This is a genomic window from Arthrobacter sp. R4-81, assembly GCF_054792365.1.
Genome location: NZ_CP096445.1, coordinates 400,792 through 862,164 on the forward strand (window position 1 = coordinate 400,792; position 461,373 = coordinate 862,164).

408 protein-coding genes, 1 tRNA gene, 6 rRNA genes, 8 pseudogenes and 5 riboswitches (2 of these 428 cut by a window edge) are annotated in these 461,373 nt (G+C 62.3%); of the genes and pseudogenes, 226 read left to right on the plus strand and 197 right to left on the minus strand.

Annotation, left to right across the window (positions count from 1 at the left end):
• From M1E05_RS01925 to M1E05_RS01935, 3 genes are all read left to right on the plus strand, one after another.
• Positions 1–443: the 3' portion of a DUF4118 domain-containing protein gene (locus tag M1E05_RS01925; RefSeq protein WP_458112435.1), read on the plus strand. 2,152 nt of this gene lie to the left of the window's left edge; only the last 443 of its 2,595 coding nucleotides appear in the window; the start codon falls outside the window, past its left edge; its stop codon occupies positions 441–443.
• Positions 443–1,126, plus strand: coding sequence for a response regulator (locus M1E05_RS01930; protein ID WP_458112434.1), 684 nt, complete (start codon positions 443–445; stop codon positions 1,124–1,126). Before M1E05_RS01925 ends, M1E05_RS01930 begins: the two co-directional genes overlap by 1 nt.
• Positions 1,127–1,263: 137 nt before the next feature.
• Complete coding sequence (locus tag M1E05_RS01935; protein ID WP_461164278.1) at positions 1,264–3,240, plus strand: APC family permease; 1,977 nt, start codon at positions 1,264–1,266, stop codon at positions 3,238–3,240.
• A gap of 98 nt (positions 3,241–3,338) precedes the next feature.
• Here M1E05_RS01935 and M1E05_RS01940 read toward each other — a convergent pair whose 3' ends face one another.
• Complete coding sequence (locus tag M1E05_RS01940; protein ID WP_458112432.1) at positions 3,339–4,088, minus strand: SDR family NAD(P)-dependent oxidoreductase; 750 nt, start codon at positions 4,086–4,088, stop codon at positions 3,339–3,341.
• A 20-nt stretch (positions 4,089–4,108) separates the two neighbouring features.
• Entirely contained in the window at positions 4,109–4,987 is an 879-nt protein-coding gene (locus tag M1E05_RS01945; protein ID WP_461164279.1) for a fumarylacetoacetate hydrolase family protein, read from the minus strand.
• A gap of 205 nt (positions 4,988–5,192) precedes the next feature.
• Here M1E05_RS01945 and M1E05_RS01950 point away from each other — a divergent pair, with 205 nt between their 5' ends.
• The 7 genes from M1E05_RS01950 to M1E05_RS01980 all read left to right on the plus strand — a co-directional run bounded on the left by M1E05_RS01950 (position 5,193) and on the right by M1E05_RS01980 (position 12,527).
• Positions 5,193–6,587 (plus strand): L-fuconate dehydratase, encoded by a 1,395-nt coding sequence (locus M1E05_RS01950; RefSeq protein ID WP_461164280.1) that lies wholly within the window; start codon positions 5,193–5,195, stop codon positions 6,585–6,587.
• Positions 6,580–6,894 (plus strand): L-rhamnose mutarotase, encoded by a 315-nt coding sequence (locus M1E05_RS01955; RefSeq protein WP_461164281.1) that lies wholly within the window; start codon positions 6,580–6,582, stop codon positions 6,892–6,894. Before M1E05_RS01950 ends, M1E05_RS01955 begins: the two co-directional genes overlap by 8 nt.
• Positions 6,891–7,901 (plus strand): aldo/keto reductase, encoded by a 1,011-nt coding sequence (locus tag M1E05_RS01960; RefSeq protein WP_458112428.1) that lies wholly within the window; start codon positions 6,891–6,893, stop codon positions 7,899–7,901. Before M1E05_RS01955 ends, M1E05_RS01960 begins: the two co-directional genes overlap by 4 nt.
• Positions 7,898–8,875, plus strand: a complete 978-nt coding sequence (locus M1E05_RS01965; RefSeq protein WP_461164282.1) for an amidohydrolase family protein — start codon at positions 7,898–7,900, stop codon at positions 8,873–8,875. Before M1E05_RS01960 ends, M1E05_RS01965 begins: the two co-directional genes overlap by 4 nt.
• Entirely contained in the window at positions 8,872–10,404 is a 1,533-nt protein-coding gene (locus M1E05_RS01970) for a sugar ABC transporter ATP-binding protein (RefSeq protein WP_458112426.1), read from the plus strand. Before M1E05_RS01965 ends, M1E05_RS01970 begins: the two co-directional genes overlap by 4 nt.
• A complete protein-coding gene (locus M1E05_RS01975; RefSeq protein ID WP_458112425.1) occupies positions 10,401–11,438 on the plus strand; it encodes an ABC transporter permease in 1,038 nt (345 codons plus the stop codon). The genes M1E05_RS01970 and M1E05_RS01975 overlap by 4 nt, the downstream gene beginning before the upstream one ends.
• A gap of 93 nt (positions 11,439–11,531) precedes the next feature.
• Positions 11,532–12,527 carry an ABC transporter substrate-binding protein gene (locus M1E05_RS01980; protein ID WP_458112424.1) on the plus strand — a complete coding sequence of 332 codons (996 nt, stop codon included), beginning with the start codon at positions 11,532–11,534 and terminating at the stop codon, positions 12,525–12,527.
• Positions 12,528–12,718: 191 nt separating this feature from the next.
• Here the strand turns inward: M1E05_RS01980 and M1E05_RS01985 are convergent, their stop codons facing one another.
• Both M1E05_RS01985 and M1E05_RS01990 read right to left on the minus strand, forming a co-directional pair.
• Entirely contained in the window at positions 12,719–16,153 is a 3,435-nt protein-coding gene (locus M1E05_RS01985) for a DUF7507 domain-containing protein (RefSeq protein WP_461164283.1), read from the minus strand.
• Positions 16,154–16,794: 641 nt separating this feature from the next.
• Positions 16,795–17,466 (minus strand): FadR/GntR family transcriptional regulator, encoded by a 672-nt coding sequence (locus M1E05_RS01990; protein WP_458112422.1) that lies wholly within the window; start codon positions 17,464–17,466, stop codon positions 16,795–16,797.
• An 89-nt stretch (positions 17,467–17,555) separates the two neighbouring features.
• On the opposite strand from M1E05_RS01990, the gene M1E05_RS01995 reads away from it, so the two are divergent.
• Both M1E05_RS01995 and M1E05_RS02000 read left to right on the plus strand, forming a co-directional pair.
• Positions 17,556–17,900 (plus strand): ArsR/SmtB family transcription factor, encoded by a 345-nt coding sequence (locus tag M1E05_RS01995; protein WP_309108795.1) that lies wholly within the window; start codon positions 17,556–17,558, stop codon positions 17,898–17,900.
• Positions 17,897–18,910 (plus strand): cation diffusion facilitator family transporter, encoded by a 1,014-nt coding sequence (locus tag M1E05_RS02000; RefSeq protein ID WP_461164284.1) that lies wholly within the window; start codon positions 17,897–17,899, stop codon positions 18,908–18,910. The genes M1E05_RS01995 and M1E05_RS02000 overlap by 4 nt, the downstream gene beginning before the upstream one ends.
• Here M1E05_RS02000 and M1E05_RS02005 read toward each other — a convergent pair.
• The 6 genes and pseudogenes from M1E05_RS02005 to M1E05_RS02030 all read right to left on the minus strand — a co-directional run bounded on the left by M1E05_RS02005 (position 18,855) and on the right by M1E05_RS02030 (position 23,911).
• Entirely contained in the window at positions 18,855–19,364 is a 510-nt protein-coding gene (locus M1E05_RS02005; RefSeq protein ID WP_461164285.1) for a MepB family protein, read from the minus strand. The genes M1E05_RS02000 and M1E05_RS02005 overlap by 56 nt on opposite strands.
• Positions 19,365–19,459: 95 nt before the next feature.
• Positions 19,460–21,001, minus strand: coding sequence for an amino acid permease (locus M1E05_RS02010; protein ID WP_458112419.1), 1,542 nt, complete (start codon positions 20,999–21,001; stop codon positions 19,460–19,462).
• A gap of 49 nt (positions 21,002–21,050) precedes the next feature.
• Positions 21,051–21,275 (minus strand): annotated as a pseudogene (gene aspA / locus M1E05_RS02015) (aspartate ammonia-lyase); the annotation flags it as partial.
• Positions 21,242–22,327, minus strand: a complete 1,086-nt coding sequence (locus tag M1E05_RS02020) for an asparaginase (protein WP_458112418.1) — start codon at positions 22,325–22,327, stop codon at positions 21,242–21,244. The pseudogene aspA and the gene M1E05_RS02020, both read right to left, overlap by 34 nt.
• Positions 22,328–22,347: 20 nt before the next feature.
• Positions 22,348–23,079 carry a FadR/GntR family transcriptional regulator gene (locus M1E05_RS02025; protein ID WP_458112417.1) on the minus strand — a complete coding sequence of 244 codons (732 nt, stop codon included), beginning with the start codon at positions 23,077–23,079 and terminating at the stop codon, positions 22,348–22,350.
• A gap of 76 nt (positions 23,080–23,155) precedes the next feature.
• Positions 23,156–23,911 carry a phosphotransferase gene (locus tag M1E05_RS02030; RefSeq protein WP_461164286.1) on the minus strand — a complete coding sequence of 252 codons (756 nt, stop codon included), beginning with the start codon at positions 23,909–23,911 and terminating at the stop codon, positions 23,156–23,158.
• Between the two features lie 434 nt (positions 23,912–24,345).
• Here M1E05_RS02030 and M1E05_RS02035 point away from each other — a divergent pair, with 434 nt between their 5' ends.
• Entirely contained in the window at positions 24,346–24,567 is a 222-nt protein-coding gene (locus M1E05_RS02035; RefSeq protein WP_461164287.1) for a CYTH domain-containing protein, read from the plus strand.
• 6 nt (positions 24,568–24,573) lie between these two features.
• Here the strand turns inward: M1E05_RS02035 and M1E05_RS02040 are convergent, their stop codons facing one another.
• Both M1E05_RS02040 and M1E05_RS02045 read right to left on the minus strand, forming a co-directional pair.
• Positions 24,574–25,221, minus strand: a complete 648-nt coding sequence (locus M1E05_RS02040) for a class I SAM-dependent DNA methyltransferase (RefSeq protein WP_458112415.1) — start codon at positions 25,219–25,221, stop codon at positions 24,574–24,576.
• Between the two features lie 46 nt (positions 25,222–25,267).
• A complete protein-coding gene (locus M1E05_RS02045; protein WP_458112414.1) occupies positions 25,268–25,885 on the minus strand; it encodes a uracil-DNA glycosylase family protein in 618 nt (205 codons plus the stop codon).
• A 196-nt stretch (positions 25,886–26,081) separates the two neighbouring features.
• On the opposite strand from M1E05_RS02045, the gene M1E05_RS02050 reads away from it, so the two are divergent.
• Positions 26,082–26,582, plus strand: a complete 501-nt coding sequence (locus M1E05_RS02050) for a hypothetical protein (protein WP_458112413.1) — start codon at positions 26,082–26,084, stop codon at positions 26,580–26,582.
• Between the two features lie 7 nt (positions 26,583–26,589).
• On the opposite strand, the gene M1E05_RS02055 is transcribed toward M1E05_RS02050, so the two are convergent.
• From M1E05_RS02055 to M1E05_RS02065, 3 genes are all read right to left on the minus strand, one after another.
• Complete coding sequence (locus tag M1E05_RS02055) at positions 26,590–28,065, minus strand: amidohydrolase (protein WP_461164288.1); 1,476 nt, start codon at positions 28,063–28,065, stop codon at positions 26,590–26,592.
• Between the two features lie 72 nt (positions 28,066–28,137).
• Positions 28,138–29,436, minus strand: a complete 1,299-nt coding sequence (locus M1E05_RS02060; RefSeq protein WP_458112411.1) for a Y-family DNA polymerase — start codon at positions 29,434–29,436, stop codon at positions 28,138–28,140.
• Positions 29,429–29,860, minus strand: a complete 432-nt coding sequence (locus tag M1E05_RS02065; RefSeq protein WP_461164289.1) for a LexA family protein — start codon at positions 29,858–29,860, stop codon at positions 29,429–29,431. The genes M1E05_RS02060 and M1E05_RS02065 overlap by 8 nt, the downstream gene beginning before the upstream one ends.
• 205 nt (positions 29,861–30,065) lie before the next feature.
• A riboswitch (cyclic di-AMP (ydaO/yuaA leader) is annotated at positions 30,066–30,223 on the plus strand.
• 2 nt (positions 30,224–30,225) lie between these two features.
• Between M1E05_RS02065 and M1E05_RS02070 the strand changes: the two genes are divergently transcribed.
• Entirely contained in the window at positions 30,226–31,581 is a 1,356-nt protein-coding gene (locus M1E05_RS02070; RefSeq protein WP_461164290.1) for a hypothetical protein, read from the plus strand.
• A 26-nt stretch (positions 31,582–31,607) separates the two neighbouring features.
• Here M1E05_RS02070 and M1E05_RS02075 read toward each other — a convergent pair whose 3' ends face one another.
• Positions 31,608–33,998 carry an ATP-binding cassette domain-containing protein gene (locus M1E05_RS02075; RefSeq protein WP_461164291.1) on the minus strand — a complete coding sequence of 797 codons (2,391 nt, stop codon included), beginning with the start codon at positions 33,996–33,998 and terminating at the stop codon, positions 31,608–31,610.
• Between the two features lie 645 nt (positions 33,999–34,643).
• On the minus strand, positions 34,644–35,363 hold the full coding sequence (locus M1E05_RS02080) for an alpha/beta fold hydrolase (protein WP_461164292.1): 720 nt from the start codon (positions 35,361–35,363) through the stop codon (positions 34,644–34,646).
• Positions 35,364–35,535: 172 nt separating this feature from the next.
• Between M1E05_RS02080 and M1E05_RS02085 the strand changes: the two genes are divergently transcribed.
• Genes M1E05_RS02085 through M1E05_RS02095 form a run of 3 tightly spaced genes read left to right on the plus strand, consistent with a single transcriptional unit; the run spans position 35,536 to position 37,168 of the window.
• Positions 35,536–35,964, plus strand: a complete 429-nt coding sequence (locus M1E05_RS02085; RefSeq protein WP_458112405.1) for a hypothetical protein — start codon at positions 35,536–35,538, stop codon at positions 35,962–35,964.
• On the plus strand, positions 35,958–36,191 hold the full coding sequence (locus M1E05_RS02090; protein WP_309108321.1) for a helix-turn-helix transcriptional regulator: 234 nt from the start codon (positions 35,958–35,960) through the stop codon (positions 36,189–36,191). The genes M1E05_RS02085 and M1E05_RS02090 overlap by 7 nt, the downstream gene beginning before the upstream one ends.
• Positions 36,188–37,168: an NAD(P)-dependent alcohol dehydrogenase gene (locus tag M1E05_RS02095; protein WP_461164293.1), complete on the plus strand. Its 981-nt coding sequence runs from the start codon at positions 36,188–36,190 to the stop codon at positions 37,166–37,168. Before M1E05_RS02090 ends, M1E05_RS02095 begins: the two co-directional genes overlap by 4 nt.
• A gap of 22 nt (positions 37,169–37,190) precedes the next feature.
• On the opposite strand, the gene M1E05_RS02100 is transcribed toward M1E05_RS02095, so the two are convergent.
• On the minus strand, positions 37,191–38,009 hold the full coding sequence (locus M1E05_RS02100; protein ID WP_461164294.1) for a putative protein N(5)-glutamine methyltransferase: 819 nt from the start codon (positions 38,007–38,009) through the stop codon (positions 37,191–37,193).
• A 352-nt stretch (positions 38,010–38,361) separates the two neighbouring features.
• On the opposite strand from M1E05_RS02100, the gene M1E05_RS02105 reads away from it, so the two are divergent.
• A complete protein-coding gene (locus M1E05_RS02105; protein ID WP_461164295.1) occupies positions 38,362–38,688 on the plus strand; it encodes a hypothetical protein in 327 nt (108 codons plus the stop codon).
• Between the two features lie 29 nt (positions 38,689–38,717).
• Here the strand turns inward: M1E05_RS02105 and M1E05_RS02110 are convergent, their stop codons facing one another.
• Together M1E05_RS02110 and M1E05_RS02115 are read right to left on the minus strand one after the other, a co-directional pair.
• Positions 38,718–40,619: a hypothetical protein gene (locus tag M1E05_RS02110; RefSeq protein WP_461164296.1), complete on the minus strand. Its 1,902-nt coding sequence runs from the start codon at positions 40,617–40,619 to the stop codon at positions 38,718–38,720.
• A 390-nt stretch (positions 40,620–41,009) separates the two neighbouring features.
• Positions 41,010–41,708, minus strand: a complete 699-nt coding sequence (locus M1E05_RS02115) for a hypothetical protein (protein ID WP_461164297.1) — start codon at positions 41,706–41,708, stop codon at positions 41,010–41,012.
• Between the two features lie 197 nt (positions 41,709–41,905).
• Between M1E05_RS02115 and M1E05_RS02120 the strand changes: the two genes are divergently transcribed.
• Positions 41,906–42,295 carry a YchJ family protein gene (locus M1E05_RS02120; RefSeq protein ID WP_461164298.1) on the plus strand — a complete coding sequence of 130 codons (390 nt, stop codon included), beginning with the start codon at positions 41,906–41,908 and terminating at the stop codon, positions 42,293–42,295.
• Positions 42,296–42,358: 63 nt separating this feature from the next.
• Here the strand turns inward: M1E05_RS02120 and M1E05_RS02125 are convergent, their stop codons facing one another.
• The 3 genes from M1E05_RS02125 to M1E05_RS02135 all read right to left on the minus strand — a co-directional run bounded on the left by M1E05_RS02125 (position 42,359) and on the right by M1E05_RS02135 (position 45,701).
• Complete coding sequence (locus M1E05_RS02125) at positions 42,359–43,195, minus strand: YrzE family protein (RefSeq protein ID WP_461164299.1); 837 nt, start codon at positions 43,193–43,195, stop codon at positions 42,359–42,361.
• A 154-nt stretch (positions 43,196–43,349) separates the two neighbouring features.
• Complete coding sequence (locus M1E05_RS02130; RefSeq protein WP_461164300.1) at positions 43,350–45,335, minus strand: acyl-CoA dehydrogenase family protein; 1,986 nt, start codon at positions 45,333–45,335, stop codon at positions 43,350–43,352.
• A gap of 63 nt (positions 45,336–45,398) precedes the next feature.
• Positions 45,399–45,701 carry a hypothetical protein gene (locus tag M1E05_RS02135; RefSeq protein WP_458112395.1) on the minus strand — a complete coding sequence of 101 codons (303 nt, stop codon included), beginning with the start codon at positions 45,699–45,701 and terminating at the stop codon, positions 45,399–45,401.
• A gap of 306 nt (positions 45,702–46,007) precedes the next feature.
• On the opposite strand from M1E05_RS02135, the gene M1E05_RS02140 reads away from it, so the two are divergent.
• From M1E05_RS02140 to M1E05_RS02175, 8 genes and pseudogenes are all read left to right on the plus strand, one after another.
• Positions 46,008–47,483 (plus strand): DUF3375 family protein, encoded by a 1,476-nt coding sequence (locus tag M1E05_RS02140; RefSeq protein ID WP_458112394.1) that lies wholly within the window; start codon positions 46,008–46,010, stop codon positions 47,481–47,483.
• 2 nt (positions 47,484–47,485) lie between these two features.
• Positions 47,486–48,304, plus strand: a pseudogene (locus M1E05_RS02145) (DUF4194 domain-containing protein); the annotation flags it as partial.
• A gap of 230 nt (positions 48,305–48,534) precedes the next feature.
• On the plus strand, positions 48,535–52,050 hold the full coding sequence (locus M1E05_RS02150; RefSeq protein ID WP_461164301.1) for an ATP-binding protein: 3,516 nt from the start codon (positions 48,535–48,537) through the stop codon (positions 52,048–52,050).
• Between the two features lie 313 nt (positions 52,051–52,363).
• Positions 52,364–53,464, plus strand: coding sequence for an iron-siderophore ABC transporter substrate-binding protein (locus M1E05_RS02155; RefSeq protein ID WP_461164302.1), 1,101 nt, complete (start codon positions 52,364–52,366; stop codon positions 53,462–53,464).
• 7 nt (positions 53,465–53,471) lie between these two features.
• Positions 53,472–54,575, plus strand: coding sequence for a FecCD family ABC transporter permease (locus M1E05_RS02160; RefSeq protein WP_461164303.1), 1,104 nt, complete (start codon positions 53,472–53,474; stop codon positions 54,573–54,575).
• Between the two features lie 26 nt (positions 54,576–54,601).
• On the plus strand, positions 54,602–55,684 hold the full coding sequence (locus M1E05_RS02165; RefSeq protein WP_461165176.1) for a FecCD family ABC transporter permease: 1,083 nt from the start codon (positions 54,602–54,604) through the stop codon (positions 55,682–55,684).
• A gap of 1 nt (position 55,685) precedes the next feature.
• The gene (locus tag M1E05_RS02170; RefSeq protein WP_461164304.1) at positions 55,686–56,540 is read left to right on the plus strand and encodes an ABC transporter ATP-binding protein; all 855 of its coding nucleotides are present in this window, start codon (positions 55,686–55,688) and stop codon (positions 56,538–56,540) included.
• On the plus strand, positions 56,537–57,604 hold the full coding sequence (locus M1E05_RS02175; protein ID WP_458112389.1) for a siderophore-interacting protein: 1,068 nt from the start codon (positions 56,537–56,539) through the stop codon (positions 57,602–57,604). Before M1E05_RS02170 ends, M1E05_RS02175 begins: the two co-directional genes overlap by 4 nt.
• A gap of 95 nt (positions 57,605–57,699) precedes the next feature.
• On the opposite strand, the gene M1E05_RS02180 is transcribed toward M1E05_RS02175, so the two are convergent.
• Positions 57,700–58,143, minus strand: coding sequence for a transferase (locus tag M1E05_RS02180; protein WP_461164305.1), 444 nt, complete (start codon positions 58,141–58,143; stop codon positions 57,700–57,702).
• A 199-nt stretch (positions 58,144–58,342) separates the two neighbouring features.
• On the opposite strand from M1E05_RS02180, the gene M1E05_RS02185 reads away from it, so the two are divergent.
• Positions 58,343–59,197 (plus strand): SGNH/GDSL hydrolase family protein, encoded by an 855-nt coding sequence (locus M1E05_RS02185; protein WP_461164306.1) that lies wholly within the window; start codon positions 58,343–58,345, stop codon positions 59,195–59,197.
• A 32-nt stretch (positions 59,198–59,229) separates the two neighbouring features.
• On the opposite strand, the gene M1E05_RS02190 is transcribed toward M1E05_RS02185, so the two are convergent.
• On the minus strand, positions 59,230–59,517 hold the full coding sequence (locus tag M1E05_RS02190) for a YciI family protein (RefSeq protein ID WP_461164307.1): 288 nt from the start codon (positions 59,515–59,517) through the stop codon (positions 59,230–59,232).
• Between the two features lie 70 nt (positions 59,518–59,587).
• Between M1E05_RS02190 and M1E05_RS02195 the strand changes: the two genes are divergently transcribed.
• From M1E05_RS02195 to M1E05_RS02270, 16 genes are all read left to right on the plus strand, one after another.
• A complete protein-coding gene (locus M1E05_RS02195; RefSeq protein ID WP_458112385.1) occupies positions 59,588–60,067 on the plus strand; it encodes a MarR family winged helix-turn-helix transcriptional regulator in 480 nt (159 codons plus the stop codon).
• Positions 60,068–60,126: 59 nt separating this feature from the next.
• Positions 60,127–60,888, plus strand: coding sequence for an SGNH/GDSL hydrolase family protein (locus M1E05_RS02200; RefSeq protein ID WP_461164308.1), 762 nt, complete (start codon positions 60,127–60,129; stop codon positions 60,886–60,888).
• A 255-nt stretch (positions 60,889–61,143) separates the two neighbouring features.
• Positions 61,144–61,380 (plus strand): 50S ribosomal protein L28, encoded by a 237-nt coding sequence (gene rpmB / locus M1E05_RS02205; RefSeq protein ID WP_309108344.1) that lies wholly within the window; start codon positions 61,144–61,146, stop codon positions 61,378–61,380.
• Positions 61,380–61,547 carry a 50S ribosomal protein L33 gene (rpmG, locus tag M1E05_RS02210; RefSeq protein ID WP_013602737.1) on the plus strand — a complete coding sequence of 56 codons (168 nt, stop codon included), beginning with the start codon at positions 61,380–61,382 and terminating at the stop codon, positions 61,545–61,547. The genes rpmB and rpmG overlap by 1 nt, the downstream gene beginning before the upstream one ends.
• Positions 61,548–61,551: 4 nt before the next feature.
• Positions 61,552–61,857, plus strand: coding sequence for a 30S ribosomal protein S14 (gene rpsN / locus M1E05_RS02215; RefSeq protein WP_247048144.1), 306 nt, complete (start codon positions 61,552–61,554; stop codon positions 61,855–61,857).
• A 667-nt stretch (positions 61,858–62,524) separates the two neighbouring features.
• Positions 62,525–64,048 (plus strand): 16S ribosomal RNA (locus M1E05_RS02220).
• A gap of 564 nt (positions 64,049–64,612) precedes the next feature.
• Positions 64,613–67,746: ribosomal RNA gene (locus tag M1E05_RS02225) — 23S ribosomal RNA — on the plus strand.
• 232 nt (positions 67,747–67,978) lie between these two features.
• Positions 67,979–68,095, plus strand: a 5S ribosomal RNA gene (gene rrf, locus M1E05_RS02230).
• The 16S, 23S and 5S rRNA genes sit together here, the layout of an rRNA operon.
• 467 nt (positions 68,096–68,562) lie before the next feature.
• Complete coding sequence (locus M1E05_RS02235) at positions 68,563–69,708, plus strand: LacI family DNA-binding transcriptional regulator (protein ID WP_461164309.1); 1,146 nt, start codon at positions 68,563–68,565, stop codon at positions 69,706–69,708.
• A gap of 128 nt (positions 69,709–69,836) precedes the next feature.
• The gene (locus M1E05_RS02240) at positions 69,837–72,866 is read left to right on the plus strand and encodes a glycoside hydrolase family 2 TIM barrel-domain containing protein (RefSeq protein ID WP_461164310.1); all 3,030 of its coding nucleotides are present in this window, start codon (positions 69,837–69,839) and stop codon (positions 72,864–72,866) included.
• Between the two features lie 576 nt (positions 72,867–73,442).
• A 16S ribosomal RNA gene (locus M1E05_RS02245) occupies positions 73,443–74,966 on the plus strand.
• A gap of 564 nt (positions 74,967–75,530) precedes the next feature.
• Positions 75,531–78,664: ribosomal RNA gene (locus tag M1E05_RS02250) — 23S ribosomal RNA — on the plus strand.
• A gap of 232 nt (positions 78,665–78,896) precedes the next feature.
• A 5S ribosomal RNA gene (rrf, locus tag M1E05_RS02255) occupies positions 78,897–79,013 on the plus strand.
• A 658-nt stretch (positions 79,014–79,671) separates the two neighbouring features.
• Positions 79,672–79,956, plus strand: a complete 285-nt coding sequence (locus tag M1E05_RS02260; RefSeq protein WP_247046834.1) for an HU family DNA-binding protein — start codon at positions 79,672–79,674, stop codon at positions 79,954–79,956.
• 151 nt (positions 79,957–80,107) lie between these two features.
• Entirely contained in the window at positions 80,108–82,252 is a 2,145-nt protein-coding gene (locus M1E05_RS02265; RefSeq protein WP_461164311.1) for a cytochrome c oxidase assembly protein, read from the plus strand.
• Positions 82,252–84,243: an NHL domain-containing thioredoxin family protein gene (locus M1E05_RS02270; protein ID WP_461164312.1), complete on the plus strand. Its 1,992-nt coding sequence runs from the start codon at positions 82,252–82,254 to the stop codon at positions 84,241–84,243. Before M1E05_RS02265 ends, M1E05_RS02270 begins: the two co-directional genes overlap by 1 nt.
• Positions 84,244–84,394: 151 nt before the next feature.
• Here M1E05_RS02270 and M1E05_RS02275 read toward each other — a convergent pair whose 3' ends face one another.
• Both M1E05_RS02275 and M1E05_RS02280 read right to left on the minus strand, forming a co-directional pair.
• Entirely contained in the window at positions 84,395–85,387 is a 993-nt protein-coding gene (locus M1E05_RS02275) for a hypothetical protein (RefSeq protein WP_458112379.1), read from the minus strand.
• Between the two features lie 162 nt (positions 85,388–85,549).
• Positions 85,550–87,283, minus strand: coding sequence for a helicase HerA-like domain-containing protein (locus M1E05_RS02280; RefSeq protein ID WP_461164313.1), 1,734 nt, complete (start codon positions 87,281–87,283; stop codon positions 85,550–85,552).
• Positions 87,284–87,527: 244 nt separating this feature from the next.
• Here M1E05_RS02280 and M1E05_RS02285 point away from each other — a divergent pair, with 244 nt between their 5' ends.
• Positions 87,528–87,860 (plus strand): histone-like nucleoid-structuring protein Lsr2, encoded by a 333-nt coding sequence (locus tag M1E05_RS02285; protein ID WP_458112377.1) that lies wholly within the window; start codon positions 87,528–87,530, stop codon positions 87,858–87,860.
• A gap of 371 nt (positions 87,861–88,231) precedes the next feature.
• Here the strand turns inward: M1E05_RS02285 and M1E05_RS02290 are convergent, their stop codons facing one another.
• Positions 88,232–89,659, minus strand: a complete 1,428-nt coding sequence (locus tag M1E05_RS02290; protein WP_461164314.1) for an RNA polymerase sigma factor — start codon at positions 89,657–89,659, stop codon at positions 88,232–88,234.
• Positions 89,660–90,150: 491 nt separating this feature from the next.
• Here M1E05_RS02290 and M1E05_RS02295 point away from each other — a divergent pair, with 491 nt between their 5' ends.
• A complete protein-coding gene (locus tag M1E05_RS02295) occupies positions 90,151–92,484 on the plus strand; it encodes a coiled-coil domain-containing protein (protein ID WP_461164315.1) in 2,334 nt (777 codons plus the stop codon).
• A 299-nt stretch (positions 92,485–92,783) separates the two neighbouring features.
• Positions 92,784–93,785, plus strand: a complete 1,002-nt coding sequence (locus M1E05_RS02300; RefSeq protein ID WP_461164316.1) for an LLM class flavin-dependent oxidoreductase — start codon at positions 92,784–92,786, stop codon at positions 93,783–93,785.
• A gap of 161 nt (positions 93,786–93,946) precedes the next feature.
• On the opposite strand, the gene M1E05_RS02305 is transcribed toward M1E05_RS02300, so the two are convergent.
• From M1E05_RS02305 to M1E05_RS02315, 3 genes are all read right to left on the minus strand, one after another.
• Positions 93,947–94,873 (minus strand): AEC family transporter, encoded by a 927-nt coding sequence (locus M1E05_RS02305; RefSeq protein ID WP_458112373.1) that lies wholly within the window; start codon positions 94,871–94,873, stop codon positions 93,947–93,949.
• A gap of 186 nt (positions 94,874–95,059) precedes the next feature.
• The gene (panD, locus tag M1E05_RS02310; protein WP_247046708.1) at positions 95,060–95,488 is read right to left on the minus strand and encodes an aspartate 1-decarboxylase; all 429 of its coding nucleotides are present in this window, start codon (positions 95,486–95,488) and stop codon (positions 95,060–95,062) included.
• Positions 95,489–95,577: 89 nt separating this feature from the next.
• On the minus strand, positions 95,578–96,498 hold the full coding sequence (locus tag M1E05_RS02315; RefSeq protein WP_461164317.1) for a LysR substrate-binding domain-containing protein: 921 nt from the start codon (positions 96,496–96,498) through the stop codon (positions 95,578–95,580).
• 169 nt (positions 96,499–96,667) lie between these two features.
• Here M1E05_RS02315 and M1E05_RS02320 point away from each other — a divergent pair, with 169 nt between their 5' ends.
• Complete coding sequence (locus M1E05_RS02320) at positions 96,668–98,128, plus strand: amino acid permease (RefSeq protein ID WP_458112371.1); 1,461 nt, start codon at positions 96,668–96,670, stop codon at positions 98,126–98,128.
• A 326-nt stretch (positions 98,129–98,454) separates the two neighbouring features.
• Positions 98,455–102,003, plus strand: a complete 3,549-nt coding sequence (locus M1E05_RS02325) for a proline dehydrogenase family protein (RefSeq protein ID WP_461164318.1) — start codon at positions 98,455–98,457, stop codon at positions 102,001–102,003.
• A gap of 131 nt (positions 102,004–102,134) precedes the next feature.
• Here the strand turns inward: M1E05_RS02325 and M1E05_RS02330 are convergent, their stop codons facing one another.
• Positions 102,135–102,461 (minus strand): hypothetical protein, encoded by a 327-nt coding sequence (locus tag M1E05_RS02330; RefSeq protein WP_458112369.1) that lies wholly within the window; start codon positions 102,459–102,461, stop codon positions 102,135–102,137.
• Positions 102,462–102,596: 135 nt separating this feature from the next.
• Positions 102,597–103,451, minus strand: coding sequence for a LysR substrate-binding domain-containing protein (locus M1E05_RS02335; protein WP_461165177.1), 855 nt, complete (start codon positions 103,449–103,451; stop codon positions 102,597–102,599).
• A 164-nt stretch (positions 103,452–103,615) separates the two neighbouring features.
• Here M1E05_RS02335 and M1E05_RS02340 point away from each other — a divergent pair, with 164 nt between their 5' ends.
• Entirely contained in the window at positions 103,616–105,025 is a 1,410-nt protein-coding gene (locus tag M1E05_RS02340) for an MFS transporter (protein ID WP_458112368.1), read from the plus strand.
• On the opposite strand, the gene M1E05_RS02345 is transcribed toward M1E05_RS02340, so the two are convergent.
• On the minus strand, positions 105,022–106,986 hold the full coding sequence (locus M1E05_RS02345; RefSeq protein WP_461164319.1) for an alpha-L-fucosidase: 1,965 nt from the start codon (positions 106,984–106,986) through the stop codon (positions 105,022–105,024). The genes M1E05_RS02340 and M1E05_RS02345 overlap by 4 nt on opposite strands.
• A gap of 235 nt (positions 106,987–107,221) precedes the next feature.
• Here M1E05_RS02345 and M1E05_RS02350 point away from each other — a divergent pair, with 235 nt between their 5' ends.
• On the plus strand, positions 107,222–107,392 hold the full coding sequence (locus M1E05_RS02350; RefSeq protein WP_461164320.1) for a hypothetical protein: 171 nt from the start codon (positions 107,222–107,224) through the stop codon (positions 107,390–107,392).
• Positions 107,393–107,490: 98 nt separating this feature from the next.
• Here M1E05_RS02350 and M1E05_RS02355 read toward each other — a convergent pair whose 3' ends face one another.
• Both M1E05_RS02355 and M1E05_RS02360 read right to left on the minus strand, forming a co-directional pair.
• Complete coding sequence (locus M1E05_RS02355; protein ID WP_309106246.1) at positions 107,491–107,637, minus strand: hypothetical protein; 147 nt, start codon at positions 107,635–107,637, stop codon at positions 107,491–107,493.
• Positions 107,638–107,822: 185 nt separating this feature from the next.
• Positions 107,823–107,893 (minus strand) — tRNA-Gly (locus M1E05_RS02360).
• Between the two features lie 158 nt (positions 107,894–108,051).
• On the opposite strand from M1E05_RS02360, the gene M1E05_RS02365 reads away from it, so the two are divergent.
• Both M1E05_RS02365 and M1E05_RS02370 read left to right on the plus strand, forming a co-directional pair.
• On the plus strand, positions 108,052–108,417 hold the full coding sequence (locus M1E05_RS02365) for a VOC family protein (protein ID WP_458112366.1): 366 nt from the start codon (positions 108,052–108,054) through the stop codon (positions 108,415–108,417).
• A 176-nt stretch (positions 108,418–108,593) separates the two neighbouring features.
• Positions 108,594–109,040 (plus strand): SRPBCC family protein, encoded by a 447-nt coding sequence (locus tag M1E05_RS02370; protein ID WP_458112365.1) that lies wholly within the window; start codon positions 108,594–108,596, stop codon positions 109,038–109,040.
• Positions 109,041–109,072: 32 nt separating this feature from the next.
• Here the strand turns inward: M1E05_RS02370 and M1E05_RS02375 are convergent, their stop codons facing one another.
• Positions 109,073–110,839 carry a CAP domain-containing protein gene (locus M1E05_RS02375; protein ID WP_461164321.1) on the minus strand — a complete coding sequence of 589 codons (1,767 nt, stop codon included), beginning with the start codon at positions 110,837–110,839 and terminating at the stop codon, positions 109,073–109,075.
• A 111-nt stretch (positions 110,840–110,950) separates the two neighbouring features.
• On the opposite strand from M1E05_RS02375, the gene dcd reads away from it, so the two are divergent.
• On the plus strand, positions 110,951–111,535 hold the full coding sequence (gene dcd / locus M1E05_RS02380) for a dCTP deaminase (protein WP_247046670.1): 585 nt from the start codon (positions 110,951–110,953) through the stop codon (positions 111,533–111,535).
• A gap of 96 nt (positions 111,536–111,631) precedes the next feature.
• Here the strand turns inward: dcd and M1E05_RS02385 are convergent, their stop codons facing one another.
• Positions 111,632–112,981 (minus strand): permease prefix domain 1-containing protein, encoded by a 1,350-nt coding sequence (locus M1E05_RS02385; RefSeq protein WP_461164322.1) that lies wholly within the window; start codon positions 112,979–112,981, stop codon positions 111,632–111,634.
• Positions 112,978–113,340, minus strand: coding sequence for a PadR family transcriptional regulator (locus tag M1E05_RS02390; protein WP_458112362.1), 363 nt, complete (start codon positions 113,338–113,340; stop codon positions 112,978–112,980). The genes M1E05_RS02385 and M1E05_RS02390 overlap by 4 nt, the downstream gene beginning before the upstream one ends.
• Before the next feature lie 864 nt (positions 113,341–114,204).
• Between M1E05_RS02390 and M1E05_RS02395 the strand changes: the two genes are divergently transcribed.
• Positions 114,205–114,417 carry a YegP family protein gene (locus M1E05_RS02395; RefSeq protein ID WP_458112361.1) on the plus strand — a complete coding sequence of 71 codons (213 nt, stop codon included), beginning with the start codon at positions 114,205–114,207 and terminating at the stop codon, positions 114,415–114,417.
• Positions 114,418–114,456: 39 nt separating this feature from the next.
• On the opposite strand, the gene M1E05_RS02400 is transcribed toward M1E05_RS02395, so the two are convergent.
• The 4 genes from M1E05_RS02400 to M1E05_RS02415 form a co-directional block, all read right to left on the minus strand.
• Positions 114,457–115,644 carry a cation:proton antiporter gene (locus tag M1E05_RS02400; protein ID WP_458112360.1) on the minus strand — a complete coding sequence of 396 codons (1,188 nt, stop codon included), beginning with the start codon at positions 115,642–115,644 and terminating at the stop codon, positions 114,457–114,459.
• A 6-nt stretch (positions 115,645–115,650) separates the two neighbouring features.
• A complete protein-coding gene (locus tag M1E05_RS02405) occupies positions 115,651–116,133 on the minus strand; it encodes a cation:proton antiporter regulatory subunit (RefSeq protein WP_458112359.1) in 483 nt (160 codons plus the stop codon).
• A gap of 72 nt (positions 116,134–116,205) precedes the next feature.
• A complete protein-coding gene (locus tag M1E05_RS02410; protein ID WP_458112358.1) occupies positions 116,206–116,649 on the minus strand; it encodes a Rho termination factor N-terminal domain-containing protein in 444 nt (147 codons plus the stop codon).
• Positions 116,650–116,743: 94 nt separating this feature from the next.
• Positions 116,744–118,147, minus strand: a complete 1,404-nt coding sequence (locus M1E05_RS02415; protein ID WP_461164323.1) for an MFS transporter — start codon at positions 118,145–118,147, stop codon at positions 116,744–116,746.
• A 141-nt stretch (positions 118,148–118,288) separates the two neighbouring features.
• On the opposite strand from M1E05_RS02415, the gene M1E05_RS02420 reads away from it, so the two are divergent.
• Genes M1E05_RS02420 through mnhG form a run of 6 tightly spaced genes read left to right on the plus strand, consistent with a single transcriptional unit; the run spans position 118,289 to position 124,819 of the window.
• Positions 118,289–121,348: a Na+/H+ antiporter subunit A gene (locus M1E05_RS02420; RefSeq protein WP_461164324.1), complete on the plus strand. Its 3,060-nt coding sequence runs from the start codon at positions 118,289–118,291 to the stop codon at positions 121,346–121,348.
• A complete protein-coding gene (locus M1E05_RS02425) occupies positions 121,345–121,947 on the plus strand; it encodes a Na(+)/H(+) antiporter subunit C (protein WP_461164325.1) in 603 nt (200 codons plus the stop codon). Before M1E05_RS02420 ends, M1E05_RS02425 begins: the two co-directional genes overlap by 4 nt.
• Complete coding sequence (locus tag M1E05_RS02430; protein WP_461164326.1) at positions 121,944–123,602, plus strand: Na+/H+ antiporter subunit D; 1,659 nt, start codon at positions 121,944–121,946, stop codon at positions 123,600–123,602. The genes M1E05_RS02425 and M1E05_RS02430 overlap by 4 nt, the downstream gene beginning before the upstream one ends.
• Positions 123,599–124,144 (plus strand): Na+/H+ antiporter subunit E, encoded by a 546-nt coding sequence (locus M1E05_RS02435; protein ID WP_461164327.1) that lies wholly within the window; start codon positions 123,599–123,601, stop codon positions 124,142–124,144. Before M1E05_RS02430 ends, M1E05_RS02435 begins: the two co-directional genes overlap by 4 nt.
• Entirely contained in the window at positions 124,141–124,419 is a 279-nt protein-coding gene (locus M1E05_RS02440; RefSeq protein ID WP_458112352.1) for a monovalent cation/H+ antiporter complex subunit F, read from the plus strand. Before M1E05_RS02435 ends, M1E05_RS02440 begins: the two co-directional genes overlap by 4 nt.
• Complete coding sequence (mnhG, locus tag M1E05_RS02445; RefSeq protein WP_458112351.1) at positions 124,409–124,819, plus strand: monovalent cation/H(+) antiporter subunit G; 411 nt, start codon at positions 124,409–124,411, stop codon at positions 124,817–124,819. The genes M1E05_RS02440 and mnhG overlap by 11 nt, the downstream gene beginning before the upstream one ends.
• 29 nt (positions 124,820–124,848) lie before the next feature.
• Here the strand turns inward: mnhG and M1E05_RS02450 are convergent, their stop codons facing one another.
• Positions 124,849–125,112, minus strand: a complete 264-nt coding sequence (locus M1E05_RS02450; RefSeq protein WP_309106262.1) for a DUF4235 domain-containing protein — start codon at positions 125,110–125,112, stop codon at positions 124,849–124,851.
• Between the two features lie 114 nt (positions 125,113–125,226).
• Between M1E05_RS02450 and M1E05_RS02455 the strand changes: the two genes are divergently transcribed.
• A complete protein-coding gene (locus M1E05_RS02455; protein ID WP_458112350.1) occupies positions 125,227–125,853 on the plus strand; it encodes a DinB family protein in 627 nt (208 codons plus the stop codon).
• Between the two features lie 7 nt (positions 125,854–125,860).
• On the opposite strand, the gene M1E05_RS02460 is transcribed toward M1E05_RS02455, so the two are convergent.
• The 4 genes from M1E05_RS02460 to M1E05_RS02475 all read right to left on the minus strand — a co-directional run bounded on the left by M1E05_RS02460 (position 125,861) and on the right by M1E05_RS02475 (position 129,779).
• Positions 125,861–126,544 carry a DUF4166 domain-containing protein gene (locus tag M1E05_RS02460; protein ID WP_461164328.1) on the minus strand — a complete coding sequence of 228 codons (684 nt, stop codon included), beginning with the start codon at positions 126,542–126,544 and terminating at the stop codon, positions 125,861–125,863.
• Entirely contained in the window at positions 126,541–127,344 is an 804-nt protein-coding gene (locus M1E05_RS02465; protein WP_461164329.1) for an SRPBCC family protein, read from the minus strand. The genes M1E05_RS02460 and M1E05_RS02465 overlap by 4 nt, the downstream gene beginning before the upstream one ends.
• 42 nt (positions 127,345–127,386) lie before the next feature.
• Positions 127,387–128,781 (minus strand): FAD-binding oxidoreductase, encoded by a 1,395-nt coding sequence (locus tag M1E05_RS02470; RefSeq protein WP_461164330.1) that lies wholly within the window; start codon positions 128,779–128,781, stop codon positions 127,387–127,389.
• Positions 128,782–128,864: 83 nt separating this feature from the next.
• Positions 128,865–129,779 carry an SRPBCC family protein gene (locus M1E05_RS02475; protein ID WP_458112346.1) on the minus strand — a complete coding sequence of 305 codons (915 nt, stop codon included), beginning with the start codon at positions 129,777–129,779 and terminating at the stop codon, positions 128,865–128,867.
• A gap of 201 nt (positions 129,780–129,980) precedes the next feature.
• A riboswitch (TPP riboswitch) is annotated at positions 129,981–130,122 on the plus strand.
• Positions 130,123–130,191: 69 nt separating this feature from the next.
• Between M1E05_RS02475 and M1E05_RS02480 the strand changes: the two genes are divergently transcribed.
• From M1E05_RS02480 to M1E05_RS02500, 5 genes are all read left to right on the plus strand, one after another.
• Positions 130,192–130,824: an ECF transporter S component gene (locus tag M1E05_RS02480; protein ID WP_461164331.1), complete on the plus strand. Its 633-nt coding sequence runs from the start codon at positions 130,192–130,194 to the stop codon at positions 130,822–130,824.
• Positions 130,824–132,380 (plus strand): ABC transporter ATP-binding protein, encoded by a 1,557-nt coding sequence (locus M1E05_RS02485; RefSeq protein ID WP_461164332.1) that lies wholly within the window; start codon positions 130,824–130,826, stop codon positions 132,378–132,380. The genes M1E05_RS02480 and M1E05_RS02485 overlap by 1 nt, the downstream gene beginning before the upstream one ends.
• Positions 132,377–133,177, plus strand: coding sequence for an energy-coupling factor transporter transmembrane component T family protein (locus M1E05_RS02490; RefSeq protein WP_461164333.1), 801 nt, complete (start codon positions 132,377–132,379; stop codon positions 133,175–133,177). Before M1E05_RS02485 ends, M1E05_RS02490 begins: the two co-directional genes overlap by 4 nt.
• Before the next feature lie 103 nt (positions 133,178–133,280).
• Positions 133,281–134,804 (plus strand): UDP-N-acetylglucosamine 1-carboxyvinyltransferase, encoded by a 1,524-nt coding sequence (locus M1E05_RS02495; RefSeq protein WP_461164334.1) that lies wholly within the window; start codon positions 133,281–133,283, stop codon positions 134,802–134,804.
• A 33-nt stretch (positions 134,805–134,837) separates the two neighbouring features.
• Positions 134,838–136,031 carry a glutamate--cysteine ligase 2 gene (locus tag M1E05_RS02500; RefSeq protein ID WP_458112341.1) on the plus strand — a complete coding sequence of 398 codons (1,194 nt, stop codon included), beginning with the start codon at positions 134,838–134,840 and terminating at the stop codon, positions 136,029–136,031.
• A gap of 169 nt (positions 136,032–136,200) precedes the next feature.
• On the opposite strand, the gene M1E05_RS02505 is transcribed toward M1E05_RS02500, so the two are convergent.
• The 5 genes from M1E05_RS02505 to M1E05_RS02525 all read right to left on the minus strand — a co-directional run bounded on the left by M1E05_RS02505 (position 136,201) and on the right by M1E05_RS02525 (position 144,359).
• Complete coding sequence (locus M1E05_RS02505; RefSeq protein ID WP_461164335.1) at positions 136,201–140,754, minus strand: DUF7927 domain-containing protein; 4,554 nt, start codon at positions 140,752–140,754, stop codon at positions 136,201–136,203.
• Positions 140,755–141,687: 933 nt separating this feature from the next.
• Entirely contained in the window at positions 141,688–142,257 is a 570-nt protein-coding gene (locus tag M1E05_RS02510) for a hypothetical protein (protein WP_461164336.1), read from the minus strand.
• Positions 142,258–142,419: 162 nt separating this feature from the next.
• Positions 142,420–143,628 (minus strand): O-succinylhomoserine sulfhydrylase, encoded by a 1,209-nt coding sequence (locus M1E05_RS02515; protein ID WP_461164337.1) that lies wholly within the window; start codon positions 143,626–143,628, stop codon positions 142,420–142,422.
• Positions 143,629–144,039 (minus strand): rhodanese-like domain-containing protein, encoded by a 411-nt coding sequence (locus M1E05_RS02520; protein ID WP_461164338.1) that lies wholly within the window; start codon positions 144,037–144,039, stop codon positions 143,629–143,631.
• Positions 144,036–144,359 carry a DUF1737 domain-containing protein gene (locus M1E05_RS02525; protein ID WP_458112336.1) on the minus strand — a complete coding sequence of 108 codons (324 nt, stop codon included), beginning with the start codon at positions 144,357–144,359 and terminating at the stop codon, positions 144,036–144,038. The genes M1E05_RS02520 and M1E05_RS02525 overlap by 4 nt, the downstream gene beginning before the upstream one ends.
• A gap of 12 nt (positions 144,360–144,371) precedes the next feature.
• Positions 144,372–144,485, minus strand: a riboswitch (SAM riboswitch).
• Between the two features lie 265 nt (positions 144,486–144,750).
• Here M1E05_RS02525 and M1E05_RS02530 point away from each other — a divergent pair.
• Positions 144,751–145,308 (plus strand): MarR family winged helix-turn-helix transcriptional regulator, encoded by a 558-nt coding sequence (locus M1E05_RS02530; RefSeq protein WP_461164339.1) that lies wholly within the window; start codon positions 144,751–144,753, stop codon positions 145,306–145,308.
• Between the two features lie 39 nt (positions 145,309–145,347).
• On the opposite strand, the gene M1E05_RS02535 is transcribed toward M1E05_RS02530, so the two are convergent.
• On the minus strand, positions 145,348–146,292 hold the full coding sequence (locus M1E05_RS02535; protein ID WP_458112334.1) for an aminodeoxychorismate lyase: 945 nt from the start codon (positions 146,290–146,292) through the stop codon (positions 145,348–145,350).
• A 93-nt stretch (positions 146,293–146,385) separates the two neighbouring features.
• Between M1E05_RS02535 and cls the strand changes: the two genes are divergently transcribed.
• Positions 146,386–147,861: a cardiolipin synthase gene (cls, locus tag M1E05_RS02540; RefSeq protein ID WP_461165178.1), complete on the plus strand. Its 1,476-nt coding sequence runs from the start codon at positions 146,386–146,388 to the stop codon at positions 147,859–147,861.
• A gap of 28 nt (positions 147,862–147,889) precedes the next feature.
• Here the strand turns inward: cls and M1E05_RS02545 are convergent, their stop codons facing one another.
• Both M1E05_RS02545 and M1E05_RS02550 read right to left on the minus strand, forming a co-directional pair.
• Entirely contained in the window at positions 147,890–150,040 is a 2,151-nt protein-coding gene (locus M1E05_RS02545) for a chorismate-binding protein (RefSeq protein WP_461164340.1), read from the minus strand.
• A complete protein-coding gene (locus tag M1E05_RS02550; RefSeq protein ID WP_458112332.1) occupies positions 150,037–150,594 on the minus strand; it encodes a low molecular weight protein-tyrosine-phosphatase in 558 nt (185 codons plus the stop codon). The genes M1E05_RS02545 and M1E05_RS02550 overlap by 4 nt, the downstream gene beginning before the upstream one ends.
• 80 nt (positions 150,595–150,674) lie before the next feature.
• Between M1E05_RS02550 and M1E05_RS02555 the strand changes: the two are divergent.
• Positions 150,675–151,373 (plus strand): annotated as a pseudogene (locus M1E05_RS02555) (AMP-binding enzyme); the annotation flags it as partial.
• On the opposite strand, the gene M1E05_RS02560 reads toward M1E05_RS02555, so the two are convergent.
• Both M1E05_RS02560 and M1E05_RS02565 read right to left on the minus strand, forming a co-directional pair.
• On the minus strand, positions 151,363–151,986 hold the full coding sequence (locus tag M1E05_RS02560) for a LysE family transporter (protein WP_458112331.1): 624 nt from the start codon (positions 151,984–151,986) through the stop codon (positions 151,363–151,365). The pseudogene M1E05_RS02555 and the gene M1E05_RS02560 sit on opposite strands and share 11 nt — an antisense overlap.
• Positions 151,987–152,056: 70 nt before the next feature.
• Positions 152,057–152,608 carry a dihydrofolate reductase family protein gene (locus M1E05_RS02565; protein WP_461164341.1) on the minus strand — a complete coding sequence of 184 codons (552 nt, stop codon included), beginning with the start codon at positions 152,606–152,608 and terminating at the stop codon, positions 152,057–152,059.
• A 277-nt stretch (positions 152,609–152,885) separates the two neighbouring features.
• Between M1E05_RS02565 and M1E05_RS02570 the strand changes: the two genes are divergently transcribed.
• From M1E05_RS02570 to M1E05_RS02580, 3 genes are all read left to right on the plus strand, one after another.
• Positions 152,886–154,409 carry a SulP family inorganic anion transporter gene (locus M1E05_RS02570; protein ID WP_461164342.1) on the plus strand — a complete coding sequence of 508 codons (1,524 nt, stop codon included), beginning with the start codon at positions 152,886–152,888 and terminating at the stop codon, positions 154,407–154,409.
• 118 nt (positions 154,410–154,527) lie between these two features.
• Positions 154,528–155,778 (plus strand): glycosyltransferase family 87 protein, encoded by a 1,251-nt coding sequence (locus tag M1E05_RS02575; protein WP_461165179.1) that lies wholly within the window; start codon positions 154,528–154,530, stop codon positions 155,776–155,778.
• Positions 155,759–157,081 carry a glycosyltransferase 87 family protein gene (locus tag M1E05_RS02580; protein WP_461164343.1) on the plus strand — a complete coding sequence of 441 codons (1,323 nt, stop codon included), beginning with the start codon at positions 155,759–155,761 and terminating at the stop codon, positions 157,079–157,081. Before M1E05_RS02575 ends, M1E05_RS02580 begins: the two co-directional genes overlap by 20 nt.
• Here M1E05_RS02580 and mptB read toward each other — a convergent pair.
• From mptB to M1E05_RS02605, 5 genes are all read right to left on the minus strand, one after another.
• Complete coding sequence (mptB, locus tag M1E05_RS02585; RefSeq protein ID WP_458112327.1) at positions 157,078–158,676, minus strand: polyprenol phosphomannose-dependent alpha 1,6 mannosyltransferase MptB; 1,599 nt, start codon at positions 158,674–158,676, stop codon at positions 157,078–157,080. The genes M1E05_RS02580 and mptB overlap by 4 nt on opposite strands.
• A 172-nt stretch (positions 158,677–158,848) precedes the next feature.
• Positions 158,849–159,079, minus strand: a complete 231-nt coding sequence (locus M1E05_RS02590) for a hypothetical protein (protein ID WP_461164344.1) — start codon at positions 159,077–159,079, stop codon at positions 158,849–158,851.
• 127 nt (positions 159,080–159,206) lie between these two features.
• Positions 159,207–160,499 carry an RNA polymerase sigma factor gene (locus M1E05_RS02595; protein WP_461164345.1) on the minus strand — a complete coding sequence of 431 codons (1,293 nt, stop codon included), beginning with the start codon at positions 160,497–160,499 and terminating at the stop codon, positions 159,207–159,209.
• Positions 160,500–160,528: 29 nt separating this feature from the next.
• Entirely contained in the window at positions 160,529–160,888 is a 360-nt protein-coding gene (locus M1E05_RS02600) for a YciI family protein (protein ID WP_458112324.1), read from the minus strand.
• 150 nt (positions 160,889–161,038) lie between these two features.
• Positions 161,039–161,854: a methyltransferase domain-containing protein gene (locus M1E05_RS02605; protein WP_461164346.1), complete on the minus strand. Its 816-nt coding sequence runs from the start codon at positions 161,852–161,854 to the stop codon at positions 161,039–161,041.
• A 111-nt stretch (positions 161,855–161,965) separates the two neighbouring features.
• Between M1E05_RS02605 and M1E05_RS02610 the strand changes: the two genes are divergently transcribed.
• Together M1E05_RS02610 and M1E05_RS02615 are read left to right on the plus strand one after the other, a co-directional pair.
• On the plus strand, positions 161,966–162,712 hold the full coding sequence (locus M1E05_RS02610; protein WP_461164347.1) for a response regulator transcription factor: 747 nt from the start codon (positions 161,966–161,968) through the stop codon (positions 162,710–162,712).
• Between the two features lie 77 nt (positions 162,713–162,789).
• Positions 162,790–164,172 carry a sensor histidine kinase gene (locus M1E05_RS02615; protein WP_461164348.1) on the plus strand — a complete coding sequence of 461 codons (1,383 nt, stop codon included), beginning with the start codon at positions 162,790–162,792 and terminating at the stop codon, positions 164,170–164,172.
• A gap of 43 nt (positions 164,173–164,215) precedes the next feature.
• Here M1E05_RS02615 and M1E05_RS02620 read toward each other — a convergent pair whose 3' ends face one another.
• The 3 genes from M1E05_RS02620 to M1E05_RS02630 form a co-directional block, all read right to left on the minus strand.
• A complete protein-coding gene (locus tag M1E05_RS02620; RefSeq protein WP_461164349.1) occupies positions 164,216–164,971 on the minus strand; it encodes an SDR family NAD(P)-dependent oxidoreductase in 756 nt (251 codons plus the stop codon).
• A gap of 87 nt (positions 164,972–165,058) precedes the next feature.
• Positions 165,059–166,384, minus strand: a complete 1,326-nt coding sequence (locus tag M1E05_RS02625) for a DUF4241 domain-containing protein (protein ID WP_461164350.1) — start codon at positions 166,382–166,384, stop codon at positions 165,059–165,061.
• A gap of 99 nt (positions 166,385–166,483) precedes the next feature.
• A complete protein-coding gene (locus M1E05_RS02630; protein WP_461164351.1) occupies positions 166,484–167,404 on the minus strand; it encodes a helix-turn-helix transcriptional regulator in 921 nt (306 codons plus the stop codon).
• Positions 167,405–167,630: 226 nt separating this feature from the next.
• Between M1E05_RS02630 and M1E05_RS02635 the strand changes: the two genes are divergently transcribed.
• Together M1E05_RS02635 and M1E05_RS02640 are read left to right on the plus strand one after the other, a co-directional pair.
• On the plus strand, positions 167,631–169,040 hold the full coding sequence (locus tag M1E05_RS02635) for an MFS transporter (RefSeq protein WP_461165180.1): 1,410 nt from the start codon (positions 167,631–167,633) through the stop codon (positions 169,038–169,040).
• 212 nt (positions 169,041–169,252) lie between these two features.
• On the plus strand, positions 169,253–170,239 hold the full coding sequence (locus tag M1E05_RS02640; protein ID WP_461164352.1) for an SGNH/GDSL hydrolase family protein: 987 nt from the start codon (positions 169,253–169,255) through the stop codon (positions 170,237–170,239).
• A gap of 113 nt (positions 170,240–170,352) precedes the next feature.
• Here M1E05_RS02640 and M1E05_RS02645 read toward each other — a convergent pair whose 3' ends face one another.
• The 3 genes from M1E05_RS02645 to M1E05_RS02655 form a co-directional block, all read right to left on the minus strand.
• Entirely contained in the window at positions 170,353–170,970 is a 618-nt protein-coding gene (locus tag M1E05_RS02645) for a DUF305 domain-containing protein (RefSeq protein ID WP_458112316.1), read from the minus strand.
• Positions 170,971–171,050: 80 nt separating this feature from the next.
• On the minus strand, positions 171,051–171,524 hold the full coding sequence (locus M1E05_RS02650; protein ID WP_461164353.1) for a hypothetical protein: 474 nt from the start codon (positions 171,522–171,524) through the stop codon (positions 171,051–171,053).
• A gap of 94 nt (positions 171,525–171,618) precedes the next feature.
• Positions 171,619–173,577 carry a copper-translocating P-type ATPase gene (locus tag M1E05_RS02655; RefSeq protein ID WP_461164354.1) on the minus strand — a complete coding sequence of 653 codons (1,959 nt, stop codon included), beginning with the start codon at positions 173,575–173,577 and terminating at the stop codon, positions 171,619–171,621.
• A 9-nt stretch (positions 173,578–173,586) separates the two neighbouring features.
• Between M1E05_RS02655 and M1E05_RS02660 the strand changes: the two genes are divergently transcribed.
• The gene (locus M1E05_RS02660) at positions 173,587–173,781 is read left to right on the plus strand and encodes a hypothetical protein (protein WP_461164355.1); all 195 of its coding nucleotides are present in this window, start codon (positions 173,587–173,589) and stop codon (positions 173,779–173,781) included.
• 277 nt (positions 173,782–174,058) lie between these two features.
• Here the strand turns inward: M1E05_RS02660 and M1E05_RS02665 are convergent, their stop codons facing one another.
• The 7 genes from M1E05_RS02665 to M1E05_RS02695 all read right to left on the minus strand — a co-directional run bounded on the left by M1E05_RS02665 (position 174,059) and on the right by M1E05_RS02695 (position 183,460).
• Positions 174,059–176,248: an RICIN domain-containing protein gene (locus M1E05_RS02665; RefSeq protein WP_461165181.1), complete on the minus strand. Its 2,190-nt coding sequence runs from the start codon at positions 176,246–176,248 to the stop codon at positions 174,059–174,061.
• Positions 176,249–176,270: 22 nt separating this feature from the next.
• Positions 176,271–177,800 carry an arabinosylfuranosidase ArfA gene (gene arfA / locus M1E05_RS02670; protein WP_458112311.1) on the minus strand — a complete coding sequence of 510 codons (1,530 nt, stop codon included), beginning with the start codon at positions 177,798–177,800 and terminating at the stop codon, positions 176,271–176,273.
• Entirely contained in the window at positions 177,782–179,107 is a 1,326-nt protein-coding gene (locus tag M1E05_RS02675; RefSeq protein ID WP_461164356.1) for a family 1 glycosylhydrolase, read from the minus strand. Before M1E05_RS02675 ends, arfA begins: the two co-directional genes overlap by 19 nt.
• Entirely contained in the window at positions 179,104–179,988 is an 885-nt protein-coding gene (locus M1E05_RS02680) for a carbohydrate ABC transporter permease (protein WP_458112309.1), read from the minus strand. The genes M1E05_RS02675 and M1E05_RS02680 overlap by 4 nt, the downstream gene beginning before the upstream one ends.
• A complete protein-coding gene (locus M1E05_RS02685) occupies positions 179,988–180,950 on the minus strand; it encodes a carbohydrate ABC transporter permease (RefSeq protein WP_458112308.1) in 963 nt (320 codons plus the stop codon). The genes M1E05_RS02680 and M1E05_RS02685 overlap by 1 nt, the downstream gene beginning before the upstream one ends.
• A 57-nt stretch (positions 180,951–181,007) precedes the next feature.
• Entirely contained in the window at positions 181,008–182,279 is a 1,272-nt protein-coding gene (locus M1E05_RS02690; protein ID WP_461164357.1) for an ABC transporter substrate-binding protein, read from the minus strand.
• A gap of 134 nt (positions 182,280–182,413) precedes the next feature.
• Positions 182,414–183,460, minus strand: a complete 1,047-nt coding sequence (locus M1E05_RS02695; protein ID WP_458112306.1) for a LacI family DNA-binding transcriptional regulator — start codon at positions 183,458–183,460, stop codon at positions 182,414–182,416.
• A gap of 128 nt (positions 183,461–183,588) precedes the next feature.
• Between M1E05_RS02695 and M1E05_RS02700 the strand changes: the two genes are divergently transcribed.
• The 11 genes from M1E05_RS02700 (at position 183,589) to M1E05_RS02750 (ending at position 192,238) form a co-directional block, all read left to right on the plus strand.
• Positions 183,589–184,185: a gamma carbonic anhydrase family protein gene (locus tag M1E05_RS02700; RefSeq protein ID WP_461164358.1), complete on the plus strand. Its 597-nt coding sequence runs from the start codon at positions 183,589–183,591 to the stop codon at positions 184,183–184,185.
• A 210-nt stretch (positions 184,186–184,395) separates the two neighbouring features.
• Entirely contained in the window at positions 184,396–185,196 is an 801-nt protein-coding gene (locus M1E05_RS02705) for a hypothetical protein (protein ID WP_461164359.1), read from the plus strand.
• Positions 185,196–185,354 (plus strand): hypothetical protein, encoded by a 159-nt coding sequence (locus M1E05_RS02710; RefSeq protein WP_461164360.1) that lies wholly within the window; start codon positions 185,196–185,198, stop codon positions 185,352–185,354. The genes M1E05_RS02705 and M1E05_RS02710 overlap by 1 nt, the downstream gene beginning before the upstream one ends.
• A 133-nt stretch (positions 185,355–185,487) precedes the next feature.
• A complete protein-coding gene (locus M1E05_RS02715; RefSeq protein WP_461164361.1) occupies positions 185,488–185,784 on the plus strand; it encodes a hypothetical protein in 297 nt (98 codons plus the stop codon).
• A 238-nt stretch (positions 185,785–186,022) separates the two neighbouring features.
• Complete coding sequence (gene dnaK / locus M1E05_RS02720) at positions 186,023–187,894, plus strand: molecular chaperone DnaK (protein ID WP_458112302.1); 1,872 nt, start codon at positions 186,023–186,025, stop codon at positions 187,892–187,894.
• 2 nt (positions 187,895–187,896) lie between these two features.
• Entirely contained in the window at positions 187,897–188,625 is a 729-nt protein-coding gene (locus tag M1E05_RS02725) for a nucleotide exchange factor GrpE (protein ID WP_458112301.1), read from the plus strand.
• 94 nt (positions 188,626–188,719) lie between these two features.
• Positions 188,720–189,694: a DnaJ C-terminal domain-containing protein gene (locus tag M1E05_RS02730; RefSeq protein WP_458112300.1), complete on the plus strand. Its 975-nt coding sequence runs from the start codon at positions 188,720–188,722 to the stop codon at positions 189,692–189,694.
• An 8-nt stretch (positions 189,695–189,702) separates the two neighbouring features.
• On the plus strand, positions 189,703–190,122 hold the full coding sequence (locus tag M1E05_RS02735; protein ID WP_309106316.1) for a heat shock protein transcriptional repressor HspR: 420 nt from the start codon (positions 189,703–189,705) through the stop codon (positions 190,120–190,122).
• 2 nt (positions 190,123–190,124) lie between these two features.
• On the plus strand, positions 190,125–190,496 hold the full coding sequence (locus M1E05_RS02740) for a YidH family protein (protein WP_458112299.1): 372 nt from the start codon (positions 190,125–190,127) through the stop codon (positions 190,494–190,496).
• Between the two features lie 2 nt (positions 190,497–190,498).
• Positions 190,499–190,846 (plus strand): DUF202 domain-containing protein, encoded by a 348-nt coding sequence (locus M1E05_RS02745; RefSeq protein ID WP_458112298.1) that lies wholly within the window; start codon positions 190,499–190,501, stop codon positions 190,844–190,846.
• 270 nt (positions 190,847–191,116) lie between these two features.
• Positions 191,117–192,238, plus strand: coding sequence for an IS110 family RNA-guided transposase (locus tag M1E05_RS02750; protein WP_461163206.1), 1,122 nt, complete (start codon positions 191,117–191,119; stop codon positions 192,236–192,238).
• Positions 192,239–192,544: 306 nt separating this feature from the next.
• Here M1E05_RS02750 and M1E05_RS02755 read toward each other — a convergent pair whose 3' ends face one another.
• Positions 192,545–193,513 carry an IS481 family transposase gene (locus M1E05_RS02755; RefSeq protein ID WP_461164362.1) on the minus strand — a complete coding sequence of 323 codons (969 nt, stop codon included), beginning with the start codon at positions 193,511–193,513 and terminating at the stop codon, positions 192,545–192,547.
• Between the two features lie 159 nt (positions 193,514–193,672).
• On the minus strand, positions 193,673–197,218 hold the full coding sequence (locus tag M1E05_RS02760; RefSeq protein ID WP_461165182.1) for a DEAD/DEAH box helicase: 3,546 nt from the start codon (positions 197,216–197,218) through the stop codon (positions 193,673–193,675).
• Between the two features lie 174 nt (positions 197,219–197,392).
• On the opposite strand from M1E05_RS02760, the gene M1E05_RS02765 reads away from it, so the two are divergent.
• On the plus strand, positions 197,393–197,638 hold the full coding sequence (locus M1E05_RS02765) for a hypothetical protein (protein ID WP_458112297.1): 246 nt from the start codon (positions 197,393–197,395) through the stop codon (positions 197,636–197,638).
• Between the two features lie 5 nt (positions 197,639–197,643).
• Positions 197,644–198,837, plus strand: coding sequence for a baeRF2 domain-containing protein (locus M1E05_RS02770; RefSeq protein WP_458112296.1), 1,194 nt, complete (start codon positions 197,644–197,646; stop codon positions 198,835–198,837).
• 102 nt (positions 198,838–198,939) lie between these two features.
• Here the strand turns inward: M1E05_RS02770 and M1E05_RS02775 are convergent, their stop codons facing one another.
• Positions 198,940–199,533, minus strand: a complete 594-nt coding sequence (locus M1E05_RS02775) for a DUF5655 domain-containing protein (RefSeq protein WP_461164363.1) — start codon at positions 199,531–199,533, stop codon at positions 198,940–198,942.
• Between the two features lie 227 nt (positions 199,534–199,760).
• On the opposite strand from M1E05_RS02775, the gene M1E05_RS02780 reads away from it, so the two are divergent.
• From M1E05_RS02780 to M1E05_RS02795, 4 genes are all read left to right on the plus strand, one after another.
• Positions 199,761–200,435, plus strand: a complete 675-nt coding sequence (locus M1E05_RS02780; protein WP_458112294.1) for a hypothetical protein — start codon at positions 199,761–199,763, stop codon at positions 200,433–200,435.
• A gap of 138 nt (positions 200,436–200,573) precedes the next feature.
• Positions 200,574–201,212, plus strand: coding sequence for a protein tyrosine phosphatase (locus M1E05_RS02785; protein ID WP_458112293.1), 639 nt, complete (start codon positions 200,574–200,576; stop codon positions 201,210–201,212).
• A gap of 130 nt (positions 201,213–201,342) precedes the next feature.
• Positions 201,343–201,897 (plus strand): RNA polymerase sigma factor, encoded by a 555-nt coding sequence (locus M1E05_RS02790; protein WP_458114577.1) that lies wholly within the window; start codon positions 201,343–201,345, stop codon positions 201,895–201,897.
• The gene (locus M1E05_RS02795; protein ID WP_458112292.1) at positions 201,894–202,655 is read left to right on the plus strand and encodes a hypothetical protein; all 762 of its coding nucleotides are present in this window, start codon (positions 201,894–201,896) and stop codon (positions 202,653–202,655) included. Before M1E05_RS02790 ends, M1E05_RS02795 begins: the two co-directional genes overlap by 4 nt.
• A 75-nt stretch (positions 202,656–202,730) precedes the next feature.
• Here the strand turns inward: M1E05_RS02795 and M1E05_RS02800 are convergent, their stop codons facing one another.
• Together M1E05_RS02800 and M1E05_RS02805 are read right to left on the minus strand one after the other, a co-directional pair.
• The gene (locus M1E05_RS02800) at positions 202,731–203,411 is read right to left on the minus strand and encodes a VOC family protein (protein ID WP_458112291.1); all 681 of its coding nucleotides are present in this window, start codon (positions 203,409–203,411) and stop codon (positions 202,731–202,733) included.
• 52 nt (positions 203,412–203,463) lie between these two features.
• Positions 203,464–203,991: a COG4315 family predicted lipoprotein gene (locus M1E05_RS02805; RefSeq protein ID WP_458112290.1), complete on the minus strand. Its 528-nt coding sequence runs from the start codon at positions 203,989–203,991 to the stop codon at positions 203,464–203,466.
• A gap of 179 nt (positions 203,992–204,170) precedes the next feature.
• On the opposite strand from M1E05_RS02805, the gene M1E05_RS02810 reads away from it, so the two are divergent.
• Positions 204,171–204,671: a sigma-70 family RNA polymerase sigma factor gene (locus M1E05_RS02810; protein ID WP_458112289.1), complete on the plus strand. Its 501-nt coding sequence runs from the start codon at positions 204,171–204,173 to the stop codon at positions 204,669–204,671.
• On the plus strand, positions 204,668–205,345 hold the full coding sequence (locus M1E05_RS02815) for an anti-sigma factor family protein (RefSeq protein WP_461164364.1): 678 nt from the start codon (positions 204,668–204,670) through the stop codon (positions 205,343–205,345). The genes M1E05_RS02810 and M1E05_RS02815 overlap by 4 nt, the downstream gene beginning before the upstream one ends.
• Positions 205,346–205,586: 241 nt before the next feature.
• On the opposite strand, the gene M1E05_RS02820 is transcribed toward M1E05_RS02815, so the two are convergent.
• Positions 205,587–206,663 (minus strand): TerC family protein, encoded by a 1,077-nt coding sequence (locus M1E05_RS02820; protein ID WP_461164365.1) that lies wholly within the window; start codon positions 206,661–206,663, stop codon positions 205,587–205,589.
• Between the two features lie 499 nt (positions 206,664–207,162).
• On the minus strand, positions 207,163–207,900 hold the full coding sequence (locus tag M1E05_RS02825; RefSeq protein ID WP_458112286.1) for an aquaporin: 738 nt from the start codon (positions 207,898–207,900) through the stop codon (positions 207,163–207,165).
• A gap of 45 nt (positions 207,901–207,945) precedes the next feature.
• Between M1E05_RS02825 and M1E05_RS02830 the strand changes: the two genes are divergently transcribed.
• From M1E05_RS02830 to trxB, 3 genes are read left to right on the plus strand one after another with little or no spacing between them, the layout of a single operon-like run.
• Positions 207,946–208,620, plus strand: coding sequence for an arsenate reductase/protein-tyrosine-phosphatase family protein (locus M1E05_RS02830; protein ID WP_458112285.1), 675 nt, complete (start codon positions 207,946–207,948; stop codon positions 208,618–208,620).
• Positions 208,621–208,657: 37 nt separating this feature from the next.
• Positions 208,658–209,080 (plus strand): arsenate reductase ArsC, encoded by a 423-nt coding sequence (locus M1E05_RS02835; RefSeq protein ID WP_461164366.1) that lies wholly within the window; start codon positions 208,658–208,660, stop codon positions 209,078–209,080.
• A gap of 22 nt (positions 209,081–209,102) precedes the next feature.
• The gene (gene trxB / locus M1E05_RS02840; protein ID WP_458112283.1) at positions 209,103–210,092 is read left to right on the plus strand and encodes a thioredoxin-disulfide reductase; all 990 of its coding nucleotides are present in this window, start codon (positions 209,103–209,105) and stop codon (positions 210,090–210,092) included.
• 25 nt (positions 210,093–210,117) lie between these two features.
• On the opposite strand, the gene M1E05_RS02845 is transcribed toward trxB, so the two are convergent.
• The 3 genes and pseudogenes from M1E05_RS02845 to M1E05_RS02855 form a co-directional block, all read right to left on the minus strand.
• Positions 210,118–210,624, minus strand: coding sequence for a DUF1206 domain-containing protein (locus tag M1E05_RS02845; protein ID WP_458114576.1), 507 nt, complete (start codon positions 210,622–210,624; stop codon positions 210,118–210,120).
• Positions 210,625–210,717: 93 nt separating this feature from the next.
• A pseudogene (locus M1E05_RS02850) lies at positions 210,718–210,867 on the minus strand (DUF1206 domain-containing protein); the annotation flags it as partial.
• Between the two features lie 229 nt (positions 210,868–211,096).
• Positions 211,097–211,498 (minus strand): nuclear transport factor 2 family protein, encoded by a 402-nt coding sequence (locus M1E05_RS02855; protein ID WP_458112282.1) that lies wholly within the window; start codon positions 211,496–211,498, stop codon positions 211,097–211,099.
• 83 nt (positions 211,499–211,581) lie between these two features.
• Between M1E05_RS02855 and M1E05_RS02860 the strand changes: the two genes are divergently transcribed.
• Positions 211,582–211,965 carry a winged helix-turn-helix transcriptional regulator gene (locus tag M1E05_RS02860; protein ID WP_458112281.1) on the plus strand — a complete coding sequence of 128 codons (384 nt, stop codon included), beginning with the start codon at positions 211,582–211,584 and terminating at the stop codon, positions 211,963–211,965.
• A gap of 3 nt (positions 211,966–211,968) precedes the next feature.
• On the opposite strand, the gene M1E05_RS02865 is transcribed toward M1E05_RS02860, so the two are convergent.
• Positions 211,969–212,934 carry a GlxA family transcriptional regulator gene (locus M1E05_RS02865; protein ID WP_461164367.1) on the minus strand — a complete coding sequence of 322 codons (966 nt, stop codon included), beginning with the start codon at positions 212,932–212,934 and terminating at the stop codon, positions 211,969–211,971.
• A 132-nt stretch (positions 212,935–213,066) separates the two neighbouring features.
• Between M1E05_RS02865 and M1E05_RS02870 the strand changes: the two genes are divergently transcribed.
• Positions 213,067–213,705, plus strand: coding sequence for an isochorismatase family protein (locus M1E05_RS02870; protein WP_461164368.1), 639 nt, complete (start codon positions 213,067–213,069; stop codon positions 213,703–213,705).
• Between the two features lie 52 nt (positions 213,706–213,757).
• Here the strand turns inward: M1E05_RS02870 and trmB are convergent, their stop codons facing one another.
• Positions 213,758–214,687, minus strand: a complete 930-nt coding sequence (trmB, locus tag M1E05_RS02875; RefSeq protein ID WP_458112278.1) for a tRNA (guanosine(46)-N7)-methyltransferase TrmB — start codon at positions 214,685–214,687, stop codon at positions 213,758–213,760.
• A 38-nt stretch (positions 214,688–214,725) separates the two neighbouring features.
• A complete protein-coding gene (soxR, locus tag M1E05_RS02880) occupies positions 214,726–215,187 on the minus strand; it encodes a redox-sensitive transcriptional activator SoxR (RefSeq protein ID WP_309106343.1) in 462 nt (153 codons plus the stop codon).
• A 115-nt stretch (positions 215,188–215,302) separates the two neighbouring features.
• Here soxR and M1E05_RS02885 point away from each other — a divergent pair, with 115 nt between their 5' ends.
• Complete coding sequence (locus M1E05_RS02885; RefSeq protein ID WP_461164369.1) at positions 215,303–216,787, plus strand: MFS transporter; 1,485 nt, start codon at positions 215,303–215,305, stop codon at positions 216,785–216,787.
• Here the strand turns inward: M1E05_RS02885 and M1E05_RS02890 are convergent.
• Positions 216,765–217,475, minus strand: a complete 711-nt coding sequence (locus M1E05_RS02890; protein ID WP_461164370.1) for an SAM-dependent methyltransferase — start codon at positions 217,473–217,475, stop codon at positions 216,765–216,767. The genes M1E05_RS02885 and M1E05_RS02890 overlap by 23 nt on opposite strands.
• 83 nt (positions 217,476–217,558) lie before the next feature.
• Between M1E05_RS02890 and M1E05_RS02895 the strand changes: the two genes are divergently transcribed.
• Positions 217,559–218,227 (plus strand): hypothetical protein, encoded by a 669-nt coding sequence (locus M1E05_RS02895; protein ID WP_461164371.1) that lies wholly within the window; start codon positions 217,559–217,561, stop codon positions 218,225–218,227.
• Positions 218,228–218,291: 64 nt separating this feature from the next.
• On the opposite strand, the gene M1E05_RS02900 is transcribed toward M1E05_RS02895, so the two are convergent.
• Genes M1E05_RS02900 through M1E05_RS02910 form a run of 3 tightly spaced genes read right to left on the minus strand, consistent with a single transcriptional unit; the run spans position 218,292 to position 221,478 of the window.
• Complete coding sequence (locus M1E05_RS02900; RefSeq protein WP_461164372.1) at positions 218,292–218,621, minus strand: Rieske (2Fe-2S) protein; 330 nt, start codon at positions 218,619–218,621, stop codon at positions 218,292–218,294.
• Positions 218,618–221,131 (minus strand): nitrite reductase large subunit NirB, encoded by a 2,514-nt coding sequence (gene nirB, locus M1E05_RS02905; protein ID WP_461164373.1) that lies wholly within the window; start codon positions 221,129–221,131, stop codon positions 218,618–218,620. The genes M1E05_RS02900 and nirB overlap by 4 nt, the downstream gene beginning before the upstream one ends.
• Complete coding sequence (locus M1E05_RS02910; RefSeq protein ID WP_309107313.1) at positions 221,131–221,478, minus strand: molybdopterin oxidoreductase; 348 nt, start codon at positions 221,476–221,478, stop codon at positions 221,131–221,133. Before M1E05_RS02910 ends, nirB begins: the two co-directional genes overlap by 1 nt.
• Before the next feature lie 453 nt (positions 221,479–221,931).
• Between M1E05_RS02910 and M1E05_RS02915 the strand changes: the two genes are divergently transcribed.
• On the plus strand, positions 221,932–223,803 hold the full coding sequence (locus M1E05_RS02915; RefSeq protein WP_461164374.1) for a DEAD/DEAH box helicase: 1,872 nt from the start codon (positions 221,932–221,934) through the stop codon (positions 223,801–223,803).
• Positions 223,804–223,918: 115 nt separating this feature from the next.
• On the opposite strand, the gene M1E05_RS02920 is transcribed toward M1E05_RS02915, so the two are convergent.
• The 6 genes from M1E05_RS02920 to M1E05_RS02945 form a co-directional block, all read right to left on the minus strand.
• A complete protein-coding gene (locus M1E05_RS02920) occupies positions 223,919–224,569 on the minus strand; it encodes an MBL fold metallo-hydrolase (RefSeq protein ID WP_461164375.1) in 651 nt (216 codons plus the stop codon).
• A gap of 3 nt (positions 224,570–224,572) precedes the next feature.
• Positions 224,573–225,568, minus strand: coding sequence for an aldo/keto reductase (locus M1E05_RS02925; RefSeq protein ID WP_458112264.1), 996 nt, complete (start codon positions 225,566–225,568; stop codon positions 224,573–224,575).
• An 88-nt stretch (positions 225,569–225,656) separates the two neighbouring features.
• On the minus strand, positions 225,657–226,283 hold the full coding sequence (locus M1E05_RS02930) for a nucleoside/nucleotide kinase family protein (protein ID WP_458112263.1): 627 nt from the start codon (positions 226,281–226,283) through the stop codon (positions 225,657–225,659).
• Positions 226,284–226,380: 97 nt separating this feature from the next.
• On the minus strand, positions 226,381–226,752 hold the full coding sequence (locus M1E05_RS02935; RefSeq protein WP_458114574.1) for a DMT family transporter: 372 nt from the start codon (positions 226,750–226,752) through the stop codon (positions 226,381–226,383).
• Positions 226,752–227,075, minus strand: a complete 324-nt coding sequence (locus M1E05_RS02940; RefSeq protein WP_461164376.1) for a DMT family transporter — start codon at positions 227,073–227,075, stop codon at positions 226,752–226,754. Before M1E05_RS02940 ends, M1E05_RS02935 begins: the two co-directional genes overlap by 1 nt.
• 9 nt (positions 227,076–227,084) lie before the next feature.
• A riboswitch (guanidine-III (ykkC-III) riboswitch) is annotated at positions 227,085–227,150 on the minus strand.
• Positions 227,151–227,277: 127 nt separating this feature from the next.
• Complete coding sequence (locus M1E05_RS02945; RefSeq protein ID WP_458112261.1) at positions 227,278–228,318, minus strand: LacI family DNA-binding transcriptional regulator; 1,041 nt, start codon at positions 228,316–228,318, stop codon at positions 227,278–227,280.
• Positions 228,319–228,574: 256 nt separating this feature from the next.
• On the opposite strand from M1E05_RS02945, the gene M1E05_RS02950 reads away from it, so the two are divergent.
• The 5 genes from M1E05_RS02950 (at position 228,575) to M1E05_RS02970 (ending at position 235,482) form a co-directional block, all read left to right on the plus strand.
• A complete protein-coding gene (locus tag M1E05_RS02950; RefSeq protein WP_461164377.1) occupies positions 228,575–229,834 on the plus strand; it encodes a sugar ABC transporter substrate-binding protein in 1,260 nt (419 codons plus the stop codon).
• Positions 229,835–229,866: 32 nt separating this feature from the next.
• Positions 229,867–230,832, plus strand: a complete 966-nt coding sequence (locus M1E05_RS02955) for a carbohydrate ABC transporter permease (RefSeq protein ID WP_458114573.1) — start codon at positions 229,867–229,869, stop codon at positions 230,830–230,832.
• Positions 230,829–231,647 (plus strand): carbohydrate ABC transporter permease, encoded by an 819-nt coding sequence (locus M1E05_RS02960; RefSeq protein ID WP_461164378.1) that lies wholly within the window; start codon positions 230,829–230,831, stop codon positions 231,645–231,647. Before M1E05_RS02955 ends, M1E05_RS02960 begins: the two co-directional genes overlap by 4 nt.
• Before the next feature lie 118 nt (positions 231,648–231,765).
• Positions 231,766–233,709 carry a glycoside hydrolase family 127 protein gene (locus M1E05_RS02965; RefSeq protein ID WP_461164379.1) on the plus strand — a complete coding sequence of 648 codons (1,944 nt, stop codon included), beginning with the start codon at positions 231,766–231,768 and terminating at the stop codon, positions 233,707–233,709.
• A gap of 99 nt (positions 233,710–233,808) precedes the next feature.
• A complete protein-coding gene (locus tag M1E05_RS02970) occupies positions 233,809–235,482 on the plus strand; it encodes a CBM35 domain-containing protein (protein ID WP_461164380.1) in 1,674 nt (557 codons plus the stop codon).
• Positions 235,483–235,565: 83 nt separating this feature from the next.
• Here M1E05_RS02970 and M1E05_RS02975 read toward each other — a convergent pair whose 3' ends face one another.
• The 3 genes from M1E05_RS02975 to M1E05_RS02985 form a co-directional block, all read right to left on the minus strand.
• Positions 235,566–236,096, minus strand: coding sequence for a ferritin (locus M1E05_RS02975; RefSeq protein ID WP_458112256.1), 531 nt, complete (start codon positions 236,094–236,096; stop codon positions 235,566–235,568).
• Positions 236,097–236,142: 46 nt separating this feature from the next.
• Positions 236,143–236,775: a HutD/Ves family protein gene (locus tag M1E05_RS02980; RefSeq protein ID WP_461164381.1), complete on the minus strand. Its 633-nt coding sequence runs from the start codon at positions 236,773–236,775 to the stop codon at positions 236,143–236,145.
• 106 nt (positions 236,776–236,881) lie between these two features.
• On the minus strand, positions 236,882–237,238 hold the full coding sequence (locus M1E05_RS02985; RefSeq protein WP_461164382.1) for a hypothetical protein: 357 nt from the start codon (positions 237,236–237,238) through the stop codon (positions 236,882–236,884).
• 115 nt (positions 237,239–237,353) lie between these two features.
• Here M1E05_RS02985 and M1E05_RS02990 point away from each other — a divergent pair, with 115 nt between their 5' ends.
• A complete protein-coding gene (locus tag M1E05_RS02990; RefSeq protein ID WP_458112252.1) occupies positions 237,354–237,950 on the plus strand; it encodes a phosphoribosylanthranilate isomerase in 597 nt (198 codons plus the stop codon).
• A 53-nt stretch (positions 237,951–238,003) separates the two neighbouring features.
• Positions 238,004–239,041, plus strand: a complete 1,038-nt coding sequence (locus M1E05_RS02995; RefSeq protein WP_458112250.1) for an LLM class flavin-dependent oxidoreductase — start codon at positions 238,004–238,006, stop codon at positions 239,039–239,041.
• A gap of 40 nt (positions 239,042–239,081) precedes the next feature.
• Here M1E05_RS02995 and M1E05_RS03000 read toward each other — a convergent pair whose 3' ends face one another.
• On the minus strand, positions 239,082–240,509 hold the full coding sequence (locus M1E05_RS03000; RefSeq protein ID WP_461164383.1) for an aminotransferase-like domain-containing protein: 1,428 nt from the start codon (positions 240,507–240,509) through the stop codon (positions 239,082–239,084).
• Positions 240,510–241,040: 531 nt separating this feature from the next.
• Between M1E05_RS03000 and M1E05_RS03005 the strand changes: the two genes are divergently transcribed.
• The 10 genes from M1E05_RS03005 (at position 241,041) to M1E05_RS03050 (ending at position 251,812) form a co-directional block, all read left to right on the plus strand.
• Positions 241,041–241,589 (plus strand): YceI family protein, encoded by a 549-nt coding sequence (locus M1E05_RS03005; protein WP_458112248.1) that lies wholly within the window; start codon positions 241,041–241,043, stop codon positions 241,587–241,589.
• Positions 241,586–241,987, plus strand: coding sequence for a YccF domain-containing protein (locus tag M1E05_RS03010; protein ID WP_458112247.1), 402 nt, complete (start codon positions 241,586–241,588; stop codon positions 241,985–241,987). Before M1E05_RS03005 ends, M1E05_RS03010 begins: the two co-directional genes overlap by 4 nt.
• A 165-nt stretch (positions 241,988–242,152) precedes the next feature.
• Positions 242,153–243,241 carry an ArsR/SmtB family transcription factor gene (locus M1E05_RS03015; RefSeq protein WP_461164384.1) on the plus strand — a complete coding sequence of 363 codons (1,089 nt, stop codon included), beginning with the start codon at positions 242,153–242,155 and terminating at the stop codon, positions 243,239–243,241.
• A 572-nt stretch (positions 243,242–243,813) separates the two neighbouring features.
• A complete protein-coding gene (locus M1E05_RS03020) occupies positions 243,814–245,247 on the plus strand; it encodes an ABC transporter substrate-binding protein (RefSeq protein ID WP_461164385.1) in 1,434 nt (477 codons plus the stop codon).
• A gap of 29 nt (positions 245,248–245,276) precedes the next feature.
• Positions 245,277–246,158, plus strand: coding sequence for an ABC transporter permease (locus M1E05_RS03025; protein ID WP_458112244.1), 882 nt, complete (start codon positions 245,277–245,279; stop codon positions 246,156–246,158).
• Between the two features lie 3 nt (positions 246,159–246,161).
• A complete protein-coding gene (locus M1E05_RS03030) occupies positions 246,162–247,115 on the plus strand; it encodes an ABC transporter permease (RefSeq protein ID WP_461164386.1) in 954 nt (317 codons plus the stop codon).
• A gap of 2 nt (positions 247,116–247,117) precedes the next feature.
• On the plus strand, positions 247,118–247,978 hold the full coding sequence (locus M1E05_RS03035) for an ABC transporter ATP-binding protein (RefSeq protein WP_458112242.1): 861 nt from the start codon (positions 247,118–247,120) through the stop codon (positions 247,976–247,978).
• On the plus strand, positions 247,975–248,778 hold the full coding sequence (locus tag M1E05_RS03040) for an ATP-binding cassette domain-containing protein (protein WP_458112241.1): 804 nt from the start codon (positions 247,975–247,977) through the stop codon (positions 248,776–248,778). The genes M1E05_RS03035 and M1E05_RS03040 overlap by 4 nt, the downstream gene beginning before the upstream one ends.
• Before the next feature lie 41 nt (positions 248,779–248,819).
• Positions 248,820–250,184, plus strand: coding sequence for an alpha/beta hydrolase domain-containing protein (locus M1E05_RS03045; protein ID WP_461164387.1), 1,365 nt, complete (start codon positions 248,820–248,822; stop codon positions 250,182–250,184).
• A 164-nt stretch (positions 250,185–250,348) separates the two neighbouring features.
• Positions 250,349–251,812 (plus strand): CapA family protein, encoded by a 1,464-nt coding sequence (locus M1E05_RS03050; protein WP_461164388.1) that lies wholly within the window; start codon positions 250,349–250,351, stop codon positions 251,810–251,812.
• A 67-nt stretch (positions 251,813–251,879) separates the two neighbouring features.
• Here M1E05_RS03050 and M1E05_RS03055 read toward each other — a convergent pair whose 3' ends face one another.
• Positions 251,880–252,404 carry a hypothetical protein gene (locus M1E05_RS03055; protein ID WP_458112238.1) on the minus strand — a complete coding sequence of 175 codons (525 nt, stop codon included), beginning with the start codon at positions 252,402–252,404 and terminating at the stop codon, positions 251,880–251,882.
• Positions 252,405–252,458: 54 nt separating this feature from the next.
• Positions 252,459–253,499 (minus strand): LacI family DNA-binding transcriptional regulator, encoded by a 1,041-nt coding sequence (locus M1E05_RS03060; RefSeq protein WP_458112237.1) that lies wholly within the window; start codon positions 253,497–253,499, stop codon positions 252,459–252,461.
• Between the two features lie 205 nt (positions 253,500–253,704).
• On the opposite strand from M1E05_RS03060, the gene M1E05_RS03065 reads away from it, so the two are divergent.
• From M1E05_RS03065 to M1E05_RS03080, 4 genes are all read left to right on the plus strand, one after another.
• Positions 253,705–255,183, plus strand: a complete 1,479-nt coding sequence (locus tag M1E05_RS03065) for an argininosuccinate lyase (RefSeq protein WP_458112236.1) — start codon at positions 253,705–253,707, stop codon at positions 255,181–255,183.
• Positions 255,184–255,380: 197 nt separating this feature from the next.
• Positions 255,381–256,709 carry an ABC transporter substrate-binding protein gene (locus tag M1E05_RS03070; protein WP_458112235.1) on the plus strand — a complete coding sequence of 443 codons (1,329 nt, stop codon included), beginning with the start codon at positions 255,381–255,383 and terminating at the stop codon, positions 256,707–256,709.
• Entirely contained in the window at positions 256,706–257,626 is a 921-nt protein-coding gene (locus M1E05_RS03075; RefSeq protein ID WP_461164389.1) for a carbohydrate ABC transporter permease, read from the plus strand. Before M1E05_RS03070 ends, M1E05_RS03075 begins: the two co-directional genes overlap by 4 nt.
• The gene (locus M1E05_RS03080) at positions 257,626–258,510 is read left to right on the plus strand and encodes a carbohydrate ABC transporter permease (RefSeq protein ID WP_461164390.1); all 885 of its coding nucleotides are present in this window, start codon (positions 257,626–257,628) and stop codon (positions 258,508–258,510) included. Before M1E05_RS03075 ends, M1E05_RS03080 begins: the two co-directional genes overlap by 1 nt.
• A 295-nt stretch (positions 258,511–258,805) precedes the next feature.
• Here M1E05_RS03080 and M1E05_RS03085 read toward each other — a convergent pair whose 3' ends face one another.
• A complete protein-coding gene (locus M1E05_RS03085; RefSeq protein WP_461164391.1) occupies positions 258,806–260,017 on the minus strand; it encodes an ROK family transcriptional regulator in 1,212 nt (403 codons plus the stop codon).
• Between the two features lie 112 nt (positions 260,018–260,129).
• Here M1E05_RS03085 and xylA point away from each other — a divergent pair, with 112 nt between their 5' ends.
• Entirely contained in the window at positions 260,130–261,317 is a 1,188-nt protein-coding gene (gene xylA, locus M1E05_RS03090) for a xylose isomerase (protein WP_458114572.1), read from the plus strand.
• 60 nt (positions 261,318–261,377) lie between these two features.
• The gene (locus tag M1E05_RS03095) at positions 261,378–262,781 is read left to right on the plus strand and encodes a xylulokinase (RefSeq protein ID WP_461164392.1); all 1,404 of its coding nucleotides are present in this window, start codon (positions 261,378–261,380) and stop codon (positions 262,779–262,781) included.
• Positions 262,782–262,810: 29 nt separating this feature from the next.
• On the opposite strand, the gene M1E05_RS03100 is transcribed toward M1E05_RS03095, so the two are convergent.
• Positions 262,811–263,170: a hypothetical protein gene (locus M1E05_RS03100; protein ID WP_458112230.1), complete on the minus strand. Its 360-nt coding sequence runs from the start codon at positions 263,168–263,170 to the stop codon at positions 262,811–262,813.
• Positions 263,170–264,060, minus strand: a complete 891-nt coding sequence (locus M1E05_RS03105; protein WP_461164393.1) for a DUF4031 domain-containing protein — start codon at positions 264,058–264,060, stop codon at positions 263,170–263,172. The genes M1E05_RS03100 and M1E05_RS03105 overlap by 1 nt, the downstream gene beginning before the upstream one ends.
• A 213-nt stretch (positions 264,061–264,273) precedes the next feature.
• On the opposite strand from M1E05_RS03105, the gene M1E05_RS03110 reads away from it, so the two are divergent.
• From M1E05_RS03110 to M1E05_RS03125, 4 genes are read left to right on the plus strand one after another with little or no spacing between them, the layout of a single operon-like run.
• Positions 264,274–264,678, plus strand: a complete 405-nt coding sequence (locus M1E05_RS03110) for a TOBE domain-containing protein (RefSeq protein WP_458112228.1) — start codon at positions 264,274–264,276, stop codon at positions 264,676–264,678.
• Between the two features lie 2 nt (positions 264,679–264,680).
• Entirely contained in the window at positions 264,681–265,478 is a 798-nt protein-coding gene (gene modA, locus M1E05_RS03115) for a molybdate ABC transporter substrate-binding protein (RefSeq protein ID WP_461164394.1), read from the plus strand.
• Between the two features lie 4 nt (positions 265,479–265,482).
• The gene (locus M1E05_RS03120) at positions 265,483–266,355 is read left to right on the plus strand and encodes an ABC transporter permease (RefSeq protein WP_461164395.1); all 873 of its coding nucleotides are present in this window, start codon (positions 265,483–265,485) and stop codon (positions 266,353–266,355) included.
• The gene (locus M1E05_RS03125) at positions 266,352–267,410 is read left to right on the plus strand and encodes a sulfate/molybdate ABC transporter ATP-binding protein (RefSeq protein ID WP_461164396.1); all 1,059 of its coding nucleotides are present in this window, start codon (positions 266,352–266,354) and stop codon (positions 267,408–267,410) included. Before M1E05_RS03120 ends, M1E05_RS03125 begins: the two co-directional genes overlap by 4 nt.
• A gap of 26 nt (positions 267,411–267,436) precedes the next feature.
• Here M1E05_RS03125 and M1E05_RS03130 read toward each other — a convergent pair whose 3' ends face one another.
• From M1E05_RS03130 to M1E05_RS03140, 3 genes are all read right to left on the minus strand, one after another.
• Positions 267,437–267,922, minus strand: coding sequence for a carboxymuconolactone decarboxylase family protein (locus tag M1E05_RS03130; RefSeq protein WP_461164397.1), 486 nt, complete (start codon positions 267,920–267,922; stop codon positions 267,437–267,439).
• Between the two features lie 248 nt (positions 267,923–268,170).
• Positions 268,171–268,455, minus strand: coding sequence for a hypothetical protein (locus M1E05_RS03135; RefSeq protein ID WP_461164398.1), 285 nt, complete (start codon positions 268,453–268,455; stop codon positions 268,171–268,173).
• A gap of 25 nt (positions 268,456–268,480) precedes the next feature.
• Positions 268,481–269,131, minus strand: coding sequence for a PadR family transcriptional regulator (locus M1E05_RS03140; protein ID WP_461164399.1), 651 nt, complete (start codon positions 269,129–269,131; stop codon positions 268,481–268,483).
• 190 nt (positions 269,132–269,321) lie between these two features.
• Between M1E05_RS03140 and M1E05_RS03145 the strand changes: the two genes are divergently transcribed.
• Both M1E05_RS03145 and clpB read left to right on the plus strand, forming a co-directional pair.
• The gene (locus M1E05_RS03145) at positions 269,322–270,353 is read left to right on the plus strand and encodes a PHP domain-containing protein (protein ID WP_458112221.1); all 1,032 of its coding nucleotides are present in this window, start codon (positions 269,322–269,324) and stop codon (positions 270,351–270,353) included.
• A 105-nt stretch (positions 270,354–270,458) separates the two neighbouring features.
• Positions 270,459–273,116: an ATP-dependent chaperone ClpB gene (gene clpB, locus M1E05_RS03150; RefSeq protein WP_461164400.1), complete on the plus strand. Its 2,658-nt coding sequence runs from the start codon at positions 270,459–270,461 to the stop codon at positions 273,114–273,116.
• A 33-nt stretch (positions 273,117–273,149) separates the two neighbouring features.
• Here clpB and M1E05_RS03155 read toward each other — a convergent pair whose 3' ends face one another.
• Positions 273,150–273,677, minus strand: coding sequence for a septum formation family protein (locus tag M1E05_RS03155; RefSeq protein ID WP_458112219.1), 528 nt, complete (start codon positions 273,675–273,677; stop codon positions 273,150–273,152).
• Between the two features lie 549 nt (positions 273,678–274,226).
• Here M1E05_RS03155 and M1E05_RS03160 point away from each other — a divergent pair.
• Positions 274,227–274,460 (plus strand): DUF3073 domain-containing protein, encoded by a 234-nt coding sequence (locus tag M1E05_RS03160; protein ID WP_458114571.1) that lies wholly within the window; start codon positions 274,227–274,229, stop codon positions 274,458–274,460.
• A 273-nt stretch (positions 274,461–274,733) separates the two neighbouring features.
• Complete coding sequence (locus M1E05_RS03165) at positions 274,734–275,549, plus strand: VOC family protein (RefSeq protein ID WP_461164401.1); 816 nt, start codon at positions 274,734–274,736, stop codon at positions 275,547–275,549.
• 16 nt (positions 275,550–275,565) lie between these two features.
• Here the strand turns inward: M1E05_RS03165 and purM are convergent, their stop codons facing one another.
• From purM to M1E05_RS03180, 3 genes are read right to left on the minus strand one after another with little or no spacing between them, the layout of a single operon-like run.
• The gene (gene purM / locus M1E05_RS03170; RefSeq protein WP_458112217.1) at positions 275,566–276,729 is read right to left on the minus strand and encodes a phosphoribosylformylglycinamidine cyclo-ligase; all 1,164 of its coding nucleotides are present in this window, start codon (positions 276,727–276,729) and stop codon (positions 275,566–275,568) included.
• Positions 276,726–278,375, minus strand: a complete 1,650-nt coding sequence (gene purF, locus M1E05_RS03175; RefSeq protein WP_458112216.1) for an amidophosphoribosyltransferase — start codon at positions 278,373–278,375, stop codon at positions 276,726–276,728. Before purF ends, purM begins: the two co-directional genes overlap by 4 nt.
• Positions 278,376–278,422: 47 nt before the next feature.
• Positions 278,423–278,818, minus strand: a complete 396-nt coding sequence (locus M1E05_RS03180) for a hypothetical protein (protein ID WP_458112215.1) — start codon at positions 278,816–278,818, stop codon at positions 278,423–278,425.
• 97 nt (positions 278,819–278,915) lie between these two features.
• On the opposite strand from M1E05_RS03180, the gene M1E05_RS03185 reads away from it, so the two are divergent.
• The 4 genes from M1E05_RS03185 (at position 278,916) to M1E05_RS03200 (ending at position 280,414) form a co-directional block, all read left to right on the plus strand.
• Complete coding sequence (locus M1E05_RS03185) at positions 278,916–279,140, plus strand: hypothetical protein (protein ID WP_458112214.1); 225 nt, start codon at positions 278,916–278,918, stop codon at positions 279,138–279,140.
• Between the two features lie 156 nt (positions 279,141–279,296).
• Positions 279,297–279,596 (plus strand): DUF4193 domain-containing protein, encoded by a 300-nt coding sequence (locus tag M1E05_RS03190; RefSeq protein WP_461164402.1) that lies wholly within the window; start codon positions 279,297–279,299, stop codon positions 279,594–279,596.
• A gap of 7 nt (positions 279,597–279,603) precedes the next feature.
• Positions 279,604–279,846, plus strand: coding sequence for a hypothetical protein (locus tag M1E05_RS03195; protein WP_461164403.1), 243 nt, complete (start codon positions 279,604–279,606; stop codon positions 279,844–279,846).
• Between the two features lie 106 nt (positions 279,847–279,952).
• The gene (locus tag M1E05_RS03200; protein ID WP_458112211.1) at positions 279,953–280,414 is read left to right on the plus strand and encodes a DUF4383 domain-containing protein; all 462 of its coding nucleotides are present in this window, start codon (positions 279,953–279,955) and stop codon (positions 280,412–280,414) included.
• A 44-nt stretch (positions 280,415–280,458) separates the two neighbouring features.
• Here M1E05_RS03200 and M1E05_RS03205 read toward each other — a convergent pair whose 3' ends face one another.
• The 3 genes from M1E05_RS03205 to uraD are packed head-to-tail and all read right to left on the minus strand — an operon-like array spanning position 280,459 to position 281,617.
• Positions 280,459–280,779 carry an MmcQ/YjbR family DNA-binding protein gene (locus M1E05_RS03205; protein WP_461164404.1) on the minus strand — a complete coding sequence of 107 codons (321 nt, stop codon included), beginning with the start codon at positions 280,777–280,779 and terminating at the stop codon, positions 280,459–280,461.
• 2 nt (positions 280,780–280,781) lie between these two features.
• Positions 280,782–281,123, minus strand: coding sequence for a hydroxyisourate hydrolase (gene uraH / locus M1E05_RS03210; protein ID WP_461164405.1), 342 nt, complete (start codon positions 281,121–281,123; stop codon positions 280,782–280,784).
• Positions 281,120–281,617, minus strand: a complete 498-nt coding sequence (gene uraD, locus M1E05_RS03215) for a 2-oxo-4-hydroxy-4-carboxy-5-ureidoimidazoline decarboxylase (protein ID WP_461164406.1) — start codon at positions 281,615–281,617, stop codon at positions 281,120–281,122. Before uraD ends, uraH begins: the two co-directional genes overlap by 4 nt.
• Before the next feature lie 90 nt (positions 281,618–281,707).
• On the opposite strand from uraD, the gene M1E05_RS03220 reads away from it, so the two are divergent.
• Positions 281,708–282,139, plus strand: coding sequence for a toxin-antitoxin system YwqK family antitoxin (locus M1E05_RS03220; protein WP_461164407.1), 432 nt, complete (start codon positions 281,708–281,710; stop codon positions 282,137–282,139).
• Positions 282,140–282,200: 61 nt separating this feature from the next.
• On the opposite strand, the gene M1E05_RS03225 is transcribed toward M1E05_RS03220, so the two are convergent.
• From M1E05_RS03225 to M1E05_RS03240, 4 genes are all read right to left on the minus strand, one after another.
• The gene (locus M1E05_RS03225; protein ID WP_458112206.1) at positions 282,201–282,593 is read right to left on the minus strand and encodes a CBS domain-containing protein; all 393 of its coding nucleotides are present in this window, start codon (positions 282,591–282,593) and stop codon (positions 282,201–282,203) included.
• A 35-nt stretch (positions 282,594–282,628) separates the two neighbouring features.
• On the minus strand, positions 282,629–282,979 hold the full coding sequence (locus M1E05_RS03230) for a P-II family nitrogen regulator (protein ID WP_461164408.1): 351 nt from the start codon (positions 282,977–282,979) through the stop codon (positions 282,629–282,631).
• Positions 282,976–284,460, minus strand: a complete 1,485-nt coding sequence (locus tag M1E05_RS03235; protein WP_461164409.1) for a DUF1538 domain-containing protein — start codon at positions 284,458–284,460, stop codon at positions 282,976–282,978. Before M1E05_RS03235 ends, M1E05_RS03230 begins: the two co-directional genes overlap by 4 nt.
• Positions 284,461–284,566: 106 nt before the next feature.
• A complete protein-coding gene (locus M1E05_RS03240) occupies positions 284,567–284,827 on the minus strand; it encodes a hypothetical protein (RefSeq protein WP_458112203.1) in 261 nt (86 codons plus the stop codon).
• Positions 284,828–284,996: 169 nt separating this feature from the next.
• Between M1E05_RS03240 and M1E05_RS03245 the strand changes: the two genes are divergently transcribed.
• From M1E05_RS03245 to M1E05_RS03255, 3 genes are all read left to right on the plus strand, one after another.
• The gene (locus tag M1E05_RS03245) at positions 284,997–286,016 is read left to right on the plus strand and encodes a sensor histidine kinase (protein ID WP_458112202.1); all 1,020 of its coding nucleotides are present in this window, start codon (positions 284,997–284,999) and stop codon (positions 286,014–286,016) included.
• Positions 286,017–286,019: 3 nt separating this feature from the next.
• On the plus strand, positions 286,020–286,673 hold the full coding sequence (locus tag M1E05_RS03250; protein WP_458112201.1) for a response regulator: 654 nt from the start codon (positions 286,020–286,022) through the stop codon (positions 286,671–286,673).
• A 95-nt stretch (positions 286,674–286,768) separates the two neighbouring features.
• Positions 286,769–287,341, plus strand: coding sequence for a pyridoxamine 5'-phosphate oxidase family protein (locus tag M1E05_RS03255; protein ID WP_458112200.1), 573 nt, complete (start codon positions 286,769–286,771; stop codon positions 287,339–287,341).
• Positions 287,342–287,401: 60 nt separating this feature from the next.
• Here M1E05_RS03255 and M1E05_RS03260 read toward each other — a convergent pair whose 3' ends face one another.
• From M1E05_RS03260 to M1E05_RS03285, 6 genes are all read right to left on the minus strand, one after another.
• Entirely contained in the window at positions 287,402–287,749 is a 348-nt protein-coding gene (locus M1E05_RS03260) for a VOC family protein (protein WP_458112199.1), read from the minus strand.
• A gap of 279 nt (positions 287,750–288,028) precedes the next feature.
• Positions 288,029–288,277, minus strand: a complete 249-nt coding sequence (locus tag M1E05_RS03265) for a hypothetical protein (protein WP_461164410.1) — start codon at positions 288,275–288,277, stop codon at positions 288,029–288,031.
• A gap of 84 nt (positions 288,278–288,361) precedes the next feature.
• Positions 288,362–289,237, minus strand: a complete 876-nt coding sequence (locus tag M1E05_RS03270; protein ID WP_458112198.1) for an SGNH/GDSL hydrolase family protein — start codon at positions 289,235–289,237, stop codon at positions 288,362–288,364.
• Positions 289,238–289,330: 93 nt separating this feature from the next.
• Positions 289,331–289,543, minus strand: a complete 213-nt coding sequence (locus M1E05_RS03275) for a DUF2905 domain-containing protein (RefSeq protein ID WP_458112197.1) — start codon at positions 289,541–289,543, stop codon at positions 289,331–289,333.
• 115 nt (positions 289,544–289,658) lie between these two features.
• Positions 289,659–291,278 carry an ABC transporter permease gene (locus M1E05_RS03280; protein ID WP_461164411.1) on the minus strand — a complete coding sequence of 540 codons (1,620 nt, stop codon included), beginning with the start codon at positions 291,276–291,278 and terminating at the stop codon, positions 289,659–289,661.
• Positions 291,278–292,210: an ABC transporter ATP-binding protein gene (locus M1E05_RS03285; protein WP_461164412.1), complete on the minus strand. Its 933-nt coding sequence runs from the start codon at positions 292,208–292,210 to the stop codon at positions 291,278–291,280. The genes M1E05_RS03280 and M1E05_RS03285 overlap by 1 nt, the downstream gene beginning before the upstream one ends.
• A gap of 579 nt (positions 292,211–292,789) precedes the next feature.
• Between M1E05_RS03285 and M1E05_RS03290 the strand changes: the two genes are divergently transcribed.
• A complete protein-coding gene (locus M1E05_RS03290) occupies positions 292,790–293,215 on the plus strand; it encodes an Hsp20/alpha crystallin family protein (RefSeq protein WP_458112194.1) in 426 nt (141 codons plus the stop codon).
• Here M1E05_RS03290 and M1E05_RS03295 read toward each other — a convergent pair.
• Positions 293,212–293,340 carry a hypothetical protein gene (locus M1E05_RS03295; protein WP_458112193.1) on the minus strand — a complete coding sequence of 43 codons (129 nt, stop codon included), beginning with the start codon at positions 293,338–293,340 and terminating at the stop codon, positions 293,212–293,214. The genes M1E05_RS03290 and M1E05_RS03295 overlap by 4 nt on opposite strands.
• Here M1E05_RS03295 and M1E05_RS03300 point away from each other — a divergent pair.
• Positions 293,340–293,513: a hypothetical protein gene (locus M1E05_RS03300; protein WP_458112192.1), complete on the plus strand. Its 174-nt coding sequence runs from the start codon at positions 293,340–293,342 to the stop codon at positions 293,511–293,513. The genes M1E05_RS03295 and M1E05_RS03300 overlap by 1 nt on opposite strands.
• Positions 293,514–293,576: 63 nt before the next feature.
• On the opposite strand, the gene M1E05_RS03305 is transcribed toward M1E05_RS03300, so the two are convergent.
• The 5 genes from M1E05_RS03305 to M1E05_RS03325 all read right to left on the minus strand — a co-directional run bounded on the left by M1E05_RS03305 (position 293,577) and on the right by M1E05_RS03325 (position 298,442).
• Positions 293,577–295,289 carry an AbfB domain-containing protein gene (locus tag M1E05_RS03305; protein WP_461164413.1) on the minus strand — a complete coding sequence of 571 codons (1,713 nt, stop codon included), beginning with the start codon at positions 295,287–295,289 and terminating at the stop codon, positions 293,577–293,579.
• A 126-nt stretch (positions 295,290–295,415) separates the two neighbouring features.
• The gene (locus M1E05_RS03310; RefSeq protein WP_461164414.1) at positions 295,416–296,153 is read right to left on the minus strand and encodes a fumarylacetoacetate hydrolase family protein; all 738 of its coding nucleotides are present in this window, start codon (positions 296,151–296,153) and stop codon (positions 295,416–295,418) included.
• A 42-nt stretch (positions 296,154–296,195) separates the two neighbouring features.
• Positions 296,196–296,432 (minus strand): hypothetical protein, encoded by a 237-nt coding sequence (locus tag M1E05_RS03315; RefSeq protein ID WP_458112189.1) that lies wholly within the window; start codon positions 296,430–296,432, stop codon positions 296,196–296,198.
• A gap of 19 nt (positions 296,433–296,451) precedes the next feature.
• Positions 296,452–297,474, minus strand: a complete 1,023-nt coding sequence (locus M1E05_RS03320; protein WP_461164415.1) for an NAD(P)-dependent oxidoreductase — start codon at positions 297,472–297,474, stop codon at positions 296,452–296,454.
• Complete coding sequence (locus M1E05_RS03325; RefSeq protein ID WP_461164416.1) at positions 297,474–298,442, minus strand: cyclase family protein; 969 nt, start codon at positions 298,440–298,442, stop codon at positions 297,474–297,476. Before M1E05_RS03325 ends, M1E05_RS03320 begins: the two co-directional genes overlap by 1 nt.
• A 177-nt stretch (positions 298,443–298,619) precedes the next feature.
• On the opposite strand from M1E05_RS03325, the gene M1E05_RS03330 reads away from it, so the two are divergent.
• The 9 genes from M1E05_RS03330 (at position 298,620) to M1E05_RS03370 (ending at position 307,666) form a co-directional block, all read left to right on the plus strand.
• Positions 298,620–299,408: an IclR family transcriptional regulator gene (locus M1E05_RS03330; protein ID WP_458112186.1), complete on the plus strand. Its 789-nt coding sequence runs from the start codon at positions 298,620–298,622 to the stop codon at positions 299,406–299,408.
• A gap of 236 nt (positions 299,409–299,644) precedes the next feature.
• Positions 299,645–301,150: a sugar ABC transporter ATP-binding protein gene (locus tag M1E05_RS03335; protein ID WP_461164417.1), complete on the plus strand. Its 1,506-nt coding sequence runs from the start codon at positions 299,645–299,647 to the stop codon at positions 301,148–301,150.
• 7 nt (positions 301,151–301,157) lie between these two features.
• On the plus strand, positions 301,158–302,288 hold the full coding sequence (locus M1E05_RS03340) for an ABC transporter permease (protein WP_461164418.1): 1,131 nt from the start codon (positions 301,158–301,160) through the stop codon (positions 302,286–302,288).
• A 56-nt stretch (positions 302,289–302,344) separates the two neighbouring features.
• Complete coding sequence (locus M1E05_RS03345) at positions 302,345–303,493, plus strand: substrate-binding domain-containing protein (RefSeq protein ID WP_461164419.1); 1,149 nt, start codon at positions 302,345–302,347, stop codon at positions 303,491–303,493.
• Between the two features lie 175 nt (positions 303,494–303,668).
• Complete coding sequence (locus M1E05_RS03350) at positions 303,669–304,658, plus strand: NAD(P)-dependent oxidoreductase (protein ID WP_461165183.1); 990 nt, start codon at positions 303,669–303,671, stop codon at positions 304,656–304,658.
• Entirely contained in the window at positions 304,655–305,425 is a 771-nt protein-coding gene (locus M1E05_RS03355; RefSeq protein ID WP_461164420.1) for an SDR family oxidoreductase, read from the plus strand. Before M1E05_RS03350 ends, M1E05_RS03355 begins: the two co-directional genes overlap by 4 nt.
• Positions 305,425–306,546 carry an L-idonate 5-dehydrogenase gene (locus M1E05_RS03360; RefSeq protein WP_461164421.1) on the plus strand — a complete coding sequence of 374 codons (1,122 nt, stop codon included), beginning with the start codon at positions 305,425–305,427 and terminating at the stop codon, positions 306,544–306,546. Before M1E05_RS03355 ends, M1E05_RS03360 begins: the two co-directional genes overlap by 1 nt.
• Positions 306,543–307,070 carry a gluconokinase gene (locus M1E05_RS03365; protein WP_461164422.1) on the plus strand — a complete coding sequence of 176 codons (528 nt, stop codon included), beginning with the start codon at positions 306,543–306,545 and terminating at the stop codon, positions 307,068–307,070. The genes M1E05_RS03360 and M1E05_RS03365 overlap by 4 nt, the downstream gene beginning before the upstream one ends.
• Before the next feature lie 239 nt (positions 307,071–307,309).
• Positions 307,310–307,666: a sugar-binding domain-containing protein gene (locus M1E05_RS03370; RefSeq protein ID WP_458112179.1), complete on the plus strand. Its 357-nt coding sequence runs from the start codon at positions 307,310–307,312 to the stop codon at positions 307,664–307,666.
• Between the two features lie 28 nt (positions 307,667–307,694).
• Here the strand turns inward: M1E05_RS03370 and M1E05_RS03375 are convergent, their stop codons facing one another.
• Positions 307,695–310,448 (minus strand): hypothetical protein, encoded by a 2,754-nt coding sequence (locus M1E05_RS03375; RefSeq protein ID WP_461164423.1) that lies wholly within the window; start codon positions 310,446–310,448, stop codon positions 307,695–307,697.
• Positions 310,449–310,943: 495 nt separating this feature from the next.
• Between M1E05_RS03375 and M1E05_RS03380 the strand changes: the two genes are divergently transcribed.
• Entirely contained in the window at positions 310,944–311,162 is a 219-nt protein-coding gene (locus M1E05_RS03380) for a hypothetical protein (protein ID WP_461164424.1), read from the plus strand.
• A 77-nt stretch (positions 311,163–311,239) separates the two neighbouring features.
• On the opposite strand, the gene bcp is transcribed toward M1E05_RS03380, so the two are convergent.
• Complete coding sequence (bcp, locus tag M1E05_RS03385; RefSeq protein WP_458112177.1) at positions 311,240–311,719, minus strand: thioredoxin-dependent thiol peroxidase; 480 nt, start codon at positions 311,717–311,719, stop codon at positions 311,240–311,242.
• 128 nt (positions 311,720–311,847) lie between these two features.
• The gene (allB, locus tag M1E05_RS03390) at positions 311,848–313,191 is read right to left on the minus strand and encodes an allantoinase AllB (protein WP_461164425.1); all 1,344 of its coding nucleotides are present in this window, start codon (positions 313,189–313,191) and stop codon (positions 311,848–311,850) included.
• 199 nt (positions 313,192–313,390) lie between these two features.
• Here allB and M1E05_RS03395 point away from each other — a divergent pair, with 199 nt between their 5' ends.
• Both M1E05_RS03395 and M1E05_RS03400 read left to right on the plus strand, forming a co-directional pair.
• Positions 313,391–314,827 carry a cation:dicarboxylate symporter family transporter gene (locus M1E05_RS03395; protein WP_461164426.1) on the plus strand — a complete coding sequence of 479 codons (1,437 nt, stop codon included), beginning with the start codon at positions 313,391–313,393 and terminating at the stop codon, positions 314,825–314,827.
• Between the two features lie 129 nt (positions 314,828–314,956).
• Positions 314,957–316,057 carry a winged helix DNA-binding domain-containing protein gene (locus tag M1E05_RS03400; protein WP_461164427.1) on the plus strand — a complete coding sequence of 367 codons (1,101 nt, stop codon included), beginning with the start codon at positions 314,957–314,959 and terminating at the stop codon, positions 316,055–316,057.
• Positions 316,058–316,061: 4 nt separating this feature from the next.
• Here the strand turns inward: M1E05_RS03400 and M1E05_RS03405 are convergent, their stop codons facing one another.
• On the minus strand, positions 316,062–316,925 hold the full coding sequence (locus tag M1E05_RS03405; protein ID WP_458112173.1) for an EamA family transporter: 864 nt from the start codon (positions 316,923–316,925) through the stop codon (positions 316,062–316,064).
• 83 nt (positions 316,926–317,008) lie between these two features.
• On the opposite strand from M1E05_RS03405, the gene M1E05_RS03410 reads away from it, so the two are divergent.
• The gene (locus M1E05_RS03410; RefSeq protein ID WP_461164428.1) at positions 317,009–317,860 is read left to right on the plus strand and encodes a LysR family transcriptional regulator; all 852 of its coding nucleotides are present in this window, start codon (positions 317,009–317,011) and stop codon (positions 317,858–317,860) included.
• Between the two features lie 46 nt (positions 317,861–317,906).
• On the opposite strand, the gene M1E05_RS03415 is transcribed toward M1E05_RS03410, so the two are convergent.
• Positions 317,907–318,257, minus strand: coding sequence for an ArsR/SmtB family transcription factor (locus M1E05_RS03415; RefSeq protein ID WP_458112171.1), 351 nt, complete (start codon positions 318,255–318,257; stop codon positions 317,907–317,909).
• 120 nt (positions 318,258–318,377) lie between these two features.
• Between M1E05_RS03415 and M1E05_RS03420 the strand changes: the two genes are divergently transcribed.
• The 3 genes from M1E05_RS03420 to M1E05_RS03430 all read left to right on the plus strand — a co-directional run bounded on the left by M1E05_RS03420 (position 318,378) and on the right by M1E05_RS03430 (position 320,914).
• On the plus strand, positions 318,378–319,751 hold the full coding sequence (locus M1E05_RS03420; protein WP_458112170.1) for an FAD-dependent oxidoreductase: 1,374 nt from the start codon (positions 318,378–318,380) through the stop codon (positions 319,749–319,751).
• Positions 319,752–319,828: 77 nt separating this feature from the next.
• Complete coding sequence (locus tag M1E05_RS03425; RefSeq protein WP_458112169.1) at positions 319,829–320,287, plus strand: arsenate-mycothiol transferase ArsC; 459 nt, start codon at positions 319,829–319,831, stop codon at positions 320,285–320,287.
• Positions 320,288–320,437: 150 nt separating this feature from the next.
• The gene (locus M1E05_RS03430; protein ID WP_461164429.1) at positions 320,438–320,914 is read left to right on the plus strand and encodes a universal stress protein; all 477 of its coding nucleotides are present in this window, start codon (positions 320,438–320,440) and stop codon (positions 320,912–320,914) included.
• Between the two features lie 30 nt (positions 320,915–320,944).
• Here the strand turns inward: M1E05_RS03430 and M1E05_RS03435 are convergent, their stop codons facing one another.
• Positions 320,945–321,130: a hypothetical protein gene (locus tag M1E05_RS03435; RefSeq protein ID WP_458112167.1), complete on the minus strand. Its 186-nt coding sequence runs from the start codon at positions 321,128–321,130 to the stop codon at positions 320,945–320,947.
• Positions 321,131–321,403: 273 nt separating this feature from the next.
• Here M1E05_RS03435 and M1E05_RS03440 point away from each other — a divergent pair, with 273 nt between their 5' ends.
• The 3 genes and pseudogenes from M1E05_RS03440 to M1E05_RS03450 form a co-directional block, all read left to right on the plus strand.
• Entirely contained in the window at positions 321,404–321,751 is a 348-nt protein-coding gene (locus M1E05_RS03440; protein ID WP_458112166.1) for a heavy-metal-associated domain-containing protein, read from the plus strand.
• A 64-nt stretch (positions 321,752–321,815) separates the two neighbouring features.
• A complete protein-coding gene (locus M1E05_RS03445; RefSeq protein ID WP_458112165.1) occupies positions 321,816–322,700 on the plus strand; it encodes a F510_1955 family glycosylhydrolase in 885 nt (294 codons plus the stop codon).
• A gap of 31 nt (positions 322,701–322,731) precedes the next feature.
• Positions 322,732–322,884, plus strand: a pseudogene (locus tag M1E05_RS03450) (four-helix bundle copper-binding protein); the annotation flags it as partial.
• Between the two features lie 31 nt (positions 322,885–322,915).
• Here the strand turns inward: M1E05_RS03450 and M1E05_RS03455 are convergent.
• On the minus strand, positions 322,916–323,704 hold the full coding sequence (locus tag M1E05_RS03455) for a M23 family metallopeptidase (RefSeq protein WP_461164430.1): 789 nt from the start codon (positions 323,702–323,704) through the stop codon (positions 322,916–322,918).
• Between the two features lie 4 nt (positions 323,705–323,708).
• Positions 323,709–323,880, minus strand: a riboswitch (cyclic di-AMP (ydaO/yuaA leader).
• Between the two features lie 251 nt (positions 323,881–324,131).
• On the opposite strand from M1E05_RS03455, the gene M1E05_RS03460 reads away from it, so the two are divergent.
• Positions 324,132–325,091 carry an arsenic resistance protein gene (locus M1E05_RS03460; RefSeq protein WP_458114569.1) on the plus strand — a complete coding sequence of 320 codons (960 nt, stop codon included), beginning with the start codon at positions 324,132–324,134 and terminating at the stop codon, positions 325,089–325,091.
• Positions 325,092–325,170: 79 nt separating this feature from the next.
• Here the strand turns inward: M1E05_RS03460 and M1E05_RS03465 are convergent, their stop codons facing one another.
• Entirely contained in the window at positions 325,171–326,385 is a 1,215-nt protein-coding gene (locus tag M1E05_RS03465; protein WP_461164431.1) for an aminotransferase class I/II-fold pyridoxal phosphate-dependent enzyme, read from the minus strand.
• A gap of 413 nt (positions 326,386–326,798) precedes the next feature.
• Between M1E05_RS03465 and M1E05_RS03470 the strand changes: the two genes are divergently transcribed.
• Complete coding sequence (locus M1E05_RS03470) at positions 326,799–327,014, plus strand: hypothetical protein (protein ID WP_461164432.1); 216 nt, start codon at positions 326,799–326,801, stop codon at positions 327,012–327,014.
• 90 nt (positions 327,015–327,104) lie between these two features.
• On the opposite strand, the gene M1E05_RS03475 is transcribed toward M1E05_RS03470, so the two are convergent.
• Positions 327,105–327,782: an FMN-dependent NADH-azoreductase gene (locus M1E05_RS03475; protein ID WP_461164433.1), complete on the minus strand. Its 678-nt coding sequence runs from the start codon at positions 327,780–327,782 to the stop codon at positions 327,105–327,107.
• Positions 327,783–327,984: 202 nt separating this feature from the next.
• On the opposite strand from M1E05_RS03475, the gene M1E05_RS03480 reads away from it, so the two are divergent.
• The 5 genes from M1E05_RS03480 (at position 327,985) to M1E05_RS03500 (ending at position 332,250) form a co-directional block, all read left to right on the plus strand.
• Positions 327,985–328,392 (plus strand): winged helix-turn-helix transcriptional regulator, encoded by a 408-nt coding sequence (locus M1E05_RS03480; protein ID WP_458112160.1) that lies wholly within the window; start codon positions 327,985–327,987, stop codon positions 328,390–328,392.
• A 237-nt stretch (positions 328,393–328,629) separates the two neighbouring features.
• Positions 328,630–329,640: an ABC transporter substrate-binding protein gene (locus tag M1E05_RS03485; RefSeq protein ID WP_458112159.1), complete on the plus strand. Its 1,011-nt coding sequence runs from the start codon at positions 328,630–328,632 to the stop codon at positions 329,638–329,640.
• A 5-nt stretch (positions 329,641–329,645) separates the two neighbouring features.
• The gene (locus tag M1E05_RS03490; RefSeq protein WP_458112158.1) at positions 329,646–330,461 is read left to right on the plus strand and encodes an ABC transporter ATP-binding protein; all 816 of its coding nucleotides are present in this window, start codon (positions 329,646–329,648) and stop codon (positions 330,459–330,461) included.
• Positions 330,462–330,487: 26 nt separating this feature from the next.
• Positions 330,488–331,336 carry an ABC transporter permease gene (locus M1E05_RS03495; protein WP_458112157.1) on the plus strand — a complete coding sequence of 283 codons (849 nt, stop codon included), beginning with the start codon at positions 330,488–330,490 and terminating at the stop codon, positions 331,334–331,336.
• Positions 331,333–332,250: an MBL fold metallo-hydrolase gene (locus tag M1E05_RS03500; protein WP_458112156.1), complete on the plus strand. Its 918-nt coding sequence runs from the start codon at positions 331,333–331,335 to the stop codon at positions 332,248–332,250. Before M1E05_RS03495 ends, M1E05_RS03500 begins: the two co-directional genes overlap by 4 nt.
• A 67-nt stretch (positions 332,251–332,317) precedes the next feature.
• On the opposite strand, the gene M1E05_RS03505 is transcribed toward M1E05_RS03500, so the two are convergent.
• Positions 332,318–333,058 carry a GntR family transcriptional regulator gene (locus M1E05_RS03505; protein WP_458114568.1) on the minus strand — a complete coding sequence of 247 codons (741 nt, stop codon included), beginning with the start codon at positions 333,056–333,058 and terminating at the stop codon, positions 332,318–332,320.
• A 70-nt stretch (positions 333,059–333,128) separates the two neighbouring features.
• Here M1E05_RS03505 and M1E05_RS03510 point away from each other — a divergent pair, with 70 nt between their 5' ends.
• The 9 genes from M1E05_RS03510 to M1E05_RS03550 all read left to right on the plus strand — a co-directional run bounded on the left by M1E05_RS03510 (position 333,129) and on the right by M1E05_RS03550 (position 341,310).
• Positions 333,129–334,028: an SMP-30/gluconolactonase/LRE family protein gene (locus tag M1E05_RS03510; protein WP_461164434.1), complete on the plus strand. Its 900-nt coding sequence runs from the start codon at positions 333,129–333,131 to the stop codon at positions 334,026–334,028.
• A complete protein-coding gene (locus M1E05_RS03515; RefSeq protein ID WP_458112154.1) occupies positions 334,025–334,426 on the plus strand; it encodes a hypothetical protein in 402 nt (133 codons plus the stop codon). Before M1E05_RS03510 ends, M1E05_RS03515 begins: the two co-directional genes overlap by 4 nt.
• Positions 334,423–335,514 (plus strand): Gfo/Idh/MocA family protein, encoded by a 1,092-nt coding sequence (locus tag M1E05_RS03520; protein ID WP_458112153.1) that lies wholly within the window; start codon positions 334,423–334,425, stop codon positions 335,512–335,514. Before M1E05_RS03515 ends, M1E05_RS03520 begins: the two co-directional genes overlap by 4 nt.
• Positions 335,498–336,553, plus strand: a complete 1,056-nt coding sequence (locus M1E05_RS03525; protein ID WP_461164435.1) for a Gfo/Idh/MocA family protein — start codon at positions 335,498–335,500, stop codon at positions 336,551–336,553. Before M1E05_RS03520 ends, M1E05_RS03525 begins: the two co-directional genes overlap by 17 nt.
• Positions 336,554–336,584: 31 nt before the next feature.
• On the plus strand, positions 336,585–337,223 hold the full coding sequence (locus M1E05_RS03530; RefSeq protein WP_458112151.1) for a bifunctional 4-hydroxy-2-oxoglutarate aldolase/2-dehydro-3-deoxy-phosphogluconate aldolase: 639 nt from the start codon (positions 336,585–336,587) through the stop codon (positions 337,221–337,223).
• A 2-nt stretch (positions 337,224–337,225) separates the two neighbouring features.
• Entirely contained in the window at positions 337,226–338,161 is a 936-nt protein-coding gene (locus tag M1E05_RS03535) for a sugar kinase (RefSeq protein ID WP_458112150.1), read from the plus strand.
• A 78-nt stretch (positions 338,162–338,239) separates the two neighbouring features.
• The gene (locus tag M1E05_RS03540) at positions 338,240–338,755 is read left to right on the plus strand and encodes an OsmC family protein (protein WP_461164436.1); all 516 of its coding nucleotides are present in this window, start codon (positions 338,240–338,242) and stop codon (positions 338,753–338,755) included.
• Between the two features lie 173 nt (positions 338,756–338,928).
• Positions 338,929–340,803: a PA domain-containing protein gene (locus M1E05_RS03545; protein WP_461164437.1), complete on the plus strand. Its 1,875-nt coding sequence runs from the start codon at positions 338,929–338,931 to the stop codon at positions 340,801–340,803.
• Between the two features lie 129 nt (positions 340,804–340,932).
• Positions 340,933–341,310 (plus strand): GYD domain-containing protein, encoded by a 378-nt coding sequence (locus M1E05_RS03550; protein ID WP_461164438.1) that lies wholly within the window; start codon positions 340,933–340,935, stop codon positions 341,308–341,310.
• A gap of 4 nt (positions 341,311–341,314) precedes the next feature.
• On the opposite strand, the gene M1E05_RS03555 is transcribed toward M1E05_RS03550, so the two are convergent.
• Positions 341,315–342,763, minus strand: coding sequence for an MBL fold metallo-hydrolase (locus tag M1E05_RS03555; protein WP_461164439.1), 1,449 nt, complete (start codon positions 342,761–342,763; stop codon positions 341,315–341,317).
• 255 nt (positions 342,764–343,018) lie between these two features.
• Here M1E05_RS03555 and M1E05_RS03560 point away from each other — a divergent pair, with 255 nt between their 5' ends.
• Positions 343,019–343,753 carry an alpha/beta fold hydrolase gene (locus M1E05_RS03560; protein WP_461164440.1) on the plus strand — a complete coding sequence of 245 codons (735 nt, stop codon included), beginning with the start codon at positions 343,019–343,021 and terminating at the stop codon, positions 343,751–343,753.
• A gap of 82 nt (positions 343,754–343,835) precedes the next feature.
• Positions 343,836–344,756, plus strand: coding sequence for a 2-hydroxyacid dehydrogenase (locus M1E05_RS03565; RefSeq protein WP_458112143.1), 921 nt, complete (start codon positions 343,836–343,838; stop codon positions 344,754–344,756).
• Positions 344,757–344,869: 113 nt separating this feature from the next.
• Here M1E05_RS03565 and M1E05_RS03570 read toward each other — a convergent pair whose 3' ends face one another.
• The 4 genes from M1E05_RS03570 to M1E05_RS03585 all read right to left on the minus strand — a co-directional run bounded on the left by M1E05_RS03570 (position 344,870) and on the right by M1E05_RS03585 (position 351,654).
• The gene (locus M1E05_RS03570; RefSeq protein WP_461164441.1) at positions 344,870–349,015 is read right to left on the minus strand and encodes a beta-L-arabinofuranosidase domain-containing protein; all 4,146 of its coding nucleotides are present in this window, start codon (positions 349,013–349,015) and stop codon (positions 344,870–344,872) included.
• 163 nt (positions 349,016–349,178) lie between these two features.
• Entirely contained in the window at positions 349,179–349,697 is a 519-nt protein-coding gene (locus M1E05_RS03575; protein ID WP_461164442.1) for a hypothetical protein, read from the minus strand.
• A 2-nt stretch (positions 349,698–349,699) separates the two neighbouring features.
• Positions 349,700–350,299: a hypothetical protein gene (locus tag M1E05_RS03580; protein WP_461164443.1), complete on the minus strand. Its 600-nt coding sequence runs from the start codon at positions 350,297–350,299 to the stop codon at positions 349,700–349,702.
• A 296-nt stretch (positions 350,300–350,595) separates the two neighbouring features.
• The gene (locus M1E05_RS03585; protein ID WP_461164444.1) at positions 350,596–351,654 is read right to left on the minus strand and encodes a LacI family DNA-binding transcriptional regulator; all 1,059 of its coding nucleotides are present in this window, start codon (positions 351,652–351,654) and stop codon (positions 350,596–350,598) included.
• Positions 351,655–351,844: 190 nt separating this feature from the next.
• Here M1E05_RS03585 and M1E05_RS03590 point away from each other — a divergent pair, with 190 nt between their 5' ends.
• From M1E05_RS03590 to M1E05_RS03625, 8 genes are all read left to right on the plus strand, one after another.
• Complete coding sequence (locus tag M1E05_RS03590) at positions 351,845–353,206, plus strand: ABC transporter substrate-binding protein (RefSeq protein WP_461164445.1); 1,362 nt, start codon at positions 351,845–351,847, stop codon at positions 353,204–353,206.
• On the plus strand, positions 353,203–354,162 hold the full coding sequence (locus M1E05_RS03595) for a carbohydrate ABC transporter permease (RefSeq protein ID WP_461164446.1): 960 nt from the start codon (positions 353,203–353,205) through the stop codon (positions 354,160–354,162). The genes M1E05_RS03590 and M1E05_RS03595 overlap by 4 nt, the downstream gene beginning before the upstream one ends.
• A 2-nt stretch (positions 354,163–354,164) precedes the next feature.
• A complete protein-coding gene (locus tag M1E05_RS03600; RefSeq protein ID WP_461164447.1) occupies positions 354,165–354,989 on the plus strand; it encodes a carbohydrate ABC transporter permease in 825 nt (274 codons plus the stop codon).
• A gap of 75 nt (positions 354,990–355,064) precedes the next feature.
• On the plus strand, positions 355,065–356,720 hold the full coding sequence (locus M1E05_RS03605; protein WP_461164448.1) for a glycoside hydrolase family 13 protein: 1,656 nt from the start codon (positions 355,065–355,067) through the stop codon (positions 356,718–356,720).
• A gap of 34 nt (positions 356,721–356,754) precedes the next feature.
• Positions 356,755–356,970: a hypothetical protein gene (locus M1E05_RS03610; protein ID WP_461164449.1), complete on the plus strand. Its 216-nt coding sequence runs from the start codon at positions 356,755–356,757 to the stop codon at positions 356,968–356,970.
• Between the two features lie 262 nt (positions 356,971–357,232).
• A complete protein-coding gene (locus tag M1E05_RS03615) occupies positions 357,233–357,844 on the plus strand; it encodes a VOC family protein (RefSeq protein ID WP_461164450.1) in 612 nt (203 codons plus the stop codon).
• A 199-nt stretch (positions 357,845–358,043) separates the two neighbouring features.
• Positions 358,044–359,792, plus strand: a complete 1,749-nt coding sequence (locus tag M1E05_RS03620) for an ABC transporter ATP-binding protein (protein WP_461164451.1) — start codon at positions 358,044–358,046, stop codon at positions 359,790–359,792.
• Positions 359,789–361,777, plus strand: coding sequence for an ABC transporter ATP-binding protein (locus tag M1E05_RS03625; RefSeq protein ID WP_461164452.1), 1,989 nt, complete (start codon positions 359,789–359,791; stop codon positions 361,775–361,777). Before M1E05_RS03620 ends, M1E05_RS03625 begins: the two co-directional genes overlap by 4 nt.
• A gap of 70 nt (positions 361,778–361,847) precedes the next feature.
• Here M1E05_RS03625 and M1E05_RS03630 read toward each other — a convergent pair whose 3' ends face one another.
• Positions 361,848–362,345, minus strand: a complete 498-nt coding sequence (locus tag M1E05_RS03630; RefSeq protein ID WP_461164453.1) for a hypothetical protein — start codon at positions 362,343–362,345, stop codon at positions 361,848–361,850.
• A 61-nt stretch (positions 362,346–362,406) separates the two neighbouring features.
• Positions 362,407–363,498: a type I restriction endonuclease gene (locus M1E05_RS03635; RefSeq protein ID WP_461164454.1), complete on the minus strand. Its 1,092-nt coding sequence runs from the start codon at positions 363,496–363,498 to the stop codon at positions 362,407–362,409.
• Between the two features lie 112 nt (positions 363,499–363,610).
• Between M1E05_RS03635 and M1E05_RS03640 the strand changes: the two are divergent.
• Positions 363,611–363,817: pseudogene (locus M1E05_RS03640) on the plus strand (ATP-binding cassette domain-containing protein); the annotation flags it as partial.
• Between the two features lie 75 nt (positions 363,818–363,892).
• On the opposite strand, the gene katG reads toward M1E05_RS03640, so the two are convergent.
• Positions 363,893–366,187, minus strand: a complete 2,295-nt coding sequence (gene katG, locus M1E05_RS03645) for a catalase/peroxidase HPI (protein WP_461164455.1) — start codon at positions 366,185–366,187, stop codon at positions 363,893–363,895.
• Positions 366,188–366,573: 386 nt separating this feature from the next.
• On the opposite strand from katG, the gene pdxS reads away from it, so the two are divergent.
• The 10 genes and pseudogenes from pdxS (at position 366,574) to M1E05_RS03695 (ending at position 378,449) form a co-directional block, all read left to right on the plus strand.
• Positions 366,574–367,488 (plus strand): pyridoxal 5'-phosphate synthase lyase subunit PdxS, encoded by a 915-nt coding sequence (pdxS, locus tag M1E05_RS03650; protein ID WP_461164456.1) that lies wholly within the window; start codon positions 366,574–366,576, stop codon positions 367,486–367,488.
• Between the two features lie 85 nt (positions 367,489–367,573).
• Entirely contained in the window at positions 367,574–368,773 is a 1,200-nt protein-coding gene (locus M1E05_RS03655; protein WP_461164457.1) for a pyridoxal phosphate-dependent aminotransferase, read from the plus strand.
• Positions 368,770–369,729, plus strand: a complete 960-nt coding sequence (locus M1E05_RS03660) for a 2-hydroxyacid dehydrogenase (RefSeq protein WP_461164458.1) — start codon at positions 368,770–368,772, stop codon at positions 369,727–369,729. The genes M1E05_RS03655 and M1E05_RS03660 overlap by 4 nt, the downstream gene beginning before the upstream one ends.
• A 161-nt stretch (positions 369,730–369,890) precedes the next feature.
• Entirely contained in the window at positions 369,891–371,447 is a 1,557-nt protein-coding gene (locus M1E05_RS03665; protein ID WP_461164459.1) for a Re/Si-specific NAD(P)(+) transhydrogenase subunit alpha, read from the plus strand.
• The gene (gene pntB / locus M1E05_RS03670; protein ID WP_461164460.1) at positions 371,444–372,916 is read left to right on the plus strand and encodes a Re/Si-specific NAD(P)(+) transhydrogenase subunit beta; all 1,473 of its coding nucleotides are present in this window, start codon (positions 371,444–371,446) and stop codon (positions 372,914–372,916) included. The genes M1E05_RS03665 and pntB overlap by 4 nt, the downstream gene beginning before the upstream one ends.
• Positions 372,917–373,293: 377 nt before the next feature.
• A pseudogene (locus M1E05_RS03675) lies at positions 373,294–373,866 on the plus strand (ABC transporter ATP-binding protein); the annotation flags it as partial.
• A gap of 160 nt (positions 373,867–374,026) precedes the next feature.
• Positions 374,027–375,247: a hypothetical protein gene (locus tag M1E05_RS03680; protein ID WP_461164461.1), complete on the plus strand. Its 1,221-nt coding sequence runs from the start codon at positions 374,027–374,029 to the stop codon at positions 375,245–375,247.
• Positions 375,248–375,262: 15 nt separating this feature from the next.
• Positions 375,263–375,607: a hypothetical protein gene (locus tag M1E05_RS03685; protein ID WP_461164462.1), complete on the plus strand. Its 345-nt coding sequence runs from the start codon at positions 375,263–375,265 to the stop codon at positions 375,605–375,607.
• Positions 375,608–376,413: 806 nt separating this feature from the next.
• Positions 376,414–376,560: a hypothetical protein gene (locus M1E05_RS03690; protein WP_461164463.1), complete on the plus strand. Its 147-nt coding sequence runs from the start codon at positions 376,414–376,416 to the stop codon at positions 376,558–376,560.
• 377 nt (positions 376,561–376,937) lie between these two features.
• Entirely contained in the window at positions 376,938–378,449 is a 1,512-nt protein-coding gene (locus M1E05_RS03695; protein WP_461164464.1) for a hypothetical protein, read from the plus strand.
• Here M1E05_RS03695 and M1E05_RS03700 read toward each other — a convergent pair.
• On the minus strand, positions 378,400–379,308 hold the full coding sequence (locus M1E05_RS03700) for a DNA adenine methylase (RefSeq protein ID WP_461164465.1): 909 nt from the start codon (positions 379,306–379,308) through the stop codon (positions 378,400–378,402). The genes M1E05_RS03695 and M1E05_RS03700 overlap by 50 nt on opposite strands.
• A gap of 703 nt (positions 379,309–380,011) precedes the next feature.
• Between M1E05_RS03700 and M1E05_RS03705 the strand changes: the two genes are divergently transcribed.
• Positions 380,012–381,013 (plus strand): hypothetical protein, encoded by a 1,002-nt coding sequence (locus tag M1E05_RS03705; RefSeq protein WP_461164466.1) that lies wholly within the window; start codon positions 380,012–380,014, stop codon positions 381,011–381,013.
• A gap of 1,484 nt (positions 381,014–382,497) precedes the next feature.
• Positions 382,498–382,851: a homocysteine S-methyltransferase family protein gene (locus M1E05_RS03710; protein WP_461164467.1), complete on the plus strand. Its 354-nt coding sequence runs from the start codon at positions 382,498–382,500 to the stop codon at positions 382,849–382,851.
• A 45-nt stretch (positions 382,852–382,896) separates the two neighbouring features.
• Here the strand turns inward: M1E05_RS03710 and M1E05_RS03715 are convergent, their stop codons facing one another.
• On the minus strand, positions 382,897–383,370 hold the full coding sequence (locus M1E05_RS03715; RefSeq protein ID WP_461164468.1) for a GNAT family N-acetyltransferase: 474 nt from the start codon (positions 383,368–383,370) through the stop codon (positions 382,897–382,899).
• A 122-nt stretch (positions 383,371–383,492) separates the two neighbouring features.
• On the opposite strand from M1E05_RS03715, the gene metH reads away from it, so the two are divergent.
• The gene (gene metH, locus M1E05_RS03720) at positions 383,493–387,143 is read left to right on the plus strand and encodes a methionine synthase (protein WP_461164469.1); all 3,651 of its coding nucleotides are present in this window, start codon (positions 383,493–383,495) and stop codon (positions 387,141–387,143) included.
• On the opposite strand, the gene M1E05_RS03725 is transcribed toward metH, so the two are convergent.
• The 5 genes from M1E05_RS03725 to M1E05_RS03745 form a co-directional block, all read right to left on the minus strand.
• Positions 387,133–390,123 (minus strand): ATP-binding cassette domain-containing protein, encoded by a 2,991-nt coding sequence (locus M1E05_RS03725; protein ID WP_461164470.1) that lies wholly within the window; start codon positions 390,121–390,123, stop codon positions 387,133–387,135. The two genes, metH and M1E05_RS03725, sit on opposite strands and share 11 nt — an antisense overlap.
• Positions 390,120–390,674 carry a hypothetical protein gene (locus M1E05_RS03730; protein ID WP_461164471.1) on the minus strand — a complete coding sequence of 185 codons (555 nt, stop codon included), beginning with the start codon at positions 390,672–390,674 and terminating at the stop codon, positions 390,120–390,122. The genes M1E05_RS03725 and M1E05_RS03730 overlap by 4 nt, the downstream gene beginning before the upstream one ends.
• Positions 390,675–390,826: 152 nt before the next feature.
• The gene (locus M1E05_RS03735) at positions 390,827–391,201 is read right to left on the minus strand and encodes a cupin domain-containing protein (RefSeq protein ID WP_458112115.1); all 375 of its coding nucleotides are present in this window, start codon (positions 391,199–391,201) and stop codon (positions 390,827–390,829) included.
• 671 nt (positions 391,202–391,872) lie between these two features.
• Positions 391,873–393,522 (minus strand): LuxR C-terminal-related transcriptional regulator, encoded by a 1,650-nt coding sequence (locus tag M1E05_RS03740; RefSeq protein ID WP_461164472.1) that lies wholly within the window; start codon positions 393,520–393,522, stop codon positions 391,873–391,875.
• Positions 393,523–393,649: 127 nt separating this feature from the next.
• Positions 393,650–395,263 carry a phospholipase D family protein gene (locus M1E05_RS03745; RefSeq protein WP_461164473.1) on the minus strand — a complete coding sequence of 538 codons (1,614 nt, stop codon included), beginning with the start codon at positions 395,261–395,263 and terminating at the stop codon, positions 393,650–393,652.
• A gap of 232 nt (positions 395,264–395,495) precedes the next feature.
• On the opposite strand from M1E05_RS03745, the gene M1E05_RS03750 reads away from it, so the two are divergent.
• Positions 395,496–395,969, plus strand: a complete 474-nt coding sequence (locus M1E05_RS03750; RefSeq protein WP_461164474.1) for an SRPBCC family protein — start codon at positions 395,496–395,498, stop codon at positions 395,967–395,969.
• 173 nt (positions 395,970–396,142) lie between these two features.
• Here M1E05_RS03750 and M1E05_RS03755 read toward each other — a convergent pair.
• A pseudogene (locus M1E05_RS03755) lies at positions 396,143–396,250 on the minus strand (helix-turn-helix domain-containing protein); the annotation flags it as partial.
• 194 nt (positions 396,251–396,444) lie between these two features.
• Here M1E05_RS03755 and M1E05_RS03760 point away from each other — a divergent pair.
• The 5 genes from M1E05_RS03760 (at position 396,445) to M1E05_RS03780 (ending at position 401,212) form a co-directional block, all read left to right on the plus strand.
• Positions 396,445–398,019: a sodium-dependent transporter gene (locus M1E05_RS03760; protein WP_461164475.1), complete on the plus strand. Its 1,575-nt coding sequence runs from the start codon at positions 396,445–396,447 to the stop codon at positions 398,017–398,019.
• Entirely contained in the window at positions 398,016–398,153 is a 138-nt protein-coding gene (locus M1E05_RS03765; RefSeq protein WP_258804356.1) for a methionine/alanine import family NSS transporter small subunit, read from the plus strand. Before M1E05_RS03760 ends, M1E05_RS03765 begins: the two co-directional genes overlap by 4 nt.
• Before the next feature lie 53 nt (positions 398,154–398,206).
• Positions 398,207–399,040, plus strand: coding sequence for a GOLPH3/VPS74 family protein (locus M1E05_RS03770; RefSeq protein WP_461164476.1), 834 nt, complete (start codon positions 398,207–398,209; stop codon positions 399,038–399,040).
• Between the two features lie 243 nt (positions 399,041–399,283).
• Positions 399,284–400,150: a phosphatidylinositol-specific phospholipase C/glycerophosphodiester phosphodiesterase family protein gene (locus tag M1E05_RS03775; RefSeq protein WP_461164477.1), complete on the plus strand. Its 867-nt coding sequence runs from the start codon at positions 399,284–399,286 to the stop codon at positions 400,148–400,150.
• A gap of 30 nt (positions 400,151–400,180) precedes the next feature.
• On the plus strand, positions 400,181–401,212 hold the full coding sequence (locus M1E05_RS03780) for a metallophosphoesterase family protein (RefSeq protein WP_458112108.1): 1,032 nt from the start codon (positions 400,181–400,183) through the stop codon (positions 401,210–401,212).
• A 112-nt stretch (positions 401,213–401,324) separates the two neighbouring features.
• Here the strand turns inward: M1E05_RS03780 and M1E05_RS03785 are convergent, their stop codons facing one another.
• The 3 genes from M1E05_RS03785 to M1E05_RS03795 all read right to left on the minus strand — a co-directional run bounded on the left by M1E05_RS03785 (position 401,325) and on the right by M1E05_RS03795 (position 405,767).
• Positions 401,325–403,205 (minus strand): pectinesterase family protein, encoded by a 1,881-nt coding sequence (locus tag M1E05_RS03785; protein ID WP_461164478.1) that lies wholly within the window; start codon positions 403,203–403,205, stop codon positions 401,325–401,327.
• Positions 403,205–404,548, minus strand: coding sequence for a pectate lyase family protein (locus M1E05_RS03790; RefSeq protein WP_461164479.1), 1,344 nt, complete (start codon positions 404,546–404,548; stop codon positions 403,205–403,207). Before M1E05_RS03790 ends, M1E05_RS03785 begins: the two co-directional genes overlap by 1 nt.
• Before the next feature lie 331 nt (positions 404,549–404,879).
• Positions 404,880–405,767: an NmrA/HSCARG family protein gene (locus tag M1E05_RS03795; RefSeq protein WP_461164480.1), complete on the minus strand. Its 888-nt coding sequence runs from the start codon at positions 405,765–405,767 to the stop codon at positions 404,880–404,882.
• A gap of 163 nt (positions 405,768–405,930) precedes the next feature.
• Here M1E05_RS03795 and M1E05_RS03800 point away from each other — a divergent pair, with 163 nt between their 5' ends.
• Positions 405,931–406,326, plus strand: coding sequence for a VOC family protein (locus tag M1E05_RS03800; RefSeq protein WP_461164481.1), 396 nt, complete (start codon positions 405,931–405,933; stop codon positions 406,324–406,326).
• Between the two features lie 301 nt (positions 406,327–406,627).
• Here the strand turns inward: M1E05_RS03800 and M1E05_RS03805 are convergent, their stop codons facing one another.
• From M1E05_RS03805 to M1E05_RS03815, 3 genes are all read right to left on the minus strand, one after another.
• Entirely contained in the window at positions 406,628–408,415 is a 1,788-nt protein-coding gene (locus tag M1E05_RS03805; protein ID WP_461164482.1) for an HNH endonuclease signature motif containing protein, read from the minus strand.
• Between the two features lie 277 nt (positions 408,416–408,692).
• The gene (locus M1E05_RS03810) at positions 408,693–409,439 is read right to left on the minus strand and encodes a GAF and ANTAR domain-containing protein (RefSeq protein WP_461164483.1); all 747 of its coding nucleotides are present in this window, start codon (positions 409,437–409,439) and stop codon (positions 408,693–408,695) included.
• A 248-nt stretch (positions 409,440–409,687) separates the two neighbouring features.
• Positions 409,688–410,623 (minus strand): AraC-like ligand-binding domain-containing protein, encoded by a 936-nt coding sequence (locus tag M1E05_RS03815; protein WP_461164484.1) that lies wholly within the window; start codon positions 410,621–410,623, stop codon positions 409,688–409,690.
• Positions 410,624–410,808: 185 nt separating this feature from the next.
• On the opposite strand from M1E05_RS03815, the gene M1E05_RS03820 reads away from it, so the two are divergent.
• Positions 410,809–411,927, plus strand: coding sequence for a carbon-nitrogen hydrolase family protein (locus M1E05_RS03820; RefSeq protein ID WP_461164485.1), 1,119 nt, complete (start codon positions 410,809–410,811; stop codon positions 411,925–411,927).
• A gap of 32 nt (positions 411,928–411,959) precedes the next feature.
• Positions 411,960–413,075 carry a phenylacetaldoxime dehydratase family protein gene (locus M1E05_RS03825; protein ID WP_461164486.1) on the plus strand — a complete coding sequence of 372 codons (1,116 nt, stop codon included), beginning with the start codon at positions 411,960–411,962 and terminating at the stop codon, positions 413,073–413,075.
• Between the two features lie 67 nt (positions 413,076–413,142).
• Here M1E05_RS03825 and M1E05_RS03830 read toward each other — a convergent pair whose 3' ends face one another.
• From M1E05_RS03830 to M1E05_RS03840, 3 genes are all read right to left on the minus strand, one after another.
• Positions 413,143–414,210, minus strand: a complete 1,068-nt coding sequence (locus M1E05_RS03830) for a TRAP transporter substrate-binding protein (RefSeq protein ID WP_461164487.1) — start codon at positions 414,208–414,210, stop codon at positions 413,143–413,145.
• Positions 414,211–414,334: 124 nt separating this feature from the next.
• On the minus strand, positions 414,335–414,727 hold the full coding sequence (locus M1E05_RS03835) for a YciI family protein (protein WP_461164488.1): 393 nt from the start codon (positions 414,725–414,727) through the stop codon (positions 414,335–414,337).
• Positions 414,728–414,849: 122 nt separating this feature from the next.
• Positions 414,850–415,752 carry a helix-turn-helix domain-containing protein gene (locus M1E05_RS03840; protein WP_461164489.1) on the minus strand — a complete coding sequence of 301 codons (903 nt, stop codon included), beginning with the start codon at positions 415,750–415,752 and terminating at the stop codon, positions 414,850–414,852.
• Positions 415,753–415,887: 135 nt separating this feature from the next.
• On the opposite strand from M1E05_RS03840, the gene M1E05_RS03845 reads away from it, so the two are divergent.
• Complete coding sequence (locus tag M1E05_RS03845; protein ID WP_461164490.1) at positions 415,888–416,928, plus strand: NAD(P)-dependent alcohol dehydrogenase; 1,041 nt, start codon at positions 415,888–415,890, stop codon at positions 416,926–416,928.
• A gap of 72 nt (positions 416,929–417,000) precedes the next feature.
• Here the strand turns inward: M1E05_RS03845 and M1E05_RS03850 are convergent, their stop codons facing one another.
• From M1E05_RS03850 to M1E05_RS03895, 10 genes are all read right to left on the minus strand, one after another.
• Complete coding sequence (locus tag M1E05_RS03850; protein ID WP_458112094.1) at positions 417,001–417,747, minus strand: ANTAR domain-containing protein; 747 nt, start codon at positions 417,745–417,747, stop codon at positions 417,001–417,003.
• A gap of 140 nt (positions 417,748–417,887) precedes the next feature.
• Positions 417,888–418,562: a DUF6766 family protein gene (locus tag M1E05_RS03855; RefSeq protein WP_458112093.1), complete on the minus strand. Its 675-nt coding sequence runs from the start codon at positions 418,560–418,562 to the stop codon at positions 417,888–417,890.
• A gap of 95 nt (positions 418,563–418,657) precedes the next feature.
• Positions 418,658–419,032: a hypothetical protein gene (locus M1E05_RS03860; RefSeq protein WP_458112092.1), complete on the minus strand. Its 375-nt coding sequence runs from the start codon at positions 419,030–419,032 to the stop codon at positions 418,658–418,660.
• A gap of 157 nt (positions 419,033–419,189) precedes the next feature.
• Positions 419,190–420,530 carry a cytochrome P450 gene (locus tag M1E05_RS03865; protein ID WP_461164491.1) on the minus strand — a complete coding sequence of 447 codons (1,341 nt, stop codon included), beginning with the start codon at positions 420,528–420,530 and terminating at the stop codon, positions 419,190–419,192.
• 342 nt (positions 420,531–420,872) lie between these two features.
• A complete protein-coding gene (locus M1E05_RS03870; RefSeq protein ID WP_458112090.1) occupies positions 420,873–421,085 on the minus strand; it encodes a hypothetical protein in 213 nt (70 codons plus the stop codon).
• Positions 421,086–421,321: 236 nt separating this feature from the next.
• Positions 421,322–421,603 carry an ArsR family transcriptional regulator gene (locus M1E05_RS03875; RefSeq protein WP_458112079.1) on the minus strand — a complete coding sequence of 94 codons (282 nt, stop codon included), beginning with the start codon at positions 421,601–421,603 and terminating at the stop codon, positions 421,322–421,324.
• A 185-nt stretch (positions 421,604–421,788) separates the two neighbouring features.
• Positions 421,789–423,204 (minus strand): aspartate ammonia-lyase, encoded by a 1,416-nt coding sequence (locus M1E05_RS03880; protein ID WP_458112078.1) that lies wholly within the window; start codon positions 423,202–423,204, stop codon positions 421,789–421,791.
• Positions 423,205–423,299: 95 nt separating this feature from the next.
• Positions 423,300–424,031 (minus strand): FadR/GntR family transcriptional regulator, encoded by a 732-nt coding sequence (locus tag M1E05_RS03885; RefSeq protein ID WP_458112077.1) that lies wholly within the window; start codon positions 424,029–424,031, stop codon positions 423,300–423,302.
• A 224-nt stretch (positions 424,032–424,255) separates the two neighbouring features.
• Complete coding sequence (locus M1E05_RS03890) at positions 424,256–426,226, minus strand: glycoside hydrolase family 32 protein (RefSeq protein ID WP_461164492.1); 1,971 nt, start codon at positions 426,224–426,226, stop codon at positions 424,256–424,258.
• A 115-nt stretch (positions 426,227–426,341) separates the two neighbouring features.
• Positions 426,342–427,937, minus strand: a complete 1,596-nt coding sequence (locus M1E05_RS03895) for a glycoside hydrolase family 68 protein (RefSeq protein WP_458112075.1) — start codon at positions 427,935–427,937, stop codon at positions 426,342–426,344.
• A 527-nt stretch (positions 427,938–428,464) separates the two neighbouring features.
• Between M1E05_RS03895 and M1E05_RS03900 the strand changes: the two genes are divergently transcribed.
• From M1E05_RS03900 to M1E05_RS03945, 10 genes are all read left to right on the plus strand, one after another.
• Entirely contained in the window at positions 428,465–429,487 is a 1,023-nt protein-coding gene (locus M1E05_RS03900; RefSeq protein WP_458112074.1) for a LacI family DNA-binding transcriptional regulator, read from the plus strand.
• A 151-nt stretch (positions 429,488–429,638) separates the two neighbouring features.
• The gene (locus tag M1E05_RS03905; RefSeq protein WP_458112073.1) at positions 429,639–430,937 is read left to right on the plus strand and encodes a sugar ABC transporter substrate-binding protein; all 1,299 of its coding nucleotides are present in this window, start codon (positions 429,639–429,641) and stop codon (positions 430,935–430,937) included.
• Positions 430,938–431,034: 97 nt separating this feature from the next.
• Positions 431,035–431,988 carry a carbohydrate ABC transporter permease gene (locus tag M1E05_RS03910; protein WP_458112072.1) on the plus strand — a complete coding sequence of 318 codons (954 nt, stop codon included), beginning with the start codon at positions 431,035–431,037 and terminating at the stop codon, positions 431,986–431,988.
• A gap of 76 nt (positions 431,989–432,064) precedes the next feature.
• A complete protein-coding gene (locus M1E05_RS03915; protein ID WP_461165184.1) occupies positions 432,065–432,907 on the plus strand; it encodes a carbohydrate ABC transporter permease in 843 nt (280 codons plus the stop codon).
• A gap of 6 nt (positions 432,908–432,913) precedes the next feature.
• Positions 432,914–434,428, plus strand: a complete 1,515-nt coding sequence (locus M1E05_RS03920; RefSeq protein WP_461164493.1) for a glycoside hydrolase family 32 protein — start codon at positions 432,914–432,916, stop codon at positions 434,426–434,428.
• A gap of 48 nt (positions 434,429–434,476) precedes the next feature.
• Entirely contained in the window at positions 434,477–436,594 is a 2,118-nt protein-coding gene (locus tag M1E05_RS03925) for a glycoside hydrolase family 32 protein (RefSeq protein ID WP_461164494.1), read from the plus strand.
• A 327-nt stretch (positions 436,595–436,921) separates the two neighbouring features.
• Positions 436,922–437,137, plus strand: a complete 216-nt coding sequence (locus tag M1E05_RS03930) for a hypothetical protein (RefSeq protein ID WP_247040783.1) — start codon at positions 436,922–436,924, stop codon at positions 437,135–437,137.
• Between the two features lie 45 nt (positions 437,138–437,182).
• A complete protein-coding gene (locus M1E05_RS03935; protein WP_458112069.1) occupies positions 437,183–437,515 on the plus strand; it encodes an ArsR/SmtB family transcription factor in 333 nt (110 codons plus the stop codon).
• A 14-nt stretch (positions 437,516–437,529) separates the two neighbouring features.
• Entirely contained in the window at positions 437,530–438,027 is a 498-nt protein-coding gene (locus tag M1E05_RS03940) for an SRPBCC family protein (protein ID WP_458112068.1), read from the plus strand.
• A 130-nt stretch (positions 438,028–438,157) separates the two neighbouring features.
• Positions 438,158–438,847, plus strand: coding sequence for a DNA alkylation repair protein (locus tag M1E05_RS03945; RefSeq protein ID WP_461164495.1), 690 nt, complete (start codon positions 438,158–438,160; stop codon positions 438,845–438,847).
• 133 nt (positions 438,848–438,980) lie between these two features.
• On the opposite strand, the gene M1E05_RS03950 is transcribed toward M1E05_RS03945, so the two are convergent.
• The 18 genes from M1E05_RS03950 to M1E05_RS04035 form a co-directional block, all read right to left on the minus strand.
• Complete coding sequence (locus M1E05_RS03950) at positions 438,981–439,574, minus strand: GNAT family N-acetyltransferase (protein WP_458112066.1); 594 nt, start codon at positions 439,572–439,574, stop codon at positions 438,981–438,983.
• A complete protein-coding gene (locus M1E05_RS03955) occupies positions 439,561–441,660 on the minus strand; it encodes a penicillin acylase family protein (protein ID WP_458112065.1) in 2,100 nt (699 codons plus the stop codon). The genes M1E05_RS03950 and M1E05_RS03955 overlap by 14 nt, the downstream gene beginning before the upstream one ends.
• A 156-nt stretch (positions 441,661–441,816) precedes the next feature.
• On the minus strand, positions 441,817–443,418 hold the full coding sequence (locus M1E05_RS03960; RefSeq protein WP_461164496.1) for an aldehyde dehydrogenase (NADP(+)): 1,602 nt from the start codon (positions 443,416–443,418) through the stop codon (positions 441,817–441,819).
• A gap of 45 nt (positions 443,419–443,463) precedes the next feature.
• The gene (gene kdgD / locus M1E05_RS03965) at positions 443,464–444,378 is read right to left on the minus strand and encodes a 5-dehydro-4-deoxyglucarate dehydratase (protein WP_461164497.1); all 915 of its coding nucleotides are present in this window, start codon (positions 444,376–444,378) and stop codon (positions 443,464–443,466) included.
• 120 nt (positions 444,379–444,498) lie between these two features.
• On the minus strand, positions 444,499–445,374 hold the full coding sequence (locus M1E05_RS03970; protein ID WP_458112062.1) for a LysR family transcriptional regulator: 876 nt from the start codon (positions 445,372–445,374) through the stop codon (positions 444,499–444,501).
• 18 nt (positions 445,375–445,392) lie between these two features.
• Positions 445,393–446,466, minus strand: a complete 1,074-nt coding sequence (locus tag M1E05_RS03975) for a lactonase family protein (protein ID WP_458112061.1) — start codon at positions 446,464–446,466, stop codon at positions 445,393–445,395.
• Positions 446,467–446,472: 6 nt separating this feature from the next.
• Positions 446,473–446,922, minus strand: coding sequence for a universal stress protein (locus M1E05_RS03980; RefSeq protein ID WP_458112060.1), 450 nt, complete (start codon positions 446,920–446,922; stop codon positions 446,473–446,475).
• A 63-nt stretch (positions 446,923–446,985) separates the two neighbouring features.
• Positions 446,986–447,804, minus strand: coding sequence for an NAD-dependent epimerase/dehydratase family protein (locus M1E05_RS03985; RefSeq protein WP_461164498.1), 819 nt, complete (start codon positions 447,802–447,804; stop codon positions 446,986–446,988).
• A 29-nt stretch (positions 447,805–447,833) separates the two neighbouring features.
• On the minus strand, positions 447,834–449,105 hold the full coding sequence (locus M1E05_RS03990) for an enolase C-terminal domain-like protein (protein WP_461164499.1): 1,272 nt from the start codon (positions 449,103–449,105) through the stop codon (positions 447,834–447,836).
• Between the two features lie 36 nt (positions 449,106–449,141).
• Positions 449,142–450,008, minus strand: a complete 867-nt coding sequence (locus tag M1E05_RS03995) for a carbohydrate ABC transporter permease (protein WP_461164500.1) — start codon at positions 450,006–450,008, stop codon at positions 449,142–449,144.
• On the minus strand, positions 450,005–450,946 hold the full coding sequence (locus M1E05_RS04000) for a carbohydrate ABC transporter permease (RefSeq protein WP_461164501.1): 942 nt from the start codon (positions 450,944–450,946) through the stop codon (positions 450,005–450,007). Before M1E05_RS04000 ends, M1E05_RS03995 begins: the two co-directional genes overlap by 4 nt.
• Complete coding sequence (locus M1E05_RS04005) at positions 450,943–452,289, minus strand: sugar ABC transporter substrate-binding protein (RefSeq protein WP_461164502.1); 1,347 nt, start codon at positions 452,287–452,289, stop codon at positions 450,943–450,945. Before M1E05_RS04005 ends, M1E05_RS04000 begins: the two co-directional genes overlap by 4 nt.
• A 253-nt stretch (positions 452,290–452,542) precedes the next feature.
• Complete coding sequence (locus M1E05_RS04010; protein ID WP_461164503.1) at positions 452,543–456,022, minus strand: putative Ig domain-containing protein; 3,480 nt, start codon at positions 456,020–456,022, stop codon at positions 452,543–452,545.
• A gap of 264 nt (positions 456,023–456,286) precedes the next feature.
• Positions 456,287–458,446 (minus strand): amylo-alpha-1,6-glucosidase, encoded by a 2,160-nt coding sequence (locus M1E05_RS04015; RefSeq protein ID WP_461164504.1) that lies wholly within the window; start codon positions 458,444–458,446, stop codon positions 456,287–456,289.
• Positions 458,447–458,535: 89 nt separating this feature from the next.
• Positions 458,536–459,210: a maleylpyruvate isomerase family mycothiol-dependent enzyme gene (locus M1E05_RS04020; RefSeq protein WP_461164505.1), complete on the minus strand. Its 675-nt coding sequence runs from the start codon at positions 459,208–459,210 to the stop codon at positions 458,536–458,538.
• A 10-nt stretch (positions 459,211–459,220) separates the two neighbouring features.
• Positions 459,221–460,087, minus strand: a complete 867-nt coding sequence (locus M1E05_RS04025; protein WP_461164506.1) for a fumarylacetoacetate hydrolase family protein — start codon at positions 460,085–460,087, stop codon at positions 459,221–459,223.
• Complete coding sequence (locus M1E05_RS04030) at positions 460,084–461,181, minus strand: cupin domain-containing protein (RefSeq protein WP_461164507.1); 1,098 nt, start codon at positions 461,179–461,181, stop codon at positions 460,084–460,086. Before M1E05_RS04030 ends, M1E05_RS04025 begins: the two co-directional genes overlap by 4 nt.
• A 19-nt stretch (positions 461,182–461,200) precedes the next feature.
• Positions 461,201–461,373: the 3' portion of a (2,3-dihydroxybenzoyl)adenylate synthase gene (locus M1E05_RS04035; protein ID WP_461164508.1), read on the minus strand. The gene runs 1,504 nt beyond the window's last position; only the last 173 of its 1,677 coding nucleotides appear in the window; the start codon falls outside the window, past its right edge; it ends in the stop codon at positions 461,201–461,203.

Consider the following 461,373-nt stretch of genomic DNA (forward strand, 5'->3'; position numbering starts at 1 on the left):
CGAACATGCCGGCGGTTGACGCCGACCTGGGCATGCTGGAGCGGGTCGTCGCCAACATCGTGGAGAACGCCCTCAAATACGCGCCCGACTCCGACGTCGTCATCCTGGGACCCTCGAGCGCTTCCGTGGTTGGCACGGTCGATGGCCGGCCGTGCGGTGAGCTGCGGATTGTGGACCACGGCCAGGGCGTCCCGGCCACAGACGTCATTGCCATGTTCCAGCCTTTCCAGCGCCTCGACGACGCACCGGAAGGCCTCGGAATCGGACTCGGTTTGGCCGTTGCCAAAGGTTTCACCGAAGCGATGGGCGGAACATTAACGGCAGAACCAACGCCGGGAGGCGGGCTCACCATGATCATCCGCCTCCCCCTCTCTGCCGGGGCCGGAACCTCTGCCGGGCCAGGGACGATGGGACCAACCGCCCACGAATCCGGAGGTGCCTGATGAGAACAGTCCTTGTGGTGGATGACGAACCGCAATTGCTCCGCGCACTCCAGGTCAACCTGCAGGCGGAGGGATATCAGGTGCTGGTTGCCCTGGACGGAATGACAGCCCTCCAGCATGCGGAAAACCACCATCCTGACCTCATCGTCCTTGACCTGGGACTGCCCGATATCAACGGCGTGGACATCATCACCAAGGTCCGCCGCACGTCCGGCACACCCATCATCGTGCTGTCCGCCAGGCATGGATCCGAGGACAAAGTACGAGCCCTCGACGCCGGGGCGGATGACTATGTCACCAAACCCTTCGGCCTCGACGAACTCCTCGCACGGCTGCGCGTCGCGGAACGGCGCCTCACTGCCTCCGACGGCGGTGAACAGGTCAGCGTCGTTGACGCCGGCGGTTTCAGTGTTGACCTGATCAACCAGAAGGTCACCCGCGACGGCGAACTGGTGCGGCTGACTCCGCGGGAGTGGGCAATTCTCCAGCTCCTGGTCCGCAACCCTGGCCGCCTTATCACCCAGCAGCAGATGCTGAAAAAGATCTGGGGTCCCGCGTATGGGAGTGAAACCCAGTACTTGCGCGTCTATATGGGACAACTCCGCCGCAAGCTGGAAGACGATCCCGCCCGGCCCACGCACCTGCTCACCGAGGCCGGCATGGGATACCGCTTCGAGCCCTGACCGGGCTACCGGTGTTCTGATTATGCAGGCGTAAAGGATTCATCAAAAAAATCCCCTTTCCGGAATTTCGGTTCCAAGCCGCTGGTAGTTTCGGCTCCGGTCGCGGTGCCGTTGTGCGCCGCACGGAAAGGAAACCAGTGACCACTTTGAGCAGGCCTCCGGCGGACCCCTCGCCCTCCAGGCAGGCGGGCAAAGCAGCAGTGAAAAGTTGGCTGCTGTTCGGGCTCCAGGACAGTAAAGGCAGCCACCAGGGTCCAGGCGGGGTGACCTCGCGCCAGGAAAAGAAGCATCCCTGGTGGCAGGTGATGTGCCTGACAGGTGTGGACTACTTCTCCACCCTTGGCTATCAGCCGGCCATTGCTGCCCTAGCTGCCGGTGTTATCTCTCCGCTCGCCACACTCGTGCTGGTAGCGGTCACCCTCTTCGGCGCATTACCTGTCTACCGTCGCGTCGCCGGAGAAAGCCCTCGCGGGGAGGGGTCCATCGCGATGCTTGAGCGCCTGCTGCCACGCTGGGGCGGCAAGCTCTTCGTCCTTGTTCTCCTGGGGTTTGCTGCCACCGATTTCATGATCACCATGACGCTCTCGGCCGCTGATGCCAGCGCTCACCTGATTGAGAACCCGATCGTCCCTGACTGGCTTCATGGACAGAACGTCCTCGTCACGCTCTTCCTGCTCGCTCTGCTGGCAGCGGTGTTCCTGCGCGGATTCAAGGAAGCCATCAACGTCGCCGTCGTCCTCGTCATCATCTATCTGGGCCTCAATGCAGTGGTCGTGGCAGTAACGATTGTTGGCGTCATCAACCATCCCGTCGCCGTCGGTGACTGGTGGACAACCCTGTGGACGTCCCATGGCAACCCGCTGATGGCCGTCGCCGTCGCACTGATTGTGTTTCCGAAGCTGGCACTCGGGCTATCCGGCTTCGAAACCGGGGTGGCCGTCATGCCCCAGGTCCGGGGAGATGTGGATGACACCGAGGAGAACCCAACCGGGCGCATCCGGGGAACGCGACGGATGCTGACCACCGCCGCGGTGATCATGAGCACGTTCCTCATCACCACCAGCTTCATCACGGTGGTGCTCATCCCGGAGCAGGAATTCCAGGACGGCGGCCAGGCGAACGGCCGGGCCTTGGCCTACCTCGCGCACCAATATCTCGGCCTCGGATTCGGTACCGTCTACGACATCAGTACGATCGCGATTCTGTGGTTCGCAGGCGCCTCGGCGATGGCCGGGCTGCTGAATCTGGTCCCCAGGTACCTGCCGCGGTATGGCATGGCACCTGAGTGGGCAAAAGCAGTCCGTCCACTGGTGCTGGTGTTCACGTTGGTCGGCTTCCTGATCACCTACCTCTTTGAGGCCGACGTCGACGCCCAAGGCGGCGCCTACGCCACCGGTGTGCTGGTGCTGATGACCTCGGCAGCAGTGGCCGTCACCCTTTCCGCCCGGCGGCGGAAGGAGCGCAAACGAACGATCGGCTTCGGGATCATCGCTGTGGTGTTTACGTACACAACCGTGGCGAACATTATTGAACGGCCTGAAGGCATCAGGATCGCCGGGGTGTTCATCCTGGGCATCATCGTTGTGTCCCTGCTATCGCGTGTCCGTCGTTCCTTCGAGCTGCACGCCACCCGTGTCCACCTTGACCAGGAGGCACTGGAGTTTATGTCCTCCAACCTGGACGGGCCCATAACGATCATCGCCCACGAGCCGCTCCGGACATCCGCCGAGGCGTACAGGGACAAGCTCAGGTCCGCTATCGAGGTCAGCCACCTTCCCCTGGCACACGAGGCCCTCTTCTTGGAAGTGATCGTTGACGATTCCTCCGACTTTGAAACAGAACTCCACGTCCGCGGGATTGTCCGTCACGGCTACCGCATCCTGGAGGTCCACGGCCCGGTGGTCCCCAACACCATCGCCTCCGTACTCTTCCATATCCGCGACGCAACAGGTTTGATGCCGCACGTCTACTTCCGTTGGACTGAAGGAAACCCCGTTGCGAACCTGCTGCGCTTCCTGTTCCTGGGCGAGGGTGAGATTGCCCCCGTCACGCGCGAGGTGTTGCGCGAAGCGGAGCCTGACGTTAGCAAGCGACCTTGGGTGCACGTGGGCTGACGCTGCGGAAAGTGCGTCCGGAGGCTGCTGCTCCCTGTAGCTCGTCGGGATTCTCGTGGTCGCCTACACCTTCGCGGCCACCATCTATCGTCGCAAGATCAGCTGAGCGGCCTGAGCCGCAGTCCCTGCATGCCGCCGTCGACCGCCAGGGCCGTGCCGGAGGTTGACCCCGAGCGGGGGCTTGCCAGGTAAGCCACAGCCTCAGCCACTTCCTCCGCGGCCACGAGCCTGCCATGCGGCTGGCGTGCGTTGAGAGCGGCCCGCTCGGCGTCAGGATCGGCAGCCTGGCTTAGCAGCCGGGAGACCCAAGGTGTGTCCACTGTCCCAGGGTTCACGCAGTTCACGCGGATGCCTTCACGGATGTGATCGGCAGCCATGGCCAGTGTCAAGGACAGGACTGCGCCTTTCGATGCCGAATAGAGGGCCCGCTGGGGGAGCCCTGCGGTGGCGGCGATGGAACAGGTGTTGACGATGGCTGCTGCAGGCGATTGGCGCAGGTGGGGGAGGGCCGCGCGGGTCACCCTGGCGACCCCCACCACGTTGATGTCCAGCACCCGCGCCCATTCGTCGTCGCCGTTCGCGGCAATGTCACCCATGGCTCCGATGCCCGCGTTGTTGACCACGATATCCAGCCTGCCGAAGCGGGCGGTGACGCTTTCGACGGCGGTCCGCACCGAAGCGTCGTCCGCAACATTGCATTCAATTCCGAAATGCGGCGTGGCGTCAGGATTCAGATCCAGGACTGCTACCTGGGCGCCGCCAGCCGCGAGCCTGTCCGCGACTGCCGCCCCGATCCCCGACGCTCCTCCGGTGACGAGGGCCACCAGGCCTTCAAATTCGCTGTTCACTGCACTGTTTCCTAACGTAGTCACTGCCCTGCACCCTGCCGGTAAAACTCCTGGCGCTGCCGGCCCAGTCCTTCTATGTCGAGCTCTACTACATCCCCTGGCTGGAGGAACGGGAAGCGGCCCGACAACGCCACTCCCTCCGGGGTACCGGTGAGGATCACGTCGCCCGGCTCCAGGAGCATGTACTGGCTGAGATGGTGCACCAGGGTAGCCACGTCAAAGATCAGATCCGCGGTTGAAGAATCCTGACGGACGTCACCATTGACCAGGGACCGCAGCCTCAGCCGGCCGGGATCGACCTCATCCGCAGGAACAAGCCAGGGACCCAGTGGTGTGGAGGCTGGCAGGGATTTGCCCTTGGTCCATTGACCGGCCGCGCCGGGCAGCTGGTAATCGCGCTCGGAGAGATCGTTGGCGACGACATATCCTGCGACGTAATCCATGGCATCGGCGGGGTCAGCAAGGTAGCTGGCCGCCCGCCCGATAACCACTCCGAGTTCAACTTCCCAGTCGTATTTTGCGGACGACGGCGGGATGGGGGCAGCGTCGAATGGTCCGCTGATGGTGTTTGACGGTTTGAGGAACACCACTGGAATCTCCGGCGGCGCCGCACCTGATTCGGCAGCGTGGGCAGCGTAGTTCATGCCTATGCAGACGATGGCGCCGGGGCGGGCGACCGGTGCTCCGACCCGAAGGCCCGCTGCGGAAATCTCAGGCAGAGTCCCGGCAGCGAGGGCGTGCCGAGTGCGGGAGATGCCCTCGTTTGCCAGGAAGACGCCGTCGACGTCCTGGGTCAGTGGCGCCAGGCTGAAGTATTTTTCGTCCCCGTTGGCGTCAGTGGTGACCACCGCCGGCTCTTCTTTGCCGCGTTCGCCCAAACGGACCAGCTTGATATTCATAATCTCCTCTGACTTTTGGCGCAAGGTGTGCCGCTAACATCCGAGCTTTTGCTCCGGCCCTTCCCTAATACTACGCAATAGTTACCCATTGACAAGTGAAACATCGGATGTTTAGGTTAATTCCAGATCCCCGACCCGGCAGCTTGGTGATGTGCCCGGTCGGCCACGAAGCGCCCCTTCCGGCCGCTGTACAGTCAGGAGCATTATGAGCGTCATAACGGCGGTAGAAACCTTTGATATCCGCTTCCCCACGTCCCAGGAACTGGACGGCTCCGACGCCATGAACCCGGATCCCGATTACTCAGCGGCCTACCTGATCATCAGCACAGATGCCGGCGATGGCCTGGAGGGACACGGCTTCGTGTTCACCATCGGGCGCGGCAATGAAGTTGAGGCCGCAGCCATCGACGCGTTGCGTCCCCACATTCTGGGCCGGAACGCCGAGGAATTGCTCGCGGACATGGGCGGGACCTGGAACCTCCTGGTCCACGACTCCCAACTGCGGTGGCTGGGCCCGGAAAAAGGCGTGATGCACATGGCGATCGGCGCCGTGGTGAACGCCCTGTGGGACCTTAAGGCCAAGCGTGAGGGGCTTCCGCTCTGGGAGTTGCTGGCATCCTTGAGCCCGGAGGAGATCGTAGCCCTGGTTGACTTCCGTTACCTCAGTGATGCGCTGACGCCGGAGGAAGCGCTGGAGATATTGCGTCGTGCCGAGCCGGGCAGGGCTGAACGGCACGCCAGGCTCCTTGCCGAGGGCTATGCCGGCTACACCACAACACCGGGATGGCTGGGGTACAGCGACGAGAAGCTTTCACGCCTGGCCAAGGAAGCTGTTGCTGACGGCTTCACCCAAATTAAGCTCAAAGTGGGCGCCTCGCTGGAGGATGACATCCGACGTGTGCGTGTAGCCCGCGAGGCCGTGGGTTCTGACATCAAGATTGCCGTCGACGCCAACCAGCGGTGGGACGTTCAGGAAGCCATTGACTGGATGGCACATTTGGCACCCTATGACATCGCGTGGATTGAGGAACCCACCAGCCCGGACGATATTCTGGGACACGCCGCCATAGCCCGGGGTGTGGCACCAATCCCGGTTGCCACCGGTGAACACGTGCAGAATCGGGTCATGTTCAAGCAGCTTCTGCAGGCCGGTGCCATCGAAGTGCTCCAGCTTGACGCTGCACGGGTGGCGGGAGTGAACGAGAACATCGCCATCCTGCTGCTGGCCGCGAAGTTCGGTATCCGGGTCTGTCCGCATGCAGGCGGGGTTGGCCTTTGCGAGGCCGTTCAGCATATTTCAATGTTCGATTTCATTGCTGTCTCCGGAGAAAAGGGCGACCGTATGATTGAATTTGTGGACCACCTCCACGAGCATTTCATCACCCCCGTGGATGTCCGCGGAGGCTGCTACTGGCCGCCCTCAGCACCCGGCGCCGGCGCGGAAATGCACCGGCAAACATTGACTACGTTCAGCTTTCCCGACGGCGCCACCTGGAGCGGCAACGCCGCGGACGGTCACCAGCCTGCCGGTCACCACCCGACCGATCACTCGCCCCCCGAGCGGGAGCTGGCTCTCAAAGAGGCCGCGGCTGATGCCTGAGACTATCGTTCTGCACACCAGGCTGAAGCCGGGAGCAGCACAGGCCTATGCAGACGCGCACGCTGCCATCCCGGCAGAGCTGGTCACTGCCTTGAAGGATGCAGGCGTCGCCAATTGGCGCATCTGGCGCAGCGGCCTGGAACTGATTCATGTGGTGGAAGTAGAGGACTACAAGGCCATGCGCAAAGCCCTTGCCCAGCACCCTGTCAACCTCGCCTGGCAAGCCCGCATGGCTGAGTTGCTGGAGATCGAAGACGATTACACCGGCAACGATTCAGGTGTTCCGCTGGTCTGGGAGCTGCCATGAGCGCGAACCTTTCTTCCGCAGCAGGCAGGCCGCAAGCCGGCCCCCTGCAACTCGGCAGGCTGGGCTATGGGGCCGCCGGGCTTGGCAATCTCTACCGTGCAATGTCCGACAACACTGCCGGGGCGATCACACAGGCAGCCTGGGACGCCGGCATCAGATACTTCGATACGGCCCCGCACTACGGCCTGGGCTTGTCCGAACACCGTCTCGGGGCTTTCCTCCAAGGTAAGCCCAGGCAGGAATTCGTCATCTCCACCAAGGTCGGGCGCCTCCTTGTACCAAAGCAGGGTGTGACCGCCGGTGAGACCGACGCGGCCGTGCCACGCGACCCGGAGGGCTTTGACGTACCCGCAGCGAGCCGGCGTGTCTGGGACTTCACTGAGCGTGGTATCCGCCGGAGCATCGAGGAATCGCTGGAACGCCTGGGCTTGGACTACGTGGACATCGCCTACCTTCACGATGCCGATATCCATGACCTCGCCGGAGGCATCAGCGATGGACTTCCTGCTCTTGAAAAGCTCCGTTCTGAAGGGCTGGTCCGCGCCATCGGTGTGGGGATCAACTCGGCTGAAGCCGCCCTTGAATGCGTGGAGGCTGCCGATCTGGACCTCGTGATGCTGGCCGGCCGATACACCCTTCTGGAGCAGCCCCAGGTGCCCCTCTTGGAGCGATGCGTAGAGAAGAGCACCGGAGTAGTCAACGTCGGAGCCTACAACTCCGGGATACTGGCCCGGCAGGATATTCCCGCTGACGCCCATTACAACTACGGGCAGGCACCGCACGAGCTGCTGGAACGCGCTCGCCAACTGGCAGTCATCTGCGCCAGCTATGGAGTGGAACTGCCGACGGCGGCCCTCCAGTTCGGCCTGCGCCACCCCGCCGTTGTCAATGTGACGGTCGGGGCAACGTCGCCTGAACAGATCCGAGACAGTGCCAATCGGATGGAAGAAGAGGTCCCGGAGGAACTTTGGGCGGAACTTTCACAGCGGAGGTTGATCCCGGCATGATCGATTCGCATCTTCATCTCTGGGAACTGCCACCTGCCGCCGACCAGCCGGTCGAGCCAGGGGCGCCGCGGCGCCCGTACTCATGGCTCGGTCCTCAGCATGGTTCCCTCTTCCGCAGCTACGGCGAAGCGGAGGCACAGGAAACACTGGTTGACGCCGGTGTCAGCGGAGCGGTGCTGGTGCAGGCAGACGACGCCATCTCTGATACAGAATTTATGCTGGCCGCAGCTGACCGCAACGACTGGGTGCTCGCCGTCGTCGGCTGGATCCCTTTGGAACAGCCTGAGCAGGCGGAGGCCGCGCTGGAACGGCTGGGCCAGAACCCGAAGTTCCGTGGAGTCCGCCACCTCGTCCACAACGACCCGCGGGATGACTTCCTGGAGTTGCCTGAGGTGAGGGAATCGCTGAAGCTGCTGTCCGCCAAGGGACTGACCCTGGACGTCCCGGACGCCTATCCCCGGCACCTGCAGCGTGCCGTTGACCTTGCCAGGGACCTTCCTGAACTCACCGTGGTCCTGGATCACCTAGGCAAACCGCCGCTCTCGGGCACCGTCACCTCCGGAGGCAACGGGTCATGCGGTGAGTTGGAGCGCTGGCGCCGCGAGTTCCGGGCTCTGGCTGAGTTGCCCAACACGGTAGCCAAGGTCTCGGGGCTGCACTTGCCAGGACTGGAATACACGGCCAAGGCATTACGTCCCCTTTGGGAAGAGGCGCTCGTAGCTTTTGGACCCGAGAGGCTGATGATCGGCATGGATTGGCCGGTCAGCACGCTCGGAGCGCCCTACCGCCGCACAGTGGAGGTACTGCTCGAACTGGCTGCCGACCTGGGCCCCGCCGAGCGGCACGCTTTCCTCGAAGGCACCGCGGCCCGTACTTATGGACTGGAAAACTCCGGGCTGCCTGCATCGTCAGTGGACGCAACCACCCCGGAAACGGAATCAACATTAACCAGGCAGGACGAGGTGAAAGCATGACGGCGAATCAGACACCACTGTTGTCCGTGCACGGCGTGGAGAAGAGCTTCCCCGGGGTCAGGGCACTGCACAACATGCATTTGGACCTTCGGCGCGGTGAAGTGCTGGCTCTTGTGGGCGAAAACGGTGCAGGCAAATCCACCTTGATGAAGCTGCTTTCCGGCATCTACGTCCCGGATGAGGGAACGTTTGAACTCAACGGTGTGGCCTTTACGCCTACCGGACCTAAGCATGCCCAGGAGCTGGGCATCAGCATCATCCATCAGGAGTTCAACCTGATGGCCGACCTGACCGTCGCCCAGAACATCTACATCGGCCGGGAACCCCGCCGCTTTGGGATGCTCAGTGAGCGGGCACTGAACCGGAAGACCCAGGACCTGTTCGACCGGATGAGCCTCAAGCTGGATCCAAGGGAGCGCTGCGGTGATCTGACGGTGGCCAAACAGCAAATGGTGGAGATCGCCAAGGCCTTGAGTCATGACTCCAAGGTGATCATCATGGACGAGCCCACCGCGGCCCTGAACGATGCCGAAGTGGCCACCCTGCATGAACTGATCCGCGGATTTGTCTCGCCGGAGACGGGAGTCATCTACATTTCGCACCGAATGGATGAACTCAAGCAGATTTCCCAGCGCGTTACCGTTATCCGCGACGGCGAGTACGTGGACACTGTGGACACCGAAAAAACCAGCATGCAGGAGGTCATCTCGCTGATGGTGGGACGTTCGATTTCCGGTGACCAGCGCCCGCCGGCCGACGCTGCAGACCACGCGGACGACGTCGTACTTTCCGTTGAAGGGCTCACTACCTCTTCCCTCCTGAAGAGTGTCAGCTTCGCGCTCCGCAGGGGCGAGATCCTGGGATTTGCCGGACTCATGGGCGCCGGACGAACCGAAGTTGCGAGGGCACTGGTGGGCGCGGACAAGGCCAGCTTCGAACACCTTAAAGTGAACGGGGCCGACGTCCAGATTCCCAACCCGGCCGTAGCGGCGAAGCTGGGCATCGGTTACCTCTCGGAGGACCGAAAGCATCTGGGTCTCATGCTGGAGCGCGATGTGAAGGAAAACATCATGCTCTCCTCGCTTGTGGAGAACTCGGCGGGCGGCTTTATCAAGGACGCTGCTTTGCGCCGCACCGCCGACGAATACGCCCGCAAGCTCCGGATCAAAACGCCGTCCATCAGGCAGCTGGCCCGCAACCTCTCGGGCGGCAACCAGCAGAAGGTAGTCATCGCCAAATGGCTCGTGAAGGACTGTGACATCCTCATCTTCGATGAGCCCACCAGGGGCATCGATGTCGGAGCCAAAGACGAGATCTACAAACTCCTCAACGAACTTGCGGCCGAAGGCAAGGCGATCATCATGATCTCCTCGGAACTGCCCGAAGTCCTCCGCCTGTCCCACCGGATCGCCGTTATGTGCGAAGGGCGGATCACCGGCTTCCTCAATAACGCAGAAGCCACCCAGGAAAACATCATGGAACTTGCCACCCGGCGCGTCTCCATCACCACAGGAGCACCAACCTCATGAGCATTGTAGAAACCCCCACACCGAAAGAATCAAAGGTGTTGACGGCGCCGTCTTCACCGCCACGCGGCCAAGGCCTCTCCCTGCGGCTCCGCTCGTCCCTGCAGCAGCTCCTGGCCTTCGGCTCGCTGATTGTCCTGGTGGTCTTCTTCGGCGTCATGAACGCCCGGTTCCTGCTGCCGGGCAACCTCTCGGACATCCTGCTTTCCACGGTGGTCATCGGGCTCCTTGCCCTCGGTGCGACGTTCGTCATCGTCACTGGCGGCATCGATCTCTCTGTGGGCACCGGCATGAGCCTGTGTTCTGTGATGGTTGGCGTCGTGCTGACGTATCTGGGCCTGCCGATATGGGCCGGTATTGTGGGTGGCATCCTGATGGGAGCAGTGATCGGGGCCGTAAACGGCTTCCTCATTTCCTTCCTGAAAATCCCACCATTCATCGCCACCTTGGCCACCATGCTCGTCTGCCAGGGCATGGCGCTGGTGGTTTCCGGAACCAAGCCCATCTATTTCACAGGTACTGAGGGTTTCGCCAACCTCGCCCTTGGCAAACCCATTGCCGGGCTGGTCATTCCCAACGCTGTCTTCATTTTCTTCGGAGCGGCAGCACTGGCCGGCGTGGTCATGAGCAAGACCCTGTTGGGCCGCTACACCTTCTCCATCGGCTCCAACGAGGAAGCGACGGCGCTCTCGGGCATCAACGTCCGCAGCTGGAAGCTCTGGATCTACACAGCCGCAGGAGCCTTCACCGGGCTGGCCGGCGTGATCATCGCTGCAAGGCTCAACTCAGCCCAGCCAGGACAGGGCATGGGGTATGAACTCCAGGCGATTGCCGCCGTCGTGATCGGTGGGACGTCCTTGGCCGGAGGCAAGGGCTCCATCGTCGGCACGGTCATTGGTGCCCTCATCATGTCCGTCCTCACCAACGGCCTGCGCGTCATCTCGGTGCCGCAGGAGTGGCAGAACGTGGCTATCGGCGTTGTGATCCTGGTGGCTGTCTACCTGGACATGCTTCGCCGGAAGGAGGCCGCCAAGTAGCGTCTTCAACCGGTCCGGACCAGACTGCCCCTCCAGCACCGTCCCCCTTCTGCCCATACCTTTCCAACCAGAAAAACAACGGAGTTTTCATCCATGAACAAGTCAACTTTTGACCGGCGCAGTTTCCTCACCCTGTCGGGTCTGGCCCTCGGCGTCGTAGCCATCGCAGGCTGCGAGGCTCCCGCCGGCACGCCCGGTGCCACCGCCAGCAATGGCGCCAAGCCCTATATCGCCATCGTCTCCAAAGGCTTCCAGCACCAGTTCTGGCAGGCCGTGAAGCAGGGCGCTGACAAGGCAGCAGCAGAGCTCGACGTCGAAATCACCTTTGAAGGTCCCAACACCGAAAAGGACGTGGACCAGCAGATCCAGATGCTGACGACCGCTCTCGGCAAGTCACCCGCCGCCATTGGTTTCGCCGCCCTGGACTCCCAGGCAGCCACCCCGTTGCTGGAGCAGGCCAAGAGCAAGAACATTCCCGTGGTTGCCTTTGACTCCGGCGTTGAATCCGACATCCCGGTGACCACCGCCTCAACGGACAACAAGGCTGCTGCGGCCGAGGCCGCCAAGCACCTCGCGGAGCTCATCGGCGGGAGCGGCGACATTGCGATCATCGGCCACGACCAGACTTCCAAGTCCGGTACGGACCGCCGCGACGGCTTCAAGGAATACATCGAAAAGAACCACCCGAACATCAAGATTGTGGCCATCCAGTACGCCGGTGGCGATCAGCTCCTTTCAGCCGACGCAGCCAAGGCCATTGTCACGGCCAACCCCAATCTCAAGGGCATGTACGGCACCAATGAGGGTTCGGCCATCGGCGTCGTCAAGGCGGTTGAAGAACTGGGCCTCAAGGGCAAGCTGACTATCGTCGGCTTCGATTCAGGCAAGGCCCAGATCGATGCCATCCGGTCCGGCCTCATGGCTGGCGCCGTCACGCAGAACCCGGTGGGAATCGGGTACGAAACAGTGAAGGCTGCCGTAGCCGCCCTCAAGGGCGAAAAACTGGAGAAGATCATCGACACCGGCTTCTACTGGTACGACGCCAAGAACATCGATTCGGACGAGATCAAGCCGAACCTCTACCAGTAGCGGTTCTCTTCCTCTTCCTTCTGCTGCGGCCGCCCATCCTTGGATGGGCGGCCGTTTGCGTTTCTCCCTGCTATCGGTCTGACATGCAGATCAGGTCTGCTTACCGGGAACAGACGAAAGCGGCGCCGGGCGGGTTGTCCCGGGCGCCGCTTTCTGGTCTCAGTTCTCGGTCTCAGAGAGAGCTGTACCTCTTATTGAATTGATCGGCGACGTACCTTGCTGACCGTCATCGCTCCTCCACCAAGAAGAACCAGCAGGAGCGCGCCGAGGGCGAGCGGTCCGGCGTCGAGCCCCGTGTTCGCCAGGTTGCCTGCAACGTTCACTGCCGATACGGGTGCCTGGGCCGCCAGCTTGACCGTGGAGGAAGCCGAGCTGATCGCTGGTCCTCCAGGTGTGGTGCCGGTACCTGTTGCAGTGTTGGTGATGGTGCCGGTGTTGAGGTCTGCCAGGGTGACCGTGTAGGTGGCCGTGCAGGTGACGCTCATTGCCGGTGCCAGCGAGGCGGCTTCTGCCGGGCAGCTAACGGCGGAAAGATCACCTGTTCCGGTGAATTCACCTTCTACTGCAGTGACATTGGTCAGGGTGACGTTGCCGGTGTTGGTGAGGAAGAACGAGTACGTCAGTACCTGGCCGGCTGTTGTTGCCTTGTCCGTGCTTGCTGTCTTGAGCACGGTCATGGCGGGCGCGTTCGGCGTGGGAACGGTTACTCCTGACGGCGGTGAGACCGGCGGGGGAGTGGTTCCCGGCGGAACGCCGGTTGCCGTGGCGGTGTTGGTGATGGAGCCGGCGTCGACATCTTCCTGGACAACCGTGTAGGTGGCGGTGCAGGTGATGGCGGCGGCCGGTGCCAGTGAAGCTGCTTCTGCCGGGCAGGTGACGTCGCTGAGTTCGCCGGCGCCGGAGAAGTTGCCTTCGTTGACGGTGACGTCCTTAAGCGTGACGTTACCGGTGTTGGTGACCAGGAACGAGTACGTGATGTTCTGGCCCACCACGAGGTCCGCCTGGGCGGCCTCATCAGCAGTTTTGACTACTGTGATGGCCGGTGCCGGCGGTGCCGGAACAGTGACTTCCGACGGCGGTGAAACCGGCGGGACCGGGAAACCTTCGGGCGGGGTGCCGGTACCGGTAGCGGTGTTGGAGATCGAACCGGCATCGACGTCGTCCTGCGTGGCCGTGTAGGTGGCGGTGCAGGTGACGGTTGCTGCCGGGGCGACCGGGCCTGTCGGGCAGACCGCGACCGGGGCGTTGCCCGTTCCGGTGAATTCGGTTTCATCGATACGGATATCGGTCAGGGGCACATTGCCGGTGTTGGTGAACGCGAACGAGTACGTGATGATCTGTCCCGGTTCGATGTTCTCCATCGCGGCCGCGTCGGCTGATTTGACCAGGTTGACGCCTACAGCGACCGGCGCGTTGGTGACTGCACAGGTGAACGCTGCCGCGTCCGGAACCGTGAAGGTCCATGGCCCGGTGCCCTCAGCCGGTACGGTGTCGCCGGTTGCGGTGTTCGTGCAGGTTACGGTCGCGCTGTAGGCGTTGATCGCGCTGGCCGAGCCTGCCGCCATGGCATCAGTGATGGTGTAGGTTGCGCCTTGGGACACCGGCTGGTCAGTGGTGCTGACTGTTGTGGCCGTGCCCGTGGTGGTGGCTGAGGTCAGGACAGTACCGCCGCTGTTTTCCAGGGCCACGGTGAACTGGTCCGCAGGAGCCTGACGGCCCTCAACGGTCTTGGACACCGTGAGGGTCGGGATCGGCGCCAGAGCACAGCGTGCACCGTCATTGCCGCCGGAGGCAGGACCTGTGGAAAGCGGTACCAGCTGAGCTGTGGTGACGTTGATGCGGGAGATGTTTCCGGTGGGGTTGTCCGATGCGTAGAGGTATCCGGACGCGTCGACATAAACGGCGCCGACAAGAAGTCCGGTCACTGGTTCCCCTGCAGGGGTAGTCAATACAGAATCGATGGTCTGGGTTCCGGTTGCGGGGTCGAATTTGACCAGGATGCTATTTCCAGCGGCGTCTGTTCCGACGCTGTAGAAGGCGCCGTTGGTGAATCCCCAGTCGGCTCCCGGGAACAGGCCGCCGGTCAGTCCCTTGGTGCCTGAGCTGAGCACGGTGCCATAGGTTGCCGAACCCGGGGCGAGGTCAATCTCAAAGTACTCAGAGGGGCTCGCGCTTGTGGTAATCCAGTAGTGGCCCGCAGCGTCGAAGTCTCCGACGTTGAAACCGGCGCCGCCGGTGCCGGCAGGAATGCCGAGATCGGTCAGTGATCCGTTGGCGCCGATCCTGACAAGGTGGCCGTCGCCGGCAATCCCATAGAAGTAGTCATCCAGGGTGTTGTAACCAACGCCGTTCACCGCCCGGGGAAGGTTGAACGCTGTTGAGTACGCGCCGGAAACCAGGTCGACCTGCTGGACCAGGTGGGGACCGGCTAGGCCGGCCGGGCTCTGGAAGAGGTAGCCGGAAGCGTCGCAGGCCCACGGCTCCTCAAGGAATTCGACCGTGGATTCCCCTGGAGGGTTGATCCCGACGCTTGTGATGTTCGAAGGCCCATTGGTGAAGGATCCCGGTGCGGCAGCGGTCACGTTGACCGTGACTGTGCAGGAAGCCATGCCCGCATCAAGGTTGCCGGTCACAGCCACTGAAGTGGCCCCCGCAGGAGCGGTGACGACACCCGCGGGGCAGGTGGTGGCGGCAGCGCCATCGGCGACGGTCAAACCGGCCGGAAGCGCATCGGTAAAGGACCAGCCATTCTTGGCAGCGAGCTCATCGGTATTGGTCACCGTGAGCGTCAACGCCGACGTACCGCCAACAGGGACGGATGCCGGGCTGAAGGACTTATCCAACTGCGGGGTGACATCGAGAATCTTGAAGTTGTCGAAAGCCTGGTCATTGCCGCTGCCACTGGGCTGCTGATTGGTAACCCGGAAGCCGACCGTCGGGCTGGTCACCAGGGCAGCCTGGTTCCCGGTAAAAGTACCCACACTGACTACGCGCCCGTCGACGGCGAACGTCTGACGGTTAGGATCGGCACAGATGTTGTAATCGGTGGCGTTCAAAGCAATGGGGGTAGTGCCGTCCATCAGGTAGAACCGGTCCAACGCCTGCACACCAGTGGAGCAGAGGTTCCCGACGTCGAGCGAGAAGGTGACGAACCGACCGGTCCCGCCGACGGTGATACCTGATCCCTCCAGCATCACCCCGGTATAATCGTTGAATCCGCCGATAGTCTGCTCAGCCACCGCAAGGTTGGTGTCAGGATCAGCCACACCGGAGTACTGCCCCATTGCGGCGGGAATCGTTCTGGCCGCGGGCCACCAGGAGGACGTACAGAACTGCGCCGCCGCAAAAGCAGCATCGGTGGCCTGACGACCGAAGATCACACCGTTGCACCGCGAGGCGTCCTGGTAGACCGGATCCGCGGTGTATGTGGCGCCGGTAGTGCTGGTGTAGGCGGCGATGTTGGTCGCCCCTGTCAGGGGCGCGTTCTGGAAGTCTTCTGAGTAAAGCAGCGCAGGAGCGCCGGGGGTGCCCGGGGCTCCGGGGACAGCCTGGGCGGCGGGGGCCACAAGGGGAAGTGTTCCAAGGATCAGTGTTCCGAGCAGGGAGAGCGCTGCGGTAGCTGACAAGGCCTTCCTCGCGATGCTGCGATTTGCAGGCTTTAGGGAATCTGGAGGGCTGACAATCCGACGACGAGCGCCGGAGCCTTTCCCACGATGCGAGCTCTTACCTAAATAGTTCAACTGGTTACCACCTGACGGTCAGATCAGGGCACAGACAATGACCCCGATGATTCTTCGGGCCGCTTCATTTACAGCTGGTCTGAAATTTGCGTCCCCCCAGTGCCAATGATATAGGCAGAAAAAGGCATGTCAATTTATTCCTATTAACGCTAACAAGGGGCTCATAATGTAAGTCTGCTTGGTAGTAATCCAGATAGTAGGCCAATTTAAACATTTCCAGTTTGTCTTTACCTAGTTGTCAGGCGCCAATGCTCCGGCCGATTTCGCGGTCCTTGATTGCGCTGACGGCGGTTCTTGGTACTTGGACTGGATTGATCGAGCCGCCCCGGTGAGTCGGATCTGCAGTTATCCGCGATAAAGCGTCTTTCGTTCACTAGGTCAGGGAAATTGAGTCCGGGCGCGAGCGCGTTCCGATTTCTCTAATTTTTGTTCCGGCATTATTTCCTCAGCTAGAAAGCAAAGGCCAGCTGAAAACGAACAAAAGCTGAGGGACGCAACTGTGCTTCAATGACAGGCGACGGAGCCGGCTACAGGGCCTGCCTCAGCCAGCTCTCAACACCGCTGATGTGGACGGTGACCAGGGCCCTTACCAGTTCCGCGTCCCCGCGCGCCAGGGCGTCGGCGATGGCTTTGTGCTCTGCAAGGGTATGCGCAACCGCACGGTCCTGGGTCAGTCCGCGCCAAATGCGTGCCCGCACTGTGCTGCCGGACAAGGCATCCAGGAGGCTTTCCAGGTATGCATTTCCCGCTGACCTGCTGATGATGCGATGAAACTCGAGGTCGTGGGCCACCAGTTCCTCTACGTCCGTATGCTCGTCAATTCCGTCCATCGTGGCACTGAGCTCCAACAGTTCGGCGCCGCTTATTTTGCTTGCCGCGATGAAGGCCGTGGCCGGCTCAAGGATACGTCGGACCTCGAAGAGCTCAAGAATTGATTTGTCCTGATGGAGCTCCACGACGAAAGCCAGGGCCTCGTTCAGGAGTTTCGCGTCCAGGCTGGTGACGTAGGTGCCGTCCCCACGCCGCACGTCCAGAACGCGTATCAGCTCCAGGGCCTTGACGGCTTCCCGCAGGGAACTGCGTGACAGGCCGAGGCGGTCGCTGAGCTCCTTCTCCGGCGGCAGCCGGTCGCCTGCTTTGAGCTCGCCCCGCAGAAGCATTTCTTTGATTTTGTCGATCGCCTCGTCAGTCACAGCCATGGGACCATCTTACCGGGATTCATCGGATGTTTCGGGCCGACGGATCTATTTCCTTTGGCTGGAGTGGCGGTCTGTGGCAGTATCTGCATATGAATGCAGATAAGCAGTCTTGCACCTTCGACGTCGACAGTCCTTATGTTGAGTTGGCAGTGGAAGTGTTCTCCATGTTGGCAGACGCCACGAGGGTTCGGCTTATCCTTGCCCTCAGGGAAGGCGAGATGCCGGTGAACGCCTTGGCAGAAAAAGTTGGCAAACCCGCCGCCGCCGTCTCGCAGCACTTGGCGAAGATGCGTCTGGTGGGCATGGTCACGACGCGTCAAGAGGGCACCAAAGTCTACTACCGCATGCAGAACGGCCATGCGCGGCAACTGGTGGTGGACGCTGTTCATCAGGCGCAGCATTCGCTTGGCACGGCCCCCCACCACGGCGCATGAGCGGCTCGGACCAGGCCCTCGGCGGGCACGAACACGAGCATGGCCATGGCCACGAGCACAGCCACGAGCACAGCCATTCGCACGGCCGTGGCCTGAAGGGCTGGCTGCGGGAAGTGTTCGTCCCTCACTCGCACGATGCCGCGGATTCCATTGATAACGCTTTGGAATCGAGTGCACAGGGGATCCGTGCGGTCAAGATTTCCCTGCTGGGCCTCGGTGCCACCTCACTGTTCCAACTGATTATTGTGTTGGTCAGCGGATCGGTTGCGCTCTTTGCCGACACTGTCCACAATTTTTCCGATGCTCTGACCGCTGTGCCCTTGTGGATCGCTTTCCTGCTTGGCCGCCGCAAACCAACCAAGACGTATACCTACGGCTTCGGTCGGGCTGAGGACCTTGCCGGACTCTTCATTGTTGCCATGATCGCCCTTTCCGCCGTCGTTGCGGCCGTCGAATCCATCCGCCGCTTCTTCGAGCCGCAGCCGGTCCAAAACCTGGGCTGGGTCCTGGCAGCCGGGCTGGTGGGCTTTGCAGGCAACGAGTTGGTGGCGCTGTACAGGATCCGCGTCGGCCGCCGGATCGGTTCCGCGGCCCTGGTGGCGGACGGTGTGCATGCCCGCACAGACGGGTTTACGTCCCTCGCCGTAGTGGCGGGAGCGATTGGCATCTGGCTCGGTTTCCCCCTAGCGGACCCTATCGTAGGGCTGCTGATTTCCGCGGCCATCGTGGTGCTGTTGTGGGGGACCGTCCGCGACGTCGGCCGTCGGCTGATGGACGGAGTGGACCCCTCGCTGACTGACAGGGTAGCTACGGTTGTGCGGCAGCATGCCCCGTCAGGAACTGCCCGGCTGCGCTGGTCAGGCCATCACCTGAACGCCGAGGTCACTGTTCCCGCCGCCGCAGCCACCAGCCTTCGTGAGTTCAGCCTCCATACGGCGCAGCTCGAACGGGATCTCAGGGCTGCCCTGCCTGAGATTCATTCCCTGACGGTGGTTCCCCGGGTGCAGTAGCCGGTGAGTCAAAGAACTCCGACTGCCAGCGCTGGGTGGCCTGTGCTTGCCGACTGGTGGGTGCCGTCCAGGGCGGGTATATACGAAACGCCCGCTTGCCGCCGAGCTTGCCTTGTGAGACGACCCCGCGCTTGATCAGGGCTTCCTGCGGGAAGACGAACTGCCCGGAATTTACCCAATCCCCGACGCTGACAACAAACAGGTCCACCCCGTCGCTTACGTCAAAGGGCCGGATGGGTTGCCCCGGCCCCGGTGATCGCTGCCAAAGCGTCACGAACTGGCCAATCTTTGTCGGGGTGGTCTTGGCGATGCGGAAAACCACGGACTGATCATTGAGGGAAAACGTGTAGGCGCCGTATTCCTGGCTCTCCGGCTCTGCCTCGGGCGTCGAACAGCGGTAACCGCGGGAACGATAATCCGCAATGGTGCTCAGGAGCTCAGGCGGCACAGTCACCCGCCAATACTATCCGCCCGCAAAACGACGACGGCGGCACCTGAGGTTCCGTAGAACAGAATCTAAGGTGCCGCCGTCGGACTTAACCGGAAGGGCTAGATACGGTCTTCCGCGCCGCGAGCCGGGAGGTTGGCCACCACCGGGGACATACCGGTGTAGCCCTCGCGGGCTTCAGCGATCTCATGGATCTGCTTCCGGCACGCGTACCAGCCAACCACCATCAGGGCGCAGGCGACGAGCGTGACCAGGAGGGTCAGCGGTGAGTCGATGAAGACCATGACCAGGACCCCGACGAGGAACAGGAGGGAGAGGTATCCGGTGTAGGGCGCTCCGAACATCCGGAAGGAGGGGCGTTTGAGCCAGCCCTTGTCTGCCCAGCGCTTGAGCTGCATCTGGCACAGCACGATCGTGGCCCAGGTAACGATGATGCCGACGGAGGCGACGTTCAGGACGATTTCGAAGGCATCGGAAGGGACGAGGTAGTTCAGCGGAACGCCCAGGAGCGAAACACCGGCAGTGATGGCGATGCCGCCGTACGGGACGCCAGCCTTGTTCATGCGCTGGGCGAATTTAGGGGCGGAGCCGGCGACGGACATGGAGCGCAGGATCCGGCCCGTGGAGTAGAGCCCGGCGTTCAGGGATGACAGCGCGGCGGTGAGGACCACGAGGTTCATGATGACGTCCACGCCCTGGATGCCAATGGAGCCGAAGAAGGTCACGAAGGGGCTGACGCCCTTTTCGTAGGCAGTGAAGGGCAGCAGCAGCGCGAGCAGGATGACGGAGCCGACGTAGAACACTGCGATGCGGAAGACCACGGAATTAATGGCCTTAGGCATGATCTTCTCAGGGTTTTCGGTCTCGCCTGCCGCAGTACCGACGAGCTCGATCGAGGCGTAGGCGAACAGCACACCCTGCATCAGGATGATCATGGGCAGGATGCCGTTCGGGAAGATTCCGCCGTTGTCGGCGATGAGGCTGAAGCCCACTTGCTGGCCGTCAACGGGGGTGCCGAAGATGACGAAGTAGCTGCCGATGACCAGGAACGCGACCAGGGCGGCGACCTTGATGATGGCGAACCAGAACTCCATTTCGCCGAAGACCTTCACGGAAACGAGGTTCAGACCCAGAACAACAACGAGCGCGATCAGTGCCCAGGCCCATTGTGGGACATCAGCCATCCAGGGCACGTAGTGGCCGAAGAAGTTCATGTAGAGGGCAGCGGCAGTAATGTCAACGATGGTGGTGGTGGCCCAGTTGATCCAGTAGAACCAGCCGGCGACGAACGCGGCTTTTTCCCCGAAGAATTCCCGGGCATAGGAGACGAAGGAGCCCGAGGAAGGCCGGTGCAGGATGAGTTCGCCCAGGGCCCGGAGGATCAGGAAGGCGAAGAAGCCACAGACGGCGTAGGCAATGACCAAGGACGGGCCTGCGGCGTTGAGCCGGCCACCCGCGCCGAGGAACAGGCCGGTGCCGATGGCGCCGCCGATGGCGATCATCTGGATCTGCCGCGGCTTCAGGCTCTTGTGGTAGCCCTTATCCTCGGCATGGAGCAGGCTTTCGCTGGCGTGCGCCTGGGCCGGGATGGTGTGGTCCGTGATGGCCGCTTGTTGCTCGGCGGCCACTGGGGGCTGTGTCATGGTGAGTCCTTTTCTTGAGGGAGGGACTTTTTGAGTGGAGCGATTGGGATTACTCGGGTGTGCCAGGTTGCGGGCTGGGCACTTGGTCGAGCTGCGCTTCAGTGAGCAGCCCGTGTTCAAGGACCAGCCCCACGGCGCCCTTGCTGGTGGCGAGGGCTTCCTGAGCCATTGCTGTGGCCACCGTTGCTTAGCCCGGGTACGGGTTCAGCTCGGCGACCAGCCCGATTGACTGTTCCACGGTCAATCGGAGGTATGGGGTGTTGGCGGTGTTGCCACCTGTGGGAAGAGGAAGTCTGCAGCCTGGAGAAGGCCCACCTGATGGCCGCCTCCCAGAACGGGCGCGGTGGCGATGCCTGCGAGCGGGGAGGTGTCGACGTCGAGCGCGTCCAGGACGCGCACGGTGACAGGCATACGCGCGCGGTCACCGCCGTCGGAAATTTTCACGGCAACTCCACGGCCATCCGGGAGGCCCACCAGCTGAACGCCTTCAAAGCCGTCCTTTGCTACCAGCCCGGGGACCAGCCGCATGAGTTCGGTGACGTCGCGGCCCTCGCCGGCCACCATCTCCGGATGGCGGGCCATGGCACGGGCGACGGCGGCTTCCGGGCTTCCATCCGTTGTTTCGGCCTTCCGGTGCGCTTCGGGATCTACGGCGGTTGCTGCAGCAGCCAGCCGGCCGAAGGCGCGGGCCATTCCGAGCAAGGTCAGGGGGTAAAGGGGAGTCCCGCAGCCGTCGGTGCTGATCCCTGCCGGTGCCTCGCCAGTGAGGTCTCGGATGGTATCGGCCACAAGTTTCTGGAGAGGGTGCTCCGGATCAAGGTAGCCGCGGACCGGCCAGCCATTGATCACGCACGTGGCGGCCATGGCCGCGTGTTTTCCGGAGCAGTTCTGGGCCAGCTGGCTCTTCTCCCCGCCGTTTCGAAGCCATTCCTCACGCTCAGGGGTTCCATACGGGAGGTCTGTGGTGTTTTCCAGAGCGTCCGGAGTGAGCCCGTGGAGTTCGAGGATCCTCAGGGCACCGTCCCGGTGGATAGCGGCACCGGAGTGGCTCGCAGCCGTCAGGGCCAGCAGTTCCGGGGAGATGTTGAGTCCGCCGCGGACCAAGGCAACTGCCTGTAAAGGCTTCAAGGAGGAACGCGGGTAGAAGGGTTTCAGGGGGTCCCCTGCCTCCAGCAAGGTTCCGGCGTCGGGAGCCGTTGCGATGAGGGAACCGTAGTGAACGCCTTCAACCAGACCGTCGCGCGTGAGGACCGCGAGCGGAGTGTGCCGCGGCAGCAGGAACTGCGCCGGGTCTGAGGCGTGCTGGGCTAAGGCGGGGGAGAGCATGGAGTCCTTGAGTCTTAGGGTTACTTGTTCAAGATGGAGTTGAGAGCGACGCCGACGGCGTGGAGATGCGCCTCCATTGCGGCCTGGGCGTCGATGGTGCTGCCTGCTTCGATGGCTTGGAGAATGTGTTCGTGTTCCCGGTCGGAGGCGATCTTGCGGTCGGCCACCATGTTCAGGGTTTCGGACTGGTTGGCGAGGGCTTCACGGATATCCGCGACGACGCTCTCAAAAACCCTGTTGCCGCTGGCGCGTGCGATCGCCGCATGAAAGCTGGAGTCCAGGGTGACCCAGACTTCTGGATCGTCCTCGGATGCCATGGCGGCGACAATGTCGCGAAGGCTTTCGAGTTCTTCCTTGGTGCGGCGCTGAGCGGCAAGCCCTGCTGCAGGAACTTCAATATGCGGGCGGGCTTCTGTGAGATCCCGGGCCGAATACTGGCCGAGAACCAGGTCCGCGGCCACCCTGTTGGCAATCACAAATGTCCCTTTGCCAGTCCGCGTCATGGTGAGCCCCAGGGCAGTGCATGAGCGGAGGGCTTCGCGTACCACGGAACGGCTCACACCGTACTCCTGGGCAAGCGCGGCTTCAGAACTGAGCTTGGCACCGACCTCGAGCTTGCCCGATTCGATTTCCCCGCGGAGAACGTTGAAGACAGCTTCGGCAGCGCCGAGGCGCGCCAAGGGGCGGCTCGGTACTGTAGCGGCTCTTTCGGCGGCAGGCTGTCCTGCTGTCCGGCTGTCTGACAGGTTCACACAAGAAATATGGCACGGGTCACAGCTCGCTGTCAAAGTCGCCAGCCCAGAATCTTCTATGTGTTAAGTTGGCGTGCTAGTTGCACCTCTGAGCGGCTACGAGCTGCAGAATCCGGTCCACCGCATCGTCGTAGGGGTAGTAGTCGTGGGTGCGCCGGCCATTGAGGTGATCGGTGACGATGCGAAACAGGGCAGCACGGATGAGGTGCTGAGGAAAGCCGGGCTTCGGGCTGATCGTTTCCAGGAGCGACAGCGGGGCGTCCTCGAAACACACCGCGTCTACTGCAACGACTGCGACCGAGTACTCGACAGGTCGCCAGTAGAGGGTCAAATCGATAACGGCAGGTGGAAGGACTGAATCGAACAAAACGTTTCCGCTCAGGTCGCCATGGATGAGGGCGGGCGGATCGGAAAGGGGCCTGCGCGCGCTCATGAGATCCGCTACGTAAGGAGCATCGACGGGTGGACCAGCATGGTCTTCGCTCCATGCAAAGCGGTCAGCCCTTGCCCAGGCATGGGTCCACATATCGATGAAGGCCGGGCGCCGCACGTCAGAGAAAAGCGCGGCAAATTCACGGGCAATTTCCGCGATCTCCAGCCACCGGCCGGTCCGGTGCTCACCGGCCAGGTAGGGGAAGGCCGTCCAGCCATCCACAATCAATTTCCCGAACCGGCTTCTGATCGGAAGGCTCAGCCGCAGGCGACTCTCGGCGGCATGCACAGGTGCGACCTCGTCCAGCCAGAGCAATTCCTGCGGAAGCACATCGAGAGGCTTCAGCGTTACTTCGCCGGCCTTCCAAGCAGTTCCTCTGCCGCCCGGAAGCTTTGACACGATTCCGGCAGCCGCGAAATCGCCTGGACTTTATGGGGAGGAGGCGCCTCAACAAGATGCCGTATGGCTTCGGAGTCACCAGTCACTCCAAGAGTCTTGCACACGTGGTCTAGTGGACTCATGCCAACGAACATCGAAATCAAAGCACGGGTAGATGGTCTCGAGAAGCTGCTGCCAGCGGTCGCATCCTTGGCGGACATGGGACCCGAATATGAAGTGCAGGATGACATCTTCTTCTCCTGCCCCCAACGGCCGCCTCAAGCTTCGAGTCCTCGGCGAAGGTCACGGCGTGCCTGATCTTCTACAGGACGGCGGACGATCCCGGTCCGAAGCCTTCGTTCTACGTCCACTCAGAAACTGCGGACCCAGAGGGGCTTCGCACCATCCTGACTGGCGCCAATGGCGAAATTGGGCGAGTCCGAAAGCACCGCACTGTGTTCCGCATCGGTCAGACGCGGGTGTATCTTGACCAAATGGACGGTCTGGGCGAGTTCCTGGAAGTCGAAGTCAGTGTCGATGACACTCTGGAATACGACGCCGCTGTCTTAGAAGCGAACCGTCTCCTTGCTGTTCTCGGAATTGAGGACTCCGCGCACGTTGAAGGTGCGTACGTGGACCTCCTCGCCGCAGGCAGCGCCACACCACTCCGGCCCTGAAGCAGGTTACTGGCCCTTTTGGGCCAGCAGCACGGCCTGTCTCGTCCGCTCGAACTCTCTGGGAGCGCGCACCATCTGAGCGACGACCTCGAACCCGGCTTGGACTAAACGGCTCGTGATGTATTCGGGTGTAAACAGGTATGCGTCCAGAGAAATGTCATGTCCATATGCGCTTGCCATGTGACGCGGCCCCTTACCAACCTGGAATCCGAGAAGCAGAAAGCCCCCAGGAGCCAGGACTCGGAGGAATTCCGCAAACAAGGGCGGGAGTTCGTCGGGGGCTGTATGGATGATGGAGTACCAGGCGAAGACCCCTCCGAAGTGAGCGTCTTCGGCGGGAAGATCCGAGAGATCGGCTACGTCGAACGCGAGATCCGGATGTTCGCGGCGGGCGATGCCGATCATCGCTGGCGACAGGTCGACTCCGGAAACCAGAGCGCCTTGGGCTGCGAGTAACGCTGTCATCCGCCCGGCGCCACAGCCGGCATCCAGGACGGAACTAACTTCCGCTGCATTGACGTATTCGATGAAGGCGTTAATTATCGCCCGATCGAGCGGGGTTTCGAAACTGGCGTCAGGAAGCACCTTCGAGTAGCTCTCGGCGACTGTATCGTAGGCCGATCGAACTGAGGCGAGCTCATCTGAAAGGTTCATGGCCCCACGGTACCGGCCTCCAGGGCGAGTACTTCGGGGCGCCTCGCTAGAGGTGCTGGATACCCGCGCGCTGCATTGCGTCTTTATAGATGTCCACGCTCTTGGTGAGGAGTTCCTCTTGCTTCGTCTCGGAAACCGCGAACGCCCGGCCTCCAAGTGCCGTGGCCTTGTAGATCTTGATGCCATGGTTCTTCAGGGACGAGTGATAGGTCTTCTCGAAGAGCGTCAGGAAGGCGTTAGCGTCAGCTCCGTGGGCGATGATCGCTGATACCCGCTTGTTGATCTTCAGGAACTGGCGGAAGGGCCTGAGGCCATCCGTTTTTTCCTGAACGTTGAGGGCGGAAGGCATGTCCGGGTCGCGGACCCACGGGTAGGCGTGCCAGGGCATGACATACCGGGGATCCAGTTCTGCCAGCTCGTAGATGGACGTGGCCCGGCGGGCAGCTTCGTCGTCATTAAAGTGGGAGACAAAGCCTGACTCGGTTCCCCGTCCGGGGCTGGTCTGAAGGCTGACGATGCGGCACTCGTCTTCGTCGTGGACGGGGTCGATGTACGGGACAACCGATCCTGGCCTCTTCGCCATGAGTTCGTCGCAAAGTTGCGTTACAGCCGCTATGTTCGGTTCCTGCAGCAGGGCCTTTTTTTCGTCCCAGTCAATCGTCACGATCTCTCCCTCAGCACACGGCGTCCAGAATCAGGCGTCTGGGTCCACTCTACGCGCTGGCGTGGGGTTGGTGGGTGGGAAACTTTCTGGCGCAGCAGTGAGGGCAGTAATGTGTCAGCCCTGCTTTCGGCGGGATGCGCGTACCGTTGGCAGTCGATGGAGACGCCTCTTCAGGGGTGGAGGGAGCGGCAGGCAGATGGATAGAAACAAGCTCATCGACGATGGGTTCACCGGATTTCGCGCGTTTTCGAATCTGGAAATAAACAGGATTCCGCAGGGTCCCGGAATCTTTGCTGTGCTGCTCCCGGAAGGATTCCAGCCTGTGTTTCTGGCAAAGAGCACGGCGGGGCGGTTCAAGAAAAAGGACCCTTCACTGAATCCGGCCGAGGTGGCCGCCGAATGGGTCGACGGGGCCGACATACTTTATGTGGGGAAGGCTGGCATCGGCAGTAAGGGCAACCGTGGCCTAAGGAGGCAGATCCAGGAACTCGTGGATTTCGGTCAAGGGAAGCCACCCGGTCACTGGGATGGAAGGTTGCTCTGGCAGCTAGCCGACGCCAAGTCCCTGCTTGTCGCTTGGAAAGAATTGCCCCCGGATCAAGTGAACCGCGCGGAGGCGGAGTGCCACGCAGCCTTTCATGCCGTTCACGGCTCACTTCCGTTCGCCAATCTTGTCCAGGCGCGCGCAAAGAACTAAATATTCCTCAACCGTTATAGGTGAACCTCCCGCCCACAACGGTTGCCGCCACTGGCATACGGGCGAAAACGTCGTCCGGAACAGCCAGCGGGTCGCCGTCGAGGATCGCGATATCCGCCCGGTCTCCAACCTGGATCCGTTTCCGTCCCCGGGCCGACGCCGCCAAGGCCTCTTTCCGTGTGATGGACTGCTCAGGGTGCCAAGGCTCCCGCCCGTCCTGCCTTGACCGGGTGGTCGCCGCTGACATCGCCGCCCATGGATCCAGCGGCGCTACCGGAGCATCAGATCCCAGCGCCAGCATGGCTCCCGCTTCCAGCAGTGAGCGCAAAGGGAAGGCCCGGTCAGTGTGACCGGCCCAGTTTGCCTCTGCCGCATCCCGGTCATCCAGGGCGTGCAGGGGCTGGACACTGGCAGTCACGTTCAGGTCGGCGAACCGGCGGAAGTCCTGCTGCCGGACAAACTGGGCATGTTCGATCCGCCCCGGAATGCCGGCGCGCTCGAAAGCGTCGAGCGCCACCTTGTTTGCGGCGTCGCCGATGGCGTGGACAGCAGGAACAAACCCTGCCTCCCCGGCCCTCTCCAACAGCGCCAGCAACTCGGCTTCGCTCACGGTGAGGACTCCCTTTCCGCCATGGGGGTAGGGGTCCACGCAGAATGCGGTGCGCGTGTTGAGGGAGCCGTCGATGAGAACCTTCATCGGTCCGACGCGCAACAGGCCGCTCCCGGGAAAGGCTTGCCCGGTACGGAGCCCCAAGCCGGCGGCGCGCCCAAGGTGCTCGGCATAGACCCCGACGTCGACCCTCACCGAGTCGAATCCGGCCGCCTCGCGCCTCATCCAGGCATCCCGGTTCCACGCCATTTCGAAGTCCACAATGCCGACTATCCCGCGCGACGCTGCAATTCTTGCGGCATCGGCCACCCAGCCATCCACCAGAGGGTCAGGAAGCTGGTCCAACTGGCGCGTGACGGCGAACGCTGCGTCTTCCCGCAGCAGGCCATCGGCATCGAGGAAAACTCCGTAGCGCTTGGCAGCCGCACTGTTCAGCCACACACAATGGAGGTCGTGGCTGAGGAGTGCCGTCGGCTGGCGCCGCGTCACGGCGTCGAGCATCTCCAGTGTGGGAGCGTCGCTCCACACAGCGTCCCGGAATCCGACGCCGACCAGCGTCGTGTCGGACTCCATGCCGCCCAGGTGGGGGCGGAGGAGCTCGACGGCGTTCGTCGCCGACTCTGCGCGGGAAAGATCCAGCCGCTGGGCAGCAAGTGCCCACTGAGTCATGTGGACATGCTCGTCCCAGAGTCCGGGGATGGCGCAGCCGCCGTCGAAGTCCACAACAGTGGGGCGAGCCGGATGGTCTCCCGCCGGCGAGATACGAGAAACCACCCCGCCAGCGATGTGAATGTCAGAGCATTCCGAATCGCCGGGTTGCCGGATGGAGGCAAGAACTACATCGGACGGGGCGGCCGCGGAGGGGTGAACCATAGCAACAGGCTAGGCGTGCAGGAGCAAGCGGCAAAGCGAACCCCGGTGGCGGCAGGGTGATGCGCGTGGGATCTAGGCAGCCTTGACGAGCGGGAGTTCATCCCAGTGCGTGGTGTAGCGCGGGGACATCATGTCGCGTTTCATGGTCCAGTCCGGGCCTCCCCTGATGCCGGCGTGACCCAGTCCGATGGAGCCCCGGCCATAACGGCGGGCCACGTCCTCCAGAAGAGGGCCGATGCCGCGTTCCTCGTGAGGGTTCTCGAACGGAGACAGGGGCGGTTGGTTCCCCGAGGGGCGCAGATCGGTCACCATGATTCCCGCTTTCGCATATTTGATTCCCTCCTGGATCTGCGGCAACAGAGCATGCGCTGCCCGGGTAAGGAGCACGGGATCGGCGGTGGGCATCGGCAACCTGATGCAGGCCGACGGGTAGGAAGTGTCCTGGGGGTTGTAGTAGGACGTGGCGGCGTATGCCGTGAGGACTCTGGTCTGCAATCCGTGCTTGGCCAGCCTGGCGCTGGCCTGCTGACCGTAAATGCTGAGGACCTGGCGAAGTTCATGGACGGTAGTGATGGGCGTGGAGAAGGACCTGCTGAAAATCAACTGGTCCCTGCCGATCCGCTCCTCCTCCATCGGAATGCATGGTGTGCCCTGAAGCTCCAGGACGGTGCGCATCACCATCACTGAGAAGCGGTCCCGGATCATCACAGGATCTGCCTTTGAAAGGTCAAGGACCGACTGGATTCCCATGGCATTGAGGCGTTTGGTCAGGCGGGAGGCGATGCCCCAGATCTCGATCACCGACAGCCGGGCCATCAGTGTTTCCCGCTGGGCGAGGGGGAGGGAATCCCAGAGGCAAACACCGTTGAAGCCCGGATTGTTCTTGGCCCACTTGTTCGCAAGTTTTGCCAGGGTCTTGGTTCCTGCGATTCCGACGCACACCGGCACGCCTACGTTGCGGCGCACGGCGGCCTTCATCTCCAGTCCAAGCCGAAGGAGCTCATCCGGGGTTCCCTTGACGCCAAGGAAGGCCTCGTCGATGCTGTAGACCTCCAGCCAGGCCGAGAACCTGCTGAGGAGTTCCATCACGCGCGCGCTGATGTCGCCGTACAGCTCATAGTTGCTGGACCTGGCCACCAGGCCCCACTCCTTGACCCGTGGTGCGATCTTGAACCAGGGCTCGCCTACCGGGATGCCCAGTGCCTTGGCCTCGGGTGACCGGGTAACGGCACACCCGTCGTTATTGGAGAGCACAACCAGTGGCCGACCTTCCAGGGATGGGTCAAAGGCACGCTCAGCCGAGGCATAAAAACAGTTCACGTCCACGTGGGCGATCTGCTGCATCCGGTGCATCATTGCCGGCTTAGACATGGTGGAGGCACCTCGTGGCCACGCCCCAAATGATGAGGTCGGACAGTGCTGCAACGCGGATATCCGGGTAGTTCGCACTTTCCGCCTGGAGCAGGACGCCGCTTTGTCTGATGCGGAGGCGTTTGATGGTCAGTTCACCGTCCAGTACGGCGATGACCACGGACCCGTCCTTGGGCTCCAGGGCGCGATCGACGATCAATTCGTCCCCGTCGCTGATGCCCGCCCCCTCCATTGAATTTCCCGAGACCCTCACCACGTACGTGCTGGTGATGTCCTTGATGAGGTGTTCGTTGAGGTCGATCCTGCCGTCAAAGTAGTCCTGCGCTGGCGAGGGGTAGCCTGCAGCCACCGCCACAGGGGAGATGAGAACCGTGAGCAGCGAGCTGCCGGCGGCTATCATACGAGGACCCACAATAATGCCCACAACACACCTTCATTCGAATATATGTTCGATAATTCAGTGTACTGCGAGGTCGGACAAAAAGGCCTATCGCATCCGGATGGTGCAACGTGACTCGCCGCCAACCTTTTCCTGTTACCTAAACGTGACTTTAAGGGAGGGTTTCCTGTACGGTTTGTGCGTGGCCCATCTGGATCGGGCCGCGTCCGGGCTGACGCCGAGCTCTGCCACATCCCGGACTCCCAACACTAAGGCAGAGACGGGGGACCCAGAGTCTTCGGGCCGCTACCCAGCGGCCCGTGGGGTGAAGCCGTCACGTCTAACGTGCCGGCCGGTTGACCTCTTCCGAACCCGACAGCTAACCTCGCAGGCGTTGAGAGGCAACCATCATGTCCCGTTCTTTCGATCAGTCGCGCCCTTTACGCGCCGGACGGCATCGCGCAGAAGCTGCGCCATCCGTCAAAACCCCCAGCCCAACAAACCCCGCCGCGGAAGAGCCGAACCTCGGGACGGCTCCCACGGACCCCGTTTCCACCACCGTGATTCCGGCCGCGCCGATTCCCGCAGAACCTGAGCCCACTGCACCGGTTTCCACCGTCACGCGGCGAAGCAGGGACAGGCGCCCGGCCTTTGAAGTACCCCCTGCCCCCAGGACTGCGCCTGTGACTGAAGCCGCTCCGACGACCGTGCAGGAGAGCTCCGCTCCGGAAACCGCACCCATAGCCGAAGTGCGTCCCGCCCCCGCAGCGACGCGACGGAGCAGGACGGGGCGCGCGGCAGTTGAAAAGCCAACGGTGAGCGCATCGGCCGCCGCTGCAATCGACGCCCAGACGAGCGCACATAGCCCTCAGCTGGCTGCCGTATTCAGTTCCAAGCCCGATGATGTCCTGAAGAAAGCCGTTTCGGTTCGTGTCATGGGTCAAAGGATGGCCGTCGTAGCCGGAGCCTTTGCCGTGCTGCTTGGCGTAGGAGCAGCCAGCCAGGCCACAGAGCTGCCCTTCTTCGGCAAGGAAACTTCCGCCCAGGAGGCCCCCGGCACAACGAACGCGACTCGGGCGACCTCCGGAATACGGCCGACCGCCGGAACCACTACCCCCCGGCCAACCGTCTCGGCCACGTCCCCTGGGACAACCAGCGGCACCCCGGCCCAAGCGGCGGCCGGTGCCGATGTCCCGGCGGCAGCGGATCAACAAGGCACTAGCCTGCCTGGTGTGGGCAGCCTCCCCATGCCGGTGGACGCTCCCACCCTGGCGGCAATAGCGGCTGCCTCCACCGCCGCGGCTCCGCCCGCCTCTGCCACGTCCCCGAACGCCCAGCCTCCGGCCTCTTCCTCGAACCCTCAGCCCGCGCCGGCCTCGCCAACGGCGGCACCGGCTCCTGCGACAACCGCAGCACCAGCACCAGCACCAGCACCAGCACCGACACCGACACCGTCGCAGTCACCGAGTACACTGCTGACGCCAGTTACCGGCTTGCTCGACCCCTTGCTGGGCACGGCCACCGCTACGGCTCCCGCAGCCGTGGACGGCGCTGCGGAAGACGTCGTCGATACCAGCACTTATGCCAGCAGCCGCCTGGCCTCGTACGGATGGGGCACCGAGGAGATGACTGCCCTGAGCACCCTTTGGGACACCTCAGCTGGGTGGCGCGGCAGCCAGGTGGACAGGGGCATGAGCTACATCAAACAACGCTATGGTTCCCCGACCAAAGCCTTGGAATTCCGCGCAGCGAATAACTGGTACTGAGGCCTGCTCCGGGTTTCGTGCCGGCGTCAGGCCCCCACGTACGCTGCCAGATGCTCACCTGTGAGCGTGGAGCGGGCTGCGACAAGGTCAGCGGGAGTGCCTTGGAAGACGATCCGGCCGCCGTCATGGCCGGCACCGGGACCGAGGTCGATGATCCAGTCGGCGTGCGCCATCACCGCCTGGTGGTGCTCGATGACGATGACCGACTTGCCGGACCCGACCAGGCGGTCGAGCAGACCCAGCAGGTTCTCGACGTCGGCCAGGTGGAGGCCCGTGGTCGGTTCGTCGAGGATATAGACCTCACCCTTCTCCGCCATCTGGGTAGCCAGCTTGATGCGCTGGCGCTCGCCGCCTGACAGTGTGGTGAGTGGCTGGCCGAGGGTGAGGTAGCCGAGCCCGACGTCCACGATCCGGTCGAGGATCTTGTGGGCAGCAGGCGTGCGGGCCTCTCCTTCGCTGAAGAAGATGTTCGCTTCTGTCATCGACATTGCCAACACCTCGGCGATGTTCCGCCCGCCCAGCGTGTATTCAAGGACCGACGCTTGGAACCGGCGCCCCTCGCAGTCCTCACACGTGGACTCAACGGTGGCCATAACGCCCAGTTCGGTGAAGATGACACCCGCGCCGTTGCATGTGGGACAGGCGCCCTCAGAGTTGGAGCTGAAAAGCGCCGGCTTCACTGAATTAGCCTTCGCAAACGCCTTGCGGATGGGCTCGAGCAGACCGGTGTACGTGGCAGGGTTGCTGCGGCGTGAGCCTTTGATGGCGCCCTGGTCAACCACCACCACGCCGTCGCGGTCGGCCACTGAACCATGGATCAGGGAACTCTTTCCTGAGCCGGCAACTCCCGTCACCACCACAAGCGCGCCCAGCGGTATGTCGACGTCGACGTTTTGCAGGTTGTGCGTGCGCGCTCCGCGGACCTCAAGCGCGCCCTTCTGTGTGCGCACTGCCTTTTTAAGGGCAGCCCGGTCATCGAGATGCCGCCCGGTGATGGTGTCGCTCTTCCGCAGTCCCTCGAGGGTGCCCTCGAAGACCACCTCACCACCGGCGGCGCCGGCGCCGGGACCGAGGTCGACGACGTGGTCAGCGATGGCGATGGTCTCCGGTTTGTGCTCGACGACGAGCACGGTGTTGCCCTTGTCGCGCAATTGCAGCAGGAGCTGGTTCATCCGTTCGATATCGTGCGGGTGCAGGCCGATGGTGGGCTCGTCGAAAACGTAGGTGACGTCGGTCAGGGAGGACCCGAGGTGCCGGATCATCTTGGTGCGTTGCGCCTCGCCGCCGGACAGTGTTCCGGCCGGCCGGGCCAGCGAGAGGTAGCCCAAGCCGATTTCGGCGAACGAGTCGAGCAGATGCCGGAGTCCTTTGAGGAGCGGTGCAACCGACGGCTCGTTGAGGTCACCGACCCACCCGGCCAGATCGCTGATCTGCATGTCGCACAGTTCTGCGATGTTTTTGCCGCGGATTTTCGCGGACCGGGCCTCCGGGCTGAGCCGCGTGCCGTCACATTCGGGGCAGGACTGAAAGGTAATTGCGCGCTCAACGAAAGCGCGGATGTGAGGCTGCATGGCCTCGACGTCCTTGGAGAGCATCGACTTCTGGATCTTCGGGATCAACCCCTCATAGGTCAGGTTGATGCCCTCCACCTTGATCTTGGTCGGTTCCTTGTAGAGGAGGTCGTGCATTTCCTTCTTGGTGAATTTCGCTATCGGCTTGTCCATGTCGAAGCCTGCTCCGCTGAAAATCCGGCCATACCAGCCGTCCATGCTGTAGCCGGGGACGGTCAAGGCCCCTTCGCTGAGCGATTTGCTGTCATCGTAGAGGGCAGTGAGGTCAAAGTCGGAGACCGAGCCCATGCCTTCGCACCGCGGGCACATTCCGCCCAGGTAGACCGCGTTCTGCACCACGGCCTTCTCCACCCGGCCGCTCTTCTCGGTGCTCATCACACCGCTGGCTTTCCGCGTCGGGACATTGAACGAGAATGCCGTGGGCGGCCCGATGTACGGCTTGCCCAGCCGGCTGAAGAGGATCCGGAGCATGGCGTTGGCATCGGTGGCAGTGCCGACTGTCGAGCGCGGGTTCGCCCCCATCCGCTCCTGGTCAACGATGATCGCCGTCGTGAGCCCCTCGAGTACGTCGACGTCCGGCCGGGCCAGCGCCGGCATGAATCCCTGCACGAAGGCGCTGTAGGTTTCGTTGATCATCCGCTGCGATTCAGCGGCGATCGTGGCGAACACCAGCGAACTCTTGCCTGAACCTGATACGCCTGTGAACACAGTCAGCCGCCGCTTCGGGATCTCGATGCTGACGTCCTTGAGGTTGTTCTCACGTGCACCCTGCACCCGGATCAGGTCGTGGCGATCGGCGGGGTGCAGCTCTGCTGACCGAATGTCCGTGCTCGTGGCCGTGGTCATCGTGTCTCCATCTGTTACGAGGGGTCGCCTACGCGGTTTCCGTCGGCGTCATTTGGCTCGATCTTAACCAGCTTCGTGCAGTCATACTAGGTGCGCTTCGGCGCCCCGCGCTTCTCCATTCCTGATCTGTTGCCGGCCTTCGGACCGTGCCGGTCTGACCCTCTTCGGGGCAGCGAAATCGGCAACACGCCTAAAATCCCGGAGTGTCGCCGTCGTCTGCCATCAAGAGGGTCGAGGCGCAGCACTATCTTGACCGGATCCTTAGTCAGCGTTGCCGGGACCTTAAGCAACGTTCGCAACACTTGAATCCAGGCGCGGAATCAACATGCTGGAGGACGGTGGATCGCATGGGGAGAATTCAGGGCCGGCCGAAACCGTTGGCTGTTACATCGGCAATCCGTGAGTTGCTGGGTCAAATACTCGAGCATCACAGGCGGGCCAAAGGCCATGCGATGCATTTGTGGAAGATTCGCACCCTCTCCAAGGCGCTGGCTCAGGCCTTGGCGGAGTCCCGTGAGGTGTCCAGTTGGCCTGGGGATCGCCTTCCTGTCGGGTTTCAAATGTCCCAAGAGGTCGAATTGATCACGCAGCGCATTCAGCATGAAACGGAAGCGTGGGGTAACCAGGTAAGCCACGCCTGAATGGTCAGCCCCGGCGACTCGCTGACGCACCGTCGACGGCGGCGAGAATTGCCTCGCCGAGTTCGGCGGGCTTGGTGAACTGCGGCCAGTGCCCGGTGGGCAGGTCCATGTACTCGACGTCGTGAATCCGGGCGAGCTCCGCTACGAACGGATGGCCGGAATCCATCCATTCGATGAGCAGGGAGGACGGGAACTCGCAGGCGATAACGGTGGCCGGGACGTTGTAGCGGCGCTCGTCCTGCAGATGCTGCCGGTCGCTGGTGACGCCTCGTGGTTCCGGGATGGCGCGTGCCCGAAAGGCAGCACGCAGTTCTTCATTCAGGTCGGTGAGATCGGCATCCTCAAAACCCTCCCACGGGGGCAGCGGCACGTCGTCCCCTTCGGCAGGGAGTTCGTCGTTGATGACCCCTCCCTCACCCAACGGTCCACTGTCCACATAGACAGCGCGCGTCACGCGGTCGGGCCGGGCATCGACAGCACCGTGGATGATGGCGCCTCCGCCGGAATGGCCCACGAGGGCCACCGGGCCCTCAACTGCGTCCACCGCGGCGACGACGGCGTCAATGTGATCGCGGAGGCCGATTCCGGCTCTGGGCGCATCCTTTGACTCAAGGCCTGGCAGGGTCAACGGATGGACCCGATGACCCGCTGCAACCAGCGGTGGAGTGACCTCTGACCACGATGAAGCGTCCAGCCAAAAACCGGGAACCAGGATGATGTCCATGACCGTACCCTACGCCTGGACGCCCAAAATTTTCGAGTAGCCGCTGAGTGTTGTGGAAGCGATCCAACCGCACTTTGCCACGTTCGCTTTTCTGGAAGTCATCTTTTTCTAACATCGTGTAAGGTTTTCTATACATCCTCTTCCGAGGGGTCCCTTGTTTATAGGAGTGAAGATGGGTTCCGAAGAAAGAAGCGCATGGATCATGCTGGTGGTAAGCCTTGCCGCCTACGCAATCTATGTGGCAATAGTCCTAGGGCAGGCTGGAAACGTTCCGCTTGAGGAGACCCCCTACGTCGCCACCATGTTGTGGACCACGGGGGGAGCGATCGCTGGCTCTATTCTGCTGAACATCATCGGGTCAATGGTCATCCGTGAAGGAGCCGGGAAAAAGGACCAACGGGACCGGGAAATCTACCGGTTCGGCGAATCCATCGGCCAGTCTTTTCTCGTGATCGGCGGTGTCGCCGCGCTCCTGATGTCAATGGCCGAGCTCCCCTACTTCTGGATCGCCAATGCCGTCTATCTGGCATTTTTCCTGTCTGCGGCACTGGCGTCCGTTGCCAAGATTGTCGCTTACAGGCGGGGGCTCCCGGCATGGTGAAGCCAACCAGGGTAACCAATGACATACGGCGTCTGCGGTTCGCCCACAACGAGATGACCCAGGCCGAATTGGCTGACCGCACGGGAGTGACCCGCCAGACCATCATCGCCATTGAACAGGGCCGCTACTCGCCGTCCCTCGAAATGGCCTTCCAGATAGCCCAGGTTTTCGGGGTCACGCTGGATGAAGTATTCCAATACCCGGCACAAGAGAGAGAAACACCATGAAGGCTATCGTTCAGGATGTATACGGCTCACCCGATGTGCTGCGGCTCGAGGACATCGAGACCCCGCTTGTTGGAGACAAGGATGTGTTGGTCCGGGTGCATGCCGCGGGAGTGGATTCCGGCGTGTGGCACCTGATGACCGGCAAGCCCTACCTCCTGCGGCTGTTCGGCTTTGGCGTGCGCAAACCAAAACTGCGGGTCCGGGGGCGGGACCTCGCCGGCACCGTAAGCGCCGTGGGCAAGAGCGTGATGAAGTTCCAGCCAGGGGATGAGGTGTTCGGGACTTCGCTGAGCGGCACTTACGCCGAATATGCGCTCGCCGGGGAGGACAGACTGGAACTGAAGCCAGCAAACCTCACGTTTGAAGAAGCTGCCGCCGTTCCCGTTTCAGCCTCCGCTGCTCTTCACGGCCTCCGGGACGCCGGACGGATCAAGGAAGGGCAAGAGGTTCTTATTATCGGGGCGGGTGGCGGATTCGGTACCTATGCAGTGCAGTTCGCGAAGGCGTATGGGGCGAAGGTCACTGGAGTGTGCAGTACGGGCAAGGTAGAGCTGGTGCGCTCGCTCGGCGCTGACCACGTCATTGATTACACCCGGGAGGACTATGCCGACGGCGGGCGCCGGTACGACCTCATCCTCGAGATTGCAGGAAACAACACACCGCTGTCCCGCCTTAGGCGAACCATGACGCCTCAAGGAACCCTGGTCCTTGCCGGCGGTGAAGGCGGCGGCGAGGTCTTTGGCGGCGTCGGACGCCAGCTCTGGGGTCTCCTGTTGTCCCTCTGCATCGGCCAAAAAATCCGAGCCCTCGTATCCGGCGAGAGTGTGCAGGATCTGCAGGACCTGCGGGAGTTCATCGAGGCAGGGAAGATCACACCGGCGATCGGCAAGACCTTCTCCCTGACGGAGGTTCCCGAAGCGATTCGCCAGCTGCGCGCTGGGGAGGCACATGGCAAGCTGGTCATCAGTCTCTCGTGAACCTCTCCAGGTGGGGCCGCTGTTATGCCCTTGGGTCTGGTTTGGCTCCAATAACCACCGTGCAGCAGAACTCGTCCGAGTAGACGGAGCGGGCAAACAGCCCGGCGGTTGCCAGAATCCTGACGGCCGCCGGGGCTTGGCTCGCATCTGTCTCAATGAAGATGTTGCCGCCCGGAGCCAACCACGGCAACACACTATCCGCGAGCCGCCGCAGGACTTCCAGCCCGTCGTCGCCCCCGTCCAACGTCACTCGTGGCTCATGGTCGCGGGCCTCTGGAGGCATCAGCCCGATCGCGTCCGTTGGTACGTAGGGGACGTTGGCCACGAGGACATCAACCCTGCCCATCAAGCCGCGGGGCAGCGGGTTGAAAAGGTCGCCCTCATAGACGGAACCGTCGAGGCCCTCCAGGTTTTGCCGGGCACATTTCACAGCTGCCGGTTCAATGTCGACGGCGTGAAGTTCAACGCTGCCGGTCCATTGGGCAAGGACCAGTCCGAGGGCTCCGCTGCCGCAGCAGAGATCCAGGATTACGGACCCCGGGAGAGTTACTCTTCCGGCCTGATGTACCAGGAACTCTGTTCGCTGCCTGGGAACGAAGACATCCGGAGCAACCCCTATCCGCAGACTGCAAAACTCCACCCATCCGAGAATGTGCTCGAGCGGAACCCCTGCCTCCCGTCTTGTGAGCATGGTCTCCAGCGTGTCCTCTGTTCCGGCGTTTGACAGCAAGAGTTCCGCCTCGTCCTCGGCGAACACACAACCTGCCGTACGGAGTCGTGAGGTGACGATGGGCAAGGAATACCGGGAGTTCCTGGCGTGCAGGGAAGTGGAAGGTGGCATCGGATGTGATCGTACTGGAAAAGCACTCGGGGTGTACCAGTGCTTCTGGGCAGAACTGCAACCGGGGTCGTTCCGGCGCGAAACCGCCCACCAGGGACTTTAGTCCCTTACGGCAACAGGGGAGTGTCCTGCACTCTTAAGGGCGAGCGGTTCCTGCACGGCAATTGGGGGGAGGAACGGCTCAGCAACACCATGGTCTCGTCACGTAGCCCGGGAGTGCGAATGAACTCCTTGCAGTTTCGTACGCAGCGACATTCAGGAGACCTTGGGGATTATGACCGTTTATCAGCACCGATGCGCCCGCGCTGGGTCCAATGCCGCTGTTCTTCTGACCGGTTGCGTGGTCTAGGGCATGGCCCAGCAGCCAGGCAGTTCACGGCTAAAAGTTACGGTTCGGATCGACGCGAATCTGCAAACCGCACGCATCGAAGTGCGGGGAAGCGTCACACGGGAAAACCTGCGCGCCCTGTACGTCGTCGCCCGTAGAACCAGTGCCATGCTTCCGGGCAGGGACATAATCCTGGACCTCACGCATGCCCGCGCGGCAGTCGAAGCAATCCTGGAATTGCACGATCCTGATCAGCTGCTGCGGGTGATAGCGGCCGACGACAGCAAGGAGCCGTGCCGCCTCAGCGTTCTGGACCCTGTGACTGGGCAAGACACTAGAGAAAGCGCGTAACACCGGCGCGCCGAGCGGGAGGTGAAAGGCTAGCGGGCAGTGACAGGCGGGGATCCTGCGGCCACATATTCGGCGTTCGTGGCGCCAACCAGCCCTGAGGGCGAGTCATAGTACAGGGCAGGGTGGGTACCTATCCGCACGAATCCGCTTCCGGGAATGAGGGTGCTCACTTGTGGTCCGGGCAGGCCATAACGCACCCACTGCTGGTAGGTCAGCTGGGTGCCCTTGTTGTCGCTTCCCACCATGTAGATGGCGCTGGACCATGAGTTCTTGACGAAGCGCGCCGCGCCCTTGTCCGTGAACACCCGGAGGTTCGCAGGAATCTCCGTCCACTCCTGCGGGGTCAGTTCATGAATGGAACCGGAGGGCGCCTTGAGGAAAATTGAGGGGAAGTTATTGAACTTGAAGATCGTTGATCCCCCGATATACGGCGTCCTCTCAGGGGCGGGAAAACCGGCTGCGGACCATTCCTGATAGCTGATGGCAACAACAGTGCTAGCCAGTTCAGCCTTTCCATCAACCATGCCGTCGAGCTTGTAGATGGTGGGGTCCCAGCCGTATTTAACGTATCGGACGGTGACGGCGATCGGAGGCGAGCCGGCTGCTGCCCACTCCGTCAGCGTCGCAGTGGTTTCGCCCGCGGGACTGGCATAGAACAGTGTTGATTGGCCCGGTTTCTTGTAGAAGTAGGTTCCGGCCAGAAGCTTAAAGGATGTGGGTGCCGGCAGTCCGTATGCTTCCCAGGCTGCGTAACTCAGTGCCTTGCCCTTGCCATTGCTTTCCACCGCGTAGATGGTGGGACTCCAGCTGTTTTTCACGAAGCTGACGGCGGGAAGTGTGGTGTAGGCCGGCATGCCCAGCGCAAAGTACTCGCTCCAGCTGAGGGCCTTGAAACTGCCGTCAGCCCTCTTGCCGTAGATGTTCGCCGCGTTTGCGTGCTTGAAATAGGAGACGTAGGGGGTGGCTGCCCGGATGGTGATTCCCGCCGCGCCGCTGTTGATGTAGTCGAGCGTTACCCGTGTGCCGGCAGCAGTGGTGAAGGTGCCGCTCTGCCAGGCGAGGTTGGGGTGGTACCACCCGTCATAGGGAATCGTCCTCGGCGGGATAATCATGGACGCCGTTGGCTCCCCTGGATCAGCTTTGGTGATTTGCACCCCCCGGTTCCCGTTGACGGCGGTAGCGCCGTCATAGCCGACAGGCATTCGGAGTTCGAGGTAGTAAACCTCTTTGCTGACTGGGTCGGTGAACTTCAGGGCCCGTGCATTGCCTGGTCCGGCCCACGGTGTGAGGGTGTAACTTGCAGTGCCCAGCGGTGTTCCGATGTTGCGGATTTCATAACCGTTTCCCAAAGAAGCGATGTCGTACTGGTACGCATCAAGGGTTGGCATGGCGGCCTGGCTGACGCCCATGAGCGACGTCATGTTGCCGTAGTGCCGCGAGTAGCAGTTCCCGTTGTCGAGCTTCCCTTGGCTGTACGTGGAATCGGCACTGCCATCCTTGCACTGGAGGCTGTTGGCATGGTCAAGGCCGAAGACGTGCCCGAATTCGTGCCCCATAACGGCGTTTGTATAGGCGCTGGGATAGGGCATCAGGACACGGCCGCTCGTGGGTCCGCTGGACCAACCGGCGCCGAGGTTGCCGCCCTGGCCGTAGACAACCACATCGTTTCGGGGCATGAACACCACCAGGCTGGTGTTCGGGCTCTCTATCCATCCCAGCTCACGCGTCACCGTCACCAGAATGTCGTCGAAGCTCCAGTCGGACCTGGCGCTCGTTTTGAAACCCGTGACCGTATCAAACAGAGACAGCGACAGCCGGCCCCCGGACATGCCGCTCCAGTACTGGCTGGCGGCTGCGATCGAGTTCTTTGCTGCGCTGAGGTTGATGGCTGACGTGTCCGCGGCCGAGCGGTCAGCCGTTTGAATGGTCACCAGGGAAACCTTGACCGTGGCTGACCTGGGCGTCCACTCAGTGGCGAGACTTCCTGGGGTCAGGGGGGACGGAGCTGTCCGAATAAAGTGGTCAATCGGAGGGGGAGGCGGAGGGAGAGTTTCTGTGCTGGCCTGACCTGCTGCAGCCATGCTGGCTGGCGCCACCAGGCTGATTAACAACAGGGCCATGACCGTAAATGCTGAAACGACCCGCATGATTCCCCCAGATGTAAAGAAACCCGTTGGACACCACTGTCCAAAACGCGGTTTAGTACGAGACCTATCCCCACGGCAATTGTCACGGCAAAGACTTTGCGTTGCAAGCAAGTCCTATAACGAATGCGACACGCCTTCATGCAACTCGGCTGCACGGTAACCGCGGCAAATGCCCTATTTGACGCTTTCGGATTTGGGCCGGGCAGCAAGGGAAACAAGGGAGCCGGTATCCAGCAGATCCTCGGTGCCGGGCGTTGGCGGTTTCTTGAATGACCGGGGCACGGGAACGGGCCCGCTCCCGTCCTTAGGTCGCTGGTCCAACGCGGATTCAACCAACGGGGCCACCCGCGGCACCTCTTCCGGGAGCACTCCGGGCGGCGGAACATCGGGGAGGGTCGCATCGATGGCCGGTTTTTCTGCCCTCGCCCTTGCCACTGCACGGGCATCCGCGAGGGCAACTGCCTCGGCCCAGTCAGCAGCCATCTCGGCCGGCGCTCGATGCGTTTTGCCGATCAAAGGCAGGTGGCCCGTTGCAGTCCGCAGCATCCCGGAAATCCGCTTCAAACTGTGTGGCCCCAGGGGTGTACTGATTGGCGTGACTGACGCCGGTCGGGTGCTGTCCTGGCGTTCTTCGTTCTCCGGCACCCCAGCGGATGGGGCGGCCAGGGAACCCGGCAGACGAACGACGTCCACGGTGTCCTCGCCGGGGAAACGGCCAAACATGGCCATGACCAGGACTGCGGCCAATCGTCCCACACCCGCAATGACAAGCGTGGCAATGAACACCAGGAACAGGCCCAGGAACATTACGAAGGCCAGCCCGAGTGTGCCAAAAAAGGTCAGGTTCAGGGCGATGGTCGTCGGATCTTCCACTTACCTCTCCTATCCAGCCTGCGTGAGGTAGTTGCCTGAATCAGTTGCAGGGCAACTGCCCTCATCCACCATAGATACTATTCTTCTGCCGTGCTCCCGGCTGGCGGCTGGTGGCGGACTTCGTGTCTCAGCCGTTACCGTTTGTTCACTGCTTTCGGCTGATCCAACGGCCGGAACCCACTTTCTAAGGAAAAAACGTGGCATACAGCGGACCTTGCCCGTGCCTAACAGGTGAGCAGTACGCGGAGTGTTGCGGCCGCTTCCACTCGGGAGATGCTCACGCCCCGACAGCCGAGCAGTTGATGCGCTCACGCTACTGCGCCTTTGTTTTGCTGGAGAAGGAATACCTGCTCCAAACCTGGCATCCCAGGACCCGGCCGTCGTCCCTTGAACTGGATCCGGCTCTGGAATGGCGCCGCCTGGACATCCTTTCTTCCCGGCACGGAGGTCCGCTCGACACGGAGGGTACCGTGGAATTCGCGGCACACTTCAGGCACGACGGCGAACGCGGAGTCCATCGCGAAACAAGCCGTTTCGTGCGGGAGGACAAGCGCTGGTACTACGTCCATGGAGAAACGTCCGCCTGAGAGGAAGACTGCCGGGGTGATCCACCGGACGCCGGGCATCATTGCCCGCCGCCCGGCGATTACCTAGCGGTCCTCGTAATCCTCTGCCGGAGTAAACCCGGCCTTGTCTACCTTGCGGTGGAAATGCATTCCGGCCATGCCTCCGAGGACGGCCCCAACCAAGGCCACGGCTGCCACCACGATGGCAGCAATAATGCCCGTAGTGCTCAGCTGGCCTTCATTCACGGGGATGCGGGGGAAACTGTTCAGGTTCGCCAGGATATTGAACCGCTCCCCGGCGATCATGCCCAGCAGTGCCACCAGTACAGCCACGATCACAGCCCAAAACCAGACCATCAGGCCCTGCTTCCCGCCGTTAAACCTCGCCATCCGTCCCGCCACGTAGCCGCCGGAGTAGTAGGAGAGGAAGAGCACCACCAGGAGCACGATGATGCCCACGATCCCAACAGTCTGGTCCGAGGCTGCCTGGTTGACGGCCTCGTTGACATTAGTATTCGTGGCGAGACCCACCGCCGTCCCGGCGGCAGCCACCAAGGCCGTGAGCAGGACTGCCATTCCTGTTGCCGTTAGCCATCCGAAGAAGGCCGAACCGATTTTGATTCCGCCGAAGGCTTCCTTCTCACGGGCCACCACAGTTTCGCGGGTAGCCAGGCCCGGATCGGTGGCGGGAACCGCCTGGTAACTTCTGGTCGCGTCGTATTCGTCGCCAGAAGAGGCGGCTGTCGCACCGCTGTCGCCGTAGGCTCCGCCCGAAGAATAGTTGCGGCGGGTGGTGTCGTGCACGGGTGTGTCGCTGTAGTCGCGTCCGGCGTCGTCCCGCGGATCCACCGCGTTGGGAATCCCGTCTCTGTCGCGGTCATGCCTGGACTGCTTGCCGTCGGGGCCGATTTTGCTGCTCATCGGACATCCTCGCTTTCATTGGTCCAACCTGACCATTTTTTGGGCAGGTCACTGCAATGCAGAGACCATAGGGGTCTCACTTCCACCTAACCACGCTGTGGATAAAGTAGCAAGGATGCTTACTATTTTGGGGTTGGGGCTCGAATCCGTGCGGTCAGCGGTACTTACGGTGCAGATTTTCCCGGCTGGAGGCGCCAGGTGTTGCATCGGCGATCCATGGTCCGGTCCCTTCGGACTGGTCCAGCACTCCTGCTTCAAGCCATTCGTAGTCACCGGCGAGGACGCGGCGCGAAACTTCATGGTCGCCGTCGTCTGTGTTCCTCCATAGCTGATCAAAGTATTCGTCCACCCGGACCCTGGCCTGCTCGCAAAAAGCCTCGGCCAGCTCGTATGCTGAAGCGCCCCGTTCGGGCGTCGTCCTGAGAATCATTTCTGCACGGGAACAGCTTGCCGCCATGGCGAACAACTCGGCTCCGATGTCCACGATCCGGCCGAGGAAGGCCTGCTTGTGCTCCAGCTTGGCCTGCCAGCGTCCCATGCCATAGAACGTCTGCCGAGCGAGCCTGCGGGAAGACCTTTCCACAAATCTCAGCTGCTTGGCCAGCCTGCCAAATTCGCCGTAGGACCTCGGATCCATCCCGGCCCCAGCCACGAGTTTGGGTAGCCATTTTGCGTAGAAACCTGAAGCCCCGACGGCGGCCCGCGCCTTATCCGACAGGCTCGCTTCGGCGGAGGCCAGGTCTCCGGCCGCTGCCAAGTGGGCATCCACTGCCTCACGCGCGATGAGAAGCCTCATGATTTCGGAGGACCCTTCAAAGATCCTGTTAATACGGAGGTCCCGCAGCTGCTGTTCCGCCGCGACAGCACGCTCACCGCGGGCCCGGAGTGAATCGGCTGTTTCAAAGCCGCGCCCGCCCCGGACCTGAACCAGTTCATCCGCGATCCGGCAGCTTATTTCCGTGGACCAGAGCTTTGCGAGGGCGGCCTCAATCCTGACATCTTTCTGCCCGGAGTCAGCCAGCTCGGCGGACAGTTCAAACACGGCATCCAGGGCAAAGGCGGACGCAGCAATGAAAGCGATCTTCTTGCCCACAGCCTCGTGCTTCCCCACGGGGCGGCCCCACTGGGTCCGGGCGTTGGACCATTCCCTGGCGATTTTCAGGCTCCACCGCCCCGACGCCACACACAGCGCAGGGATGGACAGGCGCCCTGTATTCAGTGTGGTCAATGCGATCTTCAGCCCCTGCCCCTCGCGGCCCAGCCGGTTGGCTGCCGGTACGCGGACCTGATGGAACCGGGTGACGCCGTTTTCGATTCCGCGCAGTCCCATAAACGCGTTCCGGTTTTCGACGGTGATGCCGGGGGAGTCCATTTCCACCACGAACGCGCTGATGCCGCCCTTGTGGCTGGTGCCGTCCGCATCCGTGTGGGCGGGAACCACCGCCATCACAACAACGAGCTCGGCAATGACGCCGTTGGTGGTCCAAAGCTTCACGCCGTCCAAAATGTAGGACTCGCCGTCGTCCGAGGGGACAGCCGTGCTGCCCATCCGGGCGGGGTCGCTGCCGACGTCGGGCTCCGTCAGGAGAAAAGCTGTGATGGCCCCCGCTGCGCATCGCGGCAGATACTCGCGTTTTTGCTCTGGGGTGCCGAAGACCTTCACCGGCTCGGGTACGCCGATGGACTGGTGAGCGGAAAGCAACGCCCCGAGGCTGGGATGGACCGAGCCCATCAACCCCAGGGCGCGTCCATAGTAGACAAGGGACAATCCGAGCCCGCCATACTCCCGGGGAATCTTCATACCGAAGACACCGAGTTCGGACAGTCCGGCGATGTACTCGTCGGGTATTTTTGCATCCCGCTCAATTACTCGGCCCGACATCGCCTTGCAGTACTCCGTCAGTCGAACCATGAACGCCTCACCGCGTTCGACGTCGTCAGGCTTTGCTTCAGGCCAGGGATGGACGAGGTTGATATCGAAGCTGCCCAGGTACAGTCCTTTGGCGAAGCTGGGCCTGTCCCATTGGGTCTCGCGGGCGGCCTCAGTGATGGCACGGGCGTCCGCCGCCGTTGCCTCAGAGCCCATCTTCTCGGGTGCTACGGGAACATCTGCGGCTTGGCTGTCAGTGGCGGAGCTCATGGGACATCTCCTCTAACCGGGTGACCGGGTGGAGCCCTGGGTCCGCCGTGGGTGGAGAACCCTTCAGCTGTCCCTCAATGCTACCCGCGGGTAGCTTCCGGTGCTAGGGGAAGGCTGGGCGCTGAGATCCACTGGCAAGTCGGCGGCGGTGGTGTGGTGGAGGACGCGGTCCCAGGCGTGGTTGATTCCGTGGACCATTGCCAGGAGGGTTCCGGCCACTATGAACCAGGCCAACCTGCCCACACCTACCAGGACCAGGGCCACAAACGCGGCCGCTGCGATGAACACCACAATCACCAAGGCAAACAGCAAAGTTCCGACGAACACCATTGTCGCCGTTTCCACCGAACTGATATCAAACTCCATGCTTCCCCCTGCATCATCGCTTTGACTGACGTTGTGGCATGAGCGTAAAGCCAGGCACTGGATGCCTGCCAGAGTCCAGAGACCGCGCCGCGGCTGTTGATATGGGATTGAAACCGTACTGACCCGTAGATCACGAACGGGTTTCGGAAACCCCATCAGTAACACTGGCAACATGACGTGGCGCTCCCTCCGGCAGGTTATCCGGTCCCTTGATTCTGGCCATACCGTCGGGAGCCCTGCGTTAACCTTGTACTGGCAGTTTTCCGGTTTGCGCTGCCATAACCCCGGCAGCTGAAGGAGAAACGCGTGCCCCGTTCCGCATTGTCCTCGGCTGAAGCCATCAGTACCCGGCTGGCGGAACTGGAACTCCTCACCAAGGGGCCGGCCTGGGCATTGACACGTTCCGCTCCCTGGGTGATCGCTGTTCTCCAGGCCTCGTTCACCCGCACCCGGCCCCAGCTTCCGCTGGAAGAGTTCCACGCCGACGTCGACGCCTTCCTTGAGCAGCTCCGGCGCCACGGTTCCGGTGTGGGCGAGCCGCCGCAGGGTGGCGCGGCTACCGGGGCACTTTCAGGAAAGAAGTACGCCGATGAGTGGACGCGGAAGAGTTTCCTGACTCGGAGAAACCAGTCGGGGCAGATCGTGTACGAGGTCACCGAGTCGGCGTCGCGTGTCCTTGCGTTCCTCGACAGCCTCTCCAGCGATCGTTCCACTCTGAACGGCTCACGGCTGGGGACCCTGCTGGGCGACGTCGAAAAACTGGCAAACGAGACCAACCCTGACCAAAGCGCCCGGCTGGAATCCCTCGAAGATGAGATCCAGGAAAGGCAGCAGCTCATCCAGGACATCAGTTCCGGAGAATTCGATGGCCTGCTTGGTGACGATGACGCTGTGGAGGCCGCCGGGAACATCCTGGATCTGGCAGCCTCCCTGCCTGCCGACTATAAGAAGATGCGCGACAGGATCGAAGAGCTGGTGGGCGAGCTCCGGAACCAGATCATCGAGGAATCCCTCAGCAAGGGAGCCACGATGGCCCAGGTGCTCGAAGCTGACAAGCGGCTCCGGCAAAGCCCGGAAGGCCGCACCTTCCGCTCATTCGCGGCCTTCCTTGAGGACCCGCAGCAGCAGTTGCGGTTTCGCTCCGCAATCGGTGAGGTGCTGAGCCGTCAGTTCGCAGACGATCTCAGCCATGAGGACAGGGAGACCCTGAAAAACCTGGTGGCCGAACTCCGCACCCAGCACAGCCAGATCCAGCGAATCTACGGCAAGCTCAGTGAAAGCCTGAACACCTATGTGCAAAGCGACGATTACCGCCAGTCGGTGCGGCTCCGGAAGGTGCTGCGAGAGGCTGAACAGGCCATCCGTTCGCTGCCCTATGAGCGTGACCGCCCCGCTCTGGTCCCGGGCCCTGCATTGTTCAATGCAGGCTTTGAATCGCTGGCCATGGTTAAGCTATTTGACCCCGACGAATTCGCGATTCCGGCAAAGCTCGCGGACCCCATCGCCTTCAGCGACGTTGACAGAGTGCGCTCACCGCGTACGGGCAAGGCGAAACCGGACGTTATCCGGGCCGCCCTGGCCGGCTCTTCCACGTTGTCAGAAGCCTGGAACCAACTCCCGGACGAGGAACGCCACATCAACTCGATCCGGGCGTTGCTCTCCCATGCGCTTCAGGACGGCGCAGGCTTCGACCACGAAGCCTGGGACACCATCGAATTTGACCAGATAGACGGAACCACGCGCACGGCGTACCTGCCGGTGGTCACGCTCAAGAAGGACTGAAGATGACTGAACTTTCCGAAGCCACATCCTCCGTAGACGCATCTTCCCTAGACACAGTTTCCGCAGGGCAGAGCGGGCAGGAAACGCCGGCTGGACCTCACATCCACGCGGATGCCTTTCAGCTGACTCCGCGGGACACCTTCGTCGATGGAGCTGCCTTGTTTCCCGGCGACACCGGTGTCCTCCCGATGAAGGTCCGGCAGGCATTGGTCAAGTTACTCAAAGGGCCGTATATCGACGGCGGACGCGACGAGAAACTCTGGACCACCCTCCTGGACAACCAGCTCATCCTGTGCAGCCGTCTGTCCGAGCTGTTCCTGACCCTGCAGCTTGATCATGAGCGAAAAATCGCTGTCCTCCGTCCAGTTGATCCGGAGGCAATCGGCGGCAATACGAGGTCCAGTATCCTCCGCCAACAGCGTGCCCTGAGCCGGGTGGAAACCATCGTGTTGCTCCGCCTGCGCCTCCTTCTCGACCGCCACGTCACGGCCCAGACCGACCCCACCATCACCCGGGAGGAAATCGGGGAACTGGTAGCCCACTACCAGCCGTCGGGCCAGCAGGATGCGCTGCGGGACTCCGACGTCGTCAACAGGGCCACCAGCAAACTCCTGGCCCGCCAGCTTCTCCTCCCCACCGCCCTGGACGATGTCTACACCATCTCCAACGCCCTGCCGCTGGCCTTGCCCTTCGAAAACATAGGCGACATCCCGGCGCAAATAGAGGCCCTGGTGGCAGTCGCAGCAGACCCCGCAGGCACCGAACCCTTCCTGGAGCTCGACGACGAGAACTCCATCGAGGACGACGACGCCGATGCCGCCCCCGCCCCTCCGCCGGGCGGCTCTGCTGCAAGCAGCGAGCCGCCCGGCTCCGACAGGCCCGATGCCACTCCCTGGGCGGCACCGGCATCGTCTCCCTTCGGCGCTGACAGCAGCGGCGATGCCGGGGACATGCGGCAGCATGCGTCTAAGCGAAGAATGAGCGAGCATGCAGAGCATGCGTCCGGTGGCGCCGCGATAGGCGACCACATGGACGAAGCGGAGGAAGCCAAGTGAGCATCGCAACCATGCTCCCAATGGGCGAGCTGACGAATCCGGGCCAGATGCGCCTGGCCCTCGTGCAGGTGGTCAACTGGGGCACATTCCACGGCGCCCACTCCATCCATGTGGACCGAAACGGCACCCTGCTCACCGGTAATTCGGGCGTGGGCAAGTCCACGCTGTTCGACGCCATCTCCAGAGTTTTCGACGCCCGTCCCCGATCCAACGAGGCCGCGGCCCAACGCGTCGGCGGCGCAGTGGAGGACAAACGGACCACCTTTACATATATGCGCGGCAAGGTTGGGGACAAGGCTGTAGGGGAAGGCTCAGCCAGTGCCTTCCAGCGCCCCGGTGCCATGTGGTCCGCCGTCGCCTTGACGTTTGACAACGCCGCGGGCAGCCGGGTGACCATCTCGGCCCTCTTCGATCTGCCGAAAAACGGAACTGAGTCCAGCGTTGGCCGGTTCTACCTGATCGACAACAAGCCCCTCGACATGGGGGCTGTTGACGGCGTCGCGGAGAAGCGCTTTACGAAGGCTTCCCTCGACGCGCTCTTCCCCGACGCGCAGGTGTTTGATGTCCACAAGGCCTTCGCGGAGCGGTTCCGCCGGCTGCTGGGGATCAACTCGGATCAGGCCCTTCCCCTCCTGCGCGTTATCCAGGCGGGTAAGGGACTGGGCGGAAGCGTTAACAATTTCTTCCGGGACCAGGTGCTGGATGCCCCGGCAACGCTGGCCGCGGCTGACGACGTCGTCGAGGAATTCAGCAACCTCATGTCCATCCGTCAGCGGCTTGAAGATGTGCGCCAGCAGCGCGACCAGTTGGCTCCGGTACCTGCCCTGAACAAGGAATATGCACAGGCCCTGCTGGAGGCGAACCGGCTGAGGGAGTTGGCAGGGGAGGAGTTTGACGCCTATAAGCAGCAGCTGGCAGTCGCAGTGCACCAGCAGACCCTCGCGCGTATCAAGGATCTGGCTCATGTGAAAGCCAAGGAACTCGGCGCTGAACGTGGTGTCAGGGATGGCCTGGCCAAGGAACTGCGGCAGCTCGAGGCCGAATACAACAATCAGGGCGGCAACGCCATCTCCGCCATTGAGCAGTCGCTCGAGAATGCCCGGGTGGGGCTCAAGCTGCGGGAGCAGGTAGAGGAAGCAGCCCGCAAAGCGCTCGCCGACGCCGGCCTGGACCTCGAGTGGACAGAGGCCGGATGGGAGCAGGCGCACGCCCAGGCAGCGGCACGTTCAGAGGACCTTCACGAGGATTCAGAGTCGCTCAAAGAGCTGCGCTTCGAAGCCTTCGACGGTCACGCCACCAAAAAACGCGAATTGGCGGCCGCACAGCAGGAGCTCGTTTCGTTGAAGACGCGGAAGTCCCTGCTGCCGCCGTCGAGCATTGAAAACCGGGCGGCCATCGCCGCGGCTACGGGAGTGCCTGAGGATCAGATGCCCTTCGGCGGGGAGCTAATAGACCTCGCCGAGGGCCAGGAACAGTGGCGTCCCGCCGCTGAGCGCGCACTTCGGAACCTTGCTACCACACTGCTGGTACAGGCGGAGCATTTTCCCGCCGTTACGCGGTACCTCAACGATCACACCATTCGTGGTGCCCTTCGCGCAGTGGATGTCTCGAAGCCTCTCGCCGGCGGTGCGCTGGCACTTGAGGACGTTGCTGACGGCGACCTCCTGACCAAGCTGGAGATCCTCACCGCAGGGGCCGTTGCGTCTTCTGCATCTTCCTCTTCGCCTCCGTCTGCCTTGTCCCAGGCGGCTGAGTGGATCCGTGAGCGCATCGCCTTGGACTTCGCCTTCCCATGCGTCGAAAACCCGGACGAACTGGCGTCACTTGAGAAGGGTCTGAGCCTGGGCGGAGTGGTGAAGCGCAACCGCCACACTGTGGAAAAGGATGACCGTTTTACCAGCAGGCAGGACTACGTCCTGGGTTTCGACAACGCCTCCAAACTGGAACTCGTGGCCACCCAGGTGGCCGACCTGCAGCAGGAACTGGCGAAAGCAGCCGAGCTCGCCCAAAGCCGAGAGGAGTCCCACCAGGGGATGACCCGCCAGCTCGAGGCCCTGCGCCGGGTCGCCGAGGATCACCGCCCCTGGGAGCAGGTCTCCGCGGCCGTCGCGGCCGACGAACTCGCCCGGATCGAACAACGGCTCAAGGATGCCCTCGCAGCGCAGAAGGACCTTGAACCCCTGCGGGCCAACATTGAGGCCGCGCGACAAAAACACCAGAGCAGTACTGAATCCGCGGCGGTTCTCCAGAGCGAGTACAAGGCCCTCGACCAACAGCTGACAGCGGCTGATTCGCTGCTGGAAGCCGCCCGGACGCGCCTGAACCAGGCGCCGCCGTCGGACTCCACTGTTTCGGCGCTGGAGCCGTACTTTGCGGGCTTCGGAGATGTATTGGAGATGCATGAGCTGGACAACCTTGCCAACCAGGTGCGGACCCGGCTGCTGGGTGAGCTGCACGCGGCTGAGTCCAAGGGGCAGGCAACGGCCGAACGCCTGACCCGGATCTTTGAGGGATTCGTCCGCGACTGGGGCACGGCGATTTCCGCGGACTACGGCACCTCGATCGGAGCGGCCGGCGAATTCGAATCCCGCTACCACGCCATTGTCAGTGACGGGTTGCCAGCCCAGGAAGCCGAGTTCCGGGCGTTCTTCAACCAACGCACCCACGAGTCCTTCAGTACCCTGCTGCACCTGCTCGACGAGGAACGGCGCTCCGTCACCAGCCGCATCCTTCCCCTCAACGGAATCCTCTCCGAGGTCAATTTCCATGAGGGGAGCTATTTGCAACTGGACATCAAGCAGACCCTGCCGCCCACAGCGAAGCAGTTCAAGGACGCCATCCACAGCGCCCTGAAAACACGGCACTCGAGGCCGGCCAAAGCACAGGTTACCGGCACTGAAGGCGCCGACGACGCCGAGCTCACCGCCCGCTACAAGTCGCTGGAAACGCTCGTGAAGCGTCTGGGTTCGCAAACCCCTGAGGACCGGAGATGGCGGGCCGAGGTCCTCGATGTCCGCGGGCACCTGTTCATCCAGTGCAAGGAGCACCGGGAAGTAGCTCCCGGTGAATCCGGAAAATCGGGGGCTGCCGGGACTTCCGCGGCTAAAACCGAAGTCTTTATGCACGCTGACACGGGATCAATGTCAGGCGGTGAGCGCCAGCGGTTTACGGCCTTCATCATGGCTGCCGCCTTGAGTTATCAGCTGGGCATCGCAGAGCAGGGCTTCACGACCTACGGCACGGTCATGATGGATGAGGCCTTTGTTCTGGCTTCGGAGGAGTTCGCAGGCGCCGGGATCAAGGCGCTGCACGAATTCGGTTTCCAGTTGCTGCTGGCCGCTCCGGAGAACGTCATTGACCTTTCCCGCCACCTTGGTTCCGTCACGGAAATCCTGAGGGACAAGCGGACCAACCGCTCCGGCGTGCTGACCGAACCCGTGATCAAACCCGGCCCCGACACACTGGGCAAATGGCGCTCGGAGGCCAACCCGGTGGATATCGTCCTCCGCTGATTCCGCCCACCCCACCAGGCGCTCGCTCACCTTTCGTCGCCTTTTCGCTGACGCTCGGTCACCTTTCGTCGTCTTTTCGCTGACGCTCGGTCAGGTCCCGTCGCTTTTCGCCGACGCTCGCTCACAAGATATGAGGGAGGGTTGGTGTTTTGGGGTTGCGATGTGAGGGAGGGTTGGTGTTTTGGGGTTGGGATGTGAGGGAGGGTTGGTGACCTTCCTCACAAGCCGGGAATTAGGTTACGCTAGCCTTTCTTAATAGGCGCGAGGATAGGCTAGCCTTACTTGGGTTCGCATCATTCACCTAAGGAGTTCCGTGGCTTCCCCCGTTTCCCCCATCCCGGCCGCAGTCGCCACCCGCCGTGCCGTCTTCAAGACCGCAGGCAAGGCGACCGCCGTTCTGGCCGCCGCCGCACTGACCCTCACGGCCTGCTCCACAGGCCCGGCCAGTTCCGCAGATGCCGGAGCCGGCACTCAAGCGCCCAGCTCACAGTTTCCGGTAACCATCAAGAATGTTTTTGGTGAGACCACCATTGAGAAGAAGCCCGAGCGCGTAGTCACCATTTCCTGGGTCAATGACGACGTCGCCATCGCCCTGGGCGTAGTTCCGGTCGGCGTTCCGAAGAACGACTGGGGCGGAAACGACAAGGCATCCACCCCGTGGAAGGACGCCGCCCTCGAAGAGCTCGGCGCCGGCTTCGGTACCGACAAGGCACCTGCCCAGTTCTCCGAGACTGACGGCATCAACTTCACCGAGATTGCCAAGCTCAACCCGGACGTCATCCTGGGCGCCTACTCCGGCCTGACGGAAGAGGACTACAAGAAGCTCAGCGAGATCGCGCCCGTCGTGGCCCAGCCGGAGCTGGCCTACGGCACGTCCTGGCAGGATTCCACCACCGTCATCGGCAAGGCCCTGGGCAAGGAAGCCGAGGCAACCAAGCTGGTTTCGGACACGGAAGCCACCATCAAGGAAAAGGTCTCCAAGTACCCGCAGCTCGAAGGCAAGAGTTACATATACGGCAACCTGGAACCGGCCAAGAGCGACGGCGTGAACGTCTACACGGCCAACGACAACCGGCCGCGATTCCTCAGCTCCCTCGGCATGAAGCTCGCCCCGATTGTGGAGGAGAAGTCCAAGGGTTCCAAGGAATTCTTCCTTGCCTGGTCAGCAGAGAAGGCCAACGAGCTGGACTCCGATATCTTTGTGACCTGGGTTCCGGACGCAGCCACCACTGATTCCATCAAGGCTGACCCGCTCCTCGGCCAGATCCCAGCTATCAAGAAGGGCGCCCTGGTCGCCGATCCGGACAACACCCTGACGCTGGCCATTTCGGCGTCGTCCCCGCTGAGCCTGCCGTGGTCACTGGACGCCTTCTTGCCGCAGCTGGGCAAGGCAGCCGACGCCGCAGCTAAGTAACACCGCCATGACGACGACGGCGGCCAACAGCACGCGCCCGGGTTCAGTTTCCGGAGAACCCACCTTAGGCGAACAGGCAGCAAAATCGCCCGCGAAGGGGCATCATCTGCCGGTTCCCGGTGGTGCCAGGGCCGCCTGGCTGTTTGCCGCCGTTGTCGTTCTTGTCCTTGTCAGCGCCGCGTCCCTTGCGATCGGTGCCAGGGACGTTTCCCTGCAGACCGTTTGGCAGGCGCTGACCAGTTTTGATCCCGCCAATGGCGACCACGCCGTTGTGCAGGCACGCCTCCCGCGGACTGTATTGGGCCTCGTGGTGGGCGCCGCGCTAGGGCTTGCAGGGGCCGCCATGCAGGGTGTGGCCCGCAACCCGCTCGCGGATCCGGGCATCATGGGCGTCAATGCCGGCGCAGCCCTCGCCGTTGTCACCGGCATCTATCTGTTCGGCATCTCGTCACTGACCGGCTACATCTGGTTCGCGTTTTTCGGCGCAGCCGCTGCTGCCACCCTCGTGTATCTGGTTGCATCGCTGGGCAGGGACGGCGCGACGCCGGTAAAACTCGCCTTGGCAGGTGCTGCCCTGAGCGCGGGCCTCTTTTCGCTGATGAACGTGATCCTTGTTTCCAGCCAGGACACGCTTGACCGGTTCCGGTTCTGGCAAGTTGGCGGCATCGCCGGGCGTGAATGGTCAGTAGTGCTTCCCGGACTGCCCTTCCTCGTGATCGGGGCCGTCATAGTGCTGGGCACCGGAAGGATTTTGAACAGCCTGGCGCTGGGCGACGACACAGCGCGCGGGCTCGGCCAGAATGTCAGCCTGGTTCGGGCCATAACGGCAGTGGGGATCGTGCTGCTGTGCGGCTCAGCCACTGCTTTGGCCGGACCGATCGGATTCGTCGGCCTTGTCATTCCGCACGCCGTGCGTTTCCTCACCGGTCCTGACTATCGGTGGATCCTCCCATTCTCCCTTGTCCTTGCCCCGGTCCTGCTGCTGGCCGCTGACATTATCGGCCGCGTGGTGCTGCTTCCGGGCGAAGTTCCGGCAGGCATCATGACCGCCCTTGTGGGTGCGCCGGTGTTCGTATGGCTGGTTCAGCGCGGAAAGGGGGCAGGACTGTGACCACCACGGTAAAGACTGAACGCGAGATGGCACTTCGCGGCAGTACAGGGCGCCAACAGTGGGCTTTTCTGCCATTTCGGCGCACAGTCAACCGCACCGCGGTCCTCTCCGCCGCCGTCGTGCTTCTCTTCGCCGCTAGCATTCTGCTGGGAAGCTACACCGTCACTATTCCGGACTTCTTCAAGATCCTCGCGGCTCATTTCACCGACGGACCCAAGATCCCCGGTGCGAGCTTCATCGTCATGGAAAACAAACTGCCCAGGGCGGTAATAGGGACCATGATCGGAGCTGCCTTCGGCCTCGCGGGAGGGCTGTTCCAGACCATGCTGCGCAACCCTCTCGCCAGCCCCGATGTCATCGGCATCAGCTACGGCGCGAGCGCCGGCGCCGTGACGGCCATTGTCATTTTCGGTGCCACGGGAGCAGCAGTGTCCGGCGCGGCTTTTGCCGGGGCCCTCGGCGTCGCTGCTTTAATCTATGCCATTTCCCGCAGCGGCTCACTCGGCTCGGGCGGCGGACGCGGGGGGAATGCCGCAGGTAACCGGCTGATCCTGGCCGGGGTCGGCATCGCTGCCGCCCTCCATGCCGTAGTGAGTTTCCTGATGACCAGAACTGATATCCGCACCGCAGCGGATACCCTCGTGTGGCTCAACGGGTCCCTGAACTCCGCCACGTGGGACCGAGCCGGCGTTCTGGCACTGACCCTTGTTGTCCTGTTGCCGGCCGTTGCGGTGCTGGCCGGACCCCTGCGCATCCTTGAACTCGGTGACGACGCTGCCTCCGGACTCGGCATCAGGGTGGGAATGACCCGTCTGGCGGTCGTCCTCACCGCCGTGGCACTTGCTGCGGTGGCGACGGCGGCTGCCGGCCCCGTCGCGTTCGTCGCCTTTCTCGCCGGTCCCATCGCCCGCCGCTTCACCCGGAAGGCCAGCCTGCCGGCGTCGGCGCTGGTGGGCGTGCTCATCGTTCTCGCAGCAGATTACTTTGCCGCAAACATCGCCCCGCTGATGCTCGATGGCACCGTATTACCGGTCGGCGTGGTCACAGGCGCCCTCGGTGCCCCGTTCCTGCTGTGGCTCCTGGTCACTTCCAACCGAAAGGATGCCTGACATGGCAGTTCTGAACGCCAAGGACCTGACGCTCAGGTATGAGCAGCGCATCGTCATCGAACAGCTGTGCGCGGAGATTCCGGAAGGCAAGGTGACCATGATTGTCGGAGCCAACGCCTGTGGAAAATCCACCCTGTTGCGCGGATTGTCCCGCTTGCTCAAGCCGGCGGCCGGAACTGTGACCTTGGACGGCAAGGACATTCACTCCAGGCCTGCACGGGAGGTGGCCCGGACGCTCGGCCTCCTCCCGCAGCACCCTACAGCGCCGGATGGCATTACCGTGCGCGACCTGGTGGGCCGCGGACGATACCCTCACCAGGGCTTCTTCCGCAGCTGGAGCCCTGAGGATGACCTCGCCGTGCAGAGCGCTCTGGATGCCACCGAAACGATGGAACTCGCCGATCGGAACGTGGACGAACTTTCCGGGGGCCAGCGCCAGCGCGTGTGGATTGCCATGGCCCTGGCCCAGGAGACGGACGTGCTGCTCCTGGACGAGCCCACCACGTACCTGGACCTGACGCACCAGGTTGAAGTCCTGGATCTCGTGACCGACCTGAACCGTAAAAACGGGACGACCGTGGCAATCGTCCTGCACGATCTCAACCTTGCCGCCCGCTATGCGGATCACGTCATTGCCCTGAAGGCCGGAAGCATTGTTGCAGAAGGTCCTGCGATTCAGGTCGTCACCGAACACCTGGTCCGGGAGGTCTTCGGACTCGAATCCCGCGTCGTGCCCGATCCTGTGTCCGGGACCCCGCTGATCATCCCGATCGGGCGGCATCACGCGGGGGACAGCACCGCCCCAAAAGTGCCAAGCCCAAAAGTGCCAAGCGAAAACCTGGAGTTGGTCTCATGAACACAGCTAGTAACGCCCCGGCGGGCACCATCAAGAACCAGTTGGCCACGGAGCCCATGACCCTGGCGTTCGATGTCACGGTCAGTGCCGTCCAGGAGCTTAGCCCTAACTTCCGGCGGGTCACCTTCGGAGGATATTCGCTGCGGGACTTCGGCGTGCATGGAGGGACCCTCGATCTCCGCATCAAGCTGATGATTCCTTCGCTTGCCGCTGACGGCACTTGCCTGCCCCTGCCCGTTTTCGAGATGGAGCAGACCGGTTGGTACCAGGAGTGGCTGGCCATGGATCCGACCACCCGCGGGTCAATGCGGACCTACACCGTGAGGCGCGAACGCCTTGACGGGGTCTACCCCGAGATCGACGTCGACTTCGTGATGCACTTCGACTCAAAGGGCGACGGCGGCCCGGCGGCGAATTGGGCACTGAATGCCAAACCTGGCGATGCCATCACCATCATCGGGCCTAACAACCGGGCAGCGCATTGCGTCACTGCCGAAATCTATTCTGGAATTGAATGGCGACCCGGTCTGGCCCAGCGCGTCCTGCTGGCAGGGGACGAAACTGCCGTTCCTGCGATCAGCGCCATCCTGGAAAGCCTGCCGGCGGATATGACGGGACACGCCTTCCTCGAGGTCCCGGAAGCGGGTGATTTCCTGGATCTTAAGACAGCTGCCGACGTCGAAATCACTTGGCTGGCCAGGGGCGCCTCCATCGGTCGCTCCCGCCCGCACGGGCAACTCCTTACGGAAGCGGTGAAGTCTGCAGTGCCTGTGCCGGGCTGGGTGGGTATCAGGACGCCGGATGGTGCGGCCGGGCCGGAACCTGAGGACGTGGACGTGGACCAGAACATCCTGTGGGAGACTCCAACACGGATGGATACCGCAGCAATCGGGGCAACAAAGAACCCGGGGATGCCCCCGGGTGCCATGCCGTTCTACGCCTGGATCGCCGGGGAGGCGGGCGTAATCAAGGATCTGCGCCGCTACCTGGTGCGCGATGTTGGCATCGACCGGAAGCAGGTCGCGTTTATGGGCTACTGGCGGCAGGGGAAAGCGGAACTCTAACTATGCGGTGCGTCTCGGACACGAGTCGCACAGTAACGTTTCCGCCGAGCCTCCGTGGGCCGGGACCCCGGCCCACCACTTGTGAGGCAGTTCGTTCAGGCTGCCATCTTCGATCGATGATGACGTGCCCGCGACCGGCGGGACCTGTGGGGTTTGGCTGCAACGGCGACAAGGCCGCCGTCGGGAACCCTGCTGTCCCCGTCAAGGGTGGTCCCGTGGCCCACCTGAGCTCCGGCGCCGATGCGTGAGTGGCTGCCGATGCGGACACTGTTGCCCACGATCGTTCCCTCGCCCACGTAGACGCCGTCGCCAATGAGGGCCAGGTCGCCAATCTTCGCCCGGCGATCGATCCAGCTGCCATCCCCGATCCGGCAACCCGAACCAACGCATGCCCCTGCTTCGATATATGTAGTTGAACCGATGAAGGAACTCTCTTCCACTTCGGCGCCTGGCCCGATCAGCCCGCCGCCGTTGGGGTGCCGGCGGTACCTGGTGACCTTGCCGGCCTCGTCCTCAACTGATTCGATTTTCTTGCTCATTCCATTCCTAACTAGTGCGCACACCGCACCCAAGGAAATTAACGTTTTCCGGGCCAAATTGATTCCATAGCCCTAACGATTCCCCGGTCTTCCGTGCTCTGCCGCCCTTGCTCAGATGACGCCCGTGGTTAACGCCGTCGTTGCCTGCCGGCCGCCTGCCCGCAGCCTGTTCGTTGCAAGGGCAGACTAGGTTTCTGGGGTGGCTGTCGATCCATCCCCAGAGCATGCTCTTCCTGGCAGAAATGGACGACGGCGTTTTGTCGCCTTGGGCGATTCCTTCACGGAAGGCGTCGGGGACTGGAACCGGAACCTGCCTAACGGCGTGAGGGGCTGGGCGGACCGGGTGGCGGAAAAGCTGGCGAAGGCAGAGCCGGGGTGGGAATATGCAAACCTGGCAGTACGGAGCAAGCGCCTGAGGCATGTCATTGAGGAGCAATTGGAGCCGGCGCTGGCCCTCAAGCCGACGCTGATCACGCTCTACGCCGGCGGAAACGACATCCTGGACTTCGGAACAGACGTCGACGCCCTTATGGAGGACTACGAGTATCTGGTGGCCAGACTCGCTGGCACTGGAGCAACCCTGCTGCTCTTCACGGGTTTCGACGTCAAGGTCTCGGCGGTTCTGGAGCCGTTGAAGAAACGCAACAGGGCTTACAACCAGCGCGTCAGGGAACTGGCTGAGAAATACGGAGCCATCCTGGTGGACTACTGGTGTTTCGACGCCTTCCACGATCGGCGCATGTGGTCCTCAGACAGGCTCCATATGTCCAAGGCGGGGCATAAGTACCTCGCTGCCCGGGTGCTGGACCATCTGGGCGTTCCGCACAAGATCAGTCCCAAAGACTGGGAACCGCCGGCGAAACTGACCCTGAAGGAGTGGGAACGGCTGCAACGGCGCTGGGTCCACGACTGGGTGCTTCCCCTTGTGGGCCGCAAACTCAGGGGAGTGACCTTGGGGGATCAGCTGGGGCCGCGTTGGCCTGTGCCGGTGAAGGTTCCTGTCAAAGGCGGTTTGAAGCGGCTCGCTGAAACAGCTGACCGCGAGGCGCGGTAAGGCCTGAGTGCGCTAGTTGTCCAGCAGTGCGCTCAATTGTCCAGCAGATTATCGAATCCGGGTGCCACCCTGTTGGCGTGGAACTCCATCACCTCAAACTCGGCCACGCCATTGACGTAGAAGGGATCCTTGGCAAGGGACGCGTCGAGGCTGTCCCGGTCGGCTGTCGACAGGAGCAGTGCGCCGGTGCGCGGAATCTTCCGGCCTGCAGCGATGAAGACACCCTCATCGAAAGCCTCCTGCAACCAGGAAACATGGTCCGCCAGGTGGTAGTCCACGATGTCCGTGGGCACCTTGTAGCTCAGGGAAATAACGTACATGGGGACAGCCTACCGAGGCAGCGCCAGCGGGACTTGAACCGTCAAGCATTTTTCCTCTTAAGATGTATCTATGAGCGAACCACGATGGCTGAATGCAGACGAACGCCGCGCGTGGCTTGCCCTCATGAGCATTAACACCCTGCTTCCGGCAGCTCTGGACTCGCAACTTCACAGTGCCGGCAAATTGTCCTTGTTCGATTACCACGTCCTGGCGATGCTCTCTGAGACGGAATCCCGCTTCCTCCCCATGAGTGAACTGGCAGCGCGGACCAGTGCATCCCTTTCAAGGCTTTCGCACGTTGTTACCAAGCTGCAAAACCGGGGTTGGGTGGAGCGGCGCCCGCACCCCGGGGACGCAAGGGTCACCACCGCACACCTTACCGACGCCGGGATGGACACGATCGTGGGTCTGGCGCCCGGGCATGTGGAATCAGTCCGCGCCCTGTTCCTGGATGCGCTTAGCGAGGAAGACGTGGCCGATCTGGCCCGGATCGGTGAAAAGATCGTGTCCCGCCTGGACGATGACCACTGGATCCTCCGCGAAGGCTGAAGGGATCCGGCGTGGCGGCCCCTTTTGTTGCTCCCAGCAACTGATGGCAGACTGTCGCTATGGATTTTTCTACCCGGTACGTGGCTTTGGGGGACTCCTTCACGGAAGGCGTGGGCGATGACGATCCCACCCGCCCGAATGGTGTCAGGGGCTGGGCAGACCGTGTAGCGGAACAACTCGGCGCTGCGGATCCTTCCTTCGGCTACGCCAACCTCGCAATCCGAGGGAGGAAGCTTCGCCGGATCCTCGCCGAACAGGTGGATGCCGCCGTCGAGCTTAAACCCACTTTGGTGACCATTTACGCCGGGGCCAACGACATCCTCCGCCCGAAGGTTGATATCGACGGGCTTCTTGAGGAGTACGACGCCGGTATCCGCAAGTTGAGTGCCACGGGCGCCACTGTGGTGATGTTCACCGGGTTTGACTCCCGCGGCTCCAAGATCTTCAGCACAACCCGTGGACGCACGGCCATCTATAACGAGCTGGTACGGGGTATTGCCGGTGACCATGGCGCCCTGCTGGTCGACTACTGGCGCTTCAGCGAATACTACGACTGGGGAATGTGGGCGCAGGACCGGATGCACATGTCTGCTGCCGGGCACGCCAACATGGCTAAGCGCGTGCTGACCGTACTGGAACACGACCATTCCATTGAAGTCCCTCCCATGACCCCCGTTCCCGAAATGAGCCGCATCGAGGCGCTGCGTGCAAACGCGCGGTGGATCCGGGAGTTTGCCGGGCCCTGGGTCGTGCGCCGGGTCACCGGAAAATCCTCCGGTGACGGCCTGAATCCGCGGTACCCGGAGCTGACTCGCCTCTAGGCCGGGGCGCCAGCTTATACACCCAGAGAGGGCGGATTGGTCTTTAGTTGCCTTAGCTCGTAGACTTGGTAGGCGCTAAGTGCGCGGAGCGTGCGCAATTGCTCCGGTGGCCCGGTATTTTTCTCCAGGGTAGCCGGTAGTTAGGGGCTCAAGTTGCGTGACTAACCGTTCACCCTGATCAGTTTGGGTCGCACTTACACGCATGGTCCTGCAGCAGATATGCGGATCATTACTTTCAATTCTTGAGGAGAAGTCATGGCAGCACACTGCCAAGTGACCGGAGCCGAGCCGGGCTTTGGGCACAGCATTTCGCACTCGCACCGTCGCAACAAGCGCCGGTTCGATCCGAACATCCAGAAGAAGCGCTACTGGGTTCCGTCCCTGCGCCGTAATGTCACCCTGCAGGTCTCTGCTCGTGGCATCAAGACCATCGACGTTCGCGGCATCGACGTAGTCGTCGCCGGCATCCTGGCACGAGGAGTAAAGCTCTAATGGCAAAGGATAAGGACGTACGTCCCATCATCAAGCTCAAGTCGACCGCTGGCACGGGTTACACCTACGTCACGCGCAAGAACCGTCGTAACGACCCGGACCGCATGGTTCTGAAGAAGTACGACCCCAAAATCCGCCAGCACGTCGAATTCCGAGAGGAGCGCTAAACATATGGCTAAGAAATCCAAGATTGCTCGTAACGAGCAGCGCAAGGTCATCGTTGAGCGCTATGCCGAAAAGCGCCTCGCTCTGAAGAAGACGCTGGTTGACCCCAACGCTACTGACGAAGCACGCGAAGAAGCACGCCTCGGCCTGCAGAAGCTGCCCCGCAACGCGTCCCCGATCCGTCTGCGTAACCGCGACATCATCGACGGCCGTCCCCGCGGTACCTTCCAGAAGTTCGGTATCTCCCGTGTTCGCTTCCGCGACATGGCTCACCGCGGTGAGCTCCCGGGCATCACCAAGTCTTCCTGGTAATGCAGCACCGCTGATTCCAGCTGCTTGAGAAGGGCCGGCAACCATCTGGTTGCCGGCCCTTCTTCGCGTTAACGCCACTTCTGCTGCCCAGTTGGGATGGGGGCCGGGGTGACGCACCACACAGAATTTGAAGTACGACGGCGAGTGGCTCAGTGGGCCCCTTTTGGCCGCTTTTCCCCGGAACGGCGGGGTTTCGGAGAGTGCGCCGAGCGGGTTTGCGGTGGGGCCGTTGTGGGTGTATTGTTTTCTAAGTCGCCGAGAGGGGGGCCAGCGAAGAGCTGGTTACCGGAGAGCGGCCAACCCCCAATTCAAGACCAGATTCTGGTGGAACTTTCGAGTGCTGCCGATCGGGTCGGGGGACGTGTTTTCGACCGGTGCGGTCCTGAAAGATGGATTTGCACAGGAGCTGGAAACCGGGTAAGTTTGAAAAGTTGCTCCGGAGCGATCCACGGCTGGGTTTTGGTTGTGGTGGTGCCGGGTGTGTCTGTTGTTTGAGAACTCAATAGTGTGCCAAGTTTGTTGATACCAATTGTTTTATTGATTGGTTGAATTGGCCAGGTTGTCCACCCCGTGGATGGTCTGGTTTTTTTGGCTGGTTTCAAATTTTGTGCGGCCGGGTTTCCGCGTTTTCCCGTGGTTCCTGGTTGTGTTTCGTTTTTGTTTTACTTCAACGGAGAGTTTGATCCTGGCTCAGGATGAACGCTGGCGGCGTGCTTAACACATGCAAGTCGAACGATGAAGGGAGCTTGCTCCTGGATTAGTGGCGAACGGGTGAGTAACACGTGAGTAACCTGCCCTTAACTCTGGGATAAGCCTGGGAAACTGGGTCTAATACCGGATATGACTCCTCATCGCATGGTGGGGGGTGGAAAGCTTTTTGTGGTTTTGGATGGACTCGCGGCCTATCAGCTTGTTGGTGAGGTAATGGCTCACCAAGGCGACGACGGGTAGCCGGCCTGAGAGGGTGACCGGCCACACTGGGACTGAGACACGGCCCAGACTCCTACGGGAGGCAGCAGTGGGGAATATTGCACAATGGGCGAAAGCCTGATGCAGCGACGCCGCGTGAGGGATGACGGCCTTCGGGTTGTAAACCTCTTTCAGTAGGGAAGAAGCGAAAGTGACGGTACCTGCAGAAGAAGCGCCGGCTAACTACGTGCCAGCAGCCGCGGTAATACGTAGGGCGCAAGCGTTATCCGGAATTATTGGGCGTAAAGAGCTCGTAGGCGGTTTGTCGCGTCTGCTGTGAAAGACCGGGGCTCAACTCCGGTTCTGCAGTGGGTACGGGCAGACTAGAGTGATGTAGGGGAGACTGGAATTCCTGGTGTAGCGGTGAAATGCGCAGATATCAGGAGGAACACCGATGGCGAAGGCAGGTCTCTGGGCATTAACTGACGCTGAGGAGCGAAAGCATGGGGAGCGAACAGGATTAGATACCCTGGTAGTCCATGCCGTAAACGTTGGGCACTAGGTGTGGGGGACATTCCACGTTTTCCGCGCCGTAGCTAACGCATTAAGTGCCCCGCCTGGGGAGTACGGCCGCAAGGCTAAAACTCAAAGGAATTGACGGGGGCCCGCACAAGCGGCGGAGCATGCGGATTAATTCGATGCAACGCGAAGAACCTTACCAAGGCTTGACATGGACCGGACCGGGCTGGAAACAGTCCTTCCCCTTTGGGGCCGGTTCACAGGTGGTGCATGGTTGTCGTCAGCTCGTGTCGTGAGATGTTGGGTTAAGTCCCGCAACGAGCGCAACCCTCGTTCTATGTTGCCAGCACGTGATGGTGGGGACTCATAGGAGACTGCCGGGGTCAACTCGGAGGAAGGTGGGGACGACGTCAAATCATCATGCCCCTTATGTCTTGGGCTTCACGCATGCTACAATGGCCGGTACAAAGGGTTGCGATACTGTGAGGTGGAGCTAATCCCAAAAAGCCGGTCTCAGTTCGGATTGGGGTCTGCAACTCGACCCCATGAAGTCGGAGTCGCTAGTAATCGCAGATCAGCAACGCTGCGGTGAATACGTTCCCGGGCCTTGTACACACCGCCCGTCAAGTCACGAAAGTTGGTAACACCCGAAGCCGGTGGCCTAACCCCTTGTGGGAGGGAGCTGTCGAAGGTGGGACTGGCGATTGGGACTAAGTCGTAACAAGGTAGCCGTACCGGAAGGTGCGGCTGGATCACCTCCTTTCTAAGGAGCACCTACAGTCACCTTGCCTCATGTATGTGAGTGTGGAGGGGTTGTCAGGAGTAAAGGCCCATTGCGCAGGCGATTGTTCTGCGGTGGGTGCTCAAGGGTGGAATATCAACGAATAGGTGCCTGGTGGCACGGGCCGGTTATTAGTACGGATCCTGGTTGCTCTTCTCCTTTGTTGGGGTGGGGTGCGGGGTTCAGGAAGGTTTCCGGTGCGGGTTGTTGGGTGGTGTTTGGCACACTGTTGGGTCCTGAGGCAACAGGGCCGGGGGAAGGGGTGACTCTTTGTCCGGGTTTGTTTGTTTCTGGTTTCCTGGTCGGACCGATCATGCACGTTTTTTGCTCCCTTTGGTGGGGGTGTGTGTGGGGTGTGTGGCATGGGGTTGTTGTTTGAGAACTACATAGTGGACGCGAGCATCTTTTATAAGAAGCAATTTCCAAGAATATGAACCTGGATCTGTGCTGCGGATGTGGTTGTGCTTTTCCCTTCGGGGTTTGGTGTGGCTGTGTTTGTGGTGTGGTTTCCATAGGTTCTCTCGAAATGTTTTTTTGATCTTTTGTGGTCAAGTTTTTAAGAGCACACGGTGGATGCCTTGGCATTAGGAGCCGAAGAAGGACGTAGGAATCTGCGATAAGCCTGGGGGAGTCGATAACCGGACTGTGATCCCAGGGTGTCCGAATGGGGAAACCCCGCCAGACGCGCGAGTGATCTGGTGACCCGCATCTGAACACATAGGGTGCGTGGAGGGAACGCGGGGAAGTGAAACATCTCAGTACCCGCAGGAAGAGAAAACAACAGTGATTCCGTTAGTAGTGGCGAGCGAACGCGGATCAGGCTAAACCGTTCCATGTGTGATAGCCGGCGGGCGTTGCATGGTCGGGGTTGTGGGACTTTCCGTTCTGTCTCTGCCGGGACAGTGAGGTGAGAGTACGGGCATAGGTGAACGGTCTTGAAAGGCCGGCCAGAGAGGGTGTGAGCCCCGTAACCGAAATGTTGTGTACCGCCTGGAGAGTATCCCAAGTAGCACGGGGCCCGAGAAATCCCGTGCGAATCTGTCAGGACCACCTGATAAGCCTAAATACTCCCTAATGACCGATAGCGGACCAGTACCGTGAGGGAAAGGTGAAAAGTACCCCGGGAGGGGAGTGAAACAGTACCTGAAACCGTGTGCTTACAATCCGTCGGAGCAGCCGCAGCTTGCTGTGTAGTTGTGACGGCGTGCCTTTTGAAGAATGAGCCTGCGAGTTAGTGTTACGTCGCGAGGTTAACCCGTGTGGGGAAGCCGTAGCGAAAGCGAGTCTGAACAGGGCGTTGCAGTGGCGTGATCTAGACCCGAAGCGAAGTGATCTACCCATGGCCAGGTTGAAGCGACGGTAAGACGTCGTGGAGGACCGAACCCACTTCAGTTGAAAATGGAGGGGATGAGCTGTGGGTAGGGGTGAAAGGCCAATCAAACTTCGTGATAGCTGGTTCTCCCCGAAATGCATTTAGGTGCAGCGTTGCGTGTTTCTTGCCGGAGGTAGAGCTACTGGATGGCCGATGGGCCCTACAAGGTTACTGACGTCAGCCAAACTCCGAATGCCGGTAAGTGAGAGCGCAGCAGTGAGACTGTGGGGGATAAGCTTCATAGTCGAGAGGGAAACAGCCCAGACCACCAACTAAGGCCCCTAAGCGTGTGCTAAGTGGGAAAGGATGTGGAGTTGCGAAGACAACCAGGAGGTTGGCTTAGAAGCAGCCATCCTTAAAAGAGTGCGTAATAGCTCACTGGTCAAGTGATTCCGCGCCGACAATGTAGCGGGGCTCAAGTACACCGCCGAAGTTGTGGCATTCAGATTTTTGCTAAGCCCTTGTGGTTCAGGCGTCTGGATGGGTAGGGGAGCGTCGTGTGGGCAGTGAAGTCGCGGTGTAAACCAGCGGTGGAGCCTACACGAGTGAGAATGCAGGCATGAGTAGCGAAAGACGGGTGAGAAACCCGTCCGCCGAATGATCAAGGGTTCCAGGGTCAAGCTAATCTGCCCTGGGTAAGTCGGGACCTAAGGCGAGGCCGACAGGCGTAGTCGATGGACAACGGGTTGATATTCCCGTACCGGCGAAAAACCGTCCATGCTGAACAGGGGATACTAACCGCCCGAGACCTGACCGATCACCCTTGTGGTGTGAGGTTTTTGGTGGAGCGCGGGACCTGATCCTGGGAGGTAAGCGTATTAACAGGTGTGACGCAGGAAGGTAGCCGAGCCGGGCGATGGTTGTCCCGGTCTAAGGATGTAGGGCGAACGGTAGGCAAATCCGCCGTTCATGATGCCTGAGATCTGATGGGACTCCCGTAAGGGGGGATTCGGTGATCCTATGCTGCCTAGAAAAGCATCGGCGCGAGGTTTTAGCCGCCCGTACCCCAAACCGACACAGGTGATCAGGTAGAGAATACTAAGGCGATCGAGAGAATTATGGTTAAGGAACTCGGCAAAATGCCCCCGTAACTTCGGGAGAAGGGGGGCCCCCATCGTGATGGACACTTGCTGTCCGGAGCGTGCAGGGGCCGCAGAGACCAGGGGGAAGCGACTGTTTACTAAAAACACAGGTCCGTGCGAAGTCGCAAGACGATGTATACGGACTGACTCCTGCCCGGTGCTGGAAGGTTAAGAGGACCGGTTAGCCGCAAGGCGAAGCTGAGAATTCAAGCCCCAGTAAACGGCGGTGGTAACTATAACCATCCTAAGGTAGCGAAATTCCTTGTCGGGTAAGTTCCGACCTGCACGAATGGAGTAACGACTTCCCCGCTGTCTCAACCATAAACTCGGCGAAATTGCAGTACGAGTAAAGATGCTCGTTACGCGCAGCAGGACGGAAAGACCCCGAGACCTTTACTATAGTTTGGTATTGGTGTTCGGAGTGGCTTGTGTAGGATAGGTGGGAGACGTTGAAGCCCGGACGCCAGTTCGGGTGGAGTCATCGTTGAAATACCACTCTGGTCACTTTGGACATCTAACTTCGGCCCGTAATCCGGGTCAGGGACAGTGCCTGATGGGTAGTTTAACTGGGGCGGTTGCCTCCTAAAAAGTAACGGAGGCGCCCAAAGGTTCCCTCAGCCTGGTTGGCAATCAGGTGTCGAGTGTAAGTGCACAAGGGAGCTTGACTGTGAGAGAGACATCTCGAGCAGGGACGAAAGTCGGGACTAGTGATCCGGCGGTACATTGTGGAATGGCCGTCGCTCAACGGATAAAAGGTACCTCGGGGATAACAGGCTGATCTTGCCCAAGAGTCCATATCGACGGCATGGTTTGGCACCTCGATGTCGGCTCGTCGCATCCTGGGGCTGGAGTAGGTCCCAAGGGTTGGGCTGTTCGCCCATTAAAGCGGTACGCGAGCTGGGTTTAGAACGTCGTGAGACAGTTCGGTCCCTATCCGCTGCGCGCGCAGGAAATTTGAGAAGGGCTGTCCTTAGTACGAGAGGACCGGGACGGACGAACCTCTGGTGTGTCAGTTGTACTGCCAAGTGCACCGCTGATTAGCTACGTTCGGATGGGATAACCGCTGAAAGCATCTAAGCGGGAAGCTCGCTTCGAGATGAGATTTCCATACACCTTGTGTGTGAGAGGCCCCCAGCCAGACCACTGGGTTGATAGGCCGGATGTGGAAGCGAGGACTAACGACTCGTGAAGCTGACCGGTACTAATAGGCCGATAACTTACACCACACACCACCCCCGCAAACGAACTTCAAAAGCGTTTGCACCCAGGGGGCGGTAAAAAGAAAACAAGACTGCTTGCGTCCACTATGTGGTTCCCAACCAACAAACCCGCACCACCGGTTTGCTGACAAGGGAACACAACTGAATAACAACACCACACCTGCCCCCCAAAAGGGCAGAGAGAACATGTTGTAACCACCAGATTTCCCACCCCCCACAGGGGTACGGGACACAGGGTTACGGCGGTCATAGCGTGGGGGAAACGCCCGGTCCCATTCCGAACCCGGAAGCTAAGACCCACAGCGCCGATGGTACTGCACCCGGGAGGGTGTGGGAGAGTAGGTCACCGCCGGACAACCATTAAAAAGGGTCGAGAGCCCCAACCACACACGGTTGGGGCTCTCCCTCATTTAACCCCCCAACCACGAACCGGGCAGCCCTCGCTCACCTCCCGTGGGCAACAGGGCAACCCTCCCTCACATACCGTGGGCAACAGGGCAACCCTCCCTCACCTCCCGTGGGCAACAGGGCAACCCTCCCTCACTTCCCGCGGGCAACAGGGCAACCCTCCCTCACCTCCCGACCCCAAACCGGCGGGATGTGAAGGAGCGTCAGGCCAGAACCTGCGAAACGTGAAGGAGCGTCAGGCCAGAACCTGCGAAACGTGAGAGAGCGTCAGGCCGGAACCTGCGAAAGGTGAGGGAGCGTCAGGCTACGACCTGCGAAACGTGAGAGAGCGTCAGGCTGGAACCTGCGAAACGTGAGGGAGCGTTGAGACAGGCAAAACCCGGACCGCCGTAGCTGGCCCCTAGACTTACGAGCATGACCCAAACCCCTGCTGGCCGCCGCTCCCAGCGAGCCACCATCCTGGACGTCGCTGCCGCTGCAGGTGTTTCACGACAAACCGTCACCCGCGCCATGAACGACATGCCGGGCATCAAAACGGAAACCCGTCAGCGTATCCAGGAGCTGGCCAAGGAACTTGGGTACACCCCGAGCCGGTTCGCCAAGGGCCTGGTGCAAGGGGCACGGACTTCGGTAGGCCTGGCCATCCCGGATCTCACCAACCCCTACTTTCCCGCTTTCGCCTCGAGCGTGGTGGAGCAGGCCACTCAGCGTGGATGGCAGGTGGTTATGGATGACTACGGCCATGGGGGACGTAACGGCCTTGACGCCGTCGAGCATCTCGCCCCGCACGTGGATGCCGTGATTGGGTACCTGGGCGGCTACGCAGGTCAGGCCCAATCGGTCCTGGGCCGGCGGCCGTTGATAGTTTTGGATGAGGAACCCGGCTCAGCCGCCGGTGCCATTACCTTTGACTACCGCCATGCGGCCGAACTGGCGATCAGGCGCTTGTGGAGTGCCGGTCGCCGCCAGATCGCGTACGTAGACTCCATCCGTGGGCCTGAAAAGCCGGGCCCCGAAAAGCCGGGCCCCGAAAAGCCGGGCCCCGAAAAGCCGGACCCGGACACTCACGTCCCGGGTATGGCCGGCAGCGCGGAAATACTCCCTCACGGGCCTGGCAGCGGTGATGGGTTCGTCACATCCAGGGGCAGGGCCTTCGCTGCTGTACTCGCGGAATCCTATGGTGATGCTTTCGATTGCTCGGCTGTGGCGGTTGAGGAGTCGGCATCTGCCGCTCGTACTGCCGTGCGGGATCTCCTTGCGCAGCAACCTGGGATTGCTGGAATTGTTGCCTTCAATGACCTTGTGGCGTCAGGGGTGCTGAAGGCGGTGGCGGATGCCGGGAAGAGGGTCCCCGAAGATTGCCTGGTCATCGGAATGGACGGAATTCCACTCGGAGAACAATTGTCTCCCGAGTTGACCACACTGTCGTTGGACCTTCGGGAGGTGGGCCGCACCGCCGTCGAACTCCTTGACGGATTGTTGGCTGGATCCCTGACTGCCGGGAGTGCGGAGGCGCGCCTTACGCTTCGGCATCGGCTGGTGGTGAGGCAGTCCGCCTGACCAGGAAATCCCGTGCGAACTATGGCCAAAGTTCTTGACCTGCCGTACTGTTGTACCCAGTCCGTGAACGTTCACGTTTCCACAATCCACCAACGAATCCCGCAGAATCAGCGAGACGAGGAACACTTATGTCAGTCGAATCATTGCCCGACGCACGGGATCTTCAGCAGTCCCCGCTCCAGCCCACCACCTCCATGGTGGAACGCCACCTGGAACTCGGCGGGGGACGCATGGCAGCGCTGGCATCGGTTGCCCCGGCTGAAGGGACACTTCCGGCCAGAGCGTTCCTTGACAGTGATGCTGCCCGGCTGTCGCTGAACGGAACATGGCAGTTCCGGCTGTTACCGGGCATCAGGACAGCGCCCGAGGATGGCTGGCAACTGGGCCAGGACCTATCCGACTTCACAGAGTTGCCTGTGCCGTCAAGCTGGTCAATGCACGGCCACGGCAGCCCCGCATACACAAACATCCAGTACCCGTTCCCTGTTGAGCCGCCCCAGATTCCGGAAGCCAACCCCATCGGGCAGCACGTTTTTAAATTCACGGCCGGCCCGGAATTTTTCCCTCGGGCTGTGCTCCGCTTCGACGGCATTGAATCTGCAGGAACGGTGTGGCTGAATGGCCAACGCCTTGGCACCACGCGCGGCAGTCGGCTGGCCCATGAATTCGATGTCGCAGGCGCTCTGGCTGAAGGTGCAAACGTCCTTGCCGTCGAGGTAGCCCAGTTCTCCGGAGCAAGCTACCTTGAGGATCAGGACATGTGGTGGCTTCCCGGCATATTCCGGGACGTCACCCTCCAGGCTCGGCCGGCAGGAGGAATCGACGACGTCTTTGTGCACGCTGAGTTCGACCACCTGCGGGGTGAAGGAATCCTTCGTGTGGAGGCGAGCCGGGACGGTGAGGCGATTGACGCCGTCGTGCGTATTCCGGAGCTGGGACTGGAACTCGGTGCCGGCGCAGAACACGTGATTCCCGGAATAGAACCCTGGTCGGCTGAGGCACCAAAGTTGTACCGGGCCAGCGTCAGCACCGCAGCTGAGTCCATCGAGCTTCAGCTGGGATTCCGCTCGATCAGCATCGAGGACGCCCAGTTCAAGGTGAACGGCAAGCGCATCCTGCTCCGCGGCGTGAACCGCCATGAGCACGACCCCAAGCTGGGCCGTGCGGTGCCCAGGGAGCTGATGATCAGCGAACTGCGGCTCATGAAGCAGCACAACATCAATGCCATCCGGACATCCCACTACCCGCCTCATCCCGAATTTCTGGCCCTTGCTGACCAGCTCGGCTTTTATGTGGTCCTCGAGTGCGACCTCGAAACCCACGGGTTTGAAAGCGGTGGTTGGAAGCAAAACCCCAGCGACGATCCTCAGTGGGAGGCCGCGTTGCTGGACAGGATGCGGCGCACCGTGGAACGGGACAAGAACCACGCTTCGGTGATTATGTGGTCGCTTGGCAACGAGGCTGGTGCAGGTAGGAACCTTGCTGCAATGTCACGCTGGGCGAAGCACCGGGATCCGTCACGCCCCATCCACTATGAAGGCGACTGGAGCTGTGCCTATGTGGATGTCTACTCGCGGATGTACGCCACCCACGCGGAGACCGAGCTGATCGGCCAGGGCGTGGAGGAACCCCTCGAGGATCCTGCCCTTGATACGCGTCGCCGGGCCATGCCCTTCGTCCTGTGTGAGTACGTTCACGCCATGGGCAACGGACCCGGCGGAATGACCGAGTATCAGGAACTGTTTGACCGCTACCCACGTCTCATGGGCGGCTTTGTGTGGGAGTGGCTGGAGCACGGCATTACCGTTACTGGAGCCGACGGTCGGGAGCAGTTTGCATACGGCGGTGACTTTGGTGAGGAAATTCACGACGGCAACTTTGTGACCGACGGCCTCGTGGACGCCAACCGCAAGCCCCGGCCCGGACTGTTGGATTTCAAGAAGGTCATCGAACCCCTCACGCTTTCTGTAGCGGTGGACTGGTCCGGCTTCACTCTGCGCAACGGCTTTGATTTCGCTGACACATCTGCCTTCAGCTTCCGGTACGCAGTGGTGGCCGACGGCGTGACGCTCGACGGGGGGAGCGTCGCCTTGGCGCCTGTGGCGCCGGGCGAAGATGTGTTTGTTGAGCTGCCTGCCGGCTTGCTGCAGCTCCCTGCCGGCGGTCCGGCGGTTCTGACCGTCAGCGCTGTTCTGGGCGAGGACACCGACTGGGCCGATGCCGGTCATGAGATCGCCTGGGGCCAAGCAGCCGCCAACCTCAACGGTCCTGGCACGCTCACAGCGCACGCGTCTGTTCAGGAAGAAGGCAACGAACTTCGGCTCGGCCCGGCCGCTTTTGACCGCATCACCGGAGAGCTGAGGCGGTTGGGCGACCTGTCCGTGGAGGGGATGAAAGTCACCTTGTGGCGCGCCCCCACTGACAACGATCTGGGCAGGGAATGGAGCGACACGGACCCCCGCACAATAGAACGGCGCTGGTTGGACGCGGGACTAAACCGGCTCCATTCCCGGCTTATCAGCATTTCGGCCGTTTCAGCTGAAGACGGCGGGGAGATGCTGTTGGTCCGTACCCGGATGGCTCCAGCGGACAAGCAGTACGGCGTGCTGGTCGACTACGCGTGGACCAGTGACGGCACCAGCGTAAGCCTGAACACGTCCGTTCGCCCCGACGGGGACTGGATAGACCGGGGGAACGCAGTCCGATGGGCCAGGGTTGGAGTTGAGCTGATCCTGGGAGCCGAAACGAAGAACGTCGAGTGGTTCGGCCAGGGTCCGTACCAAAGCTACCCGGATACCGGCCAGGGCACTCGCCTGGGGTGGTATGTACTTCCCCTGGATGAGATGGACGTGGAGTATGTTCGGCCTCAGGAAGCGGGGGCAAGGTCGGGAGTACGTTCGGCTTCCTTGGAGCTCGACGCCGGATCGCTCAGTATCGCCGGTAACGACTTTGCGCTCACCGTCCGTCCGTACAGCCAGCAAGTGCTGGACGTCGCGACGCATCGTGAGGATCTGAGCCGCGACGGCCGGAGCTACATCTACCTGGATGCTGCCCGGGAGGGCGTTGGCACCGCAGCCTGTGGACCGGGAGCACTGGAGCCCTACCAGCTAACTCCCCGGGATGTTGATTTCACGGTGGTGCTCACCGCCGGGATGTAGGCCCCATGTGACTCACGCCATAAAGGCGGCGCCCGGCTGATTTCCGCCGCCGTACGTTCAGGAGGGGTCCCAAATCCTTGGTTTTCCGGGGATTCTGGGACCCCTCTGACGTGTGCGGAGCTGATTTGTGTTGCGGATGGGCTGCGTGTATTGTTTTCTAAGTCGCCGCGAGGGAGACCAGCGAAGAGCTGGTTACCGGAGAGCGGCCAACCCCCTGAAAACAGCCTGAAAAATGGTTCGCTGATTTGCGTGCCGTATACAGGCGGGGCCGGTTATTTGAAGCTCTAATCGCGGAAACGCTGATTTGCAAAGCATTAGGAAACCGGGTAAGTTTGAAAAGTTGCTCCGGAGCGATCCACGGCTGGGTTTTGGTTGTGGTGGTGCCGGGTGTGTCTGTTGTTTGAGAACTCAATAGTGTGCCAAGTTTGTTGATACCAATTGTTTTATTGATTGGTTGAATTGGCCAGGTTGTCCACCCCGTGGATGGTCTGGTTTTTTTGGCTGGTTTCAAATTTTGTGCGGCCGGGTTTCCGCGTTTTCCCGTGGTTCCTGGTTGTGTTTCGTTTTTGTTTTACTTCAACGGAGAGTTTGATCCTGGCTCAGGATGAACGCTGGCGGCGTGCTTAACACATGCAAGTCGAACGATGAAGGGAGCTTGCTCCTGGATTAGTGGCGAACGGGTGAGTAACACGTGAGTAACCTGCCCTTAACTCTGGGATAAGCCTGGGAAACTGGGTCTAATACCGGATATGACTCCTCATCGCATGGTGGGGGGTGGAAAGCTTTTTGTGGTTTTGGATGGACTCGCGGCCTATCAGCTTGTTGGTGAGGTAATGGCTCACCAAGGCGACGACGGGTAGCCGGCCTGAGAGGGTGACCGGCCACACTGGGACTGAGACACGGCCCAGACTCCTACGGGAGGCAGCAGTGGGGAATATTGCACAATGGGCGAAAGCCTGATGCAGCGACGCCGCGTGAGGGATGACGGCCTTCGGGTTGTAAACCTCTTTCAGTAGGGAAGAAGCGAAAGTGACGGTACCTGCAGAAGAAGCGCCGGCTAACTACGTGCCAGCAGCCGCGGTAATACGTAGGGCGCAAGCGTTATCCGGAATTATTGGGCGTAAAGAGCTCGTAGGCGGTTTGTCGCGTCTGCTGTGAAAGACCGGGGCTCAACTCCGGTTCTGCAGTGGGTACGGGCAGACTAGAGTGATGTAGGGGAGACTGGAATTCCTGGTGTAGCGGTGAAATGCGCAGATATCAGGAGGAACACCGATGGCGAAGGCAGGTCTCTGGGCATTAACTGACGCTGAGGAGCGAAAGCATGGGGAGCGAACAGGATTAGATACCCTGGTAGTCCATGCCGTAAACGTTGGGCACTAGGTGTGGGGGACATTCCACGTTTTCCGCGCCGTAGCTAACGCATTAAGTGCCCCGCCTGGGGAGTACGGCCGCAAGGCTAAAACTCAAAGGAATTGACGGGGGCCCGCACAAGCGGCGGAGCATGCGGATTAATTCGATGCAACGCGAAGAACCTTACCAAGGCTTGACATGGACCGGACCGGGCTGGAAACAGTCCTTCCCCTTTGGGGCCGGTTCACAGGTGGTGCATGGTTGTCGTCAGCTCGTGTCGTGAGATGTTGGGTTAAGTCCCGCAACGAGCGCAACCCTCGTTCTATGTTGCCAGCACGTGATGGTGGGGACTCATAGGAGACTGCCGGGGTCAACTCGGAGGAAGGTGGGGACGACGTCAAATCATCATGCCCCTTATGTCTTGGGCTTCACGCATGCTACAATGGCCGGTACAAAGGGTTGCGATACTGTGAGGTGGAGCTAATCCCAAAAAGCCGGTCTCAGTTCGGATTGGGGTCTGCAACTCGACCCCATGAAGTCGGAGTCGCTAGTAATCGCAGATCAGCAACGCTGCGGTGAATACGTTCCCGGGCCTTGTACACACCGCCCGTCAAGTCACGAAAGTTGGTAACACCCGAAGCCGGTGGCCTAACCCCTTGTGGGAGGGAGCTGTCGAAGGTGGGACTGGCGATTGGGACTAAGTCGTAACAAGGTAGCCGTACCGGAAGGTGCGGCTGGATCACCTCCTTTCTAAGGAGCACCTACAGTCACCTTGCCTCATGTATGTGAGTGTGGAGGGGTTGTCAGGAGTAAAGGCCCATTGCGCAGGCGATTGTTCTGCGGTGGGTGCTCAAGGGTGGAATATCAACGAATAGGTGCCTGGTGGCACGGGCCGGTTATTAGTACGGATCCTGGTTGCTCTTCTCCTTTGTTGGGGTGGGGTGCGGGGTTCAGGAAGGTTTCCGGTGCGGGTTGTTGGGTGGTGTTTGGCACACTGTTGGGTCCTGAGGCAACAGGGCCGGGGGAAGGGGTGACTCTTTGTCCGGGTTTGTTTGTTTCTGGTTTCCTGGTCGGACCGATCATGCACGTTTTTTGCTCCCTTTGGTGGGGGTGTGTGTGGGGTGTGTGGCATGGGGTTGTTGTTTGAGAACTACATAGTGGACGCGAGCATCTTTTATAAGAAGCAATTTCCAAGAATATGAACCTGGATCTGTGCTGCGGATGTGGTTGTGCTTTTCCCTTCGGGGTTTGGTGTGGCTGTGTTTGTGGTGTGGTTTCCATAGGTTCTCTCGAAATGTTTTTTTGATCTTTTGTGGTCAAGTTTTTAAGAGCACACGGTGGATGCCTTGGCATTAGGAGCCGAAGAAGGACGTAGGAATCTGCGATAAGCCTGGGGGAGTCGATAACCGGACTGTGATCCCAGGGTGTCCGAATGGGGAAACCCCGCCAGACGCGCGAGTGATCTGGTGACCCGCATCTGAACACATAGGGTGCGTGGAGGGAACGCGGGGAAGTGAAACATCTCAGTACCCGCAGGAAGAGAAAACAACAGTGATTCCGTTAGTAGTGGCGAGCGAACGCGGATCAGGCTAAACCGTTCCATGTGTGATAGCCGGCGGGCGTTGCATGGTCGGGGTTGTGGGACTTTCCGTTCTGTCTCTGCCGGGACAGTGAGGTGAGAGTACGGGCATAGGTGAACGGTCTTGAAAGGCCGGCCAGAGAGGGTGTGAGCCCCGTAACCGAAATGTTGTGTACCGCCTGGAGAGTATCCCAAGTAGCACGGGGCCCGAGAAATCCCGTGCGAATCTGTCAGGACCACCTGATAAGCCTAAATACTCCCTAATGACCGATAGCGGACCAGTACCGTGAGGGAAAGGTGAAAAGTACCCCGGGAGGGGAGTGAAACAGTACCTGAAACCGTGTGCTTACAATCCGTCGGAGCAGCCGCAGCTTGCTGTGTAGTTGTGACGGCGTGCCTTTTGAAGAATGAGCCTGCGAGTTAGTGTTACGTCGCGAGGTTAACCCGTGTGGGGAAGCCGTAGCGAAAGCGAGTCTGAACAGGGCGTTGCAGTGGCGTGATCTAGACCCGAAGCGAAGTGATCTACCCATGGCCAGGTTGAAGCGACGGTAAGACGTCGTGGAGGACCGAACCCACTTCAGTTGAAAATGGAGGGGATGAGCTGTGGGTAGGGGTGAAAGGCCAATCAAACTTCGTGATAGCTGGTTCTCCCCGAAATGCATTTAGGTGCAGCGTTGCGTGTTTCTTGCCGGAGGTAGAGCTACTGGATGGCCGATGGGCCCTACAAGGTTACTGACGTCAGCCAAACTCCGAATGCCGGTAAGTGAGAGCGCAGCAGTGAGACTGTGGGGGATAAGCTTCATAGTCGAGAGGGAAACAGCCCAGACCACCAACTAAGGCCCCTAAGCGTGTGCTAAGTGGGAAAGGATGTGGAGTTGCGAAGACAACCAGGAGGTTGGCTTAGAAGCAGCCATCCTTAAAAGAGTGCGTAATAGCTCACTGGTCAAGTGATTCCGCGCCGACAATGTAGCGGGGCTCAAGTACACCGCCGAAGTTGTGGCATTCAGATTTTTGCTAAGCCCTTGTGGTTCAGGCGTCTGGATGGGTAGGGGAGCGTCGTGTGGGCAGTGAAGTCGCGGTGTAAACCAGCGGTGGAGCCTACACGAGTGAGAATGCAGGCATGAGTAGCGAAAGACGGGTGAGAAACCCGTCCGCCGAATGATCAAGGGTTCCAGGGTCAAGCTAATCTGCCCTGGGTAAGTCGGGACCTAAGGCGAGGCCGACAGGCGTAGTCGATGGACAACGGGTTGATATTCCCGTACCGGCGAAAAACCGTCCATGCTGAACAGGGGATACTAACCGCCCGAGACCTGACCGATCACCCTTGTGGTGTGAGGTTTTTGGTGGAGCGCGGGACCTGATCCTGGGAGGTAAGCGTATTAACAGGTGTGACGCAGGAAGGTAGCCGAGCCGGGCGATGGTTGTCCCGGTCTAAGGATGTAGGGCGAACGGTAGGCAAATCCGCCGTTCATGATGCCTGAGATCTGATGGGACTCCCGTAAGGGGGGATTCGGTGATCCTATGCTGCCTAGAAAAGCATCGGCGCGAGGTTTTAGCCGCCCGTACCCCAAACCGACACAGGTGATCAGGTAGAGAATACTAAGGCGATCGAGAGAATTATGGTTAAGGAACTCGGCAAAATGCCCCCGTAACTTCGGGAGAAGGGGGGCCCCCATCGTGATGGACACTTGCTGTCCGGAGCGTGCAGGGGCCGCAGAGACCAGGGGGAAGCGACTGTTTACTAAAAACACAGGTCCGTGCGAAGTCGCAAGACGATGTATACGGACTGACTCCTGCCCGGTGCTGGAAGGTTAAGAGGACCGGTTAGCCGCAAGGCGAAGCTGAGAATTCAAGCCCCAGTAAACGGCGGTGGTAACTATAACCATCCTAAGGTAGCGAAATTCCTTGTCGGGTAAGTTCCGACCTGCACGAATGGAGTAACGACTTCCCCGCTGTCTCAACCATAAACTCGGCGAAATTGCAGTACGAGTAAAGATGCTCGTTACGCGCAGCAGGACGGAAAGACCCCGAGACCTTTACTATAGTTTGGTATTGGTGTTCGGAGTGGCTTGTGTAGGATAGGTGGGAGACGTTGAAGCCCGGACGCCAGTTCGGGTGGAGTCATCGTTGAAATACCACTCTGGTCACTTTGGACATCTAACTTCGGCCCGTAATCCGGGTCAGGGACAGTGCCTGATGGGTAGTTTAACTGGGGCGGTTGCCTCCTAAAAAGTAACGGAGGCGCCCAAAGGTTCCCTCAGCCTGGTTGGCAATCAGGTGTCGAGTGTAAGTGCACAAGGGAGCTTGACTGTGAGAGAGACATCTCGAGCAGGGACGAAAGTCGGGACTAGTGATCCGGCGGTACATTGTGGAATGGCCGTCGCTCAACGGATAAAAGGTACCTCGGGGATAACAGGCTGATCTTGCCCAAGAGTCCATATCGACGGCATGGTTTGGCACCTCGATGTCGGCTCGTCGCATCCTGGGGCTGGAGTAGGTCCCAAGGGTTGGGCTGTTCGCCCATTAAAGCGGTACGCGAGCTGGGTTTAGAACGTCGTGAGACAGTTCGGTCCCTATCCGCTGCGCGCGCAGGAAATTTGAGAAGGGCTGTCCTTAGTACGAGAGGACCGGGACGGACGAACCTCTGGTGTGTCAGTTGTACTGCCAAGTGCACCGCTGATTAGCTACGTTCGGATGGGATAACCGCTGAAAGCATCTAAGCGGGAAGCTCGCTTCGAGATGAGATTTCCATACACCTTGTGTGTGAGAGGCCCCCAGCCAGACCACTGGGTTGATAGGCCGGATGTGGAAGCGAGGACTAACGACTCGTGAAGCTGACCGGTACTAATAGGCCGATAACTTACACCACACACCACCCCCGCAAACGAACTTCAAAAGCGTTTGCACCCAGGGGGCGGTAAAAAGAAAACAAGACTGCTTGCGTCCACTATGTGGTTCCCAACCAACAAACCCGCACCACCGGTTTGCTGACAAGGGAACACAACTGAATAACAACACCACACCTGCCCCCCAAAAGGGCAGAGAGAACATGTTGTAACCACCAGATTTCCCACCCCCCACAGGGGTACGGGACACAGGGTTACGGCGGTCATAGCGTGGGGGAAACGCCCGGTCCCATTCCGAACCCGGAAGCTAAGACCCACAGCGCCGATGGTACTGCACCCGGGAGGGTGTGGGAGAGTAGGTCACCGCCGGACAACCATTAAAAAGGGTCGAGAGCCCCAACCACACACGGTTGGGGCTCTCCCTCATTTAACCCCCCAACCACGAACCGGGCAGCCCTCCCTCACCTCCCGCGGGCAACAGGGCAACCCTCCCTCACATACCGCGGGCAACAGGGCAACCCTCCCTCACCTCCCGTGGGCAACAGGGCAACCCTCCCTCACATACCGTGGGCAACAGGGCAACCCTCCCTCACCTCCCGTGGGCAACAGGGCAACCCTCCCTCACATACCGTGGGCAACAGGGCAACCCTCCCTCACCTCCCGACCCCAAACCGGCGGGATGTGAAGGAGCGTCAGGCCAGAACCTGCGAAACGTGAAGGAGCGTCAGGCCAGAACCTGCGAAACGTGAGAGAGCGTCAGGCCGGAACCTGCGAAAGGTGAGGGAGCGTCAGGCTACGACCTGCGAAACGTGAGAGAGCGTCAGGCCAGAACCTGCGAAACGTGAGGGAGCGTCCGCTTTGGGCGAAATATGCCCTCGAAAGGGGAGATTTCCCGTGTTTTTCCTCAAAAAGTGGCGGAAACACGCGGAATTTGCAGCCCTCCTCGCGGCAAGCTGGTAAGTTTTCGAACAGTGGCTTGTACGCATGCCGCATGCAGGCTCCAGAATCATGACCGTCCAGGAGGACATAAATGGCTAAGAACCGTAGTGAACTTGTTGCAGAGGTAGCAGGCAAGGCCGGCACCAGCCAGGCAGCCGTCAACTCCGTGCTGGATGCACTGTTCGAGGTTTTCGAGACCTCTGTCGCCTCGGGCGAAAAGATCACCATCCCGGGCTGGCTCGCAGTTGAGCGTACCGACCGCGCTGCCCGCACCGGCCGCAACCCGCAGACCGGCGAGACCATCCAGATCGCCGCTGGCCACAGCGTCAAGCTGACGGCAGGCTCCAAGCTGAAGGCTGCTGTCTCCAAAAAGTAGAGTCTTCTTCCAGGCTTAGAGGGAGCGGCGGCCTACGGGCTGCCGCTCCTTTGCCGTTTAACCCACGCCGCTATTTGCCTCGCCCCCCGCAGACCCCCATCACCAGACCCCCCGATTCGCGGAGTTCACCGGTGTAGCGGACAATGGATAGGTGCCTTCCGCATCAAAATCCCCCTCCACAGCCCCAACGCTGCCACCCTCAGAAGGGCAGCGGGGAGCCGCCGGCGTCCTCGGCGTCTCAAGGCCGTGGCTGTTGGGAGGCCTGCTCGCAGTAATTCTCGGCCTGGCAGCGGCACTGCTTTTCTCGGGGGCTGCAACCGCCCGTGACGTCTCCGATCCGGGAGCTTTTGTCCGGTGGGGGCTGCCAATCAGCAAAGCCATCCACAACGTCTCGCTGGCCACAGTAATCGGCGGGCTCATCTTCGCTGTAGCCATCCTGCCCCGATCCGTCGGCGGATCCCGCTCCAAGGACAACGAATCGCCGGAACACCCTGCCTTTACGAGGGCACTGACGGTGGCCGCAGCGGCAGGTGTGGCGTGGACTCTGTCCGCCATTGCCGTCCTGGTGCTTACTTACTCGGATGTCGCCGGCCAAGCCGTCGCAGGAGACGCAGAATTCACGCGCGCCCTGGCGTACTTCATGACGGATATCGAAACGGGCCGGGCATGGCTGGCCGTCGTCATCATCGCTGCCGTGGTCACCACCTCACTGTTTGGCGTGCGGTCCCTCACAGGCCTGGCGCTGACCCTCATACTGGCGCTGGTCGGCCTGGTGCCGCCAGCCCTCGTCGGCCACTCTTCCAGTTCGAGCGATCACGAGGGCGCCATCAACTCCCTGGGCCTGCACGTGATGGGAGTAACCGCCTGGGTGGGCGGAATCATCATGTTGGCGGCCTTGTCCGGAATCCTTACCGGCTCCAAACCGGCAGGAAAGACCGACATCACCGAAGCCGTACTCCGCCGGTTTTCAGCTCTTGCCGGCTTTGCCTTTGTCCTGGTCTTAGCCTCGGGCGTGATCAACGCCAGCATCCGCCTCACCACTTGGAACGACCTGTTCGGCTCGGATTACGGCCAGCTGGTGGTGGCCAAAGCCATTGCCACGCTGGTGCTGGGCGCCATTGGACTCATGCACCGGCAGTGGATCATCCCGCAGCTGAGCCGGGCAGGAGCCGCGCTTTCAACCCGGCGGGTTCTTTGGCAGCTGGTCATAGCGGAACTGTTGATCATGGGTGCGACGTCGGGGATAGCCGTCGCGCTGGCACGTTCAGCCCCGCCCCAGCCCACAACGTACGCCCCCAACGCCTCACCTGCCTTCATCCTCACCGGCTACGAGCTTCCACCCGAGCTGACCCCGGAACGCTGGTTTACCGAGTGGCGGTTGGACTGGCTGTGGATCACTGTGGCTGTCTTCGGGCTTGCGGCCTACATCCTCGGTGTGCGGAAAGTCCTGCGGCGCGGTGACAAATGGTCCTGGTTCCGCACCATCAACTGGGTCATCGGGCTTCTGGTCCTGACCTACATCACGTCCGGCGCTCCGGCGGTCTACGGACGGGTGCTTTTCTCGGCGCACATGGTGGACCACATGGCGCTGACCATGGTGGCCCCCATCTTCCTGGTGCTCGGCTCGCCGGTGACTCTTGCCCTGCGCGCGCTCCCTGCCCGCTCTGATGGTTCGCGCGGGATCAGGGAATGGCTGCTGCTGTTTGTGCATTCCCGCTTCTCGAAACTGGTCACTCACCCGCTCTTCGCCGCTGCCAACTTTGCCGGTTCGATTGTTCTGTTCTATTTCTCCGATGCCTTCAGCTTTGCCATGCGGGAGCATGTCGGGCATGAGCTCATGAACCTGCACTTCGCACTCACCGGCTACATTTTCGTGCTGACCATGATCGGTACTGATCCGTTGCCTCAGCGAGCCCCTTACCCCATGCGGCTCCTGCTGCTCCTGGCGACTATGGGCTTCCACGCCTTCTTCGGTGTTTCCATCATGGGCGGCACCGGCTTGCTGGCCGCTGATTATTTCGGCAACCTGGGCAGGTCCTGGGGACAGCCAGCCCTCCTTGACCAGCAAACAGGAGGTGCCGTGGCGTGGGGAATCGGCGAGGTACCCACGCTGCTGGTGGCAATCGGCGTCGCAGTGATGTGGTCCCGCTCCGATGAACGGGAGACCCGGCGGACCGATCGGGCGGCGGACAGGAATAACGACGCCGATCTGACTGCTTACAACGATATGTTTGCCAAGCTGGCCGAGCGTGATGCCAAGGTTGCCGAACGAAACCAAAAGCTGGAAGGACGCTGATGAGCGACACCGTACGCACCCACCTCCGGGTCCGCGCCTCTGAACTCGTGGGCAGGGGTTGGCTCAACACGGGTGGAAAATCCCTGGACCTGGAATCGCTGCGCGGCAAGATCGTGTTACTGGATTTCTGGACCTTCTGCTGCATCAACTGCCTCCACGTACTGGATGAGCTGCGGCCTCTCGAGGAGCAGTACTCCGACGTCCTCGTCACTGTCGGGGTGCACTCGCCGAAGTTCGAGCACGAGGCCGATCCTGTGGCCCTTGCGGCCGCAGTGGAGCGTTACGACATCCACCATCCGGTCCTGGACGACCCCGAGCTGGAAACGTGGAAGGCCTACGCTGCCCGCGCCTGGCCGACGCTGGTGGTGGTTGACCCCGAGGGCTACATCGTGGCCCATCTGTCCGGCGAAGGCCATGCTGACGGCCTGTCCGTGCTAATCCCTGAACTCATTGCCGCGCACGAGGACAAGGGCACGCTGCACCGCGGAAACGGTCCGTACGTGGCTCCGGAGCCGACGTCGGGAACCCTGCGTTTCCCGGGCAAGGCGCTGTACCTGCCTGCCGGGCGTGGAACTGCGGCCGGAGACGCCACCGGAACGCCATCCGACGTCGGATCCTGGCTCCTGACTGATACCGGTCACCACCGTCTGGTGGAACTCGATACCGACTTCCAGACCGTCCTGGGTACTTTTGGTGCCGGGATCAAGGGCCACGAAGACGGCCCTGGCGCGGGTCCGGACGCAACGGCCCGCTTCAACGAGCCCCAGGGCCTTGTTCTGCTGCCGGAAGACGTTGCCGCCGAAGCAGGATACGACGTCGTCATTGCCGACTCCGTCAACCATCGCCTGCGCGGACTCTCACTCACGGACGGAACGGTGAGGACGATCGTCGGCAACGGCGTCCAGCGTCTCCTCGAAACCGGCCCCGCCCGAGTGGACGAGGACGGCGCGGGCTTCGGCGGGTCCCTGGGGGATCACCCCCTGGACGTCTCGCTCAGCTCACCTTGGGATGTGGTGTGGTCCAGCAAACTGGATGCTGTCGTGATCGCGATGGCCGGCGTGCACCAGATCTTCGGCTTCAACCCCCGCTCAGGCGCCGTCTCCATCCTCGCCGGAAACGGACTTGAAGGCCTCCTGGACGGCGATGCGCATGAGGCATGGTTCGCCCAGCCCTCAGGCCTGGCTGAAGACGCTGACGGCAACATCTGGGTAGCGGATTCTGAGACTTCTGCCCTGCGCAAACTGGTGATTGACGATTCCGGCTCTGTCACGGTGCAGTCCGCCGTTGGCAAGGGCCTGTTCGATTTCGGCTTTCGTGACGGAGAGGCCTCCGCCGCCCGCCTGCAGCACCCCCTCGGCGTGACGGTACTGCCTGACGGTTCCGTCGCTATCGCCGACACCTACAACGGGGCAGTACGACGTTACGACCCCGTGGCCGGCACGGTCTCCACTCTGGCCCGGGGACTTTCGGAGCCGTCCGACGTCATCGTGGATCACACCCAGGTCGCGGGAAGTGAACCCCTGCTGGTGGTGGTTGAAGCCAACAAACACCAACTGGTCTACGTCCCGATTCCCAAGGAAGCACAGCAGGTGGACGAGGGCGCTGTGCAGACCCACCGGCCCAAGAGCCCCGTGGCGCCTGGGCCCATGGAGCTAACGGTCCGATTCACGGCTCCCACCGGGCAAAAGCTGGATGACCGCTGGGGTGACCCCACCCAGCTGAAGATTTCCTCCACACCCCCTGAGCTCCTGGTATCCGGGGCCGGAACCTCTGTGGGCCTGCTCCGCACGCTGGAGCTTGCCTCCGATATCCCGGAGGGGATTCTGCACATCACGGCGCGCGCTGCGGCCTGTGACGGTCCTGAGACGGCCGACGGCGAGATCCCTGACCACGCTGCCTGCCACCTGTATCAGCAGGACTGGGGTATCCCCGTTCTCCTGCAGCCCGACGGCGACACGGAACTCGTGCTGGATCTGCGCGGCATGGACTAGGAAGACTGGACGGTGGGCCGCCGCCAGAGGCCATCCTGCGGTCTTCGGCGGCCGTTCTGGGGACGGCCCGCCGTCGGCGAGTACCGCCGTCGACCGGTACCCGCGACCGGTCCCCGCCCTGTTTCCGCGCCTTGCACCCAAGGGCGTGCGGTCAATAAGTCAGGATGGGCGTAACGGTGATGCTGTCGGCGCCGATGTCCAGGCGGGTTGTGAAGCTAAAGTCCTGAATGACGTTCAGCTCCGAAATTTGGCCCGTGAACAGATCCTCCTGCTGCGCTGTGACTCTGGCCTTGCCATCCAAAGGTGACACCACCCATTGCCCGCCGAAGGGCTCGACGGACACCTTGGGATACTCGGTAATCTCCCACTTGATGGTGCCAGGGGTAACCCGGTTGTTGGTGGCGTGATAGAACGGGCAGTCCGGTTGGAGTCGTTGCTGCTCCACGGCTCCGGCGGCACACGTATCCAGGAACTCCTTGACCTTGCCGCTCACGGCTTCCTTCAGCCCGTCAGTGGCCTGGGTCAACAGGTTCAACGGCGCGGGAGGTACATCCCGCCCGGATACCGTGGCCTTTGTTGGTGGTGCCGAAAAATATTCGTCGTTGAGGCTGGCCTCGTACTCGCCGGGATAGAAGACGGCGAAGGAGTTGCGCCCGTTCGGCATGTTCACGGGCACACCGTTCAGCGTTGCCTCGCTTGAATTCACTACCGTTGCATCCAGAACGGGAAGAGGCGCGGGCACAAAGGCCCACGTGTCGAAGAAAAGCCAGTGTGTTCCGGTTTTTTCGAGCAGGAAGTCGGTATGGAGCTTGCTGCCGTCAATGGTGTAGTCCATCGGGACCTTCACCTGGCCGTCTGCCTGGACCTCTTCCTTGCCCAGCTTGACGTTGGAGATCCTTGCCGCCGCGGTTTGCAAGGCTGATCCGTCCAACATCGCGGCACTGCTCTCGGGTACGGATGCCCTCAACAATCCCAGGGCCCTTCCGCCGTCGCCCTTGTGTAAAGCGTCCAGATACTCTCTCACAGGCTGCTGTGGACTGGCGACGGAATCGTTCACGAGGTTGACTGCTACAACGGCAGCGGCGACGGCGAGCATAAGACCCAACAGCCATCCGGCCGCGATCTTCACCAACGCTTGACTCATCTGCACTTACCTTACGTTACCTGTAAGGCGCGGATATCCCGGTGAAGAGTGTCGTCGGTATGACGAAAGGCAGGGTCAACAGGGCCCTACTGGCGCTCTTTGCGGCAGGGGGATGAGGGACGAGCTCCTGCTGAATCAACGCCGTCGACTCAGCGTCATGAGTTAGCGGCGGCGCCTCGACGAGGTGCCGAAGACGCCGCGCAACAGTTCTCGCCCCAGCTGGGTCCCGACGGAACGTGCCATACTCTTGAGCCCGCCACCCAGGGCATCGCCAAGAACTCCTGACAGCCCACCATTCGTCCCGCCAGCGCGTGGTCGCGGAGCGGGTGCTGCCTGCGGCTCCGGGGTAGGAACCTCCCCGTCGTTCGGAAGCGCCCTGCTGCTGGGGCGGCCCAGGATCTCCTCCTCAATTCGGCGGGCCTCGGCGTCGATGTCGGAAGTCTCGACGCCGGAGGTCGCAACGCCGTCCGGTTCTCTGAGAACGCCGTCCGGTTCGAAAGGAGTCGGCGGCAGGCCAGGCGCTGCTGGCCCGGTGGGGGCAGCAGATCTGCCGGCTATTTTTTCGTAAGCTGAGACGTTGTCAACGGCCGTTCCGTATTTTGCGAGCAGGGACGAGCTTGCCACGGTGCTGGTCAGGAGCTCCGTCGAGCTCGGACCCATCACGGATTCAGGGGCACGGAGCCTCGTCAGCGCCACAGGAGTCGGGGCGCCTTTCTCGTTCATCACAGTGACCACGGCCTCGCCGATCCCGGCGGAGGTCAGGATTTCCTCGAGGTCGTAATCGCTCAGGGGGAACGTGGAGACAGTGGCCTTGAGTGCCTTTGCGTCCTCCGGCGTGTAGGCACGGAGGGCATGTTGAATCCGGTTGGCAAGTTGCCCCAGAACATCGGCGGGAAGGTCCTTCGGAGCCTGGGTCACAAAGAAGATCCCGACTCCTTTGGACCGAATCAGCCGAACGGTGGTGGTGATCGCCTGCAGAAAAGATTTGGACGCGTCGTTGAAGAGCAAGTGCGCCTCGTCGAGAAAAAAGACAAGCTTGGGCCTGTCCAGGTCGCCGGCCTCCGGCAGTTCTTCAAAAAGGTCAGCCAGAAGCCACATGAGGAACGTTGAAAAGAGCATGGGCTTGGCCTGCAATGTTGGAAGTTCGAGGCAGGAGATGACGCCACGCCCATCCGGCGCCATGCGGAGAAGCTCGGCTGAGTCGAATTCCGGTTCGCCGAAGAACTTCTCCAGGCCTTGCGCTTCCAAGGAGACCAGCTCCCGGAGGATGACCCCTGCGGTGGCCTTGGATAGTCCGCCGAGACTGGCCAGCTCCTGCTTGCCTTCCGGTGACGTGAGGAACTGGATGACGGCCTGAAGATCCTTCAGATCGATCAGTTCCAGGTTGTTCTTGTCGGCGAAATGAAAAACCAACTGCAGGCTGGATTCCTGCGTATCGTTCAGCTCCATGACCCGGGACAGCAGGATAGGCCCAAAAGAGGTGACAGTCGCCCTGACGGGGATGCCGATCCCGTCGCCACCTAGCGCCAGGAATTCAACTGGGAAAGTCTTGCCCGACCATGCCTGGCCGATCCCGTCCGTGCGCAGGCGCAGTTTTTCACTTGCGACGGCGGCGGTGGCCAGTCCTGACAGGTCGCCTTTGAGATCCGCAAGAAATACCGGCACCCCCGCGGTAGACAACTGCTCGGCCATCATGTGCAACGTAACGGTCTTGCCGGTGCCTGTTGCGCCTGCCACCAAGCCATGCCGGTTCATCATGGCGAGGGGCAGTCTGACAGGTGCCTCCTTGTGCAACTCGCCGTCGACGATTGCCGCCCCAAGCTCAATGACCGGCCCTTCCAACTCGTAGCCCTGCTGGATGGTGAGGACTTTGCCAGCAGTTGATTTCTCAGCCATGCGGCTTAGCTTAGCGGGGGGAGTGAACAACGACGACGTTTCACTCCTTTTTACCGGCTGGCCCAACGGAACTAGGATGCACCGCTTTAGCCCGAATTGTATACGCGACGTTCAGCATGCCCATTCGCGGGCAGAGATACAGTCGACTTTCAGAAATGATCCATAAATGGTTGGGCGCGCAATTAATTCCCCTGACGTACAAAATGCTGGAATTTCAGCTAATGGGGGGTGATACCGTTTTCTTATGGCAAAAAAGATGGTAATTCTCCTTGAAGATGACCTTGATGGTTCCGAAGCAAATGAAACAGTGAACTTCGCAATCGACGGGGTCGGGTATGAAATTGATCTGAACGACAGGAACGCCGCTGAGCTTCGTCTCGTCCTTGATCGCTATGTATCTGCAGCGCGCCGCTCTTCGGCGCCTAGCCGCGGCAGAGGACGTCCTCGCGCCACGGTTCAGGTAACTTCGCCGACTTCCTCGGAGGTTCGTGAGTGGGCGAAGGCGCAAGGCCTGTCAGTGAATGAGCGGGGACGGGTTCAGGCTGCCGTCATGGCCGACTACGTGGCAGCGCACTAAGGATTCGGAATCGGGTGCCTACCCTCCCCCGCCCCAACAACTCAGGAGGGAAGGCAGCTATTACGGCCAACAGTCAAGCAATTCAAGGTACACCCTGTTTATATACGTCGCAGTGCCTGAATCGTGACGGCATAAACGCCAAATATTTTAAATACTTTTCCTGACAGCTGCACGGAACTGTTCGGCCCCGAGTGAATCATCGCAACCCGGATAGCGATGGCCGAGTTTAAATGTGAGGATCACCACAAAAGAATTTGCCTAATCGGCGTCACGATAACGCCACCAGCCCGTTGAGCTTTCTTAACTCGCGTTCATTCCGCTCTTGCCTGTGCAAACACCGGAAGCCATGCGAAGTTACGGAAACTTGAGTGTCAAGAATCTAAGCAGATGGACACGACTATGATCACTGCGCAATTTCCGTCGGGGTTGGTCGGGATAGGCGTAACCGTTGGAACCGGCGCCACGGTCGGATCTGGCGCGGGCGCTAACGTGACCAACGGGATGGGAGAGGACGGCAGGACACCGGCCAGGGGATCTGTTACTGCCGGGGGAAGGACTCCTGGAAGCAGGACACCGGCTAAGGGATCTGTTACTGCCGGGGGAAGGACTCCTGGTAGCAGGACTGGCAGCTGAGCAGCCGAGGCTTGAGGAGAAGGGCTGATCATAGCGAAGGCCTCACTGTCCGTCCCCAACTGTCCCTGGTCAGGGTTCCCAGGCGTAGCCGTACGAGGCACGGCTGAAGGGTCTGCCGAACTTCCTGGTGCCAGCACCTTAGCGCCGGGCATCGGATTCGATCCTGCCGGCTGGCCCGTTGAATTTTCTGGTGAGACTGCTACCTGAGCCCCTGCAGTCACTGACACACCGGAGGGCGGTGTCGGCAGCGTAGGGGCTACCACCGCCGTCGCGATGCCACTGACGACGGCAACGCTCGCTGCCGCAAGGGACAACTGGGTAAGTGCGGTTTGCGCCGCGATCCAGGAGGCGGGGTCGGCGGGAAGAGACCCGATCTGCCCGGCGCCCGTGAGCCCCAGAAAGGGGATCAGCGGGCCGACAAACCAAGGGCCCACGGCCCGACGCATAGTGGAACTCACGTCTTCCAGGTCGCCGAGGGCGGCCCTGCATTTGAGGCAGCGGTCAATGTGGATCCTGAGTTTCCGGGCCTCCCGTCCGGTGAGGTTTTCCACCACCGATTTCGCCAGCAAGGGCAACGTCGGTTCGCAGGCTTCATCAAGCGATCCTGCTACGTAGGCTTGCAGATAGGCCTGCCGAAGGCCTCGGCGTGCTCGAGCGGCGATGGCGGACACTGCATTTGGCTCCAGCCCCAGCAGCGGGGCCAGCCTGCGGGGAGGATCGCCCTGAACATCAAGGTGCCACAGTACCGTCTGCCAGCGAACGGGCAGTGTGGCGAACGCTGAGGCCGCAAGGGACCTGTCGGCTTCATCCAGGACTCTGGCATAGCCAGGATCTTCTTCCGGCGCCGCCTCAACATCCCCATCAGCGCTGTGCCTTGCCTGGGCACCCCAGTGATCGGCTGCACAGGAGCGGACGGCGCGGAACATGTAGGGGCGGAATGGGCCCCGGGGCCCAAGACCACGGCGAATGGCTGCGAGGACCTTCAAGAAAGATTCGGAGGCGATGTCCTCTGCGTCGAAGTCGTTTGCCATCAGCCGCTTCGCGAACAGAAGATTCGCATCCCAGTGACGCCGGTAGAGCTCCTCGACGGCCGCGGGATCGTCACCGTCGGCGACGGCCGCGACGAGATCCTCATCGGAAACCAGGACGCCGTTAGGGGCAGTCATGTTTTCAGGCTCTGAGGCGGCACGACGGCGGCTCTGGCTTCGGCATCATGGCCCCATAATCTTGATTTCCGCTCCAGCGTCACGATCGCTCGTCTTCCACCCCATGGACGTGCCCTGGATTTCAGGGCTTCTTCTTACGCACACCATTGCAACTGACGGGGCCCGCAGAACGTCCACTCAGTTTACGGACTTGGAACCGGATCGTGACGCCTAAACTGAAAAAATGTTCGCGCTATCAGGCTATTCTGCAAGGCGACGAGTGCCTCCTTAGCCGCTGACCCAGTTGTACGGAACGAAAAGTTGCTGAAGCAAAACAAGTAGTCCGTACCAACAAAAGCGAGTACTCGGTGTCAGCAAACAAGTACTCCGGTGTCGAAAAGACGGGTACCTGTTACTCGTGGCCGGACATGTGACGCGGCCCTACGATCTGACTACACTTCGCGGCCAAAGTGGCCCGCAACTAAGCGTCTCGTCTCATCTTGGGGGTTTCAATGAACAGCGATCTGTCCGCGCCTGTCTTCGTCCGTCGTCTTGCAGCTGCTGTTGTCCTTCCCGGGATAGTCACCAGCATGCTTGTCCTGGCCCCGCTCGCAACAGCCGCCACCGCATCTGCCTCCGGAATCTGCACCGGGGTGGTCAATCAGCTTGCGCATCGCGGAGCGGTGCAGGAGAACCTGCTGAAGGCGTCCGCCCGCAAGAACGCTGAGCTCATTGCAAAACTGCAGTCCGAGCGTGCAGTGCTCCAGTCCAGCAAAACCGCGCTTGAGTCTGAGATTTCGGCGCTGGATACTTCCATCGGTGCGCTCGACGCCGAGGTTGTGCAGCTCGACACCGATATCCAGACCGCCGAGAGCGCACTGGCCAGTCTCACCGCTCAGCGTACGGCCACATGGGACGCCATCACGGCGGCCGAGAAAGCGCTGGCCGATCTCACGGCCGAAAGGGCTGACGTCCAGAGCCGGCTCATCCCATTGGAGGAGGAGCTGGGTCTGGCTGAAGCCGCTGTTTCCCGGCTGGAGCAGCAGGCTGTAGAGCTCGGCGAACGGATTGAAGACAAGAAGAGCCAGATCGCAACAGCTGAAGGCGAAAAGGTGAATCTTGAGGCGACGGTGAAAGCGGCGGCAGACTCGGTGGCGGCCAAAAACACTGAGATCGGAGATGCACAAAGTGAACTTGCCTTGCTGGTCGAGGTAGCAGAGGCCGCCCAATCTGAAGCGGATGCAGCGTCGCGGGCAGTGCTCGACGCCGAGGCCGTCCTAGCCAGCCTCGAAGCGGATGGGGCGGCGGCACAAGGCGCCTTGGACACTCAGCAGGCAAAAATTGTTGAGGCTAAGTCAGCGCTCACCGTTCTTCAGGGCATGGCTACCGCTGCCGCTGGCGCCGTAGTGATTAAGGGCGAGGAAATCGCAGTCGCCCAAGGTGAGTTGGAGGTTCTGGAGGCCGCTGCAGAAGACGCCTCCAACATGCTTGGTCTGCACGAAGCCGGCATCGTCACCGCGCAGGGCGAACTTGAGGTGCTCGAAGCCGATGCCCTGGCGGCAGCCCAGGCGCTCACCGCCCATACAAAGAAGATCACCGCCGTCAGCGGGGAAATCTCTGCTCTGGAGCAGCAGATCACAGCTAAGAACGCCGAGATCAGCGCCAAACAGGCCGCTATCGGAATTGCCCAGACAGAGCTGGCAACGCTGCTGGCCAACAAAGTGATCCTTGAAGGGCAAATCGCCGCTCTCTCGGCCCAAATCAAGGATCTCAGTGGCAACGACCCGGCCCGGAAGGCGCTGGTGGACCAACGTACTGCAAAGAACACACAGCTGACGGATCTAAATACGCAGATCACGGACAAGAACGCTCAGATTTCTGGCCTGCAGGGTGATCTGGGCACCCTGCAGATCCAGGTCAACTCCCTTAACAGCCAGCTGCTGACGAAGCAGCAGGAGAGCAGCACCCTTCAGCAGGAGGCAGCGCCATTGCAGACAGCAGTATCCGAGGCCAACAGTGCCGTGACCGCCAAGGAAGCTGAAATCAGTGCGTTGGAGGACCAGCTTCCAACGCTGCGGGCAAACGTGAGCAACGCCAATACCGCCGTGACTGACAAACAGGGGGAGCTCAGTGACCTTCAGGATCAGCTGCCCGGGCTCGAGACTGCAGCCGCTGAAGCCGATCAGGCCGTGGTGGCGCAGGAGCAGCTAGTCGCCGATCTGGAGGCCGAACTTCCAGGCCTGGTTGACGGTGTTGCGGAGGCAAAGGCCGTGATAGCGGAGCAGAAGGGAGTGCTCCAGGGACTGCGAGGAGAGCTACTCACCGCGAACGCCGCCCTGACAGCCGCCAACGCTGACGTGGATAGCAAGAAGGAAGACATCAGCAATCTCGAGGCTCAATTACCGGCCCTTGAGGGAGCGGTAGCGGACGCCAACTCGGCTGTCCTGGCGAAGACGGCCGATATCGCCGCGCTCAGCAGCCAGCTGGACGGGCTGGTGGCCGATCTGTCCGTACTGAACGCGAAAATTGCAACGGCGGAGAAGGAGGTACTCTCGCTGCAGGGCAGGGTTGCCCCTCTGCTGACGCAGCTCAACCAACTTAACGACGACATCAGTGCGACAGAAGCGCAGCTGCAGACACTCCAGACGCAGCTGACAAGCCTGGACACGCAAGTAACGGACGCCCAGGTGGTGCTCCGGAACCTGGAAGCACAGAAGAAGGCCAACAAGGATGCCGTTGCCGCCCAGAAGGCCACAGTTAGCGCGCTTCAGACCCAACTTGGATCAGTCCAGAACCAGATAAAGGCGCTCGACGGGCAGATCGACCTCGGGGGATGTGTGGCCTGATGGCAACGGCTTGATGAGTTCAGTGACGTAGGGCAGGGTGCTATAGCAGCGGCATCCGGGAAGAGGGCCGGTCCCCATCAGACCGGCCCTCTTCCTGCGCCACAGTGCCTGGCCTGCGCCCGGTACCTGACGGACGCTGGCTGCTTCCGGATCTGCATTGTGGGACTCTGTGGTCCACGTCGCGTGACGTCCCGAAATAACGGGACTGCCGCCGTCGTTGTCCAAAGAGTGGGTCCGCCCGCAGTCCCCGGGGCCGTGAAGCGGCCGGGACCGACCGTTGCTACGAAAGGCCGCTACCTGTGACTCTCCCTTTTTCCATCCTTGACCTGGCCACCATCGGAAAAGACCAGACCGCGGCGGAAAGTCTTTCGGGCAGTGTGGCCATGGCGCAACTGGCGGAGGAACTGGGGTACCGGCGGGTCTGGTATGCCGAGCACCACAACATGTCTGCCATCGCCTCGTCGGCTACCAGTGTCCTGATTGCCCACATTGCTGCCCATACAAAGAGCATCCGCTTGGGCGCCGGGGGAGTCATGCTGCCCAACCATTCGCCCCTGACCATCGCTGAACAGTTCGGCACGCTGGAAACGCTTCACCCCGGCCGCATCGACCTGGGGCTCGGCCGCGCCCCAGGTAGCGACCAGAACACCATGCGTGCACTCCGGAGGGATCCGCTGGCGGCCGACAGCTTCCCCCAGGATGTTCTGGAACTGCAGGGTTACCTGACAGGCCCTACCCGTATCCAAGGAGTTGAAGCCACTCCCGGCAAGGGCACCGATGTGCCGCTGTACATCCTTGGATCATCACTATTCGGAGCCAGGCTGGCCGCGCAACTCGGCCTTCCCTATGCATTCGCCTCCCATTTTGCTCCGAACGCGCTGCAGGACGCCGTCGCGCTTTATCGACGCGAATTCAAGCCGTCCGCCCAACTCGAGGCGCCCTATGTTATTGCAGGCGTAAACGTGATCGCAGCGGATACCACGGCCGAGGCGCAGGAGATGTTCCAGGCCACGAAGCGCGCGCGGGTAGGTCTGTTTTTCGGGAACGGCCGCGTTTTCACGGACGATGAAGCGGACATGATCCTCGACTCCCCGCAAGGACAGCACGTGTTGACGATGATGAAGTACTCCGCCGTTGGCACCTCCGAGGCAGTTCTGAAGTACCTGGAGGGGTTCGCTTCCCACGCCGACGCGGACGAGCTGATCATCGCCCACCAAAGCACCGGGACCGAAGGCCGGCTCAAGTCTGTGGAGCTCGTGGCTGAGGCAGCCGGTCTTGTAAATAATGTGACGGCAAGGTGACGAGCCGGCAATTACAGAGTCTAATAAGGGAATGCCGTCCCGGGGAGTACCAGCGCGCAGGCTGCCTGTGGTGCAATTCTGGCGCTCACCGCCGGGCGGGAGGTCACCGGCGACGCCACGGTGGTTGTTCTGCGGTGCGCCGCCTAGCCTAGCCTGCTCACTCATTTGAGCAGGAATGCCACGGCGATCAGGACAGGGACGGCGACCACGGTCGTTATGAGCACCGTATCCTTGGCTACTGTGATGCCGGTCCTGTAGCGGCTTGCCGCCACGAAGACGTTCTGCGCGGTGGGCAGGGCTGATGTAACCACCGCGGCAAACAGGGCATGGTCTTCAAGCCCCAGCGCGAAACGGGCGAAGAGATAAGCAAGGAGCGGATGGACCAGGAGCTTGAACCCGCTGGCCAGCAACGTGTCCAAGCGCCGCTCAGCCGAGGCCTGCAGGGGGCGCGAACCGTTCAGGCTCATACCGAACGCTATGAGCATGGCGGGGATCGCGGCGCCGCCGATCAGGTGGATCGGCTGCATCACCAGCGCGGGAACCTGCCAGCCGGTGCCTGCGACCAGGAGTCCAAGGCCGGAACCGACGATCATTGGGTTCCTGACAATCAGCAGCAGAAAGCCCAAGGGCGTTGTCCGGTGTGAACTGGTGGTGGCATCGAGGGCCATCAGCAGAACAGGGGTGAAGAAAGCCAGCTGGAAGATCAGCAGAGGAGCCACGTAGTTGGCATCGCCGAGGACGAACACGGCGATGGGGATGCCCAGGTTCGCTGAGTTGGCGAGGGAGGCGCTCATAGTGCCGATCAGTGCCTCGGGCATTTTGCGTTTGAGGAGCAGCCGGGAAATCAGCAGGTATAGGGTTGCTGTTGCTACCGCGCCAACAGCGGCGACCAGCAGCGGAGCGGCGAAGACGTCCTGCAGCTTTGCCTTGCTCAGTGTTTCAAACAGCAGGGCCGGGCTGGCCACGAAAAACGTCAGAGCGCTCAGTACGGAGCGGGCATTTTCTCCCAGAAGCTTTCGCCTGCCGACGAACATTCCCACCAGGATGATGGACCACACCACAAAGAAGCCCGCAAGAACATCTACCACCGTGACGTCCCCGGGGGGTCAACGGTGCAATGGTGAGCGGTCACGGGTATAGCTAATCAGATTTATTAGGCCGGAGTTGCCGAGGCAGGCTATATCTCGGGATACGGACGCGGCAGGGTAGCAGGAGCGAGCTCATGCAGGACAGGCGCAGCAAGTCCCAAGGCAGTGAAGGTGAAGGAGGCCCAGTCAGCTCAGAGCGGCATTGTTCAAGGCGTAAGGCGGTCGCATCAGGCCTGGCGTGATGCCCTCGGCGGGATCGTTGCCCAGCTGGACGATCTTATTGTCCTTGTCCACGTGGACCACTTTGGGGTCGTAGGCCTTGGCTTCTTCGGTGGTCATCTCTGCGTAGGTGATGAGGATGACGATGTCGTTTTCCTGCACCAGGTGGGCAGCGGGGCCATTGATGCCGATCACGCCGGATCCGCGCTCGCCGGCAATCGTATAGGTCTCCAGGCGTGCGCCATTGGTGACGTCAACGATGGCCACCAGCTCGCCAGGGAGAATATCGGCAGCATCCAACAAGTCGAGGTCAACAGTGACCGAACCGACGTAGTGCAGGTCAGCATGCGTGACCGTGGCCCGGTGGATTTTGGACTTGAACATTGTGCGATTCATAACCCGCCCAGTGTAGCGCCACCCGTGCGATAGCTGCAGTGATCCACGTAACCCAGGGTACTGGCTCGTCCGGGCCGTACGTTCCAGGCTTACCCGTTTTGGGGGACCGCGGGCGCGATCGACTCTGCTGTGAAGGCCAGGTTTTCACGGGCCGCAAGAATGGCGGGGCGCTTAACACTGGAGCGGCGTACTGACGTAAACACGGTCCTGTGGGGATCCCCCGGCAATGCCAGGAGTTGCGCCGTCGTCGTCTTCCCTGTCCAGACCAGGTCCGGCATAAACGCGACGGCGTTCCCCGACTCGATCAAGCGGATCTGGGCCTGCAGATCGGCGGTTTCGAAGCGCACATCCGGTTCGAATCCTGCGCTCCTGCAGGCCTGCTCTGCCCAGTGACGGGAAGCTGCTCCCCGCGGCTCCATAACCCATGCCAAGTCAGCCGCATCAGCAATAGAAGTGATTGCCGGGCGGTCCGGGGAAGGCGGCGGGACAGCGAGCCTGATGGCGTCGCTGGTCAATTTGATGCGGTCAAGTTCGGGGTAGCGGGGGGCTGCATGGCCTGGATATTGCTCGGCAATCACCAAATCAAAGTCCCGGGCCCAGGTCTCGTGCAGAGCCGTCTCGGGCTCGCGTTGCGTCATCTCGATCCGGACTTCCGGATACGTGGCTGCCATTCGCGTCAAGGTGTCCGGCATCAAAGCAAGCGCTGCGGATTGGAAGACCGCGATCCTGACAGTCCCGGTCACTGTAGTGAGGGAAGCGGCGAGGTCGGCCTCTGCCTGCTCCAATGTCTCGAGGAGCTGGGCAGTGTGAGCCACGAGGACCTCTGCCTGAGGGGTCAGCTGAACCCTTCGGCCGGTCTTTCGGAGCAGTTCAACTCCGGCCTCCTTCTCGAGCAGTGCGAGCTGCTGGGAGACAGACGATGGACTGTACTGCAGGGCCTCCGCCACCTCCGCCAGGGTTCCCCTGATTTGCAGTTCACGGAGCAGTCTCAGACGCCTTACGTCGAGCATGGATTCCTCCTCCGCATCGCCGCTCTCTCAATAGGATTACATAATCTAATGATTAATGTTTAGCAAAAGTCACTTTATCTAATGGGACAGCGCTTGCATACTGTTCAGGACGCAGTAACCCCCATCACAGGGCGGAGCGATGGGTCCACACACTAAGCAGGAGTCCCTGATGAGTACTAAAGATTTGACGCAGTCAATCATGCGGCGAAAGCCGATTGACGATATCGAAGAAGAAAACAAACACAGCGGGTTGTTCAAGAGTCTTGGACTCTGGCAGCTGACGGCCATCGGCGTTGGCGGCATCATCGGCGTCGGGATTTTCTCCTTGGCTGGCCTGGTGGCTGCCGGCAGTGAAGGAACGCCAGGCGTCGGTCCGGCCGTGCTGTTCTCCTTCCTGATCGCTGGTCTCGCTTCCGCGGCTGCAGCGCTTTCCTACGCAGAGTTTGCCGGCATGATCCCTCGTGCTGGTTCGGCCTACACCTACGGTTATGTTGCGCTGGGTGAGGTGATCGGCTGGTTCATCGGCTGGGACCTTCTCTTGGAATACATTGCGATTGTTTCCGTGGTGGCCATCGGTATTTCCGGTTACTTCGACGCTTTCCTCTCCGGGATCGGCATCCACATGCCGACATGGATGACGTCGACGGCGGATGAGGGTAAGGGCGGCATCGTCAACATTCCGGCCATCGTCGTCTGCCTGATCGTCACCTGGATCCTCTCCCGCGGCACCAAGGCCTTCGGTCGCTTCGAACTCGTGGCAGTGGCCATCAAGGTGGTCCTGATCCTGTTCATCATCGGGCTGGGTGTCTTCTACATAAATGCGGAGAACTACAACCCGTTCATGCCCAGCGGCTTCGGACCGGTCCTGGCCGGCTCGGCAACAGTGTTCTTCGCGGTGTTCGGATACGACGCCATGAGCACCGCCGCCGAGGAGGCGAAGGACGGCAAGAAGCACATGCCGAAGGCCATCATCCTGTCCCTCATCATCGCGATGCTCCTCTATGTTGCCGCCACGCTGGTTCTCACCGGCATGCAGAATTACAAGGATATTGACCCCAAGGCCGGCTTCGCATCAGCCTTTACAGGTGTTGGACTGCCCGTCATTGCCACCATCATTTCCGTCTTTGCCGTGCTCTCCATCCTTACCGTTATGTTGACCTTCCTCCTCGGAGTCACCCGCGTCTGGTTCTCGATGAGCCGTGACGGGTTGCTGCCCGGTTGGTTTGCCAAGACAGACCGGCACGGCACTCCCCAGCGCGTCACTTGGATTGCCGGCGTCGCCTCGGCCCTGCTGGCTGGTGTGTTCCCGATCAAGGCTGTAGCGGACCTGACCAACATCGGCATTTTGGCTGCGTTCGTCGTCGTCTGCTTCTCTGTGATTGTGTTCCGCTACAAGAAGCCCGACGCCCCGCGTACCTTCCGCCTGCCCCTGATGCCACTGATCCCTGCTTTCGGTGTGTTGGCCTCGGCATTCCTGATGTTCCAGTTGCACTGGGAGACCTGGGCCCGTTTCGGTGTCTGGCTCCTCATCGGCCTGGGCATCTACTTCTTCTACGGCCGTAAGCACTCCTTGATGAACCCCAACAGCCCGCGCCACCAGGCGCGCGCTGAGGTGACGAGCCGCGTCTAGCCCACGCGGCAATACAACGCTCCCTCACTTCTCGCAGGAAATCCTGCCACGCTCCCTCAGGTATCGGGCGTTAATGACGAACCCTCCCTCACATCACGTGAGGGAGGGTTCGTCGTTTTCGGGCGGAAGGTGACGGAGAGTTTCCTGAAAAGCCGCGAAAGGTGAGGGAGGGTTTTTGGGGTTTTCCGAACGTTTGGACGGTTTTCTAAAACAATGGTTTTCCTAACCTGTATTGCTTAGAAAACATCGCTTTATCTTATGTGATTCGAAGCTCATACTGATGAATGAAGACGGTTCCACACTCACGGAAAGAACGAGTACCAGCCATGACCAACATCTCCACGGAGCACGGTGCCCGCACTGGAAAAAGGGCCCAAGAGACGGCTGTCGCCGGAGCCCCCGCAGTCGTTGAGGCCCACGCCCTCGCCAACGAAACCATCGCACTGGTACGCCACTGGCTGACCGAAGCTTCCAAGGTTCCCGTCGACGCCTCAGCAGAGCAGCTGGCCGGCGTCCTGAAGGATCCCAACGGCCTGGAATTCACCGTCGGATTCGTGGACGGCGTCATCCGCCCCGACGACCTCCACGTGGCCGCCCGAAACCTGGCCGAGCTCGCGCCGAAGGTCCCCTCGTTCCTGCCGTGGTACATGCGCAGCGCCGTGCGTGTAGGCGGAACCATGGCCCCGGTTCTCCCGCAGGTGGTTATTCCGATCGCCCGCCGCGTCCTGCGCGAAATGGTCGGCCACCTCATCGTGGATGCAACCGACGCCAAGCTGGGTCCGGCCATCGCCAAGATCCGCAAGAACGATGTCCGCCTCAACGTGAACCTGCTTGGTGAGGCAGTGCTCGGCGAGCGGGAAGGGTCGCGCCGACTTGACGGCACCCACACCCTCCTGGCACGCCCCGACGTCGACTACGTTTCCATCAAGGTCTCCTCGACGGTGGCTCCGCACTCGCCCTGGGCTTTTGACGAGGCCGTCGAGCACGTGGTTGAGAAGCTCACGCCGCTCTTCGCTCGCGCAGCCTCCTATGCAGCCGACGGGCAGAAGGCGAAGTTCATCAACCTGGACATGGAGGAATACAAGGACCTGGACATGACCATCGCGGTCTTCACCAGGATCCTGGACAAGCCCGAATTCAAGAACCTTGAAGCCGGTATCGTCCTTCAGGCCTATCTCCCTGATGCCCTGGCTGCCATGATCCGCCTGCAGGACTGGGCTGCTGCCCGACGGGCAGAAGGCGGAGCGGCCATCAAGGTGCGCGTTGTAAAGGGTGCCAACCTCCCCATGGAGCTGGTCGAGTCCTCCCTGCATGACTGGCCGCTGGCTACCTGTTCCTCCAAACAGGAATCCGACACCAACTACAAGCGGGTCATCAACTACGCCCTGCACCCGGACCGGATCCGCAACATCCGGATCGGGGTGGCCGGCCACAATCTGTTCGACATCGCCTTCGCCTGGCTCCTGGCCAAGCAGCGCGGCATCGCGGATACCGCAGAGCAGAGTATTGAGTTCGAGATGCTGCTCGGTATGGCCCAGGGGCAGGCCGAAGCGGTCAAGAAGGACGTCGGCTCGCTCCTGCTCTACACGCCGGTAGTCCACCCGGCCGAATTCGACGTCGCGATTGCTTACCTCATCCGCCGCCTCGAAGAAGGCGCCAGCCAGGACAACTTCATGTCCGCAGTATTTGAGCTCAGCGAAAACGAGTCTCTGTTCGAGCGTGAGAAGCAACGCTTCCTCAACTCCTTGGACAAGCTCGACGACGAGGTCCCCGGGCCGAACCGTCGCCAGAACCGCAACCTGCCGCCTGAGCCCATGCCCCGGACCGGCTTCCGGAACACCCCGGACACAGATCCCGCACTGCCGGCGAACCGGGATTGGGGCAGGGCGATCCTTGGCCGCGTTCCGTTCTCCACGCTCGGCAACGCCTCGGTGTCCGCAGCCACCATCAGTGACGAGGACACCCTCAACACGGTGATCGCCACGGCTGTGGACAAGGGCAAGGCCTGGGCTGCGATGTCCGGGGCCGAACGTGCCGAAATCCTGCACCGAGCCGGGGACGTCCTTGAAGCCCGCCGCGCTGACCTGCTCGAAGTCATGGCCAGCGAAACCGGAAAGACCCTCGATCAGGGCGATCCGGAGGTGAGTGAAGCTGTCGACTTCGCTCACTATTACGCAGAGTCTGCCCGCAAGCTTGACGAGGTCGACGGCGCCACGTTCGTTCCGGCGAGGCTCACCGTGGTGACCCCGCCGTGGAACTTCCCGGTTGCCATTCCGGCCGGCTCCACCCTGGCAGCGCTCGCTGCCGGCTCCGCCGTCGTGATCAAGCCGGCCAAGCAGGCATGCCGCAGCGGTGCGGTGATGATCGAGGCGCTGTGGGAGGCAGGCGTTCCCCGCGACGTGCTCACCATGGTCCAGCTCGGCGAGCGGGAATTGGGCAAGCAGCTCATCTCCCATCCGTCTGTGGACCGCGTAATCCTGACCGGCGGCTACGAAACGGCCGAACTGTTCCGCAGTTTCCGCCAGGACCTGCCGCTGCTGGCGGAAACCAGTGGCAAGAACGCCATCATCGTTACGCCGAGCGCCGACTTCGATCTCGCCGCCAAGGACGTTGCCTACTCCGCCTTCGGTCACGCCGGCCAGAAGTGCTCCGCTGCTTCACTGGTGATCCTGGTGGGCTCGGCAGCCAAATCGAGGCGTTTCCATAACCAGCTGATCGACGCCGTTACCTCGCTGACGGTCGGTTACCCCGAGGACCCCACAAGCCAGATGGGCCCGATTATCGAACCCGCCAAGGGCAAGCTCCTCAACGCCCTGACCACCCTGGACGCCGGCGAAAGCTGGGCCGTGGAGCCGAAGAAGCTCGACGAAACGGGCAAGCTCTGGAGCCCGGGAGTCCGGTATGGCGTGAAGCGCGGTTCCTACTTCCACTTGACCGAATTCTTCGGCCCGGTGCTGGGCGTGATGACCGCGGACACTCTGGAAGAAGCAATCGCCATCCAGAATGAGATTGAATACGGCCTGACCGCAGGCCTGCATTCCCTCCACAGCGCCGAACTGGCTGTCTGGCTGGAGACCGTCCAGGCTGGAAACCTCTACGTGAACCGCGGCATCACCGGCGCCATCGTGCAGCGGCAGCCGTTCGGCGGCTGGAAGAAGTCAGCCGTTGGGGCCGGCACCAAGGCGGGCGGGCCAAACTACCTCGCCGGGCTCGGCGACTGGGTGAGCAAGGCCAGCACGGCAGATCAGCGTGGCGGCGGCAAGGCTGCGGTCACCAACTCCGGTGTGCGGAGGCTGCTGAACGCGGCGAAGGGCTGGCTGGAGCCCGCGGAACTTGAAACGCTGCAGCGCGCTCTTGCTTCAGACGCCCTGGCTTGGGCAGAGGAATTCGGTACCGCCAAGGATGTGTCCGGGCTGAGCGCCGAACGCAACGTCTTCCGCTACCGCCCGCTCCCGGTGACGGTCCGTCTCTCCGAGGGCCAGACGCTCGGTGATCTCATCCGCACCGTCGCCGCCGGTGTGCTTGCCGGTTCGGCAGTGACGGTGTCCACCGCCGTCGAACTCCCTGCCCAGCTGGCGGCGGTCCTCTCCGGGCTGGCTATCAAAGCCCGCATGGAGAACGACGCCGACTGGCTGGCTGGCGTGGACCGCCTCGCCACAGCGGGCAAGCTTTCGAACGGACGCATCCGCCTGATCGGCGGCAATGCCTCCAAGCTGGCAGAGGCCCTCGGTGGCCGACCCGACGTGGCCGTCTATGCCCACGAGGTCACAGAGGCGGGCCGGGTGGAACTGCTCCCGTTCGTGCACGAGCAGGCTGTCAGCATCACGGCGCACCGGTTCGGCACGCCGAACCACCTCTCCGAGGGCCTGATCTAGGCATTCTCAGCGTCCGCCGTTGAACAAACGGAACCGGGCTGGCACCTCTTGGTGCCAGCCCGGTTGCTCTTAAGTTCAATGCCGCTGCCACGCCGGGGAATTTCTCCGGGTTGAGACCCAGTGGCGGGTTCCTAGCCGAAGTACCAGCCCGGCGGCACCCACGATGCCGGGACCGAGTGCGCAGAAAAGTCATCACAGCCAGTGCAGAAATAGGTCACTTCCCCCAGCTTCTTTACCGAACCGTCAGGCCGATGCTTGGCCGGAACGAAAGCTTCCAGGTAGATGAACTCGTCCGTGCCGCAGCGCTCGCAGTACGGGTTGCCGACGTAATCGGCATCCACCCAGGTGGCGGTTGAGGCGCGGTTGGTGTGATGGGCCCCGGTGCTTGTGGGGCGCGTGGTTTCATGGGGGCGCACTACGGGTGCGGTGTGAGCGTGGGCATTCTGGGCTGTCGTCATTGGCGGCCTATCCCGAACGCATTCCAAGAGTGGCGGACACGCGTTCGTTGTCAGAGCGATGTCTCAGGCCTCTTCTTGACCATAAGCAGAATTCAGCATAAGCGATACGCGTTCGATGTTCAATCGTTATCTTTGCTAGGCAGAGCGCCTGATGGTACGTCCCACGATGGACTGAGTCAGTGCATCAATGACTTCTGAGTTGGCCAGGGGGTTCCGGATCAGGGTGAAATCGACGTCGCCCACCGGCGGTAGATCGAAGCGGCGGGTAATGATTTTCAGGTCCTCCGGAACGAGGGAGGACGGCATGACCGCCACTCCGATCCCTGCCCTGACAGCGGCAAGGACGCCGCTGATCTGTTTGGTAGTGCACGTGATGCGCCAGGTCCGGCCGCCGGCTTCGAGGGCGTCAATGGCGAGTTTCCTGCTGAGGCTCGGGGAGGGGTAGGCGATCAGCGGCACCGGATCGCCCGGCCCAAGGGCCGTCTGCTCCAGTCCCACCCAGGCAAAGGAATCGTGCTGGACTACGGTGCCGTCCTTGGCACCGGCCACCCATTTCACAAACACAAGATCGAGCTGCCCTGCGTTGAGGCGTTTGTACAGCTGGTCGCTCTGTCCAACTGTCAGCTCGAGGTTGATCTGCGGGTAGATCTGGCGGAATTCCCGCAGGATGCGCGGGAGGCCGGTTATGGCCAGGTCGTCAGCAGTGCCGAAACGCAGTCTGCCCCGCATCGCCGAACCGGAGAAGTAGCGGGACGCGGCATCGTGTGCGGCGAGAATGTTTCGGGCGAATCCTGCCATCGCGTCGCCGTTGTCGGTTAGCCGCACGTCCCTCGTATCACGGGCTATCAGAACTCTTTTTGCCGCCGTCTCCAGTTTCCTTACGTGTTGGCTCACCGTTGGCTGCGCCAACCCGAGGCGTTCCGCCGCTTTGGTGAAGCTGAGGGTTTCCGCGACGGCAAGGAATGAGCGGAGCTGGGCTGGTTCGAACATCATTGTCTCCTCTTGCGGCCGGCGTCGGCTGCTCGGTCGGTGGCGGGTGGTGGTCCCCCATTACGATGCGCAATGTTAGTTATAGCCGCCATACGCTTCCATAATTACTCACGGTCATCCTAGCGTTAAGGACGTCCCCGCTCACCGCTTCCTTAGGATTCTCTGTGGCACCCCCACCGCCGTCAACGGCAACTGTCAGCCAACCCGTCATCGATTCCGCTACCTCCGCCACACACCACCAAACCGAACCGGGCAACATCACCCAGCCGATCGCCGTCGTCAGTGAACGGCTGCCCTGGAGCCAGACTTTCATTTCCCTCCGTGTGCCGAACTTCCGCCTGTTCGCCATTGGCCACTTCATCGCCGTCATTGCAGTGTGGATGCAGCGGATCGCCCAGGACTGGATGGTGCTGCAGCTGTCCGGCTCCGTGACAGCGGTTGGGATCACCGTGGCCCTGCAGTTCATGCCGTCGCTGTTCCTGGGACCCTGGGCCGGGATGATGGCGGACCGTTTCGCCAAACGAAAGATCCTGATCCTGTGCCAGTGCATGGCTGCTGTCCTTGCAGCCACACTGGCCGTTCTCGCAATCAGCCAGGTGGTCCAGGTGTGGCACGTCTATGTCATCGCACTGGTACTGGGGCTGGTCACGGTGCTGGATCAGCCGGCACGCCAGGTATTTGTCAACGAACTCGTGGGTCCCAAATACCTGCGCAACGCCATCAGCGTGAACTCCACAACCTTCCAGCTGGGCGGGTTGATAGGGCCGGCGCTCGCGGGGATTCTCTTGACTGCAGTGGGTGCAGGTTGGGCCTTCGCGGCGAACGCCCTTGCCTGCTGCTCGACGGTGGCCATGCTGTTGCTGCTCCGCAAGGACAAACTCTTCATCACGGCGCCCACTCCCAAGCGGAAAGGCATGCTCAGGGAGGGGCTGCACTACGCATTGAGCAAGCCCACCATCTACTGGCCCTGGCTCATGGCTGGTTTTGTGGCCGTTTTCGCCATGAGCCTTCCCGTGATTCTGGCCGCCTTCGCTGACCACGTTTACGACATCGGCGCCGCCGGCTACGGACTGCTGAACGCCTTGGTGGCCCTCGGCGCCCTGGCGGGTGCTGTGGCATCGACGAGACGGCGGCAACTCCGGCTGCGATCGGTGGTGAGCTGCGCAGGAATGTACGGATTGATGCTCTGCCTGGCATCGCTGGCGCCGTCCCTGGTGTGGTTCGGCGCCGCGATGGTCCTCTCAGGCTTCTGGTGCCTCATGTTCCTTACCGGCTCCAACCAGCTGGTGCAGATCAGCTCCAACATGGGCATCAGAGGCCGCGTGATGAGCCTTTACATCATGGTGCTGATCGGCGGCCAGGCGATCGGCGGCCCTATGGTCGGCTGGGTGGCCGAGCATGTTGACCCCCAGACCGCCATCCTGGTTTCGGGCGGGGTCCCCGCGCTGGCAGCGGTGGCCGTCGCCGTCGTGATTGCACGCAAGGGCCACCTGACCCTCAAACTGGACGTGAGGGACAGGCGGCACCTGGTCCGCGTTGTCCGCCGGGCCTCGTCGGGGCTGAGCTCGGTTTAGGTGACGTCGACGAGTGCCCATTGCTGGTGGGCGGAGCCTCGGTAGAGCTGTTGTTCCGTGGTGGTTCCGTCGGTGGTGGCTGCGCCGGTGAGGCCGAGGGCATAGGTGGAGAAGCGGTTGGTAAGGGCCACTTTTCCGTTACTTACGGGCGTGATTGCCCATTGCTGTTGCAGGACGTTGGCGCTGGTATAGATCGCTGCCTTCTCGCCGATGGTCCGTGAGCGGAAACCGATCTCGAGGACCTTTCCGCTGTTGGCGTCCCTTAGCTTGTAGTAGCCGTCGACGTCGGTGGTCAGCGTCCAGCGCTGGTTCGCCGCGTTGGTGTCGGGGGCCAGGACAACGGCGGCCCTGTTGGCGGTGGAGCCGTTGAGTACGGTCAGTGCCTTCCCGCTGGCGGGGTTGATGAGTTTGTACGCGCGGTTGGGGGCGACGGCGAAGGACTGGCGGGCGGGCTTTGCGGTGCGGCCGCCGACCCGGAGGCCGGCGACGTTGGTGTAGCCGCCGGAGCCTGCCTTCGCGGTGAACCGGATGTATCCGGCGGTGACGGGGGCCCACTCGGCGAGCTTCGGGGTGGGGCCGGTGGCCCAGGTGCCCGAGGCGACGGTTGTGAAGGTCACGCCGTTGGCGCTGGTGGAGACCTCGTAGGAGGTCACGTCGCCGTCGGTGCCGTTTTCGCGGGACCACTGCTTGGGAAGGTACTCCAGCGTGGTCACACCGGTGTACACACCGCCCAGATCCAGCGTTATCGATACGGGCATGGCGAGTTCGCCGGTGCCGGGCCAGGTGGACCAGCAGGTCTGGAGTTTGTTGTCGGCGCGTCCGTCGATGGCGTAGTACGGGGGTTCCGGCTCACGGAACGCTGTGGCGTGGGCGGCCACGGGTGTGATCAGGTGTTCGGCGCGCAGGGGCTGGGCGGGGAGCGCGCCGCGCGGGTTGGGGGAGAAGGCCGCGCCGACTTCGGCGAGACGGGCCACCACGTTGGGGTCCAGCTTGCCGTTGCGGTTGGGTGGGCAGTTCAGGATGAAGGAGGTCCACCTCGATTCGAGTTCGGTGAGGTGGGTGATGATGGCGTCCCTGGACATCAGTGCCTCGGTGGGGGTGGAGGGGTGCCAGAACCAGCCGTTGCTGATGGTCTGGCCCTGCATCCCGGCCCAGGTATTCCCGGCTGGCGCGGTGATCCCGAAAGGTTCCTCCCAGAAGATCCCGTCGGCCAGCCAGGGGGTGAGGACCGCGCAGATATCGATGATGAGGCAGTTGGGCTGGAGGGATTTGACCAGGTCGCGGACCCGCTGCATCGGGACCTGTTGGTGGCCCATCTGCCAGGCGTAGCCATCGAGCATCAGGACTTCGATCTCGCCGTAGCCGGTGAGCAGTTCTCTGAGCTGGTTCAGCACATAGGTGATCTGGGGCGAGTCGACACCGGCCGCGGGGTCGCTGACATGGTATCCGCCGGTGGCCTGTACGGGATAGGTACGGTCCCAGATGGAGAAGTAGAAGCCCACCTTCAGGCCCCGGGAGCGGAACGAGTCCACGTACTGCCTGACGACGTCGTGCTTGTAGCCCGAGTTCATGACGTTCTGCGTGCCGTATTTGGTGGGCCACAGCGCGAATCCGTCATGGTGCTTGGTGGTGAGCACCCCGTAGCTCATCCCCGCCGAAAGAGCGGCATCGGCCCACTGATCGGTATCCACCGACGGCGGTGCGAAGATCGCGGGATTCTGGTTGGGCGCGGCCCACTCCTGGTTCGTGTAGGTGCCCAGGTTGAAGTGGTTGAACATCCCGAAACGCATATCGACCAGCTTCTGCAGCAGAGCCTGCGTGTCCCACCCCGTTCCTGTTGCCAGGACCTCAGCTGCTGCGGCTGGTGATACCCCGCCACCGACGGAGGTGGCCAGCAGACCCGCAGCAGAGGCACCAGCCGCACCGAGAAAGTGCCGGCGGCCAAAATTTCGTGACGTCATCGTCTTAGCTCCAAGTTTTGTTAGGGGTCCGCACCAGCACTGTTAGCGCAAACAACATTTGATGATACGTCCGATGTTATGGCCAAATCCGAAGGTGTCAATAGGAGAGGTCATGACATTGGCGGGGATCTTCCCGCTGAGCAGATTCCTAACATATGATGTCTGTGTCGCCGGGGAGCGGAGGCGAGTGCGCGCCAATGGAGGCTGCATAAGAGGTTAAACTGTGGCGCCGTCTTTGCCGCTCATCGAACAGATCGATGAGCGGGTTGGGGCGATTGATATCGCGGTTCTAACTACTGGCGGCGTGCAGCACAAGCCAGTGCTCGATGGCGCGCTCGTGACCATGGATAACGCCGCCCGGGCCCAGTTCCACGAAGGGAGTGAGGAACATCGAGGCTTTCACTAAAGCAGGGGCCGGCAGCCTGCTTACGCCAATGTCACAGCCCTAGCCAGGAGTTCCTCCGACGCGGCGAGCTGGCGGACGGCGGTCATCCGCCGTCCGGGTCACTTCTTCTTGGCGGCCGCCGGCTTTGACGTGGCTTTGTCCAATGAGGAGGGAGGCGCTGCAGCAGCCCTCTTGTCCGCGCGCTTTTCTTTGATGGACTTGCCGGCTTTTTTAGATGCTGCTTGACGGGGGGACTTGTCAGCCATGATCGCTCCTGTAGCGGAACCGAAGGGGTTCCTGACTCATGACGATACACCCAGGGTGCTAAGGCTGGGCCCGACCCGGCGGAGTGACATGAGTACCTGTCTGAGGGCGGCGTTACGTGATTGTGCCACCGGGGTCACCATTGGCGTTGAAACCGAGCCCAAGGGTGTCGGTGGCCTCAGAGGAGAGCGGCTGACGGGAATCGAACCCGCGTGTCGAGCTTGGGAAGCTAGCGCACTACCATTGTGCTACAGCCGCAGTGGGACCGGCCAAAAGACTGGTAAACGGTCCCGGTGAAACATCGAGATTTACATTACCCCAGTCTTGGACTTTCCCGGAACATCTGCAGTGACGGCGTTGCCCCCTGGATTTATGTAAGGCTGGTAATCGTCAGAAGCATCGACGAAGGAGATCCCATGGCAACGCCAAACCTGTTCCTTATCTATGTGACCGATGTCCAGCGCTCCACCGGCTTTTACAGCGACCTCTTCGAGATGGAGCCCGTTATGGTGACCCCTCGCTATGTTCCATTCGAAGTGGCCCCAGGCGTGTTGTTTGCTCTGTGGTCAGGAGCCGGCGACGGTGTCACACCAACAACACCGCGCTCCAGCGAGGTGGGGCTCATGGTGCCGGGTTCCAGTGATGCCGTAGACCAGTACTTTGCCAAATGGAAGGATAAGGGAGTCAACGTCATTGAAGAACCTCGCGACGAGGTCTTCGGGCGTACTTTCGTGATAACTGATCCAGATGGAAACCTCATCCGGGTCTCTCCCACGGACTGACCGCGGGAGCGGGCCAGCAACCGCGGCGTCACATGAAGGGCATCCGGTAACCATTCGGTAAAGGCCCCGCCCGTGCGTAGGAGCCGCGAGAGTGGCTGGCTATCCTGAATCAGTTAGCTGCAGTCGTTGGGGAACGGGCTTACGCCGATCAGCCGTCCATCACGTAGGGGTTCCCCGTGGCATTTGCAGAGTACGAGGTGCTCATTCAGCGTGATGCCATCAGCGTTTATCATTTCCTGGCCGACGGGCTGAACCTGCCACTCTGGTGCAGGGACGTCCGCAGCATCGAATTGTTCTCCGGCGCACCGGGAGCCAAGGGCAGCGTTTACCAACAGACCATCGCCGGACCGGGCGGCCGCCCGGTGGCCTGCGATTTCCAGATCACAGAGGTCCGTCCCGGGGCGGAGATACAGTTCCAGGTCATCGCCGGTCCTGCCCAGCCCCGGGGCGGCTACTATCTCAGCTCCGAAGGCAAGAGCACGCGGGTCCGCTTTGCCCTTGAGTACCAGCCGAAAGGGCTTATGGGGCTGGTCATCGGCGCGGCCCATCAGTCCTTGAAGGCTGAGGTCGCCCAGCTCGAGCGGCTCAAGGTCCTCCTGGAGAAACAAGCTCCCGAGGAGTAGGCCTGCCCTTCGCGGGGTTTACCGGACACGCTCTACTGCGCCAGCCTGAGCCCTGTCCAGGGACCGGCAACAGTGCTGGGCGAATTGAGGCCGCCACCGGTGAGATCCCAGTACTGGACCGAACCGCCCAGACTGCCACCGGAGCGCCGCAGCGCCAGCCCTGTTGAACTGAGGCCCGTGACATCCCGCAGTGCTCGGATGGCTGTCACATCGCTCCACCCTGTGGCCACAACCGGGCGCGATTCGGTTCTCGGCGTTGTGCTGCCGGTTCCTCGATAGAGCACCACGTTTCCGTCACTCCGCCGCGCCAACACATCCTGGAACCCGTCGTCGTCGTAATCCACCATAGCCAGCCGAGTGGCAGCGATGCTCACTGCGATCTGGGTCCGAGCGGTGTGGTCGCCTGTCCCACGGTTTGGGTAAAGCCACAGATTTCCCGAAGGGTCCAGTGCCAGCAACTGGGGCAGGCGGTTGTTGGCACACCATTCCCCGACGGCGAGGGTCATGGTTGCCCAGCCGGACTGACCCAGGGTCACCAATGGCATAAAGCCTCCGCCGGAAATGCCTTGGTGCAGGGTAATACGGCCGTCGCCCCACTGAGTCAGGACGTCAAAAACCCCGTCCTTCTGCCAGTCGATGACAAATAATTCCTTCGCTGAGGCGAAGCCGGAGCCGATCACCTGTTGGGCGCCGTACCCCCGGTTTCCCAACGATGGCCGGTTCAGAAGCTGCCCCGCCGGGTCCACTGAGACGAGGTCTCCTGCACTCTTTATTGCTGCCGCCGAGAGATCCACGGTGGGCGGCATGTGCCTTACCTGGGGATCGCACATAGTGGCCGGCGCGGGCGGGATGGCTGCGCTGCCGCCGGGTTGGTTGATGGTTCCGGCGGGGAGGGAGTTGTAGCCGAAGAAATTGACGACTCCCCACATGGTGTAGCGGTTGGGCGTGGTCTGCCAGTTGCCATCCGTGAATGTGATGCCAATGCCGATCACATTGAATCGCGGGTCTTTCATGATGGCGTCGTGGGGCGCGGAGCCTTTCCACATCTCCACGAGCTGTGCTGCGTTCCTGTCCCACCGGACGGCGATGATCTCACCGGCGCCGTTGGTTGGATTCATGGCCCGCGGATCGGTCCAGAAGTTGGCCCGGTGTTCGATCACCTCGCGGGCGGCGATATTGTCGGACCACTCCTGGGCCATGCCGGCGACAGTGGGGTGGTACTTGACGGACGCGAGCCCCAGGGAGTTCCGGTAGCTGTTGATGGCTGCGAACACCTCCCTGATGTGGGCGGAGTTGTCGTCCCGGATCAGCGCTTCGGGGGTCATGGTGCCGGGCGTGGTGCCTGATGTACCAGGGACATCGGCACTGGGCGTCCGCCCGGAAAGCTCTTTAAGGTCCGACGGCGATGCGGACAACGGCGGAATGAGCGGCGGTTCCGGCGGCGTGGACGCAGTTCCAGGCGCGAGCGCAGGCCTGGGCTCAAGCACAGGCAAACGCTTAGCGGCTGGTGCAATGCCGGGGGCAACCTCAGTGGGGTCAACTGCTTGGGTGAGGCCTGACGGCGGCGAGATGGCCAGCTGCCGTGCGCCGTCGTCGTCGGGGGTCTTCGAACGGACTTCCGAACCATCCGTGGACGATATGGGGCGAGGGGCTGTGCTCAGGCCGGAACTGGAGGACGCTGGGCCGGCAGTTAGCGGGCCGGCGGCCGGACCCGTCAGAACGGGACCCAGAAGAACGGGACCCATCAGGGCCAGGGCAGAGAGCATGGCAACAACAGCGGGCGCAGCAAGTTTCTTCAAGACCAGACCCCAGTTCCCCTCATGCCGCATCCCACCCCTCTGCGGCGTGCATAGGAGGCCAGACTAGCCCCGAGAGAGCGCAGGGAACAGTGCATACGGTATTTTTGAGCTGTGCTGATCTCTGACCGCGATATACGCGCCGAAATAGACTCCCAACGGATTGTGCTGGAACCGTTCGACCCCGTGATGGTCCAGCCATCCTCAGTGGACGTCAGGATTGACCGGTTTTTCCGGTTGTTCGACAACCACAAATACGCGCACATCGATCCCGCGGAGGAACAGCCGGAGCTCACGCGTCTGGTGGAAGTGGACCGCGGCGAGCCGTTCATCCTTCACCCGGGGGAGTTCGTGCTGGGTTCAACCTATGAGACGGTCACCCTTCCGGATGACATTGCGGCGAGGCTGGAAGGAAAATCTTCGCTGGGCAGGCTGGGGCTGCTGACGCACTCCACGGCCGGCTTCATTGATCCCGGATTCTCCGGGCACGTGACGCTGGAACTGTCGAACATGGCCACCCTTCCCATCAAGCTCTGGCCGGGAATGAAGATCGGGCAGCTCTGCTTCTTCCGGCTCACGTCCGCCGCCGAATACCCCTACGGCGCAGGGGAGTACGGCAACCGCTACCAGGGCCAGCGCGGACCTACCGCCAGCCGGAGCCACCAGAACTTCCATCTGACGGACATCCAGGCACCCTGATTTCTGCCGTCGGGGCTCCATGGGGAAGGGTGCTCTACCCGATCAGGGCCTTCGCACTTGCGGCTCTTGTAGCGACGATAGTGCCGTGGGTGCCTGCTAGAGGAAGCCAAAGATCGGCGGGAAGATGACGACGACTGCGGCGGCCCAGGCGCCGTAAACCGGCAGGTACTGTGATTGCCAGCGCTCCAACGCTGCAAACGGACGCCGCCCCCGCAGGAATCCGACGGCGAGCCAAGCCGCCCGCAACAGGTGCACCAGCAGCAGAAGGTTCAGGCCCAGGGCTGCGATCTTGTTGGGGCTGTAGCCGAATTCGGCGATACGGGCGAGCATTGCCGTGAGCATCGCGGCGTCGACTGCCAGGGCCGCGACGACGAGGACCAACTGCAGGGCGTCGAACAGTCCGGGAGGCGTGAGGGAGTCACGGGCGGAAATCGAGTAGAGCAGCAAGCACAGGACCAGCACGAGGATCGCGTCCATGAGGATCAGCAGGTTGCGGTCGATGTCCACGAATCCGCCCGCGGTAGCAATCACGGCCAGAAGGACCAGGAGCATGACGACAGTCAGGGGTGTGAAAATGCGTGTGAGGACCGGGGCGATGTTTTCGACGACTTGCTGCTTGGCCTCGACGAGCCAGGTTGCGACAACGAGGGCGCCGGGCACTGCGAAGGGCAGGATCCAGTCTTCCAGGACCGGTTCGAAGTCCACTCCAACCACCTGAAGCGTTGCGAGTGTAAGCGCAATCAGAACTGCACCGCCGAGCCCAATCAGGGTGTAGTAGATCGCCAGTTCGCCGGTAAAACGGACAAAGTCCATACGCCCCTTGTCCGAGCCCCACCTACCTCCGACGTACGCCACTCCCGCCAGCAGCCACAGAATCATCGGTGCGTGTAATGCGGCAAGCACCTCGGTGGAACCGCCAGCAGCCAAGGGGTAGACGTTAAGCACAACCACGAGGGCGGCGAACGGTATGAGCAGGATGGCCGCCACCTTGCTTGTCAGGCGGCGCTTCCACGCGAAGTACCCTGCGAGGAACGGGAAGACGAGGAGGCCGAGGTTTCGGGTCAGCGCTGTGCCGTCGCCGATCAATCCAATGCCGGCCTTAACCGCGATGCCAGCGCCGACGGCCAATACGAGGACGATCGCCAGTTCCCGCCATGGTGGCGTACCGCCGTCGGAACCCTCCGGCACCAGGACAAGCTGCTTCCACAGCCGCTCGGAGTGTTCGCGGGCAAACTCCCGCGAAACTGCGTCGAGGTTGCCCAGGCGTTTGATGGCGACGAGGAAGGCCTCGTCGTCGTCAAGGCCGGTCGCTTGCCTGTCGGCTATCTGCTCGCGCAGATGGTCCTCCAGTTCGTCGACGTCGGCGGGGGAGATGGCCTGGCTCCGCTGAACGTACCCGCGCCACCGGTCAATTTGTGCCTCCAGCTCAGCGTGCGGCTCCATCATGCCCAGCCTTCCATCGGGGCAGAGGACCCTTGGTCGCTTCGCCACACCTGCCGGAGGGCGTCAGCGACAACGGTCCACTGCTGCTGCCGCTCGGCAAGTGCGTCGCGGCCGGCTGGTGTGATTGCGTAATGCTTGCGTCGGCGCCCCGCCTCGGAGGTACCCCACGACGACGAAACGTACCCGAGCCGCTCGAGCCGGTGCAGCAGCGGATAGAGCATCCCGTCGGTCCATTGCATGCCTCCGCCTGACAACTCACTGACGCGCTTGAGGATCGCATAGCCGTACAGATCGCCGTCGGACAGGATCCCCAGCACAAGCGGGGTGGCCGAAGCAGCGACCAGATCCTTATCAATGCGCACGGCGCCTCCTATACCTAGATGTGAAGGGTATCAAACATAGCAGCTCTAGGTATAGGGAAGTTGGATCCCAGCAAAAGGCCCGGCTGCTAGGGAGCAGCGCGGGCCTTTTGTGAGGATGGCTATGGTGCCGTGCAGGTCATCGATCGGTGGTCGTATCCGCCCGTTTCAATTGCTATGACGTAACTCATGTCGAAGGTGCAGGTCATCCCGTCCGGAGTGGTCAATGTAGTTAACCCGTGCGAGCTAACGACCTTGCGATCGAAGTACATGACTCCATCTGGTCCCTGGATAGACGAGCCCCAGACGGTCACATACCTGCGAGTACCCTCGGAAGAGGTTTCCCCGCCCGGGTAGGTTGTTGTACTCGAAAAGTCGCCTTCGCCCCGTATGACGACGACGCCTGCCGGCGTGTGGACTTCGATGCGTCGTTCTGTCCCCGACATGCAGTAGGTGGTCTGAAACTCCTCCTGGCTGACGCACCGATCAAAGGTTGTTGTGGTGCTGCCTTCCGTGCTGGCCGCGCTCGCAGGCGTTGCTCCCGCTGTCAATAGCGCCGCTACGCCCACCCCATAAATCGCCAAACGCATGATTCTTCCAAGCACGAAGGTGCCTCCCTGTTCATTTTTTTGCGCAGCCCCAGCGACTGCTTGCGCAGCGTAAGTGGACCGCAGACGCCGGGTCAATGGCCATCCATGCTTTGGTGCAACGTCAGACTCTGGGCGCCTTGGATTACCTACTCGCAAGTAAACGGTTTCGCCCTTACATTTTAAGAATGGCATGGCTGGGCAGCCGGGATGCAGCGTCGCGTTTCGTTAGTGAAACAGCCCCGAGGTTAGATCCCTCGGTTGAAATATAGGGGTAATCATGTCCGGAACATTCGAACTTTTTATTGATGGCAACACGTCCTACGGGTTCAGAATCAAAGCTCCGAATGGGGCCATCGTGGCGGTGTCCGGGCAGTTCCCGGACAAGGCCTCCGCGGTCCAGGGAATTCGTGCCGTTCGCGAATATGCCGGAATGGGGCTGATCAAGGATCTTTGCGAAGCATCCCCAGAGGCTGGATCAAAGGCTGCATAACCGCCTGCGTCGTCGTAGCGGCGGTGCCCGGCAGCTTCCTCAGGCCACTCCCGCCGGTTGGGGTTTTGCCGGGCGGCGCAATGCCCGGACCAGCGGTTCGATGTACTTGGCCGCGAGTGGACCCATGATGGCCATGATCAGGACGTAGGCAGTGGCCAACGCCGCCAGCTCAGACTGCACGGCACCTGAAGCCACGGCGAGACCGGCGATGACGATTGAAAATTCGCCACGGGCAATCAGCGTGGCGCCGGCACGGAAACGGCCGGGAACCGCGATTCCCACCCTTTTGGCAGCCCAGATCCCGGTGCCCATTTTTGTGATGGCCGTGAGCAGCGCGAGGGCAAGAGCCCAGCCGATGACCGGCGGAATTGACGCGGGGTCCGTGTTCAAGCCGAAGGCCACAAAAAAGATGGCGGCGAAAAGATCCCGCAATGGCTCCAGGATGCGGGTGGCGTTGTGGGCAGTCACCCCGGAGATCGCGATGCCGAGCATAAAGGCCCCCACCGCGGCGGAGACCTGAAGGGCTGACGCCACACCGGCGACCAACAAGGCGGCACCCAGCAGGTTCAGCAGGAAGACTTCAGAGTTTTCGCTGTGCACCGCCTGGGAAACCCTGTGGCCGTGCCGCAGTGCCACCATCAGCACCACGGTGACCACGGCCAAGGAAATCCCCACGGTCTGAAGCCCGCCCAGGAAGCTGACCCCGGCGAGGATCGCCGTCAGGATGGGAAGGTATAGGGCCATCGCCAGGTCCTCGAACACAAGAATGGACAAGATGGTTGGCGTTTCACGGTTACCCACGCGGCCCAGATCAGTGATGACCTTGGCGGCAATCCCCGAAGACGAAATGTAGGTCACTCCGCCCATCACCATCGCGCCGACGAGGCCCCACCCAAGAAGGATGGCCAGCCCTGCTCCGGGCAGGAAATTCAGGATGAGGTCCAGCACACCTGCCTGCCAGGATCGTCGCAGGCCGGTGACAAGTTCAGTAGCAGTGTATTCCAGCCCGAGCATCAGCAGCAGGAGAATGACACCGATCTCCCCCGAGATATGGGCGAACTCCTGAATCCCTTTGAACTCCATGAAGCCGCCAGCACCGAAAAACAATCCACCCACGAGATAGAGCGGTATGGGTGACATTCCGATCCGTTCAGCCAGCCTGGCCAACAGGCCAAGGCAGAACACAACGGCCCCCAGTTCGATGAGGGTCAGTGCCAGCGGATCCATTGCCGCTTATCCGTTGCGCAGAATGTCGGCCGCTGTATCGAGGCCTTCCTGAGTGCCTACGGCAACGAGGAGATCCCCCCGGTGGAGTACGACGTCGGGCCCGGGGGAGGGGACCACCTCGCCTTCGCGCATGATGGCCACAATGGAAACACCGCTTCGGGTGCGGATGCATGCCTTACCCATAGGCTGGTTCTCGAAGGGCGAACCTGAGGCGATGGAAAACTGCCGTGTAACGATCCCCGGGATTTCACGGTGGGCTTCAGAAAGCTGCATGGCAAGGTGCTGCCCTCCCAGCAGATTACCGAGCGTTGCAGCCTCGTCAGCTGTGAGGGGAATGGACGCCTGGCATGTGTCAGGATCGTCCCAAGTCGAAACGATCAGTTCGCTCTGGCCCTCCCGGTACTCCACGACGCCGACCCGACGCCCAGATGCCGTCATAAAGTCCTTGCGCCTGCCAAGGCCGGGGAGATCTGTCTCATCCACGTTCATGGGTCCAGCCTAGTGCTCCGAAGGGTGCTTCGGGGCTGAAGCGGAAGACGATTCCGGAGAATACGCGACGAGCTAAGCGTCCTCCCGTTGTGGGTTCTCGAGCCTGAAGAAGTTGGACTGGGTGCCGTCGCTTCGCTGTTCCTGGTAGATGAAATTCAGGCCTCGTTCATCGAAGGTCTTGAACCACTCCTCCCAGCTGACATGGCGGAGCTTGTCGTCATCGCCGCCAAAATCGATGCGGAGCACTCCAAGGTGGTCGCCGTGTTCCGTTCCTTCAACGGTGGCCGGAACACCGTCGCGCTCTTCTGCCCACTGCCTGATGACTTCATGATGCGTCGTAACGAGGCTTCTGCCCTCGCGCTCCGGCTCATCCTCCGGTGAGGTGACTTCCTGGGAGTACTTCAGCGAATCGGATGAACCCGGCCCCTTGCGGACCTTGCCGTCGTCCGGTCCGGCGCCCAAGTCCCCCTCGCTTCCTCGTTGGTCTTGCATCTGCTTGTCCGCTTTGTCTGCCACTGTACTGATCCTTTCCGGTCTGAATTCCACTCAAATAGTAAGGTTACTTATTAAGTGGGCATCAAGCGGGGCAGACTGTCAAGAGAACTTTTTGCTATGCCGAAGGAACCACCGCTATCTCTGCCTTGCCTGGCGGTTTGACCGGCAGCAGGACCAGGAGCCCGGCCAGCAGCACCACCATAATGCCCAGGATTCCCCAACGCTGGGCCTCACCCTCGGCGACCAAGGGGGCGGCCAACGCGATGCAGAGAGTGAAGAGCGTGGGCGCTAGGAAGCTAACAGCGCGGCCCGTGGTGGCATATAGGCCAAAAAGCTCACCAGACTCGCCATCCGGTGCAAGCCTGGCTAGGTAAGCGCGGGATGATGACTGGGCCGGGCCAACGAACAAACACAGGAACAGGCCGAAGACCCAGAAGGTGGTGGCACCCGCCCAGGGAATGCCGAAGAAGACGTAGTCGCCGTTTCCCAGGACAAGGATGACGGTACCGGCGATCAAGAGCCCCACCAGCGAGCCAAGGATCACTGCTTTGGGACCCACGCGGTCATCCAGGAACCCTCCGATCATGGCCCCCACAGCCGCCACCACGTTTCCAAAGATGGCGAAAAAGATCACGTCCTTCAGCTCGAACCCGAAGGTGCCCGCAGCGATGATTCCCCCGAACGTAAAGACGGCGGCGAGACCATCGCGGAAGATGGCACTGGCAAGAAGAAAATAGATCGTGTGCGGACTCGTTCGGTAAATGGCCGTAATCCGCCGGATCAGCAGCCCGTAGGAGGCGAGGAAGCCGAGCCTTGCCGCGCTTGCCGGCCGGGGGAGCTCGGGAACGGCAAACAGCACGGGGAGAGCGAAGATAAAGAACCACAAAGCGGAAAAGACTGCCACGAGGCGGATGTTGAAGCCATCCTCGGTCGAGGCCCCGAACCAGTCGAAGCTGGGTTGGACGAACAGTTGCAGCACAACCAGCAGCGCCACGATCCCGCCAAGATAACCCATGCCCCAGCCGAAGCCACTGACCTTGCCGATGTTCCGGGGATTGGAGATCTGGGCCAGCATGGCGTTGTAGTTCACCCCGGCAAATTCAAAGAACACGTTGCCCAGCGCAATCAGGGTGACGCCGAGGAGCAGGAACTCCGGCCGGGGAAACACAAAAAAGCACATAGCGGTCAAAAGCGCTACGACGCCCGTGTTGACGCCCAGCCAAAGCTTCCGCCGGCCGCCGATGTCGGAGCGTTGCCCCGTAACAGGCGCCAACAGTGCAATGGCCAGACCGGCGACCGCCAATGCCCCGCCGAGGACAGCCGAGGCCTGATCTTCTCCGCCAAAGGCATCGGAGGTGAGATAAACAGTGAACACAAAGGTGGTCATGATCGCGTTGAAAGCCGCTGAGCCCCAATCCCAGGAAGCCCAGGCCAGGATCTGGCCCTTACTGGCCGCCTGACTTCCGGTCTCAAGTTCCGACGGCGGCAGTTGGGCCTCAGACGCGGTGGCGGAGTTCATGACCCGATGCTATCGCCCCTTCAGCCGGAATCGGGGTCAGGAACGGGTGCGCCCGCTTGGTAAACTGGACCCGCTGAACCCGACTATTGACCGCCAGCTCCAACCTTTGATAATCGAATTCCTGACGTTGCGGAGATACCAGTGATTACAGTCCTTGCCGTGCATTTTGCGGTGGCTGCACTGGCGCCCTTTTTGTTCGGGAAATTCGGCAGGAATTCGTTCTACGCGTTGGCCCTGGTTCCCGCCGCATCGTTCCTCTGGCTGATCCTCCAGCATGCTTCGGTGTACTCGGCGTCCGCCGGACAAGCGGCGCAACCAGGGGCCGCCGTCGAGGTGATTCCCTGGATCCCTGAGCTCAAGCTTGAACTGGCCTTCCGGCTGGACGCCCTGGCGTGGGTGATGTCGCTGTTGGTCCTTGGAATCGGATCGCTGGTGCTCGTGTACTGCGCCCGCTATTTCAAGGACAAGGACAGCGATCTGGGCGGCTTCGGGGCCCAACTGCTGGCATTCGCCGGCGCAATGTTCGGCCTGGTCACTGCCGATGACCTGCTGCTGATGTTCATTTTCTGGGAGCTCACCACTGTCCTGTCGTATTTGCTGATCGGTTACGCCAGGACCAGGCTGTCCGCCCGCCGCTCCGCCCTCCAGGCCCTCGTGGTCACGACGGCGGGCGGCTTGAGCATGCTGGTTGGCCTGATCATCCTTGGCCACAATGCCGGCACGTACAGGATCTCAGCCATTCTGGAGCAGGCTCCGGCACTGATAACAGGGAACGCCGCCGGGGCGGTCAGTGCCGCCGTCGTACTTATTCTGGTTGGCGCGGTGACAAAGTCCGCTCTGGTCCCTTTCCACTTCTGGCTCCCCGGAGCCATGGCGGCCCCGACGCCGGTGAGTGCTTATCTGCATGCAGCCGCAATGGTCAAGGCCGGCGTTTATCTGGTGGCCCGGCTGGCTCCGGGCTTCGCGGAAACAAGCTTTTGGCTGCCGCTGGTGCTGGGGCTGGGCCTGGCCACGATGCTGGTAGGCGGCTACCGGGCGCTGCGGCAGACCGACATCAAGCTCATCCTGGCCTACGGCACCGTCAGCCAGCTCGGCTTCCTGATCATGGTGGTGGGCCTGGGCAAGCCGGATGCCGCCCTGGCGGGACTCGCTTTGCTGCTGGCCCACGGGCTGTTCAAGGCCACGCTGTTCCTGGTGGTGGGCATTATCGACCACCAATCAGGTACGCGGGACATCAACAAACTCTCCGGTGTTTTCAGCTCATCCCGCGCCCTGGGCATTGTGGCTGCCGTGGCCGCCGCGTCCATGGCGGGAGTGCCGCCACTGGCGGGATTTGTCGCCAAGGAGTCAGTGTTCGTGGCGTTCGTGCACCACGCTGCAACGCCAGGCGCCGGGCAATCGCCGGTCTGGGGTTATGTGGTGCTGATCGGGCTGGTGCTGGGCTCGGTCCTGACGTTCGCCTATAGCGCGCGCTTTATGTGGGGAGCCTTCGCCACCAAGCCGGGCGTTGAACGCACACAGTTCAAGCCCATCAGGCCATCGTTCCTGGCGGCACCTGCAGTGTTGAGCCTGCTGACGATCGCGTACGGCCTCTGGCCTGTGCCCGTTGACGGATGGCTGCAGCCTTACGCGGCCCTTTTCGGTACCGGCAGCGTAGACGGAGGAGGAGCCGACGGCGGCAGTGTGGCCGGCGAGGCAGGCCACCTTGCGCTCTGGCACGGTTTCACGCTGGCGTTGGGCCTCACGGGAGTCACCTTTGTGCTCGGCTGGGCCATGTTCCGCTGGCGCGCCGCCCTCTCCCGTCTTCAGGAGAGGGTCCCGGGCTGGATCGACGGCGACCGCTCCTACCAGCTGACCATCGGCGCACTGGACGACGTTGCAGTCTGGGTCACCGGGCGCACCCAGCGAGGATCACTGTATTTTTACCTCGCCGTCATTCTGTCTGTAGCGTTTGTCCTGCCGCTGGCCGCTCTCGTCGCGGCCAACAAACCACTGCCCGGTGACTTGTATTTCATCGACCCCAACTCACCGCTGCAGATAGTGGTGGGCGCGGGGATCGTGATCGGAGCGCTGGCCGCGGTGAAGGCCAACAAGCGCTTCCTGGCCGTGCTCATGGTGTCCGTCACGGGCTATGGAATCGCACTGATGTTCGCACTCCAGGGCGCTCCGGACCTTGCCCTGACGCAGATGCTGGTGGAAACCATCATCCTGGTTGCCTTCGTCCTTGCCATGCGCAGCCTGCCGGCTGAGCTGCGGGACAGAACGGGAGGCAAGTACAGGATTACCCGCGTGATCATCGGTATCGGTTTTGGAATCACCATGATCTTCGTGGGCATCTATGCCATGGGTGCCCGAATCGCCGAGCCGGTCTCGGTTGCCTTCCCGAGACTGGCGTACGAAGGCGGTGGCGGTTTGAACACGGTCAACGTCACGCTCGTTGACATCCGGGTCTGGGACACCTTCGGCGAAATTTCGGTATTGGCGCTCGCCGCCACCGGCGTAGCGAGCCTGATCTTCATCCGGGGCCGGGGTGACGGCATCAAAGCGTCATCATCGGTCGCGGCAGGAACGGTGGGCCGGCGGACCAGCGTCGTGCGTAACTCCCGTGACAGCGCGGCCCTGGAACTGAGCCGCAAATTCGCGGCATCAACCCGCGACGCCTGGCTTGTTGCCGGCCGGACGCTCGCCCCCGAACGCCGCTCCATCATCTTCGAGGTGGTGACACGACTCCTGTTCCACTCGATGATCATCTTCTCCTTGTACCTGTTGCTGGCAGGCCATAACCTGCCCGGCGGCGGCTTTGCCGGCGGGCTGATGGCGGGCCTCGCCCTGACCATCAGGTACCTGGCCGGCGGCCGTTTCGAACTCAGTGAGGCAACCCCCATCAGCGCCGGCACCCTGCTGGGCACCGGCCTGGCGACGGCGGCCGCTTCCGGAGTTGTCCCGCTGCTGCTCGGCGGGCAGGTTTTCCAGACGGCCATTATCGAGCTGTGGCTGCCCGTCTTTGGCGATATCAAGTTTGTCACCTCCACCATCTTCGACATCGGCGTCTACATCGTGGTGGTAGGGCTCGTCCTGGACGTTCTGCGAAGCCTGGGGGCTGAAATCGACGAACACTTCGAGGAAGAACCAGCGGAGCCAACAGCCGAGCAGGAACCCGACGGAACCACGGCTGAAACCACAGCAAAGGGCAAGGCATGAGTGTAAACCTGACGCTGCTCACAGTCATGGGTGCGCTGTACGCCTGTGGCATTTACCTGATCCTCGAACGCAGCCTTACCCGCGTCCTCTTAGGCCTGATGCTCCTGGCTAACGCCACCAACCTGCTCATCCTCACTACGGGTGGGTACGCCGGGCTGGCGCCGATCTTCAGCAAAGATACGGCGCCGGGTGACTACAACGACCCCTTACCGCAGGCGCTGATCCTGACGTCGATTGTGATTTCGTTTGCCGTCACCGCTTTTATGCTGGGCATCATCTATCGCACCTGGGTGCTGGGCCGGCAGGACGAGATCCAGGACGACCTCGAGGACCTCCGTGTCGCCGAAACCCCCAGCTACGATGCCGAAGACGACGCGGAAGTTCCCGTGGAAACCTCTGAGTTTCCGCTCACTATGCTCGGCACCGACGGACGGGCAGTCTCCAACAGGCCCCCGGGCAACGATAGAGGCAGCGGAGATCCACACCCTCATGACACTGTCCGGGCGGGCAGTGCGGTGCTGACGGTTGAGGACGCGGCGGCAGAGGAAAAACCCGGTTCCACCAACATCGACCCCCGACCGGGAGGAGGCGGAAAGTGAACATTGCCAGCCTTGCGCCGCTCGCCGTCGTACTTCCCATCCTGGGAGCTGCCCTCACCTTCGTGCTGATCCGGCACTCCCGGGCCCAACGGGTGGTGAGCATTACTCTCCTGTCCCTCACGCTGTTGCTGGAGTGCGTCCTGCTGGCCTCCGTCTGGAACGGCGGGACCGCCGCTGTGAACATTGGGGGCTGGCTCCCGCCGTGGGGAATCGTGCTGGTGGTGGACCAGTTCTCATCCCTGATGCTGGTGGTGTCGTCCTCGGTGAGCCTGGCGGTGCTGGTCTATGCAACCGGACAGGGAATGGCCGACGGCGACCAGGACGCCCCGCTCTCCGTTTTCCACCCCACCTACCTGATCCTCGTGGCCGGCGTCTCCAACGCCTTCCTCTCGGGTGACCTCTTCAACCTTTATGTGGGCTTCGAAATCCTGCTCACAGCCAGCTACGTGCTGATGACCCTCGGCGGAACCGGCCCCCGGATCCGGGCAGGCGTCACGTACGTCGTGGTGTCGGTGGTGAGCTCCGTGCTGTTCCTGATCGCCATCGCCATGATCTACGGGGCCACAGGCACCATCAACATGGCCGACCTCGCTATCAAACTTGCCGAACTCGATCCCGGGACGCGTACGCTTCTGCACGTTATGCTCCTGGTGGCCTTCGGCATCAAGGCCGCGGTGTTCCCGCTGTCCTTCTGGCTTCCGGACTCGTATCCGACGGCACCTGCTCCGGTCACCGCCGTCTTTGCCGGCTTGCTGACCAAGGTAGGGGTCTACGCCATCGTCCGGACGGAAACTCTCCTTTTCCCGGGAGACACCCTCAATGCCCCGCTCATGATAGCCGCGCTGCTGACCATGGTGGTGGGCATACTCGGCGCCCTGGCTCAAAGCGACATCAAGCGTCTGCTGTCGTTTACGCTGGTGAGCCACATCGGCTACATGGTGTTTGGGCTTGCCATGTCCTCGGTAGCCGGCTTGGGCGCCGCGGTGTTCTATGTTGCGCACCACATCACCATCCAGACCAGCCTGTTCCTCGTCACTGGCCTGATCGAACGCCGTGGCGGGAGTTCCTCGATGGACCGGGTGGCCGGCCTGGCCAAGCTGTCACCGCTGCTGGGACTCCTGTTCTTCGTTCCGGCCATGAACCTCGCCGGCATTCCACCGTTTTCAGGCTTCCTCGGCAAGCTGGGCCTGATGCAGGCGGGCGTTCAGTTGGGCACGCCCCTCGCCTACGCCCTGGTCATCGGCGGGGTGCTCACAAGCCTTCTCACGCTGCTGGCCGTTGCGAGGGTGTGGAACCGTGCCTTCTGGCGGAAGCCCAGCGACGCGGAACACCCTGATCCCGTGCTCCTCGCGGCTCCCGGGCACGCGGACACTGGAACGCGGCACGGGCGCAAGAACGTCGTGCTGCTGCCGCGCACCATGGTGGGCTCCACCATGGCGCTGGTGCTTTTGGGCATAGGGCTGACAGTCTTTGCCGGCCCGATCTTCAAGGTAGCCGATCAGTCCGCGCAGGACATGCTGGACAGGACGTCCTACATCCAGGCCGTGCTCGGGGACAACGCGCCGGTCCCTGCGATTGCCCTGCCTGATTCAGAACCGCCGGCTTCAGGGGCGGCTGAGTCACCGGAGCCAGCACTCTCAGGAGCAAACAAATGAGCCGCCGACGTGTGTCGCTGCGGCAGGAACTGCCGCTGCTCGTCTGGCTCGTGTTCGTCTGGGGCGCGCTGTGGCAAAACTTCAGCCCTGGAAACCTCTTGTTCGGCGCTGTCCTGGCCGTGCTCGTGGCCCGCATGTTTTACCTTCCTCCGGTGGAGTTGAGCGGCCGGTTCAGCATTCTGCAGGCCATTCCGTTTGCGCTGCAGTTCCTTGCAAAAGTAGCGGCAGCCAGTTTCCAGGTCTTCTACCTCGCCGTCGCCCGCGGCCCCAAGGTGACCAACGCCGTCGTCGCCGTCCCCCTACGCAGCCACTCTGACCTCATGGTGACGGCTACCGGTCACGTCATCTCCCTGATCCCCGGTTCTCTCGTGGTGGAAGTGGACAGGTCCACCTCCACGCTCTACGTCCACGCCCTGAACGTGCGGAACGCCGACGACGTCGTCAAGTTCCGCAGGTCTGTCCGAGAGGCGGAAGCCGGACTGATCCGGATCATGGGTACAGCAGAAGAACTCGCGGCACTCAAACAGGAGGTTGGCGCATGATGCAGCTTATTCTGGTGATAACTGCAGTGACCCTGTCCCTTGCTGCGGCAGGGGCGATCGTCCGGATTGCCGTTGGCCCTTCGCTCCTGGACCGGGTGCTTGCTGCGGACGTCCTGCTGGCCATCCTGGGAGCCGCGCTGTGCATTGACATGGCCGTCAACCGGCACCTGAACAACCTGATGCTTGTTGTGGCCGTCTCTGTCATCGGCTTCATAGGATCAGTCACTGTGGCCCGTTTTGTGGCCGACCGGCGGGAGCAGCCCAGTGACTCCTGATACCACTGTGGACACGGTGATCGACGCCGTCTCGGCCGTCTTTATGGTGGTGGGTGCGGCGATGTCGCTGGGGGCTGCCATCGGGCTGCTGCGCTTCCCGGACCTCATGAGCCGCATGCACGCCGCCACCAAACCCCAGGTGCTGGGGCTCTTCCTGCTGCTGGCCGCTGTGGGGCTGCAGTTGCGGACATGGTGGGTCTGGCCGGTACTGCTCCTTGCCTGGATCTTCCAGCTGCTGACCGTTCCGGTCTCGGCGCACATGGTGGGCCGGGCAGGTTACCGGACCAAGCACCTCCACCGCGAGCTGCTCAGTACCGACGAGCTGGAAGCCGTGGTGCAGAAGGCAGCCGCCAAGGACACAGCGGAGTTCGCCTCAGAGGACGGCGACGACCCCGCATGAGCGGTGAGCGGCAGCCCGCCTGGCAAGCCCTAAACGATGTCCTGGGTCTTGGCGAAACGGGTGATAGCCCGCTGGGTTCCGCGGTTCGCGAGGACCTGGATGATGGCGCTGACCGACGCGGAGACCAGCGCAAACGTCAATGCTGTGCGGAGCGTGGTGGGTACGTCATCCTTGTCGCCCTTGGGAGGCTTCCGGCCGGTGACCTTTTCCCAGGCCGCATCCACTACCTTGGTCCCGGCATAACCGGCCAGCAGGCTGATGCCCGTACCAAGCAACTTGATGAAAAAACTCATTTCCAGGGGCTCCTAACAGTAAAACAGGAGGAAACGGGACTTCCCCTAGACTAACGGCATCGTCGACGGAGTTCGGCCAAGGGCGGCACAGAGGGGCGCTGTATAGTGCCCGCTATGGACGACAAGGGGATTCTGCACCAGTACCTGAGCACCCGCAGGGCCAACCTCCTGGGAAAACTCGACGGCTTATGCGAATACGATGCCCGCAGGCCAATGACGCCTACGGGCACCAACCTGCTGGGCTTGGTCAAGCATGTAGCAAGCGTTGAACTGGACTACTTCGGGCTGGTCTTCGGACGGCCCAGCGGACGCGACCTGCCCTGGCTGAGCGATGACGCAGAACCGGACGCCGATCTGTGGGCGGCCCCTGAGGAAACGCGCGAGGAGATCATCGAGCTGCACCATTTCGCCGCTGCACATACCGATGCCACCATCGCGGCGCTCCCGCTGGATGCCTCAGGTGAGGTTCCGTGGTGGCCGGAAGAACGACGCCGGGTGACTCTCCACCAGATCCTTGTCCATATGTGCGTGGAGACCGCCCATCACCTGGGGCACGCCGATATCCTCCGCGAACTCATTGACGGCTCTGCAGGCCAGCGGACGGGCGATCCGAATCTCTCGGTACGCAGCAGCGACGAGTGGGTGACTCACCGGGTCCGGCTTGAAGCCGCCGCGCGTGAGGCTGCTGTCCGGGAGGCAGCCGCCCTTGAGGCTACTGCCCGTGACGACGCTGCCAGCTAGGAGGCTGCTACTCCCGCCGTTCCTCTCGGACAGGTCTGAGACGGGCAGGCATCCCCTCCGCTGACACAGGCGGAAAGGTACACGTGAACTCGCCGCGGTAACCGAACAGGAAACCGAAGACAGGGTTCCGGACCTGCATCTGGATGGTGAACACGCCGCGCTGATCGTCATAAGCTTCGAACAGATCAGCTGTCCCCGTCAGGAAAGCGGGAAAGGTGAAACCCAGCCTGCCTTCGTAGAAGCGCTGCCCTTCGGACCTCAGGTGGAGGGACCCGTCCGGAAGGACTTCGAGCTTCAGATCTGTGGCCAGATGCTGGTGCGTCCCCAGGTAGTCCACAATGCCGCCCGTTTCTTCGCTGTAGATCATGGTGGCATCGAACCGGCGTTTCTTGCCCGGCTTCACAGTCATGGTCCGCACGAAGGTCACAGTCGGGCGCCCAAAGCCATCAACGTAGGGGTAGTTTTCGATGGTGAAGGGGATGTCCTTCCCCTGGTCTGGAAAGAGGATGTTCCGGAAAGCGCCGAAGCGGAGGAAAGGAACAGTCCACCACGCCCCGCGGCACACTTCCGAGAAGTTGCCGCTTCCGATGCAGGCATAGCCTAAGCCAAGGTCCACGCCGAAGCGCCGTTGCAGCATCGGGTGCAGCCGGTGGAAATCCGGGCCCAGGGCCGTCGCGAAGATGGAGGTCATACCCCTGCCCCCTCAAGTTGTCGCTGGGTCCTGTGGTCCGGTTCCGGCAGTGTCTTCAGTGACGCCGGCGCTTCCGCCGGACCCCTGTCCGGTGGCTGACGAAGGCAGCGTTTTGCCTTGGGCACCGTTGGATGGGAGGGCAGCGTCAGGGCCAAAGCGCCAAGGGTCACGCCAAGTGCCGCCGCGGAAGCCGTGCGTGCCGCAACAGCATGGCGAAGGAGCGCCGCCGCTCCGGCGAGGCCGGCGGTGCGCGCTGCCGCGTCAAGGAACCACGCGTTGCGGCTCCGGGCCGGATCAACGCCCGACTCGGCCCACAGACGAAGCCGGTCAAAGCTTAACGATGTCGCCCAGCCGAGACCGGGGCGGATGAACCGTGCGTCCAGCGTTCGCCCGATGGCGCCCATGCCGGGAGCATAGTTGTAGCCGGTGATGAAGCGGATGCCCTGATCCACGGGTACGTAACGCCAGTAGCCCGAGCCGGGACCGATCGGCGAGAGAGGGTTGCTGGTGGAGAACTTAAGCACCGACGTCGCCTGTCCGCCTGCTGTCGTTTTATTGCCCAGCGATGTGCCGATGCCACTGATGGCGTAAAACGGCAGCCGGAACTCATACCGGAACTGTGAATGCCCGTCGTTGCCAAGGCCCGTCGGGATGATCCTGGAGAACCGGAGATCCCAGCGCGGATGGAGGTCCGGGTCCTGGCTCAGCTCCCAAAGTCTTTCCATCGGGGCGTGGATCAGGATTTCAACGTAAATCTGCTTGCCGCGCGCGGGCACGTCCTTGCTTCGCATTTCCCCCATCTCAGGATCATAAGCGTGTCAGGGAGTCAACTGGTAACGCCGTCAGCCGGGCTTGATGTTCTGGTTGAGCCTGAAGAAGTTCGTCGGGTCGTACTTGCGCTTGAGTGCCTTGAGCCGGTCGTACTTGGCGGCACCGTAGGCCTGCCTGACCCGCTCCTCGCCCTCTTCCATGAGGAAGTTGACGTAGACGCTGGTGTGGTGGGGCTCGAGGGCCGCCCAGTAGTTGCGGGCCCATTCGCGCTCAGCATCGAAGCCGTCGGCGGTCATGCTGTTGCCGTTGATGTTGAAGGTGAACCCGGCTTGGCGGCCATTGAACGCGGTGGCACCGTCTCCGACACGCCCCACCGCTCCGCCCATCTGCCAGAGACCGATGCTGGTGATCGGCGAGGTGATGCGCATGCCATGCTCGACGACGATGTCAATGACGTCGTCGTCCAGCGCTGCGACGTCACAGGACCGGACGTAGTAGGACCAGCCATGGGGGAACGATGGATCGAACATCTTCTGATGCTCCAGATAAGGCTTCGGCCGGCAAAGATCGAGCACGGGGGAACCGAATTCCTTGAGAGGCCGCACGATTCGTTCACCGTCCTCGACCGGTCCCGCATAGCAGGCCGCGATCGCGATGACGTGCTTTCCGACCAGGTCAGTGGGGACGAACGGCAGCGCCGGCGCCCTTCTCTGCACCGCGATGGTCATAAGCCCGTCGGGGCAGTCCCCGATCCAGTCCCGATAAAAGCGCAGCACTTCCGGAGCATCTTCCATCGGCCAGAAGACCGGACCCGCCATTACGTAGGGGCCCACAGGGTTAAGGCGGAACTCGAACTGGTTGACTATGCCGAAGTTCCCGCCACCGCCCCGCACGCCCCAGAAGAGGTCGGCGTTCTGATCCTCGCTGGCCCTGACCAGTCCGCCTTCGGCGGTGACCACATCTACGGACAGAAGCTGATCAATCGTCAGCCCGTACTTGCGCATGACCCACCCGAGGCCGCCGCCCAGCGTGAGGCCCGCCACTCCGGTGTGGGTGACGATTCCCGAAGGAACAGCGAGACCGAACTCCTGCGTCTCGCGATCCAGCTCGCCAAGGAGTACGCCGGCTTGAACACGGGCCGTTCCGGCCTCGGGGTCCACTCGAATCCCTTTCATGGGACCGAGATCAATAAGCATGCCGTCGTCGCACACTGACAGCCCAGGGAAGCTATGACCGCCTCCCCGCACGGCGACCAGCAGGTCTTGCGAGCGGGCGAGCCGGAGGGCAGCGCGTATATCTGGGACACCGGTGCAGCGCGCTATGAGTGCGGGATAGCGATCAATCGATCCGTTCCACACCTTGCGATGGGCGTCGTAACCAACATCATCCGGCCGGAGGAGTTCACCCCGAAAGGATGTCTGTAGTTCATCGACAGCACCGCTGTCGATCTCCGTGCTCTCTGCCATAGCCTCACGGACCTCTCTTCTCTGAGCAGATTCCCACCGTTCGGACTAACTGACAAGAGGGAATCGGGGGACCAATCATCGGCTCAGGCGTGCTCCACCAGGGCCCTAAGGTTGGCTAGCGCCTTTTCGTCGTCTCGCTTGAACATCAGCGTCAGAAGGGGTATGGCGAACCGGGCCAGCCCGGTCACTTGGAAATCCACATTGCTGATGAGCCGACAGGTGTTGGCGCCGGTGGGCTCGACCAGATAGGAGGCGACTCCGGTCATCTTGCCCGAGGGAATCTCGAAGGCGACGAAGCGGCCGGGCTCGTATGCAATGAAGCGGTTACGGGCGACGACCTTCATCCCTGCGAATCGCCGCGTTAATTCATGCTCGGTGCCAACGCCGATAGGACCCAGCGTGATACGCCGTATCTCATCGATGCCGCTTTGCCATTGGGGAGCGTTCGTGTGGTCTGCAACGAAGTCGAAGACCTTTGAAGCCGGAGCCTGAAGCTCAATTCGCGATTCCAGTTGGAGCCTTCTCACGAGGTGTTCTCTCAGCGTCGGAGCCACGCCGTCGCGTGCGAGCTCATGAGGGCCGAAGTCATCGGACCGTTCAGTCCGTGACAGACCTGACAGGGCCATGGCAATGGAGAGGACGGTGCCGAGGACGGTCAGGGGAGTGGTTTTCATATCGGGGTGCCGGAAGGATGCCCGGACGCTGCGCTCACTCAGGTAGCCGTAGATGTACCCGAAGCCTAGCCATCCCAAGGCCCTCCCCACCCAGGGCCGCGGCTTGCCAAAGAGCATCAGGATGCCAATAGCTTGGGCCCCAAGGACCGGCCACGGCGCGGCCATCCCGCTGCCTAGGGCAGGGTTCCACATGTCCCGGGCGACGTTCTCGGGCTTCCCGCGCCCGGACGGAGTGTCATACGGCACCCGGTCACGGATCGCCTTCCGTGCGCCCGCAACGTGGACAAGCAGTTGCGCCATCGAAACCGCTGCGAGGATTTTCATGGTCCATCCCTTACATTGAACCGTGGCTGCAGGGTCAACGTAGCCCTCAGCGGGAAACGGGTCAATACCCCCAATCGGAACGGACAACCGGCACCCAGAGGCCCCGCCAGTCGGCAGGAGTCCTACGCCACCGATTGTGACACCGCCACAGGGATCGCAATCACCGCAGGTGTAAACTGGACAACGCCCACAAGGGCAGATTGATTACGACAGGGGAGCGCCGCCGTCGGGCATCACCGGGATTCCGGGAGTGCGATGGATGGGCGCTGAGAGTGCGGACAGCCGCAGACCCTCGAACCTGATCCGGTTAGTACCGGCGCAAGGGAGTCGAGTTCTCAGAGTGTCCGGCAGAAGCGGCGCAATCCGCGGTAGCCGGGGAGCACTTTCCCCTCCTGTTCCTCAGGAGGAAGACATGACTGGAATTTCTGCAAAGCAGACCCCCACTGCCAGCAAAAAGAGCTGGCGCGTTGTGGACATTGTGGTGGCGGCGCTGATTGCCGTCGCCGGAGGCGTGATCTTCTGGGCATGGTCCCAGGGCGCCAACGTTGTTTCGGCTCCGCTTAATGCGGTTTACCCGCCGCTGACCGGGCTCTACGCAGGTGGCTGGATGATCCCCGCGGTGCTGGGGATGCTCATCATCCGTAAGCCGGGCGCGGCCCTCTTCTGCGAGACAGTGGCGGCAACGGGCGAGCTCCTCATGGGCTCGCAGTACGGCACCACCGTGCTGATTTCCGGCCTGCTGCAGGGCCTTGGCGCCGAACTGGTGTTCGCGGCGTTTGTGTACAAGAAGTTCAACCTTCCGGTCGCTCTGCTTGCCGGCGCCGGGGCGGGACTGTTCTGCGGCCTGAACGATTCGTTCGCGCCCTGGGGCTGGAACATCGCCTACGCAGCCGGCGACAAGGCAGCCTACATCCTGTTCACGGCAATCTCGGGTGCCGTCATTGCCGGGGCCCTGTCCTGGATCGCCACCCGTGGCCTCGCGAAGACCGGAGTTTTGAGCTCCTTCGCCTCCCGTAAGGCTGCGACGGAGCCCGTCTTCTCCTGATGACTCCGATTCGCGACGGCGGCGTCCGCCCCGCCGGGGTAACGGCACAAGGGTGGGCCTGGCGGCACGCCGGCAGGCCCAGCCCTGCCGTCCAAGGGCTTGATCTGGACATCCGCCCGGGGGAGCGGGTGCTCCTGCTCGGCCCCTCGGGTGCCGGTAAGTCCACGCTCCTGCACGCCCTCGCGGGGGTGCTCGGCGACACGAACGACGACGGCGAGGCCGGGGACTCCGACGAGTCCGGTTCGCTGCTCATTGACAGCCAGCCGCCACGTGCCCAGCGCGGGCGTGCCGGGCTAATGCAGCAGGATCCGGAAACGCAGGTGATCCTGTCCCGGCTCGGCGACGACGTCTCGTTCGGTGCCGAAAACCTTGCAGTACCCCGGGCGGAGATCTGGGCACGTGTGCATGAGGCGCTCGACGACGTCGGGCTGGCTCACTTGCCGTTGGACCACCCGACGTCCGCCCTGTCCGGCGGGCAAAAGCAGCGCCTGGCGCTCGCCGGCATCCTGGCCATGCGTCCCGGACTCATTCTGCTGGATGAGCCCACCGCCAACCTCGATCCAGCCGGGGTGCTGGAAGTCCGTGACGCCGTGAGCCGTTGTCTGGAGAAGACCGGCGCAACCCTGGTGGTGGTAGAGCACCGTGTTGCGGTGTGGAAAGACCTTGTGGACCGCATCGTGGTGCTGCAGCCGGGAGCTTCGAATGAGGGCGCGGTGCTCATTGACGGAACGCCTGACCGGGTCCTGGAGCAGGCAAAGGAGATGCTGATCAGGGCGGGCGTCTGGGTTCCCGGCCATATTCCGGCGACCCGCCCGCGGGGTTCAGTTGCTGCGTTGCCCCCCGGCAGCACCGGTAACGGCCAGCTGCTCCTTGCCGCGGAAGAGCTTGCGGTCTCGCGTGAACAGCCCCGGCGTCGCGGCTTCAAGACGCTTCCTCCCACACCCGTGCAAAGCGGGATATCGGCGCAGGTTCGCGCCGGCGAAGCTCTGACCGTCACGGGGCCTAACGGCTCGGGAAAGTCCACCTTTGCCCTCACGCTGGCCGGGCTGCTGAAGCCTGTGGACGGAGCGGTATCTGCCACCCTTGAGCTCAGCGCCGGCGCCGGAATTGATCCATACAAGTGGAAGGCCGAACAGCTGATTTCCAGGATCGGCACGGTGTTCCAGGAACCTGAGCACCAGTTTGTCACCGGCAGAGTCTTGGACGAGCTCCTTTTCGGCCCCAGGCATCTGGGTCATGGCGAGGAACGCGTCGACGAACTCCTGGAGCGGCTCAGGCTCACTTCCCTCGTGGACGCCAACCCCTACACACTGTCCGGAGGCGAAAAGCGACGGCTCTCGGTGGCCACAGTACTGGCCGCCCACCCGCAGGTGCTGGTGCTGGATGAGCCCACTTTTGGCCAGGACGCCAACACCTGGGCCGAACTCGCCTCTTTCCTCTCCGAGCTCCTGGACGCCGGAGCCGCAGTGGTTTCCGTGACCCACGACCAGGAATTCTCCTCGGTCCTCGGCGGCACCGAACTCGCAATGGGGACTCCGGAAATGGCGGCATCATGAGGGAAGCCCTGACCCTCCGGGGTGAATCGCTCCTCAGCCGCGCCAACCCGCTGGCTAAGTTTGTCGCCGTCTTCCTCATCACGCTGGTCCTGGCGTTGTCCATCGACTGGGTCTCGGCGACTGTGGCGCTGGGCTTCGAGCTGCTGCTGTTCCCGTTGGCAGGACTGACTCCATTGCTCCTGTGGCAGCGGGGCTGGCCTCTGATCATCGCCGCAGCCCTGGGCGGCTGGAGTACCGCCATCCTGGCTCCGGACACCGGAAGGATACTGCTCGACGTCGGCATCTGGTCCATCAGCGCAGGTTCCCTTGAACTGGGGCTGGGATTTATGCTCCGGGGGCTGGCAATTGCACTGCCGGCGGTGCTGCTTATGAGCTGCACCGACCCTACAGACCTTGCCGACGCCCTGGCCCAAAAAGCGAAACTGCCGCACCGCTTCGTCCTGGGAACTCTGGCTGCGATGCGCCTTGTAGGGCTTATGGCGGAGGAATGGCAAACCATCGGGATGGCCCGCCGCGCGCGTGGAGTAGGTTCCCGCGGCACTCCCTCGCAGCGGCTCCGGGCCACGCTGGGCCAGAGTTTCGGGCTCCTGGTGCAGGCCATCCGGCGCGCTTCAAGGCTGGCGGTCACTATGGAGGCGCGGGGGTTCGGCGGAGCCCAGCGAACGTGGGCGCGTGAATCCACGTACAGCAGGCTGGACATCTGGGTGCTCGTGGGCGGAACGGTGATCGCTGCTGCCGCCGTGACTGCCGCGATCGGCGCAGGGACGTGGAACCTGGTCTGGGCGGCAACCGGTTAACGGTACCCAGTCTCGTATCGCACCAGACGGGTAAGAATGTGTCGTTACTCCCAAAACCAGCCGTTTCTCAGAGTTTGCAGCTCATAGATGATATATTTTTGATATGACTCAAGAGACTGCGGAATCTGTCGGCGCCATGCTTCGCGATGCCAGGACGGAAAAAGGCTGGACCCAGGGCCAGCTGGCCGCAGAGCTTGGAACAAGCCAGAGCGCCATCGCCCGGATGGAACAGGGCAAGCAGAATCTGAGCCTCAAGATGATCCAGCGGCTGGAAACCATCTTCGGCCACGCGATCGTCAAAGTGGGCCGGCCACAGATGACCCACCTCCGGGTGGAAGGCGGACTCACCCTGTCCGGCTCGGTGGACGTAAACAGCAGCAAGAACGCCGGAGTTGCGCTTCTCTGCGCCAGCCTGATCAACAGGGGGACCACTACTCTCCGCAGGCTGGCCAGGATCGAGGAAGTCAACAGGATCGTGGAGGTGCTCACCAGCATCGGCGTCGAATGCACCTGGCTCAACGCCACGGACCTGCAGATCCGCAGGCCGGCAGTTCTGGACCTGGGCTCGATGGACGCCGAAGCCGCCCGCCGCACACGCAGTGTGATCATGCTGCTGGGCCCCTTGCTGGATGAGTCGGCAGAGTATCGCCTCCCCTATGCCGGAGGGTGCGATCTGGGCACGCGTACCGTGGAACCGCACATGCAGGCACTGCGGCAATTCGGGCTTTCAGTCGAGGCAAGCGCAGGATTTTACGCAGTCCAGGCCCCGCTATCGGATGAGCAAGACCGCTCCTTTGTGCTCAGCGAACGCGGCGACACCGTCACCGAAAACGCCATCATGGCCGCAGCACACCGCCGCGGAACCACTGTCATCCGTAACGCCAGCCCCAACTACATGGTTCAGGACCTTTGCTTCTACCTGCAGATGCTGGGCGTGGAGATTGAGGGGGTGGGCACCACCACATTGAAGATCACCGGCCAGCCCTCTATAGACGCCGACGTCGAATATTTCCCGTCAGAAGACCCGATCGAGGCGATGAGCCTCATTACGGCCGGCATTGTAACCAATTCCGAGGTCACTGTCCGTCGGGTGCCCATCGAGTTCATGGAGATCGAACTGGCAACCCTCGAGCAGATGGGGCAGGAGCTGGAGGTGTCCGGCGAGTACTTTGCCCGCAACGGGCGCACACGGCTGGTTGATGTCACAACCAAGCCATCCGAGCTGCATGCTCCCCAGGACAAAATCCATCCCATGCCGTTCCCCGGCCTGAACATCGACAATCTGCCGTTCTTCGCCGTGATTGCCGGGAACGCCGAGGGGCAGACGATGATCCACGACTGGGTGTATGAGAACCGCGCCATCTACCTGACAGAACTGAACAAGCTCGGCGCTCAGGTACAGCTGCTGGATCCACACCGCATTTACGTTAACGGGCCCACTAAGTGGCGCGCTGCAGAAGTGGGCTGCCCGCCTGCGCTCCGTCCGGCGGCTTGCCTGCTGCTCGCGATGCTGGCTGCCCGGGGCGTTTCCGAGCTCCGCAACATCTACGTTATCGAGCGCGGCTATGAAGATCTCGCAGAACGCCTTAACGCGCTTGGCGCCCGGATCGAGTACTTCCAGGACTAAGCCCTGCACTGAGCACTGACGCACAATGGATCTATGCGGACCTTTGGCGTGGAGGAAGAACTGCTCATTGTGGACCCTGACACGGGGGAGCCGCTGGCGTTGGCCGACGCGCTGCTGGCCGTCCGGCCCCCCACTGCCGACGACGACGCCCCGGATTCTGAGGGCGACAGGGGACTGACTGCCGAGCTCAAGCTGGAGCAGATTGAAACCCAGACCCTGCCCTGCCGGGACCATACGGAGCTCCTCCAGCAGATCCGGGACGGCCGGGCCATGGCGGACCAGGCTGCCCGGCAGCACGGTGCGCGTGTGGCTGCACTCGCCACGTCGCCCATTGCCTCCATAACCCACACCACACCAGACCCGCGGTATGCGGCCATCAAGGAGCGTTTCGGCCTTACTCTGCACGAGCTGCTCACATGCGGTTTCCACGTCCATACCTTCATCGAATCCCCTGAGGAGGGTGTGGCCGTGCTGGACAGGATCCGGGACAAGCTGGCCATCCTTGTTGCCCTGAGTGCCAATTCGCCGTTCTGGAACGGAGTGGAGACCGGGTTTGAAAGCTACCGCACCCAAGCCTGGAACCGCTTGCCGACGTCGGGTCCTTCGGCGATCTTCGGCACCTTGCCCGTATACCGGCGTACCGTTGCCAGGCTCTTGGAAACAGGAGTGCTCCTTGACGAGGGGATGATCTACTTCGATGCCAGGCTGGCCCGGAACCATCCCACTGTAGAGGTGCGGGTGGCGGACGTGTGCCTCCGCGCGGAGGATGCGGCCCTTATCGCAGTGCTGGTCCGCGCCCTGGTCGAAACGGCAAGCCGGGAATGGCGGGACGACGTTGATCCGATCCCGGTTCCCACCGTCCTGCTGAGGACGGCATCCTGGCAGGCCAGCAACCGCGGGCTTCGCAGTGAGCTCCTCCATTTCGGCACCTTCACGCCTGCCCCCGCCGCCGACGTCGTGAACGCCCTGGTGGACTACCTCGAACCGGTTCTGCGGGAGCAGGGTGAGCTGGAACTGGTCCGGGCAGGAGTCATGCGGATCCTGTCTCATGGCACCGGTGCTGAGCAGCAGCGGCGCGCACGGGAAGAAGCGGGGTCGGGTGCGGCGCTCGACGGCGGCGGGCTGAGCGCCGTCGTCGCCCGCGCGGTGGAGGTCACCATGCGCGGAGCCGACGCGGTTCCGACGGGGGCCCAATTGCCCGTCCTCCAGCGCGTGAGGCGTGGCTGATCCGGCAGCGTGCGGTCCCGGGTCGGGGGCGATGCCGTACCGGGTAATAAACAAATGCAGGCTCCTGGGATATCAGGAGCCTGCACTTGTTTTTTACGGCTGGGTTTCACCAGTGCCGCTTTCGGTCACCGCCACCTCAGGGGGAAATGGCGGTGACCGAAGCTTTAGGTTAGGGGAGTGCCCCTTCCGTGGTTTGTGTGGCAATTGTTTGCCCTGCACGGCGCCGGCGGACGCTGACCATAACCAAGCCGGCGATCAGGAGCACCAGGGCTGCTCCGAGTCCGGTGAGGATGTTTGTTCCGGTGTTGGCCAGGGCGGCGGCCTGCGTGGTCACTTTGTGGGTGGTGGTGCAGTCCGGGTTCTGGTCCTGGGCCGGTACACACACGCCTCCGATGCCGGGGGTGACAATGTTGGTGAGTGTGCCGTCCCCGGATCCTACTGCGCCGGTGGTGACGGAGTAGGTGATGGTGACTACGTCCCCAACGGAGAGGTTCCCGTTCCAGGTCAGTTTGTCACTGGACCGGTCCACGTTGACGCTCCCGGCCGAGGCTGTGGCGTCGTTGTTGTAGGCGGCGTCGTCCAGGACCTTGGCCAGGTCATCGGTGGCGACGGCTGCGGTCACTGATCCGGGCCCGGTTTGGCGGACCTGGACGGTGTAGGTGACCTTGTTCCCCTCGACCACGTTGGAACCGTTATCGGGGTCCGAGGTCTTGGAGACGGTGTAGCCGCCCTGGAGGTGGGTGGTGGTGCAGTCCGGGTTCTCATCCTCGGCCGGAACGCATTCTCCTCCGGGTCCGGGGGTAACCACGTTTGTCAGGGTTCCGTCGCCGGCGCCGAAAGTGCCGGTGGTGACGGAGTACGTGATGGTGACTACGTCCCCGACCGCCAGGTCCCCGGTCCAGGTCAGTTTGTTGCTGGCCTGGTCCACCGTGACGTTCCCGGCCGAGGCCGTGGCGTCGTTGTTGTAGGCGGCGTCGTCCAGGACCTTGGACAGGTTATCGGTGGCGAGAGCACCAGGTACGGTTGCCGGCCCGGCCTGACGGACCTGGACGGTGTAGGTGATCTTGTTGCCCTCGGCGACGGAGGAGCCGTTGGCCGGATCCGAAGTCTTGGAGACCGTGAAGCCGCCCTTGAGGTGTGTGGTGGTGCATGCGGTGGTCTGGCCTTCGGCCGGGACACATTCGCCTCCGGTGCCGGGGGTGACAACGTTGAGTAGTTCGCCGTCGCCGCCGTCCAGCGGTCCTGTCACCGTGACTGAGTACGTCAGGGTGATGGTCTGTCCGGGCATGATCTGTCCGGCTGACCAGGAGAGGGTGTCGCCGGTGACAGTGGCGGTACCGCTGTCCGGTTCGACCACGGTGACGTCGCCGTTGTAGTCGGCGTCATCCAGAACCCCGGCCAGGCTGTCTGAAATTGACGGGTTCGGATAGGGTGCGGCGCTGGTTGCCGGTTCGGTGATGGTGACCGTGTAACGGATCACGTCGCCTGGTTTGACGTTCGTACCGGATGAGGGATCAGCGGTCTTCACCACGGTGTAGGGTTCCGGGACGAGGAAACCTGCGGGGTCTGTCGGCTCCAGGGGTGGCCCGTCCGGTGGGGTGACCGAGGCTGTAGCGGTGTTGATGGTGGTACCGACTGCTGCTGTCATAGCGCAGTTCACTGTGGCTGAGGCGCCTACGGCGATGCTGGGAATGGTGGTGCCGCAGTCCGGGATCAGTGAATCGGAGACAAGGACGTTGGTGAGCTCACCGCTGCCCTTGTTGGTGGCAATGATCCGGAACGGAACAGTATCTCCGACCAGGTACTGCGGGTAGTCAGCGGTGGCGTTCGCGTCCCTCCAGTCCGCGTCGTTGGCCGGGTCCCCGCCCTTGACGAGGACGTACTTTTTCAGGTCCATGGCGTAGCAGTCACCGATAACGGCTGTTGCTGAGGAGAGCATCGGCAGCATGGTGTGCCCGGCGATGGAGTTGGCTGTGTTGACCAGGACCTGGCCGGGCTTGTTGTCCCCGGCGGCCGGGGCAACACAATCCGTCCCTGCCGGGGTGGCGAAATTAATCGAGATCCGCTGGGACGCACCGGGTTCCAGGGCCGGGCCGATAATCCTGACCGCGGTGGGGTTCGGAACAGCGGTGGTGGACCAGTTCACGGAGTTGCCCGTGACGGAGCCGGGGGCGTCGCCGTTGGAACCATCCCTGGGGTCATTGCTCAGGTCACCGGAAGGCCACGTCGTGTAGTAGACGGTGGAACCGGCCGGGGCGTCCACTCCGGTGATGGTGTAGGTTCCGTCGATGTTCGTCCCGCCGGCGTCGCCGGCCACGGGCAGGATGTCGATGGTGTCCGTGAACGGGTTCACGACAGGGTCCTGGGAATTGACGATCAGTTCCCACGAGGAGGTATCCCCGTAGAAGGAGAGCACGTTATCGGCCGCGGACTTCCCCAGTGTGGTGGCCGAGGAGTTCGGGACCGTCACCGTCGCCGACGCTGACCGGGCACCGACCGGGCGCTGGTCACCTGGAACGCTGATCACGGCTGTGTTTGTCAGTTTGCTGCCCGGAACCGGGGTTCCGTCCTCCGGGACCTGGGCCTGGTAGCTGATGGTCTGGTCCACGTTGGCAGGGACATTGGTGAAGTCCCAGGTAATGGTCCGCCCGTCAAGGGAAACCGATGACGGCGCAGGGCTTGCCGAGCCTTGGACGTACACCATGCCCTCGGGAAGGGTGTCCACTACCGGGAACGAGACAGGCGGGGGGCTGGTGACGAGGTTATCCGCCCTGGCCGTGATCGTGTACGGGATCGGCACACCAGGCTGGGCCGTTGTCTCCGTGGTCGCCTTCGTGATCACACCCTGCGGGCCCTGGAGCCGGAAAGCATCCCCGGAGCCATTCATGTTCGGCCCGAAAGTGCTGCCCGGCAGATCAATACCACCGGGGGCGCTGCTGACGTTGTGCCAGCCGTTCAGAGACGGATACTCCGGGTAAGCGCCCGGCGTCGGGTGGTTGAACGCTCCGACAGTCCAGCCTTCACCGCTGGTGGGCGCGTCAGGGGAAATGTAACCAAAGGCACGGAGGAATGTGTGCGGTGAACGGTCCACAGCCGGGTCCCAGGTCATCTTCACACCGGTCACGCCCGCTGGAAGAGTCATCAGGCTATCGGTCGTGACCCGAGGGTCAGTCAGTGAGGTGCCCGCAGCCGGGGAAATCTCGGTCCACATGCCACTCGGTGCAGTCTGGCCGCAGGTTTCGGTCTTGGGGTTAATGGCAGCGGTGGTGTAGAAGTACCGCGCCGTCGGGTAGTTGATGTACGAGTTAACACCACCGATAAGACCGTCCCAGCCTCCGCCGTCCACATGGGTCGGAATGAAGGCCGGGTTCTGGTTCATCGTGCAAATGCCGGCCATCTGAGCACCGCCGGGGCCCGTATAGGACTCCCAAACGGTGCTGTTGGCCTGCATATACATCCGCAAGTCGACGTCCTCGCCAGCGTTGGATGCTGCCACCAATTCGTCATACGTGTCCATGCCGGGGATCGGCAGGGGCATGTCCTGGCTGGTGCCGGGGCTGACCCAAAGGTTCGCGTCCCAGGGGGTGCGGGAATAGGTAGGTGTTCCGATCCAGTGGTTGCTGAAGCCGCCCGGTGGCGGGAGGGTGGCGGAGGAGACGTTGTTGGTCTGGGGGTCGGGGGAGGTCACCCCGTCAGTGAACGTAAAGGCAGGGGAACCGGCCGCGCTGAACGTGTAGGTGGTGAGCACAGTGACAGGCGTAGGGATACTGAATTCGATCGTGCCCGAAGCGATGTAAGCGCCGCTTCCCGGCAACGGCGATCCCATGCTGTCATTGACCGGGGTGTTGACCAGGGTGTAGGTCAGGTCTGAGACAGTGACGGAGTAGTTGGCACCCGAACCGGTGACTGCGCAGGTGGGGAAGTTGGTTCTGTCGGTCTGTGCGGGGTCCGAGTAGGGTTGGCCCGTTGACCTTGAGCGAGCACCGACGGGGACGCAGTTTTCAAACTGGAAGCCCGTCATGGCACCGGCAACCGAGCCCGTGACGTTGACGGGGAAAGTGTAGGAGGCGGGGCCGGGACGGCTCCCGGCGTCAAGGATCAGCGAGTAGTTCATCTTGATGAACGTGCGGTTGCCTCCGGAGCGGCTTTCCTGAATGCCTCCCTGGTACCCTTGGCCGGGCGCTGAGACGAGGGAGAGGTCCATCCCGTGGGAGTAGGTGATCGGCAGCGGTGCCGGGCTTGCCGGTCCTGCCGGAGCAATTGCCTCATCCGAAGTCGCGGTGCCGGATGCGGTCAGATTGCCGCCGTTTTCTCCGGAAACCCGGATGGGCGCCTGGATGACGGTGGACGTTCCCTCAACGATGGTCCCTATGTTGCAGACGAGGGTTGTGCCGTCAGCGGAGATCGAGGAAACAGGATCGACATCGGTCTTCTTGCATACGGCGGGCATGCTTGTGAAGACTCCGTTGCCGGCCGTCAGGGTGGCCCGGACGTTGTCTACGGGCTCGTTGAGTTGAGGTGCATCGGCGTCGTTGGTGTTGACATGAAATTCGGCGACGCGGGTGGACGCGAAGGGGGCGTCGGTAGGAGCCGGATCGCCGGCCCAGTTAGCAGTGATCTCGTGAATGGAGCCAGGGGCTGCCCAGGCTGCGGGAAGAGTTCCCATGATAAGTGCTGCCAGCAGTGCGAACGCGACAGTGAAAGACAGAGTCTTTCGCGCCATGCTCCCGTCGATGCTCCTAAGGGGAGTCCGGGAACCAACACCCTCCCAGAGGTTCCTTGGACCTTTCCCGAGACTTGGGCTCTGACGTAAATAGTTCAACTGAGTACCACCTGACGGTTGGATCAGGGCACAGATTCGACCCCAATGTAGCTTTGGGTCGCGTCATTTACAGCTGATGGCTCTGTAATTTGCTTCCCCCCAAGCTAAATATTAGATGCAACTGTCGGCTTGTCAATTACTGGATAAGTACATTACAAGGCCGTCAATAAAGGTCAGCATGCTTGCCAATAGAAACTAATACGGATGACCGGTTTAAACGCTCACATGTCCGGACATGGATCAACGATCCGGCATCAGTACCCCTAGATGACGCGGAAGCTGGCGCATCGCTCATCGGTTTCACGCTTGGTAAACCCTCACGAGGTCGTCAACTAATCGGAGGCCTATCGTCTTCTATCAACCAAAAGTAAAGACACGCCGCCCTTCGTACCTTTAATTTTGAAATGTTTATCAAAGCCCGCAAACAATTCTGCTTGGAATCCATGTTTAGTAAATGAACCGGCTAGCTGTTACTACATTTTGCGCGGCGCAACAAAGTAGCAACATCACGTTCAACGTCGCTGCTTCAGGATTTTTTGCTTCCTACAGCTGTTAACGGGCGGGATGACAGATCGTGACGGCATTCCGGCAAGCCCGGAAAAGGCCAATGCCAGGGAGGTCTCGACGACAACGTCTCAACCCCCATCACCCAGAACGGGTCCCAGAGCCAGAGTCGCTTACGCCACGCTGAGCGCAGCTGTTATACATTCCCAGCTCATTCCCCCACAATCCGATGCGGTTTCATGAAACGAGCGTAGTGGGGCAGAACAGATGCAGGCCCTGAAGTCAGGAGCCTGCATCTGTTGCTGGTTCTCTTTGCAGCGGGCGAAGCTGTCAACGCAGCCAGCGTAGCGACGGGTTCTTGATGAGGGCGGACCACTGCTGGCCCAGGCCCCAGGTGTCCCCGGCGCGCGCTGCGGCCAGGGCTATGATGACCGCGGCGTACACAACGTGTTCGTCAATGAGGGGATTGTTCTGGAGCGGCAGGGATGACAGCCACATCAGGCCAAGAAGAAGGGTCCCGCCGGCCGCCGCGGTGCGGAGTGCTATCCCCAGAACCAGTGCGGTTCCCGGGCCCAGGAGTCCGAGCATAAAGAGCCAATCCACGACAGGCGAACCGGCCAGGGCCTGGAATATTCCGGAGAACGAACCCTTTAAGCTGCCGAGGTAGCCCGCAGTGGGCGAGCCACCGGCGATCCAGGCCTTCCCGGACGAAGTGGCAAAGCCGAGCCCGAAAGCCTTGTCCAGGAATGCCCAAAGAAAAACACTTCCAAGCACGATCCTGACGACTGCGAGGGGGCGGGCAGCTGCGGGCGCCAGTGGTGCGCTGCTGGCTGCTGGCTCCTGTGAGGCTGTGGCCGAGGTGCGTTGCTCTTCGGCTGCAATGTTTTGTCCGGTCTGCATTGGTTCTCCCTTTATCGAACGATCTGAGTATCGCTGAACACCGAATGCCCTTCGTGCTGACGGCCAGGAACTGCAGCACCTGCGTGGGGAGGGCGGCAGGTTTTGAAGCCGGGAAACAAACCAACACAAGCGGCGGCCGGTACCGCCACCATAGCTATGGCCTCAGACCTGCTTGAGTGCCTGCTCCAGGTCGCCGATGAGGTCGTCTGCATCTTCCAGCCCCACAGAAAGCCGCACCACGCCGTCCGTCAATCCGATGGCAGCCCGGCCTTCCGGTCCCATCGCGCGGTGGGTTGTGGTGGCAGGGTGCGTGATGAGGGATTTGGAATCGCCGAGGTTGTTGGAGATGTCGATGATTCCCAGGGCGTCAAGGAGGGCAAACGCCGCGTCCTTGGCGGTGCGCCCCGCCGAGGGGTTCAGCTCCAGGGTCAGCACCGTTCCGCCGGCCTTCATCTGCTTGGCCGCGAGCTCGTACTGTGCGTGCGACTTCAGCAGCGGGTACTTGACCCAGCTGACGCCCGGCTGCTGCTCCAGCCATTCGGCGAGGCGAAGCGCTGAGGCGGAGGAGTGGTTGACGCGCAGCGCCATGGTTTCAAGGCCCTTGGTCAGCACCCAGGCGTTGAAGGAGGACAGCGAAGGGCCGGTGTGCCGCATGAGCTGCTTCACGGGGCCGTCGATGAATTCCTTGGTTCCCATGATGGCGCCGCCCAGTACCCTGCCCTGGCCGTCAATGTGCTTGGTGCCGGAGTAAACTATGACATCCGCGCCGAGGTCTCCACAGCGCTGCAGCAGGGGAGTGGCAAATACGTTGTCGACGACGACGGTTGCGCCCGCGGCGTGCGCCAGTTCGCTGACGGCCGCGATGTCCACAATTTCCTGCATGGGATTGGAGGGTGATTCAAAGAAAACGGCGGTGGTGGGCACGGACAATGCCTCACGCCACTGCTCCAGGTCCGGGCCGTCGACGAAGACAGTCTCTACGCCCCAGCGCGGCAGGATCTCGTTGAGGATCACAAAGCAGGAACCAAACAGCGAGCGGGCCGCCACCACCCTGTCACCTGCAGCCAGGAGCGCGCCGAGCGCTGTGAAGACTGCGGACATGCCGGACGCCGTCGCAAAGCATGCTTCGGTTCCTTCCAACAGCCGCAGGCGTTCCTGGAAGGTTGCCACGGACGGATTGCCGTAGCGCGAGTAGACGAAGCGTTCGTCCTCACCAGTGAAGGCGCGCTCGGCTGCAGCCGCAGACTCGTAGACGAAGCCGGAATTGAGGAAAACCGGCTCAGCAGTCTCCTGGAAGTTGGTACGGTCGAGCCCGCCGCGAACAGCCTGGGTGTCAGGGCTCCAGCCAGCGGCGTCAGGGTTGAAGGTCACTTAGTTCTTTCCAAGGTTGGTGGGAAGGCCGCGGTTCTTCCAGCCGTTGACGGTGCGCTCGCCGTAGCGGTCGGGCTCGCCTTCGAACCCTTCCAGGATGTTGTACGAGGTGTAGCCCGCTTGCGTGGCGGCGATGGCTGCCGAGATGGAGCGCTGGCCGGAGCGACAAAGGAAAACGAGCTCGACGCCGGCATCTTCCGGGGCCTGCTGCTTGAGTTGGTCGATGAAATCCGGGTTCGGCACTCCGCCGGGGAAGGACCAGGAAATGAACAGAGGATCGTTCTCCGTCGCTTTGGTCTCGGGGATGCCGATGTGGGCCCATTCGCCCTCGGTGCGGACGTCCACAAGGATGGCACCGGCTTCGAGTTTGGCCCAGGCGTCTTCAGGTGTGAGGTCTCCTGCGTAGCTCATGCGTGCCCCTCAAATGCGTCTTGGGCGTCGTCGTCAGCGGTTTCGTCGGCTTCAAGACGGTCAACAGCGGTGGCAACTGCGGCATCGGCGCTGGCTATGGCCGTGGGGAGCACGAGTGCTTGCGCCACGATGACGTTGATGCCGTTGTAGGTGGCGGCCGGGCTTCCGTGCAGCACGTAGCCCTCGCCCAGGGCAGTGGAGATCCGCTCGCAGAAGCTGCGGTCATCCGGGCCGGTAATCAGCCGGTAGGTCAGTTTTTCTTCCGAAGCGGCAGCTTGGGCGCTGGGGGCCGGAATGGTTTGGGCAGGTGCGTCAGACACGAGGGTCTCCTTCTCTCACGCTTGCAGCTCGATGGGGTCGAATGCCGAGTATTCACCTGAGGCACCCCGCCGTGGGAGGAGGGTTGCCGACCGGCAAGTCAGGGCTTGGCGCCGGTTCTCATTACTCCTCAAAAAAGTAACACTTACGACGGCGGCCTGCACCGCCGTCGTCGTCATGTTCCGTAACGGGTGGACATGTCCACCACTGCCATTTTGGATCCCAGGAAATTTCGGCGTAGACGCAAGGGGTTGACCGGGGTCGGCTGCAAAGAGTTGATAAGCATACTTGCCATAGGGATAGTAAGCATGCTTATGGTAGAGCGTTGGATGGTATGCGCTGAGGGTTCTGCCCATGGCAGCAAGAATCGCAACCAGGAGGAGGGCTGGACGGATGATTCGGAATCAGGACGCCAATACCTGGAGCACGCATCAGCTGCTGTCTATGGCGGCACGGCTCGTCGAACGACGGCAGGACCGTGCGCTGGCAGCCTTAGGGCTTACCCACGCGGCAGTCATAGCTCTCCAGTGCCTCGACGGCGGCCCACTGAATCAGGAAAGGCTGGCAGCTCAAATCAAAGTGCAGAGCCAAAGCCTGGGCAAAGTGCTGGCGCGGCTTGAAGCGAGCGGCCTGGTGACACGCTCCCGCAGCCCCGTGGACCGCCGCAGCATAGATGTAGCCATTACCGAAGCCGGACGCAGGGCGCTGGACGCCGCGCGGCAGGCCGAACGGGACGCCCTTCCTCCTGGCATTTCGCGCCGCCGGTCCCTTCACGATGAACTGGCCCGTGTCATTGATTTTTTTCCGGACCGGCCGGGCCCGATTCCGGACATACGGACTGGACCCCAGGCCTTAGCGGAAGTACGCCGCGAGCCCCCAGCGAAGACCCATCAAGAGCCGGTCTCCGAGGACTCCAAGGAGCAGGACGAGCCGCCACAAGGTCCTTCCTGACGACACTTCTCCGTCGCCGGACCTTGCCTTGGACAGGCCCTATTCAGTCCCCGCGAAAAGCTCGCTGAGTTCCGCCGTGAGTTGTTTGCGGAGCGCCGGGGTCCCGATTTCCTTGCCGTCAATGTGGTTGACCGGCGCCAGGAGGCGGATGCTGGAAATCAGCCAGACGGCGTCGGCATCCAGCAGGTCCTGCGGTTCCAGCGGGCCATAGCCCAGCTCCCAGCCCGCAGTCTTGGCGGCCGTGAAAAGCGCGCCCTGGGAAGTGCCCGGGAGGATCCCGCTGTCCAGTTGGGGCGTGACAAGCCGCTTGACTGTGCGACTGACGCCGCCGTCGTCGTCGATCGTTTGAATCTGGGCGAGCAGCACGGTGGAGGTGGGACCCTCCAAGACCCGGCCGTCAGCTGATGTAAAGATGACGTCGTCGGCGCCCTGCCTGTGGGCGTACCGCAGGGCCGCCATATTGACGGCGTAGGACAGGGTCTTTGCTCCGAGGAGCAGCCATGGGGCACGCTCACCCGCTTCGCTGTCATAGCCCCGATCCAGCAGGATAACGTCCACGCCGGTTTCACGCTGACGACGGCCGGTGGCGGGCACTGGTGACACCTGGACCCAGCAGGTGGGACCGGACGAGCCTTCGACGCCACGTGTTACCAGGAGCTTCACCACTGCTTCCTCTTCCACCGGTTCAACGGCAGGATGCTTCGCGCGGTACTCCGTCAATGCCGTCGCGATGGCCAACCGCCACGTATCCTGGCCCGGGATGTGAAGGTCCAGGAGCCCGGCGGAGCTCTCCAGCCGGTTCAGGTGCGCCTGCAGCTTCCGGGGATGTCCCGCTACAGCGAGGAGGGACTCGAAGACGCCATCGCCGCGGGTGGCTCCCTGGTCCGTAGCCATCAGTTGCGGCTGTGAGGCGTCCGCAATCCGGCCGCTGGGGAACTCGGGATCAAGGAACACCAGCACCGTGGCGGGAGCAGCAGAAGTCATGCCTCCAGCTTAGTGGGGGCTGCTGCGGGATAGGCTGTGGACATTGCCCGCTCTGGAACAGGTCCGGCGGGCTGTGGACTATGGGGGTTCATTTTGCTGTGGCCGTTTCCGTTGGCTGGCACGTTGCCACCTTGGCTCATCTTGTTCCTGAGCCTGCTTGACCTGGTGATCCGCGTCCTGGCCGTTGGAATCATCCCCGGGAACCGTCGCCCCACGACGGCCATGGCCTGGCTGCTGGGTATCTTCTTTGTGCCTGTGCTGGGCCTCGTGCTTTTCCTGCTTTTTGGCAATTTCAGGCTTTCGCGCCGACGCAGGGCACAGCAGGAAGCGGTGAACAAGCGGATCCAGGCCGGCACATCGCAATTGGCCACCCTCGCGAGCCGGTATTCCGGCCCCGAGTGGGTCGGCTCAGCCGCGGAGCTCAACCGTAAACTTGGCTCGCTGCCCATGGTGGACGGCAACAGTGTGGAGCTGCTGCCAGGCTATCCGGACTCAATCAAGGCAATGACCGCAGCCGTGCGCCAGGCCAAGGTCTTCGTCAACGCCGAGTTCTACATCATGAGCACTGACCATGTGACCGAAGACCTCTTCGAGGCCCTGGTCGAAGCGGCGGAGCGGGGTGTTGAGGTCCGCGTCCTGTTCGACCATCTCGGCACCTTGCGCATCAACGGATACCGGAAGCTCATAAGACGGCTCAACGAGAGCAAGATCCAGTGGCGCCCCATGCTGCCGCTGCGTCCGGTCCACGGACAATGGCGGCGGCCGGATCTCCGCAACCACCGCAAAATCATGGTGATCGACGGCGAAGTGGCTTTCACCGGATCCCAGAACCTGATCGAGCCGTCATACAACAATCCCCGGCACCGCAAAGTCGGCCGCGAATGGGTAGAGCTGATGACGTGCCTGCGCGGCCCGATTGTCACCACACTGAACGTGGTGTTCGCCACGGACTGGCTGAGTGAAACAGACGATTCCCTGGAGGATCAGCTGGCCCACCCGCCGGAACTCTCACCCGGGACCGTGACCGCCCAGGTGGTGCCCAGCGGCCCGGGGTTCAGCACCGAAAACAACCTGCGGCTCTTCAACACCCTCATCTATTCCGCCCAGCACCGGATCTCTATCTGCAGCCCTTACTTCGTCCCCGACGACTCACTGCTGTATGCGGTGACCACAGCGGCGCAGCGGGGGGTCGCCGTCGAACTCTTCGTCTCCGAAAAGGGCGACCAGCTCCTGGTGCACCACGCCCAGAGGTCCTACTACCAGGCGCTGCTGGAAGCCGGCGTGCGCATCTATCTTTATAAAGCCCCGTTTGTGCTGCACGCCAAGCACTTCACCATTGACGACGAAGTGGCCGTCCTTGGCTCCAGCAACATGGACATGCGGTCCTTTTCACTGAACCTCGAAGTGTCTGTGATGCTCCTGGGGCAGGACATCGTCACCCGGATGCGGGCTGTTGAGGACACCTACCGGGACATCTCGCATGAACTCCTGCTCGATGACTGGATGCAGCGGCCCATGCTGGTCAAGTATGTGGACAACGTGGCGCGGCTAACGGCGACCCTGCAGTAGTCCCGGGCCTGCCTGCGTCCGGGGAGGCTTAGCCGGGGAACTGGGCCCCAAGCGTGGAAAGCACACCGTACGCCTTGGTCCGGATCTCCTCGTACTCCTCCTGCGGTGAGGAATCGGCCGTGATGGCACCGCCGACGCCGAGGCTGAGCTCGGCGCGGCCGTCGCCGCCGGTTGTGATCACCAGCGTTCGGATGGCGACGGCGAGATCGGTGGCGCCACTGAGGGAAAAGTACCCGATGGCACCGGAGTACACGCCGCGCGGTGCCTCTTCCAGCCGGTCGAGGATGGCCATGGTGCTGATTTTCGGAGCGCCCGTCATGGAGCCGGCGGGAAAGCACGCCGCAACCGCCTCGGCCCGGGAGGCCCCTGGCAGGAGTTGCGCGTCTATGGTGCTCACCAGTTGGTGGACCGTGGCGTAGCTCTCCACCACGCACAGGCGGCTCACTGTCACGCTGCCGGGCTCGGCAAAATGGCTGAGGTCGTTCCGCAACAGGTCCACAATCATGATGTTCTCGGCCCGGTCCTTTTGGGCCGATTCCAGATCGGCACGAAGGGCAGCGTCCTGATACGCATTTAATGAGCGGCCTCGCGTGCCCTTGATGGGTTCGGCCCGCATGCTGCCGGCGGAAGTGATCCTGAGGAAGCGCTCCGGTGAGGTGCTGGCCACTGAGAGGCTGCCGAAACGCAGGAGACTCCCGAAAGGGGCAGGATTCCTTTGCCGGAGCTGCACGTAACTTCGCCACGGATCCACTGCGGTCCCATGTGCGTGGAGGGCTGTTGTCAGGCAGATTTCGTAGGAGTTGCCTTCAGCAATCTCGTGCTGGGCCACCCCTATCTTATGTTTGTAATCCGCCTCAGTGTCCCGGGCAGTGAATTCCGGGCCGCCTGCGCCTGGTTCTTTGGAAAGTTCGACGGCGTGGACACCTGCGTCAGCACCGTCACCTGCGGCAGCGCTCCCCGCGGCCCCCGAGGCAAGCGCGACGGCGTGCGCCGCATTTGACACCCATTCCGCGGCGTCGGGCGCTTCAAGGGCGAACAGCCAGACGGAACCCTCCCGGTGGTCCAGGACCACAGCACGTCCGGCGAAGATCAAGGCGGAATCCGGTGTGGGGGATGGGACGTCACTTCCGCCGGTCTCGCGCTTCAGTTCATAGCCCAGATAGCCCAGCCAGCCGAGAGTGAATTCACCGCCGAAGCCCTCGGGAGCGGGAACGATGCTGCTTCCCCAGGCCGCATCCAGCCAGCGGAAGAAGGGGCCCTCGATCCTCGCCGTGGCGCAGCCTGTGCCTACCGTTGTGATCCCGCTGTGGTGCATGGCCAACTGGCCGTGGCTGCCGCCGTCGTCGGCCAGAATACTGAACCGCCTGCGCTCCGCCGCCGGGGAGACTGGACGCTCCGCCGCCGGCGAGAGGCCGGCCGCAGGCGAGACCCCGGCGGCGTCTGCGGAAAGACCGGTATCCCGCGCAAGATCCGGGCCGTCCGAAGAGTCCAGCCACACGGCATTGGTCGAGGCTCCGTACAGCGTTTCGTAGAGGGCAGGGGCGTCGGGCTCTGCGTCTATCCGTTGCGCTCGCAGCTTCAGGCCGCGGCGGGCTGAGAGCTCGGGCGACAGCACACCGGAGCAGGACGGCAGGTACTGAAGAGCCCGCAGGACGTCCCCCGGGGCGTTGCCGTCTGCCCGGTTGAGCACGCGCACGTCAACGTTGTCCAGCACCGCATCCGCGGCCAGCCACTCGACTTCCTGCGCCGCCCAGAGATCCCAGTACGGCTCATAAGTGCTTCCATCACGGGACAAGGCGCGTGCGCGGCGTTCGTCATCGGGGGCCTCTGCCCAGACCACTGCGTCCAAAAGGGGCCGGGCCGGGTCAGAGGCCGCTCCCACACCTTCGACGATCACAATTTCAGCGGGAAGCGTGACTCTGACGTCGCCGTCGTAGTGCTTTTCCCAATCCCACGTCACCCATTCGGCGGCCTGTCCGCTTCGCAAGGGGGCGAGCACGGTGGTGATGTAGCGTTCCACTCCGGCCGCGAGCCCGTTCCAGCCCGGATAGATGTCCTCGAGGTGGAAAAGGGAGACCTTGTGATGGGCGCGCAAACGCGCTGCCAGTTCGATGGCGATGGTTGTTTTGCCTGCTCCGGACCGCCCGTCGATGGCGATGATGACAGGTGCGGGGCTCATGGAATAGAGCGTACCTGCTGCTCCGGAGGGTCCTGGTGCTTCTGGAGCTGGAGCTGGGCCCTGACATGCTCAACAATTCCGGGCACAGAGGCCTGGATAAGTCGCCAGGTCTCTTCGAAATCGGATTGGCCTCCGTACCAGGGATCGTCAATGCCGTGGTCCAGATTGTCGCCGTCGGCCACCACCGGATCGAAGGAGCGCAGCATCCGGATCCGGGCGCGGGATTCCTCGTCTGGCGCCGCTTCCAGGAGCCAGCCGTAATGGTCGACGTCCAAGGCCAGGATGAGGTGGCGCTCAGCGAACCATTCCTGTTGCCATTTCCTTGCCCGATGCCCGCTTGAGTCGATCGAACGGGCTGCAAGAATCCGGGCAGCGCGGGGATCAACCGGACGGCCTGATTCATAGGCCGTCGTACCGGCGGAATCCACAACAACGACGTCGCTGAGACCGGCTGCTGCGAAGGCGTCTGCGAGCATCCGTTCAGCCATGGGGGATCGGCAGATGTTGCCGGTGCAAACCGCAATGATCCGGTAGGGGTTCGACGACGGGGACATGCAGCTAAGCATGCTGCAGCGTTTCCGCTTTGGCTAGCCCGCAAGGAAGGTCTGTGCAGATCGGTGCTGGGTTGCCTTTGACTTTGGCAAAGCTCACCTGCGGCGGGTCTGCAGTGCCCATGCGGATGCTAGAGGCTTATGAGGCGCGCGGCCTGCGGTTTTCCAACGGCTACGGCATGACCGAAACAGCACCCGGAACCACCACCCTTCCGGCGGACCGTTCCCGGGAGAAAGCCGGTTCTTCGGGCCTGCCGCATTTCTTCACTGACATCCGGATCGCTGACCTCATGGGAGTCGTGGTCCCCGCAGGTGAGGTGGGGGAGATCCAGATAAAAGGGCCCAACGTCATCCCCGGGTACTGGAACAGGCCGCAGGCAGCTGCCGAATGCTTTACCGACGGCGGCTGGTTCAGATCCGGCGACATGGGCTACAAGGACGAGGACGGATTCCTTTTCATCTCCGACAGGCTCAAGGACATGATCATTTCCGGCGGAGAGAACATCTACCCGGCGGAGGTGGAACAGGCCATCCTCGAGCTTGTCGCAGTTTCCAGCGTGGCAGTGATTGGTATCCCGGATCACAAGTGGGGCGAGGTGCCCAGGGCTGTGGTGGTGCTACGCGAGGACACGCACCTCAGCGAGGACGAGCTCAGGGAGCACCTTGAAGGCAGGCTGGCCCGCTATAAGATCCCGAAATCAGTGATCTTCGTGGACGATCTGCCGAGGACGGCGAGCGGAAAGATCCGCAAGGCCGCACTGCGTTCATCCTTTAGTGGATGAGCGCCAGCATCACGCCAACTGCAACGAACAGCACACCAAAAACCCGGTTCAGGATGGTCTGTCCGCGGGCATTTTGAGTGAAACGATGGAACCAGGCGGCGGCCGCGGCAAAGAAGAACCACATCACCACGACGTCGATCAGCACAATGGTTACGGCCAGCACCAGGTACTGCGGAACCAGGGGCTGTTCAGGTCGGATGAACTGCGGCATAAAAGCCAGGAAGAAGACGATCGCCTTCGGATTGAGCATGTTCACCCACAAGCCGCGCCGGAACATGGAGGCAGCGGGCTCGTTCCGGAGGGACTCGACGACGGTCTGGTCCAGGTCCGGCTTGTGCATAAACTGCCGGATTCCCAGGTAGACGAGGTAGGCGGCGCCTGCATACCGGATGACGTTGAACAGCAGCGGGGACCCGGACACCAGCACGCCCACGCCCAAGGCCACAAGCAGGATTTGAATGATCAGCGCAGCCTGCTGGCCCAAGATTCCCCAGATGGCACGCCGGAAGCCGGAGTTCAGCGAGTTGCTCATCGTGTTGATGGCCCCCGCACCGGGCGTCAGGCTGATGAGGACTCCGGTGCCCGCGAGCGCGAGCCACAGGGAAGGTTGCATCAGTCAAGTTTACTGGCCACCTCGCGGTAGACGGACTGGCCTACTTGGGGCGGTTGTCCTTGCCGTCCAGTCAGCTGGAACGGAGGCCGTAGCTCAGGATCATGTTGCCGTCGCTGGTCCGCTGCGAGTCCTGAAGTTCCAGCCTTGTGACGGGATCGCCTTCCTCGAAGAGGTGCTTGCCCGTTGCCGCGATCACGGGGTGGATCATCAGCGTCAGCGAGTCGAGCAAGCCGGCGAAAAGCAGTTGCCGCACTACGGAAATACTGCCGAACACGTTGATGTCGCCGCCTTCGGTTTCCTTCAGCTGCCGGACGAAGTCCTCCAGCGGCCCTTGGATCAGTTGAGAGTTCTCCCACTCCAGCCGGTCCGGAAGAGTGCTGGACGCCACAAACTTCGGCAGGGAATTGATGAAGCCGGCGAAATCCTGATCCTGGCTGGCGTTAGGCCAATAGCCCGCCCATTCCTCATAGCTCACCCTGCCCAGAATGCCTGCGTCTACGCTCTGCATCATGCTGTTCAGTCCTGCGCCCAGCTCATCATCGAAACTGTCGAACTGCCACAGGTTTGGGGACTGAGCAACGCCGTCGAGGGAGTAAAAAAGGCCGGCTGACAATTTGCGCATTGAGGTTCTCCCTGGAGGACTCGGTAGTGGATTGTTCTTGCACCCTATAGACGCTTCGGTGTAGGGGGAACCATTCGGGGAAGAAAATATCGGTCCATATGGCGGGGGCTGGATTGTAGCCCTCCCCTGGCGCTGGGTTAGCCTTTATAAGGCATGGGCGGATTCCGGAAGGCAGACTGCCCCTCTTCCCGTGCCCCGGTGCTGTGCCGCACCGCTCGATTCTTCAACAATTAGAGGGCGCTCCAGCGCTTCTTCAAGACCACGGATGGAGCCAGTCATGGCCGTTAGTACGGACCACACGGTCCTGGCCCTCACTCCCGAACAGCTTCAGTCCGTCCGGGGGACGCTTCTGTCCGCGCGCAGGCTCAAGACGGAAGTTCTGGGCGGGCTGGTGGTGGCCCTGGCCCTGATTCCGGAAGCAATCGCGTTTTCCATCATTGCAGGCGTTGATCCCCGGCTCGGCCTGTTCGCGTCGTTCACGATGGCCGTTACCATCGCTTTCGTCGGCGGCCGTCCCGCCATGATCTCCGCTGCCACCGGCGCCGTAGCCCTGGTGATTGCGCCCTTGGTCAAGTCCCACGGCGTCGATTACCTGATTGCAGCCGTCATCCTTGCCGGGATCTTCCAGATTGTCCTGGGGCTGTCCGGGGTGGCAAAACTGATGCGCTTCATCCCCCGGTCCGTGATGGTGGGATTCGTCAACTCCCTGGCCATCCTGATCTTTATGTCGCAGGTACCGGATCTGCTGGGCGTCCCGTGGCTGGTGTACCCCCTCGTTGCCCTTGGCCTCGTGATTGTCTTCGGGCTACCGAAACTGACCAGGGCGGTGCCGGCCCCGCTTGTTGCCATAGTGGTTCTGACGCTCATTGCGGTAGTAGCTTCGGTGGAGGTGCCCACTGTCGGGGACAAGGGTGCGTTGCCGGCATCCCTGCCGTCGCTGTTGATCCCGAATGTGCCCTTCAGCCTCGAGACCCTGCAGGTCATCTTCCCCTTCGCCCTCGCCATGGCTTTCGTTGGCCTGCTGGAATCGCTCATGACAGCCAAGCTCGTCGACGACGTCACGGACACCCGCTCACACAAGAGCCGCGAGGCGTGGGGACAGGGAGTCGCCAACATCGTTACCGGTTTCTTCGGGGGCATGGGCGGCTGCGCGATGATCGGCCAGACCATGATCAACGTCAAGGCTTCGGGCGCGCGGACCAGGATCTCGACCTTCCTGGCCGGTGTCTTCCTGCTCATCCTGGTGGTCGCCCTCGGTGACGTCGTAGCCGTGATCCCGATGGCCGCACTCGTAGCCGTGATGATCTTTGTTTCCTGGGCCACCTTCGACTGGCACAGCATCCACCCCCGGACGCTGAAGATGATGCCCCGGAGCGAAACCCTGGTCATGGTTGCCACTGTCATCGTCGTCGTCGCCACCCATAACCTGGCCATCGGCGTCGGCGTCGGAGTCCTGGTGGCCATGGTGCTGTTCGCCCGCCGAGTGGCCCACTTCGTCACCGTCGAGCGGACTGTCACCACCATCAACGGGCAGGAGACGGCGAGCTACGTTGTGGACGGCGAGCTCTTCTTCGCTTCCTCGAACGACCTCTATACCCAGTTCGAATACGCCCTGGATCCGGACCGCGTGATTATCGATATGCACGCCTCACACCTCTGGGATGCCTCTACCATCGCCACCCTGGACGCCATCACCGACAAGTACCACAAGCACGGCAAGGACGTGAAGATCATCGGCCTCAATGACGCCAGTACCCTCATGCGGGAACGACTCAAAGGAAAACTCGGTGCCGGAAACTAATCGAGGGCCGGTGACCTCCCCGGATACGCAGCCCGCAAAGGGTCCACACGGTTCTGCCAGGACCGAACGGTTCTTCGGTGCCCTGACAAGCTGCAGAAAAGCCCTGATCCCGGAAAAGCTGGAGCGGCGCTTGAACACGCCCTCAGGCCTGCTGTGGGGCTATGTTGTTGTCCACCTTTTCTTCCTGGCGTACATGTTGACGTTCGTGCTCCAAGGCCAGGCCTTCAGCGACACCAACATCTACCGCGACTGGGCCGCCGGAGGGTTCCGCGAAGAGAACCTGGCCGGGCTGCCCAGCCCGTGGGTGTACCCGATTCTGGCCCTGCTCCCCATCGCTATTGCCGGCATGGCCGGGCCCGGGCCGTTCCTGCTCATCTGGGTGCTGATGATCATCGCGCTCAACGCGCTCGCGGTTGGGCACCTGACCAAATGGGGCAAGAACACCGCCGCCCTCCCCGCCGCCTGGTGGTGGCTCAGCTTCATCTTCCTCATGGGCTTCCTGGGATTCGCCCGCGTGGATGGTTTAACGGCCCCGCTGGTTCTGAGCGCACTTCTCTTCGGAGTCACCCGCCCCTTCGCGGCCTCTCTGCTCCTCAGCATCGCCACCTGGATCAAGGTGTGGCCTGCTGCCGTTGTCCTGACTCTGCTCACCGTCGCCAAGCGCCGGTTGCACGTGCTGGCTGCCGGAGTTCTGGTGACAGCTGTTGCCGTTGGCGGCGGCGTAGTGTTTGGCGTTGCCCCCAAGCTGCTGAATTTCCTGACCGCGCAAGGGGATCGGGGCATGCAGCTCGAGGCCACCTTCACCACGCCGTGGCTGTGGCTGAGCGTACTGAATACGGGCAGCTCCCGGATGTACATGAACACCGAGATCAACTCCATGCAGGTTGATGGTCCCGGGACCGAGATCATGTCCTTCCTCATGCAGCCCTTGCTTGCCCTTGCTGCCGTCCTGGTCGCAGTGCTGATCTTCCGGGCACTGCACGCTGGAAACCGCATCGGGGTGTCGGACCGCAGCGAACTCCTGCTGGTCGGAACACTCACCATGACCACTGCCTTTGTGGTTTTCAACAAGGTGGGATCACCCCAGTTCATGGTGTGGCTGGCTCCTGCTGTTGCGGTGGGATTGGCCAGTCATTGGATCCAGTGGCGGGTGCCGGCGGCCATTCTGATCGCCATCGCTGTGACCACTTACTTTATCTATCCGCTTTTCTATGATGCCTTGAGTCACAACAACCCTCTGATGGCGCTGGTTCTGACCATCCGTAACGTCCTTTTGGTGGTTCTCTTCTGCTGGTCCGTGCGACGTCTCTACCGTCTGAGCAAGCATGCACCTGAGGGTGAAGTTGCCGATGAAGCCGAGGCCCGCTGACATGCTGCAAAGGGTTGGCCACGGACTGACACGCCTTCGTGACAAGGTCCTCACACCGGCTGCGGTGAAGTGGCTGAGCAGGCCTTCCTCCGTCTGGTGGGGCTTCGCGGTTGTCCATCTCTACTTCCTGGGCTGGATGATGTCCTTCATTCTCAAGGACGAGATGTTCAGCGACACGCTGCAGTACCGGGAATGGGCCGTGAACGGTGCCAACCCCGGAAACGGTGAGGCGTCCATCAGCCCCTGGGTGTACCCCGCGCTGGCGCAGCTGCCCATTTACTTCTCCAACATCGCCGGGCCGGACCAGTACCTGCTGGTGTGGACGCTGATGATCACGGCCCTCAATGCAGTGGCTCTGGCTTACCTGATCCGCGGCGGCAGACGTCCTGAGGGAATTGCTCCAGCCTGGTGGTGGCTGGGCTTTACCGTGTTCATGGGATACCTCAGCTTCGCCCGTGTAGAGGGAATCACTGCGCCCATCGTCCTGATTGCTTTGCTCTTCGCGGCCCGCAGGCCCGCGGTTGCCACCGTTCTGCTCAGCATAGCCACCTGGATCAAGGTCTCTCCGGCGGCAGTCCTGCTGCCGATCCTGATTGCCAGCAGGGATCGCGTGAAAATCATCGCCGCCGGTATTGCCGTGAGCGCAGCCGTAGTGGTGGGTACGTATTGGGCCGGCGGCATCAGCCACCTGTTCGATTTCCTCACCAACCAAGGCGAGCGGGGGATGCAGCTCGAGGCCACATTTTCCACTCCCTGGCTTTGGCTGAGCGTCCTGAACATCGGCGACGCAAAAATTGCGGACAACGTGGCCATCAACTCCTCGGAGGTGTATGGCCCCGGGGTTTCCATCGCAGCCGTTCTGATGCAGCCTCTGTTCCTCGTGGCCGCGGCGGCCGCTGCTGTCCTGTTGATGTGGGCCCTGCACAGGGGAGCAGAGCGCGAAGAGCTGTTCCTCGAAGGTGCGCTCATGATGACGGCGGCGTTCATCGTCTTCAACAAGGTGGGTTCACCGCAGTTCATCATCTGGCTCGCTCCGGTGGTGGTCGCGGGCCTCACCCATGACTGGAACCGCTGGAAGGTGCCCGGCGCCCTGCTGATGTCCATAGCAGCGCTCACCTTCGTGATTTATCCCTTGTTCTACACACCGCTGATCCACGGACACCCGCTTATTGCCCTGGTCCTTACGGCGCGGAACGTGCTCCTGGTGGTTCTCCTGTTCTGGTCCGTACAACGCACGCTGGAGTTGGCGGCCCGCAAGGGCCGGCCAGTCGAAGCCGCCACTGCGGGACGCTCGCAGGACTAGCTTGGAATGTCCTCGGGGCGGCGCTGGCGGGACAGCAGCGCTGCCCTGGCGGCCGGCGTTACCAGGAGCTTCCGCGTTTTCTTGTCTATGAACAGCAGATAAAGGACGAAGGCCAGGGCGACGAAGAAGGCCAGGGTGGAGGCCTGGTAGTCCAACTCAACGAATCCCCACACCGAGAGCTGGTCCTGGGCACCGAACACCACAAAGAACGTGATGATGACGTAGACGGTCCAGATCTGCCAGTCGTCCCGGATGCCCGTTACAGCGAGCAGGGGGATGAACCAGAGGACGTACCAGGGCTGGATGATCGGCGAAAGCACCACGATCGCGGCGAAGCCCAGAGCCATCCTCCGGATGAGCCTGGAGTGGTCTCCCCTGAACATCAGCAGGACAACCAGGCCCACCCCGGCCCATTTGAGCAGTGACCGTAATCCCGAGGCGAGCATTCCGCCGTCGAGCCCCAACGCATTGGCCAGGCCCTCCACCTGCTGGCCGAGGAAGCCTGACGGCGAATAGCCGGTGTAACCTGGCGTCGGATCCGTGATGGCCGAAACCCAGCCCATACCAAGCCCGAACGGCAGGCCGCTCACTGCCAGCACGCCGAAGCTGATGGCGGCTGTCAGGAACCAGTACCAGAACTTCCGCCCCCAGCCCGCGGCCTGGCCCGCCCAAAGCAGGCCAATAAAGGGCAGGAGAACTATGGAAATGGGCTTGATACCAATGGAGGCCGTGACCAGGAGGACACCCCACAGACCGCGGTTGGTGGCCGCGAAGTATGTGCCGGCCACGGCAAGTCCCACCATGAGGGCGTCGTTATGGGCGCTGGCCACAAAACTGATCAGGAAGAGCGGATTAGCCACGGCTATCCACAAGGCCCGGCCGCCGTTGATTCCGTGAAGCTGCGCGAGCTTGGGGATGTAGACCATGCATAAGACCACACCGGCAACGGCGATCAGGCGGAACAGGAAAACCGAGAAGTCGGGCTGCGCTCCCGTGATCTGGACCACCAGGCCCTCAAGCCAGAGAAAGTACGGTCCGTAGGGCGTCCTGGCCTCGGCCCAAGCGGGGTCAGCGCCGAGGGCAAACCAGTTACTGAGGGCCGAGATGCCGGTGTTGTAGGGGTTGAGGTTTTCCTGGACCAGCCGCCCTTGCCCGGTGTAGGCGTACACATCGCGGGAATAGATGGGCACGGCAAAGAGCATGGGAGCTGACCAGACGGCGATAGCCCAGGCGACCGATCTCAGCGATCCCGGCCCCCAATTCCCCAGCCGCTGTCCGAGGCGAAGCCAGGAGCGCATCAGCATCATGGCGCCGAGCGTGAGCAGCAGGGTTGCGGTGGTGACTCCCCAGCCTTCAGTGCGGAGGGCAATCACCAGGGGGTGGCGGATCATCGGGGAACCGTTTGCGATCCATCCTGTGCCGATGGATCCTACGAACATCATGAGGGAGCCCACCAGACCCTGAAGGATGGCCCAGTAGGCGCGGGGAGGAGCCTCGACGGGGATCTCCCCTGTGCCGGAGCGGGAGGGCTGACTCTCCTCTACTTGGTGCTCCACCTGACCTCCGGTGCCCTTGGACGAATTGGCGGACATCATGATGGGGAACTCTCGGATGGGCTAGGCTGAACCGACAGCGAAGGCGGTTCAGACGACCCCCAAGCGCAGCTCCATGTTAGCACCGAGCCTCCGCCTGCCATTGTCATTTGACAGCCCGACGCCGTCCATTACGCTCGGCCGGCCGCGTTCGGTCCCTGAGTCAACGCTGGGCTCAACTCCCCGAAGTGTGGCTGTCCTGGCCGCCTTCCGTCAGTTCACTTTCGGTTTCAGGGCCGCCGTCGTCGTCGCAGCCGGTCTGATTGATGAGCGAGCTGGCCTGTGTGCCGCCGCCAAGGTGGAGGCCTGTGCTGGCGGTGGCGGGAAAGGCGGTTGGCATGGTCAGTCCCGTTCCGATGCTCAGGGCGAGCAGCACGCCGGCTGTTGCCCGGACGATCCTTCCCATCTCAGCCCTCCCATCCTTTGCCTCCTGTAATCAGCATTCAGCAGTGGGTTGTGGACGCACCCTGATGGGGCTGAGCAGGGGCTGTGAAGATTTGCAGCCCTTCGAGTTCCAGGGGCGAAATCAAGTCCTAGCCCAGCCGGGCCGCCCGTGCGGCAAGGTAACGGCGCTCGGGGAGGCTCGCCGTGGAGCTTGCAGCGCGGAGATAAGCCTCACGCGCCCCCGTGGCATCGCCGGTCAGTTCGAGAAGGTGTGCACGTACTGCATGAAGGCGGTGACTGCGCGTGAGCTGAGGATCTGCTTCGACGGTGCCCAGCACCGCCAAGCCTGCGAGCGGTCCCTTCACCATGGCTACCGCTACTGCCCGGTTCAGCGTGACCACCGGGCTTGGCGCGATCCGCTCCAGTACGTCGTAAAGCGCCAGGATCTGGGGCCAGTCGGTATCTTTGGCCGTTGGTGCTTCGTCGTGGATGGCCGCGATGGCCGCCTGCAGCTGGTAGGGACCCACCGGGGCCTTGCCCAACGTGCTGGTCAAGAGCCCAACCCCTTCCCGGATCTGGGCGGTGTCCCAAAGACTGCGGTCTTGTTCAGCGAGCGGCACCAGGCCGCCGTCGGGCAGCGTGCGGGCTGACCTTCGGGCATCCGTCAGCAGCATGAGTGCCAGCAGGCCGGTTGTTTCGCCCCTCGCCGGTGATGTTGCCGGGATGACGTCCAGCAGCAGACGCGCAAGTCGGATGGCCTCGCCTGTCAGGTCCGAGCGCTGCAGGGAACGCCCTGAACTCGCGGCATACCCTTCATTGAAGATCAGGTATAGGACATGCTGGACGACGGCGGTCCTCACCATGACCTCGTCAGGTGCCGGCGGCTCGAACCGGGCACCGGCACCGGTGATGCTTCCCTTGGCCCGGCTGATCCGCTGCGCCATGGTGGCCTCGGGAACCAGGAAGGCGCTGGCGATTTCAGCAGTGGTCAGGCCGCCGACGGCACGAAGGGTCAGGGCAAGCTGGGACGGCGGCGAAAGTGCCGGGTGGCAGCATAAGTACAGCAGCGTCAGTGTGTCATCGGCGTCAGGTGACACCCCGCCGTCGTACTCCTGGTGCTCCCAGACAGGCTCCCCGGGCCTGGACACAGCTCCGGAACCCTGCAACGCAGAAGTTTCCAGGGCAAAGGTTTCTTCCCGACGCCGGCGGGCGCTCTCGCTGCGCCACTGATCCACCAGGCGTCGCCCGGCGACAGTCAGCAGCCACCCGCGTGGATTATCCGGGATGCCGTCCCGGGGCCAGCTGAGGGAGGCTTCCAGCAGCGCCTCCTGTACCGCGTCCTCGCACGCATCAAACTGGCCGTAGCGGCGGGCAAGCGCGCCGAGGACCTGCGGCGCGAGGGTGCGCAGCAGGTCCTCCAGGGAACGGCTTCCCAATTCCACGTGTTTCGGCTTTCCCGCCTTACCGGGGGCTAGACATCCGGGGGTCCGTCCTGGACGGCCCTCAGTTCCACGGTGCCGGCGTATTTGACAATGCTGGAGCAGATCTCGATGGCACGTTTCTCGCTGGCCACATCGACTACCCAGTATCCGATGAGTGATTCCTTGGACTCGGCATAGGGACCGTCCGTGGTGATCACGCCGTCGTCAGTCTGCTTGACGAGTTTCGCGGTACTGCCGTCAGCCAGCCCGGCATTGAACACCAGCTCGCCGGAGTCCGTGAGGTCCTTGTCGATCTGGATCATGAACCCGATCATTTCCTGGATCCATGCCGGATCGGCCGTTTGCATCATGGTTTCGCCCGAACCGAACATCATGATCATGTATTTCATCTCTGGCTCCTTGGTTAGCGGCACCTGTTGGTGGTGCCTTCATGGATAGGTCGGAGCTGCAGCTTGGTTCTCTACATGCTCCGGGACATTTTGTGAAAAAGTTCGACGGCGGTTTCGGGCCGGGCGTTCGCCTCGCCGCCAGGCCCGGGGTCACGCCCGGGCGATGACCTCACCGTTGGGGATCAGGAACCAGCCGTCGTCAGTGGAGCCCCACCGGTGCCACCCGGCGGAGAGCCGGGTTAGGTCGGCTTCCTGGGCGAAGCCGTACTCCAACGCCTGCTCCGCGAAGGCCGAGTGCAGGACCCGCTCACTCCAAACCCGTGCCTGCCATCGCCGCTGCTGACCAGTGGCGTACAGCCAGTTGCTGCTGCTGGGCGCGACGTCGGTGAAGCCTGCGCCCTGGGCCCACGAAACAAGCCTGCGCCCGGCGTCCGGCTCCGCCCCGTTCCGGCGGGCAATCTTTTGATACAGCTCCATCCACTCATCCAGTTCCGGGATGGCGGGGTACCAGCTCATGCCGTGGAAATCTGCGTCGCGCACCGCCACGATCCCGCCGGGTTTGGCCACCCGCCTCATCTCACGCAGCGCTTCCACGGGGTCGGTCAGGTGCTGGAGGACCTGGTGGGCATGGACGACGTCGAACGTTCCGTCTTCGAAGTCAAGGTCGTAGATGTTCCCGGCGACGAACTCGACGTTGTCCACGCCGCGTTCTGCGGCGAGCGACCTGGCCTGGGCGATGATGTCAGGGGACCTGTCCAGCCCGGTCACTTTGCCAGGGGCAACCAGGGCGGCGAAATCGCACGTGATGCTTCCCGGGCCGCAGCCCACGTCCAATACCGATGAGCCCACGGCGAGATGGGGGATGACGAACGCTGCCGAGTTCTCTGCAGTCCGGGACGCATGGGCGCGCACGACGGATTCGTGGTGGCCGTGGGTGTAGACGTCGTCAGGCTGCTCGGCACTCATAGTGAAACGCTACCCCCGGTGCCTTCGAAAGGAGCGCAACCCGGCACATCACATTGTGGGCCCAGCGCTTACAGTGAAGGAGGAAATCCAAGGGATGAAGGAAGAGAACGCATGTCTGAAGGTCCGCGTCATTCCCTCTCCGACCTGCCGCGCCTGGCGCATCCCGATGGAAGCCCCATCCGTGCGCTCGTTGTCGACGACGAAAAGAGCCTCGCCGAACTGGTGGAGATGGGCCTGCGGATGGCCGGCTGGAGCGTTGCCATCGCCAATGACGGGCTGTCCGCTGTAAAGATTGCCCGGGATTTCCGTCCGGACGTGCTGGTCCTTGACGTCATGATGCCAGGAGCCGACGGACTTGAGGCGTTGCGCAAGATCCGGGTCTTCGCTCCCCGTATCCCCGCGCTGTTCCTTACTGCCAAAGACGCGGTTGAGGACAGGATTTCCGGATTGGCTGCCGGCGGGGATGACTACGTCACGAAGCCGTTCAGCATGGAGGAACTGATGCTGCGGCTGCACCGCCTCGTTCAACGGTCCGGGGTGGCCGCCTCCGATTCGGCCGAGCTGGTTGTCGGTGACCTCGTGCTGAACCTGGAGACGCGGGACGTGACCCGCGGCGGCGACGAAATATCCCTGACAGCAACGCAGTGGGAGTTGTTGCGCTTCCTGATGGAGAACCCTCGCCGGGTTGTGAGCAAGAGCCAGATCCTGGACCAGGTGTGGAACTACGATTTCGGCGGGCAGGCGAACATCGTCGAACTCTACATCTCGTATTTACGGAAGAAGATTGACGCCGGGAAACCTCCGATGATCCACACAGTCCGCGGTGCCGGGTACGTCATCAAACCGGCTGCCCAGTGACGCAGCCAAGCAAGCCGGGGCCAAAGCCGGCGGCGGCAGGGGTGCGGAGGGGGTGGCATCTTCGCACCAAGCTGGTTGTGGCAACCCTTGTTTTGCTGACGTTGATCTGCGCGGCGATCGGTGTGGTGAGCCATGTTGCCATGAATGCCTACCTGACAAGTGAACTGGACGGCGGCCTCGTGGCCGCTGCCGAGCGCGTGGTGCGTCCGCCCGGGGGAGGGCCGCGGCGGCCCTCTGTCCCGGATCCTTCAGAAGCCCGCGGGCAGCGCCCAGGCACCTTAAATGCTTTGTTCCACGACGGCGCCGCGAGGGTTTCCGCCGTCGTGCAGGACGACGGCAGCACCAAACCGCTGACTGCGTCCGACCTGGAGGTTGTGTCCAGGCTGACGCCTAATTCGCCGCCCGAGGAGACGGTGCTGTCCAGCGGCCGGTACCGGCTGGTTTCCGCCATCGTCCCGAACACAGGGAACATCCTGGTTACAGGACTCTCGACGGCGGACCGGGACAGTACGCTCGCTTCCCTGGACGGGACTATAGCGGCCGTTTCACTGTTCGGGGTCCTCCTGACAGGCCTGGCGGGCACCCTGATCATCCGGAGATCGCTGCGGCCGCTGGAGGAATTGTCCGCTGTTGCAACCTCCGTGACGGAGCTCCCGCTTGCCTCCGGGGAAGTCGCCGTGAACGTCCGCGTTCCTTCCACCGCGGCGCAACCCGGCACGGAAGTGGGGACGGTGGGAATCGCTCTCAACGAAATGATCGACCACGTCACCTGGGCCCTTAAAGCCCGGCAGGATAGCGAAACCCGGGTGAGGAGTTTTGTGGCCGACGCCAGCCATGAACTGCGAACGCCTTTGACGTCCATCAGGGGGTACACAGAGCTCGTCCTGATGGGGGACCGGCTCCAGGACGCCGACAAGGCAGCCTTGAAGCGCGTGGCCAGTGAATCCGAGCGGATGTCTTCCCTCGTGGAGGATCTCCTGCTCCTTGCCCGCCTTGACGAAGGGCAACGCGGTGATCCAACGGAAGTGGATCTGACGGAGCTGGCAGTCGAGGTGACGAGTGACGTTCAGCTGTCCGCGCCGGACCACGTTTGGACTCTGGACCTGCCGGAAGATCCTGTGCAAATTACCGCAGTCGAGTCTGAGATCCGTCAGGTGCTGATCAACCTCATCGCCAACGCGCACAAACACACTCCGCCGGGGACGACCATCCGGACAACCGTCCGGAAGGAGGGCTCAGTAGCCACAGTGACCGTTTCGGACAACGGGCCAGGGATAGAAGACGCTTTCCTCGGCAGTATCTTCACTCGTTTCAGCCGGGCCGACACAGCCCGATCCGGCACCGGCAGCACAGGGCTGGGACTCGCCATTGTTCAGGCTCTGGTGCACGCGAATGGCGGGACCATCAGTGTCACCAGCGAGCCCGCGAACACTCGCTTTACGGTGACACTTCCGGTTTAGGCCGCGGCCCCGGGTTAGCCTGCGGCCCTGCCTTTAGGCCTCTTCACTGCGCTGGCGGGCGTAGGCGCAAAGCCTGCATGCCGCCGTCGACGGCTACGGACGTTCCGGTGGTGGAACCGGAGCGGGGGCTGACCAGGTAGGCAACCGCGCCTGCCACCTCCTCTGCGGAAATCAGCCGGCCGTGGGGGTGGCGCGCTTCAAGGGCGGCGCGTTCCGCCGCAGGGTCCGGGGCACCCTCCAACAGGCGGGACACCCACGGCGTGTCAGTCGTCCCGGGATTGATGCAGTTCACCCTGATGCCTTCACGGAGGTGGTCCGCCGCCATGGCCCGGGTCAGCGAGAGCACCGCACCTTTGGTGGCGGAGTACAGAGCCCGTTGTGGCATGCCTGCCGTAGCGGCAACGGAGCACATGTTAACGATGACTGCCGACGGCGACTTCCGCAGCGCTGGAAGCGCCGCACGGCTGACCCGCACCATGCCCACGACATTGACGTCCCACACCCGGTGCCATTCGTCGTCGTCGTTATCAGCCACGCTGCCTTGCGCACCGATGCCGGCGTTGTTCACCACTATGTCCAGACGGCCAAACTGCGCCAGGACGGCGTCGACGGCGGCACGGACCGAGCCGTCGTCGCTCACGTCGCAGACGGCGGGGAAGGCGCCCCGTGCTGACCTGGTGGGATGGCGGTCCAAAATGGCGACCTGGGCCCCCAGCGACTGGAGCCTGCCCACGACCGCATCGCCGATGCCGGATGACCCTCCTGTAACTATGGCCACCAGGCCCTGTAGTTCGCTCATGCGCCGATCCTCTCCTGAGCGGGAGTGTCCTGTTTCACTCAATCAATTTAGCGGGGGGCGACGTTATCCATCCCTGCCAACCATGGGCTAGATGTGCCGGTAGCCAAGATACTCAGTGACCTCGAGGACGGAGCCGGGCGGAGGAGGCACGTCCGGGTTCCACGTCTTGCTGGAGGTGCCTCCCGTGATGAAGGTGCCGAGATGGTTTCCGTCCACAAGGAGCTCACCGTCCGGTGCCAGCACTCGGAAGCGGATGTCCTCACCCCTGTTGCTGACTACGAACGAGCCGCCTTTCGCAGTGATCTGCAGTTCGTGACCGGCGAGTTCCGGAGTGCTGACCGGACCGGGTTGGAACGGAACGCTGCTGGTGCGAAGGATGTTCTCTGCGAGCACCTGGAAATCGACAACGAGTGAGGTGAGAGTGCCGTCGGCGGCCAAACCCCAGTAACAAGGGTAGGCCCCGTCGCCATACCCGCTCGTGACCATGACCGCATCCACCACCTCGCCGGCGAGGCCGAACATTGTGCCCGGTGTCTCTATAAGCCGTTCCACATGCTCTTGAAACATCGCATGGACGCGCTGGGCCTGACACATCACCAGCGACCCGACGTCGAGGAGGGCAACGTTACCGGCATCGACTCCCACATTGTATGTGCCGTCGGTGAACTCGGCGCGGTGCCAGCTGACTGCGGGCGCCTCGGACAGCAGCAGCCGTACTGCGACCGTCACGCCCGACACCGTGGCAACTTCGATGGCGTACGTCCCCGGCGTTATCCGTCGGGCCAGGGGGACGAAGTGTGCGTCAACGAAACCGAAGTCCAAGACCGTGAGCACGCCGGAGGCGCAGGTGATCTTGCCAAGGTGGAGGACGTCGAGCCGCGCCGGTTCGCCAAACGGTTCCACCATCCTGCCCGCTGTGAATAGTCCCGGAAAGTCCAGCTCCAGGTGTGCCGGCAGATCGTGCAGGGCAGCGCGGGCTGAGGTCCTCTGCATGAGTGCCTCGGCCACAGCGGGATCGACCAGCGGTTTGCCGGGCGGGTCCAGGAAGGTCGAGATGTGGGAGATCCTCCACCCGTCGTCGCCGCGCAGCAGCTGGTACTCGTGGTAGTAGGTGGTGTTCCCTGCCGTTTGGATGACCGAGCGAACCGTCGCCGTGTCCTCGGCGACCTCGACGTCGGTGATCTGCTCGGCGGCGGGGTCGTGCGCAGGACTGGAAGACAGTGCACCTTCTTGGCCGGTGCGTACTCCTGGGGCGCAATGGGTCGCGACCAGTTCGGCCAACTCGCCGGTCCAGACTTGGAAGGCCCCTGGATCGAACGAGAACATGCCCGGGGACTTGCCGGACCGCTGCCACCTCGTGTGGAAGTCGGCCACGAAGGCATCGATTCTGCTGCGGACCTCATCCTGAGTCATAGCACACACCCTAGCGAGACATGGTTGCGTCTACTAGAAACCTCCAGGCTTTTCCGGGCGCTGGCCAAGCTCGAACAGGTACTGCCGTCCCGGCTTGCGTCACCGTATCAACGCGCTGCAGTCTGTGGTTGTACCGATGGCCACCCCGGAACTGGTAGTTCTGGCTGCTTTGGGCTCATCTGTTTCCGCGCGCAGCAACTGCAGGGCTTCGGCTGCAGGGGTCCCGGGATCAGCGGTGTACATCAGAATCCTGTGCCCTGACTCGTCACTTTGGGCGAGGACTTCAAAGTTCAGTTCAAGGGAACCCACTTCAGGATGGTGCATTGACTTCAGGCCTGACATGCAGTTCTCCACCGGATGGTTAGCCCACAACGTGGCGAACTCCGGGCTCTTTACGGTCAGTTCACCCACCAGGGCTGCCAGTTCAAAATCGTCTGAACTCATCCCGGCCAGGAGGCGAAGGGAAGCGACGGCACGCCTCGCCTCCTTCTGCCAGTGCGGGTAGAGCTCCCGCGTGTGCGGATCCAGGAACAGCATCCGGGTCATGTTCGGACGAGTTGATGGCTTTTCCGGCGCCTCCAGATCCAGATGCCCGGCAACCAGCCGGTGGCCAAGCGGATTCCATGCCAATACTTCGCTGCGGCGGCTCAACACAACCGCAGGAATAGTAAACATAGAGCGCACCAGGCGCACAGTTCCCGGACTGGCCTTGTCGGGTTTGGTCATTGCGCGACGTCTAGTTTTGCCGGGCCGGGCAAGGTTGAACAAGTGTGTACGCTCATCGGTGTTCAAGCCCAGGGCCCGGGCAATGGAACCGATGACCGATTCAGAGGCATTGGTGCTCAGGCCCTGCTCCAGCCGGGTGTAGTAGGTGTTACTGACCCCGGCCAGCATGGCCAGTTCCTCCCTCCGAAGCCCGGGCACCCTGCGGATACCGTAGTTCAAAAGACCGACGTCCTCCGGCTGGAGGGCCGCCCGGCGGACGCGAAGGAACTCCCCAAGTTCGTTCAGATTACTCATGAGCCCAGTCTGCCGGTAACAGGAGTAGTTGTCCTGTCACTGGCAGGGGTACCCACAGCGGGGTGTGGTTGATCTTGCTGGATTCCTCAAAGCTGAGGATGCCGCCCGCAGCCTTGGCGGCTCGGATAAGTAGACAAGGACCACTCTCATGACCACTCAGCCCGAGACCATCGATCCAGACACACTACTGAGGCCGCCTACTCCCAACACCTCATCGATTCAGGGCATGAGCGGCAAGCAGCGGCTAGCCCTGATCGTGCTCCTGACCGCAAGTTTTACGCTCGCCGTCGACTTCTCCATCCTCAACGTCGCCCTGCCCACTATTGGCGCCGACGTCGGCTTCAGCCTGGAGAACCTGCAATGGATCGCCACGGCATTTTCCCTTTGTGCTGCGGGCCTTACCCTCCTGTTCGGCAGGGTCGCCGACCTGGCAGGCAGGCGCAAGATGTTTCTCACAGGCATGGCCCTGCTGGGCGCCGCTTCGCTGATGGGAGGTCTGGCGATTGACCCCGCGATCCTGCTGATCGCCCGTATAGGCCAAGGCGTTGCCACGGCTATGGTCGTCCCTGCGGCCCTGGCACTGTTGCTGGGCTCATTTCCGGAGGGCCCACTACGGGACAAGGCACTGGGCCTCAACGGGGCGCTGATGGCGGCCGGCTTCACCGCGGGCGCCATCCTGGGCGGGCTCCTCACCGATACCTTCAGCTGGCGCTGGGCGTTCTTCATCAACGTCCCGGTTGCAGTTGCCGTACTGGCCATTGCACCGGTCGTATTGGCCGAGAGCAGGCCAACAACCAAAACAAGGCTGGACGTCCCCGGCGCAATCACCGTCACCTTAGGCCTCCTTGCCCTCGTATTCGGCATGACGCATGCAGCAGAGAACTCCTGGACAGACCCGCTAACGCTGGGTTCGTTGGCAGCGGCAGCGGCGATGTTCCTTGCCTTCACCGCCGTGGAGCGACGGGCAGAATTCCCACTCGTGCCACTGGCGATCCTCAGGCGCTCCACCGTCGCCTGGGGCAACACCGCGGGTGTTCTGGCTTTTGTGACCGAAACCTCTCTGGTGTTCCTGCTGACCCTGTACCTCCAGCAGGTGCTGGGTTACACCCCACTGGGCGCAGGGCTAGCGTTCGCCGTGCTGGGACTGGGAACCGTCCTGGGCGGAATCCTCGGCCCGAAGATCATCGGCAAGGTGGGGCACAAACGGGCTATCGTTTACGGCTTCCTCGTCCAGGCCATCGCGACAGCCTCCCTGGTCATGCTGAGCAACGACCCCGCCTCCATCGCGCTGCTTCTGGCCGCCACCTTTGTGGGCGGTGTTGCCAACCTGGTTGTCATCGTCGGCTTCATGGTCACAGCCACCTCCGGGCTGCCGGAGGGGGAGCGGGGACTCGCCACTGGTTTGGCCACCATGAGCCAGCAGATCGGCATCACTATGGGCATCCCCATCATGAGCGCCATTTTTGCCGGACAGTTGGTCGCCCGAGGATCAACCGATGCCCCGGCCGTTCTCAGTGGCGTCACCCTCGCAATCTGGGTCAACGCAGGCATGTGCCTTGCCACAGGGCTGGTGGTCGCAGCGTTCCTCAAAAAGCCCGCGGCCGTTCAGAAAAACGTAGCTGCCCCGCGAACTTGAGCTTTAGTTGTGTGTTCCTTCCTTGATGCTGTGAAGAAACAGATGGGTCCTTGAGTGGTGCACGCAAAAATTCCAGCAAGGGGACCCAGGTTAGGGAAAGCACTAAAGGGGTCCGGGCGCTAGGGGAACTGACCGGGGGGGGCAGGGTGTTCAGAATATTGCTATCAAAGGACTCCAGGAAACAAATCGAGGGATCGTCCGCACTTCGGCTGGTGCCTTTGTTGCTGGTCTGCTGCCTGCTCCTGTCGCTATCGCCATCATTGCCGGTCGAACGGGCATCAGCCACCGTAACCAGCGGAAAGCTCGCCATCATCGGTGATAGTTTCGGGTCCGGGTACATGCTTCCGGATCCGTCCAAGCGGTGGACTACCCTCTACGCCGCCAGCCGGGGCGCAGTGGAGATCAACAAGGCTGTGCCCGGCTCCGGGTACATAAATCGTGGCGCAGGCGCCACGTTCCTTCAACAGGCGCAGGGCATTCCGGCAGATACAGAGACTGTCCTGATCAGCGGTGGAATCAATGACGCAAGCCTGAACCGCCCGAATGCCGAGCTTGAAGCCGCCGTCCGCGCCACCCTGGAAGCTGTGAAGCTGGCGGCCCCAGCCGCTCAGATAACGGTGATTTCCCCGATGTGGATCCACAGCACACCGTCCCCGCAGCTCCTCCAGGTGGACGCTGCAATCCGTCGCACCCTGCCCTCCACCGTCCCATACGTCGAAGGCGGACCTTGGCTGAGGGTGGGACGCCCTGAATGGAACTACTATGACGGCCATCCCAATGAGCGGGGCCACGCTGTAATCGCGGGCTGGGTTCAGGACAACCTGTCGGGCGGCATTCCACTCGGTGCCGCGTTCGCTGATTTCGCCCGCCCAGGCAGTGCTGACACAGCGTTCACTGGGATAGGCGGTGTCAACCTCGCTGAGGGGACCATCCGAGATGCGCGCCGGGGATGGTGGAAGCTCGACGGGGACGCAGTCCTGTATGGATCAACTGCCGGTTTCCTGTTCGTCTCGGCCAATGGGAAACGGGATGCAGTCCGGAGCGACCTGGCATCGTTGCTGAACTATCAGCACGACGCCCGCATCTACCACCCTGGCGGTGACCTCCATGTTACCGTCGGCTATGCGCCCAACGGGCAGGCGCGGGTCTTAGCCAACGGCGGCACCGCGATCAGCGCCCAATGGGATGGGGCGACCTAGTCTCCGGCGAACAACAGCAAGCCGGGCTGCAGCCGCCGCTGCCCGCCGGTGGGTCCTGGAACGAACGACGGCGGGCAGCGACTAACAGCGCAGGCTCGGCCTGCGGCGGCCGGTTAGAGAGTGCCCAGCAGGTTCCGCATTTCGACGATCTCCGCTTCCTGTGCAGTCACGATCACCTTGCTGAGATTCACGGCGTCCGGGTTCGCTCCGTCTGTTGACTCGGCTTTGGCCATTGTCACAGCGCCTTCGTGGTGGGTGATCATCTGGTTCAGGAAAAGCTTCGCAGCTTCCGTTCCCTGAGCGGCTTCCAGCTGTGCTAGGTCCGCTTCGCTCATCATGCCCTCCATGCCGTGACCGGAGTGGGCCGTTGCGGATTCGTTCCAGCTCTTGAGCCACCCGGTCATCGTTTCAATCTCCGGGCCTTGGGCGGCCTTGATCCTGGCGGCCAAGTCCCTCACCGGAGCCGGGATATCCTGCTTTTCCAGCACCATGTCGCTCATTTCCACGGCTTGGGCGTGGTGCGGGATCATCATCTGGGCAAACACCGTGTCGGCCGCGTTATGGAGCACGGCTGTCGCGGTTGCACTGCCGGACGGAGAGGCGGCCGTGGTGCTGTGGTCCATGCCGGGCATGTTGTGCCCGCCGGATCCGGAATCAGCAGCACATCCGGCAAGGGCAAGAGTGGCGGCGAGGGTGGTGGCGGACAGGGTCAAAAACGTCTTCTTGTTCATCAGTCGGATCCTTCAAGTTTGATGTGGCGCTTTGCGCCGTCGGGATGGTCCAGGTCATCGTTGCGATCGAGTGCCTGTTTTTACGTCCGACTGATGGACAGTTCGCCTGGAGAAAGGCTGGATGGATAGAAGTTCCAGTGGACAGCAGCACTGTTCGCAGGTCTGGCATTGGTGTCGGCCCCCACCCAGGTGCGGCCTGGAAACGGTGCGGCCAGGGAGGTTGTGTTCGTTGAGAGGGTACACGACGCCGGGGTCCCCTCCATGCTGGTGCAATCACCTGAGCATGAGCACTGGTCCCAGAACGACGCGGCGGTCACGTCCGGGGCCGTTGCGTGGAGGTGGCCTGCCGCATCATCGTGACCTGCCGCATCGTGGTGCGAGGCCGGGTCATGGTGCGAGGCCGTCAGCTGATGAGTTGTTGCGTGATGCTGAGCAGAGTGCGCCGGGCTTATGACGTGCATACCGAAGATGCCGCCGATGATCCAGAGGACCGCGGCGAGCAGGCCTATCTTGCGCAAGAATGCAGTGGCATCAAGAGTCCGGTCCCGGGTCATGGCGTTCCCTCCTTCCAATGATGCAGGCGGTTTCAAGGCTACCGTTCTGAGCAGCTGCCTTACTGTTAATCAACTAATCAACGTCGGCGGCAGCTCACCGGACGTGGGCGGGGCTCAGTTTCACGCGCCGCAGCAGTTGCGCATTCAACGCAACCACGATCGTCGAGGCTGACATCAGGACAGCACCGGCAGCAGGGGAAAGCGACACGCCAGCGAATGCCAGCACTCCGGCGGCCAGGGGGACGGCGAGGACGTTGTAGCCGGTGGCCCACACGAGGTTCTGCCACATCTTTCCGTAGCTAGCGCGGGAGAGGTCCACCATCGAGAGGACTGCCCGGGGGTCGTTGCCGGCAAGAACGACTCCCGCCGACTCCATCGCGACGTCAGTGCCGGCGCCGATGGCAATGCCCACCTCTGCCCGCGCCAGAGCGGGCGCATCGTTGACGCCGTCGCCCACCATTGCAACTTTCAGCCCGCGGGCCTGCAGCTCTGCCACTTTCTTGTCCTTGTCCGCCGGAAGGACCTCGGCGAAGACCTCGTCAATACCCAGCTCGGATCCAACGGCCTGCGCTACCTGCTTGGCATCTCCGGTGATCATGGCCACCTTGACGCCACGGTCCTGCAGCGCCTTCACGGCCTGCCGTGATTCGGTGCGGACGGCGTCCTCGAGAGTTACGGCGCCAAGGACCTTTCCGCCGTCGACGACGTGCAAAACGGCAGCGCCGCGGTCCATCCAGACTCGGGTAGCCTGCGACAGCTCTTGAGGCTCGGTGATTCCCAGTTCGCGGAGCAATGCGGGGCCGCCCACCTGAACGCTGCGGCCGTCAACCGTGGCTCGAACGCCCCTCCCTGTCAGCGACGTGAAGTCTGTGGCCTGGGGAATGTCCAGTGATTCCCGCTGAGCGGCACGGACCACTGCACGGGCCACCGGGTGTTCGCTGTCGGACTCAACCGCGGCAGCCAGCGCCAGCAATTGATTCCGGCTGACACCGTCTGCACTTGCAGCGTCCTTGAGCTCAGGCTCTCCTTTGGTAAGCGTTCCCGTCTTGTCGAACAGGACGACGTCGACCGTCCGCATGCGTTCCAGGGCCATCCGGTTCTTGATCAGCACACCGGCCCGGGCCGCCTGTTCGGTGGAGATAGCGATGACCAGCGGGATGGCAAGGCCAAGAGCGTGGGGGCAGGCGATCACCAGAACGGTGACGGTGCGGGTGACGGCGTCGGGGACGCTCCCGAGCAGCGTCCAGGCGATGAACGTGATGATGCCCGCGACGGCGGCGAAGTAGAAGAGGAAGGCTGCTGCTCTGTCCGCGAGAGCCTGGGCCCTGGACGACGACGCCTGTGCTTCCGCGACCAGGCGCTGGATACCGGCAAGGGCAGTGTCTTCGCCGACGGCCGTAACCCGGACCCTCACGGCGTTGTCCGTAGCAACCGTTCCGGCGATGACCTGGTCATCCGGGGCGCGCGTAACAGTCTTTGACTCGCCGGTGATCATGGATTCGTCGAACTCGGCTTGGCCATCGATCACAGTGCCGTCCGCAGGCATCCGTGCACCGGAGCGGACGAGGACGACATCACCGGCCCTGAGTTCGGAGACGCTGACCGTTTCAGTACCTGATTCTGTGACCCGCTCGGCCTCGTCAGGAAGCAGTGCCGCCAGGGCATCAAGGGCGCCTTGGGCAGAACCAAGGGCACGCATTTCGATCCAGTGCCCCAGCAGCATGATCGCTACGAGCAGGGCCAGTTCCCACCAGAAGTCGAGGTCGAATCCGCCGATGCCAAGGCTCGTGGCCCAGGACGCTACAAAGGCAACGCTGATGGCCATGCCGATGAGCAGCATCATGCCGGGGCGTCTGGACTTCAGTTCTTTCAGGCCGCCCGTCAGGAATGGTTGGCCGCCGTATAGAAAAATGACTGTTCCCAGTACCGGAGGGATCCAGCTCGATCCGGGAAAGACCGGTGCCATGTAGCCGAGCAGATGCCCGACCATCGGGCTGAAGTACACCACTGGCACTGACAATGCCAGGGTCAGCCAGAACCTGTTCTTGAACATGGCGGTGCTGTGTCCGGCATGCTGGCCGTGGCTGTGCACCACGTGATCATCGTCCCGGCCGTGTGCCTCATGACTGTTGAGGCCATGAGTCGCGGGGCTTTCAGTCGTCTGGTGACCGTGACCATGATCGTGGTGCTGATGCCCACTGTGGTCGTGATGCTGATGGCCGTCCGCAGCGGCCATGGCGGTTCCGGGGGTCGTTGACTCCTGCAGTCCTTTTGCGTCTTCTGTTTCGCGCATGTCAGGTCCATTCCTAGAAGAAGTTATGGCGCTGGGGTTGAACGGCTGTGACGGCCGGACTTCCGGCCTGGACATACCACTTCACTGACAACACGCTCAATATACCCCTAGGGGGTATCGGGCACAAGCCCGGGGTCAACCACAACCATCAAAACGACGAGGAAGGTCCCTGCCCATCGTGGTGGACAGGAGCCTTCCCCGCTTTGTCGACTCTTTCTTCGCAGTGTGCCCTAATGGGTTGCTATTGAATGCCTTCGCGTACAAGTTTCCATTGCTGGCAAGTGAAGCCGTTGGCGGTGTATTGCTGCGCGATGGCTCCGTCGGCAGTGGAAGCGCCCGCTATTTCAAGCAGCTTTCCGCTGTTGGCATTCACGAGTTTCCACCAGCCGCCGCTGACGGTGGGTGACCAGACCTGGGTGGCATTCCCGGTCGGGCTCCATTGTGTTGCCTGCACTCCGCTTGCTGTTGCGGCAGAGCCGATTTCGAGCAGTTTGCCGCTGTTGACGTTTGTCAGTTGGATTCCGCCGGTGGCCTGGCTGACGTTCCACAGTTGGGTGGGGTTGCCGGTGTCGCCCCACTGTCCGGCCCCTGCACCGTCAGCGGTGGAAGCTCCTAGGATTTCCAGTGATTTTCCGCTGTTGCGGTTGACGATGCGAAATTGCGGGTCCAGTCCGGCGGATGCGCGGTAGACGTGGAGAGTGTCCAGCTCAGCGAATGAGCCCGCCTTGCTAAAGGAGACGGTGTTGGTTCCCGCGGCAAGGGTGGCCGTCATCTGCGCCCAGCCGTAGCGTCCCCAGTCGACTGTGGCCGGGTAGTTCAACGTGCTCGCGGCTCCTCCGTTGACTTTGACGAAGTGGGAGCTGGTGGCGCCTGTTCCGTTGGAGTAGCGCATGTTTAGGGTGTAGGCTCCGGCTGCCGGCACCCTGACAGTGAACGTGACGGAGCTGCCGGTGTTGTTGATGTTGCCGACCTTGGCCCCATTGGACGTATCGGGGTCTGTGACCAGGGCCGTATCCTGACGTACTGCGCGTTCGGCTTCGTACTGTTGAGCGTCCAAGGGGATAGAGCCGACTCTGACGTCGTTATAGGTAGTGGTGAGGTTTTCGACGTTGGCAGCCTGGTAGAGGGTTCTCCCGTCGACGCTGGTATCGAATCCTTGCGCGAATCCGGTGAAGGAGCCGCCCTGGGTGTCGGTGGCATCATAAGTGACGGCGAACGGCAGGCGTTCCCACGGGCCGTCGCCGAGGTTGTAGTTGACGTAGAAGTTCTGGCCCCCGTCGATGGTTCCGGAGGCATCCAGGGACCACTTTGAGGCGATGATTACCATGCCCTTTGGACCGCCGGTCGGGACCCATTTGACGTAGGGGGACGATCCTATTCCCCGGCCGTCCTGAAGGGCTACTTTGGTGCCGATGCTGGCCTCGGGGGACCAGTTCAGGCCGTCCGGTGAAATCTTGAAGTAGACGGGAGCTGTGTTCTGACCCTGGCTTGGGCGGTTCACCACTTCGAAAGTGGCCAAGTAGCGGCCATCCTGCATTTTGGTCACGGTGATCATGCCGGGGCGGTCGCTGTTGTTCGGCGGAGCGGATACGTTGGCCAAGGCACCCCAGGTGAGACCGCCATCGGTGGAGCGGCGGTAGGACACTGCCTGCAGCACGCCGTTGGCTTTCTGTCGTTCGTCGGAGAAGTAGGCGACGAGGCCGCCCAGTCCATCGATGGCGAGCGAAGGCTCCCACACGGTGGTGGTGGAGGAGGTGGGGCTCGGGTCGTACACAGCCGGGCCGCCGGAGTCGATGGTGCTCTGGAAGGACCAAGTGACTCCCTTGTCCAGGCTCTTGTAGACAACGAGTCTGCTGCTCGACCTGTCCTCTGGCATGATCATGCCTGCGAGCAGAACGGTCCCGGCCGGCAGGTTGCCCACTTGTTGGGGCAGTTCAAAGAGGTATGGCTGAGCGGTACGGGTCAGCGCGGGGAAGTTGATGCTGGGATTTACATCGGAGATCTTGGTCCACGTGGTTCCGTTATCGGTGCTGCGGTGGATCGGGTAGGTCTGTACTCCGTTGGTCAGGACCAGTTTGTCGAACGTTGCCAGCAGTGTTCCGTTGGCGGTTCCGTTGTTCTTCAGCGTGATGACTTTGGGGTACGTGGTGCCAGCAGCGCGACCGCCCTCGGGGTTGAACGAGGAGCCCGCTGGTGGGGAGTAGACGAGGGCGCCGTTTCCCGTGGTGACTGCCGATGCCGGAGTCGCTGCGGTGAATTGTGCTGTAGAACCACCAAGAGGACCAGCAGTACGCCGGCTATGAGCGGTCTGGCTCCTCCCGGCCCAGCAAAGTAGCGGGGCATGGTTGAACCTGGCGAGACATGTTTCATTCCTTCTCCGATGTGTGTTTTTGGGGGATGCGAGCGGCGGGCGGGGGAACCTGAATCGCAGTGGGCGCCGCGGGTCTAGCTTCCTAGGCCGGCGCGGGAGTGTTGGTCAGGAGGAGTGCGGTCCAGGATACGGGGGGCAGCGTCAGGGTGATGGAGCCTGCCTGCTGTTCGATCCCTTCCAAGGGTTGGAGCTGCACGCGTTGGGGGTTACTCAGTGTGTTGGCTGCTAAGACGTCGGAGTCCGTCAGGGTCTGTGCGTCCATGATCTTTACGTTTCCGAGGTGGCTGGTGTCGATGGTGACTGTCGACGGCCCGTGGGTGCTGCGGTTCACCAGGAAAACCGATGCCTTCCCGTCTGCGGGATCGTAGCTGGCAGCCGCATCAACAATACGGACAGTGCCGTGCATGGCAGTGTCGTAGGTTTCGCTTTCCAGCCCGGTGTCGAGAGCGGATCCGCGGGTGTTGTTGGAGGTCAGAGCGAACGGGAAGAACGTGGTCTGTTTCCAGGCCGGTCCGCCTGGTTCGGTCATGATGGGGGCGATGACGTTGACCAGTTGGGCCAGGGATGCGGAGGTGACCCGGTCGGCGTGGTTGAGGAGCGAGATCAGCAGGTTCCCGACGACGACGGCGTCCGCGACGGTGTAGGTGTCTTCCAGGAGACGCGGGGCTACAGGCCAGTTGTCGATTCCTGTGATTTTGTCGACTTTTTCGAAGCGTTCGTTGTACCAGACATTCCATTCATCAAAAGAGATGTTCAGGGTTTTGTTGCTGCCGCGGACGGCCTTGATGTGATCTGCGGTGGCCGTGACGGAGTTGATGAAGCGGTCCATGTTCGCCGCCGATGCGAGGAAGCTTCCGAGGTCATCGTTCTTGATTTCGTAGTAGGCGTGGCAGGAGATGAAGTCGACGTCTTCGTAGGTGTGGTTGAGGACGACGCGTTCCCATTCGCCGAACGTAGGCATATCGGCGCTGGATGATCCACAGGCAACAAGTTCGATGGAGGGGTCCAGCTGGCGCATGGCCTTGGCGGTTTGGGAGGCGAGCTTGCCGTAGTCTTCTGCACTGCGGTGCCCGATTTGCCAGGGTCCGTCCATTTCGTTGCCGAGGCACCACATCTTTATGTTGAACGGCTTGTCCCGGCCGTTGCCGGAACGCTCGGACGCCAGTGCTGTGCCGTAGGGGAGATTGCAGTACTCCAGCAGCTCCAAGGCTTCCTGGGTTCCTCGGGTTCCGAGGTTGACGGCAAGCATGAGTTCGCTGCCGATTTCTTCTAGCCAGCCCGCGAATTCGTGGAGTCCCACTGCGTTCGTCTCGGTAGAGTGCCAAGCGAGATCGAGTCGCCGCGGGCGTTGCTCGACGGGACCGACGCTGTCTTCCCATTTGAAGCCTGATACAAAGTTGCCGCCGGGGTAGCGGATGGCGGAGATGCCCAGTTCCTTTACGAGTTCCTTGACGTCGTTTCGGAATCCGGCTGTATCGGCGTGTTCGTGCCCGGGTTCGTAGATTCCGTCGTAGACGCTGCGGCCGAGATGCTCAACGAAGGAACCAAACATGCGGCGGTTGATGACACCGATGGTGCGCCGAGGATCAAGGGTCAGGCGTGCAGTGGCCACGGGCTTCTTTCCTGTTCAAGGACGACTACGGAGTTTGGGGTGGTGTCGGCGATGGCCTTGGTTGCGTGGTGCAGGAATCGGTCCGCTACGGGGTTTTTGACGCGGTGGAGGGTACCGATTTCATCCGGCACCAGGTCCCACAGGCCCATGGTCAGCCGGTAGTGTTCCAGGGGTTCGGTTCCGTAGCGGTAGGTCCATTCGTACATGTCCGTGACGGGCCACCAGGTGTAGCCGACGATGTTCTGTCCAGCGGCGCGCAACTGCTGCACGCATTCCACTGACGCGTCTAACCACTCCAGGCGCCGGTCGTAGGAGCCGGTGAGGCATGTTTCAGTAAGGGCTACCGGGGCGCCGTACCGCTGCCCATAGTTGGTGAGGACATCGGCCAGCCCTTCGGTCCAGTCATTGCGGACCGCGCGCGGGTCGGAGATGTCGCCGCGCCGGGGTTTCCCGGCTTCGAGCAGTTCCGTGGAGTGCAGGGGATAGTAGTTCACACCCATGACATCGGGAAGCACGACGTTGTCCTGGTGCCAGCTCAGGTCGTAGTCCGTCATCCCATGGCGGCTGAGCCATGACGCGAGCTCGTGGTTGGCGTTCACCTTGCCGGTGACGAGGTCTTCAACGAGGTAGGAACGCGCAGTGAGGTGCCGGATTTCCTCGTCGTGCGCGCCGTCAGCGGAGTCGCTAACGAACCGGAAACCGGCGTCTACATGGGTGAAGATCGCGCGGTCCCCGAGGACCTCTGCCATGTTTTGCTGGGCCAGGACAAAGCCCTTGGACAGATTGCATACCAGGGCGACCAGCCCATCGTCCCCTGACAGGTACGGTGGCCAGTGTCCGAACTTGCCCGAGAACAGCGTGTGGATCATTGGCTCGTTAACAGGGGTGTAGTCCACTACTGTGTCTGCGTAGCGGGCGGCGACGCGGGCGGAGTAGTCCGCGACGCGTTCGGGGTAGCTGGAGTTCAGGAACTGGTTGTCCAGCCAGGTCGGGGTCCCGTAGTGCATGAGGTCCACCAGCGGCGTGAGTTCAAGTTCGGCGAAACGGTCCATGACTTTGTCCAGCCACTCCCACTTCCACACTCCCGGTTCGGGGTTGATCCGATACCAGGGGATTCCCCAGCGGAGGAATTCGCCGCCGGCTTCCTTGGCCAGGCCAAGATCCTGGTGCCAGAACCTGTAGTGCTGCGTGAGGTCGTATTCGTCAAGGGAGCGTTCCCCGGGGCGCTCCTGGGGGATGAACGTATCTTCGATGCCGAGGCCGAAGTGCAGACGCCCGTCTTGGTACCAGTTCAAATTTCTACTCACTTCAATCCGGTGGTGGCGACGCTTTCGATGAAGCGGCGTTGGACAAACATAAAGATGGCGGCAAGGGGGAGGATGGCCACGAGGGCTCCTGCCATCATCACGCCGTAAGGGACGATTCCGCCTGGGCCGGTCAGGAGGGTCAGTCCCGAGGTGAGGGTGCCCATGTCCTTGTCTGTGGTGAAGATCAGCGGCCAGAGCAGGTCGTTCCAGTTGTTGACGAACACGAAGACGCCCAGGGTCAGGATGGCCGGCATGGCATTGGGCAGGATGATGTTCCAGTAGACCCGCCACTCGGAAGCGCCGTCGATGCGGGCCGCGTTATCTAAATCCCTGGGCAGGGAAAGGAAGAACTGACGCAGGAAGAAGATCCCGAAGGCGTCCGCAGCCCGGGGGATGATCAGGGCGGCGAAGGAATTGACCCACCCGAGGTCGCTGGCGAGCTGGTAGACCGGCACGAGAGTGGCTTGGAACGGGATCATCAGACTGGCGATAATGGCGATGAGCAGGAATTTCTTGCCGGTGAAGTCAATCCTCGCCAAGGCATAGGCAGCCAGGGAGTCAAACAACAGGGCAAACAGCGTGACGCCGCCTGCGAAGATGAAGCTGTTGGCGATCAGCCGCGCAAAGGGCAGTTCCTGGAAGATCCTTGCGAAGTTATCCAGCGTCCACTGACCCGGTACGAGCGTGGGCGGGAAGGCATTGACCTCGGCGGCGGGCTTGAAAGCCGTGAAGACAATGATTGCGATGGGCAGCAGGATCACCGCGGTGGCCAAGGCCAGCAGTGCGACCACCAGAGCGCGGTTGAACGTGGACCGTTTCGGGGCACGCATGCCGGCTCCGGCGAACCGGGAAGCCAGACGTGGGCGGAGTGTTGTGGACATCAGTCACCTTCCCGTTCGCGTTTTCCGAAGAAGACGAACTGGATAACGCTCAGCAGCAATGTGGCGGCGAGCAGTACATAGGACAGCGCGGAGGCGAAACCGACGTCGAGCTTGCGGAAGCCGGACGTGTAGATCTGCATGACGACGGTTTCGGTGTGGCCGTATGGGCCGCCGCCGGTCATGACGTAGATCTGGTCGAAGGCCTGCAATGCGGCGATGAGGGCGAAGATCAGGACGAACGCGGTGGTGTTGGAGAGCATCGGCATAGTCACATGCCGGAAGCGCGTCCAAGGTCCTGCTCCGTCGACGCGGGCGGCCTCGTAGAGGCTTCCGGGGATTTCCTGGAGTCCGGCGAGGAAGATGACCATGTAGAAGCCGAAGCTTTTCCAGACGGCGACGAATGCGACGGCCGGCATGGCAAGGACGGGATCCTGCAGGACGTTTCCAATCCGGATTCCGGCGTTACCAAGCCAGTAGTTCAGCAACCCGACCTGGGGGTCGATCAGGTAGGCCCAGGCGATAGCGGCGACGGCGAGGCTGATGATGAATGGCAGGAACAGGGCGGTGCGGAAGAATCCACGGAATGGCAGCCTAGGATCGTTCAGCAGCAGGGCCAGGGCCAACGCGAGGGCCACCGCCGTCGGTGTAAACAACAGTGCATAAAGAGCGGTATTGACGACGGCGTTGATGATGACGGGGTCGGTGAAGATACGGGCGTAGTTCTCAAAGCCCACCCATTCCTCTTTGCCGAAGCCGCTGGCGTCGGTGAAGGACAGGCGGAGAGCGGAGAACATGGGCCAGGCTGTGAAGGCGCCGAGGACCACGAGGGCCGGGAGAAGGAATGCCAGCGCCTGGAAGTTCTTGCGACGCTGGCCGATGGCAGGGTTGCGGCGGCCGCCGAGGGGCGCGGGAGCCCGGTACCGCCGTGTCTCCAGCGGTTTTTTGTGCACTGTCGTGCTCATGGGGAGCTTCTTTCTAAGGATGCGGCGCCCGGGAGGAGGCGCCGCATCCGGTCTTGATTACTTGGTGTCGAGGATCTTTTGGATCGAGGTCTGTGTCTCGTCCAACAGGTCCTGGACGTTTTCGCCGGCCACGGCTCGCTGGGTCAGCTTGTCCACGGCTGTGAGGACATCGGTGCTGTTCACGACGCCGGGCAGAAGGGGCCGGCCGAACTCAGACTGCTTCGTCAGGGCTTCCACTACCGGGTTCGCGGCAACATCAGCGGCGGGAATGTCCGAGCGCAGTGGGGGCCATCCCGAACCCAGCGACCAGGCGGTCGCCTGGTCCTTTTGCAGGAAATAGCTGAAGAACTTCTGCGCGGCAGCGGCCTTGGAATCGTCCTTCTGCTTGGTGATGGCCATGGAGACGCCGATGGCCGATGCGGCCTGGTCTTCGGGGCCGGCGGGAATGGCGGCGATGCCATAGTCGATGTTGTTTTCCTTGGCAATCGAGGACATCCAGGGCCCGCCGAGATACATGGCGGCCTTCCCGCTGCTGAAGAGTTTGTCGCCGGCAATACCGTCCAGGCCCGCCGGGGAGATCTTGTCGTTGCGGATGGCATCAACCCAGGTCTTCAGGGTTTCAGCATTTTCAGGCGAGTCGACGACGGCTTTGCCGTCCTTGACGATGTCTCCGCCGTTTCCGTAGAAGAGAGAGGGCCAGACACCATTGGCTACGGTGGCGTGGTCCGGGAGGCCGAGCCCGAACTGCTCGGGCGTACCGTCACCGTTCGCGTCCACAGTAAGCTTCTTGGCCGCTGCGATCCATTCATCCCAAGTGGCGGGGGGAGTGGTAATGCCGGCCTTGGCAAAGAGGTCCTTGTTGTAGAACATCGCCAGGGGTACGAAGCCGGATGGCACACCGTACTTGTGTCCGTTGACGCTCTCCATGTCGGCTGCGGCCGGGACCAGCTTGTCCAGATTGCTGTTGGGGTCTTTGTAGAGGTCATCGAGTTCGACGAAGGCGCCCTTGTCGGCGTATACCGGGAGGCGTTCAGCGGGCATGGCGACAATGTCCGGTCCGTTTCCGGAGGACAGTGCCGGCAGCAGCGTGTCGTCGATGACGGACCAGGGGTTGGTTTGGACCTTGATGCTGATCTCGTTTTGGGAGGAGTTGAAGTCCTCCACGATCTTGTTCAAGACCTTGCCGTCGGCTTCAGTGTAGCCGTGCCAGAACGTGAGCTCCGCCTTGGAGCCTTCCTTGTTTTCGGAGCCTGCCCCTGCGCCGGAGCAGGAGGTCAGGACCAGCGACGCGGCAGCAACCGCAGTAAGGAGTGTGAGCGACCTATTCATGTCAGCCCTTTCAATGAGTGGGACTTCCGTGTCCCTGAACCTGATTACAAACCGTAGGGTAAACGTTGTAAGTAAACGTTGTACCAAGCATGCAGCGCTATTGCCGAGGGGTCAAGACCTTCACGCGATTTTCTTCAGGCGGCGTTCGTTGCGGACGGAGCCTTTTCCCTGGAGGTGCCGGAGGACTCTCGGATTTCGAGGGAAAATCCTGTCTCAAGCTCGACTGCTTCCAGCTCCGACCCACCTTCGATCCGGCGAAGCAGGGTCTCCACCGCAGCCGTGGCGATCTCATCCCTTCGCGGGTTCACTGTTGAAAGTGCCGGCAGGGAGTAGCGCGTTTCATCCAGGTCATCGAAGCCCACGATCGCAACATCCTGGGGAATGCGCCGGCCGGATTCCTGCAGCACACGCATCGCTCCAAGAGCCAGGGTGTCGTTGAAGGCGAATACGCCGTCGAACAGTACACCCTCTTCAAGCAATCTGGTCATGGCTGCCGCACCGCCGCGACGATGCCAGGATTCCGCGTAGCAGACCAGTTGGGGATCAAAAGGCAGGCCAGCTGCCTCAATGGCCTCGCGGTAACCAGCCATACGGAGTTCCGCTGAGGCGACGATGTCACCCTCGTGGGCAGCCAGGGCCAGAATACGACGCCGGCCCGTTGACAACAGATGTTCAGTCGCTGCGCACGCACCAGCCGTGTTCGCCATCGTGATTCTGTCCACCTGGCCATCGAATGACGTATCGCCGAGGACCACCAGCGGCGTGTCGACGCGCTTCAGGAGGTCGGCGTCTGCCGCACCCAGCGTGAGGGAACTGTAGATCACCCCATCGACCATGTGGCGGTGCTGGCCTTGGAGCGCCGCGAGTTCGTTTTCGCGGCCGCTGCCGATCGGTTCGATCAGCACCGCAAGCCCCTTGACTGCGGCGGCACGCATAATCGCGTCGGCGAGCTCGGCGAAATACGCGGTGGTGAGATCGGGAATGATCAACCCGATGACCCCAGACCTGCCGGACCGCAGGTTCCGTGCGGAGAGATTAGGTCGGTAACCCAGCTGCTTTATGGCGTCTTCAACCCGCTGTTTGGTTTCGGGACGCAGCTGGGGATGCCCGTTGATCACGTTGGACACCGTCTTGATGGAAAAGCCGCTGACCCGTGCAACATCCCTGATTGTGACCGACACAGCCACTCCTTCCCCCGCGAACGGGCAGGAAGACTGCCCTGCCATCAGGGTACAACGTTGGAAGCAGTGAGGTACAACGTTGGTAGCAGGGGGAGCGGGCCAACGGAAGCCAAGGCTAGGATGACTGGATGTTGCTTGAGCACCGCGATGCCCGCCCGTCCATCCATCCCTCCGCATATGTTGCGCCCACGGCCGTAGTGTCGGGTGCCGTGGTCATCGGCGAGGGAACCCGGATACTCCATGGCGCAGTGGTAACCGCGGAGGATGGCGAGGTCCGCATTGGCCGGAATGTTGTGGTGATGGAGAACGCCTTGGTGCGCGGGCGCTTGGGGCATCCAGCCCTCATCGGAGACTGTGTGATGGTGGGGCCACACGCGCACATAAACGGTGCCACTCTGGAAACAGAGGCCTTTGTTGCAACAGGGGCTTCGCTTTTTCCCGGCTCGTTCATAGGTGCGGGAGCGGAAGTGCGCATCAACGGCGTAGTTCAGGTGAACTCCAGGCTCGAGGCCGGAGCGGTAGTGCCCATTGGTTGGGTGGCGGTAGGTGATCCCGTCAGCATCCTTTCCCCCGAACGCCATGAGGAGATCTGGAAAGTCCAGCGGACCCTTGACTTCCCTGGCACTGTCTATGGAGTGCCGCGAGGGACCTCAATGAGCGAGCTGATGCAAAACCAGTCGTCGTACTACGGGGAACATCTGAACGACACCGTGCTGGAAGGCTGAAGCCAGGCCTGCCGCCGCCGTCGTAGTTCTGGTGGTCACGGCTTCCGTGCTTGTGGCTGGCTTCCGCACAGCTCGCACCGGAATCGGGCCATTGGGGGCAACCTAGTGGTGATCGGCCCGTGGCTGACTCTCTTCGCGAGCCGCCTGGGATTAGCCCGAGCGCGCCATGCCTCTGCAGTCATCGCGGCGAGCCGGATCGGGAGGACCCCCGTGGCCACCTTCCGATCCGTGTCGGGGTTGGTTATTGCGGTGTTCGTCGTCTCGGTCTTCGCCGGGGGATCCAGCATTATCCAGGCCGAAGATGTGGCGCCTGCCCGCCCTGGCCTGTTGCAGCACACTGCCTTGCACGCGACCCTAGCCGAGGGGCGTTCCCCTGCCGAGGTGCTAGAGGTCGCTGGGCGGGCGGAGGAGCTCCCGGGAATCAGAAGTGCTGTCATTGGCTACGCCCAAACACCACTCTTGGGAGCAGCTTCCATACCTGACATCACCATCAGGGCTGCCGATGCTCCCAAGCTGGGATTTGAGCACATCCCGGGAACAGGAGTTGCTTTCGATTTCTCCTTCCTCTACTTCTGGACTGCGCAGCCCGTACCGCTGAGCGCCGCTGCTACCGACAAAGTAGAGGGACTGCATCCGGTGGTGATGATGATCGACACCGACGGCTCGCCCGAAGCGATGGATCGGGCACGGACAGTCCTGAACAGTTCAGGCATCACCGCCATGCCCGCCGCTTCAGTGGCCGACAGCAAACTGCAGACCGGCACACTCATCGTCCAGGGCCTTGCTGTACTCGCTTACTTGGGCATGTTCGTGGCGACCGCAATTGCCGGAATCTCCCTGGCCGTTGCCACAGCCTCCGCCGTGCTGGATAGGGCGAGAGTGCTCGGTCTGATGCGGTTGATGGGGATGCCGGTGTCCGTCATACGCAGGATCATCGCGCGGGAGCTGCCGTCCCCCTCCTGGCCGTGCTGCTGTTGTCGATCGGACTCGGGTTTCTTGTGGCCTGGCTGATGGTCACAAGCATCGACGACACTTATAAGGTCACGTGGCCCACGGCTGACTACTTCATGGCCCTGGGCCTAAGCCTGCTTCTTGCCCTCGGGGCGGTAACGGCGACTTTCGGACTCATCCGGTCCAACACCGCAGTGACTGCAACCCGCTTCGAATAGCCGTTACTGATCCGCAACTAGGCCACCGGGGCTGTCCCGTACCGGATGCGTGGGGCTCTGTCATGCGAACTGCGGCGTCGATAGACTGCCACTGTGCCCGCCTGGGCGCCACTGACTGAGGAGGAATCCATTCATGTCCGAGAATGAAGAGTTCGAAACCTCGCGCGAAGAAAAGCGCCACACCAGCACGCCCAACCCGGCCCTGGAGGGGGAGGGTGGCCAGTACGTCGACGGTGACTATGGGGATGCCGGTGTTGTGGATGAACCCGTTACAGCGCCCGTGGAAGGTGAATATGAGGAGGGTGACTACGGCGATGCCGGAAAGGTGGACCCTTCCGGGCTGACGCAGAGCCAGCGGAACGCAACCGGCGACGACGTCGTGCCCGGCCGTGATGACGACGATACGGAGGGTCGCGTCCAGCGGGACTAGCGGTTCGGCTGACTGTGACTGACTGAAGAGGAGGCCATCCGGACTCGCTCCGGCCAAAAACCAAAGTTGAGTGGAGTGCGCTCAACTTGGATTGACAACGTGCTGCTCCTGAGTAAAGTTGAGTGTAGATCGCTCAACAACCGGGCGTGCCCTGATTTTCGACACCGATTGCGACAAGCGTTTCAACGGGTTCGAGCACCGGGGCCAGCTAGTTTCCAAGGAAAGAAGGAAGCAACACATGTCACGTGCAGTAGGTATCGACCTCGGAACCACCAACTCCGTCGTCTCCGTTCTCGAAGGTGGCGAGCCCACCGTCATTGCCAACGCCGAGGGTGGCCGCACCACGCCGTCGGTCGTTGCGTTCTCCAAGTCCGGCGAAGTCCTGGTTGGTGAAATCGCCAAGCGCCAGGCCGTCAACAACATCGACCGCACCATCTCCTCCGTCAAGCGCCACATGGGCACTGACTGGAACGTCGACATTGATGGCAAGAAGTACACCGCGCAGGAAATTTCCGCGCGTATCCTCATGAAGCTGAAGAACGACGCCGAGTCGTACCTGGGCGAAAAAGTCACGGACGCCGTCGTCACCGTTCCGGCTTACTTCAACGATGCCGAACGCCAGGCCACCAAGGAGGCCGGCGAGATCGCTGGCCTGAACGTCCTGCGCATCGTCAACGAGCCCACCGCGGCCGCCCTGGCTTACGGCCTGGACAAGGGCAAGGAAGACGAGCTCATCCTGGTCTTCGACCTCGGCGGCGGAACGTTCGACGTTTCCCTCCTTGAAGTTGGTAAGGACGAAGACGAATTCTCCACCATCCAGGTGCGCGCCACCGCCGGTGACAACCGCCTCGGCGGCGACGACTGGGACAACCGCGTTGTGGAGTACTTGCTCAAGCAGCTCAAGATTAAGGGCATCGACCTCTCCAAGGACAAGATCGCGCTGCAGCGTCTCCGCGAAGCAGCCGAGCAGGCGAAGAAGGAGCTCTCCTCCTCCAGCAGCACCAACGTCTCCCTGCAGTACCTGTCCGTCACCCCCGACGGCCCGGTCCACCTGGACGAGCAGCTCACCCGTGCCAAGTTCCAGGACCTGACCAAGGACCTCCTGGACCGCACCAAGAAGCCGTTCCACGATGTCATCACGGAAGCCGGTATCAAGCTTTCGGACATCGACCACATCGTGCTGGTGGGCGGTTCCACCCGTATGCCCGCTGTGTACGAGCTCGTGAAGGAACTCGCCGGCGGCAAGGAACCGAACAAGGGTGTAAACCCGGACGAGGTTGTGGCCGTTGGTGCCGCTCTGCAGGCCGGTGTCCTGAAGGGTGAGCGCAAGGACGTTCTGCTGATCGACGTCACCCCGCTGTCCCTCGGCATCGAGACCAAGGGCGGCGTGATGACCCACCTCATCGAGCGCAACACAGCCATCCCCACCAAGCGGTCCGAGACCTTCACCACGGCTGATGACAACCAGCCCTCGGTGGCCATCCAGGTCTTCCAGGGCGAGCGTGAGTTCACCCGCGACAACAAGCCGCTGGGCACGTTCGAGCTGACCGGCATTGCTCCGGCCCCTCGTGGTGTCCCGCAGGTCGAGGTCACTTTCGACATCGACGCCAACGGCATTGTTCACGTCTCCGCGAAGGACAAGGGCACCGGCAAGGAACAGTCCATGACCATCACCGGTGGCACCGCCCTCTCCAAGGAAGACATCGACCGCATGGTCCGTGACGCCGAGGAGCACGCCGCAGAGGACAAGGCACGCCGTGAGGCAACGGATACCCGCAACACTGCCGAGCAGCTCGCATACTCCGTGGACAAGCTGATCGCCGACAACGACGACAAGCTGCCGGAGGACGTCAAGACCTCCGTGAAGGCCGACGTCGACGACCTCAAGAAGGCGCTCGAAGGCACCGACGACGCCGCTGTGAAGACCGCGTTTGAGAAGCTGCAGGCTTCCCAGACTAAGCTCGGCGAGGCCATCTACGCCCAGGCCGGATCACCGAACGGTGAAACGGGCGCAGCGGGTGCTGAGGGTGGTCCCGCAGGTGCAGCTGGTTCCACTTCTGACGAAGACATCGTTGACGCCGAAATCGTCGACGAAGAAGAGAAGAAGTAGCCATGCCCCATCACGGTAACGAAGAAGAGCACGTTTCTTCCGAAGACCGGGCCGAGCGGAAAAGCCAGCAGCGGGGGAGCCAGCAGAGCGAAAACGAGACGCAGAAGCCCGTGATCCGGGATAACCGCAAGGTTGACCCGGAGACCGGACAGACCAGGCGACCGGACAACGAGGCGCAGGCCGGCAGTGCTGGCCCACAGTCCGGTTCCGGCGAACCAGGTTCGGAAGAACTGGACGGAGACGCGTTGTCGCAGGTTGAGGACATCCTCAACAGTGTTGAGGTGCCGGCCGAGGAATCGGTGGCGCAGGGTGTCGCTTCTGCCGAAGCCGAGGAGCTCAGGAACGATCTCCGCAGGCTTCAGGCTGAGTACGTCAACTACCGCAAGAGGGTGGAACGTGACCGCGCCGTGGCAGGGGAGATGGCCGTCATCGGCGTCCTGAACTCCCTTCTCCCGGTGCTGGACGACGTCGATGCTGCCCGCCAGCACGGCGACCTCGCGGACGGACCGTTCGCCGCGATCGCCGCCAAGCTGGAGAATGCGCTGAAGACCTACGGACTGGTACGCATCGATGAGACCGGAGTGGAGTTCGATCCCACGATCCACGAGGCCCTCATCCAGCAGCCAGGCGAGGTGGAACTCGACACCGTGAGCCAGGTTCTGCGCTCGGGCTACAAGTCCGGTGACCGGGTCCTCCGCGCGGCACAGGTTATTGTCGCGGTTCCGGCCTAGCATTACCCCATCGAGATGACAGTTCGCGGCAGTGATTCGAAAGAACATTGCCGTGAACTGTCATCTCGGCACACAGATTTGAAAGGAAACGCCATTGGCTAGCCAGGACTGGGTGGACAAGGACTTTTACGCGATCCTTGGAATCGCCAAGGACGCTTCCGATGCTGACATCAAGAAGGCCTACCGTAAGCTGGCCCGTCAGCACCACCCTGATACAAACTCAGGAAACACCGCCTCGGAGAAGAAGTTCAAGGACATCTCCGAGGCCTATTCCGTGCTCTCGGATCCTGATGAGCGCCAGCAGTATGACGCCATCCGGGCCATGGGCAGCGGTGCCCGCTTCGCCCCGGGCGGCGCCGGCGGCGGAAACGCCGGGTTCGAGGACCTCTTCGGTGGCCTGTTCACGGGCGGTGGCGGCCGGCACTCAGGTGGCTTCAGCACTGCGGGAGGTGTCCCGCCTGAGTTCGCGGACCTGTTCGGTGGCGGTTTCGGCGGCGCACCCGCCGGCTATCAGCGGGCACCCCAGAAAGGCGCCGATCGTACCGCCAACACCACCATTTCTTTCGCCGGCTCCATCCGCGGCACCACCATAGGCCTGCGTGAGCCCGACGGCGAGGTCATCGATGTCCGTGTTCCGGCCGGCATCAAGGACGGCCAGAAGGTCCGTGTCCGCGGGAAGGGGCAGTACGGCCCCGCCGGTAACGGAGACCTCATGGTGACAGTTAATGTGAAGCCGCATGAGTTCTACACCCGCGACGGCGACAACCTGCGGATCCACGTGCCGGTCTCCTTCCCCGAGGCTGCGCTTGGTGCGGACATCGAGGTCCCCACGATCGACGGCGACAAGGTCAAGGTCCGTGTCCCGGCGGGCACGCCCTCCGGACGCACTCTGCGAGTAAAGGGCCGCGGCGTCAAGACCTCCAAGGGGGCCGGGGATCTCTTGGTGACCATCGACGTCGCGGTTCCCAAAAAGCTCACCAAGGAAGCCGAAGAAGCTGTCAAGGCTTTTGCTGCAGCTACGGCGGATGCCGACGTGCGCGCCGGGTTGGCAGCGAAGGCCCGACTTTAGGAGGGTGCATGGACATCGAGTTCGACCAGCCAATCTTCGTTATTTCGGTGGCGGCGGAGCTCGCTGACATGCACCCTCAGACCCTGCGCCAGTATGACCGCCTGGGCATCGTTTCGCCGCGCCGTGCGCCCGGGAAGTCACGGCGATATTCGCAGCGAGACGTGAACATGCTCCGGGAAGTGCAAAGGCTCTCGCAGGAGGGCGTCTCCCTGGAGGGCATCAAGCGGATCCTGCAGCTTGAAAACCAGGTAGCCGCCCTGCAGCGCCGGGTGAGTGAGCTGACCGAGGAACTGAGCCAGCGGCGTCGTCCTTTGGATGCGAGGATTTTCGCCGCTGGTGCAGCCGGCGACGTCGTCACCCTGGCCAGGGGCCAGCGGCCGAGGGCACGCTCCCAAGCGCTGGTTGTCTGGAAGCCCCGGGCGGAGTAACAGTGATCAAAAAACGGGGCCGAATTGCCGAAAGGTTGCTGGCCGGCGGAAACGAACCCGATCCCCGGTTCACGTTGGCCAACGAGCGCACCTTCCTGGCCTGGATCCGGACGTCGCTTGCTTTCCTTGCCGGGGGCGTCGCCGTCGAGGCCTTTACCGGGGATCTTTTCCAGGAGCCTGTCCGCAAGGCGCTCTCCATCATTCTGCTGCTCCTGGGCATGTTCATCAGCGGGGGATCGGCCGTGCGCTGGATCAACGTTGAGCGCAGCCTGCGGCACGGACTGCCCCTGCCGCTGCCGCTCATTGCGCCGATTCTGGGCATCGGCGGCGCAGTAGTGGCCGCCGTCGTCGTGTTTCTGGTACTTCTCTCCTGATCATGGGCAGCAGCGACGGACAGCCTCCGGTCCGGCTCCACAGTGACCCCGGTCTTCAGCCCGAACGGACATCACTCGCCTGGGGCAGGACCATGCTGGCGCTGGCAACCGTCAGTACAATCTTCCTGCGGTGGATCGAACAGCACGGTCTCTTTGTCCTGACCCTGTGGGGGATATCCTGCCTCACGGCCGCCGCCATTTTTGTTACCCAACGCACCCGCTACACCCTGCACGGGGAGGGGATCAGCCGGGGGCTGATGGGCCCCAACGTCCGGTCAGTGCTGTGGACGGCTTCGGCGGTGCTCGTGCTGGGTGTGTTGGGGATCTACGTTGTGGCCATCACGCGCTAGACGATATGAGGCAGGAGGGGCTCGCTGCCGAGGGGCGGTCCTTCTGAATGCCATTGTCGCCGGGGCGGATCCGGATCGCCAGGTTCGTGGGGGCGCTTGTAAAAGTGTAGTGGCGTTCCGGATCCTGGTCCCGGCGCTGATGGCCTCTGCCAGAAGGACCAGGAAGTGTGGCCCGAAGGGGCTGGAACCTCCTTTTCAAAGCAAGGCGTGGGTTGCCTGCCACACTTGGCGGACAGGTAGAGCCACATTTGAAAATTGGAGGTTCCAGCTATGTTCGAGCGTACAAGCGTTGGCTTGGATGTCCATGCCCGTACCGTTGTCGCATGCGCGTTGGACGGGCAGACCGGTGAAGTCATTCCGCACCGGATGACTCCGGACCATGGCGAGATTCTTGCCTGGATCGTATCCCTGCCTACCCCGGTGAGGGTGGTCTACGAGGCCGGCCCGACGGGTTTCGGTCTGGCCCGGTTCCTGCTCGCGGCGGGGATCGACACGGTGGTCGCGGCTCCGTCCAAACTCCAGCGCCCGTCCGGGGACCGAGTGAAGACCGATGCCAAGGACGCACTCCATCTGGCCCGGCTGCTGAAACTCGGCGAGATTACGTCGGTCAGGATCCCGTCAGCGGACCAGGAAGCGGCGCGGGACCTCGTGCGCGCCCGGGAAGATGTCCGCGGGGATCTGATGCGGTCCCGGCACCGGATCTCCAAGCTCCTGCTTCGCCAGGGCATGGTGTATTCGGGCGGGCAGGCCTGGACCGGAACCCATCAGCTCTGGTTGGCCCGGCAGCATTTCGATGCCCCTGCCCGGCAACTGACCTACGAGTCTTCTCTTGAGGCGATGCACGAGATCTCGGACCGCCGCGACCGCCTCGATGAGGCGATCACTGCGATGGCGTACGGGAGCGAATACACATCCGTTGTCCGGGCGCTGCAGTGCCTGCGGGGAATCTCGACCCTGACTGCCTTCGGATTGGCTGTGGAGATCGGTGACTGGCATCGCTTTACCGGCGCCACGATCGGGGCTTACCTCGGGCTGGTCCCGGCAGAGCATTCATCGGGAGCGTCCCGGTCTCTGGGCTCCATCACCAAAACCGGCAACACACACGCCCGCCGGCTGCTCGTCGAGGCAGCCTGGCACCACCGCAGACCATACGACAACCCGTCACGGCTGATGCGGTCCCGGTGGGAAGAAGCCAGTTCCGAAGCACGGATCCGCGGCCATGCCGGGAACCGGCGCCTGCACAACCGCTGGATCGGCTACCTCGAACGCCGTAAGCGTCCGGTCATCGCCAACGTCGCCGTCGCCCGCGAGCTCGCCGGCTGGTGCTGGTCCCTGGCCACCGGCGCACATCAGGCCGAAGTCGGCCCCCGCTCGACAGCTTCCGGCCCCTGATCCAGGGGGCAAGGAAAAACCCGGGAAGTGAAAGTCGTGAGTGGTCCTTGCAGCGCGTGGAGTAAACCCGCGATACACCTATGGGCAACCGGAATGGCCACGCCCGTCATTGCTAGACCAGCGGTAACCTCCAGCCGAACACTTCGTCCTGCGGTAACCAACCCGCGCATATCAGTCTGACCGCGCCGTCGCCAACGACACGCTGACCACACACCAACGCCCATCCCGGCCACAAAGGGAAGCGGTCCCAGGCAACTCAACCCCGGGACCGCTTCCCCATGCCTATTGACAACGCAGGACTACATATCAGGTGTATTGACCGGAGAGGTTAGTGACGCGGCTGGCCGGTGTCTGACCTTTGAGGGCAGTGTGGGCTCGGTGGTGATTGTAGGCATGGAGCCAGTCCGGGAATCCGGCAACACGCTCAGTTTCTGATCGGTAGGGGCGGGCGTAGGCCCATTCCTCGAGCATGGTGCGGTTGAACCGTTCGGCTTTACCGTTGGTTTGGGGCCGGTAGGGGCGCGTGCGTTTGTGCTTGACATCCGGGCCCAAGGCCTCGGCGAAGAGGCGGGACCGGTAGCAGTTTCCGTTATCGGTCAGAACCCGTTGGACCGTGATGCCACGGGACTGGAACCACGCGTTGGCTCGCTGCCAGAACGCTGCTGCGGTTTCCTTTGTCTCGTCGGTGAGGATTTCGGTGTAGGCCAGGCGAGAATGGTCATCGACGGCGTTGTGGAGGTAGTGGTAGCCGGGCCTTCGGTTGGACGGGGTCCTGGTCCTGTTCTGTATTCCGGTGGCCCTGCCGAGGGCCCTGTGCCCGCCGCCGTCGGGGATCCTGCCGAGTTTCTTGATGTCAACGTGGACCAGGTCTCCGGGGTGGGCGTGTTCGTAGCGGCGGATCACTCGTCCTGTGCCTCGGTCCAGCCAGGTCAGCTTCGCCAGCCGGTAGCGGGAGAGGACGCGGTGCACGGTGGAGGGGTGGATGCCCAGCAGATACCCGATTCTTGCCGGACCCCACCGGCGGTTCACGCGCACGGCAATGATCCGCCGCTCCGTACGCCTTGCGGTCCGTTGCGGCGAGGAGTGCGGCCGGCTGGAACGGTCGGTCATCGCGGCCGGACCGTGCTCGCGGTAACGCTGTGCCCAGCGCGCAACCGTGGGTACCGAGACCTGAAACCGCTCAGCTGCGCGGCGCAGGCTCCAGCCCTGCTCAACAACACATTGAGCGAGGTGCAGCCTGCCACGTGGGGTCAGGAAAGCGTTAGGGTGGGACATGAAGACCTCCGTGCGTGGAATTGGACTCTAGGCAAGCCCCACTCCACCCGGAGGTCTTCTTCATGTCACCAAACCACGCCGAGCGTCACTAATGTCCGTGGTCAATACAGCTAGATGGCGCTCCAGGCTGGCCGCTAAGCGGTCGCTGCCACCTCAGCGTCAGTCGTTGAACAGCCCGGCCAGGTCTTCGGCTGTCAGTGATCCGCCAGCGAGGGTATCGCCTTCCATTACATCCGAGAACAGTTGGGATTTCCTGGCTTTCAGAGCCATGACCTTTTCCTCGATGGTGTCCTTGGCCACCAGCCGGTAGACCATAACGTTCCGCGCCTGGCCGATCCTGTGTGTCCGGTCCACGGCCTGGGCTTCCGAGGCGGGGTTCCACCAGGGATCCAGGAGGAAGACGTAGTCGGCCTCCGTGAGGTTCAGGCCAAAGCCGCCGGCCTTAAGGCTGATGAGGAACACAGGTGCGGTTCCGTTTTTGAATTCGTTGACCACGTCGGACCGGTTACGGGTGCTGCCGTCGAGGTAGCAGAATTCAATCTTTTCCTCGATGAGCCGCTCACGGACCTTGCCCAAAAAGCCGGTGAACTGGCTGAAGATGAGCGCCCGATGGCCCTCGGCCACAAGGTCGTCCAGTTGCTCAAACAATACGTCGAGCTTGCTGGACCGCACCGCGGTCAGGGCAGGATCAACCAGCGAGGCGTCCAAGGCCAGCTGACGCAGCAAGGTAAGGGACTGGAAGATCGTGAAGCGGTTCTTTTTGACGTCGTCGATCAGGCCAAGAATCTTTTGGCGCTCACGCTGCAGATGGGTCTGGTAGACCTTCTGATGGCGCGGGTTCAGGACCACTTCCAGGATCTGCTCCTGCTTGGGCGGCAGATCCCGGATGACCTGCTCCTTGGTCCGGCGCATCATCAGCGGACGGATGCGCCGCCGGAGCTTGTCCAGCTGCCCCTTGTCCCCGTTCTTTTCCACCGGCTTTTGGTAGTTCTCCGCGAAGCGGCCCGGGCTGGCGAAGAGCCCGGGAGCCACGATGGACGTCAAAGCCCAGAACTCCATCAGGTTGTTCTCCAACGGCGTGCCGGTGATCACCAGCTTGAAACCCGCCTGCAGTTTCCGCGCGCACTGGTACGCCTTGGACTGGTGGTTCTTCACGAACTGGGCTTCGTCCAGCATCAGGCCTGCCCAGGCGCGGGATGCGTAGGCCTCGTAGTCAATTCTGAAGAGGGCGTACGAGGTGATCACGACGTCGGCTTCGGCCATTGCTTCAACAGGATCGGCGCCGCTTTTGGCAAAGGTCTCGCCGACGGCCCGGACTGTCAGCCCGGGCGCAAAGCGTGCAGCTTCCGCTTCCCAGTTGCCCACCACGCTGGTGGGCGCGACCACCAGGAACGGTGCCCGCCCGGACACGGCTGCGCCGCTGACATCAACTACGGCTCCATCCTTGCCAGCTCCGGCAACTCCAGCATCAACCCCAGCGGAATCAACCCCGGATGCCTCTTTGGCAGCGCAAATCAGTGCCAGCGCCTGGACTGTCTTGCCGAGTCCCATGTCATCCGCCAGCACTCCGCCCAGGCCGTGCTTGTACAGGAAGGTTAGCCAGTTGAATCCTTCGAGCTGGTAGGGGCGCAGCTCAGCGTTCAGGGAGGCCGGCAGCGGAAGCCCGTTGGTGCCGCCGTCGAGCAGCCCGCCAACCGCCTCCCGCCACGCGGCCGCCTGCTCATCCACAATTCCCAAGTGCGCCAATTCGTCCCACAGACCGGCCTGGAACCGGCTGATCTGCAGGGGAGCGTCCTTGTTGTCCTGCAGCGACCGGGCTTCATCTATCAACGCCCTGAGCTGGTGCAGCTCCGGAAGATCCAGGGAGAAGTAGGCGCCGCTTGGCAGCAGCATGCGAGTTTGCCCTGCTGCCAGCGCGGAAAACAGTGCAGCGAAGGAGACGGGCTGGCCTTCGAGGGTGATGACGATTCCGAGGTCGAACCAGTCCCGCTGCTCGGTGGCCTTGGTGGAAATAGCGACGACGGGGGCTTCGTCAGCCTCGCGGTAATCGGCGATGACGCCTGCGGTGTCCACCTCGACGCCGGCTGTTTCGCGGAGCCGCGGCAGCACCTCCTCGGTGAACGCCAGCGTGTCCAGGCCTTTGAGCTCAACAGAAGCCGCGAGCCGGGGCGTGCCCCAACCTCCGGCTGCGGATTCGCCGAGGGCAGGCACAACGTCCCACGGCTGACCCACGGCCTCCAGAATGCGTGCTTCGCTGGGATCATCGCGGTAGCCATGATCGTCCGAATGGCGCCACAGAGGCTGGGCGGTCACCAGGTTTCCGGACTTGTAATGCCATTCCCAGTGCAGCCGGACCCGGTGGTCTGCGCCATAATTTGCCAGCAGGGAGAGCGTGGGAACGGCCAGGGTGGGCAGTTTCACCGACTCATCAGAGGCGGTCACGCGGGCAGCCTGCTTGAGCTTCGGATAGAAGCCAGTGAGGAACCGGCTCTCATCCTTGGCCGGGATATGAAGGGTGCTCGCAGCGGTCACGAAGTTCAGGAGCTCTTCGCTGAGCCCGCTCTCGAGCGGCGCGAGCGTGATCACAGGTTCAGCGGAAGGGGTTCCGGGACCCGACGCGGGCCCGTCCACTCCGGGAAGTGTGGCGTGGTCCGAGGTCAGGAAGATCCCGTGCGCCGGCCGGCCGATGGTGCCCACGGAAGCCGGGTCCACCACCTCGCCCTCAACGGTGACGGTGGGCGATAGCACCAGCCCGCCGCCGTCGGCCGCATCAAGTGAAGCGGCGGCCCCGCCGGTTGAGTCCGCCCCGCCGGCCGAGTCCTCGGTGACGGCTGGCCCGGAACGGGTGAGGTTAAGCCCGACGACGGCGGGAGAGTCCGCGAAGCGGACAGGTTCCTGTCCGCGGCCGTGGACCAGGGCGACGCCGATCTTCCGTGCTTCAGCGAGCAGGGTCCACAGGTTTTTGCCGGCGTAGGTGTTCAGGCCGAGCCACGGGGCCGACGCGACGTGCTGCCGGTTGGCCTGGACGGTATGCGATGCCAGGAACTCCTGCATCCACTCGACATGCTCCTGGTTGCACTCGCGTTTGAAGTTCAGATAGCTGAGGGTGTTCCAGGAGACGTCACCCCGGATCCATTTTCCCTTCGCGCCCATGATGACTGGCCGGGCCTTCAGCTGCCGGACGCTTCGAAGCGGATCGCGGCGCCCGGTGTAGGAGAAGTGTGGTGCAGGTTCTTCGATCTCAAACTGCAGAGCCAGGGGGATGCCATTGGTGGACTGGGTGATGCCCGGCTTGGCGATGAGGGGGCTCAATGCCTGCTCCCAGTCGGCCAGCTCCAGGCTGTGCTGATCGCGGGAAAGCCGGGAGATCTCCGCAGGGGCCAGCAGTTGGACGCGCGTTGCCGGATTGTCCTCGGCTGCGAACAACAGGGCAGCGACATGCTTACAGTCCTTGCGGACAGGACAACTGCACACACCCACAGTGCAACTCCAGCCACCGGCCTTCCGGACAAGCTTGGCGGTGGTCGAATACGGGACCTCGGCGCCGCCCCTGACCTTGCCAAGCATGAGCCCTGTTGCGGCATCGAACGTGATGCCCGAGACCCGACTGCCCATGGCATAGGCCAGGCCGGCCGCAAGGGAGCGGTCGTTGATAGCGGGGGTCTGAATTGCCAGCGCCGAACTCTGGTCCGGTTGGGATGGAATGGTATGCACTACTTTCGGCAGGTCAAAATGCTGCAGGTTATCTGATCCATCTTAGTCAGCGAAACCTGCGCCCGAACGTAGCCGCTGACAGTTCTCCTTGAAACAGCCCGATGCTAACGTTGAAAGTGATCTGCAGCACGTTTGACCTTAGGTTCAAAAGGAAAGGAGATCGAGATGGTTGAGCGGGGAAATACCACCCATGGGCCAGCCTTGGATGACAAGATGAAGCAGGAAACCCAAGCGCTTCACCAAGGAAACAGGTCAGGACACGTAGAGGAATGGCGGGAAACCGAGCCCCTTCCGGACGACACTGACAGCCAGGAAATCAGGGAATCCGTCCGGGAAAATCTGCCCGCCGGTGAGCCTGAACCCACCGAGGCCGGCAGCCGGAAGAACACCGAAACACCGGGAAACGGGTGAACGGGATGAATTCGACCCTTGAAAGATTCTCGAAGCTCCTTGAGAAGGACGGCACCTGGTGCACAGTGCTGGCTGACGCCGGAACGGGAACAGTCGATTCCCTGGAGGCGGCAGACGTCCGGCCCGGGCAGATCCGTGATGCACTTCTTGCAGCGGGAGCTGCCAAAGCGGATGCCCAGGCTGTCGAACAAGCTATCCAGCCGCTGGAGGGAGTGCAAAATCCAGTGGCCCGCTTCCTGCTGGTCCACGACGGCCGGGTTGAAGTGGACGAGGTGCTCGCCGGCGAGCGCGTCGACAGTCCCTATGTAAAAGTCGGGGTAGCGCCGGACCTCCTGCCGCTTCTGCGTCATGCCGATTCCGACATACCAGTGGTGACCGCCAGTGTTGACCGCTCAGGTGCTGACATCAAGCTCGCCTACGCGCGTCGCGCCATCACGGGCGGATCTGAATCCAGCCACTCAGTGCAGGGCAGCACAGAGAACCTCAAAAAGGTACCCGGTGGCGGTTGGTCCCAAGGGCAGTTCCAGCACCGGACCGAGGAGATCTGGCGGAAAAACGCTGAAGATGTGGCGGCCGAAATAAACCGTCTGGTGCAGGCCGAACGCCCGGCAATTGTCGCTATCGGTGGGGATATCCGGGCACGCGACCTCGTCCTGCACCAGTTGTCGGAGAATGCCCGTGCGATTGCCACCACCGTGGACTCGCATACCAGGGCCGGCGGCGCCCATCCGGAAGTGATGGATGCTGCCGTTGAAAAGCTGCTGGCTGAAAACCAGGCGTATTCACAGCGGCGGCTGCTCGAACAGCTCGAGGAGGAGAAGGGGCACAGCAACGGAAAGGCTGCGACCGGGATCGGGGCCGTTGTTCACGCCCTCCAGCAGGCGCAAGTGCAAACGCTGGTCCTGAGCACGGAACTGACATCAGATCCAGGCGGAGGGAACACGGCTACTGATCCTGACAGCAATCCGGCGAGGGAAATGCTGGTCCTGGGCTCCAGCCCCTGGGTTGCCACCGTGGAAGAGGAAACTCTCGGAGCTCAGATCCTGGGCAAGGCGTCCGCTGCCGCTGCGCTGATCCGGGCAGCAGTGTTGACAGACGCCGACGTCGAAATCCTGCCCAAGGCAGCGATTCCAGGCGGCGCCGTCGTGGCGGCGCTCCTCCGCTGGCCGGTTGGTCCGCCGGTCCCGGGAGAAGGCTAGCAACTACCGGCAGCCGGCATTCGACGGCGGGACGCTCCAGAGCATCGGAGCGTCCCGCCGTCGCGCCCGGCCTTAGCCGTAGACTCCCCTGCTGGTTCCTGCCTACAGGTTCTGCTCTAAGGCACTGTGCAGGATAGACAGAGCCTCCGCATCCACGTCTGATGCGGCCTTGAGCCGAAGCCTGCGGGTGAAGGGATCTTCGGCACGGGACTTCACAGCTTCGACTCTTCCCTCTATGGGCGCATTCAGACGAAGGGTTACATCAACACTCGTGTTCGTGGTGCGTGCCACCTGCGCGAATTTCCGTCGGGGGCTGTGCAGGGAAATGTAGCCCTTGCGCAGCTGGATCTCCACACCTTCAGTCTCAGCTGCCCACGCCAGCAAGGCATCGGCTATCGGCCGCAGCTCCGGATGACTGGCGTACTGGGCATCCAGAAGCTCGTCAGCGTCGCGCAGCATGAATTCCGGGTAGCCGAACATCTCCCAGGACACGGCGTACTGGGCGTAACCGGTGATGCCGTGCTCCTCCCTCATCCAAACCCGGAGCTCGGCGTCGTTTTGCAAACCTGCTGCCCGGGCGCGCTCAGCCCACCAACTGACGTCATGCCCGGTTTTACGCTGCAGAAGGGCCTGGTTGCTGTCCACCATGGTCTGCCAGGACTTCGCAGTATCTTTCAGATTGCTTGGCTTCGCCATGGTCTAAATGCTACCGGCTGGCAGCCTGCCTGCAGCTTGAAGAGCAGGGACGCTCCCAAAATGCCCATGCTGAACTGCTGAGCTGCATCGTCGAAATCGGATGGCAATGGCCTCTGCAGTACCCGGCGAAAGCGCGTGGGATGCTGCTGTTGCAAGGAAGCGATGGCGCAGTCCCGGGTTTCCTTCGCAGTGACCATTGATTAGTGTGAGTCACTATGGTCACTCCAATGTTCACCGTTTTTCAGACGATGACTGGTTTCCATGGGGGGCTTCGACGCGGTGCTGCAGCCGGCGCGCTCGGGGCGATGCTGGTTCTTTCCGCAGGGATTCCTGTAGCCAACGCTGCGGGTCGGGCGCCGCAGGACACGTGCTTCCTGTTGATCTGCTCCCCCTCCCCGCCAGAGACTGCGGAACCCACACCCACTCAACCTGCACCGGCTCCAACACGCCCCTCTGAGGCTCCGGGATCGCCCTCAAACCCGCCTCCCGACCCTGCCCCGGCCGTTCCTTCCGGTCCGGGGCCGGCGGAGGAGACCGTCGCTCCTTCCTACGCGCCCAGTCCAAACCCTTCGGCTCCCGCTGACAGCTCGCTGGACGGTGATGACCCCGGAGCTTCGTCCACAGACTCGAATTCGGTAACTGATGGTTCTGGCTCCAACGCGCAACAGGTCCAGGTAACCGGCGGGGCGGGACCCGCTGGCCAAGGTATTGCTCCTGCCTCAGGCGCAAAGGACAACAGCGCCACATCCTCCCGGCATCTTGAGCAGGCCTCCCTAGTCCACCAGGGCAAGGGGAGCGCGTTGGTGTGGTGGGGGATCGTTGCGCTTGCTGTGGCGGGTATAGCGCTGGCGATCTTTTTCAGACTGCGGCGGACGGAAAAGCTGCTCACAAAGTCTCCGTGAAAAAACTTTTGGATATCGCGTAACCGATCCATGGTGCAAGGCGATGTATAGGGAGTGCGGGCGTTGCTCCGCACCACCTGACCTGCCGGCAGTACGAGAGCCGGTTTTGCACAAGTCCCAAATTCTTCGGAGGGTTCCATGTCCTTGTTCACTGTTATTGCCACCAGTAAAGTCGCCGCGAGCGCATTGGCCGCAGGCGCCCTGGCGGTTGGTGGCACCGGTGCCGCAGCATACGCCGGCGCACTTCCCACCGAGGTTCAGCAGAGCGCCCACGAGCTGTTGGGAGCCCCTGCCCCCCACGTTGACGGAGTTTCAGGCACCGCCAAGGCTGCCGCTGACGCTGCTGCCAACGCCGATGCAGACACCAATGTTGAGGCCGGCACCGGAACCGAAGCAGGAACCGAAGCCGGAGCCAGCGCTGCCGCCAACGCCGGTGTAGCCGCTGCCGTTGATGCAGCCGGTCCCGCCGCTTACGGTCTCTGCACAGCATTCACCCAGGGCGGCCTCGAAGCTTCCTCTGAAGGATTCGTCTCACTGAGCATTGCTGCCGGTGGCGAAACCGGCATTGAAAGCTACTGCGCCGGTGTCATCGAGGCAGGCAAGGCTGCAGGCCACGTTGAAGGCCAGGCTGAGGTCTCCGGATCGGCCACTGCTAAGGTAGAAGCTCCGGCAGTTCCCGAGCTGCCGACCCAGGCTGCCGTACCGGCAGCTCCGGAACTGCCGGTCGAGGTTCCCACGGAGGCCGCTGACGTTGCCTCATCGGCTGTACGCCCGTAGCGCTTAATCTCTAGCGGCCGCGGGGCTCTGTGCCTTTCCGCAGGAGCTCCGCGGCCCACAAAAGCGCGTGACGTCAGAGCTGTTCCAGGATCAGGAACGCTGACTTCGCCGCATGGATGGAGGAGCCCGGTTGCTGGACTCTGTGACTGATGAATATGTGCACACTGACGGCGCAGACCCGTCCGTGCTATTCACGGTCGCTTACCGCAGATATTCCGGTGCAGTTCTGGGCTACCTCCGGGCCAAGGGAGTCGACGACGCTGAGGCCGTCACCCAAGACGTCTTCCTGGCCTTCTTTCCCAAACTGGAAAGCCTGACGGGCGGGCTGCAGGGGGCAAAATCGTTGATCTTCTCTATTGCACATGCCCGGATGGTGGACCACTACCGCCGCAGCGAACGCGCGCCGGCACTGAGCCCGTACGAGGCACAGCTGGACGGCCGGAGTTCGACATCGGCTGAAGACCAGGCGTTGTCGCAGGCCAACGGGCTGGGCACAGCGGCGTTGCTGGAGGATCTCAGCGAGGATTACCGCGAGGTTCTGGCTCTGCGGGTCGTAGCCGACTTGTCAGTAGAACAAGTGGCAGACATTATGGGCAAGACTCCGGGAGCTGTAAAGCAGTTGCAGCGCCGGGCACTTAGCGCACTCAGGGACCGTGCGTCAATTACGAAACAAGGCACATCATGAGCTACACACCCGTATCCGGAAGCGACCGCCTCATTGACCAAGTCCTGGCCGAGGCCGGTCTTGAAGAGGCAGACGACCTTCGCCCCGTCCTGCATGAGCTGCGTTCCCTGGGAACGGAGCAGCCGGAACCAAGCGCGGAGATCCTCGCCCTCATGGAGGGAACCACGCCCGCTGGCTCCGGCCTGCACGCCGGAACTCCCGACTTCGGATCGCCCGACGGCGGCGGCGCGGACGTCGTCGACCTCGCCGCCCGGCGTCGCAACCAGCGCAGGCTTCCGCTGACCGTCTTGGGAGTAGCTGCTGCGCTGGCCGTCGGTGGTGGCGCAGCGGCCGCAGCTGACCAGGGCGTACGCGACACACTTCATTCGGCGTTCACTTCTATTGCCTCCACTTTCGGGAGCGGGAACCCCAAACAGGGCCCCAAGAACCCAACGGTACCGGGACCAACGGAAACCGGCGGGGAGTTCCAGCGGACATCGCCGTCGCCCGGCGGATCTTCCCCGACCCCCTCCGGGACGAACGGGCGTCCGGCTGACGGCACCCACCCCCGTCAGGACGGGGGCCAAGCTCCGGGTGATCCAGGCACAGCACCTGGCAGGTCTTCCGAAATACCCTGGCCGAACGGAACCACTCCTGCCATTCCGAACGTTCCGGCCGCGCCGAGTATCCCGGCCCCGGCGCTGACGCCGCCGGGCCTGCCGTCCTTGCCTGCACTTCCCTCTTCTGAGCGGACTGACGGCGCCACTCCACAGCCCTGAGGATTCCGCAACCGCTCTGCATGACGCCCTGCCACAGCAGGGACTTGAGCATGATGCTCTCCGATCTGGGGCTGTTCAGCCTTTGAAGTGCCAGGCGTCGAGCACAACACGGCCAAGCGGCGATTCCAGTGTCACGGTGATTGGTGGGTTCTGCGCATCCTCGATCGGGCTCGCCTGAACGGCCGGAAGCTTCAGCACGTCGACCACCTGCGTCGGAACGCCGCGGAGCATCAGATCCTGCAGCGCCAACTCCGTCGGCGCCATATGGGCACACGGATGTTGCCCTTCCCATTGGATCAAGCTGGGCAGCGCGCCTGCGCATTCAGTACCACCGTCGTCGCGGACTGTTATTCGCCACCTCAACAGTCCGTGAGGAGTATCGCGCTGCATTGACAGCACCTCGCCAGGATTGAGGGCGGAGCTGGCAAGGTTCCGGCGCAGCATCTCAATCTCCCGGGTGCGGGCCACTGCGTGCACCAGTCGAGGGCGTTCGCGGACAGCCTCGCGCACCTCGGGGTGGTCGAGTCCGAACCAGCGCGGCCTCCCCGGCGGCGGCGCGTCAGGATCGATCGCGATGACCTCGAGGTAGCAGTCCGGGAAGCTCTCGCTGCTGATGGCAATCACTCGGTTATGTGTACCCATCAACACATGCTTGCCACCACCGGAGGGTTGAACCCCGAACGTGGCCGCGCACCAATTCTCGCCCTGTTCCAGCGAATCGGCGGCGATGACCAGGTGATCGATAGTGGCGTTCACAACTCAACCGTACCGCCCGTGGCATTCGACAGACCGCGCCAATGTTCCTGCTCTAGTAGCCGCTTGCCTCCGCCGACTTGATCATGTCTCCTGCCGGGCTGACCAGATACCAGACGTCCATGACCCCCTGGCCCAAAATATCGCCAGGCGCCTTGTCCTGGGCGAAGTAGTAGATCGGCAGGCCGTTGATGGTGATCTGCTTGGCGCCGTCCGCCGTATTGATGGTGCCGATCTCCCCGGTGACGCCTTCAACTTTCGGTGTGTCAGAGGTGGTGGTAACGGCAGGCCACGCCGCGACACATGCATCCTTGCAGGCACTGGTGTCGGAATCCTTGACGTCCTTCGTGAAGAAGTAGACACTCTTCCCTTCGCCGTCCACCACTATCTGCCCGGCAGTTGAGGAAGCGGTCTTAAGTTCGACGTCGGCTGCCGCAGTAGTGGTGGCACCGGGCGCCGGAGCCGAGGAAACCGTAGGAGGCGCTCCGGTAGTGGGGGCCGTGGTTCCCGGGCTCCCGCCGCAGCCGGCAAGCGCTGCCGCCAGCGCCAGAGCGGAGAAGCCGATGCCCCATTGCTTGTTCATATCTACTCCTTGAGGTGAGTACGGGGTTTGCGTGCGGGGATATTTCTGGTTGGGATACCACGAACCATGGCACTCAGCCGGGGATAACAGGTATGACGCCAAGGGGCGGAGAATGGTTCAAATGAACCAATCACGGCGCTGAAGCGTCGTACGGGGCGGGATAGAAAAGAGGAAGGCACGTGCCGCTTGACGAAGAGGTAGTGGCTGCCATCTATCGGGAACACGGGCAAGCGCTGCGCCGTTTTGTCCTGAACGCGTCTCCTGACCCGCACGGTGTTGATGACATCGTGCAGGAGACAGTGCTCAGGGTGTGGCAGCATGCTCCGCAGATCACAGGCAGCCTTCGCAGCTACCTCTTCCGTACGGCCAGGAACATCATGATTGACAACTACCGCAAGGCCCAAAGGCGCCCCATCGAAGCGACGGAACGCGACGTGGCTGATCCCGCCGAGGCGGTCGAACGCGTCGACGAACTGCTGAACAGGGTTCTCATGGAGGAAGCCCTGCTGCGGTTGAGCGCAGAGCACCGCGATGTCCTGGTGGCTCTGCACTACCGGCGTTTCACGGTCAGCGAAGCCGCCGTTCAGCTCAACGTTCCGCTCGGCACGGTCAAGTCCCGCGCCTACTATGCGGTCAAGGCGCTGAGAACCGTCCTGGATGAAATGGGGGTCGAGAGGTGAGCAGGGATCAGCTCCATCACTTGCTGGGCGCCTACCTCCTGGGCGGCCTTGATGCGGCGGATACCGGCCGTTTCCAGGAACATCTGAACTTTTGTGCAGAGTGCCGCAACGAGCTTGAGGATCTCAAAAGCCTCCCCTCACTGCTGGAGGCGCTTCCGGTCCCGGATGCTGTGGCCCTGACCTGGCACCGCTCCGCAGAGAGTGAAACCCAGGATGTCCGTGCCGTTCCGCCAGCCTTGCTGGATGGACTTGCTATACGTCAGCGGAAAATGCGACGGCGCTGGTCGGCTGTTGTGGGTGCAGTTGCTGCCGCTTGCCTGGCTGTCGGCTTCGTCGCCGCGCCGCTGCTGAATCAGCCGCCCAAGCCAGATGCCAGCTATTCGGTGGAGGCAAGCAGCGGCCTCCAGGTGACCGTTGGGCTTGTCAAGAAAAACTGGGGGACCGAGCTCGCCCTGGAAGGCCGGAGCATGCCCTTGAATGGAACGTTGTCCTTGTGGGTAAAGGACCGTGCCGGCGCTGAGGACCGGGCCTGCGCGTGGACAGCGACGCCCAGCGGCCGAGTCCGTGTCACCGGCGCTACGCCGGTACAGCTGACCAGCATTTCCGAAGTGGAATTACGCAATGATCGCCAGCAGCCTGTAGCCGTTATTTCGGTACCTGACGGTCCACCCTGATTGGTGTTTCTGCAGGCGACAAAGTAGTGCAGGAAGTAGATCAGCGGCATTGCAAATTATCTTGATTACCGTGCTTGGGTTTCTCGGGATGGCGCTTTATTGGGTTGGTGCAGAGCGGTGGTTTCGGAGAGAGCCGTAGCCCGTTGTCATCATGCTCGGGAGGGGGTCGGGTATCCCATATAGAGGCATATGGGATACCCGATCGTCAGGCCCGTTTCAGGTGTGAGGCGCCGGTGGGGAGCTACTTGGACATGGTAGTCGTCATCGTCTTCTTGTCGGCCTCGGATTCCTCGTTCCGTGGGCCGGCGGTGATCACCATTGGTTCACCGGGGATCAGTCCGCGGTCGTCCTTCTGGGCGTCGCCGCCGGTCTTGAGCAAACTCGCGATGGTGGCTACGACGATGGTGCCGGCGATGAAGAGCAGCGAGAGCCAGATGGGAATCTCCGGCACCCAGAGGAGCGGTTCCCCGCCGTTGATAAAGGGGAGCTCGTTGACGTGCAGGGCGTGGAAGACGAGCTTCACGCCGATGAAGGCGAGGATGACGGCCAGCCCTTGGGCAAGGTAGACCAAGCGCTCGAGCAGTCCACCGATGAGGAAGAACAACTGACGCAGACCCATCAGCGCGAACGCGTTGGCGGTGAAGACGATGTACGCCTCGTTGGTCAGGCCGTAGATTGCAGGGATTGAGTCGACGGCGAAGATGAGGTCTACGAAACCGATCGCAATGATTGTGAGCAGCATCGGCGTGACGAAACGCTTCCCGTCCTGCATCACGGTGAGCTTGTCCTGGTGATACTCATCAGTGACAGGCAGGACCCGGCGCACAAGTGTCATGAACTTACCGTCAGCCGGGTTGGACGCATGACTGCTGAATGCTTGCCGGTAGGCCAAAACGAGGAGCAGGGCACCGAAGATGTAGAAGACCCAGGAGAAGTTTTCGATCAGGGTCGCTCCGATCGCGATAAATCCGCCGCGCAGGATCAGGGCGATGATGATCCCGATCATCAGCACCTTCTGCTGGTACTTCTTCGGTACTGCGAATCCGGCCATCACGATGAGGAAAACGAACAGGTTATCGATCGACAGTGCCTTCTCGGTGAGGTAGCCGGCGAAGTACTCGCCGCCGAACGTCCATCCCGAGACCGCGCCGATTCCCACGCCGAACAGTAGTGCGAGTCCGATGTAGAACGCCGACCAGCGCGCCGATTCTGCAATGGACGGTTCGTGGGGTTTGCGGACGTGGGCGAAGAACTCGTAGACGAAGAACAGGATCGTCACGGCGATCGTGATGAACCAGATCAGGGGTGTGACCTGCATGAGGATGCTCCAAAGGGGTAGGCGTTGGACAGAGACGCCAAGGTCTCCTCCGCCCGGATGACACCGGAACCGTCGGCCCGAGATGCGTAAGTGCATCCGTATTGACGGGCCGATCACAGACGGGAGTACTCCCCTTGATGAGAAGATCATAGCCGACCCAAAGCCGTCGTTCTAATCGACAAATGGGGCGCATCACCGCAATCTCTTCACACTGGGCAAAGCTGATCGGCCCTTCAAATCCCGGCCGCGGCTGGCCTGACGCCCCCGCCTCGGACAGGACCCGGCGCCCGTCCGCGTACTCGTATTGATCGGCACAACGGCGTCCGTGATGAAATCACCAGCCTTCAAAGGGAATTCCCCGGTGGTCTTGGAGAACGCAAAGGCCGTTTCCGGATCGAGGCTGATGAACCGCTCTGCGCGTTCTTGTGGCATCCCAGCCGGTGTAATAGTGGTGGGGTGCCGGACCTCGGGAGGAGATCCCGTATGAGGAGCTCGCCCGTCAGGAGTCCACTGCAGCGCGGTGGGGGATGACAACATCATCGGCGGAGCGGCCCGCCGTGGGGAAGAGGATCAGGAGAAGGCCCATCCCGGCTGCCGCTCCCACGAGTTGCGCCAGGACGAAGCCGGGGACCGAGCCCGGCAGAATCCCGGCGAAAGTGTCACTGAACATGCGGCCCACTGTGACTGCCGGGTTCGCGAACGACGTTGAAGAGGTGAACCAGTAGGCGGCCCCGATGTAGGCGCCCACGGCCGGAGCGGCGAGTACGCCGCGGGAGGTTCTGGCCAAGGCGAAAATCAGAAGGATCAGCCCGGCGGTGGCGACGATCTCACCAAGGAGGTGCCCCGGGGTGAGCCGGTCCTTCGTGGAAATAGAGGTCCCGACGTCGAACATCGCGTTAGCCAGGACGCTTCCACTGATTGCGCCGGCAGTCTGGGCCACCACGTAAATGCCCACCTCGGGCAGGCTTAGCCCCGAGCCGCTCCGCCGTCCAAGAACCCAGTCCGCGAGAGAGACCACAGGGTTGAAATGGGCGCCACTGACGGGACCGAATATCAGGATCAGCACGGTCAGGCCGAAAACTGTGGCGGTGCTGTTCTCGAGCAGCTGCAAGCCGATATTGCCCGGCGAGAGTTGTTCGGCAGCGATCCCGGAGCCGACCACAACTGTCACAAGCAGGCTGGTACCGAGGAGTTCCGCGATGGCACGTCGCCATAGAGGGGGCTGGGGAGAATTCATTGGACCAGCTTGACCGAAAGAATTATCTCAGTCAAACTTGAGGCAATGACTATTGACGAAATGGACAAGTTTCGTGAGCGAGTGGCCAAGCATGCCGCACTCGCTGATGCAGCACGGCTGCGCATCGTTGACCTGCTGACTCTTGGGGATCTTTCTCCCACAGAACTGCAGGCCGAGTTGGGGATGCCATCGAACCTGCTGTCCCATCATCTGCGCACTCTTGAGGAGGCGGCCCTTGTGACCCGGCGCCGCTCAGAGGCCGACAGGAGGCGCAGCTACATCCGGCTCACTCCCGGCGCTCTCGAAGGCCTGGTCCCGGGGATTGAGCACGGAGCCCAGCGCGTGGTCTTCGTCTGCACACGAAACAGCGCCAGATCGCAACTGGCCACAGCGCTCTGGCAGCAGATCAGCGAAATCCCATCTACATCTGCCGGAACCCATCCCGCCGGCCGCATTGCACCCGGTGCCATTGAGGTTGCGCGGCGCCACGGTCTCAGCCTTCCGGATACGGCACCGCAGCGGCTTGACCCGCTGGCGGGCGAGGGTGACTTTGTCGTCACTGTCTGCGACAACGCCCATGAAGAGCTGAGTGGACTCGGGGGCGTCCACTGGTCAGTCCCCGATCCTGTGCGGCAAGGAACCCCTGAAGCATTTGAGCATGCCTTCCAGGAGATCGCCCACCGGATAGGCGATCTCGCTCCGCGGGTTCATGCGGCCTGACTTCCGTCCGAAATTCACTTCAATCAGGAGATACACGATGACCACCGAAACAACCAAGAAGCCGTCCGTCCTCTTCGTCTGCGTCCACAACGCCGGCCGCTCGCAGATGGCCGCCGCCTTCCTCACCACCTTGGGCATGGGCGAGATCGAAGTCCGCTCCGCAGGTTCCCAGCCCGCCGACAAGATCAATCCTGCCGCCGTTGAGGCCATGGCCGAGCTCGGCATCGACATGTCTAAGGAGACCCCTAAGGTCCTCACCACCGAGGCCGTCAAGGAATCCGACGTCGTGATCACCATGGGGTGCGGCGATGAATGCCCGTACTTCCCGGGAAAGCGTTACGAGGACTGGGTCCTGGAGGACCCTGCCGGCAAGGGCGTCGAGTCCGTCCGGCCCATCCGCGACGAGATCAAAGGCCGCATTGAGAACCTGATCGAGTCCCTTACGCCCGCAGTCAAGTAACAGTTTCGAGCAGGAGCCTTTCATGAGCGACGCCAAGAACACCGAACAGCTGATCATCATCGGCTCCGGCCCTGCCGGCTACACCGCCGCCATCTACGCGGCGCGGGCCGGGCTGAAGCCGCTCGTTCTGGCGGGATCCGTCACCGCCGGCGGTGCCCTGATGAACACCACCGACGTCGAAAACTTCCCGGGTTTTCCCGATGGGATCCAGGGGCCGGAGCTTATGGACGGGCTGCAGCAGCAGGCCGAACGATTCGGCGCGCAGGTGGTGTTCGACGACGTCACCGAAGTTACGCTGACGGGCCACCTTAAGCGTGTGGTCACAGGCGCCGGCGAGACCCACGAGGCGCCGGCGCTGATCCTCGCCACCGGCTCCGCCTACAAGGAGTTGGGCCTGCCGGAGGAGAAGAAGTTCAGCGGCCACGGCGTCTCCTGGTGCGCCACCTGCGACGGATTCTTCTTCCGCGACCAGGACATCATTGTCGTCGGCGGCGGTGACTCCGCAATGGAGGAAGCCACCTTCCTGACCCGCTTCGGAAAGTCCGTGACCGTCGTCGTCCGCAGGGGCGAGCTGCGTGCATCCCGGATCATGGCCCAGCGGGCAAAGGACAATCCGAAGATCAGATTCGCGTGGAACTCGGCCGTCACAGCCATTCACGGCGACGGAAAAGTCAGCGGCGTGACGCTGAAGGACACCCGCACCGGCGAAACCCGGGAGCAGGCCGCCACCGGCATCTTCGTGGCGATCGGGCACGTACCGCGCACGGAGCTCGTGGCCGGGCAGGTGGAGCTGGACGCCGAGGGCTACATCAAGGTTGATTCGCCCACCACCGTCACCAACCTCTCAGGGGTGTTCGCCTGCGGCGACGCCGTGGACCACCGCTACCGCCAGGCCATCACCGCCGCCGGAACCGGTTGTGCCGCAGCCCTCGACGCCGAACGCTACCTGGCCGCCCTGGACGACGCGGACAGCATCGCCACCGCTCTGGTGGAAGAGCCCACCCACGCCTGAACCGCTGGACAACGGAGTAACCCCGCTACATCTTTCCGAACCTGGCCCGCACCGCCTGGAACACCCCATAACAGGCGAGCCCTATTCCTACAGAAGCCAAAGCGTACACGCCCAGAGGCTGCTCGCGGAGAGCCCGGAGTCCGCCGTCCAAGCCGGTGGACTCCTCCGGCTGCGCCTGCACCGTAGCAATGATGATCAGCAGGCCCACCAGCAGAAGGGCAGCTCCCTTGGCCGCATAACCGGCGATTCCCACGATCTTCACGGCGCGGCGGGCAGGGGCTGATGTGGGCCAACGGAGAAGTTTGGCGAAAGATTGAAGGAACCCCCGGATGGCGTAAACCACACCAGTGACGGCCACGGCTGTTCCCACGAGGATCAGCAGCACCATCCCACCGGGAACCTTCATCACAGCGACAGTCAGATCGCTCGCAGACTCGCCGTTGTCCTGTCGTGCTCCCAGGGCGAAGGAGCCAAGAGTGACGGCGAAGGCAACGAAAACCACAGCCAGGCCGGCCGCCTTCAGTTTCTTCATCAGCTTCTGCCTGCCGGAGAGATGATTAAAGTGGAAGACGGCATCGCCCGTTTGCCAGAGGGCAAGTGCGACGCAAGCTACAAAGCAGCTCCACAGCAGCAGGGGGCCGGCTGGTTGGCTGGACAGCTCTCCGACGGCGCCACTCACGTCTGCCTGGCCCTCTCCGCCGGTTGCCAGACGGATGGCGATGGCGCCTACGAGAAAATGGAGGACACCGCTGACGGCGAACCCGGCACGCGCCACCAGCTCAAGCGCCCGTGAATCACTTGCTTCTTCGGCGGTTGCTGCCGCCTCTCTGAGTTCCTTTTTGATGATCGGCCCCTTGTACTTGACTCAGTTATGTTGATTCCGCGAGAGGCCTGTCACGGGGCTGGTTGCATGTCTGCCTACAACATAGACCGTTCGACGACGTGATGGAACAAGACGCCGGCAGCACTCTCCAGTGCCGCCGGCCCGTCGTCTATTGGATGGCTTAGGGGTGTCCCCAGAATGCGTCCTCTGCCGCGCCGTCCTCTGAGAACAGGCGCACCTCGGCGATTTTTCCGTTTCGGACGGTGAGGAGATCGACACCGGACATGTCCATGGAAACATCCGAGCGCTTGCCGGAGAACTGAACAGGAACGGCAACGTACTCGCCATTGACCATTGCGGGCCCGGTGACGGCGAGCTGGAACGTGCCCTGGCTCGTTTCCATCATCCCGCCGAGCAACGAACCCACGCCATCGAGGCCTGTGTGGTCACCGGAGAAACGGTTCGCACCCGGCTGATGCCACACCACGTCAGGGCTCAGGAGTGCCATGGCCGCGGGTACGTCACCGCGGCCGAGGGCGTCAAAATATGAGGCGGTCACGGCCGCCGGAGTCTGTTCAGTCATCTGGTTCTCCTTCGCTTGGGCTTACCCGCCTATAGTTACAGTCGGTAACCTGTTACATCAACGTAACTAAGGAGCTTGATTCAGTGACTGTCCCGGCTTGGAACGTAATGGTGGCCACGTGCCCCTCCCGGACTTCCCTGGCGAAGATCGCAAACAAGTGGACGGCCATGATCGTCATTGCTCTCAGTGGGGGTCCGTTGAGGTTCGGTGAGCTGCGTCAAGCCGTGGATGGCATCAGCGGTAAGGTACTGGCCGATACGCTGCGGGACCTGGAACGGGACGGGATCGTGGACCGGACATCGTATGACGAGATGCCGCCCCGCGTTGAGTATGAGTTGACCGCTCTCGGCCAAACCCTGCGAGAGCCTCTGACGGCGCTGGGCCTCTGGGCTGAGGAATATATCGAAGATGTGATGTCAGCGCGGGAGTCCTATGACAAGCGCGTCACCCCGGCGGCGTTCAGCTAAGAGTCAGCGCGACGCCGGATCCGGGACGCGGGCGTCGAAGTGGCGCCTGTATTCGGTCGGTGTGGTGGAAAAGGCCGTGGCGAAGTTTTGCCTTAGCGTCACAGCGCTGCCGAAGCCGCAGTCAGCTGCAACCTGATCAACGGATAAGTCTGTGGTTTCAAGCAGGCGCCGGGCCGCATCGAGCCGTCGTGTGCGTATCCAGGCGGATGGCGTTGTCCCTGTTGTCGACCGGAAGGCCCGGACGAAGGTTCGGCGACTCATGTGCGCTTGGGTGGCGAGGCGGTCGATGCTGAGGGGCTCACCCAGACGGCCCAGCGCCCATTCGAGCAAGCGTGCGATCGGGTCATCCGTGGACCGCGGCGGAACTGCGTGTTCGATGTACTGCGCCTGTCCGCCCTCCCTGTGCGGGGCGATGACCAGACTGCGGGCTACCTTGTTTGCCGCATCCGCTCCGAGACGCCCCCGGACGAGATGCAGGCAGGCATCCAGTGCGGAAGCCGTGCCGGCCGACGTCAAAACGTCACCATGATCGATATACAGGACGCTCTGGTCAAGGACCACATCAGCGTGGCGGACAGCAAGCGATTCAAAGGCTCCCCAGTGCGTGACTGCCCGACGCCCGGATAGCAAACCGGCATCTGCGACGGGGATGGCACCAAGACAAAGCCCCACGATTGTCACACCCCGCTGGTGCGCGTTTTGAAGGACCCGCCGCAGTGATTCGCTCGGAGCGCGATCGTTGTCGAACCATGACGGCACGACGACGATGTCCGCGTCTTCCGCTGCTTTGAGGCCCTGGACCTCTCCGAGTTGATAACCCTCTGTTGTTCGAACGTGGCCAGCCTGGTCGGAGAAGAGGACGGTCTTCCATTCAGCCAGTCCCTGACGCGTGACCTCGTCGAAAACCATCTGAGGAACAGCGAGGTGAAACATCGTCACTCCGTCGAAGGCGTACACAGCAATGCGCATCCGTTTTCTCCTTAGGTTGGCCCAAATCCATCGTACATGGGCCTTCGTGCCACTGGTGGTCCTTGCCTCCAGGGCGAAGGATGGAATGGTTGCCATCCGGCGGCCAGCGAATCACTACCGGGAGAACAGACAATGAGCACCCCTCGTCGCGCCCTTATCCTCATCGACGTCCAGCAGCAGTACTTCAGCGGACTCCTCGAGATCCAGTACCCGCCGCACCAGGAGTCCCTGCCGATGATCGCGCGGGCTGTCGACGCGGCCACCGCCGCCGGTATCCCCATTGTGGCCGTACAACACAGTGCGGGTGAGGGCGCTCCGGTCTTCGCACCCGGCACTCCCGAATTCGAACTCCATCCCGAGATTGAAAGCCGCAGAACCGATGCGTGGAAGGACGTCGTGAAGCAGTATGGCTCCGTTTACGCAGGCACTGACCTGGCTGGGTGGCTGCGCCAGGAGGACATCGACACCGTCACGCTCGTTGGGTACATGACCAACAACTGCGTCCTGGCTTCTGCCGTTGAGGCGGAGTCTCTGGGCTTCAACACGGAGGTCCTCTCAGACGCTACCGGGGCTATTAACCTTGCCAATGAAGCAGGTTTCGCCGACGCAAAGACGGTGCACTCGACCCTGCTGACGCTGTTGCATTCAAACTGGGCAGCTGTTGGCACCACCGATGCGTGGATCGCCGCCCTCAACGCCCGGCAGCCTCTGGACAAGAGCGACCTTGGCAGCTCCGCGATAGCCGGGACGGCAACCCTGGCGCGGGCATAACCCCGGCTGGACAATCGAGGCGGGCGGCAGGAACCGTGGAACCCCGGTTCAGTTACGGCTCGAGCCGCCGGTAGCACAGATCGAAAATCAGCCGGCCGGCTTCGTGCGCTTTGTTCTCGAAGCTCGTCCGGATCCTGCCCTCGAACCGCGGTGCCCAGCCGCCGGTTTCGTCGATCCCTTCGTTGGGGCCAGTGTGTTCCGTACTCACCGGGGCCCGGCCTTCTTTGACCGGCGCGCCCCCCACGAGGGATTCGACGCCGGACTGCCACACCTGGGTGAGCGGACTCTGCGGACCGCGGCGCTCGCCGTCGTGCAGGTTCTCGAAATGAGGGGAGCCGGCCATGACGTCACGGACGTGCACCGCGTAGTTTGACCAGTCAGTGGCAATCCTCAACAGCCCACCCGGTTTGAGGGACTTTGCCGCGAGCTCGGCGAATTCGGGCTGGATGAGGCGGCGCTTATGGTGGCGGGACTTGTGCCAAGGGTCGGGGAAGAACACCCAGATCTCGGTGACCGATCCGGGCGGCAACATGGTGGACAACACTTCCGGAGCATTCGCTTCCACAACCCGGACGTTGCTGAGCTTGCGGCTGTTGATCTTGATGATGGTGTTGGCCAGCCCCGGGGTGTAAACCTCTACTGCGAGGAAATCGGTGCCCGGGTTTTCCTCGGCGGCGTGGCACACGGCGTCGCCCAGGCCGGACCCGATCTCCACGATCAGCGGTGCCTTGCGCCCGAACTCCTCCTCGGCGTCGAACACATAGTCAGGGTGCACCGAGGTGTTGGCTACATGCCGGGGGACGTCCAGTGCCCAACGGTCCGCATGCTCTTCCCAGGCCTGCTGACGGCGGCCCTGGAGCCGGGTCCCGCGGCGCACAAAGCTGACCGGCCGGCCGCCGTAGGTGCCGAAGGACGCCTGGGTGCCTGGTGTGACCGGCCGCGGAGTCTGCGGCTGCTGGGGATTTTCTGGGGATTCACTCATCACTTCCAGAATAGTTGAGTCCCGGACCTCTGCTTCCCTCAGGGCTCCCAGCGGCGGGGGCCGCTTCCACTGCCCGTCCCGCCGAGTTCGTCCTGGGGATTCTGCAGCCGGCACGCTTTCAGGCTCAGGCAGCCGCAGCCGATGCACCCGTCCAGGTCGCGACGCAGATGTTCCAGTGCCTCGATCCGCCCGTCGAGTTCGGAGCGCCACAGCTTCGAGAGCCGGGCCCAGTCGCGTTTGGTGGGGGTTCGCGCCTCGGGCAGGGAGTCCAGCGCAGCTCCAATGTCCTTCAGCGGTATCCCCACGCGCTGGGAAACCCGGATGAATGCCACGCGACGGAGGGCATCCCGGCGGTACCGGCGCTGGTTGCCAGACGTCCGGACAGACGAGATAAGGCCGTTGCGTTCGTAGAAATGGAGGGCCGACGGCGCCACTCCGCTCCGCTCGGCCAACTCGCCTATCGATAGAACATGGTGCGTTCCGCCCGGTACCTGTGGCATGCTTCCCCTTTAGCCTTCCGTTGTCCCGGACCGACAAAAACAAATACGCACCACGAAAACCGACGCCGGACCGAACCTTGACCTCAACCTTAGTTGAGGTCCTACGGTAACGTTCATGACTACCGATCAGGCCGTACCCGTGCAAAGTTCCGCCCCTCCCACCTTGGCCGCCGGCGCCGGAATCTTCCATCGCCCCTACCTGCTGGTAACGGTGGGTGCTTGCGCCCTCGTCTTCCTCGGCGCCTTCGAGTCGCTCGCAGTGACCACCATCATGCCGCTGGTGAGCCGCGAACTTGATGGGGCCTCGCTGTACGCGCTGGCCTTCGCGGGTCCGCTGGCCACCGGGGTCATCGGCATGGTGGCTGCAGGAAACTGGTCCGACCGCCGCGGCCCTGTGGGTCCCTTGTACACCTCGGTAGTGATGTTTGTCTTTGGGCTCCTGATAGCAGGGACTGCCGGGACCATGGGCATCCTGGTTGTGGGCAGACTTGTTCAAGGACTGGGCGGCGGCGCCATGACGGTGGCCCTGTACGTGGTGGTGGCACGGGTATACCCGCCTGTGCTGCACCCCAAAATTTTCGCCGGTTTCGCTGCAGCCTGGGTGATCCCGTCCCTCATCGGACCGTTTGCCGCCGGGATCGTGGCCCAGGCCACCAGCTGGCACTGGGTGTTCCTGGGCGTGGTTGGACTGGTCGTCCCGGCACTCCTCATGATTGTTCCGGCCCTCCGCGGCCTGCACGGACCATCCGCGGCCGCGCAGGAAGGGTCGGAAAAGCCATGGGCGTACGGACGGCTCGCCTGGGCCGGTCTTGCTGCCGTCGCCGTCCTGGGCATGAACCTTGGATCCGGAGTTCCCGCGGTAGGCGGAGGCCTGGCAGTGGCCGCCGTCGTGATTGCGTTGCTCGCCGTACGCCCGCTGGTTCCACGTGGAACGCTCACCGCACGGCCAGGCCTGCCGAGTGTCATCCTCAGCCGCGGCCTGGTCTCCGCGGCGTTCTTCGGCGCCGAGGTTTACCTGCCGTATCTACTGGTGGAGCAGTACGAGTTTTCTCCCACATTCGCCGGGCTCACCCTGACGGGCGGTGCCCTCGCGTGGGCTGGCGCTTCGGCTGTGCAGGGACGGCTCGGCGGCCGGCTCGAGAACCAGATGGCCGTGCGGATCGGATCCCTGCTGGTGTTGGGAGCAGTTGCAATGGCGCTGGTGACAACCGTCTTCAGCTGGCCTGCCGCCGTCGCGATCATCGGTTGGGTTTTCGCCGGGGCCGGCATGGGCCTGATGTACCCGCGGCTGAGCGTTATGACGCTGGCGCTGTCAACACCGGATAACGAAGGCTTCAACAGCTCGGCCATGTCCATCTCGGATTCCCTCGGCGGGGCCCTCGCTCTCGCCACTACCGGGATTATCTTCACCGCCCTGACGACGGCGGGAGCTTCCTTCGCCGGCGTCTTTGCCCTGACTGTGGTCATCGCCGTCGCCGCGGTGTTCATTGCCCCACGCGTGCAGGCACGAGCTGTTCAGGCAGGTCAGGAACCCACAGTGCAGGCTCCTGGAGTGCAGGCTCCTAAAGCTGAGGCCGCTAGCCGCGATCAAGCCTCATAGCGCGGAGCACGGCGTCGGCTACTATTATTTGCTGGCCGTCTGGTCCTTTGGCATGGCGCACGCGAGAATCCATCGCTTCCACTTTCCAGCCGGGGGATCCGATTCCCAGTTCATAAGAGGCCTGTTCAGCGGTGAAAAACTTGTCGGGGGAGTGGTGGCTTCCCCCGGGCGGCAGCCGGTCCGGATGGTGGCCCACGATCAGCAGCGTCCCGCCAGGGCGTACCGCTGAGACCGCCGGGTGGAGGGCGTCCTGCCAGGCCATAACGTCCGAATGCAGGAACTGGGCGCTGACCAGGTCGTAGTCTTGCTCCGGGATCCAGTCGGCGAGGTCCTGCCTGATCCACTCAATCCGGCAGCCGGCGTCGGCCGCGTGGGCAGCCGCCCGTTCAAGGGCGACGGCGGAAACGTCCACACCGGTAACACTCCAGCCGTGCTGGGCGAGCCAAATGGCATCGGCTCCTTCGCCGCAGCCCAGGTCAAGGGCACTGCCGGGAGCAAGCCCGGAAGCCTCAGCAATCAGCTGCGCGTTGGGCTGGCCACTCCACACCTTGGGCCGGCTGCTGTACAAGGCGTCCCATACTTCGGCGTTGTCGGCCGTGTTGCTGCCACCGCCGGCGTCGTCCGCTGACTGCCCGTGCTGCTCGGAGTGTCCGGGGTGGTTGTGATGCGGATCCGTGGCGTCCTTCATGGCACCACCCTGCCACAGAACCTTGATCAAATCATGAGCCGGCCAGGGAGCCATTCCCGTGGCCCGGATTGGTAAAATCTGCCATGGGTTGGTTTGTGCTCATCATCCTGTTAGCGCCTCTGATCTTCGGCGCCCTTGCCCTCTTCTTCGCCGGCCTGGCCGCGCTTGCTGTCCTCTGGGGCGCCTGCAATCTGATGGTCTGGATCCTCGGAATGTGGGAGGCGAGACACCCGACGCTAACGGCATCCAAGCCCAGGCACATGGGATCCGAGATCCCCGCCCGGCCCCCGTATCAGTACAGCGCCCGGACCGAAGCTCTGCACCCACCTGAGGCCAGAGCATGTGCCGAGGCCGAGGCCGAGGCCGAAGCCCAAGCCAGAGTTCTCTCCAGAGCCGAAGCCCAAGCCAGAGTTCTCTCCAGAGCCGAAGCCCACTACAGCGCCCGGGCCGGTGCTAAGCGGGCAGCCCGGTTACGGGCTCAGGCCCCGGGTCAGGTGCCGGCCCCGCACCGGGTTGCAGCTCCCACCCCAACCTGGGTTGCAGCCCCGGCGCAGCTTCGCGCTCATGTTCCGGCTCCGGCCCCAACGCAGGCCACGTCCGAAATATGGCCAAAGTGGAGCTCCTCACACCGGCGGTATATGGACGGTGAGTTGGCGCACTGGCAGGAGCAATTCGATGCCTTGAACTCCAGCGTCCGTCCTAACGCTAAATCCAGTTCCAATCCCAAATCCAAGGCTTCAGGCGCCAAGTGACAGCATCCCCGTGAGTGTTCGCAGCGCCAAGCTCACAGCGCCAATTGCCCCCGGGCGGGGATCCTCACTCCAGTTGCAGCATGATGTTCTTGTCGGCGTCTACAAAAACCGGGTAGGTCTGCAGCGGCGGGGCTCCGGTGGTGGAACATCCAGTATCCAGAGCGAACGCGTGCTGGTGGAGGGGGCACAAGACCTCCCGCTGGTCGATGGTGCCGTCAGCGATGGGGCCGCCCCGATGCGGGCAGACGGCAGAGACAGCCCGTAGGGAACCGTCCCGTAGACGGAACACAGCAATTTGCTGGCTGTTGACGCCGAAGGACCGGCCTTCCCCGACCGGCACCTGCTCAAGTGGTCCCAGCCTGTGCAGCTCCCCGCTTGACGTATCGGCACTCATCGGACCGGCACCTGGGGGAGGACCTCAAGCGGAAGCGAGGTACGGAACTGCCCGGGAGTGAAGGGGTCGCCGCGTTCAGTCCAAGGGTCAACGTAGTTGTCGATGGACGCCTGCATGGCCGCATCCAGCTGGGCTCCCAGCCCCTCAGCGTCATCAACAATCACGGAGCGGAGGTGCTCGATGCCCACACGGGGAACAAATGAATACGTCCGCTCAAGCCAGTTGGCCCGCTCCCGGTAGTACTGCATAAAGCGGCCCGTCAAGAGCTTCACAGCCTCAGGACTGTCCACTGTGGCCAGCAGATCTCCCCTACGGATGTGAGCGCCCGCAGCGCCGCCGATATAGATTTCCCAGCGGCCGCCGTCGACCGCCACCACGCCGACGTCCTTGACCAAGGACTCTGCGCAGTTCCGCGGGCAGCCGGAGACTGCCAGTTTCAGCTTCGCGGGGGACTCGATCCCCTGGAACCTGGATTCGATCTCGATGCCAAGCTTGGTTGAGTCGCCGGTTCCGTAGCGGCAGAAATCCTTCCCCACGCACGTCTTCACGGTGCGGAAGCTCTTGCCGTACGCGTAACCGGAGGGCATGTCCAGGTCAGCCCAGACTTTCGGGAGGTCCTCTTTCCGGATCCCCAGGAGGTCGATCCGCTGCCCACCGGTCAGCTTCACCATCGGAACGCTGTACTTGTCCGCGACGTCGGCAATCCGGCGGAGCTGGTCCGGCGTCGTAACCCCGCCTTTCATTTGGGGCACCACCGAGAAGGTGCCGTCGCGCTGAATGTTGGCGTGGACGCGGTCGTTGATGAACCGGGCATCACGCTCGTCGATGTACTGGTCTGCCCACATCATTTTCAGCAGCGACGCCAGGCCCATCTTCGACTTCGCGTCCTCCGCACCGCCCGGGGCCAGCGCAGCAAAGACCGCGGAGACGGAGCGGAGCCCCTGCTGCCGGATGGCCTTCATCAGCGCGGCCTTCTCCAGGGGCACCCCCGGCACGTAATAGCCGGAAGCGGGATCCTCCGCCACGGCGCCGTCAGCGGCCCATTCCACCACCTGCCGCACCAGCAGCTTGCACGAGCCGCAGCCCTTTCCGGCCCGCGTGGCATCCATAACGCCTGCTACGGTGTTGCAGCCTCCCTTGACGGTTTCCACGATCGCTTTCTTGCTGACGCCGTTGCAGTTGCAGACCTGGGCGTCCGGATCTAGCTCAGCCACACCCGCTTCCTCACCGGGGCCGCCAATATCGAAGAGCAGGGACACCCGTTCCTCCGGCAGCGGCAGCCCACGGTCGAACGCCTGTGTCAGGTAGGCCACCTTGCGGCTGTCTCCCAGGAGCGTCGCGCCCACAATCTTGCTGTCCCGGATCACTATGGACTTGAAAACACCGCGGCTGGGCTCCGAGAAAACAACGTGCTCGTCAGTGTCACGTTCCGGGGCCTGCAGCCCCATGGAGGCGACGTCGACGCCGGCCACCTTGAGTTTGGTGGCGGTCCTGGAACCGAGATAAGCCGACGACGGATCAGCTCCCGTTACGTGGTCGGCCAGCACGGCGGCCTGCTCCCACACTGGTGCCACCAGCCCGTACACTTCGCCGCGGTGCTGGACACACTCGCCCACGGCATAGATCTCGTCCTCGTCCGGTACCCGCATCTGGTCATCAACAACAATCGCGCGCTCCACCGGCAGCCCGCTGGTGACGGCGACGTCGACGTTGGGCCGGATCCCAGCAGCAACTACCACCATGTCGCACGCGATGTCCGGCTTATCCCGGAGCTGGACGCCCTGCACCTTGTCCGTTCCCAGGATTGCTGTTGTCCGGCTGCTGGTGTGGACTTTGATTCCGAGGGCCTCGACGCTGCGCCGCAGGACGGCGCCTCCGTCCGGACCCATCTGCGTATTCAGCAGGTGCCCGCCCGAGTGAACCACTTCGACGTCGATACCGTGGCTTTGAAGACCGCGTGCGGCTTCCAGGCCCAGCAGGCCGCCGCCGATCACAACGGCACGGTGATGATGGTCCTGTTGGGCGTACGCCACCATGTTCTGGGTGTCGTCGATGGTGCGGAAAGCGAAGATCCCTGGGCGCAGGAGTCCGCCCGCGGTGTACAGCCCGTCCACTGCGGGCATGAACGAACGGCTGCCCGTGGCAATGATCAGGACGTCGTAGGGGGTTGCCCTCCCGTCGTCGGAAAATACCAGCTTGGCGAAGCGGTCGATCCTCTCCACCCGGATTCCTGCGTGAAGGGTGATGTTGTTTTCCTGGTACCAGGCCAGGGAGTTGAGAAAGATGTCACCGGCATCCTCGTCGCCGGACAGAACGTGGCTGAGCATGATGCGGTTGTAGTTGCCGTAGGGTTCGTCGCCGAACATGGTGATCCTGTGCTGGGCGCCCCCGCCGCGGGCCAGGATCTCCTCCACGGCGCGGGCTCCGGCCATGCCGTTGCCGATCACCACAAGCCGGCGGCGGGAGTCCTTGGTTACAGACCGGGCGGTCCTGCTGGCCATGGCAGTCATCAGTGCTCCACCATGCCCAGGTCCACCACCACTGAGCCAGTGACACCTGTATCCGCCAGCAGCCTCAACTCGATCAGCGAACCGCCGTCGATGTCCTCTACTACGCGCAGGGGTACATGCACGTCGCCTTTTGCTCCGATCGGGAAGTACCGCAAGGGGATGCCGTCCCTCATAAGTGCCACGGTGATCAGCTCGGGAGAGGAGTTGCCACCGCGGAAGTAGAGAATCTGGTTGATGACCCCGTCGGGAACGAAGTGGGAGAGCTGGCTGTGAATGGGGACGGGTTTATCCAACCCGGCTCCCACAAAGGGGAAAATGCCTTGGAGGAAGAGGTTCTTCAGATTCATGGGCAGACCCTTTCGGCAAGTGGTGCACTTATCCCGGCATAGGGCCATCCTGCGCTCGCCGTGTTACAGCCTTCTGCGGGCTGTGTAATTTCCGCTTAACACCTTTCTCACCACAGCATCTACTGCTACCCAGTTGGAGGAGCGGAAGCGGTGGCGATGCAGGGTAAGGTCCAGCCAGATGCTAAGCTGGTGGAACTTGATGTGCAGTGATGCCCACTTTTGAACCGGTTCATCAACCGGTTCCCCGAAGGATTTATCCGGAAGGGAGTGGGTTTTTTCATGTGAGAGGCACATCCTGCGTCGATGAACGCGTTCTATTTGGTCCCGACTTCCGCCCTTGCAATATGGCAGCAGCCTGGTTGATCACCTGACTTTTCTTCGGCGAACCCCTGAGCCAACCGGCGTTGGGGGCCGATATCCGCATGGATACCGCCTGAAAGACCTTTGAAACACATGACTACTTTCGCTGCCCTCGGCACGCCCAAGGCACTCGCCGACACCCTGACAGCCCAGGGGATCGTGGAACCGTTCCCCATCCAGGTCAAGACCCTTCCGGACACCCTGGCCGGACGCGACGTCCTTGGCCGCGGCCGCACCGGATCCGGCAAGACCATTGCCTTCGCTATCCCGCTTGTAGCAAGACTCGCTGAGCGGGAAGCCAAGCACTTCCGCAAGCCCGGCCGCCCCATGGGCCTGGTTCTTGCACCCACCCGTGAGCTGGCCACCCAGATCAACGCAACCATCGAGCCGCTTGCCAAGGCTGCCGGGCTGAACACCACCGTGATCTATGGCGGCATCTCCCAGGCGCGCCAGGAGAAGGCACTCCGCGCCGGCGTCGACATCGTCATCGCCTGCCCCGGACGCCTCGAGGACCTGATCCGCCAGCGCATCCTGACCCTTGAAGCCGTCGAGATCACCGTGCTGGACGAGGCCGACCATATGGCTGACCTCGGCTTCCTGCCCGTCGTGAAGAAGCTCATGGACATGACCCCGAGCCAGGGCCAGCGCCTGCTGTTCTCGGCCACGCTGGACAACGGTGTGGACAAGATCGTCCAGCGTTACCTGTCCAACCCGCTGACGCACTCCGTTGACGATCCGCAGGCCGCCGTGACCACCATGGAGCACCACGTGCTGGTGGTCAACGACCAGACCGTCAAGAAGCAGCTGATCGTTGAGCTCGCCTCGGGATCCGGCCGCCGCGTCCTCTTCATGCGCACCAAGCACCACGCCCGCAAGCTTGCCAAGACCCTGACCGACGCCGGGATCCCCGCCGTCGATCTTCACGGCAACCTTTCGCAGAACGCCCGTGACCGCAACCTCGCCGAGTTCTCCAACGGCGACGTCCGCGTCCTGGTGGCCACCGACGTCGCCGCCCGCGGTGTCCACGTGGACGACGTCGAACTGGTCATCCACGTTGACCCGCCCACCGAGCACAAGGCGTACCTGCACCGTTCAGGCCGTACGGCCCGCGCGGGTTCGGACGGAACTGTGGTCACGCTGACCCTGCCCGAGCAGCAGTCGGACGTCAAGAAGCTGATGAAGGCTGCCGGCGTCGAGGTTAACTTCGAGCGCGTCACCGCCAACTCACCCCTGGTTGCTGAACTGGTGGGCGAAATGGCCGACAAGATCGATCCCCGCACCCGCGCAGCTCTCCTTGCTGCCAAGGCGCAGCAGCAGGGCGGCGGCACCTCCACCGGTGCCAACGCCGAGCGCAAGCGCGCCCGCCGATCCGCCCAGGGTTCTCCCACCGCCGGTGGCCGTGGTGGACGTGGCGGACGCGGACGCGTTTCAGCTGAGGCGCCCCGCACCGACCTGCCCCGCGCCGAGCGTCGTGCTGTGGCCTACGAAGGCCAGGCCGCTGCCCGCAATGCTGCAGAGCGCGTCACCGAGCGCAACGAGGACCGCCTGGATGCCGAGCGCGCTGCCCGTCGCAGCGCCCGCACCCGGACGTCTGCGTACAACTCTCACCGCAATGACGTTCCCGCGGCAGGTGGCCGTGCAGCGGCTGGCCGCGGATCGGACGGACGCGCTGCTGATACCCGTGGCGGCGCAGCCCGCTCCGGCGCAACAGGTGGCCAGCGTGGCGGACGTCCGGCAACCGGCCAGCGTGCCGCAGGAACGGGTCAGCGTGCCGCTGCCGGCGCCAAGTCGGGCGGAAACGCTGCCGTCTGGTCCTCGAACACCGGTGGCACCTCCGGCGGATCCTACTCGGGTGGCGGCAACGGCGGCTCCAAGTCCGGCGGCAACGGCGGCTCAGGCCGTCCGGCGCGCAGCGGCCCCCGTCGCGCCTCCGCTCCGGCATCGAACGAACGCCGCGGCCGCTAAGGCCCTTGGCTTTACGGATATCCGCGGACAGAATCGGACGGCCGCACCCTGGATCCAGGGTGCGGCCGTCCTTTTTCATAGCGCGTCTCAACGTGTCCGGGCGCCAGCCGGGCCGTTACCAGCCGCGGGCGCGCCACTCCTCCAGGTGCGGACGTTCGGCGCCCAGGGTAGTCGGCTTGCCGTGGCCCGGGTGCACCACAGTGTCATCCGGGTAGACGTCAAACAGCCGCTCGGTGACATCGGTGATCAGCTGCTTGAACCGCTCGGGATCCTTCTGGGTGTTGCCCACTCCGCCCGGAAACAGGGAATCCCCCGAGAAGATGTGGGCCGGTCCCTTCGGGTCCTCATAGACCAGTGCCACCGACCCCGGCGTGTGCCCGCGCAGGTGCACGGCCGTCACATCGAAGCCGTCAAAGTTGCCCACGTCCCCATGGTCCAGCAGCACATCGACGGGCACGGGCAGCTCCGGAGCATCATCCGTTCCGGCCGCTGTTTTTGCACCGGTGGTTTTCACGAGCTCCGGAAGCGCCCGGACGTGATCCCAGTGCTGGTGGGTGGTGGCGATCAGTGCCAGCTTGGGTGCGGCAGCAGTATCGGCGGCCGCGTCAGAGAGCAGGTTCAGGATCGCAGGCAGGTCATCCGCGGCATCGATCAACAGCTGCGCGCCGGACTTCTTGGCGGTGAGCAGATACACATTGTTGTCCATCTGGCTGACGGAAATGCTGCGGATGGTGATGTCCCGGAGTGAGTGAATGAGCGTGTCCATGCGCTATTCACGCCCCTGCGATACCCACTTCGGGTCAGCGGACCGGGAGCCGACGACGGCGTCCGCAGCGGCGTCGAGCGTCTCCAGTTGTGATGGGGTGAAGTCCAGTGAAAGCGCCCCCAGGTTCTCGTCGATCCGGTGCGCCTTCCGGGTACCGGGGATCGGCACGACCGGCAGGCCGAGACGCCGGCCGTGGGCGAGCAGCCAGGCGAGGGCAACCTGTGCCGCAGTTGCTCCAAGATCCTCAGCAACAGACTGCACGGCGGCCACCACCCCTTGGTTCGCATCAGCAGCGTCTTCGGCAAAACGGGGGATCCGGCGTCGGAAGTCAGTGTCGGAAAGCTGGGTAGCGTCCACGGTTCCGGTCAGGAATCCGCGTCCGAGGGGTGAGTAGGGGACAAAGCCCACTCCAAGCTCGCCAGCCGCGGGAACCACGTTCTTTTCCACGTCGCGGCTCCAGATGGACCATTCACTCTGGACTGCCGCGATGGGGTGAATGTTGTTGGCTTCCCGCAGCTCAGCGGCGGTCACCTCGGACAGACCAAGGTGCCGGACCTTGCCCTCGCGAACCAGCTCTGCCATGGCCTCAACGGTTTCCGCTAGCGGAACGCGGAGGTCCCGGCGGTGCATGTAGTAAAGGTCGATGGTGTCCGTGCCCAGACGGCGGAGACTGTTTTCCACTGCTTGCTTGATGTAGGCGGCATCCCCTCGAATGCCGGTGTAGCCATCGTGCGGGTTCCCGACGATGCCGAACTTGGTGGCGAGCTGGACTTCACCCCGCCGCTCGGCCAGCAGTTGCGCGATCAGTTCCTCATTGCTGCCTCCGCCGTAGATATCAGCGGTGTCGATGAAGCTGATTCCCGCATCCACAGCGTGATGAAGGGTACGCAGGGCATCGACTTGATCCACTTCTCCGTAAACCGGCGTCAACGCCATCCCGCCAAATCCCAGTGGGCTGACCTTGAGGCCGTCGCCGAGCTCTACTGATGCTGCAGTCATAATGCGCTCCGTTCGCTGCTCTGAAGTGTTGTCCCAGCCAAGAACCCCACGGCCGGTCAAGGTATTCCGTCATCGTAGAAGGCGTCCCTTAGGACCAGCTGATGACCCGGTCTGCAAAGGCCTTCGTTTTTTCGATCAGCTCTGCGTTGGCCTGGTCAGAACCGCCAGCCCACGCTTCCGCCGCGCTCCGTTCCTTGCCGAACAGCACGTGACGTTCCACAAGCCGTGACATCCGGATGCTGGCCGGGACCTCGATAAACCAGACCTCGTCCAGTTGGGCTCTGACTTCGCGCCATTGCGGGTGGTCCGCGAGCAGATAGTTTCCCTCGGTGATCACCAGGGGAACCGCCGCAGGAATGGCGATGGATGCAGCCACCGGTTCGTCAATGGAGCGCCGGAAGTCCGGGGCGTACACCACGTCCTCATCCCGCCGCCTGAGCCTCTGCAGCAGCGAAAGGTAACCGCCGACGTCGAACGTATCAATGGCGCCTTTGCGCTGCTTCAGGGGCGTGCCGTCGATAATCGCGTTGCCCAGGTGGAAGCCGTCCATGGGGACCACCACGGAGGTTTCGGGACCGAAGGCGTCCCGGAGGTAGGCAGCAAACGTGGACTTACCCACTCCCGGGGAGCCCGTGATGCCCAGCAGGGTCCTGTTCCCCGCCTCGATCCGGTGGCGCAGCGTATCCATTGCCAGCGCAATTTCGGGAGAATCCATGCCAAAATCCTAGTGCTCCGGACGCTCCAGCCCAGTTACTGTCCGGCGCCTGCCCCTGACGCGGCGTGCCTCCCGCAACACGCCGACAGGGGCTCGACTAACTGGGCGGGAGCGCATCCGGGTCCGCCGGACCATGGCCCGGCAGCATCTTCAGCCCCGCCGCACAGGCAACGATTCCAGCGATGAACAGCAGCTTCAGCGGACTGGCCGGTTCGACGCCGGTGGCCATCGCCCACCCAACGGTCAGGGCCGCACCGATTCCCACCCAAACCGCGTAGGCAGTCCCCAGCGGAATCTGCTTCACGGCCAGGCCGAGGCCGAGCATGCTCAGGGTTGCCGTGACTGCGAAAACCATGGTGGGCAGGGGCCTGGTGAAGCCGTCGGATAAGCCAAGGGCGGTGGCCCACACGGCTTCGAGAACGGCCGAAGCCAGTAGGACACCCCAGGCAATTGCGGCTTTCGAGAGCATCACGCCACCACTTTCAGGCCGACGACACAGGCTGCAATCCCGCCGAGCAGCAGGAGCCGCGCCGCCGTCGCCTGTTCCACTTTGGTGATGATCGCGTAGGCGCTGGTCAGCACAACTCCAACGCCCACCCAGACCGCATAAGCAGTGCCGGTGGGGATGGATTGCATGGCAATTGCCAGTCCGCCGGTGCTCGCGATGACGGAGACCAGGAACAGCAGGGCGGGAAGAGCCCGACGGCGGCCTGTGGCTTGGAAGGTCCGGTGCAGGGCAGCGGCCCAAACGGCCTCAAGCGCACCGGAGAGGATAAGAATTATCCACGACATGACAGATCCTTTGGCCAGTCTTGTCGCGTGCCGGGTACTGAACCGTCGTCCGGAGGGTCCGGTGCGGACCCTTCATTCCAGCCTAGCAACGCCCGACGCCGGCGGGCCAGTTTTCGTGGCCAACCTCACCACCCGCTCCCTTAGCCTCCTCGGCGTCCAGATCCCTGTTTCCTGCTGGGACCTTGGCCCTTGGATCGCGCTGCTATGCGCCGGGATTTCCCGCGCCGCGAGCGAGGCTGGCGGTGGATTCGCGCGGAATGAGTTGGACGGGTAACCGGTGATTTCCTGTACGCGGCTTTCCCGAGATGGCGGCCTGGAGTTCCTCCGCCACTGCCCGGCCCATCTCTTCGAGGTTCATGTCCACTGTGGTCAGGGGCGGCTGGGATGTGGTGCTGAACAGCTCCCAGTTATCGAAGCCCACCACCGCGACGTCGTGTGGTACGGATATTCCGCCATTTCGCAGTTCGTCCACGACGCCGCGGGCGATTTGGTCGCTGCCGCAGAAGATCCCGTCCACGGGCAGCCCGGAATTGAGGAGCGCCTGCACGCCTTGACGGCCCCACCGTTCACTCCAGTCCCCGTACAGCACTTCGCCGGTGACCAGCCCCAGCCCGTGGTTCTTGAGGGTTTCCACCGCCGCGTCCCCACGTTCGGTCGCTGCGTCATAGCGGGGTTCGCCGTTGAGCATCGCAATGTTTCTCCGGCCGCGGGCCACCAGATGGTCGATGGCCAGCCGGGCACCCATGGCGTTATCCGGCGTGTAGGAACAATCGGTTTCCACAACGGAGGGTGTGTAGGCGTACACCACGGGGACGGGGACGTCAGCAGAGATTGATTGGCGGGGATTGGCGTCTGCACCCAGGACGATGATGCCATCCACGCGCTTGGCAACCAGCGTCTGCAGGAGGAACTGTTCCCGGACCCTGTCGTTGCGTGCGTCGCTGATGATCACGGAGGTGGAGCCGGCGCCGAACGCCTCCTCCACGCCCATCAGGATGGGCAGGACGAACCTGCTCGACAGGTCTGCAGTGAGCACTCCGATGGTGCCTGTGACCGGAAAGTTGAGCGCCTGGGCAAACGGATTGGGCGTGAATCTCAGCTGTTCGGCGGCGTCGAGCACCCGCTTGCGTGTGGCCTCGTTGACGTGGTGCCTGCCGTTGAGCGCCTTCGACGCGGTTGCCACCGAAACGCCGGCTGCCGCCGCCACATCGTTGAGTACCGCCCGTTTGCTGGTCTTCGCCATCACGTCCCCTTCGCATTCGTCATCTCCATCCTTGCACAAACGGAAAAGTTTCGGGAAATGATCAAGCGTCCTTTCGCAGCCATTTCCGAAAGCGCTGGACTGACCGTTGACCAGCGCCATTTTCACTGGTACGTTTTCCGGCAGAAACTAGTTTCGGAATTTTCGGAAAACGAAGGCTACGGTCTTGTGGAAATTGGCGGAACAGTCGGTCTTGCAGTCAGCAGTCATCTTTCAACGGAGAAAAGGACAATCAGCCGTGTCGAAAAAATTTACCCAGATAGCCTTTGCCACTGTCGGGGCGTTGTCGCTGGCTTTAGCTGTCACTGGTTGCTCAGGAACAACCGGGCAGGCAACAGCCTCCCAGGAGGGCGGCGGAAGCTTCACTGTCTGGGATCCCTATCCCCAGCATGACGCGTCATCGGCTTGGGCCAAGCGGATCGACAAGTGCGGACAGGAAGCCGGCGTAACCATTGCCCGCACGGCCTACGACACCCAGGCTCTTACCAACCAGGCACTCCTCGCCGCGCAGGAGGGCAAGTCCGCCGATGTAATCCTGCTGGACAACCCTGCAGTTTCCACCCTGGCTGAAACCGGGGCGCTGGTGGACATGAAGACCGCGGGCCTGGATACCTCAGCCATCGAACCGAACCTGCTCGCGGCCGGTGAGCTGGACGGCGAGACATTCGGCATCCCGGTAGGGGCCAACACCTTGGCCCTTTATTACAACAAGGACATTCTGGCCCAAGCCGGCGTTGACCCCGCTTCCATCACCAGCTGGGATTCACTAACCGCAGCCCTGCAAAGCATCAAGGGTTCCGGGCACAAGGGCATTACCTTCGCCGGTATTGGCACCGAGGAAGGCTCCTTCCAATTCCTGCCGTTCTTCTGGGGCTCCGGGGCGAAGCTGAGCGCTCTTGATTCAACCGAAGCGGTCAGCGCGCTTGACCTGTGGAGCTCGTGGGTCAAGGACGGGTTGGCGCCCAACTCGGTGATCAATAACTCTCAGAACACGACGTGGGAGGAGTTCCTCACCGGTGACTTCGGTTTCGTGGTCAACGGCACGTGGCAGGTCAACAGCGCCGCAAAGGCCGGCTTCGCCACCGGCTACATCCCCATTCCGTCCAAGGCCGGTGGCGTGGCGCCAGCCCCTACCGGCGGCGAATTCTTGCTCATGCCCGTCCAGAAGGATGAAAGCCGCTACGCAACGTCGACACAGATCGTGGAGTGCATGAGCACCACTGAGGGTCAGGTGGAAACTGCCAACACGTTCGCCTACTACATCCCTGCGACAGTCCCGGGCCAGGAGCTGCTGCTGAAGGAACACCCGGAGCTGAAGGTATGGGTGGAGGCGGTAAACGAGGCCAAGGGCCGTACCAGCGACAACCTGGGCACGGACTACCCCGTGATCTCGGAACAACTCTGGACCGCCGTCCAGAATTCCCTCAGTGGCGCCCAGTCATCCCAGGATGCGCTCAAGGCCGCCCAGCAGAAAGCCGCGGCCGCCACCGGCAAATAGCCCGGGGCCAGGAACATGGAACGGACAAGATGATGACTGTGACCCACACGGCTGAGAGCCGGCCGGACGTGGGGAAGAAGGCGGACGCTGCAGTGCCGGGAAACCGGCGGCAGCGTTCGCTTGGCCCCCGTATCGCGGCAGCGCTTTTCGCCGCACCACTGCTGGTGTACCTGCTCGTGTTCTACGCGTTCCCGCTGTACCGGAACATTGAACTGAGCCTTCACGATTACACCCTCCGGGCTTTTGTGCAGGGCAAGGCTGAGTTTGTGGGCCTCGACAACTATCTTGCCGTTTTCAGCAGCAGCACCTTCGTAACAGCCCTCACCAACACGGCGGTCTTCACGGCAGTTTCCCTGGTGTTCCAGTACGCCCTGGGCCTTGCCCTTGCAGTGTTTTTCAGGAGCAGCTTCCGGCTGTCCTCCGTGTTGCGGGGCCTGTTCCTTATCCCGTGGCTGCTGCCGCTGATCGTTTCTGCATCAGCCTGGTCCTGGATGCTCAACAGCGACAACGGGATAGTCAACGCTGCGCTGGTGGGCCTGGGGTTCGAACCGCTCAACTGGTTGACCAGCCCAGGGTTGGCCCTGACATCGGTTATTATCGCCAACATCTGGCTAGGCATCCCCTTCAACCTGGTGATCCTCTACTCCGGACTGCAGAACATACCCAAGGACTACTATGAGGCGGCCGCACTGGATGGCGCTTCCTCTTGGAAGCAGTTCTGGAACATCACCTTCCCGCTCCTTCGGCCGGTTACGGCCATTACTCTCCTCCTGGGCCTGGTCTACACGCTGAAAGTGGTGGACATCATTTGGATCATGACCTCCGGTGGCCCGGGTGACACGTCCACCACGTTCGCCACCTGGTCGTACCGTGAAGCCTTCGGCACGGGGACGCCGGACTTCAGCCCCGCAGCCACAGTAGGAAACCTGTTGATCCTGATAGCTCTCGCCTTTGGCCTGCTCTACCTTCGGGTGCAGAAAAACCAGGAGGAATCATGACCGCCACACGAACCTGGTGGAAAACGGGCCTCGGCCTCATCTTCACCGCTCTGATGCTGTTCCCGGTCTACTGGATTGTGAACGTGTCCTTTACCCGGACTTCGGACCTGCGAAAGTCCCCACCCAGCCTGCTGCCCCTGAACCCGACGCTGGAAGGCTACACCGCAGCCCTGGACCAGCAGCTGCCGCACCTGACCACCAGCCTGATCCTCGGCGCCGCCACCGTAGCTCTTACCCTGGTTATCGCTGCCCCCGCTGGCTATGCCATGTCCCTCCTGGTCTTGCCGGGGCGCAATGCCTTGGGCTTTGTCCTCCTTGTGGCGCAAATGATCCCGGCGGTGGTGATGGCCATGGGGTTCTATGCCATATACCTCCGACTGGACCTGCTCAATACGCTGCCGGGCCTGATATTGGCGAATTCCACGGTGGCGGTGCCGTTCGCGGTGCTGCTCTTCAGAGCGTTCATGTCCGGGATTCCGCGCGAACTGATCCAGGCGGCCCGGTTGGACGGCGCGGGTGTGTGGCGAACGTTCACCATGATCGTGCTGCCCATCAGCAGGAACTCGATCCTCACGGTGTCGCTGTTCGCTTTCCTCTGGGCCTGGTCCGACTTCATTTTCGCGTCAACGCTCAACCGCAGCGGTGACCTGATTCCCATCACCCTGGGCATCTACCAGTACATCGGCAACAACACCACCCAATGGAACGCCATCATGGCCACCGCCGTCATTGCATCCGTTCCTGCCGCCATCCTCCTGGTGATCGCCCAGCGCTACGTCGCGGCCGGAGTCACAGCCGGCGCCGTCAAGGACTAGCGCACCCCCGAACATTCCGCAGTGCCACCGCAGCATCGCGCACCGGCCCTTCCGAACCTGCGGCATGCCCCGGCCTTTGCCTGTCTACACCAACCCCATTTACCCCTGGAGATTCCTCGTGACCATCACCAACCTGTCCCTGATCGGCGGTCCAGTCCAGCCCAGCACCGCCACTCTCCGTCCCCTCGGCGCCCATGAGGTCAGGGTGGCAGGCGGCTTCTGGGGTGCACTGGTTGATCTCAATTCGCAGGTCATCCTGGCACACTGCGAAAACTGGATGGAACGCATTGGCTGGATCGCCAACTTTGACCGGGCGGCAGAAGGCACCGTGGCCACGAACCACTCGGGCATCGAGTTCGTGGATTCCGAGGTCTACAAGCTCCTTGAGGCCATGGCCTGGGAACTGGGACGTGGGCACCAGCAGGACCTGGCGGACCGGTATGCCGCCCTCGTGGCCCGGGTGGCCGCCGCCCAGGACCAGGACGGATACCTCCACACCAGCTTCGGCCGCCCCGGCCAGCGCGACCGGTATTCCGATCTGGAATGGGGCCACGAACTGTATTGCTTTGGGCACCTGATCCAGGCGGCAGTCGCGCGCCTGCGCACCGGGCACGACGACAAACTGGTCACTGTGGCCCGCCGGCTGGTTGACCATGTGTACCGGGAGTTCGGCCCTGACGGGCGGCCGGCAGTCTGCGGACACCCGGAGATCGAGCCCGCCCTTGTGGAGTTCGGCCGCGCTACCGGAAGCGCGCAGGCGGTGGAACTGGCGCGGCTGTTCGTGGAACGCCGTGGGACCGGGACACTGGCCACCATCGAATGGGGCCAGGAATACTTCCAGGACGACATGCCCGTCCGTGACGCCACCGTCCTGCGGGGCCACGCAGTTCGAGCCCTGTACCTCGCTTCCGGGGCGCTTGACGTAGGCACCGAGGCCAATGAACTTGGTCTCATCCATGCCGTTGAACAGCAGTGGGCCAACACGGTGGCCAAGCGGACCTACATTACGGGCGGTATGGGGTCCCACCACCAGGACGAAGCCTTCGGCGCGGACTACGAGCTGCCCTCAGATCGCGCCTACTCTGAAACCTGCGCGGGCATCGCCTCTGTGATGCTCAGCTGGCGCCTGCTGCTGCAGACGGGTGATTCCAAATACGCGGACCTGATGGAACGGACGCTGCTCAACAACATCCTGGCTTCCCCGCGCGAGGACGGTCGCGGCTTCTTTTACACCAACACGCTGCACCAGCGGACAGCCAGCACGGTCCCGGACGACGACAGCATCAACGTCCGCGCGCTGTCCACCCTTCGGGCGCCCTGGTTCGAGGTTTCCTGCTGCCCCACCAACGTGGCCCGCACTCTCGCCAGCGTGGAGCTCTACTTCGTCACGGCTACCGGGGACGCAGTCCAGATCCACCAGTTCGGTGACATAGACATCCGCACCACTTTGAACGGCGCCGGCGACGTTGCCCTTTCCGTGCGCACCGGATATCCCCACGACGGCAGCATCCGGGTTGAGATCCTCGAGGCCCCGGACCGCGAGTTCGGAATAGACCTCCGGATCCCGTCATGGGCCACCGACGCCCGGATGAGCCTCAATGGCCAGGACGTGCCCGCGCGAGGGGTTCTCCGGCGTCATTTCCTAACCGGCGACGTGGTGGTCCTGGTACTGCCGATGGAGCCGCGCATCACGCACCCTCACCCGCAGATCGACGCAGTACGCGGCACCGTCGCCGTGGAACGCGGACCTCTCGTCCTGTGCGCCGAGGATGTGGACCTCCCCGCCGGCTACACGGTCAACGACATCGCGTTGGACGCGGCGCACGGCCTGCGCACCACATCCGACGGTTGCACTGTGGCGCGCGCACACCTGCGTCATCCGTCAGCCGCCGACTGGCCCTATGCAGACCACGACGAAACCGCCTCAACCGGAACCGTGGACCTGAACCTGATGCCCTACTACACGTGGGGAAACCGCGGTCCGGCCACCATGCGCGTCTGGATTCCCGCCGCAGAGCCCGGTTCCGCCATCCCTGCAGCACCGGACCGAAAGGAGAACTGAAACAGGGCAGCACCCGGCCGGGCAGCACCCGGCCGCCAATCTCACCTACGCAATGGAGCAATACGTGAAGAAAACCGCTTTGTCCTCGGGGCAGCCGCCATGGCTGTCCTTGCTTCCTCTTTGGCCGTCCCAGCGCCGCCGGCAGAAGCCGCCGGCAATACCCTCGTGGTGGACGCCGCCTCGCCCATCCGCCCGGTTACCCGCGTGGGTGCCGGCGGCTTGTACGCCCTGGCAACCGCAACGGATCCGGCTCCTGGTCTCCTGACGCCGTTGCGTCTGAAGCAGCACACGCAGCCGGCTCCTGGAGTCCTGCAGTTGGGCAATGGTGCCACCTCACCTACCGGGGACATCCTTAAGACCGCCCCGCAGTTCACGTCCGACGGCGCGCAGTCCTACGCGCGGATGCCTGACGTATACCCCGACTTCCCGTACCGCTGGATCAGCTGGGCGGACTGGGAATCCAAGGTCAACACCATGGTCAAAGCAAGGATGGACGCCACGGGCACCACCAACATCAACGGCTGGGAGCTGTGGAACGAACCTGACTGGACCTGGGATACTACCAAGGCGGGTCCCTTCCTCGACGGCTGGACCCGCACGTTCCGCCAGGTCAAGCTCCAGGACACGGTGACGCCCATTGTCGGGCCAAGCTACAGCCGCTATGAGAGTCAGTGGCTGCGGGACTTTCTCACGCGGGCGAAGGCAGACAACACGCTGCCTGACGTCATCTCCTGGCACGAACTCGAAGACGGAACCTGGAATGCGGTGGATGAGCACGTAGCCGATTACCGGGCGATTGAACGCTCTTTGGGTATTTCCCCACGTCCTATTTCCATCAATGAGTACGGTTCGCCCAACCAAGTGGATTCGCCCAGCGTGGCTGCTCACTACATTGCCCAGTTCGAACGCACCGGCATCAAAGACGCCGAGCGGGCCTACTGGTACGAGTCCGGGACTGTGGGCGGCCTGGTCTGGAACAACCGCCCCACCGGTTCCTACTGGCTCTACAAGTGGTACGGCGAAATGGCAGGCAACATGCTCGCCGTCACGCCTTCCGGTGACCTGGATGGCTTCGCGTCCTACGATTCCAGCCGCAAGATTGTTAACGTGGCCTTTGGTGGGACTTTTGGCGATAACGCAGTGCAAGTCAAGGGTCTCTCCGGATTCGGTACCTCGGCCAAGGTCACCCTGAATTACACTCCGCGCTCGGGTCGGCAGACCAACGTCGATGCACCCACCACGGTCTCCACCACAACAATTCCAATCACCAACGGCAGTATCACTGTTCCCGTGACTAACCAGGACTACCTGGGCGCGTACCAGATCGTGGTAACTCCTGCGGCCGGACCCACCACCAGCTACCAGCAGGTCTATGAGGCGGAGAATGCCACCGTAGTGAACGCCAGCATCCTCAGCGCCGCCTCCGCCTCGAACGGTTCCTACGTGGGCCGCATCGACGGTGCAGCAAACGCGCGGAACAGCAGCTTCGTGGACTTCGTGGTTGAAGTCCCCGCTGCGGATACGTACTCCATGGCCATCCGCTACGCCAATGGCGGAACGGGAACTGCGACGCAGGGTCTGGCCGCCAACGGCAGCCCGTTCACGCAGGTGTCCTACCCGAGTACCGGCAGTTGGGGCAACTTCTCCCAGAGTGTCACGGCCCCGCTGAGTCTCAAAGCCGGATTCAACACTATCCGGCTCGCCAAGGGTGCCCCGAACTATGGGGGCGGCACCGGGTTTGCCGAGATCGATTCCATCACCCTCACCCGCTAGACGGGCGAGTTGGGGCCCGGTTCTTTCCGTACGGAAGGGACCGGACCCCTTGGTGCCCAGTGTGCCTGGATGCTCCGGCGGACCTAGAGCGTGCCGCCTGCCGCTTCCGGTGCCGAGGAGTCGTGGCCGCCGTCGCCGACGGTTTCGCGGGCGATGAAGTTCTCGATGTCGAAGAGGTTGTCCGCCCGCTGGGCAATGTTCAAAAGCGTGGTCATGGATGCCACCTCCTCCACCTGCTCCTTCAGGAACCAGAGCATAAACTGCTCGCCGAGGGCGTCGTCCTCGGAGCGGGCAGCACGGAACATGTCTTCGATGTTCTTGGTGACTTCCTTCTCCTGCTTCAGAGCGAGCGCCAACGGCTCGGTCACGGAAGTGAAGTCATTGCGGACGGCGGGAATGCCGGGGATGTTCACGGGAAGGTCCCGGTCCAGCATGTACTGCACCATCATCATGGCGTGATTCCGTTCCTCAACGGATTGCCGGTAGAAGTACTTGGCAAGTTGGGGCAGGTCCTGGTTCGCAAACCATGTGGCCACCGCAATGTATTGCTGGGAGGCCGAGAATTCGTTGCCAACTTGAGTGCTCAGCAGATCGTTGAAGGATGCTTTTCTCATGGACCGAGTCTAGGGTTTGTCCGGCGGAACTTGCCAGAGCGACTCTTCAGCCTGCGGATGGGGCCGGATCCACGCTGTCGATGGACACCACGGCCAGGAAACCCCGGCCAAGGATTTCCGGCGTCTCGCTATCAGAACCGACGACGGCGTCATAGCGGCCCAGCGGCTCCGCCCCGCCGCCGGGACCCGTGCTGGATGAAGCCGTGCCCGTTAAAGCTGTACCACCCGGAGTGACGGTCGCCTGGCCATGCAGCAGGACGCCGAGTTGGCCACCGAAAACGGGGTGGGCGCGTTTCTTGGACAGCTCGATGATGGAGGTGTATCCCTTGAACAATCCCTTGCGGGTAACCACGTTGAGGGCCTGGACGTTGCCCGTCGGGAGGGTGGCCGAGGAAGGGGCGTCACCGGAAAACCGGAAAGGCCGGTGCTTCTCCAGGGGCTGCTCCGCACCGTCCACATTGAGCAGCAGCAGTTCGCCGTCGATCACAGTCAGCACGCGGTCTGTGCCCGCAAACGCGGAAAATGGTCCCGCTTTGGAGATCTCGGCGATACTCACGCGCCAGTCCCAGGCACCATCCTGGGCGGAGGCAGCCTGCGGGTGGCTGGCGAGCTCCCTGGTCACCCCGCCGCCGTTGCGCCATGGTTGGGGTTTCAGCTCGGAATAGCGGATGATCTCCATCCGCCCAGCCTAGCGGGACAGGGCCAGCCTAACGGGACAGGGCCAGCCCAACGGGACAGGCAGGACGCAGGGTCACTCCCTGGTTCGGGCCCACCTTCAGTCGACGCTATCGAACGACGCTATCGAACCACTGGACCACGCTGTTGCCGCCGTAGGCGCGGGCCAGGGTTTCCTGCAGCCCTTCGGCCTGCTGCGCGGCGAGGTCAAGCTCGGCAACGGAGGTCATGATCCCGAGGGCGCTTTCCTCGTGCCCCTCGGCGTAGTGGACACCGGGAGAAGTGGAACGGTGCCATTCGGCGAGCTGCCGGAGGGTCTGTTCAATGGCTCTTTGGGTTTCAAGGAGCTCACCCAAAACCACGTAACTGTCGGAGGGCCGGCTCAGGCTCCTCGTGGAGTGCGCAAGCTGGAAGGCGGCTTCCGCCATCCGCTCCGCAGACCGGCGCGGATCATCTGTTTCGGTCACGGTGACTTCCTCTCCACGGGATGGGTGCCGCTTAGGGTTCATTGTGCACCATGGGCAACCCGCTGCCGCCGATTGCTTGCTAACGTCAGATGAGCAAGAAAATGGAAGGAGCCCGATGTTCGTCAAAGTGTGTGGTCTCAGTACCCCGGAATCGGTCCAGGCTGCCGTCCAGGCCGGTGCGGACGCCGTCGGCTTTGTCCTTACCAGCAGTCCCCGCGAAGTGACTCCGGCGCAGGCACTGGAGCTGCTGGCGCACGTTCCCGTTGGCGTACGGGCCGTAGGCGTCTTCAGGCATGAACCGGTAGACCAGGCGATTGGGCTGGCCCGGCAGGCAGGCCTGGAGTGGATCCAGCTTCACGGCGAGCGGACTCCATTGGACGTCAAAACAGCGCACGACGCCGGAATGAAGGTTATCCGGGCGGTCACCATGAGTGCCACTCCTGACGCCTTCACGAACTGGGGTGAGGAACTGCTCCTGATCGACGCGGCCGTACCTGGCTCGGGCGAGGCCTGGGACTACGCATCGGTCCTGGCCAAAGGACTCGAAGACCGCGTGTGGCTGCTCGCAGGCGGACTGGACCCCTTCAACGTGGCCAATGCGGCGAGAGAGGCAGGGGCGCGGGGAGTGGATGTCTCCTCCGGCGTCGAAAGTTCCCGCGGTGTTAAGGACCTGGCTAAAGTCACTGCTTTTGTCAGGGCCGCAAAAGGCTAGACTGCGCCTCCGCTAGCGGGAATGAGACTGCCGCCCGCTTTGTTGCCGTTCCCATGAAGCGCATTGGATTTCTCTCCTTCGGCCACTGGGGAAATGTTGAGGGTTCACGCACCCGGACCGCGCGCGATGCCCTGCTCCAAGGCATAGAACTTGCTGTAGCCGCCGAGGAACTGGGAGTGAATGGCGCCTTTTTCCGGGTCCACCACTTCGCCCGCCAGCTGGCCTCACCATTCCCGCTTCTTGCCGCCGTCGCTGCCCGGACCACCCGGATCGAGATGGGCACGGCCGTCATTGACATGCGCTACGAAAACTCGCTGTATATGGCCGAGGAGGCAGCCGCCACTGATCTGATCAGCGGAGGACGCCTGCAGCTCGGCATCAGCCGTGGTTCACCGGAACCGGCCCGGGACGGCGCCGCTGTTTTTGGCCATGTCCCGATCGAGGGCGAAACTGCCGCTGACATGGCGCGCCGCCATGCAGCAGTCTTCCGGCGGGCCGTCACAGGCGCCGGAGTTGCCGAAGCTGACCCGCGCTACGCCGGAGGGGCGACCGGACTCTTACCCGTCCAGCCCAATTCTCCCGGCCTCGGCGAGCGGATCTGGTGGGGCGCCGGAACAAGGGCAACGGCTGTCTGGACTGCGGAGCAGGGGATGAACCTCATGAGCTCCACCCTGCTGACCGAGGACACCGGTGTGCCGTTCGACGAACTCCAGGCCGAGCAAATCAGCATGTTCAGGAAGGCCTGGGCTGATGCCGGTCACGGGCACGAGCCGAGGGTCTCCGTGAGCCGGAGCGTGCTGCCCTTGGTGGATGACGAGGACCGGCGGTATTTCGGGCTCAGCGCCCTGCGGGAAACGCGGGACCAGGTGGGAATCATTGACGGGTTCACGGCACGGTTCGGCAAGAGCTACGTGGGGGAGCCTGATGTGCTGGCCGAGCAGCTCGCGGCCGATTCCGCAGTCCAGGCCGCTGACACACTGCTGCTCACGGTCCCCAACCAGTTGGGGGTCGACTACAACGCCAAGCTTTTGGGGAACATCGCGAGGCACATAGCCCCGGCCATCGGCTGGAAGCCCAACACTTCAGGTTAGGGGCAGGTGGGTGCGGGCGCTTCGCTAGTGGCTGGCCCTGTCAGACCGTGGAGTCCGAGAGGCTTTTCACTGCGGACGCCAGGATCTGGATCGCTTCCTCGTATCTCTCAGGCTGCGGGCCAGAGTAGTTCAGGCGGATGAACTGCCCGGAGGGTTCCTCAGGAAACCATTCCGGCCCCGGCGAGATCAACAGACCATTGGCCTCACAGCGTTGGGCCAGTTGCAGGGTATCCACGGAGTCGGGAAGCTGGAGCCAAAGGTTCATCCCGCCCTTGGGTATGCGGGTGATTGTTTCCTTCCCGAGGTATTTGGTGACCAGGGCTGCGAGGTCGTCACGGCGCTGACGCAACTCCCTGATCCGTTGCTTGTTGTGGGAGTGCCATCCAGGCTGGGTCACAACGTCTAGCGCTGCTGACTGAAGGAACCCGCTGACGTAAAGGTGGTCAACCGTCCTGTCGGTCTGGATCCGCTGCATGGCTGGACCCTTTGCGATGATGGCCGCGACGCGGATTGACGGGGACACGCTCTTGCTCAGGGACCGCACGTACACCACATGACCATCTGCGTCGTCGGCGGCTAGCGGTTTGGGGGTCGAATCGATGGCGAAGTCATGGGCCCAGTCATCCTCGACGAGAAACGCGCCAGTGTCCCGCATGACATCCATAACTGCCTCGGACTCAGCTTCGGTCCACTGGTACCCGGTGGGGTTGTGGAAATGGGGTTGGGCGTAAAACACTCTCGCGCCGCTCGAGCTGAGGGCGGTCCTAAGGATTTCGGGGTCGGGGGCGGCGGAACCGCTGGAAGCGATGGGGATGATGCGCAGCCCGGCCTGCCGGGCAGCGGCAATCGCTCCCCAATAGGTAGGCGACTCCATGACAATCGCACCGTCACGGGCCGTAAGGGCACGGAAGATGGACGAGAGTGCACTTTGCCCGCCGGGGGTGATGACGACGTCGTTCTTGTCCGGCGCCGGTCCGCCCCTCCGGGAACTGGCAGCCAACTCGCTGGCGAACCATCTCCGTAGTTCGGGAAGGCCTGCTGCAGGAGGCCGAACCTCAATGGCATCGGAACGGCTTGACCTGATGAGCGCCGCGCGAAGAAGGCGCAACGGCACAAGCTCCGAGGTCGGATAACCGGTGTGCAGGGCAATAGCGCCATCGGGGAGCGAGGACATAATGGAACCGAACTGAGAGGTTCTGTGGGCAGGTCCCAGGGCAGTGGTCTGCCAGCTGAAATCTGACTTCCCTTTCGGCCGCTGGGCGGCGACGAAGTTACCTGATCCCGGCCGGGTTTCGATCAACCCCTCACTCACCAGGTTCTGAACTGCGCTTTGTACCGTTACCGGGCTCACGGAGAGCTCGGCAACGAGACTCCTGGTCGAGGGCAGTTTCGTTCCGGGCCGCAGGCCGCCAGATAGCTGCCGCAGATACTCTGTTGTCCGCTTGCTGCTACTGCTATCGTGGTTCATGAAAGACAACAATAGCGCTACTGTCCATCGGAAGAAAGCGCTACTCTCCCGCCAGGCCTCTTTAGCGCCGATTTTCCGCGAACCCTCCCCGGTCGTAAATCACGGCACCGCCGCGCATCACTGTGCCCAAAAGGCGCCAGGACAATCAGTTGCGCCCGAAAACAGCCACCCCTTCTCACCCTCAAGCGGAGCCGGCACACGGGGCCCGTACTCACCCTTCAAGAAAGCGAGTTTGAAATGTTGCTGATAGTCGCCGTTGTCGTCCTGTTGGTTTTCGTTCCCGCAGCCGTTCTTGTTTCCCTTGTGCGGAGGGACGGACACGGCACGCTGCCTCCGGAGCCCACCCATCGCCCGTGGACTGCGGGCGGACTCCCCAGCGAGCCCTACTCCTCAACACACTTCCCGTGACTGCGGGCGGGGTAGCGGCTGGGATTGTGTCGCGATTAGCATGCACAGTGGGAGCACCCCGTTGACGGCGCATCGTTGGTTGGGGCCGCCGCTCCCGGCCCACCCGGCACGAAGGAGACAGCAATGACACTTCCACAAGGACTGACTCCAGGCATCTGGACTCTGGATCCCTCCCACAGCGAGGTCGGCTTCACCGTCCGCCATGCCGGCATCAGCAAGGTACGCGGGCGCTTCACGGATGTCACAGCAGAAGCCCACGTGGGCGATTCGCTGGCGCACTCCAGTCTGAATGCCACCGTTAAAACTGCCAGCTTCGATTCCGGCGACGCCAACCGAGATGCCCATGTGCGCGGTCCCGAGTTCTTCGACGTCGAGAAATATCCGGAGATGACTTTTCATGCCACAGGCATAGAGGGCGACGGCGAGGACTACACCCTCACGGGCGACCTCACCATCCGCGGGGTCACCAAGCCCGTACAGCTGGAGGTCGAGTTCACGGGCGTAGCTGTTGACCCGTTCGGTGCCACCCGTGCAGGTTTCAGTGCCGAGGCCGAAATCAGCCGCAAGGAATTCGGGCTGACCTGGAATGCGGTGCTTGAGACGGGCGGGCTGCTGGTCAGTGACAAAGTCAGGATCACCGTGGACGCCGCAATGGTGAAGCAGGCCGCGTGAAAACACTCCTGAACATCATTTGGTTGCTGTTTGGCGGCCTGTGGCTCGCGCTTGGCTATTTCCTCGCGGGAGTCATCTGCTGTGTGCTGATCATTACCATTCCGTGGGGCATCGCGTCTTTCAGGATCGCCGCCTACACGCTCTGGCCTTTTGGCCGGATGGTGGTGGACAAACCCGGCGGCAACGGGGTGTTTGCGCTGCTCGGCAACGTGATTTGGCTGGTGGTGGCGGGCGTCTGGATCGCGATCGGCCACGTAGTGACGGCGGTGGCAATGGCCGTCACCATCATCGGTATTCCGCTGGCCATCGCCAACCTTAAGCTCATTCCGGTCTCGCTCATGCCGCTGGGAAAGCAGATCGTTCCGACGGACCGGCCGTTTGTGCAAAGCTACCGGTAGCTGGGGCCCTTGGAGACCGAAACGGCGAACGTGAGAATTGCCACTTATTAGAGGAGATCGGCTGAACAGTGGGTCCGCAGCCCCAATGGTTGGGGCGTCAGGAGCGCGGGATGATAAACGCGCTAAGCCGTCAGTACCCATTTTCTCTATGAATAGACTTCCCGTATGAGCGTTCTAATCCTGCTTGCTGGAACAAGCGACAGGGCCATTTCGATAGTCGTGTCACCTCTGGCAGAGCTTTCCGCATGCTTACACGCACTGACAGAGTCTGACCATCATCGAGGTCAGGAGAGCTGGGGTTCCAACGTTATTGAGTCCGCCTCCAGCGACTTCATTGAGAACATGATGCGCCTTTCGCCTCTGTGGATGGCCTATAGGGCCAGATACTTCTACATCGGCTGCCAAAGTGGGGGCGACAGTGTGGAAAGCCTTGACTCTGAAATTGGGCGTCTGGGAGAGCTGTCGTTGTCGAGCTTCATGCAGGAGACCGCTTGGGCGTGTGCGGGGGGCAACAGTCGAGGCCTTTTCGACGACCTTCAATCTGACCCTGCGCAGTCTGCAAACCTACTCGCTGCCGCGGGGGCTCATTCCGGGCGAAGGCTGGAACTGTCTGAAAGACTTCTCACCAACCCTGAAAGGTTTCGCTCGGAACTGATCTCGTTTCTGCAGGAATGCCGTGCAGTCTTTTTTGACGCCACGTGGGAGTCCATACTGCCCGCGCTGAGACAGGAGCAGTCCCACTTACGCGAAGTTCTCGACAAGGAAGGCCCGGCCTTCGGCCTGGCGCGCATCGGCGGCAACGCCAGTGTTCTGACCGCCCCGTTGCGGGTGCACATTGAGAAGAACAAGAACGCAATTCTTAAGCCGCTGAAAACAGGTCTTGTGGTCGTCCCGAGCAGGCACGGACGCCCCCACCTTCTCGTTAAGAATGAACCTGGGTTCGTGCCGTTGCTCCACTACCCGCTCTATCACGAACTGCGGCAGACCGGCGAAGTAACCTTGGCGCGAATGAGGATGCTTGCCGACCCCCGGAGGGCAATGATGTGCCGGCTGTTGTCAAGGGAACCGATGTCAACCTCGGCCTTAGCTGAAAGTTGTTCCATGACGGTTCCCCAGACGTCCCGGCATCTACAACAGCTGGCTCGTTTGGGGCTGGTTACGTCTTCCCGTGAGGGCCGCTACGTTTATTACAACCTTGAGCTGGAAGTGATACAGCGGCTTGGCGTCGATTTCATCAGTTCAATGCTCGCTTGACTGCAAGTCCTGGGCAGCCACGAGATAGGTGGCGGTAAGCGTCCGGCTCGGCGTCCGGCTTAGTGCCCTTCCGCACCTTTACCGAGGTAGTGGTAATTCATGCCGTCCAGGTTTGAGGAGTGCATAGTCTCTATGCATCCGATTGTTCCTTGAGGAACAAAGCAAACTCTTGACACGCTGCCCCTTGTGGCTGGCAACCCTCGCAGCTTTACCGACGCCCGTCGCGCACCCAAGATTCAGACCACCTACAGGGGACTGAATGGTTTTTCGATATTCCCAAAAGGATCGGGGTGTTTGCTGTAGTGCGGTGGCAGACGTTTGCCGAAGACAAACCTTGGTTTACCGCCCAAGCGGTAATTTATGGCGCAGGTCACACTCGGCGGACATACGCTTCTTTTACCAAGCCCCGGGACGCCCCGGAACATTTCTTGAAAGGCTTTGTTGTGATATCCAAAACGAACGCCGGTGTTGTTGGCACCGTGATAAGTGCTTCGCTCCTGCTCTCCGCGTGCAGCAGCTCCCCGGCTCAGGGGACCGAAGCAAGTTCCGATCCTGTCAAGGGGGGAGAGTTGGTGGTCGCATCACTCCCAACTGTGATCGACCCGCATCTCACCAGCTCGCGTTCCAATTGGATGGTTGCAGCTTCGGTTTGTGAGGGACTCTTCGCAAATGCAGCAAACACTTCAATCGGCAACGGCCTGGCCGACAATTACGACTACGACCCCAATTCAGGAACCTATACGATTCACCTTCGCAAAGGTGTGAAGCTGCACAGCGGGGCGGAACTTACTGCGGAGGATGTTGTTGAGTCCTTACAGCGGTATCGCAATGGTGACGCAGGAAAGACATTCAAGAACCTGGTCAAAGACATCAGCGAAGCTGACCCTGCGACGGTTGTGATAACAACAAAAACCCCTACTGGTGCCCTTCCCGCCTTGCTTGCTACTGCCGACACGGGGGCATACATCATGTCCGCCGCCTCGCTGAGGAGCGCAGGCGACAAGGACCTGACCACCTTGGACTGCACCGGCCCGTACAAGCTGGACTCTTTCACAGTCGACCAGCAGGCAGTGGTGTCACGGTTCGATGGCTATGTGTCGCGTGACGAGAAAGCAGACGGAGCGACCGGCGCGAAGACCGCTTATGCCGACTCCATCAAGTTCATCCCCTTTAGCGCGTCCAACTCCCTCAACCAGCTCCGCACCTCCGAAGTGCATGTGGTCCCCCAGTGGCTGACCATGGACCAGCTCTCGGTTTACGAGTCTGACCCGACACTGAAGCCCGTCGTGAGCGAGGGATCGGAGTTCTCCCTTGTGCAGTTCAACCGAAAGGCAGGGCTTATGAACGATCTGAAGTTGCGGCAAGCCGTGCTCAACGCGATCGATCCGGAAGCACTTGCTACTCAAAATCTCGGGAGCACCGAATACTTTCAAAACATCTCAAGCCTATTTCCCAAGAGCTCTCCCTGGTACTCAGACGCAGGCAAAGATATTTACGAAAACCGCAGTCCCGAAAAGGCAAAACAGCTACTCAAGGAGGCCGGGTACAACGGTGCCCCGGTCCGCATACTGTACCGCCAGGAGACCGGAGCCTTCGGACCTCTCCTGAAGCAGGAGTTGGAGTCCGTCGGCTTCACTGTCGATCTGCAGCTTATGGACGCCGCAACCTTTGGATCCACGAGAACGGACGCTTCCAAGTGGGACCTCTTCCTTGCATCTGGAACTGCGTACTCAGATCCCATGACGGTTGTGTTCCTCAGTGATGACTTTCCCGGATGGTGGGTGACAGAGGAGAAGACGGAGCTCATGTCAGAAGTCGCTGCTGGCAAGGACCAGGCGGAGCGGAAACCAGCTTGGGAGAAAGTGCAGCAGCTTATCTGGGAAGACTTGCCGTTCGTCAAACTTGGCCATGACCCACGGTTGACGGTTACGGCAGCGAAGGTGGGCGGCTTTGAAGCCACCCAAGGGACAGTTCGTGGCTTCTACAACGTCTGGCTTAACAAATAGGGCATGAGCACTAGCACGAAGAGCGACCAATGAAATCGAATCTTAGGGTTTTGGTGAAAAACCCCTCAGCCATGACCGGCGTCTGTATTCTCGCCGTTTTAGTTACCTTGGCTCTCCTCGCGCCGATTCTGGGCGGTGACCCGAACTTTATCAATCCGGCGAACCGGTTGAAGCCACCACAGAGCTCTTTTCCCCTGGGCACTGATGAACTTGGCCGGGATATGTGGACAGTCCTGCTCTACGGAGCGCAAACGGCCCTTGGAATTGCCGCATTATGCACCGTCTTGGCCACCATCACAGGCTTCCTCCTGGGCATCGCTTGTGGCTACTTCCCCAAGGTTGATGCTGTGGTCATGCGGGTCGTCGACGGGATGATGTCGTTTCCCAACATCATCCTGGTCATGAGCCTGGTTGGCGTCATGGGCCGTGGCGTGGGCCCCGTGATCTTCGGGTTGACAATTGTGCTGATCCCGCCGATCGCCCGCGTTGTCCGCTCTGCAGCTGTAAGTATCAAATCCACTGCAATGGTTGAGTCTGCCCGTGCCATCGGCGCGAAGGACAGCTGGATACTCTCCCGCTACGTGGCACCAGAGGCGGTTTCGGTACTGATTGTTCAGGCGACGCTCGGCTTCGCCACGACAGTACTGTCCATCGCGGCGCTCAGTTTTCTCGGGATTGGGCTTCCCCCCGAGGTGCCAAGTTGGGGTGCCAGTCTCTCTGTGGCCCAGAGATACATTGCTGTGGCTTGGTGGATCGGAGTGTTCCCAGGCGTGGCGATTCTCCTTACCGTTCTCGGGTTGATCCTCGTCGGTGACGGACTCAGGGATGCACTAGATCCTCGGGCACGGCGGATCGCCAGATTGGCCAAGCTCAATGGGCTTGCCAGAGTTGCGACAAAGGCAGGGAACTAACCCATGCTTCGTTACATCTTCAAGCGTCTTATCGCGCTCATCCCGACAGTGGCCGTCCCCATGGTCATATTGTTCGTCTTGCTTAGGCTCACTCCCGGGGACCCGGCAGCCGTGATCCTTGGGGAAGAAGCAAACGCGGCTGACATTGCAGACCTTCGCCAGGAAATGGGTCTAAACGATCCCCTTTGGATCCAGTTCATTGCTTGGCTCGGCCGAATGGTTCGCTTTGACTTTGGCGAATCCATTTTCCTTCACACCCCTGTGAGTGACTCAGTCCTCGCCTCGGCGGGAGTGACAGCCCAACTCGCTGTCCTTGCACTTCTCGTTGCAGTGCTTATCGGACCTGTCCTGGGGGCCATCTCTGCTACTACAAAGTCCCGATCTCTGGACAAGTCCATGGTCGTCGGGTCAGCAGTGGGAATCGCAACGCCAACCTTCTGGCTTGCCATCCTGATGGTTTTGGTCTTCGGCGTCATGCTCAGATGGTTTCCTGTAGCCGGCTACGCCTCGCCAACTGCAGACTTTGGTGCGTTCTTGCGATTTATGACCCTCCCTGCCGTCGCGTTGGGCGTTTTGGAGGCAGCGACGCTGTACCGCTACTCGCGCAACGGCGTTTTGGACGCAAAATATCAGCCTTTTGTTACCACGGCCCGTTCACAAGGCTTATCCGAGCGCACCATCACAGGTCAATATGTCTTCCGGTCCGCAGTTGTCCCGGTCGTCACTGTGGTCGGTCTGAGCATGGGATCGCTCTTGGGCGGGGCCGTGGTCACTGAAAATGTGTTCTCGCTGCCGGGGTTGGGCAAACTGCTCCTCACAGCCGTGGAGCGGCGGGACTACCCGCTCATTGAGGGGTGCGTTTTCTTCATTGCAATCATTTTCGTGCTCGTCAACCTCCTGGTGGACGTCGTCTGCGCGTTCCTGGATCCTCGGATCCGTCTGGATATCGAGGTCTAGTTATGAACAACAACATGGAAAACGTCCTGCTGGATGTCCGAGGGCTCAACGTTGACATCGTCAACGACACCGGCCCCCAGCGAGTCGTACACGACCTCAATTTCCGGCTTGAACGCGGCCGTACCCTGGGCATCGTTGGAGAATCAGGCTCTGGAAAGTCCATGACGGCGACGGCGATCATGGGCATCCTTCCCGACGTTGCGATCGCTGAAGGCGTGATTCTCTACAAGGGCAAAGACCTGCTGCAGGCCACTCCCGGAGACCGCCGGAAACTCAGCGGACCAGAGTTGGGGTTCATCTTCCAGGAACCAATGAGCGCTCTGCATCCGACCATGACCATTGGCGAACAGATGATCCGCCCGATGCGCCTGCACCTGGGTCTGTCCAAGAAGCAGGCGCGGGCCAGGGCTCAAGAGCTTTTGAATCTAGTAGGCATACCGGCTCAGAGGGGCGTCCAGAGCTCCTACGTCCACCAGCTTTCCGGCGGAATGCGGCAGCGCGTCATGATTGCCATGAGCATTTCATGCGAGCCGGCTTTGTTGTTGGCCGACGAGCCAACAACGGCTCTGGATGCCACCATTCAGAAGCAGATCCTGGACCTGTTGATGGAGCTTCGCCAAGAACTGGGACTGTCCTTGGTTCTCATTAGCCATGACTTGGGACTAGTCGCCAAGTACACGGATGATGTGGTCGTCCTCTTGGACGGGCACGAAATGGAAGCCGGGAAAACCGCAGAGGTTATTTCCTACCCGCGTTCTGGCTACACCAGGGGGCTGCTCGAGGCGGCACCGCGCCTGGGTCAGCGGCTTGACCGCCTGCCGGTCGTCGATAAAAGCGAGTTCACGAAAGCAGTGATGAAATGATCCAGAACTCAGACCAAACCGACTCAGAGGACGTTCTGCGACTGTCCGGTGTTACCAAAGAATTCCAGCTTGGCGGGACCCTTCGTAAAACGAAGCACACAGCGGTAAAGAACGCATCATTGACGGTAGGACGCAACCAGATCCTTGGTCTCGTAGGCGAGTCGGGGTCAGGTAAATCCACGCTGGGTAGGATCGCCATTGGACTGATTAAGCCCACATCCGGCTCAGTCAGCGTTCTAGGCCAGGACATCTTTGCGATGAAGCCTCAAGCGCTCAGGCTCTACCGGCGCAAAATGCAGATGATTTTTCAGGATTCGTCCAATTCTCTGAACCCCAGAATGACGCTCCAGGAACTTCTGGAGGAACCATACAGGGTCCAGAACCTGTACAGCCCAGCGGACCGTCACCAGCACGCCCGGGCCTTGGCAGATGAGGTTCAGCTCGCAGAAAGCTGGCTCGGGCGTCTGCCACACGAGTTCTCCGGAGGCCAGCGGCAGCGGATTTCGATTGCACGCGGGCTTGCCCTGGAGCCGGAACTCATCGTCGCGGACGAGCCCGTCTCCGCGCTGGACGTATCAGTCCAAGCCCGCGTGCTGAACCTGCTCAAGGACATTCAGGAAGCCCGCAACCTGTCGATGATTTTCGTCAGCCATGACATGGCTGTGGTCGAGTTCATGAGCGATCAAGTAGCGGTGCTGTATCAGGGCGAAATTGTCGAATCCGGCCCTGCGGTGAAGGTCTTTGGCCAGCCCTCGAAGCCCTACACGCAGGTGCTGCTGGAATCCACACCAAGCCTTTGAGCCACACAACTTACAACAGAGACCCACAGGAGATGCAGCATATGCGCACACCTTCCATTGCACTGGAAGCTAAAGTTAAGGGCCCAATTTCGGAATCCCCAAGCGATCACGCCGTCGTCCTTGAGACGTATGGCCTGGACAGGCTACCCGGCTACGACTACATCCAAGAGGAATATTTCGTCTCAGGAGTAGCCGCAGAGCATGACTACTCCACACGGATTCTCGTCCGCCGGCCCGCGGACATGAGTAAGTTCAACGGCCGTGCACTTACCGAAGTCAGCCACATTTGGGGCGGCACCTCCGTCTGGCGCGCCTACAACCGGCAAATCATGCGTGCTGGTTACATTTGGGTGGAAATTGATTCCCAGTCCCCATCAGCTGTGGACCTCATCAAAGGCGCGAACCCGGAGCGCTACGCCGAGATGACATTCATCCAGGGGGAGCTGGCGCGCAACTTCTTGGCGACCATCCCGTTCACGGAGAATCCCACACCTGAACTGCTAGCCCGGCAGTACGACGACTTCAAGAGACGCTGGTGGACTGCAACTCCCCAGTCTTTTGAAATCATCGCCCAGGTGGCCAATTCCCTGAGGCATGGTTTGCCTGGCCTTCCGGAGTCGGCCGTCAGAACTCTTCTCTTTGCTGGTATTTCCCAGACAGGCGGAGTGGTGCGGCGTTTCATCGAGAGGCACCACAACCTACGCCGGCGCCCTGATGGAGGTCCCGTGTTCGACGGCTACCTTCCCGGGGCATCGGGAGGAGATGCCCTGCCTGATATTGATGTACCTGTCATCGAAGTACTAGGGGAAGCAGAATTCCAGTCTGTTCGCTGGGCTTGCGGAGTGTCCGGCCAAGTCCGGGGCCTCAGTCACCGGCGAAAGGACTCCCCGACCTTCCGGCTTTTTGAAGTTGCCGGAATGGCCCACAGGGAAACCCGCCACATGAGCGAGAAAGACAAGGAGAGGCTGCGCAATTGCCCGTTGCCCGAGGGTGCCAAATGGTCAACGTTCCCCAACTCTCACATCTACAACGCCCTGCTGGAGTTGCTCGCCGACTGGGCGGAGGGATTGCGCACGCCGCAGTCATCGAGACTCCTCGCCACGGTAGGGGACACCGACACCATCGTCAGGGACGACTGGGGGAACGCGGTGGGAGGCCTTCGCACTACGTACACCGATGCGGCACTGTCGACCTTGGTCGCAGCCACGCCCATGGGTCGACCGGCTTGGTATCAGGGACACGAAATTCCTCTGCACCTTCATCAGTTGCTGGAAACTTATTCCAGCCCTGTTGAATACCGCCGCGTACACGCCCAAGTGGTGGACAGAATGCTTGCCGAAGGCTTTCTGCTGCCCGAGGACGCCGAGGAACTGCGGCGGGAGGCCGAGAGCGTCACCTTCTCCTGATACAGAAGTTGCGACCCTGCCGCGAAGCAAAAAAGTCGCACACGGCGACCTGCAACGTCTAGACGCGAAGACCGACGCCCAGGTTCCGCATTTTCGTAGCAGCTTCGGCAGGCTAGTACGGCACCGAGCGACTTGACCTAGAAATATGGAGACAGTTCAGAAAAATGACAGCTGAAGAAATCGAAGCAGCGACAGGTAACGCCAGGGACAACAGCGCAGACGTTATCCATCCGAACCTGCACCTTCAGGACAAAGACAACTACCTTCAGTCGAATTGGATGGCTGCCAACGTTCCGGACGGGTTCACTCTCGCGGCAGTGGGAGACGTCATCATGACGGAGGCCGTCCTCGCCCGGATGGAACGCACCAGTCCGGACCTGCTGAAGGTCTTGCGAGACGCAGAGGTTACATTTGGAAATTTCGAAAGTACTGCGCTTGATCTGCAAAAGTTTGGCGGCTATCCGGAAGCATTGTCCGGCGGAGCGTGGCTTCTAAGTTCAGCGGGTGTGCCTGGTGACCTTCGTGCCATGGGATTCAATCTCATGGGCCGCGCTAATAACCACACTGCCGATTGGGGAGTGGCTGGAATGCGGTATACCGATCAGCTACTTAATGAAGCAGGAATTGTTCACGCTGGCACGGGCGAATCTTTGGAGCAGGCACGGGCCGCAGGAATATTATCGACGTCAGCAGGGCGTGTAGCACTTGTCTCCATCGCGTCGCGCTACGAAGAGAACGCAAGGGCCATCGACCCCCTAGGCCAGATCCCAGGGCGTCCAGGGCTGAACTCACTTCGCACAACTCGTTACGCCCTAGTGACACCTGAGCAGTTCTCCCAGTTAGCTGCCATAAGGGACTCCCAACCTGCCGGATCAGTTCGGAAATCAGTGCTGGCGTCAGACGCAAAAACGAGCACTGTTACCCTATTCGGCGCCAAATACAGAGCTTGCGATCAGATCGAAAGTGAACTTGCGTTCGCCTTCGAGATGGATGACCGGGATCGTAAAGAGATCATTCGGGCCATCCGCCAAGCCAAGCAATCCACTGACTTTGCCATCGTGACCATGCATACCCATGAACCGGGAAACTACAGTGACAGCCCGCCCGACTTCCTGGAAACTTTGGCGCGAGAAGCGATCGACAACGGCGCTGACGCATTTATCGGCCACGGTCCGCATCAGCTGCGAGGAATAGAAATCTATAAAGGCAAGCCAATTTTCTACTCCTTGGGAAACTTCTTCTTCACCGACAACACCTGGCAGCCTCTCGCCCGGGATGAGTGGGAAAAGGACAAAATTGATCCGACTTCCATGACCGAGGCCGAGTTCACCGAGATGCGCAGGGTGGAAGGGGTTTTCGGTGAACGGGTCTGGTTTGAAAGCATTGTGGCCACAAGTGTCTTCGGTGAAACAGGTCAGCTCCGCCAAATACGCCTGCAGCCCATTGAACTGCACTGGGACGGTGCCCGGGATGCCGATCGAGGCATTCCCAGGGTGGCCCCTCCGCAGATAGCGGACGCGATCCTTGAGCGTCTTACCTGGCTTTCGCGGGCGTTTGGAACCGTTGTGAAAATTCAGGATGGTGTGGGAATCATTGACATCGAAGCCTCCAGAGACAGCACAGACTAACGCTTAGGTGTGTAAGCGGCTGAGCCGGTGGACATGGATTCTTTCCACCTAGGCATTAGCTCGCGCCCTAAGGAAGCGAGGACCGGGCTGGGTAACACGTTGGGTTTTGCTGGACGACAGCCTCGGGGTGGTCGAAATGATCGGTGAAGGTGGCTACCTTGTGTTCCTCCCAGCGCCAGACTTGAGGTCCTGCCTTGAGTCGTCCGGTGAACCTGCCTATGGCCATGCATTGAGGTGGAGATGCTGTATTCCAGTCCTGATAGGTGGCGCTATAGAGCACGTTGTTTTCATCGAATCGAAGGCTGATGTTAGTGATGGTCTGAGTAGTGGCAGGATCGGTTCCGTCGAACCAGTCCATGATTTTGGCAGCTTTGGATGTGCCGCATGGGATGTGCCCGTCGAGGCTGACGGCTACGTCGCGGATCAGTTCTTCCAAAGCGCTGGCGTCACGGACGCAGACCGCGTGGCTGAATGCGCTTAGCAGATTTTCGATGTGGTGCCGGGCGGACGTCAGGCTGGTTACAAATTCCATGTCGGCCCGGGCGGCTGCGTAGATGTGCTCTGCCAAAACGACTGCCATCTCGTCCGGCACTAGGGGCTCCTGGTCTTGGCGCTGGTCTGGTCACGTCGGGACGGGGGCCGACTGCTACCTCGCCGAAGCTGTGGGCACAGCGGACTCTCTTGGAGAGATTTCGCCTGATCCGCGGTTGATGAGGTGACTCGAAAGGGTAACGGTGCGCGGGGGCAGTCCAGGATCAGCCATCCTGGCGATAGCGAGGAGGGCTGCCTGCCGGCCGACTTCCTCCGGGTCACGGACCACCGCTGAAATATGCAGTCCTGCGGACAGCTCGGTTTCATCGAGCGAGATGTAAGCCAGCTGACGCTGGTTGTCGATTCGGTCCAGCAACACTCCAGTGCTGATGCCGAGGTTCAGCGCAAGTACCGCAGTTGGGGGAGAAGGCAGTTTCATCAGGTCGGACATCGCAGCACGAGCCTGCTCTGACGTGATGAGGCCGTCCACGACCAGATCCCGGTCCGGTGTGACCCCGCTCTTTGTCAGGGCAGCACTGTAGCCACTGAGTCGTTGTCTGGCACGGAAGGAGTCATTTCTACCGGCCAAGGCAGCAATTCGACGGTGTCCAAGGTCAAGGAGTTGCTTTGTTGCCTCCTCGACGCCCCGGTCGTCGTCCGTCATGACCACATCCGCGTCGATTCCGTCAGCGGGCCGACCCACCAGAATTACGGGTGTGCCGAAAAGGTGATCTGGTGTGAGATAGCTGCGTTCGTTTCCATCAGGCATCATCATCAGTGCGCTGACTCTGCGATCGATCATGGCTTTTGCTAGCTCCGGCTCGCGTGAAGAATCATCATCCGTTGATCCGAGGAGCAGCTGCAGGCCCGCCCGCCGCAACTCCCTCTCTGCGCCGGCTGCCACTCCGGCCTGGAACACGTTGGTGAACGTCGCCATGACGAGTCCCACCGCCCCCGTGCGGTTTCCATGTCGGAGGTCTCGGGCCATCGGGTTTGGGCGGTAACCAAGGCGTTCCACTGCTTCGAGGACACGCCGCTTGGTGTCAGGCATAACCTTTTCAGAGTCTTGGAGGACCCGCGTGACAGTGGCAGTACTTACCCCTGAGAGACGCGCGACGTCCTTGACCGTCACGCGCTGCTGTTCGAGATCTGCCATTCCTGCTCCTTTGATGGGTCTGGTCCTCCTAGTGTAATCGTCGACATGGATTTAATGTAATCGTTGACATTGGCGGATGTTCGCCCTAATACTGGGCTATGTTGACGATTACATGAAACGAGGAGACAAAGATGTCCGCATGGACAACAGCCGGTGAGCAGGCCGAAGTAAAAGCTTGCGCCGCCGCTTCGAACCAGGCACTGCGATGAGGACTACTTTGACCGATGGGCGCCTCGGTGCCCGACCTTCCAGAGGGCTCATTGAGCATGTCAACGGCCTCGAACTCACCGACGAACTCGTCGGGGCCGAAGAGTTCGTCCTGATAGACATCGCCCATTCAGTGATGTTGACGCGGCAGAGTATCTTCGAGGAGGGGCACGGGCGGTCCCTGGTAGCAGCCCTGCTCGCACTGCTCGATAATGACCCGCGGTCAGTACTGGCCGGCGACCCCGAAATTGGCAGCATCGGGCTCCAGATTGAGCGTTACTTGGAGGAGCAGTGTGGCCCTGGTGGGCTGGACATCCAGCGGGGCCGTAGCCGGATCGATCAAAAGGCTACCGGTTGGCGCATGATCAACCGCAAGGCAGTCCTGTCTGTGATGACCGAATTGCTCGCCTTGGGCGAGGTCTTGTTGACTACTGCTGACCGGTATGACGGTGCGCTGATGCCGGGGTACAGCCATCTACAGCATGCCCAGCCGACCACATTGGGACACTACTTCAACGCCCATTACTGGTCAGTCTCCCGCAATTTGACCCGCCTTGCAGAGGCTTACGCGCGGCTGAACGAAAGCCCTCTGGGGGGAGCGGCGTACAGCGGAACATCCTGGCCGATCGACCGCGAAGAGACCGCCGCATATCTTGGTTTTGTCCGTCCCATATCAAACGCCAGGGACGCTGGCATGGCCTCCACGGACGTCGGTGCTGAACTGGCTGCCACCCTCGGGCTCGCACTTGCCGGAATCAGCCGGTTGGCATCGGATCTGTACTACTGGTCGTCCACGGAAGTTGGGCTGGTACGGCTCCACCCGTCGCTGTGCGGTACCTCCAGCATGATGCCGCAGAAAAGGAACCCCATGGTCTTTGAACGGATCCGCGGTTTGGCCGGAAACGCCGCTGGGTGGGGTGCGAGCCAACTCGGAGTACTACACACCGCGACGTCCACGGACGCGGACCAGTCCTATGTGCACAACCTGATTCCCGGCTACTGCCGCGAGACCTCCGGAGCCATCTCCCTGCTTAAGGAATCAATTGCCACCCTGGAAGTTGATATCGAGAAGATGCAGAAGTCAGCGGGCCGGCACTGGACAACCGCAAGCGCCTTGGCTGATGACTTGGCCCGAACGCAAGGGATGAGCTTCCGCCCCGCCCATGAGGCAGTCGCACGCTTCGTCACCGCCCATGAGGCAGCCGACGAGCCCGAAGGAAGCCTCCGGCCGGAGTTGGGTGAGGCGCCCCTCAGCGAGTACACCAAGCAGCAACTCACGGCCATCCTGGACCCGGCAGCCTTCGTGGAAAGCCGCGCCAGCGCGGGCGGGACCTCGAGCATCCGACGTCGCGAACTGGCGGCCGAGGCAGCGGCGGATATCGAGGCGCACCACCGCACTCTTGTCTCACTGACTGACAGCATCACACGGGCCCGAGAACGCCTGATTCAAGACGCCAAAACCCTGGTCGGAGGCTAGTGACAAAAGATCTCTCTGAACACCGCCTGCCTCTCCGGGGCACAGGGCCCGGTCATCTGACGAATGACCGATCTGTTGCGCCAACTTAATAAAGAGACTCCACCGAACCCAACCTGAATCGCCCTCCAGACGCACCACGGCCCGCAACACTCCCACGGACCGGACGGGAAACCCTCAAAGAAGAAGGAAAAATCCTCATGCTTTCACCGCTTTCCACAACACAAACCCGCAGGCGTTTTGCAGCCGTCGCGATGGCCGCAGCAATTGGTGCCACGATCGCCGGCTGCGGCAGCGGCGGACCGACCCAAGCCACCGGAGCAAACGCCACCATGTGGTCACTGACCACCGGGGACCAGCCGGTCATTGAAGCCGCTGTTGAAAAATGGAACAAGGAGAACCCCGACCGGAACATCACCGTCGAATTCTTCGCTTCCGACGCCATAAAGGCCAAGATGCGCACCGCCGTCGGCGCCGGCCAGCCCCCAACGCTGATCTTCAACTGGACCGGCGGCGTTTTGAAATCCTATGTGGACGCCAACGCCGTCGAAGATCTGAGCAGCCTGGCCAAGGACAAGCCCGAAGTCACAGACCGCTACCTTCCCAGCGTGCTCCAGAACGGCGTCGTCGACGGCAAGACCTATGCGCTGCCCATGAGTAAGGTCAACCCCGCGACCATGTACTACAACAAGGAGCTCATGGAGCGCGCCGGGGTGCAGCCGCCCAAAACATGGGACGAACTGATGGCCGCCGTCCCCAAGCTCAAAGCTATCGGCGTTGCCCCGTTTGCCTTGGGTGGCCAGTCCAAGTGGCCCGAACTTATCTGGCTGGAATACCTTGTTGACCGCCAGGGCGGGACCGCTGTGTGGGACCGGATTCAGAAGGGTGAACGCGGGGCCTGGTCTGACCCGGCTGTCATCGATGCGCTGACCAAGATCCAGCAGCTCGTGGACGCGGGAGGATTCCAGGAAGGCTTCGCCTCCACCGCTTCTACCTCCGGATCCGAGCTTGCCCTCCTCTACACGGGCAAAGCTGCCATGTCCCTGCAGCTCGCGTCCCAATTCCAGGCCATGAAGAAAGGCGCACCGACCTTCATCTCCGAGGACAAGCTGGGCTACGTCCCGTTCCCGACCATCAATGGCGGAAAGGGCGACCCCTCCTACATCGTCGGAACCCCCGCCACGTTCTTCTCCGTGGCAACAGCGGCTTCGGAGCCCGCCAAACAAACAGCGAAGGACTTCCTCGCCAGCGGGCTCTACAGCAGTGATTACACAGAAGGCATCATCAAAACCGGTGCCGTTCCCCCGCTGAAGGGCATTGAGGACAAGCTCTCCGGGGCCCCGGACAGCGACTTCCTGAACTACACCTACAACCTTTCCCAGAAAGCCACCACGTTCCAGCTCTCCTGGGACCAGGCGCTGGCTCCATCCCTTGCCGATACTCTGCTGACCCACCTGGGCCAGGTCTTCCTCAAGCAGGAAACCCCTCAGCAGTTCGTTGACGCCATGAACGCAGCGAGTGATAAATGACCACCACCACATTGCACCGAACCGGAAAAGCAGCGCCCAGCATTGACGGTTCCCGCGCTTCCCTGGCCTGGCTGACAGTTCCCGCGCTGGTCTTCTTCCTTGCCTTCGCCATTGTTCCTCTGGGCGGAGTCTTCGTCCTGAGCTTCATGCAGTGGGACGGCATCGGGGCGATCAGCTGGGCGGGCTTCGCCAACTGGGCCTCAATCCTCACCGACCCGGTGACGGGGGAGTCTTTGTGGATCACGGTGAAGGTCATCCTCCTCAGTTGCGCCTTCCAGATTCCCATCAGCCTGCTGCTGGGTGTTTTCACGGCAGGGTTCCAGCGCTACCGGGCAGTCCTGTCGGTCCTGTTCTTCGTTCCGATCCTTCTGTCCTCAGCAGCAGTGGCCCTGGCATTCACGGCCCTCCTGGATCCCAACTTCGGGTTGAGCGGGGCGCTTCCGATTGACGCATTGAAGCAGGATTGGCTCGGAAACCCTGACCTGGCCGTCATGGTCGTCGTGTTCGTGTTCTCCTGGCAGAACATCCCGTTCCACACGCTGGTCTACCAGGGCGGAGTCCGGCAGATTCCCAAGTCACTCTATGAGGCAGCCAGCATCGACGGAGCCAACGTGGTCCAGCAGTTCTTCACCATCACCTTGCCCCAGCTCAAGTACACGTTCATCACGTCCACCACGCTCATGGTCGTTGGAACCCTGACCTTCTTCGACCTCATCTTCGTCCTGACCGGTGGAGGACCCGGCAACGCGACCAACGTGCTGCCCTTGTTCATGTACCTCGAAGGGTTCCGTGCCAACGACATGGGTGGCGCCAGCGTCCTCGGCGTCATCCTGGCCGTATTCGGTCTGGGACTGGCCCTGATCATTCAACGACTCGGCGGCAAGAACCGCCAGGCAAGCCAATTGGAAGGTGCCTGATGAGTGCAACACCCGTCCTCGACCGCATCGTGGCGGCAGCCTCAAACAAGACGAGCGTCCGCAAGACGAAAAAAACCTTCAACATCCCCGCAGGGATTGCGGGATGGCTGTGGCTAGCCGTAGTGATCCTTCCCATGTACTACGTGGTCATCACCAGCTTCAAGGACCAAGAAGGCTTTTTCGCCTCCAACCCCTTGCTGCCACCAACAAACCCCACACTCGCGAACTACGTGCTCGTTCTGGAAAACGACTTCCTTCAGTACTTCCTTAACAGCATCATCGTGACGGCGGGAGCTGTGCTGCCCTCAGTGCTGATCTCCTTCATGGCCGCCTACGCGATCGTCCGCGGAAGCGGGCGATTGCTCACCGGGGTCAACCGGATGTTCCTTCTGGGACTGGCCATTCCGTTGCAGGCAATCATCATCCCCATCTATTGGGGCATCACCCGCCTCTACCTGTACGACACGCTCCTGGCCTTGATTCTTCCTTCCATCGCCTTCGCGGTCCCGGTGTCAGTGCTCATCCTGGCCAACTTCCTGCGTGACGTTCCGAATGAGTTGTTTGAATCCATGCGCCTGGATGGCTGCTCGGACTGGTCAATGATGTGGCGGCTTGCGTTTCCGCTGATCCGCCCGGCCATCGCCACCATTGCCGTGTATAACGCCCTCAATGTCTGGAACAGTTTCCTCTTCCCACTGATCCTTACCCAGAGCGCGTCAAACCGCGTACTCCCTCTTTCCCTTTGGGCGTTCCAAGGAGAGTTCACCATCAACACTCCGGCGATTCTCGCCGCGGTCGTCCTCTCCGCCCTGCCGCTCGTGTTTGTCTACATCGTTGGACGCCGGCAGCTTGTGGCTGGCTTGACGGCAGGCTTCAGCAAATAAACCACGGACCGGCTCTCACTGCCGCTCAGATGGTGCCAGGCTCAGTCTCCACCGACCTTGTCAGCGCGACTGTTGGTGAAGCAACGCCGTGCTCGAATGGCAGTCAACCGCGACAAGAGCTTCGGGCAGTATTTACAAGAATTCCTACAGCGCCAACCTCATCTTCACTGGGGACAGAATCGTTGAGGTGCGTGAATATTTTGACACCCAGCAAGGTGAAGTACTGTTTGAATCGTGAGTTGATTCCCCACCTAGGGGCCCGGGTCCGCCATGACTGACTTGACGGGAAGCCGGCCTACGGGAAAAGCTCCTGCGGGTTTGCCAGAACCCTGCGGAGGCAGCTTCCCGCTGCGCCCATCAGCGCGGCAGTCTGCCGCAGCGAGGAAAACGCGACGGCGTCCGCCGCCACCACGCCGGGGGCAAAGTCGTCCAGGCTTCGCTGCAGGGCCGGCCGGATCCACTCCTCGAGCACGGCAAAATGGCCACCCAGCACTACAGCGGCCACGTTCATGAGCCTGGCGGTGGTCGCAGTCGCCACTCCCAGATAGTAGCCGGCCTCCTCGACCGCCGCTAAGGCTCGCGATTCACCGTCAGCCAGGGCTGCCAGCAACTGTGCCATTCGGTGTCCTGTGGGCCCATCTCCGATGCCCGAAGCCGAGAATATGGCTTCCTGGCCCGCGAATGTTTCCAGGCAGCCTTGGCCCCCACAGGTGCACTTTGGTCCTTTTGGCTGAACCACGGTGTGCCCGATTTCGCCTGCATGGCCGGCAGGTCCGGTGAAAAGCCGCGAATCAATGATGAGGCCACCACCGACGCCCACTTCACCCGAGATATACAGATACGCGCGGAAGGACGCTCCCTGCCCGTACCAAAGCTCCGCCAGGGCTGCACTGTTGGCCTCGTTGGAAAGTGTGACTCCGAACGGGCTGTGGGGAAGCAAGGCTTCAAGCTCGCCGGAAAGTTCGACGCCGGTCCACCCGAGGTTCGGGGCGGTCGCCACGTAATTCCTGTCCGCGTCAACAAGGCCCGGAACGGCAAGCCCTCCACCAAGGAGGAGAATGCCTGCATCCGAGGCGGCATCAGCCGCGCGTGTGGTCAGCAGCCGCAGTGCCCTCAGGACGTCCTCGGGGCTGCTCCCGCTGTTGTGTCGCTCAACAGTTTCCTGAAAATGGAGATTGCCGTTGAGGTCGACAACTCCCACTCCCAGGTAGTCGACGTTCACCTCAGCTCCAAGGGCGCCCCGTAGAGGATTGAGTGCCAGCGCAACGCCGGGTCTTCCCCTCTCGCCGTCGCGGGTGATTCCCACCTCCGTCAACAGTCCTGCGCCCAGGAGGTCGGCCACGAGGCTGGAAACAGAAGCCTTGGTCAGACCCGTTTCGGCCGCCAGTTGAGCCCTGGTTGTCTGGACGTCTGGCTGGACGTTCCGCAGCACCAGTGCAAGGTTCTGCTTACGCACGTCGCCCACGCGGCCGGGGGTGGGTCTGTCTTCCAGGCGTGCCGTTGACATTTCACTCCTTGTAATTGTCAGCAGGTCATTGACCTCAGTTGATCATGCCACTTATAGTTCAGAACGAAAACTAATTGCGTTTTTCTCCTACAAGCCCAACGAGGTGCCTGAATTGTCAACACATCCCACACCTGAGGACCGCTTCACCTTCGGCCTTTGGACGGTCGGCTGGACCGGCGCAGACCCTTTCGGCCAGCCCACCCGTGCCGCTTTGGACCCGGTGGAGGCAGTCCACCGCCTCAGCGAGGCAGGCGCCTACGGCATCACGTTCCATGACAATGACCTGATTCCCTTTGGCGCCAGTGCCTCAGAGCGCGAGCTGATTCTGAAGAACTTCCGGGCAGCCCTGGCCGAGACAGGCCTGAAGGTCCCCATGATGACCACTAACCTGTTCAGCCACCCCGTGTTCAAAGACGGCGGGTTCACTTCGAACGACCGCTCGGTGCGCAGGTTTGCGCTCAGCAAGGTGCTCGCCAACATCGATCTTGCGGCTGAAATGGGCGCCGAGACGTTCGTGATGTGGGGCGGCCGTGAAGGCAGTGAATATGACGGCTCCAAGGACCTCTCAGCAGCCCTTGACCGGATGAAGGAAGGCGTGGATACGGCCGCCGGCTACATCAAGGAGAAGGGTTACGGGCTGCGGATCGCGCTTGAACCCAAGCCCAATGAGCCCCGCGGCGACATCTTCCTCCCCACGGTTGGGCACGGGCTCGCCTTCATCGCGCAGCTCGAGCATGGCGACATCGTGGGCCTGAACCCGGAGACCGGCCACGAGCAGATGGCAGGCCTGAACTTCACCCACGGCATCGCCCAGGCTCTGTGGGCCGGGAAGCTGTTCCACATCGACCTCAACGGCCAGCGCGGTATCAAGTACGACCAGGACCTCGTCTTCGGCCATGGCGACCTCACCAGCGCGTTCTTCACGGTGGACCTGCTGGAGAACGGCTTCCCCAACGGCGGCCCAAAGTACGACGGCCCCCGCCACTTCGACTACAAGCCTTCCCGCACCGACGGCTACGACGGAGTCTGGGAATCGGCCAAGGCAAACATGGCCATGTACCTACTGCTCAAGGAACGGGCCCTCGCCTTCCGCGCGGACGCCGAGGTCCAGGATGCCCTCAAGACCTCTGGCGTGTTCGAGCTCGGAGAGCCCACGCTGGCAGCCGGCGAGTCCGCAGCTGATCTGCTGGCCGATCCGTCAGCCTTCGCGGAGTTCGACGCCGACAAGGCCGCCGAGCGCTCCTTCGCATTTGTCCGGCTCAACCAGCTGGCCATCGAGCACCTCCTCGGCGCCCGCTGACAATCCGGGTCGCCCGCTGAACCGTCCACCTCACTAGCCCTCCTCTGAAAGAGCCCAGCAATGCCCTTGGTAGCCGGAATTGATAGCTCCACCCAGTCCTGCAAGATCGTCATCCGCGATGCTGAAACGGGAGTTCTGGTGCGCCAAGGGCAGGCTCGGCATCCGGAAGGAACGGAAGTGGAGCCGGAAGCCTGGTGGAGCGCACTCCAGGACGCGATCGAGGCCGGCGGCGGGCTGGACGATATCTCAGCTGTTTCGGTCGCAGGGCAACAGCACGGAATGGTGTGCCTTGATGCCGACGGTGGCGTTGTCCGGCCCGCACTGCTGTGGAACGACACACGATCGGCAGCTGCGGCCGAGCTCCTGATCAGTGAGGCGCCTGGCGGCCCCGGATACTGGGCGGACGCCACCGGGACTGTCCCGGTGGCGTCGCTCACGGCCACGAAGCTGTTGTGGCTTTCGCAAAACGAGCCGGAGAACGCTGCCCGCACTGCTGCCGTCTGCCTGCCTCACGACTGGCTGAGTTGGCGCCTGGCTGGGTTCGGGCCGGGAAGCGGTGCGGTGGGGCTCGCTGCCCTGCGGACAGACCGGTCGGATGCCTCCGGCACCGGCTACTGGTCGCCGGCTACCGGGACGTACCTGCCCGAGGTTCTGGAACGGACTTTGGGACACGTCCCTTTGGTTCCGGAAGTCCTCGGTCCGCTGGAAGCGGAGTTGAAAACGCCGTCGGGCGTTCTGATTGGCGCGGGAGCCGGCGACAACGCAGGAGCGGCACTCGGAGTGAACGCCAAACTGGGCGATGTTGTGGTGTCGGTCGGGACATCGGGGACCGTTTTTGCCATCGCCGGGCAGCCCTCCGCTGACCCCACAGGGCTGGTTGCGGGCTTCGCTGACGCAACGGGCGCTTTCCTTCCCCTGGTTTGCACCCTCAACGCCTCGCGGGTTTTCGATGCCACGGCTGCCGTGCTCTCCGTGGACCTGGCAGAGCTCTCCCGGCTTGCCCTGACTGCCCCCGCCGGGGCCGGGGGCCTGACATTGGTTCCCTACTTCGAGGGGGAGCGGACGCCCAACCTGCCCGATGCCACCGGCTCGCTCCATGGCCTGACGCTCGCCAACTTCATACCCGCAAACGTGGCCCGGGCGGCCATTGAGGGTGTTGCCTGCTCCTTGGCTGACGGACTGAAGGCCCTCACCGACCTCGGAATCGGGGCGGAGCGGGTCATCCTCGTCGGCGGCGGCGGCCGGTCACTCGCGTTGCAGCACATCCTGGCGGGGGTCTTCGGTCTGCCGGTCACCGTCCCCGAACCGGGGGAGTACGTGGCCGACGGCGCTGCTCGTCAGGCCGCGGGCATCCTGCTTGGAGAACTCCCTGTTTGGGAAGCCGAAGGAGCCATCACGGTCAGCGCTGAGCCGACGCCGGAGATCCTTGAACGTTACCGGGCCGCCGTCAAAGGGGCGCAGTAGGGCGGCCGGGACGATCACAGCAGGCCCGCTCACCTCCCTGCGAGGCGACCGGCCAGGGCTGCCTCAGAAGGACTGAGCGTGGCTGCTGCGCCCTCCAGGAAGTCCCAGTGGGCAGCTGTACCGTCGGGTCTGGTGACGGATCCGGCCCGCAACGCCTTCTCTATACGTTTGCGCACCTGCTCTTCGTTTTCGGGATGCGTCGCGAAGACCACTCGCACAGTCAGGGTTCCGTCGATCCGTTCCGCCCTGGTGTTATGCGGCGCCAGAGGGCATGGCGGCGGATGCTCCAGGCTGCCGCACAACTCCAGCGTCACCGCGGCGCCGGGGGCGTCGTCGTCGGAGTTCCCGCTCACCGCAAGAACCGCCTCGTGAACATAAGGTGCCAGCATTACTGCCCCGATTCTTTCCGGCCGGATAACTCGCCGGCAAGGTTCCGACGCGCTGCTTCCAGCCACAGATCCCGAGCTCGCCGTGTGTGGAAAAGCGGATCAAGCTCCAGCAAGTGACGGACGACGGCGGCCCTCCCGGCAGCGAAGTCGGCGTCACCGATGTGTCCGTATTCTTGGCGGACGGCGCTGACGTACCGGGCATATTCATCGGGTTCTCCGCCCAGAACGGAAAGGTCCGCATCCGACAGAAGTGCGCCGTCGCGGTCTCCCTGCTCCGGGTGGTGGTCAGCTGTCATGCGCACCAGCCGGGCGACTTCCGCTACCTCCGCAGCGGGAAGTCCGGCCTCGTGAAGGCGCTCCTCTGCCAGGACGGCCGAATCCTCCTCGTCCTGGCCCGCTATCCCGTGGTAGACGGCGTCGTGAAACCAGGCAGCCAGGATCACAGTCCGGGGTGGTTCCTCCGGTTCGGTGAGCACATCAAGCGCCTCGAGGGTCGACAGGAGATGGGTGCGACCGTGGTACTTCCGGTGCTCTTCACCCCAGCGGTCCAGCAGATCCAGGAACAGAGCATCATGGCCTGGAAGGACGGTGTTCCAGCGGTTCAGGAGCGGGACTTTGAGGGATTTGTTCCGAAACCGTGCCGGGATGCGGAGGCCGCTGGCAATCAGCTTGCGGACCAGGATACGGGCCTCAACGGGAATGGCGCCCGCGTCTATCAGGGCGTCGTAGCGGGTCTCGGAAACGTCATAGTGGTCGCCGTCGAATGCCCGCGGCGGGATGCCGGCCTTGGCAGTGAAGGCGTGAAGCTCATCAAGGGAGGTGTCCGAAATCAGGTGCGAGAAGAGCGTTCCGTGGGCCGGCCACAGCGGCGGATCCAGGTAGATGGCCATGGAGGAAGTCTAGTGCCGGGGGTTGGCGCGCCTTCCCGCCCAGTTACTGGGCCCGGCTGCGGCGTGTTGCCCGCGACATCCCGGTCCAGGCGCCAACGGGAATCAGGTAACCGGGCGGGAAGGAGCGGACCCAGCTGGACCCGGTTCGGAAGGAAAGAACATTTGCGGAGGAAACGGGGGCAATACTCCGCATTTGAGGATTATGCTGGAGCCATGCCTATGATCCGCATTGCTGAAGCTGCCAGATTCCTAGGCGTCAGCGACGATACCGTCCGGCGCTGGACCGAGAACGGAACGCTAGCCCCGGTGAAGGACCAGTCCGGACGCCTGGCCGTGGATGGACTGGACCTGGCAAGACTCGCCAAGGACCAGTCCCAGCTTCCCGATGACCCCACCAAAGTTGGCAGCTCGGCCCGGAACCGCTTTGTCGGGCTGGTCACCGGCATCACAATGGACAAGGTTATGGCGCAGGTCGAGCTCCAGTGCGGCCCTTTCCGGGTGGTCTCCCTCATGAGCAGCGAAGCCGTCCGGGAACTTGGGCTGGAACTGGGTTCGGTAGCCACGGCGGTGGTCAAAGCCACCACGGTTATTATCGAGACGCCCCAGGGCAAGTCGTGAGGATGAGCGGGCCCACCAAGCGGTTAGTACGGCTTGCGGCGCGACTGACGGTGGCTGGCCTGGCTGCGGCTCTCGTCGCCGGGCTTTCCGGTTGCGGAAACACCAGCGCGTCCGGATCTGAGACCGTCACGGTCTTTGCTGCCGCCTCCCTGAAGGGGAGTTTCACCGAGCTGGCCCGCAGCTTCGAAAGCCGGCATCCCGGCGTCAAGGTGGTCCTCAGTTTCGCGGGCTCCTCTGACCTGGCAACGCAGATCATTCAGGGTGCGCCCGCGGACGTCTTTGCTTCCGCGGACACCCGGAACATGGCCAAAGTAGCAGACGCAGGCCTGGTCAACGGCAGCACCAAGGCCTTCGCGAGCAACACCCTGGCCATCGCCGTGCCGCCTTCCAATCCGGCGTCCATCCGTTCCTTCACAGACCTCGGCAGGCCGGAGGTGAAGGTTGTTGTCTGCGCCCCTCAGGTTCCCTGCGGCGCTGCAGCGTCAGCTGTTGCACAGTCCGCAGGAGTGGAGCTGAAGCCTGTGAGCGAAGAATCGTCGGTCACGGATGTGCTCGGAAAAGTGGCCTCCGGAGAAGCTGACGCCGGCCTTGTCTACGTAACCGACGTCCGGTCCGCGGGAAACAGAGTTCAAAGCATTCCGTTCCCTGAATCATCAGCAGCCGGAATTACCTACCCGATCGCGGCCTTGAAGACTGCGGGAGAGCCGGAACTCGCCGACGATTTCATTGCCATGGTCAACGGCAGCGAAGGCCAGCGGATACTGTCCGCCGCCGGCTTCGGTCCGGCTCAGGGGGACTAGCGCTATGCCGTCCAGAAAGCCGGCCAGCCATCCCGCAGCGTACAGCGGCATACCGTCGTGGATCTATGCAGTGGCCATTGCGGGGGCGCTGCTGGTGATACTGCCGCTCGTGGCGATGCTGGCCAGGGTCAACTGGCCTCAGTTCATCCCCCTGATCACCTCCGAATCCTCTCTCGCTGCGCTTGGCCTCAGTCTCCGGACCTCCGCGGCGAGCACAGTGCTGTGTCTCTTCCTGGGCGTTCCGCTTGCCCTGGTTCTGGCGAGGGGACGCTTTCGGGGCCAGCAGATCCTTCGCGCGTTTGTCCTGTTGCCGCTGGTCCTTCCTCCGGTGGTTGGTGGCATCGCCCTGCTCTACACGTTCGGCCGGCAGGGCCTGCTCGGCGGAACGCTTGAGGTGCTGGGCCTGCAGATTGCCTTCTCGACGACGGCGGTGGTGCTCGCGCAGACCTTTGTGGCCTTGCCGTTCCTGGTGGTGAGCCTTGAGGGGGCCCTCCGTTCCGCGGGCGGCCGGTTCGAAGCGGTGGCCGCCACGCTCGGGGCCCGCCCCACCACCGTGCTTCGCCGCGTGACGCTGCCCCTGGTCCTGCCCGGCCTGGTCTCGGGCGCAGTCCTGTCCTTCGCCCGGAGCCTGGGAGAGTTCGGCGCCACCCTGACCTTCGCCGGGAGCCTGGAGGGGGTGACCAGGACTTTGCCGCTTGAAATCTACCTGCAGCGGGAATCGGATGCCGATTCCGCCGTCGCACTTTCACTGGTCCTTGTTGCAGTTGCCGTCACCGTGGTGGGACTCTCGTACCGCCGTCAGGGTTTCCTTGGCGGGACCGGCAGCACGTCCAAGGAATCCCCGACGGCGGTTGTCACCGGCGGGAGCATCCGGTGACGTTCACCTTCAGCGCCGCAGTCCGCGAGCGGAATTTCGACGTCTCCTTCACCGTAGGACCGGGGGAGACGGTGGCGGTCATGGGACCGAACGGAGCGGGCAAGTCCACGCTGTTGGATCTCATCGCGGGCTTGCTCCATCCCGATTCGGGAAAATCGGTGCTTGGCGACAGGGTCCTTTTTGAGGCCCGCGACGGCGGCCGTAACTGGCTGGCGCCACACCGTCGGGGGACCGCGCTCCTGGCACAGGACCCGCTGCTCTTTCCGCACTTAAGCGCCTTGGAAAATGTCGCCTTCGGTCCACGCAGCAGTGGAGCCAGCCGGACCTCCGCCCGGAACACTGCGCACGAGTGGCTGGACGCCGTCGAAGCAGGAGGCCTGGCTCAAAGGCGGCCGGGTGAACTGTCCGGCGGTCAGGCGCAGCGGGTTGCTGTAGCAAGGGCACTGGCGGCCAGTCCCGAACTGCTGCTGCTGGACGAGCCGCTCGCCGCGCTGGATATCCACGCCGCTCCCTTGCTCCGGCGCCTGTTTAAACATGTACTCGCCGGCCGGAGCGCCATCATCATCACGCACGATGTCCTCGACGCGCTGATGCTGGCTGACCGTGTCATTGTCCTGGAGAACGGCAGGATCACCGAAGAAGGCCCCACGCGCCAGGTGCTCCAACGGCCGCGGAGCAGGTTTGCGGCCGGGCTCGCCGGGCTGAACCTCCTGGCCGGAACCGCCACGGAGGAAGGCATCACCACCGCGGACGGTGTGCACTTTTCAGGCCAGCACGACGACGGCCTGGAGCCCGGGCAGGACGGCGTGGCTGCCTTCCCGCCGTCGGCCGTTTCAGTATTCCTTGGCGAGGCCCACGGCAGCCCGCGGAACTCCATGGCGGTGACCGTAACGGACCTTGAACCCCACGGTGACCAGATCCGCGTGCGTGCCGGGGCCCAGGGTGAGCTGGCGGCCGATGTCACGCCGGCAGCAGTGGCGGACCTCGGGCTGGCGCCGGGGATGAGGGTGTACTTCGTGACCAAGGCAGCAGCAGTTTCTGTCTATCCCGCCTGAGGTGTATCCATTCCCGGGGCCAGGTGTCAGGCGTCGTCCTGGATCGGGTGATGGCTGATCATGGATACCCTGTTGAAGGCGTTCATGGTGATGGCCAGCCACGTCACAACCGAGAACTCCTCATCGCTCAGGTGTTGGCGTGCGGACTCTTCCTCCCGCTCGCGGGCGGCCGCATCAGGGAGTTCCGTAACGGATTCTGCCAGGGCGAGCGCTGCGCTTTCCTGTTCCGTGAAGAGGTCGGTTTCCCGCCAAGCCGAAAGGACTGCGAGCCGCTGGGTGGTCTCGCCTTGCTTCAACGCACTACTCACATGCATGTCGAGGCAAAAGGCGCAGCCGTTCAGCTGGGAGATGCGGACGTACAGCAGTTCGACCAGCATGCGGCTGATTCCAGCCTCCTCGGCGGCCTCCCGTACTTTCAGGCCAACTCCGTTCAGCGCCCGCCAGAGCGGAGGATGCTGCTTGTCGATGAAGACATGTTTTGTAGGGGTATCGTCAGGCGGGCTCTGGTTCATGACTCCCACAATAGGTCAGGCGGGCGGAGGGATAGCGGGCATTTCCATGACGACCCGCGGCCACCTGTTCAGCCCATGCGCAGTCTCTGCTGCCACGACCCCGCGGATGCCTTCAGACCAGCGGTTCTCCGGGACTTCCGTGAAGCCTAGGCGCCTGTAGTAGGGAGCGTTCCACTCAAGGTCCCTGAACGTTGTCAGAGTCAGCCCCTGGAGAACACACTTGGCAGCCCTGCCCGCAGCTTCGATAATCAGGCTTCGGCCAAGGCCTTGACGGGAATGGTCCGGGGGACGGTCACCTGGTCTATGTGCGCCCACCCGTCAAGTTCCTCCAGGATCAGGTACCCAACGGGCAGATCCGACGTGTCTGTGGCCACCAGGATCCGGCCTGCCCGCTGATGGGCAGCCAAGTGGCTGAGTTCCGGGGGAGGATCCTCGGCTATCGCGTCCATCCCGGCCAGCCGGAACATCGCCCCCGCGGCCACTTCGATGTCCTGAAGCCTGGAGAGTTCGTCAGGTCGTGCCGGCCTGATCATATCGCCGCCCTGATCATTGCCCGCCTCAGTCCGCAAGGATGTGATAGAGCGCCCGGCGGGTTTCGTCGATTTTCTCGATGGCCGCATTGCGCTGTTCCTCGGTGGCCGAGAAGCGGAACTGGTGGATAACCCCCATCAGCTTGCCCACGCTCTGATGAAACGCAGGACCGGTTCCCTTGGGGTCGGAGTTCCAGGCGTTTTCCAGTTCCTCGGCGTTCTCTTCCACATACGCCCTGCCCTCGTCAGTGAGCGTGAACTCCGTGCGCCGGCCCTCCCCAACAGGAGTGATGAGTTCCTCATCAACGAGCTGCTGCAGAGTGGGGTACACGGAGCCCGGGCTGGGGCGCCAGGTACCTGAGGTCTTCTCGGCGATCGTCTTGATCAGCCCGTACCCGTTGGATGGTGCTTCGGCGAGGAGGGAGAGGATTGCCGAACGAACGTCCCCCCTGTTGGCCCGCCGTGATCCGCCGGGACCAAAACCGGGGCCGAAGCGAGGCCCAAAGCCGGGACCGAAACCACGGCCCCCCGGGCCGAATCCGCCTGGTCCGAAACCGCCATGTCCATGGGGTCCGCGTCGGCTCCTGTCCCGCCCGAAGCGTCCTAGTACTTGGCCGACTTGTCCTGCTGGCCCGCCCTGTTCAGGGGTTACAAATTTGTTGTCGTGAATGCCTTTCATAACGGCATCGTCCTTCCATCTGGTTTTCTCTTGTCAGAGTATCGCCGATGCTTCGGCGATACTTAACGATATATCGGTAACTATCGCCGGTCAAGAAAAATGTTTTGAGCAGATGATGAAACGCCAACTCGTTGGCAATCAGAGCTGCGGGACCCTGCGCGAAGAGCCGAAGTTCGTGCAAGATGGAGAAATGGACGCCGCTGACGCACTCAATGAGATTGCTTTCTGGCTCGAGCGTGACCTTGCTCCCACGTTCAAAGTGAAGGCATTCAGGAATGCGGCGGAGACCATCCAGGGAATGGGGGAGGACCAGTTGGCTGAGGGGGTCCGGACTGGCCGGCTGCGGAAAATGGGAGGAATCGGGGACAGGACATTCGAGGTCATCAGGCAGGCGCTGGAAGGCCAGGTGCCCGATTACCTGGAGAAGCTTCGCAGCGCGGCCAAGCCCCTTGTCCAGGGCGGCCAAGGGTTGCGGAAAGCCCTTCGTGGCGACCTTCACAGCCATAGTGACTGGTCCGACGGCGGTTCCCCCATTGAGGTTATGGCGGACACGGCGCGGATACTGGGTCACGAATACCTGGCCCTCACGGACCATTCGCCGAATCTCAAAGTTGCCAACGGGCTCACAGCTGAACGCCTCGCGAAACAGCTGGACGTTGTAGCCGTTATTAATGAACAGAGCGGGGGTGAACAGTCCGACGGGTTCCGGCTCCTGACCGGCATCGAAGTGGACATTCTGGAGGATGGCAGCCTGGACCAGGAGGCCGTCATGCTGGACACCCTCGACGTCGTGGTGGCAAGTGTGCACTCGAAGCTCCGCTCGGAGAAAGGCACCATGACCCGGAGAATGCTGGGAGGGATCAGGGATCCCCACACCAATGTCCTTGGCCATTGCACCGGCCGGCTCGTCACCGGCTCCAGGGGCACGCGCCCCGAATCAGAGTTCGACGCCGAAAGGGTGTTTGCAGCGTGCGTGGAGAACGACGTCGCGGTCGAAATCAACTCCCGTCCAGAGCGCCAGGACCCGCCGGACAACCTGATCCAAATTGCCCTCGACGCCGGATGCCTCTTCAGTATCGACAGCGATGCGCATGCCCCCGGTCAGCTCGACTTCCTCCAGTACGGGGCGGAGCGTGCTGTGCTGAATGAGGTGCCGGCCGACAGGATCGTCACCACCTGGCCTCTGGAAAAACTCCTGGAGTGGACGCGGCGGAAACGCTGAAAACGACTGTTCGCCCACGGCAAAAAATGCACCTCGTGAGGTACTAACCGAAAGTTGAGCGTAGTACACTCAACTTAGACCACAACTTCCCGAAAGGAGCCCTCTTTGGACGTCAAATTCACCACCAAGAGCCAGGAGGCTCTTTCGGCAGCAGCCATGAATGCCTCCACGGCAGGAAACCCGCAGGTGGAGCCGGCCCACCTGCTCAAGGCGCTCATGGATCAGCGCGAGGGCGTCGCCGTCGCGCTTTTGCGTGCCACCGGTGCGGACGTCGATGCGGTCAGCGTCCAAGCAAGTTCAGCCATCAAAGCTCTCCCAGCGACTTCCGGATCATCCACGCAGCAGGCACAGCTGTCCCGGCCTGCCCTACAGGCAATCCAGAATGCCAAGAATGAAGCGGACAAGCTTGGAGACACGTACGTTTCCACTGAGATCCTCCTGCTGGGAATATCCGCCGGCAACGACGCTGCAGCGAGACTGCTGCGCGACGCGGGTGCATCCCATGAAGCGCTCCTTGCCGCCTTGCCGGGCCTGCGGGGGGACCGGAAGGTCACCACTGAGAACCCGGAAAACACCTTCCAGTCACTCGAAAAGTACGGCACGGACCTGACAGCCATGGCGCGGGCAGGCAAGCTGGATCCCGTCATCGGGCGCGATTCCGAGATCCGCCGCATCATCCAGGTCCTGAGCCGTCGCACCAAGAACAACCCCGTCATCATCGGTGAGCCTGGCGTTGGCAAGACCGCCGTCGTCGAAGGTCTGGCCCAGCGCATCGTCGCCGGAGACGTCCCGGAAAGCCTCCGCGGCAAAAGCCTGATCGCCTTGGACCTTGCCTCCATGGTGGCCGGGGCCAAGTACCGCGGCGAATTCGAGGAGCGTCTCAAGGCTGTCCTGGAAGAGATCAAGAACTCTGAGGGAGAGATTGTCACCTTCATCGACGAGATCCACACCGTGGTGGGTGCAGGTGCAACTGGCGACAGCTCCATGGACGCCGGCAACATGCTCAAACCCATGCTTGCGCGCGGCGAACTGCGCCTGATCGGTGCCACCACCCTTGACGAGTACCGCGAGAACATCGAGAAGGACCCGGCGCTCGAACGTCGCTTCCAACAGGTCTACGTGGGTGAACCGAGCGTAGATGACACCATCGGAATCCTTCGCGGGCTCAAGGAGCGCTACGAGGCGCACCACAAGGTCGCCATTGCCGACTCCGCCCTTGTCGCTGCTGCCACGTTGTCCCACCGCTACATTTCCGGGCGGCAGCTGCCTGACAAAGCGATCGACCTCGTAGACGAAGCCGCTTCCCGCTTGCGTATGGAAATCGACTCCGCCCCGGAAGAAATCGACCAGCTGCGCCGCCAAGTGGACCGGCTCACCATGGAGGAGTTGGCCCTCACTGGCGAAACGGACGCCGCTTCTGTGGAACGCCTTGCTGCTCTCAGGGCGGACATGGCTGACAAGAAGGAACAGCTCGACGCCCTGAACGCCCGGTGGGAAGCAGAAAAGGCCGGCCTCAACCGCGTGGGCGACCTCAAGGCGAAGCTGGACGAGCTGCGCTCTGCCGCGGACAAGGCCCAGCGTGAAGGTGACCTGGAGACTGCGTCACGCGTGCTTTACGGCGAAATTCCTGCCCTCGAGCGGGAGCTGAACGCCGCCGCCGAGGCCGAGGCTGCCGTAACGGACAAGTCCAATCAGATGGTGGCCGAGGAGGTCACGGCGGATGACATCGCTGAAGTCATCTCCGCTTGGACCGGGATCCCGGCGGGGCGGATGCTCCAGGGTGAAAGTCAGAAGCTGCTGAACATGGAGCAGGTGCTGGGAGCCCGGCTTATCGGTCAAACCAAGGCAGTCGCTGCCGTCTCCGATGCTGTTCGCCGTGCCCGAGCAGGGATCAGCGACCCCAACCGGCCCACAGGTTCGTTCCTGTTCCTGGGACCCACCGGCGTGGGTAAGACGGAACTGGCCAAGGCGCTGGCGGATTTCCTGTTCGACGACGAACGGGCCATGGTCCGGATCGACATGTCCGAGTACTCGGAGAAGCACTCTGTGGCGCGGCTGGTGGGTGCCCCTCCCGGTTACGTGGGCTATGAGGAAGGCGGCCAGCTGACTGAAGCCGTCCGCCGTCGTCCGTATTCCGTGATCCTCCTTGACGAGGTGGAGAAGGCTCACCCTGAGGTCTTCGACATCCTCCTGCAGGTGCTCGACGACGGCCGGCTCACCGACGGCCAGGGGCGCACGGTGGACTTCCGGAATGTGATCCTCGTGCTGACGTCCAACCTGGGCAGCCAGTTCCTGGTGGATCAGACCCTGGATGCCAACGCGAAGCGCAATGCCGTGATGGCTGCGGTGAACGCATCGTTCAAGCCCGAGTTTCTCAACCGGCTTGACGAAGTGGTGCTTTTCGATGCGCTGACCGTGGAGGAGCTTGCGAAAATCGTGGAGCTTCAGGTGAACGAGCTGGCCGCGCGGTTGCACGGGCGGAGGCTGACCCTGGAAGTGACCGACGGTGCTCGTGCCTGGCTGGCGATGTCCGGGTTTGACCCTGCCTACGGCGCCCGGCCATTGCGCCGCCTGGTGCAGCGCGAGATCGGCGACCGGTTGGCCAAGGCGATACTCGCCGGGGAAATCGCCGACGGCGACACGGTCCTGGTGGATACGGCAGCCGACGTCGACGAACTCACGGTTGAGGGCCTGATGTCAGCAGGCGGGAATGACGGCAGGGAACTCGTAGGGAGCGGTCTCTCGGTCCGCCGGAAGGGCTAGGCGCGGCCGGAAGGGCTAGTTGGGTGACGCCGCTCAGGGGAGCAGGTTTTCCTTGATGACATTGCCAGCATCGGCCGTGACGTAGCAGTCCACGCGGCGGTCGCCCGTTTCCCAGCTCGTAGTGCTCGGGAACGCAGTGCGCTGCAGGAGCACGTAGTTTGCCTCGGCGCCATTGAGTTTGGCGCCCTGGCAGACTTCGCGGCCCTTGTTCCTGAGCGCATCTTGTCCGGGGTAGTCATCACCTTCCGGATAGTGATGGACAGCGACGAGTTGCGCCGAGTGCTCCGTATCGCATGCCACCACGGTGGAGGCTGTCGCGTTGGGGTCGAAGTCCTTGAAGCAGTCACCGAGGCGGAAGTCCAACGGGCTCACCCCTTCCCGGGGCAGCGGAAGGGGACTGGCGTCAGCAGTGGCCGTGGGGGTGCCGCCGTCGGAAGCCTGTCCGTTCTGGGAGCCTGTGTTCAAGAACGTCAGCAGGCCCCAGGCCATCAGCCCCAGCAGCAACAGGCCGGTTCCGATGATGCTGCCATTGATGAGGAGTTGCTTGGAACGATCTGACATGGGCTGTCTCGGTTTGCGTTCGGCTGCGATTGGTATGTATTCAACGGATTCACGGGAGCTTGGTCCCGGCGTGAGTACGTCCGCGGCGCTTGGCTCTTTGGCGGGCGGCGGGACGGCCGCCGGTTTCCGTGGCGGAGCGGGAGGGATCACCGCGATGGGAACGGTCGGAGGTTTTGCAGGTTGCGGCGGCACACGTGGAGCGCTTTTGCCCGCGCCGGAGCCGCCCTGATGCGAGTCATCTTTGTTCTGCCCAGCATCTTTTTTATCCACTCCGGAGCTCACCTCTTCCCTGCTATTCCTGATGCGGGATACCGGCGGTGGCCAGCAAATCCGTGCATCCCCCACCCCGACTCTACCCAAGAAACAATCAAGGAAGTGGTCTGCGAAGAGTGTGCTGCGCGAGACACTTGCCACAGGGGCGGTTATCTGGCGCGCAGTTGCTCCAGAAAGCATGTAACCTAGGTGTACGACAAATTGACCAAACATTCCGGGGCCTCACCGATCGCCAAGGTGACCACCTCCGGTCCAAGTACAAAAGGGGGTCACGCCATGGGGCGCGGCCGTCAAAAGGCAAAAGCTACAAAGCAGGCTCGGGACATCAAGTACTACTCCCCGAACACTGACTACACGGCACTTCAGCGCGAGCTGACGGGCCCGGGAAGTCGTGCCACGAGCCATTTCGCGGATGAGCCGGTAGAACCGGACTATTCAGCTTATGTGGATAAGTACGCGGACGATTTGGAAGAAGACGACGACGAGGTAGACACCCGTCGCATCGGCTAGTTGTCACCACTGAACTTGCCGTAAGGCACTCTCAGTAGCGTGCCGCCGTCGTGCCCAGAGTGCGATGCTTCTTTGCGGTACCCCGAATCCATGTACGTATGGACGAGGAGTTCCGACCCTAGTTATCAGGCCCGTTGGCCACGCCGTATGTTGGCGTACCAACGGGCCCTGCTGTTTAACCAATCCGCCTTGCTGGCCTGCGATCCGACTGTTGGTAGGGACCCTTCCCGGCACTAGATTGATTGGGTTACAGAAAGCTGCGAAGGGATGATCATGTCGCGAGTCGAACGCTACCAAGAAGGCGAACCCTGCTGGGCTGACATCCAAACCCCTGACGTGGAGGCAGCCAAGACCTTTTATGCCGCTGTGTTCGGTTGGACCTTTCAGGACCTTCCCACTCCGGATGGCCGAAGCTACGCAAAGGCCTTCATCGGTGAGGACCTGGTCAGTGTGATCGCGCCCCAGAACCCCAGTCAGGAGGCGGCGGGCCAGCCGGCTCAATGGAACGTCTACTTTGCTGCGGATGACGCCCGGAGCCTCGCACACGACGTCATGCATGCCGGCGGCACAGTCCAGTTCGGCCCGGAGGATGTGGACGATACAGGGGTGATGCTGTTTATGGAGGTACCCGGCGGGGGAACAACCGGGGTATGGCAGGCAGGCACGCATACCGGTTCCGCGCTGTACAACGAGCACGGGGCATTCGCTTGGGCCGAGCTGCTGACGCCTGAGCCGCAGGCCGCCGTCGCGTTCTTCCAGCACCTCTTTGGCCATGACGTCACCGAATATGCCCAGGACGACGGCGGCACGTATATTACGTTGACGGTGGACGGCGCCGAGGTGGCTGGGATAGCACCTGCGCGAAGTGTTGAAGGCGAGGAAACGGCCAAGGCTTCACCGGCCGGCCTCGGTTGGCAGGTGTACTTCGGTGTATCGAGTGCTTCTGAGGCCGTCCTGGCAGCTGCGGCCGCGGGAGCGGAAGTTCTGGTGGAGCCGGAGTTCACTGAAGATGCGGGAACCCTCGTGGCAACACTGAAGGATCCGCAGGGCGGCGTCTTCAGTGTCGTGGAGACTGAGACCTCTCCTTAAACACCATTGAGAACTATCAGGCGTAGGCGTTGACCAGGCGGACCGCGCCGCCGTCAACACCCTTGGCACCCTGGACGTAGTCCGGTCCGGTCTTGAGGATGGAGTCCGAGTCCTGTTCCACGGTGCCCATGATCCACGAGGGCAGGCCGCGGTCATTGAGGCGGTTCACCGCGGCGTCGGCGGCTTCCGGAGACACGATGGCCACCATGCCCACGCCCAGGTTCAGCGTGCGCTCAAGGTCGGCGAGAGGCACGTTGCCGAGCTCGGAGACCAGCTTGAAGATGGCGGGCAGCTCCCAGGTGGCCCGGTCCACTGTTGCCACGAGACCCTGGGGGAGGACGCGGGCGAGGTTTGCCGCGAGGCCCCCGCCGGTGACGTGGCTGAAGCCGTGCACAGCGCCGCTGGCGGCAGACGGAGTACCTACCGGGAATGTGCGGGCGAGGTCCAGGCAATCTGCGGCGTAGACGCGTGTGGGTTCCAGGAGTTCTTCGCCAAGGGTGCGTCCCAGCTCGGAAACCTGCCGGTCAAGGGCCCAGCCGGCGTGGTTGATGACCCGGCGGACCAGGGAGTAGCCGTTGGAGTGCAGCCCGGAAGAGGCCATGCCGATCACAACGTCTCCCGCACGGACGCGGTCCGGGCCGAGGAGGGAATCGGCTTCGACAACACCGGTGGCCGCACCGGCAACGTCGTACTCGTGCTCGCCCAAGAGCCCCGGGTGCTCGGCCGTTTCGCCGCCCACCAACGCGGTACCGGCTACGGAGCAGGCTGCGGCGATCCCGCGGACGATGTCGGCGATGCGTTCGGGCACAACCTTGCCGCACGCAATGTAGTCAGTCATGAACAACGGCTCGGCGCCCACCACCACGATGTCGTCCACCACCATGCCCACGAGGTCGTAGCCGATGGTGTCGTGGATGTCCATCGCCTGGGCAATGGCAACCTTGGTGCCGACGCCGTCCGTGGAAGTCGCCAGCAACGGACGCTTGTAGGTCAGCAATCGGGAGACATCGTAAAGGCCGGCAAAGCCGCCCACTCCACCAAGCACTGAGGAATTGTGGGTCGCCTTGACGGCGCCCTTCATCAGCTCGACGGCGCGGTCGCCCGCCTCGACGTCGACGCCGGCAGAGGCGTAGGTGATTCCGGCGCTGTTGGCTCCGGCGGCTGGGGAAGCGGAAGTCATACTGGCTCTTTCTTGTCAGAGTCGATCAGGCGATCAGCGTCAGTCAGCAGGTTTTCAAATTCGGAGTCCGGTCCGGGATCGCAGCCGGTAGCGCCCGCCTTCTCCGCGGGGTCCTCGTCAGCGGGGACCTCATCAGAGGGACTGCCAGAGGCTGAGGCTCCGCTGGCCGGGATGCCGCCGAGGTCGGTGCGCTCCAGAAGGTTCTTGCCGAGCTTGTCCGCTCCGGGGAGCTCGATGGGGTATTTGCCCGTAAAGCAGGCCGTGCACAGACGTTCGCGTGGCTGCTGCGTGGCGCCGATCATGCCGTCTTCGGAGATGTAGGCCAGGGAGTCGGCGCCGATGGCCTGGGTGATCTCATCCACGGTGGCACCGTTGGCAATGAGCTCGGCCCGGGAGGCGAAGTCGATGCCGTAGAAGCAGGGCCATTTGACCGGCGGCGAGGAAATCTTGACGTGGACGCTGGCGGCGCCGGCTTCGCGAAGCATCCGGACGATGGCCCGTTGGGTGTTGCCGCGAACGATGGAGTCGTCCACTACAACAACACGCTTGCCGCGGATGACGGATTCCAGGGCATTGAGTTTGAGCCTGATGCCCAGTTGGCGCAGCGTCTGGGACGGCTGGATGAATGTACGGCCAACATAGGAGTTCTTGACGAACCCATGCGCGAAGGGGATGCCGGATTCTTCGGCGTACCCTACAGCCGCCGGCGTTCCTGATTCCGGGACCGGGATGACGAGGTCGGCTTCCTGGGTGTTTTCCCGGGCGAGCTGGCGCCCCATTTCCACACGGGATTCGTACACGGAACGCCCTGCGATGGAGGCGTCAGGGCGGGCAAGGTAGACGTACTCGAAAACGCAACCGGCCGGCGTCGCCTCGGCAAAGCGCTGGGACCGGACACCCTCTTCGTCGATGGCGATGAATTCGCCGGGTTCAATTTCGCGGATGAAGCTCGCGCCCACGGTGGCAAGCGCGGATTGCTCGGAGGCGACAACCCAGCCGCGTTCCAGCCTGCCGAGGCAAAGGGGGCGGATACCGTAGGTGTCGCGTGCCGCGTACAGGGTTCCTTCGTCCATAAAGACGAAGCAGAATCCACCCTTGATCTTTGGCAGGAGCTCGATGGCGGTCTGTTCGAGGGACTTGCCAGGCTCACCTTCGAGGAGCGCCGTGACAAGGGCGGTGTCAGAGGTGTTTCCCTGCTTCATTTCGCCGCTGAGCTGGCCGCCGTTGCGTCCCATGATCATGGCTTTGAGTTCGGCGGTGTTGGTGAGGTTGCCGTTGTGTGCCAGAGCAACGGTGCCTGTTGAGGTTGCGCCGAGGGTGGGCTGGGCGTTGGCCCAGTGGCTTGCGCCGGTGGTGGAGTAGCGGCAGTGGCCTACAGCAAGGTGCCCGGTCAGGGTGTTCAGCGTCGTCTCGTCAAAGACCTGGGATACCAGGCCCATGTCCTTGTAGACATTGATCCGCTTGCCGTCGGACGTGGCTATGCCAGCCGACTCCTGACCGCGGTGCTGCAATGCATACAGCCCGTAGTAGGTGAGTTTTGCTACTTCTTCACCTGGTGCCCAGACCCCGAAGACGCCACATGCGTCCTGAGGGCCTTTTTCGCCAGGGAGAAGATCATGAGAAAGTTTTCCGTCGCCGCGTGCCACTGGTCGATTATCTCACGCCATACGCTATGACTTTTCCGGCAGGGCGTTTATGACTGCGGAGAAGGACGGCCGTTTGCGCCCGGCTCGGTGTTGGTGCCTGTGGCAGGGCCCGCGTCCGCTTCCGTTTCGGGAACGGATTCGACGACGGCGTGCTCGGCGCGTCGGACACTCAAACGGTCCAGCACAAGGGCCGCAGCGGCGCCCAGGAGGGCTCCACCCGCGGCGAACAGGATCATGAAGAAACCAAAGACCGAGCCGGGGTCGTAGCTGGCGCTCCCTGGCACGGCGAAGGCGACGACGGCTGCCACCGCAATACCCACGAGGCCTCCCAATATGAGGAAAGGCACATACCTCGGAGCCCTGCGAACAGTGATGTCCCGGCGTTCTGTCTCAGCCGGCTGTGGGTTGTTGCCTGCAGCGGCGGGGTTTTCTTCGAAAGCCATGCCATCAAGCCTACTGTGCGGGTTGTCCTGTAGTGAATGCGGGTAGCAATCGACAGGCTTACCGGGGCTGCTTACGATTAATTCCGGGAGGAGGCCGATGAAAGCATATGAATCACTCCCGCCTAAAGCGCGAAGGCTCGCGAAGTGGGGGTCCATTGGATTGGTGTTGGCCGTAGGGCTCGGCTTGGTGCTGATGACGTTCCTGGAATTCTGGACAGCGTTCTTCATCGCCCTCGGACTGTATCTGGCGCTTTTTGGCCCGCTCAATGCGGCCGCCAGAAAGGAACACCTTCAGATGCTGCGGGATCGAAACCGGGCCTGAGAGGTCATCTCAAGCTCAACCCCGGGTCAGGTTGCCGGAACTGTACATAGAAAATAAGTACGCTTACTATTGCATACCAAAGGATGACACCTGCTTGTCCTAGCAGCCACTCCGGGGCTCATTGGTCCCGGCCAGATCGTTGAAGGGAGACCTGGCATGGCTACCGATTATGACGCACCCCGGAAGTCTGAAGCAGACGTGGTTCCGGAATCGCTCGACGAGCTTCAAGCCGTTCCGGGTGCAGTACGGACACGGGATGCCGACATCGATGAAGCTGAGACTGCAGAAGGCGTCGAGCTGCCCGGCGCGGATCTCTCGGGACTAGAACTCACAGTCGAGATCATCCCGCCCCAAAAGGATGAGTTTGTCTGCTCGTCGTGTTTCCTGGTCCGCCACAGATCCCAAGCAGCCCGCCAGTCCAACGGCATGACCTTTTGCAGCGAGTGTGAAGGGTAGAACAGCTATGGGTGAAGACCGGGAACAGCATCGCGACGACGATTTCTACCGGACCGGAGTCAACGACCATGCCTGGGAACGGGAGCATCGCACCCCGACCACCGGGCAGCTGCGGGCGATCGGTCACCGGCGTCGTGACGCGGAAGCAAAACTGGAGCAACACCTCCAGGAAGCACGCCACAAAAATGAGGAAGAGCCTGACGTAAAAGGCGAGGACGATAGCGGGCAGCCGCCGTCGGACAAGCACTAAGAAAAAATTCAAGGATGGCCCATCCGTTGTGCCGTCGCTCCCGAATACCAGCTAGAACCAGCAGGTTCTGTTACCCATCCCATATAGGAATTGATCAGGAGCGATCATGACAACAGTCAGCAACTCACGCGCCGGGGTGCGCACTAACGTGCAAAAGGCAGCTTTGGCTATCGGTGCCGTTTTCCTCCTCGTCGGAGTCCTGGGCTTCATCCCGGGGATCACCAGCAACGTGGACCAGTTGAGCTTCGCGGGGCACCATTCAGGGGCCATGCTTCTGGGTCTGTTCCAGGTTTCCGTGCTGCATAATGCCGTGCACCTTTTGTTCGGTGTGGCGGGACTGGTCCTTGCCCGGAGCGCGTCAGGCGCCCGCTCCTACTTGCTCTTCGGCGGCATCATCTACCTCGTCCTGTGGATCTACGGTCTGGTGGTTGATCAGGAATCGGCCGGCAATTTTGTCCCGCTGAACGCTGCTGACAACTGGCTTCACCTGCTGCTGGGCGTGGCCATGATTGCGCTCGCACTGCTTCTGACCCGGGGCCGGAACCACCAGGCACCGGCGCGAGCATAAGGACGGCCCACAAGGGACGCTTAGCTGGTGCGACCCGGTGGATGTCAGGGGTGACCTGTCCTCCCCGGGCCTCCGGCCAGCAGATAGGAATCTTCGAGGAGCTCACCGAGCTCCTCTTTGGTCACATTGTCCAACCGGACCAGGACCAGCTGAGGCGAGCGCTGGTGATGGGGAGTCCAGAAGTAGGTATTGGGGTCCGTTCCGGCCAACGCCTCGCGCTCCTCGGTTTTGACTGTGAGAACCCCTGGCTCCCAGATCCTGGCCATGAGGGTCCGTGCAAACCACGCGGGCTGGTTCCAACTGAGCCGCTCGGTCACCCCGGGCATGGCCAGACAGATGCTCCGGACGTCCTCTTGGCTGGGCATCGTCAGCTGCCGCGGTACGTGGAGTAACCGAAGGGGCTCAGCAGCAGGGGCACATGGTAGTGCTCGCCGGTGCCGTTTACTGTGAACACCAGGTCCACTTCGGGAAAGAATGTCTCTGTGCCCAGGCCTTCGTAATAGCTACCGGTGCCGAAATTGAGGCGATAGGTCCCGGCAGGCAATGCTGCGGGTCCCAGGTCCTTGATCCGGCCGTCGGCGTCAGTGGTGCCGTTGGCCAGCAGGTGCCACGCGCCGTCGTCGTGCGTATAAAGCCCGACGGCGACTCCCGCCGCGGGGCGTCCCGACGCGGTGTCCAGGACATGTGTGGTTATCTGTGAAACACTCATTCACTGATCACTCCTTGCAGGCGAAGCAGGGCAATTTCCCGCAACTGTTGGGCAATGATGGCCTCTTCCAAGTCCGGGGTATTAGTGAGGCGTTCCTTGAGGGCGGCCAGGATCTCAGGCGCCGTTCGTCCGGCGGCGCGAATCAAGAACACGTGTCCGAACTTTTCCTCGTAGGCGCGGTTTCCCTCAGCCAGTTCCTGAACCACCTTCGCGTCCGCAGGATCCACTCCGGCCTGCTCGGAACGGGACATGGAGGCTTCGGCGGTTTCCGCCGTCGGGCGTTCCCCGATCCGGGGGTGATGGCTTAGCGACTGCTGGATCTCAGCGCTTGTCAGCGGGCTTGCGGCAGTCCGGGCGAAACCCATGAGGGCCGGCAGCGAGGGAAAGGGGCGGGCGTCCACAATCTGCCCCAGCCAACGCTCCACATCGAGGCAGGGGCGGAGCGCCGCGACGGCATCCGCTCCTTTGAGGGCATTAAATACTGCAAGCTGCATGCTGGATCTTCCTGTACACAACGTGAAGTGACTGGAGCAACGGTGTCACGAGACTACAGCACCGCCCACCGGGACTATGATCCTCGTTGGATGGAAAATGAAAGTGCACCGCTGCCGCGGGTCGACGGCGACGACCTCGAGTGGGAGGGCCAGCTTCAGATCTGGAACGGCCGGCCCTTCACCGGTATCGAAGTGTGGCGCTTTCCGAATGGCCCCATCGAGAGCGAATCGACCTACAAGGATGGCCTCAAGGACGGACTTTCGCGCACCTGGGACGAGCATGGCCACCTGCGCTCGCAGTTCAGATGCCGCCTTGGTGCCGCCTATGGCAACCGCAAGGAGTGGCATGCCAACGGCCAGCTCGCTCAGGAGAGCAACTACGAGTGGGGAGTACGCCTGGATGAGAAGGAGTACGACGAGCAGGGGAGGCTCATCAACGAGATCACCATGGATCCCTCGGACCCCGACTCCCAGTACAGCCTCCTGCTCAAGTTCAGGGACGTCTACGACAAGCATCTCTAGGGCCCCAATGCTTCTTCATGTGCCTCTGCTCATCAAGTGAAGCAGCGCAGCCAGGTGAAAGTCAGGTCAGTTCCTCCATCCGGCGGGCGAGGATGTCGTTCATCGCGAGCAGGCCGACGAGCTGGTTGCCTTCGACCACAACGAGCCGGCTGAGGTGGTAGCGGCTCATCAGGGCTGCTGCCTGGCGCACCGACAGGTCCTCGTTGACTGTGATGGCAGGAATCGTGGCGGCGTCGTAGACGTTCAGGAGATCCACATCGCCCTCCTGGGCGACGACGGTGTCCAGGAGCTCTCTGTAGCTCAGCATGCCGTAGGCGTCGTGGGCGTGCTGTCGCTCCACCACCAGGCTCTTGACCTGGCGCTCCTTCATCGTGGACAGTGCCTCGCGCAGGCTGCTGTAGGGGGAGATCGTGACCACTTGGGGGACCATGACATCTTTGACCGTTAGCATCATCTTCTCTTCCTCTCGCAAACGAGTTTGGGCCGTGTTCAGAGGCTCTCGCGGCGCAGGTGCTCCTCGAATCTGACTACCTGCCGCCTGTCTATGCCCGTCAGGTGCTCGATGGGGACGGCAAACGCCAGGCCCCGGGATTCAACGCCCTTGACCAGGACCCGGTGAAGTTCCTTCAGGATCGGGGCGGTCAGGTGTGCCCCGACAACCATCAGCAACACAGACTGGGTCCCCTCGAAGGTCAGGCCGAAAAACGTCTTTCTGGCTTCGCCGCCGATTCCCTTCCCCGCCAGAATTGTCACCCCCGTCGCGCCGACCCGCTGGGCGTGCTCAATTACCTGCTCTTCCAGGTCGTCGGGGGCGATGACTACTATGGCGGTGAATCTCATGCCGGTTCCCTCCTCAGCCGAGGAAATCTTTCCATCACCATGGCATACACCATGACGGATATGACAGGGAAGATGGAGGCGAAAGCTATCAGACCGAAGCCGTCGATCAATAGGTCTCTTCCCTCCACCGCGTCGGCCAGCCCGATGCCGAGGGCAGTTACCAGCGGCACGGTGACTTCCGACGTCGTCACCCCGCCAAGATCGAAGGCCAGCGCTGTGATGTACTTCGGGGCGAAGAACACCAGGACGATGGCAACTGCGTAGGCGCTCATGATGAAGTAGTGGAAGGGCCCTCCCACCAAGATGCGGTAGACGCCGAAAGCGATGCCGAACGCGACTCCGACGGCGACAATGACGCGCACGGCGAACGCGCTGATCCGACCGGGGGCCGTGTCCTCTGCCTGCTCACCGATCGCCACCAGCGCAGGTTCTGCCATGGTGACAGCGAAGCCGATAAGCAGCCCGAACAGCACAATCAAGACAGGGGCACCCTGTTCGATGAGCTGCTCGGCCATCAACGTCCCGATCGGGAAGAGACCGAGCTTGAGTCCCACCACGAAGGCATGGAGTCCGACCAGGACCATGACGAACCCGACGACGACAAGCATGGCATGGGGCAGTCTTCGCCGGAGCGCAACGAACTGAAAGAACAGAACAACACCCACAATTGGCAGGACCTCCCGGACCATCCCCACCAGGCCAAAGATCATCCCTACCACCCAGTCCGTTGGGCCCTCCCCGGAATCGGTAACTGGCGGCACGCCCCCGGAGTCGCCAAAAGTGTAAACCCAGATGCCGTAGAGCTGGACCCCGATCATGGGCACCATCACACACAACGCCACCAGACCAAAGCCGTCCCCGAGCAGGCTGCGTCCCCTGATCGAGTTGGCCAGACCGAGCCCTATTGCTGCGATCAACGGAACACTGACGATGTTGGTGGTGACCCCGCCCGAATCGTAGGCGAGCGCGATGATCTCCGGCGGGGCAATATAGGTGAGTCCCAGCGCCATCGCATAGCCCGCGATCAGGATTTTGTACACTGCCCAGCCACGCAGGACACGCAGGATCCCCAGGATCAGGACAAGCCCCACCGATACAGCTATGACGAAGCGCAGCACCAGCGCATTGACCCGACCATCGCTGACCAATTGGGCCTGGTCCGCGACAGCGATCACCGCAGGCTCCGCGATAGAGGCAGCGAAGCCAATGGCAAATCCAAAAGGCAGCAACAACCGCAGTGCACCGCGACGGACGAACTGATTGGCCAGGTTCTTGCCGACCGGGAAGATACTCAGGTCCAGGCCATACAAGAACAGGGCAATGCCCACAGCTACGATCACGAGCCCCGCCACCAGCCCCAGAGGCTCATCGGGCATGGAGCGGAAGACCAGCAGTTGAAACAGAACAACGACGACAACGATGGGCAGGAGGTTTTTGAGCGCCTTAAGGAATTCGCTGGCGAATCGGCTGAGGTGCTCCATCCGGTCCTCTCCCGGGAATGATCCTGTGAGTACCAGGGGGCTCAGTTTGCCGGTCCAGCCCAGTCATGTCGACAACCCGAGGCGATGCCCGTCGGGTCCACGCTCGTCATCGCCAGCTCTCTGCGAGCTGGGCGACCCGGCGTTCGAGTTCGGTGATGGGCTGGCTGTGCAGGATCTCGGCGACCTGATCGGCTTCGTCTTCCTCGAGCACGATCCTTGCCACGATCCGATCGGGCTCCACCGGGTCGTAAACGAAGATCTCGCGTGTGCCAGGACGCGCCACGAGGATGCGGAATTGCTGGCCGCCGCGGGTCTGGCAGTCGTGCAGCACCCCGGAGCCGGGCACGGTTGAGTGGGTAGCCTCCATTTTGGCCCTCCTTCCGCCGGTTCCAGATGTGGATTCAGTATTACTTGTGGTGGCACAGAGCTGCCATCGGGGCTGACACCCATTTCCGAAGGGTCAAATGCGCGGGCTCTATTGCTCGTGGGTGCGAGCCCTCATGGACAAAGGACGTGGGCCGCGCAAGGCTAGTCGCATGCGGACCCTGCCCGAAACCATGGCGGCCGGCACGACACATGGCTTGCCTCTCAAAGGACCGGCACAGTTGCTGTTCTGGCGGCTGTTCATCATCAACGGATTGCTTTTCGCGGTGGGCACGCTCGTATTGGCAGTTTCTCCGGCGACGGTGTCGTCACCCGTCCTGCTCACGGAGGTGCCGGTCCTCCTCATTGGACTGGCTCTCATCCTCGCCGCGAACGCCGCCCTGGTTCGGGCCAGCCTCGCACCGCTTGACGCCCTGACGGCTGTGATGCGCCGAGTGAGCCTGTTGCGGCGCGGCGGCGATCGGGCGGCGGAAGCCGGCAACGGCGACCTCGCGCATCTGATGTACACCTTCAATAAGATGCTCGATCGGTTGGAGACGGAGAGCAGCGCGAGCAGTGCCCTCGCGCTGGCTGCGCAGGAAGGGGAACGTCAGCGGATCTCGCGGGAACTCCACGACCAGATCGGCCAGAGCCTGACCGTTGCTCTCCTCAGTCTCAAGCGAGTCGTCGACCGATCTCCCGACGATCTCCGCCAGGAGAGCCTCGTCGCCCAAGAGGCCGTCCGCGCGAGCCTGGAGGAGGTACGCCAGGTGGCGCAGCGTCTGCGCCCAGGCGTACTCGCGGACCTAGGCTTGCGGAGCGCGCTGAGTTCGCTGGGCTCGGAGTTCTCCCGCTCGAGCGGGATCCCGTTGATCTGGGAGCTGGACGACGAGCTCCCGGAGCTCAGCGGCGAGATCGAGCTGGTGCTTTACCGCATCGCGCAGGAGGCACTCACCAACGTCGCCCGGCACGCGCACGCGACACGAGTCGATTTCGCACTCACCTCGACCGCGACCGGGCTGACCCTGACGATTGCCGACGACGGGCAGGGCGGAGACTTCCGCGAAGGCGCAGGCATTCGCGGGATGCGCGAACGCGCCCTGCTCATAGGCGCCGAGCTGACGATCACCTCACCGCGGAACGGGGGGACCGATGTTCGCCTCATCGTTCCCGGCGTCGAGGCGAGGAGCTAACCGATGGGCGAACCCACGCGCATCCTGCTTGCCGACGACCATGCCCTGGTCCGCCGCGGCCTTCGCTTGATCCTTGATGCGGAACCGGACCTTACCATCGTGGCCGAAGCGGCCGATGGAACAGAGGCAGTCGCAGCCGCGGCTGCGGGCGGGGTTGACCTCGCGATTCTCGACATCGCAATGCCCCAGATGACCGGCCTTCAGGCGGCGCGGCAGATATCGCGGAGCGCACCCGACGTGCGGATCCTCATCCTCTCGATGTACGACAACGAACAGTACTTCTTCGAGGCGCTTCGGGCAGGAGCCTCAGGTTATGTGCTCAAGTCGGTCGCCGACCGCGACCTTATCGAGGCGTGCCGTTCAGCGATGCGAGGGGAGTCCTTCCTTTATCCTGGCGCTGTCACCGCGCTCATCCGCGACTATCTCGAGCGCGACCGCCGTGGTGACCGAATGCCGGACAGCATTCTCACTCCCCGCGAGGAGCAGATTACTAAGCTGATCGCAGAAGGCAACTCCGCCAAGGAGATCTCGGAAATCCTCACCATAAGCGTGAAGACCGTTGATCGCCACAGGGCGAACATCCTGCAGAAGTTGGGGTTGCGCGACAGGCTGGACCTGACAAGGTTTGCCATCCGCACCGGGCTCATCGAGCCGTAAGCGGTCTGGACCATATCCAGGTAAGCGGTCCTTTCTTCGGTCCCGCGTTCTGAGACGGGTTTGAACAGCCCTCCCGCCCGTGGGAGCGTGTTGTCATGGGCAAGGTCTACGGTGCGATTGATGAGCGGTTGACGAAATTCATTGCACGGCAGCCGGTCTTTTTCGTGGCCACCGCGCCGCTGTCGGCCGACAGTCACGTGAATGTGTCGCCCCGCGGACTGCCAGGCACTTTTGCAGTCCTCGACGAGCGTACCTTTGCCTGGCTTGACGTCACCGGCAGCGGGAGCGAAACGATCGCCCACCTTCGGGAGAACGGTCGCGTCACAGTGATGTTCTGCGCCTTCGACGGCCCACCGAACATCGTCCGCCTCCACGGCACGGGGCGCGTCATCAGCCGGTACGACGACGAATTCGAGTCACTCGCCCGGCATTTCGACGACCAACCCGGCACGAGGGCCATCATTGTGGCTGACGTTACCCGTGTTTCCGATTCTTGCGGGTGGGGCGTCCCTCTCATGAGCTTTGAGGGCCATCGCGATGTGCTCGGGCCGTACTTCGAACGTAAAGGGACTGACGGCAGCGCCGACTACCGGATCGGCAAAAACCGCACAAGCATCGACGGGCTTCCCGCTTACGACTTTGACCCCTTGAAATCAGCAGAGATCTGACCTCGTTCTCGATCCCACAGCGTGGTAGCGTTCACGGACACCGCTGGCAGTTGCAGGCTTCTACCTCTGGCAGATCATCAGCGAATTTCCGTCGGGGTCTTTGAAGTTGAACCACTTATCAAACTGGATTTCCTCCACCTCGGCACTCTTTTCCTTCATGTGCCGGTGCGCTGTCCGGATATCGCCTGTGTTGAGAACGACGGCGGGAATTTGAAAGACAGCGTCCGGGGAGTAGATCTTGCTGTCGAGGATGAGCCCGGTGCCGTCCATGGGGAGGACGTAAAGGTGGTTGTGCAGGATCTCCCCGTTGGCAGGAACTCCCAGCACGTCGCAGTACCAGTCCCGTGCCTTGTGAAGGTCGCTGACCGGAATGAAAACCATGCCTATCTGAGCTGCTATCGGATTCATGCCAGTCCTTTGTGTCGTGTTTTGGTGAATCGCCCCGGTCCCCGATGGCAGGTTCTGCTTACTATTGCACGGCGACGAGCTTAAGGGACAGCAGACTCGGTCGTCAGGATCGGGCCGCCTGGAGAAGCGTGCAGGTATTTGTGGCGCCATATAGAAAGAGATCCGCCAGTGATTATCTCTAGAGGGATGCCTCGAAGAGAACGAGCTCTGAGCATCCGTCGTCAGCCTGTCACTCCATGAATCTCGACGGAACGGGCGACGAAGCGGAAGCCAAGCGTTTCATCGTCGCCGGAAACGCGGGGCGACCACGACGCCAGCCAAATAGTGCCCTGCAGGGGCCATTCCATCGGGGTCCGAGTGGTAATGCGTCTTAACTGCCCCAACGACCTCACCTTTCATGACAGCCACCAACACGAGGCGGATGTGTCCGGGCGCGATCATCTCGTTGGTCCAGTGGGGGCGTCCGCTGGCATCGCGAGCTGCATTTACATGTTCCAAGTCATCCGCCGCCGCTTCACGAATCTGCACTAGCTCAGCGTATTAGGCGAGTTGATCGGATCCTTCATTCGTGCTCATAAGGCAGCTCCCGAGTGATAACTCGGCCAAGGCCCATCAACTCTTTCTCGGACGGGTCCCCACGAATGACCCCGGCGGCATTCCCGGCCCAAAGACGGGAGCGGCGTTCGGCCGTTTGGCGTGCCGTTCTTCTTCCGCGATGCGTTGTTTCAACCGCTGCAGAACCCAGGGGAACAGGTGTTCGCGTGCCCAGAGAATGTCATCCGCCCTGGCCTCCCGCCATCTCCGCTCTGGCAGCTCCTTGGGCATCATCGGTTCCAGGGTGTGGGGGATGTTGAGGGTATCCAGCACCATGGCGGCGATGGTGTGCTGACCCAGGGGAGAGAAGTGCAGCCGGTCAGGATCCCACATCAGCGGATGGGTGAGTTCTCGCAGTGCCCACAGGTCAGCAATCACGGCGTCGTGGCGGGCCGCGATGATCCGCAGGTTTTCGTTGAAGATGGCCACCTTGCCACGGGTGCTTCCCAGGACCGGGGTCGCACCCCAGTCCGGGCCCGCGAACAGCACCACCGTTGCGCCGGTGGAGGCCAGCAACTCCACTGCTGCGTCCAGCCTGGCGGATAGTTTGTCCGGATCGCTTCTCCTGAAAATCAGGTCATTGCCTCCCCCATTGAGGGTGATCAGATCAGGCTTCAGGGCAAGAGCCGGTCCTACCTGCTGATCCAGGATCTGCCGCAGCAACAGTCCCCGCACCGCCAGGTTCGCGTAGGCGAAATCCTCGTGACCGATACTCAGCTCCTCGGCAACACGGTCCGCCCAGCCCCTTAGGCCTCCGGGGCTCCGCGGTTCGGGATCCCCCACCCCTTCAGTAAACGAATCGCCCAAAGCCACGTATCGGCTCCAAGGGTGCAGGCCATTTCTGTCATCAAGAGTGCCACCCGCGATTCCGCCACCGTCGCTGGGAACGTTCATCTCCCCATATTGCTCTCACTGAACCACGGGCGCCATGCCCGTCGGTTCCGGTCCCGACATAAGTGCCACTGGACCCCCCTTATGCCCCGAATGTCACCTGCGGAAGAGGGACATAACGATGCTCACCACAACAGAAACTATGAGCATGGAGACCCACGGAATGTAGACGCGCATGTTGTCGCGTTCAATTCGGATGTCTCCTGGAAGGCGCCCGAACCAAGACAGCCAGCCACTCCACGCCAGCACACCGACCAGGACAACGAGCACGCCGACGGTCACCAGCAACGGACCAAAGTCGCGTCCCATTTAGAACCCCGCTCACACCGTTGGACCGGCAGCTTCAGTGCTCACTGACCCGAGCACATGCGACTGTTTAAGACGATCGTATAACCCGGTGGCGGTCACAGGGCTACCAGCGCCTTTACACCGTCAGGTCTCTTTCCCTGATCAGGCGGCTTGCGGCGGCCGCCGCAGCGATGGCCACGGCCACCATCAGCATGGCGCCTCCGGGGTTGAAAGCTTCAACGGGCATGGCTGATGAGTGCCGGAACGGGCTCAGGTCCTGAAGCCACACAGGCAGGCCGAGCAGCTCCCCGAACTGCCCCAGGACCAGTGCGGCGGCCAAGGCACTCCAGCCGGCTGGGCTGCTCCAGCGTGGTGCCAGCGCGAACACCATCACGGTCACGGCAGGAAAGACGAGCGCCGCCGGGACGTGGGCCAGCGCGGCGGCAAAAACCGTGCCGGGGCTGCTGCCCCCTGCTTGCCCCAGGGCGAGCACGACGGCGGCCGAGGCTCCGGCGGCAACGGCAACCGCCGTCGTCGTAAATGCCGCAACGGCGAGGGTGCTGCCCAGCCAGCGGAACCGCGACGCCGGCACGGCCAGCAGCAGCTCGGCCCGCCCTTCCGCCTCTTCCACCCGAAGCCGCAGCACAGCCTCGATGCCCGCTGCAGCGGCCAGAATCCCGGCGATGCCCAGCATGGCGGTGGTAAACAGGTCCACCGGGCCGGCGTCGCCCGGAATCAGCCGGCTCATCAGATCCGCCAAGGACGGGTTTCCTTCCAATGCGTCGCGGACCACCGGGCCCAGGCCACCCGCCACGGCCCCCAGCGCTGCGGTAATGAAGCACCAGCTGGCCAGGCTTCCACGCTGCAGCCGCCACGCCAAGCCCAGCATCGACGCCAGGCCGCCGCCCGCCCTTTCCGCGCCCGAATCATCCGCAGCGATGTAGCTGGCGCCCAGGTCCCTGCCGCTGCGGAGCGCCACGGCAACCACCGCCAGGACTACTGTTCCGGCTCCGATAACCAGCAAAGGCAGCGAGTCCGTCTCAGTGAAGGGCCGGATGCGCTGGGCCCAGCCGATGGGTGAGAACAGCGAGGGCCAGGCGGCGGTGACGTGCAGCAGCGATGAGTCGGCGGTGCCGAGGGCGTCGCCGGCGCCGCGGACCAGGTAGGCGCCACCCACCAGCGCCGCGGCTGTGCCGTTGGCGCTCCTTGCGGAGGGCATCACCTGTGCCACCAGGGCGGCGGCCGCCATGAAGAACAGGCCCACCATGCCAACAGCCGTCCCCGCCAGGAATGATCCTGGTACCGGGAGGCCTGCAGCGATGAATCCGGCGGCAACCGCCACTGCGAGGACCACATTTGCGCAGGTGCCGACGAGCAGGGTTGCGTAAAGAGAAGTCACCCGGGCGATATGGGTTGAACCGACCAGCTCAAACCGGCCCTGGTCCTCATCCGCGCGGGTATGCCGGACCACCAGGAACGCACTCATCAACCCCGCCAGCACTGCTGTGAACGAATAGCCCTGGAAGAAGGTGACCGCCCCGGAACTGATACCGTCGGGAAGCCCCCGGAGGAACAGGAAGGCCGGACTGGCCGCGGCCACAGAAATGAGGGCGGCCCGCTCATTGTCCTCGGCAAACTGTGTGGTGACGGCGGTGCCGGCCGCGTAGCCCAGACCCGCGATGCCCAGGATCCAGGCAGCCAGGATCCCGCGGTCCCTCCGGCTCTGGAGCAGGGCCAGCCGGAGAACGGCGGACATCACAGCACCTGGCTCTTGTGGCTGCCCTGCCCGGCATCCTGCACGCCGTAGTGGCGCATGAACAGCTCCTCCAGGGAAGGGGGCGCGGCCGTGATGCCCGTTATGCCTGCAGTAGCCAAAGCATCCAGGACATAGCCAAGGTCCGCTGCATCGGCGTCGAATTCCATGGCTGTTCCGTCGATCCGGAGATCGTGGATGCCCCGACAGGTGGACAGCACCTCAGGTTTCGCTGCCGACGTGACCCGGAAGCGTGTGCGGGTGAGGTGCCGGAGTTCGGCCAGGGTCCCGGATTCCACGGCCACCCCGGACCGTATGATGGTCACCCTGTCACAGAGCTGCTCCACCTCGGTCAGGATGTGGCTGGACAGCAGCACGGTTGCCCCGTCCGAAGTGACCCGGCGGACATGACGGCGGAACACTGCGTCCATGACAGGGTCCAGGCCCGAGCTCGGCTCGTCGAGGAGGTAGAGCCTGGCAGGGCGGGAAAAGGCCGCGATCAGGGCTGCCTTCTGCCGGTTGCCTTTCGAGTAAGTCCGCGCCTTCTTCCGTGGATCGAAATCGAACTCGTCAATGAGTTCCCGACGCAGGTTTTCATTCGCGCCGCCGCGCAGCCCGGCGAGCAGGTCGATGACCTCGCCGCCGCTCAGATTCGGCCAGAGCGTGACGTCCCCGGGGACGTAGGCCACATCCCGGTGGGCCCGCACCGGCTCAGCCCACGGATCGATGCCGAACACCCGGGCCATTCCCGATGTTGGCCGGATCAGGCCCAAAAGAATCCGAAGCGTTGTGGATTTTCCTGCCCCGTTGGGTCCGAGGAAACCATGGACCTCGCCCGGCAGAACGGACAGGTCCAGGCCTGCCAATGCGGACGTGCGCCCAAAATTCTTAACGAGGCGCGTGGTGGTGATGACGGGATTCGAGTCGGTGTGCATGGCCGTTCCTTGGTCGCAGCAATCACGCCCAAGGCGGTTGCCAGGGCATGCCGCAGGCGTTTCCGCATGCGGGCCGACCAGGCTTCCCGGCTCTCCGGTCCTCATCATACAAGCGGTACATGGCCTCTGGAAGGGGACCTGGAGACGCGGATGATCGGAGAGAAGGACGCCGACGGCGAAGCCCCCGTTCTGCCGAATCCTGATAACCAGTGGGACTGGGGCTACGGTGTCCGAGGAGTTCTTGAATGCCTGCCGTGGGAACGCCGGCCACGTAAAGAACACGTAGGAGACGGCCAGAAACGGGTACGGCTTACTCGTGCCCAGCAGGTCTTGGCAGCCCAGAATATAAGTCTGGGGCCGGCGGCGATAGAGCCTTCTGAGACCAAGGTTCGACCCCCAGTCTCCGCCGGCCCCGGCCCACAAGCCCTCTCTGCCGGGCGGGCCAACGGCTCTTCCAGGAGGACCACGCGACGGATTTGAGGGCCCGAAACCTCTTGCAACGCTGAATTCCAGGTGCTATAAAATCTGTATCAGCGGATATACATCCGGTCTATCAAATTGGATCACAGGAGGTATGAGATGTTGATGCTCAATGACCCGTTCCGCCAGTTCGACAGGCTGGCCCAGCAGGTCCTGGGCACGGCGGCCCGCCCGGCAGTCATGCCGATGGACGCCTGGCGTGAAGGGAACGAATTTGTGGTCGCGCTGGATCTGCCCGGCGTAGATATTGACTCGGTTGACCTGGACGTCGAACGCAATGTCCTGACGATCAAGGCCGAACGCAAGGACGCGGTCAGCGAAGACACCGAGATGTTCGCTTCCGAACGTCCCCGCGGTGTGTTCAGCCGTCAGCTGGTCCTGGGCGAGACTCTGGACACCGAGAACGTCAAGGCCAGTTACGACGGCGGCGTCCTGACTGTGCGGATCCCTGTTGCGGAACAGGCGAAGCCCCGCAAGATCGAAATTGAGACCAAGGGCAAGCAGCCACAGATAAGCGCCACCTAGTAGACCGGAACGGAAACAAAGTGGTCCCCGGCCAACAAGGCCGGGGACCACTTCACCCGAAGCTGCAAGGGAGCCAGCAGCATCACCCACTTGCCGGTAATACGGCTGTTGATCGGGGAGTCCAATGGGCGAAGCAACGATCGCCGGCTACTTGGCCGGATACCTCGCGACTCTTATAGCGGTGTTCCTTTACTTCCTCCCGGGGCTGCTGCTCTTCATTGCGCTGGTCCTGATCGTTGGCCTCTTGCGCCTGCTGGCTCAGCCATTCCTTTCCCTGATTCACAGACTGCACAGGTGAGTTCTGGGCAACGGAGCGACGCTGGCTACCGTGCCGGCCCTCCACTCGCCCGGGCAGGAAAGCTCAGTCCACCATCCGGTACGTCGCATCGGAACGGTCGAGGTCGCTCGCGATCGTCGTCAGGCTGAGGCCGTAGTTGCTGTGCCTGATGTAGCGGTCCGGATAGTTGTGCGAGCGGAACGATGTCAGATAGTTGTGCGCCAGCCCTGCCACCGGGAGGAAGGTCGAGTCTGCCTTGAAGAGAGCGGAACCGTCATTCTGGACCAGGCTGAATTGGTAGTTCCAGTGGCGCAGGAAGTGGCCTGGCATATCGACTGACTCAAACGAGATGCGACCATCCGCCTGACTGGCCAGCCCGGGGACTATCCGGAACTGTGAGTCCTTGACAGGGGATGTCGTGGGATCGAGGCGGACTGTTGAACCGGAGTGCCGAACATAACGGTCGGGCACGTTGAAGCTTTGCAGCCGGGAGACACGCCTGCCGGTCTGGGCCGGGTACTGCATTAGGGTGCCGAATCCGAGGGCGTCGTATCCTCCGGAGGTTGTGCCATAGTCGCCGCCTCCACTATCCGGCCGAAGGGTGGCAGCGATTTGGCTGACCCAGGGCGTGCTGAGGCCCTTGCGGCCGGAGTAGTGTCCCAGCACCTGATCCCAAACCGGCCGGGCCTGTCCCCGCGCGCCCTCTCCGGGGACTGTCTGGGTCTGCCAGCCGACGTGGGACGCGGTGGTCGAGGGCCCGGACTGCCACGTGTACGGGGTGAACGGAACGTCGTTGCCGAGGTTGTATTTTGCAACATACTCGGCCGCCTTGAGGAAACGGTTGTCGTCGTGCCCGTAGCAGTCGATGCCCTGGTTCCAGGCCATTTCGCAGAAGGCACCCATGAGCCCGATGCCCATGATGGTATGCGCCTGGTCACGGCCGCTCTCCTGCCACTGGGCCAGGCCCTCGTCCTCGTAGACGTAAGGCACGGCCTTCGGCAGGGAGCCATTTCCCGCGCCGCTCTGGAAGTACGTGACGGCGCGGTCAACCAGATCGTCGCGGTCCGCGAAGATCCCGATCGCCATGATCGATGCCATGTTGCATAGGTCCCAGTTGGCCCAGTAGTTGGTGATGACAGCACCGTTGTGATTGGTGAGGAAGTCCTCATTCATCGGGTGGAAAATGTTGAGGAGCATGCCGCGGAACCGCTCAAACTCGAAGTCCGGGTGGTCCCGAACCAGCTCTGCCGCGTTCGCGAATTGGTAGCCGTAGATGCCTGCGGCCAGGAAGCGGTCCGCGTTGCCGGTGACCGTGGTCAGCATCCCGGACCAGGCGTTGAGAATCCTCACCGCAGCTGCGCCATGGGCGGCCTCGCCGGAGACCCGCCATCGCAGGGCGTTCTGATAGGCGGCATGTACGTCAGGAAAGAGCTGCGCATAGTTTGAGCCGTCGCCACCGCGGATGACTGTCTCCAACGGACGCGGCTGCCACCCGGAACTGGACCGGCCGTTTGCCACCAGGCGGTTCCAGCCCCCCAGCCAGGGCTGGACACCGTCGGCCACGCGCAACGACGTGGCCTCGATGTCAGCCAGAGTGTGGACCATGCCTGGATGCGCATACTTGGAGGGTCCAAGAGAGACTGTCGCGAGCGGAGTGGGGCTGGGCTTGGGCTTCGCCCAAGAGGCGCCGGCGGCACCGGCCGCTACAAGGGGTACAGCAAGGGAGGCACCAGTGATGAAGGACCTGCGTGAAACCGTACTGCGGGATGACCGAAGGTGGCGATAATTCGTCGTCATTGACTTCCGTTCGCTAGGAATTCCTGAGACCCGAGGGAGCGGGAAATCGTTATCCCACTCGGGCAATACTCACACGTGCAGGGCGGAGGTTCAAGAGGTCAGGGTGGCTTTTCTTCAGTGGGCCCCCTATGCCACCGTGTTGCCCAGGATTCCCAATCCTCCGAGGCTGATCTCCACACTGTCACCCGGCCGCACGGCCACTGCCGTGCCCGGAGCACCTGTCATCACCACGTCTCCCGGTTCCAGTGTCAGCCACGAGGTGACGTAAACGAGGCAGTCCACCACCGACGAGGGCAGATTGAAAGTGCCGGACTTCGCACGGATTTCCCCATTAACGGCGACGTCGATGCCCACCAGGTCCGGATCAGGCAGCTCGGTCTCGATCCAGGGGCCCAGGGGTGTGTAGTTGACGCCGGCCTTCCCTTGGAAGTTCCGCTCATCCACTGCCCCCTGGTCCACATTGGTGACGTCATTGACGCAGGTAAACCCCAGAACATGCTCGAGCGCGTTCCCGGCAGTAAGTGAGGTTGCGCTTTTCCCGATGACGACGGCGAGTTCACCTTCGATGTTGACCGTGCCCCGGCCCCGGGCAGCCACAATCACATCCTGCGGGCTGGCCACGGTGTGCACGGACTTATGCCATGCCTGGATGGGCAAAGGGTGATCGTTGATGGTCAGGTTATGGGCAATGCCCACGACGACGGCGGGCCGCACCGGAGCCAGGAACACCGCCTCCGCCTCGGGTGTGGAGCCGCCAGTGAAGCTAAAGGTGTCCGCGAACAGATCGTTCACGTGATCCCAGTTTCCATCCCGGTTTACAGCAAACTGCGGCCCGGTGGGTGTCTTAATTCTTGCGAGGCGCAAGGGGTCTCCTTGGTGATATTGGCGGCAACCCGCCGTCGTCGGCTATTGCAGGTACTTGAAAACACTCCACGGAGCCCGCACCACAAAAGTGCAGGTGCTGCGGTGTCGCGCCCCGAAGGTGGGGCGCCGGTCACCGGACTCCGAGCGAAAGAACGCTGGTTCCCCGCAGGCAAGGCATGTCAGGTGCTCACGCCGGGATCTCCGCCAGGATTCTTCCCTGGCCCCGAACTCCGCGGCATCCCAGTCCTTGCCGTCCACTGAACTCATGGCACGTTTCACTTGGCTTCCCTTCAGGGTCCTAGGTGGCGCGCAGGCTCAGCCGCTTCTTGAACGCGGCCGCTTCCAGGACTTCCCGGTTGATCACAAACTCCGGGGTTCGGCCGTTGGCCACATCGACAATGGCGCGCACGCAGCTGCCTCCGTTTCCCAGCGACATCTCGTCCGTCCAAGACAGGCAGTGAGGGGACAGCGTCACGTTCGGCAGGCCGATGAGCTCGTTGGCTACCGGCTCCTCTTCGAAGACGTCCAGCCCGGCGCCGGCAATTGTGCCGCTGACCAGCGCCGCAATAAGGTCCTGCTCGTTGATGATGGGACCGCGCGCCATATTAATGACGACGGCGGTGGGTTTCATCCGTTCCAGGAGTGCGGCATTAACGATGTGCCGGGTCTGGTCGGTCAGGACTGCCATCACAATCAGTGCGTCGCAACACTCGGCCAGGTCCGCCAGCTCCATGAGTTCGACGCCGAGCGCGGCGGCACGCTCCGGGGGGCAAAAGGGATCGTATCCGAGGCACCGGACGCCAAACGACTGGAGCAGGCGGATCAGTTCCCCGCCGGTGTTCCCGACGCCCAGGAGGCCGATGGTCTTCCCTGACAAGCCCGTCCCCATGAACCCCTCCCGCAGATCCCAGCGCTGTTCCTGGACCAGGCGGTCCTTGGTCACGGTGTGGTGCATCACGGAGTGCAGCATGGACAATGTGGCGGTGGCAACCGGTCCGCGGGCGCCGTCGGGAGTAATGGTTGCCACGGTTCCCGCGGCCGTGCAGGCCTTGAGGTCGACGGCGTCGAATCCGACGCCGAACCGTGCCAGGATCAGTGGGGGATTGGCAACCCCGGCGAAGGAATCCGCCGTCACGGCCGGGGCGGCGTAAAGGATTGCGTCGTACTGCTCCATCTGGGCCGGCGTCAGTGCTGCCGCCGTGTCCTGCATGTACTCCCAGTCCAGGCCTGCGTCGTCAAGTCCGGTGAGGCCGATATCGCCCCAGACGTTCTGTCCGGAGGGGTCAAGGAAATCAGGGGAAATGCCTACGGTGAACTTCATTAGAAGACCGCCAAAGGGTTAACGGGCGAACCGGTGCCGCGGGGGATGTTGAGTGGAGCCACCACGAACATGAACCGGTAGCGGTCCTCCTCGGCGCAGGCCGCGCCGAGAGCTTCGAGATCGAGGTTGTCCAGGAGAGGCAGCCCCATGGCGGTGATCGCCAGGATGTGGATGGGGGAGTGAATGCCAGGGGTGGGGGAGGGCCGCACGTCCGAATCGCCGTCGCCGCCGAGTACGCTGATTCCGCGCTCCGCCAGCAGTGGCATGCAGTCAACGTGAAGGCCCGCGCTCAGGTCCGAGGAGTCCCAGATTCCCAGTTCGCTTGCACGCCGGAAGTGCCCGGTGCGGATCAGGACGGCGTCGCCGGCTGTGATTTTCACTCCAAGCTTTGCTTCCGCCTCCAGAATGTCGGTTGCCCGGATTGCGGTACCGGGCTCAAGCCACGGCACGTCAAACAGGACAGTGAAATCCAACAGCACGGCGGGAGTAACGAGCGAGCCGAGTGCACTGACGGAGCCGAAATCAGCTCCGGCGGCGGTAACCACGTCCTTGGAGGTCTGCCCTTCATAGAGCAGGCCTTTGTAGGCGATGTGACTCAGTGCGTCCAGGTGGCTGACGGCCTTGCCGTGATAGTCAACGCCGATGAAGTCCTTATTGCAGGATGGTTCCGGAGCCTCACGGATACCGAGATCCGTCATGTAGTGGAGCGCGGGGTTGGCGTTGGAGGGCCCGCTAACGGTATTCCAGGGCAATGCAGTCGGAACCACCCGCCCGCTCCGGACCAGGGAGGCTGCTTCCACGACGGAGGCAGGAGCCACCGTTTGCCAGGCTCCCGCGGACGGATCGCTGTAGGTGCCCCAGGTCTTTACCTCTTCGAAGACCTCCTCGAAGCGGGCTTGATCCACTGCTGGCCCGTTATTGGCTGGCTCTCGATAGAGTGAGGTTGCCCTGATGTCGTCCGCGCACACGGTGTACTCCTTGAAATTTAGGGACCGTCCTGGAATCCGGTCTGTTGCCTCCAACAGGAAGGCCAGACGGCCATGAGATGCCACCGGTCCTGCGAAGGAGATGGGAGGGGGTGACTCGGCAATGATAAGCCAATATACTGGCCGAAAGTCAATATCTTGGATTAGGGGAAGCGAAACATGGCGACAGAAACTACTGCAGGCACACAAAGCTCCGTGCCGGCCATTACCCGGGCCATGGCCATCCTTGACCTCATCGCCGAGGCAGGACAGGCGGGCGTCAGCGTGCCGGAGATTGCCAAGTCGATGGATCTGGCCAAGTCCTCCACCGCCAACATCGTTGCGGCTTTAGAGGGTGAAGGCATGCTGCGGCGCACGGATGGCAGGTTCACACTGGGCCGGCGAATCCTGTCCCTGGCAGGGGACTACCTCCGCTCAGCGGACCAACTCTCGGAGTTTTATGCGCTCTGCCGCCGCTCCAAGCTCATCTCACGGGAGGCGGCGCGCCTCGCATTGCTGGACGGAACCGACGTCCTGTACCTGGCCCGCTACGAAGGAACCAACCCCATCAGGCTGACGGCAAACATCGGCGACCGCTATCCGGCCCACGTCACGGCGACCGGAAAAGCCGTACTTTCCACGCTTCCTGACGCCGTGGTGGAGGACCGCTACCGTGGCAAGTCCTTTGTCGCCTTCACCCCCAAGTCGTTGACAAGTGTCCCGGAACTGCTGGCCGAACTGCAGGCATCGCGGCGCCGCGGCTACTTCATGGACGACGAAGAAACCACTGTCGGCGTGGTCTGCTTCTCGGTCCCCGTGGTGGATATCCCAGGGGAACCTGCCCAATTCGCCATCAGCGCGACGCTCCTCAAGGCGCGCGCCGACGAGCTGAAACACGAGGACATTGTGGGCGAGCTGCAGCAGATTGCCCGGGCCCTGGCCAACCCGCTCAGTTCACACTCCCTCTAGCCCGCCAAGATCCCTCCGGCACATACCCAACTGCGACAGTTCACTGCTGCGGTTAGCGCACGCGTGCCCTGATTTCCCGGCCTTCCCTTCGCCCAAGCCCCCATGCGGAAGACATGTAGCGACCAACTCTCAATCCACCCTTGACCAATATGTTGACTTTAGTACAGGATATTGGTCAGCAGGTCATTGATGACCACCCAGAAATTTACGCAGCACTGGGGCTGCAAGGAGCGAACATGGGACTCAACCCTCCCGCGATGCCGCTGATTCACATTGAAGAATTGTCCAAGCGGTTCGGAGTGAACGCAGCTCTAAAGGACGTCAACCTCACCCTGGAAGCAGGCAGCATTCATGCACTGCTCGGCCAGAACGGGGCCGGCAAGTCCACCATCATCAAGATTCTTTCCGGGCTCTACACACCCACCAGCGGCCGCGTAACGGTGGCAGGGCACGCCCTCGGAACCCCCGAGGCCACCGCCACCATGGCCTTCATCCATCAGGACCTCGGCTTGGTGGACTCCATGACCATTGCAGAGAACATCGCATTGAGCACCGGGTTTGGCCGTTCCGGCGGTTTCATCTCCTGGCGCCAGGTACGTGACGACGCCGCTGAGGCCCTTCAGACAGTGGCGTCCCATCTGGAACCTAACCGCTACGTCTCGGAATTGAGCCGGGCGGACAAGTCGCTGGTGGCGATCGCCCGGGCTCTGGCCTCCAACGCCTCGGTGATCGTCCTGGATGAACCCACCGCAAGTCTTCCCGCGGCAGATTCGCGTCGGCTCTTCGATGTGCTGGAAAAGCTGCGGAGCCAGGGCCACGGGCTGCTGTACGTCAGCCACCGGCTCGATGAAGTGTTCGCCATTTCAGATACCGTCACAGTCCTGCGTGACGGCCGCCTGATCCACAGCGGACTCATTGCTCAGAAGTCTCCGCGCGAGCTCGTCGTGGATATTGTGGGCCGCAAGCCAGTCAGCTACACCTCGGGAAGCGGTGTTCAGCAGGACGTTGAACGGCTGGAAGTACATGAGCTGACCACCTCGCAGACACAAGCTCTCTCCTTTACAGTTCACGCCGGCGAAGTCGTCGGAATGGTGGGACTGACCGGTGCAGGGCACATGGAACTCGGGAGGGCATTGGCCGGGGCGTGCAGGATCACCTCGGGCAGCGTGAAGCTCGATTCCAAGGACTATCAGCCGCGGACGCCGTCGGAAGCTGTTGACTCCGGCGTCGGCTTCGTCACCAGCAACAGGATGGAAGAGGGCTGCGCCCCGGAGCTGACGCTCCGCGAAAACTTCCTGCCCAACCCCGCCATCCGCTCCAAGAACCCTTTTACCTGGACCAGCCCAAAGACTGAACGGAAGCTGGCCGGAGAACTCGTGGAACGGTACGGAGTCAGGCCGGCACTCACCGAGGTGGCCATCGCCACGCTTTCGGGCGGCAACCAGCAGAAAATCATGATCGGCCGCTGGCTAAGCACCCGGCGAAAGCTCATCATCCTCGAGGAACCCACCGCTGGGGTGGACGTCGGCGCCAAGGCTGACATCTACACCCTGCTGGAGGAATCGCTGGCGGGCGGGCTCGCCGTCCTGATGATCTCCACAGACTTCGAAGAAGTCGCCAACGTCTGCCATCGGGCACTCGTTTTTGTCCAGGGAACAGTCACAGCCGAGTTGTCTGGCGCCGACCTGTCCATTGCAAACCTCACCGCGGCGGCCTCCGGTGCTGCTCTGACTTCGGAGTAATCCTCACATGAACCAGCTAAAGACCAACAGCCAGCGCGGCGGTGCCGCCCACCTTCTGGGGCCCTACGGACTTGTAGTCATCCTGGTGGTCCTGTTCGCGGTGTTTGCCCTGATCCTGCCGCAAACGTTCCTGTCGGGCCGGAACTTCAACGCCATCCTCAGCAACCAGGCCATCCCGGCCCTGCTGGCACTCGGCGCCATGATCCCCATCGCCACCGGTAAGTTCGATCTGTCCATCGGCTACGGCCTGGGCCTCTCCCACGTGATCGTCCTCAAGCTCATTGTCGACGGCAACATGCCGTGGGGTCTGGCAGCACTCGTAGCCATCGGCGTGATGGCGTTGGTGGGTGTCGTCAACGGGCTGCTGGTCGAATTCGGCCAGATCGACTCCTTCGTGGCGACCCTCGGAACGGGAACGGTGCTGTATGCCATCACCGGAGCCATCACTAACGGTGCACGTGTTGTGCCAGGCGATGGCGGACTGCCGGTTTCCTTCAAGGACCTCTACGATTCCAAGATCGCCGGGGTCCCCATCGTCGCTGTGTACCTGCTGGTGGTCGCCGTGATCCTGTGGATCCTGTTTGAACGCCTGCCGCTGGGACGCTACTTCTACGTGCTTGGATCCAATCCCCGAGCCGCTGCGCTGATCGGCATCCCCACCAAGCGGTACTCCATCTACGCATTCGCCTTCTCCGCCGTGGTTACTGGAGTGGCCGGTGTGCTCCTTGCTTCACAGCAGCAGATCGGTAACCCCAGTGTCGGCATGGACTATCTGCTGCCGGCCTTTGTGGGAGCGCTGCTGGGCGCCACCGCCATCAAACCCGGGCGGGCCAACGTGATCGGGACCCTGGTTGCGGTCATCACCCTGGCCATCGGCCTGGCCGGCATTTCCCAGTTGGGCGCACAGTTCTGGGTCACTCCGCTCTTCAACGGCGTCACCCTGCTGATCGCCGTCGGCCTTGCCGGTTACTCCGCCCGCCGCAAACTCCGTGCCGGTGCCGTGGCCGCCCCGCCGCCCACCCTTCCCGGAGCGGGCGACGACGGATCCCCGGCTCCCGCCGGCCCGCTCGCTGCCGCCGCACCGGAGCCCAAACCAGCTCCTTCCGCAGCACCCGCCCCCGCGACTACCTCTCTCTGACACACCTCTCAACAAGAACCATCTCAGGCACTTCCCACTGACTGAAAGGCTTCACCATGTCCAACTCTGCTCCCCGACTGCTGCTTGCGGCCGGTGCCATTATGGCCCTGGGGCTCACCGCTTGCACCAGCGGCTCCTCTGAATCCGCTGCAGCCGGTGCAACCGCAGCTTCGGCGGAAAGCGGCTGCACCGACGTCGTCGCATCCGCTAAGAAAGCCGTAGACACCGCCAGCAAGTCAGATGCCGCTTGGGACGGTCCCACCACCGGCCCCAAGGCCGTCGAGGGGAAGACACTGGTCTACGTTGCCCAGTCCATGACCAACCCCGGCGTCGCCGGAGTTGCCAAGGGCCTGCAGGAAGCCGCGGCCGCCATCGGCTGGAACGTCAAGGTCATCGACGGACTCGGAACCCCCGCCGGGATCCAGAGCGCATTCAGCCAGGCCCTCACCACAAAGCCCGACGGCATCGTCATCGGCGGTTTCGATCCCAAGACCACTGCCGCCCAGGTTGCCGAGGCCAACGCCGCCAAGATCCCGCTGGCCGCCTGGCAGGCTCTTTCCACTCCGGGTCCCAGCACTGAACCGCTGCTCTTTACCAACATCACCACCAAGGTTGAGGACGTTGCAAAGATCAGTGCCGACTTTGTTATCGCCAAATCGAACGGCAATGCCGGCGTCGTGATTTTCACTGACTCCTCCATCCCCTTTGCTGAGGGGAAATCGCAGATGATCAAGAAGGAACTGGAAACGTGCTCCGGGATCAAGGTCCTGGAATACGACAATGTTCCGCTCTCCGATGTAAGCGCACGGATGCCGCAGGAAGTGTCCTCCCTTCTGAGCAAGCACAACGAAGCCTGGACCTACTCCGTCGCCATCAATGACGTCTACTACGAGAACGCGGCAGCCGCCCTGCGTGCCGGCGGCGTGAAGGCAGACGGCGCTCCCTTCAACGTTGGGGCGGGCGACGGCGACTCCTCCGCACTGCAGCGCATCAAGGCGGGCGAGTACCAGACAGCCACTGTGCCGTCCCCGCTGAAGTCAGAGGGATGGCAGATTGTGGATGAGCTGAACAGGGCATTCAACAACCAGCCTGCCAGCGGCTACGTCCCGCAGATCCACGTCTCCACCAAGGAGAACACCACGGCAACCGATGCGTGGGATCCGGTAGGTTACCAGGATGCCTACCTCAAGATCTGGGGCAAGTAGTCCCGGGCAAGCCCCCGGAACGTAAGCGTTACACAGCAAATACGGGCCTCGGCCCGGGAACCAAGGTTGGAAATTGAACTACGATAACAACCCGCAGGCCTCTGGCTCGGCGAAGAGCAAGGTCACTCCGGTGACCTATACGGCACGCTGTGCCGGCTTCGTCGGGCTGGGCTTGATGGGTGCCCCCATGGCCGCGAACCTCCTCAAGGCCGGCTGGACCGTCACCGCCTGGAACCGTTCCACAGCCGCCGTCGATGACTTCTTGCAGCTGGGTGGAGCCAGTGCCGCCAGTGTCGCGGACCTCCGGGACCAGCCGGTGATCATCTTCATGCTTCCGGACCTGTCCTTCATCGAGGAGGCGGCGTCCGGACTCCTGGATGAATGGAGGTTGGCGCCGCCTGAACCCGGAACGCTGGTGGTGGTCATGAGTAGCGTGTCGCCCGTGGGCGTGCAGGCCTTCGGCCTTGCTGTGGCCGAAGCGAGCGCCGGGAACGCCACCGTGCTCGATGCACCGGTGAGCGGCGGAACAGAAGGGGCGCAACGCGGGAACCTGGCCATTATGGCAGGCGGTTCCGAGGAAAACTTTGCTCGGCTACTGCCCGTTTTCGAGGCAATGGGAACCACTGTGAGGCGGCTCGGCGAACTCGGGGCCGGTTCCCTCGCAAAGGCATGCAACCAGTTGATCGTGGGAACCACGTCGGCGGCGCTCGCCGAGGCTGCCGAACTCGCGGAACGCTCGGGCATGGACGTCGGAGCGCTCTTCGAGGTGCTGTCGGGAGGGCTGGCCGCGAGCCGCGTCCTGGATTTCGTCGGCCCCCGGCTTGCAGCCCAGGACTACGCACCCACGGGACCGGCCAAGTTCATGCACAAGGACCTGTCGTTTGTTCTGGAGAGTGCCGCCGCCGTGAACGCCGCCGTACCGATGGCGTCCGCCGGCGTCGAACTCTACGCAAAGCTCAAGGCGCAAGGCCTGGGCGACCTCGATCTGGCCGTAGTACGGCAGACTATTGCAAACCTCAGCGCTGCCTCTGGCACCAGCACAGCCGGAACCAACAGTGCCGGAACCAGCACAGCCGGAACCAACAGTGCCGGAACCAGCACAGCCGGAACTACCACTGCCAGCACTGCCGGCGTTATCGATACTGTTCAGGAGACAACACCATGAGTTCACTTTTTGACTTGACCGGGCGCACTGCCCTGGTGACGGGATCGAGCCGGGGGATCGGCAACGCACTTGCCCGTGCACTGGCCGACGCCGGCGCCACCGTTGTGCTGAACGGTATCAACGAGGAGCGGCTCAAGGCAGCCGAAGCCGCCATGGCTGCCGATTTTGCCCCGGGCCGGATCCACAGCTGCGCTTTCGACGTGACGAAGGATAGCGAAGCGGCACGCGGGGTGGCCTGGGTGGAAGAGAACGTGGGCCCGCTCGAAATCCTGGTCAACAACGCCGGGATCCAGCACCGCGTGGCCATGCTCGACCTCAACGTCAAGGACTGGGAGCGGGTTCTCACCACGGACCTCACCAGCGCCTTCCTCGTGGGCCGTGAAGCTGCGCGCTTTATGATCCCGCGGGGCCACGGCAAGATCATCAACATCTGTTCAGTTCAGACCGATCTGGCGCGCCCCACCATCGCGCCGTACATCGCGGCCAAGGGCGGGCTGCGGAACCTCACCCGCGCCATGACGGCGGAGTGGGCGGCGTCAGGGCTTCAGATCAACGGCATCGCTCCGGGCTACATCCACACCGAGATGACCCAGAACCTGGTGGACGATGAACAGTTCAACGCCTGGATCCTGGGCAGGACTCCGGCCCGCCGCTGGGGCACCGTGCAGGACCTCGCCGGCCCGGCGGTGTGGCTGGCATCGGATGGGTCCAACTTCGTCAACGGCCAGACCATTTTCATCGATGGCGGAATGACGGTGGTGGTCTGATGAATACTTCCACCGGACTTACCCCGACCCTTCCCTTGGCCGGACTTCCCGAAACGGGTCCCGCCGTCGTCGCACACGCCGCCGGTGATCTCCGGATCGAAAATATCCCCCTCGCGTCACCACAACCCGATCAGGCTGTCGTCGAAATAGCTTATGGCGGCATCTGCGGCTCGGACCTGCATTACTGGCTGCATGGTGCAGCCGGAGAGTCGGTGCTCAAAGCGCCGATGGTGCTGGGGCATGAAATCGTGGGTGTGGTGGTCCGCGCGGCGGCAGACGGAACAGGTCCAGCAGAGGGCTCCGCTGTTGCTGTGCATCCGGCGACGCCGGGACCGGGCACAGGTCCCGGCGTCGTCAGGTACCCGGAGGACCGGCCCAACCTCTCACCGGGCTGCACCTACCTTGGCAGCGCCGCGCGGTTCCCGCACACGGACGGTGCATTCAGCCGCTACGCGAACCTGCCATCCCGGATGCTGCGGGTCCTTCCCTCCGGACTGGATCTCAAAACGGCGTCCCTGGTGGAACCAGCCAGCGTGGCGTGGCATGCCGTGTCCCGGGCCGGCGATGTCCGAGGCAAGACTGCCCTGGTAACCGGCAGCGGCCCCATCGGAGCGCTGGTAGTGGCCGTGCTCAAGCGTGCTGGAGCAGCCCGGATCGTGGCGGTGGACATGCACCGCAAACCCCTCGAGATCGCACAGGCAGTCGGGGCTGATGCAGTGCTTGAGGCAGGAGATGCCGAGGCGATCGCGGCCGTGGAGGCCGACGTCGTTATTGAATCCTCCGGCAGCCACCACGGCCTGGCCTCGGCCATCAAGGGCGCGGTCCGTGGCGGGAAAGTGGTGATGGTTGGCCTGCTGCCGTCCGGGCCCCAGCCGGTGCTGATTTCCCTGGCCATCACACGGGAGCTTGAACTGCTGGGATCGTTCAGGTTCAATGACGAGATCGACGACGTCATTGCCGCGCTGGCCGACGGGTCCCTGTTCGTGGACCCCGTCATCACCCACGTCTTCCCGCTGGAGCAAGGCCTTGCAGCGTTCGAAACGGCGAAGAATTCCGCCGAGTCGGGCAAGGTGCTGCTGAGTTTCGCGCCGGAATCCTCAGCCGGCGAGGCGGCCTCGTGACTGCCAACCGTCCTATGGTGGTTATGGGCGTTTCCGGCAGCGGCAAAAGCGTACTGGGACAAGCCCTTGGACAAAGCCTGGGGATCCCCTTTATCGATGCGGACGACCTCCATCCCGCATCCAACAAGGCACTGATGGCCGCAGGCACCCCGCTCACCGATGAGGACAGGATTCCCTGGCTGAACGTGGTGGCGGCGACCATTGCTGCGGGAGTCAGCGAGGGGAATCCGAGTGTTGTCGCCTGCTCGGCGCTCAAACGCTCCTACCGCGACCTGCTGCGGAGCCAGGTGCCGGATCTGCTCCTGATCTACATCGACGGCGCAGCGGAAATCATCGCCCGCAGGCTTGAAACGCGGGAGCACGAGTTTATGCCCGCAACGCTTCTGGCTTCCCAGCTCGCCACGCTGGAACCGCCCCAGGCCGACGAAGCCCACCTCAGGGTTCCGGCCGAACTGACGGTGGAGGAGGCCGTGGAGCTGATCCGGAACACCCTGGATTTATCCTCGGCCGCTCCGCCGCGCTGACACCGGCGGGCTGAGCTTGGCGGTGGGCCGTCTGGCGGAGGCGCGCGCACGGGGCGTTGTCCAGTTCCGGTTGGCCCTCCAGTGGACCGGGTCAGGGAACTGGAAACGGAATTACGACGGCGGACCGGGCTGCGCCGGTGCGTGGTGGCCACAAACAAACCCCGCGCGCTGTACGGGACTTCGAGCAGGCTTGGCTACGTTGCGGCACGGCCGGAGCGAGATCCGGGGACGCAGCCCGAGTGGGGGAGGGCAGCGGACCGAACACGGCGCAGCTGATCGCTGGTCGTCTGGGTGCTGTTATCCGGCCGCTTCCGGCAGCTTTTGTCTACAAGTCCGGCACCGCCAGGGACGCGGCACTGCATTCGGAGCTGGTCCAGGATTCCTTGCACCTGGGTCCGCAATGTGATGTCGAGGATACCCCTGCGATGCTCGGAATCGGGTTTGCTGAACTGCGTCAGATCCCCCAACGGATCGCCGTCGCCGTCGGCCGGCACAAGATAGCTCCCATTGCCGCTGCCAGCAGCGGTGGCATGATCTCCGAACTGGTCACAGATCATGCCACCGCTGCTGACTTGGTGACCTGGCCCCAGGCCTAGCAGGCAGAGACTCAGGCGGCCCGATTCCTCAACCGCCAGCGGGTGCGTTGCGGACCGTTGGAGTGGGTGATCCGGCGGCCTGCCATTCGGCGAAGCTCACGGCACGGTTCATGCCAGGGCCCGCGTAGTAGACGGTGGGGGACCCGTAGTCCTTGTAGAACTGGTCTCCCTGGATCCTCTGCACAGCTGCGGGTGTCGGGAAGGCTTCGGCTTGCCACTCAGCATACCCAAGAGGGCGGCCGGCTCCGTTGGTGACGTTGGACATCCGGGCGATTTCCGGTGCCCAGGTCAGCTTCAGGAACCCTTCAGCGGACCGGTGTTCGAAGGGACGCAGCCCGGAAGCTTGCCATTCGGGATAGGTGAGTTTGTGGGTCACCCCGTCTTCGCCCTTGACGAAGATTTCAGACGAGGTGCGCCACTGGTAGTAGTAGCTTCCCTTGATCCACCCTGCGATGCGCGGGGAGGGCTGGCCGGCGCTCAGCCATTGCTGGTATGACAGTCGCTTCCAGAGCCATGCGTTTTCCCCGCCCGGGAAGAACATCACCATGTAGATGGAAGGGGACCACGGGTACTTTACGAAGTCCGTCGGGACCAGCGTGGGCGGCTGCTGCTTGTAGGCGCTCGTCCACTTTTCGTAGCTCAGCGGGACAGGGGTCACGTTCACGAGTTCATAGATGGTGGGGTCATAGGCAGACTTGAACAGCGGCCAGAGCTCTGGCGTGGGGGTGGGGGTGGGGGTGGGGGTGGGGGGTGCCACCGGCGGCTGGTCAAGTTCGCCCCCCGAGTAAAGGAACGCCTGGGTGGCAGCCCAGCTCTTCCCATCTACTGTCGGGCCGGAGATTGTGGCAGGTGTACCGCCGGCGACTGCTGTTTTGGCGTTCCATGCCCAGCGCTTGAGCACGCCCGTGGAATCTGCAACATAGAGATTCGCGCCGTCCAGCATCAGCGACCTGGTGGCCGACCAGGCAGGACTGCTTGCATTGCTCGGCGCCACGAATTGCTCTGCGCCGATGACGTTGATCTCCGTGCTGAAGTGCCGGTAGTAGAGTCGGGAATCGCCGCTGAGGGTGTAGTACATCCGTGAGGTCGCGGTGTCGTAGAACATTCCGGTGATCTTGGTGACGTTGGCCGGGAAATCCGTCAGGCCGCGTTGATCGATGACGGACGCCGTGCCGAAGGTGGTTCCGTCGAATGTCTGGACGCGGAACGTTCCGTCAGTCCGGCCGCTGTACAGCTTGTTGTCAATCATGAACGTGCCGCGCATTGAGCCGAGGGGCTGGCTGGTCGCCATCACTGAGGAAGCCGTCACGGCTGTGCCGCTGAAGCTCCTCTGGATGAGGGAGGTCGGGGGCAATGCGGTGCCGTTGTCGTCGGTTGCCGCGCCGGCCAGGAAGACCGTTCCGGGGAGTTCGCCCGGGTAATCAGGGAGCAGCGGCGTACCGCCTTGGACCGGCATAAATGCCAAGCGGCCGTGATACTGGAAATTCGAGATGCGGTCGGTGTCACTGCCGATCCAAAGGCCGGTGTCGGTGGCCACAAAGCTGTAGACGCCATAGCCGCGGGTGCGGCCGGGGTTCCACGCGAGGGGCAGGCCGTTCCGGACGTCGACGGCGGCAAGCCCCATCCGCTCCACTGCCCCGGGGCCCGCGCTACCCCCGGCGAAAGGATTGTTGAGCCAGCGCTGATGCCCGCCGAGGTAAACGGTGGTTTGGGTGACGGCAACGCGCGTCAGGGTATCGCCGCCGGTGTAGTCAACCCACGTGGGTTTTACGTCCGAACCGCCGGCCCCTATCTCAAACCTGGCCGCGGTGTCACAGAGGGTGTTGGCGTAGTACCCGCCGGTGGTGACGATGACGAAATACTTCCCGTCAGGTGAGATATCGACATCCCTCATATAGCTGTCAAATGCCAGGCTGCATGCGGGGGCATATCCCTCGGTGGACCAGTTGGCGAGTGATGTGGGAGAGGTAGTGAGGTCTGCCATCAGGATCTGTTTGCGGGACTGGCCATTGGCCATGGTGAAGTTGCCGATGCCCACCATGCGTCTCCCGTCAGGGGTGATGTCCATGCGGGACATCTGCAGCGCACCTTGCCTAGGAACACTAATGTCCAGGCTGACGTTCGGCGCCAGGGCACCGGTGCTCGGGTTCACTGCAGCGAAAAGTGACCGGGCAGTTGGCCCTGCATTCATGAAGCGGCCGGCGAGGTACAGCAGCCCGTTCCGCAGGCGCATCTGGTTCACGCGGCCGTCAAAGGCAGGAGGCGCAAATGACGTGTCCTGCTGGCCTGTGAAGACATTGATCTTGGCGAGGCCGCGGGCCGTCACACCGTTGACTGAATTGAAGGAACCTGCGATCCAGACATGCACGCCGTCACCCACAGCCAGTACATCCATAATCTCGCCAGTGAGCGCCACATTCAGATCGGTGATGCTGTTGGCGCTGTTGAACGCGAAAATGTTTGTGCGCGCTATTTCGGTGGTACTGGAATCGTTTCGGACCCTGGTGAAGTTTCCGGTGGCCACCGTCAGATCGCCTACCTGCGCGAAGCCGGCCACGTAGCCATCCAGTACGTGCGGGGTTCCGCGCTTGGCGTTCGCGCTGACCACCACATTCTGGGTCCCGGGCTGAACAGCGGCAGCCTGTGATAGCGGAATCAGCGCCAAGAATCCGGCACATAAGGCCGCGGCAACGACTGATCCCCAAACAACCATCCAGGGCGGAGCCGTGCCTGTGCGCTCGTAGGGAAAGTCTGCCTGCGCCGTGGTCCGCTGTCGCTGCACGTTTCCTGCTCTCGTAGCCCCTATTGCTGGACATCCTTCTCCAGGTCCGCCTGGCGTAGCCGGAGCCAGCATTGAGTATGAGAAGTATTCACTCCGCGACCAACCGAGGAGAACACGTAGTAATTCCGTCCTCGTGGGAGCTGGGGCAGGTAGTTTTTAGGAGGATTAAGTGGTGGCATGGCGGCAAGGACGTGCGAGTCCCGGCGAACGTGAGGTGCAGCGGGAGCGTGTCCGGATCAAAGAACATGGTCGCTGGTTTGTCCACTGCAAAATCAGCGGAACGTGAGTGAGTTCAATGTTGGGCCAGTGAGCAAGGGGACTCGAATGGAGTTCCCCTCGCCGGGCGCACCGAATCATCGCTGGAAGCCCGCTTTTTTCATCGACCTTAACGGATTCTTCGATCTCCCTTGGAAAGTTCCTAACTGTCGTCCTGCAAAAGTGGATACACCCGGGACCCAAACCAGCCAATAAACAGACGATCTATGAGGAGAAGTTATGTCCCGTTCTTCAGTCAACACACGCACTAAGGTCCTTGCCGGTGGCGTCACCGCCATAGCAGTGGTCGGCGGCCTTTTCGCCGCAGGCAGCGCCGAGCACTTCGCTGCCGCCCGCTGGCTAAGGAGACCCATTAAAAGCAGCCGGCACCACACAATGTATGCGGTGCCGGCCTTGCGAGATGTGATGGAGGGTCCGGGTTTTTCCTGCAGGATGTGATGGAGGGTCCGGGTTTTTCCTGCAGGATGTGATGGAGGGTCCGGGTTTTTCCTGCAGGATGTGATGGAGGGTCCGGGTCAGATGCCCAGCTCGGCCCTCAGCTTCTCAACGTGGCCCTGGGCCTTGACCTGGTACTCGGCCAGCTTCACTTTGCCCTCGGGGTCCAGCACAACTGTGGAGCGGACGATGCCCTCGCGGACCTCGCCGTCGATCAGCTTCTCTCCCCACGCGCCGTAGGCCAAGGCCACGGAGTGGTCCTCGTCAGCCAGCAGGGGGAACGTCAGGGAGAAATCGCCCGTGAAGCGGGAGAGCTTTTCGGGGGCGTCCGGAGACACCCCCAGCACCTCGTAACCGGAGCCCTTGAAGGACGCAAGATTGTCGCGGAAATCGCAGGCCTCGGTAGTGCAGCCAGGGGTCGCAGCTTCGGGGTAGAAGTAAACGATCACGTTTTTGCCGTGGTAATCCGACAGCGAGATCTTGTTGCCGTCAGCGTCGAGCAGGCTGAAATCAGGGGCCTGCGATCCGGGCTGCAGCTTGTTGATCAGGTTCGGGCTCATAGTGGTCCTTAAGGAGATTACTTGGAATCAATCATAATAAGTGAAACCGGTGGTCGTCTCTGAGATCAACTCCGCCGTCACATGCAGTATTCCTCAGGCCCGTTACAGCCATTCCAAAACCGCTCTTGTCAGACGCCGCCCCGGCGGATCAACCGGCCCCGAGGACTCCTGAAGTCCACAAGGTTGCCGCGCAGGTAGGTCCGGCGGATTACACCGGAAAGCTCCCGCCCGTCGTAGGGGGTGATGGGGTTCTTGTGCTTCAGTCTGGAGGCGTCCACGACGAACCGTTCGTCCGGGGCGAAGACGGCGAAATCGGCGTCGCGACCCGCTGCGATCTGCCCCTTATCCCGCAGCATGACAAGTTCCGCAGGCTTTGCAGCCATCCAGGAAATCACCTGTTCCAACGGGATGGCTCGCCGCCGCGCTTCGGTCCAGATGAGGGACAGGCCCAGCTGAAGCGAGGACACCCCGCCCCAGGCCACCGCGAAGTCTCCGTGTTCCAGGTCCTTCAGGTCAAGGGTGCTGGGGGAGTGGTCCGAGGCGATGAAGTCGATGGTTCCGTCCAGCAGGCCGTCCCAGAGGCGTTCACGGTTGGAGGCCTCCCGGATGGGCGGGCAGCACTTGAAGGCGGTGGCGCCGTCGGGAATTTCCTCGGCAGTGAGCGTGAGGTAGTGGGGGCATGTCTCGGCGGTGAGGCGGACGCCGTCGCGCTTTGCGGCGGCAATCAGGGGCAGCGCGTCCGACGACGACAGGTGAAGTATGTGCGCGCGGGCGCCGGTCCGGCGGGCCCGTTCGATCACCTCGGTGATGGCCCGGTTCTCGGCAGCGCGGGGGCGGGAGGCCAGGAAGCCGGAGTAGCTGGTGCCCTCGGCGCCGGGTGCCTCGTCGATGGTGTGGGGGTCTTCAGCGTGGACGATCATGACCGAATCGAAGGACTTGAGCTCGGCCATGTCCTCTTCCATCTCGTCCGCACCCAGCTGAGGGAATTCGTCCACCCCGGAGTACAGCAGGAAACACTTGAAGCCGAAGACACCCTCGGCATGCAGCGGCCGCAGGTCAGCCTTGTTGCCGGGGATGGCTCCTCCCCAGAACCCCACGTCCACAAAGGCCTGGTCTGCGGCGGCTTCGCGTTTGAGTTTCAGAGCCTCAACCGTGGTGGTGGGAGGAATGCTGTTGAGCGGCATGTCGATGATGGTGGTCACGCCGCCTGCCGCTGCGGCGCGGGTGGCAGAGGCGAAACCCTCCCACTCCGTACGGCCCGGCTCATTGACATGGACGTGGGTGTCCACAAGGCCTGGGATAAGGGTTTCATCTTCGGACAGCTCCACCATTTCAGCGCCGGCCAAGCCATACCCCAGCGGCTCGACAGCCATGATCTTTCCAGCGCGGACGCCTACTTCCCGCGGCGCTGTTCCGTCGGGGGTCAGTACGAGTTGGCCACGGATCACCAGGTCAAAGGTCTCATCAGTCACGCAGGTCTCCTTCAGGCTGGCCTTCTACCCACGTGTCTACCCTGCTTTGGGGCCAGGTCAAAGCGGGCCACTGCAGTTAAACAGCAGTTAAACAGTTCCGTCCCGCCGCCGTAGCGTCGTGGAAACACCCGGAGCCTAGCGTGACTTATGACCACAGCGGCGTTCCCGAATGCCGCCCCCACAACGATTGGCGGCCTCGATGAAAATCCCACTCACTGCGGAGACCCTGACTAGGGACACCACGGTTCCGGCGAAGAAACCGCTCTATAAGTCCCTGTTCCTCCAGCTCCTCATCGCAGTACTCCTGGGCATCGTGATCGGGCACTTCTGGCCAAACCTCGGTTCCACTCTGCGCCCGTTGGGTGACGGGTTTATCCAGCTCATCAAGATGATCATTGCCCCGCTGATTTTCCTCGTGATCGTCACAGGCATCTCGGCGGTGGGCGACGTCAAGGCAGTGGGCCGGGTTGGTGTGAAGGCCCTGGTGTATTTCACCGGTGCCACGCTGTTCGCGCTGGTGTTCGGCCTGATCGTGGCCAACATAGTCCAGCCTGGGGCCGGGCTGAACATTGATCCGGCCACGTTGTCCCAGGACGCACTGAACGCCAAAACATCCGCTGCCCCGCCCAGCGACGCCGGGCAGTTCATCCTGGGCATCATTCCCACCAGCGTTGTGGGCGCCTTCGCCTCCAACAGCCTCCTCCAGGTGCTGTGCTTCTCTGTGTTCTTCGGCGCAGCGATCGTGGTGGTTGGCAGGGAGCGGTGCATGCCCGTGGTCAGCCTCCTGGAAACAGTGCTGGAGCTTTTCTTCAAAATCATGGGCTGGGTCATGCGGGTTGCGCCGATCGGGGCGTTCGGAGCCATGGCATTCATCATCGGGCAGTACGGCCTGGGCTCCCTGAGCACCTACGCGCTGCTCATCGCTGCCTGCTACGGGGCCGCCATCATCTTCATCGGACTACTTTTCGTCGTCGCGTGGGTCTACCCGCGGGTGCCGCTGTGGCAATTCATTAAGTACTCCCGCGAGGAGTTCCTGCTGGCCCTCGGCACTGCGTCCACTGAATCAGTGCTGCCGCGCATCATGACCAAGCTGACCAACGCCGGCTGTTCACGCGCCACCACAGGACTGGTGGTTCCCACCGGTTACTCGTTCAACCTCGACGGCGCCGCGCTCTACCTTTCAATTTCCCTGCTGTTCCTGGCCCAGGCATTCGGCCACAACCTGGATCTCGGCCAGCAGCTTGCGGCCCTGGGAATCCTTATGCTCACGTCCAAGGGCATGGCCGGCGTCCCCGGATCGGCGTTCCTGGCGCTCTCGGCAACGGCCGGCGCGCTTGGCATCTTCCCGGTGGCAGGTGTCGCACTCCTGCTTGGGGCTGACCGCCTGATGGATTCGATGCGCGTGGTGGTCAACCTTTTGGGGAACTGCGTTGCGACGTTTGTGGTGGCTAAGTGGGAGGGGCAGTTCGACCGCGAAGCCATGCTGGCGGCGTTCCAAACCAATCCCTCTGCGGAAGATCGTGAGGTTGAAGAGGCGGCTGAGGACGCGGTTCAAGCAGGCAAGAAATCCTCTTCTGCCGCCGGAGTAAATGGATCGGCGGACGGTGCTGTGCCGGAGGTGGCCCTATTGAAATAGGGATCCTGACTTAGCTTCTCTGCTACTCTGGCGCCAATATTCCGGCTGCCTGAGGATCCTCAAGATGAAGCTTGACTTTAGTGCCCTGGCTCAATGGCCTGGAAACCTCTCCGCAAGTAGGGCAGTCTGATGGATCCCCTCAGCACTGTGCGCCAGCGACTGGTGAATCAGCGTTTGGCGGGGGAGCCCTTCTCCGATGCGGCGGAGGCGGTCCGCTGGCTCGGGGCCGTGCAGGCGCAGGAGTTCGCCGAGGCCAAGTGGTCTTTGGCCGAACGTACGAACGGTTGCACGGATGCCGACGTAGAGGCCGCCTTCGCCCGGGGTGACATCATCAGGACACACCTGCTGCGGCCCACCTGGCATTTCGTTGCCCGCGAGGATCTGCGCTGGATGCTGAGGTTGAGCCGTCCGCGTGTTCACGCGCTCAACCGCCACTGGTACGGCAAATTTGGCGCCAGCCCTGAGCTGCTCATTCGGTCCCACGAAGTCTTCGCCCGGACTCTCGCCGGCGATGGTCCCCTGACCCGGCGGGAACTGGTGGAACGCCTGGCGCAGGACGGCATCGAGACAAGCGGTCCTCAGCTTGCCTACTTCCTTATGTACGCGGAGCTCGAAGAGCTCATCTGCAGCGGCCCGCGTCGCGGCAAACAGCACACTTATGCCCTGGTCGATGATCGTGTGCCGGTGACCGCGCTGGATGACCGGTCGCGTGAGTCAGCGCTCGACGAGCTCGCACTGCGCTACTTCCGGAGCCACGGTCCAGCCACGGTCAGGGACTTCACCACCTGGTCGAGCTTCACTGTTGCCGATACCAAGGCAGCTCTCCAACGCCTCAACGGACAGCTCGAGTGCATCAACGATGAGGATGGGAGCAGCTGGTATTCAGTGCCTGCTGCTGGTGTGGTTTCGCCGAGGCTTACAGGGGCATTCCTCATCCCGATGTTCGATGAAACCGTGGTCGCCTACCAGGACCTGCGCGTCGTGCTCGCTCACGAGCCGTCGCGGCCCGGGCTGTTCCTGGACCGGGCCATTGTGATCGACGGCCGCACTGTGGGCAGCTGGAAAAGAACCATAAATGGACGTTCGGCGGTCGTGGAAGCGACGCTCTTCCTAGCCCTTACCAGGCGGGAGGAAGAAGCGCTTGACCAGGCGGTCCACCGCTTCGGACGCTTCCTGGAAATGGAGGCCACGGTCAAACTGCAATTGGCCCCCTCAGTCACCCCAGAGTAAGTCGTTAGGGCCGGTCGCTGCCACGCCCCAACAGTGCGGATGCGTTTGCGGCAACGATGAGGATTATGCCTGCCCACTCGATGACTCCGAGCGCTTCATGGAGTGCAACCGCTCCTATGAATGCCGCAAAGACCGGGTTGATGCTCATGAGGATTCCGAACAGGTTTGCGCGGACCCGCCGTAAAGTGATGAGGTCCGCAACATACGGCACCACCGACGCCAGCACCCCGGCACCAACCGCGCAAAGGATAGTAAAGGCATCCGGGCGGTGGGTCAGGAAGATCGTGATGCCGACCGGGAGGAACAACACGGCGGAGACCCCTGTTGCGGTTGCGGTGCCGTGGATCCCTGGTATGCGTGCGCCGACTGTTTGGTTGAGCACTATATAAGCGGCCCAGCTGCAAGCGGCCGTGAGAGCCAGCCCTACCCCCAGATAGTCAGTGGAGGCCTCGGGCTGCGTGATGGCCACGACTCCGGCTCCCGCGATGGCTGCGCACGCTGCGCCGCCTTTGGTCCTGCAGGAAAGCAGGGCGATGGCCAGGGGCCCAAGGAATTCTAGGGTCACGGCCAGACCAAGGCCGATTCGTTCTACCGCCGCGTACAGGGAGAGATTCATCGTCGAGAAGACGGCCGCGAGCAGAAGAACGGGCCACCACTGGTGCCGCGTCAGAGTCCAGACCCGTGGCCTCACGATTGGCAAGAGTACCGCGGCAGCGATGAGCTGCCGTACGGCGACCACACCCATCGAACCAATGACCGGAAATGCGAGCGAACCGCTGGCCGCACCCAATTGCGTTGACAAGGCGCTGGCCACAAGTATCGCGGCCCCGGCTGCACGCCCCTGGCTTGCGGTCTCGTTTTTACTCATGAAGGGAGTTTGGGACAGAAATCAATATTCACATAATGCATAAAATGGGGAGTTATGCGTCCAGCGCATGAATATACTGGACCATGAACCTGGAACTGCGACACCTGCGTTCCCTGATAGCAGTAGCCCAAGCAGGGAGTTTCACCGATGCCGCCATCGAGCTGGGAATTTCCCAAGCGGCGGTGTCCCGGAATGTCGCTGCCCTGGAGGCTTGCCTGGGTGTTCGGCTGCTTCACCGGACCACCCGCAGTGTCGAACTGACCCCCGCAGGGGAGCGGGCCATGCGTCCGGCGCGCCGGGCCCTCTCCATTCTGGCGGACCTCCAGCAGGAGGCGCTATCCGGTGGAAGTACAGTCCGGATCGGGTATGCGTGGGCTGCTTTGGGAAGGCACACTCCTGAATTTCAGCGCAGATGGGCCGCTGCCTTCCCGCACACCGAACTCCGCCTCACCAGGATAAACGCTCCAACCGCGGGATTGGCAGAAGGAACAAGCGATTTTGCAATCCTGCGGCGTGTGCCTGATACAGCCGCCTTCGATCTCGTTCTCATCGGTGTCGAGAAACGCTATTGTGCCATGGCGGCGGAGGATCCTCTGGCCGGAAAGCGGAGCGTTACCTTGGCACAGGTCAGCAGGGCGCCGCTGGCTATCGACGTGCGTACCGGAAGCACGAGGCTGGATCTATGGCCCGAAGGGGAACAGCCCGCCCGGACGGTGGTCACGGAGGATGTAGACGATTGGCTTACGGTGATCGGAAGCGGCAAAGCCCGGGGTGTGACCCCGGAATCGACTGCCCATCAATACCGGCGCCGTGGTCTTGTCTACCGTCCGGTTCGTGACGCAGCTCCGGTTCCCGTCTATGCTGCCTGGTCCAAAGCTGACCCGCCCGCCGCGCGTAAGGAAGTCATCGAAATCCTCGCGGGCCTCTATTCCTGAGTGCGCCGTTGAGGTGCAGCTGCTTCATTAGGGGTCCAGCGTCGGGTCAAAGGGTTGCCAGGAGGCCCGCCGTTTGCTCAAGCGCGCCCGGCACCAGCGAGTAGTACGCCCATGTGCCGCGCTTTTCCCGGTGCAGCAATCCGGCGTCGACCAGGATCTTCAGGTGATGGGAGACGGTGGGCTGTCCCAGGTCCAAAGGCTCCGTAAGGTCGCAGACGCATGTTCCGCCCTCACTGCCGGCCTTGACGATCGAAAGCAGGCGCAGCCGGTTCGGATCAGCAAGCGCCTTGAAGGCCAATGCCCTCTGCTGGGCGTCCTCCGCGTTCAGAATCATTTCGCCTGAAGGCTCGCAGCAGGTGTCCGACGCCGTCACCTCGAGAGTTCGCAGAGAGTTCATAGACCAATTATGCACGTAGATTGACATCCGTCGATATGTCCGGTGATACTTCCATATCGACATCTGTCAATTTAGCTCCCTTATCCTTCGGCCAGCCGCCGAGATCAGAAAGAGGACATCATGGAGTCATCGAAGACCCTTCCCGTTGCCGTCATCGGCGCCGGTCCGGTTGGCCTTGCCGCCGCAGCGCACCTGCTGGAGCGTGGTCTGGAACCGATGATCCTCGAAGCGGGAGCCTCCGCTGGTGCTGCCATCGCACAGTGGCGCCACATACGGCTGTTCTCACCCTGGCGGTTTAATCTCGACGCCGCAGCCGTCCGTCTCCTTGAAGCCTCCGGCTGGGAATCCCCTCGCCCCACAGCCCTCCCCTATGGCGGGGACCTCGTCGACGGATATCTGGCACCGCTGGCGGCCCTTCCCGAGATCGCTTCACGCCTGAAGACCGGTGCGCGTGTCACAGCGGTCACCCGGCAGGGCATGGACAAGACCCACACCCGGAACCGGGACACCACACCTTTCATCGTCCGGGTGGAGCACCACGGCGGCGGGACCACTGACTACCAGGTCGCCAGCGTGATCGACGCGTCCGGTACCTGGTCCACCCGCAACCCGCTGGGAACGTCAGGGCTGTCCGGCATCGGCGAAGAAGCGGTTGCGTCCCGGATTTCTTCTCCTCTTCCGGACGTTCTGGGCCGGGACCGATCAACCTTTGCCGGGCGCCGCGTGCTGGTGGTCGGGGCCGGCCACTCGGCGGCGAACACCCTGATCAACCTCGCCGACCTTGCGAAAGAAGAACCGCGCACCCGGATCCTGTGGGCTGTGCGCGGCGCCTCCGCAGAGAAGGTCTACGGCGGCGGTGACGCAGACGGACTTCCGGCACGCGGCCAGCTCGGTTCCCGGCTCCGCCGCCTCGTGGAGGCCGGAACCATCGAACTGAGCACCGGATTCGGAATCGCGGCTCTGAAGGATTCCGACGACGGCGTGACGGTCACCGCTCTGGATGGCCACGCCATCGAAGCTGACGTCGTCGTTCCTTGCACCGGTTTCCGCCCTGACCTGAAGATCCTCCGGGAACTCCGGCTAAACCTGGACCCTGCCGTCGAGGCACCCCTGGAACTCGGGCCGCTCATCGACCCCGAGTTCCACTCCTGCGGCACCGTTCCCCCGCACGGCGCCCGGCTCCTGGCTCATCCGGAGAAGGACTTCTACATTGTGGGCATGAAGTCCTACGGGCGTGCGCCCACGTTCCTGCTGGCCACCGGGTACGAACAGGTCCGCTCAGTCGTCGCTGCCCTTGCCGGGGACTGGAAAGCCGCAGACACAGTGCAGTTGGAACTTCCGGAAACCGGCGTCTGCTCCAGTGGTGCCGGGACCAGTTGCGACGCGCCGGACATGACACTCGAGGAGACCGAGCCGGTCTGCTGCGGCACTTCCGAGCCTGTGCTCGTAGGCTTCCCCACAGGCCTCTCCCATGGCCGCGTCGGGGACCAGTAACCCGAGTATCCATCCGCGGGCCGATCCACCTGAAACAGCCTCCGTTGGAACACATCAAGGCAAGGAAGAATCAAGGCATGACCGATAACACCAATACATTCAGTGAGCCGTTCAGCGGGCCACACAGCAAGACCCCGAGTGTCCTGTTCGTCTGCAGCAAGAACGGCGGCAAATCGCAGCTTGCCGCCGGGCTCATGAATCAGCTTGCCCAAGGGACCGTCACAGTCCATTCTGCCGGCACCAAGCCAGGCCAATCCCTGAATCCGCAGTCCGTGGAGTCCCTGGCCGAGCTCGGCATTGACATCGCAGGCGAGCATCCCAAGCCGGTCACCGATGAGGTCCTGGACGCTGCCGACGTCGTCGTCATTCTTGGCAGCGAGGCAAAGCTGGAGCCCCGTGAGGGGAAGCGATTCGAAGTGTGGGAAACGGACGAACCCTCCACACGGGGTATCGAAGGAATGGAACGCATGCGGCTGGTCAGGGACGATATCAAGGCCCGCGTCCAAAAGCTGTATGTGGAGCTGGCCAAGGACTAGCAGATGCCTGCCCTGGCAGTAAGGCGGACACTGGCAGCGGAAGGTGCCCCGCGGGCGGACTCGCCGCGCTGTGCATCACCCAGACCACCAGTTGGGGCATCCTTTACTACGCGCTGCCCGCGCCGCTGACAACCGTCACCGCCTTGGCTCATGGCGGCTGAGGAATGGCCGGAAGGCCCGATCGTCCTCGGCGTCCACTGGAAGTTCTCCGAACAACTGGTCCGCACCGCGGCTGGCCTTGCCGACGACCTGGGGCAGCACCTGGTCTGTGCCTTGGTGGATCCTGCCAGCTACCTCACCGAGTGGGAGGGGGACGGCCAACGCACAGCATTGTCACTCGATCCCGTGATCAATGAAGAGTCAGATTTCCCGTCGGGGCAAATGTTGCGGAGGCTTGAATTAGTTCTTGGTAATCCGGGGGAGAGATGGTCCTTCCGGGTACTGAACGGGGACGTTGCCAAAGCACTCGGACGTCTAGCAGAAAGCACTGACGCCTCGTTGCTCATCCTCGGGGCAGCCAAACCTGGAATCCGCGCGCTGATGGAAAGGATTCTGGAGGGATCGGTTTCAGCTGCGCTGACCCGCAGCCAGAACAGACCCGTCCTCATTGTCCCGGTTATGGAATAGCAAAGGTTCGAGAGTGCTGAACCGGTGCACTCAGTTTGTGTCTGCCCCGCGCCGTGTGGGCTTTATCGCGTCTATCGGATTCTCCTGGATGACCGGGTTCTCCTGCTTGGCCGAGTGTTCGTCGAGAATTGCAAGGTGTGAGTTGAGGTCCACCAGACCGCTCGACGCGTCAACGTCCCAGCGGTCCCGCCAGCGGTGATGCCCCTTATGCTCCACAAGCGCCCCCATCGTCAGGAATAGGCGACACCTTACTTGCCCCACCTCAAGGTGATAAGGGGAACCAACTGCTGGTCCGGCCAGCATCTAAGCGGAGTCCATCCCATCATCATGGGCCCCGATGCGACGCCGGCTCCCCTTGATCAATATACCCCGCGGGGGTATATTGATGGTGTTGTCAGTGAAGTGGTTTGTCCCGGCGGGGAGCGTTGACTCTGCCTTTACAGCCGTTCAACCCCAACACCCAAATACCTCTTGGCGTTAGGAACTGGCATGTCCGGAATTGAGTCTCAAAACCGTCACCACCACGAGCATGGAGATCACCAGCTCGACGGCGGCGAGCACCACGAGCACGACCATCACCAAGAAAAGGGTCACCACCACCACGAGCATGCCAACCACCAGCACTCTGGGTCGGGGCAGACCTACAACGTGGAAGGCCTGGACTGCGGACACTGCGTCGAAACTGTCGAGAAAGCTGTCGCAGCCGTGCCCGGCGTCGATTCTGCGACAGTTGATCTGGTGCCGGATGGTGTGTCTCATCTGACGGTATCGGGAACTGCCGATGAAGCCGCGCTCCGCGATGCCGTTACGGCAGCCGGATACAGCTTTAGCAGGTAAATGCTCCCTCCGGAGCCGGGGCAGAATCTGCTCCGCTCGCCGCCTCAGACTTCACTGGAGTTCCATGCCTGTCACGCCCACAAAGCTTTCCCGCTCCGCAGCCCTGAAGGCTGGCGCCGTCGCAATGGTGCTGGCATTGGCTGCCTGCACACCGGCCGCTGAACAGTCCCCGGGGGTGTCATCAGCCCGTGATGCGGACAGCGCCCTGCCCAGTGCACACATCCATGGGTTGAGCGTCAGCGGTGCCAGTGGCCAGGTTCTTCTCGCGACCCACGACGGGCTGTTCGATGTGACAAAGGAACCGGCCACGAAAATCGGTGCCACCAATGACCTGATGGGCTTCACAGCCGGCCAGGGCGAGGGCGTCTTCTACGCCTCTGGCCACCCGGGTCCAGGCTCTGCCATGCCCAACCCCCTCGGGCTGATCAAATCCAGCGACGGAGGCAGAAGCTGGGAACAGCTGTCCCGCCAAGGGGAATCGGACTTCCATGCGCTTACCACCACCAAATCCGGAATCGTTGCCTTTGATGGGGAACTGCGCACCAGCCCCGACGGCAAGACCTGGACAACACTGGCCCAGGGCTTCGTCCCGGCCGCCTTGGCTGGGCACCCCGAAAGTGACATTGTTCTGGCCACCACGACTTCGGGCATACAGCGCTCCATCGACGGCGGCACAACCTGGATGCTGAACGAGTCTTCCCCGCTGATCCAGTACGCCGCCTTTGCCCACTCAACGGAGGCCGTCGGCGTCGAACCTGACGGGACGGTTCACTACTCAGCTGATGCTGGCGCGACCTGGACGAGAAAAGGCCGGATTGACGGCCAAGTCCTGGCGATAGCCGCCGTCAAAGGTTCAGACGGAAATCCCGGGATCTGGGCAGCCATTGATGGGGGGATCCTGGTGTCCACGGACGGCGGGAGCACATTCAGGCCTGCCGTCTCTCCCTGAAGGGCACGAAAAGTAGGAGGTGATCGCAGCTACTCGGGCGCTGCTCGAATCCTGCCGGATAGCAAGCGGTGTTAGTGACGAGGAGTGCGAAAAGCACGCCGGGATGCACGAGCACTGCAGAATCTGTGCTGAGGCTTGCCGATGTGAAGCGGCCTGCACAGACCTTTTGACGTCCCTGGCCTGACGCTACGAGGCCGATCCGATTGGTATCTCCGCTACATGTAGGTGGCGGGATCGACTGTCTGGTCGTTGAGCATGACCTCGAAGTGCAGATGGCAGCCAGTGGAGTTGCCGGTTGTTCCGACGCCAGCAATCTGTCCGCCCTGCGTCAGGGTCTGCCCAACGGAAACGCCGATTCTGTCCAGGTGGTTGTACGTGGTCTTCAGTCCGTTGCCGTGCTCGACGACGATCCGGTTTCCGCCGCCGTACGGACTCCACCCGGCCTCCGTCACTGTTCCCGCAGCTGCCGCCAGAACAGGGGTTGAACACTGTCCGGACAGGTCCATGCCTGTATGCATTTCGTCGAGCGCCCCGGTCAGGGGATTGACACGGAAGCCGAACGGAGAAGTCACGCTCATCGAGGCCAGGGGAGCCCGCAGGGTTGGTGAAGGGGCAGCAGCCGCTGCCTGAACAGGAGCGGGTGCAGGTGCCGGTGCTGGTTCAGGTGCCGGTGCTGGTTCAGCTTGCGGTGCAGGGACGGAGCTCACCTGGGGGCGGTCAAAAGCCAGTGCTGATCCGGCATCTGCAGCCACCGCCGGCTGGGTAGCGGGGGAGAGCACTGTCCCGGCCGCGAGGTCCTGTGCCGCCGATAGCAGGCTGGGCTGGGCGTGGGCATTGGAAAGGGCGGTTAATGCGAACATCCCCGTTACCACCGCCGCAATTCCCAACTTTCGGCCGCGATCCCGCAGGGTCGGAGCGGAGGATGAGGCCGCCCGGTGGCTGCCCTTGGCGGACGTGGAGGCAAAAAGGGCATGGCGTTGGCCGTGTTTATCTTGGGAAGGCAAAAGTAAGTCCTCTCTGCGCCGGCGAAATTAGCTGTCGGATTCGGACGAGTGGACTGTCCGGCCTGCCCTGCCGGACGCCTCGAGGCGTGCAGCTACTGGGCCAGGCTTCACCCCAAGACGCGCAAAGGCATCATCAGTGGGTTTTCCGCCCCCGCCAAGGGAAGTAAAAGTTTCATGGACCGCCGGCGGGGTTTGGCGAGGCGGTCACACGCATACCCAACGAAGGTATGTGGTCCCTCTATGTAAGCAAGAAAAACGATGCGTTACAAATCCGTTATCAGAATAAGGTCACGTTTCGTCTTGCTGCAGGGTAGGATGCAGCGGCTCCGGGTGCCGACGTCGCTCCACCCACCATGAATACCGAGATGCCTTAATGGTTGCTTGGCCTACGATTGGCTGCGTGAAGATCGGAACTCTTGTCGCAGCGATGGAAAGGCGCCAGGTCGGGTTGTATCTGGCCGCGATCATCGTCGGCGGAGGAGCTGGATCATTGGCTCCTGACTCGGCCGGGGTGCTGGAGCATGCAATCAATCCCGTCCTTGGCCTGCTGCTCTTCGCCACATTTCTCGGGATCCCGCTTGCCTCGATTGGTACGGCCACACGCGATCTGCGGTTCATGTCAGCGGTGCTGATACTGAATTTCGCTGTTGTGCCCGTGGTGGTGTTTGCCCTCACCCGTTTCATCGCGGGAGAGCAGGCGCTGTTGGTCGGTGTCCTCCTGGTCCTGCTGACACCCTGCGTCGACTACGTCATTGTGTTCACCGGTCTGGCAGGCGGGGCCAGCGATCGTCTCCTGGCCGCGGCGCCGGTGCTGATGCTGGTGCAGATGCTCCTGTTGCCGCTGTACCTGATGGTTTTCGTTGGCCCGGGGATAGCGTCAGCAATAGATCCTGCACCCTTCGTTCAGGCGCTGGTGGGGCTCATCCTGTTTCCCTTGGCCCTGGCCGCACTGACGCAGGCCCTGGCCCGGCGGGCGTCACTGGGCCGGGCGATCATGGCAGTGATGCAGGCCCTGATGGTCCCTCTGATGATGGCAACCCTGGCGGTCGTTGTCGGCTCCCAGGTTGTGGGAGTGCGGCAGGAGCTGGGCGCCCTGCTGGCCGTTGTCCCGCTGTATGCCGCTTTCCTGATCGCTATGGTGCCCCTGGGCCTCCTTGTGGCCAAGCAGGCGCACCTCGACGTTCCGGCCACGCGTGCCGTGCTTTTTAGCGGGGCCACCCGGAATTCCCTGGTGATTCTTCCGCTGGCACTGGCTTTGCCTGGCCCGTTGGCCCTGGCAGCGCTCGTCGTGGTGACCCAGACTCTTGTCGAACTCATCGGAATGGTCCTCTACGTCCGGCTACTGCCGCTCATCGTCCCTGAAATTAAACGCCAACAGCTCACTTGAGCCTTCTACACCTGGCAGCAAGATCAGGAGCCGGTGCCTCAAGCGCAACCACCGGTAGCGGAACCACCGCTAAGCGGACTCACTGGCGGACTTCTTTCATCGCCGCTTCGAACGCCGGCAGGCTGCGCTCGATCATGTCCTCGTTGGCAGTGAGGGAGATCCGGAAGAAGCCCGGCGTCTCGAACAGCACGCCCGGCAAAACGAAGACGTCCCTGCGGGCAAGTGATGCGGTGAAGGCCTCGTCGTCAGGAATAGGGGAGGGGACATAGAGGTAGAACGTGCCTTCCGGACGCCAGATGCGGTAACCCATCCCACCAAGTTCATCAACCAGTCGGTCCCGGCGGCGCTGCAGTTGATCAATAGAAATGGAGAACTTCTCCAGCTCAGGAAGCGCGTGCTGCAGCAGGGCATTGGGGTACACCCAGCCCATCGCCACCTGCAGGCTGGTGATGGCCGGGGCCATCTCTTCCCGGTGCGGCATGGTGGGCGGAAGAGCCAGATAACCCACCCGTTGACCCGGGGAGAGGTGGGTCTTGCCATAGGAGTAGGCCAGCAGCGTGTGCGCATAGAATTCCACGGGGCTGTGGAAGCGCAAACCGTCGAACACAATCCGGTTGTAGGGCTCGTCTGAGATGAGGTAGATCCGCCTTCCGATCCTCACCGAGGCGGCTTCCAGTAGTTCCGCCAACCGGAGCAGCAGTTCGGGCGGGTACACCCGCCCGGTCGGATTGTTGGGCGAATTGACGATCACAACCCGCGTCCGTTCCGTAATGGCTGCCTCGATGGCGTCGAGGTCAAGGTCGAACGTGGTGGTGTTGATCTTGACTTTCACCGGTACCAGCCCGGCTTCAAGGACCAGAGGCTCATACAGGAACCAGGGCGGCAGGCTGTAGATGACTTCGTCGCCCGGATCGGCCACCGTCTTGAGCGCCAACGCGATCGCGGCGAAGCCACCCGTCGTGAGGTAGATGTCGTCCGGCCGGAAAGGCACATCCAGCAGCCGCTGCAGTGACTCCGCCGCTGCTTCCCGGGCGGCCTCGCCATTGGTTTGGTACGCGAACCACTGATCATTCTGAGGCGTCAGAGCGTCCCGGAGGGTATTGACGTAGCGGTCGGCTGGCATCTGGTGCGGATTCCCGAAAGTGAAGTCGCAGCCCGGCGCCTGCCCGTGCCCGCGCGAGCCATATTCCTTGATATAGGCCTCAACCCGGCGGAAGGAGGGGATCGATGCCAATTGAGCAGCGCGGGCAGATACCGCGGCAATGTCCTGGGCTGTTGACGTGGGATCGTTCATGTCTGCACTCCTGTGTATGGCAGCCTGATGTGGCGGCAGTCGGGTGGACAGCGCGCTGCTGAGCCAGTGGAGGCCGTGCTGGGACCCATTCTCGACTTCAGCAAAGTTGATGTAAAGGCCCTTGGCAAAGGCAAAAGCCAGGTGTCCCCAAAGGAGATTACGACGGCGGCGGTTCCGCGCCGCTGACCGCCAGATGGCGGTTCGCGGGAACCCCTTTGAGCTCTGCTGGCGGTTAGAATCGCTGAACGAAATGCCTAGGCTGAATCACGTCACAACGCGGCTCGGTCAAGCACCAGCCCGGTGGCCGCTTCCCGCCGGGCAGTAGTGCTCCGCTTCTCCACAACAGAGACGGACGCCCAGAATACACAGCCCGGGTCGACGGCGGGTGTTGGCCTGGCTATGACCCCGGAGTCGTGACATCCCAGCCGAAGGCCCTCGCGCTGCTGGACTCCATCGCGGAAAACACCAGCCTGCGAACTGTCGCCGAAGAGATCGGCCTCCACCACTCCAGTGTCCTGACACGGGCAGCTGAATACTCGACCGCGTTGGGTTTCGACATCGGCACGGCCGCCGGACGTGTCCGCTTGTCCCTGGTGCTGACGCTGTGGAGACTTGCGGACCACGGGTAAGAGCACTCGTCGACCAAATGCAGCGCATCGCAAGTACGGAAAGCAATAATCAGCAGTTAGTGTGCCGTCCGGACATAGCCGCAACCCGGCTTAGTCGTTGACCAGCTGCAGGAGCCCGACTGAGGTGAGACGGGCAGCAAACCCGCTGGCGACATCGGCAATTTCAGCTTCTGCGGTCCGCCGGCTGCCGTCCACATCCATGTTGAGGACCGTGGGTGCAAAGCGCACGTGGGTGGCGTCGTCGATGCCGATGAAGTTCAGCCAGTCGGCAAAGAAGGTGCTGCTGAAGTCCTGGCCGAATGCCGGCGCCACCCCCGGCCGGTACACGCCGCTGGTGTGGATGGCGAGGGCCTGCTTGCCCTCCATGAGGCCTTTGTAGCCACTTTCGGGATCAAAACCGAAGCTCCAGCCCGGCTGGGTAACGATGTCGATCCACTGTTTCAACGCGTACGGAACACCGGCGTTCCACATCGGGATGTTGAAAACGTAAGCGTCGGCGTCGGCGAACTGGTCGAAGACAGCACGTGCAGCTTCCCATGCGCTGATTTGCTCAGCGGTCTGATCCTGGCCCGAGAAGACAGCCATCTTTGCTGCCGCAGCAGTGCGCCCGAAGTCCGGCAGGGCGCCGTCGTCGAACACGTTCAGTGTCTCAACCTCAAAGCGCTCCTCAGCGGCTGCCTGGATGGCATCGAGGGCATGGCGGGCAAGGCGGAGGGAGTCACTGTGGGTCTCGCGGGGTGAGGCGTTGATGTGCAGGATCGTAGGCACGGTTTACCTTTCGGTGGTGGAAAGAATGGGCCGAATCGGCCCCTCAACCATCCTTGCTGCGGTGCGGACCGCGGGTAAGAACGCACTTTGATGTGCCTACGGAACTTTCATGTTCCCTCCTCTGGCCTTTGGGGTGCCCTCCCATGGAAGTAGTAGGCTGGCGGCGCGGTACCGAAGAACCAGCAGAGGAAAGTTTGGGGCAATGACTCTCACGGCGGAACAAAAGCGGCAGGAAGCACAAGCCGAATTCAACAGCGGCCTGGGACAGTGCCCTGCGCGCCAACTGCTTGAGGCGATCAGCAGTAAGTGGGTCACCCTGGTGATGCTGGCACTTGCAGACGGACAATTGCGCCACAGCCAGCTCCGCAGGCTCATCCCCGGTGCTAGTCAGAAGATGCTCACCTCAACGCTCCGCTCGCTGGAGCGTGACGGACTCGTATCCCGCCTCGTCACGGCCTCGGTTCCGGTGCGGACCGACTATGAACTGACCCCTCTGGGCCACTCCCTGCTCAGCGTCGTTCACCGGATGAAGGACTGGGCCGAAGCGAACATGGATGATGTTTCGCATGCCCGCATGGAACACGACCGCCGCCACCTCAACCTGGAGTAGCGGCACCTCTAGTTCGGACTCAGCCAGACCCCGCGCCACCCCGCTGCGAGACTAAAACCGCGCCCTGGCGGGGTCGATTCGGCTGTGGATAAATAGTGCTCGAAAGAGTACGTCAGACCTAGGAATCCCTTGACAGTACTAGGCCCTGTCCTTCCTTGGTCTCTTGACTTAGAACTTAGTAAGACTTTACCGTTAAATTGGTTCGCAATACAGCGACCCGTGAACGAGGAGGTTCAAATGCATACCGTTGCACGCAAAGCAAAAGTCATCTTTGCTCTCCTGGTGGGAGCGCTACTGGCTTTTGTTACCGGTTGCTCAAACGGTGGCCCAACGGCCGGACAGCAGATGACCCCGGTGGTCCTGCCGGTTGCGGCCAATGCCGGCTACGCCCCTTGGGACGTGGCGCTCGAGCGGGGATTCTTCGAGGATCATGGTCTGGCGGCCACACTCAAAACATTCGATAACGGCGTTGTAGGCACCCAGGCCATGCTTGCAGGGCAAGTCCACGCAGGCGGCACAGTCGAGATGCCCCTTGTATCCAATCTGTCCAAGGGCGCAGACATCGTAGTACCGGCCCTGTGGTTCACAGGCGAAGAACTGCGGTTGGTTGTCAAGAACGATATCAACCGTCCGGAAGACCTCTCCGGCCGCAAGATCGGCGTTCAAAAAGGCGGAATCAACGATTACGCGTTGCAGCGGTACCTCGAAAAGCACCAGGTTGATCCCAAGAGCGTGACCCTGGTGGACGTTCCGGGTGCAGAGCAAATCGCCACGCTCGCCCGCGGCAACATTGACGGCTTCGTCAATGAAGAACCCATCGTCTCGAGGGCATTCACTGAAATGGGCGACCAGGTTCATTTCCTGGAGCCGACCATCGGTGACGTCACCATTGTGCGGAATTACCTGCAGTTCGACCGTAAGTGGGCTGAGGCTAACCGAGAGACGGTCCAAAAGGTCATCGCTGCTCTGAAGGATGCGAATGCCTTCATCGAGGCTGACCCGAAGGCCGCTGCCGAGATTGCCAGCAAGCGAATCGGCGTGGAGGCCGGCACGCTTCAGAAGTGGTGGAGTGAGGGCGAGATCCGTTGGGATGTCTACCTGGACGAGGAGAGCAAGACGGCCCTCCGCGAAGTCGCAACCTGGATGGCCGAGAACGGTTACGTGGACAAGGCCCCTGAGACCGATGCGATCTTCGATCCCAGCTACCTCGAAGCAGTGGATTCAAGCGCCGTCACACTAAGGAAATAACAGCCATGAGCTCATCGATTGAGTGCCGGAATGTCACAAAGTCATTCCCCCGGCGGTCCAGGTCGGGTTCAGACTACACAGCGGTGAAGGACATATCGATCACCATTGCGGCAGGGGAGTTTGTTTGCCTCCTTGGCCCCAGCGGTTGCGGTAAATCGACCCTCCTTCACATGATTGCCGGATTTTCCAAGCCCACCGCAGGGCAGATCCTGATAGACGGAAAAGCGGCTGGCGGTCCTGATGCCAACCGCGGTGTCGTTTTTCAATCCGACATCGCACTGTTTCCCTGGCTGACTGTCCGCCAGAACATCGAATACGGTCCCAAGGTCCAGGGCCTGGACCGGAAGCGGCGTGATGGACTCGTGGATCAGTACATGGAACTGGTGGGGTTACAGGCACACCAAAAGAAGTACCCCAGGGAAATCTCCGGTGGTATGAAACAGCGCGTGCAAATAGCCAGGGTGCTGGTGAACCAGCCGAACGTGCTCCTGATGGATGAGCCATTCGGAGCCCTGGACGCCCACACCCGCTCACTGCTGCAGCATGAGTTGATCAACATCTGGCAATCCACAGGACAGACGGCGCTTTTCGTCACCCATGACGTGAGCGAGGCCATCTGGCTGAGTGACCGGATTATTACCATGACCCATGGTCCCGCAGCAGGCATAGCGAGCACCCGCAACAACCCGTTCAGCAGGCCGCGTGACCGCATGAATGAAAGCTTCATCGGCCTCTACAACGAGTTGACGAGTGAACTCGACAACCCCAACAACGACGATGTCGCCGACGCCACCGTTAGCGACAGGACCGCGGCCGTCTAGGGCCCGGGACATTATGGGAGGAAATCATGACCCTGCCACAGTCTCAATCGACTGATTCCACAGTGAAATCAACCGCTCCCGCGGGCCTTAGCCCCGCAGAGGGTATCCCTGGTCGTGTACGGAGACCCCTTCCTAAGCCGGTAACAACGGTGCTGGTTCTGTTGGGCGCAGTGCTTGTCTGGTATCTGGTGTCGCTCCAAATGTCACCTTTGTTCCTGCCCGGCCCGCAAGTGGTGTTCGAAGCTGCCATCCGGCTCCTGGCTGCAGGGACTTTGCTCGGTGATATTGGCATCTCCTTCATGCGCGTGATCAGCGGGTGGGTCCTGGGAGCACTTGTAGCCGTGCCCCTTGGAATCATGGCGGGCAGGATACGCATCGTGCGCACCATGGTGGAACCCTTTGTGGACTTCTTCCGCTTCATTCCCCCTATCGCCTTCCTGACCCTGGCGCTCATCTGGCTGGGGCTTGGGGAAGCATCAAAGATCGGCCTGATTTTCTATGCCGCCTTGTTCATCGTCTTCCTCAGCACCATGACGGGGTCCATGTCGGTTGACAAGGAAAAACTGGAAGCAGCAGCAATGCTGGGGGCGTCCCCCCGGCAGCTACTGACGAGTGTCGTGGTACCGGCAACGATCCCCAGCGTCATCACGGGCCTCCGGGTAGCGCTGGGAACCTGCTTCATGACGGTGGTGGCGGCAGAATTTGTTGCCGCAGAGAGCGGTGTGGGGTACCTGATCTGGAACTCACGGCTCTTTGCCCGGACTGACGAGGTGTTTGTCGGCATCGTGGCCCTCGGGCTGATGGGGTTGGTTGCTGATATGGTCTTCCGTCTTTTGCTGAGGAAGGTCGTCTACCGTTACCAGGTGCAGCTATGAACAGCACGGTGACAAATGACGAATCGCTTCTGGGGGCCTACCTGCTCAATGAGCCGCTGATTACGGTCCAGCTCGTTGACGGACCCCGTCTCCAGGAGTCCGGGTTCAGGCAGGCGGAAGGCATTACGACGACGCCGCGTGGCTGGCTTATCGGCACAGGCACACCGAAGATCCTGCCCACGCGGGCCGGACCCTCGACCTACGTGGACATGGGCTCCGAGAAGATCCTGGTGGACTGCGGTGCGGGCGCCACCGAAAGGCTCGTCAGGCTTGGTGTTGATCCCTCAGACCTGACCCACATCCTGATTACACATCATCATTTGGATCACAACGCTGAGCTTGCCTGGCTGGTTCTTGCACCGTGGGTGGACCGCACTCGAAGGAGCTGCCCGCTCATCGTGGGTCCACCCGGGACCGCTGCCTTTGTCAATCGCCTGCTGGCCGCCTACGACTACGACATCAGAACACGCCGCACCTTCGGTATCGCACCGGAGACTTTGGATCCGCGCGTTCTGGAAGTCGACGACGGGACGATGCTGACGGGTGAGGGATGGAGTGCTGTCAGTTTCCGGGTGGAACACGATCCAGTTGACCAGGCGTTCGGCTACCGCTTCGACTGGGAAAACGGCTCGGCTGCAATTTCAGGTGACACAGCACCCTCGCCGAACCTGATCCGGTATTGCGAGGATGTGGACGTCCTTGTCCATGAAGCGCTCTACCCGGGGTTCGGCTTCCCTGCCTATCACACCACCGTGCATCAGCTTGGCGAGGTGGCTTCCGCTGCAAGGGCGAAGCATCTGGTCCTCACCCATCTCATACCCGGTCATCTGCCCGACGAGATGTGGCGGACCCCCATAGCCAGGACATACAAGGGGCCGATCACCGTTGGAAGCGACCTGATGCGGATCTTCTGAGGACAGCGTCACGGGCGAAGCGCAGCGTTAGGGGCGCACTAAACCGGCGCCCCAACGGCCCCTGATCCTAACGGGCCTTGATGTTGATCCGTGACGAGGCCCTGACGGACAGCGTGAGGATATCGGGACGGAACACCAGGCGGCCAGTGCCAAGGAGGGCAGAATCCATGCCAAAGAGCCGGGCATTCATAACCACTAGCGCTGAACGGGGTTCCACATCGAGGAGGCCGCTGAGGCGTTCGTCGGCAAGTTCGGCGCCGATGGAATTGTCAATGCTCTCCAGTTGCACGTCAGTCAGTGCGTCGAAGAGCGCAGTAACGCCTTGCAGGAGCAACGAAGGCTGCACCGGCTGGTTCCCGAAAGCGACCGGCACGACGTGTTCGAGGTAGGCGGCGGGATGGTTGCGCACCCGGAAGACGCGCCAGGTCCGGTAGACCTCCTGGCCGGCGAAGTCGGTCTGAGTCCCGTTGTTCTCCGGAAGGGTTTCACGCCCGAACGAGAAGTTTTCGATGGTGAAGGGAATGCTGTGAGCGGTCAGGTAGTCGGCGAACGACAGGATGAGGTCCACGGGGTAGCTGAGGACTTCCTTCTCATACTGCAGGGCGCTGGGCCGGATGAAGGTTCCTCGCGACCGGGCGCGGTGCACTACGCCTTCTGCTTCGAGAAGGGCAAGGGCTTCACGGAGGGTGGACCGGCCTACGCCCAGTTCGCCGGCCAGTTCAACCTCCGGAGGCAGGCGAAGATCGCTGCGGGCCGCGGCATCATGGATCCGGGACCGCAGGACCTCGAGGGTCTGCTCGATTCGCATCTTTGCCACAACATCTCCTCAGTTCTATACGTCCAATCTTAGTCAGACTATGGCCCGAAAGGATCGAACCATGAATCTAAGTTACACATTGGATTGGAAGGGCGCAGCGTCCATCGAGACTGCTGGCCCTGCACTGGTGGTAGGGGATAGCTTCGGTTTCACGGAAGGGCCGGTCTGGCTGGGCAAGAAGGAAACCTGGCTCTTTAGCGACATCACAAAGTCAACCATGTGGTCTTGGCAACCTCAAGACCTCCCGTCACCATGGCGGCAACCGAGCAACAAGGCGAACGGCAACACTCTTGATCCCGAAGGCCGGGTGGTGACCTGTGAACATGCGACGTCCCGGGTGGTGCGGCAGGAGAGTGACGGCACCATTTCGGTGCTTGCGGAATCGTTCAACGGCCGGCGTCTGAACAGTCCCAACGACGCGGTGTGTGCTTCGGACGGGACCATCCTGTTTTCTGATCCCCGTTACGGGCTGGGGGCGGACTTCGGCGTGGAGCGGGAGCAGGAACTCGATTTTCAAGGCGTCTATCTTCTTCGGGATGGGAACCTCCGGCTAATTGACCGGGACTTTTCCGAACCGAACGGGCTCTGTCTCTCACCCGATGAGCGGACGCTGTACGTCAACGACTCCGAGAGAGGCCTGATCAAGCGGTACCGGATAGGGGATGACTGGTCCATCGGCGACGCTGAGCAGTTCGCAACTCCGCCCTCGGACGAAAAGGGAGTCCCAGACGGCATGAAATGTGACAGGCACGGCAACGTCTGGTGCACCGGATCGGGCGGGATCTGGATCTTTGACCCCGACGGCGGCGCTATCGGCCAGCTTCGCACGCCGGAAATTCCGGTGAACTTCGCATTCGGCGGCAACAAGGGAAACGAGCTGCTGATTGCCGCCGGTTCAACGGTTCTTTGGCAGAACATGGCCGATTCCCTGGCGATTCCCTTGGAAGGACAGATCCAATGAGCATCAGGCTGGACATTTCATTCGAACCGCTACCCGGCCAGATGGAGAAGATCCGCGAGTGGTTCCTGGCCGCGTATGTCCCAGCACTGGAGCGGCAGCCGGGTTTCGAAGATGCGGTACTGCTGGAAACGTACTCCGACTCCGCCCGGGAGGAAATCGGCGCCGCTGCCGCTGAGACCCGTCTGGAAATAGTCATCCAGTTTGCGGACGAAAACCTGCGTTCACGTTGGGAAGTGAGCGAGGACCATAAGCGGGTCTGGGCGGACCTCGAAGTCCTTGTGGATTACAAATTCCACCGCGGTTGGAATGTCCTTGCCAGCAGCAGCTCAGTCCGAAGCAGCAGTTCAAGCCCAAGCACCGATTCAATCCCAAGCAGCGGCTCAAGGGGCGCGCCGTGAACGGCCCAACCCTCGACGGCCCGCTGCGGGTAGGGGTGCTCGGCGTCGGGCACGCCCACGGTCCCATGTGGGCTTCCGCGTTCGCAGCCAACCCAGACTGTGAGCTGGTGGCGATTTACGACCAGGAGCCGGGGCGCGGCGGACCCGTTGCGCAAGACAACGGCTGCCGATACGTACCCGATCTGCTGCAGTTCCTGACGGGCTATGAACTCGATGCTGTGGCGATCACGTCCGAACACGCTTTTCACCGCGAACACATCGAACTGGCGGCCGGGGAAGGCCTGGACATCCTGTGCGAAAAGCCAATCGCCACGTCCTTGAAGGAGGCCGATGCTGCGGCTGAGGCGGTGGCCACGGCCGGTGTGCGGTTTATGCAGGGCTTCCAAATGCGCCTGGACCCGGCAAACCAAGAAGTCAGGGGCATCGTTGCACGCGGCGAACTTGGCCGAATCTCCTCCATCTCCAAACGGCACAGCCATTACTTCGGCACCACGGGTTGGCCCGACGACTCCGGCGGATGGTTTTATGATCCCGTGATTTCGGGTGGCGGAGCCGGACTGGACGAACTGATCCACTCCTGCGACTGGCTGCGCTGGATTTTTGGTGAACCTGCGTCCGTCACGGCGGTGATGTCATCCCACATCCTGGAGTCTCCGGTCGAGGACGTTATCGCCGCCATTTTCCGTCTGCAGAGCGGAGCGATCGCCACACTTCAAAGCAGCTGGACGGATCTGGCCGGGGGAGTGACAACCCAAATCTTCGGTGACCGCGGAACCATTTTTGAGTACTACACGGATCTCGCGTCAACCAGGTGCGAAAAACTCGTTGAGGCTTCGGTCACCGTCCAGCGCGAACCGCTGAAGCGCTGGGAACACCTGACAACACGTCACAGCTTTCCGGCCGTCCACGAGGCCGTAGCCAACGAATTCATCCGCTGCCTGCTCACGAAAGAGGATTTCCCCAGCGTGCTCGACGACGGCCGTTCGAGCCTTGCGATGGTCCTTGCCGCTTATGAATCCGCACGCACAGGAACGTCCATTCAATTCGGCTGGGACGAAAAGGGGATCAACTATGAAAAGCGACCTTAGGGTGGCGCTCATCGGAAGCGGACTGATTGCGCGTTCCTCCCACCTGCCCGCCTGGGAGGCCTGCAAAGGCGGCGAAATTACCTGGGTGGTTGACCGGGATCCGGAACTCGCGGAGAGTGTGGCACGCCAGTGGGGCATCTCCCACTGGGCTACTGACATGTCCGAAGCCCTTCCCAACGTGGACGCAGTGGACATCTGCCTTCCACCGCGGCTTCATGAGCCGGCAGTGCTGCGGGCTCTTGAACAGGGGGTTCACGTTCTGGTGGAGAAACCGTTGGCCGTTGGGCTGGCTGCCTCCGAAAACATCCTTCAGGCTGAGAGACGGGCGGACAGGACCGTCATGGTGGCCGAGAACTGGCCGTTCTCGAGTGTGGCGCGGGCGGCGAAGCAGATTCTGGAGGAAGGAAAATTCGGCGAACCGTTCCTCCTGCAGGCCAACCACCACAGTGCCCTGTTTTGCGAGGACATTCACCCGGAGCAACCCGACTGGTTGAGGGACCCGGAAGGATCCGGAGGCGGGTACCTCCTGAACGCGGGCATCCACTCGGTTGCCCTGGCACGGCATCTGCTGGGCGAGATCAGCGCCGTTTCGGTGATAGCCCAAGGCAGTGCCGGCCAGATGCGCTTCGACCTGGACATGGTTGCCGCCGTCGAGTTCGTCTCGGGCCAGACCGGGAGTTTCACGTTTACCGGGCGCTCGCGCCACTTCGGACCCCGGCGGCTGTCCATGGAGATCTTCACCAGCGAGGGCGCCATGACCTTTGACGTGCTGAAAGGGTCCTTGGAGCTTTCGGATCCAGGAAAGGTTGTTTCGATGGAACCCTCGCCTAAAAGCATGGGGTTCGTGGAAGAAATCCAGCATTTTGTGGACTGTGTAGTCAACAAGGAAACGCCGCTCACATCATGCGAGGACCAGCTGCGGACCCTGACATGCGTCGAGGCCATGTACGCTTCGGCGGCAGCCGGCGGCACCCGCATGCTCGTTGGCCTGAACTCAAATCACGGCAGCCACCGGCCTATGGGCGCCGAACGTCAGTAAGAAGCAAGTCCGTGAAGAACAGGTGAGAACAATGAGCGACACTTCAGCGTACGGCGGCCGTTTGGAACAGTTCCGGTTCCTCCTCGACGCCTGGGCCCTTGCTCCGCTCCTTCCCGTACTGCGCACCGAGAGCAGTGACCAGGCCATCAGCCATGCCATGACCCTGGTTGAGGCCGGGGTCAGCACCATTGAATGCACCGCCACTACCCCCGGCTGGCCGGCCGCCGTCGGGCATCTGGCCGGCATTCGGGGAGTCATCGTCGGCCTCGGAACTGTACGGACAGCGGAAGAGGCACAACAGGCGGCCGACGTCGGGGCCTCCTTCCTGGTGACGCCCATCCAGGCCCCGGAGGTCCGCGCGGCAGCGGATCAACTCCGGATCCCGCTCATTGAGGGCGGCCTTTCTCCGACGGAGATCGCACAGTCTGCGTCCAAGGGAATCGCCAAGCTCTTTCCGGCACATGCCGTGGACCCGAAGTATCTTGCCTCCCTGCTCACAGTTTTGAAGGGAGCGGTGGTTGTTCCCACGGGCGGCATCAGCCTCGGAACAGCTGACGACTGGCTGGCGGCCGGAGCCACCGCCGTCGGCATTGGGAGCGAGCTGGTCCGCACGCTCGAAAAGGATCCCGGCGCGGTTGCTGCCTGGCTCGAGTCCAGAATGAAGGTGTAGAAATGACAGATGTCCTTGTGATCGGCGAGCCGCTGATCGAGTTCCTCGCCCTGAAATCCCTGCGGGAAGCAACGGAGTTCAACCTGTCCTTTTCGGGGGATGCGCTGAACTCAGCAGCGGCTGCTGCCGCGGCCGGGGCGAACACATCCCTCGTGACCCGCCTGGGGAGTGATGAGCTCAGCGATCGGCTGCTTGAACGGCTCGAGCTCCTGGGCATTAACACCGCTTTCGTGAGGCGGGACGACGCCCATACAGGCGCGTACGTCCTCGGTGCCGCTCCCGAGGGAGACCGCGAGTTCGTTTACCTCCGGACAGGGTCTGCGGCTTCCCACATGCAGCCCACTGATCTCGACGGCGTCGGCCTGGAGCGCGCCCATGTAGTTCTGCTCAGCGGCATCACCATGGCGCTGTCCGAATCGTGCAGCCGGACGGTCCTGGTCGCCGCCGAGTGGGCCGGCAGGGAAGGGGCGCGTGTGGTTTATGACCCGAACTTCAGGAGCCGGCTGACCAGTGCTGAGGATGCTCGGGAGAAGCTGGCCCGGATCGCGCCGCACGTCGACGTGATGATTCCTTCCGCGCCGGCCGAAAGCGAGGTGCTTTTCGGTACCGGGGATCCGCACCTTGTTGCGGAACGGTGCATTGAACTGGGGGCGAAAGCAGCCGTTGTCACAAAGGGCGCCAAGGGTGCTCTGCTGTACGACGGAGCCGCCTTCAGCGAGATCGAACCCGTTCCGCCAGCCGGCATTGTGGATGCCACGGGGGCAGGCGACGTGTTCGCCGGTACCTTGGCCGCCGGCCTAAGCCGCGAAGCACTATCGCCTTCCCTCGTTCGCCTGGCCTGCGCCGCGGCCTCACTGTCGCTCTCAACACCCGGAGGCGCCGGAAAACTTCCCAGCCTCGAGGAAAGCAAGGCTCATCTTGCGGCCAGCACCCGCTGAACTAACTCACCCTCGTGACCCGCTACCAAAAGGTCCAGCATTGGATCACCAGCGGGTACGGGCAAAGAGGCGGTAGAGATGGGTCAGTCACGAATTTCCGAAGCGATCAGCTCAGCGAAGGACTATCTTGCCTCGCACCCGGACGAGGCACGCTACCGCGACTCCATGGCCATCGCCGTCGTGGAAGACGGCCTTCGCGTCCGGGTGGAGGGCCCTAACGGCGCTTCCGTTTCCACCGACATGGTGACCGGCGTCGGCGGAACCGCCTCGGCGCCGTCGCCCGGCTGGCTCTTCCGCGCCGCGAACGCATCGTGCACAGCCACCCTGATAGCGATGCGGGCGGCGGCCCGCGGTGCGAATCTCTCGCGGCTGGAAGTCAGCGTGGACAGCGAATCCGATGATCGCGGCCTTTTGGGAATGGACGACGGCGTCCCTCCAGGCCCGCTTGGAGTCCGGGTCTCCATCAGGGTTGCCTCTGATGAGGCAGACGACGACACTGTCCGGGAGATCGTGATGTGGAGTCTGGAGCATTCGCCGATGGAAGACGCAGTTGTGCGTTCTATCCCGGTTGAACACGACATTCAAATAGGCTGATCGCCGCGTTTTTCGATTGCCGTCACGGCTGTGACGCTGAGCTTTGGAATGCCCGGAACCGACAAGAAACCGAATTGCCCTTCGATTGAATATTCCCTTCGGGCTGCATCCGGTAGTACAGTCCCGGTACCCGTTGCATCACTTCCCAATGAGCTCAAAACCCTAGGAGTGTCATGGCCAAGTCCCCCTCTATCCGTGCGGCCGTAACCCTGATTTCAGCGGCCGCGCTGATTCTCGCACCAACAACCATTGCCTCAGCGCATCCGGAAGCCGACGATGGGGCAATAGCCGTCGACGACGGCGCGCGCGACGTCCACCAGCATGGCGGCGATGAAGGGCACCTTCCCGCAACACAATCGAACGTAGAACTGGTCTCCAAACTCAAACTTAAAAATGTGGTCCCTGAGAAGATTGCAGACGTAGGCGTATTCAACGGATACGCCTACCTTGCTGCTTGGGGCTCTGTCGAATGCAAGTACAACGGCGTACATGTAGTGGATATCAAGGATCCTGCCAACACGAAGGAAGTGGCCTTCATCCAGGCCAAGGAGGGCAGCTACCCGGGTGAGGGTATCCAGACTGTCCACATCGACACGCCCGCCTTTACCGGCGACGTGCTGGTCAGTAACAACGAGAAATGCAAGGACAAAGCCGGCTTCGGCGGGATGAATCTCTACGACGTGACCAATCCCGAACACCCCACACCGCTCGCTGAGGGTGTGGGCGATTCAGTGGCCAGCGGTCAGGGAAAGAAGGCCGCCAATGAGATCCACAGCGTCTTCGCCTGGGATGCAGGGGACAAGGCGTACGCCGCCATCGTGGACAACGAGGAGGGCACCGACGTCGACATCATGGACATCACCAACCCGAAGAAACCGTTCCTCACAGCAGAATATGATCTGGATGAGACTTTCCCGCAGATCCTGCAGAACGGGCCGGCGAACCTGACTGAGATCTTCCTGCACGACATCATCGTGAAGGAGATCGGCGGGAAGCAGGTCATGCTGCTGTCCTACTGGGACGCCGGCTACGTAACGGTTGACATGTCCGACGTACACAACCCTGCCTACATCGGCGACACCGACTTCACCAATCCGGACCCTGAGCTCCTTGAATCCGCGGGACTTGCCGAGAAGCCGGAAGGCAACGGACACCAAGGCGAGTTCACCCTCGACAACAAGTTCATGATCGGCGCGGACGAGGACTTCTCGCCCCACGGCAGCGAGGGCACCACCGATGATTCGGCCGCGGCGTTCCAGGTTTCCCAGGGCGACTCCACGCCCCATCTGCACGAAGGTGAGTCCCTGAGCGGTGACGCCGTGTACGTGGGTCAGGCCTGCCCGGGCGATCCCGCTGTTCCGGCCGCCGGAACCACGCCGAGCGGTCAGCAGATCGCTGTGGTCTCCCGTGGTGTTTGCACCTTCACCGAGAAGGTGGCGAGCATTGAGGCTGCCGGTGGTTATGAGGGCATTGTGATCGTCAACAGGGAAGGATTTGATGGCTGCGGCCAGATCGGCATCAGCGTCGAAGGCAGCACCCCCACGTTCTCCGTAGACCGCCAGACCGGCCTCGGATTCTTCGACAAAGAGGCCGGCTTCGACAATGCAGCGTGCCTCGCAGGTACGGCTACCCTGCTTCCGGGCGTCAGCCTGGGCGAGGTTGGCGACCTCATCAACATCCGGGCGTTCTTCGACGGCTGGGGCTACGTGCACCTCTTCGACAACTCGGCCGGCAAGATGACCGAGCTGGACACCTACGCCATTCCGGAAGCCCACGATCCGGCCTACGCGGAAGGCTTCGGTGACCTCTCGGTTCATGAGGTGGCCACCTCCCACCAGCGGAACGACCTCGCCTACTTCTCGTACTATTCCGGCGGGTTCCGCGTGACCAAGATTGTGGATAACAAGCTAGTCGAGACGGGCAGCTTCATCGATGAAGGAGGCAGCAACTTCTGGGGCGTTGAAGTGTTCGAAAGCAACGGGGTCGAATATGTAGCAGCAAGCGACCGTGACTCCGGGCTCTACATCTTCCGCTACACGGGAGAGTAGGCGAGCCGGAAGCATCCAGACAGAGTCCCGCCCGGAGATTTCCGGGCGGGACTCTTTTGTGTGCGAAGTAGCGGGCCTATGATGTGCGCACAACCCTGAAACAGGGACCATCTCCAGGACCTTCCCTCAGTGAGTGTCCGCCACACCGTCGCAGCAGCGTCCTGGGTATCAAGGACAGGAAAGACCATGGGCAAGTATCTTTTCGAAGGCAACTATGTGGGCGACGGCCTCAAGGGCCTCATGCGGGAAGGTGGATCGAAGCGCCGTGATGCGCTGGTCGAAGCCCTCAGTTCGCTTGGTGGCTCGCTCGAATGCATGTACTTCGCTTTCGGGGAGATCGACGTCGTAGGTGTTCTTGAGGTACCGGACAACGCCGACGCCGCTGCCCTGTCGCTCGTGGTCAATTCGTCCGGCGCCGTAAAAGTGCGACTGAAGCCGCTTATGACACCTGAGGATATTGACGAAGCGGCCAAGAAGACGCCGACATACCGGCCGCCGGGGCAATAGGACGCTAGGTGTCTGCCTGGCGGGCGCTGGCCGCAGCCTGCAGGGCTGCCCACGCCTGATAGCTGCCTTCAAGCTCGACGACGTCGTAACCCTCGCGGCGCAGCATGCTGGCTGCCACAGAACTCCGGGCACCGCTCCGGCAGTAGGCCACGAGGGTCCCATCCCGGGGCAGCTGATCCAGGTTCCACAGCACGCGGCCGCCGTGCAGGTGTTTGGATCCGGGAATGTGCCCGTCCGCATGTTCGCCTTTCGTCCTGACGTCCAGCAGCATGGCGGGCTTCAGTGCTGGCAGGTTTTCGGGCCGGATCAGCCGGGGGGTGCTTAGGGGCAGGCCTTCAAGCGCGGTGACGTAGCCGGCGATCGAGTCGATGCCAACGCGTACCAGGTGATCCCGTATTTCCTCTGCCTGTTCCGGGCCGCTGGCGAGGAGCACGAGGGGACGTGGATCCCGTTCAGGGTCGATGGCCCAAGCCGCATAGGTGGCCAGGTTCTTTCCGGCCGGGATGTTGAGGGCGCCTGCAACTGTGCCGTTGTGAACCTTGGCATGGTGACGGGTATCCACGAAGGTCACAGCATCGGCGGCGAGTTGTTTGGCGACTGTTGCTGTCTCGAACTCCTCCAAGGGAGTGCGCTCGCCCAGGATCGCCGCGCCCTGCAGGTTCTGCCGTTTCATCCGGCCGAAGTAGGTGGGGGCATCGGGCTGGCCCTCAAGGAGCTCCTTAATGAAGCCTTCCTCGTCGTTGTTGGCCAAGTACCGGCCCCACCAGGCATAGAGCCGTTCATAGCCCACTGTGGAGGAAGGGACAGATCCGATGGCCTTGCCGCAGGCGCTGCCGGCCCCGTGGCCTGGATGGACCTGGATGTAGTCCGGCAGGGTCAGGAACCTGTCCCGGAGGCTGTAGAACATCTGCCTCGCCCCAACAACATCGGTTCCAGCCGCTTGGGTACCGGCGGGCTCAAGCCCGCCGGTACCCGGACCTGAAGTTTCCTCCAGCAGGTCGGGCCGTCCAATATCGCCTGAGAAGACGAAGTCGCCGGAGAGCAGGTAGCCGGGCTGGTCACTGAAAGCGCCGTCGGTCACCAGGAAGGACAGATGCTCTGGAGTGTGGCCTGGAGTATGGAGGGCCTGGAGGGTGACGCTACCGATGGTGACCTTGCCACCGTCGTACAGCCGTTCGCCGTCGAACTGGTACTGCCAGTCTGGTCCGCCCTCCCCGGAGAGGTAGATGCCGGCGCCCGTAGCGGCGGCGAGCTCACGGGTTCCGGAGAGGAAATCGGCGTGGATGTGGGTTTCGGTGACGGCCACGATCTTCATGCCATGGGCCGAGGCGACCGACTGGTAAACGGGAATGTCCCGGCGTGGGTCGACGACGATCGCTTCCTTGCTGCGCTCGCAGCCGATGAGATAGCTGGCTTGCGCGAGGTCGTCGTCGTAGATGCGCTCGATCAACATGGTGTGCTCCTTTGACACCATTATTCCCCGTGGAGGGAATGTCCAAGCCGGCGACGTCTGGGGGCGAGTCCTGGTCTCATCAGACTCGATCGTCGCCGGCTTGGAATCCCATTGAACCCTGCCCGGACCCCCGAAGGCACGAGTAATTCGTACGCCTTTTTCAGCCGTATGTTACTTGCCGCCACTTGGAAACTGGTACCCATGTATTGGTTGTCTGACAACGATCTGAACCACGTCGGTGTCAGACTGTAAACCATGACTTCCTCCGGTGCTGCCGTCTTCGTTCATGGCCTTATCGGCCCCTTTTCCGAGCCTGCCGCTCTTCGTGCACTTCAGCCGCGCCCGACGTCGGCCCCTCACCTGAACGGGTACGGAACCGGTGGAGCGTTTGAGATTTCGACTGAATCCCAAGTGGTGGCGCTGTACGAGCATGTTGAAGCGGTCGGCGGCCAAGAACCAGTCCACCTGATCGCCCACTCTGTCGGCGCTGTGTATGCCTTCACGCTGGCGGCCCGCTATCCGGAGAGAGTCGCCTCCATCGTTACAGTGGAGGGGAACTTCTCCCTGGCAGACGCCTTCTGGTCCGGTGCCCTGGCGGCCATGCCGGCTGACCAAGCTGAGACGGCAATCCAGGCTTCCCTCTCCAGCGCTGATGCCTGGCTGGCCGGCTGCGGAATCGAACCCACTCCAATGCTGGTGGAGCGCGCTGACGAAGCCTTGGCCTACCAGCCGTGGAGCACCGTCTGGTCCTCCGCCCGAGCCATCGTTGAGACCACCGGGAAACCGGACTACGACAAGATGCTGCAATATGTGTTCGGGCGCATCCCCGTCCATCTGCTCGCGGGGGAGCACTCGGCCTCGGAATGGGCAGTCCCGGAGTGGGCAGTTGCCGCCGCGGCCTCCAGCACCGTGCTCCCCGGGGTGGGCCACATGATGATGCTGGAACAACCTGAAGCGTTCGGGGCAGCGGTGGCCCGGATCCTCAGCTGACGGCTGCTCATGTGTCAGCTGCTCCACTAGGCTGGCATGGAGAAAGCCAAACCCTGTGAGAGAGACAAGTCAGAGGAGTCCCATGACCCGGAAGATCAGCGTGAGCCTGCCCGATTCGGCACTTCGTCAGTACCTCAAGCCGCATCCGGACGTCACGGTGCTGGAATGGGACATGGTGGCCGAACCCCCGCAGCCGAAAATTGACATCGTGGTGCCGCCGTACATGCGCGGCCCCGGCGTCCTGCGCAATCTTGACGGCGTGGAAACCGGGCTGGTCCAGAGCCAGTCGATCGGGTACGACGGCGTCGCGGATACCCTGCCGCCCGGACGGGTTTTCGCGAACGCCGCCGGAGTGCATGAAACATCCACCGCCGAACTGGTTTTGGCCTTGATCCTGGCCAGCCAGCGGGAGCTTCCCCGTCACTTTCTGAACCAGCAGCAGGGCAGATGGGAAACGAAGCCTACCGCCAGCCTCGCCGACCGCCGCGTCCTTATCGTGGGCTACGGAGGCGTGGGCAAGGCCATTGAACAGCGGCTTCTGCCCTTCGAAACCACCGTCACCAGGGTGGCCAGCAAAGAGCGGATTGACGGGACCGGCGTCGTCCACGGCATCGAGGAGCTGCCCGCCCTGCTGCCGGATCACGACATCGTGGTGGTGGGGGTTCCCCTCAGCGATGCCACCCGGCACCTCATCAACGACGATTTCCTTGCCGCAATGCCCGACGGCGCGCTGGTGGTCAACGTCGCACGCGGCCCCGTTGCGGACACGGAGGCACTTGTCCGCCACACCGGGAGCGGACGGATCCGCGCAGCGCTGGACGTTACGGACCCGGAGCCGCTGCCCGCAGACCATCCGCTCTGGAGCACTCCTGGAGTGATCATCACTCCCCATGTTGGCGGGGCCAGTTCCGCGATGCGTCCACGCATGGGCCGGCTGCTGCAGCGTCAGATCGACCTCATGCTCGCAGGGGAGCCGCCGGTCAACGTGGTGCTGGGCGGCTGACCTCACCGCGAGCCGACGGCCCGCCGCGTGAATTAACGCCAGGGGCCGGTCCGCACTCAATGTGAGCACGGCCCGGCCCAGGACTGCCTATGGGTTCCCGAACTGCCTGCGAGCTATCCGCAAGCCCGCTCGGTGTAAGCAACGTCGGCGGTGTAGGTGACCGGCTGTCCACCCACAGTTGCCTTCGCTTCCACCTTCACTGAGCCCGCAGGGATAGACGCTGCTCGGGTCGGGAAGGTCTGCACGATCGTCTTACCGGGCTTGAGCGCCTTCACGGACTTCCCGCCATAAGCCGAGGTCAGGGTCACTGCCATCGGCACAGCCTCGTCATTCCGCACCTCGACCGTGAGGACCACTTTGCCCTTCACGCATTGGGTAGTCGCTGCCGCGGTCAGGGCCAGGGCGGGTTTCGGCTCTGCACGGACGATGGCAATCTGGTAGCTCACCTTCGTCACGTGATCCTGCGCGTACGACGTCAGCACGATGTTCGTCGGTTCCGTACCGGCGTTCACCGGGACGGTGCGCGGTTTCGTGTCGTCGATCAGGATATCGCCGATAGTTACCAGCCCGCTTGGGACTGCAGGATCGGCGTCGAGCGCCACACTCGTGGCGTCCCTCGGCACCGTCAGGGTGTACGAGTGAACGCCGGCCGCCAGCGCCGGGCTCAGCACGCCAGTATCGGAGGTGAGTGCCTTGAGCTCGGCGTTGGTGTTGAAGGTGTTGGTCGTCGTCGTGTAAACGCCGTAGACACCGCCCACGAAACTGATCCCGTTGCCCTGGAACCGGACGGTGACCACGGGGATCTTCGCGCCGTTGGCATCCAGCACGTAGTTGCCGTTCTGGTCTCGCTTGTAGCTGTCCTTGGCCGCGATGCCGTCCAGGACAGCCTGCGGGATCTGGTCGTACTGGAGGTACCAGCTGCTGGCCCCGTTGGCATTGGTGATCGTCTCGTGCTTGAGCAGGACATCGTTGAGGTAAACGTCGAAGGTCCTGCCGTTATCGCCCCCGAAGTAGCGGACGCCGAGGTAGTTCTTCTCCAGTGTGGGGTCAACGATCATGTCGTACTGGAAGTAGGCGTCGGTGGCCCGCTGCCCGTCCCGGTAGGGCTGCCCCAGATGGGTTCCTACACCGGACTTGTTGTACTTGTAGTTCTTGTCCGCCTCACTGTTGTTGTTGTCGAACGACGTCAGCGAATCGATGGTTGTCTCGTCGATCCGCAGCTGCTCCTTCTCCCGCCGGATCAGTTCCTGCGCTTCAGCGGAGTCCGGCTGGACGAGGGTCATGTAGATGGCGTAGCGCGCGTTGTACAGGCTGTAATACGGCTCGAAAGTCAGGGCGGCCGACGCCGTATCGACGTTCTTCAGTGAGAACCGCATGGTTTCCACACCGTTTGCGTTCACGCCGTTCTCGTTGCGCACGAGGTTGTTCTCGATGCCGGCCTTCCAGGCCACAGCATCCGTGACGACGACGTTCGAGTTGACGGTCTTGTCTGCGGTGCTCATCCGGACGAGGACGCCTGCGGTGTAAGCCGCGTTCACATTGTTCCGGTTCAGTTCGGTTGCAAGAAGCACCGGACCATACTTGAAGGCGACCCAGTTGGCGTTCTCGGTTTCGTCGTCGACGGTGACCTTGGCTGGGAGGGTGTAGGAAATCGCGTCTCCTGCGGCAACCGGGACCACGACGTAGCCCGCGGAGGTGAGCGGTGCGATGTCGGTGACCACTCCGTTGATGCTGAGGATCGGTGTTCCATTGACCCAGGACGGGATCCGCAGGCGGATGCTTGTTCCGTCGACGACGGCGCCGCCGTCGAGTCCGGCAACCTGCAGGGTGACGGTCTCCTTGTTGGGCACATCGGCCGTCTGCGTCAGCTTCAGGTTGCGGCCAGCCGAGCGGAAGGCGGAGCTTCGGAACTGGTTGACGTACACCGAGTTGGTGTCTTCGAAGTAGATCGAGTCACCGAGTTTGGTGAAGCTCTCGATGCCGGTTCCGTGATCGCACCAGAACTCGTCCTGTTCGTGGCCGAAGATCTTGGCGTAGCCGGCAGCCATCGGCTGGAAGTAGGTGACCATGCCCGTCTCGGGGTTCTGTACCGGCAGGACGGAGTTGATGAACGCGTGTTCGTAGTAGTCCGCGTACTTCACGTCCTTCGTCACCTGAAACAGCGCGCGGGAGAGCTTGAGCATGTTGTACTCGTTGCAGCCCTCTGAGGTTGAGTTTTCGCCATAGCCCGTGGTCTGGCCGCTGGTTGCGTACTGGTGAAGGGTATCGGGGGCGTGGAAATGCTCGGACTGGCTGTTCCCGCCGTTGGCGTAGGTGTGGTGGTCATGCACGATGGGCCAGAAGTTCTCGGCGGCCGTGCGGTACATGGCCAGGTTGGATTTCTCGGCGTCCCTCAGTGTGGCGTAGAGGCGCGGATTGTCCGTAAACACGGTGTAGCGCTTGAGCGCCCCGATGAGCTTGGGGATGGTGGTGTTCGCGTGGAGGCCGTTGAGGACGTCCTGGCCGGCGGCGAGCTTCTGGAACAGCGTGACTTCATCGAAGTACTCGGCGGCCCGCTTGTGCGCCGGCTTTTCAGTGATGCTGTACAGCTCGTAGAGGGCTTCGTTCATGCCGCCGTATTCGGTGCCGAGCAGTGCTGCCGGGTTGGCCTGCCGTCCAGCCCAGTTGGTGATCCAGGTACCGAACCCGTCAGCAACGGACAGGGCGGTGGCTGAGACGTTGGCCGGGGCGTTGTCGTGGGCTTCGAGCAGACCGGCCACAACTTTGTGCAGGTTGTAGAAGGGAACCAGCAAGCCGTCTGCCCCTGAGGGCAGATACGTCACGGGGAAGGGCGAGACAAAACCGGCATTGGCAGGGTCCTTGGCCGCGTAGGCGTCCTGGCACCGCTTCAAACCGTCGACGGCGGCAGTCAGCTTCGCGAGCAAAGCGGACTTCGTGGTCGGGTCGGTGGTGGTGGCGTACGCCTGGGACAGCGCTGAGATGTAGTGGCCGAAGAAGTGGCCCTGGAACCGGGTGCCGGTCTCGCGCTCCCAGCCGCCGTAACCGGCCGCCGTCGTCGGTGTCAGTCCTGCCTGCTTGTAGAAGGAGAAGAGGAACTTCTCCGGGTCCAGGCTGAGCAGGTAGTTGATGGTTTTTTGGTTGCCGTTGACCAGGTAGGGATCCTCGACGGTGACGTCGGTGAGGCCCGCCTCGAGCAGGTAGACCGAGGATTCGAGGCCCTCCGGGAGTACCTCCACGTTGAATGTTTTAGTCACGGGGTTACTTCCTCCATAGGTGCCTGTTGCCGTGAGAGTCACTGTGACGGGTGAGCTGCTTGGCGGGGTGACGGTTGCTGCGCCACCGCTGATCGCGATAACGGCAGAGTTGGATGACGCCCAGCTGATGGTGGTTCCCTTGGAACCCTCAAGTGGGACGGTGAAATTGGTGCTCGCGCTGGGCGGGACCGTGACGGCATCGAGGTCTGACTGTGCAACCGAGCCGGCGTCGAACGTCGGGTTGTGCGCCTTGGTGAGAGCGACGACGTCGGTGGTGGAGGCGACGCCGTCGTAGACGGTGTAATCATCCATCAACCCGTTAAGGTGCGCGCCGTTGTAGAGCGGGCCGTTGTAGCCGAGGGTCTTGGTGGTGGTGCTTTCGGAGCCAAGGACACCAGTGGCGGTGCCCGCTACCGGGAATTTTACGATGGCAGACTGGCGGACGCCGTTGCGGTAGATAGCAACGTTCTTGGTGGCTTTGTCGTAGGTAGCCACGATGTGGGTCCACTGGTCGGTGGGGAAGAAGGTGGCGCGCGGTGCGTCGATTGCGACCTTGTAGGGCTGGCCGGTGGAGGGGCCGATGGAGAGGGCCAGCGGCGTGGTGTTGCTCTCCGAGGTCAGGTACCACCCGTCGGAGTTGTAGGCCTGCTTGTTCCAGGTGAAAACCTGCTCGCCGGCCATCGCCACGTTGGGCTTGAACCAGAACGAAACGCTCAGGTCGGCAGGCTGCAGGTGGGCGGCTGTGCCGAGGTTCACGGCGTTGGAGCCATTGAAGTTGAAGGCCTGGCCGGAAAGGCCGGTGCCGTAGCCTGCAGTGCCCTTCTGCATCGTTGGTGTGTTGGCCTTCGGGCTGACATCGGCCAGGTTTCCGTCGAACGGCAGTTCCAGCACCTTCCTGTCATCCAGCGACGTTGTTGCCGAGAAGGCAGGCGTAGCCATTGAAACGAGTCCTGCCGCGAGCATGATCACGCTTGTGGCCGCGATCGAACGTTGTATTAGAGCCACTCTTGGTCTCTCTCCCTTGAGAAGAACCACCTGCTGAACGATGGGGAGCGTCGCAAGGGGATGCGAAAGCCAGCGGTGGATAGCTCATGTTAGCGTTCACAGTTGTGCCGCACAAGAGGCTTCTACAACGTGGGTAACGCGGGGAAAGGTGGGAGTTATGTCTCTATTTTGCGGCTGCGATGGCCGCCGAAAGCAGGCGGTCAAAGCTGTCGGTCCCGTTCTCCGGAGGGATGACTGTGAAGACTGCGCGCCATCTCCCGGGTCCGCTCAGCTCCAGGAGTGAAGCCCGTTCCACATGCAGATTCAAGCCCGGTACCCCGTTGACCAGGAGCGGGACGTGCTCGCCGCTCTTGACCAGTTGCTGGAATTGCCTGACTGAGAGCTGATCACCGGGAGTGCCCGTCACCTCGACGATGGTGTCGTTGACCCTCTTGGTGAGTCCTGTCATGAAATTCCTCCGGTCCGAAACCGTGGGAGCCGTGAAAATGGCCGCGAACAGCAGGGTAAACAAGGCAATTGCCCCGAAACTCTGAAGGAAGGGCATGAACATCATCAGAAGCAGCCCCAGGATCAAACCCAAGATACTGAGCAGGATGAACCTGATAACGGGATCTGGTTTCTTCTGCCAACGCACCAGCGTGACAGTGCCCTTGCCCGGCTGATTGAGCGCTAGGTTCTTCATGTTTAGTACCCCTTCACTTCCATTAGCGCTTCAGCCAGGATGACTGCCTGGCGTGCTTCCTTGAGATCGCTGTGGAGCCCCAGATCGGAGACGACGACGGCGGTGCGGGTTGGGCCCGCGAGTTCGGAAAAGGCCCTGCTGAGGTTGTCGCGGTCTTGCGACAGCATTCGGGACGAGTGCAGCTTGGCCCTGCTGACCTCAAGCTCCAGGAGCGACTTATCGATTTCCTCGCGGCGTCCTTGCATGACCGCCAACTTTTCGGTCAGGTGCAGGATGCGGGCACGGAGCATTGACTCCATCTTCTGCGCGGTGTCGTGGAGCTCGCTCAGGGCAGCGTACGTCTGTGGCGAAGCGTACGTCTGTGGCGAACCGGAAGGGGTGGCTGACTGCGAGCCAAAATGCAAGGCCAGCTGCTCGCCTACGTGTCTCCGGCGTCGTTCCCATTTACGGAGTGCCTCTGTGTACGGTCCCACAAGCAACGAGACTGCCTTGAGCGCATTGTCCAAGGAGGCGGCCCTGGTGGTCAGGTTCGCGGTGGCAGCGTCCAACCTTGCCAGGAAGGCGGCGTAGCTGTCCGGAGCCGGATCGTTTTTAGTATTCATGAGTCACCGCCCGCAAGCCATGGCGACGCCGGTGGGAATCCCTGCCGGTCTGTCCGATCCCGCTCACGCTGGCGTGATTCCGCTCGCCAGAACGTGACCCCAACGCTCATGTCAAGAGGATAGATGTTCCGGGGCTGATTGTCATAGGGGCTCATGGCCCGCGGCCTTGGATGTGTGGACGAATCCCGTAAGACCGAGTAAGACACAGTAACTGGTCTCAGCTAGCCTGGATCCGGCCCCTGCCGAAAACCTATGTCCGCAATACTCGCTCAAGTTAGAGTCCGTTGCCGAAGGGGCTAGCTGTTTGTGGCTATTCGTGTCGGCAAGCCGTTGGTCTCTTCACCGCGGGGAGCGGCGGTGGTACTGCGCACGACAACGTGGGTGGGCAGCTTGAGTGCCAGGTCAGGCTTTTCGCCGCGTAGAAGGGCTAGCAGTAAGTCTGCGGCCTTGAGTCCCTGCTCTCGCACAGGTTGCCTCACTGTTGTGAGGTCGACGAGTTCTGCCAGCGGGTTGTCGTCGATGCCGATGACGGAGATATCTTCGGGCACACGAAGTCCGGCGCGCCGGATGGTGCGAATGGCACCAAGGGCCATCTCATCGGAATGGGTCAGCACGGCGGTGGGTGGCTGGTGCAGGCTGAGGAGCTTCTCCATGGCTTCGGCGGCCGGGACGCCACCCCAGGCAGTCGTGAGGACGAGGTCCTCGCTGACGGGTACGCCGGCGTGGTCCATGGCGTCGTAAAATCCGGCGGTGCGTCCATAGCGGGCAGGCAGGTCCGTGCGGTCGGGGTCGACGGCGTTGATCATGGCAATCCGCTGGTGACCCAGGCGAAGCAGATGCTGTGTTGCCTGGCGGACGGCTGCCGCATCGTCGATGGAGACGTACGGATAGGCCGCGTCCTGGCCTCCGGCAGCGACGATGGTCACGCCCATCAATTCCAGGCGTTGCCTTTCATGGTCGGTGATGGGGACTGCGACCACAACGACGGCATCGACTTTGCGGCGGGCAGGGAGGATCTCGAAGAACTTGTGGCGGCCTTCGGGGTCGCCAATGTGGTAGAGCAGAACGTCGTGTCCGGCCTGTCTGAGAACCTCTTCAAGACCGGTGACGATTTCCCCGAAATACCACCGGTCGATGTGGGGGACCACCAAGGCGACTCGTCGTGTGTTGCCGGTTGCCAGCCCTGTCGCCTCAGGGGAGGCGACGTACTCCAGTCGGCGCGCGACGTCCATAACGTGCTGCCTGGTAGATGAGGACACGCCGTAGGCGCTGTTTAGTGCCCGTGACGCCGTGGAACGTGAAACTCCGGCCTCCCGGGCAACGTCGTCGAGACCTGAGGCTTTGTTGGAGTGCATGTAGTAAGTGTAGAGCCTTCGGAAGCGCTTCCTAAATTAGCAGGAAAACTAAAATCCTTGTGATTGCAGGAAATGCGATGTTTCCAGCCAGACCGAAATTCTAGGGGGTTGACACAGTGGTCATGTGCCGCGCATCATGTTCGGAAGCGCTTCCGAAGATGGCGGTGCGTACAACTGGAAGGAAAGCTCAATGACTGAGCAACTTGCACAAGGTCCACTCCGCACCGCTGGGATGAAGTGGCTCGGGGTCGGTGTCTCCGCCATTTTGGCTGTGGCGGCGCTGGCGGCATGCGCACCGCCGGGCTCCGGTTCGCCGGCACCCTCTGAGGCGGCCCCGACCAATGTTTCAACTGACCTTGGCAGCGAGCCGATCGAATTGACGCTGTACGACGGGGCGGGTCTGAAGGCGATCGACGAAGCGCTGATCAGCGCGTTCACTAAAAAACACCCGAACGTGACTATCAAGGGCCGGTACGATCCGGACGACGTTCAGGCGCAGAACGCCCCGCGCGTCCTGTCCTCCAACGAACCGCCGGACATCGCACGGGTGATTGCCCTGTCGGACGTCGTCCAGGACAAGCTGCTTACCAACCTCGACGCGTATGTCGACGCCTACGGCTGGGATCAGTTGCCAGCGGGCCAGCTCGCCCAGTACCGGGTGAACAAGGATGGAGTGCGGGGCGAAGGCTCCCAGTACACAGTCGCCAGCGGCTTCACGGTCACGGGCCTTTACTACAACAAAGACTTAGCGAACAGGGTCGGCATGGCCACGCCCCCAAAGACCTTGGAAGAGTTCGAAGCGCTGCTTGCCAAAGCCAAGGACGCAGGACTTGTCCCGATAATGGCCGGTAACCAGACAGGTGGCGTGGTCTTCCCTCTGCAGATGCTGCTCAACCAGACCCTAGGTGCCGAGAAGATTAACGATTGGATCTTCCACGCACCCAACGCGACGATTAACACGCCCGAGGCCACCGAGGCGGTCACAAAGATCAGCGACTGGGCCAAGGCAGGTTACTTCCCGGCGGATACCAACGGCACGGATGCCACCCAGGCAGTGGGCCGCTTCGCCAAGGGGGAGGGCCTGTTCCTCGCCAGCGGCAACTGGGACGCCGCTGCCCTGGAAAAGCAGATGGGCGATAACGTCGGGTTCTTCCTTCCCCCGGCCAGCGATGGCGGCAAGCCGGCCACAATGTCCGATCCCGTATCGAACTTCGGCATTCCCGCCCGGGCGGATAAAAAGGATGCTGCGGCAGCGTTCCTGGACTTCATGCGCAGCGGCGAAGCCCGGCAGGTCTTGGTTGACGCCGGATTCGCGCCTTCGGGTACCGGTGAGACGCCGGCCACCAGTCAGGGTTCGGTCAAGGCGCAGGTCCTGGAAGCCTTCACGCAGCTGGTCGAAGCTGATGGTCAGGTCCAGTTCGTCCAGAACGCCACGAACGGGATCAACTCGGCCTGGAATCCGGAGGTCCAGCGACTTGTTGCCGGCTCCACCACCGCTGAGGCCCTGCTGGCGGCCGTCCAGAAGAAGTACGAGGAAGAACTCGGCCGATGAGTTCCCTCGATGGTTCTTCAGGACCCCTGCAGGGTCTCACGCTCCCGGCCCCAGTCACACGGATGGGGGCGGTGGAGGTCAGCCCCCGGAGGTCACGGCGCAGAAATTGGGGCGGCTGGCTGTTCGCCCTCCCGGCGGCCATCTTCTATGCGGTATTCGTGCTGCGGCCGCTAACAGCATCAATCCAGTACTCCTTCTATGACTGGGATGGGATTACCCCGGCGACCTTCGTTGGCCTGGAGAATTACGCCCGGGTCTTCACTGACCCGCAGCTCTTGTCCTCGATCGGTAATGCCTTCTTCCTGGTCATCTTCTTCACCCTCGTCCCTGTCTCGGTCGCCCTCCTGGTCGCGGGGCTGATCCGGGAACTGCGCAGCCGCGCACTGGGCAGGCTCGCCCAGACCCTGCTGTTCATCCCCTACGTCATCCCGGCAGCTGCAGCCGCTATCGCCTGGAGCTGGATGTACGCCACCAACGGAGCTGTTAACCAGCTTCTAGGTGCCATAGGCCTGGAATCAATGGCCCGCGCCTGGTTCGGCGATCCGACCTGGGCACTACCGGCGGTAGGGCTGATCGGCACATGGATCAACCTTGGCTTCTGCACGATCTTGTTGATGGCAGGGATCGGCAAAATCGATGAGTCCTACTACGAAGCGGCCAAGCTCGACGGGGCCGGGTTCCTCCAGACCTTCCGCGCGATCACCCTGCCCGGGCTGAGGCAGGAGATCGGGGTATGCGTGACCATCACAGTCATCGCCGCTCTGGCCAGCTTCGACATCGTCTTCATGTCCACTCAAGGCGGGCCCGGCTACGCCACCATGGTTCCCGGCGTGCAGGTGTACGAGCTCGGCTTCACCGAATCCCGCATCGGCCTCGCCTCCGCCCTTGCGCTTGTCCTCAGCGCACTCGTGCTGGCCGTGATCCTGCCCCTCCAACGTCTCTTCAGGGAGAAGTAACCGTGCAAACGTCCAAGAGCACTCAGATCCCCGGCGTGGCCCTGCTGCTGCTGGCCATGCTGTTCTCCATCTTCCCCCTGCTGAGCATGTTCACCGCGGCCCTTCACCCCCAAGGGACCGCACCGGCGGGGATCAGCTGGCCCCCTGATCCCCAATGGCACAACTTCATCGACGCCTGGAACGTTGCCAACATCACCACACTGGCCGGTTCCAGCCTCCTGCTTGTTCTCGGCGTCGTGCCCATCGCGGTCCTCATCGCCACGATGGCCGGATTCGCCCTGGGCCAACTGCGCATCCCCGGCGGGACAATCCTGTTCGTCCTCTTGCTGCTGGGCCTGACCCTTCCCTTCGAGGTCACCATCGTGCCGCTCTACTACCAGATTCGGGACATGGGCCTGCTCAACACCCGCCTCGGCCTGATCCTGCCCCTGATCGGTCTCAGCATGCCTTTTGCTGTCTTCTGGATGCGGGCACACTTCCTCAACACCCCACAGGAGCTCACCGAGGCGTCCAGCCTTGACGGAGCCAACCAATGGCAATCCTTCCGGACAATCCACCTGCCTCTGGCCCTGCCCTCGATCGCCTCGCTGGCGCTGTTGCTGTTCATCTCCACCTGGAATCAGTTCCTGCTGGCAATTGTGCTGTTGGACGACCCGGAGAAACGGACGATGGCAGGAGCCCTTCAGAACTTCGTCGGTCAATACTCCACGGATATCGTGCTCCTCAACGCCGGCGCGCTGCTGATCATGACACCCATGATCCTCGTGTTCCTGTTCTTCCAGCGGCACATCGTTAAGGCCATGCTCGCAGGCTCAGTCAAAGGCTGACCCGGCAGAAGAGCCAACCCGCCTGCCAGCAATTAACCATCTGTCATTCGCACCTTTACACCCTTCGGAGTCTTCATGCCCTCTTCACCGGCCGTTCCCCACGCCACCATCGACCCCGACTGGTGGCGCAACGCGGTGGTCTACCAGATCTATCCGCGCAGCTTTGCTGATTCAAACGCCGACGGGATCGGGGATTTGGGAGGGGTGCTGGACCGATTGCCGTATCTGAGCAGTCTCGGCATCGACGCGATCTGGCTCAGCCCGTTCTACCCCTCGCCCCTGGCCGATGGCGGCTACGACGTCAGCGACTACCAAAACGTCGACCCCAGGCTCGGCACGCTGACGGATTTCGACAAGGTAGTCGCCGCCGCCCACGGCCTCGGCATCAAAATCATCGTCGACGTCGTCCCCAACCACACCTCCGACCAGCACCCCTGGTTCCAGGAAGCTCTCGCCGCCTCGCCGGGCTCACCGGCCCGCGACCGCTACATCTTCCGTTCCGGCACCGGTCCGGACGGGACAAATCCGCCGTCGAACTGGGTCTCCCACTTCGGCGGCCCGGCGTGGGAGCGGCTTGCCGACGGGCAGTGGTACTGCCACCTCTTCGCCAAGGAGCAGCCGGACCTGAACTGGGGCAACGACGAGGTCCGCGAGTACTTCAAGGACACCTTGCGCTTCTGGGCTGACAGAGGCGTGGATGGGTTCCGCATCGACGTCGCCCATTCCCTGGCCAAAGACCTCTCCCACCCATTGAGGGACCAGCCCAACCTGGACCGGCTGCTTCCGCTGGACGGAACCGACCCGCTATATGACCGGGAAGAGGTCCACACCATCTACGAAGAGTGGCGGCAGGTCTTCAATGAGTACGATCCGCCGCGGATGGCTGTTGCCGAAACCTGGTCCCCGGCGAACGAACGGACCTACCTCTACGCCCGGCCCACAGAGCTGGGGCAGGTCTTCGATTTCTCCCTGCTTAAGTCCGCTTGGAACAGGGACCGGTTCATGACAGCGATCAGCCAGGCCGTCGCCGGTCACAATGGAGCGGGCGGAGGACTGACCTGGGTGCTGTCCTCCCACGACGTGCCGCGCCACGCTTCCCGCCTGGCCCTGCCAGAGGACACTGATCCGGACGAGTGGCTGATCAGCGACGGCCGCCACCCGATGCTGGACTCCCAACTGGGACTGGACCGGGCGCGGGCGGCAACCCTGATGATGCTGGCGCTGCCAGGATCGCCCTATCTCTACCAAGGTGAAGAGCTGGGCCTTCCGGAAGTCCCCGATATCCCGCACGAGGCACTGCAGGACCCGGTGTGGCACCGCACTAATCACACCCTTAAGGGCCGTGATGGAGCCCGGGTTCCCCTGCCCTGGAAACGCAACGGGTCCTCCTATGGATTCGGCGACGGCGGAGCGTGGCTGCCCCAGCCGCAACACTTCGCTGAGCTGTCCGTTGAAGCCCAAGACGGAGAGAGCGGATCCACCCTGGAGATGTACCGGCGGGCGCTGCGTCTTCGCCGCCAGCACGCCGGTTTGAGCGGAACCAAGATGAACTGGGCGGACGTTCCCGACGGCATCCTGGCGTTCGACCGCGGTGCAGGACTGCGTTGCGTCGTCAACTTCTCCCACGAGCCCTACCCGCTCCCGGAACAGGCAAAAATCCTGATCGCCAGCGGCTCCATCAACGACCGGAAGCTGGCCCCCAACCAGGCAGTATGGATATCCAACTCATGACCCACCCACCCCCGAAGATGAAAAGGCGCGACCCGTGACAATCGACAGCGACTTGGCAATCTCAATCACCGCCACCGATCCAACCAGCATGGAACGCCAGCTCGAAGAAGCAGTGGCCGAAGCCAGGACACGGGCAAGGCAGGAGGGGCGGCAGGGAATTCTGGTCACACGCCGCAGCTACAACTCCTTCACCGTCTCTCTCAGCGATACGGTGCCCTTCGGCCTTACCCGCGAACATCAAGAATGGTGAACTGACCACGCCTGCTCGACGGCCCTGCCATGCCCCAAGGATAGGCTTATTCGATTTGCGCCGGCCAGGCTTGACGAAGTCCAGTGAATGAACCCATCCCACTTGGGTTCAAAGAACAGGTGGACCGGTAAGGGCTTGAGCAGGTTCCGATTGAACGGTTGCGGCCGACGAGCTTCGGAGCGAGCAGTTTTGGAGAAGCAGCCAGGGGAGGCCGCTGCCTAGAGTCAAAAGCATCACCCGCTCACTCCATAAAGGACCTGATATGACCTCCATCGAATCCGTGACCCTCGAAGTATCTGACCCCTCTGCCGCCACCGGTTTCTACGATGCGGCCTTCGGATTGGGGGAGAGATTGCGCGTCCGGGCCTCAGATGCCAGCTCCACCGGCTTCCGCGGGTACACGCTGTCGCTCATCGTGTCGCAGCCGTCCACGGTCAGCAGCCTGATTGACTCTGCAGTTGAGGCCGGCGCCACCACACTGAAGCCTGTCAGCAAGTCGCTGTGGGGCTACGGCGGCGTCGTCCAGGCTCCCGACGGCGCTATCTGGAAGGTCGCGACGTCGGCCAAGAAAGACACCGGGCCGGCCACGCGGGAGGTCGACAAGATCGTCCTCCTTATGGCCGCCACTGACGTTGGCGCGACCAAGCGGTTCTACCTCGACCGGGGCCTTGCCGTCGGGAAGAGCTTTGGCAAGTACGTCGAGTTCGCGATGCCGTCGAGTCCCGTCCAACTGGGGCTCTATGGGCGCCGCGCCCTCGCGAAGGATGCCGGCGTCTCTCCTGACGGCGGCGGATCGCACCGCATTGCCATCAGCAGCAACGCCGGCCCGTTCACAGACCCGGACGGTTTCGCCTGGGAGCCCGTGTCTATGTAAGGCTGATCGGGGCAGGGCGGCACCAGCTCCTTGTTTTCCGCGGCGTATTCGGACATTCGCTACCGTGGTCAGGGGTGCGATCGTCCGAAATCGCCGCGCAGCCCACCAGCACCTCTGCTCGCCGCGAAATCCCAGCTCTCCCTCAGGAATCCGGTCGTAAACTGAACTCCGAATCTCTTCGCGTGAGTTGGTGCCGTGCATGCTCTGGAAGTTGCTCGTTGAATACCTGAAGCCTCATCGGCGGCTGCTGTTCGCCGTCGTCGTCTTCCAGCTGGCGCAGTCCATCGCGTCCCTGTACCTGCCCACCCTGAACGCCGACATCATCGACCGGGGCGTGGCGAAGGGGGACATCAACTACATCCTGTCGATGGGCACCGTGATGCTGCTGATTACGCTGCTGCAGATCGTCTGTGCGGTGACGGCCGTGTACTTCGGGGCGAAGGCAGCCATGGGCGTTGGGCGGGATCTCCGCGGGGTGATCTTCACCAGGGTGGGGGAGTTCTCCGAGCAGGAGGTCACGCGTTTCGGGGCACCGAGCCTCATTACCCGCTCCACCAACGACGTCCAGCAGGTCCAGCAGCTGGTGCTGATGTCGGCAACCCTGATGGTTACTGCGCCCATGCTCAGCATCGGCGGCGTGATCATGGCGGTCCGGCAGGACGTGCAGCTGTCCTGGCTGATCGCCGTGAGCGTCCCCGTGCTGCTGATCGGCGTGGGGCTCATTGTCACCCGGATGATCCCGCTGTTCCGCAAAATGCAGGTCAGGATCGACGCCGTTAACCGGGTGCTGCGCGAACAGCTCACCGGCATCCGCGTGGTCCGCGCCTTCGTGCGGGAGGACATCGAGAACGCACGCTTCGCCAGGGCCAACGACGACGTCACCGATACCGCCCTGCACGCCGGACGCCTCATGGCACTCATGTTCCCCGTGGTGATGCTGGTCCTGAACGTCTCCAGCGTGGCCGTGATCTGGTTCGGCGCGTTCCGGATCGACGACGGCTCCATGCAGGTGGGCACGCTGATTGCCTTCCTCAGCTACCTCATGCAGATCCTGATGTCCGTCATGATGGCCACGTTCATGGCCGCGATGATCCCGCGCGCGGCCGTGTCCGCAGACCGGATCGGCGAGGTGCTGACGACGGAATCGAGCGTGCGGCCGCCGCTGAACGCGGTCGGCTTTGCTGTTTCTCTGGATGGGCGGGGACACGGTGAGTTGGAAATGCGCGACGTCGGATTCGCCTACCCGGGTGCCGAGCAGCCGGTCCTCAGCGGCATCAGTTTCACTGCCAGGAGCGGGCAGACGACGGCGATCATCGGCAGTACCGGCGCCGGCAAGACCACCCTGGTGAACCTCATGCCCCGGCTCTTCGACGCGACGAGTGGGTCTGTGAGGATCGACGACGTCGACGTCCGCGAGCTGCACCCTGACCTGCTGTGGGGCCACATCGGCCTGGTCCCACAAAAGCCCTACCTGTTCTCCGGAACCGTGCGGAGCAACCTGCTGTATGGAAAGCCCGACGCCACCGAGGACGAACTCTGGCAGGCACTCACTACCGCCCAGGCGCAGGACTTCGTCCAGGGGATGGAAGGCGGCCTGGACGCGGACATCTCGCAGGGCGGCACCAACGTATCGGGCGGCCAGCGGCAGCGGCTCGCCATCGCCCGGGCACTGGTGAAGCGGCCGGAGCTCTACATTTTTGACGACTCGTTCTCCTCGCTGGACACCGCCACCGACGCCCGGCTCCGGCAGGCGCTCAAGCACAACACGTCCGGGGCCACCCTGGTGATCATCGCCCAGCGGGTCTCCAGCATCGTCGACGCGGACCAGATCCTGGTGCTCGACGGCGGCAGGATCGTCGGGCAGGGAACGCACGACGAGCTGCTGGAGACGTCGGAGACGTACCAGGAAATTGTGAACTCGCAGCTGGTAGTGGAGGATGCGGCATGAGCGGCGCCGGAACGCCGACGGCGGCTGCCTCCAGCCCGACCCGCGTGCCGCGCCCTGCGGGAGGACCAGGCCGCGGCGGACCCTTCGCTGGAATGAATATCCCTGCAGAGAAGCCGATGAACTTCCTGCCGTCAGCCAAGCGCCTGCTGGGGACGCTGCGCCCGGAGCGGCTGTGGCTGGTGCTGGTTCTGGTGCTGTCCGTCGTCGGCGTCGCGTTCTCAGTGATTGGGCCGAGGCTGCTGGGCGAGGGCACCAACCTGATCTTCGCCGGCGTCGTCTCCAAGGACCTTCCCGCAGGCGCCAGCAAGGCGGACGTCATCGCCGGATTGCGTGCGTCCGGCCAGAACCAGCAGGCCGACATGCTCAGCGCGATGCCGCTGACTCCCGGCGTCGGGATTGATTTCCAGGCGCTGGCCACCGTGCTGCTGTGGGCAATGGCGCTGTATGTGCTGGCCTCGGCGTTCGGCTGGGCGCAGGCGTACATCCTCAACGGCGTCGTGCAGCGGACGGTGTACCGGCTGCGGGAGCAGATCGAGGCGAAGATCCACCGCCTCCCGCTGCGGTACTTCGATTCCATCCAGCGTGGTGAGCTGCTGAGCCGGGTGACCAACGACGTCGACAATATCTCCCAAAGCCTGCAGCAGTCGATCAGCCAGGTGGTCACGTCCCTGCTGACGGTGGTGGGCGTGCTGGTGATGATGGTGCTGCTTTCGCCGACGCTCGCGGTGATTGCGCTGGTGACGGTGCCGCTGACGCTGGGGATCACGGCGCTCATTGCCAAGCGCTCGCAGAAGCTGTTCGTGGCGCAGTGGAAGAACACGGGCGAGCTGAACGGCCAGATCGAGGAGACATATACCGGGCATGCGCTGGTGAAGGTCTTCGGGCGGCAGCGCGAGGTGGACGAGCGGTTCCGGCAGAAGAACGTGGAGCTGTACCAGGCGAGCTTCGGGGCGCAGTTCATCAGCGGGCTCATCATGCCGGCCATGACGTTCATCGGGAACCTTGTGTATGTGGGGATTGCCGTGGTGGGCGGGCTGCAGGTGGCGTCCGGTGCGATGCAGCTGGGCGACGTGCAGGCGTTCATCCAGTACTCGCGGCAGTTCACTATGCCGCTCGCGCAGCTGGGGTCGATGGCGAACCTGCTGCAGTCGGGGGTTGCCTCGGCGGAGCGGGTGTTCTCGTTGTTGGATGAGGACGAGCAGTCGCCTGATCCTGCTGACGCAGCGGCACCGGATGGCAAGCGGGGGCGGCTCGTGTTTGAGGATGTGTCCTTCTCCTATTCGCCGGAGAAGCCGCTGATCTCTTCGCTTTCGTTGGTGGCTGAGCCGGGGCAGACGGTGGCGATTGTGGGCCCGACCGGGGCGGGCAAGACGACGCTGGTGAACCTGATGATGCGGTTCTATGAGATTGATGCGGGGCGGATAACGCTCGACGGCGTGGATGTCACCTCGATGACGCGGCACGAGCTGCGCTCGTGGATGGGGATGGTGCTGCAGGATACGTGGCTGTTCGGCGGGACGATCCGGGACAACATTGCGTACGGCAGGCCGGAGGCTTCGGAGGCGGAGATCCTGGAGGCGGCGCAAGCGACGTATGTGGACAGGTTCGTCCGGTCCTTGCCCGAGGGTTACGACACCGTTTTGGACGACGAAGGCTCGAATGTTTCGGCGGGGGAGAAGCAGTTGCTGACGATTGCCCGGGCGTTCCTGTCCCGGCCGTCGGTGCTGATCCTGGATGAGGCGACGTCTTCCGTGGACACACGCACCGAAGTGCTGGTGCAGAAGGCGATGAGTGCTTTGAGGTCAGACCGTACTTCGTTTGTCATCGCGCACCGCCTGTCCACAATCCGCGACGCAGACCTCATCCTGGTGATGGAGGCCGGGCAGATTGTGGAGCAGGGGACCCACGCAGAGTTGCTAGCTGCAGGTGGGGCTTACGCGCGGCTGTATGAGGCGCAGTTCGCGGCTCCCGTGGCAGAGGTTTGAGCGCTGGCATCCCTCAGATGAGCGTATGCCTCAAGCTCAATGCTGCTTCCCTTTGAGTTCAGCTATTGCACTACTGTCCATCTAGCGAAACAGTGATCGTGCCTTCCATGATCGCTTTCACCCTCTCGACGTATTGCCAGCAGAACTCCCGGTAATGCAATTCATATTCTTTGAGCTGTCCTTGAGCTTGCAACGGGAGAGTGAAGTACTGGCCATGTTCCAGAATTGTGGCACCTTCGGAGGTCTCCCGTAGAAAATCACGTCCTCGTGCAGACGGATCTTCGGTAGCTCCGATAGAGCGTGTGACGGCTAGCTCGAACGGAATCTCTTCAACAACCTCAATAGCCGAGACTTGTTCCAGACCGTCACGCATCGAGATGAAAACCTGAATCTCGCGGACGTCGTCGCGGCTTGGCGAACTGAATCCTCTGACAATGTCAGGATCAACGAGAATTGCGTTTTCGGCAGGTTTGATGAGTTGCCAGACTTGCCTCCTCGAGGCGGCGATTGAAGTTGATGCTGATACATAGTGAACGACGTTATCGATAGGGACGGCAGGAAGTGGCACTTGGCGCCTTTGAAACCACCCACTCATGAATAGCTCACCCCACGGCTGTCACGGAGTTCACTCACAGGTAGCTTTTCACGCTCGCGCGGAGTGCTTCGGTGTGTTCGTAGATCTCCTCAAGCGACCCGATGGGGACGCGGGTTTCTTCTTTGTCAGCGTCGAATATCCCAATGTACTTCTGGGTGCGGTTGAAGTGCAGTCGAGCGATCGGCTTGCGATTGTTGTCATCGAGGAGCACTGCGAAGTAGGACTTGGCATCGCGCTGCACTACCCGTGCGGGCTTGACTTCACTGCAAACGATGGCGCGAACGATCTGGTAACCCTCGATTTCCTCCAGAGTCGTCTCCAGACCATCCGCCTCGGCCAAGTCTGCATCCGCGACAGGAGCGCTTGTAACGCTTGCGGCTGCCGCGGAGTCTTCAGCCTGTGGGAAGCCTGGAGCTCCGAGGGCTTTCTTGAGTCGCTCGTTAACCTGGTCGTTGAGGAACTGCTTGGAAGCTTTGGTCACCAGTGCCGTGAACTGTTCTCGAACCTTCTGTGTGTACGGGCCAGGATAAACGCGGCCGGTTAGGAATTTCACCCATTCGTCCTCTGGTTCCTTGAACTGAGCGGCGAGGGTTCGCTTCAGTTCGCCGATGTACTTCAGTTCGCCAGCGGCACTGATGATCGAGTCAAGGTCAAAGACATCCTTGGACAGCTTCTGGAGTTCAGGAATGAGCGACTCGTCGATGTCGTTCAAATCCAGGACCAGGAAGGGCTTGGCGTCCATGCGATTCGGGGCGTCGAGGTCTGTGAAGAATTGGTAGACCTCGCCGTTTGTAAGGATGGCGATTCGAGCGTTCGTCACAGCGAAGTACCGGAAGAGCTGGGAGGCGTGCTCGATTTTCACCGGCTCTGTCGACTTCTTACACTCAATCAGGATCTGGACCACGCCGTCCTTGACGATGGCGTAGTCAATCTTTTCGCCCTTCTTCAACCCCACATCCGCGATGAATTCCGGCACGACCTCCATAGGGTTGAACACGTCATAGCCCAGGATTGTTGAGATGAAGGGCATGACAAAGGCGTTTTTTGTTGCCTCTTCCGTTTGTATCACTCCTCTCTGCTGGCGCACCTTTGCTGCCAAAGCCGAGAGTTTTTCTGCAAATTCCATTCGTCCCCCTTGAAAAATGTTGTGTTGCCAACCGTAACGCAGCACAAGGACAAATTTGAGGGAATCACTCGACCTAAATTTGTAACTCCATCGGAGTGCAACTCGGGCTGGAGAGCCCGGGCAGACGGTAGCCTTTGTGGGACCGACCGGGGCTGGCAAGACCACCCTGGTGAACCTGATGATGCGGTTCTATGAGATTGATGCGGGGCGGATAACGCTCGAAGGCGTGGACGTCACCGCGATGACGCGGCACGAGCTGCGCTCGCGGATTGGGATGGTGCTGCAGGGTACGTGGCTGTTCGGCGGGACATTTCGGGACCTTGAGATCCGCCAGCGATAAGTGATTGTTCGTGCCCCGGGCCGACTGCAAGAACAGCCGGCCCGGACGCATCCGTCAGCGCAGGTCGAAGCGGTCCAGCTCCATGACCTTCACCCAGGCGGCCACGAAGTCGTTGACGAACTTCTCCCGGCCGTCCTCGCTCGCGTAGACCTCGGCCAGTGCCCTGAGCTGGGAGTTTGAACCGAAGATCAGGTCTACGGGCGTGGCGGTCCATTTCAGCTCCCCGGTGGCGGCGTCGCTGATCTCGAAGACGTTCTCCTCGCCCTCCGACGCCTTCCACTTGGTACCCGGGGAGAGCAGGTTGACGAAGAAGTCGTTCGTCAGCACCTGGGGCCGGTCGGTGAGGACACCGTGGGTTGAACCGCCGACGTTGGTTTCCAGGGCGCGCATGCCGCCGACGAGCACCGTCATCTCCGGAGCGGAGAGGTCCAGCAGGTACGCCTTGTCCAGCAGGAGGGTCTCCGGCTGGAGTTTCTCGCCGGGGCGCACATAGTTGCGGAACCCGTCCGCCCGCGGCTTCAGGTACTGGAAGGACTCGACGTCGGTCTGGTCCTGCGCGGCATCAGTCCGGCCGGGCCGGAACGGCACGGTGACGGCGAAACCGGCGTCGCTCGCGGCTTTCTCCACCGCCGCGCAGCCGCCGAGGACGATCAGGTCTGCCAGCGAGACCTTCTTGCCGTTGGTCTGGGCGGAGTTGAACTGCTGCTGCACCGTCTCAAGCGCCTGCACCGCCGTCGGAAGCTGCTCGGTTTCGTTGATCTCCCAGCTCCGCTGGGGCTCGAGCCGGATCCGCGCACCGTTGGCGCCGCCGCGCCGGTCCGTCTTGCGGTAGGTGGATGCGGCTGCCCAGGCAGTACCGGCGAGCTGCGAGACTGAGAGGCCGGAGTCCAGCAACTGCGCCTTGAGCGAGGCGATGTCCTCCTGGTCGATCAGCTGGTGGTCTACCTCCGGGACAGGGTCCTGCCAGAGCTGGGCCTCCGGGACCCACGGCCCCAGCATGTGCGGGCCCACAGGTCCCATGTCGCGGTGCAACAGCTTGTACCAGGCCTTGGCGAAGGCGAGCTGGAACTCATCAGGGTTCTCCAGGAAGCGCCGCCCGATCTCCTCATAGACCGGATCGAAGCGCAGCGACAGGTCTGTTGTCAGCATGGTGGGCCGGTGCTTCTTCTCCGGGTCATGCGCATCCGGGATGATCTCCGGGGCATCCTTGGCAACCCACTGGTGCGCGCCCGCCGGGCTCTTGACAAGCTCCCACTCGTTTTCGAACAGGATCTCCAGGAAGCGGCTGCTCCACTGGGTGGGCCGGTCCGTCCAGGTGACTTCGAGGCCGGAGGTGATGGTGTCGGGCCCCTTGCCGCTGCCATACGTGCTGATCCAGCCAAGGCCCTGCTCCTCCAGGTTCGCGGCCTCCGGCTCGGGGCCGACGTGCGCATCGGCCTCGCCGGCGCCGTGGGTCTTGCCGAAGGTGTGCCCGCCGGCAATCAGCGCGAACGTTTCTTCGTCGTTCATCGCCATGCGCTTGAACGTCTCGCGAATGAATGCTGCCGCAAGTTTGGGATCCGGATTGCCCATCGGCCCCTCCGGGTTGACGTAGATCAGGCCCATTTCCGTGGCACCCACGTCCTCTGACATCTGGCCTTCACCGATGTAGCGCTCATCGCCGAGCCATGCGTCCTCCGGCCCCCAGAAAATCTCTTCGGGCTCCCACACGTCCTCGCGGCCGAAAGCGAAGCCGAAGGTTTTGAAGCCCATGGACTCCAGTGCCACGTTTCCGGCGAGGACCAGCAGGTCGGCCCAGGAAAGCCTCTGGCCGTACTTCTGCTTCACCGGCCACAGCAGCCGCCGGGCCTTGTCCAGGTTCGCATTGTCCGGCCAGCTGTTGAGCGGCGCGAACCGCTGGCTGCCGTCCCCGGCCCCGCCGCGGCCGTCATGGACACGGTAGGTGCCGGCTGCATGCCAGCTCAGACGGATCATGAGGCCGCCGTAGTGGCCGAAGTCCGCAGGCCACCAGTCCTGGGAGGTGGTCAGGACCTGGGTGATGTCCTGCTTGAGCGCCTCGACGTCGAGCTTCTGGAACTCCTCGCGGTAGCTGTACGTGGAGCCGAGCGGGTTGCCCTTGGGGTGGTGGGTGTGAAGCACGGAGAGGTCCAGCTGGTTCGGCCACCAGTCCGCGGTGGTCCGGGGCCGGTGCCCCTTGGGCTGCGGCGAGTCGATCGCCGGGTTTTCACTCTCGCTGCCATGCGAGGTCACGCTGCCATGGTCCACGGGGCATCCACCCCCAACCTTGCTGTCAAGGCCTTGGGCGCTTCCGGGAGTGGGGACCGGGGGATGTTCCTGGTGATCGGTCATGTGCTTCCTTCCATTCGACCGAGGCCGTGGTCGGACTCGGGCAGCCGGTTCAACCTTCCCATTTGACCATAGACAGCTCTAGCCGAAAACCTGTTGACACCCTCGAGTGTCGGTAGCATACTTGAATCGCAGCAACTAATATATCAACAGGATATTAGCCAACAGCTAGGGGGAAACGATGATCGACGTTCTGACCCGCTCGCTCGCAGAGACCGGTCCTGCGATCCGTGCCGCGGATTACCTCTGGCGCAACCTGGACCCGAAGAAGTCATAAGGACGGTGTGGTCCGTCAAAGCCATCAACGCCGCCCGCCTTGCCCTGCACGGCGACGGAAGCCACAAGGGATCCCTCGACAAAGAGACCAGCCTGTCCAATCGGAGAAAGAAATGACCCTGAAACGACTCCCGTACGAGCACATCGCCGTTACGGGCAGCAGCCGTGTCAAGCGCGGCATGGCTGAGATGCTCAAAGGCGGTGTCATCATGGACGTCGTCAACGTCGAACAGGCCCGCATCGCCGAAGACGCCGGTGCAGTGGCCGTGATGGCGCTGGAACGCGTTCCGGCCGATATCCGGGCCCAAGGCGGCGTATCCCGCATGTCCGATCCGGACATGATCGACCAGATCATCGAAGCTGTGTCCGTGCCGGTCATGGCCAAGGCCCGCATCGGCCACTTCGTCGAGGCGCAGATCCTGCAGTCCCTTGGCGTGGACTACGTCGATGAGTCCGAGGTCCTGACCCCGGCCGATTACACCAACCACATCGACAAGTGGAACTTCACGGTTCCGTTCGTGTGCGGTGCCACCAACCTGGGTGAGGCACTGCGCCGCATCAATGAGGGTGCTGCGATGATCCGGTCCAAGGGCGAGGCCGGCACCGGCGACGTCTCCAACGCCACCGGCCACATGCGCAAGATCCGGGCCGAGATCGCTAAGCTCGCGGCCCTGCCCGAGGATGAGCTCTACGTCGCGGCCAAGGAACTGCAGGCCCCGTATGAGCTGGTCAAGGAAATCGCGACCACCGGAAAGCTTCCCGTGGTGCTGTTCACCGCCGGCGGCATCGCCACTCCGGCGGATGCCGCGATGATGATGCAGCTCGGCGCCGACGGCGTGTTCGTCGGTTCCGGTATCTTCAAGTCCGGCAACCCGGCCCAGCGTGCCGCCGCCGTCGTCAGAGCCACTGCCTATTACGACGACCCCGACGTCATCGCCAAGGCCTCCCGCGGCCTGGGCGAAGCCATGGTCGGCATCAACGTGGACGAAATCCCGCAGCCGCACCGCCTCGCCGAGCGCGGCTGGTAAAGCAACTAAAACCGCCGCCACGACGCAGAAGTAGCAACTATTACCGCAGAAGATCGATCACCATCTCAATGAGGAGAAGAACACCATGCAGGAGCTCGCGAACCGGCTCGAACGTCTGGGCACTGAAACTGCCTTCAGCGTCGCCCAAGCAGCCGCCGCCTGGAAGGCGAAAGGGAACCTCGTGTACCCCTTCCATCTCGGCGACATCAACATCCCGACGGCCCCCCATATTGTCGAAGCAATGAACCGGGCCATCGGCGACGGCTACACGGGCTATTGCCCCGGCCCAGGCATCCCGCAGTTGCGCGAGGCCCTGGCCGAAGATATCGGGGGCCGCCGTGGCATCGAGTTCTCCCCTGACAACGTCGTGGTGATGACGGGCGGCAAACCCGTTATCACGAAGTTCCTGCAGGCGGTCATGAACCCCGGCCAGGAAGTGCTCTACCCGAACCCCGGCTTCCCGATCTACGAATCGCAGATCGAGTACCTCGGCGGCACGGCCGTGCCTTACCGCTACCTGCCCACGAGCCAGGGCTTCGCGATCGACCTCGAGCAGATCCGATCTTCGATCACGCCCAACACGGTCGCAATCATCTACAACGACCTCCAGAACCCCATCTCAGCCGAGTCGACGGTGGCCGAGCGTGAGGCCGTCGCACAGCTCGCAATAGAGCACGACCTCTGGGTGCTCTCCGACGAGGCCTACTTCGAGACGCGCTACGAGGGCGTTTCGAGCTCGATCGCATCGATTCCGGGAATGGCAGAGCGTACCGTCATCCTCTACACATTCAGCAAGAAGTTCGCCATGACCGGATCCCGCCTGGGCTGCGCCGTCGCCCCGCTCGAGATCGCCAAGGTTCTCAGTACGCTCAACACCAACGATGAGTCGTGCACCACGCACTACGTGCAGTGGGCCGGCATCGAAGCGCTCCGTGGCACCCAGGAACCCGTTCAGCAGATGCTGGACGTCCTTCAGAAGCGTCGGGATGCTGCCTGCGAAATCGTGAACGACATCCCCGGCATGCACGTCGCCGTGCCGAAGTCGACGTTCTACCTTTTCCCTGACGTCACCGAGGTGATGAAACGCATGGGCTACACGGCAGTGGGCGACTTCGCCACAGACGCCCTGTACAAGACCGGCGTCTCCTTCTGCACACGCGAGCACTTCGGCCGGCGCCTGCCCGGCGAGGATCGGCAGTACATCCGGCTCGCCTATTCGGGCATCGAAGTGCCAGACATCCGCGACGGCCTCGGACGCCTGCGCGAGTGGATCGAGACGGCATGAGCCGGGTCGTCGTCACGGGACGTATCCCCGAAACCGCACTCGAGAAGCTGCGCGCCGAACACGAGGTCGATGCCTGGCAGGGTCCGGAGTCGATCGGCCGCGATGAGCTCCTGCGCCGGGTAGCCGGCGCCGATGCAGTGGTGAGCCTTCTCACCGAACGCATCGACGCGGAGCTGCTCGACGCCGCGGGACCGCAGCTCAAAGTGGTCGCGAACGTCGCCGTCGGTTATGACAACATCGACGTGCCGGCCTGCACCGAACGGGGCATCGTAGCCGCCAATACCCCCGGCGTGCTCACAGAGGCCACAGCCGACATCGCGCTTGGCCTCATCCTCATGGCAACCCGCCGGCTCGGAGAGGGGGAACGGCTCATCCGCTCCGGCCAGGCCTGGAAATGGGGCATGTTCTTCCTGCTCGGCAGCAGCCTGCAAGGCAAGACCCTCGGCATTGTTGGCATGGGCGGCATCGGGCAGGCGACCGCACGCCGGGCCAAGGCCTTCGGCATGGAAATCGTCTACCAGTCACGCAGCGAGATCGACCCCGGGATTGCAGCCGAGCTGGGCGCCAGGCGCGTCGAGCTCGACGAGTTGCTTGCCATCTCCAACGTCGTCTCCCTGCACTGCCCCTACGGGCCCGCCACGCATCACCTGATCGGCGCTGAACAACTCGCTGCGATGAAGGATTCGGCGTACCTCGTCAACACCGCGCGCGGACCGATCGTCGACGAAGCAGCCCTCGCCTCTGCCCTTCGCGACGGGCAGATCGCAGGCGCTGGGCTCGATGTTTTTGAGAATGAGCCCAGCGTGCACCCAGGGTTGCTCGAGCTCGACAATGTGGTGCTCGTGCCGCACCTCGGTTCCGCCACTGTGGAGACCCGAACCGCCATGGCAATGCTCGCCGCCGACAACGCCCTCGCCGTGCTCAGCGACGAACGACCGCCCGCGCCGATCAACTAGAGGCGATTGGCGCCACGAACGGGGACGACAACCCGGCAGAGTACGAGCCCGGGTCCCAAGGGGATGGGACTCGGACTACTCAGCCTCCGACGTCGTCCGTCTCCGCGGCGTGTCCCGCCGACAGCGTTGACCGGGCATCACATCTTAGAGAGAAGAAAATAGTGACACGTATTGGCATTGTGGCCGAGTTGGGCACTGAGACGAGGGTGGCGGCGACGCCTGTCACCGTGAAGCAGTTGCTGGGGTTGGGCTACGAGGTTGTGGTCGAGAAGGGTGCGGGGGAGTCCGCGTCCTTCCGTGATGAGGCTTATGCCGAAGCGGGTGCCCTGATTGTGGGCGCCGATGAGGCGTGGGGCAGCGAGGTGGTGTTGCGGATCAATCCGCCCACTGAGGACGAGATTGCCCGCCTTGCCGAGGGTGCCACGTTGATCGGGTCGTTGAGCCCTGGTTTGCGGCCTGAGCTGGTGGAGGCGCTGGTTTCACGTCCGATCACGGCGTTGGCGCTGGATGCAGTGCCGCGGATCTCTCGGGCGCAGTCGATGGATGTGCTCAGTTCGATGGCGAACATCGCCGGGTACCGGGCCGTCATTGAGGCCGCTCACGAGTTCGGCCGGTTCTTTACCGGTCAGGTGACTGCAGCGGGCAAGGTTCCGCCAGCGAAGGTCCTGGTCGCCGGCGCGGGCGTCGCGGGGTTGGCGGCGATCGGCGCTGCGAGTAGCCTGGGCGCGATTGTCCGGGCGACGGACCCGCGGCCGGAGGTCGCCGACCAGGTGAAATCCATCGGCGGGACGTACCTCAAAGTCGAGGTCGCCGAAGAGATGAAGTCTTCCGACGGGTACGCGAAGGCGACGTCCGAGGCGTATAACGCGCGGGCCGCGGAAATTTACTCCGAGCAGGCAGCGGATGTGGACATCATCATCACCACTGCCCTGATCCCGGGGCGTCCGGCGCCGAAGCTACTCACCGCCGAAGACGTGGCCAGCATGAAGCCGGGCAGCGTGATCGTGGACATGGCTGCCGGGCAGGGCGGGAACGTTGTAGGCTCCGTCGCCGGCGAACGCATCGTGACGGACAACGGGGTGGTGATCCTGGGCTACACGGATCTCCCGGCCCGGCTCCCGGCCCAGGCATCCCAGCTGTACGGGACGAACATGGTGAACCTGCTCAAGCTCCTGACCCCGGACAAAGATGGTCAGCTTCGGATCGATTTCGACGACGTCGTGCAGCGCTCCGTGACGGTGGTACGCGACGGCGAGAAGACCTGGCCCCCGCCACCGGTCCAGGTCTCAGCCGCCCCGGTGCAGACCGAAACCAAACACGCCGAGGAGCGGGCTGCCGATAAGGCGAAAAAGACCGGCTTGGGCCCTGCCGGTAAGGCCGGGCTCTTTGCCGCAGGGATCGCGGTGCTGTTCGGGATCAACGCGGTCGCCCCGGCGCCGCTGCCCCAGCACTTTACGGTCCTGATGCTCTCCATCGTGGTCGGCTTCTACGTCATCGGGAAAGTCCACCACGCCCTGCACACCCCGCTGATGTCCGTCACCAACGCGATCTCGGGGATCATCGTCGTCGGTGCCCTCCTGCAGGTCACCTCGGACAACATCGTCATGCAGGTCCTCGCCGCCGTCGCAGTCCTGCTGGCCAGCATTAACATTTTCGGCGGCTTCGCCGTCACCCGGCGCATGCTCGCCATGTTCTCGGCCGGGAAGGCACGTTCATGAGCGCGCCCACCGAAGCAGCAGGAATTCTATCGAGGAGCCTTACCGTGTCTGACACCGTCTCCGGTCCGTTGACCGCCGACTCCATCGCGGGGGCGGCCTACGTCGTCGCGGCCCTGCTGTTCATCCTCAGCCTCGCCGGGCTGAGCAAGCACGAGAAAGCCCGTGCCGGGGTCATCTACGGCATCACCGGGATGATCATCGCCCTGGCCGCGACCATCTGGCTGACCCTGCAGGACGCCTGGAGCACCGGCGCCGGCCTCACCGGCATGGGCCTGCTCGTCGCCGCGGTGATAGTCGGCGGGGCGATCGGGCTCTGGCGCGCCCGCGTAGTCGAAATGACCGGCATGCCCGAACTGATCGCCCTGCTGCACAGCTTCGTTGGTCTCGCCGCGGTCCTGGTCGGCTGGAACGGGCACCTCGAAGCCCCAGACCTCTCCCCGGACCTGACAGCGATCCACCACGCCGAGGTGTTTATCGGCGTGTTCATCGGCGCAGTGACCTTCACTGGCTCGATCGTGGCGTTCCTGAAACTCTCCGCCCGGATGAGATCCTCACCCCTGATGCTGCCGGGCAAGAACGCGATCAACCTCGGCGCCCTTGCCGCCTTCATCGCCCTGACCATCTGGTACGTCAACGACTCCCAGCTCTGGCTCCTGATCGTCGTCACCCTCCTCGCCCTCGGGCTCGGCTGGCACCTGGTGGCCTCCATCGGAGGCGGCGACATGCCCGTGGTGGTGTCCATGCTCAACAGCTACTCCGGCTGGGCCGCCGCTGCGGCAGGCTTCCTGCTGAACAATGACCTGCTCATCATCACCGGTGCCCTGGTGGGCTCCTCGGGCGCCTACCTGTCCTACATCATGTGCAAGGCCATGAACCGATCCTTCATCTCCGTGATCGCCGGCGGCTTCGGCATCGCAGCCCCCGCCGCGGCGGACGCAGAGTACGGCGAGCACCGCGAAATCACCGCCCAGGCCACCGCTGAAATGCTGACCAACGCCTCGTCCGTCGTCATCACCCCCGGCTATGGCATGGCCGTGGCACAGGCCCAATACCCCGTCGCCGAACTCGCCCACCAGCTCCGGGAGAAGGGTGTGAATGTCAGGTTCGGCATCCACCCTGTCGCGGGGCGCCTGCCGGGGCACATGAACGTGCTCCTCGCCGAAGCCAAAGTCCCCTACGACATCGTCATGGAAATGGACGAAATCAACGAAGACCTCGGCGATACCTCCGTGGTCCTCGTCATCGGCGCTAACGACACCGTCAACCCCTCCGCCGCCGAAGACCCGGGCAGCCCCATTGCCGGGATGCCTGTCCTGCGGGTCTGGGAAGCAGAAAACGTCATTGTGTTCAAACGCTCCATGGCCGCAGGATACGCCGGCGTCCAAAACCCACTGTTCTTCCGCGACAACTCCCAAATGCTCTTCGGCGACGCCAAAACCCGCGTCGAAGACATCCTCAAAGCGTTCTAACAGAAAGCACGTCATGGGCTTCCTGCGGTTCATCCTTCCGCGCTTGAGGCGTACGTACGATCAATCAGCCCCCAAGGGAGATGAGGACAAAACCATGCCCCAGGATCGAGCGCCGCACAACCGCATTCGCCAAGGCGCGGTTCGATCCTTTCCGCCCGCCCCGCCAGAAACAAGCGGGAATTCTGCCGCGTGGGAAATTCCTAGTATTGACGCCTTCGACGCTTCACCCTGGATTGGCCTTCACTACCGGCACGAGTACCTGCTCGACCATCGGCACGAACTGCCGGCGTATCCGGGGATGCATAACGCGGCAAGCCACTTGGCGAAAACACCAGCGCTGCCGGAGGGTGTCAGCGTGGTCGGTCGCTGATCACTGCGAGATTGACGCCGGGCGGATAACGCCCGACGGCGTGGATGTCACCTCGATGACGCGGCACGAGCTGCGCTCGCGGATGGGGATGGTGCTGCAGGATACGTGGCTGTTCGGCGGGACGATCCGGGACAACATTGGGTACGGCCGGCCGGAGGCTTCGGAGGCGGAGATCCTGGAGGCTGCGCAGGCGACGTATGTGGACAGGTTTGTTCGGTCCCTGCCCGGAGGGTACGACACAGTTTTGGACGATGAGGGTTCCACTGTGTCGGCGGGGGAGAAGCAGTTGCTGACGATTGCGCGGGCGTTCCTGTCCCGGCCGTCGGTGCTGATCCTGGATGAGGCGACATCTTCCGTGGACACGCGAACCGGTGCGGAAGGCGATGAGTGCGCTGCGGTCCGACCGGGCTTCGTTTTGATTGCGCACCGCCTGTCCACGATCCGCGACGCCGACCTCATCCTGGTGATGGAGGCAGGTGAGATCGTGGAGCAGGGAACGCACGCGGAGTTGCTGGCTGCAGGCGGGGCTTCTGCACGGTTGTACGAGGCCCAGTTCGCGGCTCCCGTGACGGAGGTTTAGGCATACTTCGCGACCCACTCGTGAAAAGACCGCTGGATGCCCCCTAAAGCGGATTTAAGACTGTTGTGATTGGTCCGCCAACTCATGCGAAGTCTTATGTTCACTATTTGCGCTTTGCGCTTTGCGCCGATTCGAGCGGGCGTGTGTATAGGCTAATGCGATGAATGGGGAAACAAACGGTTCCGAGGATCCGAAACGAGAGGTCATCATTGACATGGATGGCTTCTTTCGGCATGCTGCCGAATCGGAGGGATCGACAGTCAGCGATGTCCTGAATGCCATGCCTTCGTCGACTATATCCGTTCGGGAAGTACTAGTTTTGCATTCTCTTATCCGATCATCGCTAGTCTTTCCCGGGCCAGTAACTGGACCCCAAGAACGGGAGGTGCTTGATAGTTGGAGTGAAAGTGCTCTGCTTCAAGCCATTGTTGACGTGGATCGCGGAAACGTTACGAAGAAGCCAAAGTGGCTAACATTTTATGCCGAAGACCTTAGAGAAGAATTTTCGAAAGCCTTTGAAAATGCTCTGGACGCAACCGTTCAGCTTACGTTGGATAATCGACTCTTTGCATGGACAAATCCAAAATCCAAGGAAATTAGACTTTCTGCGATAACCCGAGAATATCTATTGCGGCTCAACGTCTTCCTCATTAATTCTGGAGCCTGGGAGCTGTACAAGGAAGGACTGATAGATGCCGACTTGAGTGAGACCCTCTTGTCGGATTTGTCAGACAGCTTCCTATCCTATGCTATGAACTACATTGCCCGCTTGCACCGACGATCGAACCCGACGGCAATCCCAGTTGTCAGGCCCAACTCGATCGAAGACTTTAGGCTGGCTCAAGTTGTAACTCAGATTCAAATTGAGTTTCTTCTGGCGCATGAGTTTGGCCACCTTGTCCTGTCCTTCCCTGAAGGTACACCTGTATCAGAACAAGAATTTGCATGTGATTCTTTTGCCTTCGAGCGAGTCGCGAAGACCGAAAGTAGTGTATGGAAATGGTTCATGGCCATTCGATGGCTTTTCGACATCTTGGCTCTTGACCGAGTGGTGGGTGAGATTCTTATCTTTGAAGAAGGGGACTGGAGTCACGATATAGATTGGATGCAGAGCGAGCTGCGAGAGCGGCAACGTCGGGTGGAGATCGTCGTGAAGCATCACGGGTCTGACAATCCGGCCTTGTCTCGGGAGGAAGGTGCGGGCACTCTATTGTTGCTCGATGCCAAATGGCGACTACGGCGACTAGGGCGGGACGGTGCTCAGTCGCTGATCAATACAATTCTAGAAGCAGCCCCGGATATATCTGTCGAGGACTTTAGGAACCGAGCTCATAATGCTATCAACCGCTATATTAATAGACGTAACAAAAATGCCATTTGATGAAAGCGATTTATCATGAATACTCAAATTGTCGTGCAGGTCGAAGCGGATATCGACCTGAAAGCCGTGGACGTGGTCAGGGAAGGGTTTTGCTGGCAAGGAACAGGAGAACTCGCGGACATCATGGTTGATGTCCGCCCGACTGATGAGGGTCACGGCTTTGGACTGACCGAATTGCTCGAAGTTGCGATCACTGTGGGCGCAACAGTTTCTGCAGATCTGATTGCCGACGCGATCCGTGCTGCTGTAAAGGGAACGATTCGTCGAGTTAGCCGGGGGGACCAGGAGGAAGATGGCACTAAGTCAGGCATCAAAAGGATTGTCCTAGATGCGCGAGATGAGTCCGATACTGCGTCATGAGCTATGAGGCGCCGCATCGCCATTGACCTGCTGGCCCGGGAATCTGGGCGCACGTTCTGCTAGCGGTCTTTCCTCTAAACATGAATTCTTCGTGCTGGGTGTTGACTTGGTCTTGCGGGCACTCGTCGGCGATGGAATTCGGTTAACGATTCATGCCATTCCCGGAGGACCTGGGCACGCAGTTCCGTCAGCGACTCTCCTGTCTCGGTTTTGCCCCTGGGCGTGCGGCTGCCGATGCGATTACAGGAGGGTTATGCGGGTCTGCGCTCTTGACTCAGGCGTTTACGGTCGGTGTCATTCGCTTCGGAGGTGGCGCAAAACCAGTCGGGCACCGGCGAAGACCCGTTGCAGATTCGGCCAGAGAATGCGCCAACGCTTCCGAAACCAGATCCGTTACTGGTGATTCCTCGGAGCCATCGAGAAGGCGATCAACTATGTGCTGGATCTTCTTTGCGGAACTTCAACGAACCGCCGGCCCTGGTCAAGCTGACTAGAATCCAGAATGGGAATGACCCTGATCCACTGACGGATCGGGGAACTGCGAAGTAATTGGAGACGGGTCTAACCGTGGCAAGTGATGGGGGAGTGGACTGGCTGTCTCGAAATTCCTGGATGGGACTGTTGGCTGACTGGCCGCGGCCCAGCGGGGACGGGCTGGTTGTGGCCGCTTTCCAGATCGCTAGTTCTGGGTGTAGGCCATTTCTTGGTCTGGCAGAGGACGGAAAGCAGTACTGGATTAAGCACGTAGGCAATGACCATGGCATCCAGTCCTTGGTTATTGAGCGTGTAGTCGCAGCCGTCGGGAAATGATTCTCGCTCCGGTCAGACCTGTCGCGCTGCTGGAAATCGTGGACGGGATTGCCTCCGATCAAGTGCTCCGTCAGGCTGCCGTCAAGCCTGGCCTGGCCCATGCGTCGCTGCACTTTGTCGTTCCGATTCCCCAATTGGGTTGATGTTGGAATGTCTCCATAGTTTGCACGTAAGGCTCATGTTATGGCGTCCCGACAAGGGCAGGCACCTGTATGCCTGCCGCCAATCCTTCTGCAGCACGAAAACCTACGCATCACCGGTGGAGGTTGGTCCTTCGCCACCAGAGCCGACATGAGCATCGATGCTGAACCACCGAGCCGATACGGGCTACGGGAGTGCTGCGCGCCTGTACCGATAACCGGGCCCACAACACTTCCAATTTCACGTAGAAACTAGCGGCTACTATGTGTCATGGCGTCCCCCCGAGGAGGTAGGGGGACTACGGTAGGAAAATAGCGACTTCCGTGTCCCCATGATTGAGTAGCACGCGCGAAGATTTCGAATCATTGAAAGGCATGGCATGGCGTACGAGCAGTTACCAATCGTAGAGGTAGACGTTGACGACCTAGGCCTCGATCTCGAAAACTATCGGATCCCCACTAAGCGCGGTGATGAAGCAAGTGCGCTGAAATACCTTTTCGCTTCAGAAAACGTTATGGGAGCTGCACTTCTAATCCTCCGGGACGGTTACTTCGACAACGAGGTGCCGATTGTAATCGCCGAGGAGGGCGGGTCGGGCAAGACATCGTACATCGTTCTTGAGGGCAACCGTCGGGTCAGTGCACTGAAAGCGCTCAACGACCCGACGCTAATCCCCGGTCATGAGCAAGATGTCCGGACGCTTCTGAAGCGATACGCCGTCGAGGCGCAGAACCTGCCCAAGCGAATTCGCGTGCTGGTGGCAACGGATCGAGTCATGGCGGCACCACACATCGCGCGACTCCATACTGGACTGTCGAAAAAGCCTTGGAGCCTCGACCAGCAAGCCACTTTTTACTATTCACTTCTTGACGACGAGACCACTGTCGAAGGGATCAAAGCCCAGTACCCCGGCGTCAACGTCGTTCGGTTCATCAAAATGGCCGTTATGCGGCGCTTCTTGGCTGCCGCCCCATTTTCGGATCATAGTTTGCGCCAATATGCGGCCAGTGACGACCTTCGCATGTCTGCATTCGAATATGCATATCGGAACAAGGACATTGCCTCTTCTATCGGAGTAGCATTCAACAAAGATGGGAGCCTTGTCCCGGCCTCCCTGCCAGCAGAAAAAGTCGCTGCGACGTTGATGACGCGGAATCTAGGCGCACTTGAGTTTTTGCTTAGTGAGTTCCGAGCAGGCCGATTGAATACGCGTTCACTCGAATTCAAGAAGGCGAGCGAGGAACACGAGAAATTCCTAGCAAGAATTTCTGATAGCAGAATTTCACCTGCAGCGCCGGTGGAAAACTTGCCCTCAATGACGTCAGCGGAGCCAGTCTATCCCCAGCCCTCGGCTGTCCGTGGTGAATATCGCGGCGCAGCCAATCCTGTGAATTCGCCCAAACCCACCCCCTCGCCGGTCGACGCCGCAAACCGCGGACCGAATCATCCAGATACGCGGGATGTGCTCGATCTGAGCGGTCTAGCCTACGAGAGTGCTCCCTTGAACCTCAAGTTGCGATACTTCGAGTTGAGAAAGATCAGCCTGTCAAACCTGCCGACAGCCACAGCAATTTTACTGCGGTCGGTTTTGGAGTCCACGATCAAAGTTCACTTCGAATCTTCGTCGACCCCCGTAACTGGCGAGCTCAACGCAGTCTTTGCACAAGTCTCTAGGTCCTACGGCAGTGTTAAAGCATTGCGGAACACTATCAACTCCATACAGTCGGGCAATGCCCAGAAACCTGGGTCCATCCAGTGGTTCAATCTTGTAGCACACAGCTCAGATGCCGCCGTGTCTGCCGACGATGTACGCGAAGGTTGGAAGCTCGTCGGCCCAATAATCAGGCACCTCTTGCGGCCTCCAGTCCAGCAGGCCTCATTAGGGAACTGACGGCTTCACCAACCAGTGGGGATGCAACTAAGAGTTCCTCTGCCTTGCCGGGGTTATGTGCTGAGTACGTGATTTCAAGCCTGCACTGAAAATTTCCCCGGTAAAGGCTTTCAATCAAAGGTGCGGTGTCATACGTCATTAGCCAATGCGCGGCTTCGATCGTATTGACAACAGATGCTAGTGCTTGGTGATCGCGGCCGTCGAAAGCATTCAAGTATAGCCGGGAGCCTGCCTCCACGTACGGGGGGTCAATGTACATGAAGGTTGCTTTATCGTTCCCGTAGTGCTGGATGACAGTGCGTCCATCCAAATCCGTGACGGTTATGCGCTCAGCCAAAGCGCCGATCGTTTCAATGCGTTCGACTAGGGTCTCTCGATTGAATCGGGCATCTATTTTGTAGTTGCCGTCCTGCTTTTGCCCACCGATGACACCTGCGTTCAATATTCCGGAGCGGTTTGTACGATTGAGGAAGAAGAATGCGAACCCTAGGCTGAGCTTGTCACCTTGGTCCCCAGTCCGATATATCTTGCGCTGCCGCTGCCACTCCGCAATGGTCAACGGCGTTGACTTCACCAGTTCAATAAATAGGGAATTGTTGTTTACGACCGAATGCCAGAAGGCGTGGACAGCGGGGTCGATGTCGTTGATGACGAGGTCGTTTACGATGCCTTCCCGGAGGAGGGCAATACCAGCACCGGCGCCACCGGCGTACGGCTCAACGTATCTGGCTTGTCTTAGTCCAAGTTTTCCTATGAGATCAGCAAAAAGCCCAGCCAGGGAAGCTTTGCCTCCCGGATAGCGGAGGGGTGAGAGTGCGCCGTACCGTCGCGAGGCCAGAACGGTTAGGGAATTGCTCAATGAGTTCCCTGGTTCATAGAGCGGTGGGCAGCTACGCGGCACCGGGTTGAACAAAAGCGGGCGTCTCCGCGCCCCAAGAATGAGTCCTGGCAGCCCTCGCAATGCTTCCAAGCTCCTTGTCGACGTAGCCGCTCATTGCGTAGAGCACGATCAAGGTCGGTCAGGTCCGCGTCGCTCAAGGCGAGGAGATCTCTCATGTAACGGATACTACCCGTAAGGGGTAGTTGTCTTGGTCGACATGCCGGACTTGTTCACAGTTGCTTTGAACGCGGCAGGTCGAACGGGGCTGCGGCGCTGGCGGCTCGGTTCGATCCAGGTCGTGAAGGTCAACGGAGCCCGTGCCGGGTCACAGCGTTTCTGCATGGGGTCGGTTATTAACCGTCGCGTCCATGCAATCTTCACCAACAGCTTCAAAGCAAGGCACTCGACTTGAATGGCAAAGAAACGGCCTGACGCGGAGTACATCCAGTGGAAGGGTGCGCCCCCTATATTGCTTGTGGGGGCTGGTTATGTTCGTAGCGTTTAGTTATTTGCTGAAGTCGAAAAGCTTGCAGTTTCTCTTCTGTGCAGATGGTACTTCCGATCGTGTGGCGAGGAAGTAATCGGAACTTTTTAGTAAGCCCCGGGTGTGCACATCGTTGCTTGCAGTGATAACTTTTTAGTTACTTACAAGCAAGGCGCTTGTTCGCGCTAATCTCAGTGTATGGAAAATGACACTCGATTCGGCAGCGCCTCGCTCGCCCAAGTCGCTGAGCTGCTGGGGCAGACGGAAGACGAGGTCGCGACAGAAGCGACGAAGCTGGTCGGCGAGGGAGCCGCCCGCCGAGGCTGGCTCGTGCCGAAAGCTGTATCTACGCTCGTCGACGGTGTCGAAGCCTTGCGCCCGTCCAGCGAAGTTGAAGAACTGATCTTGAAGGCCTTCCAGCGGGCGCAAGAAAGCTCCAAGAAGGAGTGGACATCGATGGCCGTGCCCGTGTTAAAGAACCGACTGCTTGAGCTCTCGTCAAAGAAGTTTCGTGAAGCGGACTACGGTTCCCCCAACATCTGGCATCTCGTTACTCAGTTCCCGAACCTCTTGGCAACGGAAGGTGTGCGCCCGCGAGAGGTCGTACGCATCTTGCAGCCTCATCTCGTTGAGATGGATCCGCGGACGGCACCGGGTATGTTGGACCCAGCGGGCACGAGTCGGATACGTCAAGATCTCTGGCAAGCCATGTTCGACTACGCCTCGCAGAAGACGTACGTTTGGGATGAGATCACCGGGCGGGCGCGCGTTCTCTCCGAAAGGGACCGCGCAGATATCCTCGTCATGCCGACACTTTCGGCTGAAGACATGAACGATCTTCGACAGGAGTTCGTCCACGTTCAGGAGACAGTCTCTGATCACGATAAGGAACGGCTTGAAGAGTGGGTCCGGACGAGCGGCCCCACGGTAGCCCTTCCTCGGCTGTATCGCAGCCTATGGAACGCTCACCTTAAGAGCCACGCCGCGAACAAGCTTCGATCCGTCTTCCTGGCGGCCAACCTCGATGTTCCAAAGGACTTGGTAGGACGAGCGGACAACCCGGTCGAGCCCGAACGGGAGGTGGAGCGCGAGAGACGTTTGGCACATCGTTACATCGATGCGATGACGGCGGATGAGTTGAGCCGACTTTCTATTGAGATGGCCGTGATCCTTCGCGTGCCCACGCACTCGGAGAGGTAAAAAGCCATGGAGGTCACGGGTATTTGCATTGTCGCGCCTCCGAAGGTTTCGGAGACGCAGGCCCAATCAAGGTGGATCCAGGAGCTGCGCGCGGGGGCAACAAATCGTGGGCAGGACATAAAGATCTTTCGAACGGTTGAGCGATTCAGTGAGCGGCGGGACGAGCCCGGTAGGAAGCTGCCAATCTTAGAGCCCTGGGAAGCTAATCGCCTCTACGGACTCATCCACCGCGGGCACTATGCTGTCTTCCAAGCTGGCAAGGCCCGGATTCGACTCCACCCTATCGGCGAGCTCTCGTCCAGAACGTCTGCAGCTCTAGCGAGGGTAGTGCGTTACAAAGTTTACTTCGCTCAGTTCGACGGCAGCACAGCAACAGAAGCTCTCTTTCAAGAGTTCGACGAGTGGCTCGGCACGGCGCATATCGAGACGTATCGCGATTGTCGGGTCCTGCCGCTACACATGTTCGCGCCGCACCGAGACTGGTCCGGGCTTACGCCGCTGGAGGGTCGGGAGGAGTTTGAACAAGTCCATGGAAAACCGACCAAGCTTATTGATGAAGGCACGCGGACGTGGAAGCAGCCAAATGCGATGCATGGTCAGGAAGCCCTCATTGTGGCCAATTGTGAACTTCCGAAGGGCTTCCACTGGGACGTGAGCGCAGCAGCCAATCCGTCACGGCTTTCCTCGCTAGTCGAATGCTGGAGCTTCCGTCCGGGTGCATACGCCAATGTGAGCCCGGACGGTCATATTCGAGGAGGACAGAGCAGCGGAGTCTCCGCTCGGCGCGAGGATACCGCCCCGCGGCCCCCAGCGCCGGAGCCCGCGCGTGGCGGAGGCAAAAAGCCACAGCGGAGACGCCGGCGTCCCGATGGCAAGCGAAATTAGTTGCAATCGTGCAGGGCCGCAGCGTATTCTATTAGGGATCCGGCTCACCTTGTGAGTTGGAAGGACGGTGTAGAGTCGCACTCCACACCTGAAGACACCAAGAATAGAAGTTGGCGAGCAAGCTTCGGTCGTTTCGAGCCGTGAATGCTATTCACTAGTGGCCGTGGGGACCTCGCCTTAGCGCTAAGCGCCTCTGTTGGTTGTCCGGAATAGGCTCGAACTATACTTCAAGTGCCCCGGTTTTTCCGGGGCACTTTCTATTTCAGCCAACATCCACTGCGCCATCCGACTGCGAAGTCATAAGGGCAACCGGCTTGTTGTGCAGTGGCATCCCAAAGGTTGTGATGACCATATGCCTCGCTAGACCAGATTTACCTAGGGCAATTATGATCGGTTGAAGCGAACCGCCCAACAGGGGAAGACCCACTGCCCATGCGGCTAACGTCGTGGTACACAGGAACAAAGCGCAATCTTTCATGCCCCCGCCGAGCTTTGGCTAGTTGCCTCGTTCTGCGCATGACATATACTCCGTCCCCCTTCCCGTCCGCTCCCAGCGCTTCTGGATGCGCTGAACCACCGGGCCGTAATTGCAGACGGGCATGAGCACGATGCTGCAGGGGCTGGAGCTGTCCCTTGAGGCAGATTTTCTGGGGCGGGAAGGCTGTAATGAGATCCTCAATGCCACGCATGCAGATGTTTTCGAGGACATCCATGACGCCTGCTGTCGCGGTGGGCATCGACCCGGTAGAAACCAACACCCTTGGCGCGAACTGGTCCAACCTCTCGACTACGGCATCGACGACCGAATCGAAGCTCGTCGAAAGGGCGCGGAGATCGCCCGCGACGCGCCGAAGCGGCAGAAAAAAACCGAAGGACGCATGCGCTGCGTCCTCGGCTCGATGGGGCCGGACCAAGCTCCTAGCCTCGGATACACCAGCTACGACTACACCTAGCCAGGTTTACCGACGTCACGTTAGTTCGCCCGCGGAATGCTTTCCCTACAGGCGAAGCTCCATGAACACGCTGTTCGGATCCAGGACGTAGTCCGCGAAGGGCGGGCACTCCGTGAAGCCGTGGCGGGCATATAGGCGCCGGGCGGGAGCGAAGTAGTCCTCGCTTCCGGTCTCCAGATAGATGCGTTCGAGGTTTCGGGTCCGGGCGTCGTCGAGGATGTGCCGGAGCATGAGGGTGGCAACGCCCCGTCCCCGTGCGTTTGTCGTGGTCCGCATGGACTTGATTTCGCCATGTCCCGGGGAGCCGGCCACAGAGTCCATAAGCTTGAGAGCGCCACACCCCAGCAGATTCCCATCCTCGCGCGCTGTCCAGAACGAGATCCCTGGCCCGGACAGCTCGGAGTGGTCCAGGGCGTGAACGCTTTCGGCAGGCGAGGTGGCGAACATGTCGGCCAGGTGCTCGCTCAGGAGCTGGTGGACATCGGCTCGTGCGGGGTCGTCCCGGTCAATCTGAATCATCACCTCAAATTTACCGCGCCCCCGCGCCGCGTACCGCGCGCCCCGCCCCGACCGCCCCTCCCGCCGTCGTAGTACACAGAAACACAGCGCAACATTTCGGGCCGCCCCCGTAATCTGTTTAGATGCCTCGTTTTGCGCTTGATATAGACTCCGTCCCCCGTCCCGTCCGTTCACAGGAGCTCCTGGATGCCGTGAACCACCGGGTCGTCATTGCCGACGGCGCGATGGGCACCATGCTGCAGGGCCGGGAACTCTCGCTCGAGGAAGACTTCCTGGGGCTCGAAGGCTGCAACGAGATCCTCAACCACACCCGGCCGGATGTCCTCGCGGACATCCACGACGCCTACTTCGCCACAGGTATCGACGCAGTGGAAACCAATACCTTCGGCGCCAACTGGTCCAACCTCTCCGACTACGGCATCGACGACCGCATCGAAGAGCTGGCACGTAAAGGCGCGGAAATCGCCCGCGACCGCGCCGAAGCGGCAGAGAAAACAGACGGGCGCATGCGCTGGGTCCTGGGCTCGATGGGACCGGGCACCAAGCTCCCCAGCCTCGGGCACACCAGCTACGACTACCTCAAGCAGACCTTCGCCCTGCAGGCCGAGGGCCTCATCGACGGCGGAGCGGACGCCTTCCTCATCGAGACCAGCCAGGACCTCCTGCAGACCAAAGCCGCGGTCAACGGCTGCAAGCAGGCCATCGTCACCCGCGGCATCCGGCTCCCGATCTTCGTCGAGGTGACCGTCGAGACCACCGGAACCATGCTGATGGGGTCCGAGATCGGTGCGGCGCTTACTGCGCTCGAGCCGCTCGGCGTCGACGCCATCGGCCTGAACTGTGCCACCGGGCCGGACGAGATGAGCGAGCACCTTCGCCACCTCTCCAAGCAGTCCTCCGTCGCCATCGCCTGCATGCCCAACGCCGGCCTGCCAGTGCTTGGTCCGAACGGCGCGCACTACCCCCTGTCGCCAAGCGAACTCGCCACCGCGCACGAGCAGTTCGTACGGGAATTCGGCCTAGGCCTCATCGGCGGATGTTGCGGTACGACGCCGGAGCACATGGCCGCCGTCGTCGAACGTCTTGCTCCCTTCCGGAACGGCGCCTCGGTCGCCAGCGGCGGGCGGGCCGCCGACGGCGCCCGCGTTCCCACCGAGAGGGAAGCGGGCATCGCGTCCCTCTACCACCACGTGAACTTTGACCAGGAGCTGTCCTACCTCGCCATCGGTGAGCGCACCAACGCCAACGGTTCGAAGGCGTTCCGCCAGGCGATGCTCGAAGAGCGCTGGGACGATTGCGTCGATATCGCCCGCGAGCAGGTCCGTGTTGGCGCGCACCTGCTGGACGTGTGCATCGACTATGTGGGACGCGACGGCGTGGCCGACATGAAGGAGATCGTCTCCCGTTTCGCGTCGGCCTCAACGCTCCCGCTGGTCATGGACTCCACCGAACCGGCCGTACTTCAGGCCGGGCTCGAACACATCGGCGGCCGTCCTGTGGTCAACTCCGTCAACTATGAGGACGGCGACGGCCCCACCAGCCGCTTCGCGCGCATCATGCCGCTCGTCAAGGAACACGGAACCGCCGTGATCGCCCTGACCATCGACGAGCAGGGCCAGGCACGCACCACCGAGGGCAAGGTGGCCATCGCCTCCCGCCTCGTCGATGCCCTGGTGGGCGAATGGGGGATGCGCGTCGAGGACATCATCGTCGACGCCCTGACCTTCCCTGTCGCCACCGGCCAGGAAGAGACGCGCCGGGATGGCATCGAAACGATCGAGGCCATCCGCCAGATCACCACGAAGTACCCGGGCATCAACACCACGCTGGGCGTCTCCAACGTGTCCTTCGGCCTGAACCCGGCAGCGCGCATGGTCCTGAACTCGGTGTTCCTGCACGAGGCCGTGCAGGCGGGCCTGTCCAGTGGCATCATCGACGCCGCCAAGATTGTGCCGCTCGCGTCGCTGCCGGAGGAGCAGCGCAAGGTGGCCCTGGACCTCGTCTATGACCGCCGCGAATACGACGCCGACGGCAACGTCACGTACGACCCCCTGGCCATCATGCTGGACCTGTTCGCCGGCGTCGACACTGCAGCGCTCAAGGACCAGCGCGCCGCGGAACTTGCTGCGCTACCCACCGGTGCGCGCCTGGAGCGGCGCATCATCGACGGCGAAGGCAAGGGCCTGGAAGCGGACCTCGACCTGGCGCGCTCCGAGGGAATGACCCCGCTCGGCATCATCAACGACAACCTGCTCGAGGGTATGAAAGTGGTGGGCGAGCGCTTCGGCGCCGGCGAGATGCAGCTGCCGTTCGTGCTGCAGTCCGCCGAGGTGATGAAGAACGCCGTCGCCCTGCTTGAGCCGCACATGGAGAAGTCGGACGCATCGGGCAAGGGCACCATGGTGATCGCCACCGTGCGCGGCGACGTGCACGACATCGGCAAGAATCTGGTGGACATCATCCTCACCAACAACGGCTACAAGGTCATCAACATCGGCATCAAGCAGGGGATCGCCGAGATCATGGCCGCAGCAGAGGAGCACAACGCTGACGTGATCGGCATGTCCGGCCTGCTGGTGAAGTCCACCGTGGTGATGAAGGAGAACCTCGCGGAGCTGCAGTCCCGTGGCCTGGCGAAGAAGTGGCCCATCATCCTCGGCGGTGCAGCCCTGACCCGCGCCTACGTGGAGCAGGACCTGGCCGAGCAGTTTGATGGCGTGGTGCGCTACGCCAAGGACGCCTTCGAGGGCCTCTCACTGATGGAGCCGCTGGTCCGCGTCGCCCGCGGCGAGTCGCCGGACGACGTCGGCCTTCCGCCGCTGAAGAAGCGGATCCATAAGGGAGGCGCGAAGTTCACGGTGACGGAGCCTGAGGCGATGCCCGGGCGTTCCGACGTCGTCTCCGACAACCTCGTTCCGACGCCGCCGTTCTGGGGCACGCGCATCGTGCGCGGCGTTGCGCTCCACGACTACGCTGCCTTCCTCGACGAGCGCGCCACCTTCATGGGGCAATGGGGGCTCAAGCCCGGCCGCGGCGACGACGGCGCCTCCTACGAGGAACTGGTGGAACTCGAGGGCCGGCCGCGACTGCGGTACTGGCTGGACCGCATCCTCGGCGAGGGAATGCTTGATGCGTCCGTCGCCTATGGCTATTTCCCGGTGGTCTCCGAAGGGGAACAGGTGGTGGTGCTGCACCACGGCGAGGATCGCGACGGCGTCCTCGGCACCGCGGGACTTCTCGCCCCCGACGGCGGTTCAGGCGGTCCGATCGGCACCGAACGGCTGCGTTTCGACTTCCCTCGCCAGCGCCGGGACCGGCACCTGTGCCTGGCCGACTTCGTGCGCTCGCGTGAATCGGGCCAGATCGACGTGCTTCCGGTGCAGCTGGTCACCGCCGGCTCGAAGATCGAAGAGGTGACTTCCAAGCTGTTCGCCGGCAACCACTACCGCGACTACTACGAGCTCAACGGCCTGGTAATGCAGCTCACCGAGGCGCTGGCGGAGTTCTGGCACGCCCGGATCCGCACCGAGCTGGGTTTTGCAGCCGAGGAGCCCAAGGACAAGGCAGGGTACTTCAAGCTGGATTACCGCGGTGCCCGCTTCTCGCTCGGATACCCCGCGTGCCCGGACATGGAGGACCGCCGCAAGGTGACGGAGTTGCTGAAACCCGAGCGGATGGGCGTGATCCTCAGTGACGAGCTGATGCTGCACCCTGAACAGTCCACGGACGCGTTCGTGTTCCACCACCCGGAGGCGAAGTACTTCAAGGTGTGAGTTGAAGCCCGTCCCTGGCGTGGGTGGATGAAGCCTTCGCGGCCTGACTGGCCACGTTGGAGACCGGCTTCACCCGCCGGAACGCGGCGAGAATGGCGCGCCCCACTACAGCGATTCCCACGACGGTGGTGATGGCACGCAGGGTGTCCCAGCCCGCCGTCGACGTCACCAGCGAGTAGAGCAGGAAGCTGCTGAGGTTGGTGCTCAGCGGAGCGCCGGGCACGTAGGAGATGCCGGTTCCCGCGCCTACCGCGAACGGCCAGAACCACAGGTTGGTCAGCAGGCCGAACAAGTACGACGCGACGATGCCGTAGCCGCACAGCATCCACAGTTCGGCTTTGCCACGAACCCGGCGGGGGAGCAGGCCGGCCCCGGCGCCCACCCACGCACACGCGAAGATCTGGAACGGCGTCCAAGGCCCGATCCCACTCCACAACGCACTGGATACGGCGATGGTGGCCGCACCAAGGAGCAGCCCGAAACGGGGGCCGAAGGCCCGGCCAGCCAGGATCAGCAGGATAAAGACCGCCTCCACGCCCCCGACGCCGGTACTCGCGACACGTATTGCCGAGCCGACGGCGGCCAGGACGCCGAGCAACGCCACCGTGTGGGCCGAGCGGACGGAACCGTCCAGGGACACGACGATTGCAACGACGGCGATCGGCGCAATGGCCAGTGCCGCGTAGGGGAGTGCCGCTGCCGCATCCTCCGGCAGGGCCGCGGCCAGCAACGGCCAGCAGAATGCTGAGAGGGCCAGAATGTTGGCAGCTGCAAGAACTGCGAGCTCGATACCCCGCGGCATCCGGATGTGGTGACGTCTTTGCGCGCCCTGGGAGTCTGTTGGTTCGTCACTGAACCGTGGTGCTGAGATGCGCTGGACCGCGGCCGCATTGGCCGGGGCCGCTTCTTGCACTGAAGAGGGCACAACCACAGAAGACGGCGCTGCCATGGGTGCGGGCGCGACGCCGTCACTCATCGGAAGGATCCGGGCGCCGAGGTCGTAGGCAAAGTCGTGGTCGTGAGTGGCGATCAGGACTGCTGCACCGGCGTCCGCTGCGGCTCGGAGCGCCCCCGAGACTGCTGCGCGCGCTGCAGGATCGAGTCCGCGGGTGGGCTCATCGATCAGGAGTACTTGGGGGTCGTCCATGGTCTGGAGTGCGATGGCAAGAATCCTGCGCTCGCCTGCAGAAAGGTCCCGGGGATGCTCGTGGCCGATGGGAATGCTGACGTCTCCACGCAAAAGGGCAAGGCGTGACGCCGCAGGCATTGGGGCAAGCCGGTCACCGTCCGGGTGATGCCGGTCTGAGTGACCCCGGCCCCATTGCCACCCTTCTTGACGCCCGGCCTTACGTCCGGACCTACGCCCGGACCTACGCGCAGCGCGTGCCTGACGCCGGTCGGCCGCGCGGAGCTCTCCTGCGACGGTATCTCTCGTGAAGAGGTCGTCCGAAGCATCCGGGACGAGGGCGACCCGGCCGCCGTCGAGCGTCCCGCCGTCGACCCTTCCTTCACCCCCCTTGCCTTTACCGCCGGTGCCTTCACTACCGGTGCCTTCACCAAGGGCGAGCGCCACCAGGAGGGACGACTTCCCGGCACCGTTCGGCCCCACCAAAGCAACCACTTCGCCGCGGTTCAGCGTCAGGGATGCGCTGCGCACGAGCGGGTTGCCCTTGCGGTGCACCGCGAGCTTCGTTGCAGTCAGCACAGGGACGAGCTCGGCTGGCTGTGCCGGCGTCGGGCGCACATCAAGAGAGTGCGAAGGTGCGGCTGGCGCGGCACCCGGAAACAGGGCGCCGTCGTCGATGGTCCACCACGAGTCGGCAACGGGTACCAGCGGCTCCGCCCGGTGCTCTGCCACTATGACGCAGACACCGGCATCGTGGGCGAGGGCGTCGAGTACTGCGATGACGTGGCGCCGTGCTGAGGTATCAAGATCGGCCAGGGGCTCGTCAACCAGAAGCAGGGCCGGCTGGTCCACCACCGCTGCGGCGATGGCTACGAGCGTTGCCTCACCGGCCGAGAGGGTGCTGACCTTCCGGTCCAGTAGCGCCGCCACCCCGATACTCTCGGCGACCTCGAGCACCCGGGCCTTGACCCTGCCGGATGCCATGCCGCGCAGCTCGAGCGCGAGGGCGATTTCGTCCCGGACGCGAGTGCTGGCGAAGGCGGCACGTGGATTCTGCAAGACGACGCCAATGAAGCGGGCGGTATCGCGCGGCGGTGTGGTGGCGCGGTCCGCTCCGGCGACGCTCACGGTGCCGGAGATTTCTCCGCCGTCAACGTGGGAGAGGAGGCCGGCTATACCTCGCAGAATGGTGGACTTGCCGGAGCCGGTCGGCCCGGTAATGACCGTAATTGACCCGCTCGACGGCGTGAATTCAGTGACGTGTACCTGGGCGTCACCTATGCGGAATTGAGCGTCCCGGACGAGAACCGGGGCTTCGATACCTCGCGTGGGTTGGTGGTTTGCCCGGCTCCCGAAGCCGCGTAGCTCCAGGGCCGCTGCAACCCGGCTGGCGTGCTCAAGGGTGCGCTCGAGCACGGGAATGAGGGCGCGTGCCCCGAAGCGTTCGCCCCGCAGCCGAAAGGCCAGGCGCACGGAGGTGACGGCGTCGGAAAGCGCTGGGAGCGCCGCCCAAGCCACCACAAGCATTCGGGCAATGCCCTGCATGGGGCCGCCGCGGGCCAGGCGCACGAAGCCGCGGGCTATGTCGACCCAGGCGTTGAGGATGCCGAAAGCGAGGATTATCCCGGCAATCGGCAGGGCGGACAGGACCGCGGCCCACAGCCCAGGCGCCGTGACTGGACCCAGAAGGACCACATGGGCGTAGGGGGCAGGCAGCGGCACCGGCGCCAGGTTGAGCAGAACCGGCTCGCCGGTGTCCGCTCCGTTGAAGAGGATGCGGTAGATGACCCGCGCCGCGATGAAGACGACGGCGAGAACCGCCGCTGCCCGTAACGGCGCGGGTCGAAAGATCATGCCGAGGGGGTGGCCGGTGCGCCGTCGACCGTGAACAGCAGTTCCAGGCTCTCGCCCGGGCTCACCTTCAGGGTGGTGAGGCCTTCCTGGGCGTAGGCCCAGTCACCGGTGGCCGGCTTAACCCAGAGAGCCCAGTAGGCAAACGCGGCGGGCATCTTGCCGCATTCTTCCTTGTACGTTCCGCCCTTGTGGACGATGTCGAAGTCAGCGGCGGGCACACCGTTTACGCGGCACACCAGTTCCTTCGGATATTCGGTGGTGCCCTCGGTTTTCACCTTTGCCTCGTCGAGCACCTCGGAAGCGAGGGTCGGTGCGTCCACGGGGACACAGACGGACGTATCAGCGGCGGCTTGTTTCAGGGAGCCGGAGTCGACGATGACCTTCACGCCGGTGCAGGGCCCGGCGGCGGCGCTGGTTGTGGCTGCCGGGGAAGCTGGTGCGGAGGTAGTTGACTGGGAGGCGGCCGGTGCTGAACAGGCGGCGAGAGCAAGCAGGAGACCTGCGGCGGCGAGGGAGCTCGCGGCGGCGGTACGAATGTTAGTGAAAGACACGTGTTAAGGGTAGGGCTTTGCCTGTCAGGATCCGGATGCGGTCCCGTTGTGTGACGTCAGTGCACCGCGTGGTTATGCCATGCGGTGCAGATTACCGAACTCCCGGCCAGAGCGTATAGTCAATGCTGGCCGGGAGCGCTGCCGCTGACGGTTTAGCCCGCTTCCTCAAGGTTCTGCGACACTACTGCCAAAGTCCGTGCCAGTTCCTCCGTCGGGCTGAACTCCACCAGAACCGTCCCGGGATCAAGCTCATCGGTATGTCCCGGAGGCGTGTAATACGCCTCTCCTGCTTCTATGATCTCGTCTCCGGCAGGCATGTGCATGATGAGCCGGCCCTTCACAACGTATCCCCAGTGGTGGCTTTGGCACCGGTCATCCGGCAGGCCCTTATAAAACGGAGTGAAGTCGCCTCCGTCTTCGAACTTTTCGAAGGCGATCGTGTATCCGTCTTCCTCCCGGTAACGGCCCTCGTAGCCTGTCATGCGCTCGACGCGGGCGGTCTGATCGTCAATCGTAAGCTTTGCCATCGTCTTGTTCCTTCCTTTTTTGTTGGCGCAGGATCATCCTGCACTGCGCTTTCCGCTGCCGCCATGAGGCGCCGCAGTCCGGCTCGACTTGCCCGCGCCCATTCAACCGAGGCGATTGATCGCAGGACAGGGATGCCGAACATTGCCAATAGGCCAGGCAGCCCAGTCACTCGGACCAGCCGGCACGTGTAGGTGACGTTGCTCTGGCTTCCGTCCGTCTCGATTTCGTTGCGGTGCACCAGGACCCAGTCCGCCGTCGTCCCGTCCTTCTTTGACACCAAGGCGGACTCGGCGACCTGCTCAAACCTCAATGGCCGAACGGCTTCCGTTACCACAGACGCGTTTCGGATTCGGCAGATTCGGTCCTCAGCCGTGGAGATGAACTCGGTTCCGGCGGATGCTTGTCCCTCCGGAGCAGCCATAGACAGAAGCGTGGATGCCTCGGCTCCTCCCCTCTGGAGATGTCCAGGCAAATTGGTGAGGACATCGAAGACTACGTATGCAGGGGCCGTGCTGTGCTCACTGACAGTGACCGCCACTTCCTGTGTGAGGACGTTGCCGGCTGTTCGTTGATGCTTCATTCCGCGCCTCCTGCCGTGGTGACTCTCTGACACTCCAAGAATGCGTCGACGGCGGGAGGAAAGGATGGGGGGTACCCCCTATTTATCGCCCTATTCAGGGCGGGAGCCGCGCAGGGCGAACCCTGCGGCTTCGACGCGGCTGCGCAAATGCAGCTTGGCGAGGATGTTGCTCACATGGTGTTCGACGGTCTTGGCGCTGATGAACAGGCGGTCCCCGATTTCGGCGTTCGTCTTGGCTTCGGCGAGCAGCTCGAGCACCTCGCGTTCGCGCCGTGAGAGTAAGCCAAAAGCCTTGGGGCCCGTCCGAGCGGGGCCACCCAGTACGCGTAGAAGCGCTGCAGCCTTGTCAGCCATGCCTGCGGCACCCGCCTCGTCGAACACTGCCAGGGCCACACCTGCCTCGTGTACGGCGACCTCGCGGTCCAATTCACGCAGGGCTTCCGCCAGTGACAGCCGCGCACGGGCGGCCTCGAGCGGCATGTTGAGTTCACCGAAGACGGCGATGGCTGAGTCGAGCCGCTCCTGGGCCGCGGCAATGTTCCCAACATAGGCTGCGACGCGGCCGGCCGTAAGGTGCGACGCCCCGATTGCCCTCGGCCAATGAGTTTCGCCAGCAACCTCGTCAAGACGCTTGGCCGTTTCCAATGCTTGGCCAGCGTCGCCTTGTGCCATCTGGACCTCGGCAAGCAGCGCGAGGAACGGGACGGCCAGAAGGCCGCCCACGATGTGATGGATGCGGCGATGCAACAATGCGGCCGCCGCGGCTGTGTCACCGGCAGCTAAGCGGATTGCCGCCGTCGCGAGCAATGCATCGGGGCGATCTTCGAAGCCCGCGAGCAGCCGGCTTGCATCCTCCACGCGGCCCTGAAGCAGGCGCAATTCAGCCAATTTGGCTGCCGGGTGTACGCAACGTGCGCGGTGGCCGGCCTGATCCAGTTCGTGCAGTGTCTTGGTGAGCCAGCCCTCGGCGCTTGCGATGTCACCGGCGGCCAAGAAAATCTCAGCGCAGCAGGTACCGCAAAATTGGAGCAGCGTAAGGTGGCCCGTGCGTTGCATGAAGCGCAGGACGATCTTGTTCCATTGGCTCAACCGGGAGGCATCACAGGCCTCTTCGCTGGCCCGCGTGACCATGCAGCACACATCGCCGAAAACCATCTTGTCGTGAAGTTCCCCCGCGGTAACGACCACCATCGCCTCGTCAACGAGCGTCATCCCGTCCGAGACGTCACCGGCCGCGATGGTCCCAAGTCCGAGGAGCGCCAGGGCCGTCGCCTCAAGATCCGGATCCCCCAAGCTGCGCGCAACTCTCAGCGCCGCCCCGGCGTCCTCCCGCGCCATTGCCGGGTCGGCCAGCAATAGGCCCCGAGTGACGGCCAACCAACCGACCTCGGCACCGTCGGGCAGCCGGGATGCAAGACTCTCGGCACGGGCAAACCAACCGCGGCTGACCGGCTCCCTGCCCATTACCTCCGCATACTCACGCGCCAACCACACTGCCGCCCGGAAGGCACGCGCATCCTGTCCGAGGCTGCGAAAACCGGCGTAAGCCGCCGTGCGCTCAGCAATGGCCCGGTCAACATCGCGAAGCCACCACAATGCACGTCCCAAGCCATCATGCGCCGCCGGTTCGTCATCGATGGCCAGCACGGATTCAAACGCCGAAGCCGCAGCCGCCCACTCGGTAGACGAGAGAAGGCGCTCACCCTCCTCAAGACCCTCAGACACTGCGGCATCCACCATGAATTCATTCTGCGCTCAGCGGCGTTGCACTCATAGCCCCCTCAGTCGCGGAATTCGGTGCCTCACCCCGTGCCAGCTGTACGCTCGCCGTGAGATCTTTGTCCCTGCCTAGAACTGGGTTGCTTGCCTAGAACTTAGTTGTGCCCCGCATCTTCCGGGAGCGGCCGTCCGGGTCCACAAGAAACCGGTTTGCAGGACCAGCCCAGAGGCGCTGAAGGCGCGAAACCGGTTCTGTACTGTGGTGGCGCACGTGTCCCTTGGGCCGGGGCGAGCGGCGGCCGGTTTTGTGCCAATCGTCCAGAGCGTCGGCGGCGGCTTTCCAAAGGCCGAGGCCGTCCTCCGGAGCGTGGAGCCGGGGGTCACTCTGGTCGAGGCCCAGGTGTTCGGCCCAGAGCCGGAGCCGGAGTCCCTGGGCCAAAGTACGGGAAGCCCCGGGACCAGTGTCTGCGCCGGATGCTTCCTGCTCACCGGCAGTGGTGTCGATAACCGCGCAGGTAAGCTCGCTGTCCGTGGTCCAGGACCGGCGGTTGAAGTTGTCCGATCCGCACGTGAACCAGGTGTCGTCGATGATGCAGATCTTGGCATGGACATAGATGGGTGTCCCGGCTGTGTTCTCCAGATTGAACACGCCGAACCTGCCGGGTGCAACGCGGCTTATCGTTTCGATGGCGCGCAGTTGCCCGAGCCGGTTGGGTGGCCCTGCGAGCGGACCATCGGAGTCCGGGTAGCGGGGTACCACTGCGATCACGTTCAACCCGGGGTTCTGTTCGAGGGCCGCGGCGATTCCGGCTGCCACCTCAGCCGACCACAGGTACTGGTCCTCGATGTAAATCAAAGAGCGGGCCAGGGCGAAAGCTTTCGTGTAGGCCCGGGCAACGCTCCGCTCACCCTCGGGTGCGAATGGGAACGGCGGACGCTTCACGCCGTAGGTGCGCAGCAGCTGCACAGCGTGAGGACCAGCCGGTGGTGGCGGCGGCGCTGTCTCCGGGAGGGGTTCGGGGTGCCGGGGCATATCCGCCAACCGTTGCAGCAGCATCCGGTACGGTGTGCGATGGTCCAGGGGATGGGGGTCATTCCACCTTTCCGCGAACAACTCCAGCACATCTGCCACAACAGGGCCGCGCAGTTCGAGGGCGGCATCGTGCCACGGAGGTTGTTTCCCGTACCGCGGATCCATGTCTACCGCCTGCGGGTCTCCCGCGTGATCGGCGTCGTCCCGGCGGCTGTGGGAAAGGTCGATTCCCCCAACGAACGCAACGTCCCTCGAGGGGTCACTGTCACTGCGGATGACGAACAGCTTCTGGTGATGGCAGCCGAAGAGGCGCACCCGCTGATCCAACAGCACCTCTCCGCCGGCGTCGTTGATCTGGCGGCTGAGGAGCTCGTTGGACCGGTTGCTCATGGGGGCAGACACACGCTCTCCGTGGGATCTCCAGACCAGGCCGCGCACTTCCACCCCCGCTCGGGCTAACCGCGCCAGCAATTCGCCGATCGTCGGCCCAGCCGCCGTAAGCCGCTCGTCGGCGTCGCCACGCCAGTCAGTGAACCACACCCGGTCTCCCGCCTGAAGAGCCGACAGCTCCTCATGCAGTCGGGCGAAGTAGGTCACCCCGTGAATCAGGGGCCGCACGAGATTGCCCTCCGACCAGGACGGCGATCCCGCACCGCCCGTGTGCACGTCGGTGGCTGCATTGCCCCACTCATCGCCACTCAAGAACCAGTAACCAGCATCACTGTTCACCCGTCGTTCCCTTCGTGACCCGAGCCGGTCATTAGGCGCTCCAGCCTACTCAATAGCCTACGACTGTAGTGAGCAATGTCATCGGGTAACGGTCGACGTCTTGTGGATTCCGAAGGTCTGGACACGGTCAGCCGCCGGGCTTATCGTGCAGAGGTGGCGGCTGCCTGACTTGCAGAAGGGCACGTGCTGCCGGTCCGTCGTTGCGGCCGCCCGTCATGACAGGAGGAATCAGATGGAACACGTTGAAGAGACTGTTGATGTCGCAGTACCGGTGCGGACCGCGTACAACCAGTGGACCCAGTTCGAATCCTTTCCGCAGTTCATGTCCGGTGTGGAGTCTGTAACCCAACTGACCGACACCACCAACCACTGGGTTACCAAGGTGGGTGGTGTCCAGCGGGAATTCGATACTGAAATAGTTGACCAAGAGCCTGACGACCGGATCGCCTGGCGCAGCACCGACGGCAAGTCCCATGCCGGCATCATCAGGTTTACGCCCCTGGATGCCAACCACACGAGGGTCAAAGTCCATTTCGAATGGGCGCCGGAATCCGTCACTGAAAAGGCTGGCGCGGCACTGAAGATCGACGAGATGCAGGTAAAAGCCGACATGCGGAAGTTCAAGGACTTCATTGAATCGCGCGGCGCCGAAACCGGCGGCTGGCGCGGTGAAGTCAAAGACAGCGGCCCCACCGGGCAGTTCTAGAAGTGCCAGCGATAAGGGTTCCCTAGTCAGGCGGGTCGCCGAGGCAGAATATCCCTAAATCATTAGGTGGCGTTGAGCCTGGGTTTCGACAGGCTCAACTGCCGTTCAGGATGCCGAGCGCGTCCGAACCGCCCCCAGCCGATTTCCCGTAGAAGGCGTGCGACGTGACTGACGGAGCCGGCCGAGGCCGTAATTCCGAGCTCGTCAGCCGCGGCAAGAACCCCGCCCGTACGGGCAACCGCAAGAAGAACGCGCAGCCTGCGCGAATCGACATCCTTCATTGTGGTGGGCCCTCGGGCTAGCGGTTTGGATGAGGGCTTCCGCGAGGCGAAGAATACGCAGTAAAGTCCCCAGATAGCCAGTGAAACGGACGTCCACCTTCACCTGAGAGCGAGTCCCCCATGAACCGGCCAGAAACCTGCCGTGCCTACCGCAGCACGGCACAAACGCACCCGACAATCTGGGGCGTGACGGAATGAGCAGCATATCCTCACACAACGCATCGGCACCTGTAAGACGCGAGACCTTCTCCTCGCGCAGGCTCTTCATCCTTTCCGCCATCGGCTCGGCCGTGGGCCTGGGCAACATCTGGCGCTTCCCGTACATCGCCTATGACAACGGCGGCGGGGCGTTCCTGATCCCGTACCTTGTGGCGTTGCTGACGGCGGGCATCCCGCTGCTGTTCCTGGACTACGCCGTGGGCCACAAGTTCCGTGCGTCACCGCCGCTGGCCTACCGGCGGCTCCATCTGGCCGCGGAACCACTGGGGTGGTGGCAGGTACTTGTCTGTTTCGTCATCGCAGCCTATTACGCGGTGATCATTGCATGGTCCCTGATGTACACCATCTTCTCCTTCACGGAGGCGTGGGGTGACGACGCCGAGGGCTACTTCTTCGGGAATTTCCTCCAAGTTGCCGAAGCGCCGGGTATCGGATTCAGTTATGTCCCGTCCGTGTTCTTCCCGCTGCTGCTGATCTGGGTGGCGGTCATCATCATCATGGTCGCGGGAATCCGCAAAGGCATCTCACGTGCGAACTCCATCCTGCTCCCGCTGCTGGTGGTGATGTTCCTCCTGCTGGTGCTCCAGTCGCTGTTCCTTCCCGGCGCGGCAGAAGGCCTCAACGCCTTCTTTACCCCCGACTGGGCGGCGCTGGCTGACCCGGGCGTTTGGGCTGCAGCCTATGGGCACATCTTCTTTTCGCTATCGGTGGGCTACGGCATCATGGTGACTTACTCCTCCTACCTGAAGCGCAGGACCGATCTCACGGGTTCCGGCATGGTGGTTGCCTTTGCCAATTCCGGGTTCGAGATCCTGGCCGGGATCGGTGTTTTCGCCGCTCTTGGGTTTATGGCGCAGGCCGCGGGTGCGGGCGTGAATGATGTGGTGACGCAGGGGATCGGTTTGGCTTTCGTGGCCTTCCCCACCATCGTCTCTCAAGCTCCGTTCGGGGCATTCATGGGCGTACTGTTCTTCGGATCCCTGGTGTTCGCAGGAGTAACATCGCTGATCTCTGTACTGGAAGTCATCGTTGCCGCAGTGCAGGACAAACTCGGATGGGGCCGGATCAAGGCCTCCATCGTAGTCAGCGGCCTGGTGGCTATTGTCTCGCTGGCACTCTTCCCGACGGCTACAGGCCTGTACCTGCTGGATACCTCCGATGCGTTCGTTAACAGCTTCGGTATTACGCTTGGGGCGCTGGTAACCGTAGTGGTCATCGCGTGGTTCTTGCGAAAGCTTCCACTGCTGTCCGCCCATCTGAACCGGATCTCGACCATCAAGATGCGCCGGTCCTGGATGGTGCTGGTGGCTGGCGTTGTGCCGCTGGCCCTGATCTACATGGTGTCCAGCGAATTCATCAGCAAGATCTCCACCACCTACGAGGGCTATCCCGCCTGGTTCGTGGGCCTGTTTGGCTGGGGCATGGCCGGGGGCCTGCTGGTCCTTGCGCTGGCATTGACATTCATCCCCTGGAGCAGCAGGTCCAAGGCTCATCACGATCCGGAATACGACTCCGTGGTGGAGGAAGAAGCAAAGGAGACGGCACTGTGACACCCATCGCGATCACCATGATGATCATCGCCATACTTACGGTGTGGGGAGGCCTGGCGCTGGCGTTGCTTAACCTTAAGCGGCACCCGGAGGATGAGGGGGCGCTACCCGAAGAACCGGCCAGGGAGCTCTGACGCGATTGTAAATCCTCATTGTGTGGGCCAGCAGTCGAGCGCACCATGGTCGTATGGACGCTGAAACACCTAAAGCAGTGGAACTGAACCTCCCCCAGGCCTTCCTCCTTCTGGCCACAAATGACAAAGACGGAAAACCTGAAGTGCCTGTGTTCGCGCTCAGGACTACCTTGGCAGGGGCAATTCTGGCCGAGCTGGAACAGATTGGTGCCATCGAACTGCAGGGGAAGCACGTCAGGTCTACCGGCACCACCCCCACAACCGACTTACAACGGGAGCTGGATCTCATCCGCCACAAATCGCGGCCCCATACGCCCAAGCGGTGGGTTTCAATGCTGGAGAACCGCGCTGAAGTGCAGCGTGTCTATGAGGGAATGGCGTCACTGGGCATCGTGGAACAAGCCGGCGAAAAGCACCTGGGCCTGTTTCGGACCGTGCGGTACCCGGAAAAGGACCACTCCCCGGAAGCGGCAATCCTGAAAAAGATCAAAGCGGCACTCAGCGCGCCCACCGAGGCCCGGGGGTCTGATTCCAAGGCCACTGATAAAACCGCCACGGATACAGCGGCCACTGATGAGGGAACGGCTGACGCGGGGGCTTCCGACGCCACGACGCCTGATCCGGCCAAGCCCGACGCCACGACGCCTGATCCGGCCAAGCCCGACGCAACGGCGCCTGATCCGGCCAAGCCTGCTGCAACGGCGCCGGATGACAGGACTATCGCACTCATCGCTCTGCTTCAGGCGGCCGGACTGCTCCACAAGCTTTTCCCGGAAGCAGACAGAATCTGGGCAGATGAGCTGGCGAAGGACTATTGGCCGGCCCGTGCGGTGGAGGATGAACTTCGTATGATCAGGCTGGCGGAGCAAGAAGCCCCAGCCTTGTGACTCCTGCGTTGCTGCCCTCCGAGTAGCCCACCGAAATGACGACCGGACGACGGCGGGGCTCCCGCCGTCGTCCGCTGCTCGCGGTCAGGCATCCTGCCGTCTGCAAACGACGCCTCCCGTTCACCGTCCCGAAACCGTTGGAGCCATGGCTGTTCTTCCACAGCAGGAAGTCTTTTCAAGCACCCCCGCAGCGCCCCCATCGCGTGGGAACTGAATCGACCCAGCTGTTCCGAGGAGAACCCCGTGTTCCTGAAAAGCGCCGTCACAACCTTTGTAGCCCTCACCTCCTTGACCGGAATCGCCGCCCCATCGGCGCTGATTCCTTCCGCTGCCCACGCGCCAGCAAGCGTCGTCGTCGGCCAGCCACTGGCCCAGGCGCATGCGCACAACGACTATGAGCATGACCGCCCGCTGTTCGACGCGCTGGAACACGGCTTCACCAGTGTGGAGGCGGACGTGTGGCTGGTGGACGGCGAGCTGCTTGTGGCCCACGACCTGGAGGACGTCCAGCCCGGCGTCACGCTCGAAAGCCTCTACCTCGACCCGCTCCAGGACCTGGTCCGGAGCAACCAGGGCCACAGCGTCTACCCGAAGTGGGACGGCAGCCTGCAGCTACTGATCGACATCAAGAGCGAAGACGAGGCTACGTACGCCGCCATCGAGCAGGAACTCGCGGAGCACCGCGACATCATGAGCCGCTACACCAACGGCACCACCAAGACCGGACCGGTCACCGCGGTCATCAGCGGAAACCGCCCGCTGGCCACAATGCAGGCACAGGAAAAGCGGTTCAGCTTCTATGACGGCCGCTCCGCTGACCTCACCTCAGGCAAGCCCGCCGCCCTGATGCCGCTGGTCAGCGACAACTGGACCAGGCTCTTCACCTGGCAGGGCGTCGGACCCATGCCGGAAGCGGAGCGCACCAAGCTGCACGCCTACGTGGCGGAGGCTCACGCCAACGGCTACCGCGTCCGGTTCTGGGCCACCCCGGATATGCCCGGCGCCGCCCGCGAAGCCGTCTGGAATGAACTCTTCGACGCCGGAGTGGACCACATCAACACCGATGACCTCAAGGCGCTGCAGCAGTTCCTCACCGCCCGTACGGCCTAAGCGCATCCCAGCAGAGACAGGTACATCCCCATGCCCTCAAAGACCATCAAAACGACGACGGCGGCAGCCGTCCTTGCGTTCGGCCTCCTTGCGTCCCAGCCCGCCGCCGCCGACGACACCAGCGACGCCTTCACCTTCGGCGTCATCGGCGACATGCCCTACGGTGACGCCGAGATCGCAAAGTTCCCGTCCCGCATAAAGGACATCAACGCCGACAGCGCGCTGAAGTTCGTCACCCACGTGGGCGACATCAAGAACGGCTCCTCGGTTTGCTCAGACGAGTACTTCGCCAACATCCGCTCACAGTTCGACACCTTTGAGCACCCGCTGGTTTTCACCCCGGGCGACAACGAGTGGGTGGACTGCCACCGCCCCAACAACGGAGCCTACAACCCGCTGGAACGGCTGGACAAGCTGCGGGAAGTCTTCTTCGACGAGCCTGGCAAGACCTTGGGCGCGACCATGCCGGTTAAGGCCCAGGACAATCTCGGGCTTCCGGAAAATGTCAGCTTCACCCAGAACCGCGTGGCATTCTCCGTGGTGAACATCCAGGGCAGCAACAATTCCCTCCTGCCGTGGAGCGGACTGGGTGAAACATCACCCACGCCCGAGCAGTTGGCTGAAGTTGAGCACCGGACGGATGCTGTGCTGGACCAGATCCGCGGCACGTTTACTGACGCCGAGCGCCGCAACGACCGAGCCGTTGTCCTCATGACTCAGGCCGATATGTTCGATCCTTTCCTCCTTAACGCGGCCTCCGCCAACCCGGAATTAGTCTCCGGTTTCCGCGAGATCGTTGCGGCCATTATTGAGGAGACCAACCGCTTCGACCGCCCGGTCTATCTCATCAACGGCGACAGCCACGTCTTTGCCGAGAACCAGCCGCTGGCGGAGGGGTCCCCGTGGCTGGATGTCTACGGCCAGCCCGCCGCGGACGACCTGCACCGCATCACTGTGGACGGCTCCGCGAACGCCACCAACTACGTCAGGTTCAGCGTGTCCGGCAACAGCAGCGCCGGCGGAGATGTCCTGAGCTGGGAGAAGGTCCCCTTCAGCCAGTAGGTACCAAACGGAAGCGGACGACGGCGGGAGCTTCCCGCCGTCGTCCGTTCCCCACCGCAGCAGCTCACCGCAGCGGTTCACCACGGCAGCCGCTGACCTCGCGCCTCAGAACCTAAGCCCCGACCCCCGCCGGCACCACGCTGCAGTCCGCGGTCGAGCCGGCGAGCTGGGGTGCCCAGCCGTCGGTGCCCTGCAGGTAGGTCCTGACCGTGAAGTCGCCTGCCTCAGCCGCGGGCAACTGTGGCCGGTCGGCGGTCACCTGCGCTCCGGGGCCGCGGTTGTTGTGCTCGTGGAACCGTGCCTCCCGCCACGAGAAGCCGCTCATGTCCGTCCAGGGCGTGCCGGAAATATGGACGCCGAGCCAGGAATCCCGGACCAGTACCTGGGCCACGGCCCTCGGATCACCGCCCGCGTGCCACGGCCTGCCCAGATGGACGCTGTTCGCGGCAGCATCTGAGACAAGCCTGCACTGGTCAAAGAGGTAGCCGTACTTGATGGACAGATCCAGGCTCCCGGCCGTCACGTAGCCGTTGTTCGTCGTCGAGCCGCGGTCCAGGGACTTGATCTCGCAACCGCTGAAGACAGCGGTTCCACGGCCGAAGATGAAGTCCACGTCCCCCTCCACATAGCAGCTGTCGAAGTAGAAGCGGGATTGCACGCCCGCTCTCGGCGAGTTGACCAGCAGGGTGTCCTGGTTGCCCAGGCATCTAACGTTGGACAGCACCGAACGGTCACCTGTGATGTGCAGCGCGACGGCCTGCCGGTCCTTGATCCCCATGTTGGCGGCCTCGTCGAAATCGTTGCTGAACGTTAGGTTCCGGGCCACGAAGTCCGGCCCGTCAATCCGAACTGATGCGCTGCCCGAGGTGCCGAAGTTCCCGCTGCCGTCCGGCTTGGGCGTGCCAGAGGCGTTGTTGTAGACGAGCACCACGTCCTCCGGCCTGCTGCCCTGCCCGATGAAGGAAATCCGGGGCTTGTTGCTCGGCACCCGGACAGCTTCGCGATAAATTCCGGGCTGGATCCTGATCACGGTCCGCTTGAGGCTGTTGGACGGAACAGAGTCGACGGCGGACTGTACGGTCGCGAACGTCCTGCCCGGTCCGACGTCGAGCGTTACCGGGACATCGATGGGGCGCTCAGCGGGCCAGTACATCCCCAACAGAGGGTCCGTGCCGGCGTCGATATTCAGGAAGTAGCCCGGCGGGACGATCTCCTTGGACTGCAGCTCGCGCGCCACCAATCGGGCCACCGCGAGGGCCCCGGCGGCCTGGAAATGCGTGTTGTCCTCGGAACCCTGCGGATACTGCGGGTGCTCGCCGGGTGCCAGGAACAGGAAGTGCTGCTTGGTTCCTTCCGGCCCCAGCTGTTGCCACAACTCCTTCGAGGAAGCCGTCAGGTCCACTAGCGGAGTTCCGGACGCAGCAGCGAGTTCCCGTACAGCCTGGGGATACGCGCCGTGGGAGTCCTTGGCAGTTCCGAAGGAATCAAAGCGTCGGCGTTCCACCGGCGTGACGAGGACAGGCTTGCCTCCGCGCGCTCTGGCGCCGTCGACGTACCGGCTCAGGTACTCCTTGAACGTTGAGTCAGGGAGCGTTCCCCGGGCGGGATCGGCCACTTTCGCGTCGTTGTGACCGAAGGAGATCAGCAGATAGTCGCCCGGCAGCATCAGGGCCAGCACCCGGTCCAGCAGTCCGGCATCGGCAAAACTCTTGGAGGAGGCGCCGGACCATGCGTAGTCGAACACCGTTGCCTGCGGCCCTAGCAGGAGCGGCAGCGCCTGTCCCCAGCCGGCGCGGGGGCGCTCGGACTGCTGGTACGCCGACGACGTCGAGTCCCCGACGACGAAGATCACCGGTTTGGTGCGGGGTTTCGTGGGATCCGCGGCCCTCTGGGTGAATGCGTTCGCGATGGCCGTTCCCGAGAGGGCCACTGTTCCTGCGGTTAGTGCCAGGGACGCCAGGACGCTGCGACGGTTCGGCAGAAAGGCGCCCATCAGCCGTTCCCTCCCGCCGTGAAGATGGGGCCGGTGGAGTTCTGGAGGAGTGCCGGTACGGCTTGGGCGGGATGGACGTGGGTGCGGAGAGTGGGCGTCCAGGAATCGTCTGCGGCCAACTGGTCCAAGGGCGCGGCGGCAGCGTTGTACTCGGCGCGAAGGTCCGTGATCTCGCCGTTGACTGCGTTCGCGATGGTAGTGATGGCCGTTCCCTTGAATCGCCCGATGATGTTCGCGGCGTCGATTTCGGCAGGAAGCGTGAAGGCATTCGCCTCGGCGTAGAGGTGGGAATCGAATCCGGCGCCCAGGGTGTAGCCGTAGGGGATGGTGCTGTCCTCGGTGACCCTGAAGTGGTTGTTGTACACGTCCACCTGGCCGAAACGGACGCGCGGGGCGCGCTGGCCGACGTTTTCGAAGACGTTGTGGTGAATGGTGACGCGCAGCTTGCCGGGGTCCCCGCGGGTGAGGGAATCCGTGGAGCCGATCAGGAGCAGCTTGTCGTGGTCCGAGAAGCGGTTGAAGGACATGGTCACCAGGTCCGAGCCGTTGGTGACGTCGACGGCGCCATCGTGCACTTGGTAGTGGCGGCCGAAGTGGAGGGGCTGGGAGCTGTCCAGGTTGGGGGCGTCGGTAAATTCGGAGTGGTCGATCCAGACGTGCGTGGCTTTGTTGATGACCTGAAGCAGGTCGTACTCACTGTTCCAGTTGCCCTCGACGCCGTCGGTCGGGTCCCAGGAGGGAAAGCAGTCGGCGGCATCTCGCACGGTCAGGTTGCGCACGATCACGTTGGTCGCCCCGTTGATCCGCAGTGCCGCACCGGTAATGCTGCTCTCCGGCGTGGCGCCGACGATGGTGGTGTTGCTTGGAATGTCCCAACGGATGGACTTCGCCTGCTTTGCGGCAGCCATGCGGCGCGCGTCCTCCTGCGGGCCCGCGGGCTTCTGGCTGCGGCCGTAGCTTGCCGGGTCGAAGTCGTGAAGGTACTGCTCCAGGCTGTAGCCGGTGCCTTCGGCATAGTTTTCGCAGGTCAGCAGTGAACCGTCCGGTGCTGTATTCGCGTCGATGGTTCCGTGGACCCGGACAATCTTCGCTTGGGTCCCGGCTGCTGCGAAAGCGGCCAGCAGTTCTGCCTTGGTGGAGACGTCGTAGATATTGCTGTCCTCTGCCGCTGCGCCTCCGGTGGTTCCCGTTCCTTCCGATGCCCAGCCGTTTCCCTGGGGGAGAACCTGGCGCTCCAACGGGGTTCGGGCGGTCTGGGCTGCGGGATCGGCCAGCGGGTTGGGGGATGCTCCTGCGGGCGCCGAAATGATCAGCGCGCCCGCCACGGCTATGGCTGCGGACATGGGTAAGTACCTACTGCGTTTTCGCATGTTCTCTCTTCCGTCATTGGAATGAACTGCGCTCCGGTCCGGCGGCAACTATGACGACGGTCACTGCGGAGCGCTGAGAAGGACACTACTCAGAAAACGATTTCTCGGCAATAGCGACTTTGGCTGGGAACCGGCGCCGGCTTAGCGGCTACCAGCCAGCAGGCCTGCCTTCCCGCCATTTCGACGGTTCCCAGCGCACTGGATGTTCGCGAACGTCGTGTGCGCTGGGAACCGTCGAAACGGCCGGCAAAGGAGCCCCAGCAAAAAAAGAGCCGACGACGGCGGGGGGCGCCGCCGTCGTCCACTATTGCTTCCGCGGAGCTGCTGCCCTGTCCATCCACTGACGGACGGTGAGTGCATCCGGAAGGATCTCCCGGATTGGCTGCGTGGACATGTCGAACTCGTTTGTGCGCAGCCAACGCCACATGGTGGTGAGATCAGTTCCCACGAAACGCTCAAAAAGCCGGACTGGCATGGGGAAGCCCCGCGGCCCGCGCCCGGTCCCTTCCGCCCAGAGGGCTCGGCACTCGTCTATCGTCTGCACGTCGGATGCCAGGCTGAGCACCCTGCCGGCCCATTTCCCGGGCTCTGCGAACACACGCGTCGCTATCGCACCCAGATCGTCCAGACACAACCATCCAACAGGCCGCGACGGGCCCATCAATTTCGGCATCAGATGCCAGGTGGAGAGCTGCGGGTAATAGCCCTTGTCTGTCATCAGCTCCATGAAAGCCATCGGCCGGAATACGGTAAGCGGCAGGCCCAGTTCGCGGAAGCGCTCAGCCACAACAAGCTTCGAGTCCCACGAGCCCACCCCCGTTTTGTAGTCGCCAACACCGGCCGCACCATAGACGACATGTTTCACGCCGGCCTCCGCCGCGGCCGACGCCACATTGCGTCCCTGCCGCACCTCGGCCTCGGCGCTGCTTGTCATCGGGTTATGCACGTTGAACACGCCGTAGGTCCCGCGGAACGCGGGCGCCAAAGAGGCAGCATTCTCGGTGTCCACGCGATGAACCTCCGCGCCCATTTGAGCGAGAGCCAGCGAAGCCTTGCTGGATGGATTCCTCGTAAGGGCGCGCACTTGCCAGCCATCCTGAAGCAAGTGCCGAACAACGGCCGAGCCCTGCCGCCCAATCGCGCCCACCACTGACACCACGCCGGGAGTTCCCCCGCCAGAGGAAGAGTTCATGGCTAAGTATTGCACCGGGGTCAGCAGTTTGATCAGGGGGACGGCGGCGTATCCCACGACTTCTCGCTCCCGATCTCCCGGTGCCTCTTTTCTCCCAGTGCCTCTGTTCACCACTGCACCACGCCAACTGGCGCAATCCGCCCGTATGCGGAAGATTTGCCTCATGTTTGCCGCCATCGCCACGATCACGTTGAAAACCCACCGGCCCAACGAGGTTGCTCGGTTCTGGCTCGAGCTCCTTTGCTATGGGGTTGCTCCGAATCACAGCAACTCAGTGAAACTCGTCGGGGACGACGGGCCAACACTTCTTATCCAGCCGTCTGAGTACGCCATGGAGCAGGGCGCAATCCACCTCGACCTCCGCCCGGAGGATCAGTCAGCGTGTGTTGAGCGCGCGCTTGTGCTCGGAGCTACGCTTGCAGATATCGGGCAGGGGGGCGACGAGGGGTGGGTGGTCATGGCCGACCCGGGCGGGAACCTGTTCTGCATTCTTCAGTCTGAGGTGGACTACCAAGCCTCCCTCGCCGATGACCACGGAACCCCAACACCCATCGATTGAATCGGCTCTGTTGCGGGGCAGCTCTATCGCCCACCCCAGGAAGTCGTAAGGCTGTTTGAGGTCCTCAACTGCGCGAATCCAGCTTGAGCCTGAACAGGAACCGTCAGTTGCACCATAGACGGTGGTTGTTTTCCTGCCTTGCGCTGGCCGAGTACAGGCCGATCCTCTTAGCATTTAAAGTGCAAGGTGCTGGCCGGAAACGGCGGAGAACAACCTGGATTAGTGCGCTGGCCGTGTTGGGCGCATGGCTCCTCCGAGTCATACCGGTGATTCAGGTGGCCCGCACTTTTGCACGGCGGAACTATGCCGGTTGCAGCAGGAACCACTCAGCGAAAGGGTCCACGGGCATGGCCAGATCCTGATCTAGGCCTTGGTCCATATACATTTCCAGATCTTGCTCCACGGGCATACCAAGATCCTGATCTATATCAAGGTCCGGATCGGGGTTGGGGGCGGGTAGGCCGGTGTGTTCGGGCCAAGTGGGTGGTTGCCAGTCTTGTTGTTCGCTGGGGTACTGCCTGCCTGAGGGCGCGGTCCAGCCGGGTGTTTGGTTTGCGGTGGCTTGGGATGGGGTCCAGGAGGTGCTGTGTTTGAGGTGGTGGTGTTTCCGGCAGGGTTGGCCAAGGTTGGTGATGCCGGTGGTGCCGCCGTCGGCCCAGGCCAGGAGGTGATCGGCTTCGTTGTCGAGGGAGTGGTTGTGGCAGCCGGGGAAGGGGCACTTGGCATCGCGCAGACGCAGCCATTGGCGCATGGATTTGGGGATCCGGTAACTGGTGCGGCCGATTTCCAGCGGTGCCCCGTCGCGGGGATCGATCAGGACGCGGTGGAAGGAATCGGCCCCGTCGGCGACAAGTTCCCGAGCCATTGACGCCGGTATAGGTCCGTATCCGTCCAGCATTGCCGGTTCGTCGGTGGCGCCAAGGAGTGAGAGGACGGGGACGGTGACCAGCACCTGGGCCCGGGGAGAGGGAACGCCCACCGGACCGCCTCCCGCACCCATGCCTAAACCAGCGCCGCCCACACTCATGCCTAAACCGGTGCCGACCATGCCGCCGACATCCATGCGGTCACCCCCGCCGGTGCCGCTGCCGTCGGTCATCGTATCCGTGATGCCGTCAACCGCGGCATGAACCATGCGGGCACCATGATGTTCCATCAGGTCTGTGTCGCCCGGGCGGCAGGTATCGCCGTTGGCCCCTGTGTTGCTCAGGAGCCAGGTGGCGGCAATGTCGGCGCGGAGTTGGGTGAGGGTCCGGCACTCGGTGGGACCTTGGATTGCTCTGGCGGCGGTGGTGGTCCGGTCCCAGATCCCGGCGGCGGCCGCGGCGGGCAGGTAGGCCGAGAGCCATGCCATGCCGTCGTGGTCCGGGGTGTATTCCAGCCGCCGGTCCAGGACGCTCTTGCGGTGACGGGTCTCGATGCTGTCGGGGTGCTGGCGTTCGCGCCAGGTCCGGGCCTTGGCGCGGAACCGGGACGGGACCAGCTCACCGATGTGGCATCCGCGCGCAGCGTCGGGCGAGTCAGGATCAAGGAAGTGTGTTTCCAATGCGGCAGTCCCGGCCCGGTCCAGGTTGCCGGTTTCATCACACATGATGCGGGCGTGCTGCCACGAAATCGACCCGCGCTGGAGTGCCGTGAGGGTGAGCGGCAGCCCGGTGGTCAGGTGCCGGGCATGGTCCAGGAGCGCCGCGGCGGTACGCTCGCTCACGGTGAGGACGCAGGCGAGCTCAGCGATGGTGGACATTTCCTGCACGGTCGCGTCCCGGGCGGTAACAGAAGGGGAGGCGAGGGCCTCCGCAGCCTCGACGTACTTGCCCACCAGGTGTACCTTCAGCGCCGCGGCCTTGGCTTCGAACCGGGCAACCTCGGCCAAGGCGTCCAGGCAACCATCGAGCTGGTGCCGCAAGGGATCGGAGTCCTGGCCGTAATCACCATCAGGGCCATCAGCTCCGCCACGGAAATCCGGTCCAATGATGCGGCTGAGAATGGCAACGGACGCAGCAACAGCAGCCAGAGCCCCGGCAGCCTCGAGCCCGCCGGGGGACTCTAAAGCCTCCCCGGTCCTAGTCCAAGCCCCCGTGCCTTCCATAGAAAAAGCATCTCAGTCGGGTCTGACATTTTTACCCTCAAAACCTGCGACCCAAATCGGCTGCCCAAAAACTCGTGCCGCCTCCAAAACCTGTCAGATATCACCAGAACCTGCAACTGCCAGCGGACGACGGCGGGAGGTCCCGCCGTCGTCGGGTCCTCTATCAGTCGAGGCGAATCAGTCGAGCAGAAGCAACCGAGGGGGCACTCACCGGTGCCAAATCACCGGGTGCGGCAGAAATCAGCGGGCAGAGCCCGCAATGCAAGCGAAGTGCCGTTCAGTTTTCGAAGTGGGTGAAGATGTTGGGATCCTTGGACACGGACGCGACGATGGACGTTGCGACATCACGGAGTTTGACGTTGCGGGTGCTGGAGGCGATTTTGAGGATCCTGAAGGCCGATTCCTGGCTGCAGCGGTTCTGAGCCATGATGGCTCCGATGGCCATGTCAATGGCGGTCCTGGACTCCATCGCCGCCGTCAGGTTCTTCTTGGCATCGGTAAGCTGCGCTACCCGGACCGCCAGGCGCAGGGCCTTGGATGCCTGGCCAGCATAGGTCTCGGCGGCTTCAATGTCTGCGCCGCTGAAGGCATGGGTCCGCGTCGAGTAGATGTTCAACGCCGCATTCGCTTCCCCTTCAAGGGGAAGGGGCACGGACAGGATGGAGCCAATTCCCTGTGCCCACGCGGCGGCGGTGTAACCGGGCCAGCGGCTGTCGTCATGGAGGTTGGGAACGTGGATGGTGGCCGATTCACGGATCGCTGTCATGCAGGGCCCGTCGCCGAAGCCGTACTGCATTTCGTCCAAGGGAAGAACACGAACGTCACTAATGGCGACCGTAGTTGCCTTCCTATGACGCAGCAGCGTGACACCACACAAAACCTCGGAACGGGTTGAAAGGCGGGCGGCAGAGAACGCGGCCAGTTCGTTGAGGAGTTCCTCCACGTCACCGCATTGAAGCACAAGATCCTGGAGGTGTTCGGCGACAATGGTATTTGTGTGCAGAGGTTTGGATTGCTGAGCCATGGCGGCCTCGTTCCTGCATGCCACAAGTACCTTGAGTGGCACGGTATAGGATTTTGCGCCGTTTGCTCGACGGACACTAAGTCTACGCCCGCCCAGTCCAACGCGCCTCTTCTACGTGCTCGGATGAATGGTCAGGCAGCGGCGGTAGAAAGGCATAGATCTGCTGGGTCAGGCGTGAACCCCTGCAATCCTCACCGGCATCGCTGTCACCGCCGCGACAACTCGGTCACCGCCGCGGAGCGGCGGGCTCAGCGCCGGAGCAACTCCGAGGGCGCATGGCCGTACCGCTGGCGGAATGCCCTGCTGAAGTGCGCTGAGTCTGAGAATCCCCAGGCCACGGACAAATCCGTCAAGGTGCCTTCATGTTTTCCGCTCAGCAAGGCCTCGCGTATCCGGTCCAGGCGTTGCTGCCATACCCAGCCCATCACTGTCTCGCCGTCCGCGGCGAAGGCGCGGTGGATGCTGCTCGGAGATAAGTGGAGCTGGTCTGCGATGGATCTGATGCTCAAGGACTCGTAGCGCAGGTTCTCCAGGATATGGTTTTGCACAAGCTTGCGTCGGGAGAACCGGTCCGCATCAGGGATACTTCCGGCAAGGCCACCCAAACCGGCGACAATCAGATGCTCCACGCCCTGAGACACGGACAAGGCAACGTCGGGCGCCAACACATCGATTTCGCTCGCCAAGAACTTCACCGTAGTCACCAGCAGGCGGGCAGCACCTGGATCCGGGTTGACTCCGAGGGCCGTGAGTCTCTCGGCTTCTGGCAGGTGCCGTTCCAGGGCAGTTCTCGGAAGCCGGATCACGAGTTGCTCGAAGTTGTCGGTCAGAAGGAGCGAATACGGCCGGGTGGTGTCGTAGAGCGCAAACGCGCCGTTCTCGATCGCAGCCGAACGCCCGCCCTGAGTCACCAGGCATGAGCCCTTGGTCTGGACGCCCACCAGATAATAGTTGTCCGAGGAAGCCGCGATCCCTGCCGGTGTGCGGTGCACGGATTGTGCGGAGGCACGGACGCGGGCTAGATCCAGCGACGCCAGAGACTGGACCGCCAGTTCTCCTTCGATTGATTCGTGGCCGCCACTGGACCTGCATTCGAGGTCGACGAAAGTATCAGAAACGGTTTCAGTCCAAAACGAAACACGATTCCGGGCAGACACCCCCGCTGTGCTAACAACCTTGGCCATGCCTAATGATACCGGCGCAGTTCCGCCGGCTGGAGGGGGTGATTCCAAGGAAAACGCCAGCGCTGGAAAGGTGACACTCACAGTCAATCGTCCTGCGATTTCTGATCAAGACTCCCGGGAAGTACGGCCCTAGTGTGGAGCACACATCCACATGTGATCCCGATCACGCACGATAGGAATAGGCCATGAATCACCCCCAGTTCAAAGCAGCAGCCGTCCAGGCAGCACCGGTATTCCTGGATCTGGACAAGACCATCGACAAATCGATCGCCCTGATAGCGGAGGCGGCAAGGAACGGCGCGGAGCTGATCGCCTTCCCCGAAACCTGGCTTCCGGGCTATCCGTGGTACGCCTGGCTCGACGCCCCTGCCATGTGGCTGCCGCAGTTCACGCAGCGCTATTTCGATAATTCCCTCGAGTACGGCACTCCTGAAGCCGAGCGGATCTCGAAGGCGGCCAAGGAAAACAACATCATGGTCAGCATGGGCCTCAGCGAACGAAGCGGCGGCAGCCTGTACATCGCCCAATGGTTCATTGACCGTGACGGGCAGACGATCTCCCAGCGCCGGAAACTCAAGCCGACCCACGTCGAACGCACCATTTTCGGGGAAGGCGACGGCAGCGATCTTGGGGTCTGGGACACAAGCCTGGGGCGCGTCGGCGGACTCTGCTGCTGGGAGCACCTTCAGCCGCTATCCAAGTACTCCCTGTACGCCCAGAACGAGCAGGTCCACGTTGCCGCCTGGCCGAGCTTTTCCCTCTATGAAGGCGGGGCGTACGCCCTCGGCCCTGAGGTCAACACCTCGGCCTCCCGGATTTACGCCGTGGAAGGTTCTTGTTTCGTCGTTGCTCCGTGCGCCACCGTGTCCCAGGAGATGGTGGACGAAATGTGCACCACGGACCTGCAGAAGGCGCTCCTCAAGACCGGTGGCGGGTACGCCCGCATCTTCGGGCCCGATGGCCAGCAGCTCCACGAGTCCCTCCCGACAGGCGAGGAAGGTCTTGTCTACGGCGAGATCGATCTGGGCCTGATATCAGTGGCAAAGGCTGTTGCCGACCCCGCGGGCCACTACTCACGTCCCGATGCCACGCAACTGGTTCTCAACAGGTCACCTCGGCGCGCCGTCGTCGACACGGCTCCGCAAGCCGAGAGCGCAAAACCGGAGACCGCGAAACCCGAGAACGCAAAACCGGAGACCGCGAAACGGGAGTTCGCCCAGCCGGAGACCAGGCAGGATACCGCGCCCGTTCCAGAGCACCGGGACGTCGTGGAGCCGACCCTGCCGGCAATGGCGGAACTCTAATGCCCCTCGACAGGGATGGGGAGGAGCCGGCCATGGAGTCTTCGATCCCGTTACACCTCACCGTCGAACGGACGCGGAGCAAAGGAGTGGGTGATGAGTACACACCGCCTTACCCGTCCTACTCCGTGCGCTTTGCGGAAGGCGTCAGCAGTCTTGTCTGCGCCTTTTTTGGAGTACAAAGCAAGCAACCGCTGTCTATGGAGGCAAGGGACGCTTCCGCGGGAATGTGGGAGCTGTGCGGGCAGGAAGACGGGCCGATATCCCGTGAGTACGCCGTTCATACGGACGAACAAGGTTTCGACAACAAAGTCATCATCGCCTATTGGGACGACGTCAATACCTATGGGCGATGGTTCGGTAAGCACCGCGATGAACTAATCGGCGCCGGGTTGGAGATGGAACACCACGGCCGCTGGATCGAAACAGTCACTCCGGAAGCCAGCGGGTTTGAGACCCTGTACTCGTCCAACACATTCCCGGAAGGGGCAGCCCGGGTCGCCGCCGGAGGATACAGCGGGGAAATCCAGGAACACGGGTACTGGGGAAGCATGCGTGACCGGCTCCCCATATCGCAGATTGAGGACCTCGATCCAATCGGCACCCCGTTCGTCGGCTCCCCGTTCGTCGCGGCTCAGTCAGTCCCAGCGAACACAGTCCCAGGGAACACAGTCCCTGAGAACCCCAGAATCGTCCGGATTGAACCCCACGAAAACCTTGCCATCATCCGCTCCGGCCAAGATTGGAGCCTCTGCGAGGCGGCAGAGCGGGCGTCCTATTTCGGTGACGTGGAACCCCAGCTGAAAGCAGGAATGGACTTCCTGACGTCCGACGGCGCTTCGATCGGCTGCTACGCGAATAGGTACATGACCAGCAGCGACGGCGAGGGTAAACTCCTCGAGCAGAGCTTCGGCTTGAGCTTCTGGCACAGCCTGGCGGACATGGAGAGGTGGGCGGAATCGCACCCTACTCACGTGGCCATCTTCAGGGCGGCCATGAAATTCCTCCAGACGAACGCTGGCGCCAAACTCCGCCTCAGCCATGAAGTGGCGGTAGTCCCACGGAACCGGCAGTACTACGAATACAACAACTGTCACTCGGCGACAGGCATGCTCGGCGCCGGCAGGACGGTAGCAGTCAACACGGCGTAAACCCCGGACAGACATATCCACTCGGGAGGGGAGATCGACGACGGCGGGGACCTCCCGCCGTCGTCCGCTACCCGCACGGTTCCATTGCAGGCTCCGCCGGAGCCCTGGCGGCGAGATCGCGAAGCCTTGCAATGAGGTCCCTGGTCTGAGGGTCTTGTTCCAGCTCGGCGTAGACAGGAGCCACGGCACGGCGGAAGGCATCCACCTGCTCGTCCGAAGCCGTCACGACTGTGCCGCCGTTCTGGCAGTAGGTTCGCGCTTCCTCCGAGAGGGCTGGCAGCAGGTCCGAGGCCCGATTCCGGGCTGCGGCGGCAGCCATAGACAGTAGCTGCCGATGCTCCTCACTCAGCTGATCCTGGGCCTTCATGTTGATGACAAGGGTGTTGGCTCTCGCTGAAAGGACGACGTTCCCTGTTGCGATGGGGAGTCCTGTCTTGGTCCGGGCAGGCCGTAGCTGAGCCGCGTATGCGAAGGACGACTCCGCCGCACCCACCTGCCCCGGGTCATCCTGATCGGCGAACTGAAGTTCCTGCACTTCTTCCGGTACCGCCCCGAGTGCCGCCAGCGCTTTATAGGCAGTTGTGGACCGGGTGGCCCTGATGACCATTCCTTCAGCGTCTGAAGGCGTCAGGATGGGAGTCCTGAATGAAAAAAGCACCTGATGGCCCTCCGGGATGAGTGCCAGACCCCTGAGCCCCACTTCGTCGAGCCCTGCGAGCATTCCATCCGCGAGTTCCGGCTTCACAGCTTCCTTGAGAACACCGGAAGACATCACCAGGAACGGCGCCGACAACGCGCGGAGACTCAATACTCCCTCCGAATCCCAGGTCCGGGACGGGACCAGAGCCATGGCGAGCTCTCCCGACACGACACTTCGCGCCACCGCCTGGTCACGGTCCCAGAGTTCCTGCCCTCCGGCGCGCCACACGGGCTCGATAAGGAGTTTCCCGCCGGAACGGGTCTCCACCTGGCGCGCAAATTCCTCGATCTGCTCGCCGGCGGGGCCCTGCCCAGCGTCCGAAGTACCCAGGCGGAGCACGGTGGGGTCTTCCTCTATCTCGTACGCGCAGCCCGTGGCAGAAAGGAGCATTCCCAACGCCAGGAATCCCGCCCAACGCTTTGCCCGCTGCTTCATTGCTGATCACTCACCGTCACTTCACTCTGGCACCGTCATCCGGCAGCATCCATAGTTAGCCCCCGACGACGGCGGGAGGTCCCGCCGTCGTCGTCAACGTCGATACCCTACTACGTCCCAGCCATCACCGATCGTCGCCCCCGGGCCACATCGCCGGACGCAGCTCGATGGTCTCCCCTGGCCCGGAGAAGCGGGCGGCGAGCTCCTCGGCCCGCTCGCGGGTGGCGACGTCGATCATGAAGAACCCGGCGAACTGCTCCTTGGATTCCGCGTACGGCCCATCGGTAGCGACTGCCTTGCCCGACTGCCACCGGTACAGCCTCGACGTTGCCGGGTCGGCCAGCGCCTCGCCGCCAAGCAGTTCCCCCTTGGCTTCCATCTCCGCAAGCAGCGCGTCGAAGTCGTTGTTCATCTGCTCGCGCTGTTCCTTCGGGAGAGCCAGATTTTCGGCGACATAGTCACCGGTGGGATGTCCCCAGGGCTGGGGATTGGAGTGGATGAGAATGACGAACTTCATGAGTCTGACCCTTTCTGCGACGTGGCCGTATGGCCCTGACACATGGAGGTCGAGGCCGCGGTGGTGAGATCGACATTCCTGAGCCTACTTTCTGGCCAGAGCCTGCTTTGTGAATAAAGCAGTCAGCTGCCGGACTCTGCTGCTTCCGCCACCACCCCCGAGGCCGCCCAGCTCGCAAGGAGTTTGATCCGCTCTTCGTGAGTTGTTCCGGGTTCGGCGGTGTAGACGCTGAGGGTGTGGACCGACCGTGGATATGTCGGCAGGGTCAGGGACTGGTAGGTCAGTTCAAGTTCCCCAACGACGGGGTGTCGCAGCCGCTTGATTCCCTCATGGCGGAACCGGATGTCGTGGGAGGCCCACAGCGTACGGAACTCCGGGCTCAGCGTGGACAATTCGCCCACGAGTGCTCGCAGACCCCGGTCGTTTGGGGCTCGCACGGCTTCAGCGCGTAGCAGTGCGGCTGTGGCGGCCGCGCCCGCCTCCCAGTCAACATAGAACTCCCGGGAAGCTGCTTCCAGGAAGTGGAAGCGTGCGAAGTTGGCGTGGCCGTGCTCGCTGGTGGTCTCGCCGGCGAACATCGGGGCGTGAAGCGCACGGGCCAAGGGGTTGCTGGCCACGACGTCGAGGCAGCCGTTGACGACGAACGCGGCCGACATGGTGATGGAATCGAGCAGCCACTGGACGGGAGCCGCCACTCCAGCCTCCTTGCGGCGGGAGGGTGCGGGGCGCACGGGCCGGGCGGCCCGTGCCAGCTCAAAAAGGTACTGGCACTCCTCATCGCTCAGTTGCAGGGCCCGGGAAACAGCCAGGAGGACGTCGTCGGACACGCCGCTGATGTTGCCCTTCTCCAGCCGTGAATACCATTCGGGGCTCACGCCGGCGAGAACCGCTACCTCTTCACGGCGCAGCCCGGGCACGCGCCGCCTGTTGCCGGCCGGCAGGCCTACCTGCTCCGGCTGGAGCTTGGCCCGCCGGCTTGCCAGGAAGTCCCGGATATCGGCGCGGTTGCCCGTTAGGTTGTCCATGAATCCAACGATAGCCCCGGTTCAAGTCCCTTATAGGGGGAGAGCTTGTACCCCCTATGAACACAGCCTTCTTCCTCCGTCCGCTTCGGGGTGAGATTGATGAAGAAATCAAGCAAGCCGTCCAGAAGGAGAACTATGCCTACCGCCAACGCTTACGCCGCACCGTCTGCCACCGGAGACCTGGCCGCCACCTCTATCGAACGCCGCGACGTCGGGCCTCACGACGTGCTGATCGAAATCAAGTACGCGGGGATCTGTCATTCCGACATTCACACGGTCCGGGGCGACTGGGGCCCGCAGCAGTACCCGCTGGTCCCCGGCCACGAGATTGCCGGAGTCGTCACCAAGGTGGGTCCCGAAGTCACCAAGCACGCCGTTGGCGACCGCGTCGGAGTCGGCTGCATGGTCAACTCCTGCCGGGAATGCGTTAACTGCGTAAAAGGCGAGGAGCAGTACTGCCTCAACGGGATGATCGGCACCTATGGCGCCGTTGACCGTGATGGCACCGTCACGCAGGGCGGCTACTCCAGCCACGTCGTGGTGACCGAAGACTTCGTCGTCAGCATTCCCGAGGGCCTGGAGCTCGACGTTGCGGCTCCTTTGCTGTGCGCGGGCATCACCACCTACTCGCCGCTGCGTCACTGGGGCGCCGGTCCCGGCAAGAAGGTGGCCGTCGTCGGCCTCGGCGGACTCGGGCACATGGCCGTCAAGCTCGCCCACGCCATGGGTGCCGAGGTCACCGTGCTCTCCCAGTCCATGAAAAAGCAGGAAGACGGCCTCCGCCTGGGTGCCGACCAGTACTTCGCCACCAGCGATGAAAACACCTTCAAGGATCTGGCCGGCACCTTCGACCTGATCATCAACACCGTCAGCGCCTCGATCGACATCAGCGCCTACCTGCAGTTGCTGACCCTCGACGGCGCTCTGGTGAACGTGGGCGCCCCGGCCGAACCGCTGCCAGTAAATGTCTTTTCACTGATCATGGGACGCCGGTCCTTCGCCGGATCCATGATCGGCGGCATCCCTGAAACCCAGGAAATGCTCAACTTCTGCGCTGAGCACGGACTGGGCTCAGAGGTCGAAGTCATTCCGGCAAGCAAAATCAATGACGCCTATGAGCGCGTCCTGGCTTCCGATGTGCGGTACCGGTTTGTCATCGACACAGCGACCCTCTAGGCACAGGGCACAGGAAATCCCTGTGCCCTAATAGATTCATTGATGAGGGAAAGCGACTGAGCCGGGGACCGGTCATTCGTCAAAGTGGGTTCTCACCTGAGTGTTGTCGGTGATAGAGGCAATAACACTGGCTGCAACATCTCGGAGTTTGACGTTGCGGGAGTTGGACGCCCTCATGAGGATCTGCAGGGCGGCATCCTGGCTGCAGCGGTTCTGCGCCATGATGGCCCCGATGGCCATGTCGATTGTTGTCCTTGATTTCATTGCCTCGGCCATGTCGTTCTTCGCATCACTCATCTGGGCTAGCCGGAGCTCCAGGCGCAGGGTTTTCGCTGTCTGCTCGGCGAAGGATTCAGCTCCCGCAATGTCTTCGCCTGTGAACCCGTGCTGTAAGGGCGAATAGAGGTTCAATGCCGCAGTGGCTCCTCTCTCGAGGGGCAGCGGGAGCCCAAGGATGGAGCCAATACCGTGCGCGGAAACAGCCGAGATGTATTCAGGCCAGCGGTGTTCCCCCAGCACATCGGGAACGTGCATCGTGGTGGTGGTACGCATGGCTGAAAGGCAAGGGCCATCGCCAAAGCCGTACTGCAGCTCGTCCATCGCCAGAGCCTTTGGATCGTTGCTTACAACGGTCACAGGTTTCTTGCGGCGGGCCACAGTGATACCGCACAGGATTTGCTTTCCCCGGGCCGAGAGCATTGATGCGGAGAAAGTGACGAGTTCCTGAAGGAAGTCGTGAACGTCTGCAGCGTCAAGGACAAGGTCCTGCAGGTGGGAGGCGACCGCGTTTTGCGGGTCCTGGCCAAGTTCAGCGACCATGGGCGGTCCTCGATCTCCAGAGTAGGTTTTTCCTGTTCCAGCCGAAGTTTGGACGGCGGCAGGAAAAGAGGGCCGCTCACTGCGAACGTGACTCCAGCGTACACCGCCAAGATTCGTTCCTTCCGGTACACGGTCCGTCCTCAGCCGGTTGAGGCGGTATCGTCGTGGGCCGCTCCGACGGGTTTGGATTCGGGTGAGCCGCGTTGGCGAAGATATATCGAGAGCACCACCATGGACCCCACGGCAAGGAATTCGGACTGCCAGTTCTGCAGGGTTCTGTTCCAGAATTCCGGAGAGGCAATGTATTCGCTCCAGGGAACGGGGTCCTGGAAGTTGGCCAGCTGTTCTTCGTTGTAGGCGCTGTTCCCGGTAAGGGACTGGACCAGCCAGGACAGGACGAAAATCACGCCCATGGTCAGGCCGAGTGAGTTCGCGAAGAGTACTTGGCGCCAGCCATTGATCCTGGCCCAGGCCGGTGACTTTTCGTTGCTGTGCTCGCCAATGAGCTGTTCCTCATCTGATTCAGGGCCGGTCTGGTCCAGTTCTTTTGATTCGGGCGATCCTTTTTGGACCAGCCAGATGGTGGCCATGATGTACAGCAGGAACTGCAGGTACTCGGATTGCCAGTTCTCCGAGACATCCACCGCAAAGCTCGATGAGGTCAGGTATTGGGCGAGGCTGATTTCCTCGAGCCCGTGGGTGATCTGTTCCTCGTTGAACAGTGCATGACCGGAAAGACCTTGTCCGAGCAGGGCCAGCAGGAAGATCACTCCGAAGAAGAGGCTCAAGCCGTTGTTTCTGATAGCTGTTTTCACGTTCTTCCCCTATCCGTGCACAAGTCCGACGACGGCCAGGTAAGCCAGCCCACCAAGGATCAGGATCAGGTACAGCGCAAAACTCCAACGCATACTCACTTGCCTCCTACTTCGCACTTGTACGGGGATTCTCCTTGCGATGTACAACCCGCCCCGGAAATCCTCCAGCCGGTCCCTGAGGCAACCAGGAAGACAACGTCATCCTCGAACTCCACCATCGCCTCACGCCCGAAGACCTCAGTCCGCAGGGGCGCCCCTGAATCCTGCAATTGCAGGGATTCCAGTTGTTCCTCACACTCGGATTCACCGCCAGCCTTCTCCAGGGCCTCCTGCCCCAACATCGAGCAGGCAGCAGAGACATCCCCTGAGCTGAATTCCTCGTGGAATGTCTGTGCTGCCTCCGCGGCCCCGTTTGCCGTGGGAGCGCAGCCCAGCAGAGACAACAAGGCCAGAACCAGGACTGCGCCCATCGTTCGCCTGCATCGTGACATTCTCTGTGATGGCTCAACCCATAACAGCTCTCTCACACATCCTCCTGACCTAGCGGCAGCACCTGTTCTTATCGGAGAAGTACCCAGAAAAAGACTTTTTCCTCACGACGGCGATACTCGCCGTCGTCGGCAGTGGTCAGAGGGCTGTTGGTTTGGTGGTGAACCGGAGGGAGAAATGGTTCAGCGTGCCGGGCAGGGGTTCGCTGGGGGACAGGTGCTGGGACGATGCCAGCCTGAACTGCGTTTTCTCTAGCAGATACGAAAGCATAGCGCTGGTAAGCAGGAGCACCAGTTGCCTTCCGGGGCAGAAGGCCGGCCCGTCGCTGAAGGGGACCAAGGGCCAGTCTGCATCATCGGGATTCCTGGTGAGCCAGACGTCGGGAAGAAACGAGTGGGCCTGGGGGAGGTGGCGGTCATCCCGGTGGAAAAAGGGAGCGAAGATCAGGACACCGGTTTCCTCAGGCATGATCCCGTCGTCCCACACGACCTCCCTGGTGGTCTGGCGCAGGATCATCGGGGTGGTGGGCCATAGCCGCAACGACTCAAGGACGCACGCGCGAAGGTAGGGCAGGTGCTGCCTGCCCGAAGAATCCTCCTGGATTTCCTGCTGGGCACGAGCACACTTCTCACCGTGTGTGACGAGGAGCGCCAGCGCCCTGAACGTGGCCATCCCCGCCGGTTCGAAAGCAAACAGCCACTGCGGGATCTGATCGACCGGAGCAGCATCGGAATGTGCCTCCATGCCCCGCATTATGTAGGCGAGACTGCCGGGTTCAGACGTTTCCAGCCTGTGCTGGACCCTTTTCAGGAATTGGTCCCGGACTTTCCTGCGCTTTGGTTTCAGGAATGCCCAGTTGGCATCCTTGCGGAGGCGGGCAATCATATCCGTGAGCTCGTGGTCGTCGCGGGCCGGATCTCCGAAAATTATGCGGCGGACCATGCTGTACCAGGATTCGATGAAAACATCCCAGTTCAGTTCACCCTTCTCCCGAACACTGTCGAGGAGTTTATCCGCTTCCTGCCTGACGATGGGAAGTAAGGAGTCAGCCAGCCGGTGGACGTGGCTGTGGGAGTCCAGGGCCTGTTCCTGGAGAGCACGTCTGGCGGTTCGCTCTGTTCCTCTGGATATAAGCACATTGCGTGGTTCGAAGTGAGCGAGGGCTGCCCGTTTTTCACTGCTGGCCGGAGAGAAGGGTTCCGGCGAGTGGTTCAGTACGTACCTCAGGTCAGCAGGCCGCAATATCAAGGCCTGGTTTCTGATAGGCAGCCGCAGGAGCAGCGGCCCGGTACGGTGCTTGTCGTCGAGTTTTTGCATCCTGCGAACTGCGCGGGAATCGAGCTGCAGGAGTTCGGCCATGGCCACCGCTCGGGGGCGCCGGATGATGGGGCCCTTGGCTACGGTCGGCACAAATACCTCAGCCAGGAAAGCCACTGTTTCAAGGACCGTAGCCCGGGGAAGTCCATTGTCAGTTGTCATTTCCGTACCTGCCGTCCTCACCGATGCCGCGCTTATCTGCTATCCACTGCCCCCGGCCGGCTGCCCGAAACGGGTGCTGACTTCAGCATAGCTATGGTGCGCAACCAGTTATGCGGAGTTCATCCACAGGCTCGCGGAGGCCTGGGTGAAGGTCCCATAGATTGGCACGATGGATACGCCGGAAGAGATGGACGATCTCGAGCGTCTGCAGGATCTGATCGCTGAGATGGGTGCCAGTGCTGGGACAACGCACTTCGAGCCCTGACGAGGGGCAAGTGCTGGGCGCTTAAACGAAAGCGGACGACGGCGGGAGGTCCCGCCGTCGTCCGCTTACGTCTGTTTCTAGCGGGTGACTCCCTCGAAGGTGGCGCCGTGCGGAACCTTACGGCTCAGGCTCACGGTGAAAGTGTTGGGTCCGCTGCGGGTCACGGCGATGCCGCATTTTGCAGCGGTGGCGCGCGGTGAAAGGTCTCTTACGACCGATTCGAGAGTGTGGTCAATGGCTGACCGGTCCCAGATCTTCAGCGTCACGGAGTCGGTGGTATCGAACGTCATTATTCAGTACTTCCATTCATACAGCTGACGGCCCCAAGTCGTCATTGCAGAGGCCGCATCCTCGTCGGTGAGGAATGCTGGTTTGGGTGTTTCGGGAACGGATCCCTCATTTATGGTTCACGGTGGCCAGCGGCGGTTGCAAATTATTCGTCACGAATGTGAGCAACTCCACGTCCGAAGGCGCCAGTGTGTCGTTGCCGGCCGAGTCTCCCAGACGCTCGATCTGGACTGTTCGGCTAGCCCCGCTGAGGGGCCAGCGCGTAGAACGGCGTGAACCTGCCCCTCGTTTCCGGGGAGATGTTAGAGCGGACAATCGAAGCGGTCTCGAGCGCTGCCAGGTGGTACCGGACGCAGTCGCGCGAGCAGGCAATGGCGTTGCTGATATCGGATACTTTGCTGGCGCCATGCGTTGCCAGGTAGTCGATGATCTGCGATTTGATTGGCCTGCTTCGTTCGGTTTTTGTACGGCTTTCGTGTGAAGCGACGATCGGGCGGCGAAGTTGAACATCAACAGTCATTTCCATGGCCTTTCATAGGTGCTGGAACGGTCCTCGTCGTTGAGGGCCGCTTTCTGTCTTCGGACGGAATTGGGCGCGTCCGTGTAACCCCTTCCCCAAAGGCGGGCAGAGGTGGTGGATGTTAGGTGGATCAAACTAACTAACGACGGCCGGGGTTCCTGACTTGGAACCCTCGCCGGTGGGGACTACTTGCTGAGGTTTGCCAGGCGTTGCGGGCTGAGCAGTTCTTCGAGCTGCGCTTCAGTGAGCAACCCGTGTTCAAGGACAAGCTCCGCTACACCCTTGCCGGTGGCGAGGGCTTCCCGGGCGATTGCAGTGGCCGTGGCGTAACCCAGGTGGGGGTTGAGCGCTGTGACCAGGCCGATTGACTGTTCCACGGTCAACCGGAGGTGTTCGATGTTGGCGGTGATGCCGCGCACGCAGCGGGCGGTGAGGGTGCGGCAGGCTGCTTCGAGGTGGGAGATGCTCTTGTGGAGGCTGTGAACAATGATGGGTTCAAAGGCGTTGAGTTGGAGCTGGCCGGCCTCGGCGGCCATTGTGATGGTGACGTCGTTGCCAATCACTTCGTAGGCGACCTGGCTGACGACTTCCGGGATCACCGGGTTGATCTTGCCGGGCATGATGGAGGACCCGGACTGCACGGCCGGGAGGTTGATTTCGCCAAGGCCAGCACGGGGGCCGGAGGAAAGCAGGCGCAGATCGTTGCACGTTTTGGAGAGTTTCACGGCGACGCGCTTGAGGACGCCGGAAAGGTGCACGAACGCGCCGACATCCTGGGTGGCTTCGATCAGGTCCGGGGCGGTAATCAGCGGCAGCCCGGTGATTTCGGCCAGGTGCCGGCAGGCGGCTGCGGCGTAGCCGGGAGGTGCGTTCAAGCCGGTGCCGATGGCGGTGGCACCGAGGTTGATTTCATGGATGAGCAGGTCGGCTTCGGCCAGGCGGAGCCGGTCCTCGCCGATGGTCACGGCGTAGGTGCCGAATTCCTGGCCCAGGGTCATGGGCACGGCATCCTGGAGCTGGGTGCGGCCCATTTTGACCACGGTGCGGAATTCCAGGGCCTTTTCGGCGAACGCCCCTTCGAGTTCTTCGAGGGCGGCGAGGAGTTCCTTCACGGCCAGGATGGTGCCCAGTTTCACGGCGGTGGGGTAGACGTCGTTGGTGGACTGGGAGAGGTTCACATGATCGTTGGGGTGCAGGTGCCGGTACTCGCCCTTGGGGTGGCCGAGGATTTCAAGCGCCCTGTTGGCGATGACCTCGTTGGCGTTCATGTTCGAGGAGGTACCGGCGCCGCCCTGGATAACGTCCACCACGAACTCTTCGCTGAGCATCCCGTTCATGACGTCGGTGCAGGCCTGTTCGATCGCGGCGGCGCGTTCGGGGTCCAGGAGTCCAAGTTCAAGGTTGGTGCGGGCCGCGGCGAGCTTGACGGCGGCCAGGCCCCGAACCAGGTACATGTTCGAGGAGAGCGGCTGGCCCGTGATGGGGAAGTTCTCCACTGCCCGCAGCGTGTGGACACCCCAGTACGCTTTCGCGGGAACATCCCGGTCCCCGAGCAGGTCATGCTCGGAACGGACGTCAGGGTTGTTTTCGAGAATGGTCACGGGGGTTCCTCACAGGGCTTCATTGACGGGTTTGGACAAAAGTGCAGGTAAGACAAAAGTTCAGGTATGAGCTGGGGCCGGCCCGGAACGCAAAGTCAGGCCATTTGGTTGGCCCGGGAGTTTTCGCTCCCTGGGATGATGGTGCCGAGGGCGCATTCGACACCGTGCAAGTGCATTCTCATGGCCTGCGAGGCTTCCTCTGCCGACCCGCGCTCGATCGCATCGAAAATGCGCGCGTGCTCGTCACCTGACTCCTTGCGGCGGTCAGCCACGAGGTTGAGCGTGTTTGACTGGTTAGCCATCGCGTCACAGATGTCCGAGAGGAATGATTCGAAGACGCCGTTGCCGCTGCAGCGGGCGATGGTCACGTGGAACTCGGTGTTCAGGAGGACCCACTGATGGAGATCATCAGCTTCCGACATTTCCCGAAGGATTTCCCGAAGGGCTTCAAGATCTTCATTGCTGCGGCGCTGGGCGGCGAGTCCTGCGGCAGGCACTTCCACGTGTGGCCGGGCCTCCACCAGGGCACTGGCCGAGTACTTACCGAGCTTAAGGTCCGTGGCAACCTTGTCGGCGATGACAAAGGTTCCCTTGCCCGTATGCGTGGCAGTCAATCCCAGGGCGGTGCAGGAGCGGAGGGCTTCCCTGACCATAGTGCGGCTCACGCCGTATTGCTTGGCGAGCGAAGCTTCTGAGTCCAAGCGGGTCCCGACAGGGATCTTCCCGCCTTCGATGGCACCCCGAAGCGACGCAAAAACCGCTTCAGCCGCACCAACGCGGACCACACGGTCTTGTCCAGCTGTCCAGCTGTCCAACAGGTTCTCCATGCCTCGACTATGGCACCCCCACAGCCTCCTGTCAAAGGGGTACCTAAATATGGGGAAGTGGCTTACGTCACAAACCTCATGGTGGACTTTGGCTAGCATGGCGGCAATACGCGAGGCGGGGTTCGACGTCGTGCCCTGCCTGCTCCCAGCGCACGTGGACGAGGCCCGTCCCAGCTCCGGAAAACGGAGCGCCTGATCCCGCTTCTTTCGTGACCGTGCTTTGCTCAGCGCGTAGACGACAACGGGGTATGGGTAAGCCCTTTCAGCGTGAGGTTTCCTCCGCCGGTCACCAGCTTGATGTCCTGCTCCTCTGACCTGGGGAAGACCAGTGACGTGAGGGTCTGTTCCCCGCCGTGGACGAACACTTCAATCGAGGAGTGGTCTACGAATACGGTCAGGTCCACGCTGCCGTTCCTGGCTGGAGCGGAGGCGGTGCGTCTTTGTGTAAACAGCGGGCCAAGGTCACCATCAGCGGGCTGCTCGCGCGTGACGAACGCGGCCCCGTCGTGGAAGTTGTAGCCCACCGTGGCGAATATTGCTTCATCGCTCGCAAACTGCAGGAGGGCCTCCGATCCGTCGCTGCCGCCGTCGCCCGCTTTAGTTGCGCGTTCAATGGTCAGATCCAGCCGGTAGGCGCCGCCCTGCGGGGAGGGAAGTCCGGCAGTTCCTTCCGGGGTGATGGTCTCCGGGCCCGACGACGACGATTGCCCTTCGAGGCGGGCCAGGGTTTTGGAGGGCGTTGAGACCAGAGCCGGCTTGCCGTCCACGGTCTTCAGCCTGATGTCCCGCATGATGGAGTCCATGCCTCCTTGCCAGTCCTCAGTGGGAAGTTTCCGGGCGTAGTCCCAGTTGTTCACCCAGCCCAAAGCCTGCCTGGACTGCATCCGCTGGCCGTCGGTAATCCTGGGATCATCCCAAGTAACCGCGGCGTAAAAGTCGGAGCCGGCGTCCAGCCACTGATGCTTCTCATCCGCAGGGGTGAACTTTGTTCCGTCCCAGCTCCCGGTCCAGTAGGCGACGCCCGTGGTTCTTCCTTCTTCGGATCCGTTGGCGCTCGCTGCCAAGACCCACGTTCGCTTGGCGGGGTCGCCGTCGACGTCCAGTTGGAAAAGATCAGGGCATTCAAGGATGCCCAGTCCGGACCGCTCGAAACCGGAGGCGTAACGCCAGCTCTTGAGATCCTTCGAGGTGTACATGCCCAGCTTGTGGCCCTCGGCCAGGATCATCAGCCACTGTCCGTTTGCTTCATCACGGACAATCTTGGGGTCGCGCCAGTGTTCAGCTCCGGGGTTTTCCATCACCGGGTTTCCTTCGTACGAGGAAAACGTGAACCCGCCGTCGGTCGAATAGAAAAGCGACTGCCGCTGGACGCCCTTGTCCTGCTGTGTCAGCACTGAGATGACGGCGTCTTTTCCGAAGCCGGCGGTGTTCTCGTAGTCCACCACGGCGCTGCCTGTTTCGATGTCGCCCAGTCCGTTTTTGTACTTATGGATGGCAACGCCCTCGTCCTTCCACGTCACCAGGTCTTTGCTGGTGAGGTGGTACCACTCCGTTCCGTTGCCCTGGGGATGGTCGGCGTTGTAGAGGTAGTAGTAGTGCCAGAGCCCATTGAGGAAAAAGGGGCGCTGGGGATCATTCATCCAGTTCCGCTCCGGAGTGATGTGGTAGCTCGGGCGGTACTGCGAGGATCCGGCAGGCCGCTCGGGTTTCGTTCCCGGGGCCGGCGACCGGTCGATTCTGCCAAGGTCAGTGAGCATGGCATCCACGGCAACAGAGGTAATACAGTCCGGGCGCCGCACCTCCCCGACTCCTGCAGTTTCCATTGACTTGTCAAGGCTGGATCGAAGGAAGACGTCGCTGCCGATCCGGGCAGCTGCCACCCAGCCGTCTGCGCAATTGATGCTGCGGAGATCCTCCACTCCGGCGGCCTGGAGGGGTTGTCCTGACTCGAGGGTGCGGTCACCGCCCGACAACCAGTACGAGCCATAGGTTCCCCGGGAGCTCTTGAAATCCGCCTGCGCGGTGGCAACGGAATCGAGGGCGGTCTCTGCCCGGCTCTCGGCGTCGTCTGGTGTCTGAACGCTCACGATGAAGGCCACCACTGCGACCACCAGGGCAGTGGCAGCCGCTGCAACTGCAATCCAGAGGTTCCGTTTGCCTGAGAGCGGCGTGAGTTTGAATTTTTCGGACATCATGGCCGTTCAGCTAGGACCGGATACCGGCAAAAGGAGCGGGGACCCCGTTTCCGGCGCCCCCGCTCATTACTTGTTAGCGGTTTGCGTCAATGGACGGCAACCCGGCTGTTGTGCCTTACTTGTACAGGCCTTCTCCGCCAACCTTGACGTTGGTAGGAAGGTAACCGTACGGGCCGAGGCCATTCTGGCCAAAGGAACGGTCAACTTCCGAGATTCCGTTGCGGAAGTTGATCTTTACGGTCGGAGACAGCGAGCCGCCCCTGACACCGTTCACGTTATCGATGAACGACTGCACCAGGCCACCGGGCTGCACATAGTGCGAATAGGCCTGGAACTGGCGGCCGTTCTGCTGGGGAGTCGGATTTTCCGGTGATTCTGACGGCAGGTTCAGGTCAGTCGGTGAGCCCAGTGCCAGGCCGCTGTTGTTCAGCGGCTGGTAGTCGGACCGGATGCCGTCGCCCACAAAGCCGTAGACGCCGTCGGGACCGCGCATGCCTGCTGCGTAGGTGAACTGGTGGCTGATGGTGAAGAGGTAGTACTTGTTCTTGCCACCTTCATTCTGGATGAAGATCTGCGGACGCTCAGTCTGGTCATTGACGCAGTTGGCAGACAGGATGGGAGGCAGGAACGACCACTTGGTGAGGTCCTTGTTGTCAGCTACAGCCAAACCAACATTCGCCGTCTGGTAGTAGGCGCCGGAGCTGTTGACCTCATTCACGTTCTCAGCGTGGGGATCGCCAGGCTTGTAGCCCAGGTCCTCTTCCTTGCACTCGTATTCGCCTCGGGTACCGCCGGTGTTGCCTTCGAACACCATGTAGGTCTTGCCGGGGTGAGCCGGGTCCTCGAAGGTGTAGGGATCACGGAAAGCAAAGCCCGGGTTCTGGGCCTTGTTCTGGTACATCTTGCCGTCCGGCTCCAGCAGCTTGGTGTGCTTGAAACCGTCAAAGGTGACGCCGTTCTTGTCGGCGTGGATGTTGCCCAGCGCCTTCGCGATGGCTGCATCGGGAGCGATTCCGCCGCCTCCGGCGTTGCGCTCGGCCACGTCGTAGAACGTGGTGGCCGTGTAGAAGACGTTGACGTGGTTGCCCTGCATCAGGCGGGTTGAGCCGGACCACTCGGTGTTGCCGATGGACGCACCGTCAGCAAAAATGTGTCCGCCGTAGTTCCACTTGTCCTTGGCCGGATCAGCGTTGGTCTTGCGGAAGAAGTACCCGATGCGGGCGTTCCAGTGGCGCTGGTCGAAGCCGTAGCCGGCGTGCCGGTCCGCCACGAGCGAGAAGATGACATCCCAGCCCTTGTAGCTGATCTGGTTAGCGTTTTCGTCCGTCAGGGACCACGTGTCCCACACCCAGACGTCCTCGTTCATGGTGGGGAAATCTTCAGGGATCTCCGGCATGGTGACGGCAGGGCTCATCGAGTTCTCGCCCGGAGCCACATTGGGGTCGCTCTGCGCCATGATCTGCTTGGCATCCGCGCGGGTCCACTTCGAGGTGAAGTCCGACGCCGGATCATGCGCCTCTTGCGTGTGCTCGGTGGGGAGCGGGAAACCGGGAGTAGGAGCCGGCATCTGCTCTGCGACGGGCGGATCTGCCGGTTCATTGGCCTGTGCCGACGGCACTGCCAAGAACGTGGAGGCAGCTACGGCTGCGGCCAGCGCCAGTGCGGCGGGGCGCCAAAGCTGCATTCGCGGCGGTTGGGGATGCTTATTCATGAATTCTCTTCTCGCGGAGTTTGAGACAGTTTTCGTGGAAGATGGGCGGATGCCCGGTTTCAAAACTCCAGTGCCCCAGGACTAAAGAGCTGCCGCAGGGACGCCTTTGTTTTGGGAGAGAAGGGTCTTTCGGCCCTTGCCATAGGCCGCTTGGGGTTACCTGTGCTGCGCCTGTCAACACCCTAAGCACGCTTCTCAATCGCTTTCAAACCTCTTTACATCGGGTTTCTGGGCGATTCCGACGAGAAGTGTAAGCGCTTGCGCCTTTCTTCTTTACGCGCGTTGCACAAAATGGGTGGAAAGGTCAAATATGTCGAAATATTCACAAGATTAAAAGCGCTAGCCTATGGATCCAAGGCCAGTTGTCGGCTTGGTCACAGGGACCCCCTGCATGATGTTTTCGCGGCTTCACGACGGGCCTGCTGCCGAGTGCTTGTGAGGACACCGAAAAGTATTCGTTGACAAATGCAAAACGTTTTGTGTAGCGTGGCTCACACGAAATACAAAACGTTTTGCAAAGGAAGTCAATGACGACGAAGGTGGGAATCCGTGAGGTGGCGAAAGCTGCCGGGGTCTCAGTGACCACTGTGTCCCATGCCCTTAATGACGCCACCAGCTTCCGGGTCAAGGCGGCAACACAGCAACATATCCGGGAAGTGGCCAAAGACCTTGGCTACGCCCCGAACAGGCTGGCCAGCGGATTGCGGAATCAACGCTCCCAGATCCTTGGCCTGGTAAGTGATGAAATCACCACAACACCGTTTGCCGGTGCCATGATCCGCGGGGCTCAGGATGCCGCCTACGAACGTGGCTATGTGGTGATGGTGGTCAACTCGGGCTTTGACAGCGAGCTGGAATCACGTGAAATCAGCATGCTTCAGCAACACCAGGTGGATGGCGTACTGTACGCCAGGATGTACCACCAAAGTGCACAGGTCCCCACTCAACTGGCCGGGCTTCCCATCGTTCTCCTGGATGCAGTCACTGAGGATACATCCATTTCCTCTGTTGTTCCGGATGAGGTGGGCGCAGCCGAGACAGCTGTTGAAGCACTTATCCACGCCGGCCACACCCGGATCGGGATGATCAACAACAGGGACGACATTCCCGCCACGCACGGCCGGCGGGAGGGCTTCCTTAACGCTTTGCGGCGGCACGGGCTGGAGCATGATCCCAGCACCTATGTCATTGGAACGGCACACACCCAGGGAGGCCGTGACGCTGCTTTTGAGCTTCTCGGCCAGAAAGATCGTCCTACTGCACTGTTCTGCTTCAACGACAGGGTTGCCATGGGCGCTTACCAAGCGGCTTTGGCTTTGGGGCTTCGCATACCCGAGGACGTTTCCATTATTGGGATCGACAACCTCGAAATCATTGCGGACGCACTGTGGCCGGGGCTCACTACAGTCGCCCTTCCCCACTACGAAATGGGCCGTTGGGCGGTCAACCGGATCTTGGACGATATTGAGAACCCCGGTAACCCCGCGGTCCAGACGCAACTGGACTGCCCCCTGATTGAGCGGGGGTCGCTCGGCCCGCCGCCAGGTTAGCCGTTAGCCGCTCAAACACGCACAACACAAACAGCACAGCAAAAACAGCTTCACCCCCGGGGAGGCAGAAAGGGACGCAGCCGTTGCACCGGCCGCGTCCCCCACAGACCCGGGGCAATCCTCCACGCACAAATCAGCAGAAAGATTCACCATGATGAACAAGCGATTCACCCGGATCCTGGCCACCAGTGTAGCTGCGGCGGCCCTCGTCGGTACCCTTGGCGCCTGCGGCAAAGGCAGCGCGTCATCCTCCTCCGAGGGCTCCAACGAGATCACGATGTGGACTCATAACGCAGGCAACCCGGAAGAGCTCGCAGCCGTCGAGGGCGTTGTGGATTCCTATAACAAGAGCCCTAATGCCAAGGCGAAGATCAAGGTCCAGGCGTTCCCGCAGGACTCCTACAACGACTCCGTAGTCTCGGCTGCAGCATCCGGGAATCTTCCCTGCATTGTGGACATCGACGGCCCGAACGTACCCAACTGGGCCTGGGCCAAGTACCTTTCACCGTTGAAGCTTGATGCGGACCTTTCCAAAAACCTGCCTAGCACGGTTGCCAAGTGGGAGGGCGAAACCTACGCGGTGGGAACCTACGATGTCTCCCTGGCGATGCTCGCCCGCAAGTCCGACCTCGCCGCGGCAGGTGTCCGCGTCGCCACAGTCGAGAAACCGTGGACCAAGGACGAATTCCAGGAAGCGCTGACCAAGCTCAAGGCCCTCGGCAAGTGGGAGCACCCGCTGGACATGGGCACTGCCGGTACCGGGGAATGGCTGCCCTACGCCTACTCGCCGTTCCTGCAGTCCTTCGGCGGGGACCTGGTCAACCGCGAAGGGTTCGAGACCGCAGATGGTGCCCTCAACGGTGACGAGGCCATCGAATGGGCCAAGTGGTTCCGCGGGTTGGCTGACCAGGGCTTCATGGCCACCAAGAGCGGCAAGGACTCCGTTCAGGACTTCCTGAACAACAAGAGCGCAATTGTCTACACCGGCTCCTGGGCTGCAGATACGGCCATGACAGCGGTAAAAGATGACCTCGTAGTCATGCCGACGGTTGACCTGGGGAAGGGGCCAAAGGTTGGCGGCGGCTCCTGGCAGTGGGGCGTAACCAGCGGCTGCGCCAACTCTGAGGCAGCCATGGACTACCTCTCCTACTCCCTCAAGGCCGAAAACATCGCTGCCGTAGCCAAGGCCACCGGCACCATCCCCGCCACCGAGGAAGCCGCAGCGATGCTCCCCGAGTATGCCGAGGGCGGCGCCAGCCGGATCTTCATGGACTTCTCCCGCGAGTACGCGGTGATGCGTCCTGAAACCCCGGCTTACCCGTTCATTGCCACCGAATACGGCAAGGCTGTCCAGGACATCCTGGCTGGTGCCGACGCAAAGACGGCGCTGGACAAGGCCGTCAAGGCGATCGACGCCAACATCAAATCCAACGGCGGCTACAAGAACTAGTCAGCTGCCAAACGGTACGACGACGACGGTACGCAACTGCCGCCGTCGTCGTACCCCAAGGCCCTGCGCCCCAACATCACTGTCAACGGAGAATCCCATGACAACCACCCAGCTTCCCGCAGCCCCTTCCAGCCCGGAAGTGCCAACCACCGCTGCCCCCGGCAAACCCCGCCGTCGCCGCCACCTCCGTGAACAGTTCAGCGGCTGGGCAATGATCGCCCCGGCAGCGACTCTCCTGCTCGCCTTCGTGTTCCTCCCGGCGATCATGGGATTCGGTCTGGCGTTCACCAATGCCCGGCTCGTTTCACCACGGCCTGTTGAGTTCGTGGGCACGGACAACTTCGCCCGCCTGTTCACGGACCCCACGTTCTGGCGCTCACTGTTGAATGTCAGCTACTTCGCCGTTGTAGTGGTGCCTGTCCAGTCCGGACTGGCCCTGGCGATGGCTCTGCTGATCAACAAGAAGTTCCGTGGCGTGAACTTTTTCCGCACGCTCTACTTCCTTCCCGTGGTCACGTCCATGGTGGTGGTGTCCCTGCTGTGGCTGTTTATGTACCGCAAGGACGGCCTGATAAACGAGCTGCTGTCCAATTTCAGCTTCGGCCTCATCCAAGGCCCGGACTGGCTCAATGATCCTGCAACCTCCATGCCGGCCATTATTATCCTGTCCATCTGGCAGGCGGCCGGGTTCCACATGATCATCTGGCTCGCAGGCCTGCAAAGCATCTCCGGCGAACTCTATGAGGCGGCCCAGCTGGACGGCGCGAGCCGCTGGCACCAGTTCCGCTACGTAACCTGGCCGGGCCTCAAGCACACCCGCACCCTGATCCTGGTGACCATCACCATCCAGGCCCTCGGGCTCTTCGACCAAGTCAGCGTCATGACCCAGGGCGGGCCCCTCGATTCCACCACCACCATCATTTACGAGGCGGTACGCTCCGGCTTCAAGCAGCAGGAAACCTCCTACGCGTCAGCCATCTCGCTCGTATTCTTCGTCCTGGTGCTGCTGATCTCCGCTGTCCAGCGCTACCTGACCCGAGAGAAGGACTGACGTGAAAGCGACTCTCACCTCCAAGAGCCTCAGCACCAAGGCTCTCGCTTCCAAAACCCTCAGCAGCGCCGGCACCATGGCTGTGCGAATCCTGTTCGCCGTCGTTGCAGCCTTTCCAATCGTGTTCATGCTGGTGTCCTCGCTCAAACCGGACCAGCAGATCTTCGGCGACATGTCCTCCGTCGCCGCATTCCTGCCCATCGGCAACATCTCCTTCGACAACTACGGAGCCGTGTTTGACCGGGTCCCGGCAGCCCGCTTCCTGATGAACTCCATCGGCATCTCTGCCATCACCGTTGTGCTGGGCATTTTCATCAACAGCCTCTGTGCCTTCGCCCTGTCCCGCATGGAAGTCCGCGGCAAGCGCATCGTGTTCACCGCGATCCTCGCCACCCTGATCGTGCCTTTCCAGACCCTGGCGCTGCCGCTGGTGTGGTGGGTCAACCAGTTGCCTTACTTCGAGCTCAACGGCTTCAGCCTCGAGTTCTCCAAGGGTTGGCTGGACACGTATCAGGTCCAGATCATTCCGTTCATCGCTAACGCGTTCTCCATCTACCTCTACCACCAGTACTTCGAGTCCATCCCGAAGGAACTGGATGAGGCAGCAAGGATCGACGGCGCCGGCCGGTTCAAGATCTACCGCCAGGTGGTGATGCCCCTGGCCGGGCCCGCCACCGCCACGGTGGCCATCCTGACCTTCCTGCCCGCCTGGAACTCCTACCTGTGGCCGCTCATGGTGGTCCAGTCTGAGGAGCTCCGCCCGGTCATGATCGGCATCCAGTACTTCTTCCAGCTGAACGTCTCCTGGGGCGAAGTCATGGCGTACGCCTCACTCATCACGGTTCCCGTGGTCATCCTGTTCATCGCGTTCCAGCGCTCCTTCATCAACAGCATCGCCTCCAGCGGCGTCAAGGGCTAAACCTTCATGAAAACAACCACCGGACTCGACTACCAGTACCGGCCCAAATGGCACTATTCAGCAGAGCGCAACTGGCTCAATGACCCCAACGGACTCATCTACTCAAACGGCACCTACCACCTCTTCTACCAGCACAACCCGTTCGGCGATGACTGGGGCAATATGTCCTGGGGCCATGCCACCTCCGCGGACCTGAACCAGTGGACAGAGCACGCTGTGGCCATCCCTTGTGATGACCAGGAGGGCATCTTCTCCGGTTCGGCGGTGCTGGATGTTCACAACACCAGCGGCTTCGGCGCCGGGGGAGTTCCTCCGCTGGTGGCGATCTATACCAGCGCCTATGTGGGGACCTCACCGCTTGCGGGCCGTCAGGCCCAGTCCCTCGCTTACAGCACTGACGACGGCGCCACCTGGGCCAAGTACGCCGGGAATCCGGTGCTTGACCGGGCGTCCGCGGACTTCCGTGACCCTAAGGTGTTTTGGTACGACGGCGACGCCGGCGGCTACTGGGTGATGGTCGCCGTAGAGGCCCTCCACCGCGAAGTGCTGCTCTACAAGTCAGCGGACCTGAAATCGTGGGAGCACCTGAGCACCTTCGGCCCGGCCAATGCCACCGAAGGAATCTGGGAGTGCCCGGACCTGTTTGAACTGCCGGTTGACGGTGACGTCTCAGATACCCGGTGGGTTCTCGTGGTCAACCTCAGCCCCGGCGGCATCGCCGGGGGCTCCGGCGGGCAGTACTTCATTGGAACGTTCGACGGCGTGACGTTCAGTTCCGAGACAACTGTCACCGAAGGCCTGCAGCCTGACAAGAGCAGGATGGCTGAGTACGGCTGGCTCGACTGGGGCCGGGACTACTACGCGTCCGTGTCCTTCAGCAATGTGCCGGACGGGCGCCGGCTCATGATCGGCTGGATGAACAACTGGCAGTACGCCGCGTCAACCCCCACGGACGGCTGGCGGAGCGCGATGTCGCTGGCCCGTGAGGTCAGGCTTGTCTCCCGCGGCGGACGCCCGGTCCTGGTACAGGAGGCGGTGGATCCATTCCTGTTGGAGCCCGGCGTGGAACTGTTCGCCCTGGACCGGCAGCCGTTGGCGGAAGGGGTGACCTGGCTTCCCGCTGAGGCTCACGGCGATGTGCTGCGGATTGATGCCGAGTTCGAGCCCGGCCCAGCCGGCAAAGTGGGTTTTGTGCTCCGGGCCGATACGGGATTGAACCCTGCTGAACGCACTGTCGTGGCCTACAACGCCGCAACCGGGGAGCTCAGCCTGGACCGGACCGAATCGGGCAACGTGGACTTCGACGCTACGTTCCCTTCTGTGGAGCGGGTCAGTGTGCCCTTGGAGAACGGCCGGTTAAGGCTCCGGATCTTCGTGGACCGCTGCTCGGTGGAGGTCTTCGCCCAGGACGGTTTGGCCACCATCACCGATCTGGTGTTTCCAGCCAACTCAAGCACCGTCGTCGGCCTGTTCGCAGAAGGCGACGGCGGAACCCTGGTGAGTCTCGCCGTCGTGCGTTGACCGCCTAAGCAGTCCCGCTTCGGGACAACAAAACAACAGTAGGAGTCAATGGTGACTGGAGTACGGCGACGTTATTGGGGGGCCGCTGGCGGGGTAACCGGCTGGAGGCGGGCGGGCCGCAGCTTTTCGGGGAGGTTGGCCGCGCTGGGGGTGACGGTTGGGCTGGTGGCGGCGGGGGTGTGGGTCCTTGGATCTTCCGTCCCTTCTGCAACAGCTGCCCCCGTTGCGGCTTCGTTGGCTCCTACTGTTGAGGCTCCTGCTATGGAGGGGGCGGGCGAACCAAGCTACCGGGACACCTATCACTTCACTGTTCCCGATCACTGGAAGAACGATCCACAGCGCCCGGTCTTTATAGACGGCAAGTTCCACTACTACTACCTGTACAACGCGGACTATGACACCGAGATCGGTACAGCATGGCGGCTGGCTACGACGGCGGACAACGTGGCCTTCCAGGACCAGGGCGTCGCGGCGCAGAAGAAAACGAACGCCAACCACGATCTTTGGTCCGGCTCGGTAGTGGTCGACACAGCGAACACGGCCGGTTTCGGGGCCGGCGCCGTCATCATGCTGGCCACCCAGATGGACCACCCCACGCCTCAGCAGATCGCGAACTCCACCGGCCCGCAGGCACAGTTCCTCTGGTACTCCCAGGACGGCGGGCGCAACTTCCATGCTTACGGAGAGACCCCGGTGATCCCCAACGGCGGGCGCACCGACTTCCGGGACCCGAAGGTCATCTGGGATCCTGAGGCCTCCCGCTGGGTTGCGCTCATCGCGGAGGGGAACAAGATCAGCTTCTACACCTCACCAAACCTGAAGGACTGGACGCGTGTCTCGGAGTTCGTCGAACCGAACCTGGGGATGCTCGAATGTCCGGATCTGTTCAAGATCCGCGCTGATGACGGTACTGAAAAGTGGGTGATGGGCCTGAGCGCAAACGGCTACCTGACCGGGGCCCCGAACACCTTTGCCTACTGGACGGGAAGCTTCAACGGCACGTCCTTCACCCCTGATGCCTCAACCCCGCAGTGGCTGGACCACGGCTTCGACTGGTACGGCGCTGTCACGTGGGAGGATCCCGCGAATCCCTCGGAGCAGCGCTTCGCCCTGGGATGGATGAACAACTGGCATTACGCTCACACCACGCCGACCTGGACGGCCGACGGCTTCAACGGTACTGATTCCATCGTGCGCCAGATCAAGCTCAAGAAATTTGGGACGGGCTACAGCCTGGTGTCCCAGCCCACCCCTGCACTGGCTGATCATGCCACCACGGTGACGAACCTCGGAGACTTCACGGTTAACGGGAACCTGGCCCTTCCTTACCGCGGTCAGTCGTACCAGCTTGAAGCGGACGTGTCGTGGAATGAGGCTCAGAACATCGGCCTGCAGCTGCGGGCCTCTGTGGACGGAACGAGACATGCCGACGTCGGAATATTCGATAACTTCAGCTATCTCAACCGTGGCCACACCGGGAACCCGGACAGCTCCGGGACCAAGCTGGAAAGCAGGGCGCCATTTGATCCAACCGTCAACAAGGTGCACCTGAGGATCCTGGTGGACCGCACCACCATAGAGGTCTTTGTGGATGACGGCCGCTACGTTCATTCAAGCCAGGTCTTTGCAAACCCGGGCGACGACCGTATCAACCTCTACTCCAGCGGTGGGGCCGCCAGCTTCACGAACGTCGCGGTCACTGAGTTCGAGAACCTGGTGCAGCGGCCGGCCCGGCTGATTGCTGACTTCGAGGGATCATCCTGGGGAGACGGGTGGACCACCAGCGGCGATTTTGCAACAGCGGGTCCGTCCTCGACGTCGGCATCAGGACGGGTGGGGGCGAAGATCGCGGACACGTTCGTGGGCCCCGGCGATCCCGCCACCGGCAGCATCACCTCGCCTGAGTTCCTGATTGACCGGAACTTCCTGCACTTCCAGCTCGGGGGCGGCAACCATCCCCTGGGCCTGGAGCCCGCGACCTCGGTGCAGCTGCTGGTGAACGGGCGGCCTGTGCGGACGGCAACGGGGGAGAATTCCGGTTCACTGCGCCATGTCTCGTGGGACGTTCAAGACCTTGCCGGCCAAACGGCCCGGTTCCAGATTCTCGACGACGCCACCGGTGAGTGGGGCCATGTGATGGTGGACCAGGTCATGCTCAGCGACTGAGAAACCCTCACTGGTACCGGTGTTAGAGAGACGTCGGTACCAGGCGTTTACACACTCTTAACCTCACTGTTGCAGGTTGCGTATTGCTCCTTGGCTGCTCATCATCCACACTGACTACAGATCCGCAGGAAGAAAAGCTTCCGCCGATCCAGCCCGCCTGATAATTCGGCCGGCCGCCCCATTCGGAGAAATGCCTTCTGCAAACGCATTCGGAGAATGCCGGGCAATCCTTCTGGAACCACCGCTTCCGCCTCCCCGGCTATGCCCGGACCCGGAAGCCTGTGGCCATCGAGCGCCCGACTCTCCGTGTTGAGAAAGAGAACCCCCATGATCAAGCGCCATTCGGACATCGTCCTGGAGATTACTGCCCACGATCCCCACACCGTCGAAAACGACCTGAACACCGCCGTCGAGATCGCCCGCGAACACGCCATGAAGGAAAGCCGCCATGGCATCCTGGTCACCAGGCACAGCCACACCAGCTACACGGTGGCCGTCAGCCGTGACGTTCCCTATGGACTGACCCAGGAACGGCGCGAGTAAAAGGCCCATTGACACCCCGCAGCCACCGGCATATCCTACAACCAAATGGTTGTAGATCAGATGAGTGAAGACGAAGTCGATCGCTTGTTCCAGGCGCTCGCAGATGGCACCCGGCGGGACATCGTCCGCCGGGTGACGCTGGGGGAGTACTCGGTCTCCGGTCTTGCTGCCCTCTACGCCATGAGTTTTGCCGCCGTCCAGAAGCACGTGGCGGTTTTGGAGCGGGCTTCCCTGGTCACCAAGGAGAAGCGCGGAAGGGAGCAGATCGTGCGCGGCAATCGTGAAGGCTTGCAGAAAGCCCGTCGGCTGCTCGATGAATATGAGGCGATTTGGCGGCAGCGTGCCGACCGGATCGCAGACATTCTCGCTGAAGGATAGGAAAGGATTCCGCAATGACCGTTATCAGTTCCACGAAGAACCTCGAGGGGTTGAACTTCACCCTGATCGCAGAGTTCGACGCCGGCGTCGATCGCGTCTGGCAGATCTGGGAAGACCCGCGGCAGCTTGAGCGCTGGTGGGGTCCACCCACCTGGCCTGCCACGTTCGAACAGTTCGACTTCCAGCCCGGCGGAAAGGCCGCCTACTTCATGACCGGTCCAGACGGGGAGAAAGCCCGTGGCTGGTGGCAGTTCACCTCCATCCAGGCCCCCAAGCGTCTTGCGTTTGACGACGGATTCGCCGACGACGACGGCGCCCCGGTCGACGCGATGGGAACTACCCACGCCACCGTCAATCTGGAGGACATCGGTGGCCGCACCCGGATGACCGTCTCTTCCGCGTTCGAGTCCGAAGAGCAGATGGAGAAGATGGTCGAGATGGGCATGGAGGAAGGAATGAAGGAGGCAGTCAGCCAGATCGACGCCATCCTCTCCGAACACGCCCGCACCTGACCAGGCATTTACCTACCCTCACAACAGCAGAAGGAAGCGGACGACGGCGGGACTTCCCGCCGTCGTCCGCTTCCCTTCGTCTCGGTTGCAAGGCGGTCTGGCGTACACAGCTGCTGGCTAGAGTGGCTGCATGGTGAATCCAGCCCTTAACACTGAGCTCCTTGCCGCAATCCGTCTGGGGCTGGCGGAGCGTTGCGACCCGGCACGCGCCGCCGGGGCGCAGGCCTACATGAAATCGTCCATCCCGTCCCTCGGCGTCAGGGTTCCCGAGGTGCGGCGGCTAACGACTGCCGCGGCAGCCGCTCATCCGTTCGAATCTCTGGAGCAGTTGAGGGAGACTGTGTTGGAACTCTGGCGCACCGCAATCTTCCGGGAAGAGCATTATGCCGCGATCGATCTCACCGGTCTAAGGCTGGCTCGGCACCAACCGCTGATGCTCCCGGTGTACGAGGAAATCATCAGGACCGGAGCGTCGTGGGACTTCGTTGACGGTGTGTCTGAGCGGATCGGCGGGCTGCTCCAGGCCCACCGTCCCACGATGACAGCGCTGCTCCGCAACTGGAGCCGGGACACGGATTTCTGGATCAGGCGTGCCTCCATCACCGCCCAGCTGAAGGCAAAAGCCCAAACAGACACCGGGCTGCTGCGCGAGGTCATTAAAGCGAACCTGGCGGACACGGAGTTCTTTATCCGGAAGGCCATCGGCTGGGCACTGCGTGAATACGCCAAGACGGATCCGGAGTGGGTGCGGGCTTTCGTTGCAGAGCATGGCGAAGACCTCAGCCCGTTGTCCCGCCGGGAAGCGCTGAAGAACATATGACCCGCAGCCCTGAACGCTGGTCGTGGCTGGTCGTGGCTGGTCCTCGCACCGAAGTCGCCGGAAAACTGCGGGGTCGCCGGAAGCTTACGGCGACCAGGCAAGTTTCCGGCGATCCCGGCGTCGGCGCCTCGTGTTAGGCGGTCCGGGACTCGAATCTGTCCCTGGTCAGGAATACGAGCTGGGCTTCCTTTTCGGCGAGCTGCACCTTGGGGCCGGGCTCGAAACCACATCCCTGCAGCCTTTGGATGATCTTGGCGTTCCGGGCATCGGGTTCCGCCACCACCCTGTCCTTGGTGGGATCGGAGAGCAGGAAACGGATCAGGCCCCCGATGAGGGTGGGCGTGAAGTTGGGGACCGGTCGCTCGGCAGGAGCCAGCAGGAGGTGCAGGCCGGTATCGGCGGATCGGGCCTCATAAACCTCGCCGACCGGATCCTCAAGCGGCTCATAGGTCTGGAACAGCCCCACAGCTTGCTCCTCCACGGATATGAGGTAGGCATGATGGGTTTTCAGGCTGTCCAGAAACAGATAGATGTCGCGCAGCTCATCCCTGCTCAGGTTCCGCATGCCCCAGAAACGGGCACGTTCTTCCCTCACCCAGCTGTGGACCAGATCGGCGTCTGTTTCCGGGATGAGGGGAAGGAGCCGCAGACGGCCCAGCCCAGGGAGGCTCTCTTCGTAGACTGAACCCCTGGCAGAAAGCGGGAGGCCTGTGTCAGCGCGGGTCATGGGTCTCCTTGGTCAGCTGCTCCCAGTCAGTGACGACGGGGATGAGTTCCCCAGCAGCCCACAGAGGCAGCTGGCTGGCGAAATGCGGGTCTTCGGGACGGCCTGAGGCACCAAACGGCACGATCCAACGGCTGTTGGAGCGATTCTGAAGGTCCCAGACATAACGGGCCACCGGCCCGCGGAACGACCTGTCGGTAACTCCCGGGAGGCTTTCAGTGGAGAGGACGCAGCCGGTGTCGCCGGACAACCGGGTGACGGGGACCGTGGGCGCCGCTGCAGCGGCCGAGCCGTGGTCCGCCAGTGCATGGAGAGGAAGGACTGTGTGGCTGGCTCCCCAGGTTTCAGACGGAGCGGCTGCGGCAACTTCTTCGAGAGCCTGCCGCGCAGCAAGTTCGACGTCGACGCCGAATCCGGGCCCCTTTGCAAGGAGCGTTTCGAGGGCGAAACCGATGCGGGCCTCCGGATCCAGCCATGGCGCGAACAGCGGAGAGTGGCTGTTGGCAGCCGTGAGCGGAAGCAACTCCGGGGCGCTCCCCAGCGCGCGGACCAGGGCCGACCGCCATGCCGCAAAGGCCCCGGCCTCCGTACTGTCCCCGTCCATGAGCCCGTCCCAATCGACAAGGCGCTCGCGGAATTCGCGGCCGGTGTCTGACAGCGGAGTGAGGCTCAGCAGCAGCCCGCGAAAGGCAGGCCAGGAACCGAGTTGAGAGTCCATGTGGATCCGCTGCATAGTAGCCGTGGTTAAACCGCCCCCGCCCGGTTTTGTTCGGTGATCCACCAGAAGTTGCCGGATCCGCTGCGCACGGTGGGCCGGGGCGAATTCCAGCCCCAGCCTGTCACCACCCCCGGCGTCCCGGTCATTGGCATGCACAGCCAACGCGGCCACCGAGGAGCGGGGGAGCTTCTCCCACGCTCCGGCCCACTGGTGTTCGGACGACGACGCCGGAACCGGACGGACGCGGTTGTCCCGGCTCCGTGCCGGGACTTTCCCTGCAACGAGCTGGAGCACAGCCCCGCTGGAATCAGCGGCCAGGACACAGTTGACGGGTTCGACCCAGCTTTCCAGGGCTGCCTCCACATCGTCCACGGAACGGCTCAGCAGGAGGGGGAGGAGGGCCTCGAAGCCCAGCGTTTCGGCTGCCCGGGAGGGCGTACGGAGGCTCAGCGCCCCGCCGTCGGGCCCGCCGGAGATGACCGGTCCACGGTCGGTTTCAATCACTTCCACTGTTTCCCGCTCAGAATCGCGGACTCTGATCACTTCCTCATGATGAGCGCGGACCGGGCTCCAGCCTTCCGGCCCGAGGGCCAGGAGTTGGCTGCCCTCGTGCTTCAGCTGCTCGCTGTACAGGTCCTGATAATCAGCCATGGCATTCGTGACCGCCCAGGCCACGCTTCCGGTGTGCCCGAAGTGGGGCATGCCGGGAACGCCCGGAAAGGCAAGTCCGACGACGTCGAACTCCGGGCACGCCAAGCGCACCTGCTGGTACACGCCGGGCAGTTCCATCAGGCGGTGCGGGTCCCCGGCAATGAGCGGAGATCCAGATTCGGTCAGGTTGCCGGTTGTAGCCCAGGCGTTGCTGCCGGCCCACACCGGGGCTTCGATGCTGAAAATGTCCACGGCCTCGGCACCGATCGTTTCGGCGACGTGAGCGCGCCACAGCTTGTTCGGGAAGGTGCCGAAAAGGATGTGATGAACCAGGAAGACCCCCAGCGGTGTCCACGGTTCCCAGAAAGCAGGTGCTGTGCCCGTGGCGGCAAACTCTGCCGCATGACGACGGCCGGATTTCAAGGCATCGTTGACCCCGTCCACATAGGCTGTGCACCAGCGCTGCGTGTCAGCATCCAGGTTTTCAAAGCAGCGCCGGGCAGTGTCATCGAGCCGTACTCGCCGCGCAAACCGGTCCCAGTGAAGGCCGTCCACTCCAAGGTGCTCAGCAGTCCTGCCCTCCGAGCGCCAACGCTCCATCTCGATCTGCCACGAGCGGTCCGCGGCCGCATTGGACCCCTGGAGAAAGGCCAGTTTGTTCGGACTGCCGGCGCGAAGATGGGGGATTCCCCACGGGTCCCGGTACGTCTCAGACGTCATCGGCAAGGCAACAGGGCAGGTGGCGGCCAGGGGCAGCAGGCACGTGATTCTCCGGACAGTCGTTAGGTAAGGCTTGGCTAACCACAGAATAGGGTGCTGATTCAGCGTTCCCAAAATTTGCCGGTAACAAAGGCCCCAAGGCACCGGCTGATCCGCCTAGGCGAAGACCTGCCCGGATTCCACTCTGCCGTCGATCCGGCGGTTCAGCTGCCAGGGATTCGAGTCCTGCAGCGGCGCCGGCAGCAGCTCCTGGGGCAGGTTCTGGTATGCGACCGGGCGGAGGAAGCGGTTGATGGCCAGGGTCCCCACGGAGGTTGTCCTTGGATCGGAGGTCGCGGGGAACGGGCCGCCATGGACCATGGCGTGGCCGACTTCCACGCCGGTTGGCCAGCCGTTGACGATGATCCTGCCCACCTTCTGTTCAAGGGCCGGTAGCAGGCGGGAGGCTGCCGGGTAGTCCTCTTCGGTGAGCTGCAAGGAGGCGGTGAGCTGCCCTTCCATCCTGTTGGTGGCCTCGATCAGTTCCTGGGCGGTCTTGTAGCGAATCACCAGGCTGGCGGCACCAAATATCTCCGCGTGCAACATGTGGTTGGACACGAAGCTGGAGATATCCGTGCCAAAGATGGTCGGCGCCGGGGCATTTTTCGTGCCGCCCTCGGTGCCGTGTCCCACGACGGCCACATGGTCCGCAGACCCGAGCGCCGCGGCGCCTGAGTTCCACGAAGCGGCGATCCCTTCAGTGAGCATCGTCTGGCCCGCCTGGGCAGACACGGCACGTCCCACGGCGGCAGCAAGGTTATCGCCTGCCTCACCAGAGGGGGCGAACAGCAGGCCGGGGGAGGTGCAGAGTTGTCCTGAACTTCCTGTGACGGCTGTGACGTACTGCTGTGCCAGTGCGTCGATGTGTGCCGCGGAGCCGTTGAGGGCGCCCGGAAATACGAAGACCGGGTTGAGCGAGGACATCTCGGCATAGACCGGGATGGGCTCTGGACGCGCAGCGGCAGTCTGCATCAGGGAGATGCCGGCCTGCTGCGACCCCGTGAAGCCGACGGCCTTGATGGCGGGGTCCGCTACGAGGGCCTGGCCGATGCTGCTGCCGGGGCCGTAAATGAGGGAGAACACTCCTGGGTGCAGCCCATGGTCCCTGACGGCTTTTGCTATGGCCTGGCCGACGAGCTCGCTGGTACCTGGGTGGGCGTTGTGCGCTTTGAACACGACAGGGCAGCCGGCGGCGAGGGCAGAAGCGGTATCGCCTCCCGCCGTCGAAAAGGCCAGCGGGAAGTTGCTGGCGCCGAAAACAGCCACCGGTCCCAGCGGGATTTGGCGCTGGCGGATGTCGGCCCGGGGGAGCGGAGAACGGTCAGGCAGGACGGGATCGATCCGGACCCCGCGGAAGTCGCCCTGCCGGACAACATCGGCGAAGAGCCGCAACTGCCCGGTGGTGCGGGAACGCTCACCTTGCAGCCGGGCTGCCGGCAGACCCGTCTCTTGGCCGGCGCGGATGATCAGCTCATCCCCGATGGCCTCGATATTGCCCGCGATGGCCTCAAGAAAGCCGGCATGGGTCTCAGGGTCGAGGATGCTGAACGATGGGTAGGCCTCCGCGGCTGCGTTGGTGGCAGCCTTAAGCTGCTCCTCCGTGAGCAGTGAGTAGGCGGGTTCGAGCTGCGCATTAGTGGCGGGATTGTAGCCAAAGGCTGTTGTGCCCTTGCCGGCAACGTGCTGCCCGGCGATAAGTGAATGTCCAGTGAGCGTCATGGGGCTTCCTCCTCGGAAACAGTGAAGGTCAGGAGACGGCGATGATCAGGAGAGAGTGGCGATGAGTGCAGTGAGGTCGGCCAGGTCCTGCTCGGCAAGGTTCTGCAGCGGCGGGCGGACTCCGCCGGCCGAACGGCCAATGGCCTCGAGGCCGCCTTTGACGATCGAGACTGAGTACCCTTTGACCCGGTCACGGATATCCAGGTACGGGATGACGAATTCATTCAGCTTCTGATTCACGGCCGTGCGGTCCTGGTTGCGGACGTCCTGGTAGAAGTCCAGGGCGAACTGCGGGACGAAGTTGTACATGGCGCTGGAGTAGGTGCTCATGCCGAGCTGGAGCAGCGGAAGGGCGAAAGTCTCAGCGGTGGGGAGTCCCCCCAGATAGAAGAGGCGGTCGCCGAGCTTCGCATAGACCCTGGCGTCATGCTCGAGGTCGCCGACACCGTCTTTGAAGCCAATCAGATTTTCGTGCTTGTCGGCGAGGGTGGCAACGGTGGTGTCTTTGTAGATGGCGTTGGCCCGGTTGTAGATGATGACGCCGAGGGACGTGGCGCTGCAAATGGCGCTGACGTGGTGAAGCAGCCCTTCCTGGTCTGCCTCCGTCAGGTACGGCGGCAGGAGCAGGATGCCGTCAGCCCCGGCTGCCTCGGCGGCCTTGGCATTCTCAATAGCTTGTGCCGTGGAACCTCCGGCCGATGCCAGGACGGGAACCAGGTTGCCGACTTCCTCCACGGCGGTGCGGACCACGCGTTCCGACTCAGCAGGTGTGAGGGAGAAGCCTTCTCCGGTTCCGCCTGCGGCAAACAGTCCGGCCACCGGAAAGCTGGCCTGCCATGCGAGATGCTTGCGGTAATTCTCCTCATCGAACTGCAAGCCCGCGTCGAAAGATGTCACCGGAAATGAAAGCAGCCCCTCCTTGAGTGTGTTTGCAAGTTCCTGGTGCGAGTAGTTGGCCACAATAAGTCCTCCGGGTCCGCCCGCTGATGCGGCGCTTGGTTTCCCTCAGCCTATTGAGGCCAGCAATGCCTGTCTAAGTCATTTTTTGTATCTCATGATGCATTATGGGTATCGCTGCTCTTACATGGACAGAGATGCCAGCAGCCGGGTAAGCGCGGGATTGGTGCTGCTGCGCGACCAGATGGCGTGGAGTTCAACAGGGTCTGCCTGCTGACTTTCCAGAGGTAGGAACTGTACTCCAGCCACCCCCAGGAGCGCCGTGGACTGTGGGACAAAGGCCACGCCCCTCTTGGCAGCGACGAGACAGACCATGGTCAGGATCTGGCTGACCGTGTGAACCACGTTGCCGTGGTGCAGGGGGAGCATCTTGACCACGAGGTCGTAGAAGTACCTCGCCTCAGTGGGCGAATGCATAATGATGGGTTCATCTTTGAAGTCTGTCGGGCTGATGTCTGTGTGCAGCTGGGCCAGTCGATGGCCGTCAGGAACCGCCAGGACCAGGCCTTCCCGGTAAAGCAGCCGCGAATCAAACAGATCTTTGTCGAAGGGTGGCCGTCCGATTCCCAGGTCGAGCTCGCCACTTTCCAGCCCCGCCAGCTGTTCCCCGGTGACCATTTCGCGCAAATCGATGTCCACCTCAGGGATCGTTTCCGCTATCTCCTCAAGCAACGGCCCAAGAATGCTGAAACTGCTGGCAGCCGTAAAGCCGATCCGCAGGAGCCCGGTGTGACCGGCAGCGACTCGCTGGGCAGCCAGTGGGGCCCGTTGGACGAGGGTCAGCAGGCGGCGCGCATCTTCGAGAAAGCCTGCGCCGGCCGAAGTCAGTTCGACCTTCCGGTTGTTTCGGGTGAGAAGTTCCACGCCTACCGTCTTCTCCAGCTTTTGGATCTGACGGCTTAAAGGAGGCTGGGTCATGTTGAGCCGCTCTGCAGCCCTGCCGAAGTGGAGCTCCTCGGCAACAGCCACGAAGCCGGCCAATTGCTCGATGGTAAACATGGGACCTTTCCGCACTCTTCATTCCGGGTTGTCTGGGGCTTCCCGGTACGGAAAGAACTCTATCCACCTAGGGCCAGCTGAACATTTCAGGCCGGATTCCCACGTCAGAAATCCGGTATCCCGGTTAATACGGTAAACGGAGAGCCTGTTTGAGAGTTCTCCGCAGACAAGTAAGAAGTTTCCGGTCGGGTCGATGGCCATCCCGCGCGGTTGCTCCTCTGTTTTCACAGTTGCCAGGAGTGTTAAGGACCGCTTGCGGGCGTGATGGGCCAACACTGAGATGGTACTGCTGGTTCGTTCGGTGGCATATAAAAATCGTCCATCCGGGGTTATTTGAAGTTCAGCGCTCCAAATGGCGTTTGCTTTCGGGGCAGGTCCGGTGCCGTTCCGGATGGCCCCCGGTACCAGGTCCAACTCTGGGCCAACGGTTGAAACCTGGTCCGTTTCCGTGAGCGCCCCGGTGAGCGTGTCCCGTGAGTAGCTTGTTACGGTGCCCGAGAATTCATGGAGCACATAAAGCACTGCTCCGTCGGGCGAAAAGCGGATATGGCGGGGGCCGCTCCCGGGTGGGCAGCTAACAGACCTTTGCCGGGAGAGACGTCCTTCATCATCCAGAGCCCACCACACAACCCGGTCATCCCCCAGCGAGGTCGCGTAGACGAATCGTCCGTCGGGGCTCGTAAGCGCCGTATGCGCGTTGCGGCCCGGGCTGCTGATGCTGCTCGGCGCATCCAAGGCCCTGCCGCTGGAGTCAAAGCGTGCGGCTGACACAAAACTTCCCTCGTAGGAAGCGCCAAGAAGGTATCGGCTTCTTTGATCCAGGCTGAGATAAGCCAGGCGGGCAACAGAACCGGCCGTTGCTGAGTGCTCGAGGGAACCGCCGGAAGTGATGGTCAGTGATTCCACCGACGGCGGAGTGGTTGCAAGCGCGGCGTAGAGAATTCCCTTCGCCGGATTCAGGGCAAGGCAATGAACCGGTGCGGCGGTCGAGAACCCTGACAAAGGGGCCAGGCTGCCTGATGTCGAATCAAGCAGCAGGACGTCGATTTTTTGGCCTTGCCAGCAGGCAACGTAGACGGCGAAATGAGCCACGGCGGGCTACCGGGCCCGGATCTGCTTCAGATCCTGTAAAGCCTCATCACCGGATCGCATCGGGGGTAGGGCAGACTTAACTGCGAGCACAGGACGGTCTGCCTGCAGCATGATCCGTAAGGCATTATTGCTGAGGATAAAGCGCCCAACCTCGAAGCGTTGCCGCATCGCGATGACAATCAGTGATGCATCCACGTCCGCAGCCAGCCTAAGAAACTCGTCCACCGGGTCTTTCCCAGCAGTGGTCGCGAGGACTGAAGCGTCTACGCCAGCGGCAGACGCTTGCAGCTTCGACTCTTCGAGCAGCTCCGCGGCTGAAGCAGGATCCAGGATCGTCCCCTCGCGGGCAACGGGGACGATGAACAGCTTCTTCTTCATCGGTTTGGTCGCCTCGATGGCGGCGGCCAGGGATGCCTGGCCGGCAGGCGTACGGTCGATGCCGACGATAATGCTCAAGGTCTGTCCTTAACTGGAATCGCGGAAGTGTGAGAATAAGATCCGGGATGGCTGGTCATGCCCTTAGCCCTCCATCTTTTGTCCCAGTGGTGCGGTACAAAACGGACCTCCAAGGTTGTCGTATTGGGCTTCCGAGAAGGCAGCCGATCCAAATTTTTCTGTGAGCTGCGCAAGGAAGTCTTCCGAGTTGTCCTTTGGGCTGTATCCCAGGTCCAGTAGGGGTTTCGTCGACAGGAACCCCCTGGAGTTGTTGGAAACCCCCCAGGCCACCCGGAAAGTGGATCCGGACAATGAGAGCCAGGCAAGGACGATGCCGGTCATGTCCCGCGGCGACAACCAAATGGGCATGGACCTCGGAGCATGAGGCTCTGGAAAACACGAGCCGATCCTCAGGGCCAGCACGTCCATTCCGTATCTGTGGTGGTACAGGGAGCCCATAGCCTCGACTGTCGCCTTGGCTACTCCGTAATAGGTGTCAGGCCGGGGCAGTACGTCCGCAGGGAGCGTCTCCGCCTTGCCATAAAACCCGGCTACATGATGGCTGGAGGCGAGCAGGATCTTGCCGACACCAGCCGAGGCGCAGCTCCGAAGCAACAATTCAGTGTTGTTGACCGTCTGGGACACCGTCTCTGCCCACGTGTCTTCATTGGGCAAGGCTGCCAGGTGAATCACAGCATCCACTCCGTCAACAGCGGCCTCAATCCGGCCGGGTTCCTCCAAGCTGCCCAGATATTCAACGGCGCCTTTCGGTGGATCCGGGTGCGGCCGCAGATCAAGGAGTCGAAGATTGAAGCCCTTCGAGGCCAGGTCTGCACTCAATGCTGTCCCCATTCGACCCGAGGATCCGGTGATGAGCACCGTAGAACCCGTCGTGACGTTCAAGACTTCACTTCCATCATGTGTTTGTCGCCTTACCAGCGGGGAGCCACGTACTCGTAGTCGGGTTCAATCGACTGCATGTAGCCGGTATCGTTTCTCGTTCGGATGCTCGAAGACAGATATTTCTCGTGCAGCCTGCCCAAGGCTTCGCGGTCAAGCTCCACCCCAAGGCCAGGCTTATCCGGTACACGAATCGCGCCGTCAGCGAACTGGAAATCCGCTGTGCTGACGATATCTTCGGACGGGTCCTTCCATGGCCAGTGAGTGTCAAGGGCGTAGGTCAGATTCTCGGTGGCGGCACCAAGATGAACCATTCCCGCGAGGCTGATTCCAAGATGGCTGTTCGAGTGCATCGACACACCAATACCGAAAACCTTGCAGAGTGCCGCGAGGTTCAGGGATGGCCGGAACCCTCCCCAGTAGTGCTGATCGATCAGGATCACCTGGACGGAGTTGAGCCGGACTGCTTCCGGAATATGGCCGGTTTCCACCACGCACATATTGGTGGCCATCGGAATACCTGTCCGGCGGGCCACCTCTGCCATTCCTTCAAGCCCCATGGTCGGGTCCTCGTAGTACTCAAGGGCTTCGCCGAGCCGCTTGCCGATGCGCACCGACGTCTCGACCGACCAGGCGCCGTTCGGATCCACTCTCAAGGGCAACGATGGAAATGCACTCCGCAGCGCCTCGATAGCTTCGGCTTCCTGCTCCGGTGCGAAAACACCACCTTTAAGCTTCAGGGACTTGAAACCGTACTCATCGACCATCTTTTGCGCCTGGCGCACAATGCCCGCCGGGTCCAGGGCCTGACCCCAACCATCCTCTTCGGCGCCGGGATGCGTTGCCCACTTGTAGAAGAGATAGGCGCTGAAGTCGACCTTGTCGCGATGTTTCCCGCCGAGTACCTGCCACACAGGTTCACCAAGGATTTGGCCCTGAAGGTCATAAAAGGCCGAGTCGAAGGGCGCCACTACGCTGCCGATGGTCTTCCCGGACGTTTCGGGGCCCATCAAACCTGTCCGGGAGCCCCCGGTGGTCCCGTTAAGAACGCCACTAATGACGCTCCAAAGCCGCCCGACATCGAATGGCGAGGCACCCTTGACGGCTTCTGCTGCCTTTGTCAACAGTTCCAGATGGCCGGCGTCGCCGTACGTTTCCCCCAAGCCGATGAGCCCGGAAGCAGTGTGGATTTCAACGATGGCCCGCAAAGCCAGTGGCTCGTGCACTCCGACGGCATTGAGCAAGGGGGGATCGGTGAAAGCGACGGGAGTAATGGCAACATGATTGATCTCGTGTCGGCTCATGTGGATGTTGGTCCAATCGTAGTTATGGGTTGCGTTCTAGCCTTTGACCGCGCCGGAGGCCAGCCCGCGCATAAAGGACTTCTGGAAGCACAGGAAAGCTATGACGGAGGGCAGAAGAGCCAGGGTGGCTCCTACAAGGACAACCCCGAGCCCTACCTCCGGATCCGCCCTGAGGCTCCGCAGCGCGAGGGGAAGGGTGAACATGTTCGAATCGGAGGCGACGATCAGGGGCAGAAGGTACTGGTCCCAGATCATGGTGAAGCCGAAGACACCGATCACGCCGAGAGCGGGTGTGCAGGTGGGAAGGATGACCGAGAAGAAAGTGCGCAATTCGCCTGCTCCGTCAATCCTGGCCGCCTCCTCGAGTTCCATCGGCACTTCCTTCATGAACTCCGTCATCACCAATATGGAGAATCCCCAGGCGATGACAGGGACGATCACCCCGGCGAGGGTGTTGATGAGGTTGACGCCAATGAATGGAACATCGGAGAGGACCCGTGAGAGGGGGATCGCGAGAATCTCCTCGGGCAGCATCAATGTTGCCAGAACCAGCAGCATGGCAATTCCGCGTCCCCTGAATTTCTTGCGGGCCAGGGCATACGCAGCAAAAACCGAGACCAGCATTTGGAACAGGAGGCCGATGCCCACCACGATGAGCGAATTCCCGAGATAGAGCATGACGCTGCGGTCCAGGGCCGTGGAGAAATTCTCCAAGCTCGGTTGCTGAGGTATCAGGCTCAATTGTGAAGGGTCGCGGTTCGTGGAAAAGGCGCCCACGATAATGGCAATCAAAGGCCCGGCGAAGACGACGATGATCAGCGCCCAGAGGAAGTAGTTGGTTGCCTTGATCCAGGGTTTGTTGTTGGTTCCCAGGCCCAAGGCTGAATCGAAACTGGTGCTCATGCTTTCCTCCTGCGGGAGAGCTGGATCAGTAGGGTCAACGCGACGGTGGCCGCAAAGAGAAGAACCGAGCCTGCTGCGGCGATTCCGAGTTGGTTGCGTTCGAAGCCAAGTTTGTAGATCAGGGTCATGACCACCTCAGAGGAGCCGTTTGGTCCGCCGTTTGTCAGCAGGAACACCTCGGTGAACACTCGCATGCCGCGGATGGCTGCCAGGGTCAAAAGGATGGCTATGACAGGCCTGAGCGCCGGCAGCGTCACGTAGAGTATCCGGCGTAGCGGGCCGGCACCATCGAGTGCACTCGCTTCATAGAGGGATCTATCCACGCTGACCAAACCGGCGACGATAATGATCATGTCGTAGGGCGCGCCCCGCCAAATCCCAACAAGCATCACGGAAACAAGGGATGAGTCCGGGGAGTTGATCCACTGCGAGGGTTCCAGAGCAATCCAGGAAAGAACCTGGTTGGCTATGCCATCACCTGTGGGGTGGTAGATGATGCGCCAGACTTCGGCGATGACGGCCATCGGTGCGACCACTGGGAGGAACGCCGCCGAACGAACGAACCACAGCCGCTTTGCCTGTCCTTCCAGGAGAAGGGCCAGTACGAAGCCCAGCAGCAAGGAACCAGCGGTTTGTCCCACACCGAGCAGCAGCGTATGCCAGACGGCCCCCTGGAAATCATCGCTGGATACCAACGCGTTGTAGTTCTGCAGTCCGATCCACTGGTTTCCGAGGAAGGGGCGGACGTTCTGGAAGCTCGTCATCACGGCTTCCCCCATGGGGATGAACTTGAACATCAGGAACAGAACAAGCGCGGGGGCGAGGAATGCCCACGGGACCCAGAAAGCCCCATTCCGACGGCGGGAACGCCGCTTGGCTGGTGCGCTGGGTGATCGCTCAGATTTTCGAGACTTCTCGATGAGCGCTGAATTGCTCATTCCGCCAGCGCCCCCTGAGCTTCAAGCTCAGCAGTGAACTTCTCGTCCAGTTTGTTCATTTGCTCAGCAACGTCCAGGCTGCAGTCGCTGATGAGCGTATTGAGGGTTTCCGCTGAGGCGTTAAGGAACGGAGCCCAGTTGGGAACGGCGGGAACGTAGCGTCCATTCTCCTCGTACAGCTTTTCAAACATCTGCCAGCGGGAGTCCGCTCGAACCTTCGACATATCCACATCGGAGTTGACGGGTACGCGGACCAGGTTGCCTTCCCTGTCGCCAGCCATTGCAACCGTCTGACCTTCGGCAGAGACTGCCCATTCGGCAAACTTTTCCTGCGCCGACTCATTTGCGCTGCCGGCCATCAGATAAACGTTGTTACCTTCTGCCAGAGTGGTTAGACCAGCCGGGCCTGCCGGCGGGGCGAAGACCTCCACTACGTCCTTGCCCGGTTTCAGATCGAAACTGGCCAGTTCGTAGGGCGCCACGAGGTAGGACCCGACGGCGCCCGTCTGGAACAGCTCTTTGACGTTGGTGGTGTCCTGGCTGCCCACTCCGGGCTGGAGAACGTCGTGTTCGCACACCAGTCCGCGGATCCACTTTGCGGCCGCTACAGATCCGTCGCTTGCGACTTCCGAGGTGAACTTTCCGCTGCCATTCTCTTTGAAGTACTCTCCGCCGCCGGACCAAAAGAAGGAGGAAGTGTTCCATGAGATGTAGCCACGCTTCGTGGATCCCGGGACGCCCAGGCCTGCAACGTCTTTTCCGGTACCTGTGGGGTCCCCTGTGGAGTAGGACTCCCACAGCTTGACCAGTTCATCCCAGTTCGTCGGGACTTCAGCGCCAACGTTCTTGCGCCAGTCCGCTCGATTGAACAAAGCAACTGTTTGGGCCGTATGCGGTACGCCGTAGAACTTACCGTCTGCCGCCTTTGCACCCTCCCAGGCCCTCGGCTTGATCTTGTCCGAGCCCTCTATGCTGGCGGGATCGATCTCGCGGAGCAGGCCCTGGGTTTTCATGTTTCCAAGTTGTGCTGTGTCGTTGATGACAACGTCGGGCAGATCTCCCTGTGAAGCGCGCTGTTGAAGTTTGATTTCGAAGTCCTCCAGGATCGAGGTGAATTCAACCTGAACGCCGGTAGCATCGCTGAACGCCTTGGCTACCTCCTGGCCGACCTTATCTGAAGGACTTCCGGGTGCCTTCCGCTGCCAGATCTCCAGGGTCTGCGACTTTTCGTCGTTCTGCTGGACGGAACTGCCTTGAGCGGCACCTCCCTGCGAACAACCCGCGAGTGCTGCCACTGCGAGCATCCCAACGCTGAGCGCGACGGAGATTTTCGATTTCATCATGAGCTTCCTTGTCCATAGATGTTTGGCGAATAGAGGGGGACCATCACCAGGTGATGTGAGGACCGGCACAGTTCTTACCTGCCTCCGACAGTAGACATCCCGGCAATGTCTGTCTAAGCCCGATATTGCATCGACTGATACCTTTACGGCATCAATACATCGGGCCTCCAGCCCTGAGCGCAACGACAAGGGGCCGCATTCTGATCACCAGAATGCGGCCCCGAGTATGGCCAAATGGGGTTTGCGGGAGGGCTTAGCCCGCCTTGTTCAGCAACTCCACTTCCGCAAGGTTCACGTTGCCACCGTGCTCGTCGAGCACCCTGAACTGAGCGTAGTCTGCGCGCTGGGGGAGCGGGAACGTGTACCAGTTGGCGGCGGTCATGCCGTTAATGGTGAGGAACGTCGTCCACGTTGCACCGCCGTCGTTGGATCCCTGGATGACGGTGCCGTTGCCCCGGCTGATGTGGCTCGCGCGGGGGTAGACCCGGACGATGTTGGTGACGATGCGTGTGGCGGCGTCGGTGGGCCGCACCGTGACCCAGCCGTTCGCCGTCGTCGTGTCCGTGTAGGTGTTCGTGTTCCTGTCGAACATCTTCCACGCATTCTCCTGCGTGGTGCCCGTTCCTGGCCATGCGCGGGTTGAAGCGTCCACCCAGGCCTGAGCCACCGGAACCCGCTGGATCGCGGTATTCCACAAGGCAAGACGGCTGCCGTCGGTTGTGGCTGTGAGCGTGGTGCCGACCTTACCGGAGACCGTCCGGTACTCCAGGCTGAACTGCACATCCCGGCCGTATTCGACGTCGGCAGGCAACACTGCGGTGGCCTTCCAGTTGATCCCGTCAGCGGACGTGGCAGTGGCGGCTGCTCCCTCGACGACGACGTTCAGCTCGGACAGTGGCTCGGTGGCAACGGCGGCCAGTGTTACCGTGTCACCGTTCGTGGCCAGACCCTTGTCCGCGTTGGACGTTGCCATGGACAGCGAGGAAATTGCGGTGGCCATCTCATGACGTTCGCCGTGGATGCGGAACTCGCCGAAGGATGAGATTCCCGGGTAGGCGGGGTCAGTTGGCACACCCGGGTGGTCCACCTGGACCTTCAGGTAGCGGAACGTCTGCCCTGCCACCTCGGCGCGCGCCGGGATCGTCTCAATAGCGAAGTCGATCGCCGTTGTGTTGGTGGTCTCCCGCTCCGTCAGCAGCGTCCACGTCCGTCCGTCACGGGAGCCGTACACGTTGGCGCCCTGGGAACGGTTGGCGAAGTTGTACCTGGCCTGGAGGCCAAATGCATCGGCGGAAACCTGGAAGCCCTGGCCGAAGTCCAGCGTGAAAGGTGCCCGCAGGTCTCCGGTGGTGGAGTGGAAGCTTCCGTCCACGAGGTTCCTCGGCTGGACGCCCGTCGGGTTTGTGGTGACGAGCCCGCGGTAGTCGATTGATTTGTCGTCTGCCAGCCTGGGAGTCAGCAGCCTGAGCTCCTTCACAGCTTTCTGCAGACGGACAAGCTGCTCAAGGTAACCGGCGTCGTCGGCTGTTTCCATTGCCGTCCGGACTTCATTCCTCACTGTCTCGAACGATGCGAAGGATGGCGTCTCGTAAACCGCGTTCGGATCGAACCCTGTCAGGGCGGCATCGAAGGCGGCCTGCCGGGTGGGGGCGATGACCACTGTGGCGGAACGCGTCGCGACGGAAGTGCCGTCGTCGGCCGTTACCTTGAAGGTGTGTTCGCCGACTGCGTCAGCGGCCGGAGTCCAGAGAAGCTGACCGGTTGTGGCGTCGATCCGGGCGCCGGCGGGCAGACCCATGGTCGAGTATTGCAGCGACTCTCCTCCGGCATCCGTTGCCGCTAGCGAGCGGGAAAGCGCGGCGCCCGACACTCCGATAATGGGCGTTGCAGTGTCTGCCGGGAACTGCGGCACGGTCAGTTGCGTCTTGGCTTCGAGGTTGACGTAATCGAAGTCCACCTCTGTGCCATCCGCTCCGATGACCGTGAAGTAGGCCAGGTTTTCGCCGCCCAGACTTACGCCGTTCAGCTTCTCCACGTCCACGTCATAGGTCACATTGCGCCACTGGCCCTGAGTATCGGGAAGAGGTACTTCCAGCCGCTTAGCGGGGTCGTTCCCGATGGCGAGGGTTGCGGGCCCGTTGCTCCTGAACTGGACACCGACCGGGCTGTAGCCGGTGCGGCTGACGTACATGAGCGTACGGGCGGCAATTGTGCGGCCTTTATCTGCTGCACCGACGTGCACGAACGTGCGGCCGTCCTCGGTCCTGACCTTGAGCTTCTTCCCGTCCGTGGCGGAGCTGCGGGTCTCGAACTGGATCTTGGCATCAGTAGCGACGGGGCGGGTCTGGCCAGCGATCTCAGCCGGAAGGGAGAGCCAGTACTCGGGGCTGTAATCAGGGTTGCTTTCCCAGGAGTTATACGCACCTGTGCCCCAGTAGAACTTGGGCCCGTCCGCTTTGGCGTGGAGTTCGGCGACGTACGGAGCTTCCTTTTCGACGTCCACGCCCAGGTCGTATTTGTAAACGTGGTAGAGCTCGTCGATCGGGTTGAACATACGGCCGCGGTAGGCCTCAGAGAGACTGCCCGGCCCGCCGGTGGTGTCGATCCACGGCGTTTCATACCCGAGCATGTACCCGGTGAAGGCATTCGCGGCCTTGAGGAGGCGGTCGCCGAGGAACTTGTACGGCGAGACAGCATTGGAGGCAGTGGAAACCGTGCCAGCCGCGGGGTCGATCTTGGTGCCCTGGACGGTGAGGAAACGGGCCAGTGCACCTTGGATGTTGATGCCGTCCCAGGCGTGGGCCTGGTCGCGGCCCATTTCCTGGTGCTGGACAAAGGAGTAGCCGTAGGGGTTGAGGGGATCATCCTTGGAGATGAGCGGGAAGAGGGCTGCGAGCGATCCGTTCTGCTCGGGACGGGAGGTGTTCGCGTTGACGGTGTACCACTCCACTGCCTCGGTATACCGCTCACGGTTCTCAGTGAAGATGTACCCGGCTATGGCCCCGGTGAGCGGGTATCCGTGCTGGTTCAGGTAACGCCAGTTTGTGTGCAGGAACGTTTCCGTCATGGGCCCGATGAGGTTGGCGCTCAGCTTGGCTGTGTCCTGCTCGTTCCAGTTCAGGTCATAGGCCGTGTATCCCTCGGGGACACTGGTGGAACGGAAGATCTCGGCCGCCGCAACCATCCGGTAGAGCGGCACGCCGGAGTGGATGTGGGCGTCGGGGTAGTACGCGTACTTGGCCGGGTCCATGTTGCTCCAGATGCGGATGAGCCGCATTCCGTTTTCCCGGTACACGGGGTCGCCGGTGATGACGTAGAGAGTGGCCTGGGTGTAGGCGCCGAAGGCGTCACGGATAAGTCTGCTCTGGATACCTTGGGAGTTGAAGGCGGTGCTGGCTGGCTGATCGATGACAGTGCTGCCGTTGGAGGAACGGAAATTCTTCGCCGCGAAGGGCGTCTCGGCCATGGCGTCGTAGTAGGTCTTCCACGGTTCGGTGCCTGCCTTGACCATGCTCCTGGCGTTGCGCAGGCTGTCAGCACTCACGCCGATGCCCGGATGGACGAAGCCATTCGCGCCCACTGTTTCAGTGATGGTCACGTCCTGGCCGGTGTCCGCCGTCGCAGGAGCAGTACCGCCCGGTGCGGGAAAGCCGGCTGCCGGGGCTACGAGGGAAAGTGCCGCGGCAAGCCCGAGCGTGCGGGCCCATCGCCTCATCGTTGAAGGATGTTTCATCGGTCCTCCTGGATCGATTGGTGATTCCTGTTTAGTTGGGGTGGTGATGTGCGCCATCGGGAAGGACAGGGATGGCAAGCGCTATCCGGAAGCTTAGCTGTGATGCACGGCTCAGGCAATCGTTATCCTGAAAACACTAGTGTTTCGCGGAAAAGGAACCTTCGTTATGACTTTTAACGCCAGTCGACGACGGCAGGAGGTCCCGCCGTCGTCGGCATCTGCTTTGTTGGAGGAAGGGCAAGGGAAGGAGCTGCCCTTCCGCTGTCAGGTCCTGCGCAGCCCGCTGAGGTCCACCAAGTCGGTCAGCGGTGGGCGGGTTCCCCTTCGATGCACCATGCCCTCGGGTAGTCCCGAAACGGCCACGCGCGAGCCGGAAACATCGAGCGTAACCCTCGACTCTCCAATCGGCAGATTGGTTGTGTGCAGGCTTCCCCAACCTTCCGGGAGGGCCGGGTCCAACCACAGCTCACCCCGGGAGACGTGTGGTTCGTATCGCAGGAGGCTCCGGACGAGCATCACCGGCGTCGCCGATGCCCAGGCCTGGGGGGAGCATGCCGTCGGGTACGGCAAAGGCTCCGGGTAATCGGCCCGGCTGAACCCGCAAAACAGCTCGGGAAGCCGGTTCTCGGTGAATTCTGCGGCCTCCATCAGCGCCGAGGAGAGCCGCTGCGCTTCCTTCACCAGGCCGTACCTCATCATGCCGGCAACAATAAGGGCGTTGTCATGAGGCCACACTGAGCCGTTGTGGTAGCTGACCGGGTTGTAGGATCCCATGTCCGTGGCGAGGGTTCGTACGCCCCAGCCGCTGAACATTTCCGGGGACATGAGACGCCGGGCGACAAGAGGTGCCTTGTCCTCATCCACAATTCCCGACCACAGGCAGTGGCCCATGTTGGAGGCGCAGGCATCGACGGGTCGTTTGTCACGGTCCAGTGCGATGGCGTAGTACCCGCGGTCCGGGAGCCAGAACTGATCATTGAACTGTGCCTTCAGCCGCTCGGCACGTTCCCGGAGATCGATGGCAAGCGCATCGTCGCCTGCCTCGTAGGCCATCCACGCCCTGGCGACGTAAGCGCTGTAGACATAGCCCTGCACCTCGCACAAGGCTATAGGGGCCTCCGCGATCCGGCCGTCGGCAAAATTGATTCCGTCCCACGAGTCCTTCCAGCCCTGGTTGATGAGGCCTTGGTCGCTGAGCCGTTCGTACTCAACGAAGCCGTCGCCGTCGAGGTCGCCGTAGTCCCGGATCCAGTCCAGCGCACGGTCGGCGTTGGGCAGCAGCGCGGCGATGTCTTCAGCGGGAAGTCCCCACCGGCTGGCTTCCCCGAGGAGCGTGACAAACAGGGGAGTTGCGTCAGCCGTGCCGTAGTAGACCGACCTGCCGCCCAGGGCAAGGCCCGTTCCGACGTCGAGCCTCACCTCGTGCAGGATCCGTCCCGGTTGCTCTTCGGTCAGCAGATCCACTTTCGACCCCTGCCGGTCGGCCAGGGTTTGCAGCGTGCCCAGGGCGAGCGTTGCATCGACGGGCAGGACCATGCAGGAGGCCAGCAGTGCGTCCCGTCCAAACAGCGCCATGAACCACGGTGCCCCTGCGGCCACCACCATACGGTCCGGATGAAGGGGGTCCACGATGCGCAGGGCGCCGATGTCGTCGTGACTGCGCACGAGGCTTCGTTCGATAGATGGATTTCCCGTGCGGGGAAGCGGAACGCGCTCTTCCCAGGCCTTCTGGCGCCGCTCCTGCGCGGAGATGAGATCCGCCGACAGGGAGACGGTGGGAACGCCGGCGTCCACATCCGTTTCCGCTGACAGGGGCAGTACGGTGGCTCGGACCGTCCACTTTCCGTGTGCCGGGACCACCATGTTTACGACGAGACCGTCGGCAGTGACCTCGGAGTCCCGCACGCGTACGACGATTCCGTTCCGTGATCCCTGCCAGGTTGCTTCGATGGTCACAGAGCCCGCCCTGGCCCGACGCGTCTGTTCCCAGCGGCGAAGGAACCGGCCGTCTTTGACCTCGAATAGATCAGAGAAATCCGCTTCCACGGACAGAGCAACCTCACAGGGTGCCGGCTCAACGGAATAGTTGTGAACAGTGATGTCCTCCACAAAACCGGCGCCAAGCTCACGTTTCCGTTCTACGGTCAGGGGGCTGTCTGCACGGCCGTCGGAGCGCGTTGCCCTCCCGACATACACGCCCTGGAACGGAGAAGACGTCCACGCCCCGAGCGGCTCAAGCGGTTGTCCGTTCACAGTGAGGGCCCATCGCGACAGGATCCTGGTGTCCTGGTAGAAAACGCCGTGGGGATGGTGGGGGAAGATATCCCCGTTCGGGAGCGATATGCAGAAGGAAGATCCTGCAACCAGCGTGACGGCTCCCTGCCCGGTGCTCCCGGCTGCGTTGTCGGCATTCCATCCGGCCATCTCAGGCTCCTTATGAAAAAGACCACACCATAAACTGAGCCGAATCTACGCCGATCGCAGGGCGCTTGCTAGACGGGGCAGAGCCTGCTCTACATCCAGCGGGGCGCCGGCTGCTTGGGTTGTTTCCGGGAGGCGACTCCCCGTGCGCCGCGCCCTGTTGCCCACGCCGCGATTTCGGCCAGGGTTCCGTCGGGGACTGGGGTTTCCTCGCCCCGTTTTTGCCAGCTTCCGGTGATGTCTTGGATGAGCCGTTCGAGGACGTCGTCGGGGATCTGGTCAAAGGTTGCGCCGTTGTCCAGGTCCACCGCGTGGACCCAGACCTCACGGGTGCGCATCCACACTGTTTCGGATGCCGGTACCGTCCGCCCCTGGGCCGTCCGAACCTCGTAGTTCCACGCTTCGGAAGCGGTGTCCCGCCACTCAACATTGAGGTGAATGGCCGAGTGGTCAAAGAGGTTTCGAAGGGCCGTGGGGCTGAGGGTGGCACCGAAATCTATCTCCTTGTTGCGTTCCTCCGGGGAGGAATACATGGGCGTCTCAATGCCGGTGTTGGCCCATTCGACCAGCCGGGAAAGTGCCCGGGCGTTGTAGCTGACGTGCGAGACGACGTGGCGCCGCGTCCAGCCAGGCAGCAGGGACGGCGCATCGAGGTCGGCGTCGCGGAGCTCATTTAGCTTGCGGGCAAAAAATGCCGTTCCCCGCCGCGCCGTCAGCAGCTGTGCCTGCAGCAAGGGGTCCTGGGTCAGGTCATGCCCTGCTACCAAGGTTTTCCCCTTAGGCCGTGGCAGAACCGGAGACTGCCACTGCCCTGTTGCGCAGCGTTCCGATCCCTTCGATGCTGGTTTCAAGGACCTGGCCGTGGCTGAGGTACCGCTGCGGCTGGCGTGCATGGCCCACACCGCCCGGGGTGCCCGTGATGATGACGTCCCCTGGGTTCAGCGTTATCATCGTGGAGATGTAGGAGACCAGGAACTCCGGGCCGTGCACAAGATCGCCGGTGGAAGCCTCCTGCATAAGTTCGTTGTCCACCCGCGTGCTGATGGTTCCGCCAGGCGTCCACTCGTCGGTGGTTACCAGGACGGGGCCCAGTGGAGTGCTGTTTTCCCAGTTTTTGCCCTGCAGCCATTCCTTGGTCCTGAACTGCCACGTGCGCATGGAAACGTCGTTGCAAATGGAGTAACCGGCGATGTGGTCTGCGGCGTCCGATTCAGCGATGTGCCGGCCGCTTTTCCCGATAATGACGGCGAGTTCGGCTTCCCAGTCGATCGCGTCGTCCTGCTCCGGAAGCTCGATATCGTCGTTCGGGCCGATCAGCGTTTCAGCGAATTTGGAGAACAGCGTGGGGTACTCGGGCAGGTCGCGGCCCATCTCCTGAATGTGGGTACGGTAGTTCAGGCCAACGCAGATGATCTTGCCCGGCTTCGTAATCACGGAGGCGAGGCTGGCGCCGTCGAGCCTTGACCCGCCGTCGAGCGCTTCTGTGCCGGTGGCCGCTTCAGCGATTGTTCGCCACTCAGGGTTGGCGAGCAGTTCGCCGACGTCGGCGTATCCGGGGATGACAGTGAACTTGCCGTCGTCCTGGCGGGCAGCCACCGTGCTGTTGTTAGTGCTGGTGCTGGTGCGGAGCGTGGCAAGTCTCACTGGTCGGTTCCTTCGATGTAAGTGCGGTTGAGGTTCAGGCGCTCAATGATGGGCTGGTCGCCGAATTTGAAGAGGTCGAACTGGGTTTCCGCTTGCAGCGAGCAGGCAACCCATGAAGGCACGACGGCGAGGTCCCCCTTTTGGAGGTGGGTGGTCTCTCCGTTCAGCACGATCGAGCCGCGGCCTTCGAAGACCTGATAGATGCTGGAACCGACTTCGCGGGTTGCGGGCGTCGTTGCACCGGCACGGAGCCTGTGGAATTCAGCGCGGATGGTGGGCATAACGTCCCCGCCGGTGGTGGGGTTGGTGTAGCGGACGGCGGCATGTCCTTGGGACACTGTGGCCGGTTGACCTTCGTCTTCGAGCAAAAGCTGTTCCGTGAGGGCCCGGTCGGTGTATTCCCAGCGGTAGGCACTGATGGGGGAGTTCACGGTGTTCTGCAGACCGGAGAGCGGGCGGAGGCCCGGATTGGCCCAAAGGCGCTCGGAGCGTGAGACGCTGGGCGTGGACTCATCAGTGACGCGCTCGCTGCCAAACTCGAAGAACGCACTGTCCGTGTAGTGGACGAACGGGATATCCAGCCCGTCAATCCACGCCATAGGCTTGTCAGTCTCGTTGTGGTGGCCGTGGAAGTTCCAGCCCGGTGTCAGCAGGAAATCTCCGCGGGACATCCGGACGGGGTCGCCGTTGACCACCGTCCATACTCCTTCGCCTTCCACCACAAAGCGGAACGCATTCTGGGAATGCCGGTGCTCAGGAGCAGTCTCGCGGCCGCCCAGATACTGGATAGCGGCCCAGAGGGTGGGCGTGGCGTAGGGACGTCCGCCCAGGCCTGGGTTGGCCAGCGCGATGGCCCGCCGCTCGCCGCCTCGTCCGACCGGCACGAGATCTCCCGAGCGTTCCGCCAGCGGCAGGAGGGAATTCCATCTCCAGACATGCGGCACGGCCTGCGGCTTGGGGGTCATCGGCATGAGGTCGCCGATCTCGGTCCACAGCGGGATGAGGTTCTCCCGGTTGAAATCCTTGTACAGCTGATCCAGTTGCTCCTGCTCCTCAGCGGTGGGTGCCGGCGCAATCATCTGGTTCTCGCTCATAGCGGCCTCTCCTTATTAATCAGGGATGCGTTGTGGAAGTGGATGCCTGCAGCAGGTGGGCAACGTCCTCGCGCAGCTGCTTTTTGTTGATTTTGCCGACCTTGGTGGTGGGGATTTCGTCCACCACCACCAGCTTCTCGGGAATCTTGAAGGCGGCAACGCCCGTGCGCCGCAGGCTGTCCTGGACGTCGG

Bases quoted from the DNA above. Each gene is read 5' to 3' on its own strand.
- M1E05_RS02755 (WP_461164362.1), bottom strand. From the start codon at position 193,513: ATGTCCCACCCTAACGCTTTCCTGACCCCACGTGGCAGGCTGCACCTC.
- katG (WP_461164455.1), bottom strand. From the start codon at position 366,187: ATGACCGATCACCAGGAACATCCCCCGGTCCCCACTCCCGGAAGCGCC.
- M1E05_RS03845 (WP_461164490.1), top strand. From the start codon at position 415,888: ATGCCTACCGCCAACGCTTACGCCGCACCGTCTGCCACCGGAGACCTG.
- M1E05_RS02490 (WP_461164333.1), top strand. From the start codon at position 132,377: ATGAGGGAAGCCCTGACCCTCCGGGGTGAATCGCTCCTCAGCCGCGCC.
- M1E05_RS01975 (WP_458112425.1), top strand. From the start codon at position 10,401: ATGAGCATTGTAGAAACCCCCACACCGAAAGAATCAAAGGTGTTGACG.
- M1E05_RS02565 (WP_461164341.1), bottom strand. From the start codon at position 152,608: ATGCGCAAATTGTCAGCCGGCCTTTTTTACTCCCTCGACGGCGTTGCT.
- M1E05_RS03760 (WP_461164475.1), top strand. From the start codon at position 396,445: ATGAGCAGCATATCCTCACACAACGCATCGGCACCTGTAAGACGCGAG.
- M1E05_RS03770 (WP_461164476.1), top strand. From the start codon at position 398,207: ATGGACGCTGAAACACCTAAAGCAGTGGAACTGAACCTCCCCCAGGCC.
- M1E05_RS03230 (WP_461164408.1), bottom strand. From the start codon at position 282,979: ATGAGATTCACCGCCATAGTAGTCATCGCCCCCGACGACCTGGAAGAG.
- M1E05_RS02890 (WP_461164370.1), bottom strand. From the start codon at position 217,475: ATGAAGGACGCCACGGATCCGCATCACAACCACCCCGGACACTCCGAG.
- M1E05_RS02680 (WP_458112309.1), bottom strand. From the start codon at position 179,988: ATGTCCACAACACTCCGCCCACGTCTGGCTTCCCGGTTCGCCGGAGCC.
- M1E05_RS02630 (WP_461164351.1), bottom strand. From the start codon at position 167,404: ATGAGTAATCTGAACGAACTTGGGGAGTTCCTTCGCGTCCGCCGGGCG.
- M1E05_RS03045 (WP_461164387.1), top strand. From the start codon at position 248,820: ATGCGCACACCTTCCATTGCACTGGAAGCTAAAGTTAAGGGCCCAATT.
- metH (WP_461164469.1), top strand. From the start codon at position 383,493: ATGCCTCGTTTTGCGCTTGATATAGACTCCGTCCCCCGTCCCGTCCGT.
- M1E05_RS02325 (WP_461164318.1), top strand. From the start codon at position 98,455: ATGACCAACATCTCCACGGAGCACGGTGCCCGCACTGGAAAAAGGGCC.
- M1E05_RS03350 (WP_461165183.1), top strand. From the start codon at position 303,669: ATGGGTGCCCCCATGGCCGCGAACCTCCTCAAGGCCGGCTGGACCGTC.
- M1E05_RS03235 (WP_461164409.1), bottom strand. From the start codon at position 284,460: ATGGAGCACCTCAGCCGATTCGCCAGCGAATTCCTTAAGGCGCTCAAA.
- M1E05_RS02955 (WP_458114573.1), top strand. From the start codon at position 229,867: ATGACTGTGACCCACACGGCTGAGAGCCGGCCGGACGTGGGGAAGAAG.
- M1E05_RS03335 (WP_461164417.1), top strand. From the start codon at position 299,645: ATGGGACTCAACCCTCCCGCGATGCCGCTGATTCACATTGAAGAATTG.
- M1E05_RS03510 (WP_461164434.1), top strand. From the start codon at position 333,129: ATGAATCTAAGTTACACATTGGATTGGAAGGGCGCAGCGTCCATCGAG.
- M1E05_RS02440 (WP_458112352.1), top strand. From the start codon at position 124,141: ATGATGCAGCTTATTCTGGTGATAACTGCAGTGACCCTGTCCCTTGCT.
- M1E05_RS03110 (WP_458112228.1), top strand. From the start codon at position 264,274: ATGCCTATGATCCGCATTGCTGAAGCTGCCAGATTCCTAGGCGTCAGC.
- M1E05_RS02805 (WP_458112290.1), bottom strand. From the start codon at position 203,991: ATGAACAAGCAATGGGGCATCGGCTTCTCCGCTCTGGCGCTGGCGGCA.
- M1E05_RS01990 (WP_458112422.1), bottom strand. From the start codon at position 17,466: ATGGCTGTGACTGACGAGGCGATCGACAAAATCAAAGAAATGCTTCTG.
- M1E05_RS03805 (WP_461164482.1), bottom strand. From the start codon at position 408,415: ATGGAAGGCACGGGGGCTTGGACTAGGACCGGGGAGGCTTTAGAGTCC.
- M1E05_RS03895 (WP_458112075.1), bottom strand. From the start codon at position 427,937: ATGAATAAGCATCCCCAACCGCCGCGAATGCAGCTTTGGCGCCCCGCC.
- M1E05_RS02620 (WP_461164349.1), bottom strand. From the start codon at position 164,971: ATGAGCGAACTACAGGGCCTGGTGGCCATAGTTACAGGAGGGTCATCC.
- M1E05_RS03065 (WP_458112236.1), top strand. From the start codon at position 253,705: ATGAGGACTACTTTGACCGATGGGCGCCTCGGTGCCCGACCTTCCAGA.
- rpsN (WP_247048144.1), top strand. From the start codon at position 61,552: ATGGCTAAGAAATCCAAGATTGCTCGTAACGAGCAGCGCAAGGTCATC.
- M1E05_RS02190 (WP_461164307.1), bottom strand. From the start codon at position 59,517: ATGTACGTTATTTCCCTGAGCTACAAGGTGCCCACGGACATCGTGGAC.
- M1E05_RS03395 (WP_461164426.1), top strand. From the start codon at position 313,391: ATGAAAATCCCACTCACTGCGGAGACCCTGACTAGGGACACCACGGTT.
- M1E05_RS03910 (WP_458112072.1), top strand. From the start codon at position 431,035: ATGACAACCACCCAGCTTCCCGCAGCCCCTTCCAGCCCGGAAGTGCCA.
- M1E05_RS02820 (WP_461164365.1), bottom strand. From the start codon at position 206,663: ATGCAGGTCACACCCCTGATCTGGTTCATCACGATCGCCGTGACGATC.
- M1E05_RS03605 (WP_461164448.1), top strand. From the start codon at position 355,065: ATGCCCTCTTCACCGGCCGTTCCCCACGCCACCATCGACCCCGACTGG.
- M1E05_RS03750 (WP_461164474.1), top strand. From the start codon at position 395,496: ATGGAACACGTTGAAGAGACTGTTGATGTCGCAGTACCGGTGCGGACC.
- M1E05_RS03890 (WP_461164492.1), bottom strand. From the start codon at position 426,226: ATGATGTCCGAAAAATTCAAACTCACGCCGCTCTCAGGCAAACGGAAC.
- M1E05_RS04010 (WP_461164503.1), bottom strand. From the start codon at position 456,022: ATGAAACATCCTTCAACGATGAGGCGATGGGCCCGCACGCTCGGGCTT.
- M1E05_RS02980 (WP_461164381.1), bottom strand. From the start codon at position 236,775: ATGGAGATCATCCGCTATTCCGAGCTGAAACCCCAACCATGGCGCAAC.
- M1E05_RS02520 (WP_461164338.1), bottom strand. From the start codon at position 144,039: ATGAGCTACGCAGGAGACCTCACACCTGAAGACGCCTGGGCCAAACTC.
- M1E05_RS03785 (WP_461164478.1), bottom strand. From the start codon at position 403,205: ATGGGCGCCTTTCTGCCGAACCGTCGCAGCGTCCTGGCGTCCCTGGCA.
- M1E05_RS02775 (WP_461164363.1), bottom strand. From the start codon at position 199,533: ATGGCGAAGCCAAGCAATCTGAAAGATACTGCGAAGTCCTGGCAGACC.
- M1E05_RS02920 (WP_461164375.1), bottom strand. From the start codon at position 224,569: ATGGACACGCTCATTCACTCACTCCGGGACATCACCATCCGCAGCATT.
- M1E05_RS02275 (WP_458112379.1), bottom strand. From the start codon at position 85,387: ATGAGTCAAGCGTTGGTGAAGATCGCGGCCGGATGGCTGTTGGGTCTT.
- M1E05_RS03460 (WP_458114569.1), top strand. From the start codon at position 324,132: ATGGAAAGGCGCCAGGTCGGGTTGTATCTGGCCGCGATCATCGTCGGC.
- M1E05_RS03505 (WP_458114568.1), bottom strand. From the start codon at position 333,058: ATGCGAATCGAGCAGACCCTCGAGGTCCTGCGGTCCCGGATCCATGAT.
- M1E05_RS03260 (WP_458112199.1), bottom strand. From the start codon at position 287,749: ATGAATCCGATAGCAGCTCAGATAGGCATGGTTTTCATTCCGGTCAGC.
- M1E05_RS03715 (WP_461164468.1), bottom strand. From the start codon at position 383,370: ATGATTCAGATTGACCGGGACGACCCCGCACGAGCCGATGTCCACCAG.
- M1E05_RS03485 (WP_458112159.1), top strand. From the start codon at position 328,630: ATGCATACCGTTGCACGCAAAGCAAAAGTCATCTTTGCTCTCCTGGTG.
- M1E05_RS03900 (WP_458112074.1), top strand. From the start codon at position 428,465: ATGACGACGAAGGTGGGAATCCGTGAGGTGGCGAAAGCTGCCGGGGTC.
- M1E05_RS03250 (WP_458112201.1), top strand. From the start codon at position 286,020: ATGGGCGAACCCACGCGCATCCTGCTTGCCGACGACCATGCCCTGGTC.
- M1E05_RS01930 (WP_458112434.1), top strand. From the start codon at position 443: ATGAGAACAGTCCTTGTGGTGGATGACGAACCGCAATTGCTCCGCGCA.
- M1E05_RS03735 (WP_458112115.1), bottom strand. From the start codon at position 391,201: ATGGCAAAGCTTACGATTGACGATCAGACCGCCCGCGTCGAGCGCATG.
- M1E05_RS03270 (WP_458112198.1), bottom strand. From the start codon at position 289,237: ATGAACGTTCCCAGCGACGGTGGCGGAATCGCGGGTGGCACTCTTGAT.
- M1E05_RS02425 (WP_461164325.1), top strand. From the start codon at position 121,345: ATGAGTGTAAACCTGACGCTGCTCACAGTCATGGGTGCGCTGTACGCC.
- M1E05_RS03915 (WP_461165184.1), top strand. From the start codon at position 432,065: ATGGCTGTGCGAATCCTGTTCGCCGTCGTTGCAGCCTTTCCAATCGTG.
- M1E05_RS02505 (WP_461164335.1), bottom strand. From the start codon at position 140,754: ATGGCGCGAAAGACTCTGTCTTTCACTGTCGCGTTCGCACTGCTGGCA.
- M1E05_RS02570 (WP_461164342.1), top strand. From the start codon at position 152,886: ATGGCCGTTAGTACGGACCACACGGTCCTGGCCCTCACTCCCGAACAG.
- M1E05_RS03135 (WP_461164398.1), bottom strand. From the start codon at position 268,455: ATGATCAGGCCGGCACGACCTGACGAACTCTCCAGGCTTCAGGACATC.
- M1E05_RS03680 (WP_461164461.1), top strand. From the start codon at position 374,027: ATGAATGGGGAAACAAACGGTTCCGAGGATCCGAAACGAGAGGTCATC.
- M1E05_RS01945 (WP_461164279.1), bottom strand. From the start codon at position 4,987: ATGAATATCAAGCTGGTCCGTTTGGGCGAACGCGGCAAAGAAGAGCCG.
- M1E05_RS03380 (WP_461164424.1), top strand. From the start codon at position 310,944: ATGTCCCGTTCTTCAGTCAACACACGCACTAAGGTCCTTGCCGGTGGC.
- M1E05_RS02180 (WP_461164305.1), bottom strand. From the start codon at position 58,143: ATGAGCAAGAAAATCGAATCAGTTGAGGACGAGGCCGGCAAGGTCACC.
- M1E05_RS03405 (WP_458112173.1), bottom strand. From the start codon at position 316,925: ATGAGTAAAAACGAGACCGCAAGCCAGGGGCGTGCAGCCGGGGCCGCG.
- M1E05_RS02315 (WP_461164317.1), bottom strand. From the start codon at position 96,498: ATGCTCGACGTAAGGCGTCTGAGACTGCTCCGTGAACTGCAAATCAGG.
- trmB (WP_458112278.1), bottom strand. From the start codon at position 214,687: ATGAGTGAATCCCCAGAAAATCCCCAGCAGCCGCAGACTCCGCGGCCG.
- M1E05_RS04000 (WP_461164501.1), bottom strand. From the start codon at position 450,946: ATGAGCAATTCAGCGCTCATCGAGAAGTCTCGAAAATCTGAGCGATCA.
- M1E05_RS02345 (WP_461164319.1), bottom strand. From the start codon at position 106,986: ATGACGTCACGAAATTTTGGCCGCCGGCACTTTCTCGGTGCGGCTGGT.
- M1E05_RS03540 (WP_461164436.1), top strand. From the start codon at position 338,240: ATGGGTCAGTCACGAATTTCCGAAGCGATCAGCTCAGCGAAGGACTAT.
- M1E05_RS03795 (WP_461164480.1), bottom strand. From the start codon at position 405,767: ATGAACTCTTCCTCTGGCGGGGGAACTCCCGGCGTGGTGTCAGTGGTG.
- M1E05_RS03415 (WP_458112171.1), bottom strand. From the start codon at position 318,257: ATGAACTCTCTGCGAACTCTCGAGGTGACGGCGTCGGACACCTGCTGC.
- M1E05_RS03285 (WP_461164412.1), bottom strand. From the start codon at position 292,210: ATGCACACCGACTCGAATCCCGTCATCACCACCACGCGCCTCGTTAAG.
- M1E05_RS02605 (WP_461164346.1), bottom strand. From the start codon at position 161,854: ATGAGTGCCGAGCAGCCTGACGACGTCTACACCCACGGCCACCACGAA.
- M1E05_RS03155 (WP_458112219.1), bottom strand. From the start codon at position 273,677: ATGTCAGATCGTTCCAAGCAACTCCTCATCAATGGCAGCATCATCGGA.
- M1E05_RS02825 (WP_458112286.1), bottom strand. From the start codon at position 207,900: ATGAATTCTCCCCAGCCCCCTCTATGGCGACGTGCCATCGCGGAACTC.
- M1E05_RS03145 (WP_458112221.1), top strand. From the start codon at position 269,322: ATGGACGCCGCTGACGCACTCAATGAGATTGCTTTCTGGCTCGAGCGT.
- M1E05_RS02455 (WP_458112350.1), top strand. From the start codon at position 125,227: ATGGACGACAAGGGGATTCTGCACCAGTACCTGAGCACCCGCAGGGCC.
- M1E05_RS02355 (WP_309106246.1), bottom strand. From the start codon at position 107,637: ATGGCTGACAAGTCCCCCCGTCAAGCAGCATCTAAAAAAGCCGGCAAG.
- M1E05_RS03495 (WP_458112157.1), top strand. From the start codon at position 330,488: ATGACCCTGCCACAGTCTCAATCGACTGATTCCACAGTGAAATCAACC.
- M1E05_RS02770 (WP_458112296.1), top strand. From the start codon at position 197,644: ATGAATTCGACCCTTGAAAGATTCTCGAAGCTCCTTGAGAAGGACGGC.
- M1E05_RS03685 (WP_461164462.1), top strand. From the start codon at position 375,263: ATGAATACTCAAATTGTCGTGCAGGTCGAAGCGGATATCGACCTGAAA.
- M1E05_RS02700 (WP_461164358.1), top strand. From the start codon at position 183,589: ATGTTGCTTGAGCACCGCGATGCCCGCCCGTCCATCCATCCCTCCGCA.
- M1E05_RS03930 (WP_247040783.1), top strand. From the start codon at position 436,922: ATGATCAAGCGCCATTCGGACATCGTCCTGGAGATTACTGCCCACGAT.
- purM (WP_458112217.1), bottom strand. From the start codon at position 276,729: ATGACTTCCGCTTCCCCAGCCGCCGGAGCCAACAGCGCCGGAATCACC.
- M1E05_RS02290 (WP_461164314.1), bottom strand. From the start codon at position 89,659: ATGACTGCCCCTAACGGCGTCCTGGTTTCCGATGAGGATCTCGTCGCG.
- M1E05_RS03490 (WP_458112158.1), top strand. From the start codon at position 329,646: ATGAGCTCATCGATTGAGTGCCGGAATGTCACAAAGTCATTCCCCCGG.
- M1E05_RS02400 (WP_458112360.1), bottom strand. From the start codon at position 115,644: ATGGATCCGCTGGCACTGACCCTCATCGAACTGGGGGCCGTTGTGTTC.
- M1E05_RS03695 (WP_461164464.1), top strand. From the start codon at position 376,938: ATGGCGTACGAGCAGTTACCAATCGTAGAGGTAGACGTTGACGACCTA.
- M1E05_RS03925 (WP_461164494.1), top strand. From the start codon at position 434,477: ATGGTGACTGGAGTACGGCGACGTTATTGGGGGGCCGCTGGCGGGGTA.
- M1E05_RS03970 (WP_458112062.1), bottom strand. From the start codon at position 445,374: ATGTTTACCATCGAGCAATTGGCCGGCTTCGTGGCTGTTGCCGAGGAG.
- M1E05_RS02975 (WP_458112256.1), bottom strand. From the start codon at position 236,096: ATGAGAAAAGCATCCTTCAACGATCTGCTGAGCACTCAAGTTGGCAAC.
- M1E05_RS02745 (WP_458112298.1), top strand. From the start codon at position 190,499: ATGGGCAGCAGCGACGGACAGCCTCCGGTCCGGCTCCACAGTGACCCC.
- M1E05_RS02280 (WP_461164313.1), bottom strand. From the start codon at position 87,283: ATGGCTGAGAAATCAACTGCTGGCAAAGTCCTCACCATCCAGCAGGGC.
- M1E05_RS03945 (WP_461164495.1), top strand. From the start codon at position 438,158: ATGGTGAATCCAGCCCTTAACACTGAGCTCCTTGCCGCAATCCGTCTG.
- M1E05_RS02475 (WP_458112346.1), bottom strand. From the start codon at position 129,779: ATGAAAATCCTCGCAGCGGTTTCGATGGCGCAACTGCTTGTCCACGTT.
- M1E05_RS03815 (WP_461164484.1), bottom strand. From the start codon at position 410,623: ATGGCCAAGGTTGTTAGCACAGCGGGGGTGTCTGCCCGGAATCGTGTT.
- M1E05_RS02535 (WP_458112334.1), bottom strand. From the start codon at position 146,292: ATGACTTCTGCTGCTCCCGCCACGGTGCTGGTGTTCCTTGATCCCGAG.
- M1E05_RS02970 (WP_461164380.1), top strand. From the start codon at position 233,809: ATGGCTGTCCTTGCTTCCTCTTTGGCCGTCCCAGCGCCGCCGGCAGAA.
- M1E05_RS03635 (WP_461164454.1), bottom strand. From the start codon at position 363,498: ATGGAATTTGCAGAAAAACTCTCGGCTTTGGCAGCAAAGGTGCGCCAG.
- M1E05_RS01970 (WP_458112426.1), top strand. From the start codon at position 8,872: ATGACGGCGAATCAGACACCACTGTTGTCCGTGCACGGCGTGGAGAAG.
- M1E05_RS03690 (WP_461164463.1), top strand. From the start codon at position 376,414: ATGATTCTCGCTCCGGTCAGACCTGTCGCGCTGCTGGAAATCGTGGAC.
- M1E05_RS03300 (WP_458112192.1), top strand. From the start codon at position 293,340: ATGGGCGAAGCAACGATCGCCGGCTACTTGGCCGGATACCTCGCGACT.
- M1E05_RS02715 (WP_461164361.1), top strand. From the start codon at position 185,488: ATGTCCGAGAATGAAGAGTTCGAAACCTCGCGCGAAGAAAAGCGCCAC.
- M1E05_RS03160 (WP_458114571.1), top strand. From the start codon at position 274,227: ATGGGGCGCGGCCGTCAAAAGGCAAAAGCTACAAAGCAGGCTCGGGAC.
- M1E05_RS02655 (WP_461164354.1), bottom strand. From the start codon at position 173,577: ATGTTCAAGAACAGGTTCTGGCTGACCCTGGCATTGTCAGTGCCAGTG.
- M1E05_RS03705 (WP_461164466.1), top strand. From the start codon at position 380,012: ATGGAAAATGACACTCGATTCGGCAGCGCCTCGCTCGCCCAAGTCGCT.
- M1E05_RS03790 (WP_461164479.1), bottom strand. From the start codon at position 404,548: ATGTCCGCAGCCATAGCCGTGGCGGGCGCGCTGATCATTTCGGCGCCC.
- M1E05_RS02460 (WP_461164328.1), bottom strand. From the start codon at position 126,544: ATGACCTCCATCTTCGCGACGGCCCTGGGCCCGGATTTCCACCGGCTG.
- M1E05_RS03515 (WP_458112154.1), top strand. From the start codon at position 334,025: ATGAGCATCAGGCTGGACATTTCATTCGAACCGCTACCCGGCCAGATG.
- M1E05_RS02495 (WP_461164334.1), top strand. From the start codon at position 133,281: ATGACTCAAGAGACTGCGGAATCTGTCGGCGCCATGCTTCGCGATGCC.
- M1E05_RS03870 (WP_458112090.1), bottom strand. From the start codon at position 421,085: ATGACGTTCGATACCACCGACTCCGTGACGCTGAAGATCTGGGACCGG.
- M1E05_RS02870 (WP_461164368.1), top strand. From the start codon at position 213,067: ATGAGCACCCCTCGTCGCGCCCTTATCCTCATCGACGTCCAGCAGCAG.
- M1E05_RS03225 (WP_458112206.1), bottom strand. From the start codon at position 282,593: ATGATGCTAACGGTCAAAGATGTCATGGTCCCCCAAGTGGTCACGATC.
- M1E05_RS03950 (WP_458112066.1), bottom strand. From the start codon at position 439,574: ATGACCCGCGCTGACACAGGCCTCCCGCTTTCTGCCAGGGGTTCAGTC.
- M1E05_RS03850 (WP_458112094.1), bottom strand. From the start codon at position 417,747: ATGGTCGCTGAACTTGGCCAGGACCCGCAAAACGCGGTCGCCTCCCAC.
- M1E05_RS02450 (WP_309106262.1), bottom strand. From the start codon at position 125,112: ATGAGTTTTTTCATCAAGTTGCTTGGTACGGGCATCAGCCTGCTGGCC.
- M1E05_RS03835 (WP_461164488.1), bottom strand. From the start codon at position 414,727: ATGAAGTTCGTCATTCTCATCCACTCCAATCCCCAGCCCTGGGGACAT.
- M1E05_RS03810 (WP_461164483.1), bottom strand. From the start codon at position 409,439: ATGGCTCAGCAATCCAAACCTCTGCACACAAATACCATTGTCGCCGAA.
- uraD (WP_461164406.1), bottom strand. From the start codon at position 281,617: ATGCAGCTTGCAGTATTTAATGCCCTCAAAGGAGCGGATGCCGTCGCG.
- M1E05_RS03620 (WP_461164451.1), top strand. From the start codon at position 358,044: ATGCTCTGGAAGTTGCTCGTTGAATACCTGAAGCCTCATCGGCGGCTG.
- M1E05_RS03420 (WP_458112170.1), top strand. From the start codon at position 318,378: ATGGAGTCATCGAAGACCCTTCCCGTTGCCGTCATCGGCGCCGGTCCG.
- M1E05_RS01995 (WP_309108795.1), top strand. From the start codon at position 17,556: ATGAATGCAGATAAGCAGTCTTGCACCTTCGACGTCGACAGTCCTTAT.
- M1E05_RS02075 (WP_461164291.1), bottom strand. From the start codon at position 33,998: ATGACCACGGCCACGAGCACGGACATTCGGTCAGCAGAGCTGCACCCC.
- M1E05_RS02530 (WP_461164339.1), top strand. From the start codon at position 144,751: ATGATTCGGAATCAGGACGCCAATACCTGGAGCACGCATCAGCTGCTG.
- M1E05_RS03120 (WP_461164395.1), top strand. From the start codon at position 265,483: ATGCCGTCCAGAAAGCCGGCCAGCCATCCCGCAGCGTACAGCGGCATA.
- M1E05_RS03905 (WP_458112073.1), top strand. From the start codon at position 429,639: ATGATGAACAAGCGATTCACCCGGATCCTGGCCACCAGTGTAGCTGCG.
- mptB (WP_458112327.1), bottom strand. From the start codon at position 158,676: ATGATGTCCGCCAATTCGTCCAAGGGCACCGGAGGTCAGGTGGAGCAC.
- M1E05_RS02600 (WP_458112324.1), bottom strand. From the start codon at position 160,888: ATGAAATACATGATCATGATGTTCGGTTCGGGCGAAACCATGATGCAA.
- M1E05_RS03400 (WP_461164427.1), top strand. From the start codon at position 314,957: ATGGATCCCCTCAGCACTGTGCGCCAGCGACTGGTGAATCAGCGTTTG.
- M1E05_RS03035 (WP_458112242.1), top strand. From the start codon at position 247,118: ATGAACAACAACATGGAAAACGTCCTGCTGGATGTCCGAGGGCTCAAC.
- M1E05_RS03075 (WP_461164389.1), top strand. From the start codon at position 256,706: ATGACCACCACCACATTGCACCGAACCGGAAAAGCAGCGCCCAGCATT.
- M1E05_RS02395 (WP_458112361.1), top strand. From the start codon at position 114,205: ATGTCCGGAACATTCGAACTTTTTATTGATGGCAACACGTCCTACGGG.
- M1E05_RS02685 (WP_458112308.1), bottom strand. From the start codon at position 180,950: ATGAGCACGACAGTGCACAAAAAACCGCTGGAGACACGGCGGTACCGG.
- M1E05_RS03025 (WP_458112244.1), top strand. From the start codon at position 245,277: ATGAAATCGAATCTTAGGGTTTTGGTGAAAAACCCCTCAGCCATGACC.
- M1E05_RS03575 (WP_461164442.1), bottom strand. From the start codon at position 349,697: ATGAAGAACCTAGCGCTCAATCAGCCGGGCAAGGGCACTGTCACGCTG.
- M1E05_RS03245 (WP_458112202.1), top strand. From the start codon at position 284,997: ATGCGGACCCTGCCCGAAACCATGGCGGCCGGCACGACACATGGCTTG.
- M1E05_RS03535 (WP_458112150.1), top strand. From the start codon at position 337,226: ATGACAGATGTCCTTGTGATCGGCGAGCCGCTGATCGAGTTCCTCGCC.
- M1E05_RS03660 (WP_461164458.1), top strand. From the start codon at position 368,770: ATGAGCCGGGTCGTCGTCACGGGACGTATCCCCGAAACCGCACTCGAG.
- M1E05_RS03595 (WP_461164446.1), top strand. From the start codon at position 353,203: ATGAGTTCCCTCGATGGTTCTTCAGGACCCCTGCAGGGTCTCACGCTC.
- M1E05_RS03625 (WP_461164452.1), top strand. From the start codon at position 359,789: ATGAGCGGCGCCGGAACGCCGACGGCGGCTGCCTCCAGCCCGACCCGC.
- trxB (WP_458112283.1), top strand. From the start codon at position 209,103: ATGAGCGACGCCAAGAACACCGAACAGCTGATCATCATCGGCTCCGGC.
- M1E05_RS02175 (WP_458112389.1), top strand. From the start codon at position 56,537: ATGAACACAGCTAGTAACGCCCCGGCGGGCACCATCAAGAACCAGTTG.
- M1E05_RS03430 (WP_461164429.1), top strand. From the start codon at position 320,438: ATGGCGGCTGAGGAATGGCCGGAAGGCCCGATCGTCCTCGGCGTCCAC.
- M1E05_RS02765 (WP_458112297.1), top strand. From the start codon at position 197,393: ATGGTTGAGCGGGGAAATACCACCCATGGGCCAGCCTTGGATGACAAG.
- M1E05_RS02085 (WP_458112405.1), top strand. From the start codon at position 35,536: ATGGGTTCCGAAGAAAGAAGCGCATGGATCATGCTGGTGGTAAGCCTT.
- M1E05_RS02070 (WP_461164290.1), top strand. From the start codon at position 30,226: ATGTCCCGTTCTTTCGATCAGTCGCGCCCTTTACGCGCCGGACGGCAT.
- M1E05_RS03015 (WP_461164384.1), top strand. From the start codon at position 242,153: ATGAGCGTTCTAATCCTGCTTGCTGGAACAAGCGACAGGGCCATTTCG.
- M1E05_RS04005 (WP_461164502.1), bottom strand. From the start codon at position 452,289: ATGATGAAATCGAAAATCTCCGTCGCGCTCAGCGTTGGGATGCTCGCA.
- M1E05_RS04030 (WP_461164507.1), bottom strand. From the start codon at position 461,181: ATGAGCGAGAACCAGATGATTGCGCCGGCACCCACCGCTGAGGAGCAG.
- M1E05_RS03000 (WP_461164383.1), bottom strand. From the start codon at position 240,509: ATGAACCACGATAGCAGTAGCAGCAAGCGGACAACAGAGTATCTGCGG.
- M1E05_RS02785 (WP_458112293.1), top strand. From the start codon at position 200,574: ATGTCCTTGTTCACTGTTATTGCCACCAGTAAAGTCGCCGCGAGCGCA.
- M1E05_RS03940 (WP_458112068.1), top strand. From the start codon at position 437,530: ATGACCGTTATCAGTTCCACGAAGAACCTCGAGGGGTTGAACTTCACC.
- M1E05_RS02915 (WP_461164374.1), top strand. From the start codon at position 221,932: ATGACTACTTTCGCTGCCCTCGGCACGCCCAAGGCACTCGCCGACACC.
- M1E05_RS03130 (WP_461164397.1), bottom strand. From the start codon at position 267,922: ATGAACCAGAGCCCGCCTGACGATACCCCTACAAAACATGTCTTCATC.
- panD (WP_247046708.1), bottom strand. From the start codon at position 95,488: ATGAATCGCACAATGTTCAAGTCCAAAATCCACCGGGCCACGGTCACG.
- M1E05_RS02365 (WP_458112366.1), top strand. From the start codon at position 108,052: ATGGCAACGCCAAACCTGTTCCTTATCTATGTGACCGATGTCCAGCGC.
- M1E05_RS02335 (WP_461165177.1), bottom strand. From the start codon at position 103,451: ATGTTCGAACCAGCCCAGCTCCGCTCATTCCTTGCCGTCGCGGAAACC.
- M1E05_RS03180 (WP_458112215.1), bottom strand. From the start codon at position 278,818: ATGGCTTTCGAAGAAAACCCCGCCGCTGCAGGCAACAACCCACAGCCG.
- M1E05_RS02170 (WP_461164304.1), top strand. From the start codon at position 55,686: ATGGCAGTTCTGAACGCCAAGGACCTGACGCTCAGGTATGAGCAGCGC.
- M1E05_RS03825 (WP_461164486.1), top strand. From the start codon at position 411,960: ATGGAGTCTTCGATCCCGTTACACCTCACCGTCGAACGGACGCGGAGC.
- M1E05_RS03830 (WP_461164487.1), bottom strand. From the start codon at position 414,210: ATGAAGCAGCGGGCAAAGCGTTGGGCGGGATTCCTGGCGTTGGGAATG.
- M1E05_RS03565 (WP_458112143.1), top strand. From the start codon at position 343,836: ATGACCCGGAAGATCAGCGTGAGCCTGCCCGATTCGGCACTTCGTCAG.
- M1E05_RS03105 (WP_461164393.1), bottom strand. From the start codon at position 264,060: ATGGCCATCTACCTGGATCCGCCGCTGTGGCCGGCCCACGGAACGCTC.
- M1E05_RS02260 (WP_247046834.1), top strand. From the start codon at position 79,672: ATGGCTAAGAACCGTAGTGAACTTGTTGCAGAGGTAGCAGGCAAGGCC.
- M1E05_RS02545 (WP_461164340.1), bottom strand. From the start codon at position 150,040: ATGAGCCCCGCACCTGTCATCATCGCCATCGACGGGCGGTCCGGAGCA.
- M1E05_RS03530 (WP_458112151.1), top strand. From the start codon at position 336,585: ATGAGCGACACTTCAGCGTACGGCGGCCGTTTGGAACAGTTCCGGTTC.
- M1E05_RS02610 (WP_461164347.1), top strand. From the start codon at position 161,966: ATGTCTGAAGGTCCGCGTCATTCCCTCTCCGACCTGCCGCGCCTGGCG.
- M1E05_RS03585 (WP_461164444.1), bottom strand. From the start codon at position 351,654: ATGCACTCCAACAAAGCCTCAGGTCTCGACGACGTTGCCCGGGAGGCC.
- M1E05_RS03955 (WP_458112065.1), bottom strand. From the start codon at position 441,660: ATGACGTCTGAGACGTACCGGGACCCGTGGGGAATCCCCCATCTTCGC.
- M1E05_RS02010 (WP_458112419.1), bottom strand. From the start codon at position 21,001: ATGACACAGCCCCCAGTGGCCGCCGAGCAACAAGCGGCCATCACGGAC.
- M1E05_RS02885 (WP_461164369.1), top strand. From the start codon at position 215,303: ATGACTACCGATCAGGCCGTACCCGTGCAAAGTTCCGCCCCTCCCACC.
- M1E05_RS02050 (WP_458112413.1), top strand. From the start codon at position 26,082: ATGGATAGAAACAAGCTCATCGACGATGGGTTCACCGGATTTCGCGCG.
- M1E05_RS03205 (WP_461164404.1), bottom strand. From the start codon at position 280,779: ATGCCCAGCCAAGAGGACGTCCGGAGCATCTGTCTGGCCATGCCCGGG.
- M1E05_RS03290 (WP_458112194.1), top strand. From the start codon at position 292,790: ATGTTGATGCTCAATGACCCGTTCCGCCAGTTCGACAGGCTGGCCCAG.
- M1E05_RS02160 (WP_461164303.1), top strand. From the start codon at position 53,472: ATGACGACGACGGCGGCCAACAGCACGCGCCCGGGTTCAGTTTCCGGA.
- M1E05_RS03100 (WP_458112230.1), bottom strand. From the start codon at position 263,170: ATGCTGGCACCTTATGTTCACGAGGCGGTTCTTGCGGTGAGCGGGAAC.
- M1E05_RS03340 (WP_461164418.1), top strand. From the start codon at position 301,158: ATGAACCAGCTAAAGACCAACAGCCAGCGCGGCGGTGCCGCCCACCTT.
- M1E05_RS02625 (WP_461164350.1), bottom strand. From the start codon at position 166,384: ATGACTCAGGATGAGGTCCGCAGCAGAATCGATGCCTTCGTGGCCGAC.
- M1E05_RS02910 (WP_309107313.1), bottom strand. From the start codon at position 221,478: ATGAATCTGAAGAACCTCTTCCTCCAAGGCATTTTCCCCTTTGTGGGA.
- M1E05_RS01960 (WP_458112428.1), top strand. From the start codon at position 6,891: ATGAGCGCGAACCTTTCTTCCGCAGCAGGCAGGCCGCAAGCCGGCCCC.
- M1E05_RS02200 (WP_461164308.1), top strand. From the start codon at position 60,127: ATGGATTTTTCTACCCGGTACGTGGCTTTGGGGGACTCCTTCACGGAA.
- M1E05_RS02580 (WP_461164343.1), top strand. From the start codon at position 155,759: ATGAAGCCGAGGCCCGCTGACATGCTGCAAAGGGTTGGCCACGGACTG.
- M1E05_RS03440 (WP_458112166.1), top strand. From the start codon at position 321,404: ATGTCCGGAATTGAGTCTCAAAACCGTCACCACCACGAGCATGGAGAT.
- M1E05_RS03480 (WP_458112160.1), top strand. From the start codon at position 327,985: ATGACTCTCACGGCGGAACAAAAGCGGCAGGAAGCACAAGCCGAATTC.
- M1E05_RS02650 (WP_461164353.1), bottom strand. From the start codon at position 171,524: ATGACCCGGGACCGGACTCTTGATGCCACTGCATTCTTGCGCAAGATA.
- bcp (WP_458112177.1), bottom strand. From the start codon at position 311,719: ATGAGCCCGAACCTGATCAACAAGCTGCAGCCCGGATCGCAGGCCCCT.
- M1E05_RS03060 (WP_458112237.1), bottom strand. From the start codon at position 253,499: ATGGCAGATCTCGAACAGCAGCGCGTGACGGTCAAGGACGTCGCGCGT.
- M1E05_RS02135 (WP_458112395.1), bottom strand. From the start codon at position 45,701: ATGGAGTTTGATATCAGTTCGGTGGAAACGGCGACAATGGTGTTCGTC.
- M1E05_RS02960 (WP_461164378.1), top strand. From the start codon at position 230,829: ATGACCGCCACACGAACCTGGTGGAAAACGGGCCTCGGCCTCATCTTC.
- M1E05_RS02945 (WP_458112261.1), bottom strand. From the start codon at position 228,318: ATGGCGAAGACCAGCAAACGGGCGGTACTCAACGATGTGGCGGCGGCA.
- M1E05_RS02385 (WP_461164322.1), bottom strand. From the start codon at position 112,981: ATGATGGAGCCGCACGCTGAGCTGGAGGCACAAATTGACCGGTGGCGC.
- M1E05_RS03355 (WP_461164420.1), top strand. From the start codon at position 304,655: ATGAGTTCACTTTTTGACTTGACCGGGCGCACTGCCCTGGTGACGGGA.
- M1E05_RS03555 (WP_461164439.1), bottom strand. From the start codon at position 342,763: ATGTTGATCGAGCGCATCTACGACGACGACCTCGCGCAAGCCAGCTAT.
- M1E05_RS03050 (WP_461164388.1), top strand. From the start codon at position 250,349: ATGACAGCTGAAGAAATCGAAGCAGCGACAGGTAACGCCAGGGACAAC.
- M1E05_RS03195 (WP_461164403.1), top strand. From the start codon at position 279,604: ATGGGTGAAGACCGGGAACAGCATCGCGACGACGATTTCTACCGGACC.
- nirB (WP_461164373.1), bottom strand. From the start codon at position 221,131: ATGACTGCCATGGCCAGCAGGACCGCCCGGTCTGTAACCAAGGACTCC.
- M1E05_RS03995 (WP_461164500.1), bottom strand. From the start codon at position 450,008: ATGAGCACCAGTTTCGATTCAGCCTTGGGCCTGGGAACCAACAACAAA.
- M1E05_RS03800 (WP_461164481.1), top strand. From the start codon at position 405,931: ATGTTTGCCGCCATCGCCACGATCACGTTGAAAACCCACCGGCCCAAC.
- M1E05_RS03710 (WP_461164467.1), top strand. From the start codon at position 382,498: ATGAGCACGATGCTGCAGGGGCTGGAGCTGTCCCTTGAGGCAGATTTT.
- M1E05_RS02935 (WP_458114574.1), bottom strand. From the start codon at position 226,752: ATGCTCTCGAAAGCCGCAATTGCCTGGGGTGTCCTACTGGCTTCGGCC.
- pdxS (WP_461164456.1), top strand. From the start codon at position 366,574: ATGACCCTGAAACGACTCCCGTACGAGCACATCGCCGTTACGGGCAGC.
- M1E05_RS02480 (WP_461164331.1), top strand. From the start codon at position 130,192: ATGACTGGAATTTCTGCAAAGCAGACCCCCACTGCCAGCAAAAAGAGC.
- M1E05_RS03820 (WP_461164485.1), top strand. From the start codon at position 410,809: ATGAATCACCCCCAGTTCAAAGCAGCAGCCGTCCAGGCAGCACCGGTA.
- M1E05_RS02235 (WP_461164309.1), top strand. From the start codon at position 68,563: ATGACCCAAACCCCTGCTGGCCGCCGCTCCCAGCGAGCCACCATCCTG.
- M1E05_RS02060 (WP_458112411.1), bottom strand. From the start codon at position 29,436: ATGTCTAAGCCGGCAATGATGCACCGGATGCAGCAGATCGCCCACGTG.
- dnaK (WP_458112302.1), top strand. From the start codon at position 186,023: ATGTCACGTGCAGTAGGTATCGACCTCGGAACCACCAACTCCGTCGTC.
- M1E05_RS02000 (WP_461164284.1), top strand. From the start codon at position 17,897: ATGAGCGGCTCGGACCAGGCCCTCGGCGGGCACGAACACGAGCATGGC.
- M1E05_RS03220 (WP_461164407.1), top strand. From the start codon at position 281,708: ATGGAAAATGAAAGTGCACCGCTGCCGCGGGTCGACGGCGACGACCTC.
- M1E05_RS03840 (WP_461164489.1), bottom strand. From the start codon at position 415,752: ATGGACAACCTAACGGGCAACCGCGCCGATATCCGGGACTTCCTGGCA.
- M1E05_RS02405 (WP_458112359.1), bottom strand. From the start codon at position 116,133: ATGAACGTGGATGAGACAGATCTCCCCGGCCTTGGCAGGCGCAAGGAC.
- M1E05_RS02835 (WP_461164366.1), top strand. From the start codon at position 208,658: ATGACCACCGAAACAACCAAGAAGCCGTCCGTCCTCTTCGTCTGCGTC.
- M1E05_RS02465 (WP_461164329.1), bottom strand. From the start codon at position 127,344: ATGGGGGAAATGCGAAGCAAGGACGTGCCCGCGCGCGGCAAGCAGATT.
- M1E05_RS02100 (WP_461164294.1), bottom strand. From the start codon at position 38,009: ATGCCACCTTCCACTTCCCTGCACGCCAGGAACTCCCGGTATTCCTTG.
- M1E05_RS02470 (WP_461164330.1), bottom strand. From the start codon at position 128,781: ATGGCAGAGAGCACGGAGATCGACAGCGGTGCTGTCGATGAACTACAG.
- M1E05_RS02830 (WP_458112285.1), top strand. From the start codon at position 207,946: ATGACTATTGACGAAATGGACAAGTTTCGTGAGCGAGTGGCCAAGCAT.
- M1E05_RS02995 (WP_458112250.1), top strand. From the start codon at position 238,004: ATGAAGCGCATTGGATTTCTCTCCTTCGGCCACTGGGGAAATGTTGAG.
- M1E05_RS02780 (WP_458112294.1), top strand. From the start codon at position 199,761: ATGTTCACCGTTTTTCAGACGATGACTGGTTTCCATGGGGGGCTTCGA.
- M1E05_RS01950 (WP_461164280.1), top strand. From the start codon at position 5,193: ATGAGCGTCATAACGGCGGTAGAAACCTTTGATATCCGCTTCCCCACG.
- M1E05_RS02165 (WP_461165176.1), top strand. From the start codon at position 54,602: ATGGCACTTCGCGGCAGTACAGGGCGCCAACAGTGGGCTTTTCTGCCA.
- M1E05_RS03560 (WP_461164440.1), top strand. From the start codon at position 343,019: ATGACTTCCTCCGGTGCTGCCGTCTTCGTTCATGGCCTTATCGGCCCC.
- M1E05_RS02105 (WP_461164295.1), top strand. From the start codon at position 38,362: ATGGCCCAGCAGCCAGGCAGTTCACGGCTAAAAGTTACGGTTCGGATC.
- M1E05_RS04015 (WP_461164504.1), bottom strand. From the start codon at position 458,446: ATGGCCGGATGGAATGCCGACAACGCAGCCGGGAGCACCGGGCAGGGA.
- M1E05_RS03275 (WP_458112197.1), bottom strand. From the start codon at position 289,543: ATGGGACGCGACTTTGGTCCGTTGCTGGTGACCGTCGGCGTGCTCGTT.
- M1E05_RS02560 (WP_458112331.1), bottom strand. From the start codon at position 151,986: ATGCAACCTTCCCTGTGGCTCGCGCTCGCGGGCACCGGAGTCCTCATC.
- M1E05_RS03085 (WP_461164391.1), bottom strand. From the start codon at position 260,017: ATGTCAACGGCACGCCTGGAAGACAGACCCACCCCCGGCCGCGTGGGC.
- M1E05_RS02040 (WP_458112415.1), bottom strand. From the start codon at position 25,221: ATGAACCTTTCAGATGAGCTCGCCTCAGTTCGATCGGCCTACGATACA.
- M1E05_RS03165 (WP_461164401.1), top strand. From the start codon at position 274,734: ATGTCGCGAGTCGAACGCTACCAAGAAGGCGAACCCTGCTGGGCTGAC.
- M1E05_RS01965 (WP_461164282.1), top strand. From the start codon at position 7,898: ATGATCGATTCGCATCTTCATCTCTGGGAACTGCCACCTGCCGCCGAC.
- M1E05_RS03920 (WP_461164493.1), top strand. From the start codon at position 432,914: ATGAAAACAACCACCGGACTCGACTACCAGTACCGGCCCAAATGGCAC.
- M1E05_RS03425 (WP_458112169.1), top strand. From the start codon at position 319,829: ATGACCGATAACACCAATACATTCAGTGAGCCGTTCAGCGGGCCACAC.
- modA (WP_461164394.1), top strand. From the start codon at position 264,681: ATGAGCGGGCCCACCAAGCGGTTAGTACGGCTTGCGGCGCGACTGACG.
- M1E05_RS02330 (WP_458112369.1), bottom strand. From the start codon at position 102,461: ATGACGACAGCCCAGAATGCCCACGCTCACACCGCACCCGTAGTGCGC.
- M1E05_RS03030 (WP_461164386.1), top strand. From the start codon at position 246,162: ATGCTTCGTTACATCTTCAAGCGTCTTATCGCGCTCATCCCGACAGTG.
- M1E05_RS02710 (WP_461164360.1), top strand. From the start codon at position 185,196: ATGGTCACAAGCATCGACGACACTTATAAGGTCACGTGGCCCACGGCT.
- M1E05_RS02690 (WP_461164357.1), bottom strand. From the start codon at position 182,279: ATGAATAGGTCGCTCACACTCCTTACTGCGGTTGCTGCCGCGTCGCTG.
- M1E05_RS03545 (WP_461164437.1), top strand. From the start codon at position 338,929: ATGGCCAAGTCCCCCTCTATCCGTGCGGCCGTAACCCTGATTTCAGCG.
- M1E05_RS02940 (WP_461164376.1), bottom strand. From the start codon at position 227,075: ATGTCGTGGATAATTCTTATCCTCTCCGGTGCGCTTGAGGCCGTTTGG.
- M1E05_RS03255 (WP_458112200.1), top strand. From the start codon at position 286,769: ATGGGCAAGGTCTACGGTGCGATTGATGAGCGGTTGACGAAATTCATT.
- M1E05_RS02900 (WP_461164372.1), bottom strand. From the start codon at position 218,621: ATGAGTGCCGATACGTCAAGCGGGGAGCTGCACAGGCTGGGACCACTT.
- M1E05_RS02510 (WP_461164336.1), bottom strand. From the start codon at position 142,257: ATGCAGACCGGACAAAACATTGCAGCCGAAGAGCAACGCACCTCGGCC.
- M1E05_RS02930 (WP_458112263.1), bottom strand. From the start codon at position 226,283: ATGGATTCTCCCGAAATTGCGCTGGCAATGGATACGCTGCGCCACCGG.
- M1E05_RS02195 (WP_458112385.1), top strand. From the start codon at position 59,588: ATGAGCGAACCACGATGGCTGAATGCAGACGAACGCCGCGCGTGGCTT.
- M1E05_RS02095 (WP_461164293.1), top strand. From the start codon at position 36,188: ATGAAGGCTATCGTTCAGGATGTATACGGCTCACCCGATGTGCTGCGG.
- M1E05_RS03200 (WP_458112211.1), top strand. From the start codon at position 279,953: ATGACAACAGTCAGCAACTCACGCGCCGGGGTGCGCACTAACGTGCAA.
- M1E05_RS02295 (WP_461164315.1), top strand. From the start codon at position 90,151: ATGAACAGCGATCTGTCCGCGCCTGTCTTCGTCCGTCGTCTTGCAGCT.
- M1E05_RS03070 (WP_458112235.1), top strand. From the start codon at position 255,381: ATGCTTTCACCGCTTTCCACAACACAAACCCGCAGGCGTTTTGCAGCC.
- M1E05_RS02285 (WP_458112377.1), top strand. From the start codon at position 87,528: ATGGCAAAAAAGATGGTAATTCTCCTTGAAGATGACCTTGATGGTTCC.
- M1E05_RS03095 (WP_461164392.1), top strand. From the start codon at position 261,378: ATGCCCTTGGTAGCCGGAATTGATAGCTCCACCCAGTCCTGCAAGATC.
- M1E05_RS02725 (WP_458112301.1), top strand. From the start codon at position 187,897: ATGCCCCATCACGGTAACGAAGAAGAGCACGTTTCTTCCGAAGACCGG.
- M1E05_RS01955 (WP_461164281.1), top strand. From the start codon at position 6,580: ATGCCTGAGACTATCGTTCTGCACACCAGGCTGAAGCCGGGAGCAGCA.
- soxR (WP_309106343.1), bottom strand. From the start codon at position 215,187: ATGCCACAGGTACCGGGCGGAACGCACCATGTTCTATCGATAGGCGAG.
- M1E05_RS03080 (WP_461164390.1), top strand. From the start codon at position 257,626: ATGAGTGCAACACCCGTCCTCGACCGCATCGTGGCGGCAGCCTCAAAC.
- M1E05_RS03935 (WP_458112069.1), top strand. From the start codon at position 437,183: ATGGTTGTAGATCAGATGAGTGAAGACGAAGTCGATCGCTTGTTCCAG.
- uraH (WP_461164405.1), bottom strand. From the start codon at position 281,123: ATGAGTGTTTCACAGATAACCACACATGTCCTGGACACCGCGTCGGGA.
- M1E05_RS03865 (WP_461164491.1), bottom strand. From the start codon at position 420,530: ATGACAACTGACAATGGACTTCCCCGGGCTACGGTCCTTGAAACAGTG.
- M1E05_RS02125 (WP_461164299.1), bottom strand. From the start codon at position 43,195: ATGAGCAGCAAAATCGGCCCCGACGGCAAGCAGTCCAGGCATGACCGC.
- M1E05_RS03590 (WP_461164445.1), top strand. From the start codon at position 351,845: ATGACTGAGCAACTTGCACAAGGTCCACTCCGCACCGCTGGGATGAAG.
- M1E05_RS03525 (WP_461164435.1), top strand. From the start codon at position 335,498: ATGAAAAGCGACCTTAGGGTGGCGCTCATCGGAAGCGGACTGATTGCG.
- M1E05_RS03580 (WP_461164443.1), bottom strand. From the start codon at position 350,299: ATGAATACTAAAAACGATCCGGCTCCGGACAGCTACGCCGCCTTCCTG.
- M1E05_RS03190 (WP_461164402.1), top strand. From the start codon at position 279,297: ATGGCTACCGATTATGACGCACCCCGGAAGTCTGAAGCAGACGTGGTT.
- M1E05_RS03885 (WP_458112077.1), bottom strand. From the start codon at position 424,031: ATGGAGAACCTGTTGGACAGCTGGACAGCTGGACAAGACCGTGTGGTC.
- M1E05_RS03990 (WP_461164499.1), bottom strand. From the start codon at position 449,105: ATGAGCCGACACGAGATCAATCATGTTGCCATTACTCCCGTCGCTTTC.
- M1E05_RS03320 (WP_461164415.1), bottom strand. From the start codon at position 297,474: ATGAAGTTCACCGTAGGCATTTCCCCTGATTTCCTTGACCCCTCCGGA.
- rpmG (WP_013602737.1), top strand. From the start codon at position 61,380: ATGGCAAAGGATAAGGACGTACGTCCCATCATCAAGCTCAAGTCGACC.
- M1E05_RS02845 (WP_458114576.1), bottom strand. From the start codon at position 210,624: ATGAAGAAACTGAAGGCGGCCGGCCTGGCTGTGGTTTTCGTTGCCTTC.
- M1E05_RS03005 (WP_458112248.1), top strand. From the start codon at position 241,041: ATGACACTTCCACAAGGACTGACTCCAGGCATCTGGACTCTGGATCCC.
- M1E05_RS02320 (WP_458112371.1), top strand. From the start codon at position 96,668: ATGAGTACTAAAGATTTGACGCAGTCAATCATGCGGCGAAAGCCGATT.
- M1E05_RS03860 (WP_458112092.1), bottom strand. From the start codon at position 419,032: ATGGGCGCAGTCCTGGTTCTGGCCTTGTTGTCTCTGCTGGGCTGCGCT.
- M1E05_RS03875 (WP_458112079.1), bottom strand. From the start codon at position 421,603: ATGACTGTTGATGTTCAACTTCGCCGCCCGATCGTCGCTTCACACGAA.
- M1E05_RS03040 (WP_458112241.1), top strand. From the start codon at position 247,975: ATGATCCAGAACTCAGACCAAACCGACTCAGAGGACGTTCTGCGACTG.
- M1E05_RS02485 (WP_461164332.1), top strand. From the start codon at position 130,824: ATGACTCCGATTCGCGACGGCGGCGTCCGCCCCGCCGGGGTAACGGCA.
- M1E05_RS03360 (WP_461164421.1), top strand. From the start codon at position 305,425: ATGAATACTTCCACCGGACTTACCCCGACCCTTCCCTTGGCCGGACTT.
- M1E05_RS03185 (WP_458112214.1), top strand. From the start codon at position 278,916: ATGAAAGCATATGAATCACTCCCGCCTAAAGCGCGAAGGCTCGCGAAG.
- M1E05_RS03280 (WP_461164411.1), bottom strand. From the start codon at position 291,278: ATGTCCGCCGTTCTCCGGCTGGCCCTGCTCCAGAGCCGGAGGGACCGC.
- M1E05_RS02590 (WP_461164344.1), bottom strand. From the start codon at position 159,079: ATGGGAAGGATCGTCCGGGCAACAGCCGGCGTGCTGCTCGCCCTGAGC.
- M1E05_RS03780 (WP_458112108.1), top strand. From the start codon at position 400,181: ATGCCCTCAAAGACCATCAAAACGACGACGGCGGCAGCCGTCCTTGCG.
- M1E05_RS02090 (WP_309108321.1), top strand. From the start codon at position 35,958: ATGGTGAAGCCAACCAGGGTAACCAATGACATACGGCGTCTGCGGTTC.
- M1E05_RS03725 (WP_461164470.1), bottom strand. From the start codon at position 390,123: ATGATCTTTCGACCCGCGCCGTTACGGGCAGCGGCGGTTCTCGCCGTC.
- M1E05_RS03655 (WP_461164457.1), top strand. From the start codon at position 367,574: ATGCAGGAGCTCGCGAACCGGCTCGAACGTCTGGGCACTGAAACTGCC.
- M1E05_RS02855 (WP_458112282.1), bottom strand. From the start codon at position 211,498: ATGACTGAACAGACTCCGGCGGCCGTGACCGCCTCATATTTTGACGCC.
- M1E05_RS03330 (WP_458112186.1), top strand. From the start codon at position 298,620: ATGGCGACAGAAACTACTGCAGGCACACAAAGCTCCGTGCCGGCCATT.
- M1E05_RS02500 (WP_458112341.1), top strand. From the start codon at position 134,838: ATGCGGACCTTTGGCGTGGAGGAAGAACTGCTCATTGTGGACCCTGAC.
- M1E05_RS02415 (WP_461164323.1), bottom strand. From the start codon at position 118,147: ATGAACTCCGCCACCGCGTCTGAGGCCCAACTGCCGCCGTCGGAACTT.
- M1E05_RS02270 (WP_461164312.1), top strand. From the start codon at position 82,252: ATGAGCGACACCGTACGCACCCACCTCCGGGTCCGCGCCTCTGAACTC.
- M1E05_RS02635 (WP_461165180.1), top strand. From the start codon at position 167,631: ATGAGCGGCAAGCAGCGGCTAGCCCTGATCGTGCTCCTGACCGCAAGT.
- M1E05_RS02435 (WP_461164327.1), top strand. From the start codon at position 123,599: ATGAGCCGCCGACGTGTGTCGCTGCGGCAGGAACTGCCGCTGCTCGTC.
- M1E05_RS01980 (WP_458112424.1), top strand. From the start codon at position 11,532: ATGAACAAGTCAACTTTTGACCGGCGCAGTTTCCTCACCCTGTCGGGT.
- M1E05_RS03740 (WP_461164472.1), bottom strand. From the start codon at position 393,522: ATGGTGGATGCCGCAGTGTCTGAGGGTCTTGAGGAGGGTGAGCGCCTT.
- M1E05_RS02735 (WP_309106316.1), top strand. From the start codon at position 189,703: ATGGACATCGAGTTCGACCAGCCAATCTTCGTTATTTCGGTGGCGGCG.
- M1E05_RS02925 (WP_458112264.1), bottom strand. From the start codon at position 225,568: ATGACTGCAGCATCAGTAGAGCTCGGCGACGGCCTCAAGGTCAGCCCA.
- M1E05_RS03240 (WP_458112203.1), bottom strand. From the start codon at position 284,827: ATGGAGGCTACCCACTCAACCGTGCCCGGCTCCGGGGTGCTGCACGAC.
- M1E05_RS02550 (WP_458112332.1), bottom strand. From the start codon at position 150,594: ATGTCCCCGTCGTCGAACCCCTACCGGATCATTGCGGTTTGCACCGGC.
- M1E05_RS02240 (WP_461164310.1), top strand. From the start codon at position 69,837: ATGTCAGTCGAATCATTGCCCGACGCACGGGATCTTCAGCAGTCCCCG.
- M1E05_RS02080 (WP_461164292.1), bottom strand. From the start codon at position 35,363: ATGGACATCATCCTGGTTCCCGGTTTTTGGCTGGACGCTTCATCGTGG.
- M1E05_RS02020 (WP_458112418.1), bottom strand. From the start codon at position 22,327: ATGCTCTCCCCCGCCTTAGCCCAGCACGCCTCAGACCCGGCGCAGTTC.
- M1E05_RS02130 (WP_461164300.1), bottom strand. From the start codon at position 45,335: ATGAGCTCCGCCACTGACAGCCAAGCCGCAGATGTTCCCGTAGCACCC.
- M1E05_RS03445 (WP_458112165.1), top strand. From the start codon at position 321,816: ATGCCTGTCACGCCCACAAAGCTTTCCCGCTCCGCAGCCCTGAAGGCT.
- pntB (WP_461164460.1), top strand. From the start codon at position 371,444: ATGAGCGCGCCCACCGAAGCAGCAGGAATTCTATCGAGGAGCCTTACC.
- M1E05_RS02750 (WP_461163206.1), top strand. From the start codon at position 191,117: ATGTTCGAGCGTACAAGCGTTGGCTTGGATGTCCATGCCCGTACCGTT.
- M1E05_RS03410 (WP_461164428.1), top strand. From the start codon at position 317,009: ATGAACCTGGAACTGCGACACCTGCGTTCCCTGATAGCAGTAGCCCAA.
- M1E05_RS03615 (WP_461164450.1), top strand. From the start codon at position 357,233: ATGACCTCCATCGAATCCGTGACCCTCGAAGTATCTGACCCCTCTGCC.
- M1E05_RS03140 (WP_461164399.1), bottom strand. From the start codon at position 269,131: ATGAAAGGCATTCACGACAACAAATTTGTAACCCCTGAACAGGGCGGG.
- M1E05_RS03465 (WP_461164431.1), bottom strand. From the start codon at position 326,385: ATGAACGATCCCACGTCAACAGCCCAGGACATTGCCGCGGTATCTGCC.
- M1E05_RS02795 (WP_458112292.1), top strand. From the start codon at position 201,894: ATGAGCTACACACCCGTATCCGGAAGCGACCGCCTCATTGACCAAGTC.
- M1E05_RS03305 (WP_461164413.1), bottom strand. From the start codon at position 295,289: ATGACGACGAATTATCGCCACCTTCGGTCATCCCGCAGTACGGTTTCA.
- M1E05_RS02645 (WP_458112316.1), bottom strand. From the start codon at position 170,970: ATGAACAAGAAGACGTTTTTGACCCTGTCCGCCACCACCCTCGCCGCC.
- M1E05_RS03345 (WP_461164419.1), top strand. From the start codon at position 302,345: ATGTCCAACTCTGCTCCCCGACTGCTGCTTGCGGCCGGTGCCATTATG.
- M1E05_RS02055 (WP_461164288.1), bottom strand. From the start codon at position 28,065: ATGGTTCACCCCTCCGCGGCCGCCCCGTCCGATGTAGTTCTTGCCTCC.
- M1E05_RS03960 (WP_461164496.1), bottom strand. From the start codon at position 443,418: ATGACGCTCACTGGACATTCACTTATCGCCGGGCAGCACGTTGCCGGC.
- M1E05_RS02895 (WP_461164371.1), top strand. From the start codon at position 217,559: ATGGGTTGGTTTGTGCTCATCATCCTGTTAGCGCCTCTGATCTTCGGC.
- M1E05_RS03500 (WP_458112156.1), top strand. From the start codon at position 331,333: ATGAACAGCACGGTGACAAATGACGAATCGCTTCTGGGGGCCTACCTG.
- rpmB (WP_309108344.1), top strand. From the start codon at position 61,144: ATGGCAGCACACTGCCAAGTGACCGGAGCCGAGCCGGGCTTTGGGCAC.
- M1E05_RS02990 (WP_458112252.1), top strand. From the start codon at position 237,354: ATGTTCGTCAAAGTGTGTGGTCTCAGTACCCCGGAATCGGTCCAGGCT.
- M1E05_RS02865 (WP_461164367.1), bottom strand. From the start codon at position 212,934: ATGCGCATTGCTGTGTACGCCTTCGACGGAGTGACGATGTTTCACCTC.